410 protein-coding genes, 10 tRNA genes, 3 rRNA genes and 4 pseudogenes (2 of these 427 only partly in view) are annotated in these 456,733 nt (G+C 75.0%); 157 read left to right on the top strand and 270 right to left on the bottom strand.

From position 1 onward, the window contains the following. A protein-coding gene (locus tag ACWPWW_RS17785; protein ID WP_454051649.1) for a cysteine hydrolase crosses the window boundary here: on the top strand, positions 1-250 show its 3' portion. 317 nt of this gene lie to the left of the window's left edge; only the last 250 of its 567 coding nucleotides appear in the window; its start codon lies beyond the left edge, outside the window; it ends in the stop codon at positions 248-250. Positions 251-349: 99 nt separating this feature from the next. Here ACWPWW_RS17785 and ACWPWW_RS17780 read toward each other — a convergent pair. Continuing rightward, positions 350-423: transfer RNA gene (locus ACWPWW_RS17780), tRNA-Pro, on the bottom strand. 87 nt (positions 424-510) lie between these two features. Between ACWPWW_RS17780 and ACWPWW_RS17775 the strand changes: the two genes are divergently transcribed. After that, positions 511-581: transfer RNA gene (locus ACWPWW_RS17775), tRNA-Gly, on the top strand. On the opposite strand, the gene ACWPWW_RS17770 is transcribed toward ACWPWW_RS17775, so the two are convergent. After that, positions 553-1,815 (bottom strand): NAD(P)/FAD-dependent oxidoreductase, encoded by a 1,263-nt coding sequence (locus ACWPWW_RS17770; RefSeq protein ID WP_454051648.1) that lies wholly within the window; start codon positions 1,813-1,815, stop codon positions 553-555. The two genes, ACWPWW_RS17775 and ACWPWW_RS17770, sit on opposite strands and share 29 nt — an antisense overlap. A gap of 50 nt (positions 1,816-1,865) precedes the next feature. Here ACWPWW_RS17770 and ACWPWW_RS17765 point away from each other — a divergent pair, with 50 nt between their 5' ends. Genes ACWPWW_RS17765 through ACWPWW_RS17755 form a run of 3 tightly spaced genes read left to right on the top strand, consistent with a single transcriptional unit; the run spans position 1,866 to position 3,889 of the window. After that, entirely contained in the window at positions 1,866-2,561 is a 696-nt protein-coding gene (locus ACWPWW_RS17765) for an MSMEG_4193 family putative phosphomutase (protein ID WP_454051647.1), read from the top strand. 9 nt (positions 2,562-2,570) lie between these two features. Beyond that, complete coding sequence (locus tag ACWPWW_RS17760) at positions 2,571-3,125, top strand: DUF3090 domain-containing protein (protein ID WP_454051646.1); 555 nt, start codon at positions 2,571-2,573, stop codon at positions 3,123-3,125. After that, on the top strand, positions 3,122-3,889 hold the full coding sequence (locus ACWPWW_RS17755) for an SCO1664 family protein (RefSeq protein WP_454051645.1): 768 nt from the start codon (positions 3,122-3,124) through the stop codon (positions 3,887-3,889). Before ACWPWW_RS17760 ends, ACWPWW_RS17755 begins: the two co-directional genes overlap by 4 nt. 27 nt (positions 3,890-3,916) lie before the next feature. Here the strand turns inward: ACWPWW_RS17755 and ACWPWW_RS17750 are convergent, their stop codons facing one another. Then, positions 3,917-4,882: an alpha/beta hydrolase gene (locus ACWPWW_RS17750; RefSeq protein ID WP_454051644.1), complete on the bottom strand. Its 966-nt coding sequence runs from the start codon at positions 4,880-4,882 to the stop codon at positions 3,917-3,919. A 383-nt stretch (positions 4,883-5,265) separates the two neighbouring features. Here ACWPWW_RS17750 and cysK point away from each other — a divergent pair, with 383 nt between their 5' ends. Both cysK and epsC read left to right on the top strand, forming a co-directional pair. Further along, positions 5,266-6,201, top strand: coding sequence for a cysteine synthase A (cysK, locus tag ACWPWW_RS17745; protein ID WP_454051643.1), 936 nt, complete (start codon positions 5,266-5,268; stop codon positions 6,199-6,201). After that, positions 6,201-6,875: a serine O-acetyltransferase EpsC gene (gene epsC / locus ACWPWW_RS17740; RefSeq protein WP_454051642.1), complete on the top strand. Its 675-nt coding sequence runs from the start codon at positions 6,201-6,203 to the stop codon at positions 6,873-6,875. The genes cysK and epsC overlap by 1 nt, the downstream gene beginning before the upstream one ends. On the opposite strand, the gene ACWPWW_RS17735 is transcribed toward epsC, so the two are convergent. Continuing rightward, positions 6,866-7,333, bottom strand: coding sequence for a methylglyoxal synthase (locus ACWPWW_RS17735; RefSeq protein WP_454051641.1), 468 nt, complete (start codon positions 7,331-7,333; stop codon positions 6,866-6,868). The two genes, epsC and ACWPWW_RS17735, sit on opposite strands and share 10 nt — an antisense overlap. Before the next feature lie 175 nt (positions 7,334-7,508). On the opposite strand from ACWPWW_RS17735, the gene ACWPWW_RS17730 reads away from it, so the two are divergent. From ACWPWW_RS17730 to ACWPWW_RS17695, 8 genes and pseudogenes are all read left to right on the top strand, one after another. Next, positions 7,509-8,549 carry an LLM class F420-dependent oxidoreductase gene (locus tag ACWPWW_RS17730; protein WP_454051640.1) on the top strand — a complete coding sequence of 347 codons (1,041 nt, stop codon included), beginning with the start codon at positions 7,509-7,511 and terminating at the stop codon, positions 8,547-8,549. A 418-nt stretch (positions 8,550-8,967) separates the two neighbouring features. Next, positions 8,968-10,053, top strand: a pseudogene (locus ACWPWW_RS17725) (benzoate/H(+) symporter BenE family transporter). A 526-nt stretch (positions 10,054-10,579) separates the two neighbouring features. Beyond that, positions 10,580-11,542, top strand: a complete 963-nt coding sequence (locus ACWPWW_RS17720; RefSeq protein WP_454051639.1) for an ATP-binding cassette domain-containing protein — start codon at positions 10,580-10,582, stop codon at positions 11,540-11,542. 51 nt (positions 11,543-11,593) lie between these two features. Beyond that, the gene (locus ACWPWW_RS17715) at positions 11,594-12,667 is read left to right on the top strand and encodes an aliphatic sulfonate ABC transporter substrate-binding protein (RefSeq protein WP_454051638.1); all 1,074 of its coding nucleotides are present in this window, start codon (positions 11,594-11,596) and stop codon (positions 12,665-12,667) included. A gap of 11 nt (positions 12,668-12,678) precedes the next feature. Then, the gene (locus tag ACWPWW_RS17710; protein ID WP_454051637.1) at positions 12,679-13,563 is read left to right on the top strand and encodes an ABC transporter permease; all 885 of its coding nucleotides are present in this window, start codon (positions 12,679-12,681) and stop codon (positions 13,561-13,563) included. Further along, entirely contained in the window at positions 13,560-15,629 is a 2,070-nt protein-coding gene (acs, locus tag ACWPWW_RS17705; protein WP_454051636.1) for an acetate--CoA ligase, read from the top strand. Before ACWPWW_RS17710 ends, acs begins: the two co-directional genes overlap by 4 nt. Then, positions 15,626-17,068, top strand: a complete 1,443-nt coding sequence (locus tag ACWPWW_RS17700) for an O-acetylhomoserine aminocarboxypropyltransferase/cysteine synthase family protein (RefSeq protein WP_454051635.1) — start codon at positions 15,626-15,628, stop codon at positions 17,066-17,068. The genes acs and ACWPWW_RS17700 overlap by 4 nt, the downstream gene beginning before the upstream one ends. Beyond that, positions 17,065-17,562, top strand: a complete 498-nt coding sequence (locus tag ACWPWW_RS17695) for a CoA-binding protein (RefSeq protein ID WP_454051634.1) — start codon at positions 17,065-17,067, stop codon at positions 17,560-17,562. Before ACWPWW_RS17700 ends, ACWPWW_RS17695 begins: the two co-directional genes overlap by 4 nt. 153 nt (positions 17,563-17,715) lie before the next feature. On the opposite strand, the gene ACWPWW_RS17690 is transcribed toward ACWPWW_RS17695, so the two are convergent. Continuing rightward, positions 17,716-18,378 (bottom strand): TetR/AcrR family transcriptional regulator, encoded by a 663-nt coding sequence (locus ACWPWW_RS17690; RefSeq protein ID WP_454051633.1) that lies wholly within the window; start codon positions 18,376-18,378, stop codon positions 17,716-17,718. 144 nt (positions 18,379-18,522) lie between these two features. Between ACWPWW_RS17690 and ACWPWW_RS17685 the strand changes: the two genes are divergently transcribed. Next, positions 18,523-20,016, top strand: coding sequence for an MFS transporter (locus tag ACWPWW_RS17685; RefSeq protein ID WP_454051632.1), 1,494 nt, complete (start codon positions 18,523-18,525; stop codon positions 20,014-20,016). Between the two features lie 36 nt (positions 20,017-20,052). Here the strand turns inward: ACWPWW_RS17685 and ACWPWW_RS17680 are convergent, their stop codons facing one another. Continuing rightward, positions 20,053-20,382, bottom strand: coding sequence for an MGMT family protein (locus ACWPWW_RS17680; RefSeq protein WP_454051631.1), 330 nt, complete (start codon positions 20,380-20,382; stop codon positions 20,053-20,055). 4 nt (positions 20,383-20,386) lie between these two features. Continuing rightward, complete coding sequence (locus ACWPWW_RS17675) at positions 20,387-21,514, bottom strand: PP2C family protein-serine/threonine phosphatase (RefSeq protein WP_454051630.1); 1,128 nt, start codon at positions 21,512-21,514, stop codon at positions 20,387-20,389. Between the two features lie 107 nt (positions 21,515-21,621). Here ACWPWW_RS17675 and ACWPWW_RS17670 point away from each other — a divergent pair, with 107 nt between their 5' ends. After that, the gene (locus tag ACWPWW_RS17670) at positions 21,622-22,896 is read left to right on the top strand and encodes a GNAT family N-acetyltransferase (RefSeq protein WP_454051629.1); all 1,275 of its coding nucleotides are present in this window, start codon (positions 21,622-21,624) and stop codon (positions 22,894-22,896) included. A 72-nt stretch (positions 22,897-22,968) separates the two neighbouring features. Here ACWPWW_RS17670 and ACWPWW_RS17665 read toward each other — a convergent pair whose 3' ends face one another. The 3 genes from ACWPWW_RS17665 to ACWPWW_RS17655 are packed head-to-tail and all read right to left on the bottom strand — an operon-like array spanning position 22,969 to position 28,448. Then, entirely contained in the window at positions 22,969-23,421 is a 453-nt protein-coding gene (locus tag ACWPWW_RS17665) for a ribose-5-phosphate isomerase (protein WP_454051628.1), read from the bottom strand. 48 nt (positions 23,422-23,469) lie between these two features. Beyond that, positions 23,470-25,512, bottom strand: a complete 2,043-nt coding sequence (locus ACWPWW_RS17660; protein WP_454051627.1) for a YhgE/Pip family protein — start codon at positions 25,510-25,512, stop codon at positions 23,470-23,472. Continuing rightward, the gene (locus tag ACWPWW_RS17655) at positions 25,509-28,448 is read right to left on the bottom strand and encodes an MMPL family transporter (protein ID WP_454051626.1); all 2,940 of its coding nucleotides are present in this window, start codon (positions 28,446-28,448) and stop codon (positions 25,509-25,511) included. Before ACWPWW_RS17655 ends, ACWPWW_RS17660 begins: the two co-directional genes overlap by 4 nt. Positions 28,449-28,636: 188 nt before the next feature. Between ACWPWW_RS17655 and ACWPWW_RS17650 the strand changes: the two genes are divergently transcribed. Then, the gene (locus ACWPWW_RS17650) at positions 28,637-30,613 is read left to right on the top strand and encodes a M13 family metallopeptidase (RefSeq protein ID WP_454051625.1); all 1,977 of its coding nucleotides are present in this window, start codon (positions 28,637-28,639) and stop codon (positions 30,611-30,613) included. Between the two features lie 105 nt (positions 30,614-30,718). Here ACWPWW_RS17650 and ACWPWW_RS17645 read toward each other — a convergent pair whose 3' ends face one another. Together ACWPWW_RS17645 and ACWPWW_RS17640 are read right to left on the bottom strand one after the other, a co-directional pair. Next, entirely contained in the window at positions 30,719-31,279 is a 561-nt protein-coding gene (locus ACWPWW_RS17645) for a hypothetical protein (RefSeq protein ID WP_454051624.1), read from the bottom strand. A gap of 28 nt (positions 31,280-31,307) precedes the next feature. After that, the gene (locus tag ACWPWW_RS17640; RefSeq protein WP_454051623.1) at positions 31,308-31,937 is read right to left on the bottom strand and encodes a mycothiol-dependent nitroreductase Rv2466c family protein; all 630 of its coding nucleotides are present in this window, start codon (positions 31,935-31,937) and stop codon (positions 31,308-31,310) included. A 243-nt stretch (positions 31,938-32,180) separates the two neighbouring features. On the opposite strand from ACWPWW_RS17640, the gene pepN reads away from it, so the two are divergent. Continuing rightward, entirely contained in the window at positions 32,181-34,811 is a 2,631-nt protein-coding gene (gene pepN, locus ACWPWW_RS17635) for an aminopeptidase N (RefSeq protein ID WP_454051622.1), read from the top strand. 318 nt (positions 34,812-35,129) lie between these two features. Here pepN and ACWPWW_RS17630 read toward each other — a convergent pair whose 3' ends face one another. Further along, on the bottom strand, positions 35,130-35,714 hold the full coding sequence (locus ACWPWW_RS17630; RefSeq protein ID WP_454051621.1) for a toxin: 585 nt from the start codon (positions 35,712-35,714) through the stop codon (positions 35,130-35,132). A gap of 42 nt (positions 35,715-35,756) precedes the next feature. Further along, complete coding sequence (malQ, locus tag ACWPWW_RS17625) at positions 35,757-37,922, bottom strand: 4-alpha-glucanotransferase (RefSeq protein WP_454051620.1); 2,166 nt, start codon at positions 37,920-37,922, stop codon at positions 35,757-35,759. Positions 37,923-38,049: 127 nt separating this feature from the next. Here malQ and ACWPWW_RS17620 point away from each other — a divergent pair, with 127 nt between their 5' ends. Together ACWPWW_RS17620 and ACWPWW_RS17615 are read left to right on the top strand one after the other, a co-directional pair. Continuing rightward, positions 38,050-40,257: a prolyl oligopeptidase family serine peptidase gene (locus ACWPWW_RS17620; RefSeq protein WP_454051619.1), complete on the top strand. Its 2,208-nt coding sequence runs from the start codon at positions 38,050-38,052 to the stop codon at positions 40,255-40,257. Between the two features lie 218 nt (positions 40,258-40,475). After that, positions 40,476-41,480, top strand: coding sequence for a mechanosensitive ion channel family protein (locus ACWPWW_RS17615; protein WP_454051618.1), 1,005 nt, complete (start codon positions 40,476-40,478; stop codon positions 41,478-41,480). A gap of 72 nt (positions 41,481-41,552) precedes the next feature. Here the strand turns inward: ACWPWW_RS17615 and ACWPWW_RS17610 are convergent, their stop codons facing one another. Beyond that, positions 41,553-41,783, bottom strand: coding sequence for a glucose PTS transporter subunit EIIB (locus ACWPWW_RS17610; protein WP_213281815.1), 231 nt, complete (start codon positions 41,781-41,783; stop codon positions 41,553-41,555). 219 nt (positions 41,784-42,002) lie between these two features. Between ACWPWW_RS17610 and ACWPWW_RS17605 the strand changes: the two genes are divergently transcribed. The 3 genes from ACWPWW_RS17605 to ACWPWW_RS17595 are packed head-to-tail and all read left to right on the top strand — an operon-like array spanning position 42,003 to position 44,415. After that, positions 42,003-42,422, top strand: coding sequence for a globin (locus tag ACWPWW_RS17605; RefSeq protein WP_454051861.1), 420 nt, complete (start codon positions 42,003-42,005; stop codon positions 42,420-42,422). A 40-nt stretch (positions 42,423-42,462) separates the two neighbouring features. Continuing rightward, on the top strand, positions 42,463-43,365 hold the full coding sequence (locus ACWPWW_RS17600; protein WP_454051617.1) for an acyl-CoA thioesterase: 903 nt from the start codon (positions 42,463-42,465) through the stop codon (positions 43,363-43,365). A 54-nt stretch (positions 43,366-43,419) separates the two neighbouring features. Beyond that, a complete protein-coding gene (locus tag ACWPWW_RS17595) occupies positions 43,420-44,415 on the top strand; it encodes a DNA topoisomerase IB (protein WP_454051616.1) in 996 nt (331 codons plus the stop codon). 6 nt (positions 44,416-44,421) lie between these two features. Here ACWPWW_RS17595 and ACWPWW_RS17590 read toward each other — a convergent pair whose 3' ends face one another. After that, on the bottom strand, positions 44,422-45,096 hold the full coding sequence (locus ACWPWW_RS17590; RefSeq protein WP_454051615.1) for an O-methyltransferase: 675 nt from the start codon (positions 45,094-45,096) through the stop codon (positions 44,422-44,424). Positions 45,097-45,124: 28 nt separating this feature from the next. Between ACWPWW_RS17590 and ACWPWW_RS17585 the strand changes: the two genes are divergently transcribed. After that, entirely contained in the window at positions 45,125-46,837 is a 1,713-nt protein-coding gene (locus ACWPWW_RS17585; protein ID WP_454051860.1) for an SDR family oxidoreductase, read from the top strand. Positions 46,838-46,849: 12 nt separating this feature from the next. Here ACWPWW_RS17585 and ACWPWW_RS17580 read toward each other — a convergent pair whose 3' ends face one another. The 7 genes from ACWPWW_RS17580 to ACWPWW_RS17550 all read right to left on the bottom strand — a co-directional run bounded on the left by ACWPWW_RS17580 (position 46,850) and on the right by ACWPWW_RS17550 (position 57,019). Next, positions 46,850-47,356 (bottom strand): acyl-CoA thioesterase, encoded by a 507-nt coding sequence (locus ACWPWW_RS17580; RefSeq protein WP_454051614.1) that lies wholly within the window; start codon positions 47,354-47,356, stop codon positions 46,850-46,852. A 70-nt stretch (positions 47,357-47,426) separates the two neighbouring features. After that, complete coding sequence (locus ACWPWW_RS17575; protein ID WP_454051613.1) at positions 47,427-49,037, bottom strand: GTPase; 1,611 nt, start codon at positions 49,035-49,037, stop codon at positions 47,427-47,429. After that, positions 49,034-50,770 (bottom strand): ABC transporter, encoded by a 1,737-nt coding sequence (locus tag ACWPWW_RS17570; RefSeq protein ID WP_454051612.1) that lies wholly within the window; start codon positions 50,768-50,770, stop codon positions 49,034-49,036. Before ACWPWW_RS17570 ends, ACWPWW_RS17575 begins: the two co-directional genes overlap by 4 nt. A 534-nt stretch (positions 50,771-51,304) precedes the next feature. After that, positions 51,305-52,987 (bottom strand): energy-dependent translational throttle protein EttA, encoded by a 1,683-nt coding sequence (ettA, locus tag ACWPWW_RS17565; RefSeq protein ID WP_454051611.1) that lies wholly within the window; start codon positions 52,985-52,987, stop codon positions 51,305-51,307. Positions 52,988-53,126: 139 nt separating this feature from the next. Next, positions 53,127-53,666 carry a single-stranded DNA-binding protein gene (locus tag ACWPWW_RS17560; protein ID WP_454051610.1) on the bottom strand — a complete coding sequence of 180 codons (540 nt, stop codon included), beginning with the start codon at positions 53,664-53,666 and terminating at the stop codon, positions 53,127-53,129. 153 nt (positions 53,667-53,819) lie between these two features. After that, positions 53,820-55,325: a GTPase gene (locus ACWPWW_RS17555; RefSeq protein WP_454051609.1), complete on the bottom strand. Its 1,506-nt coding sequence runs from the start codon at positions 55,323-55,325 to the stop codon at positions 53,820-53,822. Continuing rightward, entirely contained in the window at positions 55,322-57,019 is a 1,698-nt protein-coding gene (locus ACWPWW_RS17550) for a dynamin family protein (RefSeq protein WP_454051608.1), read from the bottom strand. The genes ACWPWW_RS17555 and ACWPWW_RS17550 overlap by 4 nt, the downstream gene beginning before the upstream one ends. A 156-nt stretch (positions 57,020-57,175) precedes the next feature. Here ACWPWW_RS17550 and ACWPWW_RS17545 point away from each other — a divergent pair. Then, positions 57,176-57,248 (top strand) — tRNA-Arg (locus tag ACWPWW_RS17545). Positions 57,249-57,452: 204 nt separating this feature from the next. Here ACWPWW_RS17545 and ACWPWW_RS17540 read toward each other — a convergent pair. The 7 genes from ACWPWW_RS17540 to ACWPWW_RS17510 form a co-directional block, all read right to left on the bottom strand. Then, positions 57,453-57,668, bottom strand: coding sequence for a hypothetical protein (locus tag ACWPWW_RS17540; RefSeq protein WP_454051607.1), 216 nt, complete (start codon positions 57,666-57,668; stop codon positions 57,453-57,455). A 187-nt stretch (positions 57,669-57,855) separates the two neighbouring features. Next, positions 57,856-60,195 carry an exo-beta-d-1,3/1,6-glucosidase gene (locus ACWPWW_RS17535; RefSeq protein ID WP_454051606.1) on the bottom strand — a complete coding sequence of 780 codons (2,340 nt, stop codon included), beginning with the start codon at positions 60,193-60,195 and terminating at the stop codon, positions 57,856-57,858. Beyond that, on the bottom strand, positions 60,192-61,241 hold the full coding sequence (locus ACWPWW_RS17530) for an ABC transporter permease (protein WP_454051605.1): 1,050 nt from the start codon (positions 61,239-61,241) through the stop codon (positions 60,192-60,194). Before ACWPWW_RS17530 ends, ACWPWW_RS17535 begins: the two co-directional genes overlap by 4 nt. 3 nt (positions 61,242-61,244) lie before the next feature. Next, positions 61,245-62,228 carry an ABC transporter permease gene (locus ACWPWW_RS17525; protein ID WP_454051604.1) on the bottom strand — a complete coding sequence of 328 codons (984 nt, stop codon included), beginning with the start codon at positions 62,226-62,228 and terminating at the stop codon, positions 61,245-61,247. Between the two features lie 3 nt (positions 62,229-62,231). After that, a complete protein-coding gene (locus ACWPWW_RS17520) occupies positions 62,232-63,017 on the bottom strand; it encodes an ABC transporter ATP-binding protein (protein WP_454051603.1) in 786 nt (261 codons plus the stop codon). Continuing rightward, the gene (locus tag ACWPWW_RS17515; protein ID WP_454051602.1) at positions 63,014-63,853 is read right to left on the bottom strand and encodes an ABC transporter ATP-binding protein; all 840 of its coding nucleotides are present in this window, start codon (positions 63,851-63,853) and stop codon (positions 63,014-63,016) included. The genes ACWPWW_RS17520 and ACWPWW_RS17515 overlap by 4 nt, the downstream gene beginning before the upstream one ends. An 81-nt stretch (positions 63,854-63,934) precedes the next feature. Then, positions 63,935-65,605, bottom strand: coding sequence for an ABC transporter substrate-binding protein (locus ACWPWW_RS17510; RefSeq protein ID WP_454051601.1), 1,671 nt, complete (start codon positions 65,603-65,605; stop codon positions 63,935-63,937). A gap of 285 nt (positions 65,606-65,890) precedes the next feature. On the opposite strand from ACWPWW_RS17510, the gene ACWPWW_RS17505 reads away from it, so the two are divergent. Further along, positions 65,891-66,544 carry a TetR/AcrR family transcriptional regulator gene (locus ACWPWW_RS17505; RefSeq protein WP_454051600.1) on the top strand — a complete coding sequence of 218 codons (654 nt, stop codon included), beginning with the start codon at positions 65,891-65,893 and terminating at the stop codon, positions 66,542-66,544. 52 nt (positions 66,545-66,596) lie between these two features. Further along, positions 66,597-66,962 carry a PGPGW domain-containing protein gene (locus ACWPWW_RS17500; RefSeq protein ID WP_454051599.1) on the top strand — a complete coding sequence of 122 codons (366 nt, stop codon included), beginning with the start codon at positions 66,597-66,599 and terminating at the stop codon, positions 66,960-66,962. 6 nt (positions 66,963-66,968) lie between these two features. Here ACWPWW_RS17500 and ACWPWW_RS17495 read toward each other — a convergent pair whose 3' ends face one another. After that, positions 66,969-67,493 carry a MarR family winged helix-turn-helix transcriptional regulator gene (locus ACWPWW_RS17495; protein WP_454051598.1) on the bottom strand — a complete coding sequence of 175 codons (525 nt, stop codon included), beginning with the start codon at positions 67,491-67,493 and terminating at the stop codon, positions 66,969-66,971. 86 nt (positions 67,494-67,579) lie between these two features. Between ACWPWW_RS17495 and ACWPWW_RS17490 the strand changes: the two genes are divergently transcribed. The 5 genes from ACWPWW_RS17490 to ACWPWW_RS17470 all read left to right on the top strand — a co-directional run bounded on the left by ACWPWW_RS17490 (position 67,580) and on the right by ACWPWW_RS17470 (position 70,035). After that, on the top strand, positions 67,580-68,200 hold the full coding sequence (locus ACWPWW_RS17490; RefSeq protein WP_454051597.1) for an NADPH-dependent F420 reductase: 621 nt from the start codon (positions 67,580-67,582) through the stop codon (positions 68,198-68,200). A 2-nt stretch (positions 68,201-68,202) separates the two neighbouring features. Continuing rightward, positions 68,203-68,838 (top strand): alpha/beta hydrolase, encoded by a 636-nt coding sequence (locus ACWPWW_RS17485; protein ID WP_454051596.1) that lies wholly within the window; start codon positions 68,203-68,205, stop codon positions 68,836-68,838. A 131-nt stretch (positions 68,839-68,969) separates the two neighbouring features. Beyond that, positions 68,970-69,173, top strand: a complete 204-nt coding sequence (locus tag ACWPWW_RS17480) for a hypothetical protein (protein WP_454051595.1) — start codon at positions 68,970-68,972, stop codon at positions 69,171-69,173. Between the two features lie 127 nt (positions 69,174-69,300). Next, positions 69,301-69,903: an oligoribonuclease gene (gene orn / locus ACWPWW_RS17475; protein WP_454051859.1), complete on the top strand. Its 603-nt coding sequence runs from the start codon at positions 69,301-69,303 to the stop codon at positions 69,901-69,903. A 56-nt stretch (positions 69,904-69,959) separates the two neighbouring features. Continuing rightward, positions 69,960-70,035 (top strand) — tRNA-His (locus ACWPWW_RS17470). Positions 70,036-70,120: 85 nt separating this feature from the next. On the opposite strand, the gene ACWPWW_RS17465 is transcribed toward ACWPWW_RS17470, so the two are convergent. Together ACWPWW_RS17465 and ACWPWW_RS17460 are read right to left on the bottom strand one after the other, a co-directional pair. After that, positions 70,121-71,038, bottom strand: coding sequence for an ATP-grasp domain-containing protein (locus ACWPWW_RS17465; protein ID WP_454051594.1), 918 nt, complete (start codon positions 71,036-71,038; stop codon positions 70,121-70,123). Positions 71,039-71,078: 40 nt separating this feature from the next. Continuing rightward, a complete protein-coding gene (locus tag ACWPWW_RS17460; protein ID WP_454051593.1) occupies positions 71,079-72,092 on the bottom strand; it encodes an ABC transporter ATP-binding protein in 1,014 nt (337 codons plus the stop codon). Positions 72,093-72,317: 225 nt separating this feature from the next. Between ACWPWW_RS17460 and ACWPWW_RS17455 the strand changes: the two genes are divergently transcribed. From ACWPWW_RS17455 to ACWPWW_RS17445, 3 genes are all read left to right on the top strand, one after another. Next, positions 72,318-72,959, top strand: a complete 642-nt coding sequence (locus tag ACWPWW_RS17455) for an ABC transporter permease (protein WP_454051858.1) — start codon at positions 72,318-72,320, stop codon at positions 72,957-72,959. 1 nt (position 72,960) lies between these two features. Continuing rightward, positions 72,961-73,725, top strand: coding sequence for an ABC transporter permease (locus ACWPWW_RS17450; RefSeq protein ID WP_454051592.1), 765 nt, complete (start codon positions 72,961-72,963; stop codon positions 73,723-73,725). 136 nt (positions 73,726-73,861) lie between these two features. Beyond that, positions 73,862-74,866, top strand: a complete 1,005-nt coding sequence (locus tag ACWPWW_RS17445; protein WP_454051591.1) for a glycine betaine ABC transporter substrate-binding protein — start codon at positions 73,862-73,864, stop codon at positions 74,864-74,866. Positions 74,867-74,921: 55 nt separating this feature from the next. On the opposite strand, the gene ACWPWW_RS17440 is transcribed toward ACWPWW_RS17445, so the two are convergent. Then, entirely contained in the window at positions 74,922-76,406 is a 1,485-nt protein-coding gene (locus tag ACWPWW_RS17440) for a dihydrolipoyl dehydrogenase family protein (protein ID WP_454051590.1), read from the bottom strand. A 252-nt stretch (positions 76,407-76,658) separates the two neighbouring features. On the opposite strand from ACWPWW_RS17440, the gene ACWPWW_RS17435 reads away from it, so the two are divergent. Further along, complete coding sequence (locus tag ACWPWW_RS17435) at positions 76,659-76,874, top strand: hypothetical protein (RefSeq protein WP_454051589.1); 216 nt, start codon at positions 76,659-76,661, stop codon at positions 76,872-76,874. Positions 76,875-76,881: 7 nt separating this feature from the next. On the opposite strand, the gene ACWPWW_RS17430 is transcribed toward ACWPWW_RS17435, so the two are convergent. The 5 genes from ACWPWW_RS17430 to ACWPWW_RS17410 all read right to left on the bottom strand — a co-directional run bounded on the left by ACWPWW_RS17430 (position 76,882) and on the right by ACWPWW_RS17410 (position 80,015). Continuing rightward, positions 76,882-78,489, bottom strand: a complete 1,608-nt coding sequence (locus tag ACWPWW_RS17430; RefSeq protein WP_454051588.1) for a methyl-accepting chemotaxis protein — start codon at positions 78,487-78,489, stop codon at positions 76,882-76,884. A 125-nt stretch (positions 78,490-78,614) separates the two neighbouring features. After that, positions 78,615-78,977: an STAS domain-containing protein gene (locus tag ACWPWW_RS17425; RefSeq protein WP_454051587.1), complete on the bottom strand. Its 363-nt coding sequence runs from the start codon at positions 78,975-78,977 to the stop codon at positions 78,615-78,617. Positions 78,978-79,181: 204 nt separating this feature from the next. Then, positions 79,182-79,254, bottom strand: a tRNA-Lys gene (locus ACWPWW_RS17420). 76 nt (positions 79,255-79,330) lie between these two features. After that, positions 79,331-79,606: a hypothetical protein gene (locus tag ACWPWW_RS17415; RefSeq protein WP_454051586.1), complete on the bottom strand. Its 276-nt coding sequence runs from the start codon at positions 79,604-79,606 to the stop codon at positions 79,331-79,333. A 112-nt stretch (positions 79,607-79,718) separates the two neighbouring features. Then, complete coding sequence (locus tag ACWPWW_RS17410; protein WP_454051857.1) at positions 79,719-80,015, bottom strand: GroES family chaperonin; 297 nt, start codon at positions 80,013-80,015, stop codon at positions 79,719-79,721. A gap of 130 nt (positions 80,016-80,145) precedes the next feature. Between ACWPWW_RS17410 and bcp the strand changes: the two genes are divergently transcribed. The 3 genes from bcp (at position 80,146) to ACWPWW_RS17395 (ending at position 82,584) form a co-directional block, all read left to right on the top strand. Then, complete coding sequence (gene bcp / locus ACWPWW_RS17405; RefSeq protein ID WP_454051585.1) at positions 80,146-80,613, top strand: thioredoxin-dependent thiol peroxidase; 468 nt, start codon at positions 80,146-80,148, stop codon at positions 80,611-80,613. 35 nt (positions 80,614-80,648) lie between these two features. Continuing rightward, positions 80,649-80,731 (top strand) — tRNA-Leu (locus ACWPWW_RS17400). Between the two features lie 188 nt (positions 80,732-80,919). Continuing rightward, the gene (locus tag ACWPWW_RS17395) at positions 80,920-82,584 is read left to right on the top strand and encodes a methyl-accepting chemotaxis protein (protein ID WP_454051584.1); all 1,665 of its coding nucleotides are present in this window, start codon (positions 80,920-80,922) and stop codon (positions 82,582-82,584) included. A 67-nt stretch (positions 82,585-82,651) separates the two neighbouring features. On the opposite strand, the gene trxA is transcribed toward ACWPWW_RS17395, so the two are convergent. After that, complete coding sequence (trxA, locus tag ACWPWW_RS17390; RefSeq protein ID WP_454051583.1) at positions 82,652-83,227, bottom strand: thioredoxin; 576 nt, start codon at positions 83,225-83,227, stop codon at positions 82,652-82,654. Here trxA and ACWPWW_RS17385 point away from each other — a divergent pair. Continuing rightward, positions 83,160-83,714, top strand: a complete 555-nt coding sequence (locus tag ACWPWW_RS17385; RefSeq protein ID WP_147796132.1) for an NUDIX hydrolase family protein — start codon at positions 83,160-83,162, stop codon at positions 83,712-83,714. The two genes, trxA and ACWPWW_RS17385, sit on opposite strands and share 68 nt — an antisense overlap. Before the next feature lie 11 nt (positions 83,715-83,725). Beyond that, on the top strand, positions 83,726-84,400 hold the full coding sequence (locus ACWPWW_RS17380; RefSeq protein ID WP_454051582.1) for a Pr6Pr family membrane protein: 675 nt from the start codon (positions 83,726-83,728) through the stop codon (positions 84,398-84,400). A 10-nt stretch (positions 84,401-84,410) separates the two neighbouring features. On the opposite strand, the gene ACWPWW_RS17375 is transcribed toward ACWPWW_RS17380, so the two are convergent. The 7 genes from ACWPWW_RS17375 to clpS form a co-directional block, all read right to left on the bottom strand. Continuing rightward, positions 84,411-86,027, bottom strand: coding sequence for an ABC-F family ATP-binding cassette domain-containing protein (locus ACWPWW_RS17375; protein ID WP_454051581.1), 1,617 nt, complete (start codon positions 86,025-86,027; stop codon positions 84,411-84,413). Beyond that, positions 86,020-86,640: an RdgB/HAM1 family non-canonical purine NTP pyrophosphatase gene (gene rdgB / locus ACWPWW_RS17370; protein WP_454051580.1), complete on the bottom strand. Its 621-nt coding sequence runs from the start codon at positions 86,638-86,640 to the stop codon at positions 86,020-86,022. The genes ACWPWW_RS17375 and rdgB overlap by 8 nt, the downstream gene beginning before the upstream one ends. After that, entirely contained in the window at positions 86,637-87,434 is a 798-nt protein-coding gene (gene rph, locus ACWPWW_RS17365; protein WP_454051579.1) for a ribonuclease PH, read from the bottom strand. Before rph ends, rdgB begins: the two co-directional genes overlap by 4 nt. A 40-nt stretch (positions 87,435-87,474) precedes the next feature. Next, positions 87,475-88,275: an MBL fold metallo-hydrolase gene (locus ACWPWW_RS17360; protein ID WP_454051578.1), complete on the bottom strand. Its 801-nt coding sequence runs from the start codon at positions 88,273-88,275 to the stop codon at positions 87,475-87,477. A 155-nt stretch (positions 88,276-88,430) separates the two neighbouring features. Then, positions 88,431-89,246, bottom strand: a complete 816-nt coding sequence (murI, locus tag ACWPWW_RS17355; protein ID WP_454051577.1) for a glutamate racemase — start codon at positions 89,244-89,246, stop codon at positions 88,431-88,433. After that, a complete protein-coding gene (locus ACWPWW_RS17350; RefSeq protein ID WP_454051576.1) occupies positions 89,243-89,980 on the bottom strand; it encodes a DUF2017 family protein in 738 nt (245 codons plus the stop codon). Before ACWPWW_RS17350 ends, murI begins: the two co-directional genes overlap by 4 nt. Further along, positions 89,981-90,268, bottom strand: a complete 288-nt coding sequence (gene clpS / locus ACWPWW_RS17345; RefSeq protein WP_454051575.1) for an ATP-dependent Clp protease adapter ClpS — start codon at positions 90,266-90,268, stop codon at positions 89,981-89,983. It lies immediately after the preceding gene. Positions 90,269-90,336: 68 nt separating this feature from the next. On the opposite strand from clpS, the gene ACWPWW_RS17340 reads away from it, so the two are divergent. After that, positions 90,337-91,662: a nicotinate phosphoribosyltransferase gene (locus ACWPWW_RS17340; RefSeq protein ID WP_454051574.1), complete on the top strand. Its 1,326-nt coding sequence runs from the start codon at positions 90,337-90,339 to the stop codon at positions 91,660-91,662. Positions 91,663-91,832: 170 nt separating this feature from the next. Here ACWPWW_RS17340 and ACWPWW_RS17335 read toward each other — a convergent pair whose 3' ends face one another. The 10 genes from ACWPWW_RS17335 to ACWPWW_RS17290 form a co-directional block, all read right to left on the bottom strand. Then, positions 91,833-91,988 (bottom strand): hypothetical protein, encoded by a 156-nt coding sequence (locus tag ACWPWW_RS17335; protein ID WP_454051573.1) that lies wholly within the window; start codon positions 91,986-91,988, stop codon positions 91,833-91,835. 175 nt (positions 91,989-92,163) lie between these two features. Further along, on the bottom strand, positions 92,164-93,969 hold the full coding sequence (locus ACWPWW_RS17330) for a DEAD/DEAH box helicase (RefSeq protein ID WP_454051572.1): 1,806 nt from the start codon (positions 93,967-93,969) through the stop codon (positions 92,164-92,166). Further along, on the bottom strand, positions 93,966-94,346 hold the full coding sequence (locus ACWPWW_RS17325; protein WP_454051571.1) for a DUF3039 domain-containing protein: 381 nt from the start codon (positions 94,344-94,346) through the stop codon (positions 93,966-93,968). Before ACWPWW_RS17325 ends, ACWPWW_RS17330 begins: the two co-directional genes overlap by 4 nt. Positions 94,347-94,484: 138 nt before the next feature. Further along, the gene (locus tag ACWPWW_RS17320) at positions 94,485-95,399 is read right to left on the bottom strand and encodes a hypothetical protein (RefSeq protein ID WP_454051570.1); all 915 of its coding nucleotides are present in this window, start codon (positions 95,397-95,399) and stop codon (positions 94,485-94,487) included. A 157-nt stretch (positions 95,400-95,556) separates the two neighbouring features. Beyond that, the gene (nagB, locus tag ACWPWW_RS17315; protein ID WP_454051569.1) at positions 95,557-96,351 is read right to left on the bottom strand and encodes a glucosamine-6-phosphate deaminase; all 795 of its coding nucleotides are present in this window, start codon (positions 96,349-96,351) and stop codon (positions 95,557-95,559) included. After that, complete coding sequence (locus ACWPWW_RS17310) at positions 96,351-97,364, bottom strand: ROK family protein (RefSeq protein ID WP_454051568.1); 1,014 nt, start codon at positions 97,362-97,364, stop codon at positions 96,351-96,353. The genes nagB and ACWPWW_RS17310 overlap by 1 nt, the downstream gene beginning before the upstream one ends. A 13-nt stretch (positions 97,365-97,377) precedes the next feature. Beyond that, positions 97,378-98,328 (bottom strand): carbohydrate ABC transporter permease, encoded by a 951-nt coding sequence (locus tag ACWPWW_RS17305; RefSeq protein WP_454051567.1) that lies wholly within the window; start codon positions 98,326-98,328, stop codon positions 97,378-97,380. Then, complete coding sequence (locus tag ACWPWW_RS17300; protein WP_454051566.1) at positions 98,325-99,278, bottom strand: carbohydrate ABC transporter permease; 954 nt, start codon at positions 99,276-99,278, stop codon at positions 98,325-98,327. The genes ACWPWW_RS17305 and ACWPWW_RS17300 overlap by 4 nt, the downstream gene beginning before the upstream one ends. A gap of 75 nt (positions 99,279-99,353) precedes the next feature. Then, positions 99,354-100,649 carry an extracellular solute-binding protein gene (locus tag ACWPWW_RS17295; protein WP_454051565.1) on the bottom strand — a complete coding sequence of 432 codons (1,296 nt, stop codon included), beginning with the start codon at positions 100,647-100,649 and terminating at the stop codon, positions 99,354-99,356. A gap of 103 nt (positions 100,650-100,752) precedes the next feature. After that, on the bottom strand, positions 100,753-101,961 hold the full coding sequence (locus ACWPWW_RS17290) for an ROK family transcriptional regulator (protein WP_454051564.1): 1,209 nt from the start codon (positions 101,959-101,961) through the stop codon (positions 100,753-100,755). A 140-nt stretch (positions 101,962-102,101) separates the two neighbouring features. Here ACWPWW_RS17290 and ACWPWW_RS17285 point away from each other — a divergent pair, with 140 nt between their 5' ends. After that, positions 102,102-103,175: an LLM class flavin-dependent oxidoreductase gene (locus tag ACWPWW_RS17285; RefSeq protein ID WP_454051563.1), complete on the top strand. Its 1,074-nt coding sequence runs from the start codon at positions 102,102-102,104 to the stop codon at positions 103,173-103,175. Positions 103,176-103,805: 630 nt separating this feature from the next. On the opposite strand, the gene ACWPWW_RS17280 is transcribed toward ACWPWW_RS17285, so the two are convergent. Beyond that, positions 103,806-104,693: a PfkB family carbohydrate kinase gene (locus ACWPWW_RS17280; protein ID WP_454051562.1), complete on the bottom strand. Its 888-nt coding sequence runs from the start codon at positions 104,691-104,693 to the stop codon at positions 103,806-103,808. Positions 104,694-104,787: 94 nt separating this feature from the next. On the opposite strand from ACWPWW_RS17280, the gene pgi reads away from it, so the two are divergent. Beyond that, positions 104,788-106,467, top strand: coding sequence for a glucose-6-phosphate isomerase (gene pgi, locus ACWPWW_RS17275; RefSeq protein ID WP_454051561.1), 1,680 nt, complete (start codon positions 104,788-104,790; stop codon positions 106,465-106,467). Positions 106,468-106,738: 271 nt separating this feature from the next. Here the strand turns inward: pgi and ACWPWW_RS17270 are convergent, their stop codons facing one another. The 4 genes from ACWPWW_RS17270 to ACWPWW_RS17255 form a co-directional block, all read right to left on the bottom strand. Then, on the bottom strand, positions 106,739-107,506 hold the full coding sequence (locus ACWPWW_RS17270; RefSeq protein ID WP_454051560.1) for a 16S rRNA (uracil(1498)-N(3))-methyltransferase: 768 nt from the start codon (positions 107,504-107,506) through the stop codon (positions 106,739-106,741). A gap of 1 nt (position 107,507) precedes the next feature. Beyond that, positions 107,508-108,641: a molecular chaperone DnaJ gene (gene dnaJ / locus ACWPWW_RS17265; RefSeq protein ID WP_454051559.1), complete on the bottom strand. Its 1,134-nt coding sequence runs from the start codon at positions 108,639-108,641 to the stop codon at positions 107,508-107,510. 94 nt (positions 108,642-108,735) lie between these two features. Further along, positions 108,736-109,770, bottom strand: coding sequence for a heat-inducible transcriptional repressor HrcA (gene hrcA / locus ACWPWW_RS17260; RefSeq protein WP_454051558.1), 1,035 nt, complete (start codon positions 109,768-109,770; stop codon positions 108,736-108,738). Positions 109,771-109,825: 55 nt separating this feature from the next. Then, complete coding sequence (locus ACWPWW_RS17255) at positions 109,826-111,337, bottom strand: MFS transporter (protein ID WP_454051557.1); 1,512 nt, start codon at positions 111,335-111,337, stop codon at positions 109,826-109,828. A 49-nt stretch (positions 111,338-111,386) separates the two neighbouring features. Here ACWPWW_RS17255 and ACWPWW_RS17250 point away from each other — a divergent pair, with 49 nt between their 5' ends. Next, complete coding sequence (locus ACWPWW_RS17250; RefSeq protein WP_454051556.1) at positions 111,387-112,241, top strand: DUF3097 domain-containing protein; 855 nt, start codon at positions 111,387-111,389, stop codon at positions 112,239-112,241. A gap of 46 nt (positions 112,242-112,287) precedes the next feature. Here the strand turns inward: ACWPWW_RS17250 and ACWPWW_RS17245 are convergent, their stop codons facing one another. After that, positions 112,288-113,232, bottom strand: coding sequence for a hypothetical protein (locus tag ACWPWW_RS17245; RefSeq protein WP_454051555.1), 945 nt, complete (start codon positions 113,230-113,232; stop codon positions 112,288-112,290). A gap of 163 nt (positions 113,233-113,395) precedes the next feature. Here ACWPWW_RS17245 and ACWPWW_RS17240 point away from each other — a divergent pair, with 163 nt between their 5' ends. Beyond that, positions 113,396-113,770, top strand: a complete 375-nt coding sequence (locus tag ACWPWW_RS17240; RefSeq protein WP_454051554.1) for a DUF4870 domain-containing protein — start codon at positions 113,396-113,398, stop codon at positions 113,768-113,770. A 171-nt stretch (positions 113,771-113,941) separates the two neighbouring features. On the opposite strand, the gene hemW is transcribed toward ACWPWW_RS17240, so the two are convergent. Together hemW and lepA are read right to left on the bottom strand one after the other, a co-directional pair. Further along, a complete protein-coding gene (hemW, locus tag ACWPWW_RS17235; protein ID WP_454051553.1) occupies positions 113,942-115,186 on the bottom strand; it encodes a radical SAM family heme chaperone HemW in 1,245 nt (414 codons plus the stop codon). Next, positions 115,183-117,063, bottom strand: a complete 1,881-nt coding sequence (lepA, locus tag ACWPWW_RS17230; protein WP_454051552.1) for a translation elongation factor 4 — start codon at positions 117,061-117,063, stop codon at positions 115,183-115,185. Before lepA ends, hemW begins: the two co-directional genes overlap by 4 nt. 44 nt (positions 117,064-117,107) lie before the next feature. Here lepA and ACWPWW_RS17225 point away from each other — a divergent pair, with 44 nt between their 5' ends. After that, the gene (locus ACWPWW_RS17225; RefSeq protein WP_454051551.1) at positions 117,108-117,827 is read left to right on the top strand and encodes a maleylpyruvate isomerase family mycothiol-dependent enzyme; all 720 of its coding nucleotides are present in this window, start codon (positions 117,108-117,110) and stop codon (positions 117,825-117,827) included. 74 nt (positions 117,828-117,901) lie between these two features. On the opposite strand, the gene ACWPWW_RS17220 is transcribed toward ACWPWW_RS17225, so the two are convergent. From ACWPWW_RS17220 to ACWPWW_RS17205, 4 genes are all read right to left on the bottom strand, one after another. Next, entirely contained in the window at positions 117,902-118,738 is an 837-nt protein-coding gene (locus ACWPWW_RS17220; protein ID WP_454051550.1) for a class I SAM-dependent methyltransferase, read from the bottom strand. Between the two features lie 104 nt (positions 118,739-118,842). After that, complete coding sequence (locus ACWPWW_RS17215) at positions 118,843-119,688, bottom strand: transglutaminase family protein (RefSeq protein WP_454051549.1); 846 nt, start codon at positions 119,686-119,688, stop codon at positions 118,843-118,845. After that, positions 119,688-120,617, bottom strand: coding sequence for an alpha-E domain-containing protein (locus ACWPWW_RS17210; protein ID WP_454051548.1), 930 nt, complete (start codon positions 120,615-120,617; stop codon positions 119,688-119,690). Before ACWPWW_RS17210 ends, ACWPWW_RS17215 begins: the two co-directional genes overlap by 1 nt. Then, a complete protein-coding gene (locus tag ACWPWW_RS17205) occupies positions 120,611-122,188 on the bottom strand; it encodes a circularly permuted type 2 ATP-grasp protein (protein ID WP_454051547.1) in 1,578 nt (525 codons plus the stop codon). The genes ACWPWW_RS17210 and ACWPWW_RS17205 overlap by 7 nt, the downstream gene beginning before the upstream one ends. A gap of 389 nt (positions 122,189-122,577) precedes the next feature. On the opposite strand from ACWPWW_RS17205, the gene rpsT reads away from it, so the two are divergent. Next, on the top strand, positions 122,578-122,838 hold the full coding sequence (gene rpsT, locus ACWPWW_RS17200) for a 30S ribosomal protein S20 (RefSeq protein ID WP_454051546.1): 261 nt from the start codon (positions 122,578-122,580) through the stop codon (positions 122,836-122,838). 221 nt (positions 122,839-123,059) lie between these two features. On the opposite strand, the gene ACWPWW_RS17195 is transcribed toward rpsT, so the two are convergent. Both ACWPWW_RS17195 and ACWPWW_RS17190 read right to left on the bottom strand, forming a co-directional pair. Then, entirely contained in the window at positions 123,060-124,391 is a 1,332-nt protein-coding gene (locus ACWPWW_RS17195; RefSeq protein ID WP_454051545.1) for a helix-turn-helix domain-containing protein, read from the bottom strand. A 131-nt stretch (positions 124,392-124,522) separates the two neighbouring features. Next, positions 124,523-124,660: a hypothetical protein gene (locus ACWPWW_RS17190; RefSeq protein WP_454051544.1), complete on the bottom strand. Its 138-nt coding sequence runs from the start codon at positions 124,658-124,660 to the stop codon at positions 124,523-124,525. Between the two features lie 209 nt (positions 124,661-124,869). Here ACWPWW_RS17190 and ACWPWW_RS17185 point away from each other — a divergent pair, with 209 nt between their 5' ends. Next, on the top strand, positions 124,870-125,619 hold the full coding sequence (locus ACWPWW_RS17185) for an EAL domain-containing protein (protein ID WP_454051543.1): 750 nt from the start codon (positions 124,870-124,872) through the stop codon (positions 125,617-125,619). A gap of 148 nt (positions 125,620-125,767) precedes the next feature. Here the strand turns inward: ACWPWW_RS17185 and holA are convergent, their stop codons facing one another. The 8 genes and pseudogenes from holA to ACWPWW_RS17145 form a co-directional block, all read right to left on the bottom strand. Further along, complete coding sequence (holA, locus tag ACWPWW_RS17180) at positions 125,768-126,805, bottom strand: DNA polymerase III subunit delta (protein ID WP_454051542.1); 1,038 nt, start codon at positions 126,803-126,805, stop codon at positions 125,768-125,770. A gap of 4 nt (positions 126,806-126,809) precedes the next feature. Next, the gene (locus tag ACWPWW_RS17175) at positions 126,810-128,369 is read right to left on the bottom strand and encodes a ComEC/Rec2 family competence protein (protein WP_454051541.1); all 1,560 of its coding nucleotides are present in this window, start codon (positions 128,367-128,369) and stop codon (positions 126,810-126,812) included. Positions 128,370-128,371: 2 nt separating this feature from the next. Next, on the bottom strand, positions 128,372-129,025 hold the full coding sequence (locus ACWPWW_RS17170; protein ID WP_454051540.1) for a ComEA family DNA-binding protein: 654 nt from the start codon (positions 129,023-129,025) through the stop codon (positions 128,372-128,374). Between the two features lie 552 nt (positions 129,026-129,577). Further along, positions 129,578-130,549: a DegV family protein gene (locus ACWPWW_RS17165; RefSeq protein ID WP_454051539.1), complete on the bottom strand. Its 972-nt coding sequence runs from the start codon at positions 130,547-130,549 to the stop codon at positions 129,578-129,580. Positions 130,550-130,551: 2 nt separating this feature from the next. Then, positions 130,552-133,504, bottom strand: a pseudogene (gene leuS / locus ACWPWW_RS17160) (leucine--tRNA ligase). 192 nt (positions 133,505-133,696) lie between these two features. Continuing rightward, positions 133,697-134,929: an MFS transporter gene (locus ACWPWW_RS17155; RefSeq protein WP_454051538.1), complete on the bottom strand. Its 1,233-nt coding sequence runs from the start codon at positions 134,927-134,929 to the stop codon at positions 133,697-133,699. 143 nt (positions 134,930-135,072) lie between these two features. Next, positions 135,073-135,777, bottom strand: coding sequence for a metal-dependent transcriptional regulator (locus ACWPWW_RS17150; protein ID WP_454051537.1), 705 nt, complete (start codon positions 135,775-135,777; stop codon positions 135,073-135,075). A gap of 69 nt (positions 135,778-135,846) precedes the next feature. Then, entirely contained in the window at positions 135,847-136,623 is a 777-nt protein-coding gene (locus ACWPWW_RS17145; protein ID WP_454051536.1) for an LLM class F420-dependent oxidoreductase, read from the bottom strand. A gap of 93 nt (positions 136,624-136,716) precedes the next feature. On the opposite strand from ACWPWW_RS17145, the gene ACWPWW_RS17140 reads away from it, so the two are divergent. The 3 genes from ACWPWW_RS17140 to ACWPWW_RS17130 all read left to right on the top strand — a co-directional run bounded on the left by ACWPWW_RS17140 (position 136,717) and on the right by ACWPWW_RS17130 (position 139,724). Next, on the top strand, positions 136,717-137,784 hold the full coding sequence (locus tag ACWPWW_RS17140) for a hydroxymethylglutaryl-CoA reductase (protein ID WP_454051535.1): 1,068 nt from the start codon (positions 136,717-136,719) through the stop codon (positions 137,782-137,784). Between the two features lie 26 nt (positions 137,785-137,810). After that, entirely contained in the window at positions 137,811-138,311 is a 501-nt protein-coding gene (locus ACWPWW_RS17135; RefSeq protein ID WP_454051534.1) for a hypothetical protein, read from the top strand. 213 nt (positions 138,312-138,524) lie between these two features. Then, positions 138,525-139,724, top strand: coding sequence for a hydroxymethylglutaryl-CoA synthase (locus ACWPWW_RS17130; RefSeq protein WP_454051533.1), 1,200 nt, complete (start codon positions 138,525-138,527; stop codon positions 139,722-139,724). A gap of 1 nt (position 139,725) precedes the next feature. On the opposite strand, the gene ACWPWW_RS17125 is transcribed toward ACWPWW_RS17130, so the two are convergent. Beyond that, positions 139,726-141,528, bottom strand: coding sequence for a hypothetical protein (locus tag ACWPWW_RS17125; protein ID WP_454051532.1), 1,803 nt, complete (start codon positions 141,526-141,528; stop codon positions 139,726-139,728). Between the two features lie 131 nt (positions 141,529-141,659). On the opposite strand from ACWPWW_RS17125, the gene ACWPWW_RS17120 reads away from it, so the two are divergent. Next, the gene (locus ACWPWW_RS17120; RefSeq protein WP_454051531.1) at positions 141,660-142,715 is read left to right on the top strand and encodes a glutathione S-transferase family protein; all 1,056 of its coding nucleotides are present in this window, start codon (positions 141,660-141,662) and stop codon (positions 142,713-142,715) included. A 99-nt stretch (positions 142,716-142,814) separates the two neighbouring features. On the opposite strand, the gene ACWPWW_RS17115 is transcribed toward ACWPWW_RS17120, so the two are convergent. The 4 genes from ACWPWW_RS17115 to ACWPWW_RS17100 form a co-directional block, all read right to left on the bottom strand. Continuing rightward, positions 142,815-143,726 carry a VOC family protein gene (locus tag ACWPWW_RS17115; RefSeq protein ID WP_454051530.1) on the bottom strand — a complete coding sequence of 304 codons (912 nt, stop codon included), beginning with the start codon at positions 143,724-143,726 and terminating at the stop codon, positions 142,815-142,817. Positions 143,727-143,808: 82 nt separating this feature from the next. After that, complete coding sequence (locus ACWPWW_RS17110; RefSeq protein ID WP_454051529.1) at positions 143,809-144,447, bottom strand: hypothetical protein; 639 nt, start codon at positions 144,445-144,447, stop codon at positions 143,809-143,811. Positions 144,448-144,541: 94 nt separating this feature from the next. After that, entirely contained in the window at positions 144,542-145,105 is a 564-nt protein-coding gene (locus tag ACWPWW_RS17105) for a GNAT family N-acetyltransferase (RefSeq protein ID WP_454051856.1), read from the bottom strand. Continuing rightward, positions 145,065-146,033: a DMT family transporter gene (locus ACWPWW_RS17100; protein ID WP_454051528.1), complete on the bottom strand. Its 969-nt coding sequence runs from the start codon at positions 146,031-146,033 to the stop codon at positions 145,065-145,067. Before ACWPWW_RS17100 ends, ACWPWW_RS17105 begins: the two co-directional genes overlap by 41 nt. A 69-nt stretch (positions 146,034-146,102) precedes the next feature. Between ACWPWW_RS17100 and ACWPWW_RS17095 the strand changes: the two genes are divergently transcribed. Continuing rightward, positions 146,103-147,065 (top strand): GGDEF domain-containing protein, encoded by a 963-nt coding sequence (locus ACWPWW_RS17095; RefSeq protein ID WP_454051527.1) that lies wholly within the window; start codon positions 146,103-146,105, stop codon positions 147,063-147,065. Positions 147,066-147,072: 7 nt separating this feature from the next. Here ACWPWW_RS17095 and ACWPWW_RS17090 read toward each other — a convergent pair whose 3' ends face one another. Then, positions 147,073-147,552 (bottom strand): NUDIX hydrolase, encoded by a 480-nt coding sequence (locus tag ACWPWW_RS17090; RefSeq protein ID WP_454051526.1) that lies wholly within the window; start codon positions 147,550-147,552, stop codon positions 147,073-147,075. A gap of 63 nt (positions 147,553-147,615) precedes the next feature. On the opposite strand from ACWPWW_RS17090, the gene ACWPWW_RS17085 reads away from it, so the two are divergent. Continuing rightward, a complete protein-coding gene (locus ACWPWW_RS17085) occupies positions 147,616-149,493 on the top strand; it encodes a M48 family metalloprotease (protein WP_454051525.1) in 1,878 nt (625 codons plus the stop codon). A 16-nt stretch (positions 149,494-149,509) separates the two neighbouring features. Here the strand turns inward: ACWPWW_RS17085 and ACWPWW_RS17080 are convergent, their stop codons facing one another. Next, the gene (locus ACWPWW_RS17080) at positions 149,510-150,364 is read right to left on the bottom strand and encodes an NAD-dependent epimerase/dehydratase family protein (protein WP_454051524.1); all 855 of its coding nucleotides are present in this window, start codon (positions 150,362-150,364) and stop codon (positions 149,510-149,512) included. 61 nt (positions 150,365-150,425) lie between these two features. After that, a complete protein-coding gene (locus ACWPWW_RS17075; protein ID WP_454051523.1) occupies positions 150,426-151,256 on the bottom strand; it encodes a hypothetical protein in 831 nt (276 codons plus the stop codon). 104 nt (positions 151,257-151,360) lie between these two features. On the opposite strand from ACWPWW_RS17075, the gene ACWPWW_RS17070 reads away from it, so the two are divergent. Beyond that, on the top strand, positions 151,361-152,329 hold the full coding sequence (locus ACWPWW_RS17070; protein WP_454051522.1) for a ribokinase: 969 nt from the start codon (positions 151,361-151,363) through the stop codon (positions 152,327-152,329). Between the two features lie 28 nt (positions 152,330-152,357). Here the strand turns inward: ACWPWW_RS17070 and ACWPWW_RS17065 are convergent, their stop codons facing one another. After that, on the bottom strand, positions 152,358-153,569 hold the full coding sequence (locus tag ACWPWW_RS17065) for an amidohydrolase family protein (RefSeq protein ID WP_454051521.1): 1,212 nt from the start codon (positions 153,567-153,569) through the stop codon (positions 152,358-152,360). A 121-nt stretch (positions 153,570-153,690) separates the two neighbouring features. Continuing rightward, the gene (locus ACWPWW_RS17060; protein ID WP_454051520.1) at positions 153,691-155,277 is read right to left on the bottom strand and encodes an MFS transporter; all 1,587 of its coding nucleotides are present in this window, start codon (positions 155,275-155,277) and stop codon (positions 153,691-153,693) included. A 241-nt stretch (positions 155,278-155,518) separates the two neighbouring features. On the opposite strand from ACWPWW_RS17060, the gene ACWPWW_RS17055 reads away from it, so the two are divergent. After that, positions 155,519-156,502: an Lrp/AsnC family transcriptional regulator gene (locus tag ACWPWW_RS17055; RefSeq protein WP_454051519.1), complete on the top strand. Its 984-nt coding sequence runs from the start codon at positions 155,519-155,521 to the stop codon at positions 156,500-156,502. A gap of 59 nt (positions 156,503-156,561) precedes the next feature. On the opposite strand, the gene ACWPWW_RS17050 is transcribed toward ACWPWW_RS17055, so the two are convergent. Next, a complete protein-coding gene (locus ACWPWW_RS17050) occupies positions 156,562-157,131 on the bottom strand; it encodes a CG0192-related protein (protein ID WP_454051518.1) in 570 nt (189 codons plus the stop codon). Positions 157,132-157,286: 155 nt separating this feature from the next. On the opposite strand from ACWPWW_RS17050, the gene ACWPWW_RS17045 reads away from it, so the two are divergent. Next, positions 157,287-157,964 (top strand): hypothetical protein, encoded by a 678-nt coding sequence (locus ACWPWW_RS17045; RefSeq protein ID WP_454051517.1) that lies wholly within the window; start codon positions 157,287-157,289, stop codon positions 157,962-157,964. 57 nt (positions 157,965-158,021) lie between these two features. Here ACWPWW_RS17045 and ACWPWW_RS17040 read toward each other — a convergent pair. The 12 genes from ACWPWW_RS17040 to ACWPWW_RS16985 form a co-directional block, all read right to left on the bottom strand. After that, positions 158,022-158,094, bottom strand: a tRNA-Ala gene (locus ACWPWW_RS17040). 87 nt (positions 158,095-158,181) lie between these two features. Beyond that, entirely contained in the window at positions 158,182-158,877 is a 696-nt protein-coding gene (locus ACWPWW_RS17035; RefSeq protein ID WP_454051516.1) for a histidine phosphatase family protein, read from the bottom strand. Beyond that, positions 158,874-159,290, bottom strand: a complete 417-nt coding sequence (rsfS, locus tag ACWPWW_RS17030) for a ribosome silencing factor (protein ID WP_454051515.1) — start codon at positions 159,288-159,290, stop codon at positions 158,874-158,876. The genes ACWPWW_RS17035 and rsfS overlap by 4 nt, the downstream gene beginning before the upstream one ends. Positions 159,291-159,337: 47 nt before the next feature. Beyond that, on the bottom strand, positions 159,338-159,838 hold the full coding sequence (locus tag ACWPWW_RS17025; protein WP_454051514.1) for a hypothetical protein: 501 nt from the start codon (positions 159,836-159,838) through the stop codon (positions 159,338-159,340). Between the two features lie 1,000 nt (positions 159,839-160,838). Further along, positions 160,839-161,441, bottom strand: coding sequence for a nicotinate-nucleotide adenylyltransferase (gene nadD / locus ACWPWW_RS17020; protein ID WP_454051513.1), 603 nt, complete (start codon positions 161,439-161,441; stop codon positions 160,839-160,841). A 28-nt stretch (positions 161,442-161,469) separates the two neighbouring features. Then, positions 161,470-161,622 (bottom strand): hypothetical protein, encoded by a 153-nt coding sequence (locus tag ACWPWW_RS17015; protein ID WP_454051512.1) that lies wholly within the window; start codon positions 161,620-161,622, stop codon positions 161,470-161,472. A 62-nt stretch (positions 161,623-161,684) separates the two neighbouring features. Then, positions 161,685-163,034 (bottom strand): glutamate-5-semialdehyde dehydrogenase, encoded by a 1,350-nt coding sequence (locus ACWPWW_RS17010; protein ID WP_454051511.1) that lies wholly within the window; start codon positions 163,032-163,034, stop codon positions 161,685-161,687. A 43-nt stretch (positions 163,035-163,077) separates the two neighbouring features. Continuing rightward, positions 163,078-164,217, bottom strand: a complete 1,140-nt coding sequence (gene proB / locus ACWPWW_RS17005) for a glutamate 5-kinase (RefSeq protein WP_454051510.1) — start codon at positions 164,215-164,217, stop codon at positions 163,078-163,080. Positions 164,218-164,359: 142 nt separating this feature from the next. Further along, complete coding sequence (gene obgE / locus ACWPWW_RS17000) at positions 164,360-165,871, bottom strand: GTPase ObgE (RefSeq protein ID WP_454051509.1); 1,512 nt, start codon at positions 165,869-165,871, stop codon at positions 164,360-164,362. 82 nt (positions 165,872-165,953) lie between these two features. Next, complete coding sequence (gene rpmA, locus ACWPWW_RS16995) at positions 165,954-166,208, bottom strand: 50S ribosomal protein L27 (protein WP_454051508.1); 255 nt, start codon at positions 166,206-166,208, stop codon at positions 165,954-165,956. A 65-nt stretch (positions 166,209-166,273) separates the two neighbouring features. After that, positions 166,274-166,582 carry a 50S ribosomal protein L21 gene (gene rplU, locus ACWPWW_RS16990; RefSeq protein ID WP_454051855.1) on the bottom strand — a complete coding sequence of 103 codons (309 nt, stop codon included), beginning with the start codon at positions 166,580-166,582 and terminating at the stop codon, positions 166,274-166,276. Positions 166,583-166,953: 371 nt separating this feature from the next. Further along, positions 166,954-170,421 carry an Rne/Rng family ribonuclease gene (locus ACWPWW_RS16985; RefSeq protein WP_454051507.1) on the bottom strand — a complete coding sequence of 1,156 codons (3,468 nt, stop codon included), beginning with the start codon at positions 170,419-170,421 and terminating at the stop codon, positions 166,954-166,956. Positions 170,422-170,871: 450 nt separating this feature from the next. Between ACWPWW_RS16985 and ACWPWW_RS16980 the strand changes: the two genes are divergently transcribed. The 5 genes from ACWPWW_RS16980 to ACWPWW_RS16960 are packed head-to-tail and all read left to right on the top strand — an operon-like array spanning position 170,872 to position 178,796. Further along, positions 170,872-172,356: a cytochrome ubiquinol oxidase subunit I gene (locus tag ACWPWW_RS16980; RefSeq protein WP_454051506.1), complete on the top strand. Its 1,485-nt coding sequence runs from the start codon at positions 170,872-170,874 to the stop codon at positions 172,354-172,356. A gap of 12 nt (positions 172,357-172,368) precedes the next feature. Continuing rightward, positions 172,369-173,442, top strand: coding sequence for a cytochrome d ubiquinol oxidase subunit II (gene cydB / locus ACWPWW_RS16975; RefSeq protein WP_454051505.1), 1,074 nt, complete (start codon positions 172,369-172,371; stop codon positions 173,440-173,442). A gap of 16 nt (positions 173,443-173,458) precedes the next feature. Further along, positions 173,459-175,162, top strand: a complete 1,704-nt coding sequence (cydD, locus tag ACWPWW_RS16970; RefSeq protein WP_454051504.1) for a thiol reductant ABC exporter subunit CydD — start codon at positions 173,459-173,461, stop codon at positions 175,160-175,162. After that, complete coding sequence (gene cydC / locus ACWPWW_RS16965; RefSeq protein ID WP_454051503.1) at positions 175,159-177,021, top strand: thiol reductant ABC exporter subunit CydC; 1,863 nt, start codon at positions 175,159-175,161, stop codon at positions 177,019-177,021. The genes cydD and cydC overlap by 4 nt, the downstream gene beginning before the upstream one ends. Further along, positions 177,006-178,796, top strand: a complete 1,791-nt coding sequence (locus tag ACWPWW_RS16960; protein ID WP_454051502.1) for a GAF domain-containing sensor histidine kinase — start codon at positions 177,006-177,008, stop codon at positions 178,794-178,796. The genes cydC and ACWPWW_RS16960 overlap by 16 nt, the downstream gene beginning before the upstream one ends. A gap of 18 nt (positions 178,797-178,814) precedes the next feature. On the opposite strand, the gene ACWPWW_RS16955 is transcribed toward ACWPWW_RS16960, so the two are convergent. Then, positions 178,815-179,444 (bottom strand): response regulator, encoded by a 630-nt coding sequence (locus ACWPWW_RS16955; RefSeq protein WP_454051854.1) that lies wholly within the window; start codon positions 179,442-179,444, stop codon positions 178,815-178,817. A 160-nt stretch (positions 179,445-179,604) separates the two neighbouring features. Here ACWPWW_RS16955 and ACWPWW_RS16950 point away from each other — a divergent pair, with 160 nt between their 5' ends. Next, on the top strand, positions 179,605-180,552 hold the full coding sequence (locus tag ACWPWW_RS16950; protein WP_454051501.1) for a phosphoglycerate dehydrogenase: 948 nt from the start codon (positions 179,605-179,607) through the stop codon (positions 180,550-180,552). Between the two features lie 22 nt (positions 180,553-180,574). Here the strand turns inward: ACWPWW_RS16950 and mutM are convergent, their stop codons facing one another. The 11 genes from mutM to ACWPWW_RS16895 all read right to left on the bottom strand — a co-directional run bounded on the left by mutM (position 180,575) and on the right by ACWPWW_RS16895 (position 190,918). Then, complete coding sequence (gene mutM, locus ACWPWW_RS16945; RefSeq protein ID WP_454051500.1) at positions 180,575-181,498, bottom strand: bifunctional DNA-formamidopyrimidine glycosylase/DNA-(apurinic or apyrimidinic site) lyase; 924 nt, start codon at positions 181,496-181,498, stop codon at positions 180,575-180,577. Positions 181,499-181,500: 2 nt separating this feature from the next. Next, positions 181,501-182,247: a ribonuclease III gene (gene rnc, locus ACWPWW_RS16940; RefSeq protein WP_454051499.1), complete on the bottom strand. Its 747-nt coding sequence runs from the start codon at positions 182,245-182,247 to the stop codon at positions 181,501-181,503. A 57-nt stretch (positions 182,248-182,304) separates the two neighbouring features. Next, positions 182,305-182,499: a 50S ribosomal protein L32 gene (gene rpmF / locus ACWPWW_RS16935; protein ID WP_454051498.1), complete on the bottom strand. Its 195-nt coding sequence runs from the start codon at positions 182,497-182,499 to the stop codon at positions 182,305-182,307. 2 nt (positions 182,500-182,501) lie between these two features. After that, positions 182,502-183,080 (bottom strand): YceD family protein, encoded by a 579-nt coding sequence (locus ACWPWW_RS16930; RefSeq protein ID WP_454051497.1) that lies wholly within the window; start codon positions 183,078-183,080, stop codon positions 182,502-182,504. Positions 183,081-183,223: 143 nt separating this feature from the next. Further along, positions 183,224-183,727, bottom strand: a complete 504-nt coding sequence (locus tag ACWPWW_RS16925) for a hypothetical protein (RefSeq protein ID WP_454051496.1) — start codon at positions 183,725-183,727, stop codon at positions 183,224-183,226. Continuing rightward, positions 183,724-184,245 carry a pantetheine-phosphate adenylyltransferase gene (gene coaD / locus ACWPWW_RS16920; protein WP_454051495.1) on the bottom strand — a complete coding sequence of 174 codons (522 nt, stop codon included), beginning with the start codon at positions 184,243-184,245 and terminating at the stop codon, positions 183,724-183,726. Before coaD ends, ACWPWW_RS16925 begins: the two co-directional genes overlap by 4 nt. Before the next feature lie 10 nt (positions 184,246-184,255). Then, on the bottom strand, positions 184,256-184,873 hold the full coding sequence (gene rsmD / locus ACWPWW_RS16915) for a 16S rRNA (guanine(966)-N(2))-methyltransferase RsmD (RefSeq protein ID WP_454051494.1): 618 nt from the start codon (positions 184,871-184,873) through the stop codon (positions 184,256-184,258). Further along, positions 184,870-186,573 (bottom strand): DUF6297 family protein, encoded by a 1,704-nt coding sequence (locus ACWPWW_RS16910; protein WP_454051493.1) that lies wholly within the window; start codon positions 186,571-186,573, stop codon positions 184,870-184,872. The genes rsmD and ACWPWW_RS16910 overlap by 4 nt, the downstream gene beginning before the upstream one ends. Next, positions 186,570-187,265, bottom strand: coding sequence for an ABC transporter ATP-binding protein (locus ACWPWW_RS16905; RefSeq protein ID WP_454051492.1), 696 nt, complete (start codon positions 187,263-187,265; stop codon positions 186,570-186,572). Before ACWPWW_RS16905 ends, ACWPWW_RS16910 begins: the two co-directional genes overlap by 4 nt. A gap of 51 nt (positions 187,266-187,316) precedes the next feature. Further along, on the bottom strand, positions 187,317-189,587 hold the full coding sequence (locus tag ACWPWW_RS16900; RefSeq protein WP_454051491.1) for an ATP-dependent DNA helicase RecG: 2,271 nt from the start codon (positions 189,585-189,587) through the stop codon (positions 187,317-187,319). After that, entirely contained in the window at positions 189,584-190,918 is a 1,335-nt protein-coding gene (locus ACWPWW_RS16895) for a DAK2 domain-containing protein (protein WP_454051490.1), read from the bottom strand. Before ACWPWW_RS16895 ends, ACWPWW_RS16900 begins: the two co-directional genes overlap by 4 nt. A gap of 452 nt (positions 190,919-191,370) precedes the next feature. Between ACWPWW_RS16895 and rpmB the strand changes: the two genes are divergently transcribed. Further along, positions 191,371-191,562, top strand: coding sequence for a 50S ribosomal protein L28 (gene rpmB / locus ACWPWW_RS16890; RefSeq protein ID WP_135974635.1), 192 nt, complete (start codon positions 191,371-191,373; stop codon positions 191,560-191,562). Between the two features lie 147 nt (positions 191,563-191,709). Further along, positions 191,710-192,228 (top strand): N-acetyltransferase family protein, encoded by a 519-nt coding sequence (locus ACWPWW_RS16885; RefSeq protein ID WP_454051489.1) that lies wholly within the window; start codon positions 191,710-191,712, stop codon positions 192,226-192,228. Between the two features lie 35 nt (positions 192,229-192,263). Here the strand turns inward: ACWPWW_RS16885 and ACWPWW_RS16880 are convergent, their stop codons facing one another. Further along, the gene (locus tag ACWPWW_RS16880) at positions 192,264-193,268 is read right to left on the bottom strand and encodes a thiamine-phosphate kinase (RefSeq protein WP_454051488.1); all 1,005 of its coding nucleotides are present in this window, start codon (positions 193,266-193,268) and stop codon (positions 192,264-192,266) included. Positions 193,269-193,310: 42 nt separating this feature from the next. Here ACWPWW_RS16880 and ACWPWW_RS16875 point away from each other — a divergent pair, with 42 nt between their 5' ends. After that, complete coding sequence (locus ACWPWW_RS16875) at positions 193,311-193,874, top strand: DUF3515 family protein (RefSeq protein WP_454051487.1); 564 nt, start codon at positions 193,311-193,313, stop codon at positions 193,872-193,874. 6 nt (positions 193,875-193,880) lie between these two features. On the opposite strand, the gene ACWPWW_RS16870 is transcribed toward ACWPWW_RS16875, so the two are convergent. Beyond that, positions 193,881-195,026 carry a D-alanine--D-alanine ligase family protein gene (locus ACWPWW_RS16870; protein WP_454051486.1) on the bottom strand — a complete coding sequence of 382 codons (1,146 nt, stop codon included), beginning with the start codon at positions 195,024-195,026 and terminating at the stop codon, positions 193,881-193,883. Positions 195,027-195,114: 88 nt separating this feature from the next. Between ACWPWW_RS16870 and ACWPWW_RS16865 the strand changes: the two genes are divergently transcribed. Further along, a complete protein-coding gene (locus ACWPWW_RS16865; protein ID WP_454051485.1) occupies positions 195,115-196,281 on the top strand; it encodes a trans-sulfuration enzyme family protein in 1,167 nt (388 codons plus the stop codon). A 122-nt stretch (positions 196,282-196,403) separates the two neighbouring features. Here the strand turns inward: ACWPWW_RS16865 and ACWPWW_RS16860 are convergent, their stop codons facing one another. The 3 genes from ACWPWW_RS16860 to ACWPWW_RS16850 form a co-directional block, all read right to left on the bottom strand. Further along, positions 196,404-197,405, bottom strand: coding sequence for an NAD(P)H-dependent glycerol-3-phosphate dehydrogenase (locus ACWPWW_RS16860; protein ID WP_454051484.1), 1,002 nt, complete (start codon positions 197,403-197,405; stop codon positions 196,404-196,406). Next, complete coding sequence (locus tag ACWPWW_RS16855; RefSeq protein WP_454051483.1) at positions 197,402-198,130, bottom strand: lysophospholipid acyltransferase family protein; 729 nt, start codon at positions 198,128-198,130, stop codon at positions 197,402-197,404. Before ACWPWW_RS16855 ends, ACWPWW_RS16860 begins: the two co-directional genes overlap by 4 nt. A gap of 76 nt (positions 198,131-198,206) precedes the next feature. Beyond that, a complete protein-coding gene (locus ACWPWW_RS16850) occupies positions 198,207-198,503 on the bottom strand; it encodes a hypothetical protein (RefSeq protein ID WP_454051482.1) in 297 nt (98 codons plus the stop codon). 241 nt (positions 198,504-198,744) lie between these two features. On the opposite strand from ACWPWW_RS16850, the gene ACWPWW_RS16845 reads away from it, so the two are divergent. From ACWPWW_RS16845 to ACWPWW_RS16835, 3 genes are read left to right on the top strand one after another with little or no spacing between them, the layout of a single operon-like run. Continuing rightward, positions 198,745-199,806 (top strand): ANTAR domain-containing protein, encoded by a 1,062-nt coding sequence (locus tag ACWPWW_RS16845; RefSeq protein ID WP_454051481.1) that lies wholly within the window; start codon positions 198,745-198,747, stop codon positions 199,804-199,806. 25 nt (positions 199,807-199,831) lie between these two features. Next, the gene (locus ACWPWW_RS16840) at positions 199,832-200,005 is read left to right on the top strand and encodes a hypothetical protein (protein ID WP_454051480.1); all 174 of its coding nucleotides are present in this window, start codon (positions 199,832-199,834) and stop codon (positions 200,003-200,005) included. A gap of 10 nt (positions 200,006-200,015) precedes the next feature. Next, positions 200,016-200,840 (top strand): ANTAR domain-containing protein, encoded by an 825-nt coding sequence (locus tag ACWPWW_RS16835; protein WP_454051479.1) that lies wholly within the window; start codon positions 200,016-200,018, stop codon positions 200,838-200,840. 36 nt (positions 200,841-200,876) lie between these two features. On the opposite strand, the gene ACWPWW_RS16830 is transcribed toward ACWPWW_RS16835, so the two are convergent. From ACWPWW_RS16830 to leuC, 8 genes are all read right to left on the bottom strand, one after another. Beyond that, positions 200,877-201,866, bottom strand: coding sequence for a LacI family DNA-binding transcriptional regulator (locus tag ACWPWW_RS16830; RefSeq protein ID WP_454051478.1), 990 nt, complete (start codon positions 201,864-201,866; stop codon positions 200,877-200,879). Positions 201,867-201,868: 2 nt separating this feature from the next. Further along, positions 201,869-202,900, bottom strand: a complete 1,032-nt coding sequence (locus ACWPWW_RS16825) for a glycoside hydrolase family 43 protein (protein WP_454051477.1) — start codon at positions 202,898-202,900, stop codon at positions 201,869-201,871. Between the two features lie 5 nt (positions 202,901-202,905). Further along, positions 202,906-203,745: a carbohydrate ABC transporter permease gene (locus tag ACWPWW_RS16820; RefSeq protein WP_454051476.1), complete on the bottom strand. Its 840-nt coding sequence runs from the start codon at positions 203,743-203,745 to the stop codon at positions 202,906-202,908. Continuing rightward, the gene (locus tag ACWPWW_RS16815; RefSeq protein WP_454051475.1) at positions 203,742-204,695 is read right to left on the bottom strand and encodes a carbohydrate ABC transporter permease; all 954 of its coding nucleotides are present in this window, start codon (positions 204,693-204,695) and stop codon (positions 203,742-203,744) included. The genes ACWPWW_RS16820 and ACWPWW_RS16815 overlap by 4 nt, the downstream gene beginning before the upstream one ends. Further along, positions 204,692-205,981, bottom strand: coding sequence for an ABC transporter substrate-binding protein (locus tag ACWPWW_RS16810; RefSeq protein ID WP_454051474.1), 1,290 nt, complete (start codon positions 205,979-205,981; stop codon positions 204,692-204,694). The genes ACWPWW_RS16815 and ACWPWW_RS16810 overlap by 4 nt, the downstream gene beginning before the upstream one ends. A 261-nt stretch (positions 205,982-206,242) precedes the next feature. Further along, positions 206,243-207,559: a UDP-N-acetylglucosamine 1-carboxyvinyltransferase gene (murA, locus tag ACWPWW_RS16805; protein ID WP_454051473.1), complete on the bottom strand. Its 1,317-nt coding sequence runs from the start codon at positions 207,557-207,559 to the stop codon at positions 206,243-206,245. A gap of 140 nt (positions 207,560-207,699) precedes the next feature. After that, positions 207,700-208,365: a 3-isopropylmalate dehydratase small subunit gene (gene leuD, locus ACWPWW_RS16800; protein ID WP_454051472.1), complete on the bottom strand. Its 666-nt coding sequence runs from the start codon at positions 208,363-208,365 to the stop codon at positions 207,700-207,702. A gap of 45 nt (positions 208,366-208,410) precedes the next feature. After that, positions 208,411-209,862, bottom strand: a complete 1,452-nt coding sequence (gene leuC, locus ACWPWW_RS16795) for a 3-isopropylmalate dehydratase large subunit (protein WP_454051471.1) — start codon at positions 209,860-209,862, stop codon at positions 208,411-208,413. Between the two features lie 98 nt (positions 209,863-209,960). Here leuC and ACWPWW_RS16790 point away from each other — a divergent pair, with 98 nt between their 5' ends. Continuing rightward, positions 209,961-210,680 (top strand): IclR family transcriptional regulator, encoded by a 720-nt coding sequence (locus ACWPWW_RS16790; RefSeq protein WP_147796036.1) that lies wholly within the window; start codon positions 209,961-209,963, stop codon positions 210,678-210,680. On the opposite strand, the gene ACWPWW_RS16785 is transcribed toward ACWPWW_RS16790, so the two are convergent. The 3 genes from ACWPWW_RS16785 to ACWPWW_RS16775 all read right to left on the bottom strand — a co-directional run bounded on the left by ACWPWW_RS16785 (position 210,649) and on the right by ACWPWW_RS16775 (position 211,665). Then, positions 210,649-210,867: a hypothetical protein gene (locus ACWPWW_RS16785; protein WP_454051470.1), complete on the bottom strand. Its 219-nt coding sequence runs from the start codon at positions 210,865-210,867 to the stop codon at positions 210,649-210,651. The two genes, ACWPWW_RS16790 and ACWPWW_RS16785, sit on opposite strands and share 32 nt — an antisense overlap. A 552-nt stretch (positions 210,868-211,419) precedes the next feature. Then, positions 211,420-211,492 (bottom strand) — tRNA-Glu (locus tag ACWPWW_RS16780). 101 nt (positions 211,493-211,593) lie between these two features. Next, positions 211,594-211,665: transfer RNA gene (locus ACWPWW_RS16775), tRNA-Gln, on the bottom strand. Between the two features lie 238 nt (positions 211,666-211,903). Here ACWPWW_RS16775 and ACWPWW_RS16770 point away from each other — a divergent pair. From ACWPWW_RS16770 to ACWPWW_RS16700, 15 genes are all read left to right on the top strand, one after another. Further along, complete coding sequence (locus ACWPWW_RS16770) at positions 211,904-212,200, top strand: hypothetical protein (RefSeq protein WP_454051469.1); 297 nt, start codon at positions 211,904-211,906, stop codon at positions 212,198-212,200. Positions 212,201-212,582: 382 nt separating this feature from the next. Next, the gene (locus ACWPWW_RS16765; RefSeq protein ID WP_454051468.1) at positions 212,583-213,119 is read left to right on the top strand and encodes a phage tail tube protein; all 537 of its coding nucleotides are present in this window, start codon (positions 212,583-212,585) and stop codon (positions 213,117-213,119) included. Positions 213,120-213,218: 99 nt separating this feature from the next. Continuing rightward, positions 213,219-213,482: a hypothetical protein gene (locus ACWPWW_RS16760; RefSeq protein ID WP_454051467.1), complete on the top strand. Its 264-nt coding sequence runs from the start codon at positions 213,219-213,221 to the stop codon at positions 213,480-213,482. Positions 213,483-213,885: 403 nt separating this feature from the next. Then, positions 213,886-215,973 (top strand): phage tail protein, encoded by a 2,088-nt coding sequence (locus tag ACWPWW_RS16755; RefSeq protein WP_454051466.1) that lies wholly within the window; start codon positions 213,886-213,888, stop codon positions 215,971-215,973. Positions 215,974-216,008: 35 nt separating this feature from the next. Beyond that, entirely contained in the window at positions 216,009-217,493 is a 1,485-nt protein-coding gene (locus tag ACWPWW_RS16750; protein WP_454051465.1) for a hypothetical protein, read from the top strand. Positions 217,494-217,505: 12 nt separating this feature from the next. Further along, positions 217,506-220,139: a Gp37-like protein gene (locus ACWPWW_RS16745; protein ID WP_454051464.1), complete on the top strand. Its 2,634-nt coding sequence runs from the start codon at positions 217,506-217,508 to the stop codon at positions 220,137-220,139. Position 220,140: 1 nt separating this feature from the next. Then, positions 220,141-220,320, top strand: a complete 180-nt coding sequence (locus ACWPWW_RS16740) for a hypothetical protein (RefSeq protein ID WP_454051463.1) — start codon at positions 220,141-220,143, stop codon at positions 220,318-220,320. 77 nt (positions 220,321-220,397) lie between these two features. After that, positions 220,398-221,123, top strand: a complete 726-nt coding sequence (locus ACWPWW_RS16735; protein WP_454051462.1) for a hypothetical protein — start codon at positions 220,398-220,400, stop codon at positions 221,121-221,123. A 1-nt stretch (position 221,124) separates the two neighbouring features. Then, positions 221,125-222,186, top strand: coding sequence for a fibronectin type III domain-containing protein (locus tag ACWPWW_RS16730; protein ID WP_454051461.1), 1,062 nt, complete (start codon positions 221,125-221,127; stop codon positions 222,184-222,186). A 47-nt stretch (positions 222,187-222,233) separates the two neighbouring features. Next, positions 222,234-223,172: a peptidoglycan recognition protein family protein gene (locus ACWPWW_RS16725; protein ID WP_454051460.1), complete on the top strand. Its 939-nt coding sequence runs from the start codon at positions 222,234-222,236 to the stop codon at positions 223,170-223,172. A gap of 29 nt (positions 223,173-223,201) precedes the next feature. Continuing rightward, complete coding sequence (locus tag ACWPWW_RS16720) at positions 223,202-223,462, top strand: hypothetical protein (RefSeq protein WP_454051459.1); 261 nt, start codon at positions 223,202-223,204, stop codon at positions 223,460-223,462. Beyond that, complete coding sequence (locus ACWPWW_RS16715) at positions 223,459-223,728, top strand: DUF7439 family protein (protein ID WP_454051458.1); 270 nt, start codon at positions 223,459-223,461, stop codon at positions 223,726-223,728. The genes ACWPWW_RS16720 and ACWPWW_RS16715 overlap by 4 nt, the downstream gene beginning before the upstream one ends. Positions 223,729-223,771: 43 nt before the next feature. Next, the gene (locus ACWPWW_RS16710; protein WP_454051457.1) at positions 223,772-224,353 is read left to right on the top strand and encodes a hypothetical protein; all 582 of its coding nucleotides are present in this window, start codon (positions 223,772-223,774) and stop codon (positions 224,351-224,353) included. Between the two features lie 425 nt (positions 224,354-224,778). Next, the gene (locus ACWPWW_RS16705; RefSeq protein WP_454051456.1) at positions 224,779-225,138 is read left to right on the top strand and encodes a DUF7169 domain-containing protein; all 360 of its coding nucleotides are present in this window, start codon (positions 224,779-224,781) and stop codon (positions 225,136-225,138) included. 146 nt (positions 225,139-225,284) lie between these two features. Further along, a complete protein-coding gene (locus ACWPWW_RS16700; protein WP_454051455.1) occupies positions 225,285-226,061 on the top strand; it encodes a hypothetical protein in 777 nt (258 codons plus the stop codon). Positions 226,062-226,088: 27 nt separating this feature from the next. Here ACWPWW_RS16700 and ACWPWW_RS16695 read toward each other — a convergent pair whose 3' ends face one another. From ACWPWW_RS16695 to ACWPWW_RS16680, 4 genes are read right to left on the bottom strand one after another with little or no spacing between them, the layout of a single operon-like run. After that, complete coding sequence (locus ACWPWW_RS16695) at positions 226,089-226,832, bottom strand: HAD family hydrolase (protein WP_454051454.1); 744 nt, start codon at positions 226,830-226,832, stop codon at positions 226,089-226,091. After that, the gene (gene gltX, locus ACWPWW_RS16690) at positions 226,829-228,331 is read right to left on the bottom strand and encodes a glutamate--tRNA ligase (RefSeq protein WP_454051453.1); all 1,503 of its coding nucleotides are present in this window, start codon (positions 228,329-228,331) and stop codon (positions 226,829-226,831) included. Before gltX ends, ACWPWW_RS16695 begins: the two co-directional genes overlap by 4 nt. Positions 228,332-228,379: 48 nt before the next feature. After that, entirely contained in the window at positions 228,380-229,162 is a 783-nt protein-coding gene (locus ACWPWW_RS16685; RefSeq protein ID WP_454051452.1) for a fumarylacetoacetate hydrolase family protein, read from the bottom strand. Positions 229,163-229,179: 17 nt separating this feature from the next. After that, positions 229,180-230,001, bottom strand: coding sequence for a methyltransferase domain-containing protein (locus ACWPWW_RS16680; RefSeq protein WP_454051451.1), 822 nt, complete (start codon positions 229,999-230,001; stop codon positions 229,180-229,182). Between the two features lie 106 nt (positions 230,002-230,107). Here ACWPWW_RS16680 and ACWPWW_RS16675 point away from each other — a divergent pair, with 106 nt between their 5' ends. Next, positions 230,108-231,163 (top strand): heparan-alpha-glucosaminide N-acetyltransferase domain-containing protein, encoded by a 1,056-nt coding sequence (locus ACWPWW_RS16675; RefSeq protein ID WP_454051450.1) that lies wholly within the window; start codon positions 230,108-230,110, stop codon positions 231,161-231,163. A gap of 6 nt (positions 231,164-231,169) precedes the next feature. On the opposite strand, the gene ACWPWW_RS16670 is transcribed toward ACWPWW_RS16675, so the two are convergent. The 5 genes from ACWPWW_RS16670 to ACWPWW_RS16650 all read right to left on the bottom strand — a co-directional run bounded on the left by ACWPWW_RS16670 (position 231,170) and on the right by ACWPWW_RS16650 (position 233,725). Next, positions 231,170-231,832 carry a pyridoxine/pyridoxamine 5'-phosphate oxidase gene (locus tag ACWPWW_RS16670; protein WP_454051449.1) on the bottom strand — a complete coding sequence of 221 codons (663 nt, stop codon included), beginning with the start codon at positions 231,830-231,832 and terminating at the stop codon, positions 231,170-231,172. Between the two features lie 76 nt (positions 231,833-231,908). After that, positions 231,909-232,376: a PTS sugar transporter subunit IIA gene (locus tag ACWPWW_RS16665; RefSeq protein WP_454051448.1), complete on the bottom strand. Its 468-nt coding sequence runs from the start codon at positions 232,374-232,376 to the stop codon at positions 231,909-231,911. Then, positions 232,376-232,606 carry a PTS transporter subunit EIIB gene (locus ACWPWW_RS16660; protein ID WP_454051447.1) on the bottom strand — a complete coding sequence of 77 codons (231 nt, stop codon included), beginning with the start codon at positions 232,604-232,606 and terminating at the stop codon, positions 232,376-232,378. The genes ACWPWW_RS16665 and ACWPWW_RS16660 overlap by 1 nt, the downstream gene beginning before the upstream one ends. A 52-nt stretch (positions 232,607-232,658) precedes the next feature. After that, entirely contained in the window at positions 232,659-232,904 is a 246-nt protein-coding gene (locus ACWPWW_RS16655; protein ID WP_454051446.1) for a glucose PTS transporter subunit EIIB, read from the bottom strand. A 17-nt stretch (positions 232,905-232,921) separates the two neighbouring features. Then, positions 232,922-233,725 (bottom strand): GntR family transcriptional regulator, encoded by an 804-nt coding sequence (locus tag ACWPWW_RS16650; RefSeq protein WP_454051445.1) that lies wholly within the window; start codon positions 233,723-233,725, stop codon positions 232,922-232,924. Positions 233,726-233,966: 241 nt separating this feature from the next. Between ACWPWW_RS16650 and ACWPWW_RS16645 the strand changes: the two genes are divergently transcribed. Together ACWPWW_RS16645 and ptsP are read left to right on the top strand one after the other, a co-directional pair. Then, positions 233,967-235,370, top strand: coding sequence for a PTS transporter subunit EIIC (locus tag ACWPWW_RS16645; protein ID WP_454051444.1), 1,404 nt, complete (start codon positions 233,967-233,969; stop codon positions 235,368-235,370). After that, positions 235,367-237,043 (top strand): phosphoenolpyruvate--protein phosphotransferase, encoded by a 1,677-nt coding sequence (gene ptsP / locus ACWPWW_RS16640; protein WP_454051443.1) that lies wholly within the window; start codon positions 235,367-235,369, stop codon positions 237,041-237,043. Before ACWPWW_RS16645 ends, ptsP begins: the two co-directional genes overlap by 4 nt. 108 nt (positions 237,044-237,151) lie before the next feature. Here the strand turns inward: ptsP and ACWPWW_RS16635 are convergent, their stop codons facing one another. Beyond that, the gene (locus ACWPWW_RS16635) at positions 237,152-237,466 is read right to left on the bottom strand and encodes an HPr family phosphocarrier protein (RefSeq protein WP_454051442.1); all 315 of its coding nucleotides are present in this window, start codon (positions 237,464-237,466) and stop codon (positions 237,152-237,154) included. Between the two features lie 54 nt (positions 237,467-237,520). Further along, a complete protein-coding gene (gene rnhA / locus ACWPWW_RS16630) occupies positions 237,521-237,994 on the bottom strand; it encodes a ribonuclease HI (protein WP_454051441.1) in 474 nt (157 codons plus the stop codon). Positions 237,995-238,038: 44 nt separating this feature from the next. Here rnhA and ACWPWW_RS16625 point away from each other — a divergent pair, with 44 nt between their 5' ends. The 3 genes from ACWPWW_RS16625 (at position 238,039) to ybaK (ending at position 242,007) form a co-directional block, all read left to right on the top strand. Next, on the top strand, positions 238,039-240,630 hold the full coding sequence (locus ACWPWW_RS16625) for a DEAD/DEAH box helicase (RefSeq protein WP_454051440.1): 2,592 nt from the start codon (positions 238,039-238,041) through the stop codon (positions 240,628-240,630). Between the two features lie 116 nt (positions 240,631-240,746). Beyond that, positions 240,747-241,439, top strand: coding sequence for a VIT1/CCC1 transporter family protein (locus tag ACWPWW_RS16620; RefSeq protein ID WP_454051439.1), 693 nt, complete (start codon positions 240,747-240,749; stop codon positions 241,437-241,439). A gap of 70 nt (positions 241,440-241,509) precedes the next feature. Next, positions 241,510-242,007 carry a Cys-tRNA(Pro) deacylase gene (ybaK, locus tag ACWPWW_RS16615; RefSeq protein ID WP_454051438.1) on the top strand — a complete coding sequence of 166 codons (498 nt, stop codon included), beginning with the start codon at positions 241,510-241,512 and terminating at the stop codon, positions 242,005-242,007. Between the two features lie 39 nt (positions 242,008-242,046). Here ybaK and ACWPWW_RS16610 read toward each other — a convergent pair whose 3' ends face one another. Both ACWPWW_RS16610 and ACWPWW_RS16605 read right to left on the bottom strand, forming a co-directional pair. Then, a complete protein-coding gene (locus ACWPWW_RS16610; RefSeq protein ID WP_454051437.1) occupies positions 242,047-242,865 on the bottom strand; it encodes an ABC transporter permease in 819 nt (272 codons plus the stop codon). Further along, complete coding sequence (locus tag ACWPWW_RS16605; protein ID WP_454051436.1) at positions 242,862-243,854, bottom strand: ATP-binding cassette domain-containing protein; 993 nt, start codon at positions 243,852-243,854, stop codon at positions 242,862-242,864. The genes ACWPWW_RS16610 and ACWPWW_RS16605 overlap by 4 nt, the downstream gene beginning before the upstream one ends. Before the next feature lie 86 nt (positions 243,855-243,940). On the opposite strand from ACWPWW_RS16605, the gene ACWPWW_RS16600 reads away from it, so the two are divergent. The 4 genes from ACWPWW_RS16600 to ACWPWW_RS16585 are packed head-to-tail and all read left to right on the top strand — an operon-like array spanning position 243,941 to position 246,438. Further along, complete coding sequence (locus ACWPWW_RS16600) at positions 243,941-244,939, top strand: helix-turn-helix transcriptional regulator (RefSeq protein WP_454051435.1); 999 nt, start codon at positions 243,941-243,943, stop codon at positions 244,937-244,939. A 10-nt stretch (positions 244,940-244,949) separates the two neighbouring features. Continuing rightward, positions 244,950-245,741 carry a YggS family pyridoxal phosphate-dependent enzyme gene (locus ACWPWW_RS16595; protein ID WP_454051434.1) on the top strand — a complete coding sequence of 264 codons (792 nt, stop codon included), beginning with the start codon at positions 244,950-244,952 and terminating at the stop codon, positions 245,739-245,741. Then, positions 245,738-246,103, top strand: coding sequence for a YidH family protein (locus ACWPWW_RS16590; protein ID WP_454051433.1), 366 nt, complete (start codon positions 245,738-245,740; stop codon positions 246,101-246,103). Before ACWPWW_RS16595 ends, ACWPWW_RS16590 begins: the two co-directional genes overlap by 4 nt. Next, positions 246,100-246,438, top strand: a complete 339-nt coding sequence (locus ACWPWW_RS16585) for a DUF202 domain-containing protein (protein WP_454051432.1) — start codon at positions 246,100-246,102, stop codon at positions 246,436-246,438. The genes ACWPWW_RS16590 and ACWPWW_RS16585 overlap by 4 nt, the downstream gene beginning before the upstream one ends. Positions 246,439-246,441: 3 nt before the next feature. On the opposite strand, the gene ACWPWW_RS16580 is transcribed toward ACWPWW_RS16585, so the two are convergent. The 11 genes from ACWPWW_RS16580 to ACWPWW_RS16530 form a co-directional block, all read right to left on the bottom strand. Further along, positions 246,442-246,840: a YccF domain-containing protein gene (locus tag ACWPWW_RS16580; protein ID WP_454051431.1), complete on the bottom strand. Its 399-nt coding sequence runs from the start codon at positions 246,838-246,840 to the stop codon at positions 246,442-246,444. A gap of 63 nt (positions 246,841-246,903) precedes the next feature. Next, positions 246,904-247,980 carry a lipoate--protein ligase family protein gene (locus ACWPWW_RS16575; protein ID WP_454051430.1) on the bottom strand — a complete coding sequence of 359 codons (1,077 nt, stop codon included), beginning with the start codon at positions 247,978-247,980 and terminating at the stop codon, positions 246,904-246,906. 131 nt (positions 247,981-248,111) lie between these two features. Beyond that, positions 248,112-248,921 (bottom strand): sensor domain-containing protein, encoded by an 810-nt coding sequence (locus tag ACWPWW_RS16570; RefSeq protein ID WP_454051429.1) that lies wholly within the window; start codon positions 248,919-248,921, stop codon positions 248,112-248,114. 38 nt (positions 248,922-248,959) lie between these two features. Beyond that, positions 248,960-250,201 (bottom strand): glycerate kinase family protein, encoded by a 1,242-nt coding sequence (locus ACWPWW_RS16565; protein WP_454051428.1) that lies wholly within the window; start codon positions 250,199-250,201, stop codon positions 248,960-248,962. Positions 250,202-250,212: 11 nt separating this feature from the next. Then, complete coding sequence (gene cimA, locus ACWPWW_RS16560; RefSeq protein WP_454051853.1) at positions 250,213-251,871, bottom strand: citramalate synthase; 1,659 nt, start codon at positions 251,869-251,871, stop codon at positions 250,213-250,215. Positions 251,872-252,282: 411 nt separating this feature from the next. Beyond that, positions 252,283-253,392, bottom strand: coding sequence for a branched-chain amino acid aminotransferase (locus ACWPWW_RS16555; protein ID WP_454051427.1), 1,110 nt, complete (start codon positions 253,390-253,392; stop codon positions 252,283-252,285). 111 nt (positions 253,393-253,503) lie between these two features. After that, positions 253,504-254,547 (bottom strand): 3-isopropylmalate dehydrogenase, encoded by a 1,044-nt coding sequence (locus ACWPWW_RS16550; protein ID WP_454051426.1) that lies wholly within the window; start codon positions 254,545-254,547, stop codon positions 253,504-253,506. Between the two features lie 44 nt (positions 254,548-254,591). After that, positions 254,592-255,137, bottom strand: a complete 546-nt coding sequence (locus ACWPWW_RS16545; protein ID WP_454051425.1) for an ASCH domain-containing protein — start codon at positions 255,135-255,137, stop codon at positions 254,592-254,594. A 96-nt stretch (positions 255,138-255,233) separates the two neighbouring features. Then, on the bottom strand, positions 255,234-256,262 hold the full coding sequence (gene ilvC, locus ACWPWW_RS16540; protein WP_454051424.1) for a ketol-acid reductoisomerase: 1,029 nt from the start codon (positions 256,260-256,262) through the stop codon (positions 255,234-255,236). 48 nt (positions 256,263-256,310) lie between these two features. Then, positions 256,311-256,835, bottom strand: a complete 525-nt coding sequence (gene ilvN, locus ACWPWW_RS16535; RefSeq protein WP_454051423.1) for an acetolactate synthase small subunit — start codon at positions 256,833-256,835, stop codon at positions 256,311-256,313. A gap of 11 nt (positions 256,836-256,846) precedes the next feature. Further along, entirely contained in the window at positions 256,847-258,715 is a 1,869-nt protein-coding gene (locus tag ACWPWW_RS16530) for an acetolactate synthase large subunit (RefSeq protein WP_454051422.1), read from the bottom strand. 318 nt (positions 258,716-259,033) lie between these two features. On the opposite strand from ACWPWW_RS16530, the gene ACWPWW_RS16525 reads away from it, so the two are divergent. Then, complete coding sequence (locus ACWPWW_RS16525; protein ID WP_454051421.1) at positions 259,034-259,696, top strand: AMIN-like domain-containing (lipo)protein; 663 nt, start codon at positions 259,034-259,036, stop codon at positions 259,694-259,696. Between the two features lie 13 nt (positions 259,697-259,709). On the opposite strand, the gene ACWPWW_RS16520 is transcribed toward ACWPWW_RS16525, so the two are convergent. From ACWPWW_RS16520 to ACWPWW_RS16505, 4 genes are all read right to left on the bottom strand, one after another. Next, entirely contained in the window at positions 259,710-261,431 is a 1,722-nt protein-coding gene (locus tag ACWPWW_RS16520) for a glycoside hydrolase family 13 protein (protein WP_454051420.1), read from the bottom strand. A 42-nt stretch (positions 261,432-261,473) separates the two neighbouring features. Beyond that, the gene (ilvD, locus tag ACWPWW_RS16515) at positions 261,474-263,186 is read right to left on the bottom strand and encodes a dihydroxy-acid dehydratase (RefSeq protein ID WP_454051419.1); all 1,713 of its coding nucleotides are present in this window, start codon (positions 263,184-263,186) and stop codon (positions 261,474-261,476) included. Between the two features lie 68 nt (positions 263,187-263,254). After that, entirely contained in the window at positions 263,255-265,117 is a 1,863-nt protein-coding gene (gene ilvD, locus ACWPWW_RS16510; RefSeq protein WP_454051418.1) for a dihydroxy-acid dehydratase, read from the bottom strand. Between the two features lie 130 nt (positions 265,118-265,247). Beyond that, positions 265,248-265,931, bottom strand: coding sequence for a VOC family protein (locus ACWPWW_RS16505; protein ID WP_454051417.1), 684 nt, complete (start codon positions 265,929-265,931; stop codon positions 265,248-265,250). 114 nt (positions 265,932-266,045) lie between these two features. On the opposite strand from ACWPWW_RS16505, the gene ACWPWW_RS16500 reads away from it, so the two are divergent. The 4 genes from ACWPWW_RS16500 to ACWPWW_RS16485 all read left to right on the top strand — a co-directional run bounded on the left by ACWPWW_RS16500 (position 266,046) and on the right by ACWPWW_RS16485 (position 269,986). Then, on the top strand, positions 266,046-266,807 hold the full coding sequence (locus ACWPWW_RS16500; protein ID WP_454051416.1) for a MerR family transcriptional regulator: 762 nt from the start codon (positions 266,046-266,048) through the stop codon (positions 266,805-266,807). A gap of 243 nt (positions 266,808-267,050) precedes the next feature. Then, positions 267,051-268,415 carry a cryptochrome/photolyase family protein gene (locus ACWPWW_RS16495; RefSeq protein ID WP_454051415.1) on the top strand — a complete coding sequence of 455 codons (1,365 nt, stop codon included), beginning with the start codon at positions 267,051-267,053 and terminating at the stop codon, positions 268,413-268,415. Between the two features lie 145 nt (positions 268,416-268,560). Beyond that, positions 268,561-269,127: a DoxX family protein gene (locus tag ACWPWW_RS16490; RefSeq protein WP_454051414.1), complete on the top strand. Its 567-nt coding sequence runs from the start codon at positions 268,561-268,563 to the stop codon at positions 269,125-269,127. 298 nt (positions 269,128-269,425) lie between these two features. Then, positions 269,426-269,986, top strand: coding sequence for a DoxX family protein (locus tag ACWPWW_RS16485; protein WP_454051413.1), 561 nt, complete (start codon positions 269,426-269,428; stop codon positions 269,984-269,986). 231 nt (positions 269,987-270,217) lie between these two features. Here the strand turns inward: ACWPWW_RS16485 and ACWPWW_RS16480 are convergent, their stop codons facing one another. From ACWPWW_RS16480 to ligA, 7 genes are all read right to left on the bottom strand, one after another. Continuing rightward, positions 270,218-270,763, bottom strand: a complete 546-nt coding sequence (locus ACWPWW_RS16480) for a GNAT family N-acetyltransferase (RefSeq protein ID WP_454051412.1) — start codon at positions 270,761-270,763, stop codon at positions 270,218-270,220. A 132-nt stretch (positions 270,764-270,895) separates the two neighbouring features. Further along, on the bottom strand, positions 270,896-272,404 hold the full coding sequence (gene gatB, locus ACWPWW_RS16475; RefSeq protein WP_454051411.1) for an Asp-tRNA(Asn)/Glu-tRNA(Gln) amidotransferase subunit GatB: 1,509 nt from the start codon (positions 272,402-272,404) through the stop codon (positions 270,896-270,898). Further along, a complete protein-coding gene (gene gatA / locus ACWPWW_RS16470; RefSeq protein WP_454051410.1) occupies positions 272,401-273,915 on the bottom strand; it encodes an Asp-tRNA(Asn)/Glu-tRNA(Gln) amidotransferase subunit GatA in 1,515 nt (504 codons plus the stop codon). The genes gatB and gatA overlap by 4 nt, the downstream gene beginning before the upstream one ends. 1 nt (position 273,916) lies before the next feature. Continuing rightward, positions 273,917-274,213, bottom strand: coding sequence for an Asp-tRNA(Asn)/Glu-tRNA(Gln) amidotransferase subunit GatC (gatC, locus tag ACWPWW_RS16465; protein ID WP_454051409.1), 297 nt, complete (start codon positions 274,211-274,213; stop codon positions 273,917-273,919). 68 nt (positions 274,214-274,281) lie between these two features. Beyond that, positions 274,282-274,695 (bottom strand): pilus assembly protein CpaE, encoded by a 414-nt coding sequence (locus ACWPWW_RS16460; protein ID WP_454051408.1) that lies wholly within the window; start codon positions 274,693-274,695, stop codon positions 274,282-274,284. 55 nt (positions 274,696-274,750) lie between these two features. Further along, the gene (locus tag ACWPWW_RS16455) at positions 274,751-275,998 is read right to left on the bottom strand and encodes a GNAT family N-acetyltransferase (protein ID WP_454051407.1); all 1,248 of its coding nucleotides are present in this window, start codon (positions 275,996-275,998) and stop codon (positions 274,751-274,753) included. Then, positions 275,995-278,436 (bottom strand): NAD-dependent DNA ligase LigA, encoded by a 2,442-nt coding sequence (gene ligA, locus ACWPWW_RS16450; RefSeq protein WP_454051406.1) that lies wholly within the window; start codon positions 278,434-278,436, stop codon positions 275,995-275,997. Before ligA ends, ACWPWW_RS16455 begins: the two co-directional genes overlap by 4 nt. Before the next feature lie 130 nt (positions 278,437-278,566). Between ligA and ACWPWW_RS16445 the strand changes: the two genes are divergently transcribed. Continuing rightward, a complete protein-coding gene (locus tag ACWPWW_RS16445; protein WP_454051405.1) occupies positions 278,567-278,791 on the top strand; it encodes a helix-turn-helix domain-containing protein in 225 nt (74 codons plus the stop codon). Between the two features lie 115 nt (positions 278,792-278,906). Beyond that, positions 278,907-279,287 carry a DUF6907 domain-containing protein gene (locus ACWPWW_RS16440; RefSeq protein WP_454051404.1) on the top strand — a complete coding sequence of 127 codons (381 nt, stop codon included), beginning with the start codon at positions 278,907-278,909 and terminating at the stop codon, positions 279,285-279,287. A 53-nt stretch (positions 279,288-279,340) separates the two neighbouring features. Here ACWPWW_RS16440 and ACWPWW_RS16435 read toward each other — a convergent pair whose 3' ends face one another. From ACWPWW_RS16435 to ACWPWW_RS16415, 5 genes are all read right to left on the bottom strand, one after another. Beyond that, the gene (locus ACWPWW_RS16435) at positions 279,341-279,559 is read right to left on the bottom strand and encodes a helix-turn-helix domain-containing protein (RefSeq protein WP_454051403.1); all 219 of its coding nucleotides are present in this window, start codon (positions 279,557-279,559) and stop codon (positions 279,341-279,343) included. Positions 279,560-279,649: 90 nt separating this feature from the next. After that, positions 279,650-280,114: a hypothetical protein gene (locus ACWPWW_RS16430; RefSeq protein ID WP_454051402.1), complete on the bottom strand. Its 465-nt coding sequence runs from the start codon at positions 280,112-280,114 to the stop codon at positions 279,650-279,652. Beyond that, entirely contained in the window at positions 280,111-281,157 is a 1,047-nt protein-coding gene (locus tag ACWPWW_RS16425) for a hypothetical protein (protein ID WP_454051401.1), read from the bottom strand. The genes ACWPWW_RS16430 and ACWPWW_RS16425 overlap by 4 nt, the downstream gene beginning before the upstream one ends. Beyond that, positions 281,154-282,302 carry a tRNA 2-thiouridine(34) synthase MnmA gene (mnmA, locus tag ACWPWW_RS16420; protein ID WP_454051400.1) on the bottom strand — a complete coding sequence of 383 codons (1,149 nt, stop codon included), beginning with the start codon at positions 282,300-282,302 and terminating at the stop codon, positions 281,154-281,156. The genes ACWPWW_RS16425 and mnmA overlap by 4 nt, the downstream gene beginning before the upstream one ends. After that, on the bottom strand, positions 282,302-283,504 hold the full coding sequence (locus ACWPWW_RS16415) for a cysteine desulfurase family protein (protein WP_454051399.1): 1,203 nt from the start codon (positions 283,502-283,504) through the stop codon (positions 282,302-282,304). The genes mnmA and ACWPWW_RS16415 overlap by 1 nt, the downstream gene beginning before the upstream one ends. A 39-nt stretch (positions 283,505-283,543) precedes the next feature. On the opposite strand from ACWPWW_RS16415, the gene ACWPWW_RS16410 reads away from it, so the two are divergent. After that, positions 283,544-284,539: a phosphotransferase family protein gene (locus ACWPWW_RS16410; protein ID WP_454051398.1), complete on the top strand. Its 996-nt coding sequence runs from the start codon at positions 283,544-283,546 to the stop codon at positions 284,537-284,539. A gap of 112 nt (positions 284,540-284,651) precedes the next feature. On the opposite strand, the gene ACWPWW_RS16405 is transcribed toward ACWPWW_RS16410, so the two are convergent. Then, on the bottom strand, positions 284,652-285,641 hold the full coding sequence (locus ACWPWW_RS16405) for an electron transfer flavoprotein subunit alpha/FixB family protein (RefSeq protein ID WP_454051397.1): 990 nt from the start codon (positions 285,639-285,641) through the stop codon (positions 284,652-284,654). Then, positions 285,638-286,471, bottom strand: coding sequence for an electron transfer flavoprotein subunit beta/FixA family protein (locus ACWPWW_RS16400; protein WP_454051396.1), 834 nt, complete (start codon positions 286,469-286,471; stop codon positions 285,638-285,640). Before ACWPWW_RS16400 ends, ACWPWW_RS16405 begins: the two co-directional genes overlap by 4 nt. 108 nt (positions 286,472-286,579) lie before the next feature. Here ACWPWW_RS16400 and glgX point away from each other — a divergent pair, with 108 nt between their 5' ends. Then, on the top strand, positions 286,580-288,802 hold the full coding sequence (glgX, locus tag ACWPWW_RS16395) for a glycogen debranching protein GlgX (protein WP_454051395.1): 2,223 nt from the start codon (positions 286,580-286,582) through the stop codon (positions 288,800-288,802). Positions 288,803-288,939: 137 nt separating this feature from the next. Here the strand turns inward: glgX and glgP are convergent, their stop codons facing one another. Continuing rightward, positions 288,940-291,522 carry an alpha-glucan family phosphorylase gene (gene glgP, locus ACWPWW_RS16390; protein ID WP_454051394.1) on the bottom strand — a complete coding sequence of 861 codons (2,583 nt, stop codon included), beginning with the start codon at positions 291,520-291,522 and terminating at the stop codon, positions 288,940-288,942. 251 nt (positions 291,523-291,773) lie between these two features. On the opposite strand from glgP, the gene ACWPWW_RS16385 reads away from it, so the two are divergent. From ACWPWW_RS16385 to glgB, 4 genes are all read left to right on the top strand, one after another. Next, on the top strand, positions 291,774-293,813 hold the full coding sequence (locus ACWPWW_RS16385) for a maltotransferase domain-containing protein (RefSeq protein WP_454051852.1): 2,040 nt from the start codon (positions 291,774-291,776) through the stop codon (positions 293,811-293,813). A gap of 23 nt (positions 293,814-293,836) precedes the next feature. Next, positions 293,837-295,600, top strand: coding sequence for a maltose alpha-D-glucosyltransferase (gene treS, locus ACWPWW_RS16380; protein ID WP_454051851.1), 1,764 nt, complete (start codon positions 293,837-293,839; stop codon positions 295,598-295,600). Next, on the top strand, positions 295,597-296,988 hold the full coding sequence (locus ACWPWW_RS16375; RefSeq protein ID WP_454051393.1) for a maltokinase N-terminal cap-like domain-containing protein: 1,392 nt from the start codon (positions 295,597-295,599) through the stop codon (positions 296,986-296,988). Before treS ends, ACWPWW_RS16375 begins: the two co-directional genes overlap by 4 nt. Positions 296,989-297,055: 67 nt before the next feature. Further along, a complete protein-coding gene (gene glgB / locus ACWPWW_RS16370) occupies positions 297,056-299,239 on the top strand; it encodes a 1,4-alpha-glucan branching protein GlgB (RefSeq protein ID WP_454051392.1) in 2,184 nt (727 codons plus the stop codon). 638 nt (positions 299,240-299,877) lie between these two features. Here glgB and rrf read toward each other — a convergent pair. From rrf to ACWPWW_RS16340, 6 genes are all read right to left on the bottom strand, one after another. After that, positions 299,878-299,994: ribosomal RNA gene (gene rrf / locus ACWPWW_RS16365) — 5S ribosomal RNA — on the bottom strand. Between the two features lie 101 nt (positions 299,995-300,095). Continuing rightward, positions 300,096-303,207, bottom strand: a 23S ribosomal RNA gene (locus ACWPWW_RS16360). Positions 303,208-303,579: 372 nt separating this feature from the next. Then, positions 303,580-305,100: ribosomal RNA gene (locus ACWPWW_RS16355) — 16S ribosomal RNA — on the bottom strand. Together the 16S, 23S and 5S rRNA genes form the textbook arrangement of a ribosomal RNA operon. Before the next feature lie 666 nt (positions 305,101-305,766). Beyond that, positions 305,767-306,708, bottom strand: a complete 942-nt coding sequence (locus tag ACWPWW_RS16350; RefSeq protein ID WP_454051391.1) for a co-chaperone YbbN — start codon at positions 306,706-306,708, stop codon at positions 305,767-305,769. A gap of 36 nt (positions 306,709-306,744) precedes the next feature. After that, a complete protein-coding gene (locus ACWPWW_RS16345; protein WP_454051390.1) occupies positions 306,745-307,767 on the bottom strand; it encodes a hypothetical protein in 1,023 nt (340 codons plus the stop codon). Beyond that, entirely contained in the window at positions 307,764-309,302 is a 1,539-nt protein-coding gene (locus tag ACWPWW_RS16340; RefSeq protein ID WP_454051389.1) for a hypothetical protein, read from the bottom strand. Before ACWPWW_RS16340 ends, ACWPWW_RS16345 begins: the two co-directional genes overlap by 4 nt. A 230-nt stretch (positions 309,303-309,532) precedes the next feature. Between ACWPWW_RS16340 and ACWPWW_RS16335 the strand changes: the two genes are divergently transcribed. Both ACWPWW_RS16335 and ACWPWW_RS16330 read left to right on the top strand, forming a co-directional pair. Continuing rightward, positions 309,533-311,749 carry a hypothetical protein gene (locus tag ACWPWW_RS16335; protein ID WP_454051388.1) on the top strand — a complete coding sequence of 739 codons (2,217 nt, stop codon included), beginning with the start codon at positions 309,533-309,535 and terminating at the stop codon, positions 311,747-311,749. After that, positions 311,746-312,189 (top strand): hypothetical protein, encoded by a 444-nt coding sequence (locus ACWPWW_RS16330; protein ID WP_454051387.1) that lies wholly within the window; start codon positions 311,746-311,748, stop codon positions 312,187-312,189. The genes ACWPWW_RS16335 and ACWPWW_RS16330 overlap by 4 nt, the downstream gene beginning before the upstream one ends. A gap of 2 nt (positions 312,190-312,191) precedes the next feature. On the opposite strand, the gene ACWPWW_RS16325 is transcribed toward ACWPWW_RS16330, so the two are convergent. From ACWPWW_RS16325 to ACWPWW_RS16285, 9 genes are all read right to left on the bottom strand, one after another. Next, the gene (locus ACWPWW_RS16325; RefSeq protein ID WP_454051386.1) at positions 312,192-312,977 is read right to left on the bottom strand and encodes an alpha/beta fold hydrolase; all 786 of its coding nucleotides are present in this window, start codon (positions 312,975-312,977) and stop codon (positions 312,192-312,194) included. Beyond that, positions 312,974-313,804, bottom strand: coding sequence for an alpha/beta hydrolase (locus ACWPWW_RS16320; RefSeq protein WP_454051385.1), 831 nt, complete (start codon positions 313,802-313,804; stop codon positions 312,974-312,976). The genes ACWPWW_RS16325 and ACWPWW_RS16320 overlap by 4 nt, the downstream gene beginning before the upstream one ends. A 29-nt stretch (positions 313,805-313,833) precedes the next feature. Next, the gene (locus ACWPWW_RS16315; protein ID WP_454051384.1) at positions 313,834-314,145 is read right to left on the bottom strand and encodes a hypothetical protein; all 312 of its coding nucleotides are present in this window, start codon (positions 314,143-314,145) and stop codon (positions 313,834-313,836) included. A 63-nt stretch (positions 314,146-314,208) separates the two neighbouring features. Next, positions 314,209-315,663 (bottom strand): GH1 family beta-glucosidase, encoded by a 1,455-nt coding sequence (locus ACWPWW_RS16310; protein WP_454051383.1) that lies wholly within the window; start codon positions 315,661-315,663, stop codon positions 314,209-314,211. 166 nt (positions 315,664-315,829) lie between these two features. Beyond that, positions 315,830-318,103, bottom strand: coding sequence for an alpha-xylosidase (yicI, locus tag ACWPWW_RS16305; RefSeq protein ID WP_454051382.1), 2,274 nt, complete (start codon positions 318,101-318,103; stop codon positions 315,830-315,832). A 14-nt stretch (positions 318,104-318,117) separates the two neighbouring features. Further along, positions 318,118-319,035, bottom strand: coding sequence for a carbohydrate ABC transporter permease (locus ACWPWW_RS16300; RefSeq protein ID WP_454051381.1), 918 nt, complete (start codon positions 319,033-319,035; stop codon positions 318,118-318,120). Beyond that, entirely contained in the window at positions 319,035-319,985 is a 951-nt protein-coding gene (locus ACWPWW_RS16295; RefSeq protein ID WP_454051380.1) for a carbohydrate ABC transporter permease, read from the bottom strand. Before ACWPWW_RS16295 ends, ACWPWW_RS16300 begins: the two co-directional genes overlap by 1 nt. Before the next feature lie 69 nt (positions 319,986-320,054). Continuing rightward, positions 320,055-321,368, bottom strand: coding sequence for an ABC transporter substrate-binding protein (locus ACWPWW_RS16290; protein ID WP_454051379.1), 1,314 nt, complete (start codon positions 321,366-321,368; stop codon positions 320,055-320,057). Between the two features lie 77 nt (positions 321,369-321,445). After that, positions 321,446-322,468, bottom strand: a complete 1,023-nt coding sequence (locus ACWPWW_RS16285; RefSeq protein ID WP_454051850.1) for a LacI family DNA-binding transcriptional regulator — start codon at positions 322,466-322,468, stop codon at positions 321,446-321,448. Between the two features lie 323 nt (positions 322,469-322,791). On the opposite strand from ACWPWW_RS16285, the gene ACWPWW_RS16280 reads away from it, so the two are divergent. Continuing rightward, positions 322,792-323,796 (top strand): LacI family DNA-binding transcriptional regulator, encoded by a 1,005-nt coding sequence (locus tag ACWPWW_RS16280; protein ID WP_454051378.1) that lies wholly within the window; start codon positions 322,792-322,794, stop codon positions 323,794-323,796. Here the strand turns inward: ACWPWW_RS16280 and ACWPWW_RS16275 are convergent. From ACWPWW_RS16275 to rpmE, 17 genes are all read right to left on the bottom strand, one after another. Beyond that, positions 323,786-325,069, bottom strand: coding sequence for an N-acetylglucosamine-6-phosphate deacetylase (locus ACWPWW_RS16275; protein WP_454051377.1), 1,284 nt, complete (start codon positions 325,067-325,069; stop codon positions 323,786-323,788). The genes ACWPWW_RS16280 and ACWPWW_RS16275 overlap by 11 nt on opposite strands. A 35-nt stretch (positions 325,070-325,104) precedes the next feature. Beyond that, on the bottom strand, positions 325,105-325,800 hold the full coding sequence (nucS, locus tag ACWPWW_RS16270) for an endonuclease NucS (protein WP_454051376.1): 696 nt from the start codon (positions 325,798-325,800) through the stop codon (positions 325,105-325,107). Between the two features lie 22 nt (positions 325,801-325,822). Next, positions 325,823-326,239, bottom strand: coding sequence for a DUF2550 family protein (locus tag ACWPWW_RS16265; protein ID WP_454051375.1), 417 nt, complete (start codon positions 326,237-326,239; stop codon positions 325,823-325,825). A gap of 16 nt (positions 326,240-326,255) precedes the next feature. Beyond that, positions 326,256-326,537: a F0F1 ATP synthase subunit epsilon gene (locus tag ACWPWW_RS16260; protein WP_454051374.1), complete on the bottom strand. Its 282-nt coding sequence runs from the start codon at positions 326,535-326,537 to the stop codon at positions 326,256-326,258. 59 nt (positions 326,538-326,596) lie between these two features. After that, the gene (atpD, locus tag ACWPWW_RS16255; protein WP_454051373.1) at positions 326,597-328,081 is read right to left on the bottom strand and encodes a F0F1 ATP synthase subunit beta; all 1,485 of its coding nucleotides are present in this window, start codon (positions 328,079-328,081) and stop codon (positions 326,597-326,599) included. 65 nt (positions 328,082-328,146) lie between these two features. Beyond that, positions 328,147-329,040 (bottom strand): F0F1 ATP synthase subunit gamma, encoded by an 894-nt coding sequence (locus tag ACWPWW_RS16250; protein WP_454051372.1) that lies wholly within the window; start codon positions 329,038-329,040, stop codon positions 328,147-328,149. A gap of 2 nt (positions 329,041-329,042) precedes the next feature. Beyond that, on the bottom strand, positions 329,043-330,671 hold the full coding sequence (atpA, locus tag ACWPWW_RS16245) for a F0F1 ATP synthase subunit alpha (RefSeq protein WP_454051371.1): 1,629 nt from the start codon (positions 330,669-330,671) through the stop codon (positions 329,043-329,045). 73 nt (positions 330,672-330,744) lie between these two features. Then, positions 330,745-331,557, bottom strand: a complete 813-nt coding sequence (locus tag ACWPWW_RS16240) for a F0F1 ATP synthase subunit delta (RefSeq protein ID WP_454051370.1) — start codon at positions 331,555-331,557, stop codon at positions 330,745-330,747. Further along, the gene (locus ACWPWW_RS16235) at positions 331,557-332,141 is read right to left on the bottom strand and encodes a F0F1 ATP synthase subunit B (protein WP_454051369.1); all 585 of its coding nucleotides are present in this window, start codon (positions 332,139-332,141) and stop codon (positions 331,557-331,559) included. The genes ACWPWW_RS16240 and ACWPWW_RS16235 overlap by 1 nt, the downstream gene beginning before the upstream one ends. After that, positions 332,138-332,392, bottom strand: coding sequence for an ATP synthase F0 subunit C (atpE, locus tag ACWPWW_RS16230; RefSeq protein WP_454051368.1), 255 nt, complete (start codon positions 332,390-332,392; stop codon positions 332,138-332,140). The genes ACWPWW_RS16235 and atpE overlap by 4 nt, the downstream gene beginning before the upstream one ends. Positions 332,393-332,487: 95 nt before the next feature. Next, the gene (gene atpB / locus ACWPWW_RS16225; RefSeq protein ID WP_454051849.1) at positions 332,488-333,279 is read right to left on the bottom strand and encodes a F0F1 ATP synthase subunit A; all 792 of its coding nucleotides are present in this window, start codon (positions 333,277-333,279) and stop codon (positions 332,488-332,490) included. A gap of 118 nt (positions 333,280-333,397) precedes the next feature. Then, entirely contained in the window at positions 333,398-333,910 is a 513-nt protein-coding gene (locus ACWPWW_RS16220; RefSeq protein WP_454051367.1) for a hypothetical protein, read from the bottom strand. Next, complete coding sequence (locus tag ACWPWW_RS16215) at positions 333,907-335,175, bottom strand: MraY family glycosyltransferase (RefSeq protein ID WP_454051366.1); 1,269 nt, start codon at positions 335,173-335,175, stop codon at positions 333,907-333,909. Before ACWPWW_RS16215 ends, ACWPWW_RS16220 begins: the two co-directional genes overlap by 4 nt. Next, complete coding sequence (locus ACWPWW_RS16210) at positions 335,172-335,831, bottom strand: L-threonylcarbamoyladenylate synthase (RefSeq protein WP_454051365.1); 660 nt, start codon at positions 335,829-335,831, stop codon at positions 335,172-335,174. Before ACWPWW_RS16210 ends, ACWPWW_RS16215 begins: the two co-directional genes overlap by 4 nt. After that, a complete protein-coding gene (prmC, locus tag ACWPWW_RS16205) occupies positions 335,828-336,745 on the bottom strand; it encodes a peptide chain release factor N(5)-glutamine methyltransferase (protein ID WP_454051848.1) in 918 nt (305 codons plus the stop codon). Before prmC ends, ACWPWW_RS16210 begins: the two co-directional genes overlap by 4 nt. A 29-nt stretch (positions 336,746-336,774) precedes the next feature. Then, positions 336,775-337,872, bottom strand: a complete 1,098-nt coding sequence (prfA, locus tag ACWPWW_RS16200; protein WP_454051364.1) for a peptide chain release factor 1 — start codon at positions 337,870-337,872, stop codon at positions 336,775-336,777. A gap of 129 nt (positions 337,873-338,001) precedes the next feature. Next, a complete protein-coding gene (gene rpmE / locus ACWPWW_RS16195; protein ID WP_389230640.1) occupies positions 338,002-338,217 on the bottom strand; it encodes a 50S ribosomal protein L31 in 216 nt (71 codons plus the stop codon). A gap of 155 nt (positions 338,218-338,372) precedes the next feature. Between rpmE and ACWPWW_RS16190 the strand changes: the two genes are divergently transcribed. Then, positions 338,373-339,500 (top strand): glycosyltransferase family 4 protein, encoded by a 1,128-nt coding sequence (locus tag ACWPWW_RS16190; RefSeq protein WP_454051363.1) that lies wholly within the window; start codon positions 338,373-338,375, stop codon positions 339,498-339,500. A 75-nt stretch (positions 339,501-339,575) separates the two neighbouring features. Here ACWPWW_RS16190 and rho read toward each other — a convergent pair whose 3' ends face one another. The 7 genes from rho to ACWPWW_RS16155 all read right to left on the bottom strand — a co-directional run bounded on the left by rho (position 339,576) and on the right by ACWPWW_RS16155 (position 349,862). Further along, positions 339,576-341,651, bottom strand: coding sequence for a transcription termination factor Rho (gene rho / locus ACWPWW_RS16185; RefSeq protein ID WP_454051362.1), 2,076 nt, complete (start codon positions 341,649-341,651; stop codon positions 339,576-339,578). Positions 341,652-341,919: 268 nt separating this feature from the next. Continuing rightward, positions 341,920-342,879 carry a homoserine kinase gene (gene thrB, locus ACWPWW_RS16180; RefSeq protein ID WP_454051361.1) on the bottom strand — a complete coding sequence of 320 codons (960 nt, stop codon included), beginning with the start codon at positions 342,877-342,879 and terminating at the stop codon, positions 341,920-341,922. Between the two features lie 7 nt (positions 342,880-342,886). After that, a complete protein-coding gene (gene thrC / locus ACWPWW_RS16175; protein ID WP_454051360.1) occupies positions 342,887-343,978 on the bottom strand; it encodes a threonine synthase in 1,092 nt (363 codons plus the stop codon). Then, positions 343,978-345,333, bottom strand: coding sequence for a homoserine dehydrogenase (locus ACWPWW_RS16170; protein ID WP_454051359.1), 1,356 nt, complete (start codon positions 345,331-345,333; stop codon positions 343,978-343,980). Before ACWPWW_RS16170 ends, thrC begins: the two co-directional genes overlap by 1 nt. 149 nt (positions 345,334-345,482) lie before the next feature. Then, positions 345,483-346,865, bottom strand: coding sequence for a diaminopimelate decarboxylase (gene lysA / locus ACWPWW_RS16165; protein WP_454051358.1), 1,383 nt, complete (start codon positions 346,863-346,865; stop codon positions 345,483-345,485). Continuing rightward, positions 346,862-348,541, bottom strand: coding sequence for an arginine--tRNA ligase (gene argS, locus ACWPWW_RS16160; RefSeq protein WP_454051357.1), 1,680 nt, complete (start codon positions 348,539-348,541; stop codon positions 346,862-346,864). Before argS ends, lysA begins: the two co-directional genes overlap by 4 nt. 46 nt (positions 348,542-348,587) lie before the next feature. Further along, the gene (locus ACWPWW_RS16155) at positions 348,588-349,862 is read right to left on the bottom strand and encodes a CynX/NimT family MFS transporter (protein WP_454051356.1); all 1,275 of its coding nucleotides are present in this window, start codon (positions 349,860-349,862) and stop codon (positions 348,588-348,590) included. Positions 349,863-349,970: 108 nt separating this feature from the next. Here ACWPWW_RS16155 and ACWPWW_RS16150 point away from each other — a divergent pair, with 108 nt between their 5' ends. Both ACWPWW_RS16150 and ACWPWW_RS16145 read left to right on the top strand, forming a co-directional pair. Beyond that, on the top strand, positions 349,971-350,624 hold the full coding sequence (locus ACWPWW_RS16150) for a FadR/GntR family transcriptional regulator (protein ID WP_454051355.1): 654 nt from the start codon (positions 349,971-349,973) through the stop codon (positions 350,622-350,624). Between the two features lie 56 nt (positions 350,625-350,680). Continuing rightward, a tRNA-Arg gene (locus ACWPWW_RS16145) sits at positions 350,681-350,756 on the top strand. Between the two features lie 53 nt (positions 350,757-350,809). Here the strand turns inward: ACWPWW_RS16145 and ACWPWW_RS16140 are convergent. Next, positions 350,810-352,426, bottom strand: coding sequence for a methyl-accepting chemotaxis protein (locus ACWPWW_RS16140; RefSeq protein ID WP_454051354.1), 1,617 nt, complete (start codon positions 352,424-352,426; stop codon positions 350,810-350,812). Positions 352,427-352,562: 136 nt separating this feature from the next. Between ACWPWW_RS16140 and ACWPWW_RS16135 the strand changes: the two genes are divergently transcribed. Together ACWPWW_RS16135 and ACWPWW_RS16130 are read left to right on the top strand one after the other, a co-directional pair. Continuing rightward, complete coding sequence (locus ACWPWW_RS16135) at positions 352,563-353,831, top strand: MFS transporter (RefSeq protein ID WP_454051353.1); 1,269 nt, start codon at positions 352,563-352,565, stop codon at positions 353,829-353,831. Between the two features lie 107 nt (positions 353,832-353,938). Further along, positions 353,939-354,736, top strand: a complete 798-nt coding sequence (locus tag ACWPWW_RS16130) for a CPBP family glutamic-type intramembrane protease (RefSeq protein WP_454051847.1) — start codon at positions 353,939-353,941, stop codon at positions 354,734-354,736. An 8-nt stretch (positions 354,737-354,744) separates the two neighbouring features. Here ACWPWW_RS16130 and ACWPWW_RS16125 read toward each other — a convergent pair whose 3' ends face one another. After that, on the bottom strand, positions 354,745-355,368 hold the full coding sequence (locus tag ACWPWW_RS16125; protein WP_454051352.1) for an ATP-binding protein: 624 nt from the start codon (positions 355,366-355,368) through the stop codon (positions 354,745-354,747). Between the two features lie 150 nt (positions 355,369-355,518). Here ACWPWW_RS16125 and ACWPWW_RS16120 point away from each other — a divergent pair, with 150 nt between their 5' ends. The 3 genes from ACWPWW_RS16120 to ACWPWW_RS16110 all read left to right on the top strand — a co-directional run bounded on the left by ACWPWW_RS16120 (position 355,519) and on the right by ACWPWW_RS16110 (position 358,097). Then, positions 355,519-356,118, top strand: a complete 600-nt coding sequence (locus tag ACWPWW_RS16120; RefSeq protein ID WP_454051351.1) for a TetR/AcrR family transcriptional regulator — start codon at positions 355,519-355,521, stop codon at positions 356,116-356,118. Between the two features lie 105 nt (positions 356,119-356,223). After that, positions 356,224-357,858, top strand: a complete 1,635-nt coding sequence (locus ACWPWW_RS16115) for an FAD-binding protein (RefSeq protein WP_454051350.1) — start codon at positions 356,224-356,226, stop codon at positions 357,856-357,858. Positions 357,859-357,956: 98 nt separating this feature from the next. Next, on the top strand, positions 357,957-358,097 hold the full coding sequence (locus tag ACWPWW_RS16110) for an Rv0909 family putative TA system antitoxin (RefSeq protein WP_454051349.1): 141 nt from the start codon (positions 357,957-357,959) through the stop codon (positions 358,095-358,097). A 344-nt stretch (positions 358,098-358,441) separates the two neighbouring features. Here the strand turns inward: ACWPWW_RS16110 and ACWPWW_RS16105 are convergent, their stop codons facing one another. Together ACWPWW_RS16105 and ACWPWW_RS16100 are read right to left on the bottom strand one after the other, a co-directional pair. Then, positions 358,442-360,622 carry an LLM class flavin-dependent oxidoreductase gene (locus tag ACWPWW_RS16105; RefSeq protein ID WP_454051348.1) on the bottom strand — a complete coding sequence of 727 codons (2,181 nt, stop codon included), beginning with the start codon at positions 360,620-360,622 and terminating at the stop codon, positions 358,442-358,444. Continuing rightward, positions 360,619-361,557: an LLM class flavin-dependent oxidoreductase gene (locus tag ACWPWW_RS16100; RefSeq protein WP_454051347.1), complete on the bottom strand. Its 939-nt coding sequence runs from the start codon at positions 361,555-361,557 to the stop codon at positions 360,619-360,621. Before ACWPWW_RS16100 ends, ACWPWW_RS16105 begins: the two co-directional genes overlap by 4 nt. Before the next feature lie 105 nt (positions 361,558-361,662). Between ACWPWW_RS16100 and ACWPWW_RS16095 the strand changes: the two genes are divergently transcribed. Continuing rightward, positions 361,663-362,172, top strand: coding sequence for a MarR family winged helix-turn-helix transcriptional regulator (locus ACWPWW_RS16095; RefSeq protein WP_454051346.1), 510 nt, complete (start codon positions 361,663-361,665; stop codon positions 362,170-362,172). 9 nt (positions 362,173-362,181) lie between these two features. Here ACWPWW_RS16095 and ACWPWW_RS16090 read toward each other — a convergent pair whose 3' ends face one another. Further along, a complete protein-coding gene (locus tag ACWPWW_RS16090; protein ID WP_454051345.1) occupies positions 362,182-362,649 on the bottom strand; it encodes a MarR family winged helix-turn-helix transcriptional regulator in 468 nt (155 codons plus the stop codon). A gap of 78 nt (positions 362,650-362,727) precedes the next feature. Between ACWPWW_RS16090 and ACWPWW_RS16085 the strand changes: the two genes are divergently transcribed. Next, positions 362,728-362,934 carry a hypothetical protein gene (locus ACWPWW_RS16085; protein WP_454051344.1) on the top strand — a complete coding sequence of 69 codons (207 nt, stop codon included), beginning with the start codon at positions 362,728-362,730 and terminating at the stop codon, positions 362,932-362,934. Between the two features lie 69 nt (positions 362,935-363,003). Here ACWPWW_RS16085 and ACWPWW_RS16080 read toward each other — a convergent pair whose 3' ends face one another. Further along, the gene (locus tag ACWPWW_RS16080; protein ID WP_454051343.1) at positions 363,004-363,663 is read right to left on the bottom strand and encodes a YcnI family copper-binding membrane protein; all 660 of its coding nucleotides are present in this window, start codon (positions 363,661-363,663) and stop codon (positions 363,004-363,006) included. Next, on the bottom strand, positions 363,615-364,463 hold the full coding sequence (locus ACWPWW_RS16075) for a hypothetical protein (protein WP_454051342.1): 849 nt from the start codon (positions 364,461-364,463) through the stop codon (positions 363,615-363,617). The genes ACWPWW_RS16080 and ACWPWW_RS16075 overlap by 49 nt, the downstream gene beginning before the upstream one ends. A gap of 216 nt (positions 364,464-364,679) precedes the next feature. Here ACWPWW_RS16075 and ACWPWW_RS16070 point away from each other — a divergent pair, with 216 nt between their 5' ends. Then, complete coding sequence (locus ACWPWW_RS16070) at positions 364,680-366,749, top strand: SpoIIE family protein phosphatase (RefSeq protein WP_454051341.1); 2,070 nt, start codon at positions 364,680-364,682, stop codon at positions 366,747-366,749. Next, positions 366,746-367,291 (top strand): metallophosphoesterase family protein, encoded by a 546-nt coding sequence (locus tag ACWPWW_RS16065; RefSeq protein ID WP_454051340.1) that lies wholly within the window; start codon positions 366,746-366,748, stop codon positions 367,289-367,291. The genes ACWPWW_RS16070 and ACWPWW_RS16065 overlap by 4 nt, the downstream gene beginning before the upstream one ends. 7 nt (positions 367,292-367,298) lie before the next feature. On the opposite strand, the gene ACWPWW_RS16060 is transcribed toward ACWPWW_RS16065, so the two are convergent. Genes ACWPWW_RS16060 through ACWPWW_RS16050 form a run of 3 tightly spaced genes read right to left on the bottom strand, consistent with a single transcriptional unit; the run spans position 367,299 to position 370,042 of the window. Then, positions 367,299-367,724, bottom strand: a complete 426-nt coding sequence (locus ACWPWW_RS16060) for an ATP-binding protein (RefSeq protein ID WP_454051339.1) — start codon at positions 367,722-367,724, stop codon at positions 367,299-367,301. Then, positions 367,711-368,046: an STAS domain-containing protein gene (locus tag ACWPWW_RS16055; protein ID WP_454051338.1), complete on the bottom strand. Its 336-nt coding sequence runs from the start codon at positions 368,044-368,046 to the stop codon at positions 367,711-367,713. The genes ACWPWW_RS16060 and ACWPWW_RS16055 overlap by 14 nt, the downstream gene beginning before the upstream one ends. Before the next feature lie 13 nt (positions 368,047-368,059). Then, positions 368,060-370,042: a glycosyltransferase family 2 protein gene (locus tag ACWPWW_RS16050; RefSeq protein WP_454051846.1), complete on the bottom strand. Its 1,983-nt coding sequence runs from the start codon at positions 370,040-370,042 to the stop codon at positions 368,060-368,062. A 120-nt stretch (positions 370,043-370,162) separates the two neighbouring features. On the opposite strand from ACWPWW_RS16050, the gene ACWPWW_RS16045 reads away from it, so the two are divergent. The 3 genes from ACWPWW_RS16045 to ACWPWW_RS16035 all read left to right on the top strand — a co-directional run bounded on the left by ACWPWW_RS16045 (position 370,163) and on the right by ACWPWW_RS16035 (position 373,841). Further along, positions 370,163-372,424, top strand: a complete 2,262-nt coding sequence (locus tag ACWPWW_RS16045) for a putative bifunctional diguanylate cyclase/phosphodiesterase (RefSeq protein WP_454051337.1) — start codon at positions 370,163-370,165, stop codon at positions 372,422-372,424. 71 nt (positions 372,425-372,495) lie between these two features. Beyond that, positions 372,496-373,137 (top strand): DUF3105 domain-containing protein, encoded by a 642-nt coding sequence (locus ACWPWW_RS16040; protein ID WP_454051336.1) that lies wholly within the window; start codon positions 372,496-372,498, stop codon positions 373,135-373,137. Further along, the gene (locus tag ACWPWW_RS16035) at positions 373,134-373,841 is read left to right on the top strand and encodes a DUF305 domain-containing protein (RefSeq protein WP_454051335.1); all 708 of its coding nucleotides are present in this window, start codon (positions 373,134-373,136) and stop codon (positions 373,839-373,841) included. Before ACWPWW_RS16040 ends, ACWPWW_RS16035 begins: the two co-directional genes overlap by 4 nt. 134 nt (positions 373,842-373,975) lie before the next feature. Here ACWPWW_RS16035 and ACWPWW_RS16030 read toward each other — a convergent pair whose 3' ends face one another. Further along, positions 373,976-375,814 (bottom strand): cation:proton antiporter, encoded by a 1,839-nt coding sequence (locus ACWPWW_RS16030; protein WP_454051334.1) that lies wholly within the window; start codon positions 375,812-375,814, stop codon positions 373,976-373,978. 224 nt (positions 375,815-376,038) lie between these two features. Between ACWPWW_RS16030 and aztD the strand changes: the two genes are divergently transcribed. Beyond that, positions 376,039-377,370 carry a zinc metallochaperone AztD gene (gene aztD, locus ACWPWW_RS16025; RefSeq protein ID WP_454051333.1) on the top strand — a complete coding sequence of 444 codons (1,332 nt, stop codon included), beginning with the start codon at positions 376,039-376,041 and terminating at the stop codon, positions 377,368-377,370. A 109-nt stretch (positions 377,371-377,479) separates the two neighbouring features. Continuing rightward, on the top strand, positions 377,480-378,391 hold the full coding sequence (locus tag ACWPWW_RS16020) for a metal ABC transporter substrate-binding protein (RefSeq protein WP_454051332.1): 912 nt from the start codon (positions 377,480-377,482) through the stop codon (positions 378,389-378,391). Between the two features lie 68 nt (positions 378,392-378,459). Here ACWPWW_RS16020 and ACWPWW_RS16015 read toward each other — a convergent pair whose 3' ends face one another. Then, positions 378,460-378,729, bottom strand: coding sequence for a DUF7218 family protein (locus tag ACWPWW_RS16015; protein WP_454051331.1), 270 nt, complete (start codon positions 378,727-378,729; stop codon positions 378,460-378,462). 224 nt (positions 378,730-378,953) lie between these two features. Between ACWPWW_RS16015 and ACWPWW_RS16010 the strand changes: the two genes are divergently transcribed. Then, positions 378,954-379,607, top strand: coding sequence for an alpha/beta hydrolase family protein (locus tag ACWPWW_RS16010; RefSeq protein WP_454051330.1), 654 nt, complete (start codon positions 378,954-378,956; stop codon positions 379,605-379,607). Positions 379,608-379,628: 21 nt separating this feature from the next. Here ACWPWW_RS16010 and ACWPWW_RS16005 read toward each other — a convergent pair whose 3' ends face one another. The 3 genes from ACWPWW_RS16005 to ACWPWW_RS15995 form a co-directional block, all read right to left on the bottom strand. Then, a complete protein-coding gene (locus ACWPWW_RS16005) occupies positions 379,629-380,108 on the bottom strand; it encodes a heme-degrading domain-containing protein (protein WP_454051329.1) in 480 nt (159 codons plus the stop codon). Between the two features lie 154 nt (positions 380,109-380,262). Next, positions 380,263-380,994 (bottom strand): SAM-dependent methyltransferase, encoded by a 732-nt coding sequence (locus ACWPWW_RS16000; RefSeq protein WP_454051328.1) that lies wholly within the window; start codon positions 380,992-380,994, stop codon positions 380,263-380,265. Then, positions 380,991-382,031, bottom strand: coding sequence for an NAD(P)/FAD-dependent oxidoreductase (locus tag ACWPWW_RS15995; protein ID WP_454051327.1), 1,041 nt, complete (start codon positions 382,029-382,031; stop codon positions 380,991-380,993). Before ACWPWW_RS15995 ends, ACWPWW_RS16000 begins: the two co-directional genes overlap by 4 nt. 90 nt (positions 382,032-382,121) lie before the next feature. Here ACWPWW_RS15995 and ACWPWW_RS15990 point away from each other — a divergent pair, with 90 nt between their 5' ends. Then, positions 382,122-382,739 carry a helix-turn-helix domain-containing protein gene (locus ACWPWW_RS15990; RefSeq protein WP_454051326.1) on the top strand — a complete coding sequence of 206 codons (618 nt, stop codon included), beginning with the start codon at positions 382,122-382,124 and terminating at the stop codon, positions 382,737-382,739. A gap of 3 nt (positions 382,740-382,742) precedes the next feature. On the opposite strand, the gene ACWPWW_RS15985 is transcribed toward ACWPWW_RS15990, so the two are convergent. Together ACWPWW_RS15985 and ACWPWW_RS15980 are read right to left on the bottom strand one after the other, a co-directional pair. Continuing rightward, positions 382,743-383,915: an SLC13 family permease gene (locus ACWPWW_RS15985; protein ID WP_454051325.1), complete on the bottom strand. Its 1,173-nt coding sequence runs from the start codon at positions 383,913-383,915 to the stop codon at positions 382,743-382,745. A gap of 53 nt (positions 383,916-383,968) precedes the next feature. Continuing rightward, complete coding sequence (locus ACWPWW_RS15980; RefSeq protein WP_454051324.1) at positions 383,969-385,201, bottom strand: AGE family epimerase/isomerase; 1,233 nt, start codon at positions 385,199-385,201, stop codon at positions 383,969-383,971. A 377-nt stretch (positions 385,202-385,578) separates the two neighbouring features. Between ACWPWW_RS15980 and ACWPWW_RS15975 the strand changes: the two genes are divergently transcribed. The 6 genes from ACWPWW_RS15975 (at position 385,579) to ACWPWW_RS15950 (ending at position 394,430) form a co-directional block, all read left to right on the top strand. After that, entirely contained in the window at positions 385,579-386,367 is a 789-nt protein-coding gene (locus ACWPWW_RS15975) for an HAD family hydrolase (protein WP_454051323.1), read from the top strand. Then, on the top strand, positions 386,364-388,877 hold the full coding sequence (locus ACWPWW_RS15970) for a glycoside hydrolase family 65 protein (RefSeq protein ID WP_454051322.1): 2,514 nt from the start codon (positions 386,364-386,366) through the stop codon (positions 388,875-388,877). The genes ACWPWW_RS15975 and ACWPWW_RS15970 overlap by 4 nt, the downstream gene beginning before the upstream one ends. 350 nt (positions 388,878-389,227) lie before the next feature. Beyond that, positions 389,228-391,954: a bifunctional acetaldehyde-CoA/alcohol dehydrogenase gene (adhE, locus tag ACWPWW_RS15965; protein WP_454051321.1), complete on the top strand. Its 2,727-nt coding sequence runs from the start codon at positions 389,228-389,230 to the stop codon at positions 391,952-391,954. A 140-nt stretch (positions 391,955-392,094) separates the two neighbouring features. After that, positions 392,095-392,643 (top strand): hypothetical protein, encoded by a 549-nt coding sequence (locus ACWPWW_RS15960; RefSeq protein ID WP_454051320.1) that lies wholly within the window; start codon positions 392,095-392,097, stop codon positions 392,641-392,643. 117 nt (positions 392,644-392,760) lie between these two features. Further along, complete coding sequence (locus ACWPWW_RS15955) at positions 392,761-392,883, top strand: molybdopterin oxidoreductase (protein WP_454051319.1); 123 nt, start codon at positions 392,761-392,763, stop codon at positions 392,881-392,883. A 245-nt stretch (positions 392,884-393,128) separates the two neighbouring features. After that, positions 393,129-394,430, top strand: coding sequence for an aminotransferase class I/II-fold pyridoxal phosphate-dependent enzyme (locus tag ACWPWW_RS15950; RefSeq protein WP_454051318.1), 1,302 nt, complete (start codon positions 393,129-393,131; stop codon positions 394,428-394,430). Positions 394,431-394,448: 18 nt separating this feature from the next. Here ACWPWW_RS15950 and ACWPWW_RS15945 read toward each other — a convergent pair whose 3' ends face one another. The 3 genes from ACWPWW_RS15945 to ACWPWW_RS15935 all read right to left on the bottom strand — a co-directional run bounded on the left by ACWPWW_RS15945 (position 394,449) and on the right by ACWPWW_RS15935 (position 397,828). Then, positions 394,449-395,741, bottom strand: a complete 1,293-nt coding sequence (locus tag ACWPWW_RS15945; RefSeq protein ID WP_454051317.1) for a multidrug effflux MFS transporter — start codon at positions 395,739-395,741, stop codon at positions 394,449-394,451. Positions 395,742-395,834: 93 nt separating this feature from the next. Continuing rightward, positions 395,835-396,938 carry an adenylate/guanylate cyclase domain-containing protein gene (locus ACWPWW_RS15940; protein WP_454051316.1) on the bottom strand — a complete coding sequence of 368 codons (1,104 nt, stop codon included), beginning with the start codon at positions 396,936-396,938 and terminating at the stop codon, positions 395,835-395,837. After that, positions 396,935-397,828, bottom strand: a complete 894-nt coding sequence (locus ACWPWW_RS15935) for a biotin--[acetyl-CoA-carboxylase] ligase (protein ID WP_454051315.1) — start codon at positions 397,826-397,828, stop codon at positions 396,935-396,937. The genes ACWPWW_RS15940 and ACWPWW_RS15935 overlap by 4 nt, the downstream gene beginning before the upstream one ends. A gap of 126 nt (positions 397,829-397,954) precedes the next feature. Here ACWPWW_RS15935 and ACWPWW_RS15930 point away from each other — a divergent pair, with 126 nt between their 5' ends. From ACWPWW_RS15930 to ACWPWW_RS15915, 4 genes are read left to right on the top strand one after another with little or no spacing between them, the layout of a single operon-like run. After that, positions 397,955-399,559 (top strand): acyl-CoA carboxylase subunit beta, encoded by a 1,605-nt coding sequence (locus tag ACWPWW_RS15930; protein ID WP_454051314.1) that lies wholly within the window; start codon positions 397,955-397,957, stop codon positions 399,557-399,559. Further along, a complete protein-coding gene (locus ACWPWW_RS15925; protein ID WP_454051313.1) occupies positions 399,556-400,170 on the top strand; it encodes a hypothetical protein in 615 nt (204 codons plus the stop codon). Before ACWPWW_RS15930 ends, ACWPWW_RS15925 begins: the two co-directional genes overlap by 4 nt. After that, complete coding sequence (locus ACWPWW_RS15920) at positions 400,167-400,418, top strand: acyl-CoA carboxylase epsilon subunit (RefSeq protein ID WP_454051312.1); 252 nt, start codon at positions 400,167-400,169, stop codon at positions 400,416-400,418. The genes ACWPWW_RS15925 and ACWPWW_RS15920 overlap by 4 nt, the downstream gene beginning before the upstream one ends. Before the next feature lie 43 nt (positions 400,419-400,461). After that, the gene (locus tag ACWPWW_RS15915; protein ID WP_454051311.1) at positions 400,462-402,186 is read left to right on the top strand and encodes a DUF885 domain-containing protein; all 1,725 of its coding nucleotides are present in this window, start codon (positions 400,462-400,464) and stop codon (positions 402,184-402,186) included. Positions 402,187-402,256: 70 nt separating this feature from the next. Here ACWPWW_RS15915 and ACWPWW_RS15910 read toward each other — a convergent pair whose 3' ends face one another. Further along, positions 402,257-402,946: a vitamin K epoxide reductase family protein gene (locus ACWPWW_RS15910; RefSeq protein ID WP_454051310.1), complete on the bottom strand. Its 690-nt coding sequence runs from the start codon at positions 402,944-402,946 to the stop codon at positions 402,257-402,259. A 107-nt stretch (positions 402,947-403,053) separates the two neighbouring features. Here ACWPWW_RS15910 and ACWPWW_RS15905 point away from each other — a divergent pair, with 107 nt between their 5' ends. The 4 genes from ACWPWW_RS15905 (at position 403,054) to ACWPWW_RS15890 (ending at position 408,319) form a co-directional block, all read left to right on the top strand. After that, a complete protein-coding gene (locus tag ACWPWW_RS15905; RefSeq protein ID WP_454051309.1) occupies positions 403,054-403,701 on the top strand; it encodes a Maf family protein in 648 nt (215 codons plus the stop codon). Positions 403,702-403,962: 261 nt separating this feature from the next. Further along, entirely contained in the window at positions 403,963-405,774 is a 1,812-nt protein-coding gene (locus tag ACWPWW_RS15900; protein ID WP_454051308.1) for an acetyl/propionyl/methylcrotonyl-CoA carboxylase subunit alpha, read from the top strand. Further along, entirely contained in the window at positions 405,771-406,283 is a 513-nt protein-coding gene (locus ACWPWW_RS15895) for an NUDIX hydrolase (RefSeq protein WP_454051845.1), read from the top strand. Before ACWPWW_RS15900 ends, ACWPWW_RS15895 begins: the two co-directional genes overlap by 4 nt. Positions 406,284-406,333: 50 nt before the next feature. Then, a complete protein-coding gene (locus ACWPWW_RS15890; protein ID WP_454051307.1) occupies positions 406,334-408,319 on the top strand; it encodes an endonuclease/exonuclease/phosphatase family protein in 1,986 nt (661 codons plus the stop codon). 3 nt (positions 408,320-408,322) lie between these two features. Here the strand turns inward: ACWPWW_RS15890 and ACWPWW_RS15885 are convergent, their stop codons facing one another. Next, positions 408,323-409,735 carry an NAD(P)H-quinone dehydrogenase gene (locus ACWPWW_RS15885; protein WP_454051306.1) on the bottom strand — a complete coding sequence of 471 codons (1,413 nt, stop codon included), beginning with the start codon at positions 409,733-409,735 and terminating at the stop codon, positions 408,323-408,325. Between the two features lie 466 nt (positions 409,736-410,201). Here ACWPWW_RS15885 and ACWPWW_RS15880 point away from each other — a divergent pair, with 466 nt between their 5' ends. Together ACWPWW_RS15880 and ACWPWW_RS15875 are read left to right on the top strand one after the other, a co-directional pair. Further along, positions 410,202-411,032, top strand: coding sequence for a purine-nucleoside phosphorylase (locus tag ACWPWW_RS15880; protein WP_454051305.1), 831 nt, complete (start codon positions 410,202-410,204; stop codon positions 411,030-411,032). A gap of 82 nt (positions 411,033-411,114) precedes the next feature. Then, positions 411,115-413,001, top strand: coding sequence for a phospho-sugar mutase (locus tag ACWPWW_RS15875; RefSeq protein WP_454051304.1), 1,887 nt, complete (start codon positions 411,115-411,117; stop codon positions 412,999-413,001). A gap of 87 nt (positions 413,002-413,088) precedes the next feature. Here ACWPWW_RS15875 and deoC read toward each other — a convergent pair whose 3' ends face one another. From deoC to ACWPWW_RS15815, 12 genes and pseudogenes are all read right to left on the bottom strand, one after another. After that, positions 413,089-413,763: a deoxyribose-phosphate aldolase gene (deoC, locus tag ACWPWW_RS15870; protein WP_454051303.1), complete on the bottom strand. Its 675-nt coding sequence runs from the start codon at positions 413,761-413,763 to the stop codon at positions 413,089-413,091. After that, positions 413,760-414,863: an adenosine deaminase gene (locus ACWPWW_RS15865; protein WP_454051302.1), complete on the bottom strand. Its 1,104-nt coding sequence runs from the start codon at positions 414,861-414,863 to the stop codon at positions 413,760-413,762. Before ACWPWW_RS15865 ends, deoC begins: the two co-directional genes overlap by 4 nt. A gap of 144 nt (positions 414,864-415,007) precedes the next feature. After that, the gene (locus tag ACWPWW_RS15860) at positions 415,008-415,229 is read right to left on the bottom strand and encodes a hypothetical protein (RefSeq protein ID WP_454051301.1); all 222 of its coding nucleotides are present in this window, start codon (positions 415,227-415,229) and stop codon (positions 415,008-415,010) included. 102 nt (positions 415,230-415,331) lie between these two features. Further along, a complete protein-coding gene (locus ACWPWW_RS15855; protein ID WP_454051300.1) occupies positions 415,332-416,276 on the bottom strand; it encodes a hypothetical protein in 945 nt (314 codons plus the stop codon). A 61-nt stretch (positions 416,277-416,337) separates the two neighbouring features. Further along, positions 416,338-417,630 (bottom strand): thymidine phosphorylase, encoded by a 1,293-nt coding sequence (locus ACWPWW_RS15850; RefSeq protein WP_454051299.1) that lies wholly within the window; start codon positions 417,628-417,630, stop codon positions 416,338-416,340. Continuing rightward, complete coding sequence (locus ACWPWW_RS15845; RefSeq protein ID WP_454051298.1) at positions 417,627-418,037, bottom strand: cytidine deaminase; 411 nt, start codon at positions 418,035-418,037, stop codon at positions 417,627-417,629. Before ACWPWW_RS15845 ends, ACWPWW_RS15850 begins: the two co-directional genes overlap by 4 nt. Before the next feature lie 82 nt (positions 418,038-418,119). Beyond that, a pseudogene (locus ACWPWW_RS15840) lies at positions 418,120-418,998 on the bottom strand (ABC transporter permease); the annotation flags it as partial. Between the two features lie 420 nt (positions 418,999-419,418). Further along, positions 419,419-420,573: pseudogene (locus ACWPWW_RS15835) on the bottom strand (ABC transporter permease); the annotation flags it as partial. 101 nt (positions 420,574-420,674) lie between these two features. Then, positions 420,675-422,255: an ABC transporter ATP-binding protein gene (locus ACWPWW_RS15830; protein WP_454051297.1), complete on the bottom strand. Its 1,581-nt coding sequence runs from the start codon at positions 422,253-422,255 to the stop codon at positions 420,675-420,677. Positions 422,256-422,400: 145 nt separating this feature from the next. Further along, on the bottom strand, positions 422,401-423,477 hold the full coding sequence (locus tag ACWPWW_RS15825; RefSeq protein ID WP_454051296.1) for a BMP family lipoprotein: 1,077 nt from the start codon (positions 423,475-423,477) through the stop codon (positions 422,401-422,403). 263 nt (positions 423,478-423,740) lie between these two features. Then, positions 423,741-424,937: an amidohydrolase gene (locus ACWPWW_RS15820; RefSeq protein WP_454051295.1), complete on the bottom strand. Its 1,197-nt coding sequence runs from the start codon at positions 424,935-424,937 to the stop codon at positions 423,741-423,743. 27 nt (positions 424,938-424,964) lie between these two features. Continuing rightward, positions 424,965-426,110 carry a mannose-1-phosphate guanylyltransferase gene (locus ACWPWW_RS15815; protein ID WP_454051294.1) on the bottom strand — a complete coding sequence of 382 codons (1,146 nt, stop codon included), beginning with the start codon at positions 426,108-426,110 and terminating at the stop codon, positions 424,965-424,967. A gap of 227 nt (positions 426,111-426,337) precedes the next feature. On the opposite strand from ACWPWW_RS15815, the gene sdhC reads away from it, so the two are divergent. The 4 genes from sdhC to ACWPWW_RS15795 are packed head-to-tail and all read left to right on the top strand — an operon-like array spanning position 426,338 to position 429,852. Continuing rightward, positions 426,338-426,763, top strand: coding sequence for a succinate dehydrogenase, cytochrome b556 subunit (gene sdhC / locus ACWPWW_RS15810; protein WP_454051293.1), 426 nt, complete (start codon positions 426,338-426,340; stop codon positions 426,761-426,763). Beyond that, positions 426,763-427,212: a succinate dehydrogenase hydrophobic membrane anchor subunit gene (locus tag ACWPWW_RS15805; RefSeq protein ID WP_454051292.1), complete on the top strand. Its 450-nt coding sequence runs from the start codon at positions 426,763-426,765 to the stop codon at positions 427,210-427,212. The genes sdhC and ACWPWW_RS15805 overlap by 1 nt, the downstream gene beginning before the upstream one ends. 34 nt (positions 427,213-427,246) lie before the next feature. Further along, positions 427,247-429,085 (top strand): succinate dehydrogenase flavoprotein subunit, encoded by a 1,839-nt coding sequence (sdhA, locus tag ACWPWW_RS15800; RefSeq protein WP_454051291.1) that lies wholly within the window; start codon positions 427,247-427,249, stop codon positions 429,083-429,085. After that, the gene (locus ACWPWW_RS15795) at positions 429,085-429,852 is read left to right on the top strand and encodes a succinate dehydrogenase iron-sulfur subunit (RefSeq protein WP_454051290.1); all 768 of its coding nucleotides are present in this window, start codon (positions 429,085-429,087) and stop codon (positions 429,850-429,852) included. Before sdhA ends, ACWPWW_RS15795 begins: the two co-directional genes overlap by 1 nt. An 88-nt stretch (positions 429,853-429,940) precedes the next feature. Here the strand turns inward: ACWPWW_RS15795 and ACWPWW_RS15790 are convergent, their stop codons facing one another. From ACWPWW_RS15790 to sigE, 8 genes are all read right to left on the bottom strand, one after another. Further along, a complete protein-coding gene (locus tag ACWPWW_RS15790; RefSeq protein ID WP_454051289.1) occupies positions 429,941-430,981 on the bottom strand; it encodes a hypothetical protein in 1,041 nt (346 codons plus the stop codon). Positions 430,982-431,207: 226 nt separating this feature from the next. After that, complete coding sequence (locus ACWPWW_RS15785; protein ID WP_454051288.1) at positions 431,208-432,251, bottom strand: YihY/virulence factor BrkB family protein; 1,044 nt, start codon at positions 432,249-432,251, stop codon at positions 431,208-431,210. A gap of 102 nt (positions 432,252-432,353) precedes the next feature. After that, positions 432,354-432,893, bottom strand: coding sequence for a 2'-5' RNA ligase family protein (locus ACWPWW_RS15780; protein ID WP_454051287.1), 540 nt, complete (start codon positions 432,891-432,893; stop codon positions 432,354-432,356). Next, positions 432,890-433,912 (bottom strand): tryptophan--tRNA ligase, encoded by a 1,023-nt coding sequence (gene trpS, locus ACWPWW_RS15775; protein ID WP_454051286.1) that lies wholly within the window; start codon positions 433,910-433,912, stop codon positions 432,890-432,892. The genes ACWPWW_RS15780 and trpS overlap by 4 nt, the downstream gene beginning before the upstream one ends. 64 nt (positions 433,913-433,976) lie before the next feature. After that, entirely contained in the window at positions 433,977-434,366 is a 390-nt protein-coding gene (locus tag ACWPWW_RS15770; protein WP_454051285.1) for a Sec-independent protein translocase TatB, read from the bottom strand. Positions 434,367-434,409: 43 nt separating this feature from the next. Then, the gene (locus ACWPWW_RS15765; protein ID WP_454051284.1) at positions 434,410-435,885 is read right to left on the bottom strand and encodes a S1C family serine protease; all 1,476 of its coding nucleotides are present in this window, start codon (positions 435,883-435,885) and stop codon (positions 434,410-434,412) included. Next, positions 435,882-436,991, bottom strand: a complete 1,110-nt coding sequence (locus ACWPWW_RS15760; RefSeq protein WP_454051283.1) for a zf-HC2 domain-containing protein — start codon at positions 436,989-436,991, stop codon at positions 435,882-435,884. The genes ACWPWW_RS15765 and ACWPWW_RS15760 overlap by 4 nt, the downstream gene beginning before the upstream one ends. Further along, positions 436,988-437,596, bottom strand: a complete 609-nt coding sequence (gene sigE, locus ACWPWW_RS15755; RefSeq protein ID WP_454051282.1) for an RNA polymerase sigma factor SigE — start codon at positions 437,594-437,596, stop codon at positions 436,988-436,990. The genes ACWPWW_RS15760 and sigE overlap by 4 nt, the downstream gene beginning before the upstream one ends. A gap of 261 nt (positions 437,597-437,857) precedes the next feature. On the opposite strand from sigE, the gene ACWPWW_RS15750 reads away from it, so the two are divergent. After that, the gene (locus ACWPWW_RS15750; protein WP_454051844.1) at positions 437,858-438,490 is read left to right on the top strand and encodes an O-methyltransferase; all 633 of its coding nucleotides are present in this window, start codon (positions 437,858-437,860) and stop codon (positions 438,488-438,490) included. A 48-nt stretch (positions 438,491-438,538) separates the two neighbouring features. Here the strand turns inward: ACWPWW_RS15750 and ACWPWW_RS15745 are convergent, their stop codons facing one another. The 6 genes from ACWPWW_RS15745 to dapE form a co-directional block, all read right to left on the bottom strand. Beyond that, entirely contained in the window at positions 438,539-440,140 is a 1,602-nt protein-coding gene (locus ACWPWW_RS15745; protein ID WP_454051281.1) for a leucyl aminopeptidase family protein, read from the bottom strand. 51 nt (positions 440,141-440,191) lie between these two features. Next, positions 440,192-440,359, bottom strand: a complete 168-nt coding sequence (locus ACWPWW_RS15740; protein WP_082812748.1) for a DUF3117 domain-containing protein — start codon at positions 440,357-440,359, stop codon at positions 440,192-440,194. A gap of 199 nt (positions 440,360-440,558) precedes the next feature. Further along, entirely contained in the window at positions 440,559-441,788 is a 1,230-nt protein-coding gene (locus tag ACWPWW_RS15735; RefSeq protein WP_454051280.1) for a hypothetical protein, read from the bottom strand. Continuing rightward, the gene (gene folP, locus ACWPWW_RS15730) at positions 441,785-442,711 is read right to left on the bottom strand and encodes a dihydropteroate synthase (RefSeq protein WP_454051279.1); all 927 of its coding nucleotides are present in this window, start codon (positions 442,709-442,711) and stop codon (positions 441,785-441,787) included. The genes ACWPWW_RS15735 and folP overlap by 4 nt, the downstream gene beginning before the upstream one ends. Continuing rightward, entirely contained in the window at positions 442,701-443,552 is an 852-nt protein-coding gene (locus ACWPWW_RS15725; RefSeq protein WP_454051278.1) for an LOG family protein, read from the bottom strand. Before ACWPWW_RS15725 ends, folP begins: the two co-directional genes overlap by 11 nt. Before the next feature lie 33 nt (positions 443,553-443,585). Then, positions 443,586-444,728, bottom strand: coding sequence for a succinyl-diaminopimelate desuccinylase (gene dapE / locus ACWPWW_RS15720; RefSeq protein ID WP_454051843.1), 1,143 nt, complete (start codon positions 444,726-444,728; stop codon positions 443,586-443,588). Between dapE and dapD the strand changes: the two genes are divergently transcribed. Both dapD and ACWPWW_RS15710 read left to right on the top strand, forming a co-directional pair. Beyond that, a complete protein-coding gene (dapD, locus tag ACWPWW_RS15715) occupies positions 444,727-445,692 on the top strand; it encodes a 2,3,4,5-tetrahydropyridine-2,6-dicarboxylate N-succinyltransferase (protein ID WP_454051277.1) in 966 nt (321 codons plus the stop codon). The two genes, dapE and dapD, sit on opposite strands and share 2 nt — an antisense overlap. Before the next feature lie 4 nt (positions 445,693-445,696). After that, a complete protein-coding gene (locus ACWPWW_RS15710) occupies positions 445,697-446,611 on the top strand; it encodes a hypothetical protein (RefSeq protein WP_454051276.1) in 915 nt (304 codons plus the stop codon). 266 nt (positions 446,612-446,877) lie between these two features. Here ACWPWW_RS15710 and ACWPWW_RS15705 read toward each other — a convergent pair whose 3' ends face one another. The 5 genes from ACWPWW_RS15705 to fdxA all read right to left on the bottom strand — a co-directional run bounded on the left by ACWPWW_RS15705 (position 446,878) and on the right by fdxA (position 451,505). Further along, a complete protein-coding gene (locus ACWPWW_RS15705) occupies positions 446,878-447,804 on the bottom strand; it encodes a methyl-accepting chemotaxis protein (RefSeq protein WP_454051275.1) in 927 nt (308 codons plus the stop codon). After that, positions 447,801-448,460 (bottom strand): PAS domain-containing protein, encoded by a 660-nt coding sequence (locus ACWPWW_RS15700; protein ID WP_454051274.1) that lies wholly within the window; start codon positions 448,458-448,460, stop codon positions 447,801-447,803. The genes ACWPWW_RS15705 and ACWPWW_RS15700 overlap by 4 nt, the downstream gene beginning before the upstream one ends. A 78-nt stretch (positions 448,461-448,538) precedes the next feature. Continuing rightward, on the bottom strand, positions 448,539-449,837 hold the full coding sequence (locus tag ACWPWW_RS15695; RefSeq protein ID WP_454051273.1) for a citrate synthase: 1,299 nt from the start codon (positions 449,835-449,837) through the stop codon (positions 448,539-448,541). A 189-nt stretch (positions 449,838-450,026) separates the two neighbouring features. Beyond that, positions 450,027-451,175 (bottom strand): succinyldiaminopimelate transaminase, encoded by a 1,149-nt coding sequence (gene dapC, locus ACWPWW_RS15690; protein ID WP_454051272.1) that lies wholly within the window; start codon positions 451,173-451,175, stop codon positions 450,027-450,029. Positions 451,176-451,178: 3 nt separating this feature from the next. Further along, a complete protein-coding gene (fdxA, locus tag ACWPWW_RS15685) occupies positions 451,179-451,505 on the bottom strand; it encodes a ferredoxin (RefSeq protein ID WP_454051271.1) in 327 nt (108 codons plus the stop codon). Positions 451,506-451,624: 119 nt separating this feature from the next. On the opposite strand from fdxA, the gene ACWPWW_RS15680 reads away from it, so the two are divergent. Next, a complete protein-coding gene (locus tag ACWPWW_RS15680) occupies positions 451,625-451,906 on the top strand; it encodes a putative acetyltransferase (RefSeq protein WP_454051270.1) in 282 nt (93 codons plus the stop codon). A gap of 4 nt (positions 451,907-451,910) precedes the next feature. Here the strand turns inward: ACWPWW_RS15680 and ACWPWW_RS15675 are convergent, their stop codons facing one another. The 5 genes from ACWPWW_RS15675 to typA form a co-directional block, all read right to left on the bottom strand. Further along, positions 451,911-453,701 carry a VanW family protein gene (locus tag ACWPWW_RS15675; protein ID WP_454051269.1) on the bottom strand — a complete coding sequence of 597 codons (1,791 nt, stop codon included), beginning with the start codon at positions 453,699-453,701 and terminating at the stop codon, positions 451,911-451,913. A gap of 137 nt (positions 453,702-453,838) precedes the next feature. Further along, complete coding sequence (locus ACWPWW_RS15670) at positions 453,839-454,372, bottom strand: flavin reductase family protein (protein ID WP_454051268.1); 534 nt, start codon at positions 454,370-454,372, stop codon at positions 453,839-453,841. Next, positions 454,369-454,752: a hypothetical protein gene (locus ACWPWW_RS15665; protein ID WP_454051267.1), complete on the bottom strand. Its 384-nt coding sequence runs from the start codon at positions 454,750-454,752 to the stop codon at positions 454,369-454,371. Before ACWPWW_RS15665 ends, ACWPWW_RS15670 begins: the two co-directional genes overlap by 4 nt. Before the next feature lie 52 nt (positions 454,753-454,804). Further along, entirely contained in the window at positions 454,805-455,785 is a 981-nt protein-coding gene (locus ACWPWW_RS15660) for a PIG-L family deacetylase (RefSeq protein ID WP_454051266.1), read from the bottom strand. A 10-nt stretch (positions 455,786-455,795) separates the two neighbouring features. Then, positions 455,796-456,733 carry the end of a translational GTPase TypA gene (gene typA, locus ACWPWW_RS15655; RefSeq protein ID WP_454051265.1) on the bottom strand. It continues 991 nt past the right edge of the window, so only the last 938 of its 1,929 coding nucleotides appear in the window; its start codon lies beyond the right edge, outside the window; its stop codon occupies positions 455,796-455,798.

Here is a 456,733-nt window from a genome sequence, read left to right as displayed (position 1 = left end):
GGCGGCGCGGCTGCGGGACCGGGGCGTCACCCAGGTCGTCGTCGCCGGCCTCGCGACCTCCTTCGGCGTGGAGTCCACGGCCCGGTCGGCGTACGACTCCGGCTTCCACGTCACCGTGGTCGCGGACGCGACGAGCGACCTGACGACCGCGGGCTACGAGCGCACGATCGGCGCGGTCGTCCCCGTGCTCGGCGAGGTCGCGACGACGGGTGCGGTGCTGGGCGCGCTGGGGGTGACGGCCGAGGGGTGACGGCCACCGGCGGACGTGCTGGGCGCTCCACGCGCGCAGGCGATCGGCGGGCCGCTCCGAGATCGGTGCACACCGTCGGAGGACCGGGCGGCCACAGGGTCGGGATGGCGGGATTCGAACCCACGACCTTCCGCTCCCAAAGCGGACGCGCTACCAACCTGCGCCACATCCCGTGCGGCGCGAGTCTAGTGCGCGGGGCTGCGCCAGAGCTGCCCGCGGGACCCGGTACCCTGGTCCGGCGGCCCGCCCGGCGGGCCTGCGCGGATGTAGCTCAATGGTAGAGCCTCAGTCTTCCAAACTGATTACGCGGGTTCGATTCCCGTCATCCGCTCCGACGCCTCGTCGAGCCAGGCGAGCATCCCGTGCGCGGCCGCGACGCCGGTGCTGAACGAGGCCTGCAGCAGGTACCCGCCGGTGGGCGCCTCCCAGTCGAGCATCTCCCCCGCGACGAACGTGCCCGGCAGCGCGTGCAGCATCAGGTGCTCGTCGACCTCGGACCAGCGGATCCCGCCCGCGCTGGAGATCGCCTTCTCGATCGGCATCGTCCCGGCCACCGGCACCGGCACGCCCTTGACCAGCTCGGCGACGGCGCCCGGGCCGTCCGGGACCGCGTTGCCGGTCGCCTCGCGGAGCAGCGCGACGGCGACCGGGCCCAGCCCGATCGAGCGCTGCAGCCAGCTGGAGCGGGAGTCCTTGGGCCGGCGCCGCGCCAGCCGCTCGGTCAGCCGCTCGACGGGCAGGTCCGGCCGCAGGTCGACCTCCAGCGTGCAGGCACCGGCGTCGAGGGCGGCGCGGACGGCGGCGCCGAGCGCGTAGACCGGACCGCCCTCGACGCCGGTGCGGGTGATCATCGCGTCGCCGCGGACTGCCGGCTGCTCCTGGCCGCGCACGGCCAGCGCCACGCTCTTGAGCGGGACGCCCTCGAACCGGTCGGCGAACACCGGGCTCCAGCCGACCCGCACCCCGACGTTGGCGGCGCGCAGCGGTGCGGACCCCACGCCGCGCGCGGCGAACGCCTCGACCCAGCCGCCGTCGGAGCCGAGCCGCGGCCAGGAGGCCCCGCCGAGCGCGAACAGCACCACGTCGTGCCGCGCCTCGCGTTGCGTGCCCTCGGCGGCCGCGCCCACGCCCACGAGCCGCAGGCCGGTCCCGTCCTCGGTCCAGCCGGTCCACTGCTGCCGCCGCTCGACCACGACGCCGAGCGTCTCGAGCCGGGCGAGCCAGGCGCGCACCAGCGGGGTGGCCCGGAACGACTGCGGGAACACCCGGCCGCTCGACCCGACGAACGTCTCCTCGCCCAGGCCGGCGCACCAGTCCCGCAGGTCACCCGGGGTGAACGCGCGGATCAACGGCGCGAGCCGGCCGGCGGCGTCGCCGTACCGGGCGAGCAGCCGCGGAAGGTCCTCGGAGTGGGTGATGTTCAGGCCGCCGTGACCGGCGAGCATGAACTTGCGCGCGACGGACGGCATCCGGTCGTAGACGGTGACCGCCACGCCGGCCCGGGCCAGCACCTCGGCGGCGATCAGCCCCGCGGGGCCGCCCCCGATCACTCCTGCCGTCCGCACCGGGCGACGGTAGCCCACGCGGGACGTGCTCCGTGCCTAGGCTCGCCCCCATGGCCACCGTCCTGATCGTCCGTCACGGCCGCACCACCGCGAACGCCACGGGCGTCCTCGCCGGCCGCACCCCCGGCGTCCTGCTCGACACGACCGGCCACGAGCAGGCGGCCCGCACCGCCGAGCGGCTCGCCGTCGTCCCGCTGGTCGCGGTCGTCACCAGCCCGATGGAGCGCTGCCGCGAGACCGCGCAGGCGATCCTCGACCGGCAGGACCCGACGCCGCCGACGCAGGTGGACGAGCGCGTGACCGAGTGCGACTACGGCACCTGGCAGAACCGGCCGCTCGCCGAGCTCGCGAAGGAGCCGCTCTGGCGCACGGTGCAGACCCAGCCGAGCGCGGCGGTCTTCCCCGGCGGCGAGTCGCTGGCCGCGATGCAGGCGCGCGCGGTGGCGGCGGTCCGGGAGCACGACGCCGCGATCGAGGCGGAGCACGGTCCCGGCGCGGTGTTCGCCGTCGTCACGCACGGCGACATCGTCAAGGCGCTGCTCGCGGACGCGCTCGGGATGCACCTGGACCTGTTCCAGCGGATCGGCGCCGGGCCGGCGTCGGTGTCGGTCGTCCGGTACGGCGCGCACCGGCCCGACGTGGTCGCGACCAACACGGACGCGGGCGACCTGTCCTGGCTGCGGGCGGCGGGCGGCGTCGGCGACGCCCCGGTCGGCGGCGGTGCCGGTGCGGGCGTCCGCTCCTAGCATGGGCGCATGGCGACTGTTGTCCACGAGCACGACTGGCCCGACCGCGTCCTGATCGGCACCGTCGGCCGCCCCGGTTCCCGCACCTTCTACCTGCAGGCCCGCACCGGCCGCCGCCTGACGTCCGTCGCGATGGAGAAGCAGTGGGCGGCGACGCTCGCCGAGAAGATCGACGTCATCCTCGACGAGCTCATGTCCGACGAGGGCAACCGGTTCAGCGTGCCCGCGCAGGCGATGTCCGAGCTGATCGACGCCGACCCGGTCGAGCAGCCGGTCGAGGAGGACTTCCGCCTCGGCTCGATGCGCCTGAGCTGGGACCCCGCGACCGCGCAGATCGTCGTCGAGGCGTTCCCGCTGGTGGAGGTCGAGTCCGAGGAGGAGGCCGAGGCGCTGGAGGACGCCGAGCCGGAGGAGGCGATGATCGTCCGGATGCCGGTCGGCACCGCACGCGCCTTCGCCGAGCGCGCCCGCCGCGTCGTCGACGCCGGCCGCCCGACGTGCCCGCGGTGCGGGGAGCCGATGGACCCCGACGGCCACGCCTGCGCGGCGCCCACCGCCTGGTGACCGAGCCCGACCTGGACGGCGAGCTGGAGGTCGTCGGCCGCATCGCCGTCGCGTCCAACGCGACCTTCCTGGCCCGGCTCGGCGACGTGCAGGTCGTCTACAAGCCGGTCGCCGGCGAGAAGCCGCTGTGGGACTTCCCCGACGGCACGCTGGCGCACCGCGAGGTCGCCGCGCACCTGGTCTCGGAGGCGACCGGGTGGGGCGTCGTCCCCCGCACCTGGTTGCGCGACGGACCGCTCGGCCCCGGCATGGTGCAGCTCTGGCAGGAGCCCGACCCGGCGCAGGACCCGGTCGACGTCGTCCCGTCCGACGCGGTGCCCGCCGCGGGCTGGCGCACGGTGCTCGAAGGCGGCGACGAGGAGGGCAGCCCGGTGACGCTGCTGCACGAGGACTCCCCCGCGCTGCGCCGGATGGCGGTGCTCGACGTCCTGCTCAACAACGCCGACCGCAAGGGCGGTCACGTGCTGCCGATGCCCGACGGCCGGCGGCTCGGCGTCGACCACGGCGTCACGTTCCACGTCGAGCCGAAGCTGCGCACCGTGCTGTGGGGTTGGCTGGGCGACCCGCTGGACGACGGGGAGCGCGCCGGCGTCACCGCCGTCCGGGCGGGCCTCGACGGCGGGGACCTCGGCACGCGGCTGGCCGCGCTGCTCAGCGACGCGGAGACGGCCGCGCTGCTCGCGCGCTGCGACCGGCTGCTCGACGAGGGTCGGTTCCCGGGACCCGAGGGCGACATGCCGGCGGTCCCGTGGCCGCTCTTCTGAGCGGGCTCCCGGTCCCGCGCGCAGGAGTCACCGGCGCGCGAGGCTCACGTCGAGCCAGCCGACCACCTGGTCGAGGTACTGCGTCCGCGCCGGCAGCGGCGACAGCGCCAGGTCGTGCGCTCCCCCGCTGATCTCCTCGTACGTGACGTCCCGGCCGAGGCGCGGGGCGAGCCGGCGCATGTCGGCCGGGTCGAGCACGGAGTCCGTGGTGAGCAGGCCGTCGTGCCACCGGTCGTCGGGTCCGCTGGCGTCGGACGCGAGCACCAGCACGGGCACGTCGACGTCGAGCCCGCGGGCGACCTCGGCCTGCCCGCGCCGGATCGCCCGCACGAAGCCCGCCCGCACCGGGAACCCCTGGTACGGCTTCCACGCGAGGTCGTACGTCCACTCGCCGCCGCCCTCGACGTGCAGCGCGCGGCCGTAGTGCTCGCCCACGTGGGAGACGACCAGCCACGGCGCGACCCGGCTCACGACGTGGTCGATCAGCGGCGCCAGCACCAACCGCTCGAACCGGGACCCGCGGACCTCCAGCCACGGGCTGTTGAGCACGACCGCGTCCACGAGCCCGCGGCCCCGGCGGTGGTGCGCCCAGAGCGCGGCGACCAGTCCGCCCGTCGAGTGCCCGAGCAGCACGACGTGCGGGTGGTCCGCGCGGACCAGGCGCAGGGCCGCGTCGATCTCCTCCGCGTACACGGCGAGCGACCGGGTGTCGTTGGGCTCGCGGCCCGCCCGGATCGACCGGCCGTAGTCGCGCAGGTCGAGCGCGTACAGGTCGTACCCGCGGTCCGCGAGGGCGTCGGCGACGTGCGTCTGGAAGAAGTAGTCGACGAACCCGTGCACGTAGAGCACGGCGGGGCGTGCGGGGTCGGTGCCCGCGCCGCGACGGTGCACCAGGGTGGCGACGGCGTCGCCCTGCGAGTCGGGCACGAGGTGCAGGGTGCGCTGCACCCAGTCGTCGCCCAGCACGTCGGGAACCGCGTCGTCGACCCTCATGGCGGGCATCGTCCCACCTGGGAGCGCACGGCGGCAGGTCCGGCGGCAGGTCCGGGCAGCAGCGGGCATCTTTGTCGGCCCGCGCGCGTTGGGGCTACTGTCGGGCCTGTCGGCCCCGACGCCGACCTGACGGGAGAGGGAGCCGGGCATGCGCATCGCGTCGAGCACCGCTCGCCCCGTCCCCACCGCGCCGCAGCCCGCCACCGCGCGCACCTGTCGCTGTCTGTAGAGCGCCGGCCGCACCGCCGCACCGCGGCGGACGCCCCCTCGGGCCCGCAGTGCCGGGCCGGCGCTCGCCCTCGACCCGCGGCAGGCCTGCTCCTGCCGCGCGCACCGCAGCACTTCTGAAACCGCCGGTCGACCCTCAGGACGGATGGACTCCCATGGCACGCATCTACGACGACGCGACGCAGCTCATCGGCAACACCCCGCTGGTGCGGATCAACAAGCTGACCGAGGGCGTCGACGCGACGGTCGTCGGCAAGCTCGAGTTCTACAACCCCGCCAGCTCGGTGAAGGACCGGATCGGCGTGGCGATCGTGGACGCGGCGGAGGCGTCGGGCGAGCTGAAGCCCGGCGGGACCATCGTCGAGGCGACCAGCGGCAACACCGGCATCGCCCTGGCGTTCGTCGGCGCCGCCCGCGGCTACGACGTGGTGCTGACCATGCCCGAGTCGATGTCGAAGGAGCGGCGGGCGCTGCTCCGGGCCTACGGGGCCGAGCTCATCCTCACCCCTGCCTCCGAGGGCATGAAGGGCGCCGTCAACCGCGCCGACGAGGTCGTCGCCGAGCGGCCGGGCGCCATCCTCGCCCGCCAGTTCGCCAACGAGGCCAACCCGGCGATCCACCGCCGCACCACCGCCGAGGAGATCTGGGCCGACACCGACGGCGAGGTCGACATCCTCGTCGCGGGCATCGGCACCGGCGGCACGATCACCGGCGTCGGCCAGGTGCTCAAGGAGCGCAAGCCCGGCGTGCAGATCGTCGGCGTGGAGCCCGCCGAGTCGCCGATCCTCAACGGCGGCCAGCCCGGGCCGCACAAGATCCAGGGCATCGGCGCGAACTTCGTGCCGGAGATCCTCGACACCGGCGTGTACGACGAGATCATCGACGTCGACGCCGAGACCGCCGTCGCCGTCGCCCGGCGCGCCGCCCAGGAGGAGGGCCTGCTCGTCGGCATCTCCTCGGGCGCGGCGCTGCACGCCGCGATCGAGCTCGGCAAGCGCCCGGAGAACGCCGGGAAGCTGATCGTCGTGATCATCCCGTCGTTCGGCGAGCGCTACCTGTCCTCCATCCTGTACGCCGACCTCCTGGACTGATGATGACCTCGACCACGCGAGCGGACGTGCCGACCCCGGCGCGCGCGACCTCCGACCCGCGCACGGCTGCGGCCGAGCTGGGCGACCACTGGCGGCGCGCCCGCCGGTTCGCCCGCACCCTGCGCGAGGACCTGGAGGCCGCGCAGCGCCGGGACCCGGCCGCCCGGTCGCGCGTCGAGGTCGCGCTCGCCTACCCGGGGCTGCACGCCGTGTGGGTGCACCGGGTGGCGCACCGCATGTGGCGGGAGCCGGGCCTGCGCCTGCCGGCCCGGCTCCTGTCGCAGGTGTCCCGCGCCGTCACCGGGGTGGAGATCCACCCCGGCGCGACGATCGGGCGCCGGCTGTTCATCGACCACGGCATGGGCGTCGTGGTCGGCGAGACCGCCGTGGTGGGCGACGACGTCGTGCTGTTCCACGGCGCGACGCTCGGCGGGAAGACGATGCGGCGCGGCAAGCGGCACCCGACCGTCGGCGACCGCGTGGTGATCGGCGCGGGCGCGAAGGTGCTCGGGCCGGTGTGGATCGGCGACGACGCGCAGGTCGGCGCCAACGCGGTCGTGCTGAAGGACGTCCCGCCGGGGGCGGTGGCCGTCGGCGTGCCCGCGAAGATCCGGCAGCGCCCGGCGGCCGCTCCCCCGGAGCCCGAGGTCGACGACCCCGCGATCTACATCTGAGGCGCGCCGGTCGCCACGGCCGGTGCGCCGCCGTCCCAGTCGCGCGGGGTGATCTCCGGGCGGCTGGTCCACTTCTCGGCGAGCATCGGCGACGAGATCAGCATGTCGGCGGTCGCCGCGTTCGCCGCCATCGGGACGTTCCACACCGCGGCGATCCGCAGCAGCGCCTTGACGTCGGGGTCGTGGGGCTGCGGCTCCAGCGGGTCCCAGAAGAACACCAGCATGTCGATGACGCCCTCGGCGATCTTGGCGCCGATCTGCTGGTCGCCGCCGACCGGACCGGACAGCAGCCGGGTGACGGGCAGGCCGAGCTCGTACTCGAGCATCGTGCCCGTCGTCCCCGTGGCGTACAGGTGGTGCCGGGACAGCGTGCCGCGGTTGAACTCCGCCCAGCGGAGCAGGTCGACCTTCTTGTTGTCGTGGGCCACGAGGGCGATGTGGTGAACGGCGCCGGGCATGGCGTGGTCCTTCCGTGGGTGGTGCGGCGTGCGCGGGCGCGTGGGGGCGGCGCCTGGGGCTCAGGGTAGAGCGCCGGGTCGACGGGCCGGTGGATCGGCGCCGGTGCCGGCCCGGCGGGTGGCAGCATGGCCGTCACGACCCGCTCACCGGCGAGCGGGCGGCGAAGGAGGCGGCATGCGGCTCGGCTACCACACCGGCTACTGGTCGGCGGGTCCCCCGCCCGGGGCGGCGGAGGCGGTGGCCGCGGCGGACCGGCTCGGGCTGGACTCGGTGTGGACCGCGGAGGCGTACGGCTCCGACGCGTTCACCCCGCTCGCGTGGTGGGGCGCGCAGACGTCGCGGGTGCGCCTCGGCACGGCGGTCGCGCAGATCGCCGCCCGCACCCCGACGGCGACGGCGATGGCGGCCCTGACGCTCGACCACCTGTCCGGCGGGCGGTTCACGCTCGGGCTCGGGGTGTCCGGGCCGCAGGTGGTGGAGGGCTGGTACGGGCAGCCGTACCCGCGGCCGCTGGCCCGGACGCGGGAGTTCGTCGCCGTCGTGCGGGACGTGCTGCGCCGGGAAGGACCGGTCCGCGCCGGCGGGCCGTTCTACCGGCTGCCGCTGCCCGAGGACGAGGGCTCCGGGCTGGGCAAGGCGCTGCGGTCGACCGTGCACCCGCTGCGGGCCGACCTGCCGGTGCACCTCGCGGCCGAGGGGCCGAAGAACATCGCCCTGGCCGCGGAGATCGCCGACGGCTGGCTGCCGCTGTTCTACACGCCGCGGCTCGACGACGAGTTCCGGTGGCTCCTGGCCGAGGGGTTCGACCGGCGGCTCGCCGGGACGCGGCCCGTCGAGGAGTTCGAGGTGACCGCGACCGTCCCCGTGGTGCTCGGGCCGGACGTCGAGTCGGCGGCGGACGCCGTGCGGCCCTTCGTGGCGCTGTACGCGGGCGGGATGGGCGCGAAGGGGGCGAACTTCCACGCGAACGCGCTGGTGCGGCTCGGGTACGCCGACGCGTGCGCCGAGATCCAGGCGCACTACGCAGCGGGGGACCGGGCGCGCGCCGCCGCGGCCGTCCCGACCGAGCTGGTCCGGGACGTGGCCCTGGTCGGGCCGCCGGACGCCGTGCGCGAGCAGGCGCGCGCGTGGCGCACCACGGCCGTCACCACGCTGCTGCTCCAGGCGGCCCCCGACCAGCTCCCGCAGATCGCGGCCCTGCTGGCGGACGCCTGACCCGGCGCGGCGCGGGCCGTCGCCGCGCGCCGGCCTCCGGCCGCGAGCCGGCCTCCGGCCGCGAGCCGCGAGGTCGTCACTTTCGCGCGAGGTCGCCCCGTAGAACTGACGACCTCGCGCCGAAGTGACGACCTCGGCGACGGGTGGTGGCGGGTGGTGGCGGGGGGCGGCGGGGCCTGGCGGCGGGCCTTGGGGGGGGGGGGGGGGGCGAAGCGGGGGGCACACGGGCCGGGCCGGGGCCCGGGGGGGGGCCCCCCCCCGGGGCCCGCCCCCCGGGGCGGCGGGGCCCCCGCCCCGCGGGGGGGCGGGGGGGGCGCCGGGCGGGGGGGGCGGGCCCGGGCCCCCCGTCCGCGACGCCTCGACCCACGTCGCCGCGGGCGTCGTCACGGCACTCGTCGGCTTTACCAGCGCGTTCGCCGTGGTGCTCGGCGGGCTGCGCGCGGTGGGCGCCTCCCCGCGCAGGCGGCGTCGGGCCTGCTCGCGGTCACGCTCGCGATGGGCGCGGCGACGGTGCTGCTGGCGTGGCGGACCCGGCTGCCGATCACGGTGGCGTGGTCGACGCCCGGTGCGGCGCTGCTGGCCACCACCGGGACCGCGGCGGGCGGGTGGCCGGAGGCGGTCGGCGGGTTCGTGCTGTGCGGGCTGCTGCTGGCGGCCGTCGGGCTGTGGCGGCGGCTCGAGCGGTGGGTGCGGCTGATCCCGGTGCCGCTCGCCAGCGCGATGCTCGCCGGGGTGCTGGTCGACCTGTGCCTGCAGCCGGTCCTCGCCGTCGCGGACCGGCCGCTGCTGGTCGGGCCGGTGGTGCTGGTCTGGCTGGTGCTGCTGCGGCTCGCCCCGCGCTGGGCGACGCCGGCGGCGATCGGGCTCGCGGTGGCGCTGGCGGTGGCGTCGCCCGCCGTGCGGGCCCTGGACCCGGTCGACCTGCTGCCGACCCTCGCCTGGACGACGCCCGCGCTCAGGCTGGCCGGCGGTGGTGTCCGTGGCGGTGCCGCTGTTCGTGGTGACGATGGCGTCGCAGAACATCCCGGGCGTCGCCGTGCTCGCGGGCTTCGGGTACACCGCGCCGCTGCGGCCGGTGATGCTGGTGACGGGCCTCGGCACGGTGCTGGCCGCCCCGTTCGGCGGGCACGCCATCAACCTCGCCGCCATCAGCGCCGCGCTGGCCGCAGGGCCGGAGGCCGGGCCGGACCCGCGGCGGCGGTGGCGCGCCGCGGTGGTCGCGGGGCTCGGGTACCTGGTGCTCGGCGTCGCGTCCGCGGCGGTGGCGGCGGTCGCGCTGGCCGCGCCGGCCGGGCTGATCGCGGCCGCGGCGGGACTCGCCCTGGTCGGGACCCTGGCGTCGTCGCTCGGCGCGGCGTTCGCCACCCCGGGCCACCGGGAGGCGGCCGCGGTGACGTTCTTGGTGACGGTGTCCGGCGTGGGCGTCGGCGGGGTCTCCGCGGCGTTCTGGGGCCTGGTCGCCGGCATCGCGGTGCACCTCACCCTCCGCACCGCCCGCCGCTGACCCGCCCCCCAACCCCGCCCTCGCGCCGAGGGGGCGGACGCCGTCGCCGCCGACGACGACGGGACGACACCTCCTGCCCCTCGGCACTCGGGCTGCCCGGAGGTGGGGACGGCGGGTTGTCCCGGGGGCGGGACGGCGCTAAGGTCGGCGGTGATCCCGAGACGTGAACGTTTGTGTCTCGACATGTAAGACAACGATGCGACTCGCGAGAGGAGGCGGCCCGTGGCCCGGTCGACGCCGCGCACGACCCAGCGCCCGGGCCTGCCGATGCCCGCCGCCGGCCGCTGTTGTCGCCCCACGGCGAGCCTGTCCGCGCTCCCGTCGCGCCGCCTGACCCGCGTCCCCTGACGCGCCGGGCGCCGCCCCGCGGCAGCAGCCGCACCCCGCCCCGCCGGACCTCGTCCGCGCACCGGTCCCCCGCGCCGTCGCGTCCCGTACGCACGCCGGCCCGGACCCGCACGGCGCACCCGCCCGCAGCACCCTCGCCGCCCGCGCACCCCCGCGCCCCGACGTCCCGGGAACCCCCATGAGCCACGCACCCACCGGCACCGCGCCGAGCGACACCGCGCCGGCCGGCGCCGCGCCCAGCGACACCGCGCCGGCCGGCGCCGCGCCCAGCGACACCGCGCCCACCGACACCGCGCCCACCGACACCCCGCCGTCGCGTGCCGCCCACGACGTCCCGGCCCCGCGCCCCGTCGACCTGCGCGGGGTCGCCCGCACGTTCGCCACCCCGACCGGCCCCCGGCCGGTGCTCGCCGACGTCGACCTGCAGGTCCAGGCGGGCGAGGTCGTCGCGGTCATCGGGCCCTCGGGCTGCGGCAAGTCGACGCTGCTGCGGCAGGTCGCCGGCCTGGACGCCCCGGACACGGGCGAGATCCTGCTCGGCGGCTCGCCGGTCACGCCGTACGACGCGCGCACCGCCGTGGCGTTCCAGGAGCCGCGCCTGCTGCCCTGGCGCACGCTGGCGCAGAACGTCGCGCTCGGCGTCCCCCGCGGCACGCCCCGGGCCGAGTCCCGCGAGCAGGTGGCGCGGCTGCTCGACCTGGTGGGCCTCTCGGGCTCGGCCGGGCTGCGCCCGCGGCAGGTCTCCGGCGGCATGGCGCAGCGCGCGTCGCTGGCCCGGGCGCTCGCACGCCGGCCCGGGGTGCTGCTGCTCGACGAGCCGTTCGGCGCCCTCGACGCGCTGACCCGGCTGCGGATGCAGGACCTCCTGCTCGACGTGCACGCCAGCCGCCCGACCACGGTGCTGCTCGTGACGCACGACGTCGACGAGGCCCTCTACCTGGCGGACCGCGTCGTCCTGCTGACGGGGCTCGACCCCGAGCAGCCCGGCGCCTCGATCCGCTCCGTGATCACCGTCCCCGGCGACCGGCCCCGCGACCGCGCGGACGCCGGGCTCGCCGAGCCCGCGCGGAGCCTGCTGGACGGCCTCGGCGTCGCGACGCACCACCGCCGCCACGACCCCGACGCGCACCACTCGATCTGACCCGTCCCACGCACCCACCCACCCGCACGACCCGATCCCCTGGAGACCGAGATGACCGCCCTGACCACTGCCCGCCGCCGCCGCGCGCGCCGCCCGATCGCCGCCGGCGCCGCTGCCGTCGCCGCGACCCTGCTGCTCGCCGGCTGCGTCGCCGGCGAGGGCGAGGCCCAGGCCGACGCCCCCGAGGACGGCGCGTCCGCCGCCGAGGGGTGGAGCGCCGACACGCTGACGCTCGACTTCGCCACGTACAACCCGCTCAGCCTGGTGATCAAGGACCAGGGCTGGATCGAGGCCACCCTCGGCGACGACGTCACGGTCGAGTGGGTGCAGTCCGCCGGGTCGAACAAGGCCAACGAGGCGCTGCGCGCCGGGGCCGTCGACGTCGGCTCGACCGCCGGCTCCGCGGCGCTGCTCGCCCGGTCCAACGGCTCGCCGATCCGCACGATCGACATCTATTCGCAGCCGGAGTGGTCGGCACTGGTCGTCCCCGCGGGCTCCGACATCACGAGCGTCGAGGACCTGGCGGGCCGCTCGGTCGCCGCGACCAAGGGCACGGACCCGTACTTCTTCCTCCTGCAGTCGCTGGAGGAGGCGGGCGTCGACCCGGCCGACGTCGAGGTGCAGAACCTGCAGCACGCCGACGGGAAGGCCGCACTGGAGAACGGCTCGGTCGACGCGTGGTCCGGCCTGGACCCGCTGATGGCCGCGAGCGAGGCCGAAGCCGGCTCGACGCTGCTCTACCGGAACGTCGACTTCAACACCTACGGGTTCCTCAACGCGACGCAGGACTTCCTCGACGCGAGCCCGGACCTGGCGCAGGTCGTCGTCGACGCGTACGAGAAGGCGCGCGCCTGGGCGCAGGAGAACCCGGACGAGGTCGCCGGCATCCTCGCCGAGGTCGCCGGCATCGACCCGGCCGTCGCCGAGAAGGTCATCACCGAGCGCACCACCCTCGACATCGACCCGGTGCCGGGCGAGGCGCAGCGCGAGGTGCTGGAGGTGGTCGGCCCGATCTTCGTCGAGTCCGGCGACGTCCCCAGCCAGGACCTGATCGACACGGCGCTCGACGAGCTGTTCGAGCCGACGTACGCCGAGAACGCCGACCCGTCGACCATCGCCGACTGACAGGAACCACCATGTCCCAGCTCAGCGGCGCGGTGACCGTGACCGGCACCAGCGCCCCCGTGACCGACGCGCGCGGCCGCGCGCTGCCCGGGCTCAACCCGTTCAGCGCCTCGGCGCTCCCCCGGCGGGGGTCGGGTCCGCTCGCGCGGCGCCCGGTGCGGCTCGCGCTGGGGCTCGTGCTGCCGGTGATCCTGCTCGTCGCGTGGCAGGGGGTGACGACGTCGGGCCTGGTCGCGCCGTACCAGCTGCCGAGCCCGGCGTCGGTGTGGACGGCCGCCGTCGACCTCGCCGAGCGCGGGCTGCTCGGCCAGTACGTGGCGATCTCGACCCAGCGGGTGGTGCTCGGCTTCCTCATCGGTGCCGCGCTCGGCCTGGCGGTCGGGTCGGTGGTCGGGCTGTCCCGGCTGGCGGGGGCGCTGCTGGAGCCGACGCTCGGCGCGGTGCGGGCCGTGCCGTCGCTGGCGTGGGTGCCGCTGCTGATCCTCTGGATGAAGATCGGCGAGGAGTCCAAGCTGACGCTGATCGCGATCGGCGCGTTCTTCCCCGTCTACACCACCGTCGTCGCCGCGCTGCGGCACGTCGACGCGCACCTGGTCGAGGCCGGGCGGGCGTACGGCCTCCGCGGGCCGCGGCTGCTGGCGGCCGTGCAGCTGCCGGCGGCGGTGCCGTCGGTGGTGGCGGGCCTGCGGCTGGCGCTCGCGCAGTCGTGGCTGTTCCTGGTGGCCGCGGAGCTCATCGCGTCGTCGATGGGCCTGGGCTTCCTGCTGATGGACTCCGGCAACAACGGCCGCGTCGACCGGATGATCCTCGCGATCGTCCTGCTGGCGCTGCTGGGCAAGACGACCGACGCGCTGATCGGCCTGGCCGAGAAGTCGCTCCTGAGAAGGTGGGCATGACGAGCACGACGAGCGCGACCATCGACGCGCTGCAGACCGAGACCCGGACGTACCCGGCGCCCGCCGGCGACTGGAACGTCGGGCCCGAGGAGCACGCGCGCCTGCTGGCGCGCGCGGCCGCGGACCCCGTCGGGTTCTGGGAGGACGCGGCCCGCCGCCTGGAGTGGGCCGAGCCGTGGCACACCGCGCACACCTGGACCCCCGCGGCGACGGACGACCCGGAGCAGCGGCGCGTGCCCGCGGCGCAGTGGTTCGTCGGCGGGAAGCTGAACGCCGCGGTGAACTGCGTCGACCGGCACGTGGCCGCCGGTCGCGGTGACAAGGTCGCGATCCACGCCGAGGGCGAGCGCGGCGACCGCCGGTCGTACACGTACGCCGACCTGCAGCGCGAGGTGTCCCGCGCCGCCAACGCGCTCACCGACCTCGGCATCGGCCCGGGCGACCGGGTCGTGGTCTACCTGCCGGTGATCGCGGAGACGGTCGTCGTCACGCTGGCGATCGCCCGGATCGGCGCGGTGCACTCGCTGGTCTTCGGCGGGTTCTCGGCCGAGGCCGTGCGGTTCCGGGTGCAGGACACCGGCGCCAAGCTGCTCGTCACCTCCGACGGCCAGTTCCGCCGCGGCCGGGCGGTCGAGGTGAAGTCCGCCGCGGACGAGGCCGTCGCCGGGCTGGACCACGTCGAGCACGTCCTCGTCGTCCGCCGCACCGGGCAGGACGTGGCGTGGACCGAGGGCCGCGACGTCTGGTGGCACGACGTCGTGGACACGGCGCCGGACCAGCACGAGGCCCGGGCCTTCGACGCCGAGCACCCGCTGTTCATCATCTACACGTCCGGCACCACCGGGAAGCCGAAGGGCCTGGTGCACACCACCGGCGGCTACCTCACGCAGGCGTCCTGGACGCACTGGGCGATGTTCGACGCGAAGCCCGACGACGTGCACTGGTGCACCGCCGACCTCGCGTGGGTCACCGCGCACACCTACGAGATCTACGGGCCGCTGAGCAACGGGCTGACGCAGGTGATCTACGAGGGCACGCCCGACACCCCGCACCGGGAGCGGCACCTCGAGGTCATCGAGCGGTACGGCGTCACCGTCTACTACACGGCGCCGACGCTGATCCGGACCTTCATGACCTGGTTCCCCGACGGCCTGCCGGCGGGCCACGACCTGTCGAGCATCCGCCTGCTCGGGACGGTCGGCGAGGCCATCAACCCCGAGGCGTGGGTGTGGTTCCGCGACCAGCTCGGCGCGGGCACCGCCCCGGTCGTCGACACCTGGTGGCAGTCCGAGACCGGCGCGGCCGTGATCGCCCCGCTGCCGGGGGTCACCACCCTCAAGCCCGGCTCGGCCACGCGGCCGCTGCCCGGGTTCAGCGCGCGGGTGGTGGACGACGCCGGCGCCGAGGTGCCGAAGGGCTCCGGCGGCTACCTGGTGATCGACCGCCCGTGGCCCGGGATGGCCCGCACCGTGTGGGGCGACCCGCAGCGCTACCTCGACTCCTACTGGCGCCGGTTCGCCGCGCAGGGCTACTTCCTGGCCGGCGACGGCGCCTCGTGGGACACCGACGGCGACATCTGGCTGCTGGGCCGGGTCGACGACGTGGTGAACGTCGCCGGGCACCGGCTGTCCACGATCGAGGTCGAGTCGGCGCTCGTCGCGCACCCCGCCGTCGGCGAGGCGGGCGTGGCCGGTGTCGCGGACGCGGTCGGCGGCCAGGCCGTCGCGGCGTTCGTCGTGCCGGCGGTGCCGCCCGGACCGGTCGAGGACGTCGCCGCCTGGCGTGCCGCGGCCGTCGAGCTGCGCGAGACCCTGCGCGACCAGGTGGCCCGGGAGATCGGCCCGGTCGCCAAGCCGAAGCACGTCGTCGTGGTGCCGGAGGTCCCCAAGACCCGGTCCGGCAAGATCCTGCGCCGCCTGCTGGCCGACCTGCACGACGGCCGCCCGCTGGGCGACGTCACCTCCCTGCAGAACCCGTGGGCGGTGGACCAGGTCGCCGCCCTGCTGCCCGGCGGCGTTACCGTGACCCCGCACACTCCCACGGCCCAGGAGGCCACCCGCGCATGAGCACCGAGCACCGCTTCGGCTTCCGCACCCGCGCCCTGCACGCCGGGGCCATCCCCGACGCCGCGACCGGCGCGCGGGCCGTGCCGATCTACCAGACCACGTCGTTCGTCTTCACCGACACCACCGACGCCGCGAACCTGTTCGCGCTGCAGAAGTACGGGAACATCTACTCCCGGCTGGGCAACCCGACGGTGGCCGCGTTCGAGGAGCGGATCGCGTCCCTCGAGGGCGGGATCGGCGCCGTCGCCACCGCGTCCGGCATGGCCGCGGAGTTCATCACGTTCGCCGCGCTGGTCGGCGCCGGCGACCACATCGTCGCCTCCGCGCAGCTGTACGGCGGGACCGTGACGCAGCTCGACGTGACCCTGCGGCGGTTCGGCGTCGAGACCACGTTCGTGGCCGGCACCGACCCGGCGGACTACGCCGCGGCCATCCGCCCGGAGACGAAGGCCGTCTACACCGAGGTCGTCGCGAACCCGTCCGGCGAGGTCGCCGACCTGGCCGGCCTGGCCGAGGTCGCGCACGCCGCTGGCGTGCCGCTGGTCGTCGACGCCACGCTGTCGACGCCGTACCTGGTGCGGCCGATCGAGCACGGCGCGGACATCGTGATCCACTCCGCGACCAAGTTCCTCGGCGGGCACGGCACCACGCTCGGCGGCGTCGTCGTCGAGTCCGGGCGGTTCGACTGGGGCAACGGCAAGTTCCCGCAGATGACCGAGCCCGTGCCGTCGTACAACGACGTCAAGTGGTGGGAGAACTTCGGCGAGTACGGGTTCCTCACCAAGCTGCGGTCCGAGCAGCTGCGCGACATCGGCCCCTCGCTGTCCGCGCAGTCCGCGTTCCAGCTGCTGCAGGGAGTCGAGACGCTCCCCCAGCGGCTCGACGCGCACCTGGCGAACGCCCGCGCCGTCGCCGAGTGGCTGGACGCCGACCCGCGGGTCACCGCCGTGCAGTGGGCCGGGCTGCCCTCGCACCCGCACCACGAGCGGGCGCAGCGCTACCTGCCGCTCGGGCCCGGCTCGGTGTTCGCGTTCCGGCTCGCCGCGACGCCGGACCGCGACGGCCGCGAGGTCGGTCGCCGGTTCATCGAGGAGCTGCAGCTCGCCAGCCACCTCGCGAACGTCGGCGACGCCCGCACCCTCGTGATCCACCCGGCCTCGACGACCCACCAGCAGCTGTCCGCCGAGCAGCTGGCGGTCGCCGGCGTGCCGGAGGACCTGGTCCGGATCAGCGTCGGCCTCGAGGACCCGGAGGACATCCTCTGGGACCTCGACCAGGCGCTGACCGCCGCCACCGCGCCCGCCACGGCCGCCGACCCGGCCGCGGACGGGGCCCGGGCCGCCGCCGCCCGGCCGAGCGTCCCCGCGGCACCCGCCGTCGGGGCCGCCGTCACCGGCATCGGCGCCGACGCCTGCACCCTCCCGGAGGCCACCCGATGAGCACCGCCGCTCCCGCCCGCACCTGGCAGGGCCCGTCCGCCCCGGACCGGCTGTCCCTGCTGCGCCGCACCCGGTCGATCGCGATCGTCGGCGCGTCGAACAACCCGGCGCGGGCGTCGTACTTCGTCACGACGTACCTGCTGTCCAGCACGCCCTACGACGTGTACCTGGTGAACCCGCGCGAGTCGGAGATCCTCGGGCAGCCGGTCTACCCGTCGCTCGACGCCCTGCCGGTCGTGCCGGACCTGGTGGACGTGTTCCGCCGGCACGACGACCTGCCCACGGTGCTGGACGAGACGCTGGCCGTCGGCGCGAAGGCGCTGTGGCTGCAGCTCGGGTCCTGGCACGAGGACGTCGCGCGCCGGGGCGAGGACGCCGGGCTGACCGTGGTGATGGACCGCTGCGTGAAGATCGAGCACGCCCGGTTCCACGGCGGCCTGCACCTGGCCGGCTTCGACACGGGGGTCATCAGCTCCAAGCGGGCCCTGGGCTGACCGCGCCGGGGTTCCCGGTGGGCACGTGGTCCACGGTGTCCCGCGACCGCGCGGTGAGGCCCCGAGAAGACGTGCCCACCGGGTACGCCGTGCACCCGGTGCACCCGGTGCACCCGGTGCGGGACGGGACCTGCCTCCGGCGCCCGGCCCCGCTCAGCCGCGCCCGGCGGCCAGGACCGGGTCCGGCGCCACGGCCGCGCGGCCCGTCGCCAGCGGCAGGATGATCGTGTCGATCAGGCGCTCCGCGAACTCCGCGTCCATCGGCCGGTGCGCCACGACCTTGCGGTAGTGCACCATCGCCGGCGCGACCGCGGCGACCATGTCGAGGTCCACGCCCGGGGCGGTCTCGCCGCGCAGGCGCGCCCGCTCCAGCACCGCGCGGGCCAGGCGGACGCGGCCGGCGACGAACTGCTCGTGGAACACCTCCCGGACCTCCGGCTCCTCGCGGATCGCCGTCAGCAGGCCCGTCATGAGGTCGTCGTTCTTCATCCGGCTGGCCATCGTGAAGATCCGCAGCAGGTCCTCGCGCAGCGAGCCCGTCTCCGGCACCTCGTCGATGGTGAGCTGCTTGCTGCACAGCAGGCTGTCGACGGTGAGCTGCGCCTTGGAGGACCAGCGGCGGTAGACGGTCGCCTTGCCGGCGCCGGCACGCTCCGCGACGGCGTCCATCGTCATGCCGTCGTAGCCGCGCTCGATGAGCAGCGCGCGGGCGGCCTCCAGGATGACCTCGTCCTTGGACTCGTCACGGCGCCGGCCCGGTCGTCGAGCAGGCTCGGGCACGACCGTCGGGACGGTGCCGTCCTCGTGCGCGGGCATGCCGGCTCCTCTCGCGACTGACGATCCCGCCATCATGCCTGCCGCGTCAGCCGGAAACAAATCGAGACCGAGGGGTTCCGGAACTCACCGGTCTTGGTTTACGGTCGTCGCATCCCACACCGTCGTCCTCACCGGAGCACCCCCATGTCCTCACCCGCAGTCCCCGGCACGGCCGACCGCCGCCGCTGGCTGGTGCTGGCCACCGTGGCCCTCGCCCAGCTGATGGTCGTGCTCGACGCCACCATCGTGAACATCGCGATGCCCTCGGCCCAGGCCGAGCTCGGCTTCAGCGACAACGACCGCCAGTGGATCGTCACCGCCTACGCCCTCGCGTTCGGCAGCCTGCTGCTGCTCGGCGGGCGGCTGTCCGACATGTTCGGGCGGCGCCGGATGTTCCTCATCGGCCTGGTCGGCTTCGCCGTGGCCTCCGCCCTCGGCGGCGCCGCCGGCTCGTTCGAGCTGCTGGTCGCGGCCCGCGCGCTGCAGGGCGCGTTCGGCGCCGTGCTGGCCCCGGCGGCCCTCTCCGTGCTGACCACCACCTTCACGATCCCCCAGGAGCGCGCCCGCGCGTTCGGCGTCTTCGGCGCCATCGCCGGCATGGGCGGGGCCATCGGCCTGCTGCTCGGCGGCTACCTCACCGAGAACTTCGACTGGCGGTGGAACCTCTACGTGAACGTCGTGATCGCGGTGGTCGCGTTCGTCGCCGGCACCGTGCTGCTGCCCCGCACGGGCGGCGCCGCCGGGCACCGGCTCGACGTGCCCGGCGTGCTGCTGGGGTCCGCGGGCCTGTTCGCGCTGGTGTTCGGCTTCTCCCAGGCCGAGCCGCAGGGCTGGGACTCGCCGCTCACGTGGGGCCCGCTCGCCGCCAGCGTCGTGCTCCTGGTCGGGTTCGTGCTGCGCCAGCGGACCGCGGCCAACGCCGTGCTGCCCCTCGACGTCGTCCTCGACCGCGACCGCGGCGCGTCGTTCCTGTCGATCCTGGTCGCCGGGTCCGGGATGTTCGGCGTCTTCCTGTTCCTCACGTACTACCTGCAGTCGACGCTCGGCTACACCCCGATGCGCACCGGTGTCGCGTTCCTGCCGATGGTCCTGTCGATCATCGTCACCGCGCAGATCCAGTCGAACCTGCTCATCCCGCGGTTCGGTCCCAAGCTGCTGGTCCCCATCGGCATGCTCGTCGCCGGCACCGGCCTGCTGACGTTCACCCGGCTCGAGCTCGACAGCTCCTACGTGCACGTCCTGCCCGGGCTGGTCCTGATGGGCGTCGGGATGGCGTCGATCATGCCCGCGTCGTTCCAGCTCGCGACGCTCGGGGTCGACCAGCGGCTGGCCGGCGCGGCCTCGGCCCTGGTGTCGACCAGCCAGCAGGTCGGCGGCGCGATCGGCACCGCGCTGCTCAACACGCTGGCGACCACGGCCGCCACCGCCTACGTGGTGGCGCACGCCCCCGCGACGCCGCAGGTGATGGCCGAGGCGGCGCTGCACAGCTTCGACACCGCCTACGCGTGGTCGGCGGCCATCTTCGCCGGCGGCGCGGTGGTCGCGGCGGTGCTGTTCCGCACCCGCGGCGACCGTGCGGAGCGGGCCGCCGCGGCACCGGTCCCGACGCCCGCCCAGGAGCCGGTCGTCGCGCACTGACGGCGCGCCCCGCGCCGCCCCGCGCCGGCAGCGGTCTCAGTCCTCCGGGAACCAGACCGCCCGGCGCAGGGCGACGCGGGTGCCGTCCGCGGACAGCGGGGTGCCCTCGGCGCGCAGGTTCGCCAGCGCGGCACCGGCGTGGTGCGCGGGCGGCGACCCGGCGGCGTTGACGACCCGCCACCACGGGACCCCCGACCCCCCACGGGCGAGCACCTGACCGACCTGCCGCGGACCGCCGCGGGCGGGCAGCCCCTCGGCCACCAGCCGGTCCGCCACCACCTCGGCGATCAGGACGTAGGTCATCGCGCGGCCCGGGGGGATGGCGCCGACCACGTCGAGCACGGCCTCCAGGTACGTGTCGTCCACGGGCTCAGTCCCACCTGACCAGCACCAGCGCGCGGTCGTCGCCCTCGCCGGCACCGACCCGGGCGATCACGTCGTCCGCGTCGCCGCGCCGGGTGGACAGCACCTGCTCCGCGACCCCGCGCAGCCGGTCGATCCCGAGGTCCAGGTCCCCGCCGGGGGTCTCGACCAGGCCGTCGGTGTAGAGCAGCAGCGCGTCGCCCCGGTCCATCCGCCCCCGCACGGCCGGGAACGCCGCGCCCTCGACGACCCCGAGCACCGGACCGCCGCACGCCGCCCGGACCAGCGCGAGGGCGCCCGATCCCGCGTGCAGGTGCACCGGGGGCAGGTGCCCCGCGGACGTGACGGTGTACTCCCCCGTGACCAGGTCGAGCACCAGGTGCACGGCGGTCGCGAAGCCCTCGTCCCAGTCCTGGCCCAGCAGGTAGGCGTTGGCGGCGGGCAGGAAGTCCGGTCCCGGCACCTGCCCCAGCAGCCCGGCCAGCGCACCGGACAGCTGCAGGGAGCGGACCCCGGCGTCCTGCCCCTTGCCGGACACGTCGACCAGCGCGATCTCCAGCACGTTCCCGCGCGACCGCACCGCCGTCACCACGAAGTCGCCCGAGAACGCCTCCCGGTGCGCGGAGCGGAGCGCGCTCTGCACCCGCCAGCCCGCGGGCAGCGGCGGCACGACCGCGTGGGCGGCCAGCCGGTCCCGCAGGTCCACGATCATCAGGTCGCCCGGTGCGCCCTGCAGCCCGAGCCGCTCGCGGTGCGTGGCGAACGCGAGCAGCGCCGCGACGGCGATCCCCTGCAGCACGTACGTGCCGGGGGTGAACTCCCCGAGCCCGCCCAGCGCGATGGCCAGCACCTGCGCCACGATCGCGGCGCACAGCACGAGCATCCCGCGGATCCGCAGCAGGAACGCCCCGAGCAGCTCGATGAGGATGAACGTCGACGGCGGCACCCACGGCCGGGCGAAGACGATGCCGGCCGAGGCGAGCAGCGTCAGGCCGACGAGCGCCGCGGTCAGCGCCTGCTGCGAGCCGAGGCCGGACCGGCGCAGGCGTCCCCGCACCCGCTCGAGCAGGCTCGTGGCCCGGCGACGCCGCGCGGGCGTCGCTGCCGGCGGCCGGCGCGGTCCGGGAGGCGTCACGACGCGAGAGTACCCAGCACGCTCAGGTCCGGACAGGTGCGGGGGCACGCGTCTCACCGGGGAAAAACGGCGTGACCCGGACAGACCGGCCCGCCAGGATGGCAGCCATGAGCACCGCTGCGCCCGCCGGCTACCGGCTGACCGAGATCACCGCCGACCGCGTCGAGGAGTTCCGCCGGGTCGACGGCATGGCGTTCGCGTCCACGGAGGCGGATGCGGCCACCGACGCCGCGGTGCCGTTCGCCATCCCGCTGGACCGCGCGGTGGGCGTGGAGACGGACGCCGGGGAGCTGGTGGCCGTGCACGGGTCGTACGCGTTCACGCTGCCCACCCCCGGCGGCGAGCTGCCCTGCGCCGGGCTGACCTGGGTGGGCGTGCGGCCCGACCACCGGCGGCGGCGCCTGCTGTCGACGATGATCCGCGCGCACCTCGACCGCTCGCTGGGGCGGGGCGAGCCGGTGTCCGCGCTGTTCGCCGCCGAGCCCGGCATCTACGGCAGGTTCGGCTACGGCTCCGCCTCCGACGCGGCCACCCTGACCGTCCCGCGCGGCGCCGTCCTGCGCGACGTGCCGGGATCGGCCGACCTGTCGGTGCGGTTCCGCACCCTGGACGCCGCGCAGCACGCGGACCTGGTCGACCGGGTGCACCGCGCTGCCGGCGCGGGACGCCCGGGCTGGATCGCGCGGGGGTCGGACGCCCTCCGGCAGGTCGCCGTGGCCGACCCGCCCGCCTGGCGCGGCGGGGCCGAGCCGGCGCGCCTGGTCACGGTGCACGACGCCGCCGGCGAGCCGCGCGGCTACGCGATCCTGCGGCGCAAGGACACCTGGGGCGACGGGGGCGCCGAGTACCCCGTCCGGCTGCGCGTCGCCGCGGCCGTCGACGCCGCCGCGGCGCACCGGCTGTGGTCGTTCCTGCTGGACCTCGACCTCACCACCACCGTGACGACCGGCATGCTCGCCGTCGACGACCCGCTGCTCGCGCTGCTGGCCGACGCCCGGCGGGCCGTCCCGAAGGTCAGCGACAACCTGTGGGTGCGCCTGCTGGACGTGCCGGCCGCGCTGGCCGGGCGCCGGTACGCCGCGCCCGTGGACGTCGTCCTCGGGGTGCGGGACGACCTGCTGCCCGCGAACGCCGGGTCCTGGCGGCTCGTCACCGGCGAGGTCGGCGCCGACGGGACGTACCCGGCCCGGGTCGAGCGCGCCGACGGTGCACCCGACGTCGAGCTGGACGTGCGCGAGCTGGGTGCGGCCTACCTCGGCGGGCGGAGCCTCACCGCGCTGACCGGCGCCGGCCTGGTGACCGCCGCGCGCCCCGACGTGCTGCACCGGGCCTCGACGGCGTTCGGCTGGCCGGTCGCGCCGGTCTGCCCCTGGGTGTTCTGACCGCGAGGTGGCACGTCTCGCCCGGTGACGCGCGCGTCCCGAGGCGAGACGTGCCACCTCGGCGTCGGGCGGTCAGGCGCGCGCGGCCTCGTACGCGGCGAGCTGGTCGATCCGGCGCTGGTGGCGCGGGTCCTGGCTGAACGGCTCGTTCACGAACACGTCGACCAGCTCCAGCGCGTCGTCCACCGAGTGCTGGCGGGCGCCGATCGCCACGACGTTCGCGTCGTTGTGCTGGCGACCGAGCCGGGCGGTGTCGGTGTTCCACGCCAGCGCGGCGCGCACGCCCGTGACCTTGTTCGCGGCGATCTGCTCGCCGTTGCCCGAGCCGCCGATCACGACGCCCAGGCTCCCCGGGTCGGCGACCACGGCCTCGCCCGCGGCGAAGCACACGGCCGGGTAGTCGTCCTGGGGGTCGTACTCGGGGGCCCCGTGGTCGACGACGTCGTGCCCCGCGGCGCGCAGGTGCTCGACCAGGGCGACCTTCAGCTCGAACCCGGCGTGGTCGGCGGCGACATGGATACGCATGCGCCCATCTTGCCTCAGACCGGACAGGGGTCGACGGCGCGTCCACGATCAGGCCGGGCGCGCGGCCGCGAGGTCGCGCGCCGGCACCCGGACCCGCGAGCGCCGCACGGCCAGCACCGTGAGCCCCAGCCCCGCGACGCCCCACAGCAGCAGCCCGGTCACGGGCCGGATCCAGGACCCGTCCGCGCCGAGCAGCAGCACCCCGAGCGCGTCCGCGAGCTGCGGCACCGGCAGCGCACCGCTGACCGCCTGGAAGAACGGGGGCGCGGTCGCGATCGGCACCAGCGCCCCGACGGCCGCGGCCTGCAGGGCGAGGAACGCGAGCGAGACGACCAGCCCCGCGCGGCCCCACAGCGCGGCCAGCGCCAGGTTCACCGCGGCGAACGACGCCGCCCCCAGCACGGTCACCAGGACCGCGCCGACCGGGTTCGCGGCCCGCAGGTCGAGCAGCGGGAGCGCGACCGCGAGCAGCAGCGCCTGCCCCCCTGCGACCGCGGCCACCGGCAGCCAGCCGCGCAGGACCAGCCGCCCGGCCCCGGCCGCCTCGTACGCCGCACGACGCGGCACCGCGGGCAGCACGAGGAGCACCACCAGGGCGCCGAGCCAGACCGCGACCGGCACCACCACGGGCGCGACCACGGGGTCCTGCGCGGTCAGCGGCGCGGTGGTGTCGTCGGTGACGACGGGCGCGGCGACCACCGTGGCGAGCGTGGACCGCTGGTCGTCGTCGTAGGTCGGCACCTGCTGCGCGCCGGTGCTGAGGCCGTCGGCCAGCGAGCCCACGCCGCCGGCGAGCGACGTGGCGCCGTCGGCCGCGCTGCGGGCCCCGGACGCGAGCCCGGCGGCCCCCGTCGCCGCCTGCCCGGCGCCCGCGGCCAGCCCCGTCGCACCCGCGTCCACCTCCTCCGCCCCGGACGCGACCCCCGAGGCGCCGGTCGCGAGCGTCCCGGCGCCCACGGCGACCTGCCCCGCGCTGGTCGCGACCTCCGCGCTGCCGGCGGCGACCCCGGCCGACGCGGCCGTGAGCTCGTCCAGCCCGGCGACCAGCCCCGACGCGGCCCCCGACAGCCCTGCGGCGCCGGTCCGCACCCGGTCCGCGAGCCCGCGCAGGGACCCCGCACCGTCGACCGCCGCCCGCAGCTCGGCGCACTGCGCGAGGTCGCCGCCCGCGCACCGCGCCGCGAGCGCCGACACGCGATCCGCCAGCGCCGCGAGCGCCGCGGCGTCCTGCTCGACCGCCTCGGCGGGCGCCGGCAGGTCGTGCACGCGGGCGTCGACCGCCGCGATCCCGGCGGCCAGGGATCCCGCCCCGGTGCTCACCGCCGCCGCGCCGCCCGCGAGCGCCTGCGTCCCGGATGCCAGGCCGGCCGCCCCGGACGCGACCTCCTCCGCGCCGGGAGCCAGGGCGCCCGCACCGGACGCCAGCCCGGCCGCCCCGGACGCGAGCTCGCCCGTCGCCGCCGCCAGCTGGTCCGCGCCGGCCGCGACCTGGGCCGTGCCGTCGGCCAGCGACGTCGCCCCGGCCGCAGCCTGCTGGGCGCCGTCCGCGGCCTGGCCCATCTGGTCGGCGATCTGGTTGAAGCCCAGGTACACGTTGTCCAGGTAGGTGCCGGTGATCTGCTGCCCCATCGTCGTGCTCGCCACCTGCGCGACCTGGTCCGCCAGGACCGCGGACACGGCCGAGCGCGCGTCGTCGCCCTCGACCCGCACGGTGGCCTGCACCGGGTCGTCGCCGCCGGACGAGCCGACCGCGGCCGAGAAGTCCTCGGGGATCGTGATCACGGCCGCGTAGCTGCCGTCGGCCAGGCCGGCCGCGGCGTCGTCGGCGTCGGTCAGGGTCCAGCCGAACCCGACGTCGGTGCCGTCCGGCGGGTTGGTGAGGTTGGCGGCCAGCAGGCGGCCCGCCGCGATCGTCTGCGTGTCCGAGCCCTGGCCCGACGTGACGACCTGGTCCGTGTTCACGACGGCCGCGGGCACGGCCCCGAGGCGGTCGAGGCGTCCCTGCAGGGAGCCGAGCAGCGCCAACCCGACCGCCAGCGGCAGCAGCAGCACCACGGCGGCGGTCAGCACGCGGCGGGTGGTCGTGGTCATGGCGTCCCTTCCTGCAGCGGCACGACGAGGGGCGCGACCGCCGGCGCGGCCACGTGCGCGCCACCGGTCAGCACCGGCACCCCGGGCGGGGCCAGCGCCAGCCGCGCCGCCCCGACCACGGCAGCGCCGACGACCACCGTCGCGCCGCGGCCGGCGAGCAGCCGCAGCGCGCCGACGAGCCGGTCCCCGGGACGCCCGCGTGGCGCGAGCACGAGCAGCGGGGGCCGCGTCCCGGCCGCGAGGGCCAGGTCCAGCACCGCGCGCTCGTCGTCGCCGAGCGCGGCGAGCGGCGTCGCGGCCCGGAACCACGGCGGCGCCTGGCCCACCGTCGCCGTGGCGTCGCCCGCGAGCAGCCAGTCGGCCACCCGCAGGGTCCGGCGCAGCAGCGGCCCGCGCCGCCCCGTCGTCCGCGCCGCGAGGGCCTCCGCGACCGACGACCCGACGGTCCCGGGTCCGGCCGTCGGGCCGGCCGGCACGACCAGCGCGACCTGCGACGCGACCGCCCCGGCCTGCGCCGGCAGCGGCCGGTCCAGCACCACCAGCTCGCCCGCGAGCGGCCCGCCCCGCCCCGCGACCGCGAGCAGGAACGCGTCGACCAGCCGTGGGTCGTCCGCCGTGACGCCGAGCAGCCCGCCCGGCCGCAGCACGACGTCGGCCGGCCGGCACGCCGCCCGCTCGGGGGCCTCTGCGGTCGCCAGCACCATCCCGCGGGCGCGCACCACGGCGGGCCCGTGCTCCACCACCCAGATCTCGTGCGCCAGCTGCTCCGCGAGTGCCGCGCCCTCCACGTCGAGCGACGGCAGCCGCCGCTCGAGCGCGTGCGGCATGGTCCACGCACGGTGGCCCAGCAGCACCAGCACGGCGGGCACCAGCGTCATCCGCACCGCGAACGCGTCGACCGCGACGCCCACGGCCAGCCCGAGCGCGATGGGCTTGACGATGTCGCTGCCGCTCGGCACGAACGCGGCGAACACCCCGATCATGATCGTCGCGGCGGCGGTGACCACCCGCGCGGACGCGGTGAAGCCGACGCTCACGGCCCGGTCCGGGTCGTGGTGGTGCGCGTACTCCTCGTGCATCCGGGACACCAGGAACACCTCGTAGTCCATCGCCAGCCCGAACAGCACGCCCATGACGATGATCGGCATGAAGCTGATCACCGGCCCCACCAGGGCGACGTTCAGCAGGTCCGCGCCCCAGCCCCACTCGAACACCGCGGCGGTCACCCCGAACGACGCCGCGACCGACAGCAGGTAGCCGAGGGTCGCCTTGACGGGCACCGCCACCGACCGGAAGACGATCGTCAGCAGCACCAGCGACAGCCCGACCACGACGACGCCGAACGGCAGCAGCGCGGCGCCGAGCTGCTCCGACACGTCGACGCTGACCGCGGTCTGCCCGGTGACCAGCAGGTCGCGGACCCCCGGGTAGGGCGCGACGAGGTCGTCGGCGGCGGCGCGGATCTCGGTGACCAGGTCCTGCGTGCTCTGCGCGGCCTGGCCGCCCTCGGGGATCACCTGGAACAGCGCGGTGTCGGCCGACTGGTTCGGCGTCGCGACGGGGACCGCCACCACGCCGTCGAGCGCGGCCAGCGCCGTGGCGATCCCGGCGACCGCGCCCTGCGGGTCGGTGCTGGCGATGATGTCCGCGGTCACGAGCAGCGGCGCGTTGTAGCCGGGCCCGAACCCCTCGGCGACCAGGTCGTACGTCGTGCGCTCGGGCGACCCGACGGGGGCGGCGCCGTTGTCGGGCAGCGTCAGGCGCAGGTCCTTGGCCGGGATCGCCAGCACCCCGACGCCGACGACGACCACCGCGACCGTCAGCAGCGGCACGCGCGTCGCCACCCGGACCCACCGCGACCCGAGCGTGCCGCCGGTGGCCGGGTCGACCAGCTCCCGCCGGACCGCCCGCGACCCGGGCCGCGGCCGCAGCCGCTCCCCCGCGAGGCCCATCAGCGCGGGCAGGGCGGTCAGCGCGACGAGGACCGCGACCGCGACCGCGCCCGCCGCGGCGACCCCCATCACGGACAGGAACGGGATGCCGACCACCGAGAGCCCGCAGAGCGCGATGATCACCGTCGTCCCCGCGAACACCACGGCGGTCCCGGCGGTCGCCACGGCCCGCGCGGCCGACTCCTCGACCGCCATCCCCTGCGCCAGCTGGTGCCGGTGCCGCGACAGGATGAACAGCGCGTAGTCGATGCCGACCGCCAGGCCGATCATCAGCGCCAGGGTCGGCGTGGTGCTGCTGATCGTCGTCACCGACGCCGCGGCGAGGATGCCGGCCATGGCGGTGGCGACGCCGAGCAGCGCGGTGAGCAGCGGCATCCCGGCGGCCAGCAGCGACCCGAAGGTCACCACCAGCACCAGGACCGCCACCCCGACACCCAGCAGCTCGGTCACGCCGATCTCGACGCCCGTCTCGGTGTAGACCTGCCCGCCGAGGTGCACGGTCACCGGGGCGTCGGCGGCGACGGCCGCCGCGGCCTCCAGCCGGGACGGCAGGTCCTCGGGGAGCGCGGCGAGCTCGGCGTCCAGCTGCACCTGGGACTGGGCGTACCGCTGGTCGTCGGAGACCGCCCCGGCGGGCGCGTCGTCGGCGAGCGGGTCGGTCACCTGCACGACGTCCTCGACCTGGCCGACGGCGGCCACCACCTGCTCGACCACGGCCGCGGCCTCGGCGTCGGTGACCCGGGCACCGTCGTCGGCGACGTACACCACCTGCGCGGTCGCACCCGCGGCCTGGGGGAACCGCTGGTCGAGCACGTCCAGCCCCTGCTGGGACTCGGTGCCGGGGATGACGAACGAGTTCTCCAGCGTGCCGCCCGCCACCGCCGCGACCCCGCCGACCAGGACCACGAGCAGCAGCCAGCCGACGAGGGTCGTGGCGCGGCGCCGGTAGGCGAGTCTCCCGAGCCGGTACAGCCACGAGGACATGGGCTTGCTCCTGCCTCACGAGGGAGGTGCAGCGTGCCGGCGACCGGGCGTCGGTCCCCCAGGGATACCAGCCGGGCCTCGCGGGCGGCAACGGTGCGCCCCGCTGCCGCGCGGCCGCCTCCGCGACCTAGGCTGGCCCCGGCGCGTGCCCGCGCGCCGGCCCGGACCGGAAGGGACCCCTCCCCACCATGACCCGCAGCGGCATCGACTCCTCGGCCCTCGACCCGGCCGTCCGCCCCCAGGACGACCTGTACGCGCACGTCAACGGCCGCTGGGTCGCCGCGCACGAGATCCCGGCCGACCGTGCGATGGACGGCTCCTTCCGCGCCCTGCACGACCAGGCCGAGGAGCAGGTCCGCGACATCATCACCGAGGCCGCCGAGCAGGCGGCCGGCGGCGGGGTGCAGGCGCAGATCGGCGCGCTCTACGCGTCGTTCATGGACACGGACGCCGTCGAGGCCGCCGGCACCGACCCGCTGCGCCCCGACCTGTCCGCGATCGCGGCGGCGTCCTCCCGCCAGGACCTCACCGACGTCCTCGGCACCCTCCAGCGCACCGGCGCCGCGGCCGGCACCGGCTTCTGGGTCGACAACGACGCCAAGGACCCCGAGCGCTACGTCGTCTACCTCTACCAGTCCGGCCTCGGACTGCCCGACGAGTCGTACTACCGGGACGAGCAGTACGCCTCCGTGCTCGCCGCCTACCGCCCGCACGTGGCCCGGATGCTGCTGCTGGGCGGCTGGGCGGCCGACCAGGAGGCCGCCGGCGCCGCCGCGGACCGGGTGCTCGCGCTGGAGACCAGGCTCGCCGCCGAGCACTGGGACGTCGTCAAGGACCGCGACGCCGACCTCACCTACAACCCGACCACGCTCGCCGCCCTGGCCGCCACGGCGCCCGGCTTCGACTGGGAGGCGTGGTCCCGCGCGCTCGGCGCGCCGCAGGGCTCGCTGGACGACCTCGTCGTGCGCGAGCCGTCCTACGCCACCGCGTTCGCCGGGCTGTGGGCGTCCGAGCCGGTCGAGGACTGGCAGGCCTGGCTGGCGTACCACGCCATCACCGCCCGGGCGCCGTACCTGTCCTCCGAGCTCGTCGAGGCGAACTTCGACTTCCACGGCCGGACGCTCACCGGTGCGCAGGAGCTCCGCGACCGCTGGAAGCGCGGCGTCTCCCTGGTGCAGGGCGTGCTCGGCGAGGCCGTCGGCGAGGTCTACGTCCAGCGGCACTTCCCGCCCGCGCACAAGGAGCGGATGGAGGAGCTGGTCGGCCACCTCGTCGAGGCCTACCGCGAGTCCATCACCGCGCTCGACTGGATGGGCGAGGACACCAAGACCAAGGCGCTCGCCAAGCTCGACGCGTTCACGCCGAAGATCGGCTACCCGGTCAAGTGGCGCGACTACTCCGCGCTCGAGCTGAAGGCCGACGACCTGGTCGGCAACGTGCGCCGCGCCTCCGCCTTCGAGCAGGACTACGAGCTGGGCAAGATCGGCAGGCCGATCGACCGCGACGAGTGGTTCATGACGCCGCAGACGGTCAACGCGTACTACAACCCCGGGATGAACGAGATCGTCTTCCCCGCCGCGATCCTGCAGCCGCCGTTCTTCGACGCCGACGCGGACGACGCCGTGAACTACGGCGGCATCGGCGCGGTCATCGGCCACGAGATCGGCCACGGGTTCGACGACCAGGGCTCCAAGTACGACGGCCAGGGCCGCCTCGAGGACTGGTGGACCGAGGCCGACCGCTCCGAGTTCGAGAAGCGCACCTCCGCCCTCATCGCGCAGTACGACGCGTTCTCGCCCGCGCAGCTGAACGGCTCGCACCACGTCAACGGCGCGCTCACCATCGGCGAGAACATCGGCGACCTGGGTGGCCTGTCGATCGCGCTCAAGGCGTACCGGATCGCGCTGGGCACCTCGCTGGACGAGGCCCCGGTGGTGGACGGCCAGACCGGCGTGCAGCGCGTGCTGCTCGGCTGGGCGCAGGTGTGGCGGGCCAAGGGCCGCGACGAGGAGATCATCCGGCGGCTCGCCGTCGACCCGCACTCGCCCGACGAGGTCCGCTGCAACGCGGTGGTGCGGAACGTGGACGAGTTCTACGCGGCGTTCGACGTGCAGCCCGGCGACGGGCTGTACCTCGCGCCCGAGGAGCGCGTGCGCATCTGGTGACGTCGTCCCTGGCGTGACGACGGGCCCGGGGCGACCGCCTCGGGCCCGTCGTCGTCTCACGGCGGAGACACACGGCGCATGCCCGCGCCCCCGCGTTCGACCAGATCAGGGCAGCGTCGTCAGCGCCGCGGTCGCGACCCGGAACCCCTCGCCCGTGTCGTCCACCACGCACGACATCCCGTTCGACGCGCTGGTGCAGGTGTACGGCCCGACGGTCTGCGAGCGCCCGTAGTCGAGCACCGGGGTGTCCGCCGAGGCCACCGCCGGAGCCGGCCCCTCGACGCACGGCGTGGTCAGGCCGTCGGAGGTGTTCAGCACGATCTGGTGACCCGTCGTGCCCGTGCAGCCCTCGGCCGCCGGCACCTCGTACTGGATGTTGGCGATGTCGCAGGTCACGCCGTCGGGCGACATCGTGCAGGTGATGTTCCCGGTCGGGGACGCGAAGGTCTGCGGCTCGGCGCTGGTCGACCCGTCCGTCGCCGCGCCGGAGGCACCGTCGGTCGCCGCGGGCTGCGAGCTGCTGGTCGTCGGACCGGCCTCGGGCGACCCGTCGTCCGGGCCGCCGCCGAGCACCACGATCGCGGCGACGACGAGCGCCAGGACGAGCACGACGTCCACGGCGAGGAAGATCTTCACGCCGCGACTCAGGTTCGCGAGGGCTGCCATGTCCTACCTACCTCCGGTCGGTGCGGCGTCAGTCGAAGACCGGGCCCTTGGTGCGGGTGCGCTTGAGCTCGTAGAACCCGGGCACGCCGGTCACCAGCACGAACCCGTCCCACAGCCGCCCGGCGTCCTCGCCCTTCGGCGCGGGCGTCATCACCGGGCCGAAGAAAGCGGTGCCGTTCACCGCGACGACCGGGGTGCCGACCTCGTCGCCGACCAGCGCGATGGCCTCGGCGTGCGAGGCCCGCAGCTGCTCGTCGAACTCGTCGGTGTCGCCGTAGGCGCGCAGCGACTGCGGCAGGCCGACCTCGTCGAGCGACTCGCGGATGATCGCCCAGGTGTCCGTGCGGCCGCCCGGGTGCCGCCGCGTGCCCAGCGCGTCGTACAGCGGCTTGAGGTGCTCCGCGCCGTACAGCTCCTTCGCCGCGGTGAGCACGCGCACGGCCGCCCAGGAGTCGTCCATCAGCGCCCGGTACTCCTCGGGCAGGTCCCGGCCCTCGTTGAGCACCGACAGGCTCATCACGTGCCAGCGCACGTCGACGTCGCGGACCCGCTGCACCTCGTCGATCCAGCGCGACGTCATCCACGCCCACGGACAGGCCGGGTCGAACCAGAAGTCGGCGGTGTCGCGGGCGGGCTCGAGCGGCTGGGAGTCGGTCACGGGCGGTGCTCCTCACGGGGCGTAGCGGTGCGGGACGTGCTGGATCGTGCGTGGCGGGCGTGGACGGCGCTGTGCGGTGTGCGGACCGCCGCGCCCGCCATCATGCCCCGTGACCCGGGGTCGCTGTCATGTCGGGACGGCCCCGGGGCCCGGCACCCGCGCCCGCGCAGACGCATGCACGCGCTGGTTGGTGGAATGATGCGGCGGACGTGCAGCGACCCGAGCCCTACGAGGAGACACCGCGTGCCCGCTGAGAACCTGACCCGCGACGAGGCCCGCACCCGGGCATCACTCGTCGACGTGCAGTCGTACGACGTGACGCTGGACCTGACCACGGGGCCGGCCACGTTCGGGTCGACGACGACCATCCGGTTCACCAGCCGGGAGGCCGGTGCCGGCACGTTCCTCGACCTCATCGCGCCGACCGTGCGCAGCGTCGTGCTGAACGGCACCGAGCTCGACCCCGCCGAGGTCGTGGCCGACTCCCGGATCCGCCTCGACGGCCTCGCCGAGCAGAACGAGGTGGTCGTCGTCGCCGACGCCGCCTACATGAACACGGGTGAGGGCCTGCACCGGTTCGTCGACCCGGTCGACGACGAGGTGTACCTGTACTCGCAGTTCGAGGTCGCCGACTCCCGGCGCGTGTTCGCGGTGTTCGAGCAGCCCGACCTCAAGGCGACCTTCTCCTTCACGGTGACCGCTCCGGCGCACTGGGTGGTCGTGTCGAACTCCCCCGCCGTGGGCGACCCCGTGCCCGTCGAGGGCGGCGTGAACCGCAACGGCGGCGTCGACCGCGGCACCGCGACCTGGACGTTCGAGCCCACCCCGCGGATCGCGTCCTACATCACCGCCGTCGTGGCCGGCCCGTACCACCACGAGCATGGCGAGCTGACCTCCAGCGACGGCCGGACGATCCCGCTGGGCGTCTACTGCCGCGGGTCGCTGGCGCAGCACCTCGACACCGACAACATCCTCGACATCACCCGCGCGGGCTTCGCGTTCTACGAGGAGCAGTTCGACTTCGCCTACCCGTTCGCCAAGTACGACCAGCTGTTCGTGCCGGAGTTCAACGCGGGCGCGATGGAGAACGCCGGCGCGGTGACGTTCCTCGAGTCCTACGTCTTCCGGTCGAAGGTGCCCGAGGCGACGGTCGAGCGCCGCGCGGTGACGATCCTGCACGAGCTCGCGCACATGTGGTTCGGCGACCTCGTCACCATGCGCTGGTGGGACGACCTGTGGCTGAACGAGTCGTTCGCCGAGTACGCCTCCACCCTCGCCACGGCCGAGGCCACCCGGTGGACCTCCGCGTGGACGACCTTCTCCTCGCTGGAGAAGGGCTGGGCGTACCGCCAGGACCAGCTGCCCTCCACGCACCCGATCGCCGCGGACATCCGCGACCTCGAGGACGTCGAGGTGAACTTCGACGGCATCACGTACGCCAAGGGCGCGAGCGTGCTCAAGCAGCTCGTCGCCTGGGTCGGCCAGGACCAGTTCTTCGCCGGCGTGCGCTCGTACTTCGCGAAGCACGCGTGGGGCAACACCGAGCTGCGCGACCTGCTGACCGAGCTCGAGGCCACCAGCGGCCGCGACCTGTCCGCGTGGTCCGCGCTCTGGCTCGAGCAGTCGGGCGTCACGCTGCTGCGCCCGGAGATCACCTCCGCGGTCGGCGACGACGGCGTCGAGCGGATCACCGCCCTGGCCGTGCGCCAGGAGGTCCCGGCGACCCACCCCGTGCAGCGCCCGCACCGCCTCGTGGTCGGCGGGTACGACGTCGTCGCGGGCGAGGACGGCGAGACGCGGCTCGAGCGGACGCTGCGGGTGGAGCTGGACGTCGACGGCGAGCGCACCGAGGTGCCGTCGCTCGTCGGCGAGAAGCGCCCCGACCTCCTGCTGCTCAACGACGACGACCTCGCCTACGCGAAGGTCCGCCTGGACGAGCGCTCGCTGGCCACGGCCGTCGCGCACCTCGGGCACTTCACCGCGTCGCTCCCCCGCACCCTCGTGTGGGCGGCGGTCTGGGACGCCACCCGCGACGGCGAGACCCCCGCGCGCGACTACGTCGACCTGCTGCTCAACAACATCGCGCACGAGACCGACTCGTCCGTCGTGCTGGTGCTGCTCCGGCAGCTGCACACGGCGCTCGACCTGTACGTGGCCGCGGAGCACCGCCCGGCCACCGAGGTCGCCGCCGCGGACACGCTCTGGACGCTCGCGACCGACGCGGACGGCGGCAGCGACACCCAGCTGCAGCTGGTCAAGGCGTTCGCGGCGCGGGCCTCGACGCCCGAGCAGCTGGACGCCGTCGCGGCCCTGCTGGACGGCGGCACCCGGCTGGACGGCCTGTCGATCGACACCGACCTGCGCTGGGAGCTGCTGACGTCGCTGGTCACCGGCGGCCGTGCCGGGGAGGCGGAGATCGACGCGCAGCTCGCCGCCGACCCGACCGCGACCGGCCAGCGGGCCGCCGCCGCCGCCCGCGCCGCGGTGCCCACCGCCGAGGCGAAGGCCGCGGCCTGGGCCGACGCCGTGGAGTCCGACGCGCTGCCGAACGCCCTGCAGGCCGCGACGATCAACGGCTTCGGCCGCGTGCACGACCGCGCGCTGCTCCGCCCGTTCGTCGCGCCCTACTTCGCCGGGCTGGAGCAGGTGTGGGCCGGGCGCACCAACGAGATGGCGCAGAACATCGTCACCGGCCTGTACCCGACCGAGCTCGCGGACGACCGCGAGGCAGACGTGGCCGGTGCCACCGACGCGTGGCTGGCGGCGCACCCCGACGCGGCGCCCGCGCTGCGCCGGCTCGTGGTCGAGGCCCGCGACGGCGTCCGCCGCACCCTCGCGGCCCAGGAGGCCGACCGGCACTACCACGAGGCCTGACCCCCGGCCCCGCCACCCCGAGCGCGCCCCCGTCCGCCCCGCGGCCGGGGGCGCGCCCGCACCCGCACCGCCGCGCACCCGCACCGCCGCGCGCCCGCACCGCCCCGCGCCCGCACCGCCCCGCGCCCGCACCGCCCCGCGCCCGCACCGCCCCGCGCCCGCACCGCGCGCGTCCGGACGCGCCCGCGCCCGGACCGCCCCGAGCCCGACCGACCGCCCCGAGCCCGCCGCCCCGAGCCCGGACCGCCCCGAGCCCGCCGAGGTAGTGCGTTCTCGCCGAGGTAGTGCGCGAGGGCGCACTACCTCGCGAGGATCGCACTACCTCGGCGGCTTGGGTGGCGGGGGCGGGGGCGGGGTCGGGGGCGGGGGCGGGGGCGGGGGCGACGGTGGGGGCGCGGGGAGGGTGGCCAGCCAGCGGCGGGCGGCGCGGGGGGTGCGGAGGCGGACCACCGGGACCTCGCCGGCGGCCGCCTCGCGGAGGTAGCGCTCGCGGTTGCCGGCGTGGCTGGTCCACGCCCAGAGCACGATGTTCTCCTCCGGGTCGCGCCGCAGCAGGTTCCGCACGGACTCGCGGTTGCCGTGCCAGAGCTCGCGCCGCAGCAGCCCGCGGCCGAGGGTGCGCCGCAGGACCCGGGCCATGACGACCGGCCGGGAGTAGTCGAGCCACACGACGAGGTCGGCCTCGTCACCGAGCCCGGCGCGCGCCGAGGTCCAGTTGCCGTCGACGACCCAGCCGCCGCCAGGCCCGTCGAGGAACGCGCGCAGGATGCCGCGGGCGACCTCGGGGTCCTTGAGCGTCCAGCCCGGACCCCAGAACACCTCGTCGAGCTCGCGGTGCGGCACGCCGAGCCGCGGTGCGAGCGCGCGAGCGAACGTCGTCTTGCCCGCGCCGCTCGTCCCCACCACCCGGACCCGCCGGGGCGGCCACGAGGCCGGGCCGGCCACTCAGCCCTCCGCGAGCACCGCCGCGAGCGACCGCAGGCGGGCGTTCTGGAACAGGTCGTCGAGCAGCACGAGCCGACCGGCGCCGTCGGCCAGCGGCACCTTCCAGTTGGGGTACTCCTGGTCGGTGCCGGGCTGGTTCTGCGCGCGCCGCTCGCCGACCGCGTCGGCCAGCGAGACGCCGACCAGGACGCTGGGCGTGCGCAGCACGTACCGGTGCAGGGCCTCGACGACCTCGCGCTCGGTCGGGTCGTCGCCGAGCAGGCCGGCGTCGCGCAGCACCCGCAGCATGTCCTCGCGCTCGGCGCGGGCGGCGCGCCGCACCTCCTCGACGGGCTCGGTCAGCAGGCCGAGCCGCTCGCGCAGGGCGACGTGCTCCTCCGCGAGGTAGCCGGCCGTCGGCGGCAGGTCGTGCGTCGTGACCGAGGCCAGGGCGAGCTCCCGGTACGCGTCGGGCGGCAGGAAGGCACCGTGGGCGTCCTTCTCGAACCAGAGGATCGAGGTGCCGAGCACCCCGCGCTCGGACAGGTAGTCCCGCACCCACGGCTCGACGTTGCCGAGGTCCTCGCCGATGACGACGGCGCCGGCGCGGTGCGCCTCCAGGGCGAGGATCCCGATCATCGCGTCGTGGTCGTACCGGACGTAGGTGGCGTCGGCCGGGCTGTTGCCCTGCGGGATCCACCAGAGCCGGAACAGGCCGATGATGTGGTCGATGCGGACGGCACCGGCGTGCCGCAGGACCGTGCGGAGCAGGTCGCGGTACGGGCGGTAGGCGACCCGCTCGAGCTCCGCGGGGTGCCACGGCGGCTGGGACCAGTCCTGCCCCTGCTGGTTGTACATGTCCGGCGGGGCGCCGACCGAGGCCCCGCGGGCGAGCACCCCGCCGAGCGCCCAGGCGTCGGCGCCGAGCGGGTGCACGCCGACGGCGAGGTCGTGCATGATCCCGAGCGACATCCCGGCCTCGTGCGCGGTGCGCTGCGCGGTGGCCAGCTGCAGGTCCGCGAGCCACTGCAGCCAGCAGTAGAACTGCACCCGGTCGGCCAGCTCCGTGCGGGCGCGCAGCGCGGCCGGGCTGGCGGGGTCGCGCAGGTCGGCCGGCCACGGCGGCGGACCGTGCTTCTCGACCAGCGCGCACCAGAGCGCGAAGTCCTCGAGCCCGCGGCCCTCCCGGCGGCGGAAGTCGTCGAACGCGGACTGCCGGGCGGCGGAGCGCGGCGCCGCGAACACGACCTCCAGCGCGGCCTTCTTGGCGGCCCAGACGACGTCGCGGTCGATCGGGCCGTCGTCGGCGTCGAGCGCGAGCGCCTGCTCCGCGGACCACTCGACCAGCGCGCGGTCGGCCGAGGACAGGTACGCGGTCTCGTGCACGTCCTCGACGCGCAGGTACAGCGGGTTCACGAACCGCCGCGTGGTGGGCAGGTACGGGGACGGCGTCAGCGGCGGCACGGGCTCGGCGGCGTGCAGCGGGTTGATCAGCAGGAACTGCGCGCCCGCCTCGTGCCCCGACAGCCAGGCCAGGTCGGCGAGGTCCCGCAGGTCGCCCGCGCCCCACGACGCCCGCGAGCGCACGGAGTACAGCTGCACCATCAGGCCCCAGGCGCGGCGCCCCTCGTCGTCCAGCCCGGCGGGCAGCTCCAGCCGATCGGGCGTGACGGCCAGCGGGCTGGCGGCCTCCGCCGACGGGCCGCTGGTGCGCAGCAGGTGCCACCCGAGCGGCAGCCCGGCCGGGATCACGAACGTGGCCCGCCCGACCTGCCGGCCGTCGACGGTGCGCGGCTCCAGGAAGACGTCGGCCTGCTCCAGCTCGACCCGCTCGGTGGTGGCGTCCGCGGCGCGGCGGCCCCGGCCCTCGGCGGCGTCGATCTCGATCCACGCGTGCACGGGGTCGCCGTGCGTGACGTGCACGGGGACCTGGGTCTGCTCGGACTGCCGGGTGACCAGCACCGGCGGCAGCACCCGGCGCCACGGCGTGTCCTCGGCGTGGCGCAGGGCGACCTCGATCCGCTCCGGCGACGTGGCGTCGACGCCCAGCGCGCCGAGCACCGCGACGAGGGTGCCGGGGCTGACCTGCTCGACCCCGCCGTTGAACGCCTCGTACTCGGGAGCGACACCGTGCGCCTCCGCGAGGCGGACCAACGGGTCGGAGTCCTGCGGGGTGTGCTCGTCCACGCCGCCGATCCTGCCAGAGGGCCTCCACCTCCGCCGGTCGCCGCGCAGGTCGGACGCCGGTCGGGTGCCGGTCGGGCTCAGGTCGGGTGCCGGTCGGGTGCGGGTCGCGCGCCGTAGGGTGGCGCGCATGAGTGCTGAGTCCTACCCCGCCGCCCGCCGACTGGACCTGGTGGACGACCTGCACGGCCGCGCCGTGCCGGACCCGTACCGCTGGCTCGAGGACGCCACGGCCGACGAGACCGAGGCGTGGTCCGCCGCGCAGGACGACCTGTACGCGGCGTACCGGGCCCGGGCGACGGCGGGCGACCTCGCCGCCGGGCCGCTGGCCACCGGTCCGCTCACGGAGCGCCTGGCCGAGCTGCTGGGGGCGGGCTTCGTCGGCGCCCCGGCGTGGCGCGGCGACCGCCGGTTCTTCGCGCGCCGCACGGGTCAGCAGGAGCACGCCGTCGTCGTGGTGGCCGAGCCGGACCCGGACGCGCCGGGCGGCGAGCGCGAGCGCGTGCTGGTGGACCCCGTGGTCCTGGACCCCGCGGGCACCACGACGCTCGACGCCTGGCAGCCGAGCAAGGAGGGCCACCTGCTCGCGTACCAGGTGTCGCACGGCGGCACGGAGGAGAGCGTCCTGCACGTCCTCGACGTCGCGACGGGCGAGCTCGTGGACGGTCCGGTCGACCGCGCGCGGTACTCCCCCGTCGCGTGGGAGCCGGGCGGCGGTGCCTACTTCTACGTGCGGCGCCTCGCGCCGGAGCTGCTCCCCGAGGGCGAGAAGCAGTACCACCGGCGCGTCTGGCGCCACGTGGTCGGCACCGACCCGGCCGAGGACCTCGAGGTGTTCGGCGACGGCCTGGACCTGACCAACTACTACGGCGTCTCCGTCTCGCGCGACGGCCGCTGGCTGATCGTGTCCGCCTCGGCCGGCACGGCGCCGCGCACCGACGTGTGGATCGCGGACGTGTCCGCCGCGGCGCCGGGCACCGTCCCGGCGTTCCGCGAGGTCGCCGTCGGCTACGACGCGGAGATCGGCGCGTGGATCGGCCGCGACGGCCGCCTCTACGTGCACACCACGCTCGACGCCGACCGCGGCCGGCTCGCCGTCGCCGACCCCGAGGACCCGGCCGTCCCGCACTGGCGGACGCTGCTCGCCGAGGACCCGGAGGCGGTGCTGGAGGACGTCGCGCTGGTCGACGGCGGCGGGGACGACACGACCCCCGTGCAGCTGCTCGCGTCGTGGCGCCGGCACGCGGTCAGCGAGATCACGGTGCACGACCCGGCGACCGGCGAGCGCCTGCCCGGCGACGCGGGCACCGTCGACCTGCCCGGCCTCGGGTCGACCAGCGGGCTCGTGACGCGGCCGGACGGCGGGACCGACGTGTGGTTCACCTACACCGACCACACCACCGTCTCCCAGGTGCACCGCTACGACGCGACCACCGGCACCACCGCGCTGTGGGCCGCTCCCCCCGGCGCCGTCGCCGACCTGCCGGACGTGCGGGTGCAGCGCCTCGTCGCCACCAGCGCCGACGGCACCGCGGTGCGGGCGTTCGTCGTCGCGCGGGCCGACGCGCTCGACGCCGACGGCCGCCCGCTCGCGCCGGCGCCCACGATCCTCTACGGGTACGGCGGCTTCCAGATCTCGCTGGACCCCGCCTACTCCGCCACGACCCTCGCGTGGGTGGAGGCGGGCGGCGTCTACGTCGTCGCCAACCTGCGCGGCGGCGGCGAGGAGGGCGAGGCGTGGCACCGCGCCGGGCGCCGCGGCGAGAAGCAGCACGTCTTCGACGACTTCCACGCCGTCGCCGACCTGCTGGTGGACGAGGGCTGGACGACGACCGACCGGCTCGCGTGCTGGGGCGGCTCGAACGGCGGCCTGCTGGTCGGCGCCGCGCTGACCCAGCGGCCGCAGACGTTCGCGGCCGTCGTCTGCTCGGCGCCGCTGCTCGACATGGTCCGCTACCAGCTGTTCGGGCTGGGCACGACGTGGTCCGACGAGTACGGCGACGCCGCGAAGCCGCACGAGCTGGACTGGCTGCTCGGCTACTCGCCGTACCACCGGGTCGTCGACGGCACCCGGTACCCGTCGACGCTGTTCACGATCTTCGACGGCGACACCCGCGTCGACCCGCTGCACGCCCGCAAGCTCGGGGCGGCGCTGCAGGCGGCCACGTCGGCCCCGCTCGACGAGGCGCCCGTGCTAGTGCGCCGGGAGAAGGGCGTCGGGCACGGCGGCCGCGCGCTGTCCCGGACCATCGCGCTGACGGTCGAGCAGCTGCAGTTCGTCGCCGACCGCACGGGCCTCGCGGCGACCGTGTCCGACGGAGCCCGCGCCGCGAGCTGACCCCCCGGTCCCTCGCGAGGGTGCAGACGCCGCGGCAGTACGGGCGACATGTCCTCCGGCTTCTGCACCCTCGACGCGCGCAGCGCGGGGGTGCGCGCAGCGCGGGGGGCTGTGGTGGTCCCGTGCGGGGCGGGCGGGGCGGGCGGGAGCGGTGGGAGTCGCGCCCGCACCCGGCCCCGCGGCAGCGCGCGCCGGGCGCCGTTGGCTAGCGTGTCGGGGTGATCCTCTCGACCCTGCTGCCCTCCGCACCCGACCCCGACCTGGGCGCCGAGATCGGCGACAACGCGAACACCGTCGTGACCTGGCTCCTCGGCCCCGGTCTGCGCATCGCGCTGATCATCGTCATCGGCGGCATCTCGCTGCTGCTGATCCGGCGGCTGATCAAGGCGGTCACCGAGCACATCGCCGAGGGCACCTCGCTGCTGCAGCGTGGCCTGGCGCGCCCGCTCGGCGGCACCGAGGTCGCCGCCGCGCTGCGCAAGGTCAACCCGATCACCAACGCCCGGCGCACCCAGCGGGCCCGCACCATCGGCTCGGTGCTCCGGTCGACGGCCGGGATCGTCGTCGGCTCGATCGTCGTGCTGCTGATCCTCGACCAAGTGGGCGTCAACATCGCGCCGTTCATCGCCTCCGCGGGGATCATCGGCGTGGCGTTCGGCTTCGGCGCGCAGAGCCTCGTGAAGGACTTCCTGTCGGGGCTCTTCATGCTGCTCGAGGACCAGTACGGCGTCGGCGACGTCGTCGACGTGGGCTCGGCCCAGGGCACGGTCGAGGCGGTGGGGCTGCGCGTCACCAAGGTCCGCGACGCCGACGGCACCCTCTGGTACATCCCGAACGGCTCGATGCTCAAGGTCGGCAACAAGACCCAGGGGTGGGCGAACGCCGTCGTCGAGGTGAAGGTCGACTACTTCGCGGACCTCGACCAGGTGCGCGACCTGCTGGTCGGTGCGGCCGCCGAGCTCGCGAAGGACCCGGAGCTCGGCCCGTCGATGGAGGGCTCCGCGACGGTCAACACCGCCGAGGACCTCACGTTCGACGCCGTCACCGTGAAGCTGGTGCAGCGCACCGCGCCGGCGCGGCAGTGGGCGGTCGCCCGGGCGCTGCGGTCCTCGGTGCGGCAGACGCTGGAGGCCGCGGGCGTGCCCCTGGCCGGCCAGCGCGAGGCCCTGGAGGCGCACCGCGAGCGCGCCACGGGCCAGCCGGAGCCGACCTCCGCGGACTGACCCCCGGGACGACGACGGCCCCGGGCCGCACGGGACTCGCGTCCGTGCGGCCCGGGGCCGTCGTGCTGCGGCTCAGCGCAGGCCGTCGAGCTCCGCGGCCAGGTTGTCGGCCTCCGGGCCGACGATGACCTGGACGATGCGCCCGGAGCGGACGACGCCGAACGCGCCGGTCGCCTTGAGGGCGTCCTCGTCGACCTGCTGCGGGTCGGTGACCTCGACCCGGAGCCGGGTGATGCACGGCTCCAGGTCGACGACGTTGCCGCCGCCGCCCAGCGCCACCAGGATCTGCTCTGCCTTGCTCATGGAACCCCCGTCGTGCTCTGTGGCCGGACCTGCCCCCGCGGCCGCGGGTGCGCGGCCATCTGCCGCTCAGCCTAGTCCGCGCTCCGGCTGCTGCGTGCTCACCACCCGTGGTGGTGGTGCGTGCGGTGCGAGACTGTCGCCATGACCGTCCAGCCGCCGCTCCCCGAGCCCCGACCGGCCGGCGCCGCCCTCCCGCTCAGCGCCGCCGCCCCCGCCCCGGTGCAGCCGGCACCGCCGGACAGCTCCGAGGCGCGACGCCGCGAGTCGTTCTACGAGGCCGTCGGCGGGCACGAGACGTTCGTGCGGCTGGTCGACGCGTTCTACGAGGGCGTCGCCGGGGACCCGGTGCTGAAGCCGATGTACCCCGAGGAGGACCTGGTCCCGGCGCGCCGACGGCTGACGATGTTCCTCGAGCAGTACTGGGGCGGCCCGACGGCCTACTCCGAGGAGCGCGGGCACCCGCGGCTGCGGATGCGGCACATGCCCTTCACCGTCGACCCCGACGCCCGGGACCGGTGGATCGCGCACATGCGGGTGGCCGTCGACCGGCTGGGCCTCGCGCCGGTGTACGAGGCGACGCTGTGGGACTACCTCGAGCGGGCCGCGCACTCGCTGGTGAACAGCGCCGGACCCCGCTGACCGCAGCCGCCGCTCCCCCGCCCGTGAGAGGCTGGCGGGCGTGACCGAGGCTGCACCGACGGGCGCGACGACCGCCCCCACGACCCCGACCGACACGATCGCCGCCCTGCTCGGCGTCCTGGACCTCACGCCCACGGACTCGCCCGAGCGGTTCACCGCGCGCAACCTGCCGAAGCCGGGCGGGCGCGTGTTCGGCGGCCAGGTGATCGCCCAGGCGCTGGTCGCCGCGGGCCGCACCGTCCCCGCCGGCCGGCTGCCGCACTCGCTGCACGGCTACTTCCTGCGGGCCGGCGACGTCGCGACGCCGGTCGAGCTCGCCGTGGAGCAGCTCCGGGACGGCCGGTCGTTCTCGGCCCGGCGCACGCACGCCGCGCAGGACGGCGCCCCGATCCTGTCGATGATCGCCTCGTTCCAGGAGGAGCAGGAGGGCCTCGAGCTGACGCAGCCGATGCCCGAGGTGCCCGCACCGGAGGACGTCGAGTCGGCGATGGACCGGATGGGCCACCTGGACCACCCGATCGCGCGGTTCTGGACGCACGAGAGCGCGTTCGACGTCCGGCACGTCGGCGGCTCGATCTACCTCGGTCCCGCCCCGGACCCCGCGCAGCCGCAGCGCGTGTGGATGCGCGCGAAGGGCCCGCTGCCCGCCGACCAGCTGCTGCACCGCGCCGTCCTGGCGTTCGCGTGCGACCAGATCATGCTGGAGCCGGTGCTGCGCCGCGCCGGGCTGTCCTGGCTGACGCCCGGGCTGTCGGTCGCGAGCCTCGACCACGCGATGTGGTGGCACCGGGACGTGCGGGTGGACGACTGGCTGCTCTTCGACCAGGACAGCCCCACGGCGCAGGGCGGCCGCGGGCTCGGCACCACGCGCGTGTTCAGCCGGGACGGCGTCCTGGTGGCGACCATCTCGCAGGAGGGCATGGTCCGGGTCCCGACGGCCTGACGTCCGCCCGCTGCTCCGCTGGCGGGGCTTCCGCGGCCGGGGCATGGTGTCCCGGTGGTGAGGCTGCGACGGGTCCGGATCGACTCCCCGGGGTGGACCCGGCGACGTGCCGGGAACGGGTTCTGGTACCTGGACGTCGACCGCTCGACCCGGATCGACGACCCCGAGCACCTGGACCGGATCGTCGCCCTGGCGATCCCGCCGGCGTGGCAGGACGTGTGGATCAGCCCCTGGCCGAACGGTCACATCCAGGCCGCGGGGCTCGACGACGCGCAGCGCCGCCAGTACCTGTACCACGAGCAGTGGCGGCGCCGGCGGGACCGGCTCAAGCACGACCACGTGCTCGACGTCGCGCGCCGGCTGCCGTCCGCGCGCCGGTCCGTGCGCCGGGACCTGGCGCTGCCCGGGTTCCCCCGGCCGAAGGCCCTGGCGCTGGCGTTCCGGCTGCTCGACCTCGCGTACTTCCGGGCGGGCGGCGAGGGCTACGCGCAGCGGAACGGCTCCTACGGGCTGGCGACGCTGCGCCGCGAGCACGTCACCGTCCTGACCGACGACGACGGCGCCGAGAACGCCGTGCGGTTCCACTACCCCGCCAAGTCGGGCCAGGTGCGGGACGTCGTGGTCGAGGACGAGCAGGTGGCCCAGCTGGTCGGCACGCTGCTGCGCCGGCGGGGCGGCGGCCCGGAGCTGCTGGCCTGGCAGGACGACGACGGCTGGCACGACATCACCAGCGCGGAGGTCGGTGCCGACGTGAAGCACCGGCTCGGCGACGACGCCAGCCCCAAGGACTTCCGGACGTGGCACGCGACCGTGCTCGCGGCACGCGGCCTGGCGGCGGCCGGCCCCGCACCGCGGTCCGAGCGGGCGCGGCGGCGGGTGGTCAGCCAGGTCGTCAAGGACGTGTCGGGCGAGCTCGGCAACACCCCCGCCGTCTGCCGGGCGTCCTACATCGACCCGCGCGTGGTCGAGCTGTGGCAGCACGGGACGACCATCCGGCCGACCCGGTCGCAGGCGGTCGCGGAGAAGGAGACGCTGGCGCTGCTCGGGTGACCCGGCTCAGGGGCCCACGACCGCCAGTGCGAAGCCGTCCCAGCCCTTGCTGCCGACGGTCTGCAGCGCCGTCGCGGTGAGCCGCGGGTGGCTGCCCAGGTCGTACAGCACGGCTCGGGACCCCACGACCCGCTCGTCCCGGGAGCGGGCGTCGGCCACGGCACCGCCGCGCACGACGTTGTCGACCACGATCACCGTGCCCGGGTGCGCCAGCGCGACGGCCAGCTCGAGGTAGCGGGCGTTGCTCGGCTTGTCGGCGTCGATGAACACCAGGTCGAACGGCTCCTCGCCCGCGTCGACCAGCGCCTGGGCCGAGTCGGCGGCCGGCCCCTCGACCAGGCGCACCCGGTGCGCGACGCCCGCGCGCGCGAAGTTCTCCCGCGCCACGGCGGCGTGCCGCGGGTCGATCTCGAACGTGGTGACGTGCCCCTCCGGTCCGACTGCTTCGGCGAACCACAGGGTGCTGTACCCGGCGAGCGTGCCGAACTCCAGCACCCGCCGGGCCCCCGAGATCCGGACGAGCAGCGCCAGCAGCGCGCCCTGCGTCGGCGACACCTCGATCGCCGGCAGCCCGGCGGCGCGCCCCGCCTCCCGCGCGGCGACCAGCCGTGCGTCCTCGTGGACCAGCTCGCCCGCCAGGTAGTCGTCGACTCTCGCCCAGTCCCGCTCGTCTCCCGCCATGCCCCGATCATCCACCCGGCGGTTGCGGATGCGGGACGGGGGCGCGCGCCGCAGACTGCGGAGCGTGCCCCAGGACCCCACCGTGACCAGCCCCTCCGCGAGCGCGCCCTCCGGCGAGGACCTGCTCCCCGAGCCCGTCGCCCGCACGCTGCAGGGCCGGGTCCCGGGCGTCGGCGACGACGGCCGGCCGCGGCCCGACGCCCCGCTCGTCGCGGTCACCGGCGTCACCGGCTACGTCGGCGGCCGCCTGGTGCCGGAGCTGCTCGCCGCGGGCTACCGCGTGCGGGCCGTCGCACGCCGCCCCGAGCGCCTGCGCGGCCGGCCCTGGTACGACGCGGTCGAGGTCGCCCAGGCCGACGCGAGCGACGCCGACCAGATCCGCGCGGCGCTCGACGGCGTCGACGTCGCCTACTACCTGATCCACTCGCTCGGCACCGGGCGGAGCTTCGAGCAGCGCGACCGGTCGACGGCCCTCACCTTCGGCCGGGCCGCGCGCGAGGCCGGCGTCGGCCGGATCGTCTACCTGGGTGGGCTGTCCCCGGACGTCGAGGACCTGTCGCCGCACCTCGCCTCCCGCAAGGAGGTCGGCGAGATCCTGCTCGCGTCCGGCGTGCCGACGACGGTGCTCCGCGCGGCCGTGATCCTCGGGTCGGGGTCCGCGTCGTTCGAGATGATGCGGTACCTGACCGAGCGGCTGCCGGCGATGACCGTGCCCAAGTGGCTCGAGAACCGCATCCAGCCGATCGCCGTCCGCGACGTCCTGCGCTACCTGGTCGGGTCCGCGTCGATGCCGCCCGAGGTCAGCCGCGAGTTCGACATCGGCGGGCCCGACGTCCTGACCTACCGCGACATGATGCAGGGCTACGCCCGGGCCGCCGGCCTGCCGCGGCGGCTCATCGTGAAGGTGCCGGTGCTGACTCCGCGGCTGTCCAGCCTCTGGGTCGGCCTGGTCACGCCGGTGCCGTCGGGGATCGCGCGGCCGCTGGTCGAGTCGCTGATCCACGAGGTCGTCTGCGAGGAGCACGACATCGCCGAGCACGTGCCCGACCCGCCCGGCGGCCTGATCGGCTTCGACCGCGCCGTCCACCTCGCGCTGGAGCGCATCCGCGAGGCCGACGTCACGACCCGCTGGTCCTCGGCCGGGCTGCCCGGAGCGCCGAACGAGCCGCTGCCGTCCGACCCCGACTGGGCCGGCGGCTCCCTCTACGAGGACGAGCGCCGCATCGTCGTCGACGCGTCCCCCGCCGCCCTGTGGCGGGTGCTGGAGTCGGTCGGGGGCGAGCGCGGCTGGTACTCCTGGTCGCTCGCGTGGCGCCTCCGCGGGCTGGCCGACCGCGTCGTCGGCGGACCCGGGCTCCGGCGCGGGCGCCGCGACCCGCGGCACGTCGTCGTCGACGACGCCGTCGACTTCTGGCGGGTCGAGGAGGTGGACCGCGGCCGGCTGCTCCGCCTGCGCGCCGAGATGCGGGTGCCGGGCCTGGCGTGGCTGGAGCTGCGGGTGGAGCCGGACGGCGAGGGGTCCGACCCGGCCGACGTGTCGTCCGAGCGCTGGCGGTCCCGGCCCACGACGTTCGCGCAGCGCGCGGTGTTCCACCCGCACGGCCTCGCCGGACAGCTCTACTGGTGGGCGGTGTACCCGTTCCACGGCATCGTGTTCGGCGGGATGCAGAAGAACATCGCCCGGGCGGCCGAGACGGCGGAGCGGTCGCGCCGGGACCTGCCGGGCGACCAGCCCGCCTGACGCGCGCCGACCCTAGCGCCCGCGGCGGCGGAACGTCGGGGGCTCCTCGACGTACGGCAGCCACGCCGCGCGCTCGGCCTCGCCGATCCGGCGCGGCGACCCCGACCCGGCGTCGACCAGGACGAGGGTCGTGACGGCGCGGGCGTACGGGTCCGCGGCGCCCGGCTCGGCGTCCTGCACCTCGTAGCAGACGTCGATGCTCGCGCCGCCGAGGTGGCCGATCCACATCTCGACGACCACGGGCGTGCGCCGGTAGCCCAGCGGGCGCAGGTACTCGACCTCCTGCCGGGCGACGAGCGTGGCCGTCTGCGCGCCCGGTCCGGCGTCGAGCACGGCGGTCGGCCAGTGCTCGGCGGCGGGCGGGGTGTCGTCCCCGGCGGGCGCGGCCGGGGCGGGGTGCGCCCAGAACGCCTCGATCCGCGCCTCCTCGAGCAGCCGCAGCATCTCGACGTTGTTGACGTGCCCGTAGGCGTCCATGTCGGACCACCGCAGCTGGACCGGGACGAGAAGCCTGGTCATGCACCCTCCTTCGCTCGCCGGCCGGCGTGCCCGGCCCGGGAGCCATCCTCCGCCATCGGCCGGCCGGTGGTCAGCGACCGCGCTCGCCCGCGGCGCGGCGCGCCTGCTCCCGGCACGTGGTCAGGTCCGCGAGCACGGCGGCCACCGGGTCGACGACCCGCTGCCGCGCCACCGCACCGACCGCCGCGAGCAGCCTGGTCCGGGCCGCGCGGGCGCGCCGGCCCGCAGCCACCCGGGCGAGGACGGCAGCCAGCAGGGCGAGCAGCACCCCGGCGAGCAGCCCGCCGAGCAGCAGCGCCGTCGGGACGGGCAGCGGCCCCCACACCGGCGTCTCCGGCTCGGGCAGCCGCAGGTAGGCCATACCGGCGAGGAGCGCCAGCCACAGTGCGCCCGCGACCGCCGCGGCGAGCAGCACCCACTGCAGGACGCCGGCCGCGCGCGCCCAGGCCGGTGCCCGGTCGGGCAGCAGGGTCGTCCCGCCGACGGCGCGGTCCAGGTCGTCGGCCAGGTCCGCGGTGCCGACGCGCGCCCGGGCGTCCAGCGCCCAGGCGTCCGGGACGTCGGCGGTCGCGGCGTCCACGTAGCGGCGGACCGCAGCGCCGGCGGCGGCGCGGGTGGCGGGGCCGGCCGAGGGCAGCGACGTCCGCTCGGTGCCGTCCGCGGACGCGGCACCGGTCCCGAGGTGCAGGCGGCGCAGCGGGTCGGGGCGGAACCGCGCGAGCCACCGGACCGGCGGCCAGCCGGCCCGCGCCGTCGCCCGGCGGACGCTCGCGGCGCGCACCGCACCGACGACCAGCGGCACGCCTGCCGCCTCGCCCAGCGCGTCCACCAGGGCGTCCTCGCGAGGGGCGCCCTGCCTCCCGGGCCGCCGACGACCCGGGCCCGCTCCGTCGCACGCGTCCAGCACCCGGCGCGCGGCGACCTCGACGTCCGCCTCCCACCGGCGCGTCGCGGCCCGGCGCCGGTCGGCGGCCTCGTCCAGCAGCCCGGCCAGCACGTCGAGCCCCTGCCCCGTGCGCGCCGAGACCGCGAGCGCCCGCACCCCGGGCAGCCCGTCCTCGGCGGCGAGCCGGCGGAGGTCGGCCAGCACCGCGTCGACCTCCGCCGGGGCGAGGCGGTCGGCCTGGTTCAGGACCAGCACCACGACGTCGGCGTGCCGGGCCAGCGCGCGCAGGTACCGCTCGTGCAGCGCGGCGTCGGCGTACTTCTGCGGGTCGACGACCCACACCAGCAGGTCCACCCGCTCCATCAGGTGCTCGGAGCGGACCCGGTGCTCCAGGACGACCGAGTCGTGGTCCGGCAGGTCGAGCAGCACCAGCCCGCCGCCGGGCGTGCGGCCCGCGGCGGCGGCGACCTCGTGCCGGCTGCGGACGCCCAGCCAGTCGAGCAGCGGCCCGGCACCGGGTCCGCGCACCGCCGCGAGGCCCTCCGACGTGGTCGGCCGCTGCACCCCGGTGCGGGCCAGCTCCTCACCGACCAGGGCGTTGAACAGCGTCGACTTGCCCGAGCCCGTCGCCCCGGCGAGCGCCACCACCGTGTGCTCGGCCGACAGCGCGGCCCGCTCGGCGGCGTGCACGACCACGGCGCGGGCGGACGCCACGACGGGGTCGGGCAGCCGTCCGTCCCCCGCGTCGAGCGCCGCCGCCAGCGCGTCCACGCGGTCCCGCAGCGACGGGCTCATCCGGCGTCCCCGCGGCCGAGCAGGCGACGCCAGAACCCCGGGCGGGCGGGCTCCGTCGCGGCGGCCTCCCCGGCCGGGCTCCCCGTGGCACCGCCGGCGCGCCACCGGTCGGCGCCCCGCAGGCTCGACGTGCCCGATCCAGGGGCGCCGTCGTCCTGCCGCACCGCTGCCACCCGCCCCGCACGCTCGGCCCGTGCGGCGTCCTGGACGGCGAGCGCCGCGGCGCGGAGCCCCGCACCCCCGGCGACCGTCAGCGCGTCGAGCTGCGCCGTGTACCGGGCGGACTCCGCCGCCAGCACCTGCCGCACGCGCGTGTCGAGCCGCTCACGCGCCGTGGTGGTCAGCCGGCGCACCGCGTCGTCGCCGAACACCGCCTCCAGCAGCTTCTGCGCCACGACGGCCGTGCCACCGGCGATCCCCACCTCGACGCCGGTGAGCCCGCCCGTGGACGCGAACGCCAGCACCATCAGGCTCACGCCGAGCGCGTTCACCCCGAACGACAGCGCCCGCGCTGTCCCCCGCTTCTGCACGCCCTGCTCGCGGACCAGGTCCAGCACGTCGGACTGCCACGCCCGGATCTGCTGCTCCACCTCGCCGCGCAGCGTCGCCGACGACCGCGACAGGTCCAGGTCCGGCAGCAGCGCCGCCCCCGCCGGGTCGCCCCGCCACGCGGCGTGCGTGCGCTCGGCCGCGCCGTCGGCGGCGTCGAGGACCACGGCGGCCAGCCCGTGCGCGATCGCCTGCTCCACGGGCGGCGCCGCCGGCCGGCCGCGCACGAACCCGACCACCCGGTCCCGCAGCCGCCCCACCTGGTGCTCGACCGACCGCAGCAGCTCGCCCGTCCCCACGAACTCCTGCCACCGGGCCAGCACCTCGCCGCGCAGCATCGCGCCGTCCGACGTCGCGGCCTCGACCTGCCCGGCAGCCTCCGCGTACGCGCGGGTCACGGCGTCGCGCAGCCGGGCGTCGGCGACCACCTGCTCGTCCCCCGCGGCCGCGAGCAGCAGCGCCCGGCGGCCCAGGTCGTCGACGACCCCGTCCCGCGTCAGCAGGGCGACCCGCTGCCGCGCCTCCGCGTCGGACAGCCCGGACAACCAGGCGGCGACCTCCCCGACGGCCCGCTCGGGCAGCAGCCCGTCCTCGCCGAGGCCCTCCTCGACGGCGAACAGCGGCGCGTCGGCCAGCCCGGCGGCGTCCATCATCCGGCGCAGGTCGGTGACGGCCGCCTCCGCGCCCGGGTCGACGCGGTCGACCACCAGCGCCACCTGCGCGTGCCGCCGGGCCGCGCCGTCCAGCAGGTCCCACGGCACGGCGTCGGCGTACCGGGCCGCCGTGGTGACGAACAGCCAGAGGTCGGCGGCGGCGAGCAGCTGCGCGGCGAGCTGCCGGTTCGCGGTCTCCACCGAGTCGACGTCCGGGGCGTCCAGCAGCGCCAGCCCGCGGGGCAGCGCGGGACTCGGCACCAGGCGCACCGCGCCGGCGCCGCCCTCGGCGGGAGCGCTGGTGTCGCGCGGGGCGGGGTGGCGCGGGGCGGGGTCGCGCGGGGCGGGGTCGCGCGGGGCGGGGTTGCGCGGGCCGGCGTCGCGCGGGCCGGTGATGCGGGCGAGGGCGGGCAGCACCCGGTCACCCGCGAACCACCGCGCGTCGAGAGGGTGGTGCACCAGGACCGGCGACCGCGTGGTGGGCCGCAGCACGCCGGGATCGGTCACCCGCTCGCCGAGCAACGAGTTCACCAGCGTCGACTTGCCCGCCCCCGTGGAGCCGCCGACGACGACCAGCAGCGGCGCCCCGCCCGCCCGCAGGCGCGGCAGCAGGTAGTCGTCGAGCCTGGCCCAGCGCGGCGGTCCGGTCGGCGCGCGCCTCGGCTGCGCCCGGGGCGTCCAGCGGCAGCGCGAGGTCGCGCAGCCGCGCGTGCAGGCGGTCGAGGGCGTCGACCAGCGCCGCGTCCGCGCCGGTCACCGTGGCCGGAGCCGGCGTCGGGGTGTCGTCGACCATGCGCCCATCCTGCCGCCCGCCCGCCCGCCGCGCCCGACCACCCACCCGCGGCCCGCCGTGCCGCCACCGGCCGTGCCCTTCCCCCGCCCGCGACGTCACTCCCGAGCCCCGAGGTCGTCATCCGTGCACGAGGTCGTCATGTACACGTGACGACCTCGTGCACGTATGACGACCTCAGCGGGCGTGGGACGCAGGCGCTCGCCGGTCCCGGACGCGGGCCGGCCGCCGTCCCCGGGTGGGGCGGCGGCCGGTCGGGTCGTGCGGGTGCGAGCTCAGTCGCGCGTGAGCTTGCGGTAGGTCACGCGGTGCGGGCGCGCGGCGTCGGCGCCGAGGCGGGCGACCTTGTTCTCCTCGTAGGAGGCGAAGTTGCCCTCGAACCAGTACCAGCTGGACGGGTTCTCCTCGGTGCCCTCGTAGGCCAGGATGTGCGTCGCCACCCGGTCGAGGAACCACCGGTCGTGGGACACCACGACGGCGCAGCCGGGGAACTCGAGCAGCGCGTTCTCCAGCGAGCCGAGGGTCTCGACGTCGAGGTCGTTGGTGGGCTCGTCGAGCAGCAGCAGGTTGCCGCCCTGCTTGAGCGTGAGCGCGAGGTTCAGGCGGTTGCGCTCACCACCGGACAGCACGCCCGCGGGCTTCTGCTGGTCCGGGCCCTTGAAGCCGAACGAGGCGACGTAGGCACGGGACGGCATCTCGACGTTGCCGACCTTGATGAAGTCGAGTCCGTCGGAGACGACCTCCCACAGGGTCTTCTTCGGGTCGATGCCGCCGCGGGACTGGTCGACGTAGGAGATGGAGACGGTCTCGCCGACCTTGAGGTCGCCGCCGTCCAGGGGCTCCATGCCGACGATCGTCTTGAAGAGCGTGGTCTTGCCGACGCCGTTCGGGCCGATGACGCCGACGATGCCGTTGCGCGGCAGCGTGAAGCTCAGGCCGTCGATCAGCTTGCGGTCGTCGAAGCCCTTCTCCAGGTCGTGGGCCTCGAGCACGACCGAGCCCAGGCGCGGGCCAGGCGGGATCTGGATCTCCTCGAAGTCCAGCTTCCGGGTGCGGTCGGCCTCGGCCGCCATCTCCTCGTAGCGGGCCAGACGGGCCTTGGACTTCGCCTGGCGGCCCTTGGCGCTGGACCGGACCCACTCGAGCTCGTCCTTGAGGCGCTTGGCGAGCTTGGCGTCCTTCTTGCCCTGGACCTCCATGCGCGCGGCCTTCTTCTCCAGGTACGTGGAGTAGTTGCCCTCGTAGGGGTACAGGCGACCGCGGTCGACCTCGCAGATCCACTCGGCGACGTGGTCGAGGAAGTACCGGTCGTGGGTGACGGCGAGCACGGCGCCGGGGTACGTCGCCAGGTGCTGCTCGAGCCACAGCACGCTCTCGGCGTCCAGGTGGTTGGTCGGCTCGTCGAGCAGCAGCAGGTCGGGCTTCTCCAGCAGGAGCTTGCAGAGCGCGACGCGACGGCGCTCGCCACCGGAGAGGACCGTGACGTCCGCGTCCGGCGGCGGGCAGCGCAGCGCGTCCATCGCCTGCTCGAGCTGGGCGTCGAGGTCCCAGGCGTCGGCGGCGTCGATGGCCTCCTGCAGCACGCCCATCTCGGCGAGGAGGGCGTCGAAGTCGGCGTCCGGCTCGGCCATCAGAGCCGAGATCTCGTTGAAGCGGTCGATCTTGCCCTTGATCTCGGCGACGCCCTCCTGGACGTTGCCGAGGACGGTCTTCTCCTCGTTCAGCGGCGGCTCCTGCTGGAGGATGCCGACCGTGAAGCCGGGGCTGAGGCGCGCCTCGCCGTTGGAGGGCTGGTCCAGCCCGGCCATGATCTTGAGGATGGTCGACTTGCCGGCGCCGTTGGGGCCGACGACGCCGATCTTGGCGCCGGGCAGGAAGTTCAGCGAGACGTCGTCGAGGATGACCTTGTCGCCGTGCGCCTTCCGCGCCTTGTACATGCTGTAGATGAACTCAGCCACTGGCTCTTCGTCCGCCTCGGTGCTCGTCGGTGCTCGGATGTCGTGCGCGACCCGTCGTGGGCGACCGGGCCCGCACCTGCGCGCTCGATGAGCGGAGCGCGCGGGCGGGCGGCGCCGGGCGACGTCGCGATCACCCAGCCTAGGCGATCGGCGCCCCGGTGACACGGTCCCCCGGGTCGTCGTCCTCCAGCACCACCGCCCCCGTGAGGTCCACCGGTCCGCCCTGCCCCGCGCTGCCCTCGCCGGGACCTGCGCCGTCGCCGCCCGGTGCTGCCCCGGTGGCGGGCGCCGCGCCCGCCCCGGGCCCGTGCACGGTGCGCGTGAACCGGGACGTGCCGCGGTTCATGTCGTACCCGACCGAGTCCGCGGTGATCTCCCCCGTCGTCCGGTGCTGCCCCTCGGGCGTCACCCAGTCGACGAGCCGCAGCCGCCCGTGCACCAGCACCGGCTCGCCCCGTCGCACGCACTCCGCGACGTTGAGCGCCAGCTGCCGGAACGCCTTGACCGTGAACCAGCTGGTGCCGCCGTCCACGTAGGCGTCCTGCTCCCGGTCGTACACCCGCGGGGTGCTGGCGAGCCGGAACCGCGTGAACGGCACCTGCCCCTCGTCCCCGCGGTAGCAGGTGGGGTCGCTGCCCACCAGGCCGACCACCGTCACCGCGAGCTCGTTGACCGCCATGCGTCCTCCTCGTCCGTGCCGGCACCTGGTCGGGCCGGCGGTAGGACGACGGTGGCGGACCCCCGCGCCGCGCCGCTCGGGCCGGGGGCCGGAGCTGGGGACGACGCGCACGTCGGCGGCCTGTGGAGGACCCGGCACCGCGTGATCGCGGGCTCAGCCCTGCCGGGCCCCCGCGGCGAGCTCGCGCACCCGGCGGTGGTCCGCCAGGACGGCCGAGGTCGGCTCCGCGAGGCAGGTGCGTGCGACGCCCTCGAGCGCCTCCCGCCCGTCCCGGCGCACGCGCTCGGCCCGCCGTACCGCTGCCGACCGGCGCGCGCGCACCGCGAGCACGGCGCACGCCACCGTCAGCACGACCAGCCCGGCCGCGACGGGCCACGCCAGGCGCAGCGCCTCCGCGACCCCGCCGGTGCCGAAGGCCTGCCCGCCGCCGATCGCCGCGGCCACGACGGCGCCGACGCCGAAGACGAACGCGAGGACCGACAGCGTCGCGCCGAGCGCGGACCGCCGCGCGACGACGGCCACCCGGGACAGCGCCTCGTCGGCGGCCGAGCGGATCGCCTCCGGCTCGGCGAGCGCCGCCCGCACGGACTCCGCCCACCTCCGCGGCAGTCGTGCGGTCACGGTGTCGGCCCACTGACCACGTGCCAGGTCCACGGACCCGGGCTGCACGGAGACGAACGACGGCACCGGGTCCTCGCTGCCGCGCACGACGGCGGCGACCGCGTCGGCGATCGCCGGCAGCCCCGCGGCCTGCGCCAGCGTGACCGCGACGGGCGTGACGTCCAGGACGTCGGAGGGCGGCTCGGACTCGGCCACCTCGCCCTCGACCAGCCGGGCCGCGTCGACGATCTCCGCCGACGCGCGGCGTGCCGCGAGGCTCTGCCGTCCGACCACCGACGCGAGCGTGTCGCGCATCTCCGCGACCCCCTCGCCCGTGCGGGCCGAGGTCGCGCGGACCTCGACGCCGGTGAGACCGTCCTCGGCGAGCAGCCGGCCGACGTCCGTGACGATGGCGTCGCGCTGCTCGGCCGGCACCGTGTCCATCTGGTTGAGGACGACGAGCATCGCGCCCTCGTGCCCGACCAGGCGGCGCAGGTACCCGGAGTGCAGGGAGTCGTCGGCGTACTTCTGCGGGTCCACCACCCAGACCAGCAGGTCGGCCATCGGCAGCAGGCGGTCGACCGCCTCGCGGTGCGCCTCTTCGATGGAGTCGTGGTCGGGCAGGTCCATCAGGACGAGCCCGCGCAGCGGCGCCTCGGTCTCGCCGTCGAGCGCGCTCTCCCGCTCGATCCGGCGGTCGGGGTCGACGTCGAGCCAGTCGAGCAGCGCGTCGCCGCCGGTGCCCCACACGCAGGCGGCCGGCTGGGCCGTCGTCGGGCGCTTGACGCCCACCTCCGCGAACTCGAGGCCGGCGACGGCGTTGAACAGGCTCGACTTGCCCGACCCGGTGCCGCCCAGCAGCGCGACGACCGTGTGGTCCACACCGAGCGCGAGCCGGGCGCGGACGCGGTCGCCGATGGCCCGGACGCGTGCGGCGGTCGCCGGGTCGACCCGGTCGCCGGCGACCGCGAGCGCCTCGTCCAGCCGGGTCAGGCGGCGGCGGAGCGCGGCGGTCTCGCCACCGGCGTCGGGCACGGTCGGCACGGTCGGCTCCGTCATGTCAGCCCCTTGATCACGGCGAGGCGCAGCCGGAGCGTCGACGCCGCGTCGGGCGCCAGCTCCGGCCGGTCCAGCACGGCGGCGACGGCGTCCTGCTCCCGCCGGGCCTGGTCGGCGGCGTGCTCGGCGAGCCGGTCGCGCAGCACGGTGACGGCCGCCGTCCCCCGCTCGCCGAGCAGGTCGACGAGCATCCGGTCGGCCGCGTCGAGCCCCGCTGCGGCCGCGAGCGCCAGGGCCGCCAGCCCCTCGTCGCCGAGCGCTCGCCGGGCGGCTGCCGCGCGCTTGGCCGTCCGGCCGGCGGCACGACGGGTGGCGCGGTCGGCCCCGGCGGGCACGGCGACGGGCTCGGTCGTCGTCTCGTTCAGCACGTCGACCGCCCCGGCGACCCACTCGCGGGCGGCGCGCTCGACCTCGCGGGGCCGGTCCGCGGCGCGGTCGGGCGCGGACCACGCCTCCGCGACCGACGCCCCGCCGGCCGGACCGGACGCGAGGGCGTCGCGCAGCGAGCGCTCGGTGGCGGCACCGACCGCGGCCAGCGTCGAGCCGGCGGACGACACGAGGTCCTGCACCAGGGGCAGCACGGCGGTCGCCCGCTCCCGGCCCGTGCGGCGGGACCGGTCGACGCGGCCCGAGCCCCGCAGCACGTCCGACAGCGGCGCGCCGGGCGCGGTCAGCTCGGCCCACCGCGCCTGCGCCGAGCCCTGGGCGACCCCACCGCGGGTGACGGTGCGGCGGGCGTCGTCGGCGGGGGCGCGCACGGCGTCGTCCAGCGCCTCGCGGATCGCCGCGGCCGCGGACGCCTGCCCGTCGACCGCGTCGGCGAGCTCGTCCACCCACGGCCGCAGCGCCGCGAACGACCCGCGCAGCGTGCGGGCCACGACGGTGCGGGCGCGGTCGGGCCCGGCGAGCATCGTCAGCCAGCGGGTGATCGGCGCGACGGTCGCCTGCTCGAGCAGACCCTCGTGCGGGCCGAGGTCCGGCACCACGAACAGCGGCGAGCCCTGCATCCCGTGCCCGCGCAGCCGCTCCAGCAGGTCGCCGCGGACCGTCGGCAGCGAGGCCGGGTCGACGCGGTTGAGCACCATCGCCACCGACGCGCCGCGCTCGGTCGCCCCGCTGAGCACGCGCCACGGCAGCGCGTCGCCGTACCGGGCGGCGGTCGTCACGAACAGCCACAGGTCCGCGGCCTCGAGCAGCCGCCGCGCGGAACGGCGGTTGTCGGCGTCGACGGAGTCCAGGTCGGGTGCGTCCATCAGGGCGATGCCGCGCGGCACCCGCTCGGAGGCGACGACGTCGACCGCGTCCGTCACCGGGTGCTCCGCCATCAGCTCGGCGTCCTCGGGGTGGTGCACCAGCACGGGCCGCCGGGTAGTCGGCCGCAGCACGCCGGCCACGCTCACCTCGGCTCCGACCAGCGAGTTGACCAGCGTCGACTTGCCCGCACCCGTCGACCCCGCGATCACCACGATCGCCGGGGCGGACAGCTGCCGCAGGCGCGGCACCAGGTGGTCGGCGAGCTGGTCCACCAGGCGCGTCCGGGAGGCGCGGCTGGCCTCGACGCCCGGCACCTCCAGCGGGAAGGCGGTGGCGCGGACGTCGCGCTCCAGGTCGGTCAGCGCGTCGAGCAGGGACGTGGCGGCCAGCGGCCGGTCGAGGATGTCCCTCGCGGCCGAGCCTGCCGCCTGCGCGTTCACCCCGTCATCCTCTCGTGTGAACGCGAGGGTGGCCAAACGCCCGCGCCGTGTGACCTGCGGCGGTGTCGCCGGACCGGGTCGCCGGAGAGCAGGCCGCGGGACCGGCCGCCCGCGTAGGCTGGTGCGCCGGACCGGCAGCGCACGCCGCCGGCCCGCGCCTCCATAGCTCAATGGATAGAGCAACGGCCTTCTAATCCGTCGGTTGCAGGTTCGAGTCCTGCTGGGGGCACCGCGCCGACCCGGCACCTCGTCGTCGCCGCTCGAGGCGCCGCCACCCCGACCGGCACGGCTCGGGCGCACGCGCGCCAAGCGCTCGACGCACGGCGGCTCACGACCGGTCGACAGCCTCGGCCGACGTCGTGCTCGACCTCACGGCGGGCACGGTCGACGCGGCACCGTGCCGGCCGGCGCAGCGCGGTGCCCGGTCGCGGGCTCAGTCGTTGATGTCGTCCGGGTTCGGCCCGGGTGTCGTCGGGGCGACGTCCCGCGAGGGGTCCACGGCGTCCGCGCCGCGGCCCTCGGTCGCCTCCCCCTCGTCCAGGTCGTCCGGGTTCGGCCCGGGGCTCGCGGGATGCGCTGCGGAGGACGGGAGTGCCGCCCCCGACTCGTTGCGGGGTCCGGAGCCGGATGCGGGAACCGGTGTGCTCATGACGCTCACTCCCTCGTGACTGCGACGGGCACTGCGTGGGCGCCACGATACGCAGCAGGAGCACCGCTGTCCCGGCGACCGGAGCGCGCCCGGAGCGCGACCGCTCGCCGAGGTCGAGGGTTCCCGCCGAGATCGGCGCGCAGAGGCACCGGTCTGGGCCGGAACCCTCGACCTCGCGGACGAGCCGTCAGACCGCGTCGAACGTCGCCCGGAGCAGGTCCTCGCGCCGGGACGACCGCCCGACCCGGACCTCGAACGCCCCCGGCTCCACGACCCGGTTCCCCGCGGCGTCGACGATCGTGCAGTCCGCCACCGCCAGGTCCAGCGAGACCTCGACGGACGCGCCCGGCGCCACGGGGACCTGCCGGTACGCCTTGAGCTCCTGGTCCGCCCACGACACCGACGTGACCATGTCCGACACGTACAGCTGCACGGTCTCGAGCGCGGGGCGGTTCCCGGTGTTGGTCAGCGTCACGGAGGCCCGCACCGTGTCCCCCACCGAGGCGGACGCCCGGTCCAGCCGCAGGTCCGCGTACTCGACCGTCGTGTAGGACAGCCCCTGCCCGAACGCGAACGCGGGGTCCTGGGTGAGGTCGGCGTACCGGTCGCCGTGCTGGCCGCGGATCTGGTTGTAGTACGTCGGCTGCTGGCCGGCGTGCCGGGCGAACGAGATCGGCAGCCGGCCCGACGGCTCGGTGAGCCCGAGCAGCACCTCGGCGATCGCCGCACCGCCCTGCATGCCCGGGTTCGCGACCCACAGCACCGCGTCGGCCGCGAGCGCCGACGGCGGCAGCACCAGCGGCTTGGACGCCAGCAGCACCACGACCAGCGGCGTGCCGGTGGCGGCCAGCGCGTCGAGCAGCGCGACCTGCCCGCCGACCAGCTCCAGCGTCGCGGTGGACCGGCCCTCCCCGACCAGCTCGATGCGGTCGCCGACGACGGCCACGACGTAGTCCGCGTCCTCGGCCGCGGCGACGGCCTCGGCGATCATCGCGACGTCCGGGGCGACCGGGATGCCGATGTCGGGCCGCGGCTGCCCGTCCGGGTAGAACGCGCCGGCCGGGTCGGGCACGAGGTCGACGATGTCGGCGCCCCGGGTGTGGGACACCGCCCAGCCGACGGGCACCGCGGCGCGCAGGCCGTCCAGGACGGTGACGATCATGTCGCGCGGGTGGCCCTCGGGCAGCCAGTCGGCCTGGCCCGAGTTGCCGGCCCAGTCGCCGAGGGTCGACTCGTGGTCGTCGGCGAGCGGCCCGACCACGGCCACCCGGCGGGGCGTCGCGTCGCCGCCCGTCGCGCGGACGGCGGCCGGGGCGGGCACCCCGCCGCCGTCGACGGCTCGGCCGGCGGCCCCCGGTGCACGGGAGAAGCCGCCCGCCAGCGGCAGCACCCCGGAGTTGCGCAGCAGCACCACGGAGCGCCGCGCCACCTCCAGGTTGAGGTCGGCGTGCGCGGCGGACCCCACCACGGCGGCCTGCGCCTCGGCGTCGGCGTGGCGCGGGTCCTCGAACAGCCCGAGCCGGAACTTCAGCGTGAGGATGCGGGAGACGGCCGCGTCCAGGTCGGACTCGGCCAGCAGCCCCTGCGCGATCGCGTCCAGGGCGCCCTGGTAGAACCCGGGCGTCGTCATCACCATGTCGTTGCCGGCCCGGACCGCGGCCGCGGCGGCGTGGGCGTAGTCGGGCTGGACCTGCTGCTCCCACACCATGCGGCCGACGTTGTCCCAGTCGGTGATGAGCGTGCCGGTGTAGCCCCACTCGCCGCGCAGCACGTCGTTCAGCAGCCAGTCGTTGGTCGTGATCGGGACGCCGTCCATCGTCTGGTAGCCCAGCATGAACGTGGCGCAGCCCTCGCGGGCGACCCGCTCGAACGGCGGCAGGAACCAGGACCGCAGCTTGCGGCGGGAGATGTCGGCCTCGGACGCGTCGCGCCCGCCCTGGGTCTCGGAGTACCCCGCGAAGTGCTTGGCCGTCGCGAGGATCGCCGTGGGGTCGTCCAGGCCGCCGCCCTGGTAGCCGCGGACCATGGCCGAGGCCAGCTCGCCGATCAGGTACGGGTCCTCGCCGAAGGTCTCGTCCACCCGGCCCCACCGCAGGTCGCGCGCGATGCAGAGCACCGGGCTGAACGTCCAGTGCACGCCGGTCGCGGCGGTCTCGACGGCCGTCGCCCGCGCCACCCGCTCGGCCAGGTCGGTGTCCCACGTCGCGGCCGTGCCGAGCTGCGTCGGGAAGATCGTCGCGCCGACGAAGAACGAGTGCCCGTGGATGCAGTCCTCGCCCACGAGCAGCGGGATCCGCAGCCGGGTCTCGGCCGTCAGCGCGTGCGCCCGCACCAGCCGCTCCGGGGAGGTGTGCAGGATCGAGCCGACGTGGGTGCGCAGGACGTGCTCGTCCAGGTCGCCGCGGGCGTCGAGCTGCATCATCTGCCCGACCTTCTCCTCGACGGTCATCCGGGCGAGCAGGTCCTGCACGCGCACGGCGACCGGCTGGGTCGGGTCCTGGTAGGGGGCGGTGGTCGTGACGGTCATCGAGGGTCCTTCTGCAGGGTGTCGGGGTCGGGGGTCGGGGCGGTGCGCACGGCGGTCACCCCGTGCGTCGGCTTCAGCCCGCGCCGGCGCATCGCGCGCGCCCGCTCCCCCGCGGACCGCAGCCGCGGGTTCACGTACTCGTCGATGCCGAAGTTGATCAGCGCCAGGGCCGTGCCGAGCAGCGCGATGCAGAGGCCGGCGGGGACGTACCACCACCAGAAGTCCGGGAACGCGCCGTTCTGCTGCGCCCAGTACAGGATCGTGCCCCAGTTGAGGTTGGTGATCGGGATGACCCCGATGAACGCCAGGGTCGTCAGGCCGAGCACCGCGGCCGTCACCGTGCCCACGAACGACGACGCGATGATCGCGGTGAGGTTCGGCAGCATCTCGACGGCGATGATCCGGTGCAGCGGCTCGCCGTTGGCACGGGCCGCCTGCACGAAGTCGCGGTTGCGCAGCGACATGGTCTGGGCGCGCAGCACCCGGGCGCCCCAGGCCCAGCCGGTGATGGCCAGCACGGCCGCGATCAGCAGCAGGCTCGGGTCCTCGTACTGCGAGGCGACGATGATCATCAGCGGCAGCGCCGGCAGCACCAGGAAGACGTTGGTGAGCGCGGACAGCGACTCGGACCGCCAGCCGGCGACGTAGCCGGCGGTGACGCCGACGACCACGGCGATGACCGTGCCGATCACGCCGGCCGCGAAGCCGACGACCAGCACGCCGCGGGTGCCGTGGACGATCTGGCTCAGCACGTCCTCGCCCATGTGCGTGGTGCCGAGCCAGTGCGCGCCGGACGGCGGCTGCCGCAGGGCGTCGAAGTCCTTGTCGAGCGGCCCGTACGGCGCCAGCAGCGGCCCGACCAGCGCGACCAGGACGAAGAAGCCGAGGACCGCGAGCCCGGTGAGGGACTTGCCGTTGCGGAACATCGCGAAGCCGCGGCCCGCGCCGGCGAGCGCCTGCCGCCACCGGGGAGCGCCGGGCGCCGGCGCGTCGGGGACGGGTGCGGCCGCCGGGGAGCCCGCGGCGATCGAGGTGGGGACGGTCATCGCTCAGGCCTCCATCTGGCGGGTGCGCGGGTCGAGCGCGGCGTAGGCGGCGTCCGCGAGGATGTTCGCGACCAGGACGGTCAACGTGATGACCAGGAACAGCCCCTGCATGAGCGGGTAGTCCTTGGCGGAGGTCGCGTCGAGCAGCAGCTTGCCGACGCCGGGGTAGCTGAACACCAGCTCCATCACCAGGGTGCCCCCGACGATGAACCCGAGCGACAGGGCGAACGAGGACAGCTGCGGCAGCACGGCGTTGCGCGCGGCGTACGCGACGAGCACCCGGCGCTGCGACAGGCCCTTGGCCTCGGCGACGGTGACGTAGTCCTCGTCGAGGACGGTCACCATCATGTTCCGCATCCCCAGCACCCAGCCGCCGAGCGACGCGACGACGATCGTCAGAGCGGGCAGCGTGCCGTGCGCCACCACCTGCCCGAGGAAGTCCAGGCTGAAGGTGGGCACGCTGCCCTTGTCGTAGGCGTGCGACGCGGGGAACCAGCCGAGCGCGGTGGAGAACACCGCGATGGCGATGAGGCCCATCCAGAAGTACGGCACGGTGGAGAAGAACGTCGCGACCGGGACCACGACGTCGGCCCGCGAGCCGCGCCGCCAGCCGATCAGCGCGCCCAGCGACGTGCCGAGGAAGAACGAGAGCACGGTGGCGATGCCGACGAGCCCCACGGTCCACGGCAGCGCGGTCGCGATCACGTCGGTGACCGGGGCGAGGCCCTTGGAGAACGAGCGGCCGAGGTCGCCGGAGAGCAGCAGCCGCCAGTAGTCGAGGTACTGCTGCAGCAGCGACGTGCCGTCGTCCAGCCCGAACAGCGTCCGCAGCGAGTCGGCGGCCTCGGGGCTGATCCGCCCCTGGTTCTTCTGCAGGTAGGCGGAGACCGGGTCGCCCTTCATCATCCGCGGCAGGAAGAAGTTGATGGTGATCGCGGCCCAGGCCGTGAAGAGGTAGAACGCGCCGCGGCGCACGAGGAACCGCACGGGTCAGCTCCTTCCTGCGAAGTGGGCGTCCGGGTCGGGGGACGCGTCGCGCAGGGCGCGGGTGTACGGGTGCTGCGGCCGGAGGATCACGTCATCCGCGGGCCCCTCCTCCACCACGACGCCGTGGTGGAGGACCATGATCCGGTCGCTGAAGTGCCGGGCCGTGGCCAGGTCGTGCGTGATGTAGAGGACGCCGAGGTCGGACTCCCGCTGCAGCTCCGCGAGCAGGTTCAGCACGCCGAGCCGGATCGAGACGTCGAGCATCGACACGGGCTCGTCGGCCACCAGCAGCGCCGGCCGGGACGCGAGCGCCCGGGCGATCGCGACGCGCTGCCGCTGGCCGCCGGACAGCTCGTGGGGACGACGCTCGACGACTCCGGGCTCCAGGTGCACGCGGTCGAGCAGCCGGTGCACCTCGGCGTCGACCTCGTCGCGCGGGACGACGTGGTCGAGCCGCAGCGGGCGCTCCAGGTGGTGCCGGATGGTGTGCGACGGGTTCAGCGAGGCGAACGGGTCCTGGAAGACCATCCGCACCTGCTGCCGGTACCGGCGCAGCCCGCGCCCGCGGGTCGGGATCGGTGCGCCGTCCAGCAGCACGGCGCCGGCCGTGACGCGCTCCAGCTGGGTGAGGATCTTGGCGATCGTCGACTTGCCGGAACCGGACTGGCCGACCAGGGCGATGGTCTGCCCGCTGGTCAGCGTGAAGGAGACGTCGTCCAGCGCGAGCAGGTCCCCGGCGCCGCGGACGCGGTAGCGCTTGGTCACGTGGGCGAGCTCGAGGGTCGTCACGCCGCACCTCCGCGCACGAAGTCGCCCCGCGAGCCGGTCAGCGACGGGAACGACGACAGCAGCCGGCGGGTGTACTCGTGCTGCGCGCCGCGGTAGATGCTCTCGGCGGTGTCGAGCTCGACGACCCGGCCCGCGCGCATGACGGCGATCCGGTCGCTGATCTCGAGCAGCAGCGGCAGGTCGTGCGTGATGAACACGACCGAGAACCCGAGCTCGCGCCGCAGGTCGCTGATCTGCTGGAGGATCTCCCGCTGCACCAGCACGTCGAGGGCCGTCGTCGGCTCGTCCATGATCATCAGCTGCGGGCGCAGCGCGAGCGCCATCGCGATCATCACCCGCTGGCGCATGCCGCCGGACAGCTCGTGCGGGAACGACCGCAACCGGTCCCGGCCGACGCCGACCATGTCGAGCAGCCGGCCGCACTCCTCGACGCGCTCGGCGCGGGACATCCGCGGCCGGTGCGCGACGAACACGTCGCCGAGCTGCTTGCCGACGTCCAGCACGGGGTTCAGCGCGTTCATCGCGCCCTGGAACACCATCGACGCCTTGTCCCAGCGGAACGCGCGCATCTGCGCGTCCGTCAGCCGGTTCAGGTCGATGTCCTCGCCGGACTCGTCGTGGAACACGGCGGTCCCGGCGGTGATCACGGCCGGCGGCTTGAGCAGCCGCTGCACGCCGTAGGCGAGAGTGGTCTTGCCGCAGCCGGACTCGCCGGCCAGACCGAGGATCTCGCCGCGCCGCACGCTGATCGACACGTCGCGCACGGCCTCGACCGGCGGCTCCACGTCGTAGACCACGCTGAAGCCGGAGACGGTCAGCACGTCGTCACTGGTCACTGCTGCTCCTTCGTCGGAGGTGGGGCCGGGGACGGCACCGCCGGCCGGGGCCGCGCGGCCCCGGCCGGCGGTGCGCACGCGTCAGTCCGCCGCGCGCAGCGACGACAGGATCAGCGCCGCCGACGGCTGCGTCGGGTCCGGGTTCGCGTACGGGTCGTCCTCGCCCGGCCAGCCGACGTAGCTGCGGGTGTTGTACTCGCCGATGAACGGGCGGGTGCCGATCGGGATCGCCGGGACCTCGTCCACGAAGATCCGCTGCACCGTCTCCAGCGCGGCGGTGCGGGCGACGTCGTCGGTGGCCGACGCGTAGGCGTCGAGCGCCGCGGTGGCCTCCGGCGAGTCGAACCGGCCGAAGTTGAAGTCCGCGACCTCGCCCAGCGGCATGAGCCAGCGGCCGTCCATGATGTCGCTGTACAGGTCGTACGGCGTGGCGCCGGTGTCGGTCCAGTGCAGGATCGCCTGGAAGTCGCCCTCGCCCTTCGCGGCCCACCAGGAGTCGGAGTCGGGGGTGTCGAGGGTGGCCTCGACGCCGAGCTCGGCGGCGGCGTCCGCGATCAGGCTGATGCCGGTCACGTAGTCGCTCCAGCCCTGCGGCACGGACAGCGTGAAGGTGACGGGCTCGCCGTCGGGGTCGACCAGGGCCTCGCCCACGCCGGTGTAGCCCGCGTCCTCCAGCAGCTCGGTGGCGGCGTCGAGGTCGACCGCGTACTCCTCGCCGCTGTACTCGTCGGCGATGAACGGGTCGCCGGCCGGCGTCGGCAGGCCGGTGACGGAGGTGAGCTCCGGCACGCCGCCCTCGCGCGCGATCGCCTGGTGCTTCTCCCGGTCGACGACCAGGTTCAGCGCCTGCCGGAACGCGACGTCGTCGAACGGCTTGGTCTGCGTGTTGAGGAACAGCGCGTCGATGCCGAGCCCCGCGGCGGCCCAGTAGGTGTTGGCGTCGTCCTTGGACAGGTAGGCCGAGTCGACGTTCGGGATGAACGCCTGCGCCCAGTCCGCGTCGCCGTTCGCCAGGGCCGTGGTGAGCGCGGTGTTGTCGTTGTACGACACGTAGTAGAGCGTCGGCACGGCGAGCTCGCCGCCCCAGTAGTCGTCGCGCGCGGTCAGCTCGACCGACTGGGAGGTGAACTGGCTCAGCACGTAGGGCCCGGTGCCGACCGGCTCGAGGTTCTCGTAGGTGGCGGGGTCGTCGACGGCCTCCCAGACGTGCTGCGGGACGACGTACTTGTGCACGACCTTGTCCTGCTTGACGTACATCGAGGACCCGAACGTCACCGTGACGGTGTTCCCGTCGAGGGTGACGTCCTGGATGCCCAGCGCCGCGTTGTCCAGCTCGGGGTTGTCCTTGAGCAGGTTGAACGTGAACTGGATGTCGCCGGCGGTGAACTCCTCGCCGTCGTTCCAGGTGACGCCCTCGCGCGCCGTGAACGTGACGGCCGTGTAGTCGTCGTTCCACGCGATGTCCTCGGCGAGCCACGGCGTGACGTCCGCCGACGGGTCCACCAGGTTGACGACGCCCAGCGGCTCGAGGATCGCGTTGATGTAGCCGAGCTTGAGGCCGGACGAGTCGCCGACCCAGGGGTTGTTCGACTCGGTCGCGATGGCGCCGTCGGGCTTGGCCACGGTCAGCGCCGCGCCACCGCCGCCGGAGGTCGAGGCACCGTCGCCGGCGTCGTCCCCTCCCCCGGAGCACGCGGTCAGCGCCAGGGCCGTGGCCAGGCCCAGCGCGATGGCAGGAGTCTTCACCCTCATCGATCTCTCCTTCGAGACGGGGGACGGCGCGGCAGGCAGCCGCGACGGTGCGGGGGTCGAGCGGATCCTCAGCCGGGGGCGTGCGGCGCCTGCCGGGACCACGACGTCCCGGGCGGCTGCCTCGCGCATCGCCTGATGACGGGGACCTTACTACACTGTCAGTAAGTTCCAAGGGCCGTGATCAAGTCGTGACGTCCCACCGGTGGTGGGACCGCTCCCGGTTAGGATCGGCGCGTCCACCCCGCCCCCGGGGCGACCCGTGCGGCACGAGGAAGTGAGGCAGCCATGAGCACCAGGCGCTCGCCGCGTGCGCGGCCGGAGACGGTCGCGAAGCGCGCGGAGATCCTGCGGGCCGCGACCGCCACCTTCGGCTCCCGCGGGTACAACAAGGGCCCGCTGACCGAGATCGCCGACCAGGTCGGCATGACGCACGCGGGGATCCTGCACCACTTCGGGTCCAAGGACCAGCTCCTCCTCGAGGTGCTGCGGTACCGCGACGAGTCCGACGTCGAGGACTTCGAGAACCAGCGCATCCCCGACGGCGTCGAGCTGTTCCGGCACCTGGTCCGGACCGCGTTCGCCAACGAGGGCCGGCCCGGCATCGTGCAGGCCTACGCCGTGCTGTCCGCCGAGTCCGTCACCGACGACCACCCGGGCCGCGGCTACTTCGAGGACCGGTACCGCACCTTGCGCGGCGAGATCCACGCGGCGTTCGAGGTCGTGTGCGCCGAGCACGGCGTGACCGTCCCGGCGACCGTCGACCGCGCGGCGGCAGCCATCCTCGCGGTGATGGACGGGCTGCAGGTGCAGTGGCTGCTCGCACCGGACGACGTGGAGCTCGCGGAAACCAGCGCGTTCGCCATCGAGGCTCTGGTCAACGCGGTGCTCGCACCGCGGCCCTCGCCCCTCGGCGAGGCCCGCACGGCGGCCGGCGCGTGAACCTCACCCCGGCCGCCGGGAACAACCACGGCGTCCCGGACGTCGTTGAGGCATGACGTCACCGACCCCCGCCGGCGCCGGCGACGACCTCGCGGCCGAGATCGCCGCGGGCGAGCGCACCGACACCGGCGCCCACCGCGCGCTGGCGCGGCTGCGCGCGCGGCTCGACAGCCGGCCGTGGCTGCGGCTCACCTACAAGGTCGTCGTGACCGTCGTCGGCGTCACGGTGATCGCGATCGGCATCGCGCTGCTGGTCCTGCCCGGGCCGGGCTGGTTGATGATCTTCCTGGGGCTCGGCATCCTCGGGACGGAGTTCCCGGCGGTGCGCCGGCTCACCGACCGGCTCAAGGCGCTGGTCATGCGCGTGTGGCACGGCTGGCGGGAGCGCCGGGCCCGCAGGGCCGCGCAGCGAGGCTGACCCGCGTCAGCCTGCCTCGTTGCCGCACGCCTCCGACGCGTCCGCGACCGGGTTCTGCGCCTCGAGGCGGTTCTCCGGGTCGAGCGCGCCGAGGATGGCCAGCGCGATGCCGTCCAGCTGCGCCACCTGCTCGGGGCTCAGCCGGTCGACCACCAGGCGGCGGACCTCCCCCACGTGCGACGGCGCCGTGGCGACCACCTTGCGCCACCCCTCCTCGGTGAGCGACGCCAGCGTCGCGCGGCGGTCGTCCTCCGACCGGGTCCGCGTGAGGTAGCCGCGCGCCTCGAGCCGCGCCGCGACGTGCGACAGGCGCGGGAGCGTGGCGTTGGTGCTCGCGGCGAGGCCGCTCATCCGCAGCGTCCGGTCGGCCGCCTCGGAGAGCTTGGCGAGCACCAGGTAGTCGTAGTGCGACAGGTCGGCGTCGCGCTGCAGCTGGTGGTCGAGCGCGGCCGGCAGCAGCTCCGCGACCGCCTCCAGGCGCATCCAGGCCTGCAGCTCGCGCGCGCTGAGCCAGCGGGGGTCGTCGGTCATGCGCCCATCCTAGCCATTGGTTGACGCTTCAACCCCATGCGCGTACGTTGCTTGTCGGGACAAGCGTTCTCGACGGAGGAGCGGGCATGACCAGCAGCGTGACCATCATCGGGGCGGGCACCATCGGCGGGGCGGTGGCGCGTCTGGCGCTGCAGGCAGGCGCGCAGGTGCAGGTGCTCACCCGCGACCCTGCGAAGGCCGCCGCCGTCGACGCTGCCGTGACCCCCGGCACGGTGGGCGACCCGGTGACGGGCGACGTCGTCGTCCTCGCCCTCCCCTACGGCGCGCTCGAGGAGGTCGTCGGCCGGTACCCGGACGGGTTCGCCGGCCGCGTCGTCGTGGACGTCACCAACCCGGTGGACTTCGCCACGTTCGACGGGCTGGTGGTGCCCGCGGGCTCCTCCGCGGCCGCCGAGCTCGCCGCGCGCCTCCCGGACGCCCGGGTGCTCAAGGCGTTCAACACCACGTTCGCCGCGACCCTCGCCACCGGCACCGTCGGCCCGCTGCCGACCACCGTGCTGATCGCGGGCGACGACGCCGACGCGAAGGCGGCGCTGGCCGAGGTCGTCGAAGGTGGCGGCCTGCGTGCCGTCGACGCCGGCTCGCTGCGGCGCGCGCACGAGCTCGAGGCGCTCGGCTTCCTGCAGCTCACCCTCGCCGCGGGCGAGAAGACCTCGTGGACCACCGGGTTCGCGCTCGCGCGGTGACCGTGACGATCGACCCCGCGGCGGTCCGGTCCGCGCGCACCGGACCGGCCACCGCGGGCGCCCCGCTGCTCGTCCTGCTGCACGGCTACGGGTCCCACGAGGGCGACCTGCTGGGCCTCGCGCCGCACCTGCCCGCGGGGCTGCGGCTCGCGGCACCGCGCGCGCCGCTGACGGGCGGGCCGGGGTTCGCGTGGGCGCCGCTCGCCGCTCCCGGACGGCCCGACCCCGCTCCGGTGCGCGCCGCCGCGTCGGCGCTCGCCACCTGGCTCGACGCGGTCGCCGAGCCCGGGACGCGCGTGGGGCTGCTCGGGTTCTCCCAGGGCGGTCTCATGGCGACGCAGCTGCTGCGGCTGCGTCCGGAGCGGTTCGCCGCGGCCGTGGTGCTGTCCGGGTTCAGCCTCGGCGCCGACGAGCCCGGCGACCCGGCGCTGGCCGCCCGGCGGGTGCCGGTGCTGTTCGGGCACGGCGACGCGGACGCGGTCATCCCGCCGGACGCGACGGCGCGCACCAGCGCCTGGCTCGCGGCGCACACCGACGTCGAGGAGCACGCCTACCCCGGCCTCGGCCACGGCATCTCTGCGCCGGTGCTGGACGACGTGCGGGCGTTCCTGGCGCGGACGCTGCCGGCGGCGGGCTGAGGCGGCAGCAGCGGTCAGGTCCGATATTCGCGTGACCCGGGGTGCGGGCGCTGCCAGTCTGAGGATCACCGCGGTGCGTCCCGGGGCCCGGCCAGGCCCCACCCCCAGCGTCACGCAGAGGACCCACCACCATGCACCCCGCCCTCACCTACGACCTGATCCAGGCCGACCACCGCGAGCGCATCGAGACCGCCCGGCTGCTGTCCCGGCACCTCGCCCGGCCCGCGACGGTCAGACCCGGCGCCGAGCGCCGGGGACGACCCCCGGAACGGAACCGGCTGCCGCGCCTGCGGCTGCTGCTCGTGGCGACCACCACGGTCGGCGCGACCCGGTGACCCGCACCGCCCGGGACGACGAGCCCGCCGGACCACCGTCCGGCGGGCTCACCCGTACCCTGGGCGGGTGAGCACCCTGAACAACGGCAACGGCAGCGCCGACCGGATCGTGTGGATCGATTGCGAGATGACCGGCCTGGACGCCGTCCGGGACGCGCTCGTCGAGGTCGCCGCCGTCGTGACCGACTCCGAGCTCAACGTGCTGGGCGACGGCGTCGACGTCGTCATCGCCCCGCCCGCCGAGGCGCTGACCCAGATGGGCGACTTCGTCCGCACCATGCACACCACCTCCGGGCTGCTCGAGGCGCTCGCCGAGGGCACCACGCTCGCCGACGCGCAGGCGCAGGTGCTCGCGTACGTCCGCCAGTGGGTCCCGGACCCGGGCAAGGCGCCGCTCGCCGGCAACTCCGTCGGCACCGACAAGGTGTTCCTCGACCGCGACATGCCCGAGCTGGTCGAGCACCTGCACTACCGGGTGATCGACGTCTCCTCGATCAAGGAGCTGGCCCGCCGCTGGTACCCGCGCGTCTACTTCGCGTCCCCGCAGAAGAACGGCGGCCACCGCGCGCTGGCCGACATCCTGGAGAGCATCGACGAGCTCCGGTACTACCGCGCCGCCCTCCTGGTGCCCCAGCCCGGCCCCGACTCCAAGGCCGCGAAGGCCGTCGCCGCGCAGATCGAGGCCACCTCCGTGGCCGCCGCGCACCGGGAGTCGACCGCCACGTCCTGAGGACCCCCGGGGACCCGGTATGCTTGACGACGGTCCTGGTCCTCCAGGGTCGCGTGGTGGCTATAGCTCAGGTGGTAGAGCGCCTGGTTGTGGTCCAGGAGGTCGCGGGTTCAAGTCCCGTTAGCCACCCCAGCAGAACGGCCGCCGTACCCCCCGGGTACGGCGGCCGTTCTCGTCCCCGCGAGCAGGGCGCGGCCGCCGGCCCGGGGCGCAGGCGTCAGAGGCGGCGGACGACGGCGTCGGCGAAGCGGTCGACGGCCTCCGGCGCCTGCGCGAAGAAGAAGCTCGGCTCGATCAGCTCGAGCTCCAGCACGACCGGGTTGCCCTCGTCGTCCGGGATCAGGTCCACCCGGGTGTAGGCCAGGGGCTCCTCGACGCCGGGGAGCAGCTGCGGCAGCGCGTCGACCACCCGCTGGCCGAGCGCGAGCTCGGCCTCGGACGCGTCGCGCGACGTCATGACCTCCTCCTTGTAGAGGACGCCGTCCATCGTGCCCTCGCGGTACGGGCCCTCCAGCAGCGGCGCCTTGCGCACGGCGTGGCTCAGCCGGCCGTCGAAGTAGACGAGCGCCGTCTCCCCCACCGTGTCGACCTGCTTGAGGTAGCGCTGCACCATGACGTGCCGGCCCTCGTTGAGCAGGTTCTTGACGTGCGTGATCGCGAGCGCGCGCGACGGGGTCTGGCCCGCGTCGTACCGGCCGGTGTCGCGCGAGCCGGCGCTGACCGTCGGCTTGATCACGAAGTCGCCGAACGCCGGGAACCGGGTGTGGATGGCGCGCGCGTTGAAGTTGCGGGCGGGGTCCATCCAGATGGTCGGCACGATCGGCAGGCCCGCGGCCTCCATGGCGCGCTGGTAGGTCTTGTCGATGTTCCAGGTCAGCGCCTGCGCCGGGTTGATGAGGCGCGAGGACTGGCTGACGCGCTGGGCCCACCAGCGGAAGTCCCGCGGGTGCTCGGTGTAGTCCCAGGTGGAGCGGACCACGACGGCGTCGTAGGACGACCAGTCGACGTCGGCGGAGTTCCACACGGGCGACTCGACCTCCAGGCCGCGCTCCTGGAGGGCCCCGACCAGCGGGGCGTCGTCCGGGTCGAGGTCCGGCAGGGCGGCGCAGGTGGCGAGGGCGATGCGAGTGGTCACCCTGGGCACACTACCCACGCGCCCCGCCCGGTGGCGCGGTTCAGACGACGGGAGCGGTCCGCGCGGAGTCCACGCCGGCGCGGTCCTGGGCGCCGTCGACCAGCCGGTGCAGCGCGGCGAGCAGGCCCGGGGCGTCGAGCTCGCCGACCACCTCCGCGCCCTCCCGCACGAGCACCCGGCCCGACGGCTCGGCGGCCAGCGCGGCGAACGCGGCGTCGAGCGGGTCGCCGAGGCGCAGCGTCGGGTCACCGGTGACGGTGCCGGTCACGGCGCGCAGGTCGCGCCGCTCGACGGTGCCCAGCGCGAGCAGCCGGACCGCCGCGCCGGTGCCGACGAGGTCCGCGACGGCGGGGCTCGCGGGGGCCGCCAGCAGCCGCACCGGGTCGGACAGCTGCTCCAGGTGCCCGCCCCGGCTGAGCACGGCGACGCGGTCCGCCAGGCGGACGGCCTCGTCGACGTCGTGCGTGACGAGCATCACGGTGGTGCCGAGCTCGGCGCGGATGCGCCGGAACTCCGCCTGCAGCCGGCGCCGCCCGACGGGGTCGACGGCGCCGAACGGCTCGTCCATCAGCAGCACGGGCGGGTCGGTGGCCAGGGCGCGGGCCACGCCGACCCGCTGCCGCTCGCCGCCGGAGAGCTCGTGCGGGTACCGCTTGGCGTACCGGTCGGGTGCGAGCCCGACCAGCTCCAGCAGCTCGCCGGTGCGGGTGCGGGTACGGGCGCGGTCCCAGCCCAGCAGCCGCGGCACGGTCCCGACGTTCTGCTCCACCGTGCGGTGCGGGAACAGGCCGACGTTCTGGATGACGTAGCCGATGCGGCGGCGCAGCGCCACGGCGTCGACCTCGGTGACGTCGTCGCCGTCCAGGAGGATCCGGCCCGACGTCGGCTCGACCAGGCGGTTGGCCATCCGGAGCGTCGTGGACTTGCCGCAGCCGGAGGGGCCGACGAGCGCGAGCAGCTCGTGCTCCTGCACCTCGAGCGACAGGTCGCCGACCGCGACGGTCCCGTCGGGGTACGCCTTGCGGACGTGGTCGAAGGCGATCGCGGTGGCCATGGCCACGACCGTACCCGCGCCGTCCGACAGCCGCCGTCCCGCGACGGCGGGTGCGGCCCGTCCCGGACCGGGCACCCGCCGGCGGCCCTGCGCGTGTCGGTGGACGACGGTAGCGTCCTGGCGGTGACCACAGCCCTGACCTCCGCGACCGCCGCGGGCGACCTCGCGAGCGACGTCGCGGCGGCCGCCGCGGCTGCGGGCGGTGGCGCGGCGGCCAACCCCTGGTTGTCGTGGGACTACGTCCAGCGCAACTGGGCGGACATCTCCCGCGCGCTCGAGCAGCACGCGACCCTCACGGTGCAGGCGGTGCTGATCGCGATCGCCGTCGCCCTCCCGCTGGGCATGCTCGCCCACCTCCGCCCGCGCCTGGCGGCACCGATCGTCGGCACCACCGGCGTGCTCTACACGATCCCGTCGCTCGCCCTGTTCACGGTCCTGGTCCCGTTCACGGGGATCGGCCGGACGCCGGTGCTGATCGGCCTGGTCGTCTACGCGCTGCTGGTGCTGACCCGCAACGTGCTGGTCGGCCTCGACGGCGTCGACGAGAGCGTCCGCGACGCCGCGCGGGGGCTCGGCTACGGCCGCCTGCGCCTGCTGCTGACCGTCGAGCTGCCCAACGCGGTGCCGGCCATCGTCGCGGGCGTCCGGCTGGCGACCGTGACCACGGTGGCGCTGGTGACCGTCGGGGTCGTCGTCGGCTACGGCGGGCTGGGCACGCTGATGTTCCGCGGCTTCCGCAACAACAAGTACCACGCGGAGATCCTCACGGCGACGCTGCTCTGCCTGGCGCTGGCGCTGGTGCTCGACCTGCTGCTCTGGCTCGTCGGTCGCGCCGTGACGCCGTGGGCCCGCGGACGGGAGGCCTGACGTGGACGTGCTGCAGGAGGCCGTCGCCTGGCTCAACGACCCGCTCAACTGGACCGGCCGGGACGGCGTCGTCGCGCTGACCGGCGAGCACCTGCGCCTGAGCGCGCTGGCGGTGCTGCTCGCGGCCGTGGTCGCGCTGCCCGCCGGGATCGCGCTCGGGCACCGGCGGCGCGGCGGTGTCGTCACCGTGGTGCTGGCCAACACCTCGCGGGCGCTGCCGACCTTCGCGCTCCTGACCATCTTCGCGGCGACCGGCCTGTTCGGCGCGACCGCCACGGTGCTCGCCGTCGCCGTCTTCGCCGTGCCGCCGATCCTCAGCAACACCTTCACCGGCCTGATGGACGTCGACGCCGACGTGCGGGACGCGGCGCGCGGCGTCGGCATGTCGGGCGGACGGTCGCTGGCGCTGGTGGAGCTGCCGCTGGCGCTGCCGCTGATCGGCGCGGGCCTCCGCACGGCGGTGACCCAGGTGCTCGCGACGGTGCCGCTCGCCGCGCTGGTGGGCGGCCGGAGCCTCGGCTCGATCATCGTCGAGGGCATGGCGCTGCAGCGGTACGGCCAGGTGGTCGCGGGCGCCGTGCTCGTCGCCGGGCTCTGCCTGGTGGTGGAGGGCGTGCTCGCCCTGGTGCAGCGCGCCCTCACCCCCGCCCCGATGCGCGCGACGAGCTCGCTGCGCCGCCGGCGGGCGGGGGCGGGCACCTCGTCGCCCGAGCCCGACGCCACCGCACCGGCGGGAGGCGACGACGTCATCGTGACCCGATCGTGACAGCGGCACCCCGCCCCGGGGCTTGCCGAGCCCGGAGACCGCCGGTCGAATGGTCGACGGCCCCCACCTGCGCCCATCCGCGCGCGCACCCGCACCGAACACCGTGTGCCAGCCCCGAGAACAGAGGACACCGCGCATGAACGCACGTCGAACCACCCTCACCGCAGCGGCCTCCGGCCTCCTGCTCCTGCTCGCGGCGTGCGGCGACCCGGGCTCGGGTGGCGGCACGGCGGACCCCACCTCCGCGGGCGATGCGAGCGGCACCGTCTGCGAGCCCGTCGCCGGCGACCAGCTGGTCGTGCTCGAGGACGACCAGGGGCTCCAGAACGCCGACAACGTGATCCCCGCGGTGAACGCCGAGGCCGCCGCCGCGGACCCCGCGCTGATCCCGCTGCTGAACTCCGTGTCCGAGGCGCTCGACACCGACAAGCTGATCCAGCTGAACAAGTCCGTCGACATCGACCGGCAGACCTCCACCGAGGCCGCGGCCCGGTTCGTCGAGGACGAGGGCCTGGCGGCCTCGGGCGGCGGCGCGGGCACCGGCCGCAGCGTCGTCATCGGCGCCGCGAACTTCTCCGAGAGCGCCACGCTGTCCGAGATCTACGCGGCCGTGCTGCGCTCCGCCGGGTACACCGCCGAGGTGCAGACGATCGGCAACCGCGAGACGTACCTGCCGGCGCTGCAGAGCGGCCAGATCACACTCACGCCGGAGTACGCGGCGACGCTGGCCGAGTTCCTCAACACCTCGGCCAACGGTGCGGACGCCGCGCCGGTCGCGAGCGGCGACGTCGACGCGACGGTCGAGGCGCTGACGACGCTCGGCGGCGACGCCGGCCTCACCTTCGGGGAGGTCTCCGCGGCCCAGGACCAGAACGCGTTCGCGGTGACGTCGGCGTTCGCCGAGGAGCACGACGTCACGACGCTGTCCGACCTCGCCACGGCGTGCGACGGCGGCGTGGTGCTGGCCGGCCCGGCCGAGTGCCCCGAGCGTCCGTTCTGCCAGGTCGGCCTCGAGGAGACCTACGGCATCACGGTCAGCGAGTTCGCCTCGTACGACTTCGGCCTGATCGGTGACGCCGTGCGCCAGGGCGAGGCGTCGATCGGCCTGGTCCTGTCCAGCGACGGCTCGCTCGCGAGCTGACACCGGCAGCACGACGGGGCGGGTCCGTCACGGACCCGCCCCGTCGTCGTGCGGCCTACAGGCCGGCCGTCTCCAGCAGCCGCAGCCACACCTCGCTGACGGTCGGGTACGCCGGCACGGCGTGCCACAGCCGGTCCAGCGGCACCTCGCCCGTGACGGCGATCGTCGCGGCCTGGAGCAGCTCGGCGGCGTCCGGCCCGGTGAACGTGGCGCCGACGACCACGCCGCGGTCCTCGTCGAGCACGACCTGCGCGGTCCCGCTGTAGCCGTCGGCGGCGACCGACGCCCCCGCGACGGACCCGATCGGGTAGGACACCGCCCGCACCCGCAGCCCGGCCGCGCGCGCCTGCTCCTCGCTGCGGCCGACCCACGCGACCTCGGGCCGGGTGAACACCACCTGCGGCACGGCGACGTGGTCCGCCGAGGCGCGGTACCGCGACCACGGCGCGGTGTCGCGCTCGGCGTCCGCGGCGCCGGCCGCCTCGTCGCCCGTCGAGAACCGCGCGGCCACGACGTCCCCGACGACGCGGGCGTCGTACTTGCCCTGGTGCGTCGTCGCGGTGCGCCCGGTGACGTCCCCGACGGCGAACAACCAGCCGTCGGCCACCCCGGTGGCCTGCAGCGCGTCGTCGACCGCGACCGGCTGCCCCGGCTCCAGGCCGACGGTCTCGAGCCCGAGCGCGGTCGTCCGCGGCTGCCGCCCGGTGGCGACGAGGACCTCGTCCGCGTGCAGCTCGTCGGCGCCCTGCGGGCCGTCCACGGTCAGGTGCACGCCGGACTCGTCGCGGGACACCCGGGTGGCGGACGTCCCGAACCGCAGGTCGACGCCGAGGTCGCGCAGACCGGCCGCGACCTCCTCGGCGGCGAACGGCTCGGCGCCGGTCAGCACCCGGTCGCCGCGGACCAGCAACGTGACCTCCGCGCCCAGGTCGCGGTACGCCACCGCCATCTCGACGCCCACGACGCCGCCCCCGAGGACCACGAGCCGCGACGGGACGTCCTTCACGGCCGTGGCCTCGCGGGAGGTCCACGGCTGCGCCTCCGCCAGCCCCGGGATGCCGGGGATCACCGGCTCGCTGCCGGTCGCCACGACGACGGCGTGCCGGGCGATCACCCGGGTGTCGCCCTCGTCGGACTCCACGAGCAGCTCCTTCGGGCCGGTGAACCGGGCGGTGCCGCGCAGCAGGCCGATGCCCGCCGAGTCGAGCCACTCGACCTGCCCGTGGTCGTCCCAGTGCGAGGTGAACTCGTCGCGCCGGGCCAGGACCGCGGCGGGGTCGAGGGTGCCCTGCACCAGCTCGGCGGCGCCCGGGACCGCCCGGGCCGCCGCCAGGACGGCGCCGGGCCGCAGCAGCGCCTTGGACGGCATGCACGCCCAGTACGAGCACTCACCGCCCACCAGCTCGTGCTCGACGACCAGGACCGACAGCCCGAGCCGCCCCGCCCGGTCCGCTGCGTTCTCCCCCACCGCGCCCGCGCCCACGACCACCACGTCGTAGGTCACCGTCCCGGTGTCCGTCTGCAGGGTGTCCTCGGTCATGCGTCGCTCCGTCCTCCCAGGTGGCACGCGGGTGCGCGACCTCCCCCATCGTGGCCCCTCGGGGACCCGTCGGCAGAGCGGCACCCGCGCGCCGCGGGTCGACAGGTGTGACGTGGGCGTCACTCCACCGGGGCATGAAGGCTGTCACCTTCGACCGGCTATCAGGTGAATTGAGCGGTTTGCCCCGCTGGCGGCGGGTGAAAGTCCCGGATCGGCGGCGTGGAGCCCCGGGACCGGTGGGACCTTGGACGCATGAACGAGGACCTCTGGCGCGTGGACGTGACGGACGCCGACATCCGCGCCGCCAAGCGCGCGTGGATCGCCGCGCGCGACGGCGACGGTCCCGACGCCGCGGTCGACCGCCGGTACGACGAGCTGCGCATGCTCGTCCACGCCCAGGCCCAGCAGATCGCCGACCTGGTCCGCGCCCGCGCCGCCGCCCGCCGCCTGGCCCCCGAGGCGGACTGAGCCCGGGTCAGTACCGGAAGCGCGACACCTGCCCGCGCAGGTCCTCCGACATCCGCGCCAGCTCGGCCACGGCGGTGCCCATCTGGTTGAGCGTCTGCGACGACTCGCTCGCCGCCGACGCGACGCCGGTGATGTTCGTCGCGATCTCGCCGGAGCCCGTGGCGGCCTCGGCCACCGAGCGGGACATCTCGTTGGTCGTGGCGGTCTGCTCCTCCACGGCCGACGCGATGGTCAGCTGGTAGTCGTTGATGCTCGCGATGATCTGGGAGATCTCCCCGATCGCCTGCACCGCACCGGTGGTGTCGCCCTGGATCGCCTCGACCCGGCGCGCGATGTCCTCGGTCGCCTTGGCGGTCTCCTGCGCCAGCTCCTTGACCTCGCCGGCGACGACGGCGAAGCCCTTGCCGGCCTCCCCGGCGCGCGCGGCCTCGATCGTGGCGTTCAGCGCCAGCAGGTTCGTCTGCTCGGCGATCGAGGTGATCACCTTCACGACGTTGCCGATCTCCTGGCTCGACGCACCCAGCCGCGCCACCTGGTCGTTCGTGACCGCCGCGGCGTCGGTGGCCTGGTGCGCCACCTTGGCCGCCTGGGACGCGTTCTGGGCGATCTCGCGGATGGAAGCACCCATCTCCTCGGCACCCGCGGCCACGGTCTGCACGTTGCGGGACACCTGCTCGGCGGCGGCGGCCACCACCCCGGCCTGCGCCGAGGTCTCGTCCGAGCCCGCCACGACCTGGTGCGACGCGGCGGACAGCTCCTCGGCGGCGGCGGCGACGGTCTGCGCCGTCTCGACCACGCCGCTCATCAGCGACCGGAGCGAGTCCTGCGCCTCGTTCAGCGAGCCGGCCATGCGGCCGAGCTCGTCGCGGGAGTCGAGGTCCACGGCCACGGTGAGGTCGCCGTCGCCCATGCTCTGCACCGTGCGCTGCACCGTCGCGAGGTCGCGCACGATCCGGCGCACCAGCACCACGCCGAGCGCCCCGGCCACGAGCACGCCGGCCAGGCCGATGCCGATCATCTGGACCCCCGCCGCGTTCGCGCTCGCCGAGGCGTCCGCGACGCCCTCCGACGCCTGGGCCGACACCGAGTCCGTCAGCGCCTGCAGCGCGTCCCCGATCTCCGTCGTGGTCCCCCGGACCTGCTCGGCGTAGGCGTCGTGGTAGGCGACGGCGCCCTGGTCGGCCAGCGGCTCGATGGCGTCCGCGGCCTCCTGGTAGCGGGCGTAGGCGTCCTCCAGCGCCGCGTAGGCGGCGTCGTCGAGCACGTAGGGCGCGTAGTCGGCCACGTTCTGCAGCGCGTCCGCGTCGAACCCGGCCCGCTGCTCGGCGATCTCGGCGCGGTCCTCCGGTGTGACCATCCCGTACTCGAGCACCCGCGACCGGCTCGCCTGGAACCAGCGCTGCGTGTTCACCAGGTAGGTCTGCGGCTCGATCGCCTCGCGTCCCAGCCGGTCGATCGACGACTCGAGGGTGCTCAGGCGGGCGATGCCCAGCGCGGCGACCGCCACGACGACGACCGCCAGGACGCCGAGCACGGCGCCGATGCGGGCACCGACCGGCAGGTCGGCGACCAGCCGGCGGGAGCGGGGGGTCGATCGGTCGGCGGCAGCGGGCATGCGGGGACTCCGTCCGTGCAGGGGGTGGGGCGGGCACGTCGTGGCCCACCGACCGCATCGGACGGCTGCGCGGCGCCCTGAGGCGACCGCTCGGGTGAAAGGTGCGACCTTTGGAGCCCGGAGGCTCAGGGCCGGACGTCGAGCCGCGGGAGCAGGCCGGTGACCTCGAGCACCGTCTCCACCACCGGGGCGACGCCGCGCACGACCAGGGTCTCGCCCGACGGCTCCAGCCCCACCACCAGGCCGGCGAGCAGCCCGACCGCCGAGGAGTCGGCGAAGGTCACGGCGGACATGTCGACGGTGCGCACCGCCCGCAGGAAGGTCGCCAGGTCGGCACCCCGGCGGCTGCCAGCGCCGAACTCGTCCCGCAGCCGCTCGATCACGGCGACGTCGACCTCGCCGCTCATCCGGAGCAGGCTCGGGTCGGCGTCGTCGACCCGCACGCTGCCGGTCTCGGGCACGTCGGTGGCGGCTGCGTCCTGGGGCACCCTGCCAGTATGCGGCCCGCCCGCCGCCGGTGTCCGGTGAACCGGCGACGCCGACGACGCCGACGACGCCGACGACCTGGCGGGCAGCCCGCGCATTCCGGCGCAAAGCGGCCGCGGGAGCGCCCGTCGGGGTCCGCGCCATCCGCCCCCGTGCACGACGAAGGCCCCCGACCGGCGTTTCCGCTGGTCGGGGGCCTTCTGCTGTGCGCCATCAGGGACTCGAACCCCGAACCCGCTGATTAAGAGTCAGCTGCTCTGCCAATTGAGCTAATGGCGCGCGAGAAAGAACGTTAGCACCCTCTGCGGGCGGATGCGAACCAGATCCGCCCGCAGAGCCGCCGCAGTGGCGGACGTCACGCCGTCGGGCTGGTCTCCGCCGCGTCGGGGTCGGCCGGCACGTCGTCCTCCGGGGTCGGCTCGGCGGCCGCGCCGTCGGCGTCGCCCTCCCACCAGGCGTCGTCGGGAAGCCCCTCGGCCTGCAGGATCGCCTCGGACCGGGGCTCCGCCACCGCCAGGTCGGCCAGCAGCGTCAGCGGGACGTGCTCCGCCAGGAGGTCCATCACGGCACCCGCCGCGTCCTCGTCCACCTCGCGCGAGCCCGGCTCTGCCGTCTGCATCTCGTCGTCCACCACGGCACTCCCCCGGTCGTTCCTGACTTCAGGAGAACACCCGCCCGCAGGCGGTGCAAGGCAGCACGCCGAGGGCGAACACGCGGCCCCGCCGAACGGGGGAAGCGCCTTCTCAGAGGTACAGGCCGGTGCCCTGGCCGCCGTCGCGCGGGGCCGCCACGGCGTGCACGTCCTTCTCCCGCAGGAGCAGGTAGGTCTGCGCCTCGAGCTCGACCTCGGCACGCTCGTCGGGGTCGAACAGCACCCGGTCACCGACCGTCACCTGGCGCACGTGCTGCCCCGCGGCGACCACCGCACCCCACGTGAGCCGCTTGCCGACCGCGGCGGTCGCGGGGATCACGATGCCGGCGGTGGACCGGCGCTCGGACGCGTCCTGGTCCAGCTGCACCAGGAGGCGGTCGTTCAGCATCCGGATCGGCAGCTCGGGTCGGGACGCGGGGTTCTCGGGTCGGGGTGCGCTCACCCGGCCGACCGTACCGCCCGGGCGTCGTACGCTGACGGCGCCCGTCCTCGTCCGACCCCACCCGCAGGAGTACCCGATGCCCCGCCTCGCCGTCGGCGACACCGCCCCCGACTTCACCCTGCCCACCGCCGACGGCGGCTCGGTGACGCTGTCGGACCTGCGCGGCGAGCACGTCGTCGTCTACTTCTACCCCGCCGCCGGCACGCCCGGCTGCACCAAGCAGGCCTGCGACTTCCGCGACTCGCTCGCGTCGCTGCAGGGCCGGGGCTACCGCGTGGTGGGCGTGTCCCCCGACGGCGTCGCGAAGCTGGCCGCGTTCGCCGAGGAGGAGGCGCTGACCTTCCCGCTGGCCTCGGACCCCGAGAAGTCCGTGCTGGAGGCCTGGGGCGCGTGGGGCGAGAAGACGCTCTACGGCAAGACCGTCACCGGCGTCATCCGCTCGACGGTCGTCGTCGCACCCGACGGCACCGTGGAGCTCGCGCAGTACAACGTCAAGGCCACCGGCCACGTCGCCAAGCTGCGGCGCGACCTCGGCATCGACTGACCGGCAGGGCCCCCGGCACGAGGACGCCGGGGCACGCGGGAGTGGTGAAACGGCAGCCACGCCAGGTTTAGGTCCTGGTGCCCGAGAGGGCGTGCGGGTTCGAGTCCCGCCTCCCGCACCGACGTGCGCCCGGCTTTCACCCGCCCGGAGCGCTCACCACCCGGATGCGCCGGCCGATGGGACCCGTCCGGGTGAGCCCGGCGGCGTTCCGCTCAGCACGCCGCGTCCCGGGACGACCGGTACCCCGGGACGTGACGCGTCCCGCGCGGGCGACGACGGCTGCGCCTGCGCGACGAGAGGCCGACGATGACGGCGACCACGGACGACCGGACCGGGACGGCGGCGCGCGTGCCGCACCGAGCGGGCGGGCTGCCCGACGTCCCGCGGCAGCGCACCGCGCCCGGGTCCGGCGCCGGGCTCCGGGCGGGCGGCCGCCGCGGGCTGGGCTTCATGGGCAAGATCATGCTCACCGTGTCGGCCGCGCTGATGATGGTCGTCCTGCTGGGCCTGATCGCCGTCGGTGCCCTGCGGTCGGCGACCTCCACGACCCAGGCCATGGTCGACGACCACGTCGCGGGCATGTCGCTGGCCAGCGCGATCCGCTCCGAGCTCGGCGTGGCGCAGAAGCTCGGTGCCGACATGCGCGCGGCGGAGCAGAACGGCGACCCGTTCAAGGCCGACGGCCTGGCCGGGCAGCGGGACGACGCCGCCGACGAGGCGCTGGCCCGGCTGGCCGACTACGTGGCGCTCCCGGACCGGAGCCCGGAGCAGGAGACCGCCGCCGAGGCGGTGCGCGCCGCGCTCAGCACGTTCCAGGGGCTCGCGGGGTCCAGCAGCGGCGCCGACACCGCCGCCCAGGCCGCCGCCGACCGGATCGACGACCTGATCGCGGTGGAGGCGGACGCCGCCGCCCGGGCGGGGCGGTCCGCCGCCGCGTCCGGCGACCGGAGCGTGCTGCTGGTGCTGGCCGCCCTCGTGGTGGCCGCCGTGGTGCCCGCGGTGGTCGGCGTGCTCGTCGCGCGGCGGCTGAGCCGTCGCCTGGAGCGCGTGTCGCAGGCCGCGCAAGCCCTGGCGGGCGGCGACCTCACCGTGCGCAGCGACGTCACCGGGACGGACGAGATCGGCCGCACGGCGGCGGCGCTCGACGCCGCAGCCGCAGCGCTGCAGGAGACCGTGACCGGCATCGTCGTCACGGCCCGGGCGGTCGCGGACGCGGCGGGCACGCTCGACGCCTCCACGCAGCGGGTGGTCGCGGGCTCCGACCGGACGTCCGAGCAGGCCGGCGTCGTCGCGTCCGCGGCGGGGCAGGTGAACCGCGACGTGCAGACCGTCGCCGCCGGCGCGGAGGAGATGGGCGCGTCCATCCGGCAGATCGCGCAGAACGCGTCCGAGGCGGCGCAGGTCGCCGCCCGGGCCACCGAGGCCGCCGCCACGACGAACGAGCAGGTGACCCGGCTCGGCGCCTCGTCGGCGGAGATCGGGAACGTCGTCAAGGTGATCACGAGCATCGCCGAGCAGACCAACCTGCTCGCGCTCAACGCCACGATCGAGGCGGCCCGGGCCGGCGAGGCCGGCAAGGGCTTCGCCGTGGTGGCCGGGGAGGTCAAGGAGCTCGCCTCGGAGACGGCCCGCGCCACGGACGACATCGCCCGCCGCGTCGAGGCCATCCAGGCGGACACCGAGGGGGCGGTCGCGGCCATCGCCGAGATCGGGCAGATCATCGCCCGGATCGACGACTACCAGACCACCATCGCGTCGGCCGTCGAGGAGCAGACGGCGACGACCGCGGAGATGTCGCGCTCGGTGCAGGACGCCGCGTCCGGGTCGGGCGAGATCGCGCAGACCATCACCGGGGTGGCCGAGTCGGCGGCGAGCAGCACCGCCGTGCTGGGCGAGATGAGCGCGGCCGTCACGGAGCTGGCCCGGACGGCGGACGAGCTGCGCGAGCGCGTCGCGCAGTTCCGCCACTAGGCCGTCCGGGACGCGACGACGCCCCCGCACGCTGCTGCGTGCGGGGGCGTCGTGATGCGGTGGGGGGTCAGCTCTGCGCGGCCCCGGCAGCGGCGATCTGCGCTCGGACGTCGTCCATGTCCAGCGCCTTGACCGCGTCGACGACCTGCTCGAGCGCCGGCGCCGGCAGGGCACCCGCCTGGTTGAAGACCAGGACGCCCTCGCGGAACGCCATCAGGGTCGGGATCGACGTGATCTGCAGCTCGGCCGCCAGCTGCTGCTCGGCCTCGGTGTCGACCTTCGCGTGCACGATGTCGGGGTGCGTCTCCGACGAGCTCTCGAAGATCGGGCCGAAGCGCTTGCACGGACCGCACCAGTCGGCCCAGAAGTCCACCAGGACGATGTCGTTCTCCGTGATCGTCTTCTGGATGCTCTCGGCCGTCAGCTCGGTCGTTGCCATCTGTCGCCTCCTGTGGTCGGTTTGACGCCAGTAGAGCGCCCGGACCCGGTCCAGTATTCCCGCGACCGGGTGGGCCCGCAGCGCCGGCCGCGCGTCGGGCTGGGCGGGGAGCCGCGGCACGGGGTACAACTGCCGGGTGACCGACACGGCTGACCTGCCCCGCGAGCCCGAGCGCCCCTCCGGGTGGCTGAGCCCCGAGGGCATCGCGGCCGCGCGCCGCTCGCTCCCCCTGCTCTACGTGGACGCCGTCCCTGTCCGGGTCGACGACTCCGGCGACGTGGTCGCGGTCGGCCTGCTGCTCCGCGTGACCCCCGAGGGCGTGATGTCCCGCGCGCTGGTCTCCGGCCGCGTGATGTACCACGAGCGGGTGCGCGACGCGCTGCTCCGGCACATCGAGAAGGACCTCGGCCCGGTCGCGCTGCCGCAGGTCCCGCCGACGCCGCAGCCGTTCACGGTCGCCGAGTACTTCCCCACCCCCGGCGTGACGCCGTACCACGACCCCCGGCAGCACGCGGTGTCGCTGGCGTACGTCGTGCCGGTGACCGGCGACTGCCGGCCGCAGCAGGACGCGCTGGACCTGGCGTGGCTGACGCCCGAGGAGGCGTGCAGCGAGCAGGTCCAGGTCGAGATGAACGGCGGTCAGGGCCTGCTGCTGCGCCAGGCGATGGCGCACGTCGGCCGGATGCCCTGAGGCCGGCGGCCGTGACCGCGCAGGCCGCGACTGCGGCGCGCCCGCTGCTGGCTGCCCGGGTGCTGCACGCCCTGCTCGCCCTGGCGGCGCTGGCCGGCGTCGCGCTGGAGCTGGGGCGCGCCCTGGTCGACGGGCCGGGCGACGCGGGCACCATGACGGAGCGCCTCACCCGGCTGTTCTCCTACTTCACGATCCAGTCCAACCTGCTGGTCGCGGTCGCCTCCGCGCTGCTCGCCGCCCGGCCGGCGCGGACCGGGCGCGTGATGGCGGTGCTGCAGCTGGACGCGCTGCTCTGCATCGCGGTCACGGGCGTCGTCTACCACACCGTGCTGGCGGGCGACGGCCTGGCGCTGACGCCGAGCGGGGAGATCGCGAACTTCCTGCTGCACACCGTGACCCCCGTCGGCGCGTGGCTGGTGTGGCTGCTGGCCGGGCCGCGCCCGCGGTTCGGCGGGACCACCGTCGCGTGGTCCGTCGCCTACCCGCTGCTGTGGATCGCGTCCACCTTCGTGCGCGGGGCGGTCACCGGCTGGTACCCGTACCCGTTCCTGGACGCCGGCGCGCTCGGGCTCGCGACCGCCGCACGGAACACGGCGCTGGTCGCGGTCACGTTCCTGGTGCTCGCGCTGCTCGTGCGGCTGCTGGAGCGGGCGCTGCCCGAGCGTCCGGCGGCGCCCCGCGCCTGACGCCCGGGGCTCAGAGCTCGATCGACGGCCAGTCCGCCAGGTCCGCGCGCATCGCCCGGTCGTGCGTCGCGACGACCACCGCGGCCGACGTCATCCGCAGCGCCTCGGTCACCGCGTCGACCAGGGCGATCGACAGGTGGTTGGTCGGCTCGTCGAGCACCAGCACGTGGGGCGCCGCGACCAGCGCTGCCGCGAGCTCGAACCGCCGCCGCTGCCCCACCGACAGCTCGCCCAGCGGCCGGTCCAGGTCCTCCTCCTCCAGCAGCCCCAGCGCGGCGACCGGCAGCACGTGCGCCGGGTCCAGCGCGCCGACCTCCAGCAGGTCGAGCGCCCGCCGGGCCGCGGCCTCGAACCCGGTGGTCCGCAGCCGCGCAGGGCTGTCGTCGTCCTGCACCAGCACGCCGAGCCGCACGCCGTGCGCGACGGACCGGTGCCCCCGGTCCAGCGTCGCCCGGCCCGTGAGCGCGGCCAGCAGCGTCGACTTGCCCGCGCCGTTCGGGCCCGTCACGAGCAGCCGCCCCGCGGGCGGCAGCTCGACGCGCACGCCGGGCAGGTCCAGCCGGCCCGCCACCCGGGGAGCGCGCAGCTCCAGCAGCGGCCCGCCGTCGTAGCCGACGGGGATGCTCGGCAGGTCCGGGAACGCCAGCGCGGGCGGCGGCACCGGCACCTCGACCGCCTCGGCCTCCAGCTTCTGCACCAGGCGGTCCGCGGCCTTCACGTGGATGCGTGCCCGGGTGGCGCGGCGGTGCTTCTGCGAGCCCTTCGCCGGGCGCCACTCGTCGGACAGCCCCTCGTACGACTCGTCCAGCCGCCGGGCCAGCTTCTCGGCGCGCTTGCGCTCCTGCGCGTACCGGGCGCGCCAGCGGCGCAGGGCCTGGTCCTTGGCGAACCGGTACGTCGCGTACCGCGTGGCGCCGTACAGCACCGGGCGGCCGTCCATCGACGGGTCCAGGTCGAGGATCGCGGTCATCACGTCGTCCAGCAGCTGCCGGTCGTGCGTCACGATGACGACGACGCCGGGCCACTGCTGGAGCTGCGCCGTCAGGTAGTCGATGCCGCCGACGTCCAGGTGGTTGGTCGGCTCGTCCAGGAGCAGGATGTCGGCCCGCTCGGCGACGTGGCAGGCCAGCCGCGCCCGGTAGGCCTCCCCCACGCTCAGCGTGTCCAGGCGCCGCCCCGGGTCGCGCGGCGCACCGAACCGGGTCAGCGCCTCGTCCACCCGCCGGTCGACGTCCCACGCCGCGAGCCGGTCGACCGCCGCGATGGCCTCGCTCAGCGCGGTCAGGTCGCCGCTGTCGTGGTCGAACGCCTCGATCGCCTCGTCCAGCCGGGCGGCCGCGGCGCGCACGTGCCGGCCGGTCCGGCGCACGAGGTCGCCGATGGTCGAGCCCGCGGGCACGTCGAGCTCCTGCTGGACGACCGACACCGTGCCCGCGCGGCGCACCTCGCCCGCGGTGGGCAGCAGGTCGCCGGCGAGCAGCCGGAGCAGGGTGGTCTTGCCGGCGCCGTTCTCCCCGACCACGCCGACCCGGTCACCGGCCGACGCGGACAGGCCGACGCCGTCGAGGACGGGCCGACCCGGGTAGCCGAAGGTCAGCCCGTCCGCGACCAGGTGGACGTCAGCCACGCAGCGCCGCGACGACGGTGGGCAGCAGGGCGCGGAACGCCTGCCCGCGGTGCGAGATGCGGTTCTTCTCCTCCGGGGCGAGCTCCGCGCAGGTGCGGGTGCCGCCCTCGGGGACCAGGACCGGGTCGTAGCCGAAGCCGTGCTCCCCGCGCGGTGCGAGCGCGAGCGTGCCGGCCAGGTGGCCGAGCTCGACGTGCTCGGCGCCGTCCGGGGTCACCAGGGCCGCGGCGCAGGTGAACCGGGCCGCGCGGTGCTCCGGGGCGATGTCGGCGAGCTGCGCGAGCAGCAGCTCGAGGTTGGCCCGGTCGTCCCCGTGCCGGCCGGACCAGCGGGCCGAGAAGATGCCGGGCGCGCCGCCGAGCACGTCGACCGACAGGCCGGAGTCGTCGGCCACCGCGGGCAGACCCGTGTGCCGCGCGAGGGCGCGGGCCTTGATCAGCGCGTTCTCCGCGAACGTGACGCCGTCCTCGACCGGCTCCGGCGCGCCGACGTCGCGGGCACCGACCACGGAGTCCGGCTCGAGGCCGGGCAGCGCGGGCACGAGGATGGCGCGCAGCTCGCCGAGCTTGTGCGCGTTGTGCGTCGCGAGCACCAGGCGGGCGGGCCCGGTCACGCCGGCACCCCGCCGCGGACCGTGACCGGGCCGGTGGCGGGGCCGAGCGCCAGCACCTCGGCCTGCACGCGGGCGAGCTCGGTCGTGCCGACCAGCGCCAGGTCCAGCAGGGAGTCGAGCTCGGCGCGGTTGAACGGCGCGTGCTCGGCGGTGCCCTGCACCTCGACGAAGTCGCCGGACCCCGTCACCACGACGTTCATGTCCGTCTCGGCGCGCACGTCCTCGACGTAGGGCAGGTCGAGCACCGGGGCACCGTCGACGATGCCGACGCTCACGGCGGACACGGAGTCGCGCAGCACGGGCTTCCGCCCGTTCACGGAACCCTGGGCGATGCCCCACGCGACGGCGTCCGCGAGCGCCACGTACGCGCCGGTCACGGAGGCCGTGCGCGTGCCGCCGTCGGCCTGCAGCACGTCGCAGTCGAGCACGATCGTGTTCTCGCCGAGGGCGGCGACGTCGATCACGGCGCGCAGCGAGCGGCCGATCAGGCGGGAGATCTCGTGGGTGCGGCCGCCGATCTTGCCGCGCACGGACTCGCGGTCGGACCGGGTGGTCGTCGAGCGCGGCAGCATCGCGTACTCGGCGGTGACCCAGCCCTCGCCGGAGCCCTTGCGCCAGCGCGGGACGCCCGCCGTGAACGACGCGACGCACAGCACCTTGGTGCCGCCGAACTCCACGAGCACGCTGCCCTCGCCGGCGTCGAGGTACCGGCGGGTGATCGAGACGGGCCGGAGCTGGTCGGCGGCGCGGCCGTCGGCGCGCGCGGTGGTGACGGCGGAGGGGTCGGAGGTCATCCCCCGAGGGTAACGACCCGACCCGCACCCCACGGAACCGTCAGAGGTCGACGACCATCCCCGGGCGCGCCAGGTCGACCGGGCCGTCGTAGACCCCGGTGGCCTCCGCGAGGCTCGCGGAGGGGTCGTTCCACGCCACCAGGTGCGTGAGCACCAGCCGCTTCGCGCCGCCCCGCTGCGCCGCCCGGCCCGCCCGCACGCCCGTCAGGTGCACGCCGCGCGGCGCCGCCGACGTCTCGAGGTACGCCGCCTCGGCCAGCAGCACGTCGGCGCCGCGGGCCAGGTCGTCGAGCCCCGCGCACTCGTCGGTGTCCCCCGTGTACGCGAGCGTCACCGTGCGGCCGGGGTCCAGCGACGACGGGCCGGTCACCCGGAAGCCGAACGCGGGGACCGGGTGCAGCACCGGCACCGGCTCGATGGTCAGCGGGCCGACCCGCACCGGCTCGCCGGCGCGCCAGGTGCCGATCGCGAGGTGGTCGGCGGTGCTCGTCGCGGGGTCGTGGCCGGACAGCTGCGCGAGCCGGTCGCGCACCCCCTCCGGGCCGTGCAGCGGCAGCGGCTCCGCGCGCAGGCCGCGCGGGTCGTAGCGCAGCATCACGCCGAGCACCACCACGTCGGCGACGTGGTCCGCGTGCAGGTGGCTGATCGCGACCGCGTCGAGCGACGCCGGGGCCAGGTACCGCTGCAGCGGGCCGAGCGCGCCGTTGCCCAGGTCCAGCAGGACGCTCCACGTCCGGGTGCCGCCGGACCCGTCGGGGCCCTCGGCCTGGACCAGGTAGCAGGACGCGGCCGCGTCCGGCGCCGGGAACGAGCCCGCGCTGCCGACCACCACGAGCCTCATCCGCACCACTCCCCGTCGACGGGCCGTGACCCGGCGTCCGACGGCGGCCCGGAGCCATGATGCCTCGCGGCGCCCGGTCGTGGGCGGCGGTCGGGCGGCGGACCTCGGTGGCGCTCGTCACGCCGGTCCGGGCCGGGTACGGGGGGGTACAGCCGTCAGCGCAGGGCGCCGCGCTCCTCGACGTGCCGGACCTCGGGCCCGAGGAACCGCCGGGCCAGGTGCGCGAACGACTCCGGGTCGCCGGTGGCGAGGAACCGGTGCTCGGACGGGCCCGCTGCGGGGTCGCGCTCCAGGTCGTGCGCCACGAGCTGCCGGTACACGTCCTTGGCGGTCTCCTCGGCGCTCGACACGAGCGTCACGTCCTCGCCCATCACGTACGAGATGACGCCGGTCAGCAGCGGGTAGTGCGTGCAGCCGAGCACCAGGGTGTCGACGCCCGCGTCCTTCACGGGCTGCAGGTACTCCTGGGCGACGCTCAGCAGCTCGGGTCCGGACGTGACGCCCGCCTCGACGAACTCGACGAACCGCGGGCAGGCCTGCGTGGTCAGCCGCACGCCCGGCGCCACCGCGAAGGCGTCGTCGTACGCGCGGGACTCGACGGTCGCCTTGGTGCCGATGACCCCGATGTGGCCGGTGCGGGTGGCCGCGACGGCCCGGCGCGCGGCCGGCAGGATCACCTCGACCACGGGGATGCCCTTGCGCAGCGTGTACCGCTCGCGCGCATCCCGCAGCACCGCGGAGGACGCCGTGTTGCAGGCGATGACCAGCATCTTCACGCCGGCGTCGACCAGGTCGTCCATCACCTCGAGCGCGTGGGCGCGCACCGCGGCGAGCGGCTTGGGCCCGTACGGGGTGTTGAGGGTGTCGCCGATGTACAGCACCGACTCGTGGGGCAGCTGGTCGATGATCGACCGCGCGTTGGTGAGCCCGCCCACCCCGGAGTCGAAGATCCCGATGGGAGCGTCGTTCACGACCCCGAGCCTAGCCCCGGTCCCGGCGCGGGACGGTCGGGCAGGTCCGCCAGCAGGCAGGCCATGAGCGTCTCCTGCCACCAGCCGAGCGCGAGGAACACCGAGCCCAGGTACTGCCGGGCCTGCGCGGCGCTGTCGTCGGCGGCGCGGCCGCGGACCACCTCGCGCTCCAGGTCGTCGCTGGCGTGCTCGTCGGTGACGCCGAGCCGCTCGCCGAGCACCAGCCGGACGTCCGTCAGCGTGGCCGCCAGCGCGGGGCCGCGGTCGCGCGGGACGCGGACGGTCCCGGCAGCGGCGTGCCGGCTGCGGGAGCGGTGCCGCCGGCGCGACGCCTGGTGCGGCTCGGCGTCGGGCTCCGCGGCCTCGTCGGCCGGGTCGCCCGCGGTGAGCGCGTCGAACAGCTCCGCCAGCCGCTCGATCTTCTGCTGCCGCAGGTCGTCCTCCGTCAGCCGGCGGAACTCCGCCGCCACGTCGGGGTCGTCGCGCGAGGCGTCGGGCAGCAGCCGGTGCACGGCCGGGTCGTCGGGCGCCGGCAGCGGGTCCAGGCGCAGGCGCATCGCGAGGGTGCTGCCGTCGTCCGGGGTCGCGGCTCGTCCCGCCGCGCGCGCCCGGTCCTCGAGCCGCCCGCCGCCGAGCAGCTCCGCGACGTCGGCCACGACGGTGGCCAGCACCTCGCGCTCCCCCGGCTCGACCTCGGCGACCAGCGTGTCGCCCTCGCGTCGGAAGGCGCGCACCTAGGCGTCGCTCCGCTGCAGCGTGGCCCACAGGCCGTACGAGTGCATCGCCTGCACGTCCACCTCCATCTGCTCCCGGTTGCCCGCGGACACCGCCGAGCGGCCCTGCTCGTGCACCTCGCGCATCAGCTTCTCCGCCTTGGCCTCGGGGTAGCCGAAGTACGAGCGGAACACGTAGGTCACGTACGACATGAGGTTGACGGGGTCGTTCCACACGATCGTGACCCACGCGTCGGCGAGCGCGCCGTCCGTGCGGGTCGTCTCCTGCGGGGCGGTGTCGACGGGCACCCGACCACTGTAGGTGCCCGCCCCGGGTACCCGCGGCGAGGCACCGCCGCCCCGCATACGGTGTGGTCATGACCTCGAGCACCGCGCTGCTGACCGACCGCTACGAGCTCACGATGCTCCAGGCCGCCCTCGCCGACGGCACCGCCGACCGCCGCTGCGTCTTCGAGGTGTTCACCCGGCGGCTGCCGCACGGGCGCCGGTACGGCGTGCTGGCCGGCACGGGGCGCGTGCTCGAGGCGCTGGCCGGCTTCCGGTTCGGCACCGAGGAGCTCGACTGGCTGTCCCGCGAGCGCGTCGTCGACGACGCCACGCTGGCGTACCTGGCCGACTACCGCTTCACGGGCACCGTGCACGGCTACGCCGAGGGCGAGATGTTCTTCCCGCAGTCCCCCGTGCTCACGGTCGAGGGCACGTTCGCCGAGGCCGTCCTGCTCGAGACCGTCGTGCTGTCGATCCTCAACTACGACTCCGCCATCGCGTCGGCCGCGTCCCGCATGACCAGTGCCGCCATCGGCCGCCCGGTCCTGGAGATGGGGGCGCGCCGGGCCCACGAGCAGGCCGCGGTCGCCGCCGCCCGGGCCGCCGCCGTCGCCGGGTTCGCCGGCACCTCCAACCTGGAGGCGGGGCGCCGCTACGGGCTGCCGACGATCGGCACCGCCGCACACGCGTTCACGCTGCTGCACGACGACGAGGAGGCGGCGTTCGCCGCGCAGGTCGCCTCCTCCGGCGCGGGCACCACGCTGCTGGTCGACACCTACGACGTCCGCCGCGGCGTCGAGCGTGCCGTCGCCGCGGCCGGACCCGGGCTGGGGGCGGTCCGGCTGGACTCCGGCGACCTCGGCGTCCTCGCGCAGGAGGTGCGCGCGCAGCTGAACGAGCTCGGCGCGCACGGCACCAAGATCGTCGTGACGTCGGACCTGGACGAGTACGCGATCGCCGCGCTCGCCGTCGCACCGGTCGACTCCTACGGCGTGGGCACGTCGCTGGTGACCGGCTCCGGCGCACCGACCTGCGGGATGGTCTACAAGCTGGTGGCGCGCGAGGGCGCCGACGGCGTGCTGGCCCCCGTCGCCAAGGCCTCGGTCGCCAAGGGGTCCGTCGGCGGCCGCAAGACCGCGGCCCGACGGCTGGACGACGCCGGGCGCGCCGTCGAGGAGGTCGTCGTCTCCGGCGCCGACGACGCGGTGCGGACCTGGACCCCCGGCACCGACGACCTGCGCGCGCTCGTCGTGCCGCTGGTCGTCGACGGGGAGGTGCAGCCCGGCTGGACCGGCCCCGAGGGCGTGCGCGCCGCCACGGCCCGGCACGCGGCGTCCCGCGAGGAGCTCCCCCGCGGCGCCCGCCGCCTCTCCGCCGACGAGGCCGCCCTCCCCACGGTGACCCTGACGGTCTGACCGCGCGGCAACGAGGTCGTCACTCCTGCCCGAGGTCGTCAGTCCTGCGGGGCGACCTCGTGCACGCGGACGACCTCGCCGGCCCTCCGGCGCGTGCCCGGCCCCGGACGCGACGGCGCCCGCGCTCCCCGAGGGGGGCGCGGGCGCCGTCGTGACGGTGGGGGCAGACGCTAGACGCGCGCCTTGCCCCGACGCAGCAGGCCGAGGATCAGGCTCACCACGAGCACCGCGATCCCCACCCAGAGGAGGATCTTGGCGGCCTCGACGGCCACACCCACAACGAGCAGCACGACACCGATGATGATGAGGATCAGCCACGCGGGCATCTGACGGCTCCCTTCGTCCCCCTGCACGACGAGGTCTCACCGGCGTTGACCGGTGAACCTCCTGTTCACAGCGATGACACTGGCAGGGATTCGCCGGTTCGGCACGTCGAACGCTCCGGTTGCGGGGGCGGCGCGACCTGGTATCGCGACGCGCTGACCTGCAGCGACGCCGGGGTCAGCGCTTGCCGACGAACCAGCCGCGGAGCATCGCCACCCGGGCCTCCAGCTGCGCCGGGTCCGCGAGCGCGACCTCCGGGCCCCCGCAGCGGCGGCGCAGCTCGGTGTGCACCGCGCCGTGCGGCTGCCCGCTCTTGCGCGCCCACGCGCCGACCAGCTGCGCGAGCTCCTTGCGCAGCTCGGCCTGCTTGCGGTGGTCCATCTCGGCGCGGTCCTCGACGGCCTGCGCCTTCGTCCTGCGCGCGCTCTGCTGGCTGGCCTGGCGCTGCCGGAGCAGCGTCGTCACCTGGTCGGGGTCGAGCAGGCCGGGCAGTCCGAGGAAGTCCAGCTCCTCGTCCGAGCCCACGTCGCCGCCGGTGCCGAACTCGCCGCCGTCGAAGAGCACGCGGTCGAACGACGCCTGCGCCTCGAGCGCCTCGAAGGTGCCCTGCAGCGCGTCGGAGCCCTTCTCGGCCCGGTTCGCCTGCGCGACGAGCGCGTCCTCGGGGTTGTAGCCCTCGCCCTGCTCCTCGGCCGTCAACGGGCGGTCCAGGGCGTGGTCCCGCTCGACCTCCAGCGCGTTCGCGAGCGCCAGCAGCGGAGCGACGCTCGGCAGGAACACCGACGCCGTCTCCCCGCGCTTGCGCGCCCGCACGAACCGGCCGATGGCCTGCGCGAAGAACAGCGGCGTGGCGGCGCTCGTGGCGTACACGCCGACCGCGAGCCGCGGGACGTCGACGCCCTCGGACACCATGCGCACCGCGACCAGCCAGCGGTCGTCGGAGGCGGAGAACTCGTCGATGCGGGCGCTGGCACCGTCGTCGTCGGACAGCACGACCGTCGGCGACCTCCCCGTGAGGCGCGCGAGGTGCCCGGCGTAGGCGCGGGCGTCGGTCTGGTCGGTCGCGATGACCATCGCCCCGGCGTCCGGCACCGTGCGGCGGACCTCGGTCAGGCGGCGGTCCGCGGCGGCGAGCACCGACGGGATCCACTCGCCGTCCGGGTTCAGCGCCGTGCGCCACGCCTGCGCGGTCATGTCCTTGGTCAGCGGCTCGCCGAGGCGTGCGCTGACCTCGTCGCCGGCCTTGGTCCGCCAGCGCATCGACCCCGAGTACGTGAGGAACAGCACCGGGCGCACCACGTGGTCCCGCAGCGCCTCCGAGTAGCCGTACGTGTAGTCGGCCCTGCTGCGGCGGATGCCGTCGGGGCCGCGCTCGTACTCGACGAACGGGATCTGCGCCGTGTCGGAGCGGAACGGGGTGCCCGTCAGCGACAGCCGGCGGGTCGCGCCCTCGAAGGCGTCGCGGACCGCGTCGCCCCAGGACAGCGCGTCACCGCCGTGGTGCACCTCGTCGAGGATGACGAGCGTCGGCGCCGCCGTGGTGCGCGCGGCGTGCAGCGCCGGCTTGGCCGCGACACCCGCGTACGTGAGCGCCACGCCGTCGAACCCGTGGCCGTGCCGTCCCTGCGCGTTCTTGAAGTTCGGGTCGAGCTTGATGCCCACGCGCGCGGCCGCGTCGGCCCACTGGTGCTTGAGGTGCTCGGTCGGCGCCACGACGGTCACCCGGCGCACGATGCCGGCCTGCAGCAGCTCCGTGGCGATCCGCAGCGCGAACGTCGTCTTGCCGGCGCCCGGGGTCGCCACCGCGAGGAAGTCCCGCGGCGCGGTGGACAGGTACTGCTCGAGGGCCGCCGCCTGCCAGGCGCGCAGCTTCCCCGCCGTCCCCCAGGGCGCACGCCCGGGGAACGCCGGCGGCAGCTGCGATGCGGCCGACGTGGAGGCGTGCGTGGCGGGTGCGGACGACGGGCGTTCCGCGGCGGTCACTGTCCGCCGGAGGAGTCGCCGGACCCCTTGCCGCGGCCGAAGCCCCAGCGGCGCCCGCCGGAGCCCTTGCCCGAGTCCCCGTCGCCGCCGTCCTGCGGCTCACGCAGACCCTCGAAGATCTCCTTGCACACCGGGCAGACCGGGAACTTGTTCGGGTCGCGGCCCGGCACCCAGACCTTCCCGCAGAGCGCGACCACGGGCTTGCCGGACATCGCCGACTCCATGATCTTCTCCTTGCGCACGTAGTGCGCGAAGCGCTCGTGGTCGCCCGGCTCGGCGAGCTGCTCCTCGGGCCGCTCCAGCAGCCCGGTTCCGGCGCCGGTGCTGGGGTCCGAGAGCCGGTCCGGCTCGGGGCTCGGCGGCAGGGGCTCACTCATGCCGACCATCGTACGTCCCCCCTCCGACGCCCACCCCGCCGCTCCTCGCCGCCGCTCCGCGTTGGCTCGGCGAGGTCGAGGGTCTGGCCGGCGACCCAGCCTAAGAACCCTCGACCTCGCCGCAGACGCTCGACCTCGTCACCGACGCGCGCCGGCGAGCGCGCGAGCCACTCGGGCCACGAGCGCCTCCGGGCGACTCAGCTCATCCCATGTGACGCGGATGACGCGCCACCCCTCGTCCTCGATCGCGTCCTGCCGCTGCTTCTCGGCGAAGACCACCTCGGCCGCTGTGCTGCCGAAGGCACCGGAGTACTTGACGAAGCCGTCGAACTCGAGGCCGAGGCGCTGCGTCCGCCAGCCGAGGTCGAGCCGGAACGTCCCGCGGTGCGTGACGACCGGGACCTGGGGCTCCGGCACGGCGATGCCGGACGTGCTGAGCACCTGGCGCACCAGAGTCTCGCCCGGGGACTCCGCACGGCCGTCCGCGAGCGCCAGCGTGGTCCGCGCCCGGCGCACGCCCCGGGCACCTGCCCGCGCGACGAGCAGCCGGTCGATCGTCGCGGGGTCGGCGCCCAGCCGCAGACCCGAGTCGGCGATCACCAGCGCCCGGTCGGGCGGGAGCATCGCCGCGCAGTCGACCAGCGTCCGTTCCAGGCTCGTGACCGGCAGGCCGTGCACGACGCCGCGCTGATCGAGCGGCACTCCGCCGTGGTGCCGCACGAGCAGCTCCCTGCCGCGTCGGGCGGGTCGGCCCTCCTGCGTCAGATGGACTGCGCCGGAGAGCCGGACGGTGTCGCACCCCCAGATGACGGCCGCGGACTCGTGGCTGAACCAGTGGTCGACCGCCAGCTGGGCCTGCACCGCGGCGATGCGGGCGAGAACCCGACGGCGGGCGTCCCGGCCGCGACCCTGCGACGGCACGACCGGCAGGTAGGCGCCCCACCGCACCCGCTCGACCGACCCGGTGGCACGTGACCGTGCCAGCTCCGACGGGTCGCTCTCACGCGCCAGGATCACCGCGTCCTCGCGCCCACCACCACCCGGCCCGCTCATCCCCCGAGCATCCCGCGCGCCCTCGCCCGAAACGCCCCCCGCTCGACATCTGTGGACAGCCGCCGCCGAGGTCGAGCGTTTGCGCGACTCGGCCGCTCCAGAAGTCTCGACCTCGCGCTGAACCCTCGACCTCGCCGGGGCGCGGCTGCCGCAGCCGCTAGATGCCCTGCCAGGCGGGCTTGGCGGCGTAGGTCTCGCGGTAGTAGGCGGCCAGCTGGAGGCGGCTGGCCGCGGCCTCGTCGACCAGGACCGTGGCGTGCGGGTGGTGCTGCAGGACCGTGCCGGGCCACATGGCGCTGACCGGGCCCTCGACGACCTGGTGCACGGCCTCGGCCTTGTGCTTGCCGGTGGCGAGCAGCAGCACGTGCCGCGCGGACATGATCGTCGCGAGCCCCTGGGTGAGGCAGTGCGTCGGCACCTGGGCGACGTCGCCGCCGAAGAAGCGGGCGTTGTCCTCGCGGGTCTGCCGGGTGAGCGTCTTGATCCGGGTGCGGGACGCCAGCGACGAGCCGGGCTCGTTGAAGGCGATGTGGCCGTCGGTGCCGACGCCGAGGATCTGCACGTCCACGCCGCCGGCGTCGGCGATGGCCGCCTCGTACGCCGCGCACGCCGCGGGGAGGTCCGGCGCGAGCCCGTCGGGGCCGTGCACGTCGGCGGGGTCGATGTCGACGCGGGAGGCGAACTCCTTCTCGATGACGTTCCGGTACCGCTCGGGGTGCTCGGCGGGCAGGCCGACGTACTCGTCGAGCATGAAGGCCCGCACGCCGGCGAAGGACAGCCCGTCCTCGGTGTGCCGGCGCGCCAGCTCGTCGTACACGGCGAGCGGGCTGGAGCCCGTGGCGACGCCGAGCACCGCGTGCCCGCCCTCGGCGGCGCGGGCGCGGAGCACGCGCTCGATGGTTCCCGCGGCGAGCCGGGCCAGCTCGGGCCCGGGCGCGATGACGACCTCCATCAGGACTCCTTCCGTCCGACCAGCGCGGCGCCCACGGCACCCACCGGCACTCCACGCGGGGCGAGGGAGACCCGCTCCGCCATGTGCATGGCCGCCAGGAACGCCGAGTCCCGGGCCGACCGGTCCAGCTGGTCGCGCACGACCTCGAGCAGCGGGTCGCCCAGCTCGCTCACCCCGCCGCCGATCACCACGTGCGCGACGTCCGTGCTGAGCAGGAGCACCCGCACGGCCGCGGCGACGGCGTCGGCGAACACCTCGCGGACCGCCACCGCTGCAGTGTCCCCCGCCGCGGCCGCCTCGAACAGTGCCACGGGGGCGGGGCGGTCGGGCGGGTCGAACGGCCCGGGCCACGCCGCGACCAGCGCGCTGCCGGACGCGTACTGCTCCAGGCACCCGCGCTGCCCGCAGGGGCAGGGCAGCCCGCCGGCGACGTGCACCAGGTGGCCGATCTCCCCCGCGACCCCGCTCGCGCCGCGCCGCAGCCGGCCGTCGAGGACGAGCCCCGCGGCGAGCCCGGTGCCGAGGGCGAGGAACGCGAGGTCGGGCTCGGGGTCGGGCAGCAGGTGCGCGACGCCGAGCGCGGCGACGTTGAGGTCGTTCTCGAGCCGCACGGGCACGCCGCCCAGCGCCGCCGAGACGTCGTCGGCCAGCGCGACGCCGGCCTCGATGCCCAGGTTGACGGCGTGCTCGACGCGCCCGGCCACGGGGTCGACGATGCCGGGCAGCCCGATCCCGACCCCGACGAGGTCGTCCCGCCCGAGGCCCGCGTCCGCGAGCAGGCGACGCACCGCCTCGGCCGCCGTGGCGGCGACCGCGGGCCCGCCCGGCTGCGACGGGAGCCGCAGGCCGGGGCCGTGGGTGCCGTCGGGCGCGACCAGCACGCCCAGCGTCTTGGTCCCGCCGACGTCCAGCCCGACCGACCAGCCGGGCCGCTCGGACCTGCCGGGCCGCGACGGCCGCGCGGGCGCAGCAGGGTCGACCAGCCCGCCCGCGCCCTCGCGCGGCCAGGTCATCACCTCGTCCACGTCAGCCCTTCACCGCTCCGGACACCAGCCCCGACGTCATCCTGCCCTGCACCAGCAGGAAGAACACGATCACGGGCACGGCGATCAGGGTGGACGCGGCCATGACCTCGCCCCAGTCGACCCCGCGGTTCGCGGACGCCGCCAGGAACGAGCGCAGCCACAGGGGCAGCGTGCGGGCCGACTCGGCAGGCAGCGCGACCAGCGCCACCGTGAACTCGTTCCAGGCCTGCAGGAACGCGTACACCCCGGACGCGACCAGGCCCGGGGCCAGCAGCGGGAAGGTGATCCGGATGAACGCCATCGTGCGGCTGAGCCCGTCGACCATCGCGGCCTCCTCGAGCTCGATCGGCACGCCGGCGACGAACCCGCGGAGCATCCAGATCGTGAACGGGACGACGGCGGCGGTGTAGAGGATCGAGACGCCGACGACGCTGTTCAGCAGGTTCACCGAGGAGAGCATCTTGTACTGCGCGATGAACAGGCCCTCGGCGGGCAGCATCTGCACGAACAGCACGGCGATGATGAACGTCAGGCGGCCGCGGAACCGGAACCGGCTGATCGCGAGCGCCCCGAAGAACGCGAGCACGAGCACGGCCAGCACGGTGACCAGCGTGATCGCGAGGCTCATCTGCAGCGCGCCGGTGAAGCCGGAGCCGTCGAGCACGGCGCGGTAGTTCGCGAGCGTCGCCCCGGTGGGCAGGAACGACGGGGTGGCGGACCGCAGCCGGGTGCTGGGCAGCAGCGACGACAGGACCATCCAGTAGACGGGGAACGCCCAGACGACCGCGACGACCACGGCGAGCAGGCCGAGCAGGGCCCGGCGGAGGCGCCGCGCGGTGCGGCCACCGGCGGCCTGCTGCCGGGAGGCGGGCGGGACCGGGGCGGCAGGGGTGCCGGCCCGCGCGGGCTGCGCGGCGACCGGCCCGCGCGACGGGGACGTGGTGGCGCTCACGCGTCCTCCTTCAGCAGGTTGCGGACGTAGGGCCAGCTCAGCAGCACGGTGAGCGCCAGCACGAAGATCGACACCGCCGCGGCTCCGGCGAAGTCCTGCCGGCCGATGCCGATCTCGTAGATGAAGTTGCCCAGCAGGTTGGTCTCGCCGACGGGCGCGCCGCCGTCCTGCAGCAGCTTGATCTGCGCGAACACCCGCAGGTCCCAGATGATCTGCAGCAGCAGCACGATGGACAGCACCGGCCGGACGAGCGGCAGCGTGATGTGCCAGAGGATGCGGGCGGGGCCGGCGCCGTCGATGCGGGCGGCCTCCAGGACCTCGTCGGACACCTGGGTCAGCGCGGCGTACATCGACAGCGCGACGAACGGCACGGACATCCAGACGATGATCACGGTCGCGACGAAGAAGAACGAGAGCGGCTGGGCGAGCCAGGTGTGGCCGCTGTACTGGTCGAACCCGAGCTGGACGAGCAGCCAGTTGACGACCCCGGTGCGCCAGTCGAACAGCCACTTGAAGACCGTGACGGCGGCGACCATCGGCATCGCCCAGGCGAGCAGCAGCGCGACCTGCAGCACCACCCGGACCACGGGGTGCACCGCCTTCATCAGCAGGGCGAGCAGCGTCCCGATGCCGACGGTGGCGAACGCGTTCACGAGGCAGAAGGCGACCGAGCGGACGACGACGGCCCACAGACCGTCGTCGGTGAAGATGCGCGCGTAGTTGTCGAGGCCGACGAAGGTCGGGGGCTGGCCGAACTGCTGGGCCAGGCCGAACTCCTGCATCGACGTGACGACCTGCCAGTAGAGCGGGTAGCCGAGGCCGGCGACCAGCGCCGCGACGGCCGGGACCAGCAGCAGGTACGGGGTGAGGCGGGGGCCGCGCCGCCGCCGGGGCGGGGTGCGGTCCGGGTGGGCCGCCGGGGGCGCGGTGGGCGCCGCGGTCGTGGTCATGCGGTTCTCCTCAGGGGCGACGAGCCGGACCCGGTCCCGGCCGCGGGGCGCGCACGCCCCGCGGCCGGGACGAGGTCACTGGCCGTTGAGCATCGGCGTGATGCGCTCGTCGTACTGCGCGGCGAGCTCGGTCACGTCGCCGCCCTCGGCGATCGCCTGGAACAGCTCCTCGTAGACGAACGCGCCCTCGACGGCCGCCCAGCCCGGCGCCGCCGGGGTGAGCTTGGAGGCCGCGGCGGTCTCGATCATCGTGGTGGCGAACTTGTCGTCGCCGAGCGAGCTGACGTACTGCGAGTTGGCCGGGCCGAGCCCGTTCTCGCCGAGCATCGTCTGGTACTCCTCGGAGAAGATGATCCGCAGCAGGTTCTCGGAGAGCTCCGGGTGCTGGGACTGCGCCGAGATGGCGATGTTCGAGCCGCCCGCGAACACCGGCGCGATGCCGCCGTCCACGCCGGGCAGGGCGAAGATGTCGAACTTGGCCTCGTCGACCATGCCGTCGCGGACCTCCTCGCCCTCGTCGTTCGTGGTGAGGTCACCGATCGACCAGCGGGCCCAGCCCGGGGACATGATCGTCGCCGCGGCCGGGGCCGCGCCGTCCGTGCCGTCGTTCAGGAAGTCCCAGTACGCGACGTCCCGCTCGGTGGCGGGCACGTTGGACGCGCCCTGGTAGACGGCCTGCCACTGCTCGAGGCCGGCGATCGTGTTCGGGTCGGACAGCGTGGAGGTCCACTCGCCGCCGTCCTCCGTGGCCAGCTCCCCGCCGTTGGCGAAGACCCACGAGATGCCGTTGCGCCAGTCCTGGCCGCCCATCGCGAAGCCCGACTGCGCGTCGGTCGTCAGCTGGGTCACGGACTCGCCGAACTCCGCGAGGGTCGTCGGCTTCTCCAGGCCCGCCGCCGACCAGATGTCGGGCCGGTAGAACATGTAGCGCGAGCCGAAGTAGTACGGGAGCGCGTAGTTCTTGCCCTCGGACTCCCCGACCTCGACGAACGACGGCAGCAGGTCGTCGCCGCCGAGCTCGTCGTACAGCGGGGTCAGGTCGCGGAACGCGCCGATGGTGGTGAACGTCGGCGACTGCGTGTTGCCGATCTCGACGACGTCCGGGGTGTTCTCCGCGTCGGGCAGGGCGGTGGTCAGCTTGGTGACCACGTCGTTCCAGTCCTGCTCCTCGATGACGAGGGTCGACCCGGGGTTCTCCTCCTCGAAGGTCGTCTTGAGGTAGTCGCGCAGCTCGTCGGGCGTGTCCGCCCCGTTGAGCCACAGCGTGATCTCGGCGGCCTCGGCGGTGCCGTCCGAGCTGGTCCCGCTGTCGTCGTCGCCCGACGAGCAGGCGGTCAGCGCGAGCGCCGCCGCCACACCGACGGCTGCCATCCGTACGATCTTCACGTTGGTGTTCCTCCCTGATGCGCGGCGAGGCCGGAAGGCGTCGCCGGGGGTGTGAGTACCGGCACTGCAAGCGGTCGGCTCGGGGTCGTCACGTGACCCCGAGCTGACCGGACAGCACGAGGGCCGCGGCGCCCGAGAGCGCCCCGTCCTCGTCCAGCGATCCCATCCGCAGCACCAGGTCCTGCCCCAGCAGGGGCAGGGTCCGGGCCCGGACGGTGGCCAGCGCCTCGGCTCTGAGAGCGCCGCCCAGCAGCTCCGGGGGGCCGGAGAGCAGGACCTCGGCCAGGTTGAGCGCACTGACGACGGGAGCGAGGGCGAGCCCCAGCTTCCGTCCGACCGACGCGAGCTCCGCGTCGGACTCCTCGGGGGTGCGGCCGGCGGTGGCGCGGCGCAGCGCGGGCAGGGAGAGCAGCGTCTCCAGGCAGCCGGCGCGCCCGCACGCGCACGGCAGGGGCTGGGGGTCTCCGGCGCGGACGTCGCGGTCGTCGACGACGGTGACGTGGCCGATCTCCCCGGCGGCGTGCGCGCGGCCGGCGACCAGCGCGCCGTCCAGCACGATCCCGGCGCCGACGCCCTGCCCGACGGTGACGACCATCAGCCCGGCGCCGGACGCCCCGCCGTAGGTGTACTCCCCCAGCGCGTGGGTGTTGGCGTCGTTCGCGACCTGGACCGGCACGCGCAGGCGCTCGGTGAGGCGCGCGGCGAGCGGCAGGTCGTACCAGCCGCGGTTCGGGGCGGCGATGACGACGCCCGCGGAGTCGATGACGCCGGGCGACCCGATGCCGACGCCGACCACGGGCCGGTCCGCGGCGGCGAGCAGCTCGCGGCACAGGTCCTCGAGCACCTCGACGGCGGCGTCCCCGGTGCGACCGTCGAGCGACACCGTGCGGCGGGCGACGACGACGCCGGTCAGCGTCATCACGGCCCCGCGCAGGCTGGCGTCGTCCGCGAGGTCGACGGCGACGACGTGGAACTCCTCCGTGCGCATCCCGACCAGCGTCGCGGGCTTGCCGACGCGCCCCTCGGGGCGGATGCCGAGCTCCTCCGCGAGGCCCTCGGAGATCAGCACCGACACGAGGTCGGAGACCGTCACGCGGGTGAGGCCGGTGGCGCGGGCCAGGTCGGCGCGCGAGGACGGCCCCTGGTGGAACAGGGCCTGGAGGACCATCGCGCGGTTGTGCGCTCGGGCGTGCTCCGGGAGGACCTTCGCGGTCGGCCGGAGGGTCCGGCCCACCCCGCGCAGCGACGGACCCGACGCCCGGGGCGCCTGCGTGGTCGTCGCACCGGAGGTCGTCATGTTTGTTAGTAGACCTTCCTTACTAATCGCGGTCAAGACGTTCGTGTGACCGTGACCACATCGTGACCGCGCGTTCACCGCGCCGACACGCGCCTCCGCGGACCCGGGAATGCCACCGTGCACCGGGTCCTTGCACCGGCATGGAGCTCGGTCTGTACACATTCGGCGACGTCCACCCCGACCCCGTGTCCGGGGCGCGCACCTCCCCTGCGCAGCGGCTGCGGGAGGTCCTCGAGCGGGTACGGCTCGCCGAGCAGGTCGGCCTCGACCACGTCGGGATCGGCGAGCACCACCGGCCGGACTACGCGATCTCCTCCCCCGCCACGGTGATCGCGGCGGCGCTGGCGCAGACGTCGCGGATCAGCATCGGCAGCGCCGTGACCGTGCTCTCGACCGAGGACCCCGTCCGCGTCTACCAGCAGTTCGCGACGATGGACCTGCTGTCGGAGGGCCGCGTCGAGCTGCTCGCCGGCCGCGGGTCGTTCATCGAGTCCTACCCGCTGTTCGGCGCCTCCCTCGACGACTACGACGAGCTGTTCGACGAGAAGATCCGTCTGCTGCTGCGGATCGACCGCGGCAACCCGGTCACCTGGTCCGGCCGGTTCCGGCCGTCGCTGCACGCCGCCGAGGTGCTGCCGCGCCCCTTCGACAAGCCCGGGCTCGGCGAGCACCTGCGGATCGCCGTCGCCACCGGCGGCAACCCCGCGTCGTCCGAGCGCGCCGGACGCCTCGGGCTGCCGGTGTCCTACGCGATCATCGGCGGCCGGCCCGCGGACTTCGCCGGGCTCGCCCGGCTGTACCGCCGCGCGCACGAGGAGGCCGGCCACGACGCCGCCACCCGGCGCGTCGAGGTCGCGGGGATGGGCTTCGTCGCCGACGACGGCCGCGCCGCGCGGGACTTCTTCTTCCCGTACTGGCTCGACTCGATGCGCCGGATCGCCGCCGAGCGCGGGTTCGCGATCCCGAACCGGATCGCGTTCGAGAGCCAGTCCGCGAAGGGGGGCGCGTACTTCGTCGGGGCGCCGGAGGAGATCGCGGAGCGCATCGTCGCGCTGCACGGGGTGCTGGGGCACGACCGGCAGATCTTCCAGATGGACCTGAGCGGGGTCCCGCAGCGGGAGAGCCTGCGCTCGATCGAGCTGCTGGGCACCCGGGTGGCGCCGCTGGTGCGCGAGGCGCTGGGCGAGGACGCGGTGACCCGGTCGGACGGCTGAGCCCAGGGGCTCCCCGCCTTCCCCGACCGACTGGCCCCTGACGTCCCCGCTCTGCGGCGGGGACGTCAGGGGCGGTGCGCCGAGCGCGTCAGGGCTCGCGATCCGCGCCGGCCGGGCCCGACAGCCTGTCGCGGTCCGCCAGACGTCGACGGGCCCGGACGTGGACGACTCCTGCGACGGTGAAGGGCCCGACGAGCAGCGCGGCCGACCCGAGGAAGATCCGGGCGAAGGTGGCGCCGGGCGTGGACGAGCTCAGTGCCGACACACCGCGGCACCGATCAGCAGAGCGGCGCTAGCGGCGACGAGCGCTCGGACGGGGTGCCGCAGCTCTAGCTGACGCACTTGTACCCGAGCACGAGCGCTGCTCCGGATCGATCACGAACTCTCATCACAGGTCTCCCTCGTCGTTGAGTCGAACGGACGACGAGGACGGTAGGAACCACCGGCGGGCGCGAGTGGGACCTTCTCCCCTGGTCGGCCGGGCCGTGGATCGCAGGACGCGGCTCTGCACGCATCGCTGCTGCCCACGATGAGTGGGTCCGGTCGGAGCGATCGAGTGCTGCCCTGAGTGCCGGCACGCCGCACGAGCCAGCACAGCGGCGGCGTCCGCCTGAGGGGTGCGCCGCCGGCTCAGCGCCGCGGGGCCCAGCCCAGGGCACCCGGGTGCCGGACCGACTCCGTCGCCCAGCGGGTGCCCACGCGCAGCGCGTCCCCGATCGACGCGCCCCGGGCCAGCTCCGCCGCGAGCGCCCCGTGCAGCACGTCGCCCGCGCCGAGCGTGTCGACGACCTCGTCGGACGGCACCGTCGCGACCTCGACCCGGCCCTCCGCCCCGTCGCGCTCGAGGTAGCGCAGCGCGCCGCCGCCGGCCGACCGGGCCGCGGACGCCACCGGCCAGCGCGCCGCGAGGGCCGTCAGCACGTCGCCCTCCGCGTCCGGCAGCCGGAAGTCCGCCGAGAGCACCGCGTGGTCCACGTGCGCGAGCAGGTCGCCGAGCCCGGGCTTCCACGAGCCGCCGTCCAGCGCGACCGGGATCCCGGCGGCCCGCGCGGCCTCGGCCACCGGCACGGCCGCGCCGAGGTGGTGGCCGTCGACCAGCACGGCGGTCGCCCCGGCCAGCGCGTCGCCGTCGAGGGCCGCACGCGCCGCCGCGCCGAGGTCGGGCGTCCCGGTCCCGTTCACCGACACGACAGCCCGCTCCCCCGTCGCCCGGGTGACGAGCACCGTCGACACCGGTGGCGTCGCGGTGGTCCCCGCGGCCAGGTCCACGACCTCGACACCGGCGGCGCGCAGCCCGGCGCGCACCAGGTCAGCCACCGGTCCGGCGCCGATCGCGGTCACCAGCCGGGCGGGCACGCCCAGCGCGACGGCCGTCGCCGCGGCGTTCGCGGCGGGTCCGCCGAACCGCACGTCGAGCCCGTCGGCGACCACCTTCTGGTCCGGGCCGGGGATCGCGTCGAGGGTCTGCACGACGTCGAGCGTCACGAGGCCGCAGCAGACCAGCACCGGGGAGAACACCCGACCATCCTGCCGGTACCGACGTCCTGCTCGCGGCAGCCCCGGACGTGGATACGGTGTCACCTGTTGGTTCTGCTTCCGAGAGGGACTCCCCGTGACTGCACCCGTCGACGCCACCACCACCGGCGCCTGGACCGCCCTGACCGCGCACCGCGACGCGCTCACCCCCGACCTGCGGGGCTGGTTCGACGCCGACCCCGGCCGGGCCGAGCGGCTGACCCACCAGCTGGCCGACCTGACCGTCGACCTGTCCAAGAACCTGGTGACGGACGAGACGCTGCCGCTGCTGGTCGCGCTGGCCGAGCAGGTCGACCTGCAGGGCCGCCTGGCCGCGATGTTCGCCGGCGAGCACATCAACGTCACCGAGGACCGCGCCGTGCTGCACACCGCGCTGCGCCGCCCCGCGGACGCCGAGCCGGCGCTGGTCGTCGACGGCCAGGACGTGGACGCCGACGTGCAGGAGGTGCTCGCGAAGGTCGCCGCGTTCGCCGACAAGGTGCGCTCCGGCGAGTGGACCGGCGTCACCGGCGAGCGCGTGCGCACCGTGGTGAACATCGGCATCGGCGGCTCCGACCTCGGGCCGGTCATGGCGTACGAGGCGCTCAAGCCGTACGTCCAGGACGGCCTCGAGGTGCGGTTCGTGTCGAACATCGACCCGACGGACATCGCCGAGAAGACGAAGGACCTCGACCCGACGACGACGCTGTTCATCGTCGCGTCCAAGACGTTCGGCACGCTCGAGACGCTGACCAACGCGCGGCTGGCCCGCGACTGGCTGTGGCGGGGCCTCGTCGCCGCCGGCGCCATCGAGGACACCGAGGACGCCCGCACCGGCGCCGTCGCGAAGCACTTCGTCGCCGTGTCGACCGCGCTGGACAAGGTCGCCGCGTTCGGCATCGACCCGGAGAACGCGTTCGGCTTCTGGGACTGGGTCGGCGGCCGCTACTCCGTCGACTCCGCGATCGGCACCTCGCTCGCCGTCGCGATCGGCCCGGACGCCTTCGGCGAGCTCCTCGAGGGCTTCCACGCCGTCGACGAGCACGTCCGCAGCACCCCGCTCGACCAGAACGTGCCGGTGCTGATGGGCCTGCTCAACGTCTGGTACGTCAACTTCCTCGACGCGCACACGCACGCCGTGCTGCCCTACGCGCAGTACCTGCACCGGTTCCCGGCGTACCTGCAGCAGCTGACCATGGAGTCGAACGGCAAGTCGGTCCGCTGGGACGGCACCCCCGTCACCACCGAGACCGGCGAGGTGTTCTGGGGCGAGCCGGGCACGAACGGCCAGCACGCGTTCTACCAGCTGATCCACCAGGGCACGCGGCTGATCCCGGCGGACTTCATCGCCGTGGCCAACCCGGCGCACCCGCTGTCCGACGGCGGCACCGACGTGCACGGGCTGTTCCTGGCCAACTTCTTCGCGCAGACCAAGGCGCTGGCGTTCGGCAAGACCGCCGACGAGGTCCGCGCCGAGGGCACGGCCGAGGACATCGTCCCCGCCCGGGTGTTCAGCGGGAACCGCCCGACCACGTCGATCCTCGCGCCGGCGCTGACCCCGTCGGTGCTCGGCCAGCTGATCGCGCTCTACGAGCACATCACCTTCGTCGAGGGCGTCGTCTGGGGCATCGACTCCTTCGACCAGTGGGGTGTCGAGCTCGGCAAGAAGCTCGCCCTCGAGATCGCTCCGGCGGTCCAGGGCGACGCCGACGCGCTCGCCGGGCAGGACCCGTCGACCCGGTCGCTGATCGCGAAGTACCTGGAGCTGCGCGGCTGACGGCCGACCCCTCCTGCACGCCCGGACGGGCCCGCGCGACCAGACGGTCGCGCGGGCCCGTCCGTGCACCCGGTCCCGTCCGTGCACCCGGTCCCGTCCGCGCGCCCGGTCCCGTCCGCGCGCCCGCGCCGTCGAGGGTGCACGAACTCACGGACAGATCGCCCCTATCGCGCGAGTTCCTGCACCCTCGACGCGCGCGGCAGCGCAGCAGCGCGCAGCAGCGCGGCAGCGCGCAGCAGCGCGGCAGCGCGCAGGCGCGCGCGGCCCCGGCTCAGCCCCAGCGGCCGAGGCGCTGGGCCAGGAGCGCGAGCGCCACCGGCCCCGCCGTCGACGTCCGGAGCACGTGCGGGCCGAGCCGCACGGTCACCGCGCCGGCCTCGACCAGGGCGTCGACCTCGCGCGCGGAGATCCCGCCCTCGGGCCCGACGACGACGAGCACGTCGGCCGGCGTGCCGGCCGCGGGCAGCGCCGCCTCGGCGAGCGGGACGGTCGCCTCCTCGTGCAGGACGAGCACCGCGCCCCCGGCCTCGACGACCTCCCGGGCGCGCCGCACCAGGGCGTTCCCGTCGGCCGCGAGCGACACCTCCGGGACGTGCGCCCGCCGGGCCTGCTTGGCGGCGGCCCGGACCGTCCCGAGCCAGCGCGCGCGGCTCTTGGCCGCCCGGTCGCCGCGCCACACCACGATGGACCGCTCGGCCTGCCAGGGCACGACGGCGTCGGCCCCGACCTCGGTCGCGGCCTCGATGGCCATCTCGTCGCGGTCGCCCTTGGCCAGCGCCTGCACCAGCACGAGCCGCGGGGCGGGCACCGGCTCGACGACGACCTCGCGCACGCGCAGGTGCACGCCGTCGGGCCCGACGGCCTCGATCTCCCCGACCAGCCGGGTGCCGGCGCAGTCGACGACGTCGACCCGCTCCCCCGGAGCCCGGCGCTGCACGACGCCGGCGTGCCGGCCCTCGGTGCCGTCGAGCAGGTACGAGCCCCCGACGACGGCCGCGTCCAGCGCGCCCGGCTCCGCCAGGAAGACCGGTGCGGTCACCTCAGCGCCCGGAGAGCTTGTCGCGCAGCTTGGCGAACACGCCGCCGCCGGACGCCGACAGGCGCGCGTCGGGGCGCTCCTCCTCGCGCAGCACGGCGAGCTGGCGCAGCAGCTCGGTCTGCTGCTCGTCCAGCTGCGTGGGGACCTGGACGTCGACGTGCACGTGCAGGTCGCCGCGGCCGCCGGCGTGCAGGTGGCCGACGCCGAGCCCGCGGAGCGTGACGACCTGGGCCGGCTGGGTGCCGGGGCGCAGGTCGACCTCCTGCGGGCCGTCGAGGGTGTCCAGCGTGAGCACGGTGCCCAGCGCGGCGGCGGTCATCGGGACCGGCAGCGTGCAGTGCAGGTCGTCGCCCTCGCGGATGAACGTGTCGTGGCGGCGCTCGCGCACCTCCAGGTAGATGTCGCCGGCCGGGCCGCCGGCGGGGCCGACCTCGCCCTGCGCGGTGAGCTTGATCCGGGTGCCGGTGTCGACGCCCGCCGGGACGTCGACCTCGAGCGTGCGACGGGAGCGGACGCGGCCCTCGCCGGCGCACTCGGTGCAGGGCTCGGGGATGACGGTGCCGAAGCCGTGGCACGCGGCGCACGGCTGGGACGTCATGACCTGGCCGAGGAACGAGCGCGCGACCCGCTGGACGGTGCCGCGGCCGCCGCAGACGTCGCAGGTGCGCGGCGACGTGCCCGGGCGGCAGCAGGAGCCGTCGCAGGTCGGGCACACGACGGCGGTCTCGACGGGCACCTCGCGGTGCGTGCCGAAGGTCGCCTCCGCCAGGTCGATGTCGAGCCGGACCAGGGCGTCCTGGCCGCGGCGTGCCCGCGGGATGGGGCCGCGCTGCGCGGCGCCGCCCGCGGCCGCGCCGAAGAACGTCTCGAAGATGTCCTGGAAGCCGAAGCCCGCGCCGCCGCCCATGCCGCCACCGGGCGAGGACGGGTCGGCGCCCATGTCGTACATCCGGCGCTTCTCGGGGTTCGACAGCACGTCGTAGGCCCGGGACACGTCCTTGAACCTGTCCTCGGAGCCGGCCTCCGCCCCGGCGACGTCCGGGTGCAGCTCGCGCGCGAGCCGCCGGTACGCCTTCTTGATCTGCTCGGGCGTGGCGTCGCGCTCGACGCCGAGGACCTCGTAGTAGTCGCTCACTCGTCACTTCCTGTGCGGGTCGGTCGCGCGCGTCGACGCGGGTCGGGGTTGCCTGCTGAACGTGCGCGGGCGCCCGGAGGTGCCCAGCAGCCGCTCATCCGGCGAGGATCCGGGACAGGTACCGCGCGACGGCGCGCACCGTCGCGATGGTCCCGGGGTAGTCCATGCGCAGGGGGCCGACGGAGCCGATCCGGGCGACCGCGGCACCGCCGCCGTCGTCCGGGCCGCCGTACCCGGTGGTCACGAAGCTGGTCTCGACGAGCCCCTCGTGCTGGGTCTCGCGGCCGATCCGGACGGAGACCGCGGCCTCGTCCTCGGACATCTCGGTGAACAGGCGCAGCAGGACGACCTGCTCCTCGAGCGCCTCGAGCACCGGGCTGATGGTGCGGGCGAAGTCGGTCCCGCCGCCCCGGACCAGGTTGGCGGTGCCGGCCAGCACGACCCGCTCCTCGCTCTCGCGGGCGAGCGTGTCCTCCACGACCTGGACCACGGCGCGCACCAGCGGCGCGTCGGCGGGCAGGAAGTCGTCGGACAGGTCGGACAGGACGGCGTCCAGCTCGGCCAGCCGGCGACCGGCCGCGGCGGCGTTCAGCCGCGCGCGCAGCCGGGACACGACGGCGACGTCCAGGGTGTCCGCGAGCTCGAGGGTGCGCTGCTCCACGCGCCCGTGGTCGGTGATGATCACGACGAGCAGGTGCCGCTCCCCGACCGGGACGAGCTCGACGTGCCGCAGCGCGGTCCGCCGCAGCGACGGGTACTGCACGACCGCGACCTGGTGCGTCAGCTGCGCGATCAGCCGGACGGAGCGGTCGACGACGTCGTCCAGGTCGACCGCGTCCTCCATGAACGTCTCGATCGCGCGGCGCTCGGGCGCGGACAGCGGCTTCACGGTCGCGAGGCGGTCGACGAACAGCCGGTACCCCATGTCCGTCGGCACGCGGCCGGCGGACGTGTGCGGCTGCACGATGTAGCCGGACTCCTCGAGCGCGGCCATGTCGTTGCGGATCGTCGCGGGCGACACCCCGAGGGAGTGCCGCTCCACGAGCGCGCGCGAGCCGACGGGCTCCCGCGTGGCGACGTAGTCCTCCACGATCGCCCGCAGCACGTCCAGCCTGCGGTCCTCGCTCATCGCCACCTCCCGACGTCCGGATCCTGCTGGCACTCGATCGAACCGAGTGCCAATTCTACGCGTCCGCCGGCGTGCGCGCGGCGTCCCGCCGCCGCGCGACCAGGTCGACGACCCCGATGACGAGCGCCACGGACACCAGCACCACGGTGATCAGCAGTGCCCGGCCGGCCGCCGCGCTGCCCGCCAGCCCGGACGTGAGCGCCGAGTAGTACGTCGACAGCGCCACGGCGACACCCAGCGCCGACCCCACGCGCTGCCCGACCTGCAGCATGCTGCCCGCCACCCCGGCCCGGTCCAGCGGCACCCGCGCGAGGGTGAGCGTCTGGTTCGGCGCGATCACCAGCCCGCTGCCCGCCCCGGTGACCAGCTGCGTCGCCGCCACCGCGAACCCGACCCCCGGCGGGTCCACCAGCCGGATGGCGATGTCGGTCCCGATCAGCCCGACGACGACCATCGCGAGCCCGACCACGACGACGGCCCGGCCGTGGGTCGCGACCAGCCGCCCGGACTGCTGGGCCGCGACGGCCGACGCGATCGCGAACGGCATGCCGACCAGCCCCGCCTGCAGCGGCGTGAACCCCGCGATCTGCTGCAGGTACAGCGTGGTGACGAGGAACACGGCCGTGAACCCCGCGAAGTACGCCATGCCGAGCAGCGCGCCGTTGCGGAACGACGGCTCCCCGATCACGCGCGGGTCGAGCACGGCAGCGCCCGTCCGGCGCTGGTAGCCGCGCTCCCAGAGCACGGTGGCGACCGCGAGCACCGCGGCGACGGCCAGCCACCACCACCGCGTCGGGTCGTCGCCGCCCTCGCCCGTCGTCGTGACGAACGGCACCATCACCGCGGCGGTGGCCAGGGCGATGAGCGCCAGCCCGGGCACGTCCAGCCGCGGCCGCCCGTTCGGGCCGAGCACGCCCCGCGGGGCGCCCGGCGCCCGCCGCGGCAGGAACCGCACCGCGAACGGCAGCACCACCGCGATCACCGGCACGTTGACGAAGAACACCCACCGCCAGCCGTGCTCGGCGCCCGCCACCTGGATGATCAGCCCGCCGAGCAGCGGACCGAGCGCGGTGGACACCCCGATCGTCGCGCCGAAGTACCCGAAGGCCTTGCCGCGCTCGGGCCCGGAGAACAGCTGCTGGATGGTGCCGACCACCTGCGGGTTCAGCAGGCCCGCGCTGACGCCCTGCAGCAGCCGCATCCCGGCCAGCACCTCGTCCGACGGCGCCAGCCCGGCACCCAGGCTGGTCAGCGCGAAGCCGGTGAGCCCGATCAGGAACAGCGCACGCCGGCCGCGCGCGTCGCCCAGGCGGCCGGCGGGGACCAGCACCAGCCCGAACGCCAGCGTGTACCCGGCGACGATCAGCTGCAGCTGGCTGGCGCCCGCGTCGAGGCTGCGCTCGATGGACGGCAGCGCCACGTTGACGATGGAGACGTCGAGCATCGTGATGAACCCGATCGCCAGGCAGACCCCGAGGGCCCGCCAGCGGTGCGGGTCGGGCTCGGGGCGGTCGCCCGGCGCGGGGGCGGAGGAGGCGGAGGGGTGCTGCGCGGGGCTCGACGTCACCGTCGTGTCGTACCACGGCGGCGCCGGGTCGGCACCTAGGCTGCCGCGCGTGACCGACCGCTACGGACCCGACGTGCTCGCCGCCGCCTCCCCCCGCACGCACCGCCGACCGACCTCGACGCCCGTCCCCGCCGACCGCGGGCTCGTCGTCGAGGAGGTCACCACCGGCTGGGTCGGTGCCGTGGTCCGCGTCGAGAAGTCCGGCGGCGAGCACGTCGTCGTGCTGGAGGACCGGCACGGCAAGACCCGCACCTTCCGGCTCGGGCCGGGGTTCTGGGTGGACGGCAAGCCGGTCGAGCTCACGGCGCCGAAGGCCGCCCCGGCGCAGACCGGCCCCCGGCGCACCGCGTCGGGGTCGCTCGTGGCCGCCGACCAGCGCGCCCGGGTCGCCATCGGCAGCCGGATCTGGGTCGAGGGCAAGCACGACGCCGAGCTCGTCGAGAAGGTCTGGGGCGACGACCTGCGGGCGGAGGGCGTCGTCGTCGAGCTGCTGGACGGCGTGGACAACCTGGTCGACGCGCTGCGCGACTTCCGGCCGGGGCCGGGCAAGCGGGTCGGCGTGCTGGTCGACCACCTGGTGCCCGGGTCCAAGGAGCAGCGCATCGCCGACGAGGCGGTGCGGGCCGTGCCCGCCGGAACGCTGCTGGTGCTCGGCCACCCCTACGTCGACGTGTGGCAGGCCGTGCGGCCGGCGCGCGTGGGGCTGACCGCGTGGCCGACCATCGAGCGCGGCACCGAGTGGAAGCGCGGCATCCTGCGCGAGCTCGGCTGGCCCGCCGACGACCAGGCCGACGTCGCCCGCGCCTGGCAGCGGATCCTGCGCAGCGTGCGCAGCTACGCCGACCTGGAGCCGTCGCTGCTCGGCCGGGTCGAGGAGCTCATCGACTTCGTGACGGCCCCCTGACGCGCGACGGCGCCGCACCTCCGGAGGTACGGCGCCGTCGGACGCGTCAGGGTGCGACGGGCTCGTTCTGCAGCCGGCGGTAGACGTAGGTCGTGGCCAGGAGGCCGACCGGGAACGACACCAGCTGGCCGACGCCGCACAGCGCGCTGCCGACCAGGTTCGCGGCGTACACGCCCAGGAACAGCAGGACGACGGTGCCGAGGTTGCGGTTCACCAGCGTGAAGCTCGCCTTGAGGGCGTCCACGGGCGACATCCGCTTGTCGATGACGAAGAACAGCGTGAACTGCGCGAAGAAGGCGAAGACCAGCCCCGGGATCACGAACAGGAACGACCCGATCGCCGTGCCCGCGCCGACGAGCAGCGCCGCCAGGACGATCTTGCCGAAGTCGTCGAACGTGAAGAACGTGCCCACCTCGACGCGGCGTCCCGCGGCGACCTCCAGCGTCGCGCGGATGACACCGGCCTGCATGAACGCGCCGAGCAGCATGGCGACGGCGAACACCAGCAGGTAGCCGAACACGAGCCCGAACCCGGCGCCCGTGCGCAGCTCGCCGGTGTCCGGGTCCACGCCGATCGCGACGCTGCCGACCGTGATCGCGAACAGGACGGCCGTCACGACGGCGATCACCACGAGGTACGCGAGCACGCCGAGCAGGAACGGGCCCACGTTCTGGGTGAACTTGTTCCAGCCCCAGGTGAACGAGTCCCCGACGGCCGTGCCGGCGTTCGGGGCGCCGTACGGCTGCTGCGCGTACGGCTGCTGGCCGTATGGCTGGCCGTAGGGCTGCTGCTGGCCGTAGGGCTGCTGCGGGGCGTACGGGTCCTGCTGGCCGTACGGCTGGCCGTAGCCGGGGGCGGCCGGCGGCGGGTACGCGCCGGCGGGCTGCTGCGGCGTGCCGGGCTGCTGCGGCGTGCCGGGCTGGGACGGCGGCGTCGGAGGGGTCGACGAGTCGTCGTCGCCCGCCGGGTTCGTGCCGGGGTTCTCGGTCATGGCGTCCCTCCAGGGTCGGACGTCGTTCGCCCGTCGCGTCAGAGAACCGAAGGCTGCGGGTACCTGTCAAGGCACGTTCGCCCTGGAAGACGGGGACGAACCACCCGGCAGTGCCGCTACGCTGCGCTCGCCGTAGCCCTGTTCCCCTTCGTTGAGGAGACCCATGTCGTACGACGCCCCGCAGCCGCCCGCAGCGGCCCAGCCGCCGCTGCGCCCCGACGAGGAGCGCACCTGGTCGCTGCTCGCCCACCTCGGCGGGATCCTGTTCAGCGTCATCGCGCCGCTCGTGATCTGGCTGGTCTTCAAGGGCCGCGGCCCGTTCCTGGACCACCACGCCAAGGAGGCGCTGAACTTCCAGATCACGGTGCTGATCGCCTACGTGGCCGCCTGGATCCTCACCACCGTGACCTTCGGCCTGCTGTTCTTCCTGCCGTTCGTCGTGGGGATCGTGGGCCTGGTGTTCGCGATCCTCGCGGCCGTCGCCGCGAACAAGGGCGAGTGGTACCGCTACCCGCTCACGCTGCGCCTGGTGAAGTGACCCGCGGGCACTGACCCCGCCGCACGCGAGGGCGTCGCTCCCCCCCGGGGGCGGCGCCCTCCGCGCTGCGCCTGCGACCGCCGCCGAGGTCGTCACTCCTGCACGAGGTCGTCCCGCAGACATGACGACCTCACGCCGATGTGACGACCTCGCGGGCCGCCGCGCCTCGCGTCAGTCGGCGAGGGCGCGCACGACCGCATCCGCCAGGAGGCGGCCGCGGCGGGTCAGGCGCACGCGCTGTCCCGGGACGTCGCCGCGGCCGAGCGCCGAGCGGGCGTCGACCAGGCCGTCGGCGACGAGCCCGGCCACGCGGGTGCGGGCCGGCAGGCTCAGCTCGTCGATCGGCAGGCCCTCGTCCAGCCGGACGCCGAGCATGACGCGCTCGAGCTGCGCGGACGCGTCCTCGACGGTCTCCCGTCCCGCGGCCGGGCTCTCCCCCGCCGCGAGCCGCGCCGCGTAGGTGCGCGGGTGCTTGACGTTCCACCACCGCACGCCGCCGACGTGGCTGTGCGCGCCGGGCCCGACGCCCCACCAGTCGTCGTTCCGCCAGTAGGCCAGGTTGTGCCGGCACGCGTCCGCCGGCGTGCGCGCCCAGTTGCTCACCTCGTACCAGTGCAGGCCCGCGGCGGTCAGCAGGTCGTCGGCGAGCTCGTACTTGGCGGCCTGGTCGTCCTCGTCGGGCAGCGCCAGCAGCCCGCGCTTGACCTGGACGGCCATCTTGGTGCCCTGCTCCACGACGAGCGCGTACGCGGACACGTGGTCCACGCCGGTCGCGAGCGCGGTCTCGAGCGAGGCGCGCCAGTCGTCGAGGGACTCCCCCGGCGTGCCGTAGATCAGGTCGAGGGACACGGCGAGCCCGGCGTCCCGCGCCCAGCGCACGACGTCGGGGATCCGCCGCGGGTCGTGCGTGCGCTCGAGGGTCGCCAGCACGTGCGGGACCGCCGACTGCATGCCGAACGACACCCGCGTGAACCCGCCGCGGCGCAGCTCGGCGAGCGACTCGGGCGTGACGGAGTCCGGGTTGGCCTCGGTGGTGACCTCGGCGTCGTCGGCGAGGCCCCACGCGTCGCGTACGCCGTCGAGCATCCGCACCAGGTCGGACGCCGGCAGCACCGTCGGGGTGCCGCCGCCGACGAACACCGTCGACGCGGGGCGCGCGGGCAGCCCGGCGGCACGGGTCACGCGCGCGCCGAGGGCGATCTCCGCGAGCGCCGTGTCCGCGTACGACGCCTGGGAGGCGCCGCCGCCGAGCTCGGTCGCGGTGTACGTGTTGAAGTCGCAGTACCCGCAGCGCACCGTGCAGAACGGCACGTGCAGGTACACGCCGAACCCGCGGCCCGCGGCGCCGTCGAGCACCGCGGCCGGGAGGGCGCCGTCCGCCGGGGCGGCGTCGCCGTCCGGGAGCGCAGGGCTCACTTCTTCTTCGCGTCCTTGGCGTCCTTGGGTGCCGCGGCGTCGGAGGACAGGGCGGCGATGAAGGCCTCCTGCGGCACGTCGACCCGGCCGATGGTCTTCATGCGCTTCTTGCCCTCCTTCTGCTTCTCCAGCAGCTTCCGCTTGCGGGTGATGTCGCCGCCGTAGCACTTGGCGAGGACGTCCTTGCGGATGGCGCGGATGGTCTCGCGGGCGATGACGCGCGAGCCGACGGCGGCCTGGATCGGCACCTCGAACTGCTGGCGCGGGATCAGGTCCTTGAGCTTCGACGCCATCATCACGCCGTAGGAGTAGGCCTTGTCCTTGTGCACGATCGAGCTGAACGCGTCGACCTGCTCGCCCTGCAGCAGGATGTCGACCTTGACCAGGTCCGCGACCTGGTCGCCCACGGGCTCGTAGTCGAGGCTCGCGTAGCCGCGCGTCCGGGACTTCAGCTGGTCGAAGAAGTCGAACACGATCTCCGCGAGCGGCAGCGTGTAGCGCATCTCGACGCGGTCCTCGGACAGGTAGTCCATGCCGAGCAGGTCGCCGCGCTTGCCCTGGCAGAGCTCCATGATCGCGCCGATGAACTCGCTGGGCGCGAGGATCGTCGACTTCACGACCGGCTCCCGCACCTCGCGGATCTTGCCGCCCGGGAACTCGCTCGGGTTGGTCACCGTGACGACCTGGCGGTCCTCCAGCGTCACCTCGTAGACCACGTTGGGCGCGGTCGAGATGAGGTCGAGGTTGAACTCGCGCTCGAGCCGCTCGCGGATGATCTCGAGGTGCAGCAGGCCGAGGAACCCGACGCGGAACCCGAAGCCCAGCGCGACCGAGGTCTCGGGCTCGTAGTTGAGGGCGGCGTCGTTGAGCTTGAGCTTGTCGAGCGCGTCGCGCAGCACCGGGTAGTCGGAGCCGTCGATCGGGTACAGGCCCGAGAACACCATCGGCTTCGGGTCGGAGTACCCGCCGATCGCCTCGGTCGCCGGCTTGCTCGCGTTGGTGACGGTGTCGCCGACCTTCGACTGGCGCACGTCCTTCACGCCGGTGATCAGGTAGCCGACCTCGCCGACGCCGAGGCCCTTGGTGACCACCGGCTCCGGGGAGATCACGCCGATCTCGAGCAGCTCGTGCGTCGCCTTGGTCGACATCATCGCGATCCGCTCACGCGGGTTGAGGTTGCCGTCCTTGACCCGCACGTAGGTGACCACGCCGCGGTAGGTGTCGTAGACGGAGTCGAAGATCATCGCGCGGGCGGGGGCGTCCGGGTCGCCGACCGGGGCCGGGACCAGCTGCACGATCCGGTCCAGCAGCGCCTCGACGCCCTCACCGGTCTTGCCCGACACCCGCAGGCAGTCCTCGGGGTCGCCGCCGATCAGGCCGGCGAGCTCCTCGGCGTACTTCTCGGGCTGCGCGGCCGGCAGGTCGATCTTGTTCAGCACCGGGATGATCTGGAGGTCGTTCTCCATCGCCAGGTACAGGTTGGCCAGCGTCTGCGCCTCGATGCCCTGCGCCGCGTCGACCAGCAGCACCGCGCCCTCGCACGCCGCCAGCGACCGCGAGACCTCGTACGTGAAGTCGACGTGCCCCGGGGTGTCGATCATGTTCAGCGCGTAGGGGGTGTCACCCAGTGCCCACGGCATGCGCACGGCCTGCGACTTGATGGTGATCCCGCGCTCGCGCTCGATGTCCATCCGGTCGAGGTACTGGGCGCGCATCGCCCGCGAGTCGACCACCCCGGTGAGCTGGAGCATCCGGTCGGCGAGCGTCGACTTGCCGTGGTCGATGTGCGCGATGATGCAGAAGTTGCGGAGCAGCTCCGGCGCGGTCGCCGCGGGGGCGATGCGCTGGGACTGGGCGGCGCTCGGGATCGGGGACACGTGCTCCCTCGGTTTCGCTGGGTCGGGACTGGCACCATCGTCCCATGCCCGCGCCCCAGACCCGAGCCGGTGACCTGCTCCCGGCCCTGGCCGGCGCGCAGGACGACTTCGCACGGCTCCTGACCTCGGCCGACCTCGACGCCCCCGTCCCCACCTGCGGCGCCTGGACCGTCACCGACCTGGCCCTGCACCTGGGCGGCGTGCACCGCTGGGCGGCGGGCATGGCGCGCGGCACCGACGACGGCGGCGACGACCCGGCCGGCCCGCGGGACCCGGCGGCGCTGCGCGCGTTCTACCGGGAGCAGGCCGACGCGCTGGTCACCACGCTCCGGGACCTCGGCCCCGCGGCACCGGGACTGACGCTCAACGGGCCCGGGCCTGCGGCGTTCTGGCACCGCCGGCAGCTGCACGAGACCCTGGTGCACCTGCACGACCTGGCACTGGCGACCGGCACCGCACACCCCGTGGACGACCCGGCGCTGTGGGCGGACGCGGTCGACGAGGTCGTGACGGTGATGACCCCGCGGCAGGTGCGGCTCGGGCGGCTGGCACCGCTGGCCGTGCCCGTCCGGCTGGTCGCGGCGGACGCCGGCCGCGCCTGGGCGCTCGGCCCGGCGGAGGAGCCGCGGGCGACGGTGACGGGCCCGACGCGGACGCTGGCGCTGCTCCTGTGGGGCCGCGCCGCCCCGGCCGACCCGACGCTCGCGACCACCGGCGACCCGGCGGCGCTCACGGCAGCCCTCGCCGGCCCGCTCACCCCCTGACCCCCTGAGCCCCTGAGCGTGGAAGGTCCCGACGGACACGCCGTCGGCGTGTCGGTCGCACCCATCCCGGGCCGTCAGCCTGCGGGCTTCGTGGCCGTGAGGGAGAACGTCAGCGGCAGACGGGCGTCGTCGCCGGGGAGCGCCCAGCTCGCGCCGGCGCGGACCATCTGCGGCAGCGCCTGCCACGGGATCGTCCGCTCCTCCGCCATCGCCCGCAGGGTCAGCCCCGCGTCGAGCACCGCCTGCACGACCTCGCTCAGCGCGTGCTGCCACTCGTAGGTGTCGGCGTGCTCGGGAGCGACCTCGGCGTCGGCGTACGTCGTGGTGTGCACGTGGTGCCGCGGAGTCGCCGATCCGAAGTACGGGGCGGTGAGGGCGAGCACGCCGTCCGGGCGATCGGCGTCGACGGCGTAGAGGGCCGGGTGGGCGTCGCGGACGTAGAACGTGCCGCCGCGCCGCAGCAGCCCGGCGACCACCTGCGCCCACCGGGTCAGGTCGGGCAGCCAGCACAGCGCGCCGATCCCGGTGTAGACGACGTCGAACTGCTCGTCGCAGACGTCGAGCGCGTGGTCGACGTCGCTGTCGAGGAACGTCGCGGGCAACCCGGCGCGCGCGGCGACGTCCCGGGCCGCGCCCGTCGCGGCCGGTGAGAAGTCGATCCCCGTGACCTGGGCACCGAGCCGCGCCCAGGACAACGTGTCGAGCCCGATGTGGCACTGGAGGTGCACCAGGCTCAGCCCGGCGGGCGAGCCGTCCGGCAGGTGCGGCGCCATCGCGGCCAGGTCGTCCCGCACCACCGAGCTGATCCGCTCCGGGTCTGCCACGAAGTCCTCGACGCCGTACGCGACCAGGTGCCCCGGGACGACGGCGTCCCAGTTCCGCTGGTTGACGGCGAGCGCGTTCTCGGTCATGCGCGCCACCGTAGGTGCGGTACCGCGTGAGCACGCAGGGCTTTCCGCCCGACCTCCCACCCGCCCGCCCTCGGCGGCCCAGGACGACCGCGTCGGCGCGGGCCTCAGGCCTCGCGGGTGATCCGGACCTCCACGTCGAGCGACTGCGTCCCCGCCCCGGCGAAGATCCCGCGCAGGGGCGGGACGTCGTCGTAGCAGCGGCCGCGGGCGAGCACCACGTGCCGCTCCCCGACCGCCACCCGGTTGGTGGGGTCGTAGCCGGTCCACTCGCCGGCCCACCACTCGACCCACGCGTGCGACTCCCCGACGACCGTCTGCCCGATCTCCGCCTCCCGGAGGGGCTGCAGGTAGCCGGACACGTAGCGCGCGGGGATCCCGATGCTGCGCAGCGCGCCGGCCGCCAGGTGCGCCATGTCCTGGCAGACGCCCTTGCGTGCCGACCAGGCGTCGGCGGCGGGCGTGTGCACGGCGGTGACCCCGGGCACGTACTCGAGCTCGTCGCGGACGGCGTGGCACACCGCGAGCGCCGCGTCGGCCGGGTCCAGCCCGTGGGCGGCGGCGGCCGCGAGCGCGGCGACCTCCTCGGGCACGACGGTGGTGGCGGTGTCGGACAGGAACTCGGCGAGCGTGTCGCGCAGCGCGGGGCTGCGCAGCGTCGCCCAGTCGCCCGACGTGCGGGGCGCCGGGCGGTCGGCGACCTCGACGCGGCTCTCGGCGGTGACGACCAACTGCTCGTGCGGCGCCAGCACCTCGAAGGCCGTCACGGCGGTGCCCCAGTAGTCGCGGTACTCGTGCGCCCAGGTGTGCGGCTGCACGTCGAGCCGCGCCTCCAGCACCGTCTGCCCGGGCTGCGCGAGCGGCGTCATCCGGGCTTCGTTGTACGACGCGGTGACGGGGCGGGTGTAGCGGAACGCCGTGGTGTGCACGACGTGCAGGCGGCTGGTGCCCATCAGACGGCCTCTCCGACCCAGGTCGTGACGCTGCCGGACGGGAAGTACCGGCGGCGGATGGCGTCGCTCGCGGCGGCGCACGCGCGCTGCACCCGCTCCATCTCGGCGGGCAGCGCGTCGAGCACCTCGGGCAGCGGCCGGTACTCGAGGCTGGTGCGGGCGTGCCCGAGGTGCCGGATGGCCTCCTCGACGCCGGTGAGCGCGCGGACGGGCTCGAGCGCGGTCAGGCACTCCTCGGCCTGGCCGAGCGCGTACACGATCGACCGCGGGAACGACCGGTCGAGCAGCAGGAACCCGGCGGCGCGCTCGTCCGAGGCCATGCCGCGGTAGGTGCGCAGGTAGGCCTCGTGCGCGCCGCAGGACCGCAGCAGCGTCGACCAGCCCGGCCCGCTCGACCCCGCGAGCGCGCGCGTCGTGATGAGGCGGGCGGTCATGTCGGCGCGCTCGATGGACCGGCCGAGCACCATGAACCGCCAGGTGTCGTCCCGCGAGGTCGCCGAGTCGGTGAGCCCGGCGACGATCGCCGCCCGCTCCCGCACCCACGTGAAGTAGTCGTGCGGCCGGGTGGGCCGCATCTGGGCCGGCAGCTGGTTCCAGGCCGTGTTCAGGGCCTCCCACAGCTCGGTCGACACGATCTCCCGGGCCCGGCGCGCGTTCTCGCGGGCGGCGGCGAGCGACCCGGCGATCGACGACGGCGACACCCGGTCGTAGCCGAGCATCTCCAGGACCTGCTGGCGCCCGACCTGGACGTCCGGTGCCGGCGCGGGCCGGTCCATCACGGACAGCAGCGACCGGCAGGCCAGGTCCTCCTCGGCCCACGGGTCCTCCAGGAGGATCTGCACGTGCACGTCGAGCAGGCGCGCGGTGTCGTCGGCGCGCTCGACGTAGCGGCCGATCCAGAACAGGGACTCCGCGATGCGGCTCAGCACGGCGCACCACCCTCCGTCTGCTGCTGCTGCTGCTGCTCCATCTGCGACCCCGTGTCGCTCGGGTTCGCGTCGATGGGGACGGCGGAGTCGACGGGCACGGTGCGGGGCGAGGCCGCCGGGGCGCCGACCCGGTGCGGGACCGTCGCGCCGAGCACCCACGTGTCCTTGGAGCCGCCGCCCTGCGAGGAGTTGACCACCAGCTCCCCCTCGGGCAGCGCCACCCGGGTCAGCCCGCCCGGGAGCACCCACACCTGGTCGCCGTCGTTCACGGCGAACGGCCGCAGGTCGACGTGGCGGGGCCGCAGGCCGTCCTCGACGAGGGTCGGGACCGTCGACAGCTGCACCACGGGCTGCGCGATCCAGCCGCGCGGGTCGGCGACCAGCCGGTCACGCAGCGCGCCGAGCTCGGCGCGGGAGGCCGCCGGTCCCACGACGAGGCCCTTGCCGCCCGAGCCGTCGACCGGCTTCACGACCAGCTCGTCGAGCCGGTCCAGCACCTCGGCGAGCGCCTCGGGCTCCTCGAGCCGCCAGGTGTCGACGTTCGGGATGACCGGCTCCTCACCCAGGTAGTACCGGATCAGGTCGGGCAGGTAGGTGTAGACGAGCTTGTCGTCCGCGACGCCGTTGCCCACCGCGTTGGCGATCGTCACGTTCCCGGCACGCGCGCACGTCATGATCCCGGGGCTGCCGAGCGCCGAGTCGGACCGGAACGCGACCGGGTCCAGGTAGTCGTCGTCGACCCGGCGGTAGATCACGTCGACCCGGCGACGCCCCTGGGTCGTCCGCATCCACACCCGGCCGCCCGCGCAGAACAGGTCGCGGCCCTCGACCAGCTCGACGCCCATCGTGCGCGCCAGGAGCGAGTGCTCGAAGTAGGCGGAGTTGTAGACGCCGGGCGTGAGGACGACGACGGTCGGGTCGTCGACGCCGTCCGGTGCGGCCGCGGTGAGCGCGGCCAGCAGCCGCCGCGGGTAGTCCTGCACCGGGCGGATCCGCAGCGTCGCGAACAGCTCGGGGAACGTCTGCGCCATCGCCCGGCGGTTCGACAGCACGTACGACACCCCGCTCGGGACGCGCACGTTGTCCTCCAGGACCCGGAAGGTGCCTTCGGCGTCGCGCACCAGGTCGATGCCCGAGACGTGCACCCGGACGCCGTTGGGCGGCTGGATGCCGCGGGCGGCGCGGTGGAAGTGCGTGGAGGACACGATCAGCCCGCGCGGGACGACCCCGTCGGCCACCGCCTTCTGCGGCCCGTACACGTCGGCGAGGAACGCCTCCAGCGCGCGCACCCGCTGCGCGACGCCCGGCGCGACGTGGTCCCACTCGTGCCCGGCGATCACCCGGGGGACGACGTCGAGCGGGAACGGCCGCTCCTCCCCCGCGAAGTCGAACGTCACGCCCTGGGCGAGGTAGGACCGGGCGAGCGCCTCGGCCCGGGCGCGCAGGTCCGACGTGGTCTGCTGCGCGAGCGCCGCGTGCACGTGCTGGTACGTCGGTCGCGGGCCCGTCCCGGGGTCGAGCATCTCGTCCCAGGCCGCGCCGGGTGGGTACGCGTCGAACAGGTCCGCCATCCGGTGATCCTCGCCCTCCCGTGTCACGGCAGTGTGTCCGGCCGGGAACGGCGAGATCACGCAGGACGGCGCGCTCGCGCCCCGACGCCTGCGATCCTGCCCCAGCGCAGCGGCAGCCGCCCGACGGCGCGCGGCGGGCCGGCGCCCGGCCGGCGACCGGGCGGCGACCGGGCGGCGACCCGCCGGCGACCGGGTCCGGGGCGCGTGCGGGCGACTTCGTCCCGACCGGGGACTCCTGGTAGCCTTGTCAGTCGCGTGTCCGCCCGGGTCGGCGGGCACTAGTCCGGTTCCTCTCCGCGGGTGTCCCCACGCCCCAGTCCCGGCGCCGGACGCGCCCTCTACGACCTTGTTCCTCTCGCTCCGGCGAACACACGAAGAGAGTCCACACCGTGGCCAACATCAAGTCCCAGATCAAGCGCATCACCACCAACGAGAAGGCGCGCCTGCGCAACAAGGCCGTCAAGTCGGAGCTGAAGACCTTCGTGCGCCGCGTGCGCGAGGCCGTCGCCGGTGGTGACAAGGAGGCGGCGACCACCGCTCTCGCCGCCGCGTCGAAGAAGCTCGACAAGGCCGCCTCGAAGGGCGTCATCCACGCCAACCAGGCCGCCAACAAGAAGTCGGCGCTCGCGAAGTCGGTCAACGCGCTCTGACGCGACCCGACCTTCGCGAAGGGCGTCACCCTCTCCACGGGGTGGCGCCCTTCGTCGTTCCCGGGGTCCGGCGGCCGGGCGTCGAGCGCGTGCACGAGCCCCCTCCGCGGGCACGCCCGGCCCGCGACGCCCCCCGGACGCGCCGAGGGCGTCACCCCCCCTGCGGGGTGACGCCCTCTGTGCGGGCCGGCCCGGGGGCCGTCCCGTGGGGAACGCGGTGGTCAGTCCTGCGCCACCGCGCTCCACGCCTCCCACAGCACCGCGGGCACGGCGGGCCGGAAGCCCGCCTCCCGCAGCGCCCGGTCGAACGCCTGGGCGGCCCCGGTGATGTCCCCGTGGCCGAGGAACCGGTCGCCGAGCTCGCGCCACACCGCGGCGGACTGCCGCGACGCGGACATCATGCCGAGCATGTCCGCGGCCCACCGGTACGCCCGGGACGCCGCGTCGACCTCGCCGCGCGCGTGCAGCGCGTCGCCGATCGCCAGCTGCGCGGCGGCACCGTCCAGGCGAGGCTGGTCGCCGAGCCGGTCCAGCGCCGCACGGGCGTAGCCCTCCGCCGCCACGGGGTCGCCCTGCATCAGGTGCGCGCGCGACCGCTCGACGTCGAGGCGTGCCATCTCGACCTCGGAGCCGGACACCGCGAGCTCCGGGGCGGCGCGGTCCAGCTGCACGAGGGCCATGGCCGGCTCGGCGGGGTCGCTGCGCAGCAGGAGCCAGGCGTAGTTGAGGCGCAGGCGCGGGATGTCGCGGCTGACCTCGCCCTCCCCCAGCAGCGCGAGCGCGCGCTCGGTGTACCGCTTGGCCAGGCCGTAGTCGTGCCGCTGCTCCGCGACGAGCGCCGCGTTCCAGTACACGGAACCGCGGCCGCGCGGGGTGCCGAGCGACTCCGCCTGGCGGATCAGCTCGGCGGCGCGGTGCGTCGCGTAGAGCAGGTCGCCGCGCTCGACGTAGGCCCAGAGCGTCGTGGAGCCGAGCCGCAGGTGCTCGTCGGTACCGGTCAGCCCGGACTCCTCGAGCTCCGCGAGCTGCCGGTCGCCCAGCTCGATCGCGCGGCCGAGGTCGCCGGACTCGACGTACGAGGCGACGAGCGCGGTCGCGGCCGCCGCCGCGTCCAGGTGGTGCTGCTCGGCGCGGGCGTGCGCCAGGAGCGGCTCCAGGACACCGACGGCCGACTCGAGGTCGCCGAGCATCTCGTGGGCCTGCGCCAGCGCCAGCTGCGAGTCGACGCGGACCTGCCGCGTGACCGACTCGAGGTCGAGCGCGAGGATCCGGTCGCGCGCCGAGGAGGCCTCGCCGGACACCAGGTCCAGCCGGGCGTAGTCCAGGGCGAGCCGCGCGCGGGCCTCGGCAGGTCCCTCGTCGCCGTGCTTCAGGTACTCGACCGTGGATCCGAGGCGCTCCGCGAGCACGCCGAGGGCCGCGTCGGTCGGCTCGCGCCGCCCCGACTCGATCAGCGAGATGTAGCTCGGGGAGAGCGCGTCTCCTGCGAGGGCCGTCTGGGAGAGCCCAGCGGCCAACCGCGCCTGGCGGACGCGGTCAGCAATGGTCGTCATGGGTGTCACTGTACCTATGACGTGTCGTGACTGCGAGCACGTCACCCGTCCGCCGCTGCGGAGCCGGTCGGGGCCCGGCCCGCCCTGCGCACCGAGAGTCAGCAGGGCGAGCCGTGAGGCACCGAAGGCGTTCAGACGACGATCCGGCAGCAGCCGGTCGCGCCGCTCTGGATCGTGAGGCCGCCGGCGGCGTTGGCCGCTCCGGAGGCGCCGAGGGTCAGGGTCAGAGCAAGGGCGGCGGTCGCGATGGCCTTCAGCGAGGTGCGCATGGGTGATCTCCTGTCATGAAACGTTGACTCTCTGTCACAACGAGCATGACTGATGCGCAGCGCTTCGCACCACCTCCTGAGCGTTTTCGCTGGACAACCGCCCAATCGGGTGAATCACCACTCGGTCGCCCCGCGAAATTCCGGACATAAGCCCCGGTGACAGCCCTGCACCCGTGTCATGTGCTCGTGACTGTGGTGTCATAGATGACATGACCAGGGGCCAGGGCGACGTGGAGCGGCGGCTCGCCGCCCAGATCGACTCGGCGATCCCGGACGCGCTGCGGCGCGAGTGGGACCGCCACGTGGCGCGCGAGCAGGTGGTCGTGGGACGGCAGGGGATCTTCTCCCCCCGCCTGCACCCCTTCGGCTACGAGCTCGCGTTCCGCACCCCGGGCGCGACGTCCACGGACGCCGCCGCCTGGACCGACCTCCAGCACGAGCGCGCGACCAGCGCCGTGCTGCGTGCCACCTTCGGCCGTGCCGACGTCGACGAGGTCGGCCACGGCCGCTGGCTGTTCGTGCGCTGCCCCCGCGCCTACCTGGTGGGCGACCTGCACCTGCCGGCCCGCCCCGACCGCCTCGTCATCGAGGTCTCCGGGCAGACCCGCATCGACGGCGACGTGCTCCGCGGCGTCCGCCGGCTCCGCGAGCAGGGCTTCCGCATCGCGATGGCGGGGTTCGTGTCGCGCGAGGACCAGCGCTCGCTGCTCCCCCAGGCCGACTTCGTGAAGATCGACGCCCGGGACCTCGACCTCGAGGGCGAGCCGGTCGTCGACCTCGCGCGCTCGCACGGCGCGCTGCTCGTCGCGGAGTTCGTCGAGACCAGCACCGAGCTGAAGGCCGGACGCCGGCTGGGGTTCGACCTCTACCAGGGCAACCTGCTGGAGCGGAGCCTGCTGCTCGACCGGTCCTCCGCGCCGCTGCTGCGGCCGAGCGCCGACTCGACCGGTCGCTCCTGACCGCGCCCGCCGTGGCCTGACGCGCCCGACCGGGGCCGTCGCAGGACCTGCCTGACCTGCGCGCGGCGCGACGCCTGACCTGCGACGGTGGTGCGACGCGCCTCACCCTGGACGCGGCCCGACCCGCTGTCCGGGTGCGAGACGGGCGTCAGCGGCGCACGGCCCCCGCGATGCGGAGCACGGCGCGCTCCACGGCGAACTTGGGGTCGCGGCCCGCGCCCTTGACCTCGGCGTCGGCCTGCGCGACAGCGGTGATCGCCGCCGCGAGCCCCTCGGGGGTCCAGCGGGACAGCTCCTTGCGGGACCGGTCGAGCTGCCACGGGGCCAGACCCAGGTCGCGCTCGGCACCCGGCCCGCGGCCGCGTACGGCGGACACCTTCGCGAGGATCCGCAGCCGTGCGGCGAGCGCCGCGACGAGCGGGACGGGGTCGACGCCTGTGGCGAACGCGTGCCGCAGCAGCGCGACCGCCTCCCCGGCGTGCCCGTCGACCGCGGCGTCGGCGACCCGGAACCCGGTCGCCTCGATCCGGCCGCCGTAGTACTTCTCCACGACCTCGACGCCGATCACGCCGGCGGTGTCGGCGGCCAGCTGGCTGCACGCCGCCGCGAGCTCCCGCAGGTCGCTGCCGACGGCGTCGACCAGCGAGCGCACCGCCCGCGCCTCCATGCGACGACCCGCGCGGCGCATCTCCTGCGTGACGAACGCCGCCTTGTCCGCGTCCCGCTTGATGGTCTCGCACGACGCGACCGGGTGGCCGCCCGCGCGCACGGCGTCGAGCAGCCGCTTGCCGCGCTGCCCGCCGCCGTGCCGCAGGATCAGCACGACGTCCGGCTGCGGCGCGCCGACGTACGCGGTCGCCTCGAGCACGAGGTCGTCGGTGGCCTTCTCGACGTTCTCGACGACGACGACCCGGTCCTCCGCGAACAGCGACGGGCTGGTGGCCAGCGTGAGCTGCCCGGAACCGTACGCCGAGCCGTCGAGGCGGGTCACCTCGACCTGCGGGTCGCGCTCGCGCGCCTGGGCGACGAGCCGGTCGACGGCGCGCTCCGCCAGCAGGTCCTCCGGGCCCGTGACCAGGACCACCGGGCCGAGCTCCACCTCGTCCCAGGCGACGCCCGCGGGAGCCGCGGAGGCGCGGCCACCACCCCGGGCGGGACGGCGTGACGTGGAGGCGGAGGGCGGCACGTCCCTAGGGTGCCATGCCCCGCCGACACCGCAGGACCAGCACGAGCCCGGCCGCGCACGCGCTCCCGAGCAGCACCTGCCCGAGCACGCCGCCGGCCCACGCCACCTGTGCGCCGGGCAGACCGGTGGCGGTGCGCGCCACGGCCGCGATCCACCAGCAGCCCGCCCCGGCCAGCTGCGCGCACCACTCCGCACCGGTCGGCCACCACGGCCCGAGGACCGCGGCGAGCAGGCCTCCGACGGTCGCGGGAGCGACGGCGGGCGCGACGACGACGTTCGCGAGCACCGCGTACGTCGGCACCGCCGGGGACAGCACCAGCACGACGGGGGCGCACACCGCCTGCGCGGCGACGGGGACGGCGAGCGCCGTCGCGATCGGCCCGGCCGGTGGCCTGGACGACCCCGGTGGCGTGCCGCCCCGACCTCCGTCGCGACCGCCCGTCGGCCGTCGGGGAGCCGTCGACGACCACCGCCGCGCGAGCGGCGCCCCGAGCAGCGCGATCCCGGCCGTGGCGACCACCGACAGCGCGAACCCGATCTCGCGCGCGAGCCACGGGTCGACGACCAGCAGGACGAGGACGGCGCACGCCAGCGCGGGGACTGAGCGCGCGGGTCGGCCCGCCACGATCCCGAGCAGCCCGACGGCGCCCATCACGGCGGCGCGCACGACGCTCGACCCGGGCTGCACCACCGCGACGAACCCCGCCGTCACCGCGGCGACCGGGAGCCACCGCCACCGACGCGGGACCCGGAAGCGGCCCGTCGCCGCGAGCACGATCGCGCCGAGCATCGAGAAGTGCGCACCGGACACCGCGGTGAGGTGCGCCAGTCCGGACGCGCGCATCGCCTCGTCCAGGTCGCCGACGTCCCGGGTGTCCCCGACCGCGACGGCGGGCAGCAGCCGGCCGGCGTCGCCCGGCACGTCGGACGCGGTCCGGGCCAGGCCGCCGCGCAGCCCGTCCGCGACCCGCAGCAGCCCTGTCGGCGGTGCCCGGACCTGCGGCGTCGCCGTCGCCCGGGCTCGTGCGACCCCGCGCCGCGCCCGGTCCGGGAGCGGGCTGAGCCGTGCGGTCAGCGCGACGGAGGTGCCGTAGGCGAGCCCGGCGGCCGACGCGGGCGCCAGGACGTCCACCGCGGCACCCGTGCCGGTGGACCGGCCGCCGTCGACCTCGACGGAGCGCACCACGAGCAGGAAGCCGACCAGGGAGCCGGCGTCCGCGTCGGCGCCGGCGAGCGCGCGCGGGGTCGAGCGCACGACGCCCACGAGCTGCACCCGGGCGCGGTCGTCGGCGAGCGAGCGCAGACCGCCCGCCTCGCGGGTTCGCGCCTGACCGGCGGTGGTCAGCAGCAGCACGGCGACGGCGCCGAGGACGAGCACCACCTGACCCCGGGCACGTCCGGCGGACGGGACGCCCCGCGCCACGAGGACCGCCACCCCCGCGACCCCGGCCAGCACGCCTGCGGTCAGCGACGCGGCCGCGGACCACGGCAGCACGAGCATCGCCACGCCCCACACCGCGAGCGCGGCGGGCACCAGCCGGACGTCCACCGGCTCGTCGCGCACCGTCACACCCGCACCAGGTCGCGGATCCGGCCCAGCACCGCCGGGCCGATCCCCGGCACGTCGCGCAGGGCGTCGACGGTGGCGAACGCGCCGTGCTGGGTCCGCCAGTCGACGATGCCCGCGGCCAGCACCGGTCCGATGCCGGGCAGCGTCTCGAGGAGGCCGGCGTCGGCGGTGTTCACGTCGACCGTCGACGAGCCGCCCGCCGAGCCGTCCGCCCCCTCGACAGGGGCAGGCTCCGCGACCTCGCCCGGCGCGGGCACCCGGACCTGCGCCCCGTCCGTCACGACGGCGGCCAGGTTCAGGCCGGCGAGGTCTGCGTCCGGCAGCGCTCCCCCGGCAGCCGCGACCGCCTCCCCCACCCGGGAGCCCGCCGGCAGCGCGATCACGCCCGGTGCGGCGACCTGGCCGACGACGTGCACCCACACGGTGCGGTCGGAGCCGTCTGAGCCGTCTGACCCGTCGGAGCCGTCGGAGCCCCCGGTGCCGTCGGAGCCCTCGTCCCCGGCTGCCGGCGCCGACTGCGCCGACGCGGTGACCGCCGGCTCCTCCACCGTCACCGGGTCGCCCGTCGGCTGCGCGGCCGCGCGCAGGGCCACCGCGCCGCCCACGAGGGCGAGGGCGAGCACCGCCACGAGCGCGGTGCGCGGCGGCACGCGCCACCGCACGGCATCCAGCAACCCCGGCCGGGGATCGCGCGACCGGGGACGCCGCGCCGGCTCGGCCTCGGGTCCTGCCTCGTGGGACCACGCGGCGCTCGACGCCTCCTCGGCCGCGACCCGCAGCCGCGCCCGTCCGGACGGAGGCAGGTCCCGCTCCGTCGGCGCCGCAGGCACGGCCGGCACCGCGGGCACCGACGACACCGAGGGCCGCCCGGGCTCTCCGGGCTCTCTGGGCTCTCTGGGCTCTCTGGGCTCTCCGGGCTCTCCGGGCTCCCCCGGCACCGAGGCCACGCCGGCCACGCCCGACACCCCGGGCACCGCCATCACCTCGCCCCGCACCGGATCACGGCGGGTGGGATCGGGGGCGGGACCGCCGTCGTACCAGGTCATGCCGTCGACGCTAGGCAGCCCCGCGAGCCCTCGCGTCCGACCGGGCCCGTGCCTGGGGACGCAGCGCCCCGTGGTGCCCTGTGGAGGCCGCAGCACCCGCTCGTCCAGCGCCGACGGTGACCGCCCCGCGGCCAGCAGCTCGTCGACCCGGCGCCGTCACCGGTCCGTCACGGTCACGGCGAGCGCCCCGACGCCGAGGTGCCCGCCGAGCACCGCGCCGATTTCCCGGACCAGCACCTCGTCGAGCGCGAGGCCGGCCCGCAGCCGCTCGGCGAGCTCCTCGGCGACGTCGGCGCGCCCGAGGTGCTGCACCGCGACCCGGACGGCCGGCCCGCGCCGGGTGACCTCGTCGACCGCGAGCTGGTGCAGCCGGTCCCGGGCCGCGCGGCGGGCGCGGACCCGCTCGGCGACCTCGATCCGGCCGTCCCGCAGCGCGAGCACCGGCCGGAGCCCGAGCACGGTCCCGAAGGCGGCGGCGGCACCGGAGAGCCGGCCTCCGCGGCGCAGGTGGTCCAGCGAGTCGACGACGAACCAGGCGGCCGTCGACCGACCCACCTGCTCGGCGACGGCGGCGACCTCGGTGCCGTCCGCAGGCCCGCCCCAGACGTCGCCCTGGGCGAGCTCGGCCGCGGCGAGCGCGGCGAACCCGAGGCCCATGCCGGCGCTGCGCGAGTCGACGACGTGCACGGGCAGCGGCGCGAGCTGGGCGGCGAGGCCCGCGGCGCGGACGGTGCCGGAGAGCTCGCCGGAGAGGTGCACCGAGACGACCTCGGCGGCCCCCCGCGCCGCGGCGGCCTCGTAGGCGGCGGCGAGCGCGGCGGGCGGCGGCTGCGACGTCGTGACGCGACGACCGGTCCCGAGCAGCGCGGCGAGCCCGTCGGGTGTGAGGTCGACGCCGTCGCGGTAGCGCTCGCCGTCGGCGGCCACGTCGAGCGGCACGACCTGGATCCCCCACGCCGCGGCGTCCTCGGGGGTGAGGCACGAGGTCGAATCGGTGACGACCGCGACGCGGGCCGGCGCGGGCGCCGGGGGCTCGGCCGGTGCGGCCGACCCGCGGCGGCCCACCCGGCCGAGGCGCCCGAACCACGCGGGGACGCCGGCGAACCGGCCGCCGGCGTCCTCCGGCACGGTCAGACCGGCACGACGTTGACGAGCTTCGGCGCCCGCACGATCACGGTGCGCACGTCGCGCCCGGCCATCGCCCGCTGCACGCCGGCGTCGGCCAGCGCCAGCTCCCGCAGCGTCGCGTCGTCGGCGTCGGCGGGCACCTCGGCGCGGCCGCGGACCTTGCCCTGGACCTGGAACACGCAGGTGACGGTGTCCTCCACCAGGTACTGCGGGTCGACGACCGGGAACGGCTCGTGCCCGAGCGACCGCTCGTGGCCGAGCCGGGCCCAGAGCTCCTCGGCCAGGTGCGGCGCGACCGGCGCGGTCATGAGCACCAGCTGCTCCGCGACCGTGCGCGGCACCGCGGGCAGCGACGTGAGGTGGTTGTTCAGGACGATGAGCTTGGCGATGGCGGTGTTGACGCGCATCCCCTGCATGTCCTCGCCGACCTCGGCGATCGTGCGGTGCAGGACGCGCAGCGTCTCGACCGACGGCTCCGCGTCGACCACGGTGAGCTCGCCCGTCTCCTCCGAGACGATGTTCCGCCAGACGCGCTGCAGGAACCGCTGCGCGCCCACGACCGCGCGGGTCTCCCACGGTCGCGACAGGTCGAGCGGGCCCATCGACATCTCGTAGACGCGCAGGGTGTCGGCGCCGTACTCCGCGTACATCTCGTCGGGCGACACGGCGTTCTTCAGCGACTTGCCGATCTTGCCGTACTCGCGGAAGACCTCGTCGCCGTTCCAGGTGAAGCCGGACGCGACGGACTCGTCCTCGACGACCTCCGCCGCGGGCACGTAGACGCCGCGGGCGTCGGTGTAGGCGTACGCCTGGATGTAGCCCTGGTTGAAGAGCTTGTAGAACGGTTCGCGGCTCGACACGTGGCCCAGGTCGTACAGCGCCTTGTGCCAGAACCGCGCGTAGAGCAGGTGCAGCACGGCGTGCTCGACACCGCCCACGTAGAGGTCGACGCCGCCGGCGCCGTGGGTGTCCGTCGGGTTGTGGCCCGGGCCCATCCAGTACTGCTCGAGCGCGGGGTCGACCACCTGGCCGGTCGCGTGCGAGGGGTCCAGGTAGTGCAGGTAGTACCAGCACGAACCGGCCCAGTTGGGCATCGTGTTGGTGTCGCGGCGGTAGGTGCGCGGGCCGTCGCCGAGGTCCAGCGTGACGTTCACCCAGTCGTCGTTGCGGCTCAGCGGCGCCTCCGGCGAGGAGTTGGCGTCCTCCGGGTCGAAGGTGCGAGGTGCGTAGTCCGGGACGTCCGGCAGGTCCACCGGCAGCGCGGACTCGGGGACCGCGATCGGGAGGTCGTGCTCGTCGTAGACGATCGGGAACGGCTCGCCCCAGTAGCGCTGGCGGCTGAACAGCCAGTCCCGCAGCCGGTAGGTCGTCGTCCGCCGGCCGGCGCCGCGCTCGGCGAGCCAGTCGATGATCCGCGTCTTGGCGTCCGCCACGGACAGCCCGTCCAGGCTGATCTCGTCGTTGGCGGAGTTGATGATGGCGCCCTCGCCGGTCCACGCGCCCTCGTGGCCCTCGGGCGCCTGCACGGTGTGCACGACAGGCAGTCCGAACGCCTCCGCGAACGCCAAGTCCCGGGCGTCGCCGCCGGGCACGGCCATGATCGCGCCGGTGCCGTAGCCCATGAGCACGTAGTCGGCGATGAACACGGGCAGCGAGGCGCCGTTGACCGGGTTCAGCGCGTAGCCGCCGGTGAACACGCCGGTCTTGCGGCCGGCGTCGGCCTGGCGCTCGACGGCAGTCTTGGCAGCGGCCTCGCGCCGGTACGCCGCGACGGCCTCGGCCGGGGTGGCCGCGCCGCCGCGCCAGGACTCGGGCACGTCCTCCGCCCAGGCTCCGTCGCCGCCCGCGACGACGGCGTCGACCAGCGGGTGCTCCGGCGCCAGGACGACGTACGTCGCGCCGAACAGCGTGTCGGGGCGGGTGGTGAAGACGGTCAGCGGCTCGTCGGCGTCGGTGACCTCGAAGTCGACGTGCGCGCCCTCGGACCGGCCGATCCAGTTCCGCTGCATCGCCGTGACCTTCTCGGGCCAGTCGATGAGGGAGAGGTCGTCCGCCAGGCGGTCGGCGTAGGCGGTGATCCGCATGTTCCACTGCCGCAGCGTGCGCTGGAACACCGGGAAGTTGCCGCGCTCGGACCGGCCGTCGGAGGTGACCTCCTCGTTGGCGAGGACCGTGCCGAGGCCGGGGCACCAGTTGACCGGCGTCTCGGACACGTAGGCCAGCCGCTGCGCGTCGACGACCCGGCGTCGCTGCACCTCGTCCAGGTCGGCCCACGTGGCGTCCTCGTCGACGCCGTCGACGCCCCCGGGCAGCGGACGGGCGCCCGACGCGTAGGCCTCCACCAGGGTGGACACCGGGCGGGCGGCACCGCGGCCGCCGTCGGGGCGCACGGCGTCCTCGTCGTACCAGGACTCGAAGATCTGCAGGAAGATCCACTGCGTCCAGCGGACGTAGTCCGGGTCGATCGTCGCGAAGGTCCGGCGCGGGTCGTGCGCGACGCCCAGGCGGCGCAGCTGGCGCGCCATGATCTCGATGTTCGCCTCGGTGGTGGTGCGCGGGTGCGCACCGGTCTGCACGGCGAACTGCTCGGCCGGCAGCCCGAACGCGTCGTACCCGAGCGCGTGCAGCACGTTGTCGCCCTGCATCCGGCGGTACCGCGCGACGACGTCGGTCGCGATGTAGCCCAGCGGGTGGCCGACGTGCAGCCCCGCGCCCGAGGGGTACGGGAACATGTCCATCACGAAGAACGGCCGGGCGCCCTCGCGCGCCGTCGCGCCGTCGCCGTCCGTCAGCGGGCCGGAGGGGTTCGCGGCGAAGAAGGTGCCGCGCTCGACCCACTCGTCCTGCCACTTCAGCTCGATCTCGCGGGCGAGCCTCGGCCGTGTACCGGAACGGCACGTCCTGGCCGGCGGACGAGGAGGGGGACTCGGGATGGGTGGGGGCGGGCGACGTCACCCCGGGAGTCTATCGAGGCCCGGCACCCTGCCCGGACGCGCCCAAGACGCGCCACGCGGTCGCCGGGTCGCCGGGTCGCCGGGTCGCCGGGTCGCCGGGTCGCCGGCCGATTCCGCCGTCCCCAGCCGATGTCCCCGCCGGCGACGCGAGAATCCGCCGGCGATCCGGTGCAGCGCCCGGCGAACCCTGACGTCAGGCGGTGCGCCGCCGGGACGCGCCGCCCAGCATGACCGCGGAGATGACCAGGCCGGCCACGGTCAGCCCGGCGCCGACCCACGCCGGGGCGACGTAGCCGAGCCCGCCCGCGATCACGAGGCCGCCGACCCACGCCCCCGCGGCGTTGCCGGCGTTGAGCGCGGAGTGGCACAGCGCGGCGCCCAGCGACGGCGCGTCCGGCGACAGGTCCATCAGCCAGGCCTGCAGGGCGAGCCCGAGCACCTGGGTCGTCACGCCGAGCAGCACGATCGCCAGCACGCCCGGCACCACCCACTGCGCGAGCACCGCGACGAGGACCAGCGCGACGATGGTCGTCGCGAAGCCCAGCAGCACGGTGCGGGCCACCGAGCGGTCGGTGAGCCGGCCACCCAGCAGCGTGCCGGCGGTCATCCCGACGCCGAACAGCGCGAGCACGATCGGCACCGTCGCCTCGGCCAGCCCGGTGACCTCGGTCAGCAGCGGGGAGACGTACGAGTAGACCGCGAACATGCCGCCGAACCCGATCGAGCCGGCCGCGCAGGCGGCCCAGAGCCGCCCGTTGCGCAGCGCGCCGAGCTCCGCCCGGACGGTCGCACCGTCCCGCACGGGCAGCCGGGGCAGGAACCGGAACAGCGTCAGCAGCGTGAGCGCGCCCAGCACGCCCACGGCGACGAAGGCCACCCGCCAGCCGAACACCTGGCCGAGCACCGTCGACAGCGGCACGCCGACCACGTTTGCGATGGTCAGGCCCGCCATCATCGTCGCCACGGCCTGCCCGCGGCGACCCGGACCCGCGACGTGCGCGCCCATCACCGCGCCGACGCCGAAGAACGCCCCGTGCGGCAGGCCCGCGACGAACCGTGCGGCGACCAGCCAGCCGAGCGACGGCGCCAGCGCCGACAGCACGTTGCCGACCGTGAACGCGGCCATGAGCAGCAGGAGCAGCCTGCGGCGGTCCATCCGCGCGGCGAGGGTCGTGAGCAGCGGTGCGCCGACGACCACGCCGAGCGCGTACGCGGTGATCGCGTGCCCCGCCTCGGGGATGGTCGCGTCCAGGTCCTCCGCGATCAGCGGCAGCAGCCCCATCGTCGCGAACTCGGTGGTGCCGATGCTGAACCCGCCGAGTGCCAGCGCCAGGAGCGGCAGGCGCGCCCGGCGCCGGACCAGGTGCGGGTCGAGCACGACGTCGGTGCCGACCTCGGGCGTACGGCCCTGCGTGCTGGTGTCCAAGAGTGCGCTCCCGCGTCGTCGTCCCTAGCGCGGCACGCACCCCGGGCGCGCGCGGGCGCGGCCGACGGGTGCGGCAGCCCGTCCCGGTGGCAGCGACGGCGCAACTCCGGTCCGGCCAACCCTAACCGGTCGGTCGGGGGCGGTCAGCGGGCGTCGAGCAGCACCCAGATCGCGCGGGCGGCGACCTCGCCCAGCTCCACGGCGCGGGGTTCGGCGTCGGGGCCCTCACCGTCCGGCGGCCGGACGCGGACCGCCGTCATCCCCGCGAAGTCCCGCCGCTCGACCACGTCGACCCGCGCGTCGAGCACCACGCCGACCGAGGCCAGGTACCGCAGCAGCCCGGGGTCGGCGTCGGAGATGCGGGCGACCCGGCCGGAGCCCGCGGCGAGCTCCCACAGCATGTCGGCGGCCGGCGTCGGCACCGTGCCGTCCGGCGCCGGGATGGGGTCGCCGTGCGGGTCGCGGGTCGGGTGGCCGAGGCGGGCGTCGATCCGCTCGACCATGAGGTCGGAGACCGCGTGCTCGAGGACCTCGGCCTCGTCGTGCACCTCGTCCCAGGCGTAGCCGAGCTCGCTGACCAGGAACGTCTCCATCAGCCGGTGCCGGCGGACGACCTGGACCGCGTGCCGGACGCCCTCGTCGGTCAGGGTGATCGCGGCGTACGGGGCGTGCTCGACCAGACCCTGGTCCGCGAGCCGGCGCACCGTCTCCGACACCGTCGAGGGACCGACGCCCAGCCGCTCGGCGAGCATCTTGGTGGTGACGGGCGCCGTCGACCACTCGCGTGCCGTCCAGATGACCTTGAGGTAGTCCTGGGCGACGGACGTCAGATCGCTCGTCTCGCTCACGCGACCAGGGTAGGGCCCGGCCGCGGCGCCCGGCCCCGCGGGGTCCGGGTCGCCGGGGCGCCGGACGGGTCAGCCCTGGGCGTCGCGCCAGGCGGTCCACTTCTCGACGAGGGAGAGGTCGTAGTCCGGGCCGCCGACCCCGACGGTGAACAGGGTCACGCCCGCGTCGACGAGCGGGGCGGCGACCTCCTCCGGCGCGGCAGAGACCCCGACGCTGCGCTCGACGAGGGTGGCGGTGTCCCGGCCGACGGCCGTGCCGTGCTCGTCGAGGATCGCGCTCTTGCGGGTCAGCGTGTCCAGGTCGCCGAACGAGTGCCAGGCGTCCGCGTGCTCGGCGACGACGCGCAGCGTCTTCTTCTCGCCACCGCCGCCGATGAGGATCGGGATGTCGCGCGTCGGCGCCGGGTTGCCGGCAGCCAGGCGCTTCTTGATCCGCGGCAAGGCGTCGGCGAGCTCCGCGATGCGCGAGCCGGCGGTGCCGAACTCGTAGCCGAGCTGGTCGTAGTCCTTCTCGAACCAGCCCGCGCCGATGCCGAGGATCAGCCGGCCGCCGCTGATGTGGTCGACCGTGCGGGCCATGTCGGCCAGCAGCTCGGGGTTCCGGTACGAGTTGCAGGTGACCAGCGCGCCGATCTCCACGCGGCTGGTCTGCTCCGCCCAGGCGCCGAGCATCGTCCAGCACTCGAAGTGCTTGCCGTCCGGGTCGCCGTAGAGCGGGAAGAAGTGGTCCCAGTTGAAGATCACGTCGACGCCGAGGTCCTCGGCGCGGCGGACCGCGTCGCGGATCTGGGCGTACTCGGCGTGCTGGGGCTGGAGCTGGACTCCGATGCGGAGAGGTCGCGTCATGGCAGCACGCTACGTCCGCGCCGACCGGCGCGCGGTCCGGCGTCTACGCTGACGGTCGCTCCGCCCCGCACCCGCACTCCCCCGGAGGTCCCGATGCCCGCCGCCACAGCGCCCGCCACCGAGGGGTCCGCGCCCGTCCCCCTGCGCTGGGTGGGCCCCGTCCGGGTGAGCGGCAACGTCATGACGGGCGAGACCGAGGTCCCCCTGGCGACGTACGAGTCGCCGCTGTGGCCGTCGGTGCGCCGCGGCGCCCGGCTGTCGACGATGGTCGAGGGCGGCATCCGGGCCACGCTGGTCGACGAGCGGATGTCCCGGTCGGTGCTGCTCGAGGCGGACGACGCCGGCGTGGCGCTGGCCGCCGTGCAGTACCTGACGACCCACCGGGCCGAGCTCGAGGCGGTCGTCGCCACGAGCAGCCGGTTCGCGCGGCTGCTGGACCTGCACTTCCAGATCGCCGGGAACCTGCTGTTCGTGCGGTTCGAGCTGTCGACCGGCGACGCCTCGGGCCACAACATGGTGACCAACGCGTCCGAGAAGCTGATGGACCACGTCCTGGCGACGGTCCCCGGGCTGCGCTACGGGTCGATCTCGGGCAACTACTGCTCCGACAAGAAGGCCACCGCGGTCAACGGCATCCTCGGCCGGGGCAAGAACGTCGTCACGGAGATCGTGCTGCCCCGCCGCCTGGTCGAGCGGTTCCTGCACACGACGCCCGAGGCGATCGTGCAGCTGAACATCCGCAAGAACCTGATCGGCACCATGCTGGCCGGCGGGTTGCGGTCGGCGAACGCGCACTACGCGAACATGCTGCTCGCGTTCTACCTGGCGACGGGCCAGGACGCGGCGAACATCGTCGAGGGGTCCCAGGGCCTCACGCACGCGGAGGTGCGCGACGACGACCTCTACTTCTCCTGCACGCTGCCGAACCTCGTCGTCGGCACCGTGGGCAACGGCAAGGGCCTGGACTTCGTGGAGGAGAACCTCGCCCGGCTCGGCTGCCGCGAGGACCGGGAGCCCGGCGCCAACGCCCGTCGGCTCGCCGTCCTGTGCGCGGCGACCGTCCTGTGCGGGGAGCTCTCGCTCATGGCGGCGCAGACCAACCCGGGCGAGCTGATGGCTGCGCACCTCACACTGGAGCGCGGGGCGCCCGCGCGAGGCTGACCCGTCCGACGCCAGGGGGTGGTGCCGTGCCCAGCGGCTGGTCGTGGCTCGCGTACACGCTGGAGCAGCCCGACGTCGGGCCGCTGCGCTGCCTCGAGGCGTCGCGCAGCGGCACGGCCGCCGAGCCGACCGGCGTGCTGTCCCGGTGGGGCGCCGACACCGCCCCCGACTCCATCCCGGACCTGGTGGTGGAGTCCGCCGTCCCGGACGCGACCGTGGACGAGGCGGAGCTCGCGGTCCGCGGCCTGCGCGCGTGGCTGAGCAACGCGCGCGCGATGCTCGGTGACTGGTCCGAGGAGGGCTTCCGCACGGACGACCTGGTGCGACCCGACACGGTCGAGCGGGTCGCGGACGCACTGGTGGTCGACGGTGCCGCCCTGCCCGGCACGCTCGCGCGCCGGGGCGGGCTGACCGCCCGGGTGGTGCGTCGGCCGGACCACGTCGTCACGGTGGCACACGGGGCAGCGGTGCCCCCGCCGATCCGGCTCGTTGCGGGGATGCCGACCGTCTCGCAGTCCCTCATGTGACCATGTTCACGAACGGGATGATCTCGGGCACCTCGTGCGTTCCGTGAGGAGCAGGTGAAGAGTCCCGACGCTCGCTGGTCGGTGGCTCGCACGCAGGGCTACAGTCGTCCGGGCCTCGCGTGACCGCCGACGACGGCGGGCCGCCCCCGGGGCCCGTCGGACGCAGCCCACCGCCCGCGGACGACGTCCAGCCGGAGAGGATCCCACCCCGACATGCAGCTCGGCATCGACGACCTGGCCTTCGCGACCGCGGACCGGTACCTCGACCTGGCGGACCTCGCCCCCGTGCACGGCGTGGACGTCGCCAAGTACACGGTCGGCCTCGGGCAGGACCGCATGAGCGTGTGCGCGCCCGACGAGGACGTCGTGACGCTGGCCGCCGCGGCGGCGCTGCCGCTGGTCGAGGGCCTCTCCGACGCCGACCGCGCCGCCATCCGCACCGTGCTGCTGGCCACCGAGTCGGGCATCGACCAGTCGAAGTCCGCCGGGGTCTACGTGCACCGCCTGCTCGGGCTGTCCTCGGCCGCGCGCGTCGTCGAGCTCAAGCAGGCCTGCTACGCCGGCACCTCCGCACTGCAGATGGCCCTCGCGCTCGTCGCCCGCAACCCGGAGCAGAAGGTCCTGGTCATCTGCTCGGACGTCGCCCGGTACGACGTCGGGTCCTCCGGCGAGCCGACCCAGGGCTGCGGTGCCGTCGCCATGCTCATCACGGCGGACCCGCGCCTGGTCGCCGTCGAGCCGGTGTCGGGCCTGCACACCTCCGACGTCATGGACTTCTGGCGCCCGAACTACCGCACCACCGCCGTCGTCGACGGCCGGCTCTCGCTGCGGGCGTACACCGACTCGCTCACCGGTGCGTGGCAGGACTTCCAGGCGCAGGGTGGCGCCGCGTTCGGCGACATCGACGCGTTCGTCTACCACCAGCCGTTCACCAAGATGGCCGTCAAGGCGCACGCGCACCTCACCAAGATCACCGGCGCGCCGCGCGACGCCGAGGTCATGGACGCGCAGATCACCGACACCCTGCGGTACAACCGCGAGATCGGGAACTCGTACACGGCGTCGATGTACATCGGCCTCGTGTCGCTGCTCGACCACGCGACGGACGACCTGGCCGGCTCGCGGATCGGGTTCTTCAGCTACGGCTCCGGCGCGGTCGGCGAGTTCTTCACCGGCGTCGTGCAGCCCGGCTACCGCGCGCACCTGCGGACCGCCGCGCACCGCCGGCTCCTCGACGAGCGGCTGCGCATCTCGCACGCCGACTACTCCGCGATCGTCGCGCCGGTGAACCCGGTCGACGGCGGCGACCACGACGTCGACCACGTGACCCGCGGGCCGTTCCGGCTGTCGGCGATCACCGGGCACCAGCGCGTGTACGCCCGCAGCGAGGCCGCGGCGACCGCCGTCGCCTGACCTACTGGTACGTGACCAGGTCCGGGACCGGCTGCACCGCGTAGGTCTGGGCCGGGTCGAGCATCGGCGTGTCCTCGTCGTAGAAGTTCTTCCAGCCCCAGTGCACCGGCGGCGCGCCCTGGTGCAGGGTCGCCCAGGTGCCGGCCTTCGCGGGCTGCGAGCCCTGGCCGTCGGCGTGGATGATCAGGGCGAGCTCGTCGTGGCTGGTGTCGAGGCGCTCGCGCTCGGTGATCATCCGCAGCGAGAACTGGTGCAGCAGGAACATCTTCTGCGGCAGGTGGCGGTCCCGCGTGAACTGCGCGAGCCACGCGGCGGTCGCGTTGACCTCGTCGATGCCGACGGAGCCGATCTGCCGCAGGTGCACCTGGTCGGGCGCGAGCCGCCACTCCGGGTCCAGCGCCAGGCCGACGTGCGGGTACGCGAGCAGCTCGGCGAACTGCTGCGCCTGGGTGACGAAGTCGGTGCGGCCCGGCTGCAGGTCGATGACGACCGACTGGCCCGCCTCCCCCGCGGCCTCGACCAGCGGCCGCAGGTCCTCGACGCTGCGGGGCCGGGAGTAGGAGCCGTCGGCCTCCGGAGCGGCGGACGCGACCGTCGCGATGATCTCGAGCGTCGGGACCACCGCGTCGACCGTCAGCGGGACGTACTGCGCGGCGGTCTGCTGCGCGCGGGCGATCGTGCCGGGGGTGTCCTGCTCCCCCAGCACGCCGAGCGACGGCGTGCCGGGCGTGCCGTAGAGCGCGACGTACCGCTTGCCGACGACGCCGGGCGCCGCGTCCCGGTCCGGGAAGACCAGCTGGCCGCCGCCGGGCAGGGTGACCCCGGTCGCCGCGGTGGCGACGCGCGGGCCGAGCCGGGCCGGGTCGCCGAACGACGACCCGACGGCGACGACCGTCTCGACGCCGGTCAGCGCCTGGACGGTCGCGGAGGTGGCACGCGGGTCGGCGCCGGGGACGTCGACCACCGGCACGCCGGCGGCCCGGGCCGTGGCCGCCGCGACGGCCGCGCCGGGTGCCCGGACGGCGGAGTCGACCAGCAGTGCGGCCGCGTCCACCGTGTCGGGGACGTCGGGGGCCTCGACGGTGGTGCCGTCGGCACCGAGGACGGCGGGAGCGGCTGCGTCCGTCGGGGTCGCGGTCGCGCTCGGGGTGGGAGTCGCGGTGGGGGCGGCTCCGGCCCCGGACGCGGGCTCGGGGACCGCGAGCAGCACGGGCTCGGGCCGCGCCAGCCCCGCGACGGCGTCCAGCAGCGCCGCCGCCTCGACCTCCGTGGCGGCGCCGACCTGCACGCCGAGGTCCGCGAACGCGTCGGCGTCCGCGCCGTCGACGCCGACCGCCCGGACGTCGTCGGGCAGCCCGGACGCCGGGGCCGCGTCGCCGACGACCAGCACGTCCGTCGTGCCCAGCCGGTCGAGCTCCTCGTCCAGGCCGTCCGCACCCGCGACCAGGACGGGCGACCCGAGCGCCACCGCGGCCGACGCGGCGGGCGCGACGAGCGCGGGCGAGTCGTCCGCGACCAGCACCGCCACGGGCGCCTCGGCGAACAGCGCCGCGCTCACCGCGAGCGCCGTCGCCCCGGCGTCGCCGTCCGGCACCACGGTGGTCGCGGCGTCGGGCAGCGCGACCGCGGACCGCAGGACGACCGGCGTCGCGGAGCCCTCGGGGCTCGGGTCGTCGGCCTCGGTCGACCCGCCGGTGCACCCCGCGAGCAGCGCCGCGGCCGCCGCGGCGGCGACCACGGCGCGCCACCGGACGCCACGACGGCCGGGCTCGGGCGGACGGGTCGGGCGGTTCGAGGCAGGCACGGGTCTCCGGGGGTCGACGACGGGGAACAGCCACTCTAGGCACCGGCACCCACGGGCCGCGAGGGAGCCGTCGACCCCGCCGCGCACGGGCGGCGTGTGCGTGGCGACGGCCGGCGCGGGATGATCGGTGGATGACCACGGGCCCCACCCAGCAGGAGTTCAGCACCGCCGGCGCGTACGTGACCACCGGCGAGGAGTTCGTCCGCGACCAGAGCTACATCACCACCCGCATCACCGCCGACGGCCGCGACGGCTACCCCGTCGAGCCGGGCCGGTACCGGCTCGTCGTGTCCCGGGCGTGCCCGTGGGCCAATCGCGCGATCATCGTGCGGCGCCTGCTGGGGCTGGAGGACGTGCTGTCGATGGGCGTGTGCGGGCCCACGCACGACTCCCGGTCCTGGACCTTCGACCTGGACCCCGGCGGGGTCGACCCGGTGCTGGGCATCCCCCGCATCCAGGACGCGTACTTCCGGCGGTTCCCGGGGTACGAGAAGGGCATCACGGTGCCGGCCGTCGTGGACGTCCCCACCGGCGCGGTCGTCACCAACGACTACGCGCAGCTGACGCTCGACCTGTCGACGGAGTGGACCGCGTACCACCGCGAGGGCGCCCCCGACCTGTACCCGGAGCACCTGCGCGACGAGATCGACCAGGTGGCCCGGAAGGTGTTCACCGACGTGAACAACGGCGTCTACCGGTGCGGGTTCGCCGGCTCCCAGGAGGCGTACGAGCGCGCGTACCGGCGGCTGTTCTCCCGGCTCGACTGGCTCTCCGAGCGGCTCGCCGGCCAGCGGTACCTGGTCGGCGACACGATCACCGAGGCCGACATCCGGCTGTTCACCACGCTGGTCCGGTTCGACGCCGTCTACCACGGGCACTTCAAGTGCAACCGGTCCAAGCTCACCGAGATGCCGGTGCTGTGGGCGTACGCGCGCGACCTGTTCCAGACGCCGGGGTTCGGCGACACGGTCGACTTCGACCACATCAAGCGGCACTACTACGTGGTGCACGAGGACCTGAACCCGACGCAGATCGTCCCCGCCGGCCCGGACCTGCGCGGCTGGCTCACCCCGCACGGCCGCGAGGCCCTCGGCGGCCGCCCGTTCGGCGACGGCACCCCGCCCGCCCCGGTGCGCGAGCCCGAGCGCGTCGACCCGGCCCACACCGCCGAGGCGATGACGGGCTGACCCCGCCGCCCCGAGACCGCCGCCGAGGTCGTCACCACCGCACGAGGTCGTCCGTCCTGCGGGACGACCTCGGGCACGCATGACGACCTCGCCGACGCGCTACGCCTCCGGGCGGACGCGCACGACGTTGCGCCACGGGTCGTCGAACGTCACCGTCGCCCCGTCGTCGCGGACGGCGACGCCGTGCGCCGCGAGCCGCTCGCGCAGCGCGCCGACGTCGTCCGCGCCCGGCACCACGAGCGTGACCTCGCCGAGCCCGAGCGAGCTCGCCCGCGGGCCGGCGCCGGCGGAGTTCCAGGTGTTCATCGCCATGTGGTGGTGGTAGCCGCCGGCGGACACGAACAGCGCGCCGTGCCACTCCGCCATCACGTCGAACCCGAGCGCGTCGACGTAGAACGCCCGCGCCCCGGCCACGTCACCGACCTGCAGGTGCACGTGCCCGACCACGGGCCTGCCCGCCGGTGCCGCGAGCGCCGTGTCGGTGAGGTGCCCGCGGATGAAGTCGTTCGGGTCGAGCCGCAGCGAGTCCATCTGGACCCGTCCCTCGGCGTCGTAGCCCCAGAGCTCACGGGCGCGGTCCCAGTACAGCTCGACGCCGTTGCCCTCCGGGTCGGTGAGGTAGAACGCCTCCGACACCAGGTGGTCCGCGCTGCCGACGAAGGTGTGCGGCGCACGCGAGGCCACCGACGCGAGCGTGGCCGCCAGGGCCTCCTGGGTGTCGAACAGGATCGCCGTGTGGAACAGCCCGGCCTGGCCGCGGCTCGTCGGCGGGAGCCCGGGCATGTGCCGCAGCACCATGAGCGCCTTGGTGCCGCGTCCCAGCACCACCACGTCGGGACGCCCGACGCCCTCGATGCGCTCGTCGAGGCGCTCGACGACGTCCAGGCCGATCACGTCGCGGTAGTAGCGCAGCTGGACGTCCAGGTCGCCGACCAGCAGCGTGACGGGGCCCATCGCGGTGTCGGCGGCGAGGCGGTCCTGGGTGGAGGAGGTCGGGGGCGTGACGGTCATAGGACCAACAATAGTTGAGGCTTCAACCGATTGCTAGTCATGCAGGATCCCCGGACGTCCTCGAGGAGTCGGGAGAGGCGGGTCAGCCCCGGCGCTGCACGTCGTTGCGGCCGAAGTCCTGCAGGAACCGCGGCCCGCGCTCGGCCAGCTCGCGGGTGAAGTCCCCCGACCAGCCGGCGTACGGCGCCCGCGCCAGGCCGTCGTTCGAGAACCGCGCGTCGTCGGTGACCTCGGTCTCGCAGAACGCGGGGATCTGCAGGTCGGTGACCGGCCCGGAGCGCTCGCACTCGGCGATGACCAGCGGGCTGTTGGCGCCGCCGAACACGTCGACCACCCAGCCGTCCGCGCCGAGCCACACGGAGTAGCGGTTCTTCACGATCCGGTGCCCGCCGCGGCGGATCGTCTCGATGCCGACGGTGACGTCGATCTCGCGCTCCGCCTCGTACCGGGTGCCGACGTTCATCGGGCCCTTCAGCGTCAGGGCGCAGAACTCGAAGCGGTCGCCGACCTCCTCGAGCACCGCGAGCGGGTCGGCGTCGGCGCCGAGCGCGAGCCGCAGGCCGGAGGCCTGGACGCGCAGGCGCAGCGCGTAGCCGTCCTGCGCCAGGTAGTACGACTGGACGATGAGCACGGGGTCGGGCTCGGACAGCAGCTCGGCCGGCGGGGTGCGCACGAAGAACCGGCGCTCGAACTCGAAGTCGCCGTAGCCGGTGTCGCTCACCGCGGGTGCCTCCTCGCGCTCGTCCGTGCGGCCGGACCGCCGCTGCTGGTCACGGTACGCGACCGGGCAGCACGCAGCGCCGGGACGACACGCCTCACGCCGGCAGCAGGTCCATCCCCAACGTCCGGCCCCACGGGTGCGTGTCGACGGTGCGGAAGCCCACGCGCTCGTAGAACGCGATCGCGCCGGTGTTCTCCGCGGCGACGCCGAGGTGCAGGCCCGGGACGCCGCGCGCCCGGAGCGCGTCCGCGAGCGTCGTGATCAGCAGCCGGCCGAGGCCCTGGCCCTGCGCGCGCGGCAGCAGGTCGATGTGCAGGTGCGCGGGGAACCGGTCGGTGACGGCCTCGGCGTACTCGCCGCCGTGGTGCACGGTGTGCAGCAGCTCGTGGTCGCGCGTCCCGCCCCGGGCCGGTCGCAGCGGGTACCGCTCGCGCAGCGCCGGCCACCAGTGCGCCTCCTGCCAGCGGGCGAACGCCTGCGAGTCGTCCGTCCCGACGACGTAGCCGACCAGCCCCGCGTCGTCGGTGACGACCCACGTGAGCCCCGGGTCGGCCACCGGGTAGGGCGCGGCGTACACGTGGCCCAGCAGGTCGGGGTCCCGGTACACCGGGGTCGCGTCAGTCCCCGCGTCGCCCGTCAGCAGGCACACGCGGTACATCCCCGGCAGGTCGCACGTCGCGAACGGTCTCACCCGCATGCCCCGGGACCCTACCGGGCCGGTCCCGCACCAGGAGCACGCCCCCGAGCACCAGGACGCCGCCGACGACCTGCGCCGCCCCGAGCGCGTACCCCGTCGCGGCGGAGATCAGCACGGTGAACACCGTGATGAGGTTGAGGTACGACCCCGCCTCGGCCGGCGGCACCCGGCGCAGCGCCAGGTTCCACAGCAGGTACGACCCGACCGACGGCAGCACGACGATGACGACCAGCGCGACGGTCGCGTCCCGGCTGCTCGGCCAGTGCACCTGCCCCGCGGCGGCGAACGGCGCCATGACCACGGCCGCGATCGCCGCCTGCACCGCGGTCGACGCGATCGGCGGGACGCCCGCGAGGGTCCGGCCGCCGATCGTGTAGACGCTCCACACGACGATCGCCCCGACCATCAGCAGGTCGCCGACGTTCAGCTCGAGCGACGTGAGCCCGGTGAGCCGGCCCCCCGTGATGACGACCAGCACGCCCACCAGGCCGACGACCATCCCCAGCACGGCCCGCCGGGACGGCGCGCGCCGCACGACGGCCGCGCCGAGCAGCGCGATCAGCGCCGGGTTGAGCGCGTTGACCAGGGACGCGTTCACGGACGACGTGTGCTGCAGCGCCGTGTAGACGAACAGCGCGTACCCCACCATGCCGAGCAGCGACAGGACCACCTGGCGCGGCCACGTCCGCAGCACCGCGCGCCAGTCCGGCCGCTCCACGACCTGGGCGATGACCAGCAGCGGGACCGCCGCGAGCGCCCAGCGCAGCGCCGTCAGGCTCACCGGGCTCATCTCCCGCACCGCCACCGCGCCGAGCACGTAGTTGCCCGCCCAGAACAGGGTGGCTCCCACGAGCGCGAGGACGGGTCCGGTGCGGGCGGAGCGGGGCACGCGCAGACGATACGCGTCTCACCCGCCGCCACGGTTACCGCGGGCCCGCGGGATGCCGACGAACCGGGCATGAGCCTGTCCGACGCCCCGGCCCCGCGGCTGTACGCCACGCGCGGGCACCTGGCGTGCGCGCTCGGGCTCATGGCGGTGCTGGTGGTCGGTGGCGGCTTCTGGCCGCTGAGCGACGAGACACCCGTCGAGCGCTGGTACGCGGTCGCGGCGCTGATGGTCGCGCTGGCCGGGCTGGTGCTGGTCGTGCCCGCGCGGCCGTGGGTGATGCCGGGCGCGCTCGCGCTCGCGCTCCTCGGTGCCGGGGTGCTGATCGCGTCGTGCCGGACGGCGGAGGGGCTGGTCGTGCTGTCCCTGGGCGTCATCACCGCGGCGCAGTACGCGGCCTACGCGTTCCGCACCCGGGTCGCGGCGGGCCTCGTCGCGCTCGCGCTGGCCGTGATGACCGGGGGCATGGTCGTCGCGCCGGCGCCCTTCCACGTCATGACCTGGCTGGTCGTGTTCGTCATGACCCTCGCCAGCACCTCGCTGCTGGGCTACGTCACGCACTGGCTGCGCCGGCACGCCTCCACCGACGACCTGACCGGTGCGCTGACCCGCGGTGCGCTCCTGCAGGGGATCGACGCCCAGGTGCGCGAGGCACGGCGCACGGGCGCGGCGCTCGCGGTGGTGTCGGCCGACGTCGACGACTTCAAGTCGATCAACGACACCCGGGGGCACCTGGCGGGCGACGAGGTGCTCGCGGGGCTCGTCGCCACGTGGCGGCGGTCGCTCGGCTCGCGCAGCTGCATCGGGCGCGTCGGGGGCGACGAGTTCGTGATCGTGCTGCCCGGCCGGGACGCCGAGGCGGCCGCGCGGTGGGTGGCGGAGACCCGCGCCGCGTCCGTGGCGCCGTGGAGCGCGGGGATCGCCGCCGTCGGTCCCGGCGACGGCGTGCGCGACCTCCTCGACCGCGCGGACGTGGCGCTCTACGAGGCGAAGCGCGCCCGGGGTGCCACCCGGGTGCCGCACCAGGGGCGCTGAACGCGGGTCAGACGGCGAACCGGGTGGCGGTCTCCGGCGCGAGCGCGTGCGCGACCCGCGCCTGCATCTCCGCCGACATCTCCGGCATCGCGTCGACCGGGAACCAGCGGGCGTCGCTGTTCTCGCCGTCCCCCGGCCCGGGCTCCCCCGACACCCAGCGGAACCGGAACGTCAGGTCGAGGTACTGCGACCGGTCGCCGTTCGCGTAGGTCATCGGCGGCAGGCTGTGCACCCAGGCCAGCCGCTCGGCGACGGCCACCACCTCGGCCTCCTCCAGCACCTCGCGGGCACCGGCGACGGCGGGCTCCTCCCCCGGGTCGATGATCCCCGTCACGGGCGTCCACGCGCCGTCGTCGGCCCGCTTCACCAGCAGCACCTCCTCGCCGTCCGGCCCGGGACGGACCACGACCGCGCTCACGCCGGACAGCCAGAGCAGCTCGTGGCCGATCTTCTCGCGGAGGTCGAGGACGAAGTCAGGTGTGGGCACGGCCCCGATCGTACGGGTGACGTCCGCGCACGTCAGCGCGCCCGGTGCTAGCGTCCCGGCCCGATGACCACCTCGCTGCGCGCCGCCCTGGGCCTGATGATGCTCGCCGGCTTCTACCTCGTCGCCGTCGGTCTCGTCGTCGGGCTCGGCTGGCTGAGCGTCCTCGCGTTCTCCACCGAGCACGCGCGCGGAGCCGGCCAGCTGGCGCTGCTGGCGCTCGTGCTCGCGGCCGGGATCGTCCGCGCGCTGTGGAAGGTCGCGCGGGCCAGGACCGCACCGCCCGAGGGCGTCGCCGTGCCGCAGCGCGCCGCCCCGGAGCTGTGGACCGTCGTCCGCGAGCTCGCCGCGGCGGCGGGCACCCGCCCGCCGGACGAGATCCGCCTGGTGCCCGAGGTGAACGCCGCCGTCTCCGAGGAGGCGCGCCTGCTCGGCCTGGTCGGCGGGACCCGGCGGATGTACCTCGGCGTCCCGCTGCTGCAGGCGCTCGACGTCGCGCAGCTCCGCTCCGTCCTGGCGCACGAGCTCGGCCACTACTCGAGGAGCCACACCCGGCTGGGCCCGCTGACGTACCGCGGCCGCGCCGTGGTCCTCGCCACGGTGCAGGCGCTCGCCGGCACCGTCGTCGGCTGGCTGCTGTCCGGCTACGCGCGGCTGTACCTGCTCGTGTCGGCCGCGGTCAGCCGGCGGCAGGAGCTCGAGGCCGACGAGATCTCCGTGCGCGTCGTCGGGCGCCACGTCGCGCAGGAGGCGCTGCACGAGGTGTCCGTGGTCTCCGCCGCCTGGTCGTTCTACACCGGGACCTACGTCGCGCCCGCCTTCGAGGCCGGCTTCGCGACCACGCCACCCGCGTTCTTCGGCGGCTTCGACCAGCTGCTGCGCGCCCGGGCGGAGGAGCTCGCCGAGCTGCGCGCCGGGGCTCCCGACGCCGAGCAGAGCCGGTGGGACAGCCACCCGTCGCACGCCGTCCGCATCGCCGCGATGGAGCGGATGCCCGACGTCCACCGTGCCCGCGACACCCGGCGGGCCACGCTCCTGGTCCCGGGGTTCGCCGACGCCGCCGCGCTGGTCGCCGAGGGGTCGCTGCGGTTCGAGGACCGGCAGCGCCTCGACTGGCCGGCGCTGGGTACCGCCGCCGTCACGCGCAACCGGCAGCGCACCGCCGACGCGGTGTACCGGGCGGCGGCGCGCCTCGCCGGGATCCCGCAGGCGTCGGTCGCCACCGTCCTGGCTCTCGTCGAGCAGGGCCGCGGGGGCGAGCTGGCGCTGGAGCTGGGCCTCGCGCCGCAGCCGGGCGAGCGCGACCCCGTGGCGGACGCCCTCGAGGTGGTCGTCGCCACCGCTGCCGTGCAGGCCGGGATCGCGCGCTGGGAGCAGCCGTGGGCCGGCGGGCCGCGCCTGCTCGACCGGCACGACGCCCCGATCGACCCGCGACCGCTGGCGGACCTGGCCGCCGACCCGCGCACGGTCCCGGACGCCCGCCGGCACCTCGCGGCGCTGCGGGTGGACGTCGAGCGCGCCGGCCAGGCCTCGGCGCAGCCGGACGCCCTGGGCGCCCGGCTGCTCGGCGGCGTCGCCTCGGTCCAGGTCGACCGCGTGCGGCACGACGTCCTGGTGCTCGACGAGGGCCTGGTCCTGGTGCCGGCGCCGCGCGGGGGCAAGGGCCGCAGGCGGATGCTCGCGCTGATCGAGGAGACACCGGTCGCCGAGCTCGCCGGCCGCTACCGGTACCTGCCGTACGAGGAGGTGGCGACCGCCACCGTCCGCCGCCGGGTCCCGCTGCGCGCCGTGCTCGTGCTCAAGCGCGGCGGCACCGTCCGGCTGCGGTCGGGGTGGAGCTCGGAGAAGCTCGGCGACGACTCCGACGCGGTGCTCGCCGCCGCGGTGCTGAGCCTGCGCCGGACGCCGGCACCCGCGCCTGCGCCCGCGCCCGCCCGGGTCTGAACGCCGGTCCTGGGCGTCAGCCCCGCGGGACCTCGTCCCGCCACGAGTGCTGCGGCTCGAACCCCAGCAGCTCGCGGGCGCCGTCGATGGCCAGCAGCGTCTCGAACTCCCCGAGCTCGCGGCGGACCTCGACCCCGGGGAACTCCGCCGCCAGCAGCTCGGCCGACGGCGTGTCCATGATCGTGTCGGCGGCGGCGATGATGACGTTCTGCGAACCGGTCGTCTCGACCTCCAGCGCCAGCCGGAAGGCCGTCGCCGCGTCCCGCACGTCGATGTAGCCCCACAGGTTCCAGCGGCGCTTCGCGGGGTCGTCCTGGAACGACGGCACCTGCGCGTACGCCTCCGGCGGGAACACGTTGGACAGCCGCAGCCCCACGAACGGGATGCCCGACCACGCCGACACCTGCGCGGCGACGTCCTCGCTCAGCACCTTCGACAGCGCGTAGGTCGTCGTCGGGTACGGGAAGTGCGCCTCGTCCACGGGCGCGTACCGCGGCGGGACGTCGAACGGCAGGCCCAGCGTGGTCTCGCTCGACGCCCACACGACCTTGCGCAGCCCCAGCCGCTGCGCCGCGAGGAAGACGTTGTCGTTCGCGGCCAGGTTCCGGTTGAGCGTGTCCGGCGGCGACTCCATCCCCGGCTGCGGGATGTTCGCCAGGTGCACCACCGCGGAGCAGCCCGCGAGCGCCTCGACGGCCTGCCCGTAGTCGGACAGCTCGGCACGCATCACGTCCACGCCCAGCCCGGCGCGCTCCCCGAACGGCCCCTGCACGTCGGTCGCGTGCACGGTGTACCCGTGCGCGACCAGGTCCTGCACCACCGCGCGGCCCACCTTGCCCAGCGCGCCGGTCACGGCGACGGTCTCGGTCATGGCGGTCATCCTCGCCCGGCCGCGCGGGCGCGTCCACCGGTGCCGGCCGGGGGACGCCGGCTCAGGCCTGCTCCCCCAGCAGCCGGCGCCGCCCGGCCTCGCCGACCAGCTCGCCGCGCGCGCCGGGCGTGCGGCAGTAGTGCTCCAGCGCGGCGACGACGTGCTGCGGGTCCACCGGGAACGCGGGCCCCGGCACGTCGAGGCACGGCCGGTCCGGCACGGGGGCGTGCAGGAACCGGGCCCGGCGTGCGAAGTGCCACGACTCCGCGTCCTTCACCCCGACCAGCCGGACCACGGCCCACTGGTTGTCGTGCTCGACCTCGATGCGGCGGATGTCGTCCCAGTCGAGCCACGCGTCCCCGCCGAGGCCGGTCACCCCGATGCCCAGCGGCGTCAGCACCAGGCGGAGCGGCCGGGTCAGCTCGATGACGCGGTCCGGCAGGCCGAGCAGCACGGGGGCCAGCACCAGGACGGCCAGCCACCACAGCGGGTGCCCGATCCGGGTCAGCGCGGAGGTGATGACGGCGGCGGCGGTCATCACCACGACGGAGACGAACAGCGGCTGACGGTGGAACAGGGTCCGCCAGGTGACGACCACCGAGATCTCGCCGGCGACCGGCTCGACGGTGACCTTGCCGGGGTCCGGCTGCGGGACGTGCAGGTAGTTCCGGTAGAACGACGCGGTGACGGCCAGCCACGCCAGCCCGCCGATCCCGGCCCCGACGCTCGCGCGCGGGCCCCACGCGCCGGGCCGGTCGGGCCGCAGGAGCATGTCCGTGGCGACGGCCACCAGCCAGACCGCCAGCAACCCGGACACGACGAGGACGCACCAGTACACGCCTCGACCCGATCCACCGACCGCGTCGAGACGTCGCTGCGTGGTCCCGGGCATCGGGGACAACGATGCCTGACACGACACCCTCGTGGACAGCCCGGTCCGGCCGCCCGCTGCCCGACGACTGGCAGACTCGCGGCGACGACGTCGAGGAGGACCCGGTGGATCCCCAGCACACACGCACGAGCGCGGGCCCCGACGTCGTCGTGGTCGGTTCGGTGAACGCCGACCTGGTCACCCGGGTGGCCCAGCACCCCGCGCCCGGCGAGACGGTCCTGGGCCTGTCGACGACCGTGCTGCCGGGCGGCAAGGGCGCGAACCAGGCGGTGGCCGCCGCCCGGCTCGGCGCCCGCACCGCCCTGGTGGGCGCGGTCGGCACGGACGCGTTCGCGGAGCCGGCGCTCGGCGGGCTCCGCTCCGCCGGGGTCGACCTCGCGGCCGTGGCGGTGCACGACGGCCCGACGGGCATCGCGCTGGTGACCGTCGCCGAGGACGGCGAGAACACGATCGTCGTCGCACCGGGCGCGAACGCGCGGGTGGACGGTCCGGCGGTGGCCGTGCACCGCGAGCTGGTGGCGCGGGCGCGCGTCGTCGTGGTGCAGGGCGAGATCCCCCGGTCCGGCATCGAGCAGGCGGCCGCCGCGACCACCGGGCGGCTCGTGGTCAACCTCGCGCCCGTGATCGACGTCGACCCCGCCGTGCTGCGTGCCGCCGACCCCCTGGTCCTGAACGAGCACGAGGCGCCGCTGGTGCTGACCGCACTGCACGGCGGCGCCCCCGCCGACGACCCGGCCGACGTCGTGCGGCGCCTGCTGACGCACGGCGCCCGGTCGGTGGTGCTCACCCTCGGCGCCCGCGGTGCCCTGGTCGGCACCGGAGAGAGCGGCCCGACCCTCGTCGCCGCGCCGCGGGTGCGGGCGGTCGACACCACGGGGGCCGGCGACGGGTTCGTCGGCGCGCTCGCGCACCGCCTCGCCCGCGGCGACGACCTGGCGACGGCCGCGCAGCTCGCCGTGCGTGTCGGTGCGTTCGCCGTGGGCCGGGACGGCGCGCAGCCGTCCTACCCGGGCGCGGGCGACGCGCTGCCCGGCGTGGACGAGCCGCACGGCTCGGCCGGCGCGGAGGGCTGAACCGGCGCGGCGGGCTCCGGCCGGCGGGCTACTCCCAGGGGCGGGCCGCGAGCGCCGCCAGGTCCAGGACCCGGCCACCCGCGACGACGTCGGACCGCGGCACCCGCCGGACCAGGGCGTCCATCGGGTTCTCGGCGTCGAGCAGCACGACGTCGGCCCGCGCGCCGGCGACCAGGTCGTGCGGCTCGTCGGTGACGAACCGGGCACCGTCGCGCGTCGCCAGCTCGACCACCCGCAGCAGGTCCTCGTCCCGCACGACGCCGCCCGCACGGGCGTACTGCCAGGCGATGCCGAGCACGTCGCCGTCGCCGTACGGGCTCCACAGGTCGCGGATGCCGTCGGTGCCGAAGGCGAACCGGACACCGGCCGCGTCCATCTCGTGCAGCGGCAGCTGCCGCATCCGCACCGGGGCGACGGTCGTCATCGTGACGCCGAGCGCCGCCATCCGGTCGAGCAGGTCCCGGCGCCGCACCGGGTCGACGTCGACCATCGAGAACGCGTGCGCGAGATTGACCTTCCCGGCGGCGATGCCGTCGCGCTCCACCCGGTCGAGGACCAGGTCGATCTCGAACGCCCCGAGGTCACCGGGCGCGTGCAGGTGGATGTCGATGCCGCAGCCGTGCGACGCCGCGATCGCGAACAGCCCGTCGAGCTGCCCGACCGGGTCCCGGTCGATCAGCGCCGGGTCGAGGCCGCCGATGTGCTCCACTCCGTCGGCGGCGGCCTGCTCGAGCAGGTCCAGCACGCCCGGCCGGCGCAGCACGCCGTCCTGCGGGAAGGCGACGACGGTCAGCTCGACGGCCCCGTCCAGCGCCGCAGCGGCCTCGCGCACCGCCTCGATGCCCCGCAGCCCGACGCCGAGGTCGACGTCGACGTGCGTCCGGACGCGCGTCGTCCCCGTGCGGAGCGACTCCCGCAGCACGCGCTCCGCGACCCGGGCGCTCGGGATGCCGAGCTCGTCGCGGCGGGCCCGCTCGTGCGCGATGCGCCCCTGCGTGCCCGGCCCGCCGCCGTAGGGCTGCCAGGGCCGGCCCCACCAGCTCTTGTCGACGTGGGCGTGGGCGTTGACCAGCCCCGGCAGCGCGAGCCGCCCCGCGCCGTCGACCACCCGCGCCGCCCCGGGGACCGCGGTCCCCGCCGGGACGACCGCGGCGATGCGGTCCCCCGCGACGACGACGTCGCTCGGATCCCCTCCCCACGGGCGCACGTCGCGGATGAGCAGGCCGGCGTCGTCGATCACCCGGCCATCGTGCCACCGGGACGCCGCCACCCCGGACCGCGCCCGGGCGCCGAGATGGCACGTCCCGCCGGTGCGCGGCGGGTGGGCCGCAGGCGGGACGTGCCATCTCGGCGGGTGGAGGTCAGACGGGCGCAGGCGTCGCCTCCCGCGCCCCGGCGGGGTGCGAGGGCTCGGCCGCCGGGCGGCGGAGCAGCACCGCGCACAGCACCGCTGCGAGCAGCGCCAGCGCCGCGGCGACCGTGAGGCTCAGCCGCAGCCCGTCGAGCATCGACTCCCCCAGCGCCCCGAGGACCGCACCGGTCTGCGCGCCGAGGTCCAGGTGGGCGATCGACGCGAGCCCGCCGCCGTCGGCCACGGCCAGCAGCGGCTGCTGCGCCGCCTCGGGCACGCCCGCGTCGGTCAGGTGCCCGCCGAAGGTGCTCGCCGCCCGGGTGGACAGCAGCGCGCCGAGGACCGCGGGGCCGAGCGCGCCGCCGACCTGCCGGAACGCGTTGTTGCCCGCCGCGGCCATGCCGGCCAGGTGGTGCGGCACGGACGCCACGGCGGTGGCGGTCATCGGGGTGAACACGGTGCCGAGGCCGAGGCCGAGCAGCGCCATCCGCCAGGCGACGGAGAGGAACGACGTGTCCGCCTCCAGCGTGGTGAGCGACAGCATCGTGCCGCCGACGACGACCAGGCCGCCGGAGATCAGCCAGCGCGCCGGAAACCGGTGCATCAGGGCACCGACCGGGATGCCGACGAGGATCGACGCGCCGGTCGAGACCAGCAGGCGCAGGGCGGCGTGCAGCGTGTCGAGCTGCTGCACGGTGCCGAAGTACAGGCTCAGCACGAAGAAGAACCCGATGAGCCCGAGGAAGCTGACGACGGCGACCACGGTGGTCGCGGTGAACGCCGGGCTGCGGAACAGCCGGAGGTCGAGCATCGGGCTGGGGCTGCGCCGCTCCACCACGACGAAGGTGACGCCGCCCGCGAGCGCCACGACGACTGCCGCGAGCACGGGCAGGGAGGTGAACGAGGAGGCCCCGCCCTGGATCACCGCGAACACCGCGGCGGTGATGGTGACGGCCGCCGAGACCTGCCCGGCCCAGTCCAGCGACCGGGCGTGCGGGGCGCGCGACTCGGGCAGCACCCGGGCGGCGACGGCGAGCACGACCAGCGAGGCCGGGATCGGCAGCAGGTTGATCCAGCGCCACTCGACGTGCTGCAGCAGGGTGCCGGCGACCAGCGGGCCGACGGCCATGGACAGCAGCATCGACGTGGCCCAGATGCCGATGAACTTGCCCCGCTCGCGGTGGTCGGGGACGGCGTGGCTGATCAGCGCGAGCGTGGTCGGCAGCAGCGCCGCGGCGCCGAGCCCGGACACCGCCTGACCGATCCACACCTGCTGCACCGCGCCGGCGGTGAGCGAGACGAGCGCGCCGAGCCCGGACAGCCCGAGGCCGACGAGCAGCACCTTCTTGCGCCCGTGCACGTCGCCGAACACGCCGGCGGTGAGGATGAGCGCGGCCATCGGCAGCACGAAGGCGGACGACACCCAGGACAGCTCGGCCGTGGTGGCGCCGAGCGCACGCTGGATCGCGGGCAGGCTGACGGACACGGTCGTGACCGGCAGGTAGGCGATGAACACGCCGAGGCAGGCGACCACGAGCGTGGCCGTCCGGCTGCGCCGGGGATCGCCCGGCAGGGCGTGCGGGGTCGACGAGGACATGGATCTCCTTGGGGGCGGCGCTCGGCGCCGGGTCGGGGGTCGCGTACGGCGCTTCCTCGCGCGGGACTCGACAGCCGCGGGCCCGCGTCGCACGGGGGTACGAGCGCGGTGGCTGGAGTCGTCGACGGATGCGTGACGCCGTCGGTCATTCTGCGGGCGGGCGCGCTCGATGCCGAAACGACGCCGTCTCGGACGGCCGGAACCTCCGTGCTGTGCGATTCGACGGGCGGATACTGCCATCATGCTCGACACCCTCGACCGTCAGGTCCTGCACGCCCTGCAGAGCGCCCCGCGCGTGCCGTTCCGTCGGCTCGCGGAGGTGCTCGGCGTCTCCGAGCAGACCGTCGCCCGGCGGTACCGCGCTCTGCTGCGCACGGGAGCCGTCCGCGTCGTCGGCGTGGTCGACCCCGCGGCCCAGGGGCTGGCCGAGTGGATCACCCGCATCCGCTGCCGGCCCGACCGGGTCGGCCCGCTCGCCGACGCCCTGGTCCGCCGCGAGGAGATCGCGTACGCCCACGTCGCGTCCGGCGGCTCGGAGATCACCTGCATCGTCCGGGCGCCCCTCGGCGCGGCGCCGGAGGAGGGCCTGCTCGGCCAGCTCCCCCGGCACGCGTCGGTGCTGGACGTCAGCATCGACCTGCTGCTGCACATCTTCGGCGGTGGCCGGCCGACCGGCTGGACCGGCTACGGCGACCTGCTCACGCCCGAGCAGCTCGCCGCGCTGGTGGACGACGACGCCGCGGAGCCCGGTCCGCCGGTCGCCGTGTCACCCGACGACGCACCGCTCCTCACGACCCTCGCTGCCGACGGCCGGGCCAGCCTCGCCGACCTGGCGTCCGCGACCGGGTGGTCACCCGGCCGGGTCGCCCGGCGGATGGCGGCGCTCGAGCGCGCAGGGGCGCTGGACTACCGGGTGGACCTGCTGCCCGAGGCGCTCGACCGCCCGCTCGCCGCGACCCTCTGGCTGCGCGTCGCCCCGGCGCACCTGGACCGCGTCGGCACACAGGTCGCGGCCCACGACGAGGTCGCGTTCGCCGCCGCGACCAGCGGCCGGAACAACATCATGGCCACGGTGTGGTGCCGCGACCCGCACGATCTCTACCGGTACCTCGCGCGTTCCGTCGCCGACACCCCCGGCATCGACGGGTACGAGGTGAGCATCCGCGCGCGGCGGCTGAAGCAGGCGGTGTCGGTGGTGTCGCGGGGGCGGCTCGTGCGGGCGTGACCGCGGGCAGTCCCGGCCGGTGCTCAGCCAGGTGCTCAGCCAGGTGGTCAGCCAGGTGGTCAGCCGAGGTGGGCGAGCACCGCGGGCTCGTCCTGGCCCGCCCAGGTCCCGGTGAGCACGCCGGCCCCGGGCACGCCGGGCGCCGCCGTCGGGAACCGGACGACGGTGACCCGGGCCGCTCCGTCACCGACACCGCCCCCGACCCCGCTGCCGCGCACGAGCGCGGTCGGCTCGCGCTCGACGTCGCCCTCCGGGGTGCGGACGAACATCCGGACCTGGGTGCCGGCCTCCCGGATCACGCGCGTCAGTTCGGCCCGGTAGACCGGGTCGCCCTCGGCGGCGTAGACCCAGCGGGTGCCGAGGACCGAGTGCTCCGTCGTACCGAGCAGCCACTGCCGCGCGCCGGGGAGCTCGGCGCCCCGGTAGGTCAGCGGGACGTGCACCAGGCGGCCGTCGACGTCGAGCAGGTGCGACTCGATGCCGACCTCGCCCGCCGGGTCGTCGAACCGGTACGCCCCGACCGGCCGCACGACGTCGGCCGGGCCGTCGAACCACGGCTGGTCCGGCAGCCAGGCCGCGACCACCTCGGCCTTGGTCGGGACGAGGGTGGCCTGGTGGATGATCGCCATGCCGCCCACCGTAGCCGGGCGCACCGCGCCGGCTCCCCGCATCCCGCCCGGTCGCGGCGCGCCCCGGGCCGACTTACGTTCTGCGAGTCAGCGGCCGACCCCGCCATCTGCCGCGCAGCACCGCCGCGCGGCGCCGACACGAGGAGCACCCCCAGATGAGCACCGACGACGGCACCACCCCCGACACCCGTCGCGCACCCGGCACCCACCGCGCACCCGACGCCGACCGCCCCGCCGAGGCGACCGTGTCCCCGGACGCTGTCGGCCGGGACCGCGAGACCGTGGTCGCCCGCGAGAAGGAGGCCTACGGCGGCATCAAGATCGGCTCGGCGTTCTTCGGCTGGCTCACCGCCACCGGCACCGCCGTGCTGCTGACCGCGCTCGCCGCCGCCGCCGGCACGGCCGTCGGCATCGCGAACGACACGTCCGTCGACGAGGTCGCCGACCAGGCCGCGTCGGACCCGACGTCCGTCGGCATCGTCGGCGGCATCGTCCTGGCCGTCGTGCTGTTCGTCGCGTACTACTGCGGCGGCTACGTGGCCGGCCGCATGGCCCGGTTCAACGGTGTCAAGCAGGGCCTCGCCGTCTGGCTGTGGGCCGTGGTGATCGCGGTCGTCGTCGCCGTGCTGGCGGCCGTCGCCGGGGACCAGTACGACGTCCTGGGCCGGCTGGACAGCTTCCCGCGCATCCCGGTCGCCGAGGGCGACGTGACCACCGGCGGCATCATCGCCCTGCTGGTGGTCGCGGTGGTCAGCCTCGCGGGAGCCGTGGTCGGCGGCACGGCCGGCATGCGGTTCCACCGCAAGGTCGACAAGGCCGGCCTGGGCCGCTGACCGCGCGCCGTGAACGACGAAGCGGGCGAGAGCTGTCGCTCTCGCCCGCTTCCGATGTGGAGCTGAGGGGATTCGAACCCCTGACCCCCTGCATGCCATGCAGGTGCGCTACCAGCTGCGCCACAGCCCCGTGATCAGGTCCGAGGACCGTCTCACCACCCGCTGAGCGGGCGTAGGAAACAATAATCGAACGTCGCCGAGGAAGCGAATCGGCTGGTCACGCCGGGTCGCGGACCTCGTCGTCCATGCTCCGCGCGGGCTGGTCGGGCCCCGCGTTCCAGTCCGACGACGCGTGCACGGGCCCGACGTTGAGCGCCTCCAGGCGCCACGCGAGACCCGCGCCGGGCCGCCCCGGCTGCAGCTCGGCCCAGTGCGCGTTGGACATCCCGGCGAAGCCGCGCCACCCGGCGGGCATGCCGAACAGGCCGACCAGCCCGAGGTTGATCGCGGCGCCGTGCGAGACGACCACCAGGGTGTCGTCCTTCTCCAGCGCGGCTGCCTGCTCCGTCACGGCCTCGACCATGCGGGCCAGGACGGCGGCGCGCGTCTCCGCGCCGACGCGCTCGGGTTCGCGGCCCGCGACCCACGCGGCGTGCTGCTCGGGCCAGCGCTCGGCGATCTCCGCCGACGTCATGCCCTCCCAGTCCCCGAACGAGCGCTCGCGGACCCGCACCTCGGTGTGCACGGGCAGCCCGGTGCGGTCGGCCAGCGCCTGGGCCGTCGCGTGCGCGCGCCCCAGGTCGGACGCGATGATCCGCGTGGGCTGGTACCGGCTGGCGAGCGCGGCCGCGGCCGTCTCGGCCTGCCACACGCCGACCTCGTCGAGCGGGATGTCGGACTGGCCCTGCAGGCGCGCGCCGGCGTTGTGCGCCGTGCGCCCGTGCCGCCAGAGGACGACGCGCCCTGCCGTCACTCCCCCGCCTCGGCGGGGGTACCGGCCCGGGGGGCGTCCTCGCCCTCGGCGTGCACGTCGGCCGGGAGCTCGATGACCGGGCAGTCCTTCCAGAGGCGCTCGAGCGCGTAGTAGACGCGGTCCTCGGCGTGCTGGACGTGCACGACGATCTCGCCGAAGTCGATGAGGACCCAGCGGCCCTCGGACTTGCCCTCGCGGCGCAGCGGCTTGGCGCCGAGCTTGTGCAGCGACTCCTCGACGGCGTCGACGATCGCGCCGACCTGCCGCTCGTTGGTGCCGGACGCGATGACGAACGCGTCGGTCAGCACCAGCTGGCCGCTCACGTCGAGGGCGATGATCTCCTGGGCCTTGAGGTCGGAGGCGGCGCGTGCGGCCGCCACGGTGAGCTCGACGGCGCGGTCGGATGCCGACACGGGTCTCCTCGGGGTTGTCTGGGGTGTTCCGGTGTGGTGCAGGACGGTCAGGGTGCGGGTGCGGCGTCGAGGACGCCGGCCGCCACAGCGGGGACGTCGGCCCCCGCGGCGTCCGTCGCGGTGTTCGCGACGAAGATGATGAGGAAGCCGAGCACGAAGGCCACGAGCGCCAGCACGATCCACTGCAACCACGTGAACGGCAGCGGCCGGCGCAGCCGCTCGGGCTGCTCGAGCTCGTCGATCTCCTCGTCGGCGTCGAGCCCGTGCAGCATCGCGCCCGTGGGGTCGGTCTGCTCGGCCTCGGCCTCGGGCGTGGGCGCCGGGGCCATCGCCTTGAGCAGGGACTGCCACTGCGGGACCGGGACGTCGTCCTCGGGCTGGTCGTCGACCGGCGCGGGGGCCGACGCCGGCGCAGCGGGTGCCGGCGCGGGAGTCGCACGGGCCGGTGACGGGGCGGCCGCGGGCACCGCGGCGGTGCCCGGCGCGGTGCGGGCGGGCCCGGCGGCGGTCGGGGTGCCGGGGGTGCGCGGGCTCCACGGGGCGCCCACGGTCCCGGCGGGGGTGCCGCTGGTGCGTCGGGGCGCCGGGGCTGCGGCGGGCGGCGGCGCGACGGCGGACCACGACGCCGCCCCGGTCGCGGCACCCGCGGCCGCCGCCCCCGCGGGAGCCGCGCGGGGGACGTGGTGGGCGCAGCGGGCGCCGCGGCGGGCCGGGACCACGAGGACGTCGCGGGCCGCGGCTCGGGCGCCGCGGCGGGCTCGACGGGGCGGGAGGTGGTCCCCGAGGTGCCGGCGGACGTCTGCGGCCGGTGGGTCGGCTCGGCCGGCGCCGTGGCGGACGGACGCGCTGCGGTGGGCTGCCCCGGCAGGGACCTGGACCGGGCCGCGGGCGGGGCCGCGGGTGCGGCAGGCGCAGCGCCCTCGCCCCGCCGGGCCGGGCCCTCGCTCCGTGCTGCGCCCTCGCTCCGCTGCGCGGCGGCCCACAGGTCCGGCACGCGCGGCGCGGGCGACTCGGCGGGGCGCGCGGCTGCCGGCCCCGCGGAGTCCTCCGGCGCGGGCGTCCGGATGGACCGGCGCGTCCGCACCGGCTGGTCGGGCTGCATGCCGGGCGCCTGGTACCGCTCGGCGGACCCGTCGGGCCCGACGGCGGACACGGGCTGGTTGCGCAGGGCGCGCCGCGAGGAGGCGGCCGGCGCCTGGGGCCGGCCCGGTCCCCCACCGGCGGGGTCGGCAGGCGCCGGCGGCGTGGTCGCGGGCCGCTGAGCCGGGGAGGTCGCCGCGGGCTGCCGCACGGGCGCGGGCGTCGCCGCGCGCGGGGCCGGAGCCGGCGTGGCGGGCCGCTGCGCAGGGGCGGGCGCCGGTGCCGTCGGGGGCCGGGTCACGCCACGGGCGGGCGTCCGGGCGGGGTCGGGCCGCGGTGTCGTCGGCGTGGCACCGGCCCCGGGGTCGCCGGCGGCACCGCCCTGCTGGGCGGCGGCCTCCTGCGCGGCGAGGCGTGCGGCCTCGCGCTCCCGCAGCTCCCGTCGGGTCGGCGGCGTGCCGGGTGTGCTCATGACTGACTTCCTCGGTACAGACCGTGCTTGGCGATGTACTGGACGACGCCGTCCGGCACGAGGTACCAGACCGGCTTGCCACCCCGCGCGCGGGCACGCACGTCGGTGGACGAGATCGCGAGGGCCGGGATCTCCCACTGGCTCACGCGGTCCGCGGGCAGGCCCGCGACGGAGAGCGTATGCCCGGGCCGGGTGACCGCGACGAACTGCGCGCGCTCGAAGAGCTCGGGCGAGTCCTTCCAGGTGAGGATCTGCTCGATGGCGTCGGCACCGGTGATGAAGTAGAGGTCGGCGTCGGGCCGCTCGGCGGCCAGGTCCCGCAGGGTGTCGACGGTGTACGTCAGGCCCGGCCGGTCGATGTCGACCCGGCTCACGGTGAACCGCGGGTTCGACGCGGTCGCGATCACCGTCATGAGGTACCGGTGCTCGGCCGGGGTCACCGTCACCGTCTGCTTGAACGAGGGTGCGCCCGTCGGGACGAACACGACCTCGTCCAGGTCGAACCGCGCGGCGACCTCGCTGGCGGCGACGAGGTGGCCGTGGTGGATGGGGTCGAACGTGCCGCCCATCACCCCGAGCCGGGCTCGTCGCTGCGTCATCGGATGCGGGTCCCCGTGGGCTCAGGCGTCAGTGACGCGTGCCGACGCTCCGGAAGGCGTAGGTGACGAGCAGCATCGCGATGAGGGCCGCGAAGCCCGCGACGCCGAACACGACGGGCGAGAACGGCAGCTCGGTGGTGTGCTCGGCGACTGCCTCGGCGGTGCGCAGCGCAGCGGTCACGTGGTCCTCCCGGGACAGGTCGAAGTGAAGGTCAAGTGTCGCACGTCCACCGGCGTGGACGGTCAGGGACGCACGTGCCCGTCCCCGTGCACCACCCACTTGGTGGTGGTGAGCTCGCCCAGCCCCATGGGGCCGCGGGCGTGCAGCTTCTGGGTGGAGATGCCGATCTCGGCTCCGAGGCCGAGCTGGCCGCCGTCGGTGAACCGCGTGGAGGCGTTCACCATGACCGCGGCGGAGTCGACCTCCGCGACGAACCGCTCCGACGCGGCGAGGTCGCGCGTGACGATGGCCTCGGTGTGCCCGGAGCTCCAGGTGCGGATGTGCTCCAGGGCCGCGTCCAGGTCGTCGACGACGCGCACGGCGAGGTCGAGCGACAGGTACTCGGTGGCCCAGTCCTCGTCGGTCGCGGGCACCACGTCGACCTCGGCCGGGGCGAGGGCGGCGGTGGCCGCGTCGCCGTGCACCGTGACGCCGGCCTGCTCGAGCGCGGTCAGCGCGGAGGGCAGGAACGCCGCGGCCGCGTCGCGGTGCACCAGCAGCGTCTCGGCCGCGTTGCACACGCCGACGCGCTGCGTCTTCGCGTTCAGCAGGATGGGCAGCGCGACGGCGGGGTCCGCGGTCGCGTCCACGTAGACGTGCACGTTGCCGACCCCGGTCTCGATCACCGGGACGGTGGCCTCGCGCACGACGGTCTGGATCAGCCCCGCCCCGCCGCGCGGCACCAGCACGTCCACCAGGCCGCGCGCGTGCATCAGCGCGACGCCGCCCGCGCGCCCGTGGGCGTCGACGGACTGCACCAGGTCGGCGGGCAGGCCCTGCTCCTCCAGCGCGGCCCGCAGCACGGCCACGATCACCTCGTTGGACGACGCCGCCGCGGACCCGCCGCGCAGGACCACCGCGTTGCCGCTCTTGAGCGTGAGCCCGACGGCGTCGACGGTCACGTTGGGCCGGGCCTCGTAGATCATGCCGACGACGCCCATCGGGACGCGCACCTGCCGCATCCGCAGGCCGTTCGGCAGCGTCGAGCCGCGGACGACCTCGCCGACCGGGTCGGGCAGCGCGGCCACCTCGCGCAGCGCGTCGGCGATCGAGCCGATCCGCTCCGGGGTCAGCGTGAGCCGGTCGAGGAGCCCGGGCGACGTGCCGTCCGCGCGGCCGCGCTCCACGTCCTCGGCGTTGGCCCCCACGATGTCGTCGGCGCGGGCGACCAGCGCGTCGGCCAGGGCGTGCAGCGCCGCGTCCTTGGTGCCGCGGGTGGCGACGGCCAGCGCGCGGGCGGCGACCTTCGCGCGCCGGGCGACGGCCTGGACCGCCTCGACGACCTCGGTGGACGGGCTCGACGGCGCCGACGGCACGGCGGGCGTCGCGGTGTGCGCCCCGTCCGTGGCCGGGGCGTCGAGGGAGGTGCTCATCGGGCCAGCGTAGTCCCGGCGGCCGCGGGTGCCGGCGCCGGTCTCACCGGCGGCGGCGCACCAGGACCAGGTCGTCGCGGTGCACCAGCTCGCGGTCGTAGCCCTCCCCCAGCGACGTCCGCAGCTCGTCGGTGCTGCGGCCCAGGAGCTCCGGCGCCTCCTGCGACGAGTACGCCACGAGCCCGCGCGCGACGACGACGCCGTCGGTCCCGACGATCTCGACCGGGTCGCCGGCCTCGAACTCGCCCTCGACCGCGGTGACGCCCGCGGGGAGCAGCGACTTGCCGCGCTCGACGACGGCGAGCACGGCCCCGTCGTCCAGCACCAGCCGGCCGTGGGTGCGCGCGGCGTAGGCGAGCCACATCAGGCGGGTGGAGGCGCGCTTGCCGGTGGCGGCGAACCAGGTGCCGACGTCCTCCCCCTCGAGCGCCGGCGCCACCTGGGCGGCGGAGGTCAGCACGACCGGGATGCCGGACGCCGTCGCGATGGCCACGGACTCGAGCTTGGTGACCATCCCGCCGGTGCCGACGCCGCTCCCGCGGGCCGTGACGTCGATGCCCTCCAGGTCCCTCGGGCCGCGGACCTCGGCGATCCGGCGCGAGCCCTCGCGGCTCGGCGGCCCGGTGTAGAGGCCGTCGACGTCCGTCAGCAGCGCCATCGCGTCGGCGTGCACCAGGTGCGACACCAGGGCGGCGAGCCGGTCGTTGTCGCCGAACCGGATCTCGTCGGTGGCCACGGTGTCGTTCTCGTTGACGATGGGGACGACCCCGAGGTCGAGCAGCCGGTCGAGGGCGCGCTGGGCGTTCCGGTACTGCGTGCGGCGCATCGTGTCGTCGGCGGTCAGCAGCACCTGGCCGACCCGCAGCCCGTGGTCGGCGAACGCGCGGGTGTAGTGCGCGACCAGCAGCCCCTGGCCGACGGACGCCGCGGCCTGCTGCGTCGCGAGGTCCCGCGGACGCTTCGCCAGGCCCAGGGGGTCCATCCCGGTGGCGATGGCGCCCGACGACACCAGGACGACCTGGTGTCCGCCCGTCACGCGGGCGGCGAGCACGTCGACGAGCGCCCGCAGGCGCGCCGGGTCGAGCTTGCCGGTGTCGTCCGTCAACGACGACGAGCCGACCTTGACCACCACGCGGCGGACCTCGGGCAGCAGGCGGCGGTCGGACAGCGCGGCGGCACTCACGCGCGCATTCTCCCCCGCGCGAGCCGGCGCCCGCGCGCGCCATCCGCCCCCCGGGACGCGCGGCCCCCTCCGCCGGGTGGAGAGCCCTGCCCGACACGCCGCAGCGTGTCGGGCAGGGCTCTCCACCTGGTGCCGGTCGAGGTCAGTCCTCGCGCCAGAGGCCGGCCTCGCGCTCGGTCCACAGCTCCGCGCGGGCCTCGGCCTTGGCGTCCATGCGGTCCTTGTACTGCTCGCGCTTCTCGCCGCGGGTCGGGCGGCTGCGGTCCTCGATGCGCTGGTCGGTGCCGCGCGGGCCGCCGAGCAGCTCCGAGCCGGTCAGCAGCGTCGGCTCCCAGTCGAAGACGACCGCGGACGGCCCGTCGCCGATGACGACCTCGGCACCGGCGACCGCACCGGCGGCGAGGAGCTTCTCCTCGACGCCGAGCCGCGCGAGCCGGTCGGCGAGGTACCCGACGGCCTCGTCGTTCGCGAAGTCGGTCTGCCGCACCCAGCGCTCGGGCTTCGTGCCGCGGACCTGGAAGTACTCGTGGTCGCCCTCGGTGCGACGCGCGACGGTGAACCCGGCGTCGTCGACGGCCTTCGGGCGCAGGACGACGCGCGTCGCCTCGGGCGCGGGAGCCTCGCGGCGCGCCTGGTCCACCAGCTCGGCCAGCGCGAAGGTCAGCGGACGCAGGCCCTCGTGGCTGGCCGTCGAGACCTCGAACACCCGCAGACCGCGCGCCTCCAGGTCCGGGCGGACCAGGTCGGCGAGCTCGCGCGCCTCGGGGACGTCGATCTTGTTCAGGACGACCAGCTGCGGGCGCTCGGTGAGCGGCACGCGGCCGCCCTCGATGCCGAGGTCGCCGGCGTACGCCTTGAGCTCGGCCTCGATGACCTCGAGGTCGGTGAGCGGGTCGCGGCCCGGCTCGAGCGTGGCGCAGTCGAGGACGTGCACGAGGACCGCGCAGCGCTCGACGTGCCGAAGGAACTCCAGGCCGAGGCCCTTGCCCTCGCTCGCGCCGGGGATGAGACCCGGGACGTCCGCGACGGTGTACCGGGCGTCGCCGGCCTGCACGACGCCGAGGTTCGGGATCAGCGTGGTGAACGGGTAGTCCGCGATCTTCGGGCGCGCGGCCGAGATCGCCGCGACCAGGCTGGACTTCCCGGCGCTCGGGAACCCGACCAGCGCCACGTCGGCGATGGTCTTGAGCTCCAGGACGACGTCCCGGGCGTCGCCCGGCTCGCCGAGCAGCGCGAAGCCGGGGGCCTTGCGGCGCGGGGAGGACAGCGCGGCGTTGCCGAGGCCGCCGTGGCCGCCCTGCGCGACCACGAACTCGGCGCCCACGCCCACGAGGTCGGCGAGGATCTCGCCGTCGACGGACTTGACGACCGTGCCGTCGGGCACGGGGAGGACCAGGTCCTGACCCGTGGAGCCCTGACGGTGGTCGCCCATGCCCTGCGTGCCCGAGGGCGCGTGCCGGTGCGGGGCGTGGTGGTAGTCGAGCAGGGTGGTCACCTGGGGGTCGACCACCAGGGTGACGCTGCCGCCGTTGCCGCCGTTGCCCCCGTCGGGGCCGGCGAGCGGCTTGAACTTCTCGCGGTGGATGGACGCGCAGCCGTGGCCGCCGTCACCGCCGCTGGCGTGGAGGACGACGCGGTCGACGAACGCGGCCATGCGGGTACTTCCTTCCTCACGGCGAAGGGGCGCACCGCGTCGTGCGGTACGCCCCTCGCCTACAGCTGGGGTGGTGCGGAGCTCAGGCGGCCGCCACGATGTCGATGACCTTGCGGCCACGACGGGTGCCGAACTGCACCGCACCGGCGGTGAGGGCGAACAGCGTGTCGTCGCCGCCACGGCCGACGTTGACGCCGGGGTGGAAGTGGGTGCCGCGCTGGCGGACGATGATCTCGCCGGCGTTGACGACCTGGCCACCGAAGCGCTTCACGCCGAGGCGCTGCGCGTTGGAGTCACGACCGTTGCGCGAGGAGCTCGCGCCCTTCTTGTGTGCCATCTCAGGCTCGCTTTCCTGCGGTGCTGTCTACGGGGACGGGTTCACGGGCCGTGCGGCCCGCGAGGTCACTTGATGCCGGTGACCTTGAGGCGGGTCAGGCGCGAGCGGTGACCCTGGCGACGGCGGTAGCCCGTCTTGTTCTTGTACCGCAGGATGTCGATCTTCGGCCCCTTCTCGGCCTGGACGACCTCGGCGGTGACCTTGATCTTGGCGAGCGCCGCGGCGTCCGACGTCACGGCGGTGCCGTCGACGAGGAGGAGCGCGGGGAGCTCGACCGTCGAGCCGGCCTCGGCCGCGATGCGGTCCACGACGACGACGTCGCCGACGGCGACCTTCTCCTGACGGCCGCCGGCCTTCACGATCGCGTACACCACGTTGCTGCTCATCTCTGCTCGTCGAACTACAGGTTCTGGGGGCGTCCCGCCCTCGGGCCGCACCCCGGCGCGCCACCGCGGTGGCCGCGGAGCTCGGGACGTCGGCGCCACAGGGGCGTCACGCGCGAACGGTGCTTCCTGACCGGCTCTGCGCAGATACACACCGCGCCGTCAGAACGCACCGACGTTCAAGGTTACGCGAGCCCGACCTCACGGGTCAAACCGCGCCGGTTGTGACGCTCGCCCGACGCTCGCCCGACGCTCGCCCGACCTCGCGCACGCCGGGCCCGCGCGGCCGAGGTCGTCGCCCGGGCACGCGGCAGCCCGCCACCGGGGCCGTCCGCCTGCCGGCGCGACGACCCCGGCACGGGTCAGGACCGGTCGTCGTCCGCCTCGTCGGCGGGGACGGGGTACTCGAACAGGCCCGGGTCGACCCGGGTCAGCTCGAGGTGCGGCTCGGCCGCCGAAGGCTCCGCGGCGGCCGCCGGCTCGGCGACCTCCTCGGGCGTCCGCGACGCGAGGCTGCCCAGCGCGGCCAGCACGTCGAGGACGGGCTCCGGCGCGGCGGCAGCCGCCTGCGGGGCGACGTCCTGCGGCTCCTGCTCCCCCGTCACCGCGGTGCCGGCAGGCGCCTCGTGCTCCTGGCCGTCGTGCGCCTCGTCGTCGTGCACGTGGGCGTGCGCCGCCGCGGCCGCGATGGTGGCGAGCGTGGCCTTGACCGCCTCGCGCGCCTCCGGCAGCACCGGGACCGCGGGGGCCGGGGCCGCCGACGTGCCGACGGGCTGCTCCTTGGCGCCGCCGCGCTTGCGGCGGGACTTCTTGGCCTCGCCGGCCACCTCGGGCGCCTGCTGCGGCGCCCCGGCGTCGGCCCGGCCGTTGTGCTTCTCGACCGGGTCGGTGTGCACGATGAAGCCGCGGCCGTTGCAGTGCTCGCAGGTCTCGGAGAACGCCTCGACCAGACCCTGGCCGACGCGCTTGCGGGTCATCTGCACCAGGCCGAGCGAGGTGACCTCGGCCACCTGGTGCTTGGTGCGGTCCCGGCCGAGGCACTCGACCAGGCGGCGCAGCACCAGGTCGCGGTTCGACTCGAGCACCATGTCGATGAAGTCGATGACGATGATTCCGCCGATGTCACGCAGCCGGAGCTGGCGGACGATCTCCTCCGCCGCCTCGATGTTGTTCCGGGTGACGGTCTCCTCGAGGGTGCCGCCGGCGCCGGTGAACTTGCCGGTGTTGACGTCGACGACCGTCATGGCCTCGGTGCGGTCGATGACCAGCGAGCCGCCCGACGGCAGCCAGACCTTGCGGTCCATGCCCTTGGCGAGCTGCTCGTCGACGCGGTGCGCGGCGAACACGTCGCCGGTGCCGGTCCACTTCGAGACCTTCTCGGCCAGGTCGGGTGCGAGCTCGCCGATGTAGCCGGAGATCGTCGCCCACGCCTCGTCGCCCTGGACGACCAGGGAGGAGAAGTCGTCGTTGAAGATGTCGCGGACCACGCGGATCGCCATGTCCGGCTCGCCCTGCAGCAGGGCCGGGGCGGACGCCGTCGTGGACTTCTTCTCGATGGCCTCCCACTGCGACTGCAGGCGGGCGATGTCGGCGCGCAGCTCCTCCTCGCTCGCCCCCTCGGCCGCGGTCCGCACGATGACGCCGGCCGAGTCGGGGACGACCTCGCGCAGGATCTTCTTGAGCCGGGCGCGCTCGGGCTCGGGCAGCTTGCGGCTGATGCCGGTCATGCCGCCGCCGGGCACGTACACGAGGTACCGGCCGGCGAGCGTGATCTGCGAGGTGAGGCGGGCGCCCTTGTGCCCGATCGGGTCCTTGGTGACCTGGACCAGCACGGAGTCGCCGGACTTCAGCGCCTGCTCGATGCGGCGCGGCTGACCGCCGTCCAGGCCGGCGGCGTCCCAGTTGACCTCGCCCGCGTAGAGCACGGCGTTGCGGCCCTTGCCCACGTCGACGAACGCGGCCTCCATGCTCGGCAGCACGTTCTGCACGCGGCCCAGGTAGACGTTGCCGGCCATCGAGACCTGCGCCTGGCGGGACACGTAGTGCTCCACCAGGACGCCGTCCTCGAGCACGGCGATCTGCGTCTTGCCGCCCGACTCGCGCACGACCATCGAGCGCTCGACGGACTCGCGGCGGGCCAGGAACTCGGCCTCGGTGATGATCTGGCGACGGCGACCGGCGTCGCGGCCCTCGCGGCGACGCTGGCGCTTGGCCTCGAGGCGGGTGGACCCGCGCAGGGCGGTGACCTCGTCGCCGCCGCGCGAGCCGGACCGGCTGCTGCTGCGGGACGGGGCGGGCTCGCCCTGGTCGGCGTCACCGCCGCGGCCGGAGCGACGACGGCGGCGCCGGCGCCGGCTGCTGCCGCCCTGCTCGTCGCCCTCGGCCTGGTCGTCCGGCTCGTCCTCGGCACCGGTGTCGTCGGCGCCCTCGGCGGACTCGTCCGCGGGCTGCTCGTCCTCGGGGGCGTCCGTGTCCTCGGCGCCGTCGTCGGCGCCCTCGGTCTCGCCCTCGCCGGTGCGCGACCGGCGGCCGCGGCCACCCCGGCGACGACGGCGGCGGGGGGCGCTGTCGTCCTCGTCGGCGTCGACGACCTCGGCGGTCTCCGCGTCCTCGTCCGCCTGCTCGGCCTGCTCGACGGCGACCGCGGCGACGTCCGCCGGCGCGGCCTCGAGGACCTCGGTGGTCTCCTGCGCGGCACCACGACGGCCACGACGGCCACCGCGGCGGCGGGACGGCGCGGCCGTCTCCTCGGCCGGGGTCACCTCAGCGGCGACGTCCTGGTCCTGGGCGGCCTGGTCCAGGGCGGCCTGCTCCTCGACGTGGGCCGCGGCGGAGATGGACTCCGGCGATCCCGACGGGGCGGACGCGCGGCGACGCTTGCGCGGGGCCTCGGGCGCCTGGAACAGCAGCGCGGTGGTGGCGAGGCGCGCCGTCGCCGGGCGCTCCGGCTCCGGTGCGGGCTGCTGCTTGCGGCTGCTCGGGCGACGCTCGCGCTGGCCGGCCGGACGCTGCTCGGCGGGGCGCTGCTCGGCGGGACGCTGCTCGGCGGCGGGCTGCTGCGAGCGGCCCAGCTCCGCGAGCACGTCGAGGCGGCTGTCGGGCGCGGCGGCGGAGGTCTCCTCGGCCTGCTCGACGGCCTCGGCCACCTGCTCGTCCTCGGGGTCCTCGACGAGGGGCTCGTCCACGGGCGCCGCCGGGGCGACGGGCGCCGGCTCGGCGACGGGCGCGGCAGGTGCCGGCTCGGCGACGGGGGTCGCGCCCGCACCGGCGGGACGGGTCACGCGGCGCGAGCGGCGGGGGCGGGTGCCGGGCGTCTCGGCGACGGGAGCCGCGGGCTCCGCGACCGGGGCGGGCTCCGGCTCGGCGACCGCGGTCGGCTCCGGCTCCGCGACCGGCGCGGGCGCCTCGGTCACGGCCGGTGCCGTGGAGGAGCCGGCCGAGCGGGTCGCGCGACGACGCCGGGGCGCCGTGGGCGCCTCGGCAGCGGCGGGCGCCTCCGGGGCAGCGGGCGCCTCGGCCGGGATCGCCTCCGCGGAGGCAGCGGCGGCGGCCTCCGCCTCGGCCTGCTCCGCGGCCTTCTGCGCGGCGGTCTTGCGCGGGGCGCGCCGGCGCACGGGCTTCGCCTCGTCGGCGGGCGCCTCGGCCGGGGCGTTCCCGGCGGTGCTGCCGGTGGGTGCGTCGGCGGCGGGCTCCCCCGCGGCCTTGGTGGCCCGCGTGGCGCGGGTCCGGGGCGCGCGCTTGGGGCGGGTGGTCGCCTCGGCGGGCGCGTCACCCCCTGCCTGCGTCGCGGCGGTGGTGGTGCTGCTGTCCGAGGTGCTGTCGAGCGTCACGCCTGGTGCTCCTGCAAGCCCGGGTACGCCGGCCACACGCGCGGCGCCCTCGGGCGGTCGGTCGTCGCTCGCGTGGGACGCGGCGACGGAAGTCGTCGGTGTCGGCCGCTGCACAGGCGTTCGGCGCCATCGCCTGCCTGGCGCAGCGGGCCCCAGGGTCGGGGTCCGCACGGCCGGCGGCGCCTGGCGAGCGCGATGCGCTGGTGCGGCGGGCACGGTGGTCGCCCGGGGTGTGTGGATCCCGGGAAGCCGAAGCCAGTATCGCACAGGCTCCAGCGGGACGTGCTCTGGGTCACGCTCGTGAATCCCGTCACAATGAGACGACACCGCGTCAGATCGCGGGACCTTTGTCCTACGCTTGTGAACCGGGGCGCAATACCGTCGGACGACGGCCCCCACCTGGGCCGTTCGGCCCCCCCACCTCGCCTCAGCACCTGGACGGACACCTCCGTGGAAGCCCTCGACCTGGCCCGCTGGCAGTTCGGTGTCACCACCGTCTACCACTTCATCTTCGTCCCGCTCACGATCGGGCTGGCCCCGCTCGTCGCGATCATGCAGACCATCTGGGTCCGCACCGGCAACGAGACCTGGCTCCGGCTGACCAAGTTCTTCGGCAAGCTCATGCTGATCAACTTCGCGATCGGCGTCGCCACCGGCATCGTCCAGGAGTTCCAGTTCGGCATGAACTGGTCCGAGTACTCCCGGTTCGTGGGTGACGTGTTCGGCGCGCCGCTCGCCATGGAGGGGCTCGTCGCGTTCTTCGTCGAGTCGACGTTCCTCGGGCTGTGGATCTTCGGCTGGGACAAGCTCCCCAAGAAGATCCACCTGCTGAGCATCTGGGCCGTCGCCTTCGCGACCAACGCCTCCGCGTTCTTCATCCTCGCCGCCAACTCCTGGATGCAGCACCCGGTCGGCACGGTCTTCAACACGGAGACCGGCCGCGCGGAGATGACGGACATCGGTGCGGTGCTGACCAACAACACCCTCTGGGCGGCGTTCCCGCACACCGTGACGGCCGCGTTCCTCACGGCGGGCACGTTCGTCGCCGGCATCGCCGCCTGGTGGATGGTGAAGCTGGTGCGCCGGGGCGAGGAGGAGAAGGCCCGCACGGTCTACCGGCCCGCGGTGCGGCTCGGCGTCGCGACGATGCTGGTCGCCGGCATCGGCCTCGGCATCACCGGCCACGCGCAGGGCCAGCTGATGTTCGAGCAGCAGCCGACCAAGATGGCCGCGGCCGAGGCGCTCTGCGAGAGCACCGACGGCGCGTCGTTCTCGCTGCTCGCTATCGGCGACCTGACCAACGACTGCGAGGGCGTGACCCACTACCTGGAGATCCCGGGCCTGCTGTCCTTCCTCGCGCTGAACGACTTCGACGCCCCGCTGCAGGGTGTGGACGACCTGCAGACGGAGTACGAGGCGACGTACGGCGAGGGCGTCAACTACATCCCCGACCTCACGGTCACCTACTGGGCGTTCCGCCTGATGATCGGCCTGGCCGCCGGGTCCGCCCTCCTCGCGCTGATGGCGCTCTGGATGACCCGCAAGGGCCGGGTGTCGGGCAGCACGTGGCTCGCCCGGGTCGGCATCTGGGCCATCCCGACGCCGTTCCTGGCGTCCGCGGCCGGGTGGGTCTTCACGGAGATGGGCCGCCAGCCCTGGGTGGTCTACCCGAACCCGACCGGCGTGGACGGCGTCTGGCTCCTCACGGAGCGCGGCGTCTCCGAGGTGGTCAGCCCGACGACGATCGTCATCTCGATCATCGCCTTCACCCTCGTGTACGGCGTGCTCGCGGTCTTCTGGTTCCGGCTGATGAAGCGGTACGCCGCCGAGGGCGTCGCGGACACCGAGAAGGACTACAGCCCGGACAACCCCGCCAACCAGCCCGACCCCGACGACGCCGACGCGGCCGACCGCCCGCTGTCGTTCGCCTACTGAGAGGCCGCGACCATGGACCTCCCCGTCATCTGGTTCCTGCTGATCGCCGTCCTCTGGACCGGCTACCTGGTCCTCGAGGGCTTCGACTTCGGCGTCGGCATGCTGCTGCCCGTCCTCGGCCGGGAGGACAAGGACCGCCGGGTCATGATCAACACCATCGGGCCCGTCTGGGACGGCAACGAGGTGTGGCTGATCACCGCCGGCGCGGCGATCTTCGCGGCGTTCCCCGAGTGGTACGCGACGTTGTTCTCCGGGTTCTACCTGCCGCTGCTGCTGATCCTGGTCGGCCTGATCTTCCGCGTCGTCTCGATCGAGTGGCGCGGCAAGATCAACACCGACCGCTGGCGGCGCTGGGCCGACCGCGGCATCATGGCCGGCTCCTACCTGCCGGCGATCCTGTGGGGCGTGGCGTTCGCCAACCTGGTGCGCGGCGTCGAGCTCGACGCGGACCACCAGTACGTCGGCGGCTTCTTCGCGCTGCTGAACCCGTTCGCCCTGCTCGGCGGCGCGACCACGTTCCTGCTGTTCCTCACGCACGGCGCGATCTTCCTGTCGCTCAAGACCGGCGGGGACATGCGGGAGCGGTCCGGCGCGCTGGCCGCCCGCCTGGCACCGGTCACGCTGGTCGTGGCCGCCTCCTGGGCGGTCTGGGCGCAGCTCGCGTACTCGGTGGCCTGGACCTGGGCCGTCGTGCTCGTCGCGGCCGTGGCGCTGGTGGCCGTCGTGCTGACCACGCGCGCCCGGCGCGAGGGCTGGGCGTTCGTCTGGTCGGCCGTGGTGATCGTCGCCGCCGTCGTGCTGATCTTCGGCTCGATGTTCCCCGACGTCATGCCCGCGTTCGACCCGGCGAACTCGCTGGACATCCGCAACGCGTCGTCGACCGACTACACCCTGACGATCATGACCTGGGTCGCCGTGGTGCTCGTGCCGGTCGTGCTGCTCTACCAGGGCTGGACGTACTGGGTGTTCCGCAAGCGCATCTCCGCGGACCACATCCCCGAGCACACCGGCCTGACGTTCACCGCCGCGATCAGCCGCCCGGAGAGGGCCACCGCGTCCTCCGCCGCCGGCGACGCCCAGGTGTGAGAGGCCGACCGACCGCGTGAAGCCGCTCGACCCGCGCCTGCTGCGGTACGCCCGCGCCGCCCGGGGGTACCTGGCCCTGACCGTCCTCCTGGGACTGGTCACGGCCGGCCTCGTGATCGCGCAGGCGGTGCTCCTGGCGCAGGTGCTCGCCGCCGCCGCGCACGACGGCGCCACGCTGCCCGACCTGCTCCCGCGGGTCGGGTGGCTGGCCGTCGTCGTGGCCGCGCGCGCGGTCGCCACCGGCGTGCAGGAGCGGTACGCGCACCGGGCGGCGACCCGCGCCGTCGCCGAGCTGCGCGAGCAGGTGGTCGCCCGCGCCGCGGCGCTCGGCCCCCGCTGGCTCGCCGACGGCGAGGGCGCCCGCGTCGTCACCCTCGCGACCCGCGGCCTGGAGGCGCTGGAGCCGTACTTCGTCCGGTACCTGCCGCAGCTGGTGCTCTCCGCGACGGTGACGCCCGCCGTGCTCGTGGTGATCCTCGGCTTCGACTGGATCTCCGCGGCCGTCGCGGCGGGCACCATCCCGCTCGTGCCGGTCTTCATGGTCCTGATCGGCCAGCTCACCCAGGGCCGGTCCGAGCGCAGCCTGCGGGTCATGCAGCGGCTCGGCTCCCAGGTGCTGGACCTGGTCGCGGGCCTCACGACGCTGCGGGCCTTCGGGCGGGAGCGCGGACCGGCCGCCCGCGTCCGCGCGCTGGGCGAGGCGCACCGCAGGGCCACCATGGGCACGCTGCGGATCGCGTTCCTGTCCGGCATGGTGCTGGAGCTGCTGACCACCCTGGCCGTCGCGCTGGTGGCCGTCGGCATCGGCCTGCGGCTGGTCTACGGCCAGCTGGACCTGGCGACCGGCCTCACGGTGCTGATCCTCGCCCCCGAGGTCTACCTCCCGCTCCGCCAGGTGGGCGCCCAGTTCCACGCCTCCACCGACGGCGTCGCCGCCGCGGACCAGGTGTTCGACGTCCTCGAGACCCCGCTCCCCCGCGCCGGCACCGTCGTCGCCCCGGACCTGCGCCGGTCGACCGTCCGGCTGCACGGTGCCACCGTGCGGGCACCGGGCCGCGACCTCCTCGCGCCGGCCGACCTGGACCTGGAGCTGCGCCCGGGCGCGGTCGTCGCCCTCACCGGGCCGAGCGGCGCCGGGAAGTCCACGACCGTCGACCTGCTGCTCGGCCTGGTCCGCCCCGACGCCGGGACGGTCGAGGTCGTCGCCGGCGACGGTACGACCACCGCGCTGGCCGACCTCGACCTGCCCACCTACTGGCGCCAGGTGGCGTGGCTGCCGCAGCGACCGGTGCTCGAGCCCGCCTCGGTGGGGCGCCTGGTCGCGGGCGCCGAGGACGACCAGCTCGACGCGGCCGCCCGGGCGCGCCGGGACGCCGCCGCCGCGCTGACGGGCCTGGACGACGTCGTGGCCGGGCTGCCCGACGGCTGGCGGACCGACCTCGGGCGCGGCGGCGCCGGCCTGAGCGTGGGCCAGCGGCAGCGCGTCGCCCTGACCCGCGCCCTGCTCGCGGACGTCCCGCTCGTCGTGCTCGACGAGCCCACGGCGCACCTGGACGCCGCCGGCGAGCAGGTCGTGCTCGCCACGGTCCGCGCCCTGACCGCCGCCGGGCGGACGGTCGTGCTGGTCGCGCACCGGCCGTCACTGGTGGCGCTGGCGGACCAGGTCGTGACCGTCCGGTCGGTGCCGCTCGGGACGCCCACCGCGGAGGCCGTGCGATGACCGCGACCACCACCGCCCCGGTGCCGCGGCCGTCGCTCCGCCGCCGGCTCGCCGCCGACCCGCTCTGGCGCGCCGTCGCGCTGCTGGACGTCGACCGCCGCCGCGTGGCGCTCGCGGTGCTGCTCGGTGTGCTCGCCCTCGGCTGCGCGGTGGCCCTCGCCGCCGTGTCCGCCTGGCTGATCACCCGGGCCGCCGAGATGCCGCCGGTGCTCAAGCTGTCGGTGGCCACGGTCGCCGTGCGCGCCTTCGGCATCGGGCGCGGGCTGTTCCGGTACCTGGAGCGGCTGGTGTCGCACGACGTCGCGCTCCGCGGCATGGGCACCCTGCGCACCACCCTGTACTCCCGGCTGGCCGCGGGCCGGCCGGACACGACCCTCCGGCTGCGGCGCGGGGACCTGCTGGCCCGGGTCGGCGCCGATGTCGACGCGGTCGGCGACGTCGTGGTCCGCGGCCTGCTGCCCGCCGCCGTGGCCGCGCTGCTCGGCCTCGGCACGGTCGTCGCGATGGCCCTGTTCCTGCCCGCCGCCGGCCTCACGCTCGCCGCGTGCCTGGTGCTCGCCGGGGTCGTCGCCCCGTGGCTCGCGCAGCGGGCCGCCCGGACCACCGAGCAGCACGCGGCCGCCGCCCGGGCGGCGATGGCCGCCACGTCGCTCGGGCTGCTGGAGGACGCCGGCCCGCTCGCCGTGCAGGGCCGCACCGGGGCCGAGCTCGCGCGGCTCCGCGCGGCCGACGCCGACCTCGCGCGCGCCACCGACCGCGGCGCCGGCCCGGCCGCCCTCGCCGCGGCGCTCGGCAACGTCGCGATCGGCGTCGCGGTGCTCGCTGCCCTCCTGGTCGGCGTCCCCGCCGCGGCGTCGGGCGCGCTGGCGCCGGTCGAGCTCGCGGTCGTCGTGCTGACGCCGCTCGCCGCGTTCGAGGCGACGAGCGTGCTGCCCGCGGCGGCGATCCAGGTGCACCGGTCGCGCGCCGCCGCGGCCCGCCTGATGACCCTGCTCGACGACGCCGCCGCCCCGGATCCCGTCCCGGGTGGACGGTCCGGACCGACACGCCGTCGGCGTGTCGGTCCGGACCTTCCACCCGACGGGGACGAGGGCCCGCGGCTCTCCGCCCGGGGCCTCGCGGTCGGCTGGCCCGGCCGGGCGCCCGTCGTGCACGGCCTCGACCTGGACCTCTCCCCCGGGCGGAGCGTCGCCGTCGTGGGGCCGTCGGGCGTGGGCAAGACCACGCTGCTCCTGACGCTGGCCGGGTTCCTGCCCGCGCGCGGTGGCGAGCTGGTGCTGGACGACGTCCCGCTGCCCGAGGTGGCCGACGCCGACCGGCTCGCGCGGCTCGCGCTCACGACCGAGGACGCGCACGTCTTCGAGACCACCGTGCTGGAGAACCTGCGGGTCGCCCGCGGCGACGCCACGCCCGAGGAGGCCCGCGCCGCCCTGGTGCGCGCCGGGCTGGGCGACTGGCTGGCCGGGCTCCCGGACGGCGTCGGCACCGCGCTCGGCCCGGACGCCCGCAGCGTCTCCGGCGGCGAGCGGCGGCGGCTGCTCCTGGCGCGTTCGCTGCTCGCGGCCGCCCCGCTGCTCCTGGTGGACGAGCCGGCCGAGCACCTGGACCCGGCCACGGCGGACCGCCTGGTGACGGACCTGCTCACCGCGCCCGACCACCGCGGTGTCCTCGTCGTCACGCACCGGCTGAGCCCGCTCGCCGCCGCCGACGAGGTCGTCCTGCTCCGCGACGGAGCGGTCGCGGCGCGCGGGACGCACGCGGAGCTGCTGGCCACCGACGCCCGTTACCGTGAGGCGCACGCGAGCGAGCAGCTCGAGGAGCAGGACGGGGACGAGACGAGGACATGGCGGACGACCTGACGGAACGGCGCGGCGACGACGCCCTCCCGGCACCGACCTACGGCCCGGGCGTGACGACGACGATCCACGTCCGCGAGCCCGGCGGCCGCTCGCACCTCCAGCTCGGCACGGCGTCCGAGACCGGCGACGAGATGGCCGACCTGCTCGACGCGGTGCTGTCCGTGGCCTCCGGCCTGGACCTGCCCGGCGTGCTGGAACGGTTCGTCCGGGTGTCCGTCGAGCTGACCGGGGCGCGGTACGGCGCCATCAACGTCCTGGACTCCCGCGGCGAGTCGACCACGTTCGTGCAGACCGGCGTCCCGGCGGCCGCCGCGGCGATGATGGGCCACCCGCCGCACGCCCAGGGCGTGCTGAGCCACATCCCGACGCACGGCGTGCTCAAGCTCGCCGACCTCACGGAGCACCCGGCGTTCGGGGGCTGGCCGGCCGGCCACCCGTCGATGGGCTCGTTCCTCGGCGCCTCGGTGCGGGTGCGCGACCAGGTCTACGGCTACCTCTACCTGTCCGAGAAGGCCGGCGGCTTCACCGACAAGGACGCCACGACGGTGATCGCGCTGGCCGCGACCGCGGGCGTCGCGGTCGCCAACGCCCAGCTGTTCGCCGACGGCGCCCGCCGGGAGCACTGGCTCCGCGCGGGCCAGGACATCACGACGATGCTGCTGTCCGGCGCGGACGAGGAGGAGGCGCTCGCCCACATCGCTGCCACCGCCCGCGACGTCGCGGACGCCGACACCGCCGCGCTCGCGCTGCCGGGCGTGGGCGGCGAGCTGCTGATCGAGCTCGCCGACGGCCACATCGCGGACCAGCTGGTCGGCGCACAGCTCACCCCGGGCGGCCCCACCTGGGAGGTCATGGAGGAGGGCACCGGGCTGCTGATGGACTCGCTCGCGACCTCCCGGCGGATCACGGTCCCGGCGATGCGGTCGTTCGGCTCGGCGCTGTTCGCGCCGCTGCAGACCTCGGGCCGCGGCGTCGGCGTGCTGATCCTGCTCCGCAAGGTCGGCACCCTCGCGTTCGAGCCCAACGACCTGGCCACCGCCGAGTCGTTCGCGTCCCAGGCCGCGCTCGCCTTCGTGCTGGCCGAGGCCCGGCACGCCCAGGACGCCGCGGCGCTGCTGGACGAGCGCGAGCGCATCGCCCGCGACCTGCACGACCTCGCGATCCAGCAGCTGTTCGCGACCGGCATGCAGCTGGAGACCGTCCGCCGCCGCGCCGCCCGCGGGGTCGACCCCGCCGAGCTGACGAGCATCGTCGAGGAGGCCCTCGACAACGTGGACGGCTCGGTCCGCCAGATCCGGCAGATCGTGTACGCGCTGCGCGACCCGGACGCCGCCACCGGCATCGTCGAGCGGCTGCGCCGGGAGGCGTCGCTCGCCCGCACCGGCCTCGGGTTCGCCCCGTCGCTGGTCGTCACCCTCGACGGCGAGTCCGTGCCCGACGGGGACTACATCGTCGCGGACCTGATCGACGAGCGGATCGGCCCGGACCGCACCGACGACGTGGTCGCGGTCGTGCGCGAGGGGCTGGCCAACGCCGCCCGGCACGCGCACGCGTCGTCGGTCAGCGCGCGGGTCGCCGTGCGCGGCGCCGGCCCCACCGGCTCGGTGCTGGTCGAGGTCGAGGACGACGGCGCGGGCCTGCCCGCCGTGCGCGACCGGCGGTCCGGCACCGGCAACCTCGCCGCGCGGGCGCGGCAGCACGGCGGCACGTTCTCGCTCGGGGCCGCCCCGGGCGGCCAGGGGACGCTGCTGTCGTGGGAGGTCCCGCTGGGCTGACCGGCCGGAGCCGGCCCGTCAGCTGCGGCCGGCCTCCGCGCGCCAGCCGCTGTGCCGGCGGGCGGCGACCCAGGCCGCGACCTGGGTGCGGCGCTGCAGGCCCATCTTGGCCAGCAGCGACGTGATGTGGTTCTTCACGGTCTTCTCGGCGACGCCCAGGCGCTCGGCGATCTCCCGGTTGGACAGGCCGTCGCCGATCAGGTCGAGCACCTTGAGCTCGCTCGGCGTGAGGTTCTCCGTCGGGTCCTCGTGGCCGGCCCGGCGGCGGGTGACGGTCCGCTCGTCCAGCAGCGTGCGCCCCGCGGCCACCGCGCGGACGACGTCGGTGATCTCCGCGCCGCGCACGCTCTTCAGCAGGTAGGCGGCGGCGCCGGCGTCCAGGGCCGCGGCGAGCGCGTCGTCGTCGTCGAACGACGTCAGGACGATGGCCCGGGCGGTGGGCAGCGTGACCTTCACCTGGTTCATCAGGTCGATGCCCGTCCCGTCCGGCAGCTGCAGGTCCACCAGCAGCACGTCGGGGTGCACCAGGCCGGCGCGGCGCACGCCGTCGGCGACGGACCCGGCCTCGGCGACGACCTTCATGCCGTCGGCACGCTCGACGACCTCGGCGATGCCGCGCCGCACGACCTCGTGGTCGTCGACGATCATCACGGAGATCTCCCCGGAGCGGGCCGGCTGGACTGCGCTGTTCGTGGACACCCTCGCATCGTATCGACCCCGGGCCCGGGACCGGCACCGCCGCTCCGGACGAGGCCGCCCGCTGCGCGTCGCCTGGCGCACCGGTCGCCGGTGGGAGACCCTCTGCCCCATGACCACGGTGCTGCTGCCCTCCTCGATCCCCCTCTCCCCCGCGGTGCCGGACGGGGTGCGCACCGCCGGCTACGACGTCACGCAGCCGCTCCCCGAGCACCTGGTCGACGCCGAGGCTCTGGTGGTGTGGGGCAACGCGACGCCGGAGCTCGCCGACGCGGCCCGCCGCATGGGCCGCCTGCGCTGGGTGCAGACGCTCGCGGCGGGGCCGGACGCGGTGCTGGCGGCCGGCTTCGCCCCGCACGTCCGGATCACCTCGGGCCGCGGCCTGCACGACGGGCCGGTCGCGGAGCACACGCTGGCCCTGGTGCTGGCGGCGGCGCGGCGGCTGCCGGAGCTGGTCCGCGCGCAGGACGCGCACCGGTGGGCCGCGGAGCTCGGCGGGATGCAGCGGCTGCCGCACGACGGCGGCGAGTTCCGGTCGCTGTCCGGCGCGCGCGTCCTGATCTGGGGCTTCGGGTCGATCGCCGCACGGCTGGCACCCCTGCTGACCGTCCTCCGCGCGCACGTCATCGGCGTCGGGTCGACGGCCGGGCAGCGCGCCGGCTACCCGGTGATCACGCCGGACCAGGTGCCGCAGGCGCTGCCCGGCACCGACGTGCTGATCGGGATCCTGCCCGCGACCCCGGCCACCCGGCGGGTGCTGGGCGCGTCCGTGTTCGCCCGGCTGCCCGACCACGCCTGGGTGGTCAACGTCGGCCGCGGGTCCACCCTCGACGAGGCGGCGCTCCTCGCCGCGGTGCGGGACGGCCGCCTGGCGGGGGCGGCGCTCGACGTGTTCGAGACCGAGCCGCTGCCCGCCGACGACCCGCTGTGGGACGAGCCGCGGATCCTCATCACCCCGCACGCCGCAGGCGGGCGGCCCGTCGGGGCGGACACGCTGCTCGCGGACAACATCGGCGCGTTCGTCCGCGACGAGCCCCTGCGGAACCTGGTGAAGCGCTGAGCGGCGCGGGCGCCGGGACCGGTCAGGCCGGGGGCGCCGGCTGGCACACCGGGCAGAAGTGGGAGGAGCGGTTCATGAACGGCTCCCGCACCACCGGGGTGCCGCAGCGCGGGCACGGCTCCCCCGCCTGCCCGTAGACGGCGAGCGACCGGTCGAAGTACCCCGAGGCGCCGTTCACGTTGACGTAGAGCGCGTCGAAGCTCGTGCCGCCCTGCGCGAGCGCGTCCCGCATGACCTCCGCCACGCCGTCGAGCACCCGCAGCGCCGTCGCCTGGTCGAGGTCGGCCGTCGGCGTCGCGGGGTGCACCCGCGCCCGCCAGAGCCCCTCGTCGGCGTAGATGTTCCCGACCCCCGACACGACGCCCTGGTCCAGCACCGCGCGCTTGACCTGCGTCCGCCGACGCCGGATCGCGCGGGCCACGACGTCGCGGTCGGTGGCGGGGTCCAGCAGGTCGCGCCCGATGTGGGCGACGGGCGCGGGGACGAGCGGCAGCGGCGAGCCGGCACCGCCCGGCTGCCCGTCGGGGGCCGGCACCAGGTCGACCACCGCGAGGTGCCCGAACGTGCGCTGGTCGACGAAGTCCAGGGAGCCGCCGTCGTCGAGCAGCAGCCGCACCCGCAGGTGCGTGTGCGTCCCGCCGGCCTCGACGTCGGCGGGCGTCGCGCGGACCAGCAGCTGGCCGCTCATGCCGAGGTGGGCCAGCAGCGCGTCGTCGGGCGTCGCCCCCGCCGCCCCGGGGTGGTCGAGGGGCAGCCACAGGAACTTGCCGCGCCGGACGGCGGCGGTCAGGGTCCTGCCGGCCAGGCGGCCCGCGAGGTCGGTCGGGCCCGCCAGGTGCCGGCGGACGCTGTACGGGCGGCGCACCTCGACGGCGCGCACGGTGCGGCCGACGACGTGCCGGTCCAGGCCGTCGCGGACGGTCTCGACCTCGGGCAGCTCCGGCACGGTCAGTCGGCGGCGGGCCGGCCCACGGCCGGCTGCGTGGCCACGGCGACCTCCGCGGGGACGCCGCCCGTGGCCTGGAGCGCGGTGTACGCCAGCGCGGCGGCCTTCTGCTCCGCGAGCTTCTTGGCGGTGCCGGTGCCCGTGCCACGCACCTCGCCGGCCACGACGGCGTCGGCGGTGAACGTGCGCGCGTGGTCCGGCCCGTCGCTGGACACCTGGTACGTCGGGGCGCCGAGCCCCAGGGTGGCCGTCAGCTCCTGCAGGCTGGTCTTCCAGTCGAGGCCGGCGCCGAGGTCGGCGGCCTGCGTGAGGCGCGGGCCGACCAGCCGCATGACGATCTCGCGCGAGCGCTCGAGGCCGTGCGACAGGTAGACGGCGCCGAACAGCGCCTCGAGGGTGTCGGACAGGATCGAGTCCTTGTCCCGCCCGCCCGTGGCGAGCTCCCCCTTGCCGAGGAGCACGTACGGCCCGAGGTCGAGCGCACGGGCGACCTCGGCCAGCGCACGCTGCGAGACGGTCGCCGCGCGCATCTTGGCGAGCTCGCCCTCGGACTGCGCCGGGTGCCGGCGGTACAGCTCCTCCGTCACGACCAGGCCGAGCACGGTGTCCCCGAGGAACTCGAGGCGCTCGTTGGTCGGGATGCCGCCCGCCTCGTGGGCGAACGACCGGTGCGTCAGCGCAAGCACCAGCAGCTCGGGGTCCAGGTGGACCCCGAGCTGCTGGGCGAGCTGTGCTGCGGTGGTGCTCATGGTGCTCAGCCGCCGGCCCGGACGATCACCGGGCGCGGCAGGGCAGGCGACGCGTCGTCAGACGGCGTGCTCGGTGCGCATGGCCTCGGCGTAGCGCCGACCGGCGTAGGCGCCGCACGTCGGGCACGCCTGGTGGGGGCGCATGTTCGACTGGCACTGCGGGCACGTGGTGAGCGTCGTGGCAGTGGTCTTCCACTGCGACCGACGCGCACGGGTGTTGCTGCGCGACATCTTGCGCTTCGGAACAGCCACGGCTAGCTCTCTCTCTTCTCGTCCGACGTGCTCTGCAGGCCGCCGAGGGCCGCCCACCGAGGGTCAAGGGTCTCATGGGAATGCTCGGGGTCGTCCGCCAGGTGCGCTCCGCAGATGGAGCACAGGCCCGGGCAGTCGTCCCGGCACAACGGCTGGAACGGTAGCGCAGTCACGACCACGTCCCGCACCACGGGCTCGACATCGACCAGGTCGCCGTCCAGCTCCGGGAGGTCCTCCTCGTCGTCGCCGTTCTCCTTCGCGACCTCGGCACGACCGGGGTAGACGAACAGCTCCTGGACCGCGACATCGACGTTCACGACGACCTCGTCCAGGCAGCGCACGCACTCCCCGACCGCCCGGGCCCGCACGGAGCCGGAGACGAACACCCCCTCCACGACGGCCTCGAGCTGGAGGTCCAGCTCGACGTCGTCACCGGTGGGGACGCCGATCACGTCGGTGCCGAGATCCTCGGGGGCGGGAACCGTGCTGCGGGCACGACGCATCGATCCCGGACGTCGTCCGAGCTCGTGGGTGTCGAGCACGAACGGCGAGCGGGGATCGAGGTGAGTCGCGCGCTCCACGGTCCACGTTCCTGTCATGAGGGGTTCTCGGTCCGCACAGACCGGCAGGACCAACGGTCGATCCTACGGTACGACGACCGCTCGGCCCAATTCCGGGGCGCTCCGCCGGACCAGGCGTTCGTCACACCGGACTCGCGCCGGCGTCACTCGTCGGGGTCGTCCAGCCGGTTCGCCAGCTTGGCGCGGCCGGCCTGCACCTGGCTGAGCACCTTGCCGAGGTCGATCTCGAAGTCCGCGAGCCGCCGGTCGCAGTAGTCGTCCGCGTCCCGGCGCAGGCCGCGCGCGGTCTCCTCGGCCTCCCGGACGATCTCCGCCGCCCGCTCGCCCGCCAGCGCGACGACGGACTCCTGCTCGACCAGCTCGGCGGCCCGGCGCCGGGCCGCGGCCTCGATCCGCTCGGCGTCGGCCCGGGCGGCGGCGCGCTCGGCGTCGGCGGCGGCCAGCACCTCGTCGGCGCGGCCGAGCTGGGCCGGCAGCGCCTCCCGGGCCTGCTCGACCAGGTCCAGCAGCTCGGCGCGGCTCACCAGCACGGACGACGACATGGGCATGGCGCGCGCGGCGTGCACGGACTGCTCGAGGGCGTCCAGGACGGCGGTCAGGCCCTCCCGGCGGTCCACGGGCCGGTCGGGCTGTGCGGGTCCGGTCATGCTCGGCTCCCCTCGGCGGGTCGGGCGGGCGGCGGCACCTCGGCGGCGCCGAGGGCGGCGCGGACGGCGGCAGCGACGGCGGGCGTGACCAGGTCGTCGATCGGGCCGCCGTGCCGCGCGACGTCCTTCACGAGCGAGGACGCGACGTGCGACAGCGCGGGGTCGCCGACGACGAACGCGGTCTCGACGCCGCTCAGGTGGCGGTTCATCAGGGCCATCGGCAGCTCGGCGTCGAAGTCGGCGCCACCTCGCAGGCCCTTCACGACCAGGTCGGCGTCGAGGGCGCGCAGCTCGTCGGCCAGCAGCCCCGCGGACGCGGCGACCCGCACCCCCGGCAGGTCGGCGACGGCGTCCTCGATCAGCGCCACCCGGGCCCCGACCTCGAGCAGCGGCCGCTTGGCGGCGTTGTGCGCGACCAGGACGACCACCTCGTCGGCGAGTCGCCGGGCCCGGCGCACCACGTCCAGGTGGCCGAGCGTGAAGGGGTCGAACGAGCCGGGGCACACCGCGAGGACCACGGGAGCGAATCTACCGCCGGGGCGCCGGGTCGTCCTCGGCGGGCTGCCCGGGCGCGCTGCCGGGCTCGTCCCCGACCGGGCTCAGCGCGCCGAGGTGCACGGCGGTCTCGCCGTACGCGCGGGTGTCGAACCCGTGCATCCGGTCCGGCCACGGCGGCGCCGGGCTGCGCGTCGACCGCTCCACCACGACCACCGACTCCGCCGTGAGCGTCGGCACCAGGGCGGCCAGCACCTCGGCCAGGGTCGCGTCCGGGACGTCGTACGGCGGGTCGAGCAGCACGAGGTCCCACTCGCGCGCGCCAGGACGGGCGACGTAGGTCTCGACCCGCTCCCGCACCACGTCGACGCGGTCCCGCAGCCCGAGGGCCGCGACGTTCTTCCGGCACACCTCGGCGGCGGCCTTCCCCCACTCGACGAGGACGACGTGGGCCGCGCCGCGGCTGGCGGCCTCCAGCCCGAGCGCGCCCGAGCCGGCGTACAGGTCCAGGACCCGCGCGGCATCGACGGCGTCCAGGTGGTCCAGGCGGGAGAACAGCGCCTCGCGCACCCGCTCGCTGGTGGGCCGGGTGCCCTGCGGCGGCACGGCGAGCGTGCGGCCGCCGACCGCGCCGGAGACGATCCGGGTCACGGGCGACCTCCCTTCGCGCCGGACGCGCCGGAGGTGTCCGCCGCCTCCGACATCCGGTCCATCATCGACTTCGTGCTGGTGCTCGTGCCCACGGCGAACGCGATCGCCGACACGGCCAGCTGCACCACCACGACGGTCGGCACGACGGTGCCCAGGGCCACCGAGATGATCACCGGCACCATGCCGAGCACCGCGACGTCCGGGCCGCGGGCCAGCACACCCGCGACGCCGCCGGGCAGCGCGCCCGCGGGCGTCGCGATCAGCGGGCCCTCCCAGTTGGGCGCGGGCCGGTACGCGGCGCGCAGCGCGGCGCCCGCCCACACCGGCGACGACGCGACGCCGAGCGCGAGCCAGGCGACGACGTCGCCCTCCCAGCGGCCGACGGCCCCGAACGCGACGGCCGACCAGACCAGCATCGCGACGCCCGGCACGATCATCCGGGCGCGGCGCACCTGCTTCGCCGACAGCGGCAGCAGGCGGTCGACCACCGGCGCCATCTCCGCGCGGCGCGCGCCCTCCCCCGTCGCCAGCATGGCGACGTAGCCGCTGATGAGGAGCCCCAGCGCGACGCCGAGGGCCCCCGCCAGCTGCGGCGTGATCACCACGACCACCGGCACCAGCGCGGACAGCACCAGCTGCACCAGGTGCCGCGGCGAGCGGAGCAGGACGGTGAGGTCGGCGACCGCGATCGCGGACACCGGGCCGCGCACCAGGCGCATCCGGCGGACCCGGCGGCGGCGGGGACGGGCGGCCGAGTCGGAGAGCGCCCGGCCGAGCTCGCGGGAGTCCAGCGACACGATCGCGCCCGCGGCCTGCGTGGCGACCGAGCCGCTCTCCCGCAGGTCGCGGCCGCGGATCCGGCCGAGCCGGCGGTCGAGCCACCAGCCGAGCGCCCCGACGGCCACGGCCAGCACGGCGAGCACCCACCCGGGGACGTCCGGCAGCGCGGAGAGCCGCCAGCCGGCGAGCGCGCCGAGCAGCGCCAGCACCGGGGCCGCCGCGATGACCAGGTCGCCGGCCACGGCCGTCGCGCGCCGCGGCACCCCGCGGCTCTGCAGGTGGCCGGCCAGCAGCACCAGCGCGCCGCACGCCAGCGCCGCGGTGCCGCCGAGCCGGAGCACGTGCCCGACGCCGTGGTCGGCCAGCAGCCCGCCGTCGAGCAGCGACAGGGCGACGCCGCCGACCAGGCCCGCGGCGACGGGCAGCCGCACGGACGCCGGGCGGAGCAGGCCGCGGCGGTCGACCGGCAGCCCGAGCCACCAGGTGGCCTCGGCACCGCCCGCACCGACCGGGCCGAGGCGGGCCGCGAGCGACAGCACGGCGCCGGCGACGACCACCGCGGCGACCGCCACCACCGTCGGCAGGCTGATCCCGGTGTCCAGCGCCCGGTCGGGCACGTGCGGGAGCGCGGTGCGCAGCTGGCCCGCGACGCCCAGCGCCACGCCGATGCCGATGGCGCCGACCACCACGGCGTAGTAGACGTCGCCGAGGACGTCCCCCAGGCCCCCGCCCGACCGCCGGCGGGCGACGCCGGCGGTGTACTTCCGGATCGACCGCGCAGCGGGCACGGGCGTGCCGCGGTCCGTCGGCGCCACGGCCGGCGCGGGGGCGTCGTCCCAGCCCGCCGGGTCCGTCACGTCCGGGACCGTGTCGACGCCGGGGCTCGCGGCGAACTCGTCCGCCGCGGTCGGGTCGCTCACAGCACGCCCGGCCGCAGCGCGTCGACGGCGTCGCCGACGCTCAGCAGGCGGGAGGCGTCGTCGGCCACCAGGACCGCGCGGTCGGCGACGGCCAGGAGCAGGTCGGGGTCGTGGGTCGCCAGCAGCACCGAGCCGCCGGCGCGCTTCTCGTCGACCAGGCGCTGCGCCAGGTGGTCCCGCATGGAGACGTCGAGCCGCTGCTCCGGCTCGTCGAGCACCAGCAGCGAGCGCGGCCGGACCAGGCCGGCGGCGAGCAGCAGCCGGCGCCGCTGCCCGGACGACAGCGCGACGGGCAGGGCCGCGGCGTGCTCGGTGAGCCCGAACTCGTCCAGCAGCTCCGCCACGACGTCGTCCGCACCCTGCACGCCGTGACCGCGGGCCGTCAGGTACAGGTGCTCGGCCACCGTCAGGGCCGGGAAGTAGGCGTCGTCGTCCAGGACGCTCGACACGCGCGTGCGGAAGCCCACCTCGCGCTCGTCCACGGGGCGGCCCAGCACCTCGACGCGGCCGCCGACCGGCTCGAGCAGGCCGAGCACGGCCCGCAGGACCGTCGACTTGCCGGAGCCGTTCGCGCCGACGAGCGCCAGCACCTTGCCGGGCGGGAGGGTGAACGAGACGGGGGCGCACACGGGCTCCCCGCCGTAGCCGACGAGCAGGTCGACGGCACGGATGACGGGCTGCTGCTTCGGCACAGGTGAAGGGTACGCACCGCGAGGGGGCCGTCCGACGGGACCTGCGGGCCGTCACGTCCGGTCGAGGAACTCCTCGCGCGTCCCGGCGAGCATCGTCTGGATCGCGGCGACCAGGTCCGGGTGCCCGGTCAGCTCCGGGTCCGCCGCCACCAGCTCGCGGGCGTCCCGGCGGGCCTGCTCGATGACCTCCACGTGCTCGGTCACCTTGAGCAGCCGCAGCGACGTGCCGCGGCCGGACTGCGCCGCGCCCAGCACGTCGCCCTCGCGCCGCAGCTCCAGGTCGACGCCGGCCAGCGCGAACCCGTCCCGGGTCGCCGCGAGCGTCGCGAGCCGGGTGGCCGCCGGGGTGCCGTCGGGGGCGTCGGCCACCAGCAGGCAGACGCCGGGCCGGCTGCCACGGCCGATGCGGCCGCGCAGCTGGTGCAGCTGCGAGATGCCGAACCGGTCGGCGTCCAGCACGACCATCGCGGTCGCCTCGGGCACGTCCACGCCGACCTCGACGACCGTGGTCGACACCAGCACCGGGACGGCGCCCGAGGCGAAGTCCGCGAGCGCCTTCTCCTTCTCCTCCGGCGTCATCCGGCCGTGCAGGACGCCGACGGGCACGCCGCGGAGCGCGGCGGTGCCCCGCAGCTCCTCGGCGACGTCGAGCACGGCCCGCAGGACGCGCTTCGGACGCTCGTCGTCCTCGAGCAGGACGTCCCGGTCGTCGAGGACCAGGTCGGCGCCGTCCTCGTCGTCCCGGGCTGCGGCCTTCTTGTCGGTGTCGGAGTCGATGCGGGCGCACACCACGTAGGCGCGGCCGCCGCGGTCCACCTCCTCCCGCACGCGCTGCCACGTCCGGTCCAGCCAGGCGGGCTTCTCCGCGGGCACCACGTGGGTCACGACCTCGGCGCGGCCCGCAGGCACCTCGCGGAGCGTGGACGTCTCCAGGTCGCCGAACACCGTCATCGCGACGGTGCGCGGGATGGGGGTCGCCGTCATGACGAGCAGGTGCGGGACGCCGCCGGCCTTGGCGCGCAGCATGTCCCGCTGCTCGACCCCGAACCGGTGCTGCTCGTCGACGACGACCAGGCCCAGGTCGGCGAACTGCACGTGCTCGGACAGCAGCGCGTGCGTGCCGACCACGATGCCGGCCGCACCGCCGGCGGCCTCGGCCAGCGCCTGCCGCCGCTGGGCAGCGCTCTGCGAGCCCGTCAGCAGCGCGACCCGGGTCGCCGTGTCCGCGGCGCCGAGCATCCCGCCCTCCGCGAGGTCGCCGAGCAGCTTCGCCAGCGTGCGGACGTGCTGCGCGGCGAGCACCTCCGTCGGGGCGAGCAGCGCGGCCTGGCCGCCGGCGTCGACCACCTGCAGCATGGCGCGCACCGAGACGACGGTCTTGCCGGAGCCGACCTCGCCCTGCAGCAGCCGCTGCATCGGGCTGTCCCCGGCCAGCTCGGCCGCGATCTCCGCCCCGACCTCGCGCTGCCCGGCCGTGAGCTCGAACGGCAGCCGCGCGTCGAACGCCTCCAGCAGCCCGCCGGGCCGCGCCGGACGCGCGACGGCGGCCTGGGCGGCGATGCGGGCCTTGCGGCGGGCCAGCTCCGCCTGGAGCACGAACGCCTCCTCGAACCGCAGCCGCTTCTGCGCCTGCTCCAGCTCGACCCGGTCGTGCGGGCGGTGCAGGCCGCCCAGCGCACCGGTGAGGCCGGGCAGGTCGCGGCGGACCCGTTCCGGCAGCGGGTCCGGCATGTCGGCGTCGGTGAGCATGTCGAGGACCTGACCGACCATCGACTTCATCGCCGGGTTCGTCAGACCCGCCGTCAGGGGGTAGACCGGGCGCGGCCGCTCGACCTCCAGGAGCCACATCGCCTCGTCGACGACGCTCCCCCGCTCCAGCACCTCGTACTCCGGGTGGATCAGCTGCATCTGGCCCCGGTAGGACTTCACCGTGCCGGAGAACAGCCCGAACGCCCCGGGCACCAGCTCCCGCTCGAAGTTCCGCAGGGCACCGGAGTGCCGCGCGAACCAGGTCAGGTGCAGCCGGTCCCGCCCGTTGCGGACCACGACCTCGAGCATCGCGCCGCCGCGGGAGCGCATGCTGCGCACGGTCGCCTGCTCGACCTGGCCGTCGACGGAGACGTGCTCCCCGACGACGAGGGAGTGGATCGGCGTCATCTCGCCGTAGCGCTGCCAGCGCCGGGGGTAGTGCCGGAGCAGGTCCCCGTACGTGCGCAGGCCGAGCTTGCCCAGGAGCTTGGCCGCCTTCGGGCCGGCGATGCCGGCGAGGTCGCGCTCGAGGAACGGCAGCGGGCGGATTACGGCGTCGTCGGGGACGGTCACGGGCGTGCCTCCGCGGCGGTGGTGTCGGGCGGGACGCCGGCGCCCGCGGGGGCGCCGGCGGGGTGCGGGGGTGCGACGGCGGCCACCAGGCGGTCCGCCGCCGCGACGACGTCGGCGGCGTCGACCAGGGCGTGCAGCGCCGCGAGCGCCTCCGGTCCGCGGGCCGGCACGAGCCAGGCCGGGTCGAGGGCGCCGGCCGGGACGCGGTCGCCGGGCAGGACCACGACGGGCGCCGGTGCGCCCGCGTCCTGGGTGGCGCGGTCGACCGCCGCACGGGCCTCCGGGGCCGGCACGCCGTCGGGCAGCACCAGCGCGATCGCACCGGCGAGGGCGAGTGCACCGGCGACGAGCGGGTCGGCCGTGCAGGCCACCACCGGCCACGGCGCACCGACGAGCGCGCGCACGGACGCCGTCCAGCGGGCACCCGTCGCCTCCGCCGCCGCGAGCACCGCGCGGGGGTCGTCCGCGTGCACGTGCGCCGTCAGCACGCCGTCGCCCTCGACCACGGCGACGGCGTCGCCGGCCGCCGCGAGGGCGACGCGCAGGGGGGCCGCGGCGGTCGGGACGGGGGCGTGCAGCACGACCATGACCTCGAACGCGCGGTCGGCCGGGCCGGCTTCGCCCGTGCCGGGGCGGTGGGCGTGCTCGGCGCGGCTCGCGTGGTCGGAGCCGCCCGCATGGTCGGAGCCGTCTGCGTGCTCGGACAGGCCGAAGAGCCACGACACGTCCACCGGGGCGGCGTCACCCGCCAGCGCCGCCGCCAGGGCGTCCAGCAGCACGAGCAGCGCGCAGGCCCCGGCGTCGACCACCCGCGCGGACCGGAGCACCGGGTGCGCCGCGCTGATCCCCGCCAGGTCGGACCGGCCGGCGGCCACCGCCGCGGCGAGGACCTCGGCGTCCGGACCCGCGACCTCGGCCGCCGCCTCCGCGACCCGCGCGGCCACGGTCAGCACGGTCCCGTCCTCGGGCAGGTGCACCGCCGTCCGGGCGGCGTCCGCGGCGTGCCGCAGCGCCTCGGGCAGCGGGGTGCCGGCGGCCTCGGCGAGCCCGCCCAGGTACCGGCTGACGATCACCCCGGAGTTCCCCCGCGCCGCCAGCAGCGCCCCGCGGCCGAGCGCGCCCAGCACCTCGGGCCCGGGCGCCGCGGCGTCGAGCGCGCGGACGGCGTCGGCGGCACCGCGCACGGTCAGCAGCACGTTGGTCCCGGTGTCGCCGTCGGGCACGGGGAACACGTTGACCGCGTCGATCCGCTCCCGCGCGGCGTCCAGCGCGGGCACCGCGGCGTCCAGCCAGGCGCGCAGCACGTCGCCGTCCACGAGTCGTCCTGCCACGTCCGCGCGCGGTCCTTCCGTCGTCCTGCGTGGGTACCGCACCCACACCTCTTACTCTGCCGCACCGATCCGACACCCGACGCGTCGTCCCCACCCCCGGGGCCCGCCCCCTACCGGGTGGAGAGCTCTGCCGGACACGCCTCGGCGTGTCCGGCAGAGCTCTCCACCCGGCGCGCGGGCGCCCGGGTCGGGCCCGGTCGACGGGCGGTCGACGGGCGGTCGACGGGCGGTCGACCGGGCGGTCGACCGGCGGCTGGGGGGGGTGTGACGCACGTCGTTTTGAGGGTCGCGCCGGTCGTGGGCTAGTCTTGTCCGGTTGCCTGGCCACTGCCGGGCACGGGTGGTGCCCCAGCGGACCGGTCTCCGGAGCCTGGCGGGCGCCCCCACTCAACCAGGACTTGCCGCCCGGGCACCTTCCGAGCGGCGTGCAATAACCGGATCAGGAGAAGACCGTGGCTGCCAACTGCGACGTCTGCGCCAAGGGCCCGAGCTTCGGGCACAGCATCTCGCACTCGCACGTGCGCACGAAGCGGCGCTGGAACCCCAACATCCAGCGCGTGCGCGTGGTGGTCGCGGGCACCCCGAAGCGGCTGAACGTCTGCACCTCGTGCCTCAAGGCCGGCAAGGTGCAGCGCGCCGTCTGACGGACCGACGCGTCCGGAGGCCCGTACGGCTCGTCCGTGCGGGCCTTCGTGCTGCCCGCACCCGGGCGGCTGCCCCCGCCGGGGAGCGCCGTCCACCGCCCGCCGGAACCCCTGTGGCGCCGCGGGCGTCTGTGGCACCCTGTCCGCATGAGCGAGCAGCGGCGCGAGCACATGGTCCGACCTGCGGAGCCGCGCGACGCAGCCGGCATCGCGCGGGTCCACGTCCAGACCTGGCAGCAGGCCTACGCGGGCATCGTCCCGGACAGCTACCTCGCGGCTCTCGACGTCGAGCGGCGCACCGAGGTCTGGCAGCGCGACCTGTCCCCCGCGAGCCGCATCCGGGCGTGGGTGGCGACCTCGGGCGACGACGTCGTGGGGTTCATCTCGCTCGGCCCGGCGCTCGACGAGGACGCCGAGCGGAACCAGCTCCAGATCTACGCGATCTACCTCGACCACGGCATGTGGGGCTCGGGTGCGGCGCGTGAGCTGCTCCGCACCGCGCTGGAGGACGTGCCGCCGCGGGTCCCGGTGACCCTGTGGGTGTTCGCCGACAACGACCGGGCGCGGCACTTCTACCGCCGGCACGGGTTCCAGCCCGACGGCACGGAGCGCACGGAGGACGTCGGCGGCGCCGACCTGCTCGAGGTCCGCTACCGCCGCCGCTGACGCACCGGAGCCCGCCTCCGCGGCCGCGAGGCGGCTCAGCGGCCGAAGTGGTCCCACCCGGGCGACGTCGCCGCGGGAGCGCCCGCGACCAGCACCGTGCCGGCCGCCGCGCCCGCGTCCGCCGCGCGGACCTCGCCGAGCACCCGGAACCCTGCCGGCACCGCCCCGGGCGGGAACGTGGCCAGCAGCCCGTGGTCCTCGCCGCCGCCGAGCACCCAGGCCACCGGGTCGCCGCCGACCGCCGACGCCGCGGCCGCCACCGCCGCCAGGTCCTCCCCCAGCACCTCCGCCGGCGCACCGAGGTCCAGCACGACGCCGCTGGCCCGGGCGATGCGCCCGCCGTCCCGCAGCAGCCCGTCGGACACGTCGAGCATCGCGGTCGCACCGGCGCGGGCGGCGGCCGGCCCGAGCGCGAGCGGCGGCTCCGGCCGGCGGTGCACCCGCACCACGGCCGGATCGACCTCGGCGGCGCCCGCCTGCAGCAGCGCCAGGCCCGCCGCCGAGCGCCCGACGGTCCCCGCGAGGGCGACGACGTCACCGGGCCGCGCGCCCGAGCGCAGCACCGGGTCGGCCCCGCCCAGGTCGCCGTGCACGGTCACCGCGACGACCACCTGCTCGCCGCCGGACAGGTCGCCGCCGACCACGCCGCAGCCCACGGTCGCGCAGGCGGCGCCGAGCCCGCGCGCCAGGCCCTCGACCCAGGCGACGGGCAGCCGGCCCGGCGCGACGAGCGAGACGACCAGACCCGTCGGACGCGCGCCCATGGCGGCGACGTCCGCGAGGTTCTGCATGGCCGCGCGCCAGCCGACGTCCTCGCCGGTCGACCACTCGAGGCGGAAGTGCCGGTCCTGGACCAGCACGTCGGTCGACACGACCACCCGTCGGTCCGGCGCGGCGAGCACCGCGGCGTCGTCGCCCGGGCCCAGCAGCGTCGCGTCGCCGAGCGGGAGGTGCGGGAAGATCCGGGCGAGCAGCCCGTCCTCGGAGAGCTCCGCGACGGTCGGGGGGCCGGCGTCGGGGGCTGCGGGGGCGTCGCTCACGCCCGTCACGGTATCGCCCGCCGGCCGGGTTACCGTGACGGGGTGACCCGCCCCCGCTCCGCCCCGCGCCGCACCGTCGTCCTCCTGGCCGGGCTCGGGCTGGTCGCCACCCCCGTGCTCGCCGGGTGCGCGCAGGCCGTCGGCGTCGCCGTGGCGCCCGACGCCACGGACCCCGACTGCGCGCGCGTGGTGCTGGCCCTGCCGGAGTCGCTGGGCGACGGCCTGGAGCAGCGGCGCACGACCAGCCAGGCGACCTCCGCGTGGGGCGAGCCCGGGGACCCCGTCACGCTGCGCTGCGGCGTCGAGGTCCCGGGGCCGACCACCGAGCAGTGCGTGACCGTGGAGACCGCGAGCGGGCCGAGCATCGACTGGCTCGTGCGCGCGGACGCGGAGCCGGCGGACGAGGACGCCGACGCGGCGACGGGTGGCGTGGACGACCTGGCGACCGACCCCGGGTCCTCCGACTGGACCTTCGTCACCTACGGCCGCGACCCGGCGGTCGAGGTGCACGTGCCCGCCTCGGTGGTGGCGGAGCGGTCGACGTCGTTCCTCGACGCGCTCAGCACCGCCGTGTCGCAGGTCGAGGCGAGCCGTTCCTGCCTGTAGCGCGGCTCAGCGCAGCCCGGTCGGCCGCTCGAGCGCGAGCTGCAGCAGCTCGTCCAGCAGGTCCGGGTAGGACAGGCCGCTCTGCTGCCACATCCGCGGGTACATCGAGAACGGCGTGAACCCCGGCATGGTGTTGATCTCGTTCACCACGACCTCGCCGTCGGGGCGGACGAACACGTCGACCCGCGCGAGGCCCTCGCAGTCCACGGCCTCGAACGTGCGGATCGCGACGTCCTGCACGCGGGCGATCACGTCGTCCGGCAGGTCGGCGGGGCAGGTCAGCTCGACCGCGGACTCGTCGAGGTACTTCGCCTCGAAGTCGTAGAACCCGTGCGTGGCGTCGGTGACGACGATCTCACCCGGCAGCGACGCGCGGGCCCGGGTGCCGTGCCGGCCGCCGAGCACCGCGCACTCGATCTCGCGCCCGACGATGCCGGCCTCGACGACCACCTTCGGGTCGTGCTGCTGGGCCGTGGCCACCGCGGCGGGCAGGTCGGCCAGGTCGGTCACCCGCGTGATGCCGATGCTCGACCCGGCGCGGGCCGGCTTGACGAACAGCGGCAGGCCGAGCGCCTCGATCCGGGCGCGCACCCCGTCCTTGTCGGTCGCCAGGTCGTCGCCGCGCAGCGTGACGAACGGCCCGACGGGCAGCCCGGCGCCGACCAGCGCGACCTTCATGAAGTGCTTGTCCATGCCGACCGCCGACGCGAGCACGCCGGCCCCGACGTACCGGACGTCCGCGAGCTCGAGCATCCCCTGCAGCGTGCCGTCCTCGCCGAACGGGCCGTGCAGCAGCGGCAGCACCACGTCGACGTCGCCGATGGCCGTGGCCGGCGTCCCGGGCTCGATGACCCGCAGCTCGCGCGAGCCGGACTCCTGCGGCAGCAGCACCTGCTCCGGGGAGGCCTGCACCTCGGGGAGCCGGCCGTCGACGATCGCCCAGCGGTCCGGGTCGTCCTCGACGCGCACCCAGCGGCCCTGCGGGGTGATGCCGATCGGCAGCACGTCGTACCGCTCCCGGTCGACGGCCCGCAGCACCGCGCCGGCGGTGGCGCAGGAGATGGCGTGCTCGCTGGACCGCCCGCCGAACAGGACGAGCACCCGCGGGCGCGCACCGGTGGACGGGGTCTGGGGCTGCGTCTGGCTGGACATCGCCGCGAGCCTAGCCTGTGGGTGCCTCTGGGCGTCGCTGGGTGGGACGGCCCGCCGGGACCCCGTGCACGGCGCTAACCTGCGCAGCGTGACCGAGCACGCGCACCCCACCGACCTCAGCCGCGAGACCCTCGCCGTGACCGCGGGCCGCCCCGCCCGCGCGCAGGGCGCCCCGGTCAACCCGCCGGTCGTCCTGTCGTCGACCTACGTGTCGCAGGGCGTCCCGCAGCCGGGCGAGATGATGTACGCCCGCGGGGACACCGAGACGTGGGGCCCGTTCGAGCAGACGCTCGGCGCGCTCGAGGGCTCGGCGCACCCCGCGCTCGTGCTCGGCTCGGGCATGGCCGCGATCGCCGCGGCGCTGTCCCTCGTGCCGCACGGCGGCCGGCTGGTGCTCCCGCAGCACGCGTACCAGGTGACGCTCGGCTACGCCCGGGACCTCGCGGAGCGCTCCGACGTCGAGGTGCAGCAGGTCGACATCGCCGACACGGACGCCGTCGTGGCCGCGCTCGACCCGGCCGCCTCGGCGACCGGCCGCGCGACGTCGGTGCTGTGGGTCGAGTCGCCGACCAACCCGATGCTCGAGGTCGCGGACCTGCCCGCGCTGGTCGCCGCGGGGCACGCCGCGGGCGCGCTGGTCGCCGTCGACAACACCTTCGCCACGCCGCTGGTGCAGCGCCCGCTGGAGCACGGCGCCGACGTGGTCGTGCACTCGGTGACCAAGTACCTGGCCGGGCACAGCGACGTCGTCCTGGGCGCCGTCCTGACCGACGACCCGGCGCTCCGCGAGCGGCTGCACACCTACCGCACGGTGCACGGCGCGATCGCCGGGCCGTTCGAGGTGTACCTGGCCCTGCGCGGGATCCGGACGCTGGCGCTGCGCGTCGAGCGGTCGCAGCGCACCGCCCTCGACCTGGCGCAGCGGCTGGCCGCGCACCCCGGGGTCGTCGAGGTCCGGCACCCCGGCCTGCCCGGCGACCCGGGCCATGCCCGGGCGACGGCGCAGATGTCGGGCTACGGCTCGATCATCGGCCTGCGCCCCGCCGGCGGTGCGGCCGGGGCCGACGCGCTCGTCGCCGCGCTGCGGCTGTGGGTGCCCGCGACCAGCCTGGGCGGCGTGGAGTCGAGCATCGAGCGCCGCCGCCGGTTCGCCACGGAGTCGCCGACGGTGCCCGAGGACCTGCTGCGGCTGTCGGTCGGCATCGAGGACGTCGAGGACCTCTGGCGCGACCTGGACCAGGCCCTCCGCTCCTGACCCTCCCCCGGGACGCGCCGCGCGAGGTCGTCACCCCGGCACGAGGTCGTCGCTCCTGCGGGACGACCTCGTGCACGTGTGACGACCTCGGCGGGCGCAGTGGCCGTCGGCGGCGAGGCGGGCTACGCGCCCTCGGCCTTGCGGGGGCGGCCCAGGAGCAGGGGGGCCAGGGCGTCGACCGGCAGGCCCTCGTGCAGCACCTGCACGACCGCGTGCGTGATCGGCATGTCCACCCCGGCACGCTCCGCGAGGTCGAGCACCGACCGTGAGGACTTGACGCCCTCGGCCGTGCCGCCGGTCGCGGCGATCGCCTCGTCGAGCGTCATGCCGCGGCCGATGTGCAGGCCGAGCTTGTGGTTCCGCGACTCGGGCGACGCGCAGGTCGCCATGAGGTCGCCCATGCCCGCGAGCCCGGGGAACGTCTCGGCCCGTGCCCCGAGGGCCTGCCCGAGCCGGGTGATCTCCACCAGCCCGCGGGTGATGACGGTGGCCATGGTGTTGTAGCCGAGGCCCCGGCCCTGCGAGATGCCGACGGCCAGCGCGATGACGTTCTTCACGGCCCCGCAGAGCTCGACGCCGACGACGTCGTCGTTCGTGTACGGCCGGAAGTACCCGGTGGCGCACGCGGCGGCGACCCGCTCGGCGGCCCGCGGGTCGGTGGCGGCGACGACGGTGGCGGTCGGCTGCCGGGCCGCGATCTCGGCGGCGAGGTTCGGCCCGGACAGGACGGCGACGCGGTCGGCGGCCAGGTCGAGCGCCTCGGCGATGACCTCGCTCATCCGCCGGTCGGTCGCCAGCTCGACGCCCTTCATGAGGGAGACGACCACCGCGTCGGGTGCCAGCGACCCCGCGAGCGGCGTGAGGATCGTCCGGGCCGACTGCGACGGCACGGCCACGGCCACGACGTCGGCACCGGACACGGCGGCGGCGGGGTCGGCGTCGGCCGTCACGCGCGCGGGGAGGTCGATCCCGGGGAGGTAGCGCTCGTTGCGGTGGTCGCGGGCGATCGCCTCGCACACCGCGGCGTCGCGGCCCCACACCGTGACGTCGCAGCCCGCGTCGGCGAGCACGGCGGCGAACGTCGTGCCCCACGCGCCGGCCCCGAGGACGGCGGCGCGGGTCACGCGAGGTCCGTGGACGCGCCGCCGGGCCGCCGCATGTCGTACGGGGTGGCGGGCGGGGTGCCGTCGCGGACCTCGGCGAGCAGGGCCGTGATCGCGGCCATGACGCGCTCGGTCGCCTCGCGGAGCGTCGCGGCGTCCAGCGGCCGGCCGTACAGGTCGTCCAGGTCCACCGGCGGGCCGGCGACGATCGTGATCCTCTTGGGCGGGAACGGCTTGAACAGCTTCTCGTACCGGCCCAGCAGGTCCTGCGCGCCCCACTGCGCGGTGGGGATCACCGGCACGCGGGTGGTCAGCGCGAGCCGGGCGACGCCCGTCTTGGCGACCATCGGCCACAGGTCGGGGTCGCGGGTGAGGGTGCCCTCGGGGAAGACGGCGACGCACTCCCCCGCCACCAGCGCGGCCTCGGCGTCGCGCAGCGAGTCGCCGGCGCGCGAGGTGTTCCGGTGCACCGGGATCTGCCCGGAGGTGCGCAGCACCCAGCCGAGCACCGGGACCCCGAACAGCGAGGACTTCGCGAGGATCTTGGGCGCGACGCCGTTGTCGTACAGGTAGTGCGCGAACGTCACGGGGTCCACGTTGGACATGTGGTTGCTCGCTGCGATGAAGCCGGTGCCGGCCGGCAGGTGCTCGGCGCCCCGCCAGTCCCGCCGGGTGATCGCGTACAGCACGGGGCGCAGGACGCGGGCGACGTTGCGGTAGGCGCGGTTGGCGCGGGGCGGGTGCACGGGAGCCGATGCTACCCGGCGGTCACCGGCGGGTACCGGCCCGCCCGAGGTGCGGGGGAAGCCCGGCGCCCGGGACTCAGGAGGGCGCCGTCGCCGGTGTGGAGCGCACCCGGGACCGTCCCCCGGCGCGCAGCCGCACCCGCACCGGCGACCCGGGGACGACCGCGGCCCGGTCCACCACCGCGGCGGCCGCCGCGGGCTCGGCCTCGACCTCGGTGAGGTCCACGAGCATCGGGACGTCGGCCAGGTCGCGGGTGCGGAGCACCACACGCAGCAGCTCGTCCACCCCGGCCGCGGTCAGCCGGCCGGTCGCGCCCACGACCACGGTGCGGCCGAGGTCGGCCCGGACGACCACGTGCAGCCCGTCGGTCACCGCGCACCTCCTGGCAGGGGGCCGCGTCTGGACCGGTGCGGACAGGGTAGGCCGCGGTGCGCCGTCCGCAACCGGGGGGCGCGCCCGGCGTGCGTCCCGGGCTCGGGTTTGGCACTATCAGTCCTGGTCCGGCACGGCGACGCCGGTCGGGACCTCCGCGCATCGTTGGGACGAAGCGAGCTGCGCGAGAAGTACGGCGCGACGTGCACGATCACCACCGCGCCTTGGCTCCGGAGTCTGCATGTCGCTCACCACTCGTCCCTCGACCCCGCCCGCAGGCCAGCGGTCCCTCGCCCCCGGCACGTTCCACCTGCTCGGCGACGGCGACGCCCTCGCCTGGTCGGAGCCGGTGTACCGGATGCACGGCTTCGAGCCCGGGGAGGTCGTGCCGTCCACCGCGCTGATGCTGGCCCACTGCCACCGCGACGACCGCAGCGCGCTCGAGGCCGTCCTGCGGGCCGCGCCCGCGGAGGGCCACGACGGCCCGGACGGCCAGGGCCGCAGCGTGCGCTACCGCCTCCTGGACACGGCGGGGCAGGAGCGCGTCGTGCTGGCGGTCCTGAGCCCCTCCGCCGACCCGTCGCACGGCGCCCGCCACGACCACCGGGCGCCGACCGAGGCGGTCCCCGTCCCCGTGGGCGGCGGCTCCCGCCAGGGGCTGCTCGTCGACCTCGGTGCCGAGATCGGCGCGACCGCCGCGCGCCGCGCCGACGACATGCTCGCCGCCGCGATCGCGTCCCGGGAGGTCATCGACCAGGCCAAGGGTGTCGCCATGCTCGCGTACGGGCTGGACGGGGAGGCCGCCTTCGAGTTCCTCCGCTGGCACTCCGAGCACCTGAACGTGAAGGTCCGGACCCTGGCCGAGCGCCTGCTCGAGACGCTGCCGGCCCGCCGGGGCGACGGCGACCCCCGGGAGATCCTGGACGCGGCCCTGGCCGAGCTCGGCGGCGTGCCGGGGACGGCCGGCGGTCCCCCGCGCGGCGCCGGCGGCACGGCGCTCCCCGCGCGGCTGTCGGTCACGCACACGACCGAGGGGCGCACGGTGGTGGCGTCCCTGCAGGGCGAGGTCGACGGCGCCACCGCCCCGGCGCTCGTGTCCGGTCTCGCGGAGGCCCTCCGGGCCGTCCCCGCCCGCGGCACGCTCGTGATCGACGCCGCACGCCTCGCGCACCTCGGCCCGGTCGCGGCGCTCCACGTCGGCCGGCTCCGGCGACGGGCGGAGAACGCGGGTGTGCAGCTCCGGGTCATCCCGCCGTCCGGCCGCGCCGAGATGCGGGAGGACGGCCGCGGAGCCAGCATGTGAGGGAAGCCGAACGAGGAGGAGCAGCGTGAGCGAGCACCAGTCCGACCGCCCCGAGGGCGTGCTGCCCGGGGGCGACCCCGACGACGTGTCCCAGAGCAGCACCCCCGGTTCCGACGGCGACGGGCCCGAGGCCGGGTACGCCGCGCCGGAGACGTCTGACGACGCGTCGCAGGAGGACGCGCCCGCGGACGGCCGCTGAGGTGCTCCCGGTGACCGAGCAGGACGGGCCCGGGGGTCCTCGCGGCGTCGCCGGCGGTGGTGGCGGTGGTGGCACCGTCGAGGCGGGGTCCGCCGCGGACTGGCGCGCGGGCGCGCTCAGCGAGCTGACCGAGATGCTGGCGTCGACCGTGCAGGTCGACGAGCTCCTCGACGTCATCGTCGGACGGGCGGCGGCACGCGGCGGCGACGGCTGTGCCGGCGCCATCACGCTGCGGCTCGGCGCCCAGGCGACGGTCGCGGCCTCGACCGACGAGCGTGCCGCGGCGTGCGACCGCGCGGAGCAGGCGGCGGGTGCCGGGCCCTGCGTCGAGGCGTCGGACCAGCAGGTCCTCATCACGGTGCCCGACGTGCGCGAGGAGCGCCGCTGGCCGGCGTGGCACGACGCGACGCTGGCGGCCGGCTTCGGGTCGGCGGCCGCTCTCCCGGCGCCGGCTCCCGACGGGCAGGACCTGCGCCTCGCGATCAACCTCTACCGGACCGACCCGGGTCCGTGGGACAGCGCCGTGCTGGCCGACGTCGCCCGGTTCGCCGAGGACGCCGCCCGCGCGGTCGCCGTGGCCGCCCGGGTCCAGGAGCAGCGTCGCGTCAACGAGGACCTGAAGCAGGCGATGACGGCCCGCGCCGTCATCGACCAGGCGCTCGGGGTGATCATGGCGCAGAACCGCTGCGGGCCCGAGGAGGCCTTCGGCATCCTGCGGCGCGCGTCCCAGACGCGGAACCAGAAGATGCGCGAGATCGCGGCGGAGATCGTCGCCCGGGTGTCGGGCACCGCGCCGCACAGCCCGCACGGCTTCCGCGAGCGCCCCCGGCGCTGAACCCGGTCGCACCGGCTGAACCGGCTGCTGGACCGCTCAGGCCGGTGCGGTGCTGCCGCGCACCACCACCCGGAAGGGCACCTCGACCTGGCGGGGCGGGCGCGTGGGGTCCTCGACCCGCTCCACGAGCAGCCGCACCGCCTCGTGGGCGAGCAGCCCCAGGTCGGGTGCCACCGAGGTGAGCCCGGCGTACCGGGACTCCTCGACGTCGTCGAACCCGGCCACCGCCACGTCGCCCGGGACGTCCAGCCCGGCCGTGCGCAGCGCGTGCACGGCGCCCAGGGCGAGCAGGTCGTTGCAGCAGAGGACCGCGTCCGGCCGCGCGCCCGCGGCGAGCAGGGCCCGCACCGCGTCGACCCCGTCCGCGCGCCGGTAGCCCGCGACGTGCGGCGCCAGCGCCTCGTCCGGTGCGAGTCCCGCCGCGCCGAGCGCCTGCACGTGCCCCCGCCACCGCTCCCCGCCCGTGCTGCCCGGCTCCTGCCGCCCGACCACGGCGATCCGCCGCCGGCCGGTCGCCAGCAGGTGCTCGGTGAGCTCCCGTGCGGCGCGGACGCTGTCCATGGCCACGTGGTCCGCCCCGACGTCGTACCGGTGCTCGCCCAGCATGACCAGCGGGGTGCGGCCGATCCGCTGCAGCACCAGCGGCTCCGGGGTCACGAGCGGCGACAGGATCACGCCGTCCACCAGGCGCGAGGTGAGGTCGACCAGCGCGACCCGCTCCCCCTCGACGTCGCCGCGGGTCTCCTCGATGACCAGCACGCGCCCGTGCTCCTTGGCGGCGCGCCCGGCCGCCGAGGCGAGCGCCGCGAAGTACGGCGACGTCAGCTCGGGCACCGCGAGCGCCAGGATGCCGGACCGCCCGTGCCGCAGGCTGCGGGCGCTGGGGTTGGGCCGGTAGCCGAGCAGCTCGATGGCCGCCAGCACCCGGGCCCGGGTCGCGTCGCTGACGTGCGGGTGGTCGTTGACCACGTTCGACACCGTCTTGAACGAGACCCCGGCCCGGGCCGCCACGTCGCGCAGCGTCACGGTCACGGCGTGCGGTCCACGGTCGCCGACGGGCCGGCCAGCACGGGCACGCCGTCCGGTCCGAGGTCGAGCGGCGTCAGCCACAGCTGCCGGCCCGGGTAGGTCGCGCCCACCGCGTCCGGCGGCCAGGCGTGGTGCGCGTACCAGGTGCCCGTCGCGGTCGTGACGACGCTGCCGTGCCCGGGTCCGGCGGCGACGTCGTTGCTCCGCATCAGCGGCTCGGCCGACGGCTTGGTCCACGGCCCCGTCAGCCGGTCCGCCACGGCCCAGCCCACCCCGTAGTCGGCCGACCCGTAGTCGTTCGCCGAGTAGAGCAGGTGGTACCGGCCGTCGCGCACCAGCACCGTCGGGCCCTCGACCAGGTCCCCCTCCCACGGCTGGTCGTGGGTGAGCAGGTCGGCCGGCGGGTCGCCCACCAGCGCGCTGCCGTCCGGCGCGAGCTGCCGGACCCGGATCCAGGACCGCACGCCGACGTGGTTGCCGTCGTTCTTCCAGAGCAGGTAGGGCGTGCCGTCGACGTCGACGAACGGGGACGCGTCGATCGAGCCGCCCTCGTCGTGCTCGCAGACCAGCGGCACCGGGCTGGCGTCGACGAACGGTCCGGCGGGTCCGTCGGCGAACGCGACGCCGATGCACTGGTCCTGGGTCTCGCGGTCCATCGCCGTGTAGTACGCGACGAACCGCCCGCCCAGCTCGACCACCTCCGGCGCCCAGTGCCGCCCGGCGCCGGCCCACGAGGCGATGGTGGGCATCCCGTCGCCCACCACCTCCCAGGTGACCAGGTCCGCCGACGTGAGCACGGGCATCGTGCCGTAGCGCCCCTGGGTCCCGTAGGCGTACCAGGCGTCACGGGCGCGCAGCACGAACGGGTCGGGGAGGTCCCCGTCGTGGACGGGGTTGGTGAACCCACTGTCGTGCTCCTGCCCGGGATCGGGTGCCGGGCCGCCGGCCGGGGCCGGGCCGCACGCGGCGAGCCCGACCCCGGCCCCGGCGCCCAGGACGGTCGTGAGGACGGCGGCGAGGACACGGCGCACGCCCCTCACCCCTTCAGCCCGCTGCGGGCGACGCCCTCGATGATGAACCGCTGCGTCAGCACGAACAGCACGATCACCGGCACCGACGCCACCACCGCACCGGCCATGATCGACGGGTAGTCGGTGACGTACGCGCCCTGCAGCAGCTTGAGCCCGGCCGGCAGCGTCAGCCGCTCGGGGCTGAACAGCACGTACACCGGCCAGATGTAGTCGTTCCAGTTGCCGAGGAACGCCAGCACCGCGAGCGTCGCCAGCGCGGGCCGGGTGTTGGGCAGCACGATCCGGGTGAACAGCTGCCACTGGTGCGCGCCGTCGAGCGCGGCCGCCTCCTCCAGCTCGACCGGCAGCCCGACGAAGAACTGCCGCAGGAAGAACACCCCGAACGCCCCGGCGGCGCCCGGCACGACCAGCGCCCAGACCGAGTCGGTCCAGCCGAGCCGGTCGATGGTCAGGTAGTTCGGCATCAGGAACACGAACGCGGGCAGGAACAGCGTCGACACGATCACCCCGAACAGCAGCCCGCGACCCCGGAACCGCATCCGGGCCAGCGCGAACGCCGCCGTGGACGCGACCACGAGCACCAGGACCGTGTGCAGCGTCCCCGCGAGCAGCGAGTTGAGGAACCAGCGCAGCACCGGGTACGGGCCGTCCAGGCTGAGCAGCCGCGTGTACGCGCTCAGGTCCACGTCCTGCGGCCAGAGCGTGGGCGGCGACGACGTCGCCTCCCCGTACGACTTCAGGGACGTCAGGCCCATCCAGAGCAGCGGCCCGATGAACGTCACGGCGACCACCACGATCAGGGCGACCGTGGCGGCGGGGCCGAGCCCGCGGCGCGGCCCCCTCATGACGGCTTCCGCTCGCGCAGGGCGACGAAGCTGACGATCGACACGATGCCGAGCCCGACGGACAGCACGTAGCCCATCGCGGCGGCCGCGCCCATCCGGTACTGCCCGAGCCCGGTGTCGAGGACGACCATCAGGGCCGTCCGCGTGGACGTGCCGGGCCCGCCGCTGGTCATGAGGTCGGACTGCCCGAACATGTTGGCCGACGCCAGCACGGTCATGGTCAGCACGAACGCCAGGACGGGGCGCAGCCCGGGCAGGGTGACGTGCCGGAACCGCTGGCGCGCCGACGCCCCGTCCACCTTCGCCGCGTCGTACAGCTCCGGAGGCACGTCCTGCAGGCCGGCGAGGTAGATCACCGTGTTGAACCCGAGCGTCCACCACACGGTGACCCCGACCAGCGACACCCACGCCCACGGCTGCGCCGTCAGCCAGGGCACCGGGTCGCCGGCACCCAGCGCGTGCAGCAGCCGGTCGACCCGGGTCAGCTCGAGCAGGTGGTTGAGGACACCCAGGTTCGGGTCGAGGACGAACCGGAACAGCACGCCCACGACGGCGACACCCAGCACGTACGGCAGGAAGACCACCGCGCGCAGGAAGGTCCGGCCGGGGAACCGCCGGTTCAGCGCCATCGCCAGCAGCAGCGGCAGCGTGAGGAGCACCGGCACGGACGCGAGCGTGAAGATGCCGGTGGCGGCCATGCCGTCCCAGAACTTCTGGAACAGCACGGCGCCCGGGTCGAGCAGCGCGGTGTAGTTGTCGAGGCCGACGAACGGCTTGCTCGGCATCAGGAAGTCCCAGTCGTGCAGGGACATCCACAGGCCGCGGAGCGCCGGGAACGCCACGAAGGTCCCGAAGATCGCGAGGAACGGCGCGAGGAACGCGTACGGCGTCCACCACGCGCCCCGGCGCAGGGGGCGCCGCGGCCGTGGCCGCAGGGTCGAGGCGGTCATGCGCCGTAGCGGTCGCGGTTGTCGGCGAGCACCTGGTCGGAGCGGGCCGCGGCGTCGGCCAGCGCCTCGCGCGGGGCCTTCTGGAGGAGGACCGCCTCGTTCAGCGCCGTGTACAGCTCGGCGATCGCGTCCCCGATGCCGGGGATCGACGGCAGGAACCGCAGGTCGTCGGACTGCTCGGCGATCGCCGACTGCGGCGCCAGGGCGGTGAAATCCGCCGACTCCCGGGCCGAGCGGCGCGCGGGGACCTGCCCGCCGACCGCCCACTCCGCCGACTGCTGCGACACCCAGTTGATGAACGTGCGCGACGCCTCGAGCTGGTCGTCGGTCGTCCCGCGCTGCTGGGTCATCACGAAGTTGTGCGACCCCGCCCAGGCCGCGTCGACGCTGCCGATCCGCGGCAGCCGCCGCACGTCCCACTCCAGGCCGCCGATGGAGTCGAGCGTGTTGATCGACCAGATGCCGTTCCAGTTGAACGCCGCCTGCCCGTTCTGCAGCGCGATGAGGTCGGCGTCCGGCCCGACGTCCCGGGCGCTCCACCCCTTCTCGATCGCGTCGACCATCCAGGACAGCGCCTCGACGCCCTCGTCCCGGGCCCACGTCGTGGTGGCGCCCTCGGCGTCGAACAGGTCGCCGCCGAACTGCCAGATCAGGGACTGCAGCGTCTGCCCGCCGGTGAACACGTGGGGGCTCATCCAGTGCCCCGCGACGCCCTGCGCCTTCAGGACGTCGAGCGCCGCCTCGTACGAGGCCCGGTCCAGCGGCGGGTCCGCCGGGTCCAGCCCCGCGTCGGCGAGCACGCGCGTGTTGAGGAACAGGCCGAGCGGGTGCACGTCGAGCGGGATGCCGTACCGCGCGTCGTCGTAGACGCCGGCGTCCCAGACGGTCGGGATGAAGTCGTCCGGGGTCAGGCCGAGGTCGTCCGCCACGTCGTCCAGCGGCAGCAGCAGACCGCGCGCGGCCGACGTCGGCAGCGAGTCGAGGTGCTGGACGGCGACGTGCGGGCCCTGGCCGGAGGTGAGGGCCGCGGGCAGCTTCGCGTGGAAGTCGGCCCACTCCATCGTCGTCATCGTGACCCGGACGCCGTCGTGCTCGGCGTTGAACCGGTCGACGAGGCCCTGCATCACCGGGCCGTCACCACCGGTGAACCCGTTCCAGAAGGCCAGCTGGACCGTGCCGCCGGCGGTGCCGCCGGTCGACGGGCCGGGGCCGCCGCCGGAGCAGGCGGCGACGCCCGCGCCGAGGCCCACCGCCCCGAGGCCCGCGAGGAACCCGCGGCGGGTCATGCTGCTGAGGGACGCGCCCGTCCGAGGGCGCGCAGAGGTCGGTCGTGTCTGGCTCACGATGGCTCCTTCGCCATGGGGCCAGGTCGGTGGCGGCTGTTCACCACCCGGCGTCGTACAACGGATAACCGTGCGTGACCTGTGTAGTAGAGCCGTTCCTCCGTTGTAAACCCCCACTTCAGGGCCGGGCGGGGGCCCCGGGCACGACGCAGGCCCTGCTCGAGCAGCTCGAGCAGGGCCTGCGTCGTACGGTCCCGGTGCGGGTCAGTCCCGGTCGAACTTGGCGCCCAGCGCCTCGAGCTTCGCGGTGAAGTTCTCGTAGCCCCGGTCGATCAGGCTGATGCCGCGGACGGCCGACGTGCCCTGGGCGGTCAGCGCCGCGATCAGGTGGCTGAAGCCGCCGCGCAGGTCCGGCACCTCGATGTCGGCGGCCGCCAGCGGGGTCGGGCCCGAGATGACGGCGGAGTGGTAGAAGTTCCGCTGCCCGAACCGGCAGGGCCGGCCGCCGAGGCACTCCTTGTAGACCTGGATCGTCGCGCCCATGCCGCGCAGCGCGTCGGTGAACCCGAACCGGTTCTCGTAGACGGTCTCGTGCACGATCGACAGGCCCGTCGCCTGCGTCAGCGCGACCACCAGCGGCTGCTGCCAGTCGGTCATGAACCCGGGGTGCACGTCGGTCTCCAGCACGATCGACGACAGGTCGCCGCCGGGGTGGAAGAACCGGATGCCCTCGTCGTCGATGGTGAACTCGCCGCCGACCTTGCGGAAGGTGTTGAGGAACGTCGTCATCTCCGGCTGCGTGGCACCGCGGACGTAGATGTCGCCACCCGTGGCCAGCGCCGCGGACGCCCAGGACGCCGCCTCGATCCGGTCGGCGAGCGCGGTGTGCTGGAAGCCGACCAGGCGGTCGACGCCCTCGATGCGGATGACGCGGTCGGTGTCGACCGAGATGATCGCGCCCATCTTCTGCAGGACGTTGATCAGGTCCATGATCTCGGGCTCGATGGCCGCGTTGGTCAGCTCCGTGATGCCCTCGGCCCGCACGGCGGTCAGCAGCAGCTGCTCCGTCGCGCCCACGCTCGGGTACGGCAGCGTGATCCTGGTGCCCTGGAGGCGGCGCGGCGCCCGGATGTGGATCCCGTTCTCGCGCTTGTCCACCACCGCGCCGAACTGCCGCAGGATGTCCAGGTGGTAGTTGATCGGCCGGTCGCCGATCCGGCAGCCGCCCAGGTCGGGGATGAACGCCTCGCCCAGCCGGTGCAGCAGCGGGCCGCAGAACAGGATCGGGATGCGGCTGGACCCGGCGTGCGCGTCGATGTCCGCGACGTGCGCGGACTCCACGTCGGTCGGGTCGAGGTGCAGGACGCCGCCCTCGGCGTCCGCGTCGACCCGCACGCCGTGCAGCTCGAGCAGGCCGGTGACGACGCCGACGTCGCGGATCTGCGGGACGTTGCGCAGCACGCTCGGCGTCTCGCCCAGCAGCGCCGCGACCATCGCCTTGGAGACGAAGTTCTTCGCCCCGCGGACGGTGATGTCCCCGGAGAGCGGAGTGCCGCCGTGGACGTAGAGGAGGTCGGTCATGCCCACCATGGTGGCGCACAGGAGGGGGTGCTCGTGCTCACCGCGCGGGGATGATCCGCGCCGCGCGCGAAACCTCCACACGGCCGACGCCCGGGCCGCGCGCCGTCCTGCGCGTGACCCGGGCGTCGTGACGTGCGCCCCTACAGGCCGGGGCGCCGGCCCAGCGCGAGCTCGACCGGACGGGCGGCCTTGATCTCGACCGGCGGCAGGTGCTTGGCCGGCAGCGTCTTCGGGCGCCACGCGTCACGGGTCGCCTCGAACGTCGTGATCTCCTCCTCGTGCTGGAGGGTCAGGCCGATGTCGTCCAGGCCCTCCATGAGGCGCCAGCGCGTGTAGTCGTCGATCTGGAACGGCACCACGACGTCGTCGCACGTGACGGTGCGCGTCTCGAGGTCGACGGTCACCTCGGTGCCGGGCGTGGTCTCGAGGACCTTCCAGATCAGCTCGATGTCCTCCTGCGCGAGCTGCGCGGCGACCAGGCCCTGCTTGCCCGAGTTGCCGCGGAAGATGTCCGCGAACCGCGAGGCGAGGACGGCCTTGAACCCGTAGTCCTTCAGCGCCCACACCGCGTGCTCGCGGGAGGAGCCGGTACCGAAGTCGGGGCCCGCGACCAGCACCGAGCCGGCCTTGTAGGCGTCCTGGTTCAGCAGGAAGTCCGGGTCGCCGCGCCACGCCGCGAACAGCGCGTCCTCGAACCCGGTGCGGGTGACCCGCTTGAGGTAGACCGCCGGGATGATCTGGTCGGTGTCGACGTTGCTGCGGCGCAGCGGGACGCCGACGCCGGTGTGCTGGGTGAACTTCTCCATGAGCGTGCTCGTTCCTGGTGTCGGAGGGCGTCGGGTGGCGTCGGCTCAGGCCGGCTGGAGGTCCAGCGGGGAGCCGTCGGGCACGGCGACGTCCGGGCCCAGGTCGGCGACGGAGGACAGCGTGCCCCGGATCGCCGTGGCGGCCGCGACCAGCGGCGACACCAGGTGCGTGCGGCCGCCCTTGCCCTGCCGGCCCTCGAAGTTGCGGTTCGACGTGGACGCCGACCGCTCCCCCGGTGCCAGCTGGTCGGGGTTCATGCCGAGGCACATCGAGCAGCCCGCGTTGCGCCACTCCGCGCCGAAGTCCAGGAAGATCTGGTCCAGGCCCTCCGCCTCGGCCTGCAGCCGGACGCGCGCCGACGACGGCACGACCAGGACGCGGACCGAGTCGGCCTTCCGCTGCCCCTGCAGGAGCTTCGCGGCGGCACGGAGGTCCTCGATGCGGCCGTTGGTGCAGGAGCCGATGAACACCGTGTCCACCGCGATCTCGCGCAGCGGCTGGCCCGGGGTCAGGCCCATGTACTCGATGGCGCGCTCGGCGGCCACGCGCTCGTTGGCGTCGGCGATCTCCTCCGGCACCGGGACGTTGCCCGACAGCGGCAGGCCCTGACCGGGGTTGGTGCCCCAGGTGACGAACGGCTCGAGGTCGGCGGCCTCCAGGACCACCTCGGTGTCGAAGGTCGCGTCGTCGTCGGTGCGCAGCGTCCGCCAGTACGCGACGGCGGCGTCCCAGTCGGCGCCCTCGGGCGCGTGCGGGCGGCCCTTCAGGTACGCGAACGTCGTCTCGTCCGGGGCGATCATCCCCGCGCGGGCGCCGGCCTCGATCGACATGTTGCAGATCGTCATCCGGCCCTCCATCGACAGGGCGCGGATGGCGTCGCCGCGGTACTCCAGGACGTAGCCCTGGCCGCCGCCGGTGCCGATCTTGGCGATGACCGCGAGGATGATGTCCTTCGCCGTCGCGCCGATGGGCAGCGCGCCGTTCACCGTGATCGCCATCGTCTTGAACGGGGCGAGCGGCAGCGTCTGGGTGGCGAGCACGTGCTCGACCTCGGACGTGCCGATGCCGAACGCCAGCGCGCCGAACGCGCCGTGCGTCGAGGTGTGCGAGTCGCCGCAGACCACCGTCAGGCCCGGCATGGTCAGGCCGAGCTGCGGGCCGACCTGGTGCACGATGCCCTGGTCCGCGTCCCCGAGCGAGTGCAGCCGGACGCCGAACTCCTTCGCGTTGTTCCGCAGCGTCTCGATCTGCGTCCGCGAGGTGGTGTCCGCGATCGGCCGGTCGATGTCCAGCGTCGGGGTGTTGTGGTCCTCCGTCGCGAGCGTCAGGTCCGGGCGCCGGACCTTCCGGCCCGCGAGGCGCAGGCCCTCGAACGCCTGGGGGCTGGTGACCTCGTGCACGAGGTGCAGGTCGATGTAGAGCAGATCGGGCGCGCCGTCCGTGCCGCGCCGCACGATGTGGTTCTCCCACACCTTCTCCGCCAGGGTGCCCGCCATGTCGGGTGTCCTCTCCGCTCGGTCCGACGGTGGGGGCCGTCGGTGCCTGTCAGGGTGTCGCACTTGCGTCTCAGTCAGCGAGACGCCAATATCGACCTATGGACAACTCTAGCGGAGTCGGCGTCTTGGACAAGGCCGCCTCGGTCCTCAACGCACTTGAGGCCGGACCCGCCACCCTCGCGCAGCTGGTCAACGCCACCCATCTTGCCCGTCCGACGGCCCACCGTCTGGCCGTCGCGCTCGAGCACCACCGCCTGGTGGGGCGCGACATGCAGGGCCGGTTCGTCCTGGGTCCGCGCCTGACCGAGCTGGCGAGCGCCGCCGGCGAGGACCGGCTGCTGGCCGCCGCGGGCCCCGTGCTCGCCGCGCTGCGGGACCACACGGGCGAGAGCGCGCAGCTCTACCGCCGGCAGGGCGACCAGCGCATCTGCGTCGCCGCCGCCGAGCGGCCCATCGGCCTGCGCGACTCCATCCCCGTCGGCGCGACCCTCACGATGGGCGCCGGGTCCGCCGCGCAGATCCTGCTCGCCTGGGAGGAGCCCGACCGGCTGCACCGCGGCCTGCAGGGCGCCAAGTTCACCGCGACCATCCTGTCCGGCGTGCGCCGCCGCGGCTGGGCGCAGTCGGTGTCCGAGCGCGAGGTCGGCGTGGCCTCGGTCTCCGCCCCCGTGCGCGGGCAGTCCGGACGCGTCGTGGCGGCGGTGTCCATCTCCGGCCCCGTCGAGCGGCTGAGCCGCCAGCCCGGCCGCCTGCACGCCGCCGCGGTCGTCTCCGCGGCCAACCGCCTCACGGAGGTCCTCCGCCGCACCGCGGAGTAGCCACCCGCCCCGCGCGCCCGGTCGCCCGCTCGCCCGCTCGCCCGCTCGCCCGCTCGCCCGCTCGCGGCAGCGGCAGCGGCAGCGACAGCGGCAGCGGCAGCGACAGCGACAGCGACAGCGACAGCGGCAGCGGCAGCGGCAGCGACAGCGGCAGCGACAGCGGCAGGAGCAGCGGCGAGGTCCCCACACGATCACGAGGTCGTCACGCCTGCGGGCCGCCCTCGTGCGCAACCGACGACCTCGCCGCCCACCGACGACCGAGCCGCCACTCCTCGCCTCCGCCGCCCAGGCCCGGGCCCGGGCCGCACGGTGTCCACCGCGCGAGGTCGAGGGTTCGTCGGACTTTCCCTGGCGGAAACCCTCGACCTCGCGCCGAACGCTCGACCTCGGCGCCCGCCCTCCCCTGCCGGCAGCGGCGGGCAGCGGCGGGCAGCGGCGGGCAGCGTGGCGAGGTCGTCAGACGGTGACGAGGTCGTCATGTCTGCGGGACGACCTCGAGCCCTTGTGACGACCTCGGCCGCCGACGCTCGGCCGCACGCACCGGCCGCCGCCCGGCCGCGCCGCACCCGGGGCGTCGAGCGCGAGGTCGAGGGGTTGCGGCGCTCGGGCGGGCGGAAGCCCTCGACCTCGTGGCGAACGCTCGACCTCGGCGGCGCGGGACGGCGCGGCGGCGGCGCGGGCGGCGAGGTGCGGGAAAGCGGAAAGGCCGGCCACCTCGCGGTGACCGGCCTTTCTTCTGTACCCCCAAGGGGATTCGAACCCCTGTTACCGCCGTGAGAGGGCGGCGTCCTAGGCCACTAGACGATGGGGGCCTAGTTGATCTCGCCGCTCAGCGGCTTGACCGGGAACTACTGTACTGCATCCTGCTCGGCCTGTTCAAATCGACCGCGGGGGCCATTTCCAACATGCCTTGCTGGGGTACCAGGACTCGAACCTAGACTAAGTGAACCAGAATCACTCGTGCTGCCAATTACACCATACCCCAATGGTATTGCTTCCATTTTACCCGACCTTCCGGCCAGCACCGACCGGCGCGCGAGGCGCCGTGGAGCGGGTGGAGGGGCCGGCGCCGAACGGACGCCTTACCGACGGAGAACATTACCGGAGAGATCGACGGGCTCCAAACTCACCGACGCACCGCTGCCTGACGGCCCTGCCGGTCGTGGGCAACACACCGCGCCACTGCTTCCCTGACCACGCACTTCGGCTGAGAGAGAGGCAACGTGACGACCGACGACGCCCGTGACGACGCCAGTTCCTTCGAGGTCGGTGGTGATCGCTCCGGAGGTACGAGCACGGGGGGTCCCGCGAAGAGTCCACGCTACGGCGACCGCGTCGAGGTCGTCGGTTGGGACGAGTCCGACGCGCCCTTCTGGGACGGACCCGCCCTCGTCCTGGCTGCGCTGGCCGACGGCACGGTGGAAGTGGTCGCAACGGGTGACCAGCCCGCCGCGACCGGGTGCGAGTGCCTCGGACCGTGTGTGGGCGTGTTCGAGCTGAAGTACCTCCGCCTGGCGTGACGTCCGCACCGGCCTAGCGCGGCAACAGCCGCGCCACTGCTGGATCGAGGCAGTCGCGAACCGACCGAGCACCGGCCCCCGCGGATGCGCCCGGTCCGGCACCGACAGCCGCCGCGGTCGGTACCGCGAGCGCGACGACGCGCCCGCCCGGCCGCCGGGCGGCGCGGCCGCGGGACGTCCGCGCACACGGTGCCGGTCCCGGAGCCGTGCCGCCCGCCTGCACGACCGGCACGTTGCCGTCCCCTACCCCTCACCGCCACGCGCGGCGAGGTCCGCTCCGTCTGCCAGACGCGAGCCCGCCCCCACCCGACCCGGGAGCCGCGACACCTGTCGCGCCGGGTCACGGCCCGTCCGTGGCCGATCAACCGCTAGGAGAACACCGATGGCAGGAGACGCCACCAACACGAGCCTCTGGGACGGGGCCGACGTCTACATCGCCGAGGCCGGTACGGCCGCACCCACCGACACCACGACCGCGTGGGCGGCCGCGTGGAGCCCGATCGGGCTGCTCAACGGCGAGGAGGGCTTCACCGAGGCCCGCGAGGAGGAGACCGCCGAGCACTACGCCTGGGGCGGCGTCCTCTACCGCCGCACCAAGAGCAAGCACAAGCGGACCATCCGGTTCGTCGCGCTGGAGGACAACGAGACCACGTTCGCGCTGCGCAACCCGGGTTCGTCCCGCACCACGGCGGACGGTCTCGTCAGCTCGACGGTGAAGCTGCCGGTCGGCCACCGGTTCGCGATCGGCTTCGAGACCCGCGACGCCGGCAAGGTCAAGCGCCGCGCGATCCGCGCGGCGGAGATCCAGGAGATCGCCGAGATCAAGGAGAGCGAGATCGAGCCGACGCTCTTCGACGTCACGGTCCTGATCTTCCCCGAGGCCGACGGCACCCTCTACACCGAGGTCGCCGACGCCTGAGCACGAACTGGGGTGGGGGTCGTCGCGCGGGCGACCCCCACCCCTTCGCGCCACCCACCCGCGCACCCCACCTCCGATCCGCGCCAGGAGCAGACACCCATGAGCACCACCGCCCGCAAGTCCGAGTCCGACGGCACCCCGATCTCCTTCGAGCACCAGGACCAGACCCTTCAGGTCCTCGCCCCGTCCGACTGGCCGGTCGACGCCCTCGAGGCCTACGAGGAGGGCAAGGTCACCACGTTCCTCCGGGCGATCCTCACGCCGTCCGCGTGGGCCGACTTCAAGAGCTCCGAGCCGAAGGTCGTCGACCTGCAGGGACTCGTCGTCGCGATCCAGGAGGCGGCGGGGCTGTCGGGAAACTGACGGCGCTCCTCGCGCTCCTCCGTGAGCACGGCGACGCGGTAGAAGCCGATCTCCAGCGCTTCTACCGCGTCGACCTCGCGGAGTTCTACCGCGGGGAGCTGTCCGTCAGACGCCTGTCCGTCCTCATCGACCACCTGCCTCACGAGGCTGCGACGACCGCGGCGCGGCTGGGGACCGACCCCGGCTGGAGCCTCGCCGCGATCATGACCGCCGACGTCTACCACGCGATGTCGGGCAAGGCACATCCCGCGCGACCGAAGCCGCGGCAGAACAGCGCACAGACCTCCCGCTACCGCGCCCTTCGGGCGCGTCTCGAGGCGCAGAAGGCTCGTCGGGCAGTCGCGCCGGCACCCGCCACCGACGCCCCGGAGGCGCCACCCATCACCTAGATCCAGGAGGCACCGTGTCCACCGCCGGCACCGCCACTGTCCAGCTCGTCCCGAGCTTCCACGGCTTCAAGGAGGCCGTTGCCAAGGGCCTCGTGCCACTGGTCACCGCCGCTGCCACCGCAGCAGGAACCCACCTCGGTTCGGCGCTCGCGAGGGCGATCACCGGCAAGCTCACCTCGAGGGCCGCCATCGAGGGGGCCGCCGCGGGCAAGGCGATGGGCGCCGAGGTGGGCAAGGCCGCCGCCACGTCACTGACTCCGGCTGCCGCGGCAGCCGGAGTCACGGCGGGCGCGACGCTCGGCGGCACCCTCCGCCAGGGTGTCCTGAGCGCGTTCGGGAAGGCCGCCGACGCCATCGGCACCAGTGCCGGCACCCAGATCGGCACGTCGCTGGGCAGGTCCGTCACCGACCAGTTCGTGCCAGCAGCTGCGGCTGCCGGCACGACGGCGGCCGGTTCGCTCGGCTCCAACCTCCTCACGCACGTCGGCGGGATGGCCGGCGCCCTGGGAACCAAGCTCGGCGGCATCGCTAGCGCCTTCGGCACCAAGGTCCGGACGGCGTGGAAGGAGATGTCGACAGCGTCCGACGAGATGGGTCCAGGGCTCAAGGAGCTCGAGAAGTCCGTCGCCACCACCGCAACGGCGCTCGGCGCGGTGCTGCTGCCGGCCGGCGCCGCCTCGGTCGCGGTGCTGAACCAGATGCTGAACCCTCTGGCCGCCGCCAGCGGTGCCCTGACGGGCTTCGGTGCGAGCGCGACGTCCGCGTTCTCGGACACGTTCGCAGACACCGGGTCGCTCGATGCGGCGGTGGGTGCGATGGCCGCGTCGATCCAGGCCCAGCTCCCCCAGCTCGCGACGACGCTCCAGACGGCGTTGACCGGCGTGGTCGGCGCCATCCAGACGGCCCTCCCCGTCCTGACCGAGCAGATCCTCCCGGCGCTGCTGACGACGGTGCAGACCCTGCTGCCCCCCTTGCTCACTGCGATCGTCGCGGCCGTCCCTCTGCTGGTGCAGGCGGCGTCGACCCTGTTCAGCGGGTTGCTGACGGCACTGATCACGATCCTGCCGACGCTCGTCGAGGCTGTGGTGACTCTGGTCGCCGGCATCGGGATGGTGCTCATCGAGAACCTCCCGCTCCTCATCGAGGCAGGGCTGACTCTGTTCATGTCGTTGGTGCAGTCGCTCGGCACGGCGCTGCCGCTGCTGATCGAGGCCCTGGTGGCGGCGCTGCCGCAGATCATCGAGACGATCGTCGCGATGCTCCCCAGCCTGCTCGAGGCGGGGTTGCAGGCCCTGATGGGTCTCGTGCTGGCGGTGGCGACCAGCCTGCCCACCATCATCTCCGCGCTGGCCGCGATGGCCCCGGTGCTGGTGCAGACGATCATCACGTTCCTGCCGCAGCTGCTCCAGGGCATGATGCAGGCGCTGGTCGCGCTCGTCCTGGCCATCGCGGAGAGCCTGCCCTCGGTCTTGGCTGCTCTGTCCGCCATGATCCCGATGCTGGTCAATGCCCTGATCGCGATGGGACCTGTGCTGCTACCTGCGTTCGTGCAGGCGCTCGTCGCGCTGGTGACCGGGTTGATCCAGATCGCACCCAAGGTCGCCAGCGAGGCCGGCAACCTCATCGCGACGCTGATCGACCAGTTCCGGAAGATCGACCTGCTGCAGATCGGCAAGGACCTCATCGGGGGCCTGATCAGCGGCATCGGCTCGATGGCCGGCAAGCTCATCGCCTCGATCAAGAGCACGATCACCGACGCACTTCCGTCCTTCGTGAAGACCGCCCTCGGGATCCACTCCCCCTCGCGCGTCTTCATGGAGCTCGGCGCGTTCACCGCCGCCGGCATGGCGCTCGGCATCGCGGACGGCGGTCGACGCGTGCAGCACGCCGCGGACTCCCTCGTCCCGTCGGCACCGCGCAGCACGCTGTTCGCCTCGCCGACGCAGGCCGGGCGCGCGCTCGGCGGCGCGCCCGCGACCACCCCGCAGTATCTCGTCCTCGTGGACCAGGACGGCGACCTCATCGGCCGGATGCAGGTCGAGGCCGGTCGCGTCCAGGACGGCACCGTCACTCCTCTGACCCTCGGAAGGGCTTCCTGGTGAACACCTCACGTCTGACACTGAGCGGAGGCGGTGTCGTGGTCGACCTCAACGACCACCTCGACCGTCACGCGACCGGAGGCACCGCCGTCCTCGACGACGGGCTGGACGGCTTCGGCCTACCTCCGGTGTCCCCTCGCTTCTTCGAGGGCGCCGGGGACGGCTCGACCTACCGGGGCGCCCGCGTGCAGCCCCGGGACCTCACCCTGCCGGTGCTGATCACCGCGACCGGACAGGGCCTGCTGCGCGACCGCGTCTCTGCGCTCGCCACCGTCCTCTCCCCGGCGCACGCACCCGCCCTGCTGACCCTCACCGAGCCCGACGGCACCGCGTGGACCACCGAGGTCGTGCGCACCGGGTCGGGCACGCCCGTGACGGACGGCGAGACGCACTACGCGGTCGAGGTCGCCCTGCGCGCCCCTGACCCGTACTGGACCCGGGAGAACGCCACTGCGCAGACCATCGAGTCCGCGGGGGCCGGCCGGGGCCTGCTGCGTCCGGGAGGCTCGCTGTCGAAGCTCCGGCTGGCATCCGGACAGGTGATCGGCGACGCCGTGATCGAGAACCCCGGCGACGCGCCCGCTTACCCGCTGGTGACCCTGACCGGTCCGGCGACAGGGTTCGAGCTCACGTCTCCCAGGGGCGAGCGTCTGGTGTGGTCGGGCGTCCTCACCGAGGGTGAGCGTCGAGTCTTCGACCACCTCGCGGGCACCGTGGTGGACGGGTCCGGTGGCAACAGGTACGCGGAGCTGGGCGCCGCACCCCGGTTCTGGGCGATCCCGCCCGGCGTGCAGACCGCGCACGTCGACGTCGTCGGGTCGAGCGTGGGTCGCGTGGTGGCGGTCGACCCTCCGTTGCGAACCAACCTCGTGGTCGACCCGCGGGCGACCGCGCTGACGACGTGGGTCGCGAGCGCTGGGGCCGTTCTGGCGCTGGGCGACCGAGCTGTTCGTGTCACCGCATCTGCGACGACGGACGTGACAGCGCGGGTCCGACGAATCGGCACCGCTCCGGACGACCGCTGGCCGATCGCGGTGGGCGACCGGGTGGCCGCGCGGGTCACCGCCCGGAACACGGGTGCGCGCGCAGTCACGATCCGTCTGTGGACCGCGCCCACACGATGGACCGGCGCGACGAACGCGTCGGTCGCGGGCGACCCGGCCGTCGACGTTCGTGCCGTGGTCCCGCCAGGCGGCTCCGTGGTGCTCGAGGGGGTCGGGACGCAGCCCCGGGGCGATGTGACTCACCTCGCCCTGGTCGTCGACCTGCTCGGCCCCGACGGGGCGGAGCCTGCGGTGGGCGACGTCGTCGAGCTCGCGCACGCCGCTCTGTTCCTCGGCGAGGGCGCGCCGACCGCTCTCCCGGTCCCGACTTTCGACGGGTCGACGGCTGCCACGTCCGACCGGGTCTACGCCTGGTCGGGCACGCCGGACGCCTCACCCTCCGTCGAACGTGCGACTGCGGTCGTCGGTCGCACCTCCGTCTCCGTCGCCTGGAAGCCCCGGCGCTGGTTCATGCTCTGAGAGGAGCCCCTTGTGCAGACCTCCGACCTGCTCGTCGAAGTACGCGACGCGAGCCTCGCCCGCGTGGCGCAGATCGCGCCGAGCCACCTGGATCTCTCCGTCGACCTGGTCGACTGCGCGGTCGGCAGCTGGACCCTGCGGCTTCCGGCGGAGCACCCTGCCGTCCAGCACCTGGTGCGGCCCGGAGCCGGCATCATCGTCACCGGCCCGGACGGCGTCGCCTTCTCGGGCCCGGTCGACACCCCGACGGTGGACGCAGACCTGGCTGACCCCACCGGCGTCGCCGCCATCTCAGGGGTGACCGACGACGTCCTCCTGTGGAACCGCCTGGCATACCCGACACCGAGCGCGCTCGCCGCGAGCGCGCAGACGGACGCCTACGACGTGCGCTCCGGCCGCCCGGAGACGGTGATGCTCGACTACGTGCGGGCCAACCTCGGCGCCGCCGCTCCCCCCGGCCGGCGCGTTCCCGCACTGGTGCTGGCGAGCGACGAGCGGCGGGGGACTACGGACGTGCGCAAGAGCGCGCGGTTCGACGTGCTGGGCGATCTGCTGAGCGAGATCGCCACGGTGTCCGGGCTCCGGTTCCGGCTGGTGCAGGTCGGCCCGGCACTGCGCTTCGAGGTGCTCGAGGTCCGGGACCGCCGCGACACCGTCCGGTTCGACCTGGCGAACGGCACCCTCTCCGCGCACTCGGTCGCCGTGGCCCCTCCTCGAGTCACCCGCGCGGTCGTCGGCGGAGCGGGCGAGGGCGCGCTGCGCGAGCTGATCGACGTGTCGGACCCGGCGAACGAGCACGCCGAAGCCGCACGGGGCCCGTGGGGGCGCGTCGAGACCTTCGTCGACAACCGCAGCGGGTCGAGTGACGAGCTGCAGCAGGCCGGGGCCAAGGTTCTCGCCGACGGTGCCGGTTCCACCTCCGCAGCTGCCGTCCCCTCGGACGACCTCACCATGCGCTACGCGGTCGACTGGGACCTCGGTGACGCCGTCACGGTCGTGGTGGGCGGCTCCGAGAACGTCGCGCGGGTCACCGGCGTCTCCCTCATCGTCGACCAGTCCGGGGCCCGCGTGGGCGCGACGATCGGTGAACTGCAGGGGTCGACGCCCGTGCAGGCGCTCACCCGCAGGACGGACGCCGTCGACCGACGCGTGTCCGCGCTCGAACGCACGGCCGAGGCCGGCTCCGTCTCGCAGGTGCCTGTCGATGGCGACCTCGACACGTACACGACGTCCGGCACGTGGACGCTCGACGCGTCTGCGAGCAGCCGGGTGGCCCACGTCCCCGCTCTCGGGGCCGGGGTGCTCACCGTCGCCGTCGCCGACAGCACGGTGATCCAGACCTGCACGGTCAGCGTGAGCACGGGTGGGCCGCCGCGGTCGGTGACCTACCGCCGGGTGCGGGGCGCTGCGCGCACGTGGGGACCGTGGGAGGTCGCCGACGGCGCCCGCGCGCTCGGCTCCCAGGCGGAGCAGGACCGGCTCCGTGACGCCGTCACCACCGTGGACCCGTCCGCCCCTCTGGTCGTGGTTCGCACCGACGCTCCCGGCCAGGCTTTCCGCGTCTCGGCCGACGGCGGTCACACGTGGGAGCAGACCCGGCCGGCGCCGGTGCCGTACGCCTACCCCGAGCTCGGCAACGAGTTCGTCCGGTACGGGAACCGGTTCCACGCTGCCGGGTACTACATGAGCTCGGCAGGGACCGTGGCTCTGACGGGACTGGTCACCGGCGGGACGAACGGCACGGCGCTCTTCACCCTGCCCCAGGAGATGCGCCCCGCCGGGAGGCGTCTGTTCCTGGTCATGTCGGGTGACGGCGTCGGTCGGGTCGACATCCGTGAGACCGGCGAGGTCACCGTCCAGCTCCGTCCCACGACCAGTACCTGGGTGTCCCTCGACGGCATCCTGTTCCCGTCGGCCGCCGTCGCTCCTGAGTCGGCGTGGGCGCCCGTCCCAGCGTTCGGACCGGGCTGGTCGGACTACCGGGCCGTCGACGCCACCTGGCCGCCGGTCTCGTCCTACCAGGATATCGAGGGCCGCGTGTGGTTCCGCGGGCTGCTCCGGGGTGCCGGCGGCGCGGTCACGGCCGACCAGGCGGCGGTGAACACCGGTCGGGGCGGGCCGCCCGTGCAGGTCCACGTGCCCGGTCTGGGGACCAGCGCCTTCGCCTCGCTGGACGTCCTGCCCGATGGCTGGATCCGGGTGAAGGCCGGAACGGCCGGGTCCGCGTGGGTGAGCCTCTGCCACGCGATGTACGTACCCGCGTCGGTGCGCCCGACCGGAGACTACGAGGCGCTCCCCACGTACTGGAACGGCTGGCTGGACTACAGCGCCGCCCAGCCGTCGCAGTCCCTGCTCCGACTGGGGGACGGCATGGTGATGCTCGGCGGAATGATCAAGAGCGGAACCGTGGCAGCCGCGAGCCCCAGTCTGGCTCTCCCGCCGGGAGCAGCCCCGGACACCCAGCCGTTCGCGAACCGCGGCCGGGCGGGAGACCTGATCTTCCCGGGGAACGCCAACAACGCGTCCGCCCGGTTCGACCTCGGATCGATGGTCGCCGGCTCCATCGGCACTCCCGTGCTCAGCCAGTACAGCGGATCCAACTTCTGGCGGTCCCTGCACGGAATCAGCTACTACATCGGAGGCTAGGTTGTCCGTCCTTCCCCTGTTCATCACGCCCATCTCGCTGGCGCTCGACGTCGAGACCCAGGAGGTCGTCCTCACCTACCGCGACGACTGGACCCCAGACGCCCCGGAGGATCCCATGAGCTTCCGGGGGACGGTCCACGCCGAGGTGCGGCTGCCCGCCACGATCCTGCCCGTCGACTGACACCGACCCGACGCCCCAGGACCCGTTCGTCGGGTCCTGGGGCGTCGTCGTCCCCACCCATCCCCGAAGGAGACCTCATGACCCAAACGTCCTGGCCGTTCGAGAACGCGGACACCTCCGAGACGCAGTACTCCTACCTCGCGCGCGAGTTCCTGGACCCTGGAGTCGCCGGGGCGCCCGGTGACACCTCGCTCAGGGTCAGCGCCGGCACTGCCGGGCTGACGCTGTCAGTCGCTGCCGGCCGTGCTTTCGCGCGTGGCTACATGCTGGCGGTTACCGGCACCGAGACGCTCACCCTCGCCGCGGCACACGCGTCGCTCACTCGAGTGGACCGTGTGGTGGTCCGGTTCGACCCGACCGTGAACGCCGGCACCGTGACCGTCCTGCCCGGTACGCCCGGTGCCGGCACCGCTGTGCTCCCCACGGTCAGCGACACCGGCGTGTTCGACGTCGCGCTCGCCAGCGTCACCGTCGCCGCGGGGCAGACCACCGTCTCGGCTGCCGACGTCACCGACGAGCGCGTGTACCTCGGCAACCTCTGGACGACCGCGAGCCGCCCGGGCACCGCCCGCAACCCGGTGCCGCCGGTCAAGGGCCGCACGCTCGGCTACAACCTGACGGCGAACGCCTACGAGTACTGGGACGGCTCCGTGTGGCAGAACCTCATCCCGGCGCCGCCGACGTGGGCGACGCTCGGCGGGAAGCCGACGACCTCCACGCTCGACGGCCGCACCATCACCGTCAACGACAACCCTCCGGCAGCCGGGACCGGTGCTGCCGGGGACATCTGGCTGGAGTACTGAGATGGCGATCTCGTGGGGGCCGACGTCCGGCCACATGCAGGTCGGCATCGACGTGCGGACCGACGCGTACGACGCGAGCACCACCGCGATCAACGTATACGTGGACTTCTGGGTCCGCACGATCGCCTACGGCGCCGCGGACGACCAGTCGCTGACCGCCTACGTGAACGGCGGGGGGTGGGCGTCGTGGAACTACCGCATGAGCTCGGCTGCAGGCGCCACCACGCAGCTCGTCGTCGGGACGATCACGATCCCTTCCCAGGGACTGTCCTACGGCGGCGGGCCCGGCTACACCTTCCAGGGTTCGGTGTCCGGGTCGAACCTCGGCGCGAACCCGTCGCACGCGATCGGCTGGAGCCTCCCGGCCCGCCCGGCGTCCGTACCCACGCAGCCGCCCACCGCCGCCGACTCCATCACCTCCTCCTCGGCACGCGTGGTGGTGAGCGCCGCCGACGGCCGCGGTGCCGGCGTCGACGCCTACCGGGTGCGGGTGCAGCGCAACGTCGACGGCGCGATCGTCTTCGACCAGCAGACCGGGGGCACCGTCACCGTCGGAGGCCTGGTCCGCAACACCGCCTACGTGTACTTCGCCGGTGCACACAACGCGGTCGGGTGGGGCGCGTGGTCGCCCGCGCGCAGCTTCACCACGTCGGCGACCGTCCCCGACCCGCAGGGGGCTGCCCCCAGAGGCACCGGAGCCACACCTGACGCGCTCACCTTCACGTGGGTCGCGCCGGCCACCGGCGGCTCCCCGATCACGACCTACGACCTGCAGGTGAGCACGTCCGCCGCGTTCGGCACCGCGAGCACCGTCACCACGGCGTCGCTCTCCGGCACGGTCACCGGGCTGCCGCCCGCCACGACCCACTACGCGCGGGTGCGTGCCCGGAACGCCGTCGGAGCCGGACCGTGGTCGCCGTCGGCGCAGGCCGAGACCCTGTCCAGCGCCAGGGTGCAGGTGGGCGGTTCGTGGCGTCTGGCACGCGTGTGGGTACGCACGTCCACGGCCTGGGCGCAGGTCCGGGTGTGGAAGCGGCACCCGGACGGAGCCTGGCGGCTCTGAGCACGACCGACGTCGCACACCCTCAACCACCGGAAGGCAGGTGCCGCATGGCCCGCTACCCCGGCGCCGCTTGGCGCCCACTGCCACCCTCGCGCCTGTCGGGCGCGGGCATGGCGGCGTACAACCGCGTGAACCTCCACGTCACGGCCGGGGTCGGCTCCCCGTACCGCACGTTCGACTCCGCCGGGGCGGCGTCGTCGCACTTCTACGTGGCCAAGGACGGCGCAGTCCAGCAGTTCGTGGACACGAGGCTGCGCGCGGAGGCCGATCTCGACGGCAACGACGCGACCATCTCGGTCGAGACCGAGGGCGCCTGGCCGGCGTCGGTCGCCAACACAGAGCCGTGGACCGCGGCACAGATGGAGTCGCTCGCGCGGCTCTACGCCTGGGCGGTGACCACTCACGGCATCGAGCTGCGGATGGCGACGTCCTCGGCGCTCGGCGCTGCCTCCCGCGGGCTGTCCTGGCACCGGCTCGGCATCGACGGCAGCTTCCCGGCACTGCCGTCGGCTCTCGCGGGGCGCTCCCAGCGCGGCGGGGGCATGCGCTACTCCTCCGCCCGCGGCAAGGCGTGCCCCGGCGACGCGAAGATCGGGCAGATTCCCGAGATTCTCGCGCGCACGCGCGTTCTTTTGGGCGGCACGACTGACGCGTCGACCCCGGCGCCCGCCGCCGCGCCGCCGGTCGCCACGGTCGTGTCTCCGGGCGTGACCGCGCCGGGCTACCCTCTGCCGGCTGGTCACTGCTTCGGCCCGCGCGAGGGTCCGGTGTGGCAGCACTCGGGCTTCTACGACCACCGCGAGGACCTCCGGCGGTGGCAGCAACGCATGCTCGAGCGCGGCTGGGTCATCGCGACCGACGGGCTCTACGGAGCCCAGACGAACAGCGTCGCCCGTGCGTTCCAGGCGGAGAAGTCGCTGGCCGTCGATGGTCTGATCGGACCGAGCACGTGGTCGGCAGCGTGGACCGCCCCCGTCACGCGATGACCGTCGCGACGTCCTCCCACGGTCCCGACATGACGACGAGCCGCGCCGACCCGGCGGTCGTGCTCGCGGTCGCCCGCGTCGAGGCGAAGATCGACGTGGTCCTCGCCCAGCACGAGGCGAAGCTCGAGGCGCACGGCCACGACCTGGCCGACCACGAGACCCGTCTGCGGGCGCTCGAGGCGCGGTCGACCGTCTCCCCGCGCGCGCTGTGGACCACAGTGTCCGGCGCCGGAGTCCTGCTCGTCACCCTCTCGCCCATCCTCTCCCGACTGCTCGGAGCCGCACCATGACGCTGTACGCCCTCCTGCCGGCTGCCTGGCGGCCCTACGCGAAGACCGTGGTGGCGGCGCTCGGGACCGTGCTCTCCGTCCTCGCCGTCACCCTCACGGCTGTCCCGCCCTGGGTGGCCGTCGCCACGAACCTCCTGACGGCGCTCGGGGTCTGGGGCGTGCCCAACCGCGACGCCATACCGCTGGCTGCTCCCACCGACGCGGACGGCGACGCGCGGCGGCGAGCGGCGGCCGCGGGTGCGGACGCACCGCGTTTTCATCCGTGAACCGTCTCGCGCGAGACATCGGGCGTGGAGTACGGTCTCAGCCATGCCTCGCCGCGACCGCTCTTTCGACGCCATCCGAGAGGACGCGGTCGAGGCGCTCCGCTCTCTGGCGCACCCGGAGCCGGAAGTGGACGTCACCCGGAGCCGCCGCCGGGCGGCCGCCGCTCTCGTCGAGGCGCGCGGCCACTTCGTCACACGGGACGGCACCGTGGACTGGAGCGGGAGGTCCCACGCCTACCACGCGTTCGTCGGGGAGCTGTTCTCCGAGGCCAACGTCCCGCGGGAGCTCGCGCCGACTATCCAGGCCTCTCTGCGTTACCACACGGGCAACCTCGTCCGCGAGAGCGTCGCGGAGGCGGATCTCTCGGCCGCGGGGTTCCAGAGCCGGGCCACCCCACGCGAACGCTCAGCCGAACGCCGCCGGAGGCGCGGCGAGGCGATCACCCTGCTCGAGTCCGGGGGGCCGCTCGCCGACGACCAGGTGCTTCGTGCACTCGCGCTCACGCTGTCGGTGCTCAACCGGCTCGACGCCCGGACGCTGCGAGCCCTGCCCCCACCCGACCGAGACGAAGCCGTGACCAGCCTGCGACAGCTCGCGCGCCGGGCGGCTGACCTCTCCGCCTGACCCGCGCGCGCCTGTCGATCCTCAACAGGCCGCGTCAGCGCGCGGCCCATGCGCGCTCGACACGCTCCACCACCGCACCGTCAAGCAGAGTGCCGCACGCCGGCAGCCGGTAGGACCCGTCGGCGAACACCACGACGCTCTCCCGACAACCGCACGCGCAGACCGCCTCGCGCCCTCTCGCCTCCTCGGACCGCGTGCTCACCGCAGCACCCTGCACCATCCCTGCCCCGCCTCTCTGAGCCCCGCTGTCGGAGCCGCGGGAAGCGTATGGCGCGACGCTGACAAGGATCTTCACTCGTGCTGCATCCGGGTGACGCGGGCTCCGACGCGGCAACAGCCGCTCCGAGCACGGCGCACTCCCCGGGTACGCCGGCAGATGCCGACCGCCGGACGACCGGCTCGCCCTTCTCGCACCTGGAGCTTCGATGACCACCACGCCCGACGCCCGCTCCGCGCTTGGCGACCTGCTGCTCCGTGCCCGGACGCTCGCGCTCCACCTGGAGGTCGCCGAGTCACTCCAGTGGTCGCCGGCGCCGCGCCGGGTCGCTGGTCGGGAGCCGAGCGAACGCGCCCGCGTCCGCCGCCCGAGCGACCCCACCGCAGACGTCGCCCTGGACGAGACGCGCCTCGTGCTCCGGGCGGCGGTGCGCGAGAGCGAGGCGGCACTGGCAGCGGCGACGGACCGCCTCTCCCGGACCGCCGGACTGCTTGAGCAGGCCCTCGAGCAGTGGCACGGAGGCGCGACCGCAGCGACACCCGAAAACCACCCGTTTAGCCGCGTGTGACGTCTCACGCGAGTGCTACGTTGGCGCGGTCGTCGCCGCTCGCGTTCGCAGAGCGGACATCGCCGGGCACCCACTCCGCACCCGGCACCTGTGCGCTTGCAGCGACGTCGTGCGAGCGCTCCCGCACCACCTCGGAAGGACGGCCCATGCCCGCCGCGATCACCCTCTTCGAACGCCGGGACCAGCTCCCCGACCTCGAGCCGGACACCGAAGCAGCCCTCGTGGAGCGCGTGCGCGCCGGCGACTCCGACGCGTTCCTCCGGCTCGCGGAGAACTACGCGCCCCGACTCAGGGCAGCCGCGGCGCACGCCCGCGGCGCCATCGAGGACCGTGACGAGCGGCGCCAGGCGGCGCTCACTGCGTTCCACGCGGCGGTGCTCGCCACCCGGCCTGGGGACCGGGTGGCCCGCGTCATCAAGCTCGCCATGAGCAGCGAGATGAACAGGACAGCATCCGAATCACGCACCGGGCTCTCGGTGCCGCACGGCACCGCGCGGCGGTACTTCTCCATCCTCGGCGCGGCAGGCGGCGACATCCGGCTCGCCGCCGCGAGCGCGGCCGCGCACGGAATGAGCACCGAAGCTTTCCACAGCGTGCGGCACGCGGTGCACGACGGCGTCTCCGTCGAGTCGCTGGTGGCGGTCGATGCCGGCGACGGCGCGACGGCGCTCGACCAGCACCTCTCACCCGCCTACGAGCCGGTGGCGCACGCGAGCTCGGTCGAGCGCCAGGTGCTCGCGGAGCACGCGCTGGCCGCGGTGGAGGGGGTCGAGCGCACCGTCACCCTGCTGGCGTACGGATTCGCCGAGCCCGAGCCGGTTCCGGACGCGGAGATCGCTCATCGGCTGGGAATCAACCGTACGAGCGCGTGGAAGATCCGCCAACGCGCCCTTTCCAGGATGCGAGTGCGCCTGGGCGCGTGAGACGACTCGCGCGACTGCAGGAGCCGCTCAGAGCCCCAGCACCCCCGGCAGCTCGTCCAGCGACCGGATGACGACGTCGGCAGCCACCGGCTCCCCCGCGTTCGCGTCCTTCGCCCCCAGCCCGGGCCGCGCGAGCCACACGCCGCGCAGGCCCGCGGCGGTCGCGGCCCGGGCGTCGACGTCGAGCTCGTCCCCGACGTAGGCCGTCCTGCCGGGCGGCGTGCCGAGCCGGCGGCAGGCCTCGGCGAACACGCGCGGGTCGGGCTTGCCGAACCCCAGGGTGTCGACGCCGACCAGCAGCGGCACGTCGTCCGCGAGCCCGGCCCGGGTGAGCTTGCGCACCTGGTACTCCGTCGCGGCGTTGGTCAGCGCGCCGACCTTGATGCCCGCGTCGAGCAGCCGCCGGACGACCGCGGCCGCGTCGGTGTGCGCGGCCCAGGCGCCGGTGAACCGGTCCTCGAAGAGGGTGTTCCACTCGTCGTAGGCGGCGTCGTCGAGCACGGGGCCGCCGAACGTGGCGTGCAGGTCGTTGGCGCGGGCCATCCGCTGCTCGCGGTACGACACCTCGCCGCGGGTGTAGCCGCGGTACCGGCCGCCGGCGTCGGCGCGCCAGTGGTCGAGCACCTCGACGTCGCGCGCCGGGTCCAGCTCGGGCAGCCACGTGCGGGAGACGGCGGCGAGCGCGGCCGCGAACGCCCCGTGCGTGTCGACCAGGGTGTCGTCGACGTCGAACAGGACGCCGTCGACGAGCGGCCGGGGCAGCGCCGTCACAGCGACGCGCGCAGCGCCGCGAGCCGCGCGAGGGTGGACGTCCGGCCGAGGATCTCCAGGGACTCGAACAGCGGCGGCGAGACCCGTCGGCCGGAGACGGCGACGCGCAGCGGCGTGAACGCGAACCGCGGCTTGATCCCGAGCCCGTCGACCAGGGCGGCCTGCAGGGCCTCCTGCGTGGCGTCGGTGGTGAAGCCGTCCGCGGGCAGCGCGGACAGCGCGGCGGTGGCGGCGTCGAGCACGTCGGCGGCGCTGTCCTTGAGCGCGCCGCGCGCGTCCTCCTCGACCACGAGCGCGTCGTCGGCCGTGAACAGGAAGCCGAGCATCCCGACGGCCTCGCCGAGCAGCGTGACGCGGGTCTGGATCAGCGGCGCGCCGGCGTCGAGCAGCGCACGGTGCTCGACGGACAGGTCCGCGTAGGAGTCGGCCGGCACGAGGCCCGCGCGGTGCAGGTACGGGACCAGGCGGTCGCGGAAGTCCTCGGGTGCGAGCAGCCGGACGTGCTCGGCGTTGATCGCCTCGGCCTTCTTCAGGTCGAACCGCGCGGGGTTGGGGTTCACGTCGGCGACGTCGAACGCCTCGACCAGCTCGGCGACCGAGAACACGTCCCGGTCCGGGCCGATCGACCAGCCGAGCAGCGACAGGTAGTTGAGCAGCCCCTCGGGCGTGAAGCCGCGGTCGCGGTGCAGGAACAGGTTGGACTCGGGGTCGCGCTTGGAGAGCTTCTTGTTGCCCTCGCCCATCACGTACGGCAGGTGGCCGAACTCCGGCATGACGGTCGCGACGCCGAGGTCGAGCAGCGCCCGGTACAGCGCGACCTGCCGCGGGGTGGAGGACAGCAGGTCCTCGCCGCGCAGCACGTGGGTGATGCCCATCAGGGCGTCGTCGACGGGGTTGACCAGGGTGTAGAGCGGCTGGCCGTTGCCGCGCACGATCACGTAGTCGGGGATGGAGCCGGCCCGGAAGGTGACGTCGCCGCGCACCAGGTCGGCGAAGGTGACGTCCTCGTCGGGCATCCGCAGCCGCAGCACGGGCTCGCGGCCCTCGGCGCGGTAGGCGGCCTTCTGCTCCTCGGTCAGCGCGCGGTCGTACCCGTCGTACCCGAGCTTCGGGTCGCGGCCGGCGGCCCGGTGCCGGGCCTCGACCTCCTCCGGGGTGGTGAACGACTCGTAGGCGTAGCCGCCCTCGACGAGCCGGCGCGCGACGTCGGCGTACAGGTCCATCCGCTGCGACTGCCGGTAGGGCTCGTGCGGGCCGCCGACCTCGACGCCCTCGTCCCAGTCGAGGCCGAGCCAGCGCAGGGCGTCGAGCAGCTGCTGGTAGGACTCCTCGGAGTCGCGCGCGGCGTCGGTGTCCTCGATGCGGAACACGAACGTGCCGCCGGTGTGCCGGGCGTAGGCCCAGTTGAACAGGGCCGTGCGGATCAGGCCGACGTGCGGCGTCCCCGTCGGGCTGGGGCAGAAGCGGACACGAACCGGGGACGCAGCAGCAGCACTCACGCCGTCCACCCTAGCGAGGGTGGACGGGCCTCCCCGCCAGCGCCGGCCTCAGGACCGCCGCAGCACCGGGTTCCGCAGGGTGCCGATCTCCTCGACCTCGACCTCGACGACGTCCCGCTCCTCGAGGAGGCCGACGCCGGCCGGGGTGCCGGTCAGGATGATGTCGCCGGGCAGCAGCGTGAACACCTCGGAGATGTACGAGATGAGCGCGGGCACGTCGAACACCATCTGCGACGTGCGGCCGTCCTGCTTGGTCTCGCCGTTGACCCGTGAGCGCACCGCCAGGTCGTCGACGTCCAGGCCGGGGACGACCCACGGGCCGATCGGGCAGGACGAGTCGAAGCCCTTGGCGCGGGCCCACTGCGAGTCGGATCGCTGCGCGTCCCGGGCGGTGACGTCGTTGGCGACGGTGTAGCCGAATACCTTGCTGAGCGCGTGCTCGGGCGAGACGTCCTTGGTGACCTTGCCGATGACGACGGCGAGCTCGGCCTCGTACGAGACCTCCTCGGTCCAGTCGGGCAGGACGATCGGGTCGTCCGGGCCGACCACGGCGGTGTTGGGCTTGAGGAACAGCAGCGGCGCGGTCGGCACCTCGTTGCCCATCTCGGCGGCGTGGTCGACGTAGTTGCGGCCGACGCCGATGATCTTGGAGCGCGGGATGACCGGCGCCAGCAGCCGGACGCCGTCGCCGAGCGGGATCCGCTCGCCGGTGGGCTGCACCGGGGTGTAGATCGGGTCGCCGCTGATGACGACGAGCTGCTCCGAGCCGGGCTCGCCCTCGACCAGGGCGTAGCGGGGGTCGTCCCCCGTGGTGAACCTCGCGATACGCACGAGGGCCACCCTAGCCGTCACACCCGGGCGAGCACCTCGCCGTGCAGCACCGCGAACCAGCCGTCGGGCGCCTCGCCCCACTCGCGCCAGCCCGCGGCGAGCTGCTCGAGCCCGACCTCGTCGGCCAGGCCGTGCGCGACCGCCTGGTGCGCGAAGTCCGAGGCGACGCAGCGCTCGGCCCACAGGCCGGCCCACCACGTGCGGTCGTCCTCGGAGGCGTAGCTCCACACGCCGGCCGTCGCGACCAGGGCGTCGGGGTCGTAGCCGGCGGCGAGCGCCCACGACTGCAGGCGGCGCCCGGCGTCGGCCTCGGCGCCGTTGGCCTGCGTGACCTCGTGGTACAGCGCGGACCACTCGTCGAGGACCGGGGACGCCGGGAACCAGGTCATGCCGGCGTAGTCGGCGTCCCGCACCGCGACGACCCCGCCGGGGCGGGTCACGCGGCGCAGCTCGCGCAGGGCGGCGACCGGGTCGACCAGGTGCTGCAGGAGCTGGTGGGCGTGCGTGACGTCGAAGCTGGCGTCCTCGAACGGCAGCGCGTACGCGTCGCCGGTCCGGAACGTGACGTTCGTGACCCCGGCGGCCTCGGCGTCCTCGCGGGCGATGTCGACGACCCGCTCGGAGCGGTCGACGCCGATCACCTCGCCCGGGGCGACGCGGGCGGCGAGGTCCACGGTGAGGTTGCCGGGCCCGCAGCCGACGTCGAGCAGGCGCTGCCCGGGCTGCAGAGCGGGCAGCAGGTAGGCCGCCGAGTTCTCCGCGGTGCGCCACCGGTGGGAGCGCAGCACGCTGTCGTGGTGGCCGTGGGTGTAGACGTCGGCCGGGTGCGTGTCGGTCACGCGTCGACTGTAGGGGCGGCGCACGTGCGCGTTCCAGTGAGCGGTACGTTCCGTCCCGTCGGCTGAGACACATCGCACATGCCGGACCGGCGGCTAGCGTGACGCCATGCAGCGGATCACGGGGGTGGACGTCGCCCGGGGCCTGGCGGTGCTCGGGATGCTCACCGCCCACGTCGGGCCCGGCGGGCCGGAGGACCCCTGGCCGTGGTCGCTGGCGCAGGTGGTCGACGGGCGGTCCGCCGCGCTGTTCGTGCTGCTGTCCGGGGTGTCCGTCGCGCTGGTCTCGGGCGGCTCCTCCCCGGTGGCGGGGACCCGGCGGGTGCAGGCCCGCACCAAGGTGCTGGTCCGGGCGTTCGCGGTCCTCGGCCTGGGCGTCGCGGTGCTGCTGCTCGGGACGCCGATCGCCGTGATCCTGCCGACCTACGCCGTGCTGTTCGCGGCGACCGTCCCGCTGCTCGGCGCCGACCCGCGCCGGCTCCTCGCGGGCGCGGCGGCCGTCGCGGCGTTCGGGCCGGTCCTGCACCTCGCGCTCGCGCCGGCGCTGGAGCGGCTGCCGGGACGCGCGTACACGGACCTCGTGGTCGGCGACTACTACCCGGCGGTCGTCTGGTTCGCGTACGTGCTGGTCGGCCTGGCGGTCGGGCGGGCGGACCTGCGCGCCCGCGGCGTCCGCCTGCGGCTGCTGGGCGCCGGCGTGGCGCTGGCGGTCGTGGGGCACGGCGCGTCCGCGCTGCTGACCCGGGCGCTGGCCGGCGACGACGCCCTCGTGGCCCTGGTGACGACGGAGCCGCACTCCAGCTCCGTGCTCGAGGTGGTCGCGAACACGGGCGTCGGCCTCGCGGTGCTGGCGCTGTGCCTGCTCGTGGCCGACGCGGCCCCCGTGCTGGTGGCGCCCGTGGCGGCGACCGGGGCGCTGGCCCTCACCGCGTACACCGTGCAGCTGGTGGCGATCGCCGCCCTCGGGCCGTCGGTGGTGTGGGAGCCGGACACCGGGACCTGGCTGGCGTTCCTCGGCTTCACGCTCGCGGCGTGCTGGCTGTGGCGGCTGTCGTTCGGCCGCGGGCCCCTGGAGCGGCTGCTGCACACGCTCGCGGCCCGGGCGTCGGACGTGTCGCCCGACCAGCTGCCCGCGCGCGAGCCCGTCGCCCCGCCCCGGGCCTGAGCCGCCTCACGGCCAGTCGAGGTGCCGGTCCCAGCGCCCGTCGACGCGGACGTACCGGACCCGCAGGTGCGCGCGGTCCGAGACGCCCTGCCAGAGCTCGACCTCCTCGGGCTCGACCGCCCAGAGCTGCCAGGTCGGCAGCACCAGCCCGGGCTCGCGGTCCACACGGACCCGTGCCTCGACGACGGCGTCGGACAGCTCCCCCACCGACAGCAGCGGCTCGCCGGGCCGGGACGCCAGCGCCGCGGCGCGCGAGCTGGGCGACCGGCTGAGGAAGTCCGCGGCGCACGCCGCCGCGTCGAGGGCCCGCGCCCGGCCGGCCACCCGGACCTGCCGGCCCAGGGGCTGCCAGTACGACGTCAGCGCGGCGCGCGGGTCCGCCGCCAGGTCGCGCGACTTGGCGGTGCGGGCGTCGGTGGCGAACACCCACGCGCCGTCGGCCACGTCGGTCAGCAGCACCACGCGGGCGCTCGGCGCGCCGTCCGGGCCGGTCGTCGCCAGCAGCACGGCGTGCGGCTCGGGCACCCGGGCCGCGACGGCGTCCGCCAGCCAGCCCTCGAACGCCTGGACGGGGTCGGCGGGCAGCGCGTAGGGGTCGACCTCGGGGAGGTCGCCGGTGAGGGCGGGCAGCGACCGGAGCAGGTCCCGCGTCGTCGGTCGGGGCAGCATCGCCCCAGTATCGACCTGCGGCAGGCGTCCGGGGCGGGACGTCGGCCCCGCCCCGGACCGCCTGCCGTCGTCGGGGTCAGTCCAGGGACAGCAGCGGGTCGCCGGGCGACACGCGGGTGCCGGGCTCGGCCAGCCGCGTGAGCGAGCCGGGCGCGGCCTCGAGCCCGACGACCGGGCAGATCGCCGACCGGCCGCCGGCCTCGACGGCCGCCGGGTCCCACTCCACGAGGAGCTGGCCCTGCGTGACGGCGTCCCCCTCGGCGACGTGCAGGGTGAAGCCCTCGCCGCCGAGCTGGACCGTGTTGATGCCCAGGTGCACCAGCACGCCGCGGCCGCCCTCGGCGAGCAGCACGAACGCGTGCGGGTGCAGCTTGGCGACGGTGCCGGCGACGGGCGCGACGACCGCGCGGCCCGCGCCGCTCTCCGTGTCCGGCTGGACCGCGAGACCCGGTCCCACGATCTCCCCGGCGAACACCGGGTCGTCCACGTCCGCGAGCGCGTGCACCACGCCGGCGACGGGGGCGAGGACGGTCAGTGCCGCCATCAGCGCAGGTCCTCGATGTCGGAGGCGAGCGTGTCCGCCTCCGGCCCGACGATGACCTGCACGACGGTGCCCGACTGCATGACGGCGATCGCGCCCGCCGCCTTCAGGACGGCCTCGGTGACCTTGGACGGGTCCTCGACCTCGACGCGCAGCCGCGTGATGCACGGCTCCAGGTCGACGATGTTGGCGTCGCCGCCCAGTCCGGCCAGGATCTGCTCTGCCTTGCTCATGGTTCTCTCCTCGTGGCTCAGCCGGTGTGGTCTGCGGTGGGGGTCGAGCGGCTCACATCAGGTCCTCCAGGTCGGACGCGAGGGTGTCGACGCTCGGGCCGATCACCACCTGCACCACCCGGCCGGACACCATCACGCCGAACGCGCCGGCGGCGCGCAGGGCGGCGGCGTCCACCCGGGACGGCTCCTTGACCAGGGACCGGAGCCGCGTGGTGCACGGCTCGATCTCGTCGATGTTGCCCACGCCGCCGAGCCCGGCGAGGATCGCCGCCGCCTGGTCGGTCCCCCGGTGCGTCATCCGGCTGCTCCTCTCGGTCACGGCTGCACCCCCACGGCCTCGCGCTCGCCCTCGTCGGCCCGCACCCGCGGGACCAGCGCCGGGCCCGGCGCGCTGAGCGGCACCCACACGCTGTACCGGTCGCCGCGGTAGCAGGCGCGCGAGTACATGGCGGGGGTGTCGGTGCTGAAGGTGCGCCGGGTGGCACGGAGCACCGCCCGGGTGGTGCGCAGGTCGAGCAGCGCGGCCTCCTCGTCCGTGGCGTCCGCGGCCGTGAGCGTCTCCTCGCCCCAGGAGGGCTCGAGGCCCACGGCCCGCAGGGCGTCGTGCATGCTCGGCGGCGGCCCGGCGGCCAGCAGGTCCGGGACCAGCGCGACCGGGACCCAGTGCTGCTCGATGCTCATCGGCGAGCCGTCGGCGGACCGGACCCGGCGCAGGTGGTGCAGCGGTGCGCCGACCGGGGTCCCGAGGGCGTCGGCGGCCTCGACGGAGGCGGGCACCGTGCCGACGCCGAGGACGCGCGTCTCGGGACGCATCCCCCGGCGGCGCATCTCCTCGCCGAACGTGGTCAGGCGCATCTCGAAGTCCATGCGCTGCGGGGCCACGAAGGTGCCGCGGCCCTGCTCGCGGACCAGCAGACCCTCGCCGACGAGGGCGTCCACCGCCTGGCGCACGGTCATCCGGGAGACGCCGAACCGCTCGCAGAGCGTGCGCTCGGACGGGATCGCGTCGCCGACCAGCAGCTCGCGCTCCACCAGGTCGACCAGGTACGACCGGACCTCCTGGTACTTGTGGGCGCCGCGACGGGCCGGCTCGGCGGGGCGGGGCTGGTCGGCGTGCACGGCCTCACCCTCCCACTCCGGTCGTCGTCGTCCGTCCCACCGGGTCCGTGACGCAGCAGCTGCGGCCGGGATGTGGTCCTTGACACATCTTCCGGTCTAGACCACTCTGACCGCAACTGGTCCAGACAACTTGCCGGACTCGACGGCGACCACGCAAGTCCCCGCGTTCCCCCTCGAGCGCACGCACCCGCCGGCCACGTCGGCGGGCCCTCCCCCGCACCCTTCTCGACGAGGAGTGACCATGTCCGCCACCACGGTCGACACCCCCAAGCGGGGCATCCCCGGGCTCGCGCAGCTCCAGCGCGTGGGCCGTTCGCTCATGCTGCCGATCGCCTCGCTGCCCGCCGCCGCGCTGCTGCTCCGGCTCGGCCAGTCCGACATGCTCGGCGCGGACGGCCTCGGCCGGAACGCCGACTGGCTGCTGCCGGTCGCCGACGTGCTCGCCGCGGCCGGCAACGCCCTGCTCGGCAACCTGCCGCTGCTGTTCGCCCTCGGCGTCGCCATCGGCTACGCCCGCAAGGCCGACGGCTCCACCGGCCTCGCCGCCCTGATCGGGTACCTGGTGTTCACGGGCGTCACCGACGCGCTGTCGCCGTACGTGCTCGACCGCGCCGGCGAGGGCGAGGTCCAGGAGCTCATCAACTACGGCGTGCTCGGCGGCATCGTGATCGGCCTGACCGCCGCGCTGCTCTACCAGCGGTTCTACCGGATCAAGCTGCCGGCCTACCTGGCGTTCTTCGGCGGCCGGCGGTTCGTGCCGATCGTCACGGCCGGCGTGGCGGTGCTGATCGGCGTCGTCGCCGCGCTCATCTACCCCGCCTTCGACGCCGGGTTCACCGCGGTCGGCGACTGGGTCACCGGCTCGACGATCATCGGCGCGTTCGTGTTCGGCACGCTCAACCGCCTGCTGCTGCCGTTCGGCCTGCACCACCTGCTGAACTCGCTGCCGTGGTTCCAGTTCGGCTCCTACGACGCGGACGGCCAGACCTGGAACGGCGACATCGCCCGGTTCCTGCACGGCGACCCGACCGCCGGCACGTTCATGACCGGCTTCTTCCCGATCATGATGTTCGCGCTGCCCGCGGCCGCGCTGGCCATCGTGCACACCGCGAAGAAGAAGAACCGCAAGGTCATCGCCGGCATCATGGGCTCGGCCGCGCTGGTCGCGTTCGTCACCGGCGTCACCGAGCCGCTCGAGTTCGCGTTCGTCTACGTGGCCTACCCGCTGTACGCGATCCACGCCGTGCTCACCGGCACGTCGCTGGCCCTGGTCAACGCGCTCGACATCCGCAGCGGCTTCGGGTTCTCCGCGGGCGCCATCGACTACCTGCTGAACTTCCGGATCGCCGAGCAGCCGCTGCTGCTCATCGTGATCGGCCTGGGCTACGCGGTCGTCTACTACTTCCTGTTCCGGTTCATGATCCTGAGGTTCAACTTCAAGACCCCCGGCCGCGAGGACGACCCCGTGGCCGAGGGCGCGGGCGACGAGGTCCGCACGCCGGCCGACGCGCAGGTCGAGCAGCCGGTGGCCACGGTGCCGTCGGCGCGGGTGGAGTCGCGGGCGGACGACCCGGGCCGCCACGCCGGTGGCACCAGGCGGACCGACGGGACCGAGGGCGCCGAGGGCGCTGCAGGGACCCTGTGACGCTCGCCCTCCACGGCGTCGGGGTCAGCCCCGGGACGGGCGCCGGCGTGGTCGTGACCATGCCGGCGCCCGTCGCCGTGCCGCCCGCCGCCACCCTGCCCGACGGCGCCGACCCGGAGGCGGCCGTCGCCGCGCTGGAGGCCGCGGTGGCCGGGGTCCGGGCGGAGCTGACCGCCGCGGCCGGGGCCGCGACCGGGACGGCCGCCGAGGTGCTGGCCGTCGCCGCCGCGATGGCCGCCGACCCCGCGCTCGCGGCGGACGCCGCCCGGCGGGTCCGGTCCGCCCGCAGCACGCCGGAGCGTGCCGTGTGGGAGGCGGCGGGCGTCGTCGTCGAGCAGCTCGCGGCGCTCGGGGGCTATATGGCCGAGCGCACCCAGGACGTCGCCGACGTCCGCGACCGGCTCGTGGCCCGGCTGACCGGGGTGCGCCCGCCGGGGGTCCCGGACCCGGGGCACCCCTTCGTGCTCGTCGCGCACGACCTGGCACCGGCCGACACCGCCACGCTCGACCCCGCGCAGGTGGTCGCGATCGTCACGGTCGGCGGCGGGCCGACCTCGCACACCGCGATCCTGGCCCGCGCGCTGGGCATCCCGGCGGTCGTCGCGGCGCCGGACGCGGCCGGGCTGACCGACGGGGAGACCGTGGTCGTCGACGGCTCGGCGGGCGACGTGCTGCGCTCCCCCGGCGCCGAGGAGCTCGCCGCGGCCGAGCGGGCCCGGGCGCGCCGCGACCGCGCCTTCGACGGCACCGGTGCCACCGCCGACGGGCACCGCGTGCAGCTCCTGGCCAACGTCGCCGACCCGTCCGCGGCCCGCGCCGCCGCCGAGGCGGGGGCCGAGGGCGTCGGGCTGTTCCGCACCGAGTTCTGCTTCCTCGGGCGCACCGAGGAGCCGACGGTGGCCGAGCAGGTCGAGGCGTACCGGTCGGTCCTCGCGGCGTTCCCCGGGCGGAAGGTCGTCGTGCGGACGCTCGACGCCGGCGCCGACAAGCCGCTGCCCTTCGTCACCGCGGCCGGCGAGCCGAACCCGGCGCTCGGCGTCCGGGGGCTGCGCACCGCCGTCCGGCACCCCGACGTGCTGGACCGGCAGCTGGAGGCGATCGCCGCCGCGGCCGCCGCCGAGCAAGCCGAGGTCTGGGTGATGGCGCCGATGGTCGCCACGCCCGACGAGGCCGAGGGGTTCGTCCGGCTGTGCGCGGCGCACGGGCTCGCTCAGGCGGGCGTGATGGTCGAGGTCCCCGCGGCCGCGCTCTGCGCCGGGCCGGTGCTGGCCCACGCCCGGTTCGCCAGCCTCGGCACGAACGACCTGACGCAGTACGCCATGGCCGCGGACCGAGAGCTCGCCGACCTGGCGACGCTGTCGACGCCGTGGCAGCCCGCGGTCCTGGCGCTGGTCGCGGCGACCTGCCGGGGCGGGGCGGAGCAGGACCGGCCCGTGGGCGTGTGCGGCGAGGCCGCGGCCGACCCGGCGCTGGCACCGGTGCTGGTCGGGCTCGGGGTGACCTCGCTGTCGATGACGCCGCGGGCGCTGGCGGACGTCGCCGCGGTGCTCGGGTCCGTCACGCTGGCCGACTGCCGCCGGGCGGCGGGGGTGGCGCTCGGGGCGCGGACGCCGGCCGAGGGCCGCGCGGCGGTCCGGGCGGCGCTGCCGGTCCTGGCCGAGCTGGGGCTCTAGACCCGGCCGCGCACGTCCCGGCACGGCACGGCCCGGCGCGGACAGCCCGGCACGGCACGGACGACGCGGCCCCGGCACGCCGTGCGTGCCGGGGCTGCGTCGGACGCGCTACGCGATCTCGGTCTGCCGCAGGAACGTCTCCAGCGCGTCGAGCGCGGTCTCGGCCTCGGGGCCGTCGGCCTCGGTGGCCAGCACCACGGTCTCGCCGGCGGCCGCGCCCAGGGTCATCACCCCGAGGATGCTCGCGGCCTGCACCGGGGCGGCATCACCCTTGCGGACGGTGACCGGGACCGGCTGCTTGCCGGCCTCCGCGACGAACAGGGCGGCGGGGCGGGCGTGCAGCCCCTCCGCGATGGCGACGACGACGGACCGTTCCATGGGCGCGACCTCCGGTGCGAGCGGGGTGTGCCCGGCGTTGGGCACGGACCGACTGTAACTGGTCTGGACCACCAGCGGAACGCTCACCGGTCCGGCGGGTCAGCCCGCGCGGACCTGGTCGACGCCCTTGTTGGCCAGCTGGTCCGCGCGCTCGTTCCCCGGGTCGCCCGCGTGGCCCTTGACCCAGTGCCAGCTGATCGCGTGCCGGGCCACCTCGGCGTCGAGCGCCTGCCACAGGTCCTGGTTCTTCACCGGCTTCTTGTCGGCGGTGCGCCAGCTGTTCCGCTTCCAGCCGGCGATCCACTTGGTGACCCCGTTCATCACGTACTGCGAGTCGATGTGCAGGTCGACGCGGCACTGCTGGTTCAGCGCGCGGAGCCCCTCGATGACCGCGGTCAGCTCCATGCGGTTGTTCGTGGTGGCGGGCTCCCCGCCGAACAGCTCGCGCTCGTGCCCGTTCGACCGCAGCAGCACGCCCCAGCCGCCCGGGCCCGGGTTGCCCTTGCAGGCGCCGTCCGTCCACATCTCGACGGCGGGCGGGGTCACGGGTGCGGCGGCCTCGGTGGTGCTCATGGTCGCCCACTGTAGGGGTGCGCCCGGCGTGAAAGGATCGGCCGGTGCCCGCCTCCCGCCAGACCCTCGCCGACCGGGTCCCGGCGGACCCCACCGACGCCGACGCCCTCTACGCCGCATTCCTCGACTGGGCCGCGGACCAGGGGCTGACCCTCTACCCGCACCAGGACGAGGCGCTGCTGGAGCTGGTCACCGGCTCGCACGTCATCCTGTCGACGCCCACGGGCTCCGGGAAGTCGCTGGTCGCGACCGCGGCGCACTTCGTCGCGCTGGCGCAGGGCCGCCGGACCTACTACACCGCGCCGCTCAAGGCCCTGGTCAGCGAGAAGTTCTTCGCGCTGGTCGAGGCGTTCGGCTCCGCCAACGTCGGCATGATGACCGGCGACTCCGCGGTGAACCCCGACGCGCCGATCATCTGCTGCACGGCCGAAATCCTCGCCAACGTCGCGCTGCGCCAGGGTCCCGGAGCGGACGTCGGCCAGGTCGTCATGGACGAGTTCCACTTCTACTCCGACCCGCAGCGCGGCTGGGCGTGGCAGGTGCCGCTGCTGGAGCTGCCGCGCGCGCAGTTCCTGCTGATGTCGGCGACCCTCGGCGACGTGTCGTTCTTCGCCGAGGACCTCGAGCGCCGCACGGACGTGCCGGTGTCGGTCGTCGCAGGGGCCGAGCGCCCGGTGCCGCTGTCCTTCACCTACGAGGTCGAGCCGCTGCACGAGCTGCTGGAGATGCTGGTGCAGACCGGCCGCTCCCCCGTGTACGTCGTGCACTTCACGCAGAAGGAGGCGGTCGAGCGCGCGCAGGCCCTGCTGTCGACGACTCTCGCCAGCCGGGAGCAGCGCGACGTGATCGCCGCCGAGCTCGGCGACTTCCGGTTCGGCCCCGGGTTCGGCAGGACGCTGTCCCGGCTGCTCCGGCACGGCGTCGGCGTGCACCACGCGGGCATGCTGCCCAAGTACCGCCGCGTGGTCGAGCGGCTGACCCAGAAGGGCCTGCTCCGCGTCGTCTGCGGCACCGACACCCTGGGCGTCGGCATCAACGTCCCGATCCGCACCGTGCTGCTCACCTCCCTGGTGAAGTACGACGGCACCCGGATGCGGCACCTGTCCGCCCGCGAGTTCCACCAGATCGCCGGGCGCGCCGGCCGCGCGGGCTACGACACCACCGGCGAGGTGCTGGTGCTCGCGCCCGAGCACGTGATCGAGAACCGCAAGGCCCTGGCCAAGGCCGGCGACGACCCGAAGAAGCTCAAGAAGATCGTCCGCAAGCAGGCGCCGCCCGGGATGGTCAACTGGACCGACAAGACGTTCGAGCGGCTGCGGGACGCCGAGCCCGAGCCGCTGACGTCCTCGTTCTCGGTGACGCACGCGATGGTGCTGAACGTCCTGGCGCGCCCCACGGGCGACCCGGTCGAGACCATGAAGCACCTGCTGCTCGACAACCACGAGCCCGAGGCGGCCCGCGGCCGGCTGATCCGGCAGGCGGTCGCGATCTACCGCTCGCTGCGCGCCGCGGGCGTGGTCGAGCGGGTCGTCCACGACGGCCCGGGCCCGGAGCGGCTGCGGCGCACGGTCCGGCTCACCGTCGACGTGCCGCCGACGTTCGCGCTCAACCAGGCGCTGTCCCCGTTCGCGTACGCCGCGCTCGACCTGCTGGACATCGAGGACCCGGGCTACGCGCACGACGTCGTCTCCGTCATCGAGGCCACGCTGGACGACCCGCGCCAGGTGCTCGCCGCGCAGCAGAACAAGGCCCGCGGCGAGGCGGTCGCCGCGATGAAGGCCGACGGCATCGAGTACGAGGAGCGGATGGCGCTCCTGGAGGACGTCACCTACCCGCGGCCGCTGGCCGAGCTGCTGGGCGCGTCGTTCCAGATCTACAAGCAGACCAACCCGTGGGTCGCCGACCACGAGCTGTCGCCCAAGTCGATCGTGCGCGAGATGCACGAGCACGCCGCGACGTTCGCGGAGTACGTGTCGAGCTACCAGCTGGACCGCACCGAGGGCGTGCTGCTCCGGTACCTCGCCGACGCGTTCCGCGCCCTGCGGCAGACCGTGCCCGACGACGCCCGCACCGAGGAGCTGCACGAGATCATCGAGTGGCTGGGCGACCTGGTCCGGCGCACCGACTCCAGCCTGCTCGACGAGTGGGAGCGGCTGGCGCACCCCGAGGACCTCGACGACGCCACCGTCACCGAGTCCCGGCCCGAGGACGACGCTCCCCCGCCGATCACCACGAGCACGCGGGTGTTCCGCGCTCTGGTGCGCGGGGCGCTGTTCCGCCGCGTCGACCTCGCCGCCCGCGAGGCGTACCCGGCGCTCGCCGCGCTGAAGGACCTCGACGCCGAGGACGAGCCGTGGACCGCCGACCGGTGGGCCGACGCCCTCGACCCGTTCTACGACGACCACGACGAGATCCTCACCGGCCCCGCGGCCCGCGGGCCGGCGCTGTTCCAGGTGGACCAGCGGCCGGCGGCGCACGGCGAGGCGGGCGCTCGCGGGGACCTGTGGTTCGTGCGGCAGCTGCTCGACGACCCCGCCGGCGACCACGACTGGCGCATCGACGCGCTGGTCGACCTGCCGGCCTCCGACGCCGCCGGCGAGGTCGTGCTGCGGGTGCTGGACGTCGGACCGCTCTGACCTGCGGGTTTTCTGACAGCCACGCCCGAATGAGGATAGCCATACCTGTGTTTCCGCAGGTCAGGGCAGCCTTTCCTGTGATGACACGGTCTCCGAACAGGCCTACCGTGGGTCACATGAACGCCCTGTCGACCGGCCTCCTGGACCACCACCGCACCGTCCTCCCGACGGGCGCGCGGTCCGCCGACCCGGACGCGGTCGACGAGCGCGGCCCCCAGCGCCGGGCCGTCGCGGTTCCCCCTACCGACGGCGGTCCGGCCTCGACGGGGACCCCTGCCTCGATGCCGACCGCCGAGCGCCTGAACTGGCTGCGCGCCGGGGTGCTCGGCGCGAACGACGGCATCGTCTCCGTGGCCGCGACCGTCGTCGGCGTGGCGGGTGCCGCGACGGGGACCGCCGCGATGGTGATCGCCGGCGTCGCCGCGCTGGTGGCCGGCGCGCTCTCGATGGCGGCCGGCGAGTACGTCTCGGTCAGCAGCCAGCGCGACGCCGAGCGGGTGCTCCGCGCGCACGGGCTCCGCGACGCCGAGGAGGGGCTGACCAACCCGTGGCACGCGGCGACCGCCTCGCTGGTGTCGTTCGTCGTCGGCGGTCTGGTGCCGCTGCTGGTCGTCCTGGCACCGTGGGGCTCGGGCCGCGTGGTGGCGACCTTCGCCGCGGTGGTGGTGGCGCTCGTCGTCACCGGCTCCTCGAGCGCCCGCCTCGGCGGTGCACCCGCAGGCCGCGCCGTGCTCCGGAACGTCGTCGGCGGCTCGCTCGCGATGACGATCACCTGGGGCGTCGGCGCGCTGGTGGGCCTCGCCCTCTGACGCCGGCCGGCACGCGGCGGCGCCGCCTCCGGCGCACCTCCGCCGGGCCGCCCGGTCCTAGAGTGACGGCGTGAGCAGGCCGAAGCAGTCGCCGTCCGGGACGCCCGCGCTCGTCGCGCTGGCCGCCGCCGGGGTCCCGCACACCGCGCACCCGTACGAGCACGACCCGGGCAGCACCGTCGGGTACGGCCTCGAGGCGGCCGAGGTGCTGGGCGTCGAGCCCGAGCGGGTCTTCAAGACCCTGATGGCGTCGGTCGACGGCGAGCTCACCGTGGCGGTCGTCCCGGTGACGGGCAAGCTCGACCTCAAGGCGCTCGCGCACGCGGTGGGCGGGAAGAAGGCCGCGATGGCGGACCCGGCGGCGGCCCAGCGTGCCACCGGCTACGTGGTCGGCGGCATCTCGCCGCTCGGGCAGCGGACCGCCCACCCGACCGTCGTCGACGAGACGGTGTGGCTGTTCGACACGGTGCTCGTGTCCGGCGGACGCCGCGGCCTCGACGTCGAGCTCGCCCCCGGGGACCTGGTCGACCTGACCTCGGCCACGGTCGCCGACATCGCCCGCCCCTGACAGCCGGCCCACGCCGGCCGTCAGAGGCGTTCCGACCCGTCAGCGGGCGCTGCGTGCCAGCGTGCGGACGCCGACCAGCAGACCCAGCGCCGCCGTCAGCACCGCCGCGACCACGCCCCACAGCACCGTGCTGCTCGCGAGGTCGCCCGCGAACAGCGCCCGCTCCGCGTCGACCACGTACCGCAGCGGGTTCACGTCGGCCGCGACCTGCATCCACCGCGGGCCCGACTCCAGCGGCAGCAGCATCCCCGACAGGATGAGCAGCGGGAACAGCAGGGTCTGCTGCACCGCCCAGAACATCCAGTCCTGCTTCCGCACGGCGATGGCCAGCGCGTACGACAGCGAGCCGATCCCGACGCCGAACACCGCGAGGAGCAGCAGCCCGAGCAGCGCGCCCGGCGGGCTGAACGTGAACCCGAACGGCAGCATCACCGCCACCACCACGACCGACTGCGCGACGATCGGCACCATCTCCTTCCAGGACCGGCCGACCAGCTGCGCGGACCGGGCGAGCGGGGTGACGAGCAGCCGCTCGTGCGCGCCGGTCTGCATCTCGAACAGCAGGTTCGCGCCGGTGGTGGAGGTGCCGAACAGCGTCGTCATCACGAGGATCCCGGGCACGAACCACGCCCAGACGTCCCCGCCCGGCAGCCCGTCCCCCCCCGACCCCGCCAGCAGCGGCCCGAACAGCCCGAGGAACACGACGGGCTGGATCAGGCCGAACACGACGGAGAACGGGTCGCGCAGGGTCGGCATCAGCTCGCGCGTCATCACGAGCCAGGCGTCGCCCCACCAGGAGCGCGCGGCCTCGCGGGCCGGGAGCGTCTCGGTCACGGGTGCGGTCGTCGTCGCGGTCATGCCGCCACCTCCACGGGGTCGGCCGGCCGTGCTGCGCCCTCGTCGCGCAGGCTGCGGCCGGTGAGGGTCAGGAAGACGTCGTCGAGCGTGGGCTGCAGCCCCTCGGCCCGCGCCACCCGGATGCCGCGGCGCACTGCCTCCGCCAGCACGTCGGGCAGGGCGGTCGGCGCGTCGGCGACCCGGGCGCGGACGGCCGCACCCTCGACCTCCAGGTCCCGCGCACCTCCCGCCCGCGCGACGACCTCGGCCAGCGCCGGGGCGTCGGTCGGGTCCGCGACGGCCAGCACCAGGCGGTCGCCGGCCAGCGTGTGCTTGAGCGCGGCCGCGGTGTCGTCGGCGATGACCTGCCCGTCGTCGACCACCACGACCCGCTCGGCCATGGAGTCGGCCTCGTCCAGGTAGTGCGTCGTGAGCACGACGGTCATGTCGTGCTGCGCGCGCAGCCGCAGGATGTGCTCCCACAGGTTGGCGCGGTTGTGCGGGTCGAGGCCGGTAGACGGCTCGTCGAGGAACAGCAGCCGCGGCGCGTGCACGAGGCCGAGCGCCACGTCGAGCCGCCGCCGCTGCCCGCCGGACAGGTCGGACACCTTCCTCCGGGCCAGCGGCTCCAGCTCGAGCTGCGCCATGAGCTCGCCGGCCCGGCGCCGGGCGTCGCGCCGGTCGAGCCCGTACACGACGCCCTGCACGACCAGCTCGTCGAGCGCCCGCTGGGCGTGGCCCGCACCGTTGCCCTGCCCGACGTAGCCGATGCGGCGCCGGACGGTCCCCGGCTCCCGCGTGATGTCCGCCCCGGCCACGGTCGCGGTGCCCGCGGTGGGCGCGATGAGCGTGGTCAGCATCCGGATCGTGGTGGTCTTGCCGGCGCCGTTCGGGCCGAGCACGGCCACGAGCTCGCCGGGCGCGATGTCCAGGTCGATGCCGCGCACGGCGTGCACGGTCTCGCCCTTGCCCCCGCTGAAGTCCTTGGTCAGTCCGCTGGTGTGGATCACCGCAGCACTCCCCTCCGTCGTCGAGAGCACGACTCTCCTCGCGGTAGCGGTCAGATCCTGTCCGCTACCCGGAGCACACTGGAGACATGTCGGACCTCCTGGACGCCGGGCCCGCGACGCCGTCGTCGCGGCTGCTGTCCCTGCTCTCGCTGCTGCAGACCCGCCGCGACTGGCCGGGCGAGGTGCTCGCCGGCCGGCTCGGGGTCAGCCCCCGCACGGTGCGCCGGGACGTCGACCGGCTGCGCGCGCTGGGCTACCCGGTGCACGCGACGAAGGGGCCGGACGGCGGGTACCGGCTGGCGGCCGGCAGCGCCATGCCGCCGCTGATGCTCGACGACGAGCAGGTGGTGGCCCTGACCGTGGCGCTGCAGACCGCGACCACCGGCGTCGACGGGCTGGACGAGGCCGCGGCCCGCGCGCTCGCGACGCTGCGGCAGGTGCTGCCCGCCCGGCTGCGCGCCCGGGTCGACGGCCTGGAGGTGACGGCCGTGCGCCGGCCCGAGGCGCTGGCCGAGGAGCGGGTGGACACCGAGCGGCTGGTGGCGATCGGCACGGCCGTCCGGGCGCGGGAGGTGCTGCGGTTCGACTACCAGGGCACCTCCGGCGCAGCGCCCCGGCGGGCCGAGCCGCACCACCTCGTCCTCCGCGGGAGCCGCTGGTACCTGGTCGCCTGGGACCTCGACCGCGCCGACTGGCGCACCTTCCGCGTCGACCGGCTGCACCCCCGGACGCCGACCGGCCCGCGGTTCGAGCGCCGCGAGCTGCCGGATCCCGACGTGGCAACCTATCTGCAGCGGCAGTTCGCGGGGGTGGCCCACCCCTGCCGCGGCGAGGCGGTGCTCGACGCGCCCGCGTCCGTCGTCGCGCGGTGGTCGGGCCCGACCGACGTGGTGGAGCCGCTCGACGCGGACCGGTCGCGGCTGGTCGCCGGGTCGTGGTCCTGGGGCGGGCTCGCCGCGCGGCTCGGCATGTTCGACGTGCCGATGGCCGTCGTCGGACCGCCCGAGCTCCGCGCCGCCGCCCGGGAGCTCGCCGGCCGGTACGCCGCTGCGGCCGACGGCGGTCCGCGGCCGGGCACCGATTAGGGTCGGGACCATGACGACGGGGGCGACCGAGGTGGCGGAGCGGCTCGCGCGCGTGCGGGCGCGGATCGCCGCCGCGGAGCAGGCCGCGGGCCGCGCGCCGGGCTCGGTCCGCCTGCTGCTCGCCACCAAGACGACGGACGCCGCGACCGTGCGGGCCGCCCTGCTGGCCGACATCGCCGGCACCGCGACGACCGCGGGCGCCGCGCGCCGCGTGCTGGTCGGCGAGAACCGGGTCCAGGAGCTCGTGGCCAAGGCCCCGGACCTGGTGGACCTCGCACCCGAGCTGCACGTGATCGGGCCGCTGCAGTCCAACAAGGTCAACGCCGCGCTGCGCTGGGCGACCTGCGTGCAGAGCGTCGACTCCCCCGCCCTGGCGGAGCGGCTCGCCCGCCGGTGCGCCGACACCGACCGCACGCTCGACGTGCTGGTCCAGGTCAACGTGTCGGGCGAGCCGACCAAGAGCGGCGCCGCCCCGCAGGACGCGCTCGACGTCGTGCGGGCGGTCGCCGGCCAGGACCGGCTGCGGCTGCGCGGGTTCATGACCGTCGGCGCGAACACCGCCGACGAGCGCGCCGTCCGCGCCGGCTACGCGCTGCTGCGCGACCTGCGGGACAAGGTCACCGGCTCCGGCGACCCCGGCACGGCCGACGCCACCGAGCTGTCGATGGGGATGAGCCGCGACCTCGAGGCAGCCGTCGCGGAGGGCGCGACGATCGTGCGGATCGGCACGGCGGTGTTCGGCGCCCGGCGGGCCGCGCCTGCCTCGCCCGGCACCGCGGGCACCCCCGGCGCCGCCGCGTGACCGGCGACCGGCGGTTCCCCCGGCAGGTCTACGCGCGCGGGACCGAGCCCGACGGCCGGTTCTCGCTGGCCAACGAGCGCACCTTCCTGGCGTGGGTCCGCACCGCCCTGGCCCTGCTCGCCGGCGGCGTGGCGCTCGAGGCGCTGGACCTGCCCGTCGAGCCGCACCTGCGGCTTGCGGCGTCGCTCGTGCTGCTGGTGCTCGGCATCGTGGCACCGGTGCAGGCGTGGTTCGGCTGGGCGCGCGCCGAGCGGGCGATCCGCGAGCGCCGGCCGCTGCCCGCCCCGGCGCTCGGCGGGCCGCTGGCCCTCGGCGTCGCCCTGGCCGGGGCCCTGGTCCTGGTCGGGCTGCTGGTGCGGTGACGGCCGGGGACGTCCCGCCGGGGGCGCAGCCCGAGCGCACGGCGCTGGCGTGGCGGCGGACCGCGCTGGCGCTGGCGGCGGGCGCGCTGGTCGCCGGGCGGGTGCTCGAGCCGTGGCTGGGGCCGGCGGTCTGGGTGCCGGTCGTCGCCGCCGTGCTCGCGGCGGCGGCCCTGGGCCGCGCGGCCGGGCGCCGGGCCGCGCAGTGGTCCGCCGCGCTCGACGCGCCCCCTGGACGCACCCCCGGCGGCGGGCTGCTCGCCGCGACCGCCACCGGCGCGGTCCTGCTCGGCGCGGCGGCGCTGGTCGTCGTGCTGCGGCTCGCGGCCGCGGGTTGAGGGCTACCGCCCGTAGGCCGCGAACGGCCGGTCCGTCGGCACGATCTCCTTGCCCAGGGGCAGCAGCGAGACCGGGATCATCTTGAGGTTGGCGATCGCCAGCGGGATGCCGACGATCGTGATGGCCTGGGCCAGCGCCGTCGTCAGGTGCCCGATGGCGAGCCACCACCCCGCGACCAGCAACCAGACCACGTTGCCGATCGCCGACATGGCCCCGGCGCGCGGGTGGTCGACGATCGTCCGGCCGAACGGCCACAGCGCGTAGCTGGCCATCCGGAACGACGCGATGCCGAACGGGATGGTCACGATCAGCACGCAGCAGATGATCCCCGCCAGCACGTAGCCGAGCGCGAGCCAGATGCCGCCGAACAGCAGCCAGATGATGTTGAGGAGCGCCTTCACGCCGCCCAGCCTGTCAGGCCGGGGTGCCGCGCGACATCCGGGACACCACCCACCCGACCCTGGTCACGGCACCCGCGCGGTCCACTCCGGGTTGCCGAACTTCTCCGCGACGAGCTCCTCCGCGCGCGCGAGCTCCTCCGGTCGCAGCGCGCCGTCGACCGTCGTGTACCGCGAACGGAAGTGCGCGATGAACGCGTCGATGACGGCCTCGCGCGCCATGCCCGTCTGCGAGCGCACCGGGTCGACGCGCTTGTTCGCGCTGGTGGTGCCCTTGTCGGACAGCTTCTCGCGCCCGATGCGCAGCACCTCGAGCATCCTGTCCGCGTCGATGTCGTAGGCCATCGTCATGTGGTGCAGCACGGCGCCGCCCGCCAGCCGCTTCTGCGCCGAGCCCGCGATCTTGCCGGCCGGGGACGCGAGGTCGTTCAGCCCGGCGAACGTCGCCGTGACGCCGACGTCGGCGAGGGCGCCGATCACCCAGTCGTCGAGGAACCGGTACGACTGCTCGAACGACAGGCCGTCGACCAGCGACGCCGGCACCACCAGCGAGAACGTGATGCAGTTGCCGGCCTCCATGAACATGGCGCCGCCCCCGGAGATCCGCCGCACCACGGTCACGTCGTGCTTCGCGGCGCCCTCGGGGTCGACCTCGTTGCGCAGCGACTGGAACGAGCCGATGAACACGGCACGTTCGGTCCACTCCCAGAACCGCAGCGTCGGCCCGCGCCGGCCGGCGGCGAGCTCCTCCGTGAGCACCTGGTCGAGCGCGCCCAGCACGGCGGGCGGCAGCGGCCCGGGGTGGATCAGCTCGAAGGTGTGGTCCTGCCAGCTCGTCGCGTGCCCGAGCGCGCGGCGCACGGCGATGGCCACGGACTCCGCGCTGAACCCCACCATCTGCACCGGGACGTCGAACCGGCCGTCGGCCTCGGCACGGCGCAGGCCGGCCTCGACCGCCTCGGTCAGGTCCGCGACGCGCGCGTCGGCGGGCCGGCCCCGCAGGGACTCGTCGATGACCGCGAGCGCCTCGTCCGGCTCGAGGAAGAAGTCGCCGCTGACGCTCACCTCCGCGAGCGCGCCGTCGACCACCTCCACGTCCGCTGCCACGAGCTTGCCGCCGGGGACCTTGTACTCACCACGCACGACCCCGATCCTAGGCCGCTCCGGACCCCCGATCCGGGCCTTCCGCCGGCCGAGGGTGCAGAAGGACAGCGGATCCGGGCGGGATCCCCGGTGGTTCCTGCCACCTCGGTACCTGGGCCGGGCCGGGCGGCTCAGGGGGCGAGCGACTGGAGGGCCCGCTGCGCGCTCGCCCGCGCGACCTCGGCCAGCACGTCCGGGTCCGCGGGGTCGGCCGCCGGGTCGACGCCCGACGCCGTGGTCGTCACCAGCGCGTCGCCCGCGAGCACCGTGACCTCGATCTCGGGGCTGGTCGCGCCCTCGGCCGTCAGCGTCAGCCGCCGGACGACGCTCGGGACGACGCCGCGGTCGGTCTCCGGCGGGTCACCCGTCCACGCACCGCCGTCGACCCCGGGGTTGTGCTGCTCGTAGGTGTCGCACTGCTCGAGGGTGCGCACCAGCACCTCGAACGCCGCCGATGCCGCCGCGTCGTCGGGCAGCACCATGACCGACTGGATCACCGTGACCGCCTCGTCGCTGGCGAACCGGCGCAGGAACGTCTCGGGCTCCTCCTCGACGATCGTCACGGCGGGGGTGCAGCCGGGCGGGTCGACGGCCGAGCCCTGCGGCAGCCCCCAGACCGCCTCCTCGGCGTCGGCGAGGCTCAGCCCGGCGGCGTCCGGCACCGCCTGGGCCAGCTCGGCGTCGGTGAGGAACAGGGTGGCCGCGGTGCCGGCGTCGAAGCCGGCGGCACCCGCGGCCGGGGCCGGGGTCGCGGGCTCCGTCGTGGCGGTCGCGGAGCCGGTCGAGCTCGGCGTGCCCGCCGGGTCACCGGTCGCGCGCGGCTCCGCCCAGGGGCGCCACGCCAGCAGGACGCCGACGACCAGCGCCACGACGAGCACCAGGAGCCACGGCCAGGCGCGCGCCCGGCCCGGCGACTCGTCCCGGGACGTGGGCTCGGTCATCGCCTCGCTCCCCTCACCGGCGGCCCTCCCGCGTCACGCTACGGCCCGGTCCCGTCCTGCGCGACAGGTCGGGCGCCGGCCCGCGACGCCCGGACCAGGCGCGTCACCTGCTCCGCCGTGCGCGCCAGGCCCGCGGCGGTCACGGCCGGGTCCATCGCCTCGGCGAGCGGGCGCGGCCGGTCGTGCACCGTCAGGACGGCGTCGAACGTGCGGCCGTCGTCCGCGCCCGGCTCGACCGTGCCGGCGAGCGCCACGACCACGGCACCCGCGTCCCGGCCCAGCCACGCGACCCCGGCCGGGCCCTTGCCGCGTGCGGTCTGGGCGTCCACCCGGCCCTCGCCCGTCAGCACGAGGTCGGCCCCCACGACCGCCTCGGGGAGTCCGACGGCTGCGGCGACGTACCCGAACCCCGGCTCCCGGCGCGCGCCGAGCGCGAGCAGCGCGGCACCGAGCCCGCCCGCCGCCCCGGCGCCCGGCAGGTCCGCGACGGGCCGGCCGAGCGCCGCGAGCGCCGCACCCCACGTCCGGAGCCGGTCGTCGAGGTGCTCCACCTGCTCGGGCGTCGCGCCCTTCTGCGGCGCGAAGACGTGCGCCGCACCGTCCGGCCCGTGCAGCGGGCTGTCGACGTCGGTCAGCACGACCAGCTCGACCCCGCCCACGTCCGGCAGGGCGTCCAGGGTGCCGAAGCGCCAGAGGGGGTTGCCGCCGGACGCCGTGAGGGGCGCCCCGGTGTCGTCCCGTGCCCGTGCGCCCAGGGCCAGCAGCAGCCCGAGCCCGCCGTCGGTGCAGGCGGTCCCGCCGAGGGCGACGACGACCCGCCGGGCCCCGCCGTCGAGCGCGTGCCGCACGAGGAGGCCCAGCCCGGCGGACCCGGCGCGCGGCGGCAGGCCCGCGTCCACGTCCACCAGGGTCAGCCCGACGCACGACGCAGCCTCCACGACCGCGGTCGCGCCGTCGTCCAGCCCGTCGTCCGGCCCGTCGTCCAGCCCGTCGTCCAGCCCGTCGTCCAGCACCGCGTACGCGGCCTCCACCGGACGGCCGGTCGCGTCGACGACGGCGGCCACGACCCGGCGTCCCCGGCGCCCGGCGAGCAGCGCGTCGGCCGTGCCCTCGCCGCCGTCGGCCACCGGGAGCACGCGGACGTGGGCGGACGGGTCGGCCGCCAGGACACCGGCACGCGCCGCCTCGCCCGCCTCCGTGCTGGTGAGGCAGCCCTTGAAGGCGTCGAGCGCGACGACGACCTGCACGGCCCCGGCCCGCCGAGGAGGGGCGTCCCGCACGCCGAGCACCGTCAGCGCGGCGCCACGCCGCGGTTCCGCAGGCCCCAGATCGCCGAGTCCGTCAGCGCCTCCCACGACGCCTCGATCAGGTTCGGCCCCACGCCCACGGTGCTCCACGCGGTCTGCCCGTCGGTGGTCTCGATGAGCACGCGGGTCACCGCGTCCGTCCCGTGCATCGCGTCCAGGATGCGCACCTTGAAGTCGATCAGCTCGAACTCGGCGAGCTCCGGGTACACCCGCTGCAGCGCGAGGCGCAGCGCGTGGTCGAGGGCGTTGACCGGGCCGTTCCCCTCGCCGGTGGCGACGATCCGCTCGCCGCCCGCGTGCAGCTTCACCGTGGCCTCGGCGGTCGCCGGGGTCCCGCGCGAGCCGGCCCGCTCGACGATGGCCCGCCAGCTCTCCACCCGGAAGTACGCGGGGCGGCGGCCGTCGACCTCCTCGGCGAGCAGCAGCTCGAACGACGCGTCGGCCGCGTCGTACGTGTAGCCCTGGGCCTCGGCGTCCTTGATCCGGTTGGTCACCCGGGTGAGCACCTCGTCCTGGCCCGCCAGGTCGAACCCGAGCTCGCGGCCCTTGAGCTCGATCGACGCCCGCCCGGCCATCTCCGAGACGAGCATCCGCATCCCGTTGCCCACGGCCTGCGGATCGATGTGCTGGTAGAGGTCGGGGTCCACCCGGATCGCGGACGCGTGCAGGCCGGCCTTGTGCGCGAACGCGCTCACACCGACGTAGGGCTGCCGGGCGAACGGCGCGATGTTCGTGATCTCGCTGATCTGGTGCGCGATGCGGGTCATCCCGGCCAGCCCGCCGGAGCCGTCCGCGGGCGGGACCAGCACGCTGCGTCCCGTCTTGAGCTCGAGGTTGGCGACGACCGCCAGCAGGTCGGCGTTGCCCGTGCGCTCGCCGTACCCGTTCACCGTGCCCTGCACGTGCACCGCGCCGGCCTCGACCGCGGCCAGCGAGTTGGCGACCGCGCAGCCGGAGTCGTTGTGCGCGTGCACGCCCAGGCGCGTCAGCCGGTCGGCCGTGCCGAGCGCCGCGCGCAGCTGCCCGACGACCTCCCCGACCTGGGCCGGCAGCAGGCCGCCGTTGGTGTCGCACAGCACCACGGTCTCGGCACCCGCCTCGACCGCGGCGAGCACGACGTCCCGCGCGTAGGCCGCGTCGTACCGGAAGCCGTCGAAGAAGTGCTCCGCGTCCACGACCACCCGGCGCCCCTCGTCGACCAGCAGGCGCACGGAGTCGGCGACCATGGCCAGGTTCTCGGCGCCGGTCGTGCGCAGGGCGCGCTCGACGTGCCGCGAGTCGCTCTTGGCGACCAGCGTCACGACCGGCGCCTCGGAGTCGAGCAGCGCGCGCAGCTGCGGGTCGTCCCACGCGCGCACGCCGGGCTTGCGCGTCGCGCCGAACGCCGCGAGCACCGCGTGCCGCAGGTCGAGCTCCTTGGCCGCCCGCGCGAAGAACTCGGTGTCCTTCGGGATCGCGCCGGGCCAGCCGCCCTCGATGTAGCCGACGCCGAGCTCGTCCAGCAGCGGGGCGATGGCGAGCTTGTCGGCGACCGACAGGTTCATGCCCTCCTGCTGGGCGCCGTCGCGCAGCGTGGTGTCGTAGACGTCGAACGCCGCCGGGCCGCCGTCGGCGGCGGGGTGCGCCGCGCCGCCGAGCGGCAGCGTGCGGGGGGTGTGCGCGTCGTGGGGCTGGCTGGTCACGGGTCGGGCTTCTCTCGGCGAGGGGACGGTGCGAGGTGCCGGGGCCGCCGGGGTCGGCGGGCTGGTCGAGCAACAAAAAGACCCCCCGGGTTCGGGAGGTCGGCGCGTCCGCGGTGGTGGGCGGACGCGCTAGGCGATGACGATCGGTCGCAGGTCGGACACAGCCCCATGGTGACACACGCCACCCCCGCCGTCAGCCCCGCCCACCCCCTGGGACGCGGGCCGCGGCGCCGCGGCCCCGGCGCCGCGGCCCCGGCGCCGCGGCTCCGGCGCCGCGGCTCCGAGGTCGAGGGGTTGCGGCGAGGTCGAGGGGTCGAGCCCCTCCGACGACGACAACCCCTCGACCTCGCGCCACGCGCGGAGCGCGACCGGTCAGACCAGGCGGTGCATCCAGCCGTGGGTGTCGGGGGTGCGGCCGTACTGGATGTCCGTGAGGCGGGTGCGGATGCTCTGCATCACCGGGCCGGCCGTGCCGTCGCCGACGGTGTCGTCGAAGTCCGTGCCCGCGAGCCGGCCGATCGGCGTGACGACCGCGGCGGTGCCGCAGGCGAACACCTCGGCGACGCTGCCGTCGCGCAGGCCGGCGAGCAGCTCCGCCAGCGGGATGTCGCGCTCCTGGATCTCCCGGCCGTCCTCGGCGAGCAGCTGCAGGATCGACGAGCGCGTGACGCCCTCGAGGATCGAGCCGGTGAGCCGCGGCGTGGACACCGAGCCGTCGGCGCCGACGACGAACACGTTCATCCCGCCGAGCTCCTCGATCAGGGTGCCGGTGGCGGCGTCGAGGAAGCACACCTGCTCGCAGCCCCGGGCGTACGCCTCCTGCTGCGGCAGCAGGCTGGCGGCGTAGTTGCCGCCGCACTTGGCCGCGCCGGTGCCGCCCGCCGCGGCGCGCGCGTAGTCCTCGGACACCCAGATGGACACCGGCTGCACGCCGCCGGCGAAGTACGACCCGACGGGCGAGGCGATGACGAGGTACTCGGCCTGCATGCTCGGCCGCACGCCGAGGAACGCCTCGGACGCGTACATGAACGGCCGCAGGTAGAGGCTGGTCTCCTCCCCCGACGGCACCCACGCCTCGTCGGTGCGCACGAGCGCGGTGACGGACGCGAGGAAGTCCTCGGTCGACAGCTCGGGCAGGGCGAGCCGGCGGGCGGAGCGCTGCAGCCGCTCGGCGTTCGCGGTCGGCCGGAACGTCCAGACGGAGCCGTCCTCGTGGCGGTACGCCTTGAGGCCCTCGAAGATCTCCTGGGCGTAGTGCAGCACCGCGGTCGCCGGGTCCAGGAGCAGCGGGCCGTACTTCTCGACCCGGCGGTCGTGCCAGCCGAGACCCTGCGTCCACGAGACGCGGGCCATGTGGTCGGTGAAGACGGTGCCGAACTTCGGCGTGGCGAGCAGCGACTCCCGCTCGGCGTCGGGCCGCGGGCTGTCGGAGAGGCGCACCTCGAAGGAGGCGCTGAGGTCGGTCGTGTCGGAGATGCTCATCGGTCTGCGGCCTTTCACCAGGAGTCTGGACTGACGGTACCTGGGGCGACGACCGGATGGGACGACGCAGCCCCCCGTCCGCGGGTGCGGCGAGGGGCGGCGCGAGGGTGCTCAGCCGGCGATGCGCGCGGCGAGGTCCTTGCCCACCTCGGCCGTCGACCGTACTCGGCCGCCGCGCTCGGCGACGTCGGCCGCGACGGCGGCCTCGACGCGGGCGGCGGCGTCGCGCTCGCCCAGGTGCTCGAGGAGCAGGGCGACGGACAGCACCGTCGCGGTGGGGTCGGCCTTGTCCTGCCCGGCGATGTCGGGGGCCGAGCCGTGCACCGGCTCGAACATGCTGGGGGTGGTGCGGTCCGGGTTGATGTTCGCGGACGCGGCCAGGCCGATGCCGCCGACGATCGCGCCGGCGAGGTCGGTGAGGATGTCGCCGAACAGGTTGTCCGTGACGATCACGTCGAACCGGGCCGGGTCGGTCACCAGGAAGATCGTGGCGGCGTCCACGTGCAGGTAGTCGACGGTGACGTCCGGGAACTCGGCGTTGACGGCCTCGACCGTGCGGCGCCACAGGTGGCCCGCGTGCACGAGGACGTTGTGCTTGTGCACCAGCGTCAGCTTCTTGCGCGGGCGGGCCGCGGCGCGGGCGAAGGCGTCCCGGACCACGCGCTCGACGCCGAACGCGGTGTTCACGCTGACCTCGTTGGCGATCTCGTGCGGCGTGCCGACGCGGATCGCGCCGCCGTTGCCGACGTACGGGCCCTCGGTGCCCTCGCGGACGACCACGAAGTCGACCTCGCCCGGGTCCGCGAGCGGCGACACGACGCCCGGGTACAACTTGGAGGGGCGCAGGTTCACGTAGTGGTCCAGGGCGAACCGGAGCTTCAGCAGCAGCCCGCGCTCGAGCACCCCGGACGGGACCGTCGGGTCGCCGATCGCGCCGAGCAGGATCGCGTCGTGCGTGCGGATCGCCGCGAGGTCGGTGTCGGTCAGCGTCTCGCCGGTGGCGTGCCAGCGGCGCGCGCCCAGGTCGTAGTCGGTCGTGGTGACCGTGGTCCCGGTTCCGGAGAGGGCCGCGTCGAGCGCGAGCAGGCCCTGCTCCACGACCTCGGTGCCGATGCCGTCACCCGCGACGACCGCCAGGTTGATCTGCTGCGCCATGCTCGCCACCCTACTGAGCCGTCTTACGAACCGGGACGCCCGTCTCAGGACTCGGACGGGCTGCGGTCCGAGGGCCGCGGGTACAGCAGTTCGAACCGCTCGGTCACCACGGGCATGTCCGGCGCGAAGGCGGCGCCCAGCGGCTCCAGCACGCGGCGCCAGTACCGCTCGTGCTCCGTGCGCCACGACGCGAGCGTCCGGTCGTCCTCCCCCTCGGCCGCGGCGAACTCCTCGTCGACCTGGTCGAACGGGACGGTCTCGACGCGGGTGGTCCGGATCAGCGCACCAGGCCGGCCGGCACCGTCCGTGACGATCGACAGCTCGCCCCGCACCGGCAGCGACTCGCCGCCCAGCTCGAACTCCGCGAGCGCGGTCGAGGTGCCCGTCTTCACGCCGTCGAGCACGAGGCCGAGCAGCTGGTCCGCCAGCGCCGGGTCGTCCCCGAACGACCACGAGGGCGGCACCATCGACCCGGACACCCCCGGACCCAGCACGGAGGCGAACCGGACCACGCCGGCCCGCACCCGGGCCACCTCCCAGAACGCGAGGATCTCGTCGGCGTGCGCGTCGGGCGTGGCGGCGTCGGTCATGCGACCCATCCTGCCGTGGAAGCACGAAGTGGAGAGTCCTGCCCGACACGCGCGGCGTGTCCGGGCAGGACTCTCCACTTCGTGGAGCGGGGAGGGTCAGCGCGCGGCGGAGCCCTCGACGTAGTCCGTGTCGGACGGCTTCACCCAGGCGAACAGCTTGCGCAGCTCGCGGCCCACGGGCTCGATCGGGTGGTTCTGGCCCTTCTCGCGCAGCTCCTTGAACTCCGGGGCGCCGGCGTCCTGGTCGGTGATGAACCGCTCCGCGAACGCGCCCGACTGGATGTCGGCGAGGACGGCCTGCATGTTGGCCTTCACGTCGGGGGTGATGACGCGGGGGCCGGACACGTAGTCGCCGTACTCGGCGGTGTCGGAGACGGACCAGCGCTGCTTGGTGATGCCGCCCTCGAAGATGAGGTCGACGATCAGCTTGAGCTCGTGCAGCACCTCGAAGTAGGCGACCTCGGGCTGGTAGCCCGCCTCGGTCAGCGTCTCGAAGCCGTACTGGATCAGCTGGGACACGCCACCGCAGAGGACGGCCTGCTCGCCGAACAGGTCGGTCTCGGTCTCCTCGGTGAACGTGGTCTTGATGCCGGCCGCGCGCAGGCCGCCGATGCCCTTGGCGTAGGACAGCGCGAGGTCCCAGGCGGCGCCCGACGCGTCCTGCTCGACGGCGACGATCACCGGCACGCCGCGCCCGTCGACGTACTCGCGGCGCACGAGGTGGCCCGGGCCCTTGGGGGCGACCATGACGATGTCGTGGCCGGCCTCGGGCTTGATGTAGCCGAACCGGATGTTGAAGCCGTGGCCGAAGACCAGCGCCGCGCCCTCGCGGAGGTTCGGGGCGATCTCGTCGCGGTAGATGTGCCGCTGGACCTGGTCCGGCGCGAGGACGACGACCACGTCGGCGCCCTTGACGGCCTCGGCGACCGTGGCGACCGCGAGGCCCTCGTTCTCGGCCTTGGCCCGCGAGGCGGAGCCCTCGCGCAGGCCGACGGTGACGTCGACGCCGGAGTCGCGCAGGTTCAGCGCGTGCGCGTGCCCCTGGCTGCCGTACCCGATGACGGCGACCTTCTTGCTCTGGATGACCGACAGGTCGGCGTCGTCGTCGTAGAACAGCTCAGCCACGATGGAATCTCCTTGATAGGGGTGACAGGTCGTGCGGGAGTGGGTGGGTCAGGCCGACCGGCTGACGCGCTCGAGCGCCCGGTCGGTGATGGAGCGGGAGCCGCGGCCGATGGCCACGGTGCCGGACTGGACGATCTCGCGGACGCCGAACGGCTCGAGCGCCGCGAGCAGCGCCGCGAGCTTGCCCGGGCTGCCGGTGGCCTCGATGGTCACGGTGTCCGGCACCACGTCGACGACGTGGGCGCGGAACAGCTCGACGACCTCGAGCACCTGCGTGCGGGTGGTGCCCTCGGCGCGGACCTTGACCAGCAGCAGCTCGCGCTGCACCGAGGCGGCGTCCTCGAGCTCGACGATCTTCAGCACGTTGATCAGCTTGTTGAGCTGCTTGGTGACCTGCTCGAGCGGCAGCTGGTCGACGTCGACGACCACCGTGATGCGCGAGATCTCCTCGTGCTCGGTCGGGCCGACGGCCAGGGAGTGGATGTTGAACGACCGGCGGGCGAACAGGCCGGCGACGCGCGTGAGGACGCCGGGCTTGTTCTCGACCAGGACGGAGAGGGTGTGACGGCTCATCGGGGTGCTCCTCAGTCCTCGCGGTCCCACGCCGGGCTGATGCCCCGGGCGTACTGGATGTCGTCGTTCGGCACGCCGGCGGCGACCATCGGCCAGACCATCGAGTCGCGCGACACCGTGAAGTCCACGACCACCGGCTGGTCGTCGATCTCCATCGCGCGCTTGATCGTGGCGTCCACGTCGGCGAGCGTCTCGCAGCGCAGGCCGACGGCCCCGTAGGAGTCCGCCAGCTTCACGAAGTCCGGGATCCGCCGCGTGCCGTGGCCGGTGTGCAGGTCGGTGTTCGAGTACCGGGACTCGTAGAACAGCGTCTGCCACTGCCGGACCATGCCCAGCGAGGAGTTGTTGATCACCGCGACCTTGATCGGGATCTCGTTGATCGTGCAGGTGGCGAGCTCCTGGTTGGTCATCTGGAAGCAGCCGTCGCCGTCGATCGCCCACACGGTGCGGTCCGGCTCCCCGACCTTCGCGCCCATCGCCGCGGGCACGGAGAAGCCCATGGTGCCGAGACCGCCGGAGTTCAGCCAGGAGTTGGGGCGCTGGTACTTGATGAACTGGGCGGCCCACATCTGGTGCTGGCCCACGCCGGCCACGAAGATCGACTCCGGGCCGGAGATGTCGCCGATCCGGGAGATGACGTGCTGCGGGGCCAGGTGGCCGTCGGTCGGCTCGTCGAAGCCCAGCGGGAAGGTCTCGCGCCACGAGTCGATCTGGCGCCACCAGGCCTCGAGGTCCGGCTTGCCGTGCTGCGTCTGCTCGCGGGCGAGCTCGGGCAGCAGGTCCGTGATGACCTCGCGCAGGTCGCCGACGATCGGGACGTCCGCCGCGCGGTTCTTGCCGATCTCGGCCGGGTCGATGTCGGCGTGCACGATCGTGGCGTTCGGGGCGAACGACGACAGCTTGCCGGTGACCCGGTCGTCGAACCGGGCGCCGAGGGCGACGACCAGGTCGGCCTTCTGCAGCGCGGCCACCGCGGGCACCGTGCCGTGCATGCCGGGCATGCCCAGGTGCTGCGGGTGGGTGTCGGGCAGGGCGCCGCGGGCCATCAGCGTGGTGACCACCGCGGCGCCGGAGGCGTCGACCAGGCGGCGGAGCTCGGCGGACGCGCCGGAGCGGATCACGCCGCCGCCGACCATGAGCACCGGGCGGCGCGCGGTCGCCAGCAGGCGCGCGGCCTCCCGGATCTGCTTGCCGTGCGGCTTGGTCACCGGGTGGTAGCCCGGCAGGTCCAGCTGCTGCGGCCACGTGAAGGTCGTGTCGGTCTGCATCGCCGACTTCGCGATGTCCACGAGCACCGGGCCCGGCCGGCCGGTCGACGCGATGTGGAACGCCTCGGCGATGGTCCGCGGGATGTCGGCGGGGTCGGTGACCAGGTAGTTGTGCTTGGTGATCGGCAGCGTGATGCCGACGATGTCGGCCTCCTGGAACGCGTCCGTGCCGATCAGCGAGGCGCCGACCTGGCCGGTGATGGCGACCAGCGGGATCGAGTCCATGTTCGCGTCGGCGATCGGCGTGACCAGGTTGGTCGCGCCGGGCCCGGACGTCGCCATGCAGACGCCGACCTTGCCCGTGGCCTGGGCGTAGCCCGTCGCCGCGTGGCCGCCGCCCTGTTCGTGCCGCACGAGGATGTGCCGCAGGCGGGTGGAGTCCATCAGCGGGTCGTAGGTCGGGAGGATCGCACCGCCGGGGATGCCGAAGACGACCTCGGCGCCGGCCTCCTCGAGCGAGCGGACGATCGACTTGGCGCCGGTCACCTGCTCGGTGACGACGGGACGCGGCTGCGCGGACGCCGCGGCGCCCGTGGGCTCGGCCGCGAGGCGGGCGGCGGGCTCGCGCTGCTCGGGCCGGCGGGGCGGTGCCGGGTGGGGGCCCTGGACCATCGGTGTCTCCTGGGTGCTGGTGGAGCTGCGGTGTGGCACGAAAAAACCCCTCGGGCCCGGGAGGTGCCGGGCCGGTCGAGGGGTGCGCGCGCTGACGAAGCCTTCCGTGCGTGGCCTCAGCCGGCGCGCTCGGGAAGTACTACAAGCAGGTTCGTCCGCATGCCGAGGACGCTACGCCGCCCCTGGCGAGATGTCACGCCCGGGGTGCGCCGTCTCACATCGTGGTCCACGGGTCCACTTCGTGAGCAGGGGTGACGCTCTGCGGCTCGTCGGCGCGCCGTCCCGGCGCGTGCGCCCGGCTCCTCCTAGCCTCGCCGCATGACCCGTGCACCGCTGAACGCCCGCCGCCCGCTGCTCGCCGGCACCGCCGTCGCGGTGCTCGCCCTCGTCGCCGCGTGCGCGAGCGGCGAGGAGACCCCCGAGGGCACCGCGTCGTCCTCCGCCCCCGCCGCGTCCGCGACCGCGACGGCCGACCCCGCGCCCAGCCCGTCGGGCAGCGCGACCGGTGACGGCACCGCGGCGGACGACGCCGAGGCGGACGCCGCCGCCCCCGCCTTCGGCAGCACCGCCGACGGCGAGGCCTCCGCGGACGCGCTGCTCTCGGTCACCGGCCTGCGCCTCGGCACGCACGACGCGTACGACCGCGTCGTGGTCGACCTCGGCGGGACGGGCACCCCGGGCTGGCACGCCGAGCGCGCCGCGACCGCGGTCGAGGACCCCACCGGCGAGACCGTCGACCTGGGTGGTGCGGGCGTGCTGGCGCTCACCGTCACCGGGCTCGGCTACCCCTACGACACCGGCCAGACCGAGCTCGGCGTCGGCACGCGCACCCCCGCCGGCACCGTGGTGACCGGCGCGGAGTTCACCGGCACGTTCGAGGGCCAGACGCAGATCTTCCTCGGCCTGACCGACCCCGAGGCGCCGTACCGCGTGTTCCTGCTGCAGGACCCGCTGCGCCTCGTGGTCGACGTCCAGCGCTGAGCCCGGCGGACCGCTAGACCCGGCGGACGACCCGGGCCTCCCACGGCCGCAGCGCCGTGGGCTCGCCCGGATCGGCGTGCGTCCCGAGCACCAGGTCGCCCCACCCCCCGTCGGCACCGACCGGCCACGCCTCGCCGAGGTCGACGGCCCGCTCCTTCCCCGACACGTTGACGACGACCAGCAGCGCGTCCTCGTCCAGCGTCCGCGTGAACGCGTACACCTGCTCGTCCTCGGGCAGCAGCATCGTGAAGTCGCCGAGCGCCACCACCGGGTCCGCGTGCCGCAGCTCGATCAGCCGGCGGTGGTGGTGGAACACCGAGCCGGGGTCGGCGCGCTCCGCGACGGCGTTCACCTCGACGTGGTTCGGGTTCACCGCCAGCCACGGCGTGCCCGTCGTGAACCCCGCGTGCGGCGAGTCGTCCCACTGCACCGGGGTGCGCGCGTTGTCCCGGCTCATCGCGGCGAGCCCGGCCAGCAGCTGCTCGTCGGTCGCCGACGCGAGGGTGCGCGCCTGGGCGACGTGGTTGACCGACTCGATGTCCCGGTACTGGTCGAACCGCGTGAAGTGCGCGTTCGTCATCCCGAGCTCCTCGCCCTGGTAGACGTACGGCGTGCCCCGGTGCAGGTGCAGCAGCGTCGCGAGCGCCTTGGCCGAGGCGACCCGGTGCTCCCCGTCGTCCCCGAACCGGGACACCACGCGCGGCTGGTCGTGGTTGTCCCAGTACAGGCTGTTCCAGCCGACGTCGGCCAGCCCGGTCTGCCAGCGGCCGAACGTCGCCTTGAGGTCGGTCAGCCGCAGCGGCTTCGGGTCGAACTTCCCGCCGGGCCCGTGGTCGAGCCCCACGTGCTCGAACTGGAACACCATGTCGACCTCCCGCCGGGCCGGGTCCGTGTACTTCAGCGCCTCCGCCAGGGTCACGCCCGGGGTCTCCCCCACGGTCAGCAGGGCGTGCGCACGGCCCTCGAACACCTCGCGGTGCATCTCGTGCAGGTACTCGTGCACGCGCGGCCCGTCGGTGTAGTGCGGGCTGCCGTCGCCCCACACGCCCGCTACCACCGGTCCGTCCGGCAGCGACGTGTCCTTGGAGATGAGGTTGATGACGTCCATCCGGAAGCCGTCGACCCCGCGGTCCAGCCACCAGCGCATCATCGCGTAGACGGCCTGGCGGACCTCCGGGTTCTCCCAGTTGAGGTCGGGCTGCTTCCGGCTGAACAGGTGCAGGTAGTACTCGCCGCTCGCCTCGTCCAGCTCCCACGTGGAGCCCGAGAAGAACGAGTGCCAGTTGGTCGGCTCCGCGCCCGGGGCGCCCGGGGCCATCCCGTCGCGCGGCGGCCGCCACCAGTACCAGTCCCGCTTCGGGCTGTCGGGGCCGCTGCGGCTCTCCAGGAACCACGGGTGCTCGTCGGAGGTGTGGTTGACGACGAGGTCCATCAGCAGCTTCATGCCGCGCGCGTGCAGCCCGGCGATCAGCTCGTCCAGGTCGTCGAGCGTGCCGAACGACGGGTCGACGTCCTGGTAGTCGCTGATGTCGTACCCGTTGTCGTCCTGCGGGGACCGGTAGATCGGCGACAGCCAGACCACGTCGACGCCGAGGGCGCTGAGGTGGTCGAGGCGGGAGATGATCCCCCGCAGGTCGCCGACCCCGTCGCCGTCCGAGTCCTGGAACGACCTCGGGTAGATCTGGTAGACGACGGCTCGGGTCCACCACGGTGCGTTGTCGACGGTCCAGCCCATGCGCTCGACCCTCTCACGCGCCGCCGGGGCGCGCAGGGGACCTCAGATCAGCACGGCCCCCGTCGACGCCGACTGCACCAGCTTCGCGTACTTGGCCAGCACGCCCCGCGTGTACCGCGGCGGCAGCGGCGCCCAGCCGACCCGGCGCTCCGCCATCTCGTCCTCGTCGACCAGCAGGTCGAGCGTCGCCTCCGCCACGTTCAGCCGGATGCGGTCGCCGTCCCGCACGAAGGCGATCGGCCCGGCGTCGACGGCCTCCGGGGCGACGTGCCCGACGCACAGGCCCGTGGTGCCGCCGGAGAACCGGCCGTCGGTGAGCAGGAGGACGTCCTTGCCGAGGCCCGCGCCCTTGATCGCGCCGGTGATGGCGAGCATCTCGCGCATGCCCGGGCCGCCCTTGGGGCCCTCGTACCGGATGACGACGACGTCGCCCGCCTGGATGGTCCCGTCCTCCAGGGCGTCCAGGGCGGCGCGCTCGCGCTCGAAGACCCGGGCGGTGCCCTCGAACACGTCGGTGTCGAAGCCCGCGGACTTCACGACGGCGCCCTCGGGGGCCAGCGACCCGTCGAGGATCGTGATGCCGCCGGTGTGGTGGATCGGGTTGTCGAGCGCGCGCAGGATCTTGCCGTCCGGGTCCGGCGGGGTGATGTCGGCGAGGTTCTCCGCGACGGTCTTCCCGGTCACCGTGAGGCAGTCGCCGTGGAGCAGACCGGCGTCGAGCAGCGCCTTCATCACGACCGGCACGCCGCCGATGCGGTCCACGTCGGCCATCACGTAGCGGCCGAACGGCTTGAGGTCGCCCAGGTGCGGCACCTTCGCCGCGACGCGCTTGAAGTCGTCCAGGGTCAGGTCGACCTCGGCCTCGTGCGCGATGGCCAGCAGGTGCAGCACCGCGTTGGTCGAGCCGCCGAACGCCATGACCACCGCGATGGCGTTCTCGAACGCCTCCTTGGTCATGATCTGCCGGGCGGTGATGCCCTGGCGCAGCAGCTCGACGACGGCCTCGCCGGACTTCGCGGCGAAGTTGTCGCGGCGACGGTCGGCGCTCGGCGGGGCGGCGGAGCCCGGCAGCGACATGCCCATCGCCTCGGCGACGGACGCCATCGTGTTGGCGGTGTACATGCCGCCGCAGGCGCCCTCGCCCGGGCAGATCGCGCGCTCGATGCGGTCCAGGTCGCCCGTGCTCATCAGCCCGCGGGCGCAGGCGCCGACGGCCTCGAAGGCGTCGATCAGCGTGACGTCCTTCTCGGTGCCGTCCTCGAGCTTCACCCAGCCCGGCATGATCGTGCCGGCGTACAGGAACACGCTCGCGAGGTCGAGGCGGGCGGCGGCCATCAGCATGCCGGGCAGCGACTTGTCGCAGCCGGCCAGCAGCACGGACCCGTCCAGCCGCTCGGCCTGCATCACGGTCTCGACGCTGTCGGCGATGATGTCGCGGCTGACCAGGGAGAAGTGCATCCCCTCGTGGCCCATCGAGATGCCGTCGGAGACCGAGATCGTGCCGAACTCCAGCGGGTAGCCGCCACCGGCGTGCACGCCGTTCTTCACGGCCTGCGCCAGCCGCTGCAGCGACAGGTTGCAGGGGGTGATCTCGTTCCAGGAGCTGGCGACGCCGATCTGCGGCTTGACCCAGTCGTCGTCGCCCATCCCGACGGCGCGGAGCATCCCGCGGGAGGCCGTGGCCTCGATGCCGTCGGTCACCTGGCGCGAGCGGGGCTTGATGTCGGGGGTCTCGCGGGGCGTCGTCGTCGTCATGAGCCGACTCTAGGCGCGGACGAGGCGAGACGCTCCTGACGTGCCGGAGCGTCTCGCCTCGTGGCTGCTCAGCCCCGGCGGATGCGGCTGACGTCGCGCACGGCACCGCGGTCGGCGCTGGTCGCCATCGCGGCGTACGCCTGCAGCGCCGGCGAGACGTAGCGGTCGCGGTCGACCGGCTGCCAGGGGTTCTCGCGGGCCTCCATCTTGGCGCGGCGGTCGGCGAGCACCTCGTCGGAGACGTTGACCCGGATCAGGCGGGTCTCGACGTCGATCTCGATCTCGTCGCCGTCCTCGACGAGCCCGATCGTGCCGCCGGCGGCCGCCTCGGGGCTCACGTGGCCCACGGAGATGCCGCTCGACCCGCCGGAGAACCGGCCGTCGGTGATCAGCGCGCACACCTTGCCCAGGCCGCGGCCCTTGATGAACGAGGTCGGGTAGAGCATCTCCTGCATCCCCGGGCCGCCGGCGGGACCCTCGTACCGCACGACCACGACGTGGCCGGGCTCGACCTCCTTGCGCAGGATCTTGTCGACCGCCTCGTCCTGCGACTCGCACACCAGGGCGCGGCCGACGAAGTGGAAGACGTCGGGGTCGATGCCCGCGGTCTTGATGACGGCGCCGTCCTCCGCGAGGTTGCCGCGCAGCACCGCCAGGCCGCCCTCGACGGTGTAGGCGTGCGGGACGTCGCGGATGCAGCCCGACGCCCCGTCGGTGTCCAGCGACTCCCAGACGTTCGACGTCGAGAAGGCCTGCGTGGTGCGCACGCCGCCCGGCGCCGCGTGGAACAGCGCCGTCGCCCGCTCGGTCGCCTGGCCGCCACGGATGTCCCAGTCGTCGAGCCAGGCACGCAGCGTCGGCGTGTGCACGCTCGTGACGTCGTGGTCCAGGAGGCCGCCGCGGTCGAGCTCGCCGAGCAGCGCGGGGATGCCGCCCGCCCGGTGCACGTCCTCCATGTGGTAGTCCGGGTGGTTCGGCGCGACCTTCGCGAGGCAGGGCACCCGGCGGCTGATCGCGTCGATCTCCGCCAGGGTGAAGTCGACCCCGGCCTCCTGCGCCGCCGCGAGGATGTGCAGCACCGTGTTGGTCGAGCCGCCCATCGCCACGTCGAGCGTCATCGCGTTGGTGAACGCCGCCTTGGTCGCGATGCCCCGCGGCGCCGCGGTGTCGTCCTCGTCGTCGTAGTACCGGCGGGCCAGGTCGACGATCGTGCGGCCCGCCTCGAGGAACAGCTCCCGGCGGGCGCTGTGGGTCGCCAGGGTCGAGCCGTTGCCCGGCAGCGACAGGCCGAGCGCCTCGGTCAGGCAGTTCATGGAGTTCGCGGTGAACATGCCGGAGCACGAGCCGCAGGTCGGGCACGCGTTCTCCTCGACGCTGGCCAGCGCCTGGTCGGACACGTTGTCGTCCGCGGAGTAGTTGATCGCGTTGATCAGGTTGAGGTGGGTCTTCGCCACGCCGTCGGCGACCACGGCCTTGCCGGCCTCCATCGGGCCGCCGGACACGAAGATCACCGGGATGTTCAGCCGCAGGGCCGCGTTGAGCATGCCGGGCGTGATCTTGTCGCAGTTGGAGATGCAGACCAGCGCGTCGGCGCAGTGCGCCTGGACCATGTACTCGACGGAGTCGGCGATCAGGTCGCGGCTGGGCAGCGAGTACAGCATCCCGGCGTGGCCCATCGCGATGCCGTCGTCGACGGCGATGGTGTTGAACTCCTTGGCGACGCCGCCCGCCTCCTGGATCGCGGACGCCACGAGGTCGCCCATGTCCTTGAGGTGCACGTGCCCCGGGACGAACTGCGTGTACGAGTTCGCGATCGCGATGATCGGCTTGCCGAAGTCCTCCGACCCCATGCCCGTGGCCCGCCAGAGGGCGCGGGCACCGGCCATGTTGCGGCCGTGGGTGGAGGTACGAGAGCGCAGGGGACGACTCACGTGGACAGCTCCTTCGACGTGCTGGGCGTCGCCGCGGCGGTGACGCCCGGACACACTACGTCTGGCCAGGACGTGGTCGTCTCACCTGTCCGACGTGTGATCGACCAGATGGTGAGACGCGCGGAAGGGGCTAGCCGTCGCCGCGGGCCTGCCAGGTGCAGACGCACGCCTCGTTGCCCTCGGGGTCCGCGAGCACCCAGAACGCGGGCGCGCGGCGGTCCGACAGGAGGGTCCCGCCGGCCGCGAGCGCAGCGGCGACCCGGGCCTCCGCCTGGTCGTGCGGCACGGTCACGTCGACGTGGATGCGGTTGCGCTGCGGGCGGGGCGCGTCCATCTGCTGGAACCAGTAGCCGGGGCCGAGCGCGCCGGGGTCGGCGAGCACCTGGTCGTCCGGGTCGGAGCCCGCTTCCGTCACGTAGCCCAGCACCGCGCGCCAGAACGGCGCGACCGCCGGGATGTCGAGCGCGTCGATCGCGATCTCCTGGGTCGCCAGCAGCGCGGGGTCACCCGCCAGACCCAGCTCGTCCGCCACGCGCGTGACCGCCTCGGCGAGCGCGAGGTCCGCCTCCGTGAGCCCGTGCGCGGCTCCGGTCGTGGTGCGGACCTGGACGTGGCCCGGGTGCAGCGTGACGTCGGGCCGGGCGCCGACCCGCACCGCCGCGTCCGCGACGCGGGCGACGAACGCCGCGCCGGCGGTCAGGTCGGGTGTGCGGAAGGCGGCCTGGAGCCAGAGCAGCAGCACGCGCCAGTGCCGGGGGTCGACGCGGGCCGTCGCCGCGGCGGGACCGATGACCGGGGGCTTCGCCTCATCCATGGGCCGAGCGTGCCACCGGCCACCGACACCGGGCTTGCGGTTGACGCGACGTCAACTCCTAGCGTCGGATGACGACGGCGGGCAGGCCGCCGTCGGAGGCAGGGAGAGCAGGCCGTGACCACGCGTCAGCAGGAGCGGTGGACCACCGCCGAGGTGGTCCGGCTGGCGGGCGTCACGTCGCGGACGCTGCGGCACTACGACGCGATCGGGCTGCTGCGCCCCGCCGGCAGCGCGCCGGGCGGGCAGCGGGAGTACGGCCACGACGAGCTGCTGCGGCTGCAGCAGGTCCTCGTGCTGCGGGAGCTCGGCGTGGGGCTCGGCGAGATCGCCGACATCCTCGACGCCGGCGGGTCGCGGACCGAGCGGCTCCGGGAGCACCACGCCCGGCTGCTGGCGGAGCGCGACCGGATCGACCGGCTCGCGCGCACCGTCGCCTCCACCATCGAGTCCCTGGAAGGGGGCACCGTCATGCCGGCGGACCAGCTGTACGAGGGTGTCGACCACCGCCAGTACGAGGAGGAGGCGCGCGGGCGCTGGGGCGACGCCGCGGTCGACCGCGGCAACCGGGCCTGGGAGCAGATGTCCGACGCGGAGCGGGCGGAGCACCAGCGCGAGGGCGAGGCCGTGAGCCGGGAGCTCGCCGGGCACCTGACGGCGGGTACACCCGTCGGCGACGCCGCCGTGCGCGACCTGGTCGCCCGGCACCACGCGTGGGTGTCCCGCTTCTGGACGCCGACCGCCGAGGCCTACCGCGGGCTCGGGGCGATGTACGTCGACGACCCGCGGTTCACCGCGACCTACGACGCGGTCGCGCCGGGGCTCGCCGGCTACCTGCGGGACGCCGTCGACGCCCACGCCGACGAGGTCGCGGACTGACAGGTCGGGACCAACGACCCAACCACCGGGCACGCGGCGGCGGCAGGCTGAGACACGGATCACCGGCCGCCTCTCCCCCGGGGCGGCCACCGGGCTCACGCCCGCGGTCCGACGGTCACCTGGTGACGACGACCCGTCACCAGGTACCCCCCGTCGAGGTACCACCGGCTCATCGCCCGGGCCGGTGGTACCTCGACTCACGTCCCGCTCGCGACCGCGTGCCCGGCTGACTACCGTCGCCGGGTGACCGCCCTCCACTGGTTCCGCCGCGACCTGCGGCTCGGCGACAACCCGTCCCTGCACGCGGCGGCCGACGCGGGCGACGAGGTCCTCGCGCTGTACGTGCTCGACCCGCGCCTGTGGGCGGCGGCCGGCGCGCCCCGCCGCGCGTACCTGGCCCGCAGCCTGGCCGCCCTGGACCAGCAGACCGGCGGGCGCCTGCTCGTGCGCCACGGCCACCCCCGCGACGTGGTCCCCGCCGTGGCCCGGGAGGTCGAGGCCCGGACCGTGCACGTCGCCGCCTCCTTCGAGCCGTTCGGCCGGCGCCGGGACGACGACGTCGAGTGGCAGCTCGAGGACGCCGGCGCGCAGCTGGTCCGCACCGGCTCCCCGTACGCCGTGGCCCCCGGTCGGGTCCGCAACGGGTCCGGCGCGCCCTACCAGGTGTTCACCCCGTTCCGGCGCGCCTGGGCGCAGCACGGCTGGCACTCCCCCGCGCCCGACGGCGCGGCGACGGCCCGCCGGGTGCGGTTCGCCGACGGCGGGCGGTCGCAGGACCTCCCCGACGCGCCGGTGCCGGACGGCCTCGAGCTCCCCGAGGCGGGCGAGGTCGCGGCGCTGGCCCGCTGGCGCGAGATGGCGTCGGGCCCGCTCGCCCGGTACGACGACGAGCGCGACCGGCCCGACGTCGACAGCACCTCGCGGCTGTCGGTCCCGCTCAAGTGGGGCGAGATCCACCCGCGCACGATCCTCGCGGACCTCTCCCGCCGGCGCGGCACCGGCGCGGACACGTTCCGCAGCCAGATCGCGTGGCGCGAGTTCCACGCCGACGTGCTGTTCCACCACCCGCGCGGGAACCGCGAGTCCCTCACGCCGGTGGTGCCCGAGAACGCGTGGGTCGGCGGTGCGCAGGAGGAGGCGTACCTGACCGCCTGGGCCGACGGCCGCACCGGCTACCCGATGGTCGACGCGGGCATGCGGCAGCTGCGGGCCGAGGGGTGGATGCACAACCGGGTGCGGATGCTGGTCGCGTCGTTCCTGGTCAAGGACCTGCACGTGCGCTGGCAGCGCGGCGCGGACCACTTCATGGCGTGGCTGGTCGACGGCGACCTGCCCCAGAACCAGATGAACTGGCAGTGGGTCGCCGGCACCGGGCGGGACGCGTCGCCGTACTTCCGCGTGTTCAACCCGACCACCCAGGGGGTCAAGTTCGACCCCGACGGGTACTACGTCCGCCGCTGGGTCCCCGAGCTGCGCAACATCCCGGGCAAGGCCGTGCACGAGCCGTGGAAGCTGCCGCGGTCGGCGGCACCGGACTACCCGGAGCCCATCGTCGACCACGCCCACGAGCGCGCGGTGACGCTCGGGGCGTACCACTCGATGCGCTGACCCGGACGCCGGCCGCCCGGGACCCCGGTCCTGGGTCTCCCCGCCCGTCCGGCAAGTCGGGACCTTCGGCCTGCACCACGCCGCCACCGACGCGGGACATTGAGACGGTCGTCACAAAGATGTGGATCTGACCGGAGGCACGACCATGACCGCACCCACGCTCTCCCGATCCTCCGCCGGGCCGGCACCCCTGCCCGCCCAGGAGGACGTCGTCACCACGGCGAACGCGCGCCGCGCGCTCGCCGTCACCCGGCTCGCCACGGGGTTCATCTTCCTCTGGGCCTTCCTCGACAAGACGTTCGGGCTCGGGTACGCCACCCCGTCCGAGCGCGCCTGGCTGAACGGCGGCACGCCCAGCCAGGGCTTCCTCAACGGCGACGCCGTGGTCGGGCCCTTCAAGGGCTTCTTCCAGGGCATCGCCAGCCCGGCGACGGACGTCCTGTTCATGCTCGGCATGCTGGGCGTCGGCCTGGCGGTGATGCTCGGGATCGGGCTGCGCGTCTCCGCGTGGGCCGGCTCCCTGATCATGGTGATGATGTGGGCCGCGGAGTGGCCCCTCGTCTCCGGGTCGACGAACCCGCTGGTCGACTACCACCTGATCTACGCGCTCGCGCTGATCGCCGTGGCGACCTGCCTGGCCGGGGACACCTGGGGGCTCGGGCGCTGGTGGCGCGAGCTGCCCGTGGTCCGCACCCAGCGCTGGCTCCGCTGACCGCACCCGCGCGCACGGCCGCGAGGCGCCCGTCCCTCTCCAGGGGCGGGCGCCTCGCCGCGTCCGCGGTCGCGCGGGCTGCCCCTCCGCGCTCCGGGCTCGACGGTCGACAGCGCGGCGCCGGCCGGGCGCAGGGTGGGACCCAGGTCCCGGTCCAGGGGCGTGACGGGGAGATTCGACCCGGCGCCAGCGTCCTGTGCCGAGGACCTGGGACTTCTGTCCGGGGTGCGGGGCCGCTCGCGGGAGGACATTGGGAAAGTCATCACAAGGACGAACCCGAACGAACGAGAGCCTGATCATGACCACGATCACCACCCCCCGCCGCGAGGCGGCCGTCACCTCGCGGACCCAGGACGACGTCGTCACGTCGGTGCGCGCCCGCCGCGTGCTCGCCGTGCTCCGCCTGGCGACGGGGTTCATCTTCCTCTGGGCGTTCCTCGACAAGACCTTCGGCCTGGGCTACTCGACCGCGTCGGAGGCCGCCTGGATCAACGGCGGGACCCCGAGCCAGGGCTTCCTGACCCACGCCGCCATCGGCCCGCTCGCCGACTTCTTCATCTCGATCGCCAGCCCCGTCTCGGACGTGCTGTTCATGCTCGGCATGCTGGGTGTCGGCGCCGCGGTGATGCTGGGCATCGGCACCCGGGTCGCTGCCGGCGCCGGCGCGCTCATCATGGCGATGATGTGGCTCGCCGAGTGGCCGCTGCAGTCGGGCTCGAGCAACCCGGTGATCGACTACCACGTCATCTACGCCATCGCGCTGGTGCTGTTCGCCCTGACCGCGGCCGGCGACACCTGGGGCCTCGGCCGCTGGTGGAAGAGCCTGCCGGTGGTCGACAAGAACCGCTGGCTGGTCTGAGCCACCGCGCGGGCCCACCCGGCCCGCCCCCTCGGCGCGAGGCGCCGGTCTCCCCCTCCGGGAGGCCGGCGCCTCGTCCGTGCGCCAGCGCGACGCACGCGCGCGCCGCGCGCCCCCGGGAGTCCCGTTCGAGGTCGTCAGTCCTGCACGAGGTCGTCAGTCCTGCGGGACGACCTCGTGCCGACATGACGACCTCCCCGCGCCCGCCGAGGCGCGGCGCGGCGCGCGGCGTCAGGCGGCGCGCAGCGCCCGGTACTCGTCGTCGAGCATCCCCATGACGATCGCGTCGCACCAGCCGTCGCCGTCGCGGTACGCATCCCGGAGCCGGCCCTCGACGACGAACCCGATGCTCTCGTACAGCGACCGCGCCCGGGCGTTGATGCTCAGCACGTCGAGGCCGATCCGGTGCAGGCCGATGCCGTCGAACGCGAGGCCCAGCACCAGCTCGATCGCCTCGGTGCCGTACCCGCGGCCGCGGTAGGCGGGCCGCATCACGAGCCGCAGGTCGGCCGAGCCGACCGTCTCGTCGATCTCGGTGAGGACGATCTCCCCGAGGTACTCGTCCGAGCCGTTGGCGGTGATCGCCAGGTCGATCCGGCCGTCGACGCCGGCGACGCCGGCGCACCACGCGTCCACCTGCGCGCGGGTGAAGACCGTCGTGGTGCCGGTCGTCCGCATGCTCTCGGCGTCGTTCACCATGTCCCACATCGCCGCGGAGTCGTCCGCGCGGATGGGTCGCAGGTGGATCATCTCGCCCTCGAGCGTGGGCTTCTCCATAGGTGCCTCCCCCTCGTCCACCCGATGCTAGGCACTGCGGGTCACCGGCATGTTTCGCCGCGCCCGCGGCGGGCCTCCCGCACGCACGACGACGGCGGCGCACCCCGGGGGGTACGCCGCCGTCGGGCTGCGTCAGGCCTGCACGCGCTCCAGCACGAGCTCGCGGACGCGACCGGCGTCCGCCTGCCCGCGCGTCGCCTTCATGACCGAGCCGATGATCGCGCCGACCGGGCCCAGGTTGCCGCCACGGATCTTCTCCGCGATGTCCGGCTGCGCGGCGAGCGCGGCGTCGATGGCCTCGAGCAGCGGGCCGTCGTCCGAGACGACCTCGAGCCCGCGCGCGACGACGACCGCCTCCGGGTCGCCCTCCCCCGCGAGCACGCCCTCGAGCACCTGGCGCGCGAGCTTGTCGTTGATCCGGCCCGCGTCGACCAGCTGCTGGAGCTGGCCGATCTGCGCCGGCGTGATCGGCAGGTCGCCGAGCTCGACCTCCTGCGCCTTGGCGGTGCGGGCGAGCTCGCCCATCCACCACTTGCGTGCCGCGGCCGGGCTGGCACCGGCGGCGACCGTGGCCTCGATCAGCTCGATCGCACCGGCGTTGACGACGTCGCGCATCTCGGCGTCGGCGTAGCCCCAGTCGCCCTGGAGGCGGCGGCGCCGCGCGGCGGGCAGCTCGGGCAGCCCGGCACGGATCTCCTCGACCCACTCGCGCGACGGAGCGACGGGCACCAGGTCGGGCTCCGGGAAGTACCGGTAGTCCTCGGCGTCCGACTTCACGCGGCCGGCCGTGGTGATGCCGGTGTCCTCGTGCCAGTGCCGCGTCTCCTGGGTGACCGTGCCCTGCGCGTCCAGGATCGCGGCCTGACGGCTGATCTCGTACCGCACGGAGCGCTCGACCGACCGGAACGAGTTCACGTTCTTGGTCTCGGTGCGGGTGCCCAGGGGCGACCCGGGGGTCGGACGCAGGGAGACGTTGACGTCGGCGCGGACGTTGCCGCGCTCCATCCGGGCCTCGGAGACGCCGAGCGCGCGGAAGATGTCCCGGAGCGTCTGGACGTAGGCGCGGGCGACCTCGGGCGCGCGCTCCCTCGCGCCGACGATCGGCCGCGTGACGATCTCCACGAGCGGGATGCCCGCGCGGTTGTAGTCGACCAGCGAGTACTCGGCGCCCTGGATGCGACCGGTGGAGCCGCCCACGTGGGTGTTCTTGCCGGCGTCCTCCTCCATGTGCGCGCGCTCGATCTCGACGCGGAACACGGAGCCGTCCTCGAGCTCGACGTCCAGGTACCCGTCGTGCGCGATGGGCTCGTCGTACTGCGACGTCTGGAAGTTCTTCGGCACGTCCGGGTAGAAGTAGTTCTTCCGGGCGAACCGGCAGGACTCGGCGATCTGGCAGTTCAGCGCGAGGCCGATCCGGATCGCGTACTCCACGGCGGTGCCGTTGACCGCGGGCAGCGCACCCGGCAGGCCGAGCGACACCGGCGACACCGCGGTGTTCGGCTCGTCGCCGAAGGTCTGCGGCGCGGCGTCGAACATCTTGGTCCGCGTGCCGAGCTCGACGTGCACCTCGATGCCGATGACCGGGTCGAACCGGGCCACGGCCTCGTCGTAGTCGACCAGGTCGACGGTCTGGGTGCTCACTCGCCCACCTCCAGCTCGGGAGCCTTGGCCAGCAGCGGGCCGCCCCAGTTCTTCTCCAGCAGCGCCTCGAGGGCGGCGCCCACGCGGTAGAGCCGGTCGTCCGCCTTCGCGGGGGCCAGCACCTGGAAGCCGACGGGCAGCCCGTCGTCCGACAGGCCGTTCGGCAGCGACATGCCGGGCACGCCGGCCAGGTTGGCCGGGATGGTGGCGACGTCGTTGAGGTACATCGCCAGCGGGTCGTCCAGCTTCTCGCCGAGCTTGAACGCCGTGGTCGGGGCGGTCGGCGAGACCAGCACGTCCGCCTGCGCGAACGCGGCGGCGAAGTCCCGCTGGATCAGCGTGCGGACCTTCTGGGCCGAGCCGTAGTAGGCGTCGTAGTACCCGGCGGACAGGGCGTAGGTGCCGAGGATGATCCGGCGCTTCACCTCGTCGCCGAAGCCGGCGCCGCGGGTGGCGGCCATGACCCGCTCGGCGGTCACGGGGCCCTCGCTCGGCTCGACCCGCAGGCCGAAGCGCATCCCGTCGAACTTGGCCAGGTTGCTGGAGGCCTCGCTCGGCAGGATCAGGTAGTAGGCGCCGAGCGCGTACTCGAAGTGCGGGCAGGAGACCTCGACGATCTCCGCGCCCGCGCCGCGCAGCAGCTCCAGCGACTCCTCGAACCGCGCGAGCACGCCGGGCTGGTAGCCCTCGCCCTGCAGCTCGCGGACGACGCCGACGCGCACGCCGGTCAGGTCGCCGGTCGCACCCTGGCGGGCCGCCGCGACGAGGCCGGGCAGCGGCTCGGGGATGGACGTCGAGTCGCGCGGGTCGTGGCCGCCGATCAGCTCGTGCAGCAGCGCCGAGTCGAGCACGGTGCGGGTGACGGGGCCGGCCTGGTCGAGCGAGGAGGCGAGCGCGATGAGGCCGTAGCGGGAGACCGACCCGTAGGTGGGCTTCACGCCGACGGTGCCCGTGACGGCGCCGGGCTGGCGGATCGAGCCGCCGGTGTCGGTGCCGATCGCCAGCGGGGCCTCGTACGCGGCGACGGCCGCGGCCGAGCCGCCGCCGGAGCCGCCGGGGATCCGGTCCAGGTCCCACGGGTTGTGCGTGTTGCCGTACGCGGAGTGCTCGGTCGAGGACCCCATGGCGAACTCGTCCATGTTGGTCTTGCCGAGGATCGGCAGGCCCGCGGCCTTGATCCGCTCGACCAGGGTCGCGTCGTACGGCGGCACCCAGCCCTCGAGGATCTTCGAGCCGGCGGTGGTCGGCAGGCCCTGCGTGACGACGACGTCCTTGACGGCGATCGGCACACCGGCGAGCGGGTGCAGGTCGGCGCCGGCGGCGCGGCGCTCGTCGACCTCGCGCGCGGTGGCCAGCGCCTGCTCGCCGGAGACGTGCAGGTACGCGTGCACCGCGGGCTCGACGGCGGCGATGCGGTCCAGGTGCGCCTGGGTCGCCTCGACGCTGGTGACCTCGCGTGCGGTGAGCTTGTCGGCCAGGTCTGCGGCGGACAGCCGGGTCAGGTCGGTCATCTCACTCCTCCCCGAGGATCTGCGGGACGAGGAACTTGCCGTCCTCGGAGGCCGGGGCGCCCGAGAGCGCCTGGGCCTGGGTCAGCGGCTGCTCCGGCACGTCGGGGCGGAACACGTTGGTCATCGGCAGCGGGTGGCTGGTGGCCGGCACGTCGGGCGTGGCGACCTCGCTGACCCGGGCGACCGACTCGACGATCACGTCGAGCTCGCCCGCGAGGCGGTCGAGCTCCTCGGAGGTCAGGTCGATCCGCGCCAGGCCCGCGACGCGCGCGACCTCGTCACGAGAGAGGGAGGACATGCCCCGAGTCTAGACGCGGACTCCCGCCCGACCGCGTCGTCTCCAGGCCCGGTCCCGGCGGGTCGTGCTCAGACGCGCGCCGCGGAGACCAGCGCGAGGACGGCGTCGGCGTAGGCGTCCGCGGCCTGCTCCGCGGAGAACGCCCGCTCGGGCCGGCCCGGCAGCTCGATCACCACCAGGTACGACCCGTCGAGCGCCCGGGCGAGGCTGCGGAAGGTGCCGCCGAGCAGCTCGCGCAGCTGGTCCTCGCGCGGCAGCCAGACGGCGTCGTCCTGCGTGACGGAGTCGAGCGCCCACTCCGTCGTGCCGTTGAAGCCGAGCACCGTCCCCGAGGGGTACGCGTGCGGCTCGATGGTCATCTCGCTGATGGTGAAGACCTCGCCGGCCAGCGCGGGCTGGCGCAGGACGAACCGGTCCCCGGACTGCGGCGTCCAGCGCAGGCCGGCGGCCTGGAGGAGCTCGGCGCGCTCGATGGCGATCATCGCGCCAGTATCGTCCGGGCCGCTGCGACGTGCCCGGCGAGCCCGGTCGGCCCCGCTACCGCGCTCCGGAGCGCTCCCAGTAGGCGTACCGCTCGGCGGGCCGGAAGCCCTCGGCGGCGTACAGGTCGGCCGCGGCCTGGTTGGCGGCCTCGACCTGGAGGAACGCCCGGCGGGCACCCCGCTCGGCCGCGGCCCGCAGCCCCGCGCGCGTCAGCAGCCGGCCCAGGCCGCGTCGGCGCGCGTCCTCCGCGACCGCGAGGCACGCCAGCCCGGTCCAGCCGTCGGCGAGCGCGGCCCGCAGCACGCCGAGCACCCGTCCGTCGGGCCCGGCCGCGGCGAGGTACAGCGCCGGCGACCCCAGCAGCACGCGTCGGGCGAGCTCGCGGTCGACGGGCGAGCCGTGCGCCTTGACGCCGAGCCACCCCGTCAGCCAGGCGTCGTCGGGCCTGTCGGCCACGGCCAGCCGCACGCCCTCCGGCGCCAGGACCCGCCCGGGCGGCAGGGCGGCCAGGTCCCGCACGAGGACGTCGGTGACGGCGGTCTCGGCGTAGCCGCGGTCGGCGAGCACGCCGGCGAGCCCGCCGGTCGCCGCCGAGCAGATCCGCACGACGGCCGGCTGACCGGCCTCGGCATACCGGGCCTCGACCCGGTCCAGCGTCGCCGGGAGGTCGGCCGGCGTGCCGAGCGGGAGCGCGCTGTTGGCCCGCCGGGTGAAGCCGCCGGACAGCCCCAGCCGCCAGCCGTCCACCACCTCGGTCGACACCGGCACCCAGGTCGCCGCCTCGACCAGGACACCGGGCGCGACCGGCGGTGCCCACGTGAGCACCTGCAGCGTGATGTGCTCGTGCCCCCAGTCGCGGTCCGGGGCGGCGGCGAAGCCCAGCCGGTCGTACAGGCGGCGGGCGGCGGCCATCTCGGGCAGCGTCGACAGCACCACGCCCCGCGCGCGCCGGGCCACGGCCTCCCGCAGCGCCGCCGTCACGAGCCGCTCGGCCACGCCGCGGCGCCGGGCCTCCGGGGCGACGGCGAGCATCCGCAGCTCGAGCTCCCCCGGCTCGGCCACCTCGGCGTAGGAGGTCGCGTACGGCGCGAGCGTCAGCGTGCCGAGCACCACGTCCCCCGCTCCGCCCGGCACCACGGCCACCAGCAGCACGGCCTCGCGGGCGCGCCGGGCCGCGTCGCGCAGCTCGTCCTCGTAGTCCTCGTCCACCGCGAGCAGGCCGTCGGCGTGGTAGGCCTCGGCGGTCAGCGCCCCGGCCTGGTCGAGGTCCTCGGCCCGCGCGACGCGGACGCGGACGCTCACGCGCCGGTCCCCGCCGGCTCGTCGTCCGGCGTCCCGGCGTCCCGGGCGTCGTCGGCGTCCGCCCCGTCACCGCCCGGCACGTCCCCCAGACCCGCGGGTCCCTCGGCGAGCAGCGTGACGAACCCCGCCTCGTCGAGGATCCGCAGCCCGAGCTCGCGGGCCTTCGCCTCCTTCGACCCGGCGTTCTCCCCCACGACCACGTAGTCGGTCTTCTTGGACACGCTGCCGGACGCCTTGCCGCCGCGGGACAGCACCGCCTCCTTCGCGCCGTCGCGGCTGAACCCCTCCAGGCTGCCGGTGACGACGACGGTGAGCCCCTCGAGGGTCCGCGGGGTGGACGCGTCCGCCTCGTCCGCCATCACGACGCCCGCGGCACGCCACCGGTCGACGATGTCGGCGTGCCAGTCCTCGGCGAACCAGTCGACGACGGAGTCCGCGATCGTCGGGCCGACGCCGTCCACGGCGGACAGCGCGGCCCGCGCCGCCTCCACGTCCGCGAGCGCCGCCCGCAGCGCGTCCATCGACCCGAACCGCTGCGCGATCGCCCGGGCGGCGGTCGGCCCGACGTTGCGGATGCTCAGCGAGACCAGCACCCGCCAGAACGGCTTGGTCTTCGCGGCGTCGAGCTCGTCGAGCAGCTTCTTGGCGGCCTCGGACGGGACGTCCTCGTACTCCGGCAGCGGTTCTCCCGCCGCCTCCGCCTCGCGGCGGGCCCGCACGCTGAACGTCACGCGGCGCCGGAACGGGGTCCGCCGGCGCACGGTGCCGTCGTCGTCGACCCGCGGCTCCCCCGTCTCGGGGTCGCGGACCACGACCTGCACCTGCTGCAGCGTGGCGAAGCTCCGCGCCCGCACCCGCTCGCGCTCCTCCTCGGGGGCGTCGGGCGCCCAGCCGACCAGCTCGAACAGGTCCGCCTCGTTGACCACCGGCGGCTGCTCGGGGATCTCGGGCTGCGTCAGCGCCGCGGCGGTGACCTCCCCGAGCGCCTCGATGTCGAGGGCGCCCCGCGAGCCGATGTGCTCGACGCGACCGCGCACCTGGGCCGGGCAGGTGCGGGCGTTCGGGCAGCGCAGGTCGACGTCGCCCTCGCGCATCGGCCGCAGCTCCGAGCCGCACTCGGGGCAGTGCGTCGGCATCGTCCAGTCGGTGCGCGGGTAGCCGTCGTCCGCGAGCGCGGTCACGGGCCCGACGATCTCCGGGATGACGTCACCGGCCTTGCGCAGCACCACCATGTCGCCCGGGCGCACGCCCTTGAGCGCGACGACGTCCTTGTTGTGCAGCGTCGCCATCGCGACCGTCGACCCCGCCACCCGCACCGGCTCCATGACCGCGTACGGCGTCACCCGGCCGGTCCGGCCGACGTTCACCTCGATGGCGAGCAACCGGGTGTTGACCTCCTCCGGCGGGTACTTGTAGGCGATCGCCCAGCGCGGCGCCCGGCTGGTGGCCCCGAGGCGCCGCTGCAGCGCGAGCTCGTCGACCTTGATCACGATGCCGTCGATCTCGTGCTCGACCTCGTGCCGGTGCTCTCCGTAGTGCTCGATCATCTGCTGCACGCCCGCCAGGTCCGGCACGACGCGGTAGTGCGGCGACGTCGGCACGCCCCAGCCGGCCAGCAGCTCGTACACCTCGGACTGCCGCTCGAGCCCCGTCGCCCGCGCCCCGCCCCAGCGCAGCGCCCCGATGCCGTGGGCGTACATCTGCAGCGGCCGGCCCGCGGTGACCCGGGGGTCCTTCTGCCGCAGGGAGCCGGCCGCGGCGTTGCGCGGGTTGGCGAACGGCGCCTTCCCGGCCTCGACCTGGGCGGCGTTCAGGCGCTCGAAGGCCTCGACGGGCAGGAAGACCTCGCCGCGCACCTCGATCTGCTCCGGGTGCGTGGCCGGGTCGCCGCCGAGCGTCTCCGGGATCGCGGCGATCGTCCGGACGTTGAGCGTCACGTCCTCACCGGTGCGGCCGTCCCCGCGGGTCGCCGCCCGGACGAGGCGGGCCGGGCCGTCGCCGGACCGCTCGTAGAGCAGCGCGATCGCCAGCCCGTCGATCTTCAGCTCGGTCAGGTAGTGCACGGCGGCGTCGGGCGCGGTCTCGAGGTCGCGGTGCACGCGCTCGGCCCAGGCGGCCACGTCCTCCGCGGAGAAGGCGTTGTCGAGGGAGAGCATCCGCTCGACGTGGTCGACCGCCCGGAACTCCGTCGAGAACGTGCCGCCCACCTTCTGCGTGGGCGAGTCGGGGGTGCGGAGGTCCGGGTAGCGGTCCTCGAGCGCCTCGAGCCGGCGCATCGTCACGTCGTACTCGGCGTCGCTCGCCGACGGCTCGTCCCGGACGTAGTAGGCGAACTGCAGCTCGCGCACCCGGTCCGCGAGCTCCGTCCAGCGCTGGCGCGCGCCGGTCTCGTCCAGGCCGGCGTCGTCGGGGGTCGTCTCGGGTCGTGTCGCGTCCACGGGCACATCATGCCGCGAGCTCCCGACACCGCACCCGCCGTGCCGCACGTGCGGCTGGACGGCCCCGACCGGCGGGTGCTACTCATAGGTCTGTAGACAGATGAGTAGCACGGAACCGACCGTGTGCGGCATGGAAGGCGATCTGCAGGCGGAAGTCGGGCGGCGCGTGCGCCGGATCCGGACCGAGCGGGGCATCAGCCAGGAGGAGCTCGCCGGAGCCGTGGGCGTGCACCGCACGTACCTCGGCGGGGTCGAGCGGGGCGAGCGGAACCTCACGCTGCGCTCGGTCGAGCGCCTGGCCGACCGGCTCGGCGTGGACGTCCGGACGCTGCTCGGGATCGCCGACGCCGGCTGATCACCGGCGCCTGTGGACAACTCGCTCTCGGTGTCGGTGCCCGCGGTCATCGTGGTTCCGGACGAGGGGTACGGGCCGCCGGGGGCCCCTCGCGACACCGATCCGAGGAGGAGCAGTGACGAGGGACGACCGACCGACCTGGCAGGTGGAGACCTGCCCGCCCTGGTGCGTGGTGCTGCACGCGGAGGACGACCTCGAGGGCGACCGCGTGCACGTGAGCGCGTCGATGTCCGTGCCCGCCCGGCAGCTGCTCGGCGGGCCGGAGGCGGCCCTGCCCGCGGACCTGCGGCTGGACGACGCCGTGCCCGGGTCGCCGGAGGCGCCCGACCGCACGGCCCACGTCGAGCTCGCCGTGGCCGTGCACCGACGCGACGGCGGGCGGACCACCTGGGTCTACGCCGGCGACGGCAGCGTGCAGCTGCTGGAGCTGACCACCGACTCGTGGGCACGACTCGTCCCCGCGGTGGACCGCGCCCTGGCGCTCGCCGGGGACTGAGCGCCGGCGGACCCGTCCCGCCCGGCAGCCGGCGGTGACGGGTCCGGCGGCCGTCAGTCGTCGCGGGCGAGCAGGGCGAACGCGTCCACGCCCAGGGCGTCGGCGACGCTCTCGACGGTCTGCAGCGCGAGGTTCCGCTCGCCCCGCTCGATGCCGCCCACGTAGGTGCGGTGCCGGCCGATCGACTCCCCCAGCGCCTCCTGGGTCACGCCACGGCCGGTCCGGATGCGTCGGAGGTTGCGCCCGACGACGCGCTGCAGGTCACCTGTCACGAGGACGTACGCTCGCGGACCCCCGCACGGCGGTCCACACCCGGATGAGTAGCACGGCCCGGGTCACGCCGAGCGGACGCGCGGGCGGCCTCAGGCGGACACGGACGCGCGGGCGGCACGACGCCGGCGCCGCACCTCGACGACGACCGTGGTGGCGACCGTGAGCACCCCGACGCCGCCGGCCACGGCCGCCGCGGTCGCCACCCACCCCGGCCGCTCCGCGAGGACGGTCGTCCGGCTGCGCCCGTCCGTGGTCCAGGTGCACACCGCGCGGGGCGGCAGCAGCGACGACGTGACCTCGGCGTCGCCCTCGTCCGCCGTCGCGGCGGCGACGCAGGCGTTCCCGGGACCGGTGCCGGCGTCGTCCGCCAGCCCGGTGCGGAGCGTGGCGGTCACCAGCCCCACCCACAGGACCAGCAGCGTGACCAGGCCGGCGAGGGCCAGCAGCGCGCCGGCGGCGAGCGTCGTGGCCGGTCCCCGGCCCAGCCACACGGGGCTCCGGCGCGCAGCCGGCCCGCCGCCCACCGGCCCGCCGGCCGCGCCGCCCGCGGTCACGCCTCCGCCCGCTCGGCCACGACCGCCGCGGCCCGCGCCACGGTCGCCAGGGTGGACCGGGCCGCGGCCGGGTCGACGACCGTCCCGCCCGGACCGGCGGTGGGCACCGCCGGTCCCGCCGGGGCCAGCAGCACCACGTCACGCAGCCCGGCCCGCGTGAGCCCGACCCGCTCCCAGCCGCGCAGGACCGCGTCCGCGACGCCGCGCACGTCGGGCCCCGCGCACTGCGAGGTCTCCGGCTGCGGGACGCCCGCCCAGAGCGCCGTCCCGGCCTCGACGACCTCGGCGATCTGCTCCCACCAGCGCTCGTCGAGCCCGGCGACGTCCACGCCCAGCGCGTCGGCGCCGGCACCACGTGCGGCCCCGAGGGCGGGCGTCCCGGCGCCGACGTGCAGCACGACCCGCTCGGCGCCGCCGGCCCGCAGGAGCGTCACCAGCCGCGCCAGCCGCTCGGACGCGACCGGCGCCGGCACGGCCCGCAGCCGCGCGTAGCCGGAGAACGACGGCAGGACGCCCGCGACGACCTGCGCCAGCAGCGGCTCGTGCAGCAGCACCGTGGGCCGGGCGCCGGGGACGGACCGCCGCACCGCCGCGAGGTGCTCGGTGATCCCGGCGCCGAGCGACTCGACCAGCTCGGCGACGGCTCCGGCGTCGGCCACGGCCCGGTCGCCGCGCGCCAGGTAGACGCTCGCGGCGAGGGTCAGCGGCCCGGACACGGGCACCACCAGCGGGCCCTCCCAGCCGTGCGCGGCGACGGCGAGGGCGTCCAGGTCGGTCCGGTGCGTGGCCGTCAGCCGGGTGGCGTCGCGCCCGGGGCGGTCGGCCAGCTGCCAGCCGTGCGGGCCGAGGTCGGCGGGCATCTCGACCAGCAGGCCGAGGGCGTGGGCAGCGAGCGTCCCGTACGGGCCCCGCTCGGGCAGCCGGACCGTCCAGGGCAGGCCCTCGACTCCGTCGCGCAGGTCGGTGAGGTCGCCGAGCACCGTCTGCTGCGCCTCGAGCGGGTCCGTGCCGGGCCAGGGACCGGTGCCGCTGACCGCCGTCACGCGGTGGCCGCCGAGGTGGCCGACGCAGCCGACGCAGCCGACGCAGCCGCCGCAGCACGGTGCGCGACGTCGACCGTCGCCTGCCCGAGCACCACGTCCCCGTCCGGCCCGCCGTACAGGACCGCCGACTGCCCGGCGGCGACACCGCTCAGCGGGCCGTCGACGCGGATCTCGACCCCGCCGCCGTCCGTGGCGCGGGCGCGGGCGGGCACGGTGGCGCCGTGGGCGCGGACCTGGAGCCGGCACGCCGTCCAGCCGGCGGGCGGCGCGGTGAACCAGACGGCGTCGGTGGCGTCGACCGCCCCGACGGCCAGCTCCTCGACCCCGCCGACGACGACCCGGTTGGCCACGGGCTCGATCGACAGCACGTACCGGGGCCGGCCGTCGGGGGCCGGTCGCCCGAGCTGCAGGCCCTTGCGCTGGCCGATCGTGTAGCCGTAGGCGCCGTCGTGCGTGCCGAGCACCGTGCCGTCGGCGTCCACGACCTCGCCGGGGCGCGAGCCCAGCCGGTCCCGCAGGAACCCGCGGGTGTCGCCGTCCGCCACGAAGCAGATGTCGTACGAGTCCGGCTTGGCGGACACGCTGAGCCCGCGCGCGGCGGCCTCGGCGCGCACCTCGTCCTTGGACGCGACGTCGCCCAGCGGGAACAGCGCGCGCGCGAGCCGCTCGGGGCCCATCACGGCGAGGACGTACGACTGGTCCTTCGCGAGGTCGCGAGCGCGCCGGAGCACCGGGGTGCCGTCGGGGCCGGCCGACGCGCGGGCGTAGTGCCCGGTGGCCACGGCGTCGAACCCGAGCGCGAGCGCCTTGTCGAGCAGCGCGTCGAACTTGATGTGCTCGTTGCAGCGCACGCAGGGGTTCGGGGTGCGGCCCGCCTCGTACTCCGCGAGGAAGTCCGCGACGACGGTGTCCTCGAACCGCTCCGACAGGTCCCAGACGTAGTACGGGATGCCCAGCACGTCGGCGGCCCGCCGCGCGTCGCCGGCGTCCTCGATGGAGCAGCAGCCGCGCGACCCGGTGCGCATCTGCGCCCGGTTCCGGGACAGCGCCATGTGCACGCCGACGACCTCGTGGCCGGCGTCGACCGCGCGGGCCGCCGCGACGGCGGAGTCGACGCCGCCGGACAGCGCCGCGAGGACCCGCATCAGGCCGCCCCCGCCTTCGACCGCGGTGCGCCGGCGAGCCCGGCCGCGCGCGCCCGCCCGACCGCGTCGGGCAGCGCCGCCAGCAGGGCGTCCACGTCGTCCTGGGTCGACGGCCACCCGAGGCTGAACCGCAGCGCGCCGCGTGCGTCCGCCTCGTCCAGCCCCATCGCGAGCAGCACGTGGCTGGGCTGCGGCACGCCGGCCTGGCACGCCGAGCCGGTGGAGCACTCGACCCCCGCGCTGTCGAGCAGGTAGAGCAGGGAGTCGCCCTCGCAGCCCGGGAAGGTGAAGTGCGCGTTCGCGGGCAGCCGGTCCGCGCGCTCGGCCGGGCCACGCAGCACGGCGTCGGGCACCGCCGCACGGACGCCGGCCACCAGCTCGTCCCGCAGGGCGCCGAGCCGTGCGGCCGTCGCCTCGCGCGTCGCGACCGCGTGCGTGACGGCCGCGGCGAACGCCGCGATCGCCGGCACGTCGAGCGAGCCCGAGCGCACGCCGCGCTCCTGGCCGCCGCCGTGCAGGACGGGGACCAGGCCCAGCTCGCGTCGCGCCAGCAGGGCGCCCACGCCGGTCGGGCCGCCGAGCTTGTGGCCGCTCACCGTCATCGCGTCCAGCCCCGAGGCGCCGAAGTCGACGGGCACCTGCCCGACCGCCTGCACCGCGTCGGCGTGCACCGGGATCCCGTGGGCGTGCGCGAGCCGCACGACGTCCGCGAGCGGCTGCGCCGTGCCGACCTCGTTGTTCGCCCACATCACCGACACCAGCGCGACGGCGTCGCCGTGCTCGGCCAGCTCGTCGCGGAGCGCGTCGACCCGCAGCCGGCCCTCGTCGTCCACGGGCAGCAGCACGATCTCCGCCCCGGCGTGCTCCGCCAGCCAGAACGCAGGGTCGAGGACGGCGTGGTGCTCGACGGCCGACACCAGCACGCGCCGACGGGCCGGGTCCTGCGCGGTCCGCGCCCAGAACAGGCCCTTCACCGCGAGGTTGTCCGCCTCGGTCCCGCCCCCGGTCAGCAGCACCTCGCTCGGCCGGGCACCCAGAGCCGCGGCCAGCGCCTCGCGCGCCTCCTCGACCGCACGCCGGGCGCTGCGGCCGGAGGTGTGCAGGGATGACGGGTTGCCTGTCCGGGACAGGTGCTCGACCAGGACGGCAGCCGCCTCCGGGAGCACGGGCGTCGTGGCCGCGTGGTCCAGATACGCGCTCACCCGCACGATTCTACGAATCGTTTTGGCAGGATGTGCCCCGTGAGTGCCGACGACGCGACGACGCCGCCCCTGGCCTTCAGCGGCCAACGCCTGGACTGGCGCGACCTGCCGCGGTCCGTCCGCACCCGGATCCAGGAGCTGACGGGCTCCCAGGTGACCGCCGAGACCAGTGCGACCACCGGGTTCAGCCCCGGTTTCGCCGCGGTGCTCGAGCTGGCCGACGGGCACGGCGTGTTCGTCAAGGCGGTCTCCCCCGAGCAGAACCCGGAGTCCCCCGAGCTCGCCCGGGCGGAGGTACGCGCGGCCGCCGCGCTGCCGGCCCAGGTGCCCGCGCCGCGGCTGCTGTGGTCCGACGACGACGGCGACTGGGTGCTCCTCGGGTTCGAGGTCGCGCCCGGCCGTCCGCCGCTGCTGCCCTGGCGCCCGGACGAGCTCCAGGTCGTGCTGCGGGCGCTGGACACCCTCGCCGAGGCGGAGCCGCTGCCGGGGCACGGCCTGAGGGGCACCCAGGAGCTGCTCACCCGCGACTTCACCGGGTGGGCGACCCTCGCGGCGCTGCCCGGCGCGGAGCTGGACCGGCTGGCGACGCTCGCGGGCGGCACCGGGGCCTGGGTGCGCGAGCACCTCGCGGCGCTGGTGACCTGGGAGCAGGACGCGCTCGCGGCCTGCGTCGGCACGGCGCTGGTGCACGGCGACCTCCGGGCCGACAACGTGCTGATCGACCACGACCACGACGGCGGCCGGGTCGCGCTGATCGACTGGCCGCACACGAGCGTGGGCGCACCCTGGCTGGACCTCGCGTTCATGCTGCCGAGCGTGGCCATGCAGGGCGGCGGCGCGCCGCAGGACATCTTCTGGTCCCGGCCGGCGTCGCGGGGCGTCGAGCCCGAGCGGCTGCGCGCCGCCGTCGCCGGCCTGGCCGGCTACTTCGCGCACAGCGCCCTGCAGCCCGCGCCCGTGGGCATCCCGAACCTGCGCCGGTTCCAGGCCGCGCAGGCGCGGCACGCCGTCGCCTGGCTCGGCGCCCTCGCCTGACCACCGGGGCCGTGACGACGGCGAGGTCGTCACCCGTGCACGAGGTCGTCGGTCCTGCGGGACGACCTGGTGCCGTGATGACGACCTCGGCGGTGGCGCTGCGCGGCGCGGCTCAGCGGCGGCGGCGGCGGAGCTCCTCGGTCAGCTGGGGCAGCACCGTGAACAGGTCGCCGACGATCCCGTAGTCCGCGATCTCGAAGATCGGCGCCTCCGGGTCGCTGTTGACCGCCACGATCGTCCCGGACGCCTGCATGCCGCCCCGGTGGTGGACCGCCCCGGACACGCCCGCGCCGATGTAGAGCCGCGGCGAGACGGTGACGCCGGTCTGCCCGATCTGCGACTCGTGCCCGATCCAGCCCTCGTCCGTCGCGACGCGGGTCGCGCCGACGGCGGCCCCGACCTCGTCCGCGAGCGCCTCGAGCACCGAGAAGTCGCCCTCGGTCCCCCGGCCGCCGACCACGACGACGTCGGCGGACGACAGGTCGGGGCGGTCGGACGGCGCCTCGGGGGTGCGCTCGACGACGCGGACCCGGGTCGCGCGCTCGGACACCGCGACCGCGCGGGGCCGGACCTCGGGGATCGGCGGCGCCTCGGCCTCGACGTGCCGGGAGACGATCGCGCCGGCCTTCACCGTCACGACCGCCAGCTCGGTGCGCACCGCGCAGCGCGTGGTCCAGGTGCCGGCCAGCACGGTCTTGCCGGCCACGACCCGGCCCTGCTCGTCGCGCCCGACGGCGGCGGCGTCCGTCACGACGCCCGCCCCGGTGGCGACCGCGAGCCGGGCCACCGCCTCCTTGTTCTCGAACGTCGACAGGGTCAGCAGCACCGAGGCGCCGGCGTCACGCACGGCGTCGACCAGCACCTCCGCCAGCACCGGGGTCAGCCGGGGGTCGGCGTCGCCGGTGGTGACCGCGTGCACCACCGACACCCCGTGCCGCCCCAGCACCGGGAGCGCGGGGTCCAGCGGTTCGTCGCCGACCCAGAGGCCGTGCACCTCGCCGCCGTCGGCCAGGTCGCGGGCCGCGGTCGCGAGCTCGAGCACGCTGCCGCGCAGCGCACCGGTCCCCGCGTGGTCCAGCAGGATCAGGACGGTGGCGCTCACAGGACCTCTCCCGTCGCGGGGGTGGTGCGGACCAGCTCGTGCTCGACCAGCCACGCGGCCAGCCGCGTGCCCGCCTCGCCGTCGTCGGCGACCAGCACCCGGTCGGTGCGCGGCGGCCGGGGCGCGGCCTCCAGCACCTCGGTGCGGGCGCCTGCGGTCCCGACGGTGCCGGGGTCGACGCCCAGGTCGGCGAGGGTCAGGGTCTCGACCGGCTTCTTGCGGGCCGCCATGATCCCCTGGAAGTTCGGGTAGCGCGGCTCGTTGGCGCGGTCCGTGACCGACACCAGCGCGGGCAGCGGCGCGCTGAGCACCTCGGTGACGTGGTCGAGGTCGCGGCGCACGGTGACGGCGCCGTCCGCCAGCGTGACCTGCGCCGCGAGCGTCAGCTGCGGCAGGTCCAGGAGGTCCGCGAGCGTGGCGGGCAGCAGCGACGTGAGCCCGTCCAGGCCCGCCATCCCGGTCACCACCAGGTCGACGGGTGCCTGCTCCCCGAGCCGGCGCAGGACGGCGGCGAGCACCGTCGCGGTGCCGAAGACGTCGGAGCCCGCGACCGCGTCGTCCAGGACGTGCACCGCGGCGTCCGCCCCGAGCTGGAGACCGCGGCGCACCGCGTCCTCCGCGTCGTCCGGGCCCACGGTGACGACGACGACCTCCGCGTCCCCGCCCGCGTCCCGGGTCTGCTCGGCCAGGACGACGGCCGCCTCGACGGCGTTCTCGTCCAGCTCGTTGATCGTGCCGTCGCCCCCGTCACGGACCATGCGGCCGTCGGGCCCCAGCGACCGGTCGGACTGGATGTCGGGCACGTGCTTCACGCACACCACGATTCTCACCTCGGGAACGTTACCCGCAGGGGCGCGCGCACGGCACGGGACCCCCGTCCCGCGCCGGAGCCGCAGGTCGGGGGCGGGTGAGGCCGGTGGCGGGGCCACAATGGGCCGGTGACGTCCGCCAGCCGCGCACCCGGGACACCCGGCGCGCCCCCGCCCCGCCTCGGCGTGCACGTGACCGACGACGGCGTCGAGGTCGCGGTGCTCGCCCCGCACGCCGAGGCCGTCGACCTCTGCCTGCTCGACCCGGACCCCACGGCGACGACCGGCTGGGCCGAGCGCCGCGTGCGGCTCGCGGGCCCCGAGCTCGGGGTGTTCGCGGCGCGCGTGCCCGGCGTGCGGCCCGGTCAGCGGTACGGCCTGCGCGCGCACGGTGCGTGGGACCCGGCCGCCGGGCTGCGCTACAACCCGGCGAAGCTGCTGGTCGACCCGTACGCGTACGGGCTGCTCGGGGAGGTCGACCACGGCCCGGCGACCTACGGCCACGTCGTCGACGACGCGCTGCGCGGCGACCCGCTCGGCGCGGCGGACCCGCGGGACTCGGTGGCGCACGTGCCGCACGCCGTCGTCGTGGACCGGCGGCCCGGGCACCGCGGCGCCGGCGACGCCGTCGACCCCGCCGCGAACCGGCCCTGGGTGCCGTGGGCCGACACCGTGGTCTACGAGGCGCACACCCGCGGGCTGACCGTCCGGCACCCCGGTCTCCCGCCGCACCTGCGCGGCACCTACGCCGCCCTGGGCCACCCGGTCGTCGTGCAGCACCTGCGGGACCTGGGCGTCACCGCGGTCGAGCTGCTGCCGGTGCACGCGTTCTCCTCCGAGCCGCACCTGGTCCAGAAAGGCCTCACCAACTACTGGGGCTACAGCACCCTCGGCTTCTTCGCCCCGCACGCCCCGTACGCCACCGCCGCGGCGCGCGCCGCCGGCCCGGCCGCCGTCCTGGACGAGCTGCGCACGGCCGTGCACGCGCTGCACGAGGCCGGCATCGAGGTCCTGCTCGACGTCGTCTACAACCACACGTGCGAGGGCGGGATGGGCGGCCAGCACCTGTCCTGGCGCGGCCTGGACTCGGCGCTCTACTACCTGCACGACGGCGGTCACCCCGCGGCGCTGGCGGATGTCACCGGCACCGGGAACACCCTCGACTTCCGCCGGCCGGAGGTCGTGCGCCTCGCGCTGGACTCCCTGCGGTACTGGGCGCAGGAGGTCGGCGTCGACGGGTTCCGCTTCGACCTGGCCGTGACCCTCGGCCGCGGCCGTGCCGGGTTCGACCCCGACCACCCGTTCCTCGTCGCGGCCGGCAACGACCCCGCGCTGCACGGCCTCAAGCTGGTCGCGGAGCCGTGGGACGTCGGCCCGGGCGGCTGGCGCACCGGGCAGTTCCCGCCGCCGTTCGCCGAGTGGAACGACAAGTTCCGCAACTCCGTCCGGTCGTTCTGGCTCGCCGACCCGGCCCGCGCCGCGCACGGGCTGCCCGAGCACCGGGTCCGCGACCTCGCCACCCGGCTGTCGGGCTCGGTCGACGTGTTCGGCCACTCGGACCCGCCGCTCGTCCGGGGGCCGCGGGCGAGCGTCAACTACGTCACGGCGCACGACGGGTTCACGCTGGCGGACCTCGTCGCCTACGAGCACAAGCACAACGAGGCGAACGCCGAGTCCAACCGCGACGGCTCCGACGACAACCGGTCCTGGAACCACGGCGTCGAGGGCCCCGTCGGCGCCGACTCGGTGGCCGCCGACATCGTGCCGCTGCGCCGCCGGTCGATCCGCAACCTGCTCGCCACCCTGCTGCTCGCGACCGGCACGCCGATGCTCACCGCCGGCGACGAGATCGGCCGCACCCAGCGCGGCAACAACAACGCGTACTGCCAGGACTCGGCGCTCTCCTGGGTCTCGTGGGACCTGGCACCGTGGCGGCGGGACCTGCTGGCGACCGCGCAGCGCCTGACCGCCCTGCGCCGCGCGCACCCGGCGCTGCGCAGCACCCGCTTCTTCACCGGCCGCGCCGCCGGCGGCGACCGCCCCGACCTCACCTGGTTCGACCCCACCGGGGCGCCGTTCACCCACGAGCGGTGGCACGACGGCGACCTGCGGACCCTGCAAATGCTCCGGGCGGTCGACGACGACGCGGTGCTGGTGGTCGTCAACGGGTCGCTGGACCCGGTCGACGTCGTGCTGGCGGACGGGCGGCCGACCACGTGGACCCTCGCGTGGGACTCGACCTGGGAGCACCCGGACGAGGCGGGCTCGGCGGCGGTGAACGGTGCGTTGCACCAGGACGCCGGCACCCGCGCGCTCCTCGAACCGCTGAGCCTGCGCGTCTACACCGCCTGACCCGTCCCTGCGCACCGCCAGCGCCGCGAGGGTGCTCCGCCGAGGTCGTGCGACGTCGCCGAGGTCGTGCGACGTCGCCGAGGTCGTGCGGGACGTCGCACGACCTCGAGAGGACCGCACGACCTCGGCGTCGGGTGTCAGCCCGCGTTCGCCACCAGGCCGACCTCCGCGACGGACGCGAGGCCCGCGTGCTGCGGGACCACCCGGACGCTGTACCCGAACGGGCCCGAGGCGTCGAGCAGCACGTCGCCGGCGAACGCGTACCGGCCGCCCTCGTACGTGTCCGCGAGCGCCAGCGGGTCGACCGTGAAGGCGTGCAGCTCGTCGGACTCCGACACCTTGCCGTGCACGACCTGCACCTCGACGTCCGCGGGCGTGAGGTCCCCGAGCGTCACGTACGCCTTCACGTGCAGCGCGTCGCCGACCTGCGGCACCTCGCCGACGCCGCCCGACTCCACGTGGTCGACGCGGACGTGCTGCCAGCCCGAGCGGACGCGGCTCTTCCAGCCGGCCAGCTCCCGGGCGCCCGTGAACGCCTGGTCCCCCGCGAGCGCCCGGCCCGCCACAGCAGCGGGGGCGTAGAGCCGCTCGACGTAGTCGGCCACCATCCGGGTGGCCTGCACCTTCGGGCCGAGCGTGGCCAGCGTGTGCCGCACCATCTCCAGCCAGCGCAGCGGCAGCCCGCGCTCGTCCCGGTCGTAGAACCGCGGGGCGACCTGGTGCTCGATCAGCTCGTACAGCGCGGCGGCCTCGAGGTCGTCGCGGCGGTCCGGGTCGTCGACGCCGTCGGCGGTCGGGATGGCCCAGCCGTTCTCGCCGTCGTACCACTCGTCCCACCACCCGTCGAGGATGGACAGGTTCAGCCCGCCGTTGAGCGCGGCCTTCATGCCCGACGTGCCGCAGGCCTCGAGCGGCCGCAGCGGGTTGTTCAGCCACACGTCGCAGCCCGGGTAGAGGGTCTGCGCCATCGCGATGTCGTAGTTCGGCAGGAAGACGATGCGGTGCCGGACGCCCTCCGCGTCGGCGAACCGGACCAGCTGCTGGATGAGCCGCTTGCCCTGGTCGTCGGCGGGGTGCGACTTGCCGGCGATGACCAGCTGGACGGGCCGCTCGGGGTGCGTGAGCAGGGCCTTGAGCCGCTCGGGGTCGCGCAGCATCAGCGTGAGGCGCTTGTAGGTCGGCACCCGGCGGGCGAACCCGATGGTCAGCACGTCCGGCGACAGCACGTCGTCGACCCAGCCGAGCTCGGCGGGGCTGGCGCCGCGGCGGGTCCAGGACGCGCGCACGCGCCGCCGGGCGTCGGCGACCAGCTGGGCGCGCATCGTGCGGCGCACGGCCCACAGCTCCTCGTCGGTGATCGCGTCGGTGCGCAGCCAGCCGACGCCCGCGGCGACCTCCTCGCCGGAGAGCCGCTCGGCGGCCAGGTCGCTGAGCCGGCGGTCCACCCAGGTCGGCGAGTGCACGCCGTTGGTCACCGACGTGATCGGGACCTCGACGTCGTCGAACCCCGGCCACAGGCCGCTGAACATGTCGCGGGAGACCTCGCCGTGCAGCAGCGAGACGCCGTTGGCCCGGCCGCCGAGCCGCAGGCCCATCACGGCCATGTTGAACATCAGCGGGTCGCCGCCCGGGTAGTCCTCCGCGCCGAGTGCGAGGACCTGCTCGACCGGGACGCCCTCGGCCTCGTTCGCCCCGCCGAAGTACTGCTGGACCAGGGCGGCCTCGAACCGGTCGATCCCGGCGGGCACGGGGGTGTGCGTCGTGAACACGGTCGCGGCCCGCACCGCCTCCAGCGCCTCCCCGAAGCCCAGGCCGGCACCGCTCACCAGCTCACGGATCCGCTCGACCCCGAGGAACCCGGCGTGCCCCTCGTTGGTGTGGTAGACCTCCGGCACCGGCGCGCCGGTCAGGCGCGACCAGACGCGCAGCGCGCGGACGCCGCCGACGCCGAGCAGCAGCTCCTGCTGCAGCCGGTGCTCGCCGCCGCCGCCGTACAGCCGGTCGGTGACCTTGCGGGCGGCCTCGTCGTTCTCCGGCACGTCCGAGTCGAGCAGCAGCAGCGGCACGCGGCCGACGGTCGCCGTCCAGATGTGCGCGTGCAGGGTGCGGTCGCCGGGCAGCGCGATCGACACCACGGCCGGGGTGCCGTCCTGCTCGCGCACCAGGGTCAGCGGCATGCCGTCCGGGTCCAGCACGGGGTAGGTCTCGACCTGCCAGCCGTCCCGGGTCAGCGACTGCTTGAAGTAGCCGGAGCCGTACATGAGCCCGACCCCGACCACCGGCACGCCCAGGTCGGAGGCGCTCTTCAGGTGGTCGCCGGCGAGGATGCCGAGGCCGCCGGAGTACTGCGGCAGCACCGCGGTCACGCCGAACTCCGGGGAGAAGTACCCGATGGCGGCGGGCAGCGCGGGGTCGGTGGCCTGCCGCTGCTGGTACCAGCGCGGCGCCTCGAGGTACTCGTGCAGGTCGGCCGTCGCGGCGCGGACGGAGGCGACGACGTCGGGGTCGGCGGCCAGCTCGGCCAGCCGCTCGGGGCGCAGGGCGCCGAGCAGCGCGACCGGGTCGCCGCCGACGGCGTCCCACAGCTGCGGGTCGATGCGGGCGAACAGGTCGCGGGTCGGCGCGTGCCAGGACCAGCGGAGGTTGTGCGCGAGCTCGTCGAGGTCGGCGAGCCCGGCGGGGAGCGAGGTGCGGACGGTGAATCGGCGGATGGCTCTCACGCGGACGACAGTACGCACGACCAGGGCGTCGACAACAGCACTTCCGTCCCGGTTCGTGCTGCCGACCGGCGTCCTCGCCGCCGGCGGACCGAGAAGGTGCTCCGCCCGGATGGCTGGCCCCGGCACCAGTGGATAGGTTCGGGACCGTGACGTCGACACCCCCGCCGCGCCAGCCCGCGCCGCGTCGTGCCCGCCCCCGCTCGACCGCCTCCGCCGCGGCCGTCGCACCCACGACGCCCCCGTCGGCGGCCGTGACGGCTGCGACTCCCGGGACGCCCGGGGGGCACGTCCCCATCGGCCGGATCCCGGTCGTGGACGTCTCCCCCGTCGCGGAGGGCGGTCGCTGGCCGGCCAAGGCCGTGGTGGGCGAGGCCGTCCCCGTCCGCGCCACCGTGTTCCGCGAGGGCCACGACGCGTGCGCGGCCACCGCCGTGCTGATCGGCCCGGACGGCGCCGACCGCGCCCGCGCGACGATGGTCGACATCGCCCCCGGCCTGGACCGCCACGAGGCGCACCTGGTGCCCGACGAGCCCGGCACCTGGGGCTTCCGCGTCGAGGGCTGGTCCGACCCGTACGGCACCTGGGCGCACGACGCTCCCCTGAAGGTCGGTGCCGGCGTCGACGTCGAGCTGATGCTGGAGGAGGGTGCCCGGCTGCTCGGCCGCGCCGCCGACCGCACGGCCGACGACGCCGGCGCACCGGTGCCGGAGGCCGACCGGCAGCTGCTGCGCGACGCGGTGACCGCGCTGCGCGACGCGACCCGGCCCGCCGAGGCGCGCCTCGCCGCCGGTCTGTCGGCCGAGGTGCGGGCCGCGCTCGCCGCGCACCCCGTGCGGGAGCTCGTCAGCCCGTCGCCGGTCTACCCGCTGCTGGTCGACCGGCCGCTCGCCCTCACGGGCGCCTGGTACGAGATCTTCCCGCGCTCCATCGGCGCCACGTACGACGACGCGACCGGCACCTGGACCACGGGCACCCTGCGCACCGCCGCCGCGGACCTGCCCCGGATCGCCGGCCTCGGGTTCGACGTCGTCTACCTGACGCCGATCCACCCGATCGGCACCACGCACCGCAAGGGCCGGAACAACACCCTGGACGCACGGCCCGGCGACCCCGGCTCCCCGTACGCGATCGGCTCCCCCGACGGCGGGCACGACGCGATCGAGCCGACGCTCGGCACGTTCGAGGACTTCGACGCGTTCGTGGCCGAGGCCCGCGCGCAGGGCCTGGAGGTGGCGCTGGACCTCGCGCTCCAGTGCTCCCCCGACCACCCGTGGGTCACCGAGCACCCGGAGTGGTTCACCACGCGGCTGGACGGCACGATCGCCTACGCCGAGAACCCGCCCAAGAAGTACCAGGACATCTACCCCCTGAACTTCGACAACGACCCCGAGGGCATCTACGCGGAGATCCGCCGGGTGCTCGAGCTGTGGATCGGCCACGGCGTGACGGCGTTCCGCGTCGACAACCCGCACACCAAGCCGCTGTCGTTCTGGCAGCGGATCCTCGCCGACGTCCGCGCCACGCACCCCGAGGTCGTGTTCCTGTCCGAGGCGTTCACCCGCCCCGCGATGATGCTCAACCTGGCCCGCGTCGGGTTCCACCAGTCGTACACGTACTTCACCTGGCGGAACACCAAGGAGGAGATCGAGGAGTACCTCGCCGAGGTCTCCGGCGAGCAGGGCTCCTGGATGCGGCCGAGCTTCTGGCCGACCACCCACGACATCCTGCCGCCGTACCTGCAGACGGGGGGCACCGCGGGCTTCGCCGTCCGGGCCGTGCTCGCCGCGCTGGGGGCGCCGACGTGGGGCGTCTACTCCGGCTACGAGCTGGTCGAGGACGTGCCCCGGCCCGGCGTCGAGGAGCAGATCGACAACGAGAAGTACGAGTTCAAGCCACGCGACTGGTCGGCCGCGGAGCCGCTCGGCATCGCCCGGCTGCTGCGCTCGCTCAACGAGATCCGGCGCGCGCACCCGGCGCTGCGGCAGCTGCGCAACCTGGCCGTGCACCCGACCAGCGACGGCTCCCTGGTCGCGTTCTCGCGGCACCTGCCCGCGCACCTGTCGCCGACGGGGCAGGACGACACCGTGCTGGTCGTGGTGAACCTCGACCCGCGCAACGCGCACGACGGCGTGGTCGACCTGGACCTCACGGCGCTCGGGCTCGAGCCCGGCGCCCGGTTCGTGGCGCACGACGTGCTCTCCCAGGAGGTCTACGCCTGGGACGACCACCCGTGGGTGCGGCTCGACCCGTACAGCCGCGTCGCGCACGTGGTCGTCGTGGAGCGGGTGTGACCCCGCCGGCGGCCGCGGGCGGGGTGCCGGTGCCGTCCGCCGCGGGAGCGACGTCCGCCGCGCCGCCGACGGGCCAGATCGCCGTCACCGCGCTGCCGCAGCGGCGCCAGCCGCCCGTGCCCGCGCCCGAGGGCGGCGGCCTGCGCGACGACCCGGAGTGGTACCGCACCGCGGTGTTCTACGAGGTGATGATCCGGTCGTTCTCCGACTCCGACGGCTCGGGCAGCGGGGACCTGCGCGGCCTCATCGAGCGGCTCGACTACCTGCAGTGGCTCGGCATCGACTGCCTGTGGCTCCCGCCGTTCTACCCGTCGCCGCTGCGCGACGGCGGGTACGACGTGTCGGACTACACCGCGGTGGCCGCCCAGTACGGCTCGCTGGACGACTTCACCGAGCTGGTCGCCGCCGCCCACGAGCGCGGCATCCGGGTCGTCGTCGACCTCGTCATGAACCACTCCTCGGACCAGCACCCGTGGTTCCAGGCGTCCCGCTCGGACCCCGACGGCCCGTACGGCGACTTCTACGTGTGGAGCGACGACCCGACCCGCTACCAGGACGCGCGGATCATCTTCGTCGACACGGAGACGTCCAACTGGACGTTCGACCCGGTGCGGCGGCAGTACTTCTGGCACCGGTTCTTCAGCCACCAGCCCGACCTGAACTTCGACAACCCGCGGGTGGTCGAGGCGATGCACGACGTGGCGCGGTTCTGGCTGCGGCTCGGCGTCGACGGGTTCCGGCTGGACGCCGTGCCGTACCTGTACGAGCGCGACGGCACCAACTGCGAGAACCTCCCGGAGACCCACCGGTTCCTGCGGGACCTGCGCGCGATGATCGACCGCGAGTTCCCGGGCCGCATCATGCTCGCCGAGGCCAACCAGTGGCCCGAGGACGTCGTGCACTACTTCGGCACCGAGGACGAGCCCGAGTGCCACATGTGCTTCCACTTCCCCGTGATGCCGCGCATCTACTACTCGCTGCGCGACCAGCAGGCGACGTCGATCGTCGACATCCTGGCCGACACGCCGTCGATCCCCGCCGGCGGCCAGTGGAGCACGTTCCTGCGGAACCACGACGAGCTGACGCTCGAGATGGTGTCCACCGAGGAGCGCGCGTCGATGTACGGGTGGTACGCCCCGGACTCCCGGATGCGCGCCAACATCGGCATCCGGCGCCGGCTCGCGCCGCTGCTCGAGGACTCCCGCAAGGAGATCGAGCTCGCGCACGCGCTCCTGCTGTCGCTGCCCGGCAGCCCCTGCCTGTACTACGGCGACGAGATCGGCATGGGCGACAACATCTGGCTGCCCGACCGCGACGCCGTCCGGACGCCGATGCAGTGGACCCCCGACCGGAACTCCGGCTTCTCGACCGCGGACCCCGGCAAGCTCTACCTGCCGGTGATCCAGTCGCTCGTGCACCACTACAACAACGTCAACGTCGAGGCGCAGATCGCCCAGAACACCTCGCTGCTGCACTGGGTGCGGGGCATGCTCGCGGTCCGCCGCCAGCACCCCGCGCTCGGGCTCGGCTCGTTCGACGTCGTCCCCGGCGACAACGACAGCGTCCTGTCGTTCCTGCGCCGGTCCGGCACCGAGACCCTGCTCTGCGTCGCGAACCTCGCCTCCACCGCCCGGGCGACGACGCTCCGGCTCCCGGCGTCCCTGGCCGGCGCGGAGCTGCGCGACGTCTTCGGCGGCGCCCCGTTCCCGCAGGTCGGTCCCGACGGCACCGCCTCGTTCACGCTCGGCTCGCGCGACTTCTACTGGCTGGCGGTGACGACGGCATGACCGACCGACGCGTGGTGCACGAGGACCGCGACGACGCGCTGGCCGCCCTGCTCGCCCCGTGGCTCCCCGGACGCCGCTGGTTCCCCGTCAAGGGCACCGCGGCACGGGTCACGGCGATCGGCGGGCTGACCCTGACCGACCCCGACCCCGACCCGGGCCACGCCGCCGACGTGCGGCTGCTGCTGATCCGGGCGGAGGGCGCCGGGACCGGCGCGGTGCTGCAGGTGCCGCTGGTGCTCGGCGGCCGCGCCGGCGACGACGACCCGACGTCCATCGGCCGCCTGCCCGACGGCACCACGGTGCTCGACGGCGCCGGCCGCCCGGAGTTCGAGCGCGCGTGGCTCGCCGAGGCCGACCGGCCCGCCGGTGCACCCGCAGCCGGCCCCGCGGACACGCTCGGCCCGCCGAAGGTCGTGCCCGGCGAGCAGTCGAACACCTCCGTGATCCTGCCCGGCGCGGGTCCCGACGGCGCCACCGCGATGCTCAAGGTCTTCCGCGGCCTGTCGTCCGGGGACAACCCCGACGTCGACGTGCCGCGCGCGCTCGCCGAGGCCGGCTGGTCGCACGTGCCCCGCCCGCTCGCCTGGCTCGGGGCGGAGTGGCCCGACGGCGACGGCACCGCGCACGGGCACCTCGGCGTGCTCAGCGCATTCGTCCCCGGCGCCCAGGACGGCTTCGAGCTCGCCTGCGACCTGGCACGCACGGGCGCGTCGTTCGCCGACCTGGCGCAGGACCTCGGCGCCGTCGTCGGCCAGATGCACCGGGCGCTCGCCGAGGCCCTGCCCACGGAGGCCGAGCCACCCGCACCGCCGGCGACCGGCGAGGGACGGCACGCCGCCGAGCCCGAGCCGGGCCTGTCCCCCGCGGCGGCCGCCGTCGCCGACGCGCTCGGCGCCCGGTTCGCGTGGGCCCGGGACGCGGTGCCCGAGCTCGACCAGCACGCCGAGGCGGTCGCCGCGCTGGCCGAGCGGACCCGCCTCCTGGCCGAGGTCCCGCCCCGGCAGCGCGTGCACGGCGACCTGCACCTCGGCCAGGTGCTGCGCGGCGACGACACCTGGTACGTCCTCGACTTCGAGGGCGAGCCGCTGGTGCCCGTCGCGCAGCGCACGCGGCCCGACCTCGCCCTGCGCGACGCCGCCGGCATGCTGCGGTCGTTCGACTACGCCGCCGCCGTCGGGGACGCCCCCGGTGCGTGGACCGACGTGGCACGCACCGCGTTCCTCGCCGGGTACTCGGCCGAGACGCCCGACCTGGACCCGGGGACCCGCGCGCACCTGCTGCGCGTGCTCGAGCTCGACAAGGCGCTGTACGAGGCCGTCTACGAGGCCCGGAACCGGCCCACCTGGCTGCCGATCCCGCTGCGGGCGGTGGCGCGGCTCGTCGGCTGATCACGGCCGCCCACCGCCCGCAGATCGTCTGGCTGCGGGAACGGGCCGGTGGTGGTTGGGTAGGGACATGAATCGCCCGGCAGAGACGTCGCCCGCCACCGTGGACCCCGGAACGCTGCACGCCGTCGCCTCCGGCGCGTACCACGACCCGCACGCCGTCCTCGGTGCGCACCTCACCCCGAGCGGCCTGGTGGTCCGGACCCTGCGCCCCCTCGCGGACGCCGTCGTCGTCGTCACCGCCGCGGGCTCGACCCCCGCGGTGCACGAGCAGGACGGCATCTGGGTCGCCCTGCTGCCCGAGACGCAGGTCGTCGACTACCGCCTCGACGTCACCTACGCCGGCCAGACGACGCGCCTGGACGACCCGTACCGCTACCTGCCGACCGTGCAGGAGCTGGACCGGCACCTCATCCGCGAGGGCCGGCACGAGCAGCTGTGGGGCGTGCTCGGCGCGAACGTGCACCGCTACCCGGGCGCGCTCGGGCAGGTCGAGGGCACCGCGTTCGCCGTCTGGGCGCCGAACGCGCGCGCCGTCCGGGTCGTCGGCGACTTCAACCACTGGCAGGGCGCGACCCACGCGATGCGCTCGCTCGGCGAGTCGGGCGTCTGGGAGCTCTTCGTGCCCGGCGTCGTCGCCGGCGCCCGGTACAAGTTCGAGATCCTCGGGCCCGACGGCGGCTGGCGGCAGAAGGCCGACCCGCTCGCCAAGGGCACCGAGGTCCCGCCGGCGACGGCCTCCGTCGTCGTCGAGTCCGTGTTCCAGTGGGGCGACGACGAGTGGATCGAGCAGCGCCGGTCGCACGACCCGCACGCCGGCCCGATGAGCATCTACGAGGTGCACCTCGGCTCGTGGCGGCAGGGCCTCTCCTACCGCGACCTCGCCGCCCAGCTCACCGAGTACGTGCTGGAGATGGGCTTCACCCACGTCGAGCTGCTGCCCGTGGCCGAGCACCCGTTCGGCGGCTCCTGGGGCTACCAGGTGACCTCGTACTTCGCGCCGACCTCCCGGTTCGGGCACCCCGACGACTTCCGGTACCTGGTCGACACCCTGCACCGGGCCGGCATCGGCGTGCTGCTCGACTGGGTGCCCGCGCACTTCCCCAAGGACGAGTGGGCGCTCGCCCGGTTCGACGGCACCCCGCTCTACGAGCACCCGGACCCGATGCGCGGCGAGCAGATGGACTGGGGCACCTACGTCTTCGACTTCGGCCGCAACGAGGTGCGCAACTTCCTCGTCGCGAACGCCACCTACTGGCTCGAGGAGTTCCACGCCGACGGCCTGCGGGTCGACGCCGTCGCGTCGATGCTCTACCTCGACTACTCCCGCGAGCCCGGGCAGTGGCGCCCCAACGCGCACGGAGGGCGGGAGAACCTCGAGGCGATCTCGTTCCTCCAGGAGGCCAACGCCACGGCCTACCGCCGGACTCCCGGCGTCATGATGATCGCCGAGGAGTCGACCGCGTGGCCCGGCGTCACCACCCCGACCAGCGGCGGCGGCCTCGGCTTCGGCCTCAAGTGGAACATGGGCTGGATGAACGACACCCTCCGCTACCTCGCGGAGCTGCCGATCAACCGCCGCTACCACCACCACGAGGCGACGTTCTCGCTGGTGTACGCCTTCTCCGAGCAGTTCGTGCTGCCGATCAGCCACGACGAGGTCGTGCACGGCAAGGGTTCGCTCATGCGCAAGATGCCCGGCGACGACTGGCAGCAGCGCGCCGGCGTCCGGGCCCTGCTCGGCTACCAGTGGTCGCACCCCGGCAAGCAGCTGCTGTTCATGGGCTCCGAGTTCGCCCAGGGCACCGAGTGGGCCGAGTCCCGGTCGCTCGACTGGTACCTGCTGGACCACGAGCCGCACCGCGGCGTCCAGCGCGCCGTGCGCGACCTCAACCGGTTCTACCGGTCGCACTCCGCCATGTGGGCGCTCGACCACAGCCCGCAGGGCTTCGAGTGGATCGACGCCAACGACGCCGACCGCAACGTGCTCGCCTACCTCCGGCGCGACGACCGCGGCAACGTCGTCGCGGTCGTCGTCAACTTCTCCGGCGTCCCGCACGAGAACTACCGCCTCGCGCTCCCCCAGGGCGGCACGTGGCTCGAGGCCGTCAACACCGACGCCGAGGAGTACGGCGGCTCGGGTGTCGGCAACCTCGGCCGGGTCGAGGCGCGACCCGAGCCCCACCACGGCCGCGCGTTCTCCGCGACCGTGCGGGTCCCCCCGCTCGGCGTCCTGTACTTCGTCCCGGCCTGACGCCGGACGCGGCCCGGGCGGCAGCGGCCCGGGCGGCAGCGGCCCGCTGCACCGCGAGCCACCAGGGGGTGGCGCCCACCCGGGCGCCACCCCCTTCCGCGCGCCGGCTCCCGGTCCAGGTGACCGCTTCCCGACGTGGACACCGGCGACACCGCGCACAGCGCGGACGCGTGCCCGCGCCCCCCTCAGCTACGGGCAGCGGGGACGCCTCCGAGCCATCGCGTTCCGGCTCACGCCATCCCGTCACGTGGGGCTGCCGCCGACATCGGTCTGCGCCGCTGGCAGATCCACCGACACCGGTGGTGCGCGTCGAGATCGCTGGTCTGCGCCGAGATCGCTGGCTGCACGTGCCGATATCGACGCGAACCACCGGCCTCAGGAAGCCGTCGTGGGGCGACGGGCTCGCCGGGGAGCGCCGATCCGGACGGCCGTCGCACGCGTGGGTGCGTGCCACGTCGTCGTCGTACGTCACGTCCGCTCGCACGCCGGGTTTCCGTGGCCGGGCGGGCCCCGGGCCCGGGCTCGAGCGGGTCCGAACCCGCTGGGGCTCGGGACGGGTTCGGGTCGGGCTCGGCCTCGTGCATTGTCCGGGAACGACGAAGAGCCACCCCTCGCGGGGTGGCTCTTCGTGAATGATGTTCCGGCGGCGTCCTACTCTCCCACACCCTGGCGAGTGCAGTACCATCGGCGCTGAAGGGCTTAGCTTCCGGGTTCGGAATGGGACCGGGCGTTTCCCCTTCGCTATGACCGCCGTAACTCTGTCGAACTGTCAAGCACACGGGCCTGCACCGGTGTGGGTGCAGGGGTGCTCGTGGTTCGGGAACCGCACAGTGGACGCGTAGCAACAAAAAGTGTTGTGGTGAAGTTGTCGGCTTATTAGTACCGGTCAGCTGCGGCAGTCTTGCGTCCTGCCTTCCACATCCGGCCTATCTACCCGGTGGTCTAGCCGGGAGCCTCTCACCCCTCGAGGGGGCGTGGAAACCTCATCTTGAAGCAGGCTTCCCGCTTAGATGCTTTCAGCGGTTATCCCTTCCGAACGTAGCCAACCAGCCGTGCTCCTGGCGGAACAACTGGCACACCAGAGGTTCGTCCGTCCCGGTCCTCTCGTACTAGGGACAGCCCTTCTCAAGTTTCCTGCGCGCGCAGCGGATAGGGACCGAACTGTCTCACGACGTTCTAAACCCAGCTCGCGTACCGCTTTAATGGGCGAACAGCCCAACCCTTGGGACCTACTCCAGCCCCAGGATGCGACGAGCCGACATCGAGGTGCCAAACCATGCCGTCGATATGGACTCTTGGGCAAGATCAGCCTGTTATCCCCGGGGTACCTTTTATCCGTTGAGCGACGGCGCTTCCACAAGCCACCGCCGGATCACTAGTTCCGACTTTCGTCCCTGCTCGACCTGTCAGTCTCACAGTCAAGCTCCCTTGTGCACTTGCACTCGCCACCTGATTGCCAACCAGGCTGAGGGAACCTTTGAGCGCCTCCGTTACATTTTAGGAGGCAACCGCCCCAGTTAAACTACCCATCAGGCACTGTCCCTGATCCGGATCACGGACCGAGGTTAGATATCCAGAGCGACCAGAGTGGTATTTCAACGTTGACTCCACCGACACTGGCGTGCCGGCTTCACAGTCTCCCACCTATCCTACACAAGCCGCACCGAACACCAATACCAAACTATAGTAAAGGTCCCGGGGTCTTTCCGTCCTGCTGCGCGTAACGAGCATCTTTACTCGTAGTGCAATTTCGCCGAGTTCGCGGTTGAGACAGCGGAGAAGTCGTTACGCCATTCGTGCAGGTCGGAACTTACCCGACAAGGAATTTCGCTACCTTAGGATGGTTATAGTTACCACCGCCGTTTACTGGGGCTTAAATTCTGAGCTTCGCCTTGCGGCTGACCCGTCCTCTTAACCTTCCAGCACCGGGCAGGCGTCAGTCCGTATACATCGTCTTGCGACTTCGCACGGACCTGTGTTTTTAGTAAACAGTCGCTTCTCCCTGGTCTCTGCGGCCCTCCACGCTTCCCGGGCAAGCCGGTACACGCTTCAGGCCCCCCTTCTCCCGAAGTTACGGGGGCATTTTGCCGAGTTCCTTAACCACGATTCTCTCGATCGCCTTGGTATTCTCTACCTGACCACCTGAGTCGGTTTAGGGTACGGGCGGCTAGAACCTCGCGTCGAAGCTTTTCTCGGCAGCATAGGATCACCCAATCATCCAGCATACGCTGTCACCATCGGTTCTCAGGCTATGTGAGTGGCGGATTTGCCTACCACTCGCCCTACGGCCTTGGACGTGGACTACCATCGCCACGCTGGGCTACCTTCCTGCGTCACTCCTGTTAATACGCTTACCTACTACCGGATCGGGTCACGCGCTCCCCGCCGCGGTGACTCCCGAAGGAGTCGGTGCGGCGGCTCGGGCGTTTAGCATCACCGGGCTCGGTATGGGCGGTTCTTCGCCGGTACGGGAATATCAACCCGTTGTCCATCGACTACGCCTGTCGGCCTCGCCTTAGGTCCCGACTTACCCAGGGCGGATTAGCCTGGCCCTGGAACCCTTGGTCATTCGGCGGACGGGTTTCTCACCCGTCATTCGCTACTCATGCCTGCATTCTCACTCGTGTGGCGTCCACCACTGGGTTACCCCGCAGCTTCACCCGCCACACGACGCTCCCCTACCCATCCACACGGCTGGACCACGAAGGCCTGCCTGAAATGTGAATGCCACAGCTTCGGCGGTATACTTGAGCCCCGCTACATTGTCGGCGCGGAATCACTTGACCAGTGAGCTATTACGCACTCTTTCAAGGGTGGCTGCTTCTAAGCCAACCTCCTGGTTGTCTGTGCAACTCCACATCCTTTCCCACTTAGCATACGCTTAGGGGCCTTAGCTGGTGGTCTGGGCTGTTTCCCTCTCGACTACGGAGCTTATCCCCCGCAGTCTCACTGCCACGCTCTCACTTACCGGCATTCGGAGTTTGGCTAACGTCAGTAACCTGGTGGGGCCCATCGGCTATCCAGTAGCTCTACCTCCGGCAAGAAACACGTGACGCTGCACCTAAATGCATTTCGGGGAGAACCAGCTATCACGAAGTTTGATTGGCCTTTCACCCCTAACCACAGGTCATCCCCCCGGTTTTCAACCCAGGTGGGTTCGGTCCTCCACGCGGTCTTACCCGCGCTTCAACCTGCCCATGGCTAGATCACTTCGCTTCGGGTCTAGAGCACGCGACTGTATCGCCCTATTCGGACTCGCTTTCGCTACGGCTTCCCCACACGGGTTAACCTCGCCACGTACCACTAACTCGCAGGCTCATTCTTCAAAAGGCACGCCGTCACCCCTGCTAGGGAGGCTCCGACGGATTGTAGGCACACGGTTTCAGGTACTATTTCACTCCCCTCCCGGGGTACTTTTCACCTTTCCCTCACGGTACTTGTCCGCTATCGGTCACTAGGTAGTATTTAGGCTTAGCAAGTGGTCTTGCCAGATTCACACGGGATTTCTCGGGCCCCGTGCTACTTGGGATCCCCTTCGGGAGGCCACGTCATTTCGTCTACGGGGGTACCACCCTCTGTGCCGGGCCTTTCAATGCCCTTCGACTATAACGCGGCTTTCTGACTCCCTGACGACTCGGCAGAATCATCTGAAAGGTCCCACAACCCCGTACACGCAACGCCTGCCGGCTTGACACGCATACGGTTTGGCCTGATCCGCTTTCGCTCGCCACTACTCACGGAATATCTCTTCCTGCCGGTACTGAGATGTTTCACTTCCCGGCGTTCCCTCCACACACCCTATATATTCAGGTGCGGGTCACACGACATGACTCGTGCGGGGTTTCCCCATTCGGACATCCTCGGATCACGGTTCGTTTGCCAACTCCCCGAGGCTTATCGCAGGCTACAACGTCCTTCTTCGGCTCCTAGTGCCAAGGCATCCACCCTGTGCCCTTAAAAACTTGACCACAAAGACATTACTTTAAAAGATGCTCGCGTCCACTGTGCAGTTCTCAAACAACGAACGATCCCCGAGTCTCGCGCCGGCGCCTACCCACCATCACAGCAGTGAGCGGTTCGACCGACCGACCGGGCCCGTCATGAAGCAACACCCCCAAAGCGGGCTGTTCCCTCAGGACCCAACAGCGTGCCCAGGCGACCCAGCGAGATCAGCGGTGCGAGGTTCCGACCACCCGAAGGCGGAGTACTGACGCGATGCCGACCCCACGAGGAGTCGCCGTAGTTGATGTTCCACCCGTGAGCACCACCCCGAACGCGTACGGTCCGGGCCTGGTCTCTGCACACCCACACACGAAGCGCAGGTGCCAGAAGCTCCTTAGAAAGGAGGTGATCCAGCCGCACCTTCCGGTACGGCTACCTTGTTACGACTTAGTCCCAATCGCCAGTCCCACCTTCGACGGCTCCCCCCACAAGGGTTGGGCCACCGGCTTCGGGTGTTACCGACTTTCGTGACTTGACGGGCGGTGTGTACAAGGCCCGGGAACGTATTCACCGCAGCGTTGCTGATCTGCGATTACTAGCGACTCCGACTTCATGGGGTCGAGTTGCAGACCCCAATCCGAACTGAGACCGGCTTTTTGGGATTCGCTCCACCTCGCGGTATCGCAGCCCTTTGTACCGGCCATTGTAGCATGCGTGAAGCCCAAGACATAAGGGGCATGATGATTTGACGTCATCCCCACCTTCCTCCGAGTTGACCCCGGCAGTCTCCTATGAGTCCCCGGCATGACCCGCTGGCAACATAGGACGAGGGTTGCGCTCGTTGCGGGACTTAACCCAACATCTCACGACACGAGCTGACGACAACCATGCACCACCTGTACACCGACCTTGCGGGGCAACCATCTCTGGAAGTTTCCGGTGTATGTCAAGCCTTGGTAAGGTTCTTCGCGTTGCATCGAATTAATCCGCATGCTCCGCCGCTTGTGCGGGCCCCCGTCAATTTCTTTGAGTTTTAGCCTTGCGGCCGTACTCCCCAGGCGGGGCACTTAATGCGTTTGCTGCGGCACGGAACTCGTGGAATGAGCCCCACACCTAGTGCCCAACGTTTACGGCATGGACTACCAGGGTATCTAATCCTGTTCGCTCCCCATGCTTTCGCTCCTCAGCGTCAGTTGCGGCCCAGTGACCTGCCTTCGCCATCGGTGTTCCTCCTGATATCTGCGCATTCCACCGCTACACCAGGAATTCCAGTCACCCCTACCGCACTCTAGTCTGCCCGTACCCACTGCAAGCCCGAGGTTGAGCCTCGAGTTTTCACAGCAGACGCGACAAACCGCCTACGAGCTCTTTACGCCCAATAATTCCGGACAACGCTTGCGCCCTACGTATTACCGCGGCTGCTGGCACGTAGTTAGCCGGCGCTTCTTCTGCAGGTACCGTCACTTGCGCTTCTTCCCTGCTGAAAGAGGTTTACAACCCGAAGGCCTTCATCCCTCACGCGGCGTCGCTGCATCAGGCTTGCGCCCATTGTGCAATATTCCCCACTGCTGCCTCCCGTAGGAGTCTGGGCCGTGTCTCAGTCCCAGTGTGGCCGGTCGCCCTCTCAGGCCGGCTACCCGTCGTCGCCTTGGTAGGCCTTTACCCCACCAACAAGCTGATAGGCCGCGAGTCCATCCCTGACCGATAAATCTTTCCAGACGCTTCAGATGCCCGAGCGTCTCGTATCCGGTATTAGACCTCGTTTCCAAGGCTTATCCCAGAGTCAGGGGCAGGTTACTCACGTGTTACTCACCCGTTCGCCACTGATCCACCCAGCAAGCTGGGCTTCACCGTTCGACTTGCATGTGTTAAGCACGCCGCCAGCGTTCGTCCTGAGCCAGAATCAAACTCTCCGTTAATGTCTACATGGCAACCACCACCCGAAGGCGGCGATCCACCGACACACGAGACGACCACCCCCACGCTGACGAAGGGATGATCAGTTCAAAATGGCTGTGCGGGCCGACCCAGACGGAGCAGGGCCGAACCCACGACACCAACAAAGCACACCAACTACGAACCACCACCCCGAACGAGGCGACGACCCGAGCCGATGCACCGATATGGCATCAACTACTTAGGCACACTGTTGAGTTCTCAAAGAACAGACGCGCATCCCCCACTCACCCTTGCGGGCTCCTGGCCGGAGGCAACCGTTCAAACTTATCTGATCCGACCCGGCCCGTCAAGTCCGTGTGGACTCTCCCGACCTTCTGGACCGCCCTCGGCGCGACCGTCCACGGGCGCATGTGTCCCGTGATGTCCGAACCGAGGGGGTGGTCTCCCGCGGGACTGGCCACCGGGTGCGATCCCTGGTGTCCGTTCCTCCCTGCCGGGCGACGGAGAGGAACATTACGCAGCACGCTCGCGGAGCGTCAACTCCGGCGGGGGTGACGGCGGTCACCCGCATGATCACGCGGATCTCCGCCGGTTCCGGCCGCTCCTGGACGGCGGAAGGCCCGCCCGACCTCGACGGTCGGACGGGCCCCTTCCCCGCGCACGGTGCCGGCGGGCGCGACCCGCGCTCAGTACAGCGCGCTGGCGAGGGCCCGGCGGGCGGCGACCACCCGCGGGTCCTCCGTGCCGACGACCTCGAACAGCTCCACGAGGCGCACGCGCACCCGCTCGCGGTCGGGCCCCGCGACGGACCGCACGGTGTCGACGAGTCGCACGAACGCGTCCTCGACCTGACCCCCGAGCACATCGACGTCCGCGACCGCCAGCTGGGCGTCGACGTCCCGCGGGTCGTCCGCCGCGGCCTTGCGCACCGCGGCGAGGTCGACGTCCCGGGTCCGGGTGAGGAGACCGACCTGCGCGAGACCGGCCCGGGCCATGTCGTCGCGCGGGTTCTCCTTGAGCGCCTGCTCGTACGCCGCGGCGGCCGCGGGCAGGTCGTCGCGCTCGATGGCGTCGTAGGCCTCCTGGTGCAGCGGGGGCAGCGGCGGCTCCTCCGGCTCCGCGGGGGCGGGCTCCCCGTCCTCGCGCGGTTCGACCGTCCCGGTGATGCCGTTGGTCGCGGCCGCCTCGAGCACCTGCTCCAGCACGCCGCGGACCTGGTCCACCGGGGGCGCTCCCTGGAACAGCGGGAGCGGCTGGCCCGCCAGGACGGCGACGACCGCCGGCACCGACTGCGTCTGGAACGCCGCGGCCACCTGCGGGTTGGCCTCCGAGTCGATGCGGGCCAGGAGCAGCCGGCCCGCGTACTGGTCGGCCAGCGTGCCGAGGTCCCGGGCGAGGTTGATGCTCGTCTCGCTCCACGACGCCCACAGCAGCACCACGACGGGGTGCTGCGTCGACGACTGCACGAGCTCCGCGAAGCCCTCCGTGTCGACGTCGACCGTGTAGGGCCCGGGGGCCGGCAGCCCGCCGGGGGTGCCGGGCGCCGGGGTGGCCGGGCGCCCGAGCCCGGAGAGGTCGACCGCGCCGCGCACGTCGAGGCGCGGCTGGTGCGCCGGGTTCTGGCTCATGCTGCTGTGCTCCTGCTCTCGTGTCGTCCCACGATCTCACTCACCCGTGACCGACGTGCGCGCGTGCTCGGCCGCCAGGACGCTGACCTGCTCCGCGCCACCCGCGGGCGGCACGTACAGCGCTACCACGTCGGTCCACGTCCGCACCAGGTTGCTCGTCACGCTGCCCTTGCCGGCCAGCGCCGCGTCGAACGGGTCGTTCAGGGTGATGCTGCCCTGGCTGAGCGTCACGGTGGTCACCGTGCTCAGCCGGCCGACGACGATCGCGCCGCCGTCCGCCGTCCGCAGCGCCGTCACGGAGCCGTCGACCGGCGCGGTCGTCTCCGCGACCGTCGCCACGGCCTGGAGGCTCGCCACGGTCTGGTTCCGCGCCTCGGTGATCGCGGTCCGGAAGAAGTCCGGCGGGAAGGTCGCGGCGGCGGCGGACGCGTCGCCGTTGGTCAGCACGTCCGCGTACTGGGCGATCGCCTCGGTCGGCGGGAGCAGCAGCGAGGTGTCGTCGGGGGCCACCGGCTCGCTGCCGATCGCCGGGTCCGCCGTCGCCGGCATCTGCACCGACGGACCGAGCCGTGCCCAGCTCCACAGCCGGTACGGCTCGCGCGGGCCGTCCTGCTGGAGCACGAGGAGCAGCGGCGCCTGCAGGTCCGCGGGCTGCTCGGTGACCACCATCTGGGTGCGGGGCCAGGTGTCGGTGTCCGGGACGATCGTCGTCTGCGCCGTCATCGGCAGCGACACGGGCGGCCGCTCGCCGTTGGTCGCCGTGGCACGCACGTACTCCGCGGTGCGGATGTCCAGGGCGGGGCCGCTGAGCCGCGCCGGCAGCCCGGCGGCGTCGAGCGCGGCGTCGCCCGTCGCGAGGACCTCGCCCACCTGGTCCAGGACGCTCGTCGACTGGGCCACGGTCAGCGCCGGGGGCGGGACCGCGGGGGCGGCGTCCGGTGTCGGCTGCGGGACCGGGTTCGCGCAGGCGGCGAGGCCGAGCAGGGCGACCGTCGCGACGGCCGTCCGCGCGAGCCCGGGGCGACGGAGCCGGCGGGCTCCGGAGGTGCGGGGGCTCATCGGTCGTCCTTCCTGCTCTGCGTGTCGTCCTCCGGTGCGGCATCGCCCTCCCGGCCGGTGCCTCCGCCCTCGTCGGACGGGAAGCCCCACATCCGGCGCCAGGCGTCGGCGCGCTGCGCGCGGGCCGCCGGGTCGTCCTCGGACCCCGGGCGTGCGGGAGTCGGGGCCGGGGGCGCCGACGCGGCCGGGGTGGGCCGGGCGACAGGAGCCGGTGCGACGGGGGCCGGTGCGGCAGGGGCCGTCGGTCCGGCCGGCGCAGCGGGGCGCGCGGCCGGCGCCGGCGTCGGGGACCACGAGGTCGTCGTGCCCGACGGGGTCGGCGCGGCCGGTGCCGCGGGCGCGTCCGCGGTCGACGGCGTCGTCCCGTCCGCCGGCCGCTCGGTCGTGCCCTTGCGCCACGGGAGGCGGGCACCGAGGCCGCGGCGCGGCGGGGACGGCTGGTCGGGCTCGGGCGCGGGCTCGGGCCCCGACACCGGGGCGGCCGGCGTCGGCGCCGTGGGTGTCGGCGCGGCCGGCTCGACCACCGGCGTCGCCCCGGTGACAGCCGGCTCGACCACCGGCGTCGCCCCGGTGACGGCGGGGACCGACCCGGTCGGGGTGCGGCGGCCCCGGCGACGCTCCGCGGCAGCGGCGGCCGCCGCAGCGGCCTCGGCCTCGCGGATCTGCCGCCGGGTCGGCTGGCTCACGCCGACCGTGCCGACGGGGATGGCCCCGGTGGGGTGGCCCGAGGTCGGCTGCGGCTCGCCCGCGGGAGCGGCGCCCGCCGGAACCGGCGCCGTCGTGCCGGCCGGTGCCGGGATCGTGGCGAACGTCCCCGTCGTCACCGGGTGCCAGCCGGCGTCGGGTCCCTCACGGCGCGCGCGCAGGATCCGGACCAGCAGGATCGCGGCGACGGCGAGGAGCAGGACGCCGAGCGCCACCCCCGGCCAGAGCCACGGGGTCGTGACCGTCTGGGGCCAGGACAGGTCCAGCGTCGGGGCGGTGTCGCCCAGGCTCACCGCGATCAGCGACCAGCGGCCGTCCTGCGCGGGCCAGTCGAGCGTCGCGGAGCCGTCCCCGCCGACCTCCAGGACCCACATGTCGGACCCGGTCGGGTCGGCGGCCCGGACCGCGGACGCCTCGGGCTCGCCGCTCGCGGAGGGCGACGGCGTCGCCGCGGCGTCGGCGGGAGCCTCGGTGGTCGGAGCCGCCGTGGGCGCCGCCTCGGGCTCGACGGCCGTCGTCGCCAGCGTGTGCCAGTCCGACAGGCCCGTCACGCGCTCGTACGGGTCGTCGCCGACCCAGGCGGTGACGTCGGTGTCGCGGCCGACCGCGAGCACCACGGGTGAGCCCTCGGCACGGACGGTCACCGTGACCGGGTCCCCGGCGAGCTCGAGCACGCCGGGGTCGGTGACGAGGGTCCGGACGTCGCCCCCGGGGGCGGCGGTGGCGACCAGGGGGTCGTCGGCCCGCCACACCGTGGCCGAGGCGACGCCGAGGCCGATGGCCGCGATGCCGAGCACCCCCAGGAGGGCGGCGATCAGTCGCTGGAGCACGCAGTTTCCTCTCGAACGTGACGACCCAGGATAGGGGGGCCACCTCGGGGTCCGGGCAAATCGGGCGGCCGACGGGCGGCGGACGGGCGGCGGACCGGCTCGGCGAGCGGTGTCCGATGCCCGGTCCGTCCCGATACGCTGGACGACGGACGCGGGCCGACCGACGCCCTGAGCCTCCCGCCCGGGGGCCGTCCCCACAAGCGCTCGAGCGCTCCCGCAGGAGGAACTTCGTGGCAGACGACCGTACGCCCTTCCCGGTGGTCAACTTCCGTGGCTACGACCGCGCCCCGGTCGACAGCCGCATGGACGAGCTCGAGCGGTCCCTGCAGGACGCGCGGAGCCAGGTGGCGTCGCTCGACGAGCGGGTGCTGCAGATCTCCGGCGAGCTCTCCGAGGCGCACCGCCAGCTGCGCGAGGCCGAGCGGCCCACGTACTCCGGGCTCGGTTCGCGCATCGAGATGCTGCTCCGGTCGGCCGAGGAGCAGTCGTCGGACGTCGTCCAGCAGGCCAACGCGCAGGCGTCCGACGCGCTGGCCCGGGCGCGGCTCGCGGCCGGCCAGCTGCGCGCGCGGGCGGAGAACGAGGTCGCCGAGATGCTCGGGACCGCGCGCCGCGAGGCCACCGAGGAGCGGTCGACCGCGCACACCGAGGCGGAGAGCACCCTCACGGGGGCCCAGCGCCGCGCGGAGGAGCTGGTCGGGTCGGCGGAGCGCGAGGCCGCGCGGATCCAGACCGCCATCCAGACCGAGGAGAGCGAGCGCCGGGCGAGCCTGGAGCGCGAGCTCGGCACGCTGCGGGCCACGGTCGAGCGCGAGATGACCGAGCTGCGCGTGAGCACCGAGCGCGTCGCCGAGGAGCTGCGGACGCGCACCGAGACCGAGACGACCGCGCTGCGTGCCGACGCGGAGCGGTACGACCAGGACCTGCGCCAGAGCGCGGACGCCGACACGACCGCGCTGCGGCAGCGCGTCACGGCCGAGCTCGCGGAGCTGCGCACCGAGGCCGAGCGCTGGGCCGCGATGCAGCGGTCGCTCGCGGCCACGGAGATCGCCGAGGCGCGTCAGGCGTCCGGCGAGGAGATCACCTCCCTGCGTGCCGAGGCGCAGACGCACGCCGACGCCGTCCGGTCCGCCGCCGAGCGCGCCGCCGCGGAGCTGCAGCAGCGGGCCGTCGCCGAGACCACGGCCCTGCGCGCCGAGGCCGAGCAGTACTCGGGCTTCGTGCGGGCCAGCGCCGACCGGGAGACCGGCGAGCTGCGCGCCGCCGTGGCCGACGAGATCGCCGCGGCCCGGCAGGAGGCGGAGCAGGCGCTCGCCACCCAGCGCGGCGAGGCCGAGCAGTACGTCGCGGAGCTGCGCGCCACGGCGGAGCGCGAGACCACCGAGCTCCGCGAGCGCACGGTGCACGAGGCGAACCACCTGCGCGCCCTCGCCGAGCGTGAGACCACGGAGCTGCGCGAGGGCACGGCCCGCGACGTCGCGGAGCTGCGGGAGCGCACCGAGCGCGAGGTCGCAGAGCTGCGGGAGACCACCCGCCTCGACGTCGAGCGCCAGCTGACCGACGCGTCGCGGACCGCGGACGAGCTGCGCGGGCAGGCCCGCACGGAGTCCGAGGCGATGCTCGCCCAGGCCCGCCAGGCCCTCGCGGACGCCGAGCTGTCGATCGCGGCGCAGCGCGAGGCCGCCGAGCGCGCCGACGCCGAGCGGCACGCCACCGCCCGCGCCGAGACCGAGAAGCTCGTGCGGGACGCCGAGGCGCACGCCGCCGACGCGGAGCAGCGCGTCGCCAAGGCCCTCGGGCAGGCGGAGAAGATCCGCGTCGACTCGCAGGAGCACAGCAAGGAGCTGCTCTCCAACGCGCGGCAGAACGCGGACCGCGTGGTCGCCGAGGCCCGCGAGCACGCCGAGAAGACGCTGTCCGAGGCGATGGCGGAGTCCGAGCGCGAGCGCACGACCGCCCAGCGCCAGGTCGAGGACCTGAACCGGCAGCGCGAGTCGATCACCTCCTACCTGGACGAGCTGCGCAACCTGCTCGGGCACGATCCGGTCCCGAACCGCACGACGCTGGAGAAGGCCGACGCCGCCCAGGCGCAGTTCGCCGCCAAGCAGGGTGCCCGCCCGGCGGCCCGTCCCGCGCGCGGCAAGGGCCGGCCGGCCCCGGTGTCGGCGGCGACGCCGGCGGTCGCACCCGCGGACGGCCAGCCGAAGCCGGAGCCGGAGCAGGAGCCGACCGAGGCCGACCGGGCGACCGCGGCCGACGCGAAGCCCGGCGACGCCCAGCCGGACGCCGCCACGGGGGCCGACGCGCAGGCAGGCGCCGGATCCGACCAGCCCGCGTCCGACCAGGCCGCGTCCGACCAGGCCGCGTCCGACCAGGCCGCGGCCGACCAGCCCGCGTCCGACGCGGCAGCCGAGGACGAGGTCGCGGCCGCGCCGGCCGACAAGTGAGCGACGAGCGCCCGGCGCCGGACCCCGCGGCCGACTGGCGGTCCCGCCGCCGGGAGGCCGCGGACGCGCACGAGGCCGCCCTGCGCGCCCGGCGGCAGGCGGAGTCCGCGCAGGCCCGCGAGCTCATCGCGCGGTTCGTCGCCGACGCCGGCCGTCGCGGCGTCGCGCCGACGCCGCTGCACGCGCAGGGCTACGGCGGCCGCGGCCGGTACCGCACGCCCCTGCAGGGCTGGTACCTGCGCCGGGACAAGACCGTGGCCGTAGGCACCGACGGCGGCTTCTACGTGCTGACGGTGCCGCCGTCGCTGGTCGCGCGGTGGCGTGGCGTGCGACCGGAGCCGCAGGACCCGCCGCTGGTGCTGGGCGCGGGAGGCAAGGACGGCGAGTCCCTGGACCTGCCGGTCGCGCTGGCGCGGGTGCTCGGGGACGACGCGGGCTGAGCTCAGCCCCGCGTGCGGAGCACGAGGTCGCCGAGCGCCTGCGCCACGACCGACGGCGCCTCGACGGCCGTCAGGTGCCCGGCGCCGGGGACGACCACCGGCGGCACGCCGAGCGCGTCGGCCATCGTGCGGGCCGCGGCCACGGGGGTCGGCTGGTCCTCCTCCCCCACCAGCACGAGCGCCGGGCCGCGGTAGCCCTCGAGCACCGCGGTCCGGTCGGGCCGGGCGGCCATCGCGCGCTGCGACCACGCCACGCCCGCCGGGGGCTGGGCGCCGATCCACGCCTCCAGGCGCGCGACCAGCTCCAGGTGCTCGCGCGACGCGGTGCCGAGCAGCGCCGTCGCCATCGGCAGCACCTCGTCGACGGTGCCGGCCCGCTCCACGACGTCCGCCACGCGCAGGCGGTTGGCCCGGGCCTCGGCGGGGTCGGCGGTGGACTTGGTGTCGAGCAGGCCGATCCCGGCGACCAGGGCCGGGCGTCGCTCGGCGAGCGCGAGCGCGACGTACCCGCCCATCGACAGCCCCGCCACGACGCCGTGCTCGTGCCCGGCCGCGACCAGCGCGGCGGCGACCGCGTCGGCGGACGCCTCGAGCGAGGGCTCGGGCAGCGGCAGCCCCCGGGCGGAGCCGAGCCCGGGCAGGTCGACCGCCACGACCGGCCCGTCGCCCGGCACGAGCGCCGCGACGTCGGACCACATGCGGGAGTCGAGCGGGAAGGCGTGCAGCAGGACCAGCGGCGTGCCGGTCCCCGGTCGCAGGGTGTGCAGGACGGCGGTCGCGCTGGTCATGCGTCCTCCTCCGACGACCCGGCGAACCCGGTCGACTCCGGTGACTGCGGGACGGCGGGCGGGTCGGCCTGCTCGCTGGGCCCGTCCCAGGTGGTCGGCAGCGGCACGGGGAAGCCGGGCCGGACGTGCGCGACGACCTCGTCCAGCACCCGCCGGACGTACGGTTCCCCGACCCACAGGTGCTTGGCGCCGTCGACGCCGATCACCTCGGCCTGGTGCACGCGGGCGAACCGCTCGCGTGCCTGGTCGGGGCGCAGGTAGTCGTCGTGCTCGGGGACGAGGACGACGAGCGGCCGGCCGTCGGCGTCCCACGCGTCGAGGTGGTGGTCGCCGGCGCGGTGCAGCGGCGGCGACAGCAGGACGGCGCCCTCGACCACCGGGTCGAGGCCGTGCATGAGCGCCAGCTCGGTGCCGAAGGACCAGCCGACCAGCCACGGGTGCGGCAGGTCGCGGAACTCGGCGAGCTCGATGGCGGCGTGCACGTCGAACTTCTCGGACCGGCCCTCGTCGAACGCCCCCTGGCTGGTGCCGCGCGGGCTGGAGGTGCCGCGCGTGTTGAACCGCAGGACCGCCACGTCGGCGAGCGCGGGCAGCCGCCAGGACGCCTTGCGCAGCACGTGGGAGTCCATGTAGCCGCCGTGGGTCGGCAGCGGGTGCAGCGTGACGAGCGTCGCCGCGGGGGTCTTCGGCGTGCCGTCGGGGTGCACGGGCAGCGCGAGCTCGCCGACGAGGGTGAGGCCGTCGGCGGTGTGCAGCTCGACGTCCTCGCGGTGCGCGGGCAGGACGGTGAGCGAGCGGATGGGCGTGGCGGCGGCTGCGGTGGTCATCGCCGCCGAGCGTAGTCCGCCGGGGGCCGTCAGCGCCGGGTCGGCCCGCGCCGGTGCCGGGCCGCCCAGCACGCGGTGTGCCAGTGCCGGCGGTCGGCGAGCGCGGCCTCCGCGCCGAACAGCCCGTCCGACCGCCAGGCGACGACGTGCGCCGTGCCCGCGGCGATCTCCTGGTCGCAGCCCGGGCAGCGGAACGTGCGGTCCGACCCGCCGACGCGCTGCACCGTCCACGACCCGTCCGCCGCCTCCTCGGAGGTCCGGCCGCCGCGGACGCGGTCGTGGTCGAGGGGGACGTGCTCGGCCGCGTAGGGACGCTTGCCGGAGCGGCGGGACGAGGGCACCACCCGATTGTGCCCCGGCACGCCGGAGGGCGGCGACCGCCGGCCGCCGCCCTCCGGTGCGGGTCAGGACAGCGTGGCCGCCGTCTCCGCCGGGGCGATCGTGCGGGTGGCGATCAGGTCGCGGTACCAGAGCGCCGAGTCCTTCAGGGTGCGCTCGCAGGTGTCGTAGTCGACGCGGATGATCCCGAAGCGGCGGTCGTAGCCGTAGGCCCACTCGAAGTTGTCCATCAGCGACCACACGAAGTACCCGCGCACGTCGGCGCCGGCGTCCATGGCCGCGCCGACGGCGTCGATGTGGTCGTGCAGGTAGTCGACGCGCAGGGCGTCGTGCACCCGGCCGTCGGGCGCGACCTCGTCGGCGAACGCGGCGCCGTTCTCCGTGACGGCCAGCGGCAGGGAGGGGTAGCGCTCGTGCAGCTCGACCAGCAGCTCGGTGAGGCCGGCGGGCTCGATGTTCCAGCCCATCGCGGTGTGCGGGCCGGGCTGGGGCAGCCACTCGACGTCGTCGCAGCCGACCCACGGGCTGACCTCGGACGTCTTGTGCCCGTCGACGCCGGGGCTCCCGTCGCCGACGACCGGCTCCCCGTGCAGGCGCTGGACCCGGCCGGTGGAGTAGTAGTTCACGCCGAGCAGGTCGATCGGCTGCCGGATCAGCTCCAGGTCGCCGTCCTGGACGAACGACCAGTCGCTGACGGCGGCCGTCTGCGCGCGGACGTGCTCCGGGTAGCGGCCCTCGAGGAGCGGCTGCAGGAACACCTCGTTGGCGACCGTGTCGACCTGGCGCTTGGCCGCGACGTCCTCGGCGGCGTCGGACGCCGCGCGGGTGACGTGCATGTTGAGCGTGATGGAGACCTGCGCGGCGTCCCCGAGCACCTCGCGGATCGCGCGGGCGGCCAGGCCGTGCGCGAGGTTGAGGTGGTGCACGGCGGCGAGCGACGCGCCCTGCTCGGTGCGGCCCGGCGCGTGCACGCCCGAGGCGTAGCCCAGGTACGCCGAGCACCACGGCTCGTTGAGCGTGGTCCAGACGGTGACCTCGTCCCCCAGCGCCTCGGCCATCCGGCGGGCGTAGTCCGCGAACCGGTAGGCGGTCTCGCGGTTGACCCAGCCGCCCTCGTCCTCGAGGGGCTGCGGCAGATCCCAGTGGTACAGGGTGACGACCGGCGCGATGCCGGCCTCGACCAGGCGGTCGACCAGGTCGACGTAGAAGGCGATGCCCTCGGCGTTGAACTTCCCGGACCCGGTCGGCTGCACGCGCGGCCACGCGATCGACAGCCGGTACGCCTGCAGACCGAGCTGCTGCATCAGCGCCACGTCCTCGGGCACGCGGTGGTAGTGGTCGGCGGCGACGGCGCCGGTGTCGCCGTTCAGCACCTTGCCCGGGGTGGCGGAGAACGTGTCCCAGATGGACGGGCCGCGGCCGCCCTCGGTGGCCGCCCCCTCGATCTGGTACGACGCGGTGGCCGAGCCCCAGAGGAAGTCGGCGGGGAACTGGCGTCCGGACGGACGGCTGGTGGTCATGAGAGCCCCTCGGTGGTTCGGACGGCACTGTCGAATCGATACGATACAGGATGCATGGAAGCGCTCCCGCACGCGTCTCCGCGAGCGTCCCGGGCGCCGGGACTGCAGCGGTCGCGGGGTTCCGCGAGGGGGAACCCCGCGACCGCTGCAGCCTCGGCGGAGCCGGTCACGCGGGGAGGGTGACCTCCGCGGTGGGGCCCTCGGCGCGGACCGGGGAGGTCAGGGCCGCAGCCAGGGACCACGTCGCGGGGACGGCGCCCGTGGCCTCGGCCACGAGCGTCGCGCCGCGGCGGGTGACCCGGAAGTGCACGTCGCCCGCCGCGCCGGCGACGGTGACCACCGTCTCCGCCCCGTCCGCCAGGCCGAACACCCGCAGCGTGACGCCGTCGGCGTGGTCGTAGTCCGGGCGGTCGGTGCGCGCACCGACGGGCAGCACGGTCCCGGGCCGGACGAGCAGCGGCACCGAGTCGAACCCGTGCTGCTGCCGGTGCCAGCGCGGACCGGACACGGTCGACCCGTCGAGCAGCGACGTCCACTCCCCCTCGGGAACGTAGACGTCGACGGTGCCGTCGGCGGTGAACACCGGCGCCACCAGCAGCGCGTCACCGAGCATGTACTGGGTGTCCACGGAGGCCGCGGCGGGCTCGTCGGGGAACTCCACGACCATCGGCCGCATGGCGGGCAGCCCGTCGGTGTGCGCCTCGCGGCCGACCGCGGACAGGTACGGCATCAGCGACAGCTTGAGCTCGGTGAACCGGCGGGTGACGTCGACGGACTCCTCGTCGAACGCCCACGGCACCCGGTACGACGACGACCCGTGCAGCCGCGAGTGCGACGACAGCAGCCCGAACGCCAGCCAGCGCTTGAACACCGCGGCGTCGGGCGTGCCCTCGAACCCGCCGATGTCGTGCGACCAGTAGCCGAACCCGGACGTCGCCAGGGACAGCCCGCCGCGCAGCGACTCGGCCATCGACACGAACGTGGACTCGCAGTCGCCGCCCCAGTGCACCGGGAACTGCTGGCCGCCGGCGGTCGCGGACCGCGCGAACAGCACGGCCTCCCCCTCGCCGCGGACGTCCTCGAGCAGCTCGAACACGGCCTTGTTGTAGAGGTGCGTGTAGTAGTTGTGCATCCGCTCCGGGTCGGAGCCGTCGTGCCAGACGACGTCGGTCGGGATCCGCTCGCCGAAGTCGGTCTTGAAGGCGTCGACGCCCATGTCCAGCAGCCCGCGGAGCTTGCCCTGGTACCAGGCGGTCGCCTCGGGGTTGGTGAAGTCGACCAGCGCCATGCCCGACTGCCACAGGTCCCACTGCCAGACCGAGCCGTCGGCCCGCTTCACCAGGTAGCCGAGCTCGCGACCCTCCTCGAACAGGTGCGACCGCTGCGCGATGTACGGGTTGATCCAGACGCACACCTGCAGGTCGCGGTCGTGCAGCCGGGACAGCATCCCCTTGGGGTCCGGGAACGTCGCCGGGTCCCAGACGAAGTCGCACCAGTGGAACCGGCGCATCCAGAAGCAGTCGAAGTGGAACACCGACAGCGGCAGGCCGCGCTCGGCCATCCCGTCGATGAACGACATGACCGTGTCCTCGTCGTAGCTCGTGGTGAACGACGTGGACAGCCACAGGCCGTACGACCAGTCCGGCACGCGCGCGGGCCGGCCGGTGAGCGCGGTGTACCGGCGCAGCACGTCCTTGGGCGTCGGGCCCGCGATGACGTAGTAGCGCAGGCGCTGCCCGCCGACGCTGAACTGGGTGCGCGAGACGACCTCGGAGCCGACCTCGAACGAGACGTGCCCGGGGTGGTCGACGAACACGCCGTAGCCCGCGTCGGTCAGGTAGAACGGCACGTTCTTGTACGCCTGCTCCGAGGAGGTGCCGCCGTCGGCGTTCCAGACGTCGACGGTCTGGCCGTTCTTGACGAAGGGCGTGAACCGCTCGCCGAGCCCGTAGACGTGGTCGGCGACCCCGAGGGCGAGCTGCTCGCGGACGTAGTGCCGGCCCTCGGCGTCGGTGACGAACCCGACCCCGCGGGACGTGGCGCCGGTGACGACGCGGCCGTCGACCTCGACGTCGAGCGCCCACTCGCCCGTCGTGGCGACGCGGGCGGTCAGGTTGCCGGTGGTCAGCGTCGCGCGGGCGTCGCCGGCCGACGGACCGGTGACGGTCACGTCCGGGTGGCCGCCGGCCAGCGCGAACGCCGGGCCCGGGTCCACGCCGCCCTGGTGGTGCTCGATCGTCACGCCGAGCACGCCCTCGGCCGGCGAGTCGAGCGTGATCGTGATCAGCGGGTGGTTGAGGGTGTCGCCGCGCGTCTCGAGGCGACCGGTGCCGGCGTACGCGGTCAGCGACCGCTCCCCCAGGACGACCTCGTCGACCGCGCGCGGGCGCAGGACGGTGACGCCGGGGAGGTTCTGCCAGTAGCCGTCGGTGAACTTCATGCGGGGTGCCCTGCCTACTTGACCGCGCCCGCGGTGATCCCGCGGGTCAGCGTGCGCTGGAAGATGAGGAAGAAGACGATCGCCGGGATCATCGAGACGAGGGCGCCCGCGTTGGTCGTGGGGGCGTCCATCATCCGGTCGCCCTGCAGCGAGGCGAGCGCGACGGGGATCGTCTGGGTGGCGTTGGTCGTGAGCATGACCAGCGGGATGAAGAACTCGTTCCAGGTCCAGATGAAGAAGAAGATCACCAGGACCGACAGCGTCGGCCGGACCACCGGGAACACGACGCCCCACAGGGTGCGCCAGCGGCCGGCGCCGTCCAGGGACGCCGCCTCGAGCAGCGCCTTCGGGAACGTGCCGAGCACCGAGGACAGCAGGTAGGTGCCGAACGCCGCCTGGATGACGGTGAAGATGATGATGACCGACCACTGGTTGTTGGACAGGCCCACCTCCTGCGCCATCTGGAACAGCGGGTAGACCAGCACCTCCTGCGGCAGCATGTTCGCCAGCAGGAACAGGGTGACGATCCACATCCGGCCGCGCACCCGGCCGACGCCGAGCGCGTAGGCGCTGAACAGCGACAGCGTCACGCCGAACACCGCGACCGCGCCGGAGATCCAGATCGAGTTGACCAGCTTCTCCGGGAAGTTCACGCGCTCCCAGAAGTTCACGAGCCCGTCGGTGTAGAACGAGCTCGGGATGCTCAGCGGGCCGTTCTGCGAGTAGTCGGCCGGCGCCTTGAAGGCGTTGAGCACCATGATGAGGAACGGCACGAGCATCACGGCGGCGACGAGCACCGCGCCCGCGAGCACGAACCAGCGGGCTCGCCCGCGGCGGTGCCGGCGGTCCACCTCGGTGGCCTTCACGCGCGGCGGCTTCGGCGGGCGCCCGGTGCTGACGGGCGTCGGCAGGGTCTCGATCGGGGCGGCCATCAGCGACCCTCCTCCTCGCGGCGGGCGCTGCGGGCCTGCAGCACCATGATGACGACGGCCACGAGGATGATCAGGACCGTCAGGACGTTCGCGATCGCGGCGCCGTACCCGACCTTCGACTTGTCGAAGAAGTTGAGGTACGAGTAGTAGCTCGGCACGAGGGTCGAGGACTCGGGGCCGCCGCGGGTCAGCACGTAGATCGGGCCGAACACCTTGAGCGCGGCCACGGTGCAGGTCAGCGTGATGACGAAGGTCTCGGGCTTGATCTGCGGGATGGTGATGGCCCGGAACCGGTGCCACCAGCCGGCGCCGTCGAGCTCGGCGGCCTCGTACAGCTCGGGGTCGACACGCTGCAGCGCCGACATGAAGATGACGACCGGGTAGCCGATCTGGATCCAGATCAGCACCAGCATCACGGTCGGCAGCGCGGTGTCGGTCGACCCGAGCCAGTTGGGCGGGTTCGCGACGCCGATCTCGCGCAGCAGCACGTTCACCGCGCCGGTCTGGGAGTTGAGGATCCAGTTCCACAGCACGCCGGCGACGGCCACGGGCAGGATCTGCGGCAGGTAGTAGGTCGCGCGCAGCACGGAGGCCACGCGCGGGCCGAACCGCTTGCCGAGCACGTCGAACAGCGTGGTCGCCAGCAGCAGGCCGATCAGCGTCGGCACCACCACCATCGCCAGGATCATCGCGATCGAGTTCCGGAACGACGTCCAGAACTGCTCGTCGGCGAGCAGGTCGGTGTAGTTGCCCAGCCCGTACCAGCGCAGCGGCGCGTTGCCGCCCTTCCACTTGTGCAGGCTGTACCAGATGTTCATCCCGAACGGGATCAGGATGACGACGGTGAAGGCGATCAGGCCGGGCAGCAGGTAGGGCAGGTACCCGACCCAGTCGCGCGAGCGACGGCTGCGGCGGCCCGTGGGCGGCGCAACGCGGTCGACGGTGGTCATGCGGCTCCTCGGGGGTTCCGGAGGGGCCCGGCCGGCGACGCGCGCCGCCGGCCGGGCGGGGTCGGGCGGTCAGCCCTCGAGCAGGTCCGTCTTGCCGTCCTGGTACGCGGACGACAGGCCGTCCAGCACCTCGGCGGGCGTCTTGGACTGGTTGACGAGCGACTGCAGCTCGCTGACGATCACGTCGTAGTAGCCGGGCACCGGCCAGTCCGGGTAGAACGCCAGGCCGTCCTCGCCGAGGATCGACTCGAAGTTCTCGGTCATCTCCTTCGTCTTCTCGTCCGTGATGGTCGAGGAGTCGCCGGCGACGGGCAGGCCGCCCTTCTGGCCGAGGATCTCCTGCACCTCCGGGCGCAGGGTGATGTCGATGAACTCGTAGGCCAGGTCCTTGTTGGCCGCGTTCTCCGGGACGACCCAGAGGTTGCCCGACGAGCCGGGGTGCATGGTGTTCTCCGGGAACAGCGCCTGGGTCCAGGTGAACGGGATCTCCTCGACGAGGCGGCCGAACCACCAGGAGCCGGAGACCATGATCGGGTAGGTGCCGTTGATGAACGAGACGCCCATGTCCTCGGCGGTCAGCGCGGCGGAGTCCGACGCGATGTAGCCGGCCTTGATCCACTCGTCGAGCTTCTCGGTGGCCTGGGTGAACGCCTCGTCCTGGAAGTCCACGTCGTCGGCGAACAGCTGGTAGTCGTCGATCAGGTCGCGGTCGCCGTAGTGCAGCACCAGCTCGTACCAGAGCTGGCCGAGGGGGTACTCGGAACCGGCCTCGGCGAGCGGCGTGATACCCGCGGCCTTGAACGTGGCGAGCGCGTCCTCGAACTCGTCGAACGTGGTCGGCTGCGCGATGCCCTGCGCGTCGAGCATGTCCTGGTTGTAGTAGACGCCGACGAACTCGCCGTAGTTCGGGACCCCGAACCAGTCGCCCGAGCCCATCAGGCCCTGCTCGTCGTACATCGCGGTGGTCTGGATCGACGCCGGGAGGGTGTCGGTCCAGCCACGGGACTCGGCCTCCTCGGTCAGCGGGGTGATCAGGCCCTGCGACGCGAGCTGCCCGGCGGTGGCGTTGCCCTTGTTGTACTCCATGACGTCGGGGACGTCGTCGCCGGTCAGGAAGATCTTGGCGTTCTTCTGGATCTGCTCGAAGGTCTGGTTCTCGACGTTCACGGTGACGTCGGGGTTCTCCTCCTCGAAGATCTCGATGGCCTTGGCCCACGCCTGGCCCATCGCCGAGTCGTCGTTCTCGTAGTGCCAGATCGTCAGCGAGTCACCGTCCCCGCCACCCCCGTCGCCGCCGCCGCTGTCGCCGCCGCACGCCGCCAGGGCGAGCGGCAGGGCGAGCACCAGGGCGCCGGCCATGATCCGCTTCCGCTGAGCTGCCATCACACGTTCCTCCTCGTCGAGTTCCTGCTGTGCTGGTCACGGGTCCGGCCGGTTGCCGGTGCCCGCACTGGGTGGGTCTAGGGGGTGCCGGCGGGCACGGGTCCGGTGCTGCCCAGGTCGACGAGCCGGCACGGCTCGAGGACGGGCGGCGGGACGGTCCCGGTGTCCAGCAGGGCGAGCAGCGCGTCGACGCCCGCACGGCCGAGCTGGGCGCCGGGGGCGTGCAGCGTGGTCAGCGGGGGCACGGTCTGCCCGGCGACGGCCGGGGACGACACGACGGCCAGGACGGACAGACCTGCCGGGACGGCGACCCGCCGGGCGGCGAGCTCCGCGACCACGCCGAACGTCGCGTCCTCGTTCATCGTGATGACGGCCGTCGGCGCGGCACCCGGGCCGTCGAGCAGCCCGGCCAGCGCACGGCGGCCGCCGGCGACGGACTCGTCGGCGTACACCTGCGCCGGCGTCAGCCCGCGGGTACGCATCGCGACGTCGTAGGCCGCCGCGGCCCGCACCGTCGGCCCGTGGCCCTCGGCGAGCCGGTGCCCGGCGTGGTTGACGAAGGCGATGCGGCGGTGGCCGAGGCCGGCCAGGTGCGCGACCGCGTCGGACAGCGTCGCGGCGAAGTCCACGTCCACCGTCGGCAGCGCGGGTGCGCCCTCGGCCGCCGTGCGACCGATCAGCGCGACCGGCACCCCGGCGTCGCGCAGCGTGCGGACGCGGACGTCGTCGGCGTGCACCTCCATCACCAGCACGCCGTCGGCCAGGCCCTGCCGGGCGACCTCGAGGACGCCGTCGGCGTCGTCGACCGCGAACGGCCAGAGCACCAGCTGGTAGCCGCGCTCCTGGGCGACGGCGGCGGCGCTGAGCACGAACTCCGCCGAGGTGCGGCTCAGTCCGGACGTCCCCACCGGGTAGGTCAGCGCCAGCACGCGGCTGCGCCGGCTCGCCAGGCCCCGGGCGAGCGCGTTGCGGCGGTACCCGAGCTGGTCCATCGCGACCTCGACGCGGGCGCGGGTCGCGACCGAGACGGGGCGGGCGCCGGTGAGCGTGGCGGAGACGGTGGAGAGCGCGACGCCGGCGCGGTGCGCGACGTCCAGCATGGTCACCCCCACGAGCCCTCCTCCTCGACGGCTGTCACGACGACCTCGTCCGTGAGGTGTCGAAGCGCTTCGCGCGGTCGCCACTCTAGGCTTGCCGGGACGGCGACGTCCAGACCCTACGGCGAACTTTTTGTCGAAGCGATTCGATAATAGCCCGCGCCTCCCGATGCAGGCCCGAGCCGCGTGGATCCGGGACTCGTGGCTCATGGGCACGCGGTGGCGCGTCACCGCGTGCGGTCGAACGTCGAACCGCTTGCACACGTCCACGCACGTCAGGCGGTGTCCGCGCACCCCGGGGGTCGCGTCCCCACTACCCTGTGCGGATGGCGACGATCGGCGACGTGGCCCGCGCGGCGGGCGTCTCGGTGTCGACCGTCAGCTACGTGCTGAGCGGCAAGCGCACGATCTCGGCGCCGACCCGCGACCGCGTGCAGAAGGCGGTCGCCGACCTGGGCTACCGGCCGCACGCCGGCGCCCGGGCGCTCGCGTCCAGCCGCAGCAACGTGATCGCCCTCATGGTGCCGTTCCGGCCGGGGATCAACGTGCAGATCATCATGCAGTTCGTCGCCGGGGTGGTCACCACCGCGCGGGAGCACGACCACGACGTCCTCGTCCTCACCCAGGACGACCCCCAGGGCATGTCCCGGGTCGCCGCCAGCTCCACCGCCGACGCGCTGATCGTGATGGACATCGAGGCCGACGACGCCCGGCTCCCCGCGCTGCGGTCCCTCGCGCTGCCCAGCATCCTCATCGGCGTCCCCGACGACACCACCGGGCTGAGCTGCGTCGACCTCGACTTCGCCGGCGCGGGCCGGCTCGCCGTGCGTGAGCTCGCCCGCCACGGGCACACCCGCCTGGCGCTGGTCGGCGCCTCGCAGGACCGGCTCGACCACCGGGCCAACTACGCGGTGCGCATGCGGGGCGGCGTGCTGGAGCAGTCGGGCCTCAGCGGCGTCGGCACCGCCGTGGTCCCGGCCGAACCGACGTTCACCGGCGGCGCGCTCGCGCTGGACCAGGTGCTGGCCGACCACCCGGGCACGACCGCCCTCGTGGTGCACAACGAGGCGGCGCTCGGCGGGCTGCTGGCCCGGGCCGCGGAGCGCGGGCTCCGCGTCCCCGAGGACCTGTCGATCGTCGCGGTCAGCCCGGCGGACGTCGCCGCCGCGCTGCCCGTCCCGGTGTCGATCATCGAGGTCCCGGGCAGCCGGATCGGCCGGATCGCCGTCGAGATGGTGATGGCGCGCCTCGGCGGGGAGGACCTCGCCGAGACCCGGCTGGTCGCCCCCGCCTACACCGACCACGGCAGCGTCGCGACGCTCACGCCGTGACGAGCCGCCCCGCGCGGTAGACGGCCACCGGGACCAGGTCGCCGTCGGTCACCACGACGTCGCCGCGCCGGCCCGCGGTCAGCGCGCCGAGGTCCGGGCGGCCGAGCACCTCCGCCGGGGTGGTCGCGGCGGCACGCACCGCGGCGACCAGGGGGATCCCCGCGTGCACCACGCTCCGCACGACGTCGACCAGGTGCGCGGTGCCGCCGGCGATCGCGCCGGCCGAGCCGTCCTCCTCGAGGATGCGCGCGACTCCGTCGCCGACCCGCACGGCCATCGGGCCGAGCCGGTAGTCGCCGTCGGCCATCCCGGCCGCGGCCATCGCGTCGGTGACCAGGGCGATCGCGCCGGGCCCGACCAGGTCGAACACCGCGCGCACCGTGCCGTCGGCCAGGTGCGTGCCGTCGGCGACCAGCTCGACCACCAGGTCGCCGCGGGCCGCGGCGGCGAGGCACGCGGCGACGGGTCCCGGGTCCCGGTGGTGCAGGGGCCGCATGCCGTTGAACAGGTGCGTCGCCGTGGGCCGGGCCGAGCGGCCGCGGCCCGCTCCCCCGCCGGCGGCGGTCCCGCGCCGGCCGCCCGCGAGCAGCCCGCGCGCGCGGTGCACCGCGGCGTCGACCTGCTCGGCGGCGGCGTCGGTGTGCCCGACGGACGGCACGGCGCCGCCCCGGACCAGGGCGGCCAGCACGTCGTCCCTGCCGTCGCCGCCGTCCGCGACGCCCGGCACCTCGGGCGCGACCGTCATCGTCGCCAGGTGCCCGCGCGCCGCCGCGACCAGGTCCGCCACCAGCGCGGGGTCGCCGGCCAGCATGTCGGCGGGGTTCTGGGCGCCGCAGCGGTCGACCGACAGGAACGGGCCCTCGGCGTGGATCCCCGCGAGGTCGCCGGACTCGACCAGGTCCGCGAGCAGCGCGGCGCGGGCCAGCAGCACGTCCCGCGGCGCGGTGACCAGGGACGCGACGAGGCTGGTGGTGCCGTGCCGCAGGTGCTCCCGCACCGCCACGAGCGCCTCGTCCCGGGTCGTCGCGTCGGGGAAGCTCGAGCCGCCGCCGCCGTGGTCGTGCAGGTCGACCAGGCCGGGGAGCAGCGTCGTGCCGGGCGCCGGGGCGGGCGGCAGGTCGTCGGCCCAGGTCCCGGGCAGCTGCGCGGCGGGCCCGACCCACGCGACCCGCCCGGCGGCGAGCACGACCGCGCCGTCGGGCAGCACCTCGGCCGGGGTCACCACCTCCCCGCGCAGGACGACGTCGGCGGGGGCGGTGTCAGCAGAGGTCACGGCCCCATCATCGCGCGTCGGCGGCGCGACCGGGGTCAGAACAGGCGGGAGTCGACGTCGTCGACGCCGCGCATCGCGTCGTAGTCCAGAACCAGGCAGGCGATGCCCCGGTCGGTGGCCAGCACCCGCGCCTGCGGCTTGATCTCCTGCGCGGCGAACACGCCCCGCACCGGCGCGAGCAGCGGGTCGCGGTTCAGCAGCTCGAGGTACCGGGTCAGCTGCTCGACGCCGTCGATGTCGCCGCGGCGCTTGATCTCGATGGCGACCGTGGCGCCGGCGGCGTCCCTCGCGAGGATGTCGACGGGCCCGATCGCCGTCGGGAACTCCCGGCGCACGAGGGTGTGCCCGGCACCGAGCACGTCGATCTGCGCGGCCATCAGCTCCTGCAGGTGCGCCTCGACGCCGTCCTTGACCAGACCGGGGTCGACGCCCAGGTCGTGCGCCGAGTCGTGCAGCACCTCGTGCACCTCGATGACCAGGCGGTCGTCGCTCTTGGCGTGCTGCACGGTCCACACCTGCTGCACGCCGCGCTCCACGGCCTCGCCGTCGGCGTCCTCGGTGCGCAGCGAGCAGGGCGGGCTCATCCAGTTGAGCGGCTTGTACGACCCGCCGTCGGAGTGCAGCAGCACCGAGCCGTCCGCCTTGACGACCACCAGGCGGGTGGCGAGCGGCAGGTGGGCGTTCAGCCGGCCGCTGTAGCGGGCCGAGCAGCGCGCGACGAGCAGGCGCATCGCAGAACCTTCCGGAGGGACGTCAGATGACGGAGCGGGCGACCGGCGGGGCCGCCTCCAGCCAGGAGGTCAGTCCCGCGTACGCCTCGGGCGACATGATCAGGTCCACCTGCTCGTCGACGCCGACCCGGCAGCGGACCAGGTAGGGCCCGCCGGGGGGCGCCGAGGCGTCGACCGCGGTGCGCTCCAGGACCTCGAGGCCCCCGCGGGGCCAGACGTGCAGCGGCCGTGGCGCGAGCGACCGCAGCCGCCACCAGTACAGGTGGCGGGCGCCGTAGTGCGCGATGCCGCGCCGCCAGCGCCCGCGCACCCGCACGGAGCACCGGAACGACCCGACGCGGTGCGTCAGGCTCCGGTACCGGGACACGCCCAGGCCCGCCACGACGAGCACGGCCAGGACGAGCAGCAGCGCGACCAGTGCGACCGTGTGCCCGCTCACCGCTGCCGTCGCCGGGTCAGCGGGCGGACGTGCCGGCGGCCACCGCCTCGGCGGCGTCCACCACGACCGTCACCTGGTCGTGGTCGACGGACAGGAAGCCGCCCTCGACGGACCACCGGTGCACGGTGCCACCGGCCTCGATGACCCGGACCTCCCCGTGCCGGAGCACGGAGAGGACCGGGGTGTGGCCGGCCAGGATGCCGATCTCCCCGTCCGAGGCGGGCGCGCTCACCTGACGGGCCTCGCCGGACCAGATGGTGCCGTCGGTGTCGACGAGGTCGACCTCGAGCTGGGCCATGGACGCACTACCTCCTGCAGGGACGATCGGGACGGGCTGACGACGCGCGGGGCGTCAGGTCAGACGCCGTACTCCTTCTGGATGCGGGCCCAGTTGCGCTCGAGGTCCTCGAGGCCGCCGATGTTGAAGAAGGCCTGCTCGGCGATGTGGTCGAACTCGCCGTCCGCGATCTTCTGGAACGCCTCGACCGTCTCGGACACCGGGACCGTGGAGCCCACGACGCCGGTGAACTTCTCGGCCATGTAGGTGTTCTGCGAGAGGAACTGCTGGATGCGACGCGCACGGCCGACGACCGTCTTGTCCTCCTCCGACAGCTCGTCCACGCCGAGGATCGCGATGATGTCCTGCAGCTCCTTGTTCCGCTGCAGGATCGACTTCACGCGGGTGGCGACGTCGTAGTGCTCCTGGCCCACGTAGCGCGGGTCGAGGATGCGGGACGTCGACGCCAGCGGGTCCACCGCGGGGTACAGACCGCGCGACGCGATCTCGCGGGAGAGCTCCGTGGTGGCGTCGAGGTGCGCGAACGTCGTCGCCGGCGCCGGGTCGGTGTAGTCGTCGGCGGGCACGTAGATCGCCTGCAGCGAGGTGATCGAGTGGCCGCGCGTCGAGGTGATGCGCTCCTGGAGGAGGCCCATCTCGTCGGCGAGGTTCGGCTGGTAGCCGACCGCGGACGGCATGCGGCCGAGCAGGGTCGACACCTCGGAGCCGGCCTGCGTGAACCGGAAGATGTTGTCGATGAACAGCAGCACGTCCTGCTTCTGCACGTCGCGGAAGTACTCCGCCATCGTCAGGGCGGACAGGGCGACGCGCAGACGCGTGCCCGGCGGCTCGTCCATCTGGCCGAAGACGAGGGCGGTCTTGTCGAAGACGCCCGCCTCCTCCATCTCGACGATGAGGTCGTTGCCCTCACGGGTGCGCTCGCCGACGCCGGCGAACACCGACACGCCGCCGTGGTCCTGCGCGACGCGCTGGATCATCTCCTGGATGAGGACGGTCTTGCCGACGCCCGCACCGCCGAAGAGGCCGATCTTCCCGCCGAGCACGTACGGCGTGAGCAGGTCGATGACCTTGATGCCGGTCTCGAACATCTGCGTCTTCGACTCGAGCTGGTCGAAGGCCGGGGGCTTGCGGTGGATCGGCCAGCGCTCAGTGACCTCGAACTTCTCGCCCGGGGCCAGGTTGAGCACCTCGCCGGTCACGTCGAAGACGTGGCCCTTGGTGATGTCGCCGACGGGCACGCTGATGGGCGCGCCGGTGTCGGTGACCTGGGCGCCGCGCACGAGGCCGTCGGTCGGCTTCAGCGCGATCGCACGCACGAGCGAGTCGCCGAGGTGCTGCGCGACCTCGAGGGTCATCGTGAACCCGCCGTCGGCCTCGCCCTCGCCCTGCCCGGACAGGTCGATGTCGACGGTCAGCGCGTTGTAGATGTCGGGGATCTGGTCCGCGGGGAACTCGATGTCCACGACGGGCCCGATCACACGGGCGACGCGGCCCACGCCCGGCGTGGCCGTGGAGTCCTTCGCGTCGACGGTGGTCGCGGTCATGTCTGCCTGCCTTCGGTCGTCCGCCGGGGAGCCGGCGGGCTGGGGTCGGTCGTGCGGGTCGGTGCTCAGGAGGCGAGCGCGTCGGCGCCCGACACGATCTCGCTGATCTCCTGGGTGATCTCGGCCTGGCGGGCCTGGTTCGCCAGCCGCGTGTACATGCGGATGAGGTCCTCGGCGTTCTCCGTGGCCGTGTGCATCGCGCGCTGGCGGGAGGCGAGCTCCGACGCCGCGGCCTGCAGCAGGCACGAGAAGATGCGGCTGCGCACGTAGCGCGGCAGCAGCGCGTCGAGCACCTGGTCGGCGTCCGGCTCGAACTCGTAGAGCGGCAGCGCCTCGTTCTGGCCGGGCGCGGCCACCCCCTCGACGACCTCGAGCGGGAGCATCCGGATGACCTGCGGGCGCTGGCTCACCATGTTGACGAACTGCGTCGACACGATGTGCAGCTCCCCCACGCCGCCCTCGTCCGCCGGGGCGGCGAAGGCGTCGAGCAGCGTGCTCGCGATCTCCTCCGCCAGGTCGGACGTCGGGGCGTCGGACTGGCCGGTCCACGACGCCGCGAGCTCGCGCTTGCGGAACCGGTAGTACGACTCGGCGCGGCGGCCGCTGACGTAGAGGGCGACCTCCTTGCCCTCGCCCTCGAGCCGCTCGACGAGGCGCTCGGTCTCCCGGATGACGGACGCCGAGTAGGCGCCCGCCATGCCGCGGTCCGACGCGATGAGGAGCACCGCGACGCGCTGCGTGTCCGTGCGCTCCGCGAGGAGCGGGTGCGTCACGTCCGAGTGCGTCGCGACGGCCGAGACCGCCCGGGTGATGGCGCGGGCGTACGGGGACGCCGACGCCATCCGGTCCCGGGCGCGACCGATCCGCGAGGCGGCGATCAGCTCCTGGGCGCGGAACATCTTCTTCAGCGCCTGGGTGGACCTGATCCGTGCCCGGTAGACGCGCTGCTGTCCGGCCACCGTCAGGCCTTCTTCTGCCGGACGATCTGCTCCTGCTCGACCTCGGTCTCCTCGTCGCCGTGGTCGGCGCCGGTGAGCGGCGACCCGTCGGCCTTGAGGAAGTTCGAGCGGAACTCGTCGACCGCGGCGGCCAGCTGGGCCTCGAGCTCGTCGCCGAGCTTCCCGGTCTCCGCGATCGTCGACAGCACGTCGGTGTTGCGGCGCAGGTGGTCCAGCAGCTCGGACTCGAACCGGCGGACGTCCTCGACCGGCACGTCGTCCAGCTTGCCCTTGGTGCCGGCCCAGATGGACGCGACCTGGTCCTCGACCGGGAACGGCGAGTACTGGGGCTGCTTGAGCAGCTCCATCAGGCGGGCGCCACGGGTCAGCTGCGCGCGGGACGCGGCGTCCAGGTCGGACGCGAACATCGCGAACGCCTCGAGCGACCGGTACTGCGCGAGGTCGAGCTTCAGCGTGCCCGAGACCTGCTTCATCGCCTTGACCTGCGCGGCACCACCGACGCGGGACACCGAGATGCCGACGTCGACGGCGGGACGCTGGTCCGCGTTGAACAGGTCGGACTGCAGGAAGATCTGCCCGTCCGTGATCGAGATGACGTTGGTCGGGATGTACGCCGAGACGTCGTTGGCCTTGGTCTCGATGAACGGCAGACCGGTCATCGAGCCGCCACCGAGCTCGTCGGACAGCTTCGCGCAACGCTCCAGCAGGCGGGAGTGCAGGTAGAAGACGTCACCCGGGTAGGCCTCGCGGCCCGGCGGGCGGCGCAGCAGCAGGGACACGGCGCGGTACGCCTCGGCCTGCTTCGACAGGTCGTCGAACACGATGAGGACGTGCTTGCCGCCGTACATCCAGTGCTGGCCGATGGCCGAGCCGGTGTAGGGGGCGAGGTACTTGAAGCCGGCCGGGTCGGACGCGGGCGCCGCGACGATGGTCGTGTACTCCAGGGCGCCGGCCTCCTCGAGCGCGCCGCGGACGGCGGCGATCGTGGAACCCTTCTGGCCGATGGCGACGTAGATGCAGCGGACCTGCTTGTCCGGGTCGCCGGTCTCCCAGTTGGCCTTCTGGTTGAGGATCGTGTCGATCGCGATGGCCGTCTTGCCGGTCTGGCGGTCGCCGATGACGAGCTGCCGCTGGCCGCGGCCGATCGGGATCATCGAGTCGATGGCCTTGATGCCGGTCTGCAGCGGCTCGTGGACCGACTTGCGGGCCATGACGCCGGGGGCCTGCAGCTCGAGGGCGCGGCGGCCCTCGGAGGTGATCTCGCCCAGGCCGTCGATCGGCTGACCCAGCGGGTCCACGACGCGGCCGAGGTAGGCGTCACCGACGGCGACGGACAGGACCTCGCCCGTGCGACGGACCTCCTGGCCCTCCTCGATGCCGGTGAACTCGCCGAGGACGATGACGCCGATCTCGCGGACGTCGAGGTTCTGGGCCAGGCCCAGCGTGCCGTCCTCGAAGCGGAGCAGCTCGTTGGCCATGACGCCGGGCAGGCCCTCGACCCGCGCGATGCCGTCGCCGGCCAGCGTGACGCGGCCGACCTCCTCGGCAGCGGCACCGGTGGGCTCGTACGTCGCGACGAAGCTGTCCAGCGCGGCGCGGATGTCCTCCGGCCGGATCTGCAGCTCGCTCATAACATGTCTCCTGTCGTGCGGCACGCGTCCTGCGTGCGCTCCCACGTGGGTCCGGGTCGGGCCGTGCGGCCCGTCAGCTGGCAAGTCGTCGTCGGGCGTCCGCCAGCCGTGCCAGCACGGTCGCGTCGATCACCTCGGGGCCCACCTGCACGCGCAGGCCGCCCAGCACGTGCGGGTCCACGAGGACCTGCACCTGCATCTCGCGCCCGTAGGCCCGGCCGAGGATCTCGGCGAGCCGCAGGCGCTGCGCGGTGCCGATCTCCGCTGCCGAGGTGACCGTGGCCACCGTCCGGCTGCGGCGATCCGCGATCAGGTCCTCGAGCAGCCCGAGCGTCGCCACGTACCGACGACCGCGCGGTGCGACCGCGGCGCGGCGCGCGAGCGCCTGCGTCGCCGGCGCCCCGGTGCCCTTCAGCAGCGAGTCGACCAGCCGGCCGCGCGCCTCGGCGTGGACGGTGTCCGAGTACAGCAGGCGGCGCACCTCGCGCTGCCCGACGAGCGCCCGGCCGAGCCGGAACAGCTCCTCCTGGACCTGGTCCAGGGTGCCGTCCGCCTCCGCCGACGCGAGCACGGCCGAGAAGGCCAGGTGCTCGACGGCGTCGGCCAGGTCGGGCTCGGCCGACCAGCGCGCGCGCACCAGCCCCTGCGCGGCCTCGACCACGCGGGGGTCGGCGGCGGCGAGCAGCCGGGCCACCAGCGCGGCCTTGGCCTCGCCGGCGGCCGACGGGTCGGTCAGGGTGCGCCGCAGCGAGCCGGACGAGTCCAGCGCGTCGGTCAGCGCGAACAGCTGCTCGCCGAGCAGCCGCCCCTGCGCGCCGGCCTCACGCAGCACCGGCGCGAACCGGCCCTCCGCGGCGGCCAGCGACGCCCGGCTCGTCCCTCGCATCAGTTCCCCTTACCTGCGGTCGCCGTGGTCTGGGCGTCGAGCTCGTCGAGGAAGCGCTCCACGACGCGCGAGCGACGCGCCTCGTCCGCGAGCGACTCGCCGACGATCTTGGAGGCGAGCTCCGTGGCGAGCGCGCCGACGTCCGTCCGCAGCTGGACGGCCGCCTGCTGGCGCTCCGCCTCGATCTGGCGCTGCGCGGTCTCGGCGATGCGCGCCTGCTCGGCGGTCGCCTTCTGGCGCGCCTCGCCGACGATGGCCGTCGCCTCGGTCCGGGCGTCCTCGCGGATGCGCGCGGCCTCGGTGCGGGCGTCCTGGAGCAGCTGCTCGTTCTCCGCCTTGGCGCGAGCAGCCTCCTCCTGGGCGCTGGCGGCCTTGGCGAGACCACCCTCGATCTTCTCGGTGCGCTCGTCGAGCACCGCCTGGAACTTCGGCAGCACGAGCTTGTAGAAGACGACGGCGATGACGACCAGCACGACCGACGACCACAGGATGTCGTAGCCCGCGGGGACGAGCAGGCGCCAGCCCTCGACCTCTTCGGTCTCCGCGGCCAGGATGCTCGCCGCGGGGAGCGCGGCGGTGATCACGTGAAGAGGAAGCCGGTGATCAGGCCGAGGAGGCCGAGGACCTCGACGAAGCCGATACCGATGAACATGGTGGTCCGGAGCTGGCCGGCGACCTCGGGCTGGCGCGCCATGCCCTCGACGGTCTTGCCGATCAGGATGCCGAGGCCGATGCCCGGGCCGAGCACCGCGAGGCCGTAGCCGACGGTCGCGATGTTGCCCGAGATGGCGTTCTCGGCCGCAAGGATGACGCTGGGGTCCGCGAGAAGAGACACGCTGTGCTCGTTCCTTCCGTTTGGCCGCCGACCGGTCGGTCGGCGGTCGTCTCAGTGGGCGCGGGCCTGGAGGGCCCGCGCGGGTGGTGCTGGGGTCAGTGCTCTTCCTCGATCGACTGGCTGAGGTAGACAGCCGTCAGGACGACGAAGATGTAGGCCTGCAGCGCGGCGACGAACACCTCGAACAGGGTGATCGCGAAGCCGCCGGCGAGCGTCAGCGCACCGAAGGGCTTCAGGCCGCCGCTCGCCTCGAAGAGCAGGAACTGCGTGGCCGAGAAGCACAGCACGAGCATGAGGTGCCCGGCGACCATGTTGGCCATCAGTCGGATGGCGAGCGTCACGGGCCGCAGGACGAAGACCTGCAGGAACTCCACCGGGGCCAGCAGGATGTACAGCGGCCACGGGACGCCCGGGGGGAACAGGCTGTTCTTGAGGAACCCGCCCACGCCGTGCGCCCGGACGCCGGCCCCGAGGTACATCACGTAGACCCAGAGGGCCAGCATGATCGGCAGGCCGATCAGCGAGGTGCCCGCGATGTTGAGGAACGGGATGACGCCGGTGATGTTGAAGGCGAAGATCGCGAAGAAGATCGTCGTCAGGAGGGCCACGTACTTGTGCGCCTTCTCCTTGCCGATGATGTCCTCGGCGACGTTCACCCGCACGAAGTCCAGCAGCAGCTCGGCCATGTTCTGACCGCGGCGCGGCACGAGGCGCGCCCGGCGCGCGGCGACGACCATCAGCGTGAGCAGCACCGCGACGGCGACGAAGCGCACGACCTGGATGCGGTTGATCTCGAAGAGGGTGCCCTCGAACCAGATGGCCGGCGGGAAGAACTCGGCGATCGACGGCGTATGGAACCCGGACTCGCCTTCGGCAGCGAGCGGCAGGATCGTCGCAAGGCTGGACAGAGCAGTCTCCTGTAGGTCGAAGGCTCCGACGGGGGGCGATCCCGGGTGTGGGTCACTCCGCCGGGACCCGGCCGTCGTGGGTGGTTCGGTGGGAAGCCTAGCCTACGGATCGACCGGTCCCGTCCGGGTCGTCCGCATTCGGGACGTTCGTCCCGGTGCTGGCGGGCGACACGTAGGGCACCCTGCCCCGCGCGACCGCCCGGTAGTCGAGCAGTGCGGACCCGATCACCGCGACGGCGACCACGATCGCGAGGACGTAGCGGTCGTAGAAGTCCATGCCGCGCAGCACCGCGAGCAGCACGATCACCACGACGAGCTTGCCCAGCCAGGTGCCCATGATGACCGCCATCATCCGGCCCGGCGCCGTGTCGGACGTCGTGAGCATGGACAGCGTCGTGGCCCCGGAGAACAGCAGCGCGATGCCGGCGCCGATCAGCGCGCCCCACACGCCCGGCAGCCCGGCGACCAGGTAGCCGATGCCCACGCCGAGCACGGTGACGCCCGCGACGAGCACCACCATGTCCCGCAGGGCCTCGGCGGAAGACGGCACGCACCTCGGGCGCGTCGCCGGTGGTCGTGCGGGGGTCGGCTCGGGGGTGGGGTCGGTCATCGGTCCGTCCTCGGCTCGGGGGTGGTCAGGGGTGCGGTGGCGTGCCAGGCGCCGCGGTGGGCGTCGGCGGCGTGCCGCGCGGGCGGCGCCGCGGGTGCGGGCGGTGCCGCGGGCGGGCGGGCACCCGCGTCGCCGCCGGGGGTGCCGGGGGCGCCCGGGGTGCCGGGGGTGCCGGGGGTGCTGCGGCCCCGCAGCGGGCCGAGGGTCAGCGCGAGGGCCGCGAGCACCCCGACGGCCAGGCCGACCAGCACGGCGGTCGTGGAGAACCACACGAGCGCCGTCGCGGCGCCGGCGAACACGAACGTCCAGACGTAGAGGATGATCACCGCGCGCCGGTGCGAGTGGCCCAGCTGCAGCATCCGGTGGTGCAGGTGCATGCGGTCGGGGTGGAACGGCGACTTCCCCGACCCGACCCGCCGGATCACGGCGAGCCCCATGTCCAGCAGCGGCAGCAGCAGCACGGCCAGCGGGAGCAGGATCGGCAGGAAGGCCGGGAAGGACTCGCGGGTGTTGGTGACGGCGAGGTCGATCTGCCCCGTCACCTGGATGCCCGCCGCCGCGATGATCAGGCCGATCAGCATCGACCCGGAGTCGCCCATGAAGATCCGCGCGGGGTGGAAGTTGTGCGGGAGGAACCCGACGCAGACGCCGACCAGCAGGGCCACCACCAGGGTCGCCAGGTTGGAGAAGTCGGTCGGGCTGGCCTCGCGGGTCAGCTGGTAGGAGTAGAGGAAGAACCCGCCGCCGCCGATCGCGATCAGCCCGGCGGCGAGCCCGTCCAGCCCGTCGACGAAGTTCACGGCGTTCATGGCGACGACCACCGTCAGCACGGTGAGGCCCAGCCAGATCCGGTCGGAGCCCACCACCACCCCGTCGATCGGCAGCTGGTAGAGCTGCACGCCCATCGACGCCATCACGAAGGCGGCCAGCACCTGGCCGACCAGCTTGGTCATCCAGTCGAGGTCCCAGATGTCGTCCGCGACGCCCAGCGCGCACACGATCGTGGCCGCGGCCGCGATGCCGATGATCGGGCGGGGGTTCTCGAACACGCCCTGCAGGAACGGCAGCTGGCTGGCCATCACCAGGCCGACCATGATCCCCGCCCACATGGCGAGGCCGCCGAGCCGCGGCGTCGGGATGGAGTGCACGTCCCGGCTCCGCACCGCGGTGATGGCCCTCCAGCGGAGCGCGCACCAGCGCGCCAGCGGCGTCAGCAGGTAGGTCGCCGCCGCCGCGATCAGCAGGAGCAGGAGGTACGCCCTCACCGGCCGGGGTCACCCGCCACGACGGGAGCGACCTCCCGGAGCCGCTCGAGGCTGATGGCGCCCTGCCGCACGACGCGCAGCTCGTCGCCCGTCGCGTCGACGATCGTCGAGGCCACCTGGCCCGGCGTGCGGCCGCCGTCCAGGTAGACCTGCACGCTGTCGCCGAGCTGGGCGTACGCCTCGGCGGCCTCGAGGGCCGACGGCTGGCCGGTGCGGTTCGCGCTGGACACGGCCATCGGCCCGGTGCGGGTCAGCAGCGCGAGCGCCACCGGGTGGTCGGGCACCCGCAGGGCGACGGTGCCGTGCGTCTCGCCCAGGTCCCAGGCCAGCGACGGCTGGGCGACCACGATCACGGTGAGCCCGCCGGGCCAGAACGCCTCGGCCAGGTCGCGCACCTCCGCGGGCACGCCCATCGCGAGCCCGTCGAGCGTGCGCACGTCCGGCATCAGCACCGGCGGCGGCATCTGCCGCCCGCGGCCCTTGGCCGCCAGCAGCGCGTTCACCGCCTCCGGGGTGAAGGCGTCCGCCCCGATGCCGTAGACCGTGTCGGTCGGCAGCACCACGAGCCCACCGCGCGAGACGGTGTGGACGGCGGCGTCGAGGGCGGGGCCCCAGGTGGCGGGGTCGGTGGCGTCCAGCACGGGGTCGGCACTCACGGCTGCGAGTCTCCCACGCCCGGCTGGGCGTCCGGTCGCGGCTCGCCCGGCGCGGTGGTACGGCGCCGCGCGACGAGCATCCGCGGCCGCCCGGTCAGGTCCGGCCGGCTCTCGATCGCCTCGAACGCACCGGTCGCCTCCGCGTCCGCGCGGGCGGCGGCGTCCTGCACCTCGGCGTGCTCCATGACCAGCAGCCCGCCCGGGACCAGCAGCCGCGCCGCGGCGGCCAGCACCGCGCGCGGCACCTCGAGGCCGTCGCTGCCGCCGCCGTACAGGGCCAGGTCGGGGTCGTGGTCGCGGACCTCGGGGTCGACCGGGACGGCGTCCGGCGGGATGTACGGCGGGTTGGACACCAGCACGTCGACGGTGCCGTCCAGGTCGGCCAGCAGCGCGGGGTCGCGGACGTCGCCCTGCTCCACGCGCATCGTGCCGGAGCCGACCGCGCCGTGGTTGTGCCGGGTCAGCGCCACGGCGTCCGGGGAGGCGTCGACCGCGACCACGCGCGACCCGGCGACCTCGGTGTCGACCGACAGCGCGATGCCGCCCGCGCCGCAGCACAGGTCCACCACCAGCGGCTCGCGGCCCTCCGTGGCCAGGCGCGCGGCCTCGTCGACGGCGACCTGCGCGACCGTCTCGGTCTCGGGCCGCGGCACGAAGACGCCGGGCTCGACGCGCAGCGTCAGGTACCGGAACACGGTCGAGCCGACGATGTGCTGGAGCGGCTCCCGGCGGCGGCGCCGGTCGACCAGGCCGGCGAACTCCTCGGTGAAGCCGTCCGGCACGGGCGGGGCGAGCACCAGGTCGAGCCGGGGCAGGCCCAGCGCGTACGCGGCGAGTGCGGTCGCGTCGTGCCGGGGCGAGCCGACGCCGGCGTCGGCCAGCACGCGGGCGGCGCCGTCGACGAGGGCGCGCATCGTGGGGGCCGGCGCGGGGGCTGCGCCGGTCACGCGCCCTGCTCCCCCGCCGCGGCGAGCCGGGCGGCCTCGTCCGCGTCGATCGCGGACTGCACGACCGGTCCGAGGTCGCCGTCGAGCACGGCGTCCAGGTTGTACGCCTTGTAGCCCGTGCGGTGGTCGGCGATCCGGTTCTCCGGGTAGTTGTACGTCCGGATCCGCTCGGAGCGGTCGACGGTGCGCACCTGGGAGCGACGCGCCTCGCTCGCCGCCGCCGCGGCCTCCTCCTGGCGGGCCGCCAGGATCCGGGCGCGGAGCACGCGCATGGCCTGCTCGCGGTTCTGCAGCTGCGACTTCTCATTCTGCATCGAGACGACGATGCCGGTCGGCACGTGGGTGATCCGCACGGCCGAGTCGGTGGTGTTCACGGACTGGCCGCCGGGGCCGGACGACCGGTACACGTCGATCCGCAGGTCGTTGGGGTCGATCTCGACCTCGCCCTCGTCCTCGACCTCCGGGAAGACCAGGACGCCCGCGGCGGAGGTGTGGATGCGGCCCTGCGACTCGGTCACCGGGACGCGCTGCACGCGGTGCACGCCGCCCTCGTACTTCAGGCTGGCCCACACGCCCTCGGCCGGGTCGGTCACCGAGCCGCGCGCCTTCACCGCGACCTGCACGTCCTTGTAGCCACCCAGGTCGGAGTCCGTGGACTCGAGCGTCTCGGTCCGCCAGCCGCGGCGCTCGGCGTACCGCAGGTACATCCGCAGCAGGTCGCCCGCGAACAGCGCGGACTCCTCGCCGCCCTCGCCGGCCTTGATCTCGAGGATCACGTCGCGGGCGTCGTCGGGGTCGCGCGGGACCAGCACGCGGCGCAGCTTCTCGGCCGCCTGCTCCTCCGTCGCCGCGAGGGCGGGCAGCTCGGCGGCGAACGCCTCGTCGTCGGCCGCCAGCTCACGGGCGTCCGCGAGGTCCTCCGCGGCGGCCCGCCACGCCCCGTGCGCCTGCGCGACCCGGCCGAGCTCGGCGTACCGGCGGCCGAGGTTCCGGGCCAGCGCCTGGTCGGCGTGCACCGCCGGGTCCGCGAGCTGCTGCTCGATCCGGGCGTGCTCGTCCAGCAACGGCCGTGCGGCGGCGAACGGGTCGCTCATCGCTGTCTCCTCGGGGCGGTCGAGCGCTGCGTGCTCGGCGTCGGACCGGGACCGAGCACGGCCCCGGACATGCGAAGGCGCCGGTGACCGCGGCCCACGAGGGACCGCCGGTCACCGGCGCCGAGGTCGCTAGTTGGCCGACTTCTTGCCGTAGCGCGCCTCGAACCGGGCCACGCGGCCACCGGTGTCGAGGATCTTCTGCTTGCCCGTGTAGAACGGGTGGCAGGCGCTGCACACGTCGGCCCGGATCTCACCGGAGGTCGAGGTGGAGCGCGTGGTGAACGTGTTGCCACAGGTGCAGGTCACCTGGGTCACCACGTACTCGGGGTGGATGTCAGTCTTCACAGGTGTTCTCCTCGTGTTGGGTCCCCGGGTCGTGCACGCGAGCCGTGCACGTGAACCGCAGACCGACGGAACAGTCTGCCAGAACAGCGGCGGTGCGCGAAATCTTCCCGACGCACCGACCGGACGCCCGACCCGGCCCACCTACGATGTCCGGCATGCTCCGTATCGGCCTGGTGATCGACGACGGCCTGGACCGGCCCGACGGGGTCCAGCAGATCGTCCTCACGCTCGGCCGCCGGCTCACCGCGCTCGGGCACGAGGTGCACTACCTGACGTCCAGCACCGCGCGCACGGACCTGCCGCACGTGCACGTCCTCGGCCGCACCCTGTCCGTGAAGTTCAACGGCAACCGGCTGGGCACCCCGCTCCCCGCCTCCCGCACCGCCGTCCGCCGGCTGCTCGCCGAGGTCCCGTTCGACGTGCTGCACGTGACGATGCCGTACAGCCCGGTGCTGGCCGGCCGGGTGGTGTCGGCGGCGCACCCGCGTACCGCGGTCGTCGGGTCGTTCGTCATCTACCCGCAGGACGCGGCGACCCGCTGGGGCATCCGCGCGCTCGGGCTCGCGGAGCGGCGGCGGCTCCGGCGGTTCGACGCGATCAGCGCCCTGTCGGAGGCCGCGCAGGAGTCCGTGCGCGAGGCGTACGGCCGCGAGGTGCCGGTGATCGGCGGACCGGTCGAGCTGGGCACGGGCCCGGCGGCGCCCGCCGGGCGCCCCGCCGGCGCCCCGGTCCGGATCGTCTTCCTCGGCCGCCTGGTCGAGCGCAAGGGCCCCCGCGAGCTGCTCGCCGCCGTCGCCGCGATGCCCCGCACGCAGCACCACTGGACGCTGACGCTCGCTGGCCGGGGTCCCCTGCTGGCCGACCTGCGGCAGCGGGCGCGGGCCGCCGGCGTCGCCGACCGGGTGGACTTCCCGGGCTTCGTCGCCGAGGAGGACAAGGCCGCGCTCCTCGCGGCCGCCGACGTCGTGGCGCTGCCGTCCACCGGCGGCGAGAGCTTCGGCATGAGCGTCGTCGAGGCGCTCGCCGACGCCGGCGGCGTCGTGCTGGCCGGCGACAACCCCGGCTACCGGACCCCCATGGCCGGGCTCGAGGACCAGCTGGTCGACCCCCGGGACACGGCGGCGTTCGCCCGCACCCTCGCGCGGTGGGTCGACGACCCGGCAGCCCGGGCGGCGGTGACGGCACCGCAGCGCGCCGCGGCCCGGCGGTTCGACGCCGGAGAGATCACCCGGCAGACCCTCGCCTGGTACGAGCAGGCCGTGGCCGCGCGTCGCGCCCGCTGATCGCGGACCCCGCGGACGCGGACGGGGCGGCACCTCCCGCGGGAGGTGCCGCCCCGTCCGTGCGCGGCGTGCGTCTCAGACGACCGAGCGGGTCTCCTCGTGCATGCCCGGCGTGGTCTTCTGCACCTGGAGCAGGAACTCGACGTTGCTCTTGGTGTCCCGGAGCTTGCCGAGCAGCAGCTCGATCGCCTGCTGCTGGTCCAGCGCGCCCATCACGCGGCGGAGCTTCCAGATGATCTTGAGCTCGTCCGGGGCGATGAGGATCTCCTCGCGCCGGGTGCCGGACGCGTTGACGTCCACCGCCGGGAAGATGCGCTTGTCCGCGAGGGAGCGGGAGAGCCGGAGCTCCATGTTCCCGGTGCCCTTGAACTCCTCGAAGATGACCTCGTCCATCTTGGATCCGGTCTCGACCAGCGCGGACGCGAGGATCGTCAGGGAGCCGCCGTTCTCGATGTTGCGGGCGGCGCCGAAGAACCGCTTCGGCGGGTAGAGCGCCGAGGCGTCCACACCACCGGAGAGGATGCGCCCGGACGCCGGGGCCGCCAGGTTGTACGCGCGGGACAGGCGGGTCAGCGAGTCGAGCAGCACCACGACGTCCTGGCCGAGCTCGACCAGGCGCTTGGCCCGCTCGATGGCCAGCTCCGCGACCATGGTGTGGTCCGCGGCGGGGCGGTCGAAGGTCGAGGCGATGACCTCGCCCTTCACGGTCCGCTCCATGTCCGTGACCTCCTCGGGGCGCTCGTCGACGAGCACGACCATGAGGTGGACCTCGGGGTTGTTCGCGGTGATCGAGTTGGCGATCTGCTGCATGATGATCGTCTTGCCGGCCTTCGGGGGCGCGACGATGAGACCGCGCTGGCCCTTGCCGATCGGGGCGACGATGTCGATGACCCGCGGGGTGAGCTGGTGCGACTCGTGCTCCAGCCGCAGGCGGTCCTGCGGGTAGAGCGGCGTCAGCTTGGAGAACTCGGGCCGCTGGCGCGCCTGGTCCGGCGACATCCCGTTGACCGTGTCGAGCCGGACGAGCGCGTTGGCCTTGTTCGGCCGGTTGCCGCCCTGCTGCTGCGGCTGCACCTCGCCCTCGCGGGGCGCGCGCACGGCGCCGGTGATCGCGTCACCGCGGCGCAGCCCGGCCTTGCGGACCTGGCCGAGCGGCAGGTAGACGTCGTTCGCCCCCGGCAGGTAGCCGCTGGTGCGGACGAACGCGTAGGACTCGAGCACGTCGAGGATGCCCGCGACCGGGACGAGGACGTCGTCCTCGTCGATCTCGACCTCCTCGTAGGCGCCGACGTCGCCGACGCCCGTGCCGCGCTGGTTGCGGCCCCGCTTGCGGCCGTCGCGGTCGCGGTACCGGTCGCGCGAGCGACGGCGGCGACCGCCGCGCTCGTCGTCCTCCAGGTCCTGCTGGTTCTGCTGGCCGCGCTGCTGCGGGTTCTGCTGCGCGGGCTGGCCCTGCTGGGCGGCGCGGTCCTGCTGCGCACGGTCCTGCTGACGCGGCTGCTCCTGCTGGCGGCGCTGGCCGCCCTGCTCGCGGTTCTCGCCGCGCTCGGTCCGGGGCTCGCGCTCACCGGTGGAGGTGGGGCCCTCGGGCAGCGTCACCTCGACGGTCGGCGCGCCGGCGCCGCGCCCGGCACGGCGGGAGCGACGCTCACCGGTGACGGCGCCGACGGCGTCGGCGGCGCGCGCGGCACGGTCGTCACGGGGCTCACGGGGCTCACGCGGCTCTGCCTGGCTCTGACGGCCGTCGAGCGAGCGCTCCACGGCCTCGAGGCCGGCGAGCACGTCGACCGTGCGGCTGCCGCGCGGCTCGGCGGACTCCTCGGCGGCCGGCGGCCGGCTCGCGGCGCGCGCGGCACGGCGGCGGGGCTCGCGCGCCGCGTCCTCGGCGGGCTGGGCAGCGGGGGCCTCGGCGGCGACCGGCTGCTGCGCGTCGCGGCTCGTGGCGCGACGGCTGCGCCCGGCGGTCGCGCCACCGGAGCCCGTGGCCTGGATCGCGTCGACCAGGTCGCTCTTGCGCATCCGGGACGTCCCCGTCACGCCCAGCTGGGCGGCGAGGGCCTGGAGCTCGGGCATGCGCATCGCGGAGATGGCACCGCCCCGAGCGGAGCCGCCGGAGCTCGTGCTCACGGCGGGCTCGATGGTGTCTGTCACGAAGGACCCTTCCCCCTCGTCGGGGACCGTCGCCCACCGTCGGGGCACGGTCCGCGTCCGGCCCCTCGTCGAGGGCCGGCGCATCGGTGAAGCCGCACGTGTCGCGCGATCGCGTCGACTCTCGTGGGCTGGAGCGTTCCCCGTCCGGATCTCGGCCCGGCTCCTTCGCACGGCCGGCCACCTGGGCGGCCCTGCACCGGAAAAAGGCTAGGCGGATATCAGGAAGTAGTCAGGGGAACGAGCGCCAGCATAGCACCGCGGATCCGCGTCAGGGCAGTCTCTGAGCGGTCGCACCGGCCGTGTCGATGCCGAGCCGGACGATGCGCCAGCCGCCCATCGCACCCCCGAACACCTGCAGCAGCGCGTCGTCGGCGTCGGTCGGCCCGACCGGGTCCGCACCGTCCCCCGTGGACCGGGCGAGCACCAGCACGGTGGGGCCCGCGCCGGACACGACCGCCGCGACGCCGCGCGCGCGGAGGGCGTCGACCAGCGCCATGCTCTCCGCCATCACCGGACGCCGGTAGCCCTGGTGCAGGCGGTCCTCGGTCGCCGGCAGCAGCAGGTCGGGCCGGCGGCCGAGGGCCTCGACGAGCAGCGCCGCGCGCCCGGCCTGGAACGCCGCGTCGCGGTGCGGCACCTCCGCGGGCAGCACCCCGCGGGCGTGCGCGGTGGCGAGCCGGGTCGCGGGCACGACGGCGATCGGCGCGAGCGTCGCGTGCACGGGGAGCCGCGCGGCGTGCACGTCCGCGTCGGGACCGGTGCCGTCCGACCACGCGACCGTCGCACCGCCGAGCAGCGCGGGCGCCGCGTTGTCCGGGTGCCCCTCCAGCTCGGTGGCCAGCCGCAGCACCACGTCGTCGTCGAGCGAGCCGGGCTCCGCGACCAGCGCGCGGGCGGCGAGCAGCCCCGCGACCACCGCGCCGGCGGACGACCCGAGGCCGCGGCCGTGCGGGATGCGGTTGCGGCAGGTCAGGTGCAGCCCGGTCTGCGGCGCGCCGACGTGGTCGAGCGCGTGCCGCAGCGCGCGGACGACCAGGTGGTCCTCGCCGGAGGGCACGTCCTCGGCGCCCTCCCCCACGACGTCGACGACGACCTCGGCGGACCCCAGCGCGCGCACCTCGACGTCGTCGTGCAGCGCGAGCGCGAGGCCCAGCGCGTCGAAGCCCGGGCCGAGGTTCGCGCTCGTCGCCGGGACGCGGACGCGCGCCCGGTCGGCACCCAGTCGCACGGCGGCCTCAGCCGAGGCCGAGCGCGGCCGCGATCTCGACCACGTCGGGGCGCACCCGGGTGGTCTCGACCTCGGTGCCGTCAGCCGTGCGCAGCGCCCACTGCGGGTCCTTCAGCCCGTGCCCGGTGACCGTCACGACGATCCGCGCACCGGCAGGCACGCGGCCCTCCTCGGCGAGCCGGAGGATGCCCGCGACGCCCGCGGCGGACGCCGGCTCGACGAACACCCCGACCTGCGAGGACAGGATCCGGTGCGCGGCGAGGATCTCGTCGTCGGTGACGGCCTCGATCAGGCCGCCGGACCGGTCGCGCGCGGCCTCCGCCTGGTTCCAGGACGCCGGGTTGCCGATCCGGATCGCGGTGGCGATCGTCTCGGGGTCGGTGATCGGGTAGCCGCGCACGATGGGCGCGGCACCCGCGGCCTGGAAGCCCCACATGATCGGGGTGTGCGTCGCGACCGGCTCGAGGTCCGCCCCGGCGTCGTGGCCCGCGTACTCGCGGAAGCCCTTCCAGTACGCCGTGATGTTGCCGGCGTTCCCGACGGGCAGCGCGTGGATGTCGGGGGCGTCGCCGAGCGCGTCGACGATCTCGAACGCGCCGGTCTTCTGGCCCTCGATGCGGTCGGGGTTCACGGAGTTGACCAGCTCGACCGGGTAGGCCTCCGCGAGCTTGCGGGCCGCGATCAGGCAGTCGTCGAAGTTGCCGTCGACCTGCAGCAGCGTGGCCCCGTGCGCGACCGCCTGGCTGAGCTTGCCCATCGCGATCTTGCCGTCCGGCACGAGCACCGCGCAGATCATCCCGGCAGCGGTCGCGTAGGCCGCGGCCGACGCGGAGGTGTTGCCGGTGGACGCGCAGACGACGGCCTTCGCCCCGCGGCCGGCGGCGGCGGACATCGCCGTCGTCATGCCACGGTCCTTGAAGGACCCGGTCGGGTTCATCCCCTCGACCTTGACGAACACCTCGGCACCCGTGAGCGCGGACAGCGCGGGCGCCGCGACGAGCGGGGTGCCGCCCTCCCCGAGCGTGACCACGTGCTGCTGCACGTGCGCGGGCAGGCGGTCGGCGTACTCGCGGATCACGCCGCGCCACTGGTGGGCCATCAGGCTCCCTCGACTCGCAGGACGGAGACGACCTCGCGGACGGAGCCGAGGTCGGCGATCGCGGCGACGGTCGCCGCGAGTGCGGACTCCGGCGCCTCGTGCGTGGTGATCACCAGGCGGGCGACGCCCGGCTCCTGGACGGCGTCGGCAGGCGACTGCCGGACGGCCTCGATGGACACCCCGTGCTCCGCCAGCACCGCGGACACGTGCGCGAGCACGCCGGGCCGGTCGTCGACGTCGAGGCGCACCTGGTAGCGCGTGCGCGCCGACTCGGCGGGCAGCACCGGCAGCGCGGCGTACCAGGACTCCGCGGGGCCGCGGCCGCCGTGCACGCGGTGCCGCGCGGCCGACACGACGTCGCCGAGCACCGCGGACGCGGTCGGCGCACCGCCGGCGCCGCGTCCGTAGAACATGAGCTCCCCGGCGGCCTCCGCCTCGACGAACACCGCGTTGAACGCACCGCGCACGCCCGCGAGCGGGTGGCTCAGCGGGACCAGCGACGGGTGCACGCGGACCTGCACGCCGTCGCCGCCGTCCTGCGTGGCACGGCGGTCGGCGATGGCGAGCAGCTTGATGACGTGGCCGGTGCGAGCGGCCCAGGCGACGTCGTCCGCGGTGACCGACATGATCCCCTGCCGGTCGACGTCGTCGATCGACACCCGGGTGTGGAACGCCAGCGAGGCGAGGATCGCGGCCTTCGCCGCCGCGTCGTAGCCCTCGACGTCGGCGGTCGGGTCGGCCTCCGCGTAGCCCAGCGCCTGCGCCTCGGCCACCGCGTCGGCCAGGTCCATGCCCTCGGAGGCCATCCGGTCGAGCACGTAGTTGGTCGTGCCGTTGACGATGCCGAGCACCCGGTGGACCCGGTCGCCGGTCAGCGACTCGCGGACCGGGCGGACCAGCGGGATCGCACCCGCGACGGCGGCCTCGAAGTAGAGGTCCACGCCGGCGGCGTCCGCGGCCTGGTAGAGCGTCGGGCCGTCCTCGGCGAGCAGCGCCTTGTTCGCGGTGACCACGGCGGCCCCGTGCTCGATCGCGCGGAGCAGGAGGGCGCGGGCGGGCTCGATGCCGCCGACGACCTCGACCACCACGTCGGCCTTCGCCACCAGCGCCTCGGCGTCCGAGGTCAGGAGGGCACGGTCGACGACCGGGTCGCGCGGCGCGTCGACGTCCCGCACCGCGACGCCGACCAGCTCGAGCGGCGCCCCGACGCGGGCGGCGAGGTCCGCGGCCTGCGTCGTCAGCAGCCGGACGACCTCCGTGCCGACGACGCCGCAGCCGAGCAGGGCGACCCGCACGGCGGGACGCGTGGTCGGGGCGGGCGTGCTGGGTCGGCCGGTCTGGTCGCGTTCGGTCACCGCGTGCGCCTCTCGATCACGCCCGGTCCAGCCGGGTCCCTGGGGTCCGGCCGGGCGCTGGGCCCGGCCGGTCCACAGGATAGGGGGCACCTCGAGGACGGCAGCGGGCCATCCACACCCTGGGCGCCCGTCGAGTTCAGGACGACGGGTCAGCCGAGGTCGAGCGCCAGCAGGTCGTCCTCGGTCTCCCGCCGGACCAGCACGCGCACCTCGCCGTCGCGCACCGCGACGACGGGCGGGCGCGGCACGTGGTTGTAGTTCGACGCCATCGACCGCCCGTACGCGCCGGTGGCGGCGACGGCCAGCAGGTCCCCGGGCGCGACGTCGGCCGGGAGCTGGACCTCGTGCACGACGATGTCGCCGCTCTCGCAGTGCTTCCCCACCACGCGGGCCAGCACGGTCTCCGGTGCACCGGGCCGCGACACCACGGCCGCGTGGTAGTGCGCGCCGTAGAGGGCGGGGCGGATGTTGTCGCTCATCCCGCCGTCCACGGCGACGTACATCCGGACCCGGCCGTCGTCGAGGTTGACGGGCTTGACCGTGCCCACCCGGTACAGCGACAGCGTGGTCGGCCCGACGATCGCGCGCCCGGGCTCGAACGACAGCCGCGGCACCGGGGTCCCCAGCGACGCGCAGGTGGCGTCGACCGAGGCCGCGATGTCCTTCGCGACCCGCTCCGGGTCCAGCGGGACGTCCCCGGGCAGGTAGGCGATGCCGAAGCCGCCGCCGAGGTCGACCTCCGGGACGAGGAACCCGGTGCGGGCCGCGAGGTCGGCGCGCAGGCCGAGGACGCTGCGGGCGGCGACGGCGAACCCGGCGGGGTCGAGGATCTGCGAGCCGATGTGCGAGTGGATGCCGAGCAGCCGGAGCTCCGGGTGCGCGAGGACGGACTCGAGCGCGACCATCGCGGGGCTGTCGCCGCCGGTACCGGGGGTGGCGACCGAGAGGCCGAACTTCTGGTCCTCGTGCGCGGTGGAGATGTACTCGTGGCCGCCGGCGTGCACCCCGGTCGTGACGCGGACCATCACCGGCGCGGGCGGTGCACCGGCGCCCCGGGCACGGACGGCCGCGACGATCCGGTCGACCTCGCCGAGCGAGTCGACGATGAGCCGGCCGACACCGGCCTCGAGCGCACGGGCGATCTCGGTGTCGGACTTGTTGTTGCCGTGCAGCCCGATGTCGGCGCCGGGCAGGCCGGCGCGCAGCGCGACGGCGAGCTCGCCGCCGGTCGAGGTGTCGACCCGCAGGCCCTCCTCGTGCGCCCAGCGCGCGACGGCGACCGACAGGAACGCCTTGCCCGCGTAGTAGACGTCGACCCCGGCGCCGATGCCGGCGAACGCGCCCTCGAGGGCGGACCGCCAGGCCCGGGCACGCGCCCGGAAGTCGTCCTCGTCCAGCACGTAGGCGGGCGTCCCCTGCGTGGCGGCGAGCTCGCGCAGGTCCACGCCCGCGACGCGGACGGCCCCGTCGTCGCCGCGCGCGGCCGAGCCGGGCCAGGGCAGCCCCAGCGGCTGCGTCCCGGGCGTCGTCACATCCGCTCCGGCGCGCCGACGCCCAGCAGGCCGAGGCCGTTGGCGAGCACCTGGCGGGTGGCGTCGTTCAGCCACAGGCGCGTGCGGTGCACGTCGCCGACCTGCTCGTCGCCGAACGGCAGGACGCGGCGCTGGTCGTACCACTTGTGGTACGCCCCGGCGAGCTCCTCCAGGTACCGGGCGACGCGGTGCGGCTCCCGCAGCTCGGCGGCCTGGGCCACGATGCGCGGCATCTCGGCGATCTTGCCGAGCAGCACCGACTCGCTCGGGTGGTCCAGCAGCGACGCGTCGAACCCGTCCTCCCGCCGCACGCCGGCCTCGGCGGCGTTCCGGCCGACGGAGCAGGTGCGGGCGTGCGCGTACTGCACGTAGTAGACGGGGTTCTCGTTGGTGGCCCGGGTCAGGAGGTCCAGGTCCAGGTCGATCGAGGAGTCCGCCGAGGACCGCGCCAGCGAGTACCGCGCGGCGTCGACGCCGACCGCCTCGACCAGGTCCTCGAGCGTGACGACGGTGCCGGCGCGCTTGCTCATCCGCACCGGCTGGCCGTCCCTGACCAGGTTGACCAGCTGGCCGATGAGGATCTCGAGGTTGACGCCCGGGGTGTCGCCGAACGCGGCGCACATCGCCATCATCCGGCCGATGTACCCGTGGTGGTCGGCGCCGAGCATGATGATCACGCGGTCGAAGCCGCGCTCGCGCTTGTCCAGGTAGTACGCCAGGTCGCCCGCGATGTACGCGGCCTCGCCGTCGGACTTGATGATGACGCGGTCCTTGTCGTCCCCGAACTCCGTGGTGCGCAGCCAGGTGGCGCCGTCTGCCTCGAAGATGTGGCCGAGCTCCCGCAGCCGGGCGACCGCGCGCTCGACGGCGCCGGTCTCGTGCAGCGTGTCCTCGTGGAAGTAGACGTCGAAGTCGACCCCGAACTCGTGCAGGGCCTGCTTGATCTCCCCGAACATGAGGTCGACGCCCCGCGCACGGAACGCCTCCTGCGCCTCGGCGTCGGGCAGCGTGCGGGGGTCGGGCTCGCCGGCCGCGGCGGCCTGCGCGATCACGGCGTCGGCGATGTCGGCGATGTACTGGCCGCCGTAGCCGTCCTCCGGCGCCTCCTCGCCCTTCGCGCGGGCGAGCAGCGACCGCGCGAACCGGTCGATCTGGGCGCCGTGGTCGTTGAAGTAGTACTCGCGGCCCACGCGCGCGCCGGACGCCTCGAGCACCCGCGCCAGGCTGTCGCCGACCGCGGCCCAGCGCACGCCGCCGATGTGGATCGGGCCGGTGGGGTTGGCGGAGACGAACTCGAGGTTGATCGACTCGCCGGCCAGCGTCTCGTTGCGGCCGTAGGCGGGCCCCGCCTCGACGACGGAGCGCGCGAGCTCCCCCGCGGCCGCCGCGTCGAGCGTGATGTTGAGGAAGCCGGGCCCGGCGACGTCGACCTTCGCGACGCCCGGGGCGTCGGCGAGGCGGCGCGCGAGCTCCTCGGCGAACGCCCGCGGGTTGGTGCCGGCCTTCTTGGCCAGCTGCAGCGCCACGTTGGTGGCCCAGTCGCCGTGCTCGCGCTGCCGGGGTCGCTCCACGTGCACGGTGGCGGGCAGGTCGGCGGCGTCCAGGGCGAAGGTCCCGTCGGCGACGGCGCCCGCGAGGGCGGCGCGCAGGGACTCGGAGAGCTCAGCGGGGGTCACCGGACAAGGGTAGCGACGCGGCGGCACTGCCCCGACCCGGGCCACCTCACTCCGGTCGCGCGCCCCGGGGTCCCCAGGTGTCCTCCAGCATGGCGGGCCGGCACGCCACGGTCGCCGCCACGAGCAGGACGACGAGCGTCGCGAGCAGGAAGAGCAGCGCGGCGGTCCACGTCCCCGTCGCGTCGTAGAGCACGCCGATCAGCAGCGGCCCGGTGCCGGCGATCGCGTACCCGACGCCCTGCGTGAAGCCGGACAGCGAGGCGGCACCCGCCGACGTGCGGGTGCGCAGGTTGATCAGCGCGAGGAGCACCGGGAACGCCCCCGGCCCGAACCCGCCGAGCAGGATCCACAGCCACACCGGCCCGCCCGGTGCGACGAGGAGCCCGACGTAGGACGCCGCGAAGCACGCCACGAAGAACACGACCAGCCCGATCGGGTTCCGCATGCGGGACGCCGCGATCGGGGCGACCAGCGCCGGCGGCAGGCCGAGGATCGCGAACACCGACAACCACACCCCTGCCGCGTGCGGCGACGTCCCGCCGTCGATGAGGATCTGCGGCAGCCACGCGAACATGGCGTAGGAGTCCAGCGAGTTCATCGCGAACGTCACGGCCATGCCCCAGGCCAGCGGGCTGCGCCACACCCGACCGCCCGACCGGTGCCGGGAGGTCAGGGCCGGCGTGGTGGCCGGGCCGCGGCGCAGCAGCCCCGACAGCGCCGACCGCGCCGCGGCCGACCGCACCACCACGACCAGCCACGGCACGGCGGCGAGCACGCCCACGACCGACCAGATCGACAGGGACGTCCGCCAGCCCAGCCGCTCCGCGACGGGGACGGCCAGGAACGCGGGCAGGGCGGTGCTGAACGTCATCGTCACCGAGTAGATGGACGTGACGACGCCGATCCGGTCCGGGAAGTACCGCTTCACCACGGGTGGGAGCAGCACGTTGCCCATGCCCATCCCGGCGAGCGCGATCACCGACCAGCCGAGGAACCCCGCCGCGGTCGAGGTGCCCGACCGGACGACCTCGCCGGTCGCCGACAGCAGCATCGCCGCGATCAGCAGCGGCTCGAGGCCGATCCGCCGGGCCAGCACGGGCGTCAGCGAGCCGAACGCCGCGAACGAGATCACCGGGATCGTGCCGAGCAGCCCCGCCTCCGTGGCGGACAGCGCCACGTCGTCCCGCACCAGGTCGAGGATCGGCGACACCGAGGCGACCGCGATCCGCAGGTTGAGCGCCACCAGGACCACGCCGAGCAGGACGACCCGGCGCCCCCGCCAGGGCGCGACGGAGCCGGCGGGCTGGGCGGATGTCGACATGCGGCCTCGTTCGGGCGAAGGCGGAGGGCGCGCGACGGCGGGCGCTGGCGGACGGGCGCTCGGTTCGTGTTGAATGCCGGGCACAACTGACCAGGGAGACTACTCCGCATGACGCGACGCACCGGACTCATCGACGCGACGGTGGCCCGGCTCCGGGCACGCATCACCTCCGGCGACTGGCCGGTCGGCACCCGCATCCCCCCGGAGCCCGCGCTGGTCGAGCTGCTGGGCGTCGGCCGCAACACCGTCCGCGAGGCCGTGCAGTCCCTGGTGCACGCGGGGCTGCTCGAGCGCCGGCAGGGGTCGGGGACCTACGTGCTCTCGGTCTCGGAGCTCGCGGTGAGCATGGGGCGCCAGATCGCCGACGCCCGCCAGCGCGACGTGATCGAGGTCCGCCGCAGCCTGGAGGTCGAGGCCGGCCGCCTCGCCGCCCGCCGGCGCACCGCCAGCGACGTCGCCGCGATCACCCGGCTCCGGGACGACCGCGCCGACGCCTACCGCGCCGGCGCGCTCGACCGGATGGTCTCCGCCGACCTCGCCCTGCACCTGGCCATCGCCCGTGCGGCCCGCAACCCGGTGCTGCTGTCGATGTACGAGAACCTCATCGGCGCGATCACGGACAACATCCGGTTCAACTTCGCGCAGATCCTGCAGGACGGCGACAACCACGACGGCCTGGTCGACGCCATCGCCGCCGGTGACGACTCCCGGGCGGTCGAGGAGACGACCACGTACCTCTCCGGGCTGCTCGGGGAGGACTGAAGGGCTGGTAGTCTCGTGCCTCGCGCCGGTCGTACGGCTGGCGCGCGCAGTGCCCGGCCCTCGTAGCTCAGTGGATAGAGCGTCTGCCTCCGGAGCAGAAGGTCGTAGGTTCGAATCCTATCGAGGGCACCACCGAGGCCCGGTCCCCCGCGAGGGAGACCGGGCCTTCGTCGTCGGTGCGGCCGTCAGAGCCGGAACGCGGCGATCCGGCTGGTCAGCTCCGCGGACAGCCCGACGACCCCGTCCATGCTCGCGTCGACCTGCGTCAGGGCGCGCGAGCTCGTCCCGGCGCTCTCCGCCACGCCCGTGACGTTCACCGCGATCTCGGCGGCTCCCTGGGCCGCCTCGGCCACGCCCCGGGACATCTCGGTGGTGGTGGCCGTCTGCTCCTCCACCGCGCTGGCGATCGTCAGCTGGTAGTCGTTGATGCTCGCGATGATGTCGGCGATCTCCCCGATCGCGACGACGGCCGCGCCGGTGTCGCCCTGGATCGCCTCGACCCGGCGGGCGATGTCCTCGGTGGCCTTGGCGGTCTCCTGCGCGAGCTCCTTGACCTCACCGGCGACGACCGCGAAGCCCTTGCCGGCCTCCCCGGCCCGTGCCGCCTCGATCGTCGCGTTCAGCGCCAGCAGGTTGGTCTGCTCCGCGATCGACGTGATCACCTTGACGACGTTGCCGATCTCCTGGCTCGACGCACCCAGCCGCGCCACCTGCTCGTTGGTCGCGGCCGCCACGTCCGTGGCCTGCCCCGCGACCTTCGCCGCCTGCGCGGCGTTCTGCGCGATCTCCCGGATGCTCGCCCCCATCTGCTCGGTCCCGGCGGCCACGGTCTGGACGGTGCGCGAGACCTGCTCGGCGCCGGCCGCGACCGCCCCGGCCCGCGCGGACGTGTCACCTGCTGCGCGAGCGCCCTCGCGGGACGCGTCCCGGAGAGCGGTCGCGGTGCCGCTGGTCCGGGCGGCCGTCCGTGCCACCTCGTCGACGACGGCCGCCATCGACGTGATCGCCGCATCCAGCGCCGCACCGGCGCGGGTGATCTCACCCCCGCCCGCGAGGCCGGTGCGCCGGGTGAGGTCGCCGTCCGCCATCGCCGTCGCGACCTCGCGGATCCGGCCCGCCGGGCCGGCGATGTCGCGCGTGACCTTGCGCGCCGCGAAGGTCGCGAACGCCGCCGCCAGCAGGCCGACCACGATCAGCACCAGCCGACCACGCTCCTGCGCCGCTGCCTGCTGCGCCTGCAGCTCCGCGACGCGGGCGCCGGCCGAGGCCTGGATCTGCTCCGCGAGATCGAGCACCCGCGCGTACGACTCGCCCGCGCTCCCCTCGTTGATGCTGGTGAGCGCCGCCTGGAGGTCGGCCGGGGCGCCGGTGCTCAGCAGCGCCACGACCTCGTCGTCACCGTCGAAGAACGACTGCCAGGCGGGCTCGAGCGCCTCGAACGCCGCCCGCTCGGCCGCCGTGGTCCCGGTGAGGTCGAGGTCGGCGAACCACGCCTGCACGTCGCGCTCCGACTGGAGCACACCGGCCCGGTTCTGCGAGTCGTCCGCGAGACCGCCCTCCGGCCCGAACGCCGCGACGTCCGCGACCACGAGGCCCTGCCACCCGGTCGCGTCGGCGATCTGGAACCGCGCCTCGTCGGCGAGCCGCAGGACGCGGTCGGCGGCGGCGACGCGATCGGCGTACGTCCGCTGCGTCTGCGCGGTGACGACCCCCAGGACGATCGTCGCGACGAGCACCGCGGTGAGGAGGCCGAACACCGCCGACATCCGCCGCCCGATGGACTGCTCCCGCCAACCACGCATCGTGGGCCCCGCTCTCCGGACGGCAGGCGCGCCGGTGCGCGCCGAGTCGCCCTCCGATCGACCGGTCCCGGTCGGTGATGACCCGTCGGCGACGGAGATCCGCGTCACGCCGCGCCGGCCCCGTAACCTCACGACCGTGTCCCCCGTACCTCCTGCGGCTCCCACCACCGCCTACGCGTCGACCCGGCGCGCCAGCTACGCCGGCTACGTGGTGCAGGCGATCGTCAACAACCTGGCGCCCCTGCTGTTCATCGTGTTCCACACCCGGTTCGACATCCCGGTCGCCCAGCTCGGCGCCCTGGCCGCGCTGAACTTCGGCGTCCAGCTGCTCACCGACCTCGCGGTGATGCGGGTGGTCGACCGGATCGGCTACCGAGCACCGCTGGTGCTGGCGCACGCGCTCGCCGCGCTCGGCCTGCTGCTGCTCGCGGTGCTGCCGTTCGTGCTCCCCGACCCCTTCGTCGGGCTCTGCCTCGCGGTGGTCGTGTATGCCGTCGGCGGCGGCCTGCTCGAGGTGCTGGTCAGCCCGGTCGTGGAGCACCTGCCCACCCCGCCGGAGTCGAAGGCCGCCGGCATGGCGCTGCTGCACTCGTTCTACTGCTGGGGGCAGGTGGCGGTCGTCGTCGGGAGCACCGCGCTGCTGGCGGTGCTGGGCCAGCAGACGTGGCCCGTGCTGCCGGTGCTGTGGGCGGTGGTGCCGCTGGTCAACCTGGTGGCCTTCCTGCGGGTCCCGCTGCCCGCGACCGTGCCCGAGGAGCACCGCACCCCGATCCGGTCGATGCTGGGCACGCCGCTGTTCCTCGCCGCCCTCGTGCTGATGATGACGGGCGGCGCCGCCGAGCTCACGATGGCCCAGTGGTCGTCGTTCTTCGCCGAGGAGGGCACCGGCGTCGGCAAGCAGGTCGGCGACCTGGTCGGCGCGGGTCTGTTCGCGGTGCTGATGGGCGTCGGCCGGGTCGCGTACGGGCTCTGGGGGCACCGGGCGTCGCTGCACCGGCTGCTCGTGCTGTCCAGCGCCGCCGCGGCCGGCTGCTACGTCGTCGCAGCGACGGTCGCCGCGCCGGCGGTGAGCCTGCTCGCGTGCGCGCTGTGCGGCCTGTCGGTCAGCCTGCTGTGGCCCGGCACCTTCTCGCTGACCGCGGCGCGGTTCCCCCTGGGCGGCGCCGCGATGTTCGCGCTGCTGGCGCTCGCCGGAGACGCGGGCGGCACGCTCGGGCCGTGGTTCGCGGGCGTGCTGGCCGGCGCTGCCGACGGCGCGCTGGCGCCGCTCGCCGATCTCCTGCCGGCCGACGGCGGCAGCGGTCTGCGGCCGGCGCTGCTGCTGTGCGCGGTGATCCCGCTGGTGTTCAGCGTGACGGTGACGCGGTTCGGCGCGGCGCGGGTGGTGCAGCCGGTCGCGGCGTGAGCCCCGTCCCCCTCGCCGCGTCCGCCGAGCCGTGGCACTGTGCCCCCGTGACCTCCCCTGCCCAGGCCACCCCCGCCCCGCCGGCGGCGGCCCGCGCCCCCTGGGCGATCGGCTCCCCCGCCCACCTGCTCGCCGCCACGCTCGTGTGCGCGTCCGCGGTCCTGATCTTCGCCGTGCACGTGCGTCCGCTCGGCTACGTGCCGCTGGTCCTCGGGATCGTCCTGGGCCTGGCCGTCGACCGCGCCCTCGGCCGGGACCTCGCGCTGATCGGCACGGGCATGGCCATCATCTCGGCGATCTCGCTGGAGGCGGACCTGTCCGACGCGGGCATGGCACGGTTCACCGTCGCGCTCTCGCTCGCGGTGCTGGTGCCGTGGGCGCTGTCCCGGTACGTCTTCGGGCAGCGCTCGATCCGGTTCCCCGTGGCGACCGGGCGGCGCTGGAACCGCTGGCAGTGGGTCTACCTGGCGGCCGTGGTCGTCATCGGGTACCTGCTGCTGCCCTTCTACTTCATCGGGTCGGGCGCCTACCGGAACTGGCCCGACCTGGACGGCGGGCAGGACATCGCGCGGCTGTTCGTCGGCGTGAACGCCGTCGGCATCTGGGACGAGCTCTTCTTCGTGTGCACGGTGTTCGCGCTGCTCCGCCAGCACCTCGGGCTGTGGACCGCGAACGTGCTGCAGGCGACGGTGTTCGTGTCGTTCCTCTGGGAGCTCGGGTACCGCGAGTGGGGGCCGCTGCTCACCATCCCGTTCGCGCTCGTGCAGGGCTGGATCTTCGCGCGCAGCACGTCCCTGCCGTACGTGGTCGCGGTGCACCTGCTGTTCGACCTGGTGGTGTTCGGCGTCCTGGTGCACGCGCACCACCCGGAGCTGCACGACGTCTTCGTCACGGCGCCGGGCTGACGCCCGGGTCAGCGCGCGTCGACCACCCGGACGTCGAGGGCGGGCCAGGCCGCCGCCCACGCCAGGACCGCTGCGGCGGTGACCGGCGCGCCCGCCGGGAGCAGCACGGCGTCGGGCAGGAACCGCACCGCGGTCCCGGTGCTCCCGTCCGCGGGCACGGGCTCCAGGTCGGTGACGGGTACGCCGTGCTCGTACCGCTGCGTCCACGCGCCCTCGGCGCGCCGGTTGGTGTGCTCGAGCCACGTGCTGAGGGCCGCCACCACCGACATGCCGCGCCGCGGGTGCCCGTCCGGCAGCAGCGGGGCGTCCCGCTCGGCGAAGAACCGGACGTCCCGCGTCGCCATGACCGGCTTGCGGACCGCACGCCCGTCGCCGTCCACGACGGTCGCCGTCCCGCGCCCGTCGTCCGCGACCCGGACGGAGCCGTCCGGCAGCAGCGTCACCTCGCACCGACCGCGGCCCGTGACCGCCGCCTCCTCCGCCGGGTAGGCCAGCGCCTCCAGCAGCAGGTGCGGCAGCCCGCCGGGGGCCAGCCCGGCGGCCCGCGCGCGGACGTCGGCGAGGTGCGCGGGGTCGACGGTGGTCGACCAGTCGTGGGTGGTGGTGCGGGGCACGGGCGGCGGGACGGTCATCGCAGGACCGTCCCACGCGCCGACCGGGCCGGCCAGGACCGCAGGTCCCGGGTCGGTCAGACCACCGACCACCCGCCGCGGGAGGGCCGCCCGCACCAGCCGGAGCGGCGCGCGGACCGCGACCGGCGACGGTCCCCTACCCTCGGCGGGATGGGCGAGCGACGGGACGCGGTGCGCAACCGGGCGAGGATCGTCGCCGCGGCCGAGGTGGAGTTCCGCGCGGCCGGCGCGGGGGTCCCGCTGGACCGGGTCGCGCAGCGCGCCGGGGTCGGGCGGGGCACCCTCTACCGGCACTTCCCGGACCGGGGCGCTCTGATCGCCGCCGTGTACACGGCGCGCGTCGACGCCCTCGAGCGGCACGTCGCGTCGCTGCCGCCGGAGCACCTGCTGGAGCACCTGGTCGCCGAGATCAGCGCGCAGCAGGTCGACGCGCCCGGGCTGTTCGCGGCGGTGCACACCGCGCACGCGGACGACCCGGCGCTCGCCGACGTCGAGCGGCGCGCGACGGCCCTGCTCGCGGACGCGCTCGCCGACGCCCGCCGGCGGGGGCGTGCGCGGCCGGACGTCACGGTGGAGGACGTGCGGCTGCTGTTCGCCATGACGGAGGGGGTGCTCGCCGCCGAGTCGCCCGACCGGGTCCGCGCCGCCGTCCGCCGTGCGCTCGTGCTGTCGCTCCGCGGCATCCTGATCGACGCCCCGGACGCGCTGCCCGAGGCGACCCTCGTCGTCGCCGGCCGCGTCCCGGACTGACCCGCCGCTCGATCCTCCGGCCGGGGCATTGCCTTCCGCGGTCGGCGCGCGCATGCTGGGCGACAAGCGGACACCGATGTCCGCATCGCCGCCTGGAGGACGCAGATGCCCGAGGTCTTCGATCACACCTACGACGTCGTCGTGGTCGGCTCGGGCGGCGCGGGCTTCGCGACCGCCCTGGGCGCCGTCGACGCGGGGCTGAGCGTGCTGCTCCTGGAGAGCACCGACAAGTGGGGCGGGAGCACCGCGATGTCCGGCGGCGGCCTCTGGCTCCCGGACAACCCGCTGATGCGCCGCGACGGCGTCGGGGACTCCCGGGACGAGGCGCTGACGTACATGGACGCCTGCATCGGCGAGGTCGGGCGCGCGTCGTCCCGCGCGCGCAAGGAGGCGTTCGTCGACGGCGTCGAGGACTTCGTCGCCACGGCCGAGCGGTACGGCATGCGCTTCACCCGCGCGACCGACTACCCGGACTACTACCCCGAGCTGCCGGGCGGGAAGATCGGCCGCTCCGTCGAGCACCGGCCGGTCGACACCAAGGTCATCGGCGACTGGTGGGAGTCGTGCCGCGCCGCGGTGCCGCTGCCGATCAAGACCGACGACATGTGGCTGCTCGAGCGGGCGTGGTCCACGCCGGGCGGGTTCGTGCGCGGCGCCCGGTTCGTGTTCCGCGCGCTCGGCGCGGTCGCCCGCGGGCAGCGCCTCGCCGGGATCGGAGCCGCGCTGGCCACCTCGTTCCTCGACGTCGTGGTGCAGCAGCAGGGCGTCCCGCTGTGGCTGAGCAGCCCGTTGGAGTCGCTGGTGCTGGAGGGCGACCGCGTCGTCGGCGTCCGCGTCACCCGCGAGGGCCGGCCGGTGACGATCCGCGCGACCCGCGGCGTGATGCTCGCGGGCGGCGGGTTCGACCACAACACGCAGTGGCGGCAGAAGTTCCACGGCATCGACGGCGACCCGTCCGGCAACCCGGGGAACCTGGGCCGGCCGATCGAGATCGCGCAGACCGTCGGCGCCGCGGTCGAGCTCATGGACGACGCCTGGTGGGGCGCCTCGGTGGCCGCGCCGCCCGGCGGCCAGCCGGCGTTCCTGGTCGGCGAGCGGTCGCTGCCCTACTCCATCCTGGTCGACGCACGGGGCGCGCGGTTCGCGAACGAGTCGGAGTCGTACGTCGACCTCGGGCACCACATGCTCGAGCACGACCCCGACGGCCCGTACTGGCTGGTGGCCGACGCCCGGCACGCGCGTCGCTACCTGCGCAACTACGCCCTGGACCCGCGTGCGACGAAGGCGATGGCCGCCGCGGGCACGTACGTGAAGGCGCCGACGCTGGCGGAGCTCGGCCGGCGGATCGGCGTCGACCCGACCGTCTTCCGGTCCACGGTCGAGCGGTTCAACGGGTACGCGCGGTCGGGCGTCGACGGCGAGCACGGCCGCGGCAACTCCGCGTACGACCGGTACTACGGCGACCCGACCGTGCACCCCAACCCGAACCTCGGGCCGATCGAGCGCGGACCGTTCACGGCGTTCCAGGTGGTCATCGGCGACCTCGGCACCAAGGGCGGCGTGCTGACGGACGTCGACGGGCGGGCGCTGCGGGAGGACGGCACGGTCATCGCCGGGCTGTACTCGGCGGGCAACTGCTCGGCGTCGGTGATGGGCCGCACGTACCCCGGGCCGGGGTCGACGATCGGACCCGCCGCGGTGTTCGGGATGCGCGCGGCCCGGCACATGGCCCGGGCCTGACGGACGGCGCCTCCTCCGGTCGCGACCCCGTGCGAGCGAGCCGAGACTGGGACCGGCGGGGCGACCCGTCAGCACTCCCGAGGAGAGAGGACCGCACCATGGGTCTGGACGACGTGACGGAGAAGGCCAGCGACACCGGGATCGAGAAGGCCGGCGACACCGCGGAGAAGAAGGCCGGCGGCCACGGGGACAAGGTGGACAAGGCGGAGCAGGCGGCCGACGACAAGATCGGCAGCTAGCCGCAGCCGCACGCACCGGTGCCCGCGCCCCCTCCCGGCGCGGGCACCGGTGCGTCCGGCGTCAGGTCAGCGCGTGACGCGCTGCCGGGTCTCCCGGAAGCGCTGCACGAGCTCGCCCAGGCCGACGACGACGATCACGGCCGTGAGGCCCGCGACGACGATCCACACCTGCGACGACATGTCTGCTCCTGCTGCTCCGGCCCGCTCGTGCTGACAGGTCCCATCCTGCTCGGGCGGACGCCCGCGGCGGATCGGCCGGGCGTCGTATCTTCGCGTACCGCGCAGGGGGGACCCCGTCGTCCTCGCGGCTGACGTGGTCCACCCTGCGGGGGACACCAGGACGGTCAGAGCACCGCAGCCGCGTCCCTCGGCGCCACCGAGAAGTTGTGCCGGAAGACGTCCTCGGGGTCGTACCTCCGCTTGAGGTCGCGCAGACGGGCCAGCGTGGCGTCCGGGTAGATCTCCGCCAGCCGCTCCGGGCGCGGGTCCGTCTCGAAGGACAGGTACAGCCCGTCGAAGTGGTGTGCCATCGCGTCCCACACGGCGTCGATCCGGCGGCGCGACGTCCCCATCGCCAGCACGCTGAAGTGCGCCGAGCGGTGGGCGTAGGCCGTCGCGTCGGCGGGCACGTCGTGCACGGCGCCCCCGGCGGACCGGATCTGGAAGAACGGCGTGGCGCCGCTGCGCACCAGGCGCGCCGCGTCGGCCGCGAGCGCCGGGGTGAGGTGCGCGGCCATGCCGGACCGGGTGACGGGCTCGCCCTCGGACGTGTGCCGGGTCGCGGGCGTCTGCACCACCGCGGGGTACGGCAGGACCTGCACCTGCTGCTGGAGCAGCGGCGCGATCCGCGCGAACGGCTCGAGCCGCTCGATGATCGTGCCGGGGTCGTCCGAGTCGACCATCGCCATGATCTGCGCGACGACCTGCCCGCCGCGGGGCGGCCCCATGATGAGGAACGCCGTGGTGTCCCGCGGTGCGGCCTCGGCGGTGGCGCCGAAGTCGACGAGGAACCGCTCGGTGTCGGTGGCGTCGAGGACCAGCTGCGCGAAGCCGACGTCGCCGACCTCGTCCACCTCGAACTCGAACGACGTGACGATGCCGAGGTTGGCGCCGGCGCCGCGCACGCCCCAGAACAGGTCCGCGTGCTCCTCGGCGCTCGCCCGAACCACGGAGCCGTCGGCGAGCACCACCTCCGCGGCGCGCAGGTGGTCGAGCGTCAGCCCGTGCTCGCGGACGAGGAACCCGATGCCGCCCGCCGTCGCCAGCCCGCCGACGCCCACGCCGCCGGCGTCGCCCGACGTCAGCGCCCAGCCGTAGGGGTGCAGCGCCGCGGCGACCTCGCCCCAGCGCGCGCCCGGCTCGATGCGGACCCGCCGGGTGGCGACGTCGAGCACCTCGATCGCGTGCATCCGCGACAGGTCCAGCACCACGCCGCCGTCGTTCGTGGACCGGCCGCTGATCCCGTGGCCGCCGCTGCGGATCGCGAGCGGGACGTCCTGCGCCCGGGCGAAGGCCAGCGCCTCGACCACCTGCGCGGTGTCGGCCGGGCGCAGCACCAGGCCGGGCCGTCCGCCGCGCATGTAGGTCGAGCGGACCGCGGCGTAGCCGGCGTCCCCCGGCTCGACCGCGGCGGCCGCCAGCGAGGCGGGGACCGCGGCGTAGTCGATGCCGGGGCGGCGCGCCGCGCGCACGGCGGCGCTGGGCACCGCCGCGACGACGGTCCCCCGGTCGGCGCGCACGGCGGCCACCCGGGCGCGCAGGGCGGGGAGCACCTCGGTGGCGAACCGGGTGAGCGCGGCCGCGTCGGAGCCGTCGACCACCAGGGTGCCGGCGCCCGCGTCGAGCACGAGCGCCGCGGCGGCGTCGACGGCCGCCCCGAGGTCGAGCACCAGCGCGCGGCGGACCTCGCGCGGGTCCCGGCCCGTGGCGGTCAGCGCCGCGTCGAGCACCGCCTGCTCCGCGCGGACCTCGTCCGGGGCCGTCGCAGTGATCCACCAGCCGTCGGCGACCCGGGCGGCGAGCGCCGGCCCGTCCGCGTCGCCCGCTCCGCCGAGCCACACGGCGACGGTGTGCGCCGGCGCCGGACCGCGGGGCGTGCCCGGCACGCGGTGGTGCCGGCCGTCGTACGTCAGGGGGCCGGGCTCGCCGACGGCCCACATCCCGCGGACGACCTCGACGGCCTCCGCGAGCGCGTCCCAGCCGTCGACGTCCGCGGACGGGGCGAGGCCGAGCGCGACCCGGCCGCCCGCCAGCTGGTCGAGGCTCGCCGCGGCACGGGCCAGGACGGCCGGCGGGCGGTCGTCGAGCACCAGCCCGCGGGTCGCGACACCGATGGTGCGGGTGCTCGCCGCGACGTGCGCGAGCACGGTCCAGGCGTCGAGCGCCTCGGGCGGGCCGTCGGACGGCACGACGACGAGGTCGAGCCCGAGATCCTCCGCGAGGACGGCGACGCGCACGGCGGCGGGGCCCGCGGGGTCCACGGGCAGGACGACGCCGACCTGCAGCGGCTGGCCGAGGTCGGTCACGCCTGCTCCCCCGTCCCCGGCTGCGGCACGGTGCCGCGAGCAGCGCGCTCGGCGGCGACCAGCTCGCGGACCGCGGGCGCGATCTCCTGCCCGACGGCCGCCAGCAGGGCGGGGTCGTCGCCGCCGACGATGAACGCGCTCGTGCCGTGCTCGAGCGCGAGCACCGCCAGCTGCTCCACCCACTGCTCCGGCGGGCCGACCAGCAGGTTGCCGGTCGCGCGGGCCGTCAGCTGCCCGCTCACGTTGAGCAGCCGCCGCACCGCGGCCGGCGGGCGGCCCGCGGCCTCGGCCGCCTCGTCGATGCGGGCGTTGCCGTCGTCGAGGTCCGCCAGGCTGCTCAGGTAGGACAGCGACGGCAGCCAGCCGTCGGCCTGCTCGCCGGTCAGCCGGAGCATCCGCGGCTTGTAGGCACCGACCCAGATGCCCACCGGGTGCGCCGGTGCCGGGCCGCGCCGGGCCCCGACCACGGCGTAGTGGTCGCCGCGCAGGTCGACCCGGCTGCGGTCGCCGGTGTCCCAGAGCGCCCGGATCACGTCGATCGCCTCGCGGAGCGCGTCCACGCCCTGGCCCGGCGTGAGCCGCCGGCCGCCCATCGCCTCGATGGCGTCCCAGAACGCGCCCGACCCGAGACCCAGCTCGACACGGCCCCCCGACAGCAGGTCCAGGCTGGCCACGGCGCGCGCCAGCACCGCGGGCGGTCGCAGCGGCAGGTTGGCGACGTTCGGCGCCAGGCGGATGCGCTCGGTGCGGGCGGCGACCCAGGACATCAGGGTCCAGGTGTCGAGGAACGACGGCTGGTACGGGTGGTCCTGGAAGGTGGCGAGGTCGAGGCCCGCACGCTCCGACACCTGCGCGAGCGCCACCGCCCGCTCCGGGTCGGCGTTCCCGGGCGTGATGAACGACCCGAACAGCAGGTCGTGGCCGTAGTCCGTCATCGCGTGCTTCTCTCCTCGGCGCCCCACCGACACCCGTCGGGTCGACCGATAGTATGTGGTTCAGACGATTGGCTCAACCGCGGGCTCGCGCGTAGCATTCCGGGCATGACCGCCGCCCCCGCGCCGCGCACCGACGAGCCCGCCTCCGACCTGGGCTGGTCGCTCGGCGTGCTGCTGCGCGCCTACGAGCGCGCCCTGGCCGGCGCGGTCCAGGCCGCGGTGCCGCACGGGTTCCGCGGCTACCTCGTGCTGCGCGAGGTGGTCCGCGGGGCGCACGAGAGCCAGGCCGCCCTCGCCGCCAGCCTCGGCATCGACCGCACCGTCATGACCTACCTGCTCGACGACCTGGAGCGCGCCGGGCTGGTCGAGCGCCGCGTGGCCGAGGTCGACCGCCGGCAGCGCCGCGTCCTGCCGACACCGGGAGCCGCCACGCTGCTCGCCGAGCTGGAGCACCGGGTCGCCGTCGCGGAGGACACCGTCTTCGGCGCGCTCGACCCCGACGAGCGGCGGGCCGTCGGCTCGCTGCTGCGCCGGGCCGCGTGCGAGTACCGCGACGACGGCGCCCCGGACGCCGAGGACCCGTGCGCGGTGGTCGAGCGGGCGCTCGGTCGCTGACGTCCGCCGTCAGGCCGGACGGGCCGCCCGGTCGCAGGCCGACAGCAGCAGCTCGGCCGCCGCGCGGATCTGCGCGACCTGGTCCGCGTCCAGCGCCAGGCCCTCCAGCATCGACGCCGGGATGCCCACCGCCTGGGCACGCAGCGCGGCGCCCGCGTCGGTGACCCGGATCGCGAGGGCCCGCTCGTCGGCGCCGCTGCGCGTGCGGGTCACCAGGCCCAGGACCTCGAGCCGCCGGACCAGCGGGGACGTCGTGGCGGGCTCGAGGTGCAGCAGCTCGGCCAGCGCCTTGAGCGTGAGGTCGCCGTGCTGCCAGAGCGCGAGCATGGCGAGGTACTGCGGGTGCGTGAGGCCGAGCGGCTCGAGCAGCGGGCGGTAGAACGCCACCAGCGCGCGCGACGCCGCGGACACCGTCAGGCAGACCTGGGCCTCGACGGCGAGCGGGTCGGCGGGTGCGCCCGGCGCAACGGTGGTCACCCGGTCGATGCTACCCGCAGACGGTGAGTGCACGTATGATGTGTGCCCTCAGCATCGACGGAACGGGGCGGCGGCGACATGGCGACCATCGGCAGGGCGGGCGACAGGCGCGAGGCCGCGCTGCTCAGCGTCTTCGGGCCGGCGCAGGTCGGCGACCCCCTCGCTCCCGACCGTGAGGTCGGCGAGGCCGACCGCGAGCGCGACCGGGCCCTGCGCACCGAGTACGTGCGCGTCGTCGGCGCCGACGGTGCGGCGTACCTGGTCGAGCGGACCGTCGAGGCCTGACGCCGGCCGCACCGAGGACGCCCCCGCGACCGGCCGGTCGCGGGGGCGTCGTCGGTGCGGGCCGTCCGGTCAGCGGGCGGCGGTCCCGGAACGGCGCCAGGCCAGCACGGCGACGACCAGCGCGACGAGCCCGGCGCCGAGGCCGAGGCCGCCGAGGACGGCCGGGACCGCGCTGCCGTCGTCCTCCGTCGGGGCGGCCGGGGCCGCCTCCTGCGTCGCCGCGTCGCTCGCCCCGGGCGCGTCGGACCCGTCGGGCGCGGCGGACCCGTCGGGCCCGTCGGACGCGGCGGTGGTGGTGAAGACCGGCGCCGGGTGCTCGGGCTCGGCGTCGCCCTCGGCGAGCTGGTCCCAGTCGACCACCTCACCGTCCGAGTACGTCTGGTGCGCGGGCAGCACGACGTCGGTGCCGGCCGCGGGCAGCGGGCCGGCCGAGATCGTGAACCGCTGGAACTCGCCGTCGCCGATGCCGGCGCCGTCGGCCGTCCAGACCACCCGGACCGGGGCCCGGGTGAGGGTGGCACCGTCGACCTCGACGGGCTCGGGCAGGTCGCCCTCCTCCACGGTCGCGGTCCAGCCCGGAACCGGCTCGACGCCGACGTAGGTCAGCGGCTGGTCGGTCGGCAGGTCGACGGACACCTGCGTGGTGGCGGCCGTCGCCGACTCGTTGGGGACGCGCACCGTCAGCACGGCGTAGGCGCCGGCCTCCGTGGTCGCGGGGTCGACGTGCACGTGGGCGGACGCGGCGGCGGCGGTGCCGAGCACCAGGGCGGCGGCGAGGCCGGCGCCCGAGGCGGCGCGGACGAGGGTACGGGGGGTTGCGGACACGGGTTGACCTCCGGGGTGCGGCTGAGGGGGGTGACGGCGCGACCCGGCCACCCACCGGCGTGCGGAGGGTCAGGCGGTCGCGCAGGGGCCGGGCACGGCCGGCGGTCCGCGGCGGGGGACGCTGCCGGCCAGCGCCCGCAGGCGCGGCCGCGGGCGGACGGGGGTGCCGCCGGGCGCGGCCGGGGGGCGACCGGGCCGGGGAGGCCGTCGCCGAGCGCGGGCAGCAGGGCCGACCAGCGCCGCACCAGGCCGAGCACGGCGCGCTCCGTGGCCACGATCAGCAGCACCGTGGCGGCCGCCGCCGCGGCGTGGGCGGCCGGCATCAGCAGGCCGGCCGTGCCGGCGTGCGCGTCGAGGACCGGTGCGGAGGTGCCGGCCGGCAGCACGACCGCCCCGTGGAGGCCGTGCGTGCCGTGCGCCACCGCGGCGCTCGTCGCGTCCGCACCGGCCAGCCAGGTCAGCGCGACGTGCACGCCCACCTGCGCCGCCACCGCGACGGGCAGCAGCACCGGGACGGTCAGCGGGCGACGGGCCAGCGCGGCGGCGACCAGCAGCACGAGCGCGCCGAGCAGCGCCACGACCCCCGGGCCGGGCGCGTGCCCGCCCGCGAGCACGTGCGCGCCGGAGCCCGTCGCGAGGACGGTGGTGGAGACGGCGAGCAGGCGCCACGCGACGAGCGCGCGCTGCACGGGGGCCGGGTCCACCGCGCCGACGCTACGGCATCCACGTGGCCGGACCGGGGCCCGGGCGACCCGGCGCGCAGCAATCACCCGGGTCGCTCGCGGGCGTCACGGCACCGGGCCGCCGGCTCGTGCAGGAGCGACGAGGCCCCCGGGTGACGACCGCGTGCGTCCCGGACGCGCGACCTCACCCGGGGCCGTAACCTGCAGGGACGACGTCCGGACGACCCAGGAGGTGCGGTGACCGCAGAGCGACCGGCCTCGACGACCCCCGTGCCGCGCCGGCGCCGCCTGCCGAACGCACGCGACGTCCGGGTCGTGGTCGCCTTCGTCGTGCTGTACACCGGGGCGAGCCTGCTCGGGCGCACCACGCGGGTGGAGGACGCGCCCGTGAGCCTGGTGTGGCCCGCGGCCGGCGTCTCGGTCCTGTGGCTGGTCGCCCGCGCGCGCCGCCCCTGGCCCTGGCTGGACCCGCTGGTGCTCGGTGGCACGACCGCCGTGGTGGTGCTGCTGACCGGGTCCGCGCCCGCGAGCGCGCTGCTGGGCGCGGTCGCCGCGACGCTGCAGGCGCTGCTGTGCGTCGCCGTGCTCGCCCGCGGCGCACCGCACGTGTGGGCCGCTCGCGGCAACCAGCAGCTGCGGCGGGTGCCGGACCTCTGGGCGCTGGTGCTCGGGGCGGCGCTGGGGGCGGCGCTGTCCGCACCGGTCGCCGAGCTCGCCGTCGTGGTGGGCGGCCGGTCGCCCTCGTGGGACACGGCCCTGCTCTGGACCGCGCGCAACACGGTGAGCATGGTGAGCATCGCGACCCTCGGGTGGACGCTCGGGTCGTGGTTGCACGCGCGTGCGCGGCGCGATCCGCACGAGCGCGTGGCGTGGTGGACCGAGGGTCACGGCGGGGACTACCTGGCCGCGGTGCTCCTGGCGCCGCTGCTGTACCTGGTGTGGTTCGGCCGGCTCTCGGACGTCGCGGTCGTGTTCCCGCTGATCGGCCTGACCGTCTGGGCGGGATCCCGGTTGCCGACCCGGTCGGTGGTGCTGCACACCACGCTGTGCGGGGTGGTGGCGATCCAGCTGACGCTCCTGGGCATCGGCCCGTTCGTGAGCCTGCCGGACGCGACCGCGCAGGTCGCCGTCGCGCAGCTCTACGTCGGCCTCGTCGCTGTCATCGGCATGGCGCTGGGGCTGGCGCGCGAGGAGCGCGGCCGGCTGGTCGGCGAGCTCTCCGCCGCACGCGACCGCGCGCAGGAGCAGGCCGCGCTGCTGAGCACCGTGGTCGACACGATGTCCGAGGGCGTGCGCGTCGTCGACGCCGCCGGGCGGGTCGTCGTCCGCAACCCGACGGCGACCCGGCTGCTCGCGGGCACGGCGCACCTGGACGCCGCCGACAGCACGACGGACCTCGCGGGGCTGGCGCGGCTGGACGGCTCCCCGCTGCCCGAGCGGGAGCTGCCGTTCCGGCGGGCGCTCGCAGGCGAGCACGTCCGGGACGCCGACCTGCTGGTGCGGCTGCCCGGCACGCCCGAGCCGCGCATCGTCACCTTCTCCTCCACGCCGATCCCCCAGCAGAACGGCGGCGGCGTGGTGACCGTGCTGCGGGACGTGACCGCCGAACGCACCGAGCTGCGCCGCGCCGCGCAGGTGCAGGCGAGCCTGCTGCCCGCGCGCGGGCTGGACGTCCCGGGGTTCGACCTCGCGGCCCGGTTCGTCCCGGCCGGCTCGGTGGGAGGCGACTTCTACGACTGGCAGCGGCTGCCGGAGGGCCTGGTGCTGACCATGGCCGACGTCATGGGCAAGGGCCCGGCTGCGGCGATCCTCGCGGCCACCACCCGCTCCGTGCTGCACGCCCAGGTGGGCCTGCACGACGTGGCCGGCACGCTGGCCGCCGCCGAGCGCGCCATGGACGCCGACCTCGTCAACGCCGGGGCCTTCGTCACGATGTTCCGTGCGTACGTGGACGCGTCCGACGGCAGCGTCTCGTACACCGACGCCGGCCACGGGCTGTCGTTCATCGTCGGCGCGGACGGCAGCAGCCGGCGGCTGTCCGCCACCGGGCTGCCGCTGGGCATGCTCCCCGGCCCGGCCCGGGTCAGCGCCCGGGCGCAGCTGGGGCCGGGCGACCTGCTCGTGACGTTCAGCGACGGCGTGCTGGACGCGATCGGCGGGTCGATGGGCGACCTGGACCAGGTGCACCGGGTGGTGCGGGGCACCCGCTCCGCGGAGGAGGCGGCCGACGCGGTCCTCTCGCTCGTGGACGACGTCCGGAAGGCCGACGACGACCTGACCGTGCTGACGCTGCGCCGCGCCGCGTGACGGACCCGCGCGGACCCGCCGCCGTGGACCTGCTGCTGCTCGCCGACACGCACGTGCCGCGTCGCGCCCGCGACCTGCCGCCCCCGGTGTGGGCTGCCGTCGAGGCGGCCGACGTGGTGCTGCACGCGGGCGACTGGGTGGACGTCGCGCTGCTCGACGCGATCGGGTCCCGCGCCCGGCGCCTGATCGGCTGCTGGGGCAACAACGACGGCGCCGGGCTGCGCGCGCGGCTGCCGGAGGTCGCCCGCGCGACGCTCGGCGGGCTGCGGTTCGCCGTGGTGCACGAGACCGGCCCCCGCACGGGCCGCGAGGCGCGCTGCGACGCGGCCTACCCGGACGTGGACGTGCTGGTGTTCGGGCACAGCCACATCCCGTGGGACACGACCACGCCCCGCGGGCTGCGGCTGCTCAACCCGGGGTCCCCGACCGACCGGCGCCGGCAGCCGGCGGGGACGTACGTCACGGCGCACGTGGCGGACGGCGCGCTGACCGACGTGCGGTGGCACGAGCTGCCGCCCACGGGCCGCACGCGGTCGTCCTGATCCGCCCTCAGGCCGACCAGTCGCGGACCAGGCGCCAGGTGTTGCGACCGGGCCGGCGCACGTACGTCAGGGTGTCGACGGCCCGCTGCACGAGCGCGATGCCACGGCCGCTCTCCGCCAGGTCGTCCACGGGCGCGGGGTCGAGGTCGACCTCCACGAGGATGCCGTCGTCCCAGATCTCGGCCTCGAGCCGTGGCGGGTCCACCCGGAGCAGCGTCGTGGCGCGCACGGGCCCGTCGCCGCCGGACGCGGTGTGCCGGACGACGTTGCCGGCGATCTCGATCACCGCGGTCTCGAAGCGGAGGCGGTCTGCCTCGGGGACCGCCGGCACCGCCGTCCACAGCCGGGCGAGCCCGTCGTGCACCTCGTCGAGCCAGCCGGGCTCGGCGACGCCGTCGACGCGGACCTCGACGGCCGGATCAGGCGCCGTCACCGACCGCGTCCTCGACGCTCGCGTAGGGCCGCAGCACGCGGTCCATCGTGGTCAGCTCCAGCACGGTGCGGACCTGCGCGCCGACCCCCGCGATCCGCAGGTCACCACCTGCGGCGCGCGCGGACCGGAGCCCGCCGACGAGCGCCCCGAGCCCGGACGAGTCCAGGAACGTGGTGCCCGCGAGGTCGACCACCACGAGGGTGCGCCCCGCTGCGACCTCCCGGTCGACCGCCGCCTTCAGCTCCCCGGCCGCGGCCATCGTGAGCCGCCCCTGCACGCGCAGCACCCCGGCGTCCCCGACCTGATCGGTCACCAGCTCCATCGGACGTTCCTCCTCACTCCGTCGGACCCCGGCGCACTGCGCCGACGCCCGCTGCGGCCGCGTCCCCGGCGGCCGGCGTGTACCCGCGGTAGCGCAGAGCCTGCACCACCACGCTGAGCACGACCAGGTCGTAGGCGACCCAGACGAGGTTCACAGCCGTCCCGACCCACCAGGACAGCCCCATCGCGGTGCGGACGACACCGATCACCGCCGCCACCACCAGCAGCAGCATGGCGAGCAGCTGCGGCCAGACCAGGCGCCACTGGTCCGACGACCCGTCCGGCCGCACCTTCGGCGTCACGGCGAACCCGAGCGGCCGACGGAACCACACGTCGGCCGCGGCCGTCCACACCGCCTTGATCCACACCGGGAACAGCGCGAGCGCGTACTGCTGGCCGCGCCAGGTCCGCACCCCCCGCGCGGCGACGAGGAACAGCAGCTGGCTCGCCAGGAAGAACGGGATGAACCGCGCGAAGAAGTCCACCGTCCAGGCCGTGACCGGGAGCACCCCGAAGCACAGGAAGACGATCGGCGCGGCGAGGTAGACCAGCGCGGCGAAGCCGGACAGGTAGGACCACATGGTCGCGACGTACATGAGCCGCTGACCGACCGTGAGCCCGCGCACCCCCAGCGGGTTCTCCTTGAGCATCACCTGCATCGTGCCCTGCGCCCAGCGCAGCCGCTGGGTCATCATCGTGCCGAGGTCCTCGGGCGCGAGACCGTGCGCGAGGCTCTCGTGGTGGTAGACCGTCCGCCAGCCGAGCGAGTGCAGCCGCATCGCCGTGGCCATGTCCTCCGTCACCGACAGCGTGGCGACCGGCATGACCGCCTGCGCCTCGGACGACCGGTCCACGTCCACCGCCCGCAGCAGGGCCTGCACGGACTCGATCGCACCCAGCGGCGACCACTCGCGGTCGGCGAGCCGCGCCAGGGCGGGCTCGTCCACCACCACGGCGCCGATCTGGTCGTCCCGGGCGATCGGCAGGGCGGCGATGGCCGCCAGGTCGGCCCGGATGCCCGCCAGGTCCCGCGCGACCACCGAGGCGGAGATCGCGTCCACCCGCCGCTGGAAGGCGTAGGTCACGTCGGACAGCGGCTCCCCCGCGTCGAGCGCCGCGAGGGCCTGCGCGGCTGCGGCCTGCACCTCGCCCAGCGCCGCGGCCTGCGCGGCGTCCGGCGCCGAGCGCTGCGCCCGCGCGAGCAGCCGCCGGGAGCCGTGCAGCGCCTCGCGGACCGAGCGCTCGGTCTCGCGGACGTACCCGACGAGCCCGAGCTGCATGAGCGCGTCGCGGCGCAGCACCGCGTTCGAGCCGCAGAAGAAGGCGGCGTTCCAGCCGTCCTTGCCCTGCTGGATCGGCCCGTAGAACAGCGGGGCCTGGCTGCCCAGCGGGTCGGCCTCCGTGACGTTGGTGAAGAACTGCGGCGTCTGCACCAGCGCGACCCGGTCGTCGGCGAAGTACCCGAGCGTCCGGTCCAGGATCGCGGGGTCCGGGATCTGGTCGGCGTCGAGGACGAGCAGGAACTCCCCCTCGGTCACGAACAGCGCGTTGTTCAGGTTGCCGGCCTTCGCGTGCCGCGGGCGGTCGACCCAGTCCGCGGATCGCTCGACGTAGCCGACGCCGGCGGCGCGCGCGGCCGCGGCGAGCTCGGGCCGGGAGCCGTCGTCCAGCACCCAGGTCCGGTGCGGGTAGCGGATGTCCCGCGCGGCCTCGGCGGTGGCCATCACCAGGTCGACGGGCTCGTCGTACGTCGTGACGAACACGTCGACGGTCAGGTCCGGGGCGGGCGCGGGCGGCTCCGGCCGTCGCCTGGCCCGCCACATCGTCATGCCGAACAGGCCGACGTCCACCAGCGAGTACGTCTCGGCGACCACCAGCGGGACGGCGATCCACCAGGCGGACCAGTTCACCGAGTCCAGCCACCGCCACACGATGTAGTTCAGCCCCAGGACCAGCGTGATCGTCACGACGACCCGGAGCACCAGCTGCTGCCGCATACCCACCCCCCGGTCGGTGACCCTACCGACGGGACCGGGCGGGCGCCCGGCGACGTGCGGGGCGGCCGCCTCACCCGCCTGACAGGTCAAGGACGGGCCCGGTCTGCCGATCGAACACCTGTGACCGCGCCCGTTCCCACGCCGCGCGCCGCCACCCTCGTCGTCGGCGCCGCGCTCCTGCTGCTGCACGCCGTGCTGCCGGCGGGCGGCGGGCGCGACGCGCTGTACGTGGCCGTGTCGGTCGCTGCGGCCGCCGGGACGGTGCGCGCCGCCGTGCGGGTCACCGGACCCCTGCGCCGCGCGTGGTGGCTCCTCGCGCTCGGACTGACCGCGTGGGCGGTGGGCGACACGGTCTGGACGTTCCTCGAGCGGGTGCTCGGGACCGACCCGTTCCCCTCGCTGGCCGACGTGTTCTACGTCGCCTCGTACCCCCTGCTCGCCGCAGGTCTGGTGCGTGCGTTCCCCGCGCCGCGGGGCCGCCGACCGGTCTGGCTGCTCGACGCGGTGATGGTGGCGAGCGGCGGGCTGCTGATGCTGTGGCTGCTGGTGCTCAACCCCGCGCTCACGGGCTGGTCCGACGCCCCGCTCGGCACCCTGGTGGGCGCCCTGTACCCGGTCGGCGACGCCCTGCTGCTGCTGGTGCTCGCGCGGTCGTTCGCGGCCGTCGGCGCCTGGTCGCGCGCGCACCAGTGGACCTCCCTGGCCGTGCTGGTGATCATGGTGGCCGACGTCCTGTTCCAGCTGACCGCGAGCTGGCCGCTGCTGGACGCGCACGCGTACCTGCTCGACACGCTCTGGCTCTGCGGCTACCTGCTCCTGGCCGCCGCCGCCCGGCACCCCTCCGCGGCGCACGTCGCCCCGCCCCAGCCGGGCGGCGACCTGAGCGGCGTCCACCTGACGTTCCTGGTCGCGTCCGTCTGCGTGCTCCCCACGACGTTGATCGTCGAGACCCTGCGCGGCACCGGGGTGCACCTGGTCGAGGTCTGCTCGGTCGGCATCCTGCTGATCGCCGTGTTCTTCACCCGGTTCGGCGGGCTCGTCCGGCAGATGCGCCGCCAGCACGGCGAGCTGCAGCACCTCGCGGTCACCGACCCCCTGACCGGGCTGGCGAACGCGGCCGGCCTGGCCCGGCACCTCGAGCGGGACGCGACCGCCGCACCCGCCGGGACGCTGCCCGCCGTGCTGCTCGTCGGCCTCGACGGCTACCGCGACGTCGTCGAGACCCTGGGCTACCGCGTGACCGACGACCTGCTGCGCTCGGTCGCCGAGGTCGTCTCCTCGGGCGCGGAGCCGGGGACGACCGTCGGCCGGATGGGCCGGGACGTCTTCGCGGTCGCGACCGACGTCACCGGTCCCGAGGCGGCCGAGGCGGCGGCCCGGCGACTGCTGGAGCGGCTGTCGGCGCCCGTCCGGGTGCGCGGCATGGACCTCGCGGTCGGGGCCCTGGTCGGGGTCGCCGTCGGCACGGCCCGGCCGGGGTCGGCGGACGACCTCACCGCCCGCGCCGACGCCGCGCTGTCGGGCGCGCGCGGCCGCCCGGACCGGGTCGCCCTGGACCGCACGGGCGGCTGCGACAGCAGCGGTTCCGCGCTCCCGGGTGCGGACCTGCTGCGCGGGCTCGCGGCGGGCGTGGAGCGCGGCGAGCTGGTGGTCCACTACCAGCCGGTGGTCACGGTGCCCGGGGACCGCGTGGCGGGCGCCGAGGCGCTCGTGCGCTGGCAGCACCCGGAGCACGGCCTGCTCGGCCCCGTGGACTTCATCCCCGCCGCCGAGCGCACCGGCCTGGTCCGACCCGTGACCCTGCACGTGCTGGACGTCGCGCTCGCGCAGTGCGCGCGCTGGCGTGCCGGCGGGTCGCCCGCGTTCAGCGTCTCCGTCAACGTGTCCGCGCACGACCTCGACGACCCCCGCCTCGTGGACGACGTCCGCGACGCGCTGGACCGGCACGACCTGCCGGCCGACGCGCTCGGGCTCGAGGTCACGGAGACGATGGCGATGCGGGACGGGGTCCGGGCCGAGCGGACGCTGCGGGCGCTCGCCGCGCTCGGCGTGCACCTGGCCGTCGACGACTACGGCGTCGGGTACGGCTCCCTGGACTACCTCCGGCGGCTGCCCTTCTCGGTGCTCAAGGTGGACCGCGCTTTCGTCGCGCCCGCGGTCGAGGACCGGGTGTGCGCGGAGATCCTGCGGTCGACGGTGGACCTGGGGCACGCGCTCGGCATGCGGGTGGTCGCCGAGGGCGTCGAGGACCTGCGCACGCTGGCGCTGCTGCGCGACCTCGGGTGCGACGCGGCCCAGGGCTGGGCGCTCGGACGGCCCGGGCCCGCCGCGGCGCTCGAGGAGCGGCTGCGCGGCCGCGCCGACCGGCTCCCTGTCAATTAGTAGACCCTTCAAGTATTCTCGGTGGACCGACCGGCGCCCGCGCCGTGCCGCACCACCGACAGGAGCACCTCATGCCCGACCGCCGTCCCACCGCGGCCGAGCGCCAGGCCCGCCTGGCCGCCGTCAAGGCCGAACAGCGCAAGAAGGAGCGTCGCCGCGCGATCACGATCGGCTCCGTGGCCGGTGTGCTCGTGCTCGCGCTCGTCGGCATCAGCGCCTGGGTCATCATCGACGCGGGCCGGCAGAACGCGGCCGTCGAGGCGCAGGCCGAGGCCGACATCGAGGGCGTCGAGCAGATCGACGGCCTGACGTTCAACCACGTCACCACCGCCGTCGACTACCCGCAGTCCCCGCCCGCGGGCGGGGACCACGACGCCGCGTGGCTGAACTGCGGCGTCTACACCGAGCCCGTGCCGGACGAGAACGCGGTGCACTCCCTGGAGCACGGCGCGGTCTGGATCACCTACGACCCGGCCCTGCCGGCCGACCAGGTCGCGACGCTCGAGGCGTTCGCGGAGAACCAGAGCTACGTGCTGGTCACCCCGTACGAGGGCATGGACACGGACGTCGCGATCAGCGCCTGGGGCTACCAGCTCAAGGTCGACTCCGCCGACGACGAGCGCCTGCCGGTCTTCATCCAGAAGTACCTGCTGAACCCGGAGCTCTCCGAGGTCGGTGCGCCCTGCTCGAGCGGCGTGGGCACGCCCGCGTGACGTCCCCGGACCCGCACGACGCGCCCGCGTCCGCCGGTCCCGTCCCCCCGGACGGGGTGTCGGGCGGGCGCGGGCGCGCGGTGCTGGCGGTCGTCGTCGTGGCGGCCCTGGCGATCGGCGCGCTGGTCGGCGCGCTGCTCGCCCGGCAGCCCGCGCTCACCGCCGCGCCCGAGGGGTCGGTCGACGCCGGGTTCGCCCGCGACATGCAGGCGCACCACGGGCAGGCCGTCGAGCTCGCCGTCCTGCTGCGCGACCGCAGCACGGACGAGGAGGTGCGGACCGTCGCCCTGGACATCCTGCTGACCCAGCAGAACCAGTTCGGCCAGATGGCGGGCTGGCTGTCGACCTGGGGGCTGCCCGCCGCCGCGTCCGACGCCCCCATGGCCTGGATGACCGGCGAGCACGGCCACGCCACCGCCACCACCACCGCCGACGGCACGTCCGGCTACGCCGCGATGCCCGGCTGGGTGTCCCGGGAGGACCTGGCCCGGCTGACCGCCGCCGGCGGCGCGGACGCCGACCGGCTGTTCCTCCAGCTGATGATCCCGCACCACGAGGGCGGGGTGGAGATGGCCGAGTACGCCGTCGAGCACGCGCAGCGCCCGCAGGTGGTCGCCCTCGCGCAGAACATCGTGAGGTCCCAGGAGCGGGAGCTGACGGCCCTGCACGCCATGCTCGACGCCCGCGGCGGCCCCCTCACCTGACGCCCGCCCCGCGCGGCCGGCGAGGTCGTCGGTCCTGCACGAGGTCGTCAGTCCTGCGGGACGACCTCGTGCGGTGCTGACGACCTCGCGCGCCGGTGCCGGGCGCGCGGGCGCCGGGCGCGCGGGCGCACGGGTCAGTCGCGCTCGCGGAGCTCGAGGCTGATCTGGTCGGCGTCGAGGACCTTCAGGGCCTCGGTCAGGGCGCCGGAGCTCGCGGTGCCGAGGTCGCGGACCCGCAGCAGCGCCTCGCGTTGCGCGTCGAGCACGGCGAGCCGCAGCTCCCGGACCTGCGCGGCGGCGGAGGCGCGGTCCGTGTCGGCCTCGGCGGTGTCGTCGACCTCCGCGCCCTGCCGCTCGGCGACCCGCCGTGCCTTCTCCAGCACCACCGGGTCGTAGGGCGTGCCGTCCTGCCGGCGCAGGTCGGGGCTGCCGAGCACGTCGGCGGCGGCCCGGGCCATCTCCGCCACCAGCCGGTCGAGGTCGGCGCGGTCGTCCTCCCCGTCGCGCGCCAGGTGCAGCCGGCGGACCAGCCAGCCGAGCGTGCCGCCCTGCACCAGCAGGGTGCCCGCCGCCACCACGAACGCGACCAGGACCAGCAGCGCCCGGTGCGGCGTCTCGCGCGGCAGCGACTGCGCGGCGGCCAGCGTGACGACGCCGCGCATGCCCGCCCAGACCAGCACCGCGCCCTCGCGCGGGCCGAGCGGCTCCGCCTGCAGGTAGTCGATGTCGGCGATCCGCCGGGTGATCCGGGTCCGCAGCCGCACGCCACGGGTCTCGGCCGCCTCGGACCGTCCCAGCCGGCGACGGCCCAGCACGCGCCGCACGTCCTCCGGCGGACGCCCCGGGGTGTCGTCCCGCGTCCCGTCCTCCCCCGGTGGCCGGCCGGGCAGGCGCAGCGCCGCCAGGTCCTCCCGGCGCAGCGCGGCCACCGTCTCGGCCTTGTCGTTGATGGCCGCCAGGTAGCCGCGCACCGTCACGCCGCGGCGCGCCCGCCGGGACAGCGTCGTGAGCAGGAACGCCACGTACCCCGTGCGGACCACGAGGACGACCGCCGCCGCGAGCGCCCCGAGCCCGATCGCGACCCACAGGCTGCCGTGGTCGTCCTGCACCTCCGCGACCAGGCCGTACAGCTCCAGCCCCATCAGCAGGAACACCGCGCCCTCGAGCAGCAGCTCGAGCGTCCGCCAGTTCGCGGCCTCGGCGATGCGGTCCTGCGGCTTGAGCCGCACGCTGCCCGACCCGGCGACCAGGCCGGCGGCGACGGTGGCGACCAGCCCGGAGGCGTCGAGGTGCTCGGCCGGGATGTACGCGACGAACGGGACGATGAACGAGATCGCCGTCGTCAGGTGCGGGTCCGCGACCCGGGTGCGGACCATGAGGCTGACCTTGCCGACCACCGCGCCGATCGCGACGGCGACGACGACCGCGAACGCGAAGTCCGTGGCGACCTCCCACAGCGAGACGGACGCGGCCGTCGCCGCCACGGCCGAGCGGAGCAGCACCAGGGCCGACGCGTCGTTGAGCAGGCTCTCGCCCTCGAGCACCGTGACGATGCGCGGGCTCACGCCGGACTTGCGGACGATGGACGTCGCCACGGCGTCGGTGGGGCTCAGCACGGCCCCGAGGGCGATCCCCGTCGCCAGCGAGACGCCCGGGATCAGCGCCGCGAAGATCACACCGAGCACGACGGACGTCGCCACCACGAGCAGCACCGACAGCCCGCTGATCGCCGTGAGGTCGCGCCGGAAGTCCATCGTCGGCATCGACACCGACGTCGCGTACAGCAGGGGCGGCAGCACGACGCCGAGGATCCACTCCGGCTCGATCTCCACCGCCGGGACCGCCGGCACCAGGCTGATCAGGACACCGAGCGCGACGAGCAGCAGCGGCGCGGACACGCCCACCCGGGGCGCGAGCGCCGTCACCGTGACGACCGCGACGGCGGCGATCACCCCGATCACGAGCAGGTCCATGGCGCGTCCTCCGCGTGGTCGTGCGCCACCGGCCGGTGCGGCAGCTCGCGGGGTCGAGGCTACGTGCTCGCCGGGCGGCGTGCGGAGCACCCCTGCAGGCTTAATGAGACTGAGTATCAGTTGTGTTAGCGTGAACGCGCTGATCAACCGCCACGCAACTGGAGAGGAGACGGCGGCGAGGGCACCCGTGCGTCCGCACCGGCCCCGCGTCCGCCTGCCCCCACATGACCCGATCGACCCGCCCCCGGCCGCGCCTCGTCGCGGCGCTCGGCCTCGGCCTGTCCGTCTCGCTGCTCGCCGCCTGCGCGCAGAGCGAGTCCGGGACCGCCGCCCCGTCGGCCACGCCCGACGACACCGCTGCCGCACCCGTCGCGACCGAGGTCGCCACCGCGAAGCCCCGCCTCGTCCTCACCTACGACGGCGGCATCCAGGTGCTCGACGCCGCCACCCTCGAGCTCGTGGCCGACCTCCCGCTCGAGGGCTTCAACCGGCTGAACGGCGCCGGCGACGACCGGCACGTCATGGTCTCCACCACCGGTGGCTTCCAGACCCTCGACGTCGGCACGTGGACCGAGCCGCACGGCGACCACACCCACGCGTACACCAGCGACCCGGTGCTCACCGACGTCCTCTGGCCCGCCGAGAAGCCCGGGCACGTGGTGCCGCACGAGGGCCGCACCGCCCTGTTCGACGACGGCACCGGCACCGTCACCGTCGTCGACTCCGGCGACCTGGCCGAGGCGGACGCGGACACCCGCGCGGTGACGCTGCCCGCCGCTCACCACGGGGTCGCCGTCGAGCTGACCGACGGCCGCCTGGTCGTCTCCGAAGGCACGGAGGACGGCCGGACCGGCATCCGCGTCCTCGACGCCGACGGCACCGAGATCGCCGCGTCCGACGCCTGCCCGGGCGTGCACGGCGAGGCCGTGGCCGCCGACGAGGCCGTCGTGATCGGCTGCGAGGACGGCGCCGTCGTCTACGCGGGCGGGCAGATCACCAAGGTCACCGCCCCCGACCCCTACGGGCGGATCGGCAACCAGGCGGGCACCGAGGCGTCGCCGATCGTGCTCGGCGACTACAAGTCCGACCCGGACGCCGAGCTCGAGCGCCCGACCCGCGTCTCCCTGATCGACACCCGCGACGCGTCGCTGCGCCTGGTCGACCTGCCGGCGTCCTACACGTTCCGCTCGCTGGCCCGCGGCGACGCCGGTGAGGCGCTCGTGCTCGGCACCGACGGCGCGTTGCACGTCATCGACCCCGGGTCCGGCACCCTGGTCCGCTCGATCCCCGTGATCGACGCCTGGGAGGAGTCCACGACCTGGCAGGACCCCCGCCCGGCGATCACGGTGCTGGACGGTTCCGCGTACATCACCGACCCGGCGACGAGCACCGTGCACGCGGTCGACGTCGAGACCGGCGAGGTCTGGCTGACCGGTGAGCTCGACGTCGTGCCGAACGAGGTCACGGGCGTCTCCGGTGCGGCCTCCGAGCACGGCGCGCACGACGAGCACGAGCACGCCGACGACGAGCACGAGGGCGAGGGCGCCGAGGGCTGACGCCGACCCGGCTCCTCGGTCCCCGGGTGGAACGTCCGGACGGACACGCCGACGGCGTGCCGGCCCGGACGTTCCACCCGGCACGTCACGCTCCCCCGGAAGGACTCCCGTGCTGCACCCCCGCACCACCCGCGCCCTCGGACTGGCGATCGCCGCCTCCGCCGCACTGGCCGCCTGCTCCCCCGGCGACGGCGACGACCGGCACGCGGTCGTCGCCGCGTTCTACCCGCTGCAGTTCGTCGCCGAGCGCGTCGGGGGCGAGCGCGTCGCCGTCGCGTCCCTGACGCCGCCCGGCGGCGAGCCCCACGACCTGGAGCTGTCGCCCAGCGCCGTGGCCGGGCTCGGCGACGCCGACCTCGTCGTCTACCTGTCCGGCTTCCAGGCGGCCACCGACGACGCCGTCGCGTCCACCGCGCCGGCGCACGTCGTCGACGCGGCGGAGGCCGCCGGCCTGGAGGCCCACCCGGACGGCACCCGGACCGCCGGCCCGGGCTCCGGAGACCTCGACCCGCACCTCTGGCTCGACCCGGCCCGGCTCGCGTCCGTCGGGCACCAGGTCGCCGACGCCCTGGCCGCGGTCGACCCGGCGCACGCCGACGACTTCACCGCGGCCGCCGACGCGCTCGCCGCGGACCTCGACGCCCTGGACGCGGAGCTCGCCGACGGGCTGGCGGCCTGCCGCGGCGCGACGCTGGTCGCCTCCCACGAGGCGTTCGGCTACCTCGCGCAGCGCTACGGCCTGCACCAGGTCGGCATCAGCGGCATCGACCCGGAGGTCGAGCCGTCGCCCGCGCGGCTGCGCGAGGTCGCGGCCACCGTGCAGGCCGAGGGCGTCGAGACGCTGTTCTTCGAGACCCTGGCGAGCCCGAAGGTCACCCGGACCCTCGCGGACGACCTCGGCGTGGGCACCGCGGTGCTCGACCCGCTGGAGGGCCTGGCCGCCGACGACGACCGGGACTACCTCGACGTCATGCGCGACAACCTCGACGCGCTGCGGACCGGCCTGGTCTGCGGCGGCTGACCACGCACCGGCGACGCGTCGGCCCCCGCGGAGCGTCCGCGGGGGCCGTGCGGCGTGCGGCGTGCGGGTCAGTGCGACCGGAGCGCGTCCACCAGGTCGGCCTTGTTCATGGACGACCGGCCCTCGATGCCGATCTCGGCGGCGCGCTTGCGCAGGTCGTCCACCGTCCAGTCCTCGTAGGAGCCGGATTCGCCGCCCTTCTTGCCGACGGACGACCGCCCGCGGGCCGCGGCGGCGTTGGCGATGCGCGCCGACTTCTCCTTGCTGTTGCCCTCGTCGCGGAGCTCCTCGTAGAGCCCCTTGTCCTTCACGCTGGGACCCGGGTCACGGCGCGGCATGGCGACCTCCTCGCATCGACGGTGCGGACCCTCCCGACGATGCCCCGCACCGGCCGCGCCCGCATCCGCTGGCCCGTCCGTCGCGCGAGGTCGTCACTCCGGCACGACGTCGTCCCGCCGGACTGACGACCTCGTGCACGTCCGACGACCTCACCCGGCGCGCGCGAGGGCGGCGCGGCGGCGTCCGCCGGGCGGGGCGAGGGACTGCCGGTAGCGTGCGCGGGGTGACGACCGGAGCCGAGCGCGTGGTGGACGTCGAGACCCCGCAGGGGACCGCGCGCGCCCACCTGCACCTGCCCGCCGGGTCCTCCCCCGGCGCCGACGGCCGGGTCGCCGTCCCGGGTGCGCTCGTGCTGGGGCACGGGGCGGGCGGCGGCATCGGCGCCCCCGACCTGGTCGCCGTGACCGCCGCCGCGATCGCCCTCGGGCTCGCCGTGGCGCTGGTCGAGCAGCCGTACCGCGTCGCCGGGAAGCGGGTCGGCCCGCGCGGCCCCGCCCTGGACGTCGCGTGGACCGCGGTCGTCGAGCACCTGCGGGCGCACGTCCTCGACGCGCCGCTGGTCACCGGCGGCCGGTCCGCCGGCGCCCGCACCGCCTGCCGGACCGCGAGCGCCACCGGTGCCGCCGGCGTGCTGTGCCTGGCGTTCCCGACGCAGCCGCCCGGCCGGCCGGACCTGCCGAGCCGGCTGCCGGAGCTCGAGGCGGTCGACGTGCCGGTGCTGGTCGTCCAGGGCGCGACCGACGCCTACGGCACCCCGCCGGACGCCGACGCGCGCACCGTGGTGGTGGTGGCCGGCGACCACGCCCTCAAGAAGGACGTGCGCGCGGTCACGGCCGCGGTGACCGCCTGGCTTCCGGGGGTCCTGCCCGCGCTCTGAGCCGGCCGGGCTCCGAGGCGGTCAGCCGTCCAGGAACGTGCGGACTGCCTCGGTCACCAGCGCGTGGTCCTCGGCCTGCGGCAGCCCGGACACCGTGACCGCGCCGACGATGCCGACCCCCTCGACGTGCACCGGGAACGCCCCGCCGTGCGCGGCGTACTGCTGCAGCGGCAGGTCGTGCACCGCCGCGAACGTCGTGCCCTTGGCGCGCGCCCGCAGGCCCTGCAGGAACGACGAGGTCCCGAACCGCTCGACGACCCGGACCTTGCGCTCGACCCAGGAGTCGTTGTCCGCCGTCGTCCCCGGCCGCGCGGCGTGGAACAGCTGCTGGGTGCCGCGGCGGATGTCGATCGTCACGGCCAGGCCGCGCTCGGTGGCCAGCCGGACCAGCAGCGAGCCCAGCTCCCACGCGTCGTCGTTGGTGAAGGTGGCGAACCGCAGGTCCCGCTCCTGCCGCTCGACGTCGGCGATCAGGGCCCGCACCTCGGTGTCGTCGCTCATGCCGCGATCCTGCCACCGCCGACCCGCCCCGCGCCGCCCGCCCTCGCCCGCGCCGCCCCCGCCCGCGCCAAGTGGAGAGCCCTGCCGGACACGCCGGGGCGTGTCGGGCAGAGCCTCCACCTGGTGACCCGGCCGGGGGCGGGCGGGCCAGGGGTCAGGGGTGCCGGCGGGCGCGGACCACCGTGTCGCGGATCGTGATCTCGTGGCCGTCCGGGTCGACCGCCCGGCGCGGCCGCGCCTCCGCGACCAGCACGTCCCAGCCGTCCGGGTCGAGGGCCGCGACCACGTCCTCCGGCGCGAAGAACAGCTCCGGCACGTCGGGCCGGCCGATCGTGGTCGCGAGGTCGCTGGCGTGGTGCGCGACGACCAGCAGGGTGCCGCCCGGCGCGACGGCGGCCGCCATCCGACCGAACGCCACCGCGCGGTCCGCCGGCGGCAGGTGCAGGAAGTGCGACGTCACCAGGTCGTAGCGGTCGTCGCCGGGGACCCACTCCCCGACGTCGGCGCGCACGGTGCGCACCCGCGCCGCGACCTCGGGCCCGGCCTGCGCCGCCGCGGCGTCGACCCGGTCGAGCGCCGTCTGCGCGAGGTCCACCGCCGTCACCCGCCACCCGCGGCCCGCGAGCCACAGCGCGTCGCCGCCCTCGCCGCAGGCGATGTCGAGGGCGGTCCCCGCGGGCAGCGCGCCGGCCTCGTCCACCAGCTGCGGGTTCGGCCGCCCGCTCCACACCTGCGGCGCCGACCGGTACCGCTCCTCCCAGAACTCCCGGTCGTGCCGGACCTCGCCCGCGCCGTGCGCGTGCCCGTGCTGGTGCCCGTCGCCCATCTGCCGCTCCTCCTCCTCGCGCTCGGCCCCGGACCACCCGGGGGCCGTCGTCCTCGTCACAGCCCGTGCCGCCCCAGCGTGCCCGCGCTCGTCAGCCGGTCGGCCAGCTCCCGCTCGGCCCGGGCGGAGAACGGCGCCGTCTGCTCGGCCCGGTACCGCTCGACCGCCGCGTCGGCGTCCTCCGCCGCGAGCTCGCCGACCAGCCCGGCCCCGGCGACGAGCCCCGCGGCCGCCGCGACCTGGACCTGCGCCCGCAGGTCCGTGGCGTTGCCCGCGACCCGCACGCCGGGGACGTCGGTGACGCCGTCGGGTCCGGTGACGACCCGCGATCCGATCACCTGCCCGGCCATCACCAGCGGCTCCACCGGCAGGCCGAGGGCCGCGAGCCCGTCGAGGCGCGCCGTCATGCCGGTCGCGACGACCACCGCGTCGCAGGCGAGCTCGACCCCGGACGCGAGCCGCACGCCGGTCAGCGCGTCGCCGGACACGACCAGCCCGGCCACGCGCCCGTCGACCACCCGCACACCGAGCGCGGCGAGCCGCTCCCAGTCGGCGTCGGACGGCTCGTCCCCGGCGTGCAGCACCAGGGTGAGGTCGGCGGTCCAGCCGCGCCAGAGCTGCGCCTGGTGCATCGCGAGCGGGCCCGTGCCGATGATCGTCACCGCGCGGTCCCGCACCTCCCACCCGTGGCAGAACGGGCAGTGCAGGACGTCCCGGCCCCAGCGCGCCGCCAGCCCGGGGACGTCGGGCAGCGCGTCGACCAGGCCGCTGGCGACCAGCACGCGGCGGGCCCGCACCACGCGACCGCCCGCGAGCTCCGCGCGGAAGACGTCCCCGTCCCGGCGCACGTCGAGCACCCGGTCCTGCACCGTCTCGGCACCGTAGCCCTCGACCTCGGCCCGGCCACGCGCCAGCAGCTCGAGCGGCGGCAGCCCGTCGAGCCCGAGGTAGGCGTGCAGGTGCGCCGCCGGCCGGTTGCGCGGCGTGTCGTCGTGCACCACCAGCACCCGGCGCCGCGCCCGGGCCAGGGTGAGCGCCCCGCTCAGCCCCGCCGCCCCGCCGCCGACCACCAGCACGTCGTAGGTGTCCTGATCCATCTCGTCCTCCGCCCGTCGTCGTCGGGTCCCACCGTGCTCGCCCGGACGACCGGTTGACAAACCTTGTTGCCGGGACGGCAAACTGACCGCATGTCCGACGACGCCGCGACCCCGTCCGCGCCCGACCTCGAGCCCGTCCTCGCGGGCGTCGGCCCCCGGCTCCGCGACCTGCGCCAGCGCCGCGGCGCGACGCTGGCGGACCTGTCCCGCACCACGGGCATCTCGGTGAGCACCCTGTCCCGCCTCGAGTCCGGGCAGCGCCGCCCGACGCTGGAGCTGCTGCTGCCGCTGGCACGGGCGCACCAGGTGCCGCTGGACGAGCTGGTCGGCGCGCCCGCCACCGGCGACCCCCGCGTGCACCTGTCCCCCGTCGACCGCGACGGCGTCACCTACGTCCCGCTGAGCCGGCGGCAGGGCGGCCTCCAGGCGTACAAGCAGGTGTTCCCGGCCGGGCACAACCCCGGGCCGCCGGACCCCCGCACGCACGAGGGGTACGAGTGGATGTACGTGCTCCAGGGCCGGATGCGGCTGATCCTCGGCGAGCACGACCTGATGCTCGAGGCGGGCGAGGCCGTGGAGTTCGACACCCGCACGCCGCACTGGTTCACCAACCCCGGTCCGGGCGCGGCCGAGGTGCTGTCGCTCTGGGGGCCGCAGGGCGAGCGGATGCACCTGCGTGCCCGGCCGGCCCGGCGCCGGGCCGGCTGAGCGTCAGCCGGCCGCCGCGAGCGCCAGCACCGCCGCACCCACGCACAGCGGCGTCAGCCACGCGCCCTGCACCAGGAAGGCCCGCAGCGGCACGTGCACCATCGCCTGCCGGCACCGCTGCCACCACAGCACCGTCGCCAGCGAGGCCCACGGCGTGAGCAGCGGACCGACCCCGGTCCCGATCAGCACGGCCGCGAGCCGGTGCACGTCTTCCCCGGCCACCGGCTCCAGCAGCAGGTAGGCGGGCAGGTTGTTCAGCAGGTTCGCCGCCGCCACCGACAGCCCGGCCACGCCCAGCAGCGCCCCGGTCCCCGTCCCGCCGGGCGCGGCGTCGGCCACCAGGTCGCCGAGCCCGCGCACCTGCAGCGTCTCGACGACGACGAAGAGCGAGCCGACGACCAGCAGCATCCGCCACGGCACCAGGTCGCGCCGGCGCCCGGGCACGGGCCGGCGGCGCACGGCGAACACCACCAGCAGCACGACGGCCGCCGCCAGCGCGACCGCCCACACCGGCAGCCCGGCGACGAACCCCGCCGCCATCACCCCCGTGGTCACCCCGGTCGCCACCAGCAGCGGGCGGTCCGGCGGCACGTACCGGTCGCCGGGCTCGAAGCGCCCCCGCAGCTCGCGGCGGCCACGCACGGCCAGCACCACCACGGTCACGACGACCGCCGCGACCGCCGGCGCCCACATCACGCCGAGGTAGCCGACGCCCTGCTCGGCGAACCGGTGGTCGGCAAGCAGGTTGGTCAGGTTGGACACCGGCAGCAGCAGCGACGCGGTGTTGGCGAGGGCGACGACGGTGAGGACCAGCAGCAGCGGCGACGTGCGGGTCCGCCGCGCGAGCGTGATCGCGAGCGGGGTGAGCAGCACCGCGGTGGTGTCCAGCGACAGGAGCACCGTCGACAGCACGGCGATCCCGACGAGCAGCAGCCACAGCAGCCAGCGCCGGCCACGGGCCGCCCGGGCGGCGGCGTCCGTCGCGACGTCGAACAGCCCGGCCGCCCCGCAGAGCTCGGCCACCACGGTGAGCGCCGCGACCAGGACCAGGACCGGGCCGACCCGCTCCGCGAGCGCGGACGCGTCGGCACGCGGCAGGGCGCCGGTCAGCAGCAGCAGGGCGGCCGGCACGATCGCGACCGCCCACCACGGGACGGACCGTCGACGCCGGGACACGCGGTGATGCTAGGGCCAGGCGCCTCCCCCGGCGCGACGTCGGGCCGGGGTCCTCAGTCCAGCAGCCCCTGCGCGAGCGCCGGCGCGATGACCGGTGCCAGCGGCAGCCGCGGCACGAGCGTCGCCTGCACCGCGTGGTAGAGGTCGGCCTTGCCCTCCCAGACCGTGCGCGACACGGTGTTGCCGGTGCCGAGCTCGTGCCACCAGGACCCGCCCTCGCGGTCGACCAGGTAGGTCTCCGCGTACTCCCACCAGGTGGCGTACCAGTCGTCGAACCGCTGCTCGCCGGTCGCGGCGTGCAGGGCCGCGGCCGCCGCGATGCCCTCGGCGGCGACCCAGTGCATCCGCTCCCGCACGACGGGCTTCCCGGACCAGTCGACCGTGTAGACGAAGCCGGGCGCGCCGTCGACCGACCAGCCCTCGCGGACGGCCGCGTCGAACAGCGCGACCGCGTCGTCGACCATCCACGTGGGGGCGACGTCGCCGGCGGCGGTGAGCGAGGCGCGCGCGTGCAGGGTGAGCCGCGCCCACTCCAGCCAGTGCCCGATCGTCGCGCCGTAGGGCCGGAACGGGTGGGCGGGGGCGTCGGCGTTGTACTCGAGATCCGCCTGCCACTGCGCGTCGAAGTGCTCGGGGATCCGCCACGCGTTGTCGCGGGCGAACCCGTGCACGACGCGGGTGAGGATGCGCACGGCGCGGTCCAGCCACACCCGCTCGCCGGTCACGCCGTGCGCGGCGAGGTAGGCCTCGACGGTGTGCATGTTGGCGTTGACGCCGCGGTACCCGTCGAGCTCCGTGAAGGTGCGGTCCCACGACTCGACGGCCATCCCGGCCTCGTCGTCCCAGAACCGGCGCTCCGAGACGTCGAGGGCCTCGCGGAGCAGGGCGTCGGCGCCCGGCCGGCCGGCGGCGGCCGCCGAGGACGTCGCGAGGACGACGAACGCGTGCGGGTACGCGGCCTTGTCGGTGTCGCGCGGCGTGCCGTCGGCGTTCACCTCGGCGAACCAGCCGCCGTGCTCGGCGTCCCGGAACAGCCCGTCGAGCGCGGCGAGGCCGTGGTCGACCAGCGCGGCGTTGCCCGGGCGGCCCAGCAGCTGCCCCAGGGCGTACACGTGCGTCATCCGGCAGGTGATCCACAGCTCCACCGGGCCGGGCAGCGGTCGGCCGACGTCGTCGAGGCGGAGGAACCCGCCGGACGGTGCGGCGGACGCGCGCCCGAAGGCGAGCAGGCGGTCGGTCTCGTTCTCGAGCCAGCGGGCGTGCGCGGGCGTCGTCAGCCACGTCATGGGTGTCAGCCTAGTCACACCCCCGGGCCCCGAGCAGGTGCGGATCGGGGCGCGAACGCCCTGGCAGCGCCCCGGATGCCGGGTTCGTCCCGGGTCGTCCTGGCCCTTTGACACGGCCCCCGGGCGACGCGAGGATGATCCGCGGATCAGGCTCGGTCAGCGTCGCTCCCGTCGGTCCGCGAAACCCCGTCTCGCCGAGCCGCACGCCACGAGGACCGCCCCATGCACAGCGTCGACGTCGCGCGCACGACCGCGCCCGTGAGCCGCCCCGCAGGACGGCCCCGTGGGCACCGACCAGACTGGGTGCGCGGACCCGCGTCCACACGGGCCGGGACCTGCACGTGACCCCTACCGACGACGCCCCCAGGAGCTCCATCGTGGCACCCGCCCTCGACCGGCCCGCCGCGGTCCTCGACGGCCTCGACGCCGTCCTGTTCGACCTCGACGGCGTCCTGACCCCGACGGCCGTGGTGCACATGCACGCCTGGGCCCGCCTGTTCGCGCCGCTGCTCGACGCGCGAGGTGCGGCGCCGTACACCGACGCCGACTACTTCGCGCACATCGACGGCAAGCCCCGGTACGACGGCGTGGCCTCGCTGCTCGCCTCCCGCGGCATCGAGCTGCCCTGGGGCGACCCCGCCGACGCGCCCGAGACGGAGACCGTCTGCGGCCTGGGCAACCGGAAGAACGCCGTGTTCACCCAGGTGCTCGAGACCGAGGGAGTCACGCCCTACCCCGGTTCCGTGCGCCTGGTCGACGCGCTGATCGCCGACGGCCGCAAGGTCGCCGTCGTGTCGAGCAGCCGCAACGCCGTGCCCGTGCTGGCCGCCGCCGGCCTGAGCGACCGGTTCGAGGTCGTCGTCGACGGCCTGGTCGCCGCCGCCCGCGGCCTGGCCGGCAAGCCGAGCCCCGCCACCTACCTGGACGCCGCCGCTCAGCTCGGCGTGCCCCGGGAGCGCGCCGTCGTGGTGGAGGACGCCGAGTCCGGCGTCGCCTCCGGCCGGGCCGGCGACTTCGGCCTGGTCGTCGGCGTCGACCGCGGCGCCGGCGCGGCCGTCCTGCTCGAGCAGGGCGCCGACCTCGTGGTGGACGACCTCGTCGAGCTCGTCGCCGCCCCCGACCGTCCCCGTGACCGCACCGACGACCCCGAGAGCGCCCCGCTGTGAACCCCTCCTCCCTGTTCACCCCCGACCCCCTCGACCGGCACCGGTTCCCGCGCGAGGAGTGGCGGCTCCGCGAGACGCGGCACGACGCGGCCGACCTGGGCCGCACCGAGACCCTGTTCGCCCTCGGCAACGGGTACCTCGGCATGCGCGGGAACGTCGAGGAGGGCCGGGACAGCCACAGCCACGGCACCTTCATCAACGGGTTCCACGAGACCTGGCCGATCCGGCACGCCGAGGAGGCGTACGGGTTCGCCCGCGTCGGGCAGACGATCGTCAACGTCCCGGACGCCAAGATCATGCGGCTGTACGTCGACGACGAGCCGCTGCTGCTCACCGTCGCGGACCTGCACGAGTACGAGCGCAGCCTCGACTTCCGCGACGGCGTGCTCTACCGCGACCTCATCTGGCAGACGCCGTCCGGCAAGCGCGTGCAGGTCCGCACCCGGCGCATGGTGTCGTTCGCCGAGCGGCACCTCGCCGTGCTCACCTACGAGCTCACGATGCTCGACGACGACGCCCCGGTGGTCGTCAGCAGCCAGCTGCTCAACCGGCAGGACGGGCAGGACGAGTACCACGTCCGCGCCGCCGCGATGGGCGAGGGCTTCGACCCCCGCAAGTCCGAGACGCTGACCGAGCGCGTCCTCGAGCCGCGCAGCCACTGGGGCGCGGGCGGCCGCTACGTGCTGTCCTACCGCGCGGCGTCGTCGGGCATGACGCTCTCCGTCGCGGCGGACCACAGCATCGAGACGGACAACGACTACGAGGAGCTGTCGCTGGTCGAGGAGGACCTGGCGAAGCACGTCTACCGGGTCGACGCCAAGCAGGGCCGGACGATCCGGATCACCAAGGTCGTCACCTACCACTCCTCCCGCGGCGTGCCCGCGCGCGAGCTCGCCGACCGCTGCCGCCGCACCCTGGACCGGGTGCAGGCCACGGGCGTCGAGCAGCAGTTCGCCGACCAGCGGGCCTGGCTCGACGACTTCTGGGCGCGCAGCGACGTCGAGGTCCCCGGCCAGCCGGACCTGCAGCAGGCCATCCGGTGGAACCTGTTCCAGATCGCGCAGGCGACGGCGCGCGCCGAGGGCAACGGCATCGCGGCCAAGGGCCTGACCGGCTCCGGGTACAGCGGCCACTACTTCTGGGACACCGAGATCTACGTCCTGCCGTTCCTCACGTACACCTCCCCGCGGGTGGCCCGGAACGCGCTGCGGTTCCGGTACACGATGCTCGACGCCGCCCGTCGCCGGGCCGCCGAGCTCAACCAGAACGGCGCCCTGTTCCCGTGGCGCACGATCAACGGCGAGGAGGCGTCCGCCTACTACGCGGCCGGCACCGCGCAGTACCACATCGACGCCGACATCGCGCACGCCGTGCGCCAGTACGTGGCCGCCACCGGCGACGACGGGTTCCTCGCGCGCGAGGCGATCGACATCCTGGTCGAGACCGCCCGCATGTGGGCCGACCTGGGCTTCTGGCGCGGCAGCAACGGCGACTCCTCGTTCCACATCCACGGCGTCACCGGCCCCGACGAGTACACGACGGTCGTGAACGACAACCTGTTCACCAACGTCATGGCGCGCGCCAACCTGCGCGGCGCCGTCGAGGCGGTCGACCGGCTCGCGCACGAGCGCCCCGCCGACCACGCCGCCATGGTGGCGCGGCTGCAGCTGTCCCAGGCCGAGCTCGACGAGTGGGCGCACGCCGCCGAGCGGATGCACATCCCCTACGACGAGCGCCTGGGGATCCACCCGCAGGACGCGCAGTTCCTCGAGAAGGAGCTGTGGGACCTGGCCAACACCGACCCGTCCAAGCGCCCGCTGCTCCTCTACTACCACCCGCTGGTGATCTACCGGTTCCAGGTGCTCAAGCAGGCGGACGTCGTGCTGGCGCTGTTCCTGCAGGGCGACCAGTTCACCCTCGAGGAGAAGCTGGCGGACTTCGACTACTACGACCCGCTGACCACGGGCGACTCGACGCTGTCCGGCGTCGTGCAGTCGATCGTGGCGTCCGAGGTCGGGTACCAGGAGCTCGCGCTGCGCTACTTCACGTCCGCGCTGTACGTGGACCTGGCCGACCTGCACCACAACACCGCGGACGGCGTGCACGTCGCGTCGGCCGGCGGCGTGTGGAGCGCGCTGGCCTGCGGGTTCGGTGGCATGCGGGACCACGAGGGCGTCGTGTCGCTCGACCCGCGGCTCCCCGAGGTGTGGGACGGGCTGACGTTCCGGCTCACGCTGCGCGGCACCCGGGTCCGGGTCGACGTCCGGCACACCGAGCTGCGCCTGACCGTCGAGGACGGGGACGCCGCCGACCTGGTCGTGCGCGGCGAGCCCGTCAAGGTCACCGCGGGCGACCCGGTGGTCGTGGCGCTGGCCCCGGCACCCCGGCTGATCGGCACCCCGACGGTGCGCGACATCGAGGGCACGCGGCGCGCCGACGGCACGCTGATGACCGCGAGCGTCCCGGACCACCCCACGGTGCTGACGCCCCCGCCGCTCTCGCACGACTGACGCCGCGCGCGTCCTGACGCAGGCCCTCGCCCCACCGGTCCACCCGGGGCGGGGGCCTGCGTCGTGCTCAGGACGGGACGGAGACGACGTACCGCCGCACGGTCGGCCCGCGGTCCTCGGGGCCGTCGGGGTCCTCGGGCCGGTCGGGCTCCCGGTCCGGCACCTCGGTCGGGGTGCCCGGTGCGCCCGCGGGTCGCACGGGCCGGCGACCCCGGAGCGGCGGCCGGCGCGCGGGACCTAGGTCCACGGGACTCCGGTCCCAGACTTTGTGAAAAGTTTCTCGATAGCGTCGGTCGTGCGAGGTCGACGGAGCCCTCCACACCCCATCCGACCACCCTCGGGAGAGCCCCGTGAGCACCACGACGAGCACCGACACCGCGTCCGCCATCGACCAGCTGGTCGCCGGCGCGACCAAGGCGCTGGCCGAGTACGCCCGCTTCACGCAGGAGGACGTCGACCGCCTGGTCAAGAAGGCCGCGGTCGCCGCCCTCGACCAGCACGGCAAGCTCGCCGAGCTGGCCGTCGAGGAGACCGGCCGCGGCGTCTTCGAGGACAAGGCCGTCAAGAACATCTTCGCCTGCGAGCACGTCACCAACTCGATGGCGGCGCTCAAGACGGTCGGCGTGATCAGCCGCGACGAGATCAACGGCATCACCGAGATCGCCGAGCCGGTCGGCGTCATCTGCGCGATGACCCCGGTGACCAACCCGACCTCCACCGCGATCTTCAAGGCGCTCATCGCGCTCAAGACCCGCAACCCGATCATCTTCGCGTTCCACCCGAACGCGCAGCGGTCGTCCGTGGCCGCCGCCCGCGTGGTGCGCGACGCCGCGGTCGCCGCCGGCGCGCCGGAGCACTGCATCCAGTGGGTCGAGACCCCCTCGATGGAGGCCACCGGCCTGCTGATGAACCACCCGGGCGTGTCCACCATCCTCGCCACCGGCGGCAACGCGATGGTCCGTGCGGCCTACTCCTGCGGCAAGCCCGCGCTCGGCGTCGGCGCCGGCAACGTCCCGGCGTACATCGAGAAGTCCGCCAAGCTCAAGCGCGCGGTCAACGACGTGGTGCTGTCCAAGTCGTTCGACAACGGCATGATCTGCGCCTCCGAGCAGGCCGTCATCCTCGACGACGCGATCTACGACGCCGCGCTGGCCGAGTTCGCCGTCCTGCACGCCTACCGGGCGAGCAAGAAGGAGAAGGCCCTGCTGGAGAAGTTCGTCTTCGGCGTCGAGGCCAAGGGCAAGAACTGCGCCGACGCCAAGCTGAACCCGACGGTCGTCGGCAAGTCGCCGCAGTGGATCGCCGAGCAGGCCGGGTTCTCCGTCCCCGCCGACACCTCGATCATCCTGGCGGAGGTCTCCGGCGTCGGCCCGCACGAGCCGCTCACCCGCGAGAAGCTCTGCCCCGTCCTCGCCGTCCTGCGCGCCGGCTCGACCGAGCAGGGCATCCAGCTGGCCGAGCAGATGGTGGAGTTCGACGGCCTGGGCCACTCCGCCGCGATCCACACGCAGGACGAGGCGCTCACCGAGGAGTTCGGCTCCCGGGTCAAGGCCATCCGCGTGATCGCCAACGCGCCCTCGTCGCTCGGCGGCATCGGCGACATCTACAACGCCTTCATCCCGTCGCTGACCCTCGGCTGCGGCTCCTACGGCCACAACTCGGTGTCGAACAACGTCTCGGCGGTCAACCTCGTCAACATCAAGCGCGTGGGCCGGAGGAACAACAACTTGCAGTGGTTCAAGGTCCCGGCCAAGACGTACTTCGAGCCGAACGCCATCCGCTACCTGTCCGACATGGCCGACGTCGAGCGCGTCACCATCGTCACCGACTCCACCATGACGACCCTGGGCTTCGTCGACCGCGTCCTGGACGTGCTGAACCGCCGCCCGAACAAGGTGTCGGTGCAGATCATCGACCAGGTCGAGCCGGAGCCCTCGGTGAAGACCGTGCAGGCCGGCGCGGCGCAGATGCGGCACTTCCGCCCGGACACGATCATCGCGCTCGGCGGCGGGTCGCCCATGGACGCCGCCAAGGTGATGTGGCTGCTGTACGAGCACCCCGAGATCGTGTTCTCCGACCTCAAGCAGAAGTTCTTCGACGTGCGCAAGCGCGCGTTCAAGTTCCCGACGCTCGGCGACCTGGCCAAGCTGGTCTGCATCCCGACCACCTCGGGCACCGGCGCGGAGGTCACGCCGTTCGCGGTCATCTCGGACCCCGACGCCGGCAAGAAGTACCCGCTGGCCGACTACGCCCTGACGCCGACCGTCGCGATCATCGACCCGGTGCTGACCTCGAAGATGCCGCGCTCGCTGGCCGCCGACTCCGGGTTCGACGCCCTGACCCACGCCACCGAGGCGTTCGTCGCCGTCTACGCGAACGACTTCACCGACGGCATGGCGCTGCAGGCCATCCGGCTGATCTTCGACAACCTGGCGCAGTCCGTGAACGGCGACCCCGCCGACCCGGCCACGAAGGACGCCCGGGAGAAGATGCACAACGCCGGCACCATCGCCGGCATGGCGTTCGGCAACGCGTTCCTCGGCATCGTGCACGCCATGGCGCACGTCATCGGCTCGACGTTCCACCTGGTCCACGGCCGGACGAACGCCACGCTGCTGCCGCACGTCATCCGGTACAACGGCCAGATCCCGACCAAGCTCACCAGCTGGCCCAAGTACGAGCACTACGTCGCCCCCGAGCGGTTCCAGCAGATCGCGCAGATGCTGGGCCTGCCGGCCGAGACCCCGGAGCAGGGCGTCGAGTCCTACGCGCTGGCCATCGAGGCGCTGCGGGCGAAGGTCGGCATCCCGGCGTCGTTCCAGGCGCAGGGCGTCGACGAGCAGGACTTCCTGTCCCGGCTCGACGAGGTCGCCATGGGTGCGTACGAGGACCAGTGCGCGCCCGCCAACCCCCGCATGCCGATGCGGGCGGACATGAAGGACATCATGACTGCGGCCTACTACGGCACCTCGGTGTCCGAGGTGCGGGGCCGCCGCGAGCAGCAGCAGGACGCGGACCGCGCGCCCGCCGGGGCGGGGGCCCCGGAGGCGGGCGACGCCACGGTCGCGTCCGCCTGACCCGAGGGTCGGCTGCTCGCCCGAGCGCCTCGCCCCGCGGCCCTGTGCCGCGGGGCGGGGCGCTCCTCTGCCCTCCCCCCCCGGCAGCAGACGTCCAGGTGCGGCTGGCACACTGGGCGGTCCCCGACGAGGAGGCCCCCATGACCACCCGCCGCACCGTGCTCCCCCGCCGCACCCTGCTCCCCCGCAGCGCCCGCGCAGCCCGCGTCGCGCTCGCCGTCCCGCTCCTGCTCGGCGCCACCGCGCTGCTCGGCGCCTGCTCCGAGGTCGACCAGGTCACCTCGCAGGCGCAGTCCGCCGTCGACGGCGCCCGCGATGCTGCCGACCGGCTCGGCGAGCTCGCCGACCAGGCCCGGGACCGCGTCGACGCGGCCCGCACCACCGTCGACGACGTCACCGCCCGGCTGTCCGACCTCGACGCGAACGCCCGCACCGCCACGCAGGACGCGCTGGACCAGGCGTCGACCGCGATGGACGACGCCACCTCCGCCCTCGACGAGGCCCAGGCCGACGGGTCCGCCGCCGCGGAGGAGAAGCTCGCGTCCGCCCGCACGGCGCTGGAGTCCGCGCAGGGCGCGCTCGACTCGGCCTCCGGCCAGGTCGACGCCACCACGGCCGAGGCGCTCGACCGGCTCGCGCAGCAGGTCCAGGAGCTGAGCGACCAGGTCGGGCAGGCCGAGCAGGGCTGACCGGCGGGCACCCGCGTCACCACCGGGTGCTGCCACCCGGGTGACGCCGCGGTGAAGTCACCCGCACAAGTCGGCCGGAGCGCTTGAGCCGGCGCACGTGGTGCCGATCACAGGGGTATGACCACGCACCACCCGCGCACCCGGCCCCGGCACTCCGTGCCGTGGTGGGTCGTGTCCGCGTGGGGCTCGCTCGGGCTGCTGGTGCTCGGGGGCCTCGCCGCGGCGTCGGGCGTCCTCTAGACCCCGGCGGGCCGACTCCCCCCTGCCGGCCCGCCGGTCACCCCAGCCGTCGTCCGTCGTCCGTCGCCCGTCGTCCGTCCGACGACGCCGAGGTCGTCACCCGTGCACGAGGTCGTCCCGCAGGACGGACGACCTCGTGCCGGAGTGACGACCTCGCGGGCACGGACGACCGCACTCCGGTCGCGCCCGGCGGCGGCGCGGCACGGGGGTCTACCCTCCTCGGGTCCCCTCACGACAGGACCGCGATGACCACCCCGCCTGCCTCTTCCCTCGCCTCCGGACCCGCCACGGGCACCGCCCCCGCCGGCCGGTGGCGCGACGTCGCCCGGTCCGCGGGGCTGCTCGGCGCGGACGGCGTCCCGCGGCCCACGATCTTCGCGGAGATGTCCGCGCTCGCCGGGCGCACCGGGGCGATCAACCTCGGCCAGGGCTTCCCGGACGTCGACGGGCCGGAGTCGGTCAAGCGCGTGGCCGCCGACGCCATCGCGGCGGGCGTCAACCAGTACCCGCCCGGGCCGGGCACCCCGGAGCTGCGGCACGCGGTGGCCGCGCACCAGCAGCGGCACTACGGCCTGGCCCCGGACCCGGACACCGAGGTCCTGATCACGACCGGCGCCACGGAGGCGCTGGCCGCCGCGCTCCTCGCCCTGACCGAGCCGGGTGACGAGGTGCTCACGCTCGAGCCGTTCTACGACTCCTACGCCGCGGTGATCGGCCTGGCCGGCGCGCGGCACACGACGGCACCCCTGGTCGCGACGCCCGCCGGGTTCCGGCTCGACGCGGACGCCCTGCGCGCCGCCGTCTCCGACCGGACCCGCGTGATCCTGCTCAACACCCCGCACAACCCGACGGGCGCGGTGCTGAGCCGCGAGGAGCTGGCCGTCGTCGCCGAGGTGGCCGAGCGGCACGACTGCCTGGTCGTCACCGACGAGGTGTACGAGCACCTGACCTACGACGGCGTGGCGCACGTGCCGTTCGCGACGCTGCCCGGCGCGGCCGGGCGCACGCTCACCATCTCCTCCGCCGGCAAGACGTTCTCGTTCACCGGCTGGAAGATCGGCTGGGTCACCGGCCCGGCCCCGCTGGTGGACGCCGTCCGGGCGGTGAAGCAGTTCCTCACCTACGTGTCGGGCGCGCCGTTCCAGCCGGCGATCGCGCACGCGCTGGACCTCGAGACGACCGACGGGCCCGACGCGGGGTACGTCGCCGGGCTCGCCGCCTCGCTGTCGGCGCGGCGCGACCTGCTGAGCGCGGGGCTGACGGCCGCCGGGTTCCAGGTCGTCCGGCCGCAGGGCACCTACTTCGTCGTCGCGGACGCCGCGGCGCTGCTCGCCGGGCCGCTCGCCGGGCGTGGCCTGCACGACGCCGCGGACCTCTGCCGGGCGCTGCCCGAGCTCGCCGGGGTCGTCGGCGTGCCCGTCGGGGCGTTCACGCACGACGGCTCGGCGGCCGACCGGGCCCTGCGCACGGCGGTGCGGTTCACCTACGTGAAGCAGGAGGCCGTGCTGCGCGAGGCGGCGGACCGGCTGGCGGCGCTGGCGGTCTGAGCACGTCCGGCGGGCGCGTCAGCCCGCGGGACGGTCGCTCTCCGTCCACCCGCCGCGGCGGTAGGCCGGCGTCGCCAGCGCGAGCACCAACAGCGCACCGCCGGCACCCCCGAGCATCACCGTCGCCATCGCCCAGGCGGACTCGCCGAGCACGCCCACGAGCGGGGCCACCACGCCGGACACGCCCGCCTGCAGCGCGCCGATGAACGCCGCAGCCGTGCCCGCGCGCTCCCCGTGCCGGGACAGCGCGATCGCGGACGCGTTCGGCGGCGTGAAGTTGACCAGCGACATCGTCAGGAACAGCACCACCAGCAGGGCGGGCAGCCCGCCGGCGCCGGTGATCGCGAGCACCAGCAGCGCCAGGACCAGCAGGAACGACACGGGCAGCGCGACCCGGATGATCTGGATCGGCGCGTACCGGCGGACCAGGGCGGCGTTCACCTGCGCGCCGCCGACCAGCCCGATGCCGTTGACCGCGAACACCAGCGCGAACTGCCCCGCCGTCAGCCCGTAGCTCTCGCGCAGCACGAACGGCGAGCCCACGACGTAGCTCATCAGGACGGCCAGCCCGAGGCCGGGCAGCAGCGCGAGCGCGACGAAGTGCCGGTCGCGCAGCAGCACCCGGTACCCGCTCCACGCGCCGCGCGACGACGTCAGCCGACGCTCGACCGGCAGCGTCTCCGGCAGCTTCAGGAGCACGACGACCCAGAGCCCGGCGCCGTAGAGCGCGAGCGCGACGAACACCGCCCGCCAGCCGAACTCGCCCGCGATCAGGCCGCCGACGCTCGGGGCGAACAGCGGGGCCACGCCGATCACGAGCATCAGCCGGGACAGCAGCCGGGACGCGTCCGGGCCGACGAACCGGTCCCGGATCACCGCCATCGCCACCACCGAGGCCGACGCGTTGAAGAAGCCCTGCAGCATCCGCAGGCCGATCAGCGGCAGGATCGCCGGCGCGATCGCGCAGAGCAGCGAGGTGACGATGTGCAGCGCCACGCCGATCAGGACCGGGGCGCGCCGCCCGAACCGGTCGGACATCGGGCCGATCACCAGCTGCCCGACGGCGCCGCCGATCAGCATCATCGTCATCGTCAGCTGGGCGGCGGCGGCGCTGGTGTCGAGGTCGCGCGCGACGTCCGGGAGCGACGGCAGGTAGATGTCGGTCGTGATCGCCGGCAGCGCCGTCATCACGCCGAGCAGCAGGACGTACTTGGCGTTCGGGCGCAGGACGGTGGCGGCGACGGGGCCGCCGGCCGCGACCGGTGCGGTGGCGGTCGAGTCAGGACGGGAGGAGGTGTCGCCGGCGCTCATGTTGCCCGCATCGTCCCACGCGCGCCGAGGCGGGGCGAATCGATTCGACCCCGCCGGGACCGCGCCGTCGCGCGACGGCGGGAGGCCCGCAGGTCAGGCGGTGCCGGCGCGCGCGACCCGCACCGGCGCCAGCGACCCGATGCCCTGGAGGTCCCGCTCGGGGAGCGGCTCGAGCGCCAGCCCCGGCGTGCCGAGCAGCAGCCGGGCCGTGGCCGGGTCGGTCAGCACGGTGCTCGGGTCGGCGATGTCGGTGAGCCGCGCGGCGACGTTCACCGACGGCCCGAACACGTCCCCGAACCGCGACAGCACGCGCCCCCACACCACGCCGACCCGCACGGGCGTGACGCCGCGCGCGCCCTCGGCGAGCCCGCCGGCGGCCATCTCGCGCTCGACGTCCAGGTCCCCGCCCAGCACCCGCGCCAGCTCCAGCGCGACCTCGGCCCCGGTGCCCACGTCGTCCGCGACGAACAGCACGGCGTCGCCGATGGTCTTGACGACCCGGCCGCCGCACTGGGTGACGACGTCGCGGGCGGCGGTCTCGAACCGCTGCACGAAGTCGGACAGGTCGGTGGACCCGAGCCCGGCGGTGCGGCGGGTGAACGACACCATGTCCGCGAACCCGACGGCCCGGGCCAGCGGCAGGGCGGCCGGGTCGCCGGCGACGTCCTGCCCGGCGGCGAACTCGACGGAGTACCGCGCCGTGATCGCCGCGAGGTGCCGGCGGTAGGAGTGCAGCAGCTGCGCCTCGAGCACCGGCGCCAGCTCGGTCAGCTCGTCGAGCACCGCGCGGCGCGCCGCCGGGTCGTCCAGCTGCCGGCGGGTCGCCATGTCCTCCACCAGCGCCTCGACCTGCCAGAGCGCGAGCCGGTCGCTGGTGTGCCCCAGCGCGCGGGTCAGCGAGATCATCGCGCGACGGCCGATGTGGTCGGTCTGCAGCATCGCCGCGACCCGCTCGACGGCCTCGGAGTCGCGGCGGGTGAACGCGACGTCGTCCGCGTCGGGGTGCGGCAGGCCGAGCGTCCGCCAGTACAGCCGGACGGTCTCGAGGTCGAGGCCGGACCGCTCCGCCAGGTCCCGCAGCGTCAGGGTGCGCGGCCCGCCGAGCAGCGCGGCGTCGAGCGCCGCGGCGGGGGCGGTGGTGCCGGGTGCGTCCGGGGACGACCCCCCGTCCACCCGGTGCTGCGCTCCGTCCGTCACAGCTGCGACCCTAGTTCACCGACGGGGCGCACGTGACGTACGTCACCGGCCAGCAGGACCCGCTCGGTGCCCCCCGCCCCGCGCAGGACCAGCGCCCCGTCGGCGTCCAGCCGCACCGCGGTGCCGCGCACCTCGCCGCCGTCCGGGAGCGTCGCCCGGACGCCGGCGCCGATCGTGCGGCACGCCGCCGCGACCTCGCCGTCGAGCCCGTCCGCCGCGACGTCGCCGTCGTGCGCCCGCCACCGGGCGAGCAGGCCGGTGACCTCGCGGACGACGGCGACGAGCACGGCGGTCCGGTCCACCGCGGTCGCGCCCGCGGCCACGAGCGACGTCGCGCTCGGCACCGGCAGCTCGTCCGCGTCCTGCGCGACGTTCACCCCGATGCCCAGCACCACGACGTCCCCGCCCGGCGCGACCTCGGCCAGGATCCCGGCGACCTTGCGGTCGGTCCCCCAGCCCGCGAGCGCCGCGCCGTCGGCCGCCGGCACCAGCACGTCGTTCGGCCACTTCACCCCCGCGTCCAGCCCGGTCGCCGCCCGCAGCGCCCGCGCCACGCCGAGCCCGGTGAGCAGCGGCAACCAGCCCCAGCGGTCCCGCGGCACCCCGGGCCGGACGGCGAGCGACAGGGTCAGGGCGGCGCCCGGCGGCGTCGTCCAGACGTGCCCGGCGCGCCCGCGACCCGCGTCCTGGTGCTCCGCCGTGAGCAGGCCGCCGTCGGCCCAGCCGGGATCGGCGCGCAGCCGGGCCAGCAGCTCGGTGTTCGTGGATCCCGCGCGGTCCAGGACCTCGCAGCGCTGCAGCGGGCCCGCCGGGGCGAGCAGGGCGGCGCGGACCTCGCCGGCACGCAGCGGCGCGCGTCCGGGGCTGCCCGGTCTCGTCTGGTCGACCACGGTCCCATCGTCGCGCACGCGCTCCCGGTGCACGGGACGCGTTGTCGCATCCGCACCATCCGACACGCGCAGCTCCGTGCGCCTCGCCCACCCCGGTCGGCGGAGCGGCGCACTAGCCTTCCTCGGGTGACTGACACCCCAGCGCAGCCCGAGACCCCGCCCGCCGGCACCGCCGCCAAGGTCGCCGACCTGGCGGACCGGCACCGCCGCGCCGTCACGGAGCCCGAGAAGACCGCCGCCGAGAAGCAGCACGCGCGCGGCAAGCGCACCGCCCGCGAGCGCATCGAGCAGCTCCTCGACCCGGGTTCGTTCACCGAGCTCGACGCCTTCGTCCGGCACCGCTCGACCAACTTCGGGCTGGACCGCAAGCGCGTCCCCGGGGACGGCGTGGTCGTCGGGCACGGCACGGTCGACGGCCGGCCGGTGGCGGTCTACTCCCAGGACTTCACGGTCTTCGGCGGCAGCCTCGGGGAGGTGCACGGTCAGAAGATCACCAAGGTGATGGACCTGGCGCTGCGCACCGGGATGCCGTTGGTCGGCATCAGCGACGGCGGCGGCGCGCGGATCCAGGAGGGCGTCGCGGGCCTGACCCAGTTCGCGGAGATCTTCCGCCGGAACGTCGCCGCGTCGGGCGTCATCCCGCAGATCAGCCTGATCCTCGGGCCGTCGGCCGGCGGCGCGGTGTACTCCCCCGCGCTGACCGACTTCATCGTGATGGCCGACGGCACGTCGAACATGTTCATCACCGGCCCTGACGTGATCCGGGCCGTCACCGGCGAGGACGTCGGCTTCGAGGAGCTCGGCGGGGCGACCACGCACAACACCCGCTCGGGCGTCGCGCACTACCTGGCGTCCGACGAGGACGACGCGCTGGACTACGTCCGGTCGCTGCTGTCGTACCTGCCGCAGAACAACCTCACCGACGCGCCGGCGTACCCGCACGAGGCCGACCTCGAGGTCACCGCCGAGGACCTCGAGCTCGACGCGCTCGTCCCGGACTCGGACAACCAGCCGTACGACATGCGCACGGTCGTCGAGCACGTGCTGGACGACGGCGACCTGCTCGAGGTGCAGCCGCTGTTCGCGCGCAACGTCCTGGTCGGGTTCGGCCGGGTCGAGGGCCGCCCCGTCGGCATCGTCGCGAACCAGCCGCTCACCATGGCCGGGACGCTCGACATCGACGCCGCCGAGAAGGCCGCGCGGTTCGTGCGGACCTGCGACGCCTTCAACCTGCCGGTGCTCACGTTCGTCGACGTCCCGGGCTTCCTGCCGGGCACGGACCAGGAGTGGAACGGCATCATCCGGCGCGGCGCGAAGCTCATCTACGCGTACGCCGAGGCGACCGTGCCGCTCGTCACCGTCATCACCCGCAAGGCGTACGGTGGCGCGTACATCGTCATGGGCTCCAAGCAGCTGGGCGCCGACGTGAACCTGGCGTGGCCCACGGCGCAGATCGCCGTGATGGGCGCCGGGGGCGCGGTCAACATCCTGCAGCGCGGGGCCCTCAAGCAGGTCGCCGACGCGGGGGGCGACGTCGACGCGGAACGCGCCCGCCTGACGCGCGAGTACGAGGAGGCCATCGTGAACCCCTGGGACGCCGCGGACCGCGGCTACGTGGACGCCGTCATCGCGCCCGCCGAGACCCGGTCCCAGATCGTGCGCGCGCTGCGCGTGCTGCGGACCAAGCGCGCCTCGCTGCCGCCCAAGAAGCACGGGAACATCCCGCTGTGACCGGCGACCCCCAGCTGCCCGGCAGCCACGACCCCGACGACCACGCGGGCCACGAGGGGCACGACGCCCACGACCACGCCGGCGGCGCGCACGGACCCGAGCCGCTGCCCGGGGTCGACACCGACGCCATGCACGGCACGGTCGACGCGCTCGCGGCCGCGCTGCACGAGTACGTCGAGACGGCGGCCGGCGTGCGCGCCGAGTTCGGCGCGGCCGAGGCCGACGAGGACCCGCGCGTCCTGGCCCTGGAGGCCCGGGTCTCCGGCCTGAACGCCCGGCTGTACGACCTGCTCCACGAGAGCCTCGGCATGCACTCCGAGCTGACCGGCATGACGTGGGAGGACGAGAGCCAGCCCGCCGAGCAGCCCGTCGCCGACGAGGACACCGACGAGTTCCACCTCGGCTTCGTCGTCAGCGTGCCCGCCGGGCCGAGCGACCAGTCGATCGACGCCGTGCTCGGCATCATCGACAACGGCGGCGCCGAGATCGTCGAGCGGCTGCTCGACGGCGGCTACACCGTCGAGGGCTGGGGCGCCTCGCGCGGGGCGCCGGTGGCGTTCGACGACGACGCCGACGGCAGCGGCGACGCCGACGGCGGGGACCGCGCGTGACCGCGGACCCGTCCGGCACGGCGCGGGTCGAGCGGGCCGCGCACGTCCAGGTGGTCCGCGGCACCCCGGACGACCTCGAGCTGGCCGCCCTGGTCGCCGGCCTGGTCGCCGCGACGGCACCCGGCGACGACGACGCGCCGGACGACGAGGAGCCGCGCGCGGCTTGGTCCGACCGCGCCCGCACGGTCCCCGGAGCGAGCGCGACGTGGCGCCCGGGCCCCGACGCCTGGCGCGCCAGCCTCCGCTGACGCGCGCTCTCGGCGACCGGCGGACGCCGGGTACGTTGGGGCGGTGAGCACTGCACCCACCACTGACGGCGGGGCGCCCGAGCGTCCCGCGACCCCGATCGACGCGATCGCCGACTCCTACGTCACCACGCTGGCGGCGCTGGACCCGATGGAGGCCACCGCCCTCGGCATCGCGGGCCACGACCACGAGGTGACCGACCTGTCCCCCGCGGGGCACGAGGCCCGCACCGACGCGGCGCGCGCGACGCTGCTCGCGCTCGACGGCCACGCCCCGAGCGACGCCGTCGACGAGGTCACGCTCGCCGCGATGCGCGAGCGCCTCGGCCTGCAGGTCGAGCTGCACGAGGCGGGCGAGACGCTGGCCGACCTCAACGTGATCGCCTCGCCCGTGCAGGGCCTGCGCGACGTCTTCGACATCCAGGACAGCGACGGCCCCGACGCCTGGGCCGCCATCGCCGAGCGCCTCTCCGGCCTGCCGCGCTCCGGCGCGGGCTACGCCGAGTCGCTGCGGCTCGCCGCCTCGCGCGGCCGCGTCCCCGCCGTCCGCCAGGTCCGCGAGGCGCTGGCCCAGGCCGAGGAGCTCGCCGACCCGTCGTCCTCGTTCTTCACGTCGTTCGTCGACGGCCCCGAGGCCCGGGCGGCCATCGCGGCCGGCGGCGGCGACGCCCTGCGCGCCGACCTGCAGCGCGGCGCCGAGGCCGCCCGGCAGACGTACGCCGACCTGGTGACCTTCCTGCGCGACGAGCTCGCCCCGCAGGCGCCCGAGGCCGACGCCGCGGGCCGCGAGCGCTACGCGCTGTGGTCCCGGTACTTCCTCGGCGCCACGGTCGACCTGGACGAGACCTACCAGTGGGGGCTCGAGGAGCTGGCGCGCGTCGTCGACGAGCAGGAGCGCGTCGCCGCCGAGATCGCCGGTCCGGGCGCCACCGTGGAGCAGGCCGTCGCCGCGCTCGACCAGGACCCGGGCCGCCGCCTCGAGGGCACCGCGGCGCTGCAGGAGTGGATGCAGAGCACGTCGGACGCCGCCGTGGCCGCGCTCGACGGCGTGCACTTCTCCATCCCGGACGCCATCCGCACCCTCGAGTGCCGGATCGCCCCGACGCAGAACGGCGGCATCTACTACACCGGCCCCTCGGACGACTTCAGCCGCCCGGGCCGCATGTGGTGGTCCGTGCCGCCGGGCGTCACGACCTTCAACACCTGGCGCGAGAAGACGACCGTCTACCACGAGGGCGTCCCGGGCCACCACCTGCAGGTCGGCCAGGCGGTCTACCAGCGGGCGACCCTGAACTCGTGGCGCCGGCTCGCCTGCTGGGTCTCCGGCCACGGCGAGGGCTGGGCGCTGTACGCGGAGCGGCTGATGGCCGACCTCGGCTTCCTCGACGACCCGGGCGACCGGCTCGGGATGCTCGACGGCCAGCGCATGCGCGCGGCGCGCGTGGTGCTCGACCTGGGCGTGCACCTGGGCCTGCCGGCGCCCGAGCGCTGGGGCGGCGGCACGTGGGACGCCGACAAGGCGTGGGAGTTCCTGCGCGCCAACGTCAACATGCCGGAGCAGTTCATCCGGTTCGAGCTGAACCGCTACCTCGGCTGGCCGGGCCAGGCGCCGTCGTACAAGATCGGCCAGCGCATCTGGGAGCAGGTGCGCGACGACTCCGCCGCCGCCGCCCGCGGCCGCGGCGAGGCGTTCGACCTGCGCGAGTTCCACGCCCGCGCCCTCGGCATGGGCGCGCTGCCGCTCGACGTGCTCAAGGGCGCGCTCGGCTGACCCGCACCCGATGACGAGGACGGCCCCGGACCACGCGGTCCGGGGCCGTCGTCGTGCCAGGGGCGGGCGGTCAGGCCGCCAGCAGCGACGGCCCGTACTTGAGCAGGATCATCGCGAGGAACAGCACGAGCCACGCCGCGGTGACGTACCAGTCGTACCCGGCGGCGACGAACCCGCGCGCCCACGGCCCGGCGCCGCCCGGCAGCCGCAGGTGCCCGTCGCGCACGTTCCACCGGGTCAGACCCGCCCACACCAGCGTGGTGGTCACGGTGATGAGGAGGCACCAGGGGCAGAGCGCGCCGATCACGAAGTACGACTGCAGGAACAGCCAGTACGCGAACAGCAGGGCGATCGTGTAGACCACCTGCGTGCCGAGCATGAACCAGCGCGGGAACCGCACGCCGCCGATGGCCGCGACGGAGATCGTGATGACCACGACCTCGAACGCGATCCCCAGGAACGCGTTCGGGAACCCGAGCAGCTGCGCCTGCCAGGTGCGGGCCACCGTCCCGCAGGAGATGACCGAGCTGATGTCGCACCGGAACGTCGCGTCGGGGTCGGCGGCCAGGTGCCACGCCTCGATCGACAGCACGAACGACGTGTAGAGCCCGATGACGCCGGACACCACCATCTCGATCGCCGTCCGGCGGCGCCAGGCCCGGCGCGGCGGGGAGTCCGGGTCGTCGTCGACGGGGTCGATCGGGTCGGCTGCCGTCTGCGGGCGCGGGCGCACGCCGGCCCGGGCGCTGTCCTCGGTCACGCCGGTCATCGTCGCATCCCCTCCTGGGAGTTCTCCGGACATCATCGGCGCAGGCGACGCCCGGGCGGAGGGGACGTACGTCCCCGGACCGCCCGTAGGCTCGGCGCGTGACGACCCTGGTCCTGGCCTCCGCCTCCCCCGCCCGGCTCGCGACCCTCCGGTCCGCCGGGATCGAGCCGACCGTCGCGGTGTCCGCGGTCGACGAGCCCGCGGTCCTGGCGGCTGCCGGCGACGTCCCGCCCGCCGAGGCGGTGCTGCTGCTCGCCCGGGCGAAGGCCCGTGACGTGGCGCCCGGGCACGCGGGCGCGCTGGTGCTGGGGTGCGACTCGATGCTGGAGATCGACGGCCGGGTGCTGGGCAAGCCCGCCGACGCGGCGGACGCGGCGGACCGCTGGCGCGCGATGCGCGGCCGCAGCGGCCGGCTGCACTCCGGGCACTGGCTGGTCGACCGGCGACCGAGCGCGGAGCCCGCTGAGCCCGCTGAGCCCACAGAGCCCACAGAGGACGGCGCCACGTCGACCACGGTCGTGCACTTCGCCGACGTCACCGACGCCGAGATCGACGCGTACGTCGCGACGGGCGAGCCGCTGTGGGTGGCCGGTGCCTTCACCATCGACGGCCTCGGCGGCCCCTTCGTCACCGGCATCGAGGGCGACCACCACGGCGTCGTCGGCCTGAGCCTCCCGTTGCTGCGCACGCTGCTCGCGGCCCGCGGCGTCCCCATCACCGACCTCTGGACCCGCCTCCCCGCCTGACCCCGGGTCGCACCGGGTGGAGCGTCCTGCCGGACACGCCGGGGCGTGTCGGGCGAAGCTCTCCACCCGACGCCGCAGGGCCCGGCGGGGTGCCCGGGTTTGTCCGCTCCGGACAAGTGCACCCCGCTCGCCGCCGCGTCCGCCGGAACGGGATGGTGGAACCCTCCAAAGGGCGCCGCACCGGTGTGGGCGGTTCCGCAATCTTCGCGGCACGGACCGGCGCGGGCGTGATCGCCGAGGCCCCCCGCGTTACGGTGAGCCGTGCCCCGCATCTCGAAGGTCCTCGTCGCGAACCGCGGCGAGATCGCCGTCCGCATCGCCCGCGCGTGCCGCGACGCCGGCCTCGCCTCCGTCGCCGTCTACGCGGACCCCGACCGCGAGGCGCTGCACGTGCGCGTCGCGGACGAGGCCTACGCCCTGGACGGCGCCCGCGCCGCCGAGACGTACCTGGACATCGCCAAGCTGCTCGACGTGGCCCGCCGGTCCGGCGCCGACGCCGTGCACCCCGGCTACGGGTTCCTCTCCGAGAACGCCGAGTTCGCGCAGGCCGTGATCGACGCCGGCCTGGTCTGGGTCGGCCCGCCGCCCGCGGCGATCCGCGACCTCGGCGACAAGGTCAGCGCCCGGCACATCGCGCAGCGCGCCGGCGCCCCGCTCGTCGCCGGCACCCCCGACCCCGTCTCCGGCGCGGCCGAGGTGCACGCGTTCGTCCGCGAGCACGGGCTGCCCGTCGCCATCAAGGCGGCGTTCGGCGGCGGTGGTCGCGGCCTCAAGGTCGCCCGGACCGAGGACGAGATCGACGAGCTGTACGACTCCGCCGTCCGCGAGGCCGTGGCGGCGTTCGGCCGGGGCGAGTGCTTCGTCGAGCGCTACCTGGACAAGCCGCGGCACGTCGAGACCCAGTGCCTGGCCGACGAGCACGGCACCGTCGTCGTGGTGTCGACCCGCGACTGCTCGCTGCAGCGCCGGCACCAGAAGCTGGTCGAGGAGGCGCCCGCACCGTTCCTCACCGACGCGCAGCGCTCGCAGCTGGTCGACTCGTCGATCGCCATCCTCAAGGAGGCCGGCTACGTCGGCGCCGGCACCTGCGAGTTCCTGGTCGCGGCGGACGGCACGGTGTCGTTCCTCGAGGTGAACACCCGCCTGCAGGTGGAGCACCCGGTCTCCGAGGAGATCAGCGGCATCGACCTGGTGCGCGAGCAGCTGCGGATCGCCGCCGGCGAGCCGCTCGGCTACGACAGCGTCGAGACCCGCGGGCACTCGATCGAGTTCCGCCTCAACGGCGAGGACCCGGCGGCCGGGTTCCTGCCCGCGCCGGGCCGCATCTCCACGCTGCGCTTCCCGGCGGGCCCGGGCGTGCGCGTCGACTCCGGCGTCGTCGAGGGCGACACGGTGTCCGGTGCGTTCGACTCGATGATCGCGAAGCTGATCGTCACGGGCGCCACCCGCACCCAGGCCGTCGAGCGCGCGCGCCGCGCGCTGGCCGAGCTCGAGGTGGCCGGCATCCCGACCGTCGTGCCGTTCCACCGCGCGGTGCTCGAGGCGCCGGCGTTCGTCCCGGCCGACCCGACGCAGCCGTTCACGGTGCACACGCGGTGGATCGAGACCGAGTTCGCCGACACGCTGCCGACGCTCACCGGCACCCCCGCCGGGGCCGTCGCGAACGGGGCCGGCGACGACGAGGACGCCGAGCCGACCCAGCTGGAGCGGGTCGTCGTCGAGGTCGGCGGCAAGCGGCTCGAGGTCGTGCTGCCCGCGGCCCTCGCGCTCCGGGCCGGCCGCGGCCGTCCGGCGGCGGGCCCGCGTCGTGCGGCGCCGCGCCGCTCCGGCGGCCGGCCCGGTGCGGTCGCCGCCTCGGGGAACACCCTGACGTCCCCGATGCAGGGCACGATCGTCAAGGTCGCCGTCGGCGAGGGCGACCAGGTGGCCGAGGGCGACCTGGTCGTCGTCCTCGAGGCGATGAAGATGGAGCAGCCGCTGGTCGCGCACCGCGCGGGCACGGTCGCGTCGCTGTCGGCAGGGGTCGGCGGCATGGTCGCCGCCGGCTCCGCGATCTGCGAGATCGTCGACTGACCGCCGTGCCGGGCAGGCGGCCGCACCACCCGGGCGACGGCTGGGTGGAGTGCCGCTGCGGTCGGCGGCACTGGGGCACCGCCGGGGCCGCGGGGCTGCTGCTCGCGCGCCCCGCCGAGGCCGGACGGCCCGCCGCGGTGGTCCTGCAGCACCGCGCGCTCTGGAGCGACCAGGGCGGCACCTGGGGTCTGCCCGGCGGCGCCCGGCACACCGGGGAGCCGGCCGTCGACGGCGCGCTGCGCGAGTCCGCCGAGGAGGCCGGCATCGACCCGGCGTCGGTCCGGGTCGTCGGCCAGCACGTCCTGGACCACGAGGACTGGTCGTACACGACGGTGCTCGCCGTCGTCGACGGCGCGACCGACCCGCGGCCCACGGACGACGAGAGCCTCGCGATCGCGTGGGTCGCCTTCGACGACGTCGCCACGCTGCCGCTGCTGCCCGCGTTCGCCGACGCGTGGCCGACGCTGCGGGCCGCCCTGCCGCCCGAGGTCGAGGAGCGGTCGGCCTGACGCCGGTGCGGGGTTCGCCCCCGCAGGTCGCCCCGCAATAGGTTGTGCGGATGAGCGTCCCCCAGGCCCCGGTCCCGACGGCGCCGGCACCGGCCGCCGGGCCGCTCCCCCCGGACGCCGGCGTCGCCACGCGCGTCTCCCTGCTGGCGCTGGTCACGGTGCTCACGGTGGACGCCGTGCGCGCCGCCGGGCCGGTGCTGGACCGGGCGTTCGCGGTCGGGACGGTGGTGGTGGCCCTCACGGCGCTCGTGACGTTCGTCGGCGCGGGCCTCCTGGCCGCGCTCGCCCTGCTCGGCACCGGTCGCCGTGCCGCGGGGACCGCCTCCGGCCGCACGGTGCTGGTCGCCGTCGTCGCGCTCGGCGCCGCCCGCCTGGTCACGCAGCTGGTGCACGACGAGGCCCGGTTCGTCGCCGGGCTCGTCACCGCGTCCCTCGCGGTGGCGACGCTCGTGCTCACCGCGACGCTCGTGGCCGGCCGGGCCGGCGGCGGACGGCAGGCGGCCCTCGGGCTGACGCTCGGCATCGGCCTGTCGGCCGCCCTCCAGCTCGCGCTCGGCACGTGGGACCCGCTGTGGCACGGCGGCGCCGTCGGCGCCACGGTCGCGGTGGCACTCGTGCTGCTCACCGTCGCGGTCGCGGTGGTCGCGCGGCGCGAGGACCCCGACGGACGCCCGCGCCGCACCTGGGTGCTCGGCCCCGCGCTGGCCCTGGTGGTCATGGTGCTGGCGAACCCGGCGTTCGCCGCGTCCCAGTCCGGCCTCCCGCTGCTCGTCGCGGGGACGGCCGTCGTGCTCGCGGCCGCTCTCACCGCGTGGCTGCTGCTGGTGCCCCGGCTGATGTCGCGCCCGGTGCGGGCGGTCGCCGCGGTGCTGCTGCCCGTCACGGTGGCGGTCGCGCTGCTGACCTCGGGCGTCGTCGCGCTGGTCGCGCTGGTGCTGGCCGAGGTGGCCACGGGCATCGTCCTCGTCGTCGCGCTGAAGACCCGCCGGCCCGCGCCGCCCGGGGTGCGCCGCACGGCCGTCGCCACCGCCGGCGCCGGCCTCGGGCTCGTCGTCGTGCTGCTGCTCTACCTGCTCGACTACGACGTGCCGCTCGGCGTCGACAACGCCTGGGTGGTGGTGCTCGCGGCGGCGCTGCTCGCGACCGGCGGGCTGCGGCGCCGCAGCCCCGCGGCGCCGTCCGCGGACGACGCCGCGTCGGCCACCGGCGAGCCCGCGCCGCCGCTGCGGGCCAACGCGCTGCGGTTCCTGGTCCTGCCGTCGGTGGCGCTGCTGCTCGTCGGCTGGGCGTCGTGGCTGCTCGGCGCCCCGGCCGCCGCCGTCGACCGGGACCCCGGCGCGTTCGTCGTCGTGGACTGGAACCTGCACTACGGCGTCGCCGCGGACACCGCCGTCGACCTCGAGCAGATCGCCCGCACGATCGAGGCGCAGGGCCCCGACGTCGTCGCGCTGCAGGAGGTGTCCCGCGGCTGGGTCCTGGGCGGCGGCGCCGACATGGCGACCTGGCTCGGGCACCGGCTCGGCATGCACGTGGCGTTCGCGCCGGCCGCGGACCGGCAGTTCGGCAACGTCCTGCTGTCCCGCACCCCGCTGACCGACGTCGAGGTCGTTGCGCTGCCGTACGGCGCGGGCCCGCAGGCGCGCTCGGCGCTGACCGCGCTCGTCGACGGCCCCGACGGCACGCCGCTGCGGGTCACGTCCGTGCACCTGCAGCACCGCGACGCGAACACGGCGACCCGGCTGGACCAGCTCGCCGCGCTCGACGCCGCGCTGCCCGCCGACGGGCCGTCGGTGCTCGCGGGCGACCTCAACGCCGAGCCGGGCTCCCCCGAGCTCGAGTCGCTGGGCGCGACCGGCTGGACCAGCGCGATGGACACCGCCGGCGCCGAGGGCGCGCTCACGCACCCGAGCAACCAGCCGGCCGTGCGGATCGACTGGGTGCTCGGGCGCGGGGTGACGTTCGAGGACGCGCGCGTGCTCGCCGACGACTCCTCCGACCACCTCGCGGTGGTGACCACGGTGCGCGTCGGGGGCTGAGCCCTACTCGGTGTGGTGCAGGACCCGCGCGACCTCGGCGATCGAGCCGGACAGCGACGGGTACACCGTGAACGCGCTGGCCACGTCGTCGACCGTCAGGCTGTGCGAGACCGCCAGGGTGATCGGGAAGATGAGCTCCGACGCCCGCGGCGCCACCACCACGCCGCCGAGCACCGTGCCCGCCGTGGAGTGGGCGAACAGCTTCACGAACCCGTCCCGGACGCCGAGCATCTTGGCGCGCGGGTTCCGGGCCAGCGGCAGCGTGTGCGTGACGTAGTGCGCGCTGCGCTCCTCGAGCGCCTGCTCGCTCAGGCCGACCGTGGCGATCTCCGGCGCCGTGAAGATGTTCGCCGCCACGCCGCGCAGCTTCAGCGGCGCGACCGCGTCACCGAGCGCGTGCGACATCGCGATCCGGCCCTGCATCGCCGCGACCGACGCCAGCGGGAGCACGCCGGTCACGTCGCCCGCCGCGTACACGCCGCGCGCGGAGGTCCGGGACACCCGGTCCACCTCGATGTGCCCGGACGGCGTCGTGCGCACGCCCGACTCGGCCAGGCCGAGGTCCGTGGTGCTCGGGATGGAGCCGACCGCCAGCAGCACGTGCGAGCCGTGGATCTCGCGGCCGTCGGCGAGCGTCACCACGACGCCGTCCTCCGTGCGGCGCGCCGACTGCGCCCGCGAGCGCCCGACCACCTCCATGCCGCGGGTCCGGAACACCTCCTCGAGCATCGTGGCGGCGTCGGCGTCCTCGCCGGGCAGCACCCGGTCGCGGCTCGAGACCAGCACCACCTGCGAGCCGAGCGAGACGTACGCGCCCGCGAACTCGGCGCCGGTCACGCCCGAGCCGACGACGATCAGCCGCTCCGGCAGCTCGGCCAGGTGGTAGAGCTGCGTCCACGTGAGGATGCGCTCGCCGTCCGGCTGGGCGTCCGGCAGCGTGCGGGGGGTCGCGCCGGTCGCGAGCAGGACCACGTCGGCGGACAGCGTCTGCTCGCCCTCGTCACCCGTCACGACGACCCGGTCCGGGCCGTCCAGGCGGCCGTGGCCGATCAGGACCTGCACGCCCTCGCGCTCCAGGCGGGTGTGGATGTCGCGCGACTGGGCGAGCGCGAGCTCCCGCACCCGCTCGTTGACCACGGCCATGTCGATGCTGTGCCGGCGGCGGCGGCCCGTGTCCGTGCCCGGGTCGTCGGTGTCGGCCGGGCCGGCGGGCACGTCGAGGCGGATCCCGAGGTCGGGCGCGCGCTCGGCGATCGTCATCCACTCGGCCGTGGCGATCAGGGTCTTGGACGGGACGACGTCGGTGAGCACCGCGGCGCCGCCGAGGCCCGCGCGCTCCACCACCGTCACGTCGGCGCCGAGGCGGCGGGCCACCAGCGCGGCCTCGTAGCCGCCGGGACCGCCGCCGACGACCACGACGTGCGGCGCGGGGCGGTCGGGCAGGCCGCCGGGGGTGCGGCGGTCGCGGGCGCCGGGGCTGCGGGTCCGGGCGCCGCGGAGGCGGCGGCGTCCGGCGCGGGCGAGGCGTCGGTCGCTGCGGGGTCGGCGGGCGCGGGCGTGGGGGTCGGCTGCGTCACAGGGACCATCTTCCCGTCTCCGGCCGCTCCCGCGACCCCGCCGCGCCCCGCGCGCCGCGGACCGTCGTCGCCGAGATGGCACGTCCCGCCTGCCGCCGGGGGTTCCCGCGCAGGCGGGAGCTGTCATCGCGGCGGACCGGGCGCCCGGAGGGGCCCGCGTCGGGCGGGACCTCCGGGGAGGACCGGCGCGGCTCCCGGCCGGTACGCTCGACTGCTGCGGCGCGCACGTCCCGGCGTGCGGACGCAGCACCGCACCAGCACGCACGAGCACCGCACCAGCCGCGCCCCCAGGAGGAGCATCCCGCATGGCCGACGACGCCCGACTCGACGACCCGACCACCGACCCGCTGGCCGTCGCGGCCGACGCCGCCGCCTACCTCGCGGAGGTGACCGGGGTCGAGCAGCACGACGTCGCGCTGGTGCTCGGCTCCGGCTGGGGCGGCGCCGCCGACCTGCTGGGCGAGACCGTCGCCGAGATCGAGGCGCCCGACGTGCCGGGCTTCGCGGCCCCGGCCGTCGTCGGCCACGTCGGCACCATCCGCTCGATCAGGATCGCGGCGACCGGCAAGCACGCGCTCGTGCTCGGCTCGCGCACCCACCTCTACGAGGGCAAGGGCGTGCGCCGCGTCGTGCACGGCGTCCGCACCGCCGCGGCGGCCGGCTGCTCGACCGTCGTGCTCACCAACGGCTGCGGCGGCCTCAACCCCGCGTGGGCGCCCGGCACCCCGGTGCTGATCCGCGACCACATCAACCTGACGACCGTGTCCCCGCTGGAGGGCGCGACGTTCGTCGACCTCACCGACCTGTACGCCTCGCGCCTGCGCGACGTCGCCCGCGAGGTCGACGGCTCCCTGGACGAGGGCGTGTACGTGCAGTTCCGCGGCCCGCACTACGAGACCCCGGCCGAGGTGAGGATGGCCGGGATCATCGGCGGCGACCTGGTCGGGATGTCGACCACCATCGAGGCGATCGCGGCGCGGCACGTCGGCATGGACGTGCTCGGCATCTCGCTGGTGACCAACCTCGCCGCGGGCGTCGGCGACGAGCCGCTGTCCCACGAGGAGGTCCTCGAGGCCGGCCGCGCCGCCGGCCCGCGGATCAGCCGGCTGCTCGCCGACATCGTCGGGCGCATCTGACGCACCACCGGCGGCCCCCGGGCCGCACCAGCACCACGCAGCGAGGTCGGGGCGGGACGCCCCGGAGGAAGAGGACGAGTCGATGAGCGAGCGCACGGAGCAGGCGGACCGGACCGCGGAGGACGCCTGGCCGGCCCTGGCCGAGCAGGTCCGCACCTGGATCGCCGACGACCCCGACCCGCGCACCGCGGCCGAGCTCACCGAGCTGCTGGACCGCGCGGAGTCGGGCCCGACGTCCGCCGACCCGGACACGACCTCGCTCGAGCAGCAGTACGCCGCCTCGCAGGTGCGCGAGGCGCGCGACGACCTGGCCGACCGGTTCCAGGGCCTGCTGCAGTTCGGCACCGCCGGCCTGCGCGGCGCCGTCGGCGGAGGCCCGCACCGGATGAACCGCGCCGTCGTCATCCGGGCCGCCTCCGGCCTCGGCGCGTACCTGCTCGGCGAGCTCGAGGGCGTCAGCCCGGCGCCGCGCGTCGTCGTCGGGCACGACGCCCGGCACGGCTCGCTCGACTTCGCGCGGGACACCGCCGCCGTGCTGACCGCCGTCGGCATCGACGTGGTCATGCTGCCGCCGTACCTGCCGACGCCGGTGCTCGCGTTCGCGGTGCGGCACCTGGACGCCGACGCCGGCGTCATGGTCACCGCCAGCCACAACCCGCCGCAGGACAACGGCTACAAGGTCTACCTGGGCGGCCGCGTCGTCACCGACTCGGGCCAGGGCGCGCAGATCGTCCCGCCGATGGACGGCGCCATCGCCGCCGAGATCGCGCGCGTGCCGTCCGTCGCCGCGGTGCCCCGCGCCGCGTCCGGCTGGACCAGCGCCGGACCGGAGATCGCCGACGCCTACGTCGCCCAGGTCGGCGAGCTCGCCGTCCTGGACTGGGAGACCCGCCGCGCCCACGGCGACCTGCGCATCGTGCTGACCCCGATGCACGGGGTCGGCGGCGCGACCGCGCAGCGCGTGCTCGCCGAGGCCGGGTTCACCGACGTGCACCTGGTGCTGGAGCAGGCCGAGCCCGACCCCGACTTCCCGACCGTCGCGTTCCCCAACCCGGAGGAGCCCGGCGCGATCGACCTGGCGGTCGCACTCGCCGGGTCCGTCCGGGCGGACCTCGTCATCGCCCTCGACCCCGACGCCGACCGGTGCGCCGCGGCCGTCGTCGACGCCCGGGCCCGGTCCTACCGCGGCACCGAGTCGGCCGCCGCCGAGGGCTGGCGGATGCTGCACGGCGACGAGACCGGCGCGCTGCTGGGCAGCGTCGTCGCGGAGCGGTTCGGCACCGCGGGTGCCGGCGTCGCCGACGACGCCCCGGTGCTCGCCAACTCGATCGTGTCCTCGCGCCTGCTGTCCCGGATCGCCGCGGGCGCCGGGCTGCGGCACGCGCAGACCCTCACCGGGTTCAAGTGGATCTCCCGCGTCGACGGCCTCGTGTTCGGCTACGAGGAGGCGCTCGGCTACTGCGTCGACCCCGGTTTCGTGCGTGACAAGGACGGCATCTCCGCCGCCCTCACGCTCGCCGGCCTCGCCGCCCGGCTCAAGGCCGCCGGCCGCACCCCGGTCGACGTCCTCGACGACCTCGCGCGGCAGCACGGCCTGCACCTGACCGACCAGCTCTCCGCCCGGTTCACCGACCTGTCGCAGATCCCGGAGACGATGCAGCGGCTGCGCGAGCACCCGCCCGTCGTGCTCGCCGGCTCCCCCGTGCTGCAGGTCGTCGACCTGGCCGCGGGCACCGACGCCGACCGGGACGGCCTGCCGCCCACCGACGGCATCCGGCTGCTCACCCAGGACGACACCCGGGTCATCGTGCGGCCCTCCGGCACCGAGCCGAAGGTGAAGTGCTACCTCGAGGTCGTCGTGCCGGTCGAGGAGCACGCGTCGGCGGAGACCGTCGGCGCGGCGCGGACCGCGGCGCGGGAGCGGCTGGACCGGGTGCGTGCGGACGTGGCGGCAGCGCTGGGGCTCTGACTGCCCCGGACGCCCGAGCACGACGACGGCCCGGCACCCTCGCAGGAGGGTGCCGGGCCGTCGTGGTCCGATCCGGGTGCCGGCGGCTCAGTACCCGCCGTCCGCCTCGAACCCGCCGAGCACCGCCGCGGTGCCCGACAGCCCGAGCCGGGTCGCGCCGGCCTCGATCATCGCCAGCGCGTCCGCGGTCGTGCGCACGCCGCCGGACGCCTTGACGCCCAGCCGGCCGCCGACGGTCGCGGCCATGATCTCCACGGCGTGCACGGACGCGCCGCCGGCCGGGTGGAAGCCCGTGGAGGTCTTCACGAAGTCGGCGCCCGCGGCCTCGGCGGCGCGGCAGACCTCGACGATCTCGTGGTCGGTCAGCGCGGCCGACTCGATGATGACCTTGAGCACGGTCGGCGCCGGGGCGGCGGCGCGCACGGCGGCGATGTCGGCCTGCACGGCCTCGAACCGGCCGGCCTTGGCGGCACCGACGTCGATGACCATGTCGACCTCGTCCGCGCCGTCCGCGACGGAGCGCGCGGCCTCGGCGGCCTTGACGTCGCTGTGGTGCTTGCCGGAGGGGAAGCCGCACACGGTGGCGACCTTGAGGCCCTTCGCGTCCAGCGGCAGGAACGACGGGGACACGCAGACCGAGTAGACGCCGAGCTCGACGCCCTCCGCGATCAGCGCCTCGACGTCCGCGACGGTCGCCTCCGGCTTCAGCAGCGTGTGGTCGACGAACTTCGCGAGTCCGGCGGCGTCCAGGGACGTGGTCATGCGCGGTGCCTTCCTGTTCCGTGCGGGGCGTGGCCGGGCAGGATGACCCGGTCGATCAGGTCCTGGCGCTCGTCCTCGTGGACGAACGCGTGGCGGGCGGCGGTCACGGTGACCGTGCGCACGTCGTCGAGCGTCCAGCCGGCCTCGGTGACGAGCTGGTGCAGCTCGCGGCTCAGGCTGGTGCGGGACTGCAGGCGGTTGTCGGTGTTGACGGTCACCGCGAACCCGAGGCGCAGCAGGGTCGTCACCGGGTGCTTCGCGACGGAGACGGCGCCGCCGGTCTGGACGTTGGACGTCGGGCAGACCTCGAGCGCGACCCGCCGGTCCCGCACCCAGTGCGCGAGCCGGCCGAGCCGGTAGCTGGTGCCCGCGGCGGGATCGGGCACCTCGGCGACGTCGTCCATCAGCCGGATGCCGTGGCCGAGGCGCAGCGCCCCGACGTCGACGGCGCCCTCGACGGACTCCGGGCCCGCGGCCTCGCCGGCGTGCACCGTCACGGGGAACCGGGCGGCGCGGAGCTGGGCGAACGCGGCACCGAGGGCGTGCGCCGGGAACCCGTGCTCGGGCCCGGCGATGTCGAAGCCGACGACGCCTCGGTCGCGGTTGGCCAGTGCCAGGGCGGCGATCTCGTCGGCGCGGTCCGACTGGCGCATCGCGCACAGCAGCAGGCCGGTGCGGATCGTGCGGCCCTGCGCGGCGGCGGACGCCTCGCCCTCGGCCAGCCCCTCGCGGACGGCGTCGACGGCGTGCTGCAGCGACAGGCCGCCGGCCTGGTGCAGCTCGGGGGCGAACCGCTCCTCGGCGTACACGACGCCGTCGGCGGCGAGGTCCTCGACGGCCTCGCGCGCCACCCGGCGCAGGGCGTCCGCGGACTGCAGCACGCCCGTGGTGTGCACGAAGGTGTCGAGGTAGGCCTCGAGGCTGCCGCTCTCGGCCCGGTCGTGGAACCAGGCGGCCAGCGCCTCGGGGTCGGTCGCGGGGAGCGCGTGGCCGGTCTGCGCGGCGAGGTCGACGACCGTGGCGGCGCGGACGCCGCCGTCCAGGTGGTCGTGCAGCAGGACCTTGGGCAGCGCGACGATCTGCTCGAAGGTCACGGTCATGGGCCCACCGTAATCGCCGGGCCCCGCGATCCCCGCATCGCGCGACGCCCGGCCGCCCGCCGGGTGGACGGTGGCGACCGACACGCCGACGGCGTGTCCGTCCGGACCGTCCACCCGGTGACGGCGCGGAGCGGCGCGGGACGGTCAGGGGTAGTCGTCCCGGTCGTCGTCGGGGACGGGCGCCGCCTGCTCCGCCACGTCGACCGGGTCGGCCTCGCCGGTCAGGTCGGGTCGCGGCTCGTCGGGGGTGTAGGCGTCGTCGCGCGGGTCCTGCTCGTCGTCCGGCGCGACCTCGGGCAGGTCGGTCAGCGCGGGCTCGACGAGGCCCGCGTCGGTCCAGGTCCGGTCTCCGGGCACGGTGCTCATGGTCGGCTCCCTGTCAGGCGGTGGGACCTGTCCATCGTCCCCCGGTCCCCGCTCGCGCGCCACGTCAGCGGCGGGCCGCCACGTCAGCGGCGGGCCGCCACGTCAGCGGCGGGCCGCCACGGGCAGCAGCGCCCACGCCAGGTGCGTCCAGCTCCCGAGGCCCGGGACCGGGCCGGAGGGCGACCGCAGCGCCGACCGCGGCACGGGCAGCACCGCGCCGGCGCCCGGCTCGTAGACGCGGTAGCCGTCCTCGGTGCGTCCGACCGCCAGCACGACGTGCCGCGGCACCGCGGCGCCGACGCCCCCGGCCAGGTCGCCGCCCGAGTAGAGCGGCACGGGGACGCCGTGGTCGAGGGCCGCGTCCACGCGCGCCAGCAGGTCGTCGACCTCGGCGGTCCGGGTGTCGTCGACGAGCACCGACCGGTACGTCACGCCGGGGAACCGGGCCAGGCGGGCCGCACCCCACGGCGGCGTCCCGAGCGCGCGCGGCCACGGCAGCAGCCCGCCGAGCGCCCGTGCGGTGCTCTGCCGGTGCAGCGCGGCCTGCAGCAGCCCCCAGCGGGCGGCCGCGGCCTGCTCGCCGGTGGCGGACGCGTGCACGGCGCGGCCGTCCGGCGTCCGGAACCACGTGGGCGCGTCGGGGTGGTCGGGCGCGGGCGGGTCGGGCAGGTCCAGCCCGTCGAGCTCCGGCGGGACCGGGCCGTCCGGCAGCCGGCCCGTCACGAGCCACAGCGCGAGCCGGGGGTCGCCGGCGGCGGCGAGCAGCCCGAGGACCGCCGCCCCGCAGGTGGTGCCGTCGACCTGCCTCGCCGCGGCGGAACCCCAGCGCAGCGTCCGGCCGACGCCCACGTCGAGCGGCGCCAGCACCTGGTGGCGCCGCCGGGCGTCCAGGCCGTCGAGCAGCTCCGGCGGCAGCGACCGCGCGGTCGCCGGAGCCGGCCGGGTCCGGGCCGGGGCCGGCTCGGGCGCCGGCGGCACCTGCCTGCCCAGCACGGCGCGCAGCACCGTCGTCAGCTGCCCGCGCCGCCATCCCCGCTGTCCGCCCACGCCAGCCCCGCTCTCGTCGACCCCCATGATCCCCGCGCGCGTCGCGGCGCCGTCCGCGCGGTCAGCGCGCGGCGATGCGGTCCAGGACCAGCGGGGTCGGCTCGACGGCCTGGTTCGCGACCCCGAACCCGTACTCGAGCGCCTCGAGCGCGCGCCCGAACCGCTCGGGGGTGTCCGTGTGCAGGGTCAGCAGCGGCTGGCCCGCGCGCACGGTGTCGCCCGGCTTCGCGTGGATCTCGACGCCGGCACCGGCCTGCACCGGGTCCTCCTTGCGGGCGCGGCCCGCACCGAGGCGCCAGGCCGCGATGCCGACGGCGTACGCGTCGAGCCGGGTCAGCACGCCGTCGGCCGGGGCCAGCACCTGCTCGGTGTGGCGGGCGACCGGGAGCGTCGCGTCGGGGTCGCCGCCCTGCGCCTGGATCATCCGGCGCCAGGCGTCCATGGCCCGACCGTCCTGGAGCGCCGCGCGGACGTCCAGCCCCGGCTTGCCGGCCGCGGCCAGCATCTCCTCCGCCAGCGCGACGGTCAGCTCGACGACGTCGGACGGGCCGCCGCCGGCCAGCACCTCGACGGACTCGCGGACCTCGAGCGCGTTGCCCGCGGTCAGGCCGAGCGGCGTCGACATGTCGGTCAGCAGCGCGACGGTGTTCACACCCGCGTCGGTGCCGAGGTCGACCATCGTGCGGGCGAGCTCGCGGGCGCGGTCCAGGTCCTTCATGAAGGCGCCGGAGCCGACCTTGACGTCGAGCACCAGCGCGCCGGTGCCCTCGGCGATCTTCTTGCTCATGATCGAGGACGCGATCAGCGGGATCGCCTCGACGGTGCCGGTGACGTCGCGCAGTGCGTAGAGCTTGCGGTCGGCCGGCGCGAGGCCCGAGCCGGCCTGGCAGATGACCGCGCCGACGCCGTCGAGCTGCGCCATCATCTCGTCGTTGCTCAGCGCGGCGCGCCAGCCGGGGATCGACTCGAGCTTGTCGAGCGTGCCGCCCGTGTGGCCCAGGCCGCGGCCGGACAGCTGCGGGACCGCCACGTCGAACACGGCGACCAGCGGCGCGAGCGGCAGCGTGATCTTGTCCCCGACGCCGCCGGTGGAGTGCTTGTCCGCGGTCGGGCGGCGCAGGCCGGAGAAGTCCATCCGCTCGCCGGAGGCGATCATCGCGGCGGTCCAGCGGGAGATCTCCGCCCGGTCCATCCCGTTCAGCAGGATCGCCATGTTCAGGGCGCTCATCTGCTCCTCGGCGACGACGCCGCGGGTGTAGGCGTCGACGACCCAGTCGATCTGGGCGTCGCTCAGCCGCTGCTTGTCGCGCTTGGCGACGATGACGTCGACGGCGTCGAACTGCTCGGTGCTCATGACTTCCTCTCGACCAGGTCGGCGGGCCCGAACGCGTCGGGCAGCACCTCGGTCATCGGCTTGATCCCGCTCACCGTGTCGACGAGCAGGTCGGGGCCCCCGTGCTCCCACAGGAGCTGGCGGCAGCGGCCGCACGGCATCAGGGCGTTGCCGTGGGCGTCGACGCACGCGAACGCCACGAGGCGTCCGCCGCCGGACACGTGCAGGCCGGACACGAGCGCGCACTCGGCGCACAGGGTCAGGCCGTACGAGGCGTTCTCGACGTTGCAGCCGGTCACGACGCGGCCGTCGTCCACCAGCGCGGCGACGCCGACGGGGAACTTCGAGTACGGGACGTACGCGCGGTGCATCACCTCGGTGGCGGCGGCCCGCAGGGCGTCCCAGTCGATCGTCGGGGTCTCCGTCATGTCCAGCTCCTTCCGGGGCCGCGGACCGGCCCCACCCACCACGACGGCCGCCGACCCCGCGGGGTCGGCGGCCGGTCGACGGTCACTTGACGTACGCGATGCCCTCCGCGGCGGGTGCGCGCACGCGCCCGACGAGACCCGCGACGGCGAAGATCGTCACGATGTACGGGGTCATCAGCATGATCTGGCTCGGGATCGGCGTCCCGATGATGCCGAGCACCACCTGCAGGTTGTCGGCGAACCCGAACAGCAGGGCCGCGGCGAGCGCACCCTTCGGGCTCCACCGGCCGAGGATCATCGCGGCGAGCGCGATGAAGCCCTTCCCGCCGGTCATCTCCTTGCCGAACGCCAGGCCGTTCGCGACGGTGAAGAACGCACCGCCGAGGCCGGCGATGGCACCGCCGAGGATCGTGTTCCACACCCGGGTGCGGTTGACCTTGATGCCGACGGTGTCGGCGGCCTTCGGGTGCTCGCCCACCGCGCGCAGGCGCAGGCCCCAGCGGCTCTTGAACACGAGCACCTGCAGCACGACCACGACGACGTACATCAGGTACACGAGGATCGTCTGCCGGAACAGCACCGGGCCGATGACCGGGATCTCGGACAGCAGCGGGATCGGCAGCGTGGGCAGGCGCTCGGGCGCGTTGAGGGTGTCGGCGTTCTCCCGCAGCACGGTGGAGAACAGGTACGACGTGATCCCGACGACCAGCACGTTCAGCACGACGCCGACGATGATCTGGTCGACGACGTACTTGATCGCGAACAGCACCAGCAGCACCGAGACGAGCGCACCCGCGATCGGCGCGGCGATCAGGCCGACGTACGCGCTCGAGGTGATCGTGGCGACCACCGCGGCGAGGAACGCGCCGGCGAGCAGCTGGCCCTCGATCGCGATGTTGATGATGCCGGACCGCTCGCTGACCAGGCCGGCGAGGGCGCCGAACACCAGCGGCACCGCGAGGAACAGCGAGCCCTGCAGCAGGCTGGTCAGCGGCAGCGGCTGCTCCTTGCCGGCGACGGCCCACGTGAGCAGCGCGAAGACCAGCGCCACGGCGTACACCGCGGGCAGCCAGACCCCGACCTTGCGGCGGGTGCGGGCGGCCTGGAACGACCAGGCCGCGAGCCCGAGCGCGATGAGGCAGAGCACGATCGCCGTCAGCTTGGACGGGACCGAGAACTCGATGTTCTCCCCGGGCGCGAACATCGTGAACGACGTCCGGCGGCCGGACGCGGGCAGGATGCCGAACAGCAGCAGCGCCACGACGGCGACCGCGCCGTACGCGATCGGCGCCTTGTACGAGATCGGCGGCAGCGGCTTGCCCACGGCGGGGCGGGCCGGGGCGGGGGCGGCGACGGCGCTCACGCGGCGGCCTCCTTGACGACGGGCGCGGCGAGCGGCGGGCTGACCACCGGGGCCGCGGGGGGACGGGAGGCGGAACACCGCGCGCACCAGCGGGGGCGCCGCGATGAACAGCACGACGAGGGACTGCACGACCAGCACGATGTCGATCGGCGTGCCGGTGCGGGCCTGCATCGCGAAGCCGCCGGCACGCAGCGCGCCGAACAGCAGGCCGGCGAAGAACGTCCCGAGCGGCTTGGACCGGCCGAGCAGGGCGACCGTGATCGCGTCGAACCCGAAGCTGGCCGCGATGCCGGCCGTCAGCACCTTCTCCGTGCCGAGCACCTGGGCCGTGCCCGCCATCCCGGCGAGGCCGCCGGCGACGATCATGACCCACAGGTACATGCGGTTGACGTTGATGCCGGCGGTGCGCGCGGCGCTCGGGTTGGACCCGACGGCGCGGAACGCGAAGCCGATCGTCGACCGGTTCATCAGCCACCACACGAACACCGCGGCGAGCACCGCCACCACGAACCCGAGGTGCAGCCGGAACTGCGAGCCGAGCAGCAGCGGGTACAGCGCGTTGTCGGTGACGGGCGGGGACACCGGGTTGTTGCTGCCCTCCCGCTTGAACGCCGACGTGGTCAGCAGGTAGCCGACCAGGTAGATCGCGATGTTGTTCAGCATGATCGTCACGATCACCTCGTTGGCGCCGGTCCGGGCCTTGAGGTAGCCCGCGATGCCGGCCCACAGGCCGCCGCCGATGATGCCGCCGATGATCGCGAGCAGCAGGTGCAGCACCGGCGGGAGGTTCCACGCGAAGCCGATGTACCCGGCGAACACCGCGCCGAGGATGATCTGGCCCTGCGCACCGATGTTGAACATGCCGGCGCGGAAGCCGACGCCCAGGCCGAGCCCGGCCAGGATCAGCGGCACTGACCAGGTCATGGTCTCCGTCAGCGGGCGGACCGCGCGGGCGAACGTCGAGGCACCCGGGTCGAACACGGCACCCTGGAACAGCGCGACGTACGCGCCCCAGACGGCGTCCCACGCGGCGGAGAAGAAGTCCATCGGCCGCGCGAAGAAGTACCCCGCGGCGTCCTGGACGGCGGCGTCGGCCGCGGCGATCAGCACCCCGGAGATGACCAGCGCGAGCACGAGCGCGGCGAGGGTCACCAACCAGTTGCTGGTCAGCATCTCGTGCAGCGCGCCCTGCGCGCGGCTCTCGATGCCGTCGTCGCGGCGCGCCGGCGCGGTGGACCCGGCCGGCGGCTGCTCGGGGGCGGGGGTCGCCTGGCTCACTTGCTCTCCTCCTCGGAGGCCTCGATGTCGGCCTCGCCGAGCACGGTGTGGTGGGTCGCGGCCTGCTGGACGGCCTCGGCCTGCGGGACGCCGGCCATCATCAGGCCGAGGACGTCGCGGTCGGTGCCGCCGGGCACGGTGCCGACGATGCGGCCGCGGTACATGACGACGATCCGGTCGGCCAGGGCGAGGACCTCGTCCAGCTCGGTCGACACGATGATCACGGGCGTGCCGGAGTCGCGCTCCTGCACCACCCGCTTGTGCACGAACTCGATCGAGCCGACGTCCAGGCCGCGGGTCGGCTGCGACGCGATGAACAGCCGCAGCGGGCGGGACATCTCGCGGGCCAGGACGACCTTCTGCTGGTTGCCGCCGGAGAGCGTGCCCGCGTGGGCGTCGACCGAGGGCGTGCGGACGTCGAACTCGACCGTCCGGCGCTCGGCGTTCTCCTGGACCTTGCGCGGGTCGAGCGAGATGCCGCGGGAGAACGGCTCGCGGTCGTAGAGGTCGAGGATCAGGTTCTCGGCGACCGAGAAGTCGGCGACGACGCCGTCCTCCGTGCGGTCCTCCGGGACGAACCCGACGCCCGCGTCGAGCACCTGCTTGACCGTGCGCCCGACCAGCTCGGTGCCGTCGAGCACGACCGACCCGGCCACCGGCTGCTGCAGGCCGAGGATGACCTCGGTCAGCTCCGTCTGGCCGTTGCCCTGCACGCCGGCGACCGCGACGATCTCGCCGCGCGCGACGTCGAACGACACGTCGTCGACCTGGCGCACGCCGGCCTCGTCCAGCACCGACAGGTTCCGCACCTGCAGGGCGACCTCGCCCACCTGCGCGGGGGTGCGGTCCACGCCGAGCGACACGGACCGGCCGACCATGAGCGAGGCGAGCTCGGTCTCGGCGGCGTCGGGCCACGCGCTGCCGACGACCTTGCCGCGGCGGATGACCGTGATCCGGTCCGCGACGGCGCGGACCTCACGGAGCTTGTGGGTGATGAACACGATGGACGTGCCCGCGGCCTTGAGCTGGCGCATGATCGCGATCAGCTCGTCGGTCTCCTGCGGGGTGAGCACCGCGGTCGGCTCGTCGAGGATCAGCACCTTGGCGTCGCGGGACAGCGCCTTGATGATCTCGACGCGCTGCTGGGCGCCCACGGGGAGGTCCTCGACCAGGGCGTCGGGGTCGACGTCGAACCCGAACCGGTCGGAGATCTCCTTGACCCGGCGGCGCGCGGCCGCGAGGTCGATCATGCCGCCGCCCTTGACGGGCTCGTAGCCCAGCACGACGTTCTCGGCGACGGTGAACACCGGCACGAGCATGAAGTGCTGGTGCACCATGCCGATGCCCGCGGCCATCGCGTCGCCCGGACCGGTGAAGGTCACGGGGCGGTCGTCGACGAGGATTTCGCCGTCGTCCGGGTCGTAGAACCCGTAGAGCACGTTCATCAGCGTGCTCTTGCCTGCGCCGTTCTCGCCCAGCAGGGCGTGGATCTCGCCGGGCTCGACCACGAGGTCGATGTGGTCGTTCGCCACCAGGGCGCCGAAACGCTTGGTGATCCCGCGCAGCTCCAGCTTCACGTGGGCCTGCTCCTTCGATCGGTCGTCGCTGCGCACACTAAGGCAAATCGGGCGGCCGGTGACAGCCGCTCGCCCACGGGCGCTGGGTGAGAACGCACCGGTGGCCCGGGCAGGCGAGCTGCCCGGGCCACCGAGGTGCGGTGCGTCAGTTCTGGCTGGGGGACTCCACCACGAGGTCGCCCGCGATGATCTGCGCCTTGAGGTCCTCGACGGCCGTCTTGACCTCGTCGGTCACGATCGAGTCGAAGTCGTGGAACGGCGCGATGCCGATGCCCTCGTTCTCCAGGGTGCCGACGTAGGGCTCCGAGGTGAAGTTGCCCTCGGACGCCTCCTGCACGGTGTCGAACACGGCCTGGCCGATCTCCTTCATGACGGAGGTCATGACGATCGAGGAGTAGTCGGGCGAGGTCTCGAACCAGTCCGCGTCGACGCCGACGATGGAGACGTCGCCCGCCTCCTGCGCGGCGGCGGCGGCACCCAGGCCGACCGGGCCGGCGACCGGCATGATGACGTCCGCGCCCTGGTCGATGAAGCCCTTGGCGATGTTCTGGCCGTTGGTCTGGTTCTCGAAGTCACCGGTGAAGGAGCCCGTCTGGGCCTCCTTGTCCCAGCCGAGGACCTTGACCGCGGCGCCGTTGTCCTCGTTGAACTTGGCGACGCCGTCGGCGAAGCCGTCCATGAAGATCGACACCGACGGGAGCTGGATGCCGCCGAAGGTGGCGACGGTGCCCGTGGCGGAGGTGCCCGCGGCGACGTAGCCGGCGAGGTACGCGGCCTCCTGCGTGTTGAACAGGAGCGGCTTGGCGTTCTCCAGGCCCTCGGCGTTGAAGCCGGAGTCGACGAGCGCGAACTCGATGTCCGGGTTGGCCTCGGCCGCCGTGGTCAGCGCGTCGGCGAGCAGGAAGCCGACGCCGATGATCAGGTTGCAGTCCTGCGAGACGAGCGAGTCGACGTTCGGGGTGAAGTCGGTCTCCGCGGTCGACTCGACCTTGACGACCTCGACACCCAGCTCCTCGCCGGCGCGGTCCAGGCCCTCGCCGCCGGACTGGTTGAAGGACTTGTCCTCGAAACCGCCCGAGTCGGAGACCATGCAGGCCTTGAAGTCGGAGGCCCCGGTGTCGGAGCCGGCGGTGTCGTCCGACTCCTCCGGCGCGCTGCCGCAGGCGGCGAGGGCGAGCGCGACAGCCCCGGAGAGGGCGGCCACACGGATGATCTTCTTCACGCGACACTCCTGCTTCTCGTCGTCGACCGGTCCGGTGCCCCGTCCCTGCCGCGCGCTCCGTCGCGCGCGGCCGCCAGGTCGGGTCCGTCCGGTGTTCGCTCGCACACTAGCCACGCGCAGGTGTCGGCCGTGTTACGCAGGCGCCCTGGGGCCCCTTCGTTACTGACTTGGAACATTGGTCCGGCCCGCGGGCCGACCCGGCTCACCCGACCGGCCCACCCGACCGGCTCAGGACCGTCACCCGGTCGGCGGCAGGTGGACGGTCAGGCGGTGGCGCCCACCCGCAGCGCCGCCCGCGCCAGCAGCGCCGCACCCGCCGCGATCGCGGACTCGTCCACCACCAGGTCGCCCTGGTGGATGTCGTAGGTGCGGCCGCCGGGCCGGCGCGTGCCGAGCCGGGCCATCGCGCCGGGCACCTTGGTCAGGTACCAGGCGAAGTCCTCGCCGCCGAGGGACTGCTCGGTCAGCTGCACCGCGTCCTCTCCCAGCACGTCCCGGGCGGCGGCCTCGAGCACCGCGACCGCCCGCTCGTCGTTCTCCACCGGGGGGACGCCGCGCTGGTGCCGGACCTCGACCTCGACGCCGTAGGGGGCCGTCACCTCGTCGACGGCCGCGTGCAGCACCTGCGACGCCCGCTCCCACGCCCGCACGTCCAGGCAGCGCAGCGTGCCGCGCACCGAGCCGGACGCGGGGATGGCGTTGTGCGCCGAGCCGGCCTGCACCGCGCCCCACGTGAGGTTCACGCCGGACCGCGGGTCGAGGCGCCGGCCGAGCACGGCCGGCACCTGGGTGATCACCTGGCCGAGCGCGTAGACGAGGTCGGCGGTGAGGTGCGGCCGCGACGTGTGCCCGCCGGGGCCGGTGAGCACCACGGTGATCTCGTCGGAGGCGGACGTGATCGGGCCGATCCGCGAGCCGATCCGGCCGACGTCGACCTTCGGGTCGCAGTGCAGCGCGAAGATCCGGCCGATGCCGTCGAGCGCGCCCTCGGCCATCACGTCCAGCGCGCCGCCGGGCTGCACCTCCTCCGCGGGCTGGAAGATCAGCCGGACGCCGGTCGGGAGTTCCCCCGCCGCGTGCAGCTCGGCGAGCACCAGGCCCGCGCCGAGCAGCGCGGTGGTGTGCACGTCGTGGCCGCACGCGTGCGCGACGCCGTGCACGGTGGACGCGAACGGCAGCCCGGTCGTCTCCTGCACCGGGAGCGCGTCGATGTCGGCCCGCAGGGCGATCCGCCGGCGGCCCGTCTCGACCGTGCTCGGGCCGATGTCGCAGGTCAGGCCGGTGCCGGGCAGCAGCTTCGGCGTCAGCCCCGCCAGCCGCAGCCGGTCGGCCACGAGGCGCGTGGTGCGCTGCTCGGTGCGGCCGAGCTCCGGGTGCGCGTGGATGTCCCGTCGGATCTCCACCAGCTCCGGCTGCAGGGTCGCGACGAGCTGGGTCACGCGGGAGGCCTCGACGATCACCCGACCGACCCTAGTCGCCCGCCCACGTCACAGCAGGTCGTCGCGCCCGCGCCCGCGCCAGCCGTCGACCGCCTGCTTCACGGCCTGCGCGTGCGCGCGCGTGGTCACGAGCACCGCGTCCGCGGTGTCCACGACGACGGCGTCCGGCACGCCCAGGACCGTCACCGTGCGGCCGCCGCCCGGCAGCACGAGGGCCCGCGGCGCGTCGATCCGCTGCACCAGGGCCTCGTCGCCGAGCGTGCTGGCGCCGTCGACGTCGACCGGGGGCAGCAGCGCGCCGAGCGAGGCGAAGTCGCCGATGTCGTCCCAGGTGAAGTCGCCCGGCACCACGGCCACGCCGCCCGCGGCCGCGACCGGCTCGGCGATGGCGTGGTCGATCGCGATCTTGGTCAGCCCCGGCCACACCTCGGCCAGCACCTGGTCCCGGCGCTCCGGGTCGTCCCAGGCGGCGGCGATGGTGCGCAGGCCCGCGGCGAGCGGCGGCAGCTGCTCGGCGAGGTGGTCGAGGAGCACGCCGGCCTGCACCAGGAACATGCCCGCGTTCCACCGGTAGTCGCCCGTGGCGAGGTAGGCGGCCGCGGTCTCGGCGTCCGGCTTCTCCGTGAACCCGGCGACGTGGCGCGCGCTCGGGGCCCCGGCCACGCCGAGGTCGTCCGCGGCGCGCACGTACCCGAACGCCGTCGACGGCTCGGTCGCGGCGATGCCGATGGTCACGACATAGCCCTCGCGGGCCGCGGCGACGCCCTCCGTGACGGCGGCGTGGAAGTGCGGCAGGTCGTCGATGACGTGGTCCGCGGCGAACGAGCCGAGCACGACCTCGGGGCCGTGCCGCTCCGCGAGCACCGCGGCGGCGAGGCCGATCGCGGCCATGCTGTCGCGCGGCGAGGGCTCCGCGATCACCTGGTCCGGGCCCAGCTCCGGCAGCTGCCCGGCGACGGCCTCCGCGTGCCGGACGCCGGTGACCACGAGCACGCCGTCGCGGCCGGTCAGCGGCAGCAGCCGGTCGACGGTGGCCTGCAGCAGCGTGCGGCCGGTGCCGGTCAGGTCGTGCAGGAACTTGGGCGCTCCCTGGCGGGACAGCGGCCACAGCCGCGTGCCGGCACCGCCGGCGGGCACGACGGCGTGGAAGCCGGGAAGGGGCAGGGCCGCCGCGGAGGCTGCAGAATCGGACATGCCGGGCAGCGTACCGACGCCCGGGGCGCCTCCGCCCCGTCGCCGTCACCCGGTCGGGGAAAGTCGCCGGTTCCCGAGGCAGACCAGGGACGAGAGTCCCAGGTCGCGTGTGCGCTTGATCACATCAGCCCCGATCGGTTCGTCCCCGGCGGGTGGCACGGCGCACCATCACTACAGTGATCTGACCGGACACAGCAGTCCCGCCCGAACTCGCCAGGAGGCCTTCCGTGCCCACTGCGCCAGCCGAACCGCGCAACGACGCCGCCCCCACGGCCAAGCGGATCCCCGGCGGCACCCTCTACCGCGGCCGCGAAGGCATGTGGTCCTGGGTCGCCCACCGCATCACCGGTGTGCTCATCTTCTTCTTCCTGCTCGTGCACGTCCTCGACACCTCGCTCGTGCGGGTGTCGCCGGAGGCGTACGACGCCGTCATCGGCACCTACAAGAACCCGATCATGGGGCTCGGCGAGGCCGGGCTGGTCGCCGCCATCGTGTTCCACGCCTTCAACGGCATCCGGATCATGCTGGTCGACTTCTGGTCCAAGGGCGCGAAGTACCAGCGCGTGATGCTCTGGGTCGTCCTCGGCCTGTTCGTCGTCACGATGGCCGGCTTCCTCCCCCGCCACCTCATGCACGTCTTCGGAGGCGAGTGATGACCACGATCCCCGCCCCCCGCACCCGCGCAGCCGGCCCCGGCCGCCGCACCTCCCGCGGCAACTGGGAGCTGTACGGCTGGGTGTTCATGCGGGCGTCCGGCGTCGTCCTGCTCGTGCTGATCTTCGGGCACCTGTTCGTGAACCTGGTCGCCGGCGACGGCATCACCGCCATCGACTTCGGCTTCGTCGCCGGCAAGTGGGCGTCCCCGTTCTGGCAGATCTGGGACCTGCTGATGCTGTGGCTCGCGATGATCCACGGCACCAACGGCGTCCGCACGATCATCAACGACTACGCGGAGAAGGACGGCACCCGGCTGGTGCTGAAGCTCGCGCTCTACACGTCGTTCGTGGTCGTCGTCGTGCTCGGCACCCTGGTGATCTTCACGTTCGACCCGTGCCCCCCGAACAGCCCGGCGGACCTGCTGCCCTCGTTCTGCACCGCCTGACTCCCCCCGCACAGCTTTGGAGGCATCGACCCCGATGCAGACCCACCAGTTCGACGTCGTGATCGTGGGTGCCGGCGGCGCCGGCATGCGCGCGGCCCTCGAGTCGTCCGCGCGCACCCGCACGGCGGTCATCTCGAAGCTCTACCCGACGCGCTCCCACACGGGCGCGGCGCAGGGCGGCATGTGCGCGGCGCTCGGCAACGTCGAAGACGACAACCCCGAGTGGCACACGTTCGACACCGTCAAGGGCGGCGACTACCTGGTCGACCAGGACGCCGCGACGATCATGGCGAACGAGGCCATCGACGCGGTGCTCGACCTGGAGCGGATGGGCCTGCCGTTCAACCGCACCCCCGAGGGCCGCATCGACCAGCGCCGGTTCGGCGGGCACACCCGCAACCACGGCGAGGCCGCCGTGCGCCGCGCCTGCTACGCCGCGGACCGCACCGGGCACATGATCCTGCAGACGCTCTACCAGCAGTGCGTGAAGAACGAGGTCGCGTTCTTCAACGAGTTCTACGTGCTGGACCTGCTGCTCACCCACGACCTCACCGGGCGCGAGGTCCCGGAGGGCGAGGACGTCGCCGTCTCCGGCGTCGTGGCCTACGAGCTCGCCACCGGCGAGATCCACATCTTCCGCGCCAAGTCGGTCGTCCTCGCGACCGGCGGCGCCGGCAAGATCTACAAGACGACCTCCAACGCGCACACGCTGACCGGCGACGGGATGGCCCTGGCCTACCGCCGCGGCCTGCCGCTCGAGGACATGGAGTTCTTCCAGTTCCACCCGACCGGCCTCGCGGGCCTCGGCATCCTCCTCTCCGAGGCCGCGCGCGGCGAGGGCGGCATCCTCCGCAACGCCGACGGCGAGCGGTTCATGGAGCGGTACGCCCCCACCATCAAGGACCTCGCACCGCGCGACATCGTCGCCCGGTCGATGGCCAACGAGGTGCGCGAGGGCCGCGGCGCCGGGCCGAACAAGGACTACGTCCTGCTCGACCTGACCCACCTCGACCCCGCGCACATCGACGCGAAGCTCCCGGACATCACGGAGTTCGCGCGGACCTACCTCGGCATCGAGCCCTACACCGAGCCCGTGCCGGTCTACCCGACCGCGCACTACGCGATGGGCGGCGTGCCGACCAACGTCGAGGCCGAGGTGCTCCGCGACACGAACCACGTCGTCAAGGGCCTCTACGCCGCCGGCGAGGTCGCCTGCGTGTCCGTGCACGGCTCCAACCGGCTCGGCACCAACTCGCTGCTCGACATCAACGTGTTCGGCAAGCGGGCCGGCATCTCGGCCGCCGAGTACGCCGCGACGGCGTCCTGGGTCGACCTGCCCGAGGCCCCCGAGGCCGCCGTGGTCGAGCAGCTCGAGAACATGCGTGGCCGCCCCCAGGGCGAGCGCGTGTCCGACGTCCGCCGCGAGCTGCAGCAGACGATGGACACCAACGCGCAGGTGTTCCGGACCGCCGAGTCGCTGCGCCAGGCGTTCCAGGACATCCAGGTGCTGCAGGAGCGGTACTCCCGGGTCTCCGTCCAGGACAAGGGCCGCGCGTTCAACACCGACCTGATCGAGGCGCTCGAGCTCGGGTTCCTGCTCGACATCGCCGAGACCGTCGTCGTCGGGGCGCTCAACCGCCGCGAGTCGCGCGGCGGGCACTTCCGCGAGGACTACCCCCAGCGGGACGACGCCGGCTTCATGGAGCACACGATGGCCTACCGCCGCGTGCCCGGCGTCCCGGTCGACTCCCCCGCCGGCTCCGCGCCGAAGGGCGAGGAGATCCCGGCGCCCGGGCCCGGCCGCCCGGCCGTCGTCCTGGGCACCAAGCCCGTCGTGACCACCGTGTACCAGCCGATGGAGCGGAAGTACTGATGACTGCTGTCGCTGAGCGCTCGGCCACCGCCGAGCCGAAGGCCGGGGAGATCCCCTCGTTCGAGGTCACCCTGAAGATCCGCCGCTACACGCCGGAGACCCACGGCGACGAGGCGTACTGGGAGGAGCACACGGTCACCGCCCACGGCACCGACCGCCTGCTCGACGCCCTGCACAAGATCAAGTGGGAGATGGACGGCTCGCTCACGTTCCGCCGCTCCTGCGCGCACGGCGTCTGCGGCTCCGACGCGATGCGGATCAACGGCCGCAACCGGCTCGCGTGCAAGGCCCTGCTCAAGGACCTCAACCCGGACAAGCCGATCACCGTCGAGCCGATCAAGGGCCTGCCGGTCATCAAGGACCTCGTGGTCGACATGGAGCCGTTCTTCGCCTCCTACCGCGAGATCATGCCGTTCCTCATCACCACCGGCACCGAGCCGTCCCGCGAGCGGGTCCAGTCGCCCGAGCAGCGCGCCCGGTTCGACGACACCACCAAGTGCATCCTCTGCGCCGCGTGCACCTCGTCCTGCCCGGTGTTCTGGACCGACGGGCAGTACTTCGGCCCCGCGGCGATCGTCAACGCGCACCGGTTCATCTTCGACAGCCGCGACGAGGGCGGGGCCCAGCGGCTCGAGATCCTCAACGACAAGGAGGGCGTCTGGCGCTGCCGGACCACCTTCAACTGCACCGAGGCGTGCCCGCGTGGCATCGAGGTCACCAAGGCGATCCAGGAGGTCAAGCGCGCGATGATCACCCGCGCGTTCTGACCCTCCCGCCGCTCCTTCCGTCACCGAGTGGAGAGCCCTGCCCGACACGCTTCGGCGTGTCGGGCAGGGCTCTCCACTTGTGTGCGGGTCAGACAGGTGCGGCCAGCTGCCAGCCGGACCCGGGTCCGCCAGGAAGGACTCGGGTGCGGGCGGTGCGCAGGCGGGCCTGCCAGCGTGCGCGGGACGTCGGCGTGGCCAGGTCGACCGACGTCGCCCGGATCACCTCCAGGCCCAGTGCGTGCAGCCGCTCCTGCCGGTCGGCGTCCGCGCTGCGCCGGTCCGCTGCGGCGTGCACGGCGCCGTCGTACTCGCCCACCAGGCCGCTGCCCTCGTCCAGCAGGTCCACACGCGCGACGAACCGGCCGTCCCCGTCCAGCACCACCGCGTTGCACCGCGGCGTGGGCAGACCCGCGGCGAGCCAGAGCAGCCGCATGCGGGACTCCTGCGGCGACTCGACCCCGTCGGCGGACACGGCCAGCGCGCGGCGGGCTGCACGGACGCCCTTCCAACCGCGACGCTCCCGCAGCAGCTCGTCCAGCTCCGACGCGTCCAGCAGCCCGAGCGCCCGGAGCCGGTCCAGCCCGACGACCGCGTCCTCGACGTCAACGGTCCGGGCCAGGTCGAACGCCGTCCGCAACGGCGTCGTGACCGGGAGACCGGCCACCTGCGTGCGCTCGCCCGGGAGGACCGCGCTGCGCAGCAGGCGCTGCCCGTGCCGCGCGGTCACCCGCACCTCGGGCGGTGCGAGCAGCAGCACCGGGAGCAGCACGGGCCCGCGCCCGGAGGCCGGCGCCCCGTCGAAGGACGGCAGCTCCTCGGTGACCCGTCGGCCCGGGTGCTGCCGGCGTCGCTCGCGCGCCCGGTGCGCGAGCACGTGCTTCTCGTGCAGCCGGGCCGCCGCCCAGCCCCCGAGCGTCACCGCCGCCGGCGCCCCGGTCGCCGCCACCGCGATCCGGATGTCCGGGTCCTCGAGGTCCGCGCCCGCGACCGCGTGCACGCCACGGGCCGCCCGGACGTAGCCCGCCCGCACGTCCGCCCGCCGCCCGCGGGCGCGCACCTCGCAGGTGGCGACCACGGCGGCCAGGTCACGACCATCGGGAAGGCGGGGCGGCGCGGGAGCGGGATCCATCGCCCCACCGTGCCGACACCGCCGCCCCCCGGCCAGCGACGCCCACGCCCCTGGGGACCACACCCGCCGTGTCGCCCCGCCGACACGCCGGGCCCCGCCCCTCCCCGCGATCGTCCACCCGCCCCGGGCGCTCGCCGGGTGGAGAGTTCTGCCGGACACGCCGAAGCGTGTCCGGCAGAACTCTCCACTTCGCGGCCGGGTGGCGGGGGTCGCGCAGGGGCCTGGCTCAGGCGGTCGCCGGCTCCGGCTCCGCCGCGTCGTCGGCGGCCTCGTCCGGGGCCGGCGGGTCGGCGGTCCACGCTGCGGCGAGCAGGACGATGCGCGCGATCAGGTTGATCCAGATCAGCAGCGTCACGATGACCGCGAACGAGGCGAGGATCGCGTTCCGGTCGGCGGAGCCGGCGACGACGGACGTGCCGAGCACCCGGACGACGCCGAGGCCGACGCCGGCGACGAGCATGCCCTGCCGCAGGTCGTGCCAGGCCGGCCGCTGCCCCGCGAGCACGATGACGATCAGGCAGAACGTGGCCGCGTCCACCACGAACGCCACCAGGATGCCCGCGCCACGCAGGACGAGGCTGCCGACCGTCGAGCCGTCGAGCCCGAGCGCGTCGAGGGCCCAGTCCGCGGCGGTCGTGGTGGCGATGCTCAGCACCGCGGAGACCAGGATGGCGAGGCCGATGCCGGCGAACCCGCCGAGCTCGCGGAGCTTGCCGGTCACGATGTTGCCGCCGGCCCCGTCCGCGTCGAACATCGCCCGGACCGCCGTGCGCAGCGCCGCCATCGCGGAGATCGCGCTGACCAGCAGCACGACCAGCGCCACGACGCCGGCGATGCCGAGCCCCGTGCTGAGGACGAGGTCCGCCGGGTCGATCACCCCGTTGTCCTCGCTGCTCGTCTTGACCAGGCCGGGCAGGTTGGCGTCGATGGTCTCCAGGACGGTCTGCCGGAGCGCGTCGTTGTTGCCGAGGACCGCCATGAACACCGTGTAGCCGATGGTGAGGCCGGCGAACAGCGAGAAGATCGCCGCGTACGCGATGCCGCCGGTCAGCACGCCGCCGCCCGCCGCGCCGAACCGGGCGTTGGCCCGGGCCGCGCGGGTGTGCTGCCACCAGGCCAGCAGGTCCTTGAACCGGGCCGTCAGGCCGGCGAAGCCGCCCGGGTAGACCCGCGCCCCGACGTCGCGGCGGTTGCCGGCCGCCAGGTCCTCGGTGCTGGCGGCGCCGGCGTGCGCACGCCCGGCGCCCTGCGGTTCGGCCGGGACTCCCATGCCGACGACCCTAGGAGCCGCGGGCCCGGTCGGCATCCGCAGCCGTGGCGTCGGTGCCGGTCAGCGGCCGGTCAGCGGCCGGTGCGGCCGGTCGGGGGCCCGTCACCCACCGAGCGGGAACGCCCCGATCGCGCGCCACATGCCGTCGTCGCCGTGCTCGTAGACGTGGATCTCCGCCACGTCGAACCGCGCCTCGTACCCCGCCATGTCCGCGAACGCCTGGTCGAGGGCCTCGTCGGGGACCTCGTGCGCGATGGTGACGTGCGGGTGGTAGTGGAACCGCAGGTCCTGGCCGAGCACGCCGGACCGGATGTCGACCTCGAGCAGCTCGCACGACGCGATGCCCTCGACCACCTCGACGAACACGACCGGCGACACCGGCCGGAACGTCGCGGTCCCCCGCAGGTGCACGGTGAACGGCGCGTGCCGGGCGGCGACCGCGCGCAGGTGGTCGGCGACCTCGTCGAGCCCCGCGACGGGGACCACGGTGGGGCCGAGCAGCGTGATGTGCGGCCGGATCAGCGCGGCGGCGGGGTCGCCGACGCGGGCGCGCGCCGCCTCGAGCTCGGCGGCGTACGGCTCGGGGACGGTGACGGCGACGCCGACCCGGAGCTCCTCGCCGAACGGCCCGGTGGGGTTCATGCGGTCCGGCGGCGCGGCAGCAGCCCGAACCGGTCCGTGATCCGGTCCAGGGTGCCCCGCGCGATGGCCCGGGCGCGCTCGGCACCGTCCTCCAGCACCGCGTCGAGCGAGTCCGGCTCGGACAGGTAGCCGTTCACCCGCTCCTGGAAGGGCGTGAGGAAGTCGGTCACCACCTCGGCCAGGTCCACCTTGAGGTGCCCGTAGCCCTTGCCGTCGTAGTCGGCGACGATCGACTCGACCTCCCGGCCCGTGAGCGCCGAGAAGATGGTCAGCAGGTTCGCGACGCCGGGCTGGTTCTCCCGGTCGTACCGGACCTCGCCGACCGCGTCCGTGACGGCCGACTTGATCCGCTTGGTCACGGTCTTCGGCGGGTCCAGCAGCTCGATGATGCCGTTGGGGCTCGCCGCGGACTTGCTCATCTTCGCGGTCGGGTCCTGCAGGTCGTAGATCTTCGCGGTCGCCTTCACGATGTGCGCCTCGGGCACCACGGTCGTGTCGGCGCCGAACCGGCCGTTGAGCCGCTGCGCGAGGTCGCGGGTCAGCTCCAGGTGCTGGCGCTGGTCCTCCCCGACCGGCACCAGGGCCGTGTCGTACAGCAGGATGTCGGCGGCCATGAGGATCGGGTAGGTGAACAGCCCGACCGTGGTGCCCTCGGCGCCCTGCTTCGACGACTTGTCCTTGAACTGGGTCATCCGGCCGGCCTCGCCGAACCCCGTGACGCAGGACAGGAGCCACGACAGCTCGGCGTGCTCGGCGACGTGCGACTGCACGAACAGGATCGAGCGCTCCGGGTCCACGCCCGCCGCCAGGTACTGCGCGGCCGTGCGCCGGGTGCGCTCGCGCAGCGCGGCGGGGTCGGGCGCGACCGTGAGGGCGTGCAGGTCCACCACGCAGTACAGCGCGTCGTAGGCGTCCTGCAGCGCGACCCACTGGGTCAGCGCGCCGAGGTAGTTGCCGAGGTGGAGGGAGTCGGAGGTGGGCTGCATCCCGGAGAAGATGCGAGGGGAGCCGGTGACCATGGGTCCATTCTGACGGTTCGGGGCCGGGGGCCGTGCGGAGGGCGTGGAGGGGGTGCCGCTGGCGTCAGGTCGCCTCGTCGTCGAACGGGGCGGGCGCGTTCGGCTCGAGCGGCGTGACCGCGGGCGCCGCGCGGGACGACCGACCCGCGGCACCGGCGCCGGCGGCCACCGCGGACGCGCGCGCGCCGGCGGCGGAGGGCTCCGGGTCCAGCAGCGCGTCCCGGACGATGCGCCGCGGGTCGTACCGCCGGGGGTCGAGCGCCTCCCAGTCGATGTCGCGGGCCTCGTCGCCCAGCTCGTCGTCCACCCGGCGCTTCGCGTCGGCGATGTAGCGCCGCGCCTGCTTGGTGAGGCGGGCCAGCTGCTCGGCGTACCTCGGCAGCCGAGCGGGCCCGATCACGATCACGGCGACGAGCAGGATCACCAGGAACTCGCCGCCGTTGATGTCGAACACGAGCCCAGGCTACCCGCCGGGGCCCGCGGCTCCCAGCCTCGGTTCAGCCGGCCGCCGACTCGTCCAGCACGACCTGCACGTCGCGCTCCGAGCCGTCCGACCCGCGCACCCGCAGGGACACCGCCTCCCCCGGCGTGCGGGCGCGGATGGCGACCACCAGCTCGTCGGACGCGGTGACCGGCCGGCCGTCGATGGCGAGGATCACGTCGCCCGCCCGGATCCCGGCGCGGTCGGCGGGTCCGTCGGGCGTGACGGGCTGCTGCCCGTTCTGCGGCGTGGTCGACACCTGGACGCCCTCACCGGCGTAGCTGCCGTCGAGCAGGACGCCGATGACCGGGTACGTGGCCGAGCCCGTCTCGATGAGCTGCTCCGCCGTGCGGCGCGCCTGGTTGGACGGGATCGCGAACCCGAGCCCGATGCTGCCGCCGCTCGTGGCCGACGCACCCGGGGGCTGGGCGATCGCGGAGTTGATGCCGACGACCTCCCCGGCGGCGTTGACCAGCGGGCCGCCCGAGTTGCCGGGGTTGATCGCCGCGTCGGTCTGGATCGCGTTGATGAAGGCGGTGGAGTCGGTGCCGTCCCCGGCCGCGACGGGCCGGTTCAGCGCGCTGACGATGCCGGACGTGACGGTGCCGGCCAGCCCGAGGGGCGCGCCGATCGCCACGACCGGGTCACCCACCTGGACCTGGTCGGAGTCGCCCAGCACGAGGGGCGTCAGCCCCTCCGCGTCCACCTTGACGACGGCGAGGTCGTAGTCGGCGGTGCTGCCGACGACGGAGCCCGCGAGCTGCGACCCGTCCGCGAAGAGCACGACGACCGTGGCCCCGGCCTCGGTGCTGCCCGCCACGACGTGGTGGTTGGTGAGGATGTAACCGTCCTGGCGGAGCACCAGCCCGGAGCCGGTCGCCGACCCGGAGGCCGACGTGACCTCGAGCGAGACGACCGACGGCAGCACGGACCCGGCGATGCCGGCGACGCTGTCGGGCGCGCGGTCCCCCGCCCCCGTGCCGACCGCCGCCGGCAGCCCGGCGTCGGCGAGGCGCGCGTCGCCGGACTCGAGGCGCGCGCCGACGACGCCGCCGATCACGCCGGCGCCGAGCGCGGCGACGACCAGCGCGGCGACCACGCCGAGCGGGACGCGCCGGCGACGGGTGCGCCGGCGTCCCGGTGCGCCGGGCCCGCCCGGCACGAACATCCCCGGGTAGCCGCCGGGCGGCACGGCGCCCGCGGGCAGCGTCGCCGGCGCCGGCGCGGAGCCGGGGTCCGACGGCAGCGGGGCCGGGGGCGCGGCGATCGCCGCGGCGGCGTCGACGGGCGCGCCCGGGGACGCGAACGCCTGCGGGGCGGCGTACGGCGAGGGCGCGGCGTACGGCGACGGCGGCCCGGCACCCCACCCGACGGGCGGTGCCCACCCCGCGGGCGCGGCGGCCGGCGGCGCGAACGGGTCGGCGGCCCGGGGGCCGGGCGCGGCGAACGGGTTCGGCGCGGGGGCCGGCGTCCCCTCCTCGGGCGCGGTCACGGCAGGTGCACCGCGGCGGCGAACGTGTCCCAGCCGCGGTTCAGCCGGGCCGGCAGCCCGGCGTCGAAGTCGCCCCCGGGGAACTGCGCGACGACGGCCGCGGCGTCCGGGCCGGTGCGGTCCGAGACCACCTCGACCACGGTGTCCCCGGACTGCCAGGCGGCGTGCCACGGGGCGTTCGACAGCAGGTACACGGTGTGACCCTCGACCTCGATGGGCTCGGCGGCGGGCAACGCGGACAGGTCGAGCCGGCCCTGCTGCTCCGTCACGACCACCTCGCCGGACGGCCCGGCGAGGTCGACCTGGAGGGTGCTGCCCTCGTCCCGCAGCCGGACGGACGTCACCGACCAGCCCGCCGGCACCTGCGTGGGGCAGGTCCAGCCCTGGGCGCGCATCCAGTCCAGGTACTCCTGCGTCGACGCGCCGTCCGCCGGCTCGGGCGTGAGACCGGAGCCCGGACCTGACCCGGTGGCCAGCACCGGGACCGCGGTGGCGTTCGCGTCGCCGAGCAGCGCCAGCGCCTCGGTCGACTCGGGTTCCGGGGCGACCGCCGGGCGGTCGCCGAGCAGGAACAGCCCGACCGCGACGACGCCGAGGCCGGTGATCGAGCCCACGGCGGCACGCAGGCCCCGGCGACCGTGGCCGGGCGCGGCGGGCGCGGTCGCGGCGACCACGGGCCGGCCTCCGAGCACGCCCCGGCCGCCGAGCAGCCCGCGGCTGCCGAGCACCGAGCCGCCGCCCAGCACGGTGCCGCTGCCGAGCAGCCCCGCGATGCCGGACTGGGACGCGCTCGTGAACGCCGCGTGCGCGCCGGAGGGCGGGACGAAGGGGTCCATCGGGCGGCCGGTGCGCGGTCGGCGGTCAGCCGGCACGGACGGGCCGTCGGCGGGCCCGCAGCCGCCGAGCGCGAGGAGCCGGGCCGTCAGGTCGCCCGCGGGGCGGACGTCGTCCACGTCGCAGAGCACCCGACGGGCGGCACGGGCGGCCGCGAGGTCGGCGGCGCACCGCGCGCAGCCGGCGACGTGCGCGAGCGCACGCTCGGCCACGGCCGGTGCGAGCTGGCCGTCGACGAGCGCGCTGACGCGGTCCCCGAGGTGCGCGCTCACCGCGAACCCGCCGCGGCCGTCACCCCGTGCGCGGGCACGTCCGGCGTGTCGGTGGCCGCGCGCACGGCGGCAGGTGCCCGGTGCTCGAGCGCCACCCGGAGCCGCGCGCGGGCGCGGTGGATGCGCGAGCGCACGGTGCCGAGCTTGATGCCCAGGGTGACGGCGATCTCCTCGTAGGAGAGGCCCTCGATGTCGCACAGCACGACGGCGGCGCGGTACTCCGGGGGCAGCTCGTCGAGCGCGCGCTGCACGTCGACGTCGAGGTTCTCGTGCTCGAAGGCGCGCTCCGGGCCGTCACGGCCGTCGACCGCGGGGTAGCGGTCGCCGTCCTCGCCCATCGCGTCCATCCGGATGCGCTGGCGCCGGCGCGCCTGGTCGAGGAAGAGGTTGGTGGTGATGCGGTGCAGCCAGCCCTCGAAGGTGCCGGGCGTGTACGTCGACAGCGACCGGAACACGCGGACGAAGACCTCCTGCGTGAGGTCCTCGGCGTCGTGCCGGTTGCCGGTGAGGCGGTACGCCAGGCGGTAGACGCGCGCGGAGTGCTCCCGGACGATCGCCTCCCAGGTCGGGGGCTGCCAGTCCGGATCGGGCAACGGGGTCGCCATCCACGTCCTTCTTCGTCGGGGGCCGCGGGTGCGGCACGTGTCCCAGTGTCCCAGGGCCGGGCCGCCGGTGCGAACCGGTCTCCCAGTCCCCTCACAACGCGCACCCCGCGCGCACGGTTCCCGCGCGTGCGGGTGACGTCCGCGCGTCGGGCGGCAGCGGGGCGTCCGCCGCCCGGGTGACGACTAGGCTGGCGGCGCCCGCACCGCACCTCAGAGCCGCTCCCGAGCCGCGCTCGAACCCGCACCGTCCAGGAGGACACCATCGCCACCGACAAGGCAGCCAGCTGGGTCTACGCGGAGGGCTTCGCCCCCGAGGACGACACGCTGCTGCGCGCGCGGGACCGCGCCGGCCAGCTCGGCTGCGCGCCGGTGGCCGCGGGCACCGGTGCCGCGCTGACGGTGCTGGCGGCCGCCGCCCGGGCGCGGGCGGTCGTCGAGGTCGGCACGGGCGCCGGCGTCAGCGGGCTGCACCTGCTGCGCGGCATGCCCGCCGACGGCGTCCTCACCACCATCGACGTCGAGGTCGAGCACCAGCGGGCGGCCAAGCAGGCGTTCGCGGAGGAGGGCGTGCGGCCCGCCCGGACGCGCACCATCTCCGGTCGCGCGCTCGACGTGCTGCCCCGGCTGACCGACGGCGCCTACGACCTGGTGTTCGTCGACGCGGACATCGAGAGCTACCCCGCCTACGTGGAGCGTGCCGTGCGCCTGCTGCGGCCCGGCGGCGTGCTCGCCGTCGACGACGCGCTCTGGCACGACCGGGTGGCCGACCCCGCACGCCGCGACGAGGCGACGACCCTGGTCCGGGAGACCGGGCGCCTGGTCCGCGAGGACGACCGGCTGATGCCGGCGCTGCTGCCGGTCGGCGACGGGCTCCTGGTCGCAGTCCGGCGCTGAGGCGGCCGGACGCGGACGTCGTCCCGCAGGACGGGACGACGTCGTCGGTCAGCGCAGCGCGGCCAGGTAGCGCAGCAGCAGCCGGGCGCCGTAGCCGGTCGCGCCCTCGGTGACCTCGTGCCGGTCGGAGGTCGACCGCGCCGGCCCGGCGATGTCGAGGTGCGCCCACGCCCGTGAGCCCACGAACTCGCGCAGGAACAGCGCCGCGGTGATGGAGCCGCCGCCGTACTTCAGGTCCTGCGGGACGTGCCGCAGGTCGGCGAGGGTCGAGCGCACGGCGTCGGCGTAGTCCGCGACGAGCGGCATCGCCCACACCGGCTCCCCGGACTCGGCGGCGGCCGTCTCCAGCGCCGCGGTCAGGGCGGGGTCGGTGGCGTAGAGCGCGCCGTGCTGCTTGCCGAGCCCGAGGCTCGCGGCCCCGGTCAGGGTGGCGACGTCGAGCAGCACGTCGGGGTCGAGGGTCGCGTCCGCCCAGGCGAGCGCGTCGCCGAGCACGAGGCGGCCCTCGGCGTCGGTGTTCGCGATCTCCACGGTCCGGCCGCCCCACATCGTGAGGACGTCGCCCGGCCGGAACGAGGCGGCACCGAAGTGGTTCTCGGCCAGCGGCAGCACGGCGGTGACCCGGTGCGGGACCCGCGCGGCGGCCGCACCGAGGACGGTGGCGAGCGCGACGGCGGCGCCGGCCATGTCGGTCTTCATCGGGACCATCGCCTCGCGCGGCTTGATGGAGATGCCGCCCGTGTCGTAGGTGATGCCCTTGCCGACGACCACCACGTGCTTGGCCCGGCGCGCGCCGGGGGCAGCGGGTGCAGCGTCCGCGGGGTCGTAGGACACGGTGACGAGCCGGGGCGGCGACGCGGACCCGGAGCCGACGGCGAGGATCCCGCCGAAGCCCTGGTCTGCCAGCTCCCGCGGCCCCAGCACCTCGACCCGGAGGCCGGCGGCGCGGGCGAGGTCGGTGGCGCGCTCGGCGACCCACTCGGGGTCCTTGGTGCTCGACGGCGTGTTCGCGAGGTCCCGCACCAGCCAGGTCGCGGTCGCGCCGCGCACCGCCTCGTCCAACGCGGCCTGCGCGGCGGCGCCGTCCCGGCCGACGACCACGAGCTCGGTCGCCGGTGCCTCCGTGGCGCTCGCCGGCGCGCCGATCCGCTGCACGCGGTAGGCGGCCAGCAGGTAGCCCTCGGCGAACGCGCGGACCGCGGCAGGGCCGCCGGCCCCGGGCTCGGTGGCGACGGTCGTGAGCACCCGGCCGAGCCCGCGGGTGGCCCGCGCCAGGGCGGCGCCGGCGCGCCGGAGCTCGTCCGGGGTGCCGTCGCCGACCCCGACCAGCACCAGGCGGCGCGGCAGCCCGGCCCACGGCAGCGCGGCGCCCGCGCTCCCGACCGGGCGCGGCAGCAGCAGCGTCCACGCCTCGCCGGCCGCGCCGGTCAGCCCGGCGCGCTCGGCCAGCTCGGCCAGGTCGATCCCGTACCGGGCGGCCGCGTCCGCGGTGCCGCGGCGGGGCTGCAGGTCGGTGTCGTCGGGCTCGTCCGGCGCCGACGGCGCGACCGGGACGGCCACGGCGTCGACGTCGGGCGCGAGCAGCAGGTCGGACGACGCCAGCGAGCCGGCCACGAGGCCGACCGCCGGGACCGGACGACCGATCCGCACCGGTGAGGTGGAGGTCAGGGGACGAGCCACGTCAGCGCGAGCCCGGCGTCGTCAGGAGACGACGGAGGTCAGGGCCTCGCCCAGCTCCTGCGCCTCGGTCGCGTTGAGCTCGACGACGAGTCGGCCACCGCCCTCGAGCGGGACACGCATGACGATGCCGCGGCCCTCCTTGGTCACCTCGAGCGGACCGTCACCAGTCCTCGGCTTCATCGCGGCCATGCGGGGCTCTCCTTCGTCGCTGGGTCACCAGGGCCCGACGGCCCGGTCCCACGGGGGTGCAGGACGGGCTCGACCGGGCGTCCGGCTCGGCGGATGTCCGCTGGCCAGTCTAGTTCACCGAGGCGACAGGGCGGGCCCGGTCCCGCGCGGCGACCTCGGGAAGCCCCTCGTCAGACCGCTGCGCCCCGGCTCCGCCGCGTCACGGCGGCCACCCGGACGGCGGCACGAGCCGCCAGATCCGCCACACCCAGACCACCTGCAGCACCAGCATCAGCACCACGACCGCCCCGGTCCACGCCCACCGCGCCCACCTCGGCCGCGGCACCACGCCGGCGGTCGCCGCGGCGAGCGGGAACGCCAGCAGCAGGAACCGCGCGAGGCTGCTGCCCGGCTCGACCGCGGCCGCCAGGTAGAGCAGGTACGCGGCCGACCAGGCGTGCAGCTCCCGGCCGAGCCGCCAGGCCGACGGCGTCACCAGGCACGCCACGACGAACGCCACCGCGGCCAGCACCACCCAGGGCGCGGCGTCGCCGAACCAGAACCCCGGCACGTACGCCCAGCCCGCGAACGGCGCGGTGGTGCGCGACCCGCGCCAGGACTCCTGCGTCTGCAGGTAGGCGTCGGGCACGCCGGTCACCCACCCGCACAGCACGATCCACGCGAATCCCGACACGACGGCGGCGACCGCGAGCGCCGCGATGCCCGCGAGGTCGCGACCCGGCGGGCGCTCCCCCGCCGACCGCCACTCCCGCAGGCGCACCAGCGCGTGCACCACCACGACGACGGCCATCGGCAGCGCGACCGCCCGGGTGAAGCCGAGCGCGAGCACCGCCGCGCACGCCCAGCCGTACCGCCGGGTCACCACGGCCAGCAGCGACGCGGCGACGAGCAGCAGCGCGAGGGCCTCGGTGTAGCCGACCTGCAGCACGACCGACGTCGGGAAGACGCTGACCAGCAGGACGGTGGCCAGCGGCAGCCCCGGCCGCGCGGCGACGGCGCGGGGCGCACCCCGGACCACGGTCCGGTGGATCAGCAGCACGGCCCCGGCGCCGGCGATCAGCGACACCGTCGGCGCCACGACCGCCCACGACCCGCCGGTCACCGCCATGACGGCGCGCACCAGGTACGGGTAGAGCGGGAAGAACGCCCACTCGTTCTGCTGCACCAGCCCGTCGGCACCGACGGGCAGAGTCGCCGGGTAGCCGCCCTCGGCGATGCGGCGGTACCAGGTCGCGTCCCACATCAGGCCCGTGTAGTCGGCGTAGCCGGGGGCGGCGCCGGTCCAGCCGTTCGCCGCCTGCCGGCCGGCGACGACGACGAGGACGACGGCCGAGAACCCGCGGGCCGCGGCGTAGACGGCGAGCGTCTGCAGCCACCAGGGCCAGGTGCGCGGGTCGGCCGACGGCCGCACGACGTGCGCGTCGGTCACGCGAGCCCTCGCACCGCGCGGGCGGGCGGCGCGTCGCCCCGGAGCGCCGCGACCATGTCGACGACCCGGCGGGTCGCCCGGACGTCGTGCGCGCGGAACACCCGGGCGCCGAGCCAGGCCGCCACCGACGTCGCGGCGAGCGTGCCCTCGAGCCGGTCCTCGGGCGGCAGGTCGAGCGTCTCCCCCACGAAGTCCTTGCGCGACAGCGCGACCAGCACCGGGTACCCGAGCGCGGTCAGCGCCGCGGTCCGCCGGACCAGGTGCAGCGAGTGCCAGGTGCTCTTGCCGAAGTCGTGCGTCGGGTCGACCAGGACGCTCGACGGGTGCACGCCGAGGCGGACGGCCCGCGCCGCGGACGCCCGCAGCGTCGCGAGCACGTCGAGCAGCACGCCGTCCCGCGGGTCGGCCCCGGCGTCGGCGTCGTCGGGCAGCGGGTAGGACACCCGCAGCGGGTCCGTGCGCGGCGGCAGCCCGCCGGTGTGCGAGCAGACGACGCCCAGCCCGCGCTCCGCGGCGACCTCGACCAGGCCGGGGTCGTGCCCGGCCCACGTGTCGTTCAGCAGGTCGGCCCCGGCGTCGGCCGCCGCACGGGCGACCTCGGCCCGCCACGTGTCGACGCTGACCAGGAGGTCCGGGTGCCGGCGCCGCACGCGCTCGACGAGCGGGACGACGCGGGCGATCTCCTCCGCCACGTCCACGGCCGGGCCGCGGCCGGCGCGCACGCCACCGAGGTCGACCAGGTCCGCGCCCTCCTCCTCGGCCCGCGCCACCGCCGCGTCCGCCCCGGCGTCGTCGTACCGCGCGGCGGCGTAGAACGAGTCGGGGGTGCGGTTGACGACCGCCATCACGACGGGGTGGCCGGCACCGAACCAGCGGTCGCGCAGCAGCAGCGGCGCGCCACCCGCGGGGACGTCAGCGCTCACCCGGGCGGTCCTCGGCCTGGTCCTCCACCTCGGCCTCGGAGTCCTCCTGGGCACGCTCCGCCGCCTCGGCCGCGGCGCGCTCGGCGGCCCGCAGCTCCGCACCCCGGTCGAGGACGATGCGGACGGCGTCGTCGGGGTCGTCCACCAGCTGGAGGAGCGCCAGGTCGGCCTCGCGGATCATGCCGCGGTCCAGCACCGGGCCGCGCAGCCAGTCGAGCATCCCCTGCCAGTAGTCCGAGCCGACCAGCACGATGGGGAACTCGGTGACCTTGTGCGTCTGCACCAGGGTGAGCGCCTCGAACAGCTCGTCGAAGGTCCCGAACCCGCCGGGCAGGACGATGAACCCCTCGGCGTACTTCACGAACATCGTCTTCCGGGCGAAGAAGTACCGGAAGTTGACGCCGAGGTCGACCCACGGGTTCATGCCCTGCTCGAACGGCAGCTCGATCCCGAGGCCGACCGACAGCCCGCCGGCCTCCGACGCGCCCTTGTTGGCGGCCGACATGATGCCGGGACCGCCCCCGGTGATCACCGCGTAGCCCGCCTCGGCGAGCCGGCGGCCGACCGCCTCCCCGAGCGCGAAGTCGGGGTGCTCCGGCAGGGTGCGCGCGGAGCCGAACACCGAGACGGCGGGGCCGAGCTCCGCGAGCGCGCCGAAGCCCTCGACGAACTCGCTCTGGATGCGCATCACGCGCCACGGGTCGCCGTGCAGCCAGTCCGCGCCGTCGCCGCCCGAGAGCAGGCGCTGGTCCGACGTGGTCGCCGGGATCTGCCCCCGGCGCAGCAGCACGGGCCCCTTGCGGTAGCCGGATCCGGGTGCGGGCACGCCGTCGTCGCTCATGGGAGGGACTCTACGGTCCGGCGCCGCACGTGGTCAGGCGGTCAGCCAGGCGTGCAGCGCGTCGTGGCAGACCTGCAGCTGCGCCACCGGCAGCCGCTCGTCGTCCTTGTGCGCGAGCAGCGGGTCGCCCGGGCCGAAGTTCACGGCCGGGATGCCGAGCGCGGAGAACCGGGCGACGTCCGTCCAGCCGTACTTGGGCGCGGGCACGCCGCCGGTGACCCCGAGCACCGCGTCCGCGAACTGCGCCGCGGCGGGGTCGTCCAGGCCGGGCCGCGCGCCGGCCGCGGCATCCGTCACGACCACGTCGAACCCGCCGAACAGCTCCGTGACGTGCGCGGCGGCCTCCTCGACGCTGCGCGACGGGGCGAACCGGTAGTTCACGGTGACGACGCACCGGTCCGGCACGACGTTGGTCGCGATGCCGCCGCTGATCAGCACCGCGTTCAGGCCCTCGCGGTAGACCAGCCCCTCGACCTCGACGGACGCGGGCTCGTACGCGGCCAGCCGGGCCAGGACCGGCGCGGCGCCGTGGATCGCGTTGACGCCGGTCCAGGCGCGGGCCGAGTGCGCCGCGACGCCCGCGACCCGGACCTCCGCGCGCAGCGTGCCGTTGCAGCCGCCCTCCAGCCCCGCGTCGGTCGGCTCGCACAGCACCGCGAAGTCGGCCGCCAGCCAGTCCGGGTGCTCCCGCGCGATCCGGCCCAGCCCGTTGAGCGCGGCGTCGACCTCCTCGTGGTCGTAGAACACCCAGGTGACGTCGCGGGTCGGCTCGGTCAGGGCGGCCGCGAGCGCCAGCTGGACGGCGACGCCACCCTTCATGTCGACGGTGCCGCGGCCCCAGAGCACCGCGTCGTCGCCCGCGCCCTCCAGCCGGGTGGGCAGGTTGGCGGGGTCCTCGGTCACGGGCACGGTGTCGATGTGGCCGGCGATGACGACGCGCGACGGCCGGCCGAGGTGCGTGCGGGCCACGACCGCGTCGCCGTCGCGCAGCACCTCCAGGTGCGGGTACGCGCGCAGCGCCGCCTCCACCGCGTCCGCCAGCGCACGCTCGTCGCCGCTCACGGAGGCGATGTCGCACAGGCGCGCGGTGAGCGTGGTGAGGTCGGCGGTCAGGTCCAGGGGGGTGGTCGTCGTCACGCTCGCGACCCTACTAGCGCCCCCTAGGCTGGACGCCATGAGCGAGCGCACCGCCTGGGCCTGGGGCCTGGCCACCGTCACCTCGTCCGGGCCGGACCACGGGACCGTCCTGGACACCTGGTACCCGGAGCCCGTCCTCGGTGACGTGCCGGCCGGCGCGGCGTGCCCGGAGACGCTCGCGCTGCTGGTGGCCGAGGACCCCGCGCGCGGGGTGCGCACCGAGACCGTGCTGACGGTCGTGGACCTCGAGGCCGAGCCCGTCGACACCGCCGACGCCTACCTGCGCCTGCACCTGCTGTCGCATCGGCTGGCCGCGCCCAACACGATCAACCTGGACGGCGTGTTCGGCGTGCTGCCGAACGTCGTGTGGACCGACCACGGCCCGTGCGCCGTCGACGGCTTCGAGCTCACCCGCGCTCGGCTCCGCGCCGCGACCGGCCGCCCCGTCACCGTCTACGGCGTCGACAAGTTCCCGCGGATGGTCGACTACGTCCTGCCCGACGGCGTGCGGATCGCCGACGCCGACCGCGTCCGGCTCGGCGCGCACCTCGCGGCCGGCACCACCGTGATGCACGAGGGCTTCGTGAACTTCAACGCCGGCACGCTCGGGGTGTCGATGGTCGAGGGCCGGATCTCCCAGGGCGTCGTGGTCGGCGAGGGCAGCGACATCGGCGGCGGCGCCTCGATCATGGGCACCCTGTCCGGCGGCGGCCGCGAGCGCGTCTCCATCGGCGAGCGGTCCCTGCTCGGCGCCAACGCCGGCCTCGGCGTCTCGCTGGGCGACGACTGCATCGTGGAGTCCGGCCTCTACGTGACCGCCGGTACCAAGGTGGTCCTCGTCGGGGAGACCGGCGCCGACGGCGGCCCGCGGGTGGTCAAGGCCCGGGAGCTGTCCGGCTCCGACGGCATCCTGTTCCGCCGCAACTCCGTCTCCGGCGCCGTCGAGGCCGTCGCCCGCACCGGCACCGGCATCACGCTCAACGCCGCCCTGCACGCGAACTGAGCCGGTGCCCTCCCGGCCGCGCCGCCGCTCGGCGTCCCGCGTCGGCTGCGCGGCGCTGACCGCCGTCGTCCTGCTGGCCGGGGCGGTCGGCGCGGTGGTGTGGACCCTCGGCGGCACCGACGCGGCGTCGGCGTCCCGCCGGTGCACCGCGTCCGTCGACGGCACGGCGTGGGCGCTGTCCGCCGACCAGGCCGACAACGCCGCGCTGATCGCCGTCACCGCCGCGCACCGCGGGCTGCCCGCACGCGCCGCGACCATCGGGCTCGCGACGGCGCTGCAGGAGTCGCGGCTGATCAACATCGACTACGGCGACCGCGACTCGATCGGCCTGTTCCAGCAGCGGCCGTCGCAGGGCTGGGGCACCGTCGAGCAGATCATGGACCCCGTCTACTCCACGGGGAAGTTCTACGACGGCCTCGTGCAGGTGCCCGGGTACACCGAGCTGCCGGTCACCGAGGCCGCGCAGGCCGTCCAGCGCTCGGGCTTCCCCGACGCCTACGCCCAGCACGAGACCCGCTCGCGCGCGTTCGCCTCGGCGCTCACCGGCTGGTCCCCCGCCACGCTGCACTGCGACCTCGACCCCGCCGGGGCGACCGGTGACCCCGCCCTCGTCGCGGCTCGCGTCCAGCGCGACTTCGCCGGCAGCGTCTCGACCACGGTCGACGCGTCCGCCCCGGCCGGCGACGACGCCGGCACCGTGGTGCTGCTGGACCCCGCGGCGCTCACCGCAGCGACCGGCGGCGACCCCGTCCGCTCGGGGTGGGCCGTCGCGCAGTGGGCGGTCGCCGTCGCCGAGGCGCTGGAGGTGCAGGAGGTGGCCGTCGCCGAGAGCCGCTGGGTGCGCGGCGGCGACGGCTGGACCGCCGACGCCCCGACCCCGCTCCCCCCGGGCACCGTCGCCCTCACCCTCGCCCCCTGACCCACCCAGCCCCACCGCCCCCGCCCCGCCCCGCCCTCTGCCCTCCGCCCCGCCCCCGCCCTCGCCCCCGCCCTCGTCGCCCGATCGCCGAAGTAGTGCGGTCTCGCCGAGGTAGTGCGAGATCGCACTACCTCGGCGGGATCGCACTACCTCGCGGAACGGGGAGGTGAGGCGGGCGACGGGGGCCGGGGGCGGGGGCGCGTCAGCCGGGGGCGGGGGCGCGTCAGCCGGGGGCGGGGGCGGGTCAGCCGGGGGGCGGGGGCGGGTCAGCGGAGGGCGGCGAACGCGGTGATCTCGGCGCGGAGGGTCTCCGCCAGCGCTGCGAGGCCCTCCGTGCCGGAGTCCGCCCCGCCGGCCGCCGCGACCGCCACGGCCTCGACCTGGCCGGACATGCCCGCGACGATCTCGTCGATCCGCCCGATGGCCCGGACCGCCTGGTCCGCCGCGGCCTGCGCGGCGACGACCTGCCGGGCGATGTCGTCGGACCGTCCGGCGGAGTCGTCGGCGAGCGTGCGCACCTCCTCGGCGACCACGGAGAAGCCGCGGCCCGCGTCCCCGGCGCGCGCCGCCTCGATCGTCGCGTTGAGCGCAAGCAGCCGGGTGCGGCTCGCGATGGCCTTGACCAGACCGGCGGCCTCGTCGATCTGCCCGGACGAGTCCGCGAGCTCCCGCACGGTCCCCCGCGAGTCGCGCGCCGCCGCCGCGGCCTCCGCCGCCGCGGTCGCGAGGGCCGCGGCCGCACCGGCCAGGCCCTGCGCCGAGTCCGCCACCCGGGCGGCGACGGCGACCATCCGCTCGGCGAGGTCGGCCCGCTCGGCCCGGTCCCGCGCCGTGCGGGCGGCGGCGGTCTCGAGGTCGCCGCGGGCCGCGTCGATGCGCACGGCACCGTCCCGGAACGCGCCGGGCATCCCCCGGCGCAGGAACCGCCGGTGGAACCGCCCCTCGCCGGCGGCGACCAGCGACGCCTGCGACTCGCGCACGTAGCCGTCGACCAGATCGGCCACGCGGTTGAGGGCCGTGCGCGCCCGCTGCACCGCCGGGTCGCCGTCGAGCGCGGGCAGCCGGTCCTCGAGATCGCCCGAGGCGAGCCGGTCGCAGAACGCGGCGATGCGGTCGAGCGCGTCGCGCGTGGCGTCGTCCGCGTGCGGGTCGGCGCCGGACGTCCCGGACCGGCGCCGCAGCAGCGCGCTCACCGCGCACCCCCACGGGCACCATCGGCACCGTCGGCACCGTCGGCACCGTCGGCACCGTCGGCGTCGTCGCGGCCGGCGAGCGACCACACCCACGCGTCGTAGGTGGCGCCGGCGTCGGCGAGCGCCGCCTCCAGGGCACGCGTCCCCGCGGCGACCGCGTCCTGCGTGCCGGTCTGCGCGTCCTCGGCGGCGCGCACGCGCGCGTAGAGGTCGGCCACGGTCCGGCGCGTGCCCGGCGGCACCCAGCGGCGGCTGGAGTGGTACCCGACCACCGCCCCGTCCCGTCCGCGCGTCGCGGTGACGTGCGCGAGCACCCAGTAGTGCCCGCCGTCCGCCGCGAGGTTGACCACGTACGCGAACAGCTCCCGGCCGGTGGGGATGACGTCCCACATCAGCCGGAAGACGCTGCGCGGCATGTCCGGGTGCCGGATCAGGTTGTGCGGCTGCCCGAGGATCTGGTCCTCGGCGTAGCCGCTGACGCGCACGAACACGTCGTTCGCGTAGGTGACGACCCCGCGGGGGTCGGTCTTGGAGACGATGATCTCCTCGGGCCCGAAGGCTCGTTCGACGCCGGTCGGCCCCGCCGCGCGTCGCCCACGCACGGGTCCGGGCCGCCGGCTGCTGCCGCGCGTCCGCGCGGCCTCAGTGGGCGACATGCCTGCCTGATCGGCCCGGACTGCGGTGTTCTGACCGGTTCGTCCGGGCCGATCGAGTGCACGCGCTCGCCCGTCGCGTCAGCGCTCGGTGACCGCCACGTAGTCGCGCTCCGCGGAGCCCGAGTACACCTGGCGCGGGCGCCCGATCTTGGTCTGCGGGTCGCGCATCATCTCCCGCCACTGCGCGATCCAGCCGGGCATCCGGCCGAGCGCGAACAGCGGCGTGAACATGCGCTCGTCGAAGCCCATCGCCTTGTAGATCAGGCCCGTGTAGAAGTCGACGTTCGGGTACAGCTTGCGGGAGATGAAGTACTCGTCCGACAGCGCGATCTCCTCGAGGCTGCGCGCGATGTCCAGCAGCTCGTTGTTGCCGCCGAGCGCCGCGAGGACCGCGTCGGCGCTCTCCTTCACGATGGCGGCCCGCGGGTCGTAGTTCTTGTAGACCCGGTGCCCGAAGCCCATCAGGCGGACGCCCTGCTCCTTGTTCTTCACGCGGGTCATGAAGTCGGAGGCGTCGCCGCCGTTGGCCTGGATCTCGGCCAGCATCTTGAGCACGGCCTCGTTGGCGCCGCCGTGCAGCGGCCCGGACAGCGCGTTGATGCCGGCCGCCACCGACGCGTAGAGGTTGGCGTGGCTGGAGCCGACGATGCGCACGGTCGACGTCGAGCAGTTCTGCTCGTGGTCGGCGTGCAGGATCAGCAGCTTGTCCAGCGCCTGCACCACCGTCGGGTCGACGTCGTACTGCTGGTACGGCACCGCGAACGTCATCCGCAGGAAGTCCTCGATGTACCCGCGCGAGTAGTCCGGGTACAGCAGCGGCTCGCCGCGCGACGTGCGGTGCAGGTACGACGTGATCGTGCGCGTCTTGGCCAGCAGCAGCACCGTGGCGAGCTCGACGGTCTCGGGGTCGAACGGGTCGAGCGACTCCGGGTAGAACGTCGCGAGCGCGTTGATGGCCGAGGACATCACGGCCATCGGGTGCGCGCCGGACGGGAACGTCCCCATGAACGTGCGGAAGTTCTCGTGCACGAAGGTGTGCCGGTTGATCCGCTCGACGAACGCGTCGAGCTGGTCCGCGGTCGGCAGCTCGCCGTTGACCAGCAGGTAGGCGACCTCGAGGAACGAGGACTTCTCCGCCAGCTGGTCGATCGAGTAGCCGCGGTAGCGCAGGATGCCCGCGTCGCCGTCGATGTAGGTGATCTGCGACTCGCAGGACGCGGTGTTCATGAAGCCGGGGTCCACGGTGACCAGCCCGGTGTCGCGCAGCAGCGAGGAGACGACGACGCCGTCGTTGCCCTCGGTGGCGCGGACCACGGGGAGGTCGTGCGGGTTGCCGTTGACGACCAGCTGGACGGGCTCGGTGGCGACGTCGGACATGGCGCTCCTCCTCGGGCGGTGTGCGGGTGCGGACCTCGGTCCGGTCCCGCGAGGTCGTGCGTGCTCTCGGCTGCTCTCGGCCCGCTGCGGTGCGGGCGCGCCACGGGGGTGGCGGCGGCCTGCCCTGACGCTACTTCCCGTGCCGGGGGTGGACCATCCCGGACGGCGCCCAGCGGGCTGTGACTCGGGTCACAGGGCGGACAGGCGGGCGACCGCGGCGGCGATCCGCTCGTCGGTCGCGGTGAGGGCGACGCGGACGTGCCGCGGTGCCCCGTAGAACGACCCGGGCGCCACCAGCACGCCCCGGTCCGCGAGCCGGCCCACGGTGGTCCAGCAGTCGTCGTCGCCGGCCGCCGGGCGCGCCCAGAGGTAGAGGCCTGCGGCGGAGCGGTCGACCACGAGACCGGCGCCCTCGAGCGCACCGCGCAGCGCCGTCCGGCGGGTCCGGTACCGCTCCCGCTGCTCGGCCACGTGCGTGTCGTCGCCGAGCGCCGCGGTCATCGCCGCCTGCACCGGCATCGGCACGATCATCCCGGCGTGCTTGCGGGTCGCCAGCAGGCCCGCCACCACGACCGGGTCGCCGGCGGCGAACGCGGCGCGGTACCCGGCGAGGTTGGACTGCTTGGACAGCGAGTAGAGCGCGAGCAGGCCGGTGACGTCGCCGCCGGTGACGCGCGGGTCGAGCACGCTGGGCACGCCCGCGGTCGCCCACGGCTCGTCCCACGCGAGCTCCGCGTAGCACTCGTCGGACGCGACCAGGACCGGCCGGCCGGTACGGGCCGCCGCGGCGCGCGCTGCCTCGACCACGGCCCGCAGGTCGTCGACGCCCAGCACGCGACCGTCCGGGTTGCCCGGGGAGTTCAGCCAGACCAGCCGCACGCGGTCGCCGTCGGGCCCGGCCAGCAGGGCGACGGGGTCGTCGGTCGCGACCGGCTCGGCACCGGCCAGCCGGGCGCCGACGTCGTAGGTCGGGTACGCCGCGGCGGGGTGCGCGACCAGGTCGCCCGCGCCCAGGCCGAGCAGGGCGGGCAGCAGCGCGACCAGCTCCTTGGAGCCGACGGTCGGCAGCACGCCCGCGGGGTCCAGGCCGGGCACGCCGCGGCGGCGGGCGAACCAGGCGGCGACGGCCTCGCGCAGCGCCGGCGTCCCCCAGGTCTGCGGGTAGCCCGGCGCGTCGGCGGCGTCGGCGAGGGCGCGGCGCACCAGCTCCGGCGTCGGGTCCACCGGGGTGCCGACGGACAGGTCGACGATGCCGCCGGGGTGCGCCCGGGCGCGGTCGCCGTACGGGGTGAGCGTGTCCCAGGGGAAGTCCGGCAGCGCGCCGGTCAGCAGACCCACGCGTCAGTCGCCGTGCACCTGGAGGGGCAGCGTCGCGATGATCGGGTGGTCCTTGGGGATCTCGCCCATCTTGGCCGCGCCGCCCGGGGAGCCGAGGTCGTCGAAGAACTCGACGTTCGCCTTGTAGTACTCGCTCCACTGCTCGGGGACGTCGTCCTCGTAGTAGATGGCCTCGACCGGGCAGACCGGCTCGCAGGCGCCGCAGTCCACGCACTCGTCGGGGTGGATGTACAGCGACCGCTTGCCTTCGTAGATGCAGTCGACCGGGCACTCCTCGATGCACGCCTTGTCCTTGACGTCCACGCAGGGCTGGGCGATCACATAGGTCACGGTGCGTCCTCCACACGCCGCGACCTCGTCGGTCGGGCGCGGTCCGGGTTCGTTCGGTCGGCTGCTCCTAGTATCGCTCACCTGCGGACCGACGGCGCAGCCAGGAGACGGAGACCGGTGTGACCTTTCCCCCGAGCCCGAGCGCGAGCCCGGGCGGCACGGACGCGCAGCCATGGCGCGCGTGGCGCGTCGGCCAGCGGGTCGTGGTGCGGCGCCGCCTGCCCGCGGGCGAGCCGCAGCCCTACACCGACGTGCTGGGCGACCTGGTCGCGGTCGACGACGCCGGGGTGACCGTGCGCACCCGCGGCGCCGGTGACGTGCGGGTGCCCGGCGCCGAGATCGCGCTCGGCAAGGTGGTCCCGCCCGCTCCCCCGCGCCGCGAACGGCGCCGAGGCGCCTGAGGCGTCAGCCCGCCGGCGGCGCCGCGGCCGGGTCCGGCCCGCAGACCACGCGGTTCTGCGCCCGGTAGGTCCAGCTGAACGGCTCGGTGGCGACGACCTCGCCGTTGAGCCGGATCGTCCGGGTGACGGTGATCCGGAAGCCGGGGTTGCCCGCCGACTGCGGCGAGCAGGTCGCGGACTGCGAGTAGACGGTGGTCGGCTGGACGACGTTGGTCTTCGGCCCGGACTCGGAGGTGACCTCCCAGTACGGGGTGCCCCACAGCCGCACCCAGGTCTTGCCGTCGGCCACCCACGCCTGCACGAGCGCGCCGTAGGGCGTCGTGTTCTTCCACCGCATGTCGAGCGTGCCGGTGAACAGGGTCGCCTCGCGGCCGGCCGGGTACCGGGTGAACCACTCGGAGTGCGGCTTGTGCTCGACGTCCTCCATGCCGGCCTCGTAGGCGGCGTTGAAGGTCGTGGTCGACAGCTGCGACAGCCCGCCGCCCCAGGCGTCGGTGTGCTCGCCGTTGACGATGGCGCCCGCGGTGGTGAACCCGTGCGCGGCGTCGATCGGGCCGATCGCGTCGGTCAGGCTGAAGGTCTCCCCCGGTCGGACCAGGGTGCCGTTGATCGCGTTGGCCCCCGCGGCGATGTTCTGCGTGCGGCGCGTCTCGCTGGTCAGCGGGGTGGAGAACTCGGCGACGACCTGCGTGACGCCGAGCGCCTCCAGCGCCGCCGTCGTCTGGGCGGGGTCGGACTGGACCAGCTCCACCGTCGCCACGCGCTCGTCGTCCTGCGTGGCCGCGGAGACGGCGGCGGCCAGCGTCGCCGGGTCCAGCGTCGTGCCCGGCGTCCCCGGCACGATCACCGGGGCGTCGTTCTGGAACTCGAACCGGGCGTCGGAGGACACGGTGAGCAGGTTCGTCGAGCGCGCGAGCACCTGCTCCACCAGCGCCGCGCCGTCCATCTGCAGCGCGAGCTCCGAGTCCTGCGGCACGAACGAGGAGACCGTGGTCAGCACGTCGGCGGGCAGCTCGACGCGCTGGTCCGCCACCTGCACCGCGACCGGGCCGGCGGCGACGCGGGAGGCGACCTCCTGCAGCGCCGCCTCCGTCTCGTCCTGGGTGATGTCGGGCTCGACCACGTCGGTCGCCAGCTCCAGCGGCCGCGCGGCGGTCAGCCAGGAGTCGACCAGCGTGGCCCGCGCGGCGTCGTCGTCCAGGGCCCAGCCGTCGACGGCCTCGACGGCGTGCGGCTCCCCGTCGGCGAAGACGATGGACCCGTCCACCGGCGCGAGGGTCAGCGTCGCGGCCAGGTCCTCGAGGGCCGCGTCGAGCTGCGCGTCGTCGACGACCGTCACCGGCGCCTCGGCGCCGCCGCCGACCAGGTGCTGCCACAGCCGCTGCGGGCGCAGGTCCGCACCGGTCAGGCCGTCGACGGTCGCCTCGACGTCGAGCCGCAGACCGGCGGTCGTCGGGTCGACGGAGCCGGTGATCTCCTCCGCGCGGACCGGCACCGGCTCGGTGGCGAGGTCGCCCAGCTCGGAGGTCAGGGCGTCCTCGGCACGGGCCGCGGTCATGCCGCCCACGTCGACGCCGGCCACGGTGGTGCCGCGCGGGACCCGGTCGGCCAGCGCGTAGGCGGCACCGACGTACGCGCCACCCAGCACCACGACCACGCCGGCGACGACCAGCGTCGCGCGCAGCCAGCGGCGGCGGGGCTGGTCCGGCTCGAACTCGTCGAGCGGCGACCACGACCCGTCCGGGCCGTCGCCGTCCACGGTGGGCTCGGTGCCCTCCGCGCTGCCCTTCGTCATCCGGTTCCCCCTCGCGCGCAGCGGCGCGCATGCCGGGCGCCGCGACGGCCGATTCTACGGTCCCGACCCCCCGTCACGACGCCCGGGTGTCCCGTATGGGACGGTTCCCCAGGTCACGACTTGGCAACGACGGGCCGTCAGCGCAGGCCGCGCACCCGCCGGCGGAGGTGCACCAGGCTGCCCGCCTCCGGCTCGCCCTCCCGTGACTCGAGCACGTGCGCGACCACCACCTCGTGGTCGCCCGCCGGGACCACCTGCGCGGTGCGGCACTCGAACCACGCCGCGGCCCCCGTCACCCACGCGGCGCCCGAGCGCGGCGCCGGGGTGTGCGGCACCCGGTCCAGCTGGCCGATGGCGGGCCGCCCCGGCGACGCCAGCCAGTCGGCCACCGGCCCCTGGTCGTCGGCCAGCACGCTGACCGCCCAGGTGTCCACGTCGTCGAGCGCCTCGCGCAGCCGGGCGTCCTCGTGCACGCAGAGCAGCAGCATCGGCGGCTCCAGGGACACCGACGTCACCGCGCTGGCGGTCATCGCGTGGTCCATGCCGCGCCAGCGGACCGACACCACCACCACGCCGGCGGGCAGCCGGCCCATCGCCGCCCGGAACGCGTCCGTCGCCGCGACCCCGGTGGCGGCCGCGCCGTCGCCGTAGAGCGGGTCGACCTCGGTCACGGTGCGCTCGGCCGGCGGCGGAGCGGCACGTCGGCGAACCAGGCGCGCGGTGCGAGGGCCGCGGCGAGGGCCAGCCCGAGCGAGCCGATCGCCCACACCCAGCCGACGGCGCCGTCCGCCGGCACCAGGACGTCGCCGCCCGGCCCGCGACCCGACAGCACCTGCACCGTGGCGAACAGGCCGACCAGCAGCCCGACCGAGGCCACCCAGCCGCCCCAGGCGCGCACGACCACGGCCGCGGCGAGGACCAGCAGCAGGCAGACGACCACGCCCCACGGGCGCGTCGACCGGTGCATCACGGTGCCGACCGCACCGACGAGCACGCCGAGCAGCAGGGCGCCCAGCGCGCGGAGGACCATCGGGAGCGTCAGGGTCGGCACGGGCGCCAGGTTACCGCGCGGCCCTGCGCGGGCCCGCGCGCACCGAGCGCGCTCAGCGGCGGGACGCGCCCCGGGGCAGCGGGAGCGGTGCGGCCGGTGCGCGACCCGGGGCCCACCGGTACGACTCCTGCGGCAGCACCGGGGCCAGCACGAGGTTGGACAGCGCGTAGCAGGCGACGGCGTCGGGGTGGTCGAGCGCCGTGACCGCCTGCACCTGCGTGGCGTGCGCCCGCAGCGCGGCGAGCACGCGGTCCCGCACCGCGCGGGCGTCGACCTGCAGGTCCACCGGGCCGTCGACCGCCACGGACGGCAGCGGGCCGGCGGGGTCGGGCAGCACGAGCGGCCCCGCGCGGGTCGTGCGGCGGTCGTCCGCGTGCGCGGCTAGCACCGCTCGGGCGCCCGGGTCCGCGGCCAGCGCGGCGTACCCGGCGCGCAGCGCGGGCGCCGGGGCGACGGCCCACGCCACCGCGGGCGTCACGACGTCCGCGGCCAGCTCGACGGCGCGCGCCGTGACGTCGTGCGCGCGCACGTGGTCGGGGTGGCCGTAGCCGCCGCCCGGCTCGTAGGTCACCACGAGGTCCGGCCGGCGGTCCCGGATCAGCTGCGCCAGGCGCGCAGCGGCCTCGTCGACCGGTACGCCCACGAACGCGCGCGGCGGCAGGTCGGCCGCGGCACCGGCCCGCCCGGTCCCCACCCAGGCCATCCCGGAGTCCTCGTACCGCACCGCGCGCGCCGAGCCGGCGAGCGGGAGGGCGTCCAGGAACGCGTGGTCCGCGCCGAGGGCGCGGACGGCCGCGGCCACCTCGTGCTCGCGGTGCGCGGCCAGGGCCGGGCCGTCCCCCTCGAGGTGCGCGAGCGGGGCGCCGATCACCTCGCCGCGCTCCCCGCGGGTGCACGTCACGACGGTCGCGGGCAGCCCGGCGGCGGCCCAGGTGGCGAGCAGCGCGCCGGTCGACAGGGTCTCGTCGTCCGGGTGCGCATGCACCGCGAGCACGCCACCCGTGACGGGCGACGTGCTCGCGATGGCGCTCATGCCGGAGGCGTCAGGCGCGCTTGGTCCGCGCGACGGCGCGGGCGCGCTCCGTCTGGTCGAGGATCACCTTGCGGATGCGGACGACCTCGGGGGTCACCTCGACGCACTCGTCCTCACGCGCGAACTCCAGCGACTCCTCGAGGGTCAGGTGCCGCGGCGGCACCAGGTTCTCGAAGTTGTCCGCGGTGGCCGACCGCATGTTGGTGAGCTTCTTCTCCTTGGTGATGTTGACGTCCATGTCCTCCTGGCGGGAGTTCTCGCCGACGATCATGCCCTCGTAGACCTCCTGCGTGGGGTCGACGAAGAACGAGCCGCGCTCCTGCAGGTTGATCATGGCGAACGGCGTCACGACGCCCGCGCGGTCGGCGACGAGCGAGCCGGAGATCCGGGTCTCGATCGTCCCGGCCCACGGCTCGTAGCCCTCGGCGATCGACGACGCGATGCCGGTGCCGCGGGTGTCCGTGAGGAACCGGGTGCGGAAGCCGATGAGGCCGCGGGACGGGACCAGGAACTCCATGCGGACCCAGCCGGTGCCGTGGTTCGACATGGTCTCCATGCGGCCCTTGCGCTGCGCGAGCAGCTGGGTGACCGCGCCGAGGTACTCCTCGGGGACGTCGATGGTCATGCGCTCGACCGGCTCGTGCACCTTGCCGTCGATCTTCTTGGTGACGACCTGCGGCTTGCCGACGGTGAGCTCGAAGCCCTCGCGCCGCATCTGCTCGACGAGGATCGCCAGCGCCAGCTCGCCGCGGCCCTGGACCTCCCAGGCGTCGGGGCGGTCGGTCGGGACGACGCGGAGCGAGACGTTGCCGATCAGCTCCGAGTCGAGGCGGTCCTTGACCTGGCGGGCGGTGACCTTGTGGCCCTTGCCGCCCTTGCCGGCCAGCGGGGACGTGTTGATGCCGATGGTCATCGAGATCGCCGGGTCGTCGACCGTGATCAGCGGCA

The sequence above is a fragment of the Cellulomonas sp. Marseille-Q8402 genome (assembly GCF_965119525.1).
This window is presented reverse-complemented; position numbering and strand designations above follow the sequence as displayed.

What these genes read in the sequence shown, in the direction of transcription:
- ACWPWW_RS17765 (WP_454051647.1), top strand. Translation starts at nt 1,866, where the DNA reads ATGGCCACCGTCCTGATCGTCCGTCACGGCCGCACCACCGCGAACGCC.
- ACWPWW_RS17760 (WP_454051646.1), top strand. Translation starts at nt 2,571, where the DNA reads ATGGCGACTGTTGTCCACGAGCACGACTGGCCCGACCGCGTCCTGATC.
- ACWPWW_RS17750 (WP_454051644.1), bottom strand. Translation starts at nt 4,882, where the DNA reads ATGAGGGTCGACGACGCGGTTCCCGACGTGCTGGGCGACGACTGGGTG.
- cysK (WP_454051643.1), top strand. Translation starts at nt 5,266, where the DNA reads ATGGCACGCATCTACGACGACGCGACGCAGCTCATCGGCAACACCCCG.
- epsC (WP_454051642.1), top strand. Translation starts at nt 6,201, where the DNA reads ATGATGACCTCGACCACGCGAGCGGACGTGCCGACCCCGGCGCGCGCG.
- ACWPWW_RS17735 (WP_454051641.1), bottom strand. Translation starts at nt 7,333, where the DNA reads ATGCCCGGCGCCGTTCACCACATCGCCCTCGTGGCCCACGACAACAAG.
- ACWPWW_RS17730 (WP_454051640.1), top strand. Translation starts at nt 7,509, where the DNA reads ATGCGGCTCGGCTACCACACCGGCTACTGGTCGGCGGGTCCCCCGCCC.
- ACWPWW_RS17720 (WP_454051639.1), top strand. Translation starts at nt 10,580, where the DNA reads ATGAGCCACGCACCCACCGGCACCGCGCCGAGCGACACCGCGCCGGCC.
- ACWPWW_RS17715 (WP_454051638.1), top strand. Translation starts at nt 11,594, where the DNA reads ATGACCGCCCTGACCACTGCCCGCCGCCGCCGCGCGCGCCGCCCGATC.
- ACWPWW_RS17710 (WP_454051637.1), top strand. Translation starts at nt 12,679, where the DNA reads ATGTCCCAGCTCAGCGGCGCGGTGACCGTGACCGGCACCAGCGCCCCC.
- acs (WP_454051636.1), top strand. Translation starts at nt 13,560, where the DNA reads ATGACGAGCACGACGAGCGCGACCATCGACGCGCTGCAGACCGAGACC.
- ACWPWW_RS17700 (WP_454051635.1), top strand. Translation starts at nt 15,626, where the DNA reads ATGAGCACCGAGCACCGCTTCGGCTTCCGCACCCGCGCCCTGCACGCC.
- ACWPWW_RS17695 (WP_454051634.1), top strand. Translation starts at nt 17,065, where the DNA reads ATGAGCACCGCCGCTCCCGCCCGCACCTGGCAGGGCCCGTCCGCCCCG.
- ACWPWW_RS17690 (WP_454051633.1), bottom strand. Translation starts at nt 18,378, where the DNA reads ATGCCCGCGCACGAGGACGGCACCGTCCCGACGGTCGTGCCCGAGCCT.
- ACWPWW_RS17685 (WP_454051632.1), top strand. Translation starts at nt 18,523, where the DNA reads ATGTCCTCACCCGCAGTCCCCGGCACGGCCGACCGCCGCCGCTGGCTG.
- ACWPWW_RS17670 (WP_454051629.1), top strand. Translation starts at nt 21,622, where the DNA reads ATGAGCACCGCTGCGCCCGCCGGCTACCGGCTGACCGAGATCACCGCC.
- ACWPWW_RS17665 (WP_454051628.1), bottom strand. Translation starts at nt 23,421, where the DNA reads ATGCGTATCCATGTCGCCGCCGACCACGCCGGGTTCGAGCTGAAGGTC.
- ACWPWW_RS17660 (WP_454051627.1), bottom strand. Translation starts at nt 25,512, where the DNA reads ATGACCACGACCACCCGCCGCGTGCTGACCGCCGCCGTGGTGCTGCTG.
- ACWPWW_RS17655 (WP_454051626.1), bottom strand. Translation starts at nt 28,448, where the DNA reads ATGTCCTCGTGGCTGTACCGGCTCGGGAGACTCGCCTACCGGCGCCGC.
- ACWPWW_RS17650 (WP_454051625.1), top strand. Translation starts at nt 28,637, where the DNA reads ATGACCCGCAGCGGCATCGACTCCTCGGCCCTCGACCCGGCCGTCCGC.
- ACWPWW_RS17645 (WP_454051624.1), bottom strand. Translation starts at nt 31,279, where the DNA reads ATGGCAGCCCTCGCGAACCTGAGTCGCGGCGTGAAGATCTTCCTCGCC.
- ACWPWW_RS17620 (WP_454051619.1), top strand. Translation starts at nt 38,050, where the DNA reads ATGAGTGCTGAGTCCTACCCCGCCGCCCGCCGACTGGACCTGGTGGAC.
- ACWPWW_RS17610 (WP_213281815.1), bottom strand. Translation starts at nt 41,783, where the DNA reads ATGAGCAAGGCAGAGCAGATCCTGGTGGCGCTGGGCGGCGGCGGCAAC.
- ACWPWW_RS17590 (WP_454051615.1), bottom strand. Translation starts at nt 45,096, where the DNA reads ATGGCGGGAGACGAGCGGGACTGGGCGAGAGTCGACGACTACCTGGCG.
- ACWPWW_RS17585 (WP_454051860.1), top strand. Translation starts at nt 45,125, where the DNA reads ATGCGGGACGGGGGCGCGCGCCGCAGACTGCGGAGCGTGCCCCAGGAC.
- ACWPWW_RS17580 (WP_454051614.1), bottom strand. Translation starts at nt 47,356, where the DNA reads ATGACCAGGCTTCTCGTCCCGGTCCAGCTGCGGTGGTCCGACATGGAC.
- ACWPWW_RS17575 (WP_454051613.1), bottom strand. Translation starts at nt 49,037, where the DNA reads ATGAGCCCGTCGCTGCGGGACCGCGTGGACGCGCTGGCGGCGGCGCTC.
- ACWPWW_RS17560 (WP_454051610.1), bottom strand. Translation starts at nt 53,666, where the DNA reads ATGGCGGTCAACGAGCTCGCGGTGACGGTGGTCGGCCTGGTGGGCAGC.
- ACWPWW_RS17555 (WP_454051609.1), bottom strand. Translation starts at nt 55,325, where the DNA reads ATGACGGAGCCGACCGTGCCGACCGTGCCCGACGCCGGTGGCGAGACC.
- ACWPWW_RS17540 (WP_454051607.1), bottom strand. Translation starts at nt 57,668, where the DNA reads ATGAGCACACCGGTTCCCGCATCCGGCTCCGGACCCCGCAACGAGTCG.
- ACWPWW_RS17535 (WP_454051606.1), bottom strand. Translation starts at nt 60,195, where the DNA reads ATGACCGTCACGACCACCGCCCCCTACCAGGACCCGACCCAGCCGGTC.
- ACWPWW_RS17530 (WP_454051605.1), bottom strand. Translation starts at nt 61,241, where the DNA reads ATGACCGTCCCCACCTCGATCGCCGCGGGCTCCCCGGCGGCCGCACCC.
- ACWPWW_RS17510 (WP_454051601.1), bottom strand. Translation starts at nt 65,605, where the DNA reads ATGAGGGTGAAGACTCCTGCCATCGCGCTGGGCCTGGCCACGGCCCTG.
- ACWPWW_RS17505 (WP_454051600.1), top strand. Translation starts at nt 65,891, where the DNA reads ATGAGCACCAGGCGCTCGCCGCGTGCGCGGCCGGAGACGGTCGCGAAG.
- ACWPWW_RS17500 (WP_454051599.1), top strand. Translation starts at nt 66,597, where the DNA reads ATGACGTCACCGACCCCCGCCGGCGCCGGCGACGACCTCGCGGCCGAG.
- ACWPWW_RS17495 (WP_454051598.1), bottom strand. Translation starts at nt 67,493, where the DNA reads ATGACCGACGACCCCCGCTGGCTCAGCGCGCGCGAGCTGCAGGCCTGG.
- ACWPWW_RS17490 (WP_454051597.1), top strand. Translation starts at nt 67,580, where the DNA reads ATGACCAGCAGCGTGACCATCATCGGGGCGGGCACCATCGGCGGGGCG.
- ACWPWW_RS17480 (WP_454051595.1), top strand. Translation starts at nt 68,970, where the DNA reads ATGCACCCCGCCCTCACCTACGACCTGATCCAGGCCGACCACCGCGAG.
- orn (WP_454051859.1), top strand. Translation starts at nt 69,301, where the DNA reads ATGACCGGCCTGGACGCCGTCCGGGACGCGCTCGTCGAGGTCGCCGCC.
- ACWPWW_RS17460 (WP_454051593.1), bottom strand. Translation starts at nt 72,092, where the DNA reads ATGGCCACCGCGATCGCCTTCGACCACGTCCGCAAGGCGTACCCCGAC.
- ACWPWW_RS17445 (WP_454051591.1), top strand. Translation starts at nt 73,862, where the DNA reads ATGAACGCACGTCGAACCACCCTCACCGCAGCGGCCTCCGGCCTCCTG.
- ACWPWW_RS17440 (WP_454051590.1), bottom strand. Translation starts at nt 76,406, where the DNA reads ATGACCGAGGACACCCTGCAGACGGACACCGGGACGGTGACCTACGAC.
- ACWPWW_RS17435 (WP_454051589.1), top strand. Translation starts at nt 76,659, where the DNA reads ATGAACGAGGACCTCTGGCGCGTGGACGTGACGGACGCCGACATCCGC.
- ACWPWW_RS17430 (WP_454051588.1), bottom strand. Translation starts at nt 78,489, where the DNA reads ATGCCCGCTGCCGCCGACCGATCGACCCCCCGCTCCCGCCGGCTGGTC.
- ACWPWW_RS17410 (WP_454051857.1), bottom strand. Translation starts at nt 80,015, where the DNA reads ATGCTGAACGACCGCCTCCTGGTGCAGCTGGACCAGGACGCGTCCGAG.
- bcp (WP_454051585.1), top strand. Translation starts at nt 80,146, where the DNA reads ATGCCCCGCCTCGCCGTCGGCGACACCGCCCCCGACTTCACCCTGCCC.
- ACWPWW_RS17395 (WP_454051584.1), top strand. Translation starts at nt 80,920, where the DNA reads ATGACGGCGACCACGGACGACCGGACCGGGACGGCGGCGCGCGTGCCG.
- trxA (WP_454051583.1), bottom strand. Translation starts at nt 83,227, where the DNA reads ATGCCCTCGGGGCTCAGCCACCCGGAGGGGCGCTCGGGCTCGCGGGGC.
- rph (WP_454051579.1), bottom strand. Translation starts at nt 87,434, where the DNA reads ATGACCTCCGACCCCTCCGCCGTCACCACCGCGCGCGCCGACGGCCGC.
- ACWPWW_RS17360 (WP_454051578.1), bottom strand. Translation starts at nt 88,275, where the DNA reads ATGAGGCTCGTGGTGGTCGGCAGCGCGGGCTCGTTCCCGGCGCCGGAC.
- ACWPWW_RS17340 (WP_454051574.1), top strand. Translation starts at nt 90,337, where the DNA reads ATGACCTCGAGCACCGCGCTGCTGACCGACCGCTACGAGCTCACGATG.
- ACWPWW_RS17335 (WP_454051573.1), bottom strand. Translation starts at nt 91,988, where the DNA reads ATGCCCGCGTGGCTGATCCTCATCATCATCGGTGTCGTGCTGCTCGTT.
- ACWPWW_RS17325 (WP_454051571.1), bottom strand. Translation starts at nt 94,346, where the DNA reads ATGAGTGAGCCCCTGCCGCCGAGCCCCGAGCCGGACCGGCTCTCGGAC.
- ACWPWW_RS17320 (WP_454051570.1), bottom strand. Translation starts at nt 95,399, where the DNA reads ATGAGCGGGCCGGGTGGTGGTGGGCGCGAGGACGCGGTGATCCTGGCG.
- nagB (WP_454051569.1), bottom strand. Translation starts at nt 96,351, where the DNA reads ATGGAGGTCGTCATCGCGCCCGGGCCCGAGCTGGCCCGGCTCGCCGCG.
- ACWPWW_RS17310 (WP_454051568.1), bottom strand. Translation starts at nt 97,364, where the DNA reads ATGACCTGGCCGCGCGAGGGCGCGGGCGGGCTGGTCGACCCTGCTGCG.
- ACWPWW_RS17300 (WP_454051566.1), bottom strand. Translation starts at nt 99,278, where the DNA reads ATGACCACGACCGCGGCGCCCACCGCGCCCCCGGCGGCCCACCCGGAC.
- ACWPWW_RS17295 (WP_454051565.1), bottom strand. Translation starts at nt 100,649, where the DNA reads ATGGCAGCCGTCGGTGTGGCGGCGGCGCTCGCGCTGACCGCCTGCTCG.
- ACWPWW_RS17290 (WP_454051564.1), bottom strand. Translation starts at nt 101,961, where the DNA reads ATGACGACCTCCGGTGCGACGACCACGCAGGCGCCCCGGGCGTCGGGT.
- ACWPWW_RS17285 (WP_454051563.1), top strand. Translation starts at nt 102,102, where the DNA reads ATGGAGCTCGGTCTGTACACATTCGGCGACGTCCACCCCGACCCCGTG.
- hrcA (WP_454051558.1), bottom strand. Translation starts at nt 109,770, where the DNA reads ATGAGCGAGGACCGCAGGCTGGACGTGCTGCGGGCGATCGTGGAGGAC.
- ACWPWW_RS17245 (WP_454051555.1), bottom strand. Translation starts at nt 113,232, where the DNA reads ATGACCGAGAACCCCGGCACGAACCCGGCGGGCGACGACGACTCGTCG.
- ACWPWW_RS17240 (WP_454051554.1), top strand. Translation starts at nt 113,396, where the DNA reads ATGTCGTACGACGCCCCGCAGCCGCCCGCAGCGGCCCAGCCGCCGCTG.
- ACWPWW_RS17225 (WP_454051551.1), top strand. Translation starts at nt 117,108, where the DNA reads ATGCCCGCGCCCCAGACCCGAGCCGGTGACCTGCTCCCGGCCCTGGCC.
- ACWPWW_RS17220 (WP_454051550.1), bottom strand. Translation starts at nt 118,738, where the DNA reads ATGACCGAGAACGCGCTCGCCGTCAACCAGCGGAACTGGGACGCCGTC.
- ACWPWW_RS17215 (WP_454051549.1), bottom strand. Translation starts at nt 119,688, where the DNA reads ATGGGCACCAGCCGCCTGCACGTCGTGCACACCACGGCGTTCCGCTAC.
- ACWPWW_RS17205 (WP_454051547.1), bottom strand. Translation starts at nt 122,188, where the DNA reads ATGGCGGACCTGTTCGACGCGTACCCACCCGGCGCGGCCTGGGACGAG.
- ACWPWW_RS17195 (WP_454051545.1), bottom strand. Translation starts at nt 124,391, where the DNA reads ATGACGACCATTGCTGACCGCGTCCGCCAGGCGCGGTTGGCCGCTGGG.
- ACWPWW_RS17190 (WP_454051544.1), bottom strand. Translation starts at nt 124,660, where the DNA reads ATGCGCACCTCGCTGAAGGCCATCGCGACCGCCGCCCTTGCTCTGACC.
- ACWPWW_RS17185 (WP_454051543.1), top strand. Translation starts at nt 124,870, where the DNA reads ATGACCAGGGGCCAGGGCGACGTGGAGCGGCGGCTCGCCGCCCAGATC.
- ACWPWW_RS17145 (WP_454051536.1), bottom strand. Translation starts at nt 136,623, where the DNA reads ATGACGCGACCTCTCCGCATCGGAGTCCAGCTCCAGCCCCAGCACGCC.
- ACWPWW_RS17140 (WP_454051535.1), top strand. Translation starts at nt 136,717, where the DNA reads ATGCCCGCCGCCACAGCGCCCGCCACCGAGGGGTCCGCGCCCGTCCCC.
- ACWPWW_RS17130 (WP_454051533.1), top strand. Translation starts at nt 138,525, where the DNA reads ATGCAGCTCGGCATCGACGACCTGGCCTTCGCGACCGCGGACCGGTAC.
- ACWPWW_RS17120 (WP_454051531.1), top strand. Translation starts at nt 141,660, where the DNA reads ATGACCACGGGCCCCACCCAGCAGGAGTTCAGCACCGCCGGCGCGTAC.
- ACWPWW_RS17115 (WP_454051530.1), bottom strand. Translation starts at nt 143,726, where the DNA reads ATGACCGTCACGCCCCCGACCTCCTCCACCCAGGACCGCCTCGCCGCC.
- ACWPWW_RS17105 (WP_454051856.1), bottom strand. Translation starts at nt 145,105, where the DNA reads ATGTACCGCGTGTGCCTGCTGACGGGCGACGCGGGGACTGACGCGACC.
- ACWPWW_RS17095 (WP_454051527.1), top strand. Translation starts at nt 146,103, where the DNA reads ATGAGCCTGTCCGACGCCCCGGCCCCGCGGCTGTACGCCACGCGCGGG.
- ACWPWW_RS17085 (WP_454051525.1), top strand. Translation starts at nt 147,616, where the DNA reads ATGACCACCTCGCTGCGCGCCGCCCTGGGCCTGATGATGCTCGCCGGC.
- ACWPWW_RS17080 (WP_454051524.1), bottom strand. Translation starts at nt 150,364, where the DNA reads ATGACCGAGACCGTCGCCGTGACCGGCGCGCTGGGCAAGGTGGGCCGC.
- ACWPWW_RS17075 (WP_454051523.1), bottom strand. Translation starts at nt 151,256, where the DNA reads ATGCCCGGGACCACGCAGCGACGTCTCGACGCGGTCGGTGGATCGGGT.
- ACWPWW_RS17060 (WP_454051520.1), bottom strand. Translation starts at nt 155,277, where the DNA reads ATGTCCTCGTCGACCCCGCACGCCCTGCCGGGCGATCCCCGGCGCAGC.
- ACWPWW_RS17055 (WP_454051519.1), top strand. Translation starts at nt 155,519, where the DNA reads ATGCTCGACACCCTCGACCGTCAGGTCCTGCACGCCCTGCAGAGCGCC.
- ACWPWW_RS17050 (WP_454051518.1), bottom strand. Translation starts at nt 157,131, where the DNA reads ATGGCGATCATCCACCAGGCCACCCTCGTCCCGACCAAGGCCGAGGTG.
- ACWPWW_RS17045 (WP_454051517.1), top strand. Translation starts at nt 157,287, where the DNA reads ATGAGCACCGACGACGGCACCACCCCCGACACCCGTCGCGCACCCGGC.
- nadD (WP_454051513.1), bottom strand. Translation starts at nt 161,441, where the DNA reads ATGACGCAGCGACGAGCCCGGCTCGGGGTGATGGGCGGCACGTTCGAC.
- ACWPWW_RS17010 (WP_454051511.1), bottom strand. Translation starts at nt 163,034, where the DNA reads ATGAGCACCTCCCTCGACGCCCCGGCCACGGACGGGGCGCACACCGCG.
- obgE (WP_454051509.1), bottom strand. Translation starts at nt 165,871, where the DNA reads ATGGCCGCGTTCGTCGACCGCGTCGTCCTCCACGCCAGCGGCGGTGAC.
- rpmA (WP_454051508.1), bottom strand. Translation starts at nt 166,208, where the DNA reads ATGGCACACAAGAAGGGCGCGAGCTCCTCGCGCAACGGTCGTGACTCC.
- cydB (WP_454051505.1), top strand. Translation starts at nt 172,369, where the DNA reads ATGGACCTCCCCGTCATCTGGTTCCTGCTGATCGCCGTCCTCTGGACC.
- cydC (WP_454051503.1), top strand. Translation starts at nt 175,159, where the DNA reads ATGACCGCGACCACCACCGCCCCGGTGCCGCGGCCGTCGCTCCGCCGC.
- ACWPWW_RS16960 (WP_454051502.1), top strand. Translation starts at nt 177,006, where the DNA reads ATGGCGGACGACCTGACGGAACGGCGCGGCGACGACGCCCTCCCGGCA.
- ACWPWW_RS16955 (WP_454051854.1), bottom strand. Translation starts at nt 179,444, where the DNA reads ATGATCGTCGACGACCACGAGGTCGTGCGGCGCGGCATCGCCGAGGTC.
- ACWPWW_RS16950 (WP_454051501.1), top strand. Translation starts at nt 179,605, where the DNA reads ATGACCACGGTGCTGCTGCCCTCCTCGATCCCCCTCTCCCCCGCGGTG.
- rnc (WP_454051499.1), bottom strand. Translation starts at nt 182,247, where the DNA reads ATGAGCACCACCGCAGCACAGCTCGCCCAGCAGCTCGGGGTCCACCTG.
- ACWPWW_RS16925 (WP_454051496.1), bottom strand. Translation starts at nt 183,727, where the DNA reads ATGACCGGACCCGCACAGCCCGACCGGCCCGTGGACCGCCGGGAGGGC.
- ACWPWW_RS16885 (WP_454051489.1), top strand. Translation starts at nt 191,710, where the DNA reads ATGAGCGAGCAGCGGCGCGAGCACATGGTCCGACCTGCGGAGCCGCGC.
- ACWPWW_RS16870 (WP_454051486.1), bottom strand. Translation starts at nt 195,026, where the DNA reads ATGTCCAGCCAGACGCAGCCCCAGACCCCGTCCACCGGTGCGCGCCCG.
- ACWPWW_RS16845 (WP_454051481.1), top strand. Translation starts at nt 198,745, where the DNA reads ATGTCGCTCACCACTCGTCCCTCGACCCCGCCCGCAGGCCAGCGGTCC.
- ACWPWW_RS16820 (WP_454051476.1), bottom strand. Translation starts at nt 203,745, where the DNA reads ATGAGGGGGCCGCGCCGCGGGCTCGGCCCCGCCGCCACGGTCGCCCTG.
- ACWPWW_RS16815 (WP_454051475.1), bottom strand. Translation starts at nt 204,695, where the DNA reads ATGACCGCCTCGACCCTGCGGCCACGGCCGCGGCGCCCCCTGCGCCGG.
- ACWPWW_RS16810 (WP_454051474.1), bottom strand. Translation starts at nt 205,981, where the DNA reads ATGACCCGCCGCGGGTTCCTCGCGGGCCTCGGGGCGGTGGGCCTCGGC.
- murA (WP_454051473.1), bottom strand. Translation starts at nt 207,559, where the DNA reads ATGACCGACCTCCTCTACGTCCACGGCGGCACTCCGCTCTCCGGGGAC.
- leuD (WP_454051472.1), bottom strand. Translation starts at nt 208,365, where the DNA reads ATGGAGAAGTTCACCCAGCACACCGGCGTCGGCGTCCCGCTGCGCCGC.
- leuC (WP_454051471.1), bottom strand. Translation starts at nt 209,862, where the DNA reads ATGGCGGGCACCCTGGCGGAGAAGGTGTGGGAGAACCACATCGTGCGG.
- ACWPWW_RS16790 (WP_147796036.1), top strand. Translation starts at nt 209,961, where the DNA reads ATGGACAACTCTAGCGGAGTCGGCGTCTTGGACAAGGCCGCCTCGGTC.
- ACWPWW_RS16765 (WP_454051468.1), top strand. Translation starts at nt 212,583, where the DNA reads ATGGCAGGAGACGCCACCAACACGAGCCTCTGGGACGGGGCCGACGTC.
- ACWPWW_RS16760 (WP_454051467.1), top strand. Translation starts at nt 213,219, where the DNA reads ATGAGCACCACCGCCCGCAAGTCCGAGTCCGACGGCACCCCGATCTCC.
- ACWPWW_RS16735 (WP_454051462.1), top strand. Translation starts at nt 220,398, where the DNA reads ATGACCCAAACGTCCTGGCCGTTCGAGAACGCGGACACCTCCGAGACG.
- ACWPWW_RS16730 (WP_454051461.1), top strand. Translation starts at nt 221,125, where the DNA reads ATGGCGATCTCGTGGGGGCCGACGTCCGGCCACATGCAGGTCGGCATC.
- ACWPWW_RS16725 (WP_454051460.1), top strand. Translation starts at nt 222,234, where the DNA reads ATGGCCCGCTACCCCGGCGCCGCTTGGCGCCCACTGCCACCCTCGCGC.
- ACWPWW_RS16720 (WP_454051459.1), top strand. Translation starts at nt 223,202, where the DNA reads ATGACGACGAGCCGCGCCGACCCGGCGGTCGTGCTCGCGGTCGCCCGC.
- ACWPWW_RS16715 (WP_454051458.1), top strand. Translation starts at nt 223,459, where the DNA reads ATGACGCTGTACGCCCTCCTGCCGGCTGCCTGGCGGCCCTACGCGAAG.
- ACWPWW_RS16710 (WP_454051457.1), top strand. Translation starts at nt 223,772, where the DNA reads ATGCCTCGCCGCGACCGCTCTTTCGACGCCATCCGAGAGGACGCGGTC.
- ACWPWW_RS16705 (WP_454051456.1), top strand. Translation starts at nt 224,779, where the DNA reads ATGACCACCACGCCCGACGCCCGCTCCGCGCTTGGCGACCTGCTGCTC.
- ACWPWW_RS16700 (WP_454051455.1), top strand. Translation starts at nt 225,285, where the DNA reads ATGCCCGCCGCGATCACCCTCTTCGAACGCCGGGACCAGCTCCCCGAC.
- ACWPWW_RS16675 (WP_454051450.1), top strand. Translation starts at nt 230,108, where the DNA reads ATGCAGCGGATCACGGGGGTGGACGTCGCCCGGGGCCTGGCGGTGCTC.
- ACWPWW_RS16670 (WP_454051449.1), bottom strand. Translation starts at nt 231,832, where the DNA reads ATGCTGCCCCGACCGACGACGCGGGACCTGCTCCGGTCGCTGCCCGCC.
- ACWPWW_RS16665 (WP_454051448.1), bottom strand. Translation starts at nt 232,376, where the DNA reads ATGGCGGCACTGACCGTCCTCGCCCCCGTCGCCGGCGTGGTGCACGCG.
- ACWPWW_RS16660 (WP_454051447.1), bottom strand. Translation starts at nt 232,606, where the DNA reads ATGAGCAAGGCAGAGCAGATCCTGGCCGGACTGGGCGGCGACGCCAAC.
- ACWPWW_RS16655 (WP_454051446.1), bottom strand. Translation starts at nt 232,904, where the DNA reads ATGACGCACCGGGGGACCGACCAGGCGGCGGCGATCCTCGCCGGGCTC.
- ACWPWW_RS16645 (WP_454051444.1), top strand. Translation starts at nt 233,967, where the DNA reads ATGTCCGCCACCACGGTCGACACCCCCAAGCGGGGCATCCCCGGGCTC.
- rnhA (WP_454051441.1), bottom strand. Translation starts at nt 237,994, where the DNA reads ATGAGCACCACCGAGGCCGCCGCACCCGTGACCCCGCCCGCCGTCGAG.
- ACWPWW_RS16620 (WP_454051439.1), top strand. Translation starts at nt 240,747, where the DNA reads ATGAACGCCCTGTCGACCGGCCTCCTGGACCACCACCGCACCGTCCTC.
- ACWPWW_RS16610 (WP_454051437.1), bottom strand. Translation starts at nt 242,865, where the DNA reads ATGACCGCGACGACGACCGCACCCGTGACCGAGACGCTCCCGGCCCGC.
- ACWPWW_RS16600 (WP_454051435.1), top strand. Translation starts at nt 243,941, where the DNA reads ATGTCGGACCTCCTGGACGCCGGGCCCGCGACGCCGTCGTCGCGGCTG.
- ACWPWW_RS16595 (WP_454051434.1), top strand. Translation starts at nt 244,950, where the DNA reads ATGACGACGGGGGCGACCGAGGTGGCGGAGCGGCTCGCGCGCGTGCGG.
- ACWPWW_RS16570 (WP_454051429.1), bottom strand. Translation starts at nt 248,921, where the DNA reads ATGACCGAGCCCACGTCCCGGGACGAGTCGCCGGGCCGGGCGCGCGCC.
- ACWPWW_RS16555 (WP_454051427.1), bottom strand. Translation starts at nt 253,392, where the DNA reads ATGAGCATCTCCGACACGACCGACCTCAGCGCCTCCTTCGAGGTGCGC.
- ACWPWW_RS16550 (WP_454051426.1), bottom strand. Translation starts at nt 254,547, where the DNA reads ATGGCGCAGCAGATCAACCTGGCGGTCGTCGCGGGTGACGGCATCGGC.
- ACWPWW_RS16545 (WP_454051425.1), bottom strand. Translation starts at nt 255,137, where the DNA reads ATGACCGACGCCGCCACGCCCGACGCGCACGCCGACGAGATCCTCGCG.
- ilvN (WP_454051423.1), bottom strand. Translation starts at nt 256,835, where the DNA reads ATGAGCCGTCACACCCTCTCCGTCCTGGTCGAGAACAAGCCCGGCGTC.
- ACWPWW_RS16530 (WP_454051422.1), bottom strand. Translation starts at nt 258,715, where the DNA reads ATGGTCCAGGGCCCCCACCCGGCACCGCCCCGCCGGCCCGAGCAGCGC.
- ACWPWW_RS16525 (WP_454051421.1), top strand. Translation starts at nt 259,034, where the DNA reads ATGACCCGTGCACCGCTGAACGCCCGCCGCCCGCTGCTCGCCGGCACC.
- ACWPWW_RS16520 (WP_454051420.1), bottom strand. Translation starts at nt 261,431, where the DNA reads ATGGGCTGGACCGTCGACAACGCACCGTGGTGGACCCGAGCCGTCGTC.
- ilvD (WP_454051419.1), bottom strand. Translation starts at nt 263,186, where the DNA reads ATGACGACGACGACGCCCCGCGAGACCCCCGACATCAAGCCCCGCTCG.
- ACWPWW_RS16505 (WP_454051417.1), bottom strand. Translation starts at nt 265,931, where the DNA reads ATGGATGAGGCGAAGCCCCCGGTCATCGGTCCCGCCGCGGCGACGGCC.
- ACWPWW_RS16490 (WP_454051414.1), top strand. Translation starts at nt 268,561, where the DNA reads ATGACCGCACCCACGCTCTCCCGATCCTCCGCCGGGCCGGCACCCCTG.
- ACWPWW_RS16485 (WP_454051413.1), top strand. Translation starts at nt 269,426, where the DNA reads ATGACCACGATCACCACCCCCCGCCGCGAGGCGGCCGTCACCTCGCGG.
- ACWPWW_RS16480 (WP_454051412.1), bottom strand. Translation starts at nt 270,763, where the DNA reads ATGGAGAAGCCCACGCTCGAGGGCGAGATGATCCACCTGCGACCCATC.
- gatA (WP_454051410.1), bottom strand. Translation starts at nt 273,915, where the DNA reads ATGACCGACCTGACCCGGCTGTCCGCCGCAGACCTGGCCGACAAGCTC.
- gatC (WP_454051409.1), bottom strand. Translation starts at nt 274,213, where the DNA reads ATGTCCTCCCTCTCTCGTGACGAGGTCGCGCGCGTCGCGGGCCTGGCG.
- ACWPWW_RS16460 (WP_454051408.1), bottom strand. Translation starts at nt 274,695, where the DNA reads ATGATCGCCATCGAGCGCGCCGAGCTCCTCCAGGCCGCCGGCCTGCGC.
- ACWPWW_RS16445 (WP_454051405.1), top strand. Translation starts at nt 278,567, where the DNA reads ATGGAAGGCGATCTGCAGGCGGAAGTCGGGCGGCGCGTGCGCCGGATC.
- mnmA (WP_454051400.1), bottom strand. Translation starts at nt 282,302, where the DNA reads ATGCGGGTCCTCGCGGCGCTGTCCGGCGGCGTCGACTCCGCCGTCGCG.
- ACWPWW_RS16375 (WP_454051393.1), top strand. Translation starts at nt 295,597, where the DNA reads ATGACCGACCGACGCGTGGTGCACGAGGACCGCGACGACGCGCTGGCC.
- glgB (WP_454051392.1), top strand. Translation starts at nt 297,056, where the DNA reads ATGAATCGCCCGGCAGAGACGTCGCCCGCCACCGTGGACCCCGGAACG.
- ACWPWW_RS16350 (WP_454051391.1), bottom strand. Translation starts at nt 306,708, where the DNA reads ATGAGCCAGAACCCGGCGCACCAGCCGCGCCTCGACGTGCGCGGCGCG.
- ACWPWW_RS16345 (WP_454051390.1), bottom strand. Translation starts at nt 307,767, where the DNA reads ATGAGCCCCCGCACCTCCGGAGCCCGCCGGCTCCGTCGCCCCGGGCTC.
- ACWPWW_RS16325 (WP_454051386.1), bottom strand. Translation starts at nt 312,977, where the DNA reads ATGACCAGCGCGACCGCCGTCCTGCACACCCTGCGACCGGGGACCGGC.
- ACWPWW_RS16320 (WP_454051385.1), bottom strand. Translation starts at nt 313,804, where the DNA reads ATGACCACCGCAGCCGCCGCCACGCCCATCCGCTCGCTCACCGTCCTG.
- ACWPWW_RS16310 (WP_454051383.1), bottom strand. Translation starts at nt 315,663, where the DNA reads ATGACCACCAGCCGTCCGTCCGGACGCCAGTTCCCCGCCGACTTCCTC.
- yicI (WP_454051382.1), bottom strand. Translation starts at nt 318,103, where the DNA reads ATGAAGTTCACCGACGGCTACTGGCAGAACCTCCCCGGCGTCACCGTC.
- ACWPWW_RS16300 (WP_454051381.1), bottom strand. Translation starts at nt 319,035, where the DNA reads ATGGCCGCCCCGATCGAGACCCTGCCGACGCCCGTCAGCACCGGGCGC.
- ACWPWW_RS16295 (WP_454051380.1), bottom strand. Translation starts at nt 319,985, where the DNA reads ATGACCACCGTCGACCGCGTTGCGCCGCCCACGGGCCGCCGCAGCCGT.
- ACWPWW_RS16290 (WP_454051379.1), bottom strand. Translation starts at nt 321,368, where the DNA reads ATGGCAGCTCAGCGGAAGCGGATCATGGCCGGCGCCCTGGTGCTCGCC.
- ACWPWW_RS16285 (WP_454051850.1), bottom strand. Translation starts at nt 322,468, where the DNA reads ATGCTGGACGTCGCGCACCGCGCCGGCGTCGCGCTCTCCACCGTCTCC.
- ACWPWW_RS16280 (WP_454051378.1), top strand. Translation starts at nt 322,792, where the DNA reads ATGGCGACGATCGGCGACGTGGCCCGCGCGGCGGGCGTCTCGGTGTCG.
- nucS (WP_454051376.1), bottom strand. Translation starts at nt 325,800, where the DNA reads ATGCGCCTGCTCGTCGCGCGCTGCTCGGCCCGCTACAGCGGCCGGCTG.
- ACWPWW_RS16260 (WP_454051374.1), bottom strand. Translation starts at nt 326,537, where the DNA reads ATGGCCCAGCTCGAGGTCGACCTCGTCGACACCGACGGCACCATCTGG.
- atpD (WP_454051373.1), bottom strand. Translation starts at nt 328,081, where the DNA reads ATGACCGCGACCACCGTCGACGCGAAGGACTCCACGGCCACGCCGGGC.
- atpA (WP_454051371.1), bottom strand. Translation starts at nt 330,671, where the DNA reads ATGAGCGAGCTGCAGATCCGGCCGGAGGACATCCGCGCCGCGCTGGAC.
- ACWPWW_RS16240 (WP_454051370.1), bottom strand. Translation starts at nt 331,557, where the DNA reads ATGCGAGGGACGAGCCGGGCGTCGCTGGCCGCCGCGGAGGGCCGGTTC.
- ACWPWW_RS16220 (WP_454051367.1), bottom strand. Translation starts at nt 333,910, where the DNA reads ATGACCGACCCCACCCCCGAGCCGACCCCCGCACGACCACCGGCGACG.
- prmC (WP_454051848.1), bottom strand. Translation starts at nt 336,745, where the DNA reads ATGCGCGCCCTCGTCGACGGCGCCGCCCGCGTGCTGGCCGACGCCGGC.
- prfA (WP_454051364.1), bottom strand. Translation starts at nt 337,872, where the DNA reads ATGAGCGACCCGTTCGCCGCCGCACGGCCGTTGCTGGACGAGCACGCC.
- ACWPWW_RS16190 (WP_454051363.1), top strand. Translation starts at nt 338,373, where the DNA reads ATGCTCCGTATCGGCCTGGTGATCGACGACGGCCTGGACCGGCCCGAC.
- thrC (WP_454051360.1), bottom strand. Translation starts at nt 343,978, where the DNA reads ATGGCCCACCAGTGGCGCGGCGTGATCCGCGAGTACGCCGACCGCCTG.
- ACWPWW_RS16155 (WP_454051356.1), bottom strand. Translation starts at nt 349,862, where the DNA reads ATGTCGACATCCGCCCAGCCCGCCGGCTCCGTCGCGCCCTGGCGGGGG.
- ACWPWW_RS16150 (WP_454051355.1), top strand. Translation starts at nt 349,971, where the DNA reads ATGACGCGACGCACCGGACTCATCGACGCGACGGTGGCCCGGCTCCGG.
- ACWPWW_RS16140 (WP_454051354.1), bottom strand. Translation starts at nt 352,426, where the DNA reads ATGCGTGGTTGGCGGGAGCAGTCCATCGGGCGGCGGATGTCGGCGGTG.
- ACWPWW_RS16125 (WP_454051352.1), bottom strand. Translation starts at nt 355,368, where the DNA reads ATGACCGTCCCGCCGCCCGTGCCCCGCACCACCACCCACGACTGGTCG.
- ACWPWW_RS16120 (WP_454051351.1), top strand. Translation starts at nt 355,519, where the DNA reads ATGGGCGAGCGACGGGACGCGGTGCGCAACCGGGCGAGGATCGTCGCC.
- ACWPWW_RS16115 (WP_454051350.1), top strand. Translation starts at nt 356,224, where the DNA reads ATGCCCGAGGTCTTCGATCACACCTACGACGTCGTCGTGGTCGGCTCG.
- ACWPWW_RS16110 (WP_454051349.1), top strand. Translation starts at nt 357,957, where the DNA reads ATGGGTCTGGACGACGTGACGGAGAAGGCCAGCGACACCGGGATCGAG.
- ACWPWW_RS16100 (WP_454051347.1), bottom strand. Translation starts at nt 361,557, where the DNA reads ATGACGGACTACGGCCACGACCTGCTGTTCGGGTCGTTCATCACGCCC.
- ACWPWW_RS16095 (WP_454051346.1), top strand. Translation starts at nt 361,663, where the DNA reads ATGACCGCCGCCCCCGCGCCGCGCACCGACGAGCCCGCCTCCGACCTG.
- ACWPWW_RS16085 (WP_454051344.1), top strand. Translation starts at nt 362,728, where the DNA reads ATGGCGACCATCGGCAGGGCGGGCGACAGGCGCGAGGCCGCGCTGCTC.
- ACWPWW_RS16055 (WP_454051338.1), bottom strand. Translation starts at nt 368,046, where the DNA reads ATGGAGCTGGTGACCGATCAGGTCGGGGACGCCGGGGTGCTGCGCGTG.
- ACWPWW_RS16050 (WP_454051846.1), bottom strand. Translation starts at nt 370,042, where the DNA reads ATGCGGCAGCAGCTGGTGCTCCGGGTCGTCGTGACGATCACGCTGGTC.
- ACWPWW_RS16040 (WP_454051336.1), top strand. Translation starts at nt 372,496, where the DNA reads ATGCCCGACCGCCGTCCCACCGCGGCCGAGCGCCAGGCCCGCCTGGCC.
- ACWPWW_RS16030 (WP_454051334.1), bottom strand. Translation starts at nt 375,814, where the DNA reads ATGGACCTGCTCGTGATCGGGGTGATCGCCGCCGTCGCGGTCGTCACG.
- aztD (WP_454051333.1), top strand. Translation starts at nt 376,039, where the DNA reads ATGACCCGATCGACCCGCCCCCGGCCGCGCCTCGTCGCGGCGCTCGGC.
- ACWPWW_RS16015 (WP_454051331.1), bottom strand. Translation starts at nt 378,729, where the DNA reads ATGCCGCGCCGTGACCCGGGTCCCAGCGTGAAGGACAAGGGGCTCTAC.
- ACWPWW_RS16005 (WP_454051329.1), bottom strand. Translation starts at nt 380,108, where the DNA reads ATGAGCGACGACACCGAGGTGCGGGCCCTGATCGCCGACGTCGAGCGG.
- ACWPWW_RS15995 (WP_454051327.1), bottom strand. Translation starts at nt 382,031, where the DNA reads ATGGATCAGGACACCTACGACGTGCTGGTGGTCGGCGGCGGGGCGGCG.
- ACWPWW_RS15990 (WP_454051326.1), top strand. Translation starts at nt 382,122, where the DNA reads ATGTCCGACGACGCCGCGACCCCGTCCGCGCCCGACCTCGAGCCCGTC.
- ACWPWW_RS15980 (WP_454051324.1), bottom strand. Translation starts at nt 385,201, where the DNA reads ATGACGTGGCTGACGACGCCCGCGCACGCCCGCTGGCTCGAGAACGAG.
- ACWPWW_RS15960 (WP_454051320.1), top strand. Translation starts at nt 392,095, where the DNA reads ATGACCACCCGCCGCACCGTGCTCCCCCGCCGCACCCTGCTCCCCCGC.
- ACWPWW_RS15955 (WP_454051319.1), top strand. Translation starts at nt 392,761, where the DNA reads ATGACCACGCACCACCCGCGCACCCGGCCCCGGCACTCCGTGCCGTGG.
- ACWPWW_RS15950 (WP_454051318.1), top strand. Translation starts at nt 393,129, where the DNA reads ATGACCACCCCGCCTGCCTCTTCCCTCGCCTCCGGACCCGCCACGGGC.
- ACWPWW_RS15945 (WP_454051317.1), bottom strand. Translation starts at nt 395,741, where the DNA reads ATGAGCGCCGGCGACACCTCCTCCCGTCCTGACTCGACCGCCACCGCA.
- ACWPWW_RS15890 (WP_454051307.1), top strand. Translation starts at nt 406,334, where the DNA reads ATGAGCGTCCCCCAGGCCCCGGTCCCGACGGCGCCGGCACCGGCCGCC.
- ACWPWW_RS15880 (WP_454051305.1), top strand. Translation starts at nt 410,202, where the DNA reads ATGGCCGACGACGCCCGACTCGACGACCCGACCACCGACCCGCTGGCC.
- ACWPWW_RS15875 (WP_454051304.1), top strand. Translation starts at nt 411,115, where the DNA reads ATGAGCGAGCGCACGGAGCAGGCGGACCGGACCGCGGAGGACGCCTGG.
- deoC (WP_454051303.1), bottom strand. Translation starts at nt 413,763, where the DNA reads ATGACCACGTCCCTGGACGCCGCCGGACTCGCGAAGTTCGTCGACCAC.
- ACWPWW_RS15865 (WP_454051302.1), bottom strand. Translation starts at nt 414,863, where the DNA reads ATGACCGTGACCTTCGAGCAGATCGTCGCGCTGCCCAAGGTCCTGCTG.
- ACWPWW_RS15860 (WP_454051301.1), bottom strand. Translation starts at nt 415,229, where the DNA reads ATGAGCACCGTGCCCGGAGACCGGACCTGGACCGACGCGGGCCTCGTC.
- ACWPWW_RS15850 (WP_454051299.1), bottom strand. Translation starts at nt 417,630, where the DNA reads ATGAGCACCGAGCAGTTCGACGCCGTCGACGTCATCGTCGCCAAGCGC.
- ACWPWW_RS15845 (WP_454051298.1), bottom strand. Translation starts at nt 418,037, where the DNA reads ATGACGGAGACCCCGACGATCGACTGGGACGCCCTGCGGGCCGCCGCC.
- ACWPWW_RS15815 (WP_454051294.1), bottom strand. Translation starts at nt 426,110, where the DNA reads ATGTCCGATTCTGCAGCCTCCGCGGCGGCCCTGCCCCTTCCCGGCTTC.
- ACWPWW_RS15805 (WP_454051292.1), top strand. Translation starts at nt 426,763, where the DNA reads ATGACCACGATCCCCGCCCCCCGCACCCGCGCAGCCGGCCCCGGCCGC.
- sdhA (WP_454051291.1), top strand. Translation starts at nt 427,247, where the DNA reads ATGCAGACCCACCAGTTCGACGTCGTGATCGTGGGTGCCGGCGGCGCC.
- ACWPWW_RS15795 (WP_454051290.1), top strand. Translation starts at nt 429,085, where the DNA reads ATGACTGCTGTCGCTGAGCGCTCGGCCACCGCCGAGCCGAAGGCCGGG.
- ACWPWW_RS15790 (WP_454051289.1), bottom strand. Translation starts at nt 430,981, where the DNA reads ATGGATCCCGCTCCCGCGCCGCCCCGCCTTCCCGATGGTCGTGACCTG.
- ACWPWW_RS15785 (WP_454051288.1), bottom strand. Translation starts at nt 432,251, where the DNA reads ATGGGAGTCCCGGCCGAACCGCAGGGCGCCGGGCGTGCGCACGCCGGC.
- ACWPWW_RS15780 (WP_454051287.1), bottom strand. Translation starts at nt 432,893, where the DNA reads ATGAACCCCACCGGGCCGTTCGGCGAGGAGCTCCGGGTCGGCGTCGCC.
- trpS (WP_454051286.1), bottom strand. Translation starts at nt 433,912, where the DNA reads ATGGTCACCGGCTCCCCTCGCATCTTCTCCGGGATGCAGCCCACCTCC.
- sigE (WP_454051282.1), bottom strand. Translation starts at nt 437,596, where the DNA reads ATGGCGACCCCGTTGCCCGATCCGGACTGGCAGCCCCCGACCTGGGAG.
- ACWPWW_RS15740 (WP_082812748.1), bottom strand. Translation starts at nt 440,359, where the DNA reads ATGGCCGCGATGAAGCCGAGGACTGGTGACGGTCCGCTCGAGGTGACC.
- ACWPWW_RS15725 (WP_454051278.1), bottom strand. Translation starts at nt 443,552, where the DNA reads ATGAGCGACGACGGCGTGCCCGCACCCGGATCCGGCTACCGCAAGGGG.
- dapD (WP_454051277.1), top strand. Translation starts at nt 444,727, where the DNA reads ATGAGCGAGCGCACCGCCTGGGCCTGGGGCCTGGCCACCGTCACCTCG.
- dapE (WP_454051843.1), bottom strand. Translation starts at nt 444,728, where the DNA reads ATGGCGTCCAGCCTAGGGGGCGCTAGTAGGGTCGCGAGCGTGACGACG.
- ACWPWW_RS15700 (WP_454051274.1), bottom strand. Translation starts at nt 448,460, where the DNA reads ATGTCGCCCACTGAGGCCGCGCGGACGCGCGGCAGCAGCCGGCGGCCC.
- ACWPWW_RS15695 (WP_454051273.1), bottom strand. Translation starts at nt 449,837, where the DNA reads ATGTCCGACGTCGCCACCGAGCCCGTCCAGCTGGTCGTCAACGGCAAC.
- ACWPWW_RS15675 (WP_454051269.1), bottom strand. Translation starts at nt 453,701, where the DNA reads ATGACGAAGGGCAGCGCGGAGGGCACCGAGCCCACCGTGGACGGCGAC.
- ACWPWW_RS15660 (WP_454051266.1), bottom strand. Translation starts at nt 455,785, where the DNA reads ATGAGCGCCATCGCGAGCACGTCGCCCGTCACGGGTGGCGTGCTCGCG.